Source organism: Mycolicibacterium neworleansense, from assembly GCF_001245615.1.
GTDB lineage: Bacteria > Actinomycetota > Actinomycetes > Mycobacteriales > Mycobacteriaceae > Mycobacterium > Mycobacterium neworleansense.
This window is the reverse complement of record NZ_CWKH01000003.1, coordinates 284,284-735,016: the sequence shown is the minus strand read 5'-3', so window position 1 is coordinate 735,016 and position 450,733 is coordinate 284,284. Positions and strand designations below refer to the sequence as shown.

Here is a 450,733-nt window from a genome sequence, read left to right as displayed (position 1 = left end):
CGGGTGACCCGGCTGTTCGACGTCATCGGTAAGCAGCCGGGGTTCAAGTTCTTCCTCAACGTCGAGGTCGGCAAGCACCTGTCGCACGCCGACCTGTTGGAGCATCACCACGCCGTGCTGTACGCGGTGGGTGCGCCCAACGACCGTCGCCTCGACATCGAGGGCATGGGCCTGCCCGGCACCGGGACCGCCACCGAGATGGTGGCCTGGATCAACGGACACCCGGAGTTCACCGATCTGCCGGTGGACCTGAGCCACGAGCGGGTCGTCGTCGTCGGCAACGGCAACGTCGCATTCGACGTGGCCCGCATCCTCACCACCGATCCGGACATGTTGGCCCGCACCGACATCTCCGATCACGCGTTGGCCGCACTGCGGTCCTCGAAGGTTTCCGAGGTGGTGATCGCGGCGCGCCGCGGCCCCGCCGAGTCGGCCTTCACGCTGCCCGAGCTGATCGGCCTGACCGCGAGCTGTGACGTCGTGCTCGATGAGGCCGACCATCAGCTGGTGCTGGCGGACCTGGCCCGGGAGACCGATCCGCTGACCCGCAACAAGCTGGAGATCCTGGCCAAGCTCGGTGACTCGTCCGCCCCGGTGATCCGGCCGCGGATCCGGCTGGCCTACCGACTGACCCCGCAGCGCGTGCTGGGTGCGGATCGGGTGACCGGCATCGAGTTCGGGGTGACCGGGACCGACGAGGTGCGCACGCTCGATGCCGGGCTCGTGCTGACCTCGATCGGGTACCGCGGCAAGGCGATTGCCGATCTGCCGTTCGACGACGCCGCCGGCGTGGTGCCCAACGACGGTGGACGCGTCAGGGACACGTCCGGTGCCTACGTGGCCGGCTGGATCAAGCGCGGGCCCACCGGGTTCATCGGCACCAACAAGTCGTGTGCGGCGCAGACCGTGGGTCAGCTGGTCGACGATTACAACTCGGGCGTGCTGACCGATCCGGCGCACAAGCAGGCCGCGTTGGAGAAGCTGGTGCGAACCCGCCAGCCCGCCATGGTCGATGCCGCCGGGTGGCAGGCGATCGACGCCGCCGAGATCGCCCGTGGTGGCCAGGATCGCCCGCGGGACAAGTTCACCTCGGTCGACGAGATGGTGGCGGTCGCCGTGACGGCGCCCAAACCGACCGTGCGACAGCGGGTTCTGGCGGGCTTGCGCTAACCGGGCGCCGCGAACTCGAATCCGCCGGCGGCGGGCACCGCGATCAGATCGGCGCACGCCCTCGGCTGGAACCGGGCGATGAACTCGTCCTCTTGGGCGGCCCACCGGTCCCAGTGGGGCCGGTAGGTCTCGCCGTCGCGTTCCAGTGCCCGGCGCTTGCGCTCGGTGTCGTCGGCGTCGACCCAGACGCCCAGATCGGCGCATGCCCGGCTGGCCGGGGTGAGCGCGCCGATGCCCTCGACGATGAGGCGTTGTCCGGGTCCGACGTCGTGCCAGCCGCTCGGCGCCGCGGTTGCCCAGTCCCATTGCCGCCAGCGTCCGATGCGTCCGGCGGCCCGCGGCTGGAGCAGCGATCGCTGCAAATGGTCTGCGGCCCAGAGCAGTCCGTCCCAGCCCGGGTAGATGTCGTCGAGCCGGACGACGACACTGTTGGGCCACTCGTCGCGCAGCTCCATCGCCAGCGTCGACTTGCCCGACCCGGACCGACCGTCGATCAGCACCGTCGTCGCCGCCGCGCCCAGCCGGCGCAGGATGTCATCGAGTGCCAATGAAGTTCCAAGTTCCGGCGGCCAGCGACACCGCGATCGCGGCCGCCGCGATGACGAATCCCGCGGCGATCAGGGCGAATTCGCGGGCGCCGAAGGGGGAGGGGCGGGCCCACGTCCGGGTCGGGTAGGCGCCGAACCCGCGGGCCTCCATCGCCGTGGCAAGCTTCGATCCACGGCGCACCGCGAACACCAGCAGCGCGAAGGCCTGCCCGGCGATCCGCCGCACCCTGGCGTGGTCGGCCACGCCGCGGGCCCGGCGGGCGTAACCCAGGTACTGCCAGTCCTGTCCGAGCAGTCCGACCAGACGCAGGCCGGCCAGCGCACCGAGGACGAACCGGGCCGGCAGCCTCAGCACCTGCCCCAAACCGTCTGCCAGTTCGGTGGATTCGACGTCGATGAACAGAATTACCGAGGGCAGCGCGATGGCCAGCACCCGCAGGAAGGTGGCCACGGCGAGCGCGATCGACCCGTCGCTGATCGTGACGAGCAAGAAGTGCCAGTACACGGTGCCGCTGACCTGGCCGTAGAGCAGGATGGTGACCGCGGTCAGTGCGGCCGCGACGGCGACCACGGCGGCACGGGTCAGCGCCGTGCGCAGCTTCACACCGATGACGGCGAACAGCACGATCTCGCCGGCCAGTGCGGTCAGGGCCGACACCCAGTCGACCGACAGCACCAGGGCGGCCGCGATGATGAGGGCGGTGAGCAGTCGTGCCACCGGGTTGATCACGGCGCCGTCTCCGGTGTGGGTTCCCAGTCCGGTAACGCGATGCGGTCGTCGGCGAGCACGGTGGCGAAGTCGAGGTCGTGGGTGGCCGCGACGACGGCGGTTCCGGCGTCGGCGATCTCGGCCAGTAGCCGGGTCAGTTCCTCCCACGTGCGGCGGTCTTGCCCGAAGGTCGGCTCGTCGAGGATGATCACGCGGGGTGCGGTGGCCAGCATTGTCGCCACCGACAGGCGGCGCTTCTCACCGCCGGAGAGGGTATAGGGATTCACCCCGGCCAGGTGGGTCAGGTGCAGGCGTTCGAGGAGTTCGTCGGTGCGGGCGGTGATCTCGGCGGTCTTGAGCTTGATTGCCTTGGGGCCCAGCGAGAGTTCGTCGCGCACCGTGCCGGCGAGGAACTGGTGTTCAGGATCCTGGAACACGCTGCCGATCCGGGTGAGCAGTTCTTTCGACCGCCACTTGACGGGTGTGCGGCGCGACGGGGAGGGCGCGAAGTCGGGGTGTGCCTCGAAGCGGCCGGCGGGCGCGGGCAACAGGCCGCCGATGGTGAGCGCGAGCGTCGACTTGCCTGCCCCGTTCGGGCCGGTGATCACCGTTGTCCGGCCGGCTTCGATCTCGAAATTCAAACCGATGTGCATCGGGGGGTCGCCAGGGTGCGCCAGCGCCAGATCTGCTGCACACAGCAACGTTTCGGCATCCCGGGACCGGCGGCGGGCAATCTGAGGCAACGGAGTCTCGGGCACCCAGACCCCCGACCGGACGAGGTAGTCGTGGTTGCGCCGGATGGTCTGGTCCGGCGTTCCGTCGGCGATCACCGCACCGTCGGCGCCGAGCACGATGACCCGGTCGATGACCGGCAGCCAGACCTCGGTGCGGTGTTCGATGACGACGAGCGTCGCGCCGGTCCGTGCGGCCGACGCGGCAACGGCGTCGCGTACCTCGATGACACCCGCGGGATCGAGGTTGGCCGTGGGCTCGTCGAGCAGGATGAGCCCGGGGTCCATGGCGATCACCCCGGCCAGCGCGAGGCGTTGTTTCTGCCCGCCGGACAGCTCCGAAGTAGATTGGGACAAAGCGAGATTCAGCCCGACAGCGCCGAGCGCGGCTCGGACGCGGGGCCAGATCTGGTCACGTTCGACACCGAAGTTCTCCATGCCGAAGGCGACGTCGTCACCGACCCGGGACAGGATCACCTGGGAATCGGGATCCTGCAGCACCATGCCGATGCGGTGGCGCTGCTCGGCCGGGCCGGCGCCGTCGACCTGCAGGGTCCCCGTCTGCCTGCCTTCCTCGGCGCCGCCCAGCAGTCCGGCGATGCCGTGCAGCAGAGTCGATTTCCCGGCGCCGGACGGACCGAGCAGCAACACCCGCTCGCCGGGTTCGATCCGCAGGTCGAGATCCCGCACGGCCCAGGTGGTGCGTCCGGCATGGCACCAGCCCCAGTGCTGCGCCGTGACGGTGGCACCTGTGCGGTGCGGAGAGCTCATCGAGCGTCGGGGCCGATCCGGCCCGAGGCGAACCGGCTCAGCGCTCCGGTCTTGGCCAGACCCCTGACCGCGAACCAGGACAGCAGGCCGGCGACGAGCGCGCCGGACACGATCGCCGCGACCGTGTAGATCACCGCGAACGTGGTGGCCGAGCCGGGGTACCACAGGATGAGATCGTTGACGGCCAGCGCCAATCCGGCGACGGCCCCGGCGAGCAGCGCGACGGGCAATCCCCAACGGCGGTACAGGAACACTGCGAAGACCAGTTCGGCGCCGACACCTTGCACCAGTCCGGATTCGAGGGTGAGCACACCCCACTGATTGCCGACCAGCGCCGACACCGTCGCGGCGACGAGCTCGCCGTACAACGCAGCGCCCGGCTTGCGGATCACCAGGGCGGTGAGCACCCCGGCGAACAGCCAGCCACCGGCGAGCAGTGCCTGCAGCCCGGGCAGCAGCGCACTCAGCGGTGCGCTGATCGGGTTGGACGCGATGTTCCACACGACGAACACGAGCCCCGCCGCCGTTGCGAGCACGCTGGCGACGACGATGTCCACGACCCGCCAGCGCAGCGCCCGGGCAGCCGGCGTGGTGTCGGTGGGCTGGGGGTTCATCGGTCTCCTTCGTGGCCTGTCGCGAGGAGATCAGTATGGACTGCGCGAAGCCGGTCGGTTGCCGGCACTCAGGCGGCTACCAGAGGTCGCCGACGCGCCAATCACAGATCAACGGTGCTGACACGGTGAAGCCGAGGGCTCTGCGATCGGTCGGGAACAGGAAGATCCGGTCGGTCGGGTCGTAGGTGTCGATCAGCCCCTCGGGGGTGTCGGCCCGGGTCGGGCCGTCCCAGGGTCGCCAGCCGCGGCCGGCATAGAACGCCGCGGCGCTCTCCACGGCGTTGAGCGCACCGATGTCGTGCCGGGCACGGATGACGGTTTCCGTGTGCTCCATCAGCCGCCGGCCCAAACCGCGGCCCTGCTGGTCGCCGCGGACGGCGACAGCTTCCACGTAGCCCGTGTCGAAGACGTCGTCCATGTGGCGCAGCGTGCGGGGCACCACCGCCGCATGCGCCAGCAACTCGTGGTCCTCGGTGATCCTCACGTGCACGCCCTCGACGCCGTGGAGCCAGTCATGCGGGCGGAAGCCGTCCCCGAATGCGGCGCGGACCAACGCCTCAGCCGACCTCAGGTCGTCGTGGCTGAGTTCTCCGGGTTCGGCGATCAGGACGTCGATCACCGGCCCAGGATGCCACCCTGACAGCGCACGTGTCTGTCCGTGGCACCCCGGCCGGCGCAGCGGGCTACTGCCCGGACTTCATCGCCTGTTCGATCTCGTCAATGCTGACCTCGCGGACCGGCTGCCCCAGAGACCACTGGTGCCCGAACGGGTCGCGGACGACGCCGTACCGGTCACCCCAGAACTGGTCCTCCAGCGGCGCCACCACCTCGGCACCTGCCTCGACCGCACGGGCGAATTTCTCCTCGACATCGGTCACGGTGAGGTGAATGGTCACCGGGGTGCCGCCCAGGGCCGTGGGTGTCGACGACTTGCCGTCGTTGAAGTCGGGGAAGTCATCGTTGAGCATGACCGTGGACCCGTTGATGGTGAGCGCGGCGTGCACCAGCTTGCCGCCGGGCCCGGGCACCCGGCCCAGCTCGGTGGCGCCGAACGCCTTGACGTAGAAGTCGATTGCCGCTGCGGCGTCGTCGACAACCAGATGCGGAGTGACTGCGGGAGTTACTTCGATCGCCATGTTCTTCTCCTGATTCGTGAGCGGACTCAATGCAGACCCGCGCGGCGGGCGGATCTCATCGCCGGACCACCCCCATGCAACCACCGGGGTCTGACACGTGCCGGAACGGCGACCGGATATCAGGTGACGGAGAACGTCCGCGGCAGCTCGGCACGCCCGGTCAGCGCCATCAGGACAGTCTCGCCCTCGCCGAGCTCCACCGCGATCTGGGTGGCCAGCACGCCGGCCGACTCGAGTACCTCGTTCGGCAGGTCCGCCGAAAGTCCTGTGGCCCGGGCGATGTCGAGGCTGTGCACGGCCAGCTCGAAGACGCGGGTCGGCAGGTAATGGCTCAGCCGGATGCCGAACCCGCCGATGACGGTGATCAACGGGTCGCCCGCATCGTCGATATCGTCCAGGGCCCGGCTGGCCAGCGCATCCACCGCGGCGGCCGGGTCGGAGCCCAGGTCGCGCCCGGCCTGCCTGCCGCGTTCGATGATGGACTCGGCGCCGGTGTCGGTCATGAAACTCCGCATGGCGGCGTAGTACTCCACCGGGCCGGCCAGGTCGGCCGTCGACGCCGGTTGCTGCAGGTACGTGCTGACGGTGACCAGTGAGCGCGACGTGTGGCCCACCAGGGCGCGCAGATCCCATTCGCCAAGGCCCGGCCCGTCAAACGATTCCGCCGGCAGCACCTGCACCAGGCGGGCGAAAGCGTGTGCCGCCGAGGCGAATACGTCGCGACCGCCGATCATGACGTGGCGATCTTGTCCCATCCGGCGACAGACTCCACGCTGCGTGGCTCGGGGCCGACGTAGATGGCGGCCGGACGCACCAGCTTGCCGAGACGCTTCTGTTCCAGGATGTGCGCGCACCAGCCGGCGGTGCGTCCACAGGTGAACATCGCGGGCATCATCGATGCGGGCACCTGGGCGAAGTCCAGGATCACCGCGGCCCAGAACTCGACGTTGGTCTCGATGGCCCGGTCCGGGCGGCGCTCCCGAAGCTCGGCCAGCGCGGCCTGCTCCAGGGCCGCGGCCACCTCATAGCGGGGCGCCTCGAGGCGTTTGGCGGTGGCCCGCAGCACCCGCGCCCGGGGATCCTCGGCCCGGTACACGCGGTGTCCGAAGCCCATGAGCTTGTCGCCGCGATCCAGGATCCCCTTGACCACCGCGCGGGCGTCTCCGGTCTTCTCGACCTCTTCGATCATGGGGAGCACGCGGGCCGGGGCGCCGCCGTGCAGCGGTCCGCTCATCGCGCCCACCGCACCCGACAGCGAGGCCGCCACATCGGCGCCGGTGGAGGCGATCACCCGGGCGGTGAACGTCGACGCGTTCATTCCGTGCTCGGCGGCGGTCACCCAGTAGGCGTCGATCGCCTCGACGTGCCTGGGATCTGGGTCGCCCTGCCAGCGGGTCATGAAACGTGCTGTGACCGTGTCACATTCGTCGATCGTGCGTTGTGGCACTGCGGGCTGGTAGATGCCGCGGGCGGATTGGGCGACGTAGGACAGCGCCATCACCGAGGCGCGGGCCAGCTGGTCACGCGCGGTGGTCTCGTCGATGTCCAGCAGCGGGGCGTAGCCCCAGATCGGCGCCAGCATCGCCAGCCCGGCCTGGACGTCGACCCGCACATCACCGCTGTGGATGGGCAGCGGGAACGGCTCGGCCGGTGGCAGCCCCGTGCCGAAGCTGCCGTCGACCAGCAGTCCCCACACGTCTGAAAAGGTGACCCGGCGGCTGACGAGTTCCTCGATGTCCACGCCGCGGTAGCGCAGTGCGCCGCCGTCCTTGTCCGGCTCGGCGATCTCGGTGGTGAAGGCGACGACGCCTTCGAGGCCGGCAACGAAGTCCTCCGGTACAGCTGGCATGGCCAGATTCTTGCACCAAGCCCAGGCGTAGCGTTACCGCGGTGGCCAAACCCCTCGAACATCACGAACACGATCTCGCTGCCATGCGCGTCGACTACGTGGAGAAGGACGGCTGCGGCGACCTGGACGTCGATTGGCTGGGTGAGGACCCGGCCACCGGGTGGCTGACGCTGCTGCGCACCTGGCTGTCCGACGCGCACCGCGCCGGGGTGGCCGAGCCCAACGCCATGGTGGTGGCCACGACCGACGACAAGGGAAGACCCGTCACCCGAACGGTGTTGTGCAAAAGCATGGACGAGACGGGTATCACGTTCTACACCAACTATGACTCCGCCAAGGGGGCGCAGCTGGCCGCGAATCCGTACGCCTCGGCGACGTTCCCCTGGTACCAGCTGGGACGCCAGGTGCACGTGCGCGGTCCGGTGACCAAAGTGAGCCGTGAGGACACCGCCGAGTACTGGTCCAAGCGCCCCCGCGGCTCACAGCTGGGTGCCTGGGCTTCGCGGCAGTCCGGCCCGATCGCGTCGCGTGCGGCGTTGCTGGCCCAGCTGGCCGAGGTGACCGAGCGGTTCGCCGACCTCGAAACGGTTCCGGTCCCGCCGAACTGGGGCGGATACCTGATCGCACCGGAGAGCGTGGAGTTCTGGCAGGGCCGGGAGAACCGGGTACACAACCGAATTCGGCTCAGCGGCAACCACGCCGAGCGCCTCCAGCCGTAGTGCGGAAGTTCTTCGCCGACACCACCCCGCTGCGCACCCCGGATTTCCGGCGGCTGTGGTTGGCCGGGATCCCGACCGTCATCGGCGCCAACCTGACCATCTTCGCGGTGCCGGTGCAGCTGTACGTGCTCACCGAGAACTCCTGGTACGTCGGGTTGTCCGGGCTGTTCGCGCTGGTGCCGCTGGTGGTTTTCGGGCTGTGGGGCGGAGCCTGGGCCGACGCCATGGATCGCAGGCTGCTGCTCATCATCGCCTCGATCGGACTGGCCGGATCCTCGGTGCTGCTGTGGCTGCAGGCCGCGCTGTCGGTGAACAACGTGTGGGTGGTGCTGTGTCTGCTGGGTGTGCAGCAGGCGTTCTATGCGATCAACAGCCCGACGCGCTCGGCGGCCATCCCGCGGATGCTGCCGGGCGAGCAGTTGCCCGCGGCCAACTCGCTGAACATGACGGTCATGCAGTTCGGCGCGATCGTCGGCCCGCTGATGGCCGGGTTACTGCTGACCTGGGTGGACCTGTCGACGCTGTATCTGATCGACGCCGTGACCTGTCTGGCACCGATCTGGGCGACCTTCCGGCTGGCGCCGATGCCGCCGGCGAGCACCGAGACGGGCGCCTCGCGATGGGGCCTGACGGCGGTGCTGGACGGCTTCCGCTATCTGGCGGGCAATCAAGTGGTGCTGATGTCGTTCGTCGTCGATCTGGTGGCCATGATCTTCGGGATGCCGCGGGCGTTGTTCCCCCAGATGGCGCACGAGAGTTTCGGCGGCCCGGTCGAGGGCGGTACGGCGATGGCCTTGCTGGCGGCGGCGATGTCGGCGGGTGCGGTGGCCGGCGGTGTGTTCTCGGGTTGGCTGCCGCGGATCCGCAGGCAGGGGCTGGCGGTGGTGCTGGCGATCGTGGTGTGGGGCGTGGCGATGGTCGGGTTCGGCATCGCCGGCGGGGCGGGGCACGGCCAGGCCGGGATGGTGTTGTGGATTGCGTTGGCGTTCTTGGCGATTGGTGGTGCGGCCGACATGGTGTCGGCCGCGTTCCGCTCGACGATCCTGCAGCAGGCGGCCTCCGATGAGCTGCGCGGCCGGCTGCAGGGCGTGTTCACGGTGGTGGTGGCCGGTGGCCCGCGGCTGGCCGACACCTTGCACGGGGCGGCCGCGGCAGCGGTGGGCACGACGGTCGCGGCGGCGGTGCGCTGGTGGTCGTCGGGGTGGTGGTCGCGGCCCTGGCGGTGCCGGCCTTCGTGCGTTACCGCGTGACAACCGGTGTGAGCGTGCAGCAGGAACAGTCCGAGCCTGACAAAGTATGACCACCGGCGAATGGCACTGCACGCCACCTAGTTGCCGAAAAGGACCGAAAAGCAGGCCTTTGGGGGCTAGCATCCGATCTCGTGGTTGACGTTGTGCGACAGGCTGAGACAGGTTTGCGTGAGCGGAAGAAACAACGCACCCGGACGATGCTGATCGAGGCCGCCATCGATCTGTGTGACCGTCAGGGTTTCGAACAGACCACCGTCGAGCAGATCGCCGCGGTGGCCGACGTGTCCCCGCGTACGTTCAGCCGCTACTTCGCCACCAAGGACGCCGTCGTCCTGGCGTTCGTCGATGAGGTGATCGACATCGTCGCGGTCGAGCTCACGGAGCAACCGGCCGGGATCCCTGACATCGAGGCGCTGTACCGCGCGCATGTGCAGGCGTTCCTCAAGACCAAGACCGCGCCCCCGCCTCAGCTCACCTCCGACCGGTTGTTGGCCTCGGCGCGCATCATCACCTCGTCGCCGGCGTTGATGCAGTCGGCTTCGGAGTTCCGGGTGGACGCGGTCAACTCGGCGCTCGCGCGACGGATGGGCGTAGCCGGCGACGACCGCCGGCTCAAGCTGACCGCCGTCGTATGGGGTTCGATCCTCATGACCGCCATCGCTGAGCTGGGATCTCAGGGAAAGTGGGATTCCTTGACCGTGGACGACATCGTCGCCCGGATCGACGCCACCTATGCCGATTTTCTGGAGGTCGTCGGGGGTGTGGAGCAGCGCTCCGACCGAGGGCTGAGCCACCTTTCCTGACTCATTGGTAACCCCCCGCGGGCAGCGCCGATCGATTGCGACTACCTTTTGTAGAGCAGTTGTCGGTTCCCAGGACGATGAAGGGATTCCCGTGGCCGAAAACCCGTCGAGTGGGCAGGAGCTTGCCACTCTCAAGTACCCCGGTGGCGAGATTGATCTCGATATCGTCCATGCCACCGAGGGCAGTGACGGCATCGCGCTTGGTCCGTTGCTGGCCAAGACCGGCTACACCACCTTTGACGGTGGGTTCGTCAACACCGCTTCCACCAAATCGGCGATCACCTACATCGACGGTGATGCCGGCATCCTGCGGTACCGGGGTATCCCGATCGAGCAGCTGGCCGAGAATTCGACGTTCATCGAGGTCAGCTACCTGCTGATCTACGGTGAGCTGCCCACGGCCGAGCAGTTGGAGGCGTTCACCACCCAGATCCAGCGGCACACCCTGCTGCACGAGGATCTCAAGCGCTTCTTCGACGGCTTCCCGCGCAACGCGCATCCGATGCCGGTGCTCTCCAGTGCGGTCAATGCGCTGAGCGCCTACTACCAGGACTCGCTGGACCCGCTGGACAACAAGCAGGTCGAGCTGTCGACGATCCGTTTGCTGGCCAAGCTGCCGACGATCGCGGCCTATGCCTACAAGAAGTCCGAGGGGCAGCCGTTCCTGTACCCGGACAACTCGCTGACCCTGGTGGAGAACTTCCTGCGGATGACGTTCGGTTTCCCGGCCGAGCCGTATGAGGTGGATCCCGAGATCGTCCGGGCGCTGGACATGCTGCTGATCCTGCACGCCGATCACGAGCAGAACTGTTCGACCTCGACGGTGCGCCTGGTCGGCTCGTCGCAGGCCAACCTGTTCACCTCGATCTCCGGTGGCATCAACGCGCTGTGGGGCCCGCTGCACGGTGGTGCCAACCAGGCGGTGCTGGAGATGCTGGAGAAGATCCGCACCGGCGACGACGATGTGCAGACCTTCGTCAAGAAGGTCAAGAACCGCGAAGACGGTGTGAAGCTGATGGGCTTCGGTCACCGGGTGTACAAGAACTACGACCCGCGGGCGCGCATCGTCAAGGAGCAGGCCGACAAGATCCTGGGCAAGCTCGGTGGCGACGACGAGCTGCTGGACATCGCCAAGCAGCTCGAAGAGATCGCGTTGACCGATGACTTCTTCGTCGAGCGCAAGCTGTACCCGAACGTCGACTACTACACCGGCGTGATCTATCGGGCGATGGGCTTCCCGACCCGCATGTTCACCGTGCTGTTCGCGCTGGGCCGGTTGCCGGGATGGATCGCGCACTGGCGTGAGATGCACTCGGAGCCCAACAAGATCGGCCGCCCGCGCCAGATCTACACCGGCTACACCGAGCGCGGCTACGTGGACATCAACAAGCGCTGAGATCATCTGACGAAAGCCCGGGGGCACTGTGCTCCCGGGCTTTCGCCATGCCGGATCAGCGCACCGCGAGCGCGACACCGCCGGTGAGCGCCAGCAGTTGTGCGTAGGTCAGGGGCATGACGGAATCGGCGGTGCCCGCCGCGGTCCAGATCACCGGGTAGGACTCCAGCGTCTGGTCGACGATGGTGCGCAGCGGCGCCGGATGTCCGGTGGGGGCCCCCCCGCCGATGACCTGTCCGGTCGCGCTGCGGACGAGTTTCGGGTCGGCCTTGCGGATGACGGAGGCGCCGAGATGTCCGGCGACGACGCCGGTGTCGACGCGGGCCGCACCGCTGGCCATGACGAGCAGCGGCTCACCGTCGCAGTCGAACACCAGGCTGTTGGCGATCGCCCCGACCTCGCAGCCGAGTTGCTCGGCGGCCGCGGCGGCGGTCTTGGCGTCGGCGTCGAGGATCTTGATGGCCGGTTCGATTCCGGCGGCGGCCACTGCGGCGGCGACGAGGGAGTTCCGTTCATTCACGGCGACGATTGTCTCCCGGGGTAGGTGTTCGGCTTGCTTCAAAGATAGTTGTAGTTCCACAATAGTTGTGTGAATACAACTATCGGCCCGCTCAGCGCACGGCGCAAGGCGATCATCCTCGTCTCGTGCTGCCTCAGCCTGCTGATCGTGTCGATGGACGCCACCATCGTCAACGTCGCGCTCCCGAGCATCCGCGACGATCTGGCCGCCTCGCCGTCGCAGTTGCAGTGGATCGTCGACGTCTACACGCTGGTGCTCGCCTCGCTGTTGTTGTTGGCCGGTGCCACCGGTGACCGGTTCGGCCGGAGGCGGACCTTTCAGCTGGGGTTGACGATCTTCGCGGTGGCCTCGCTGCTGTGCAGTCTGGCGCCCAACATCGAAACCCTCATAGCGGCTCGGTTTCTGCAGGCCATCGGTGGTTCGATGCTCAATCCGGTGGCGATGTCGATCATCACCCAGGTGTTCACCGGCCGGGTCGAGCGCGCCCGTGCGATCGGCGTCTGGGGCGGGGTGGTCGGCATCTCGATGGCCCTCGGCCCGATCGTGGGCGGGGCGCTGATCCAGTACGTGGACTGGCGCGCGGTGTTCTGGATCAACCTGCCGATCTGTGCGCTGGCTGTCGTGCTCACCGCGATCTTCGTGCCCGAATCCAAGTCGGCGACCATGCGGGATCTCGACCCGGTCGGCCAGGTCCTCGGCGTGGGGTTCCTGTTCGGTGTGGTCTTCGTGCTCATCGAGGGCCCGGGATTCGGCTGGACCGACCCGCGCACCCTCGCCGTCGCAGCGGTCGCTTTCGTGGCCCTGGTGGCGTTCCTGCGCTACGAATCGCGTCGCACGGACCCGTTCATCGATCTGAGGTTCTTCCGCAGCGTGCCGTTCGCCTCGGCCACCCTGATCGCGGTCTGCGCGTTCGCCGCCTACGGGGCGTTCCTGTTCATGATGTCGCTGTACCTGCAGACCGAGCGGGGTTACTCGGCGATGCACACCGGCCTGATCTACCTACCGGTCGCGGTGGGCGCGCTGGTCTTCTCGCCGCTGTCGGGCCGGCTGGTCGGCCGGTACGGCAGCCGGCCGTCCTTGCTGGTGGCCGGCGCCACGATCACCGTGGCCACCATCCTGCTGACCCGGCTGACCGCTGACACCCCGGTGTGGCAGCTGCTCGTCATGTTCGCGGTGTTCGGCATCGGCTTCTCGATGGTGAACGCGCCGATCACCACCACGGCGGTCAGTGGTATGCCGCTGGACCGAGCGGGTGCGGCCTCGGCGGTGGCCTCCACCAGCCGGCAGGTCGGTGTGAGTATCGGTGTGGCACTGTGTGGTTCGGTGGCCGGCGCGGCGCTGGCCGGGGCCGGAACGGATTTCGCCGTGGCGGCCCGTCCACTGTGGTTCGTCTGTGCCGCACTGGGTTTGGTGATCTTCACGCTGGGCGTGGTCTCCACCACGCCGTGGGCGCTGCGCTCCGCGCAGAAGTTGGCGCCCCTGATCGGCCAGCACCACGTTCCGGAGGTGACCCATGTCCGGTGAGCGGCAATCCGAATTGGCCGACGAGGTATGGCGGGCGTTGACCCGGTTGGTGTTCGACCATCGCGACAGCTGGAAGCGCGCGGTGATCGAGGAGAGTGGCCTGCCGTTCAGCCGGATCCGGATCCTGCGCCGCCTGGAGCGGGCACCCATGACGGTCAAGCAGGTGGCCCACGCGGCGACGGTCGATGCCCCGGCCGCCACGGTCGCGGTCAACGACCTCGAGGAGCGCGGGCTGGTGGTGCGCGCGATCGACCCGGCCAACCGTCGCAGCAAGCTGGTCTCGCTCACCGCTGCCGGGCGCGCCCTGCTGGCGCGCATCGACCGGGTCGAGGACCCGGCGCCGGATGTGCTCGCGGCGCTCGACGCCGGGGACCTCGAAGCGCTACAGGCGATCCTGCGCAAGGCCACCGCGCCCTAGCCGGACCGATCGGGTCAGCTCTGACCCCACCCGCCCTGCACCATGGTCTGGAACTTCCAGTCGCCGTCGCACTTGACGAGCAGATCGCCGTAGCGGACCCGCTGGCTGAACCCGTCGGCGGTGAAGGTTGCGGCGGTGATGACGAATACCAGGTTCTCGTTGATGAAGTGCGGTGTGCGGGTGGACTCCATCGCGAAATCGGTGTTCGGACCCAACTGTTCGGTCATCTGCGCGACGAAGCCGGGGCGGTCGACGGCCTCGGCGCTGCCGTCGGTGACTTCGTTGAGCGGGAACATGGCCTGATCCGCCATGCCTTCGACGTCCTTGTTCAACGCCAGCGCGTCATAGCGGGCGAACCAGGCCAGTACCGAGTCGACGTCGGCTTGGGTGGGGCTGAATTCGCAGGCCTGCGGCATGTTGACCATGATTCTCCTCGACGGTGGATTATCCTGTACGACGTACACTGTACATCGTATAGAGAGGTGAGTGGCGTGAGAGAACGCGCAGGTGCGGACCGCAGCAGTGCCGGCGATCCGGTCCGCACCCTCGAGCTGCTGTGGCGTGAGCCGGGTCAGGGCACTCGTACTCGCGGCCCGAAGCAGCGCACCACGGTGGACGCGGTGGTGGACGCGGCCATCCGGATCGCCGACGCGGACGGTCTGGACGCGCTCACGATGCGGGCGGTCGCCGTGCAACTGGGCGTGACGCCGATGGCCACCTACACCTATGTGCCGGGCAAGGCCGAACTGCTGGACCTGATGGTCGATACCGTCTACCGGCGGATGCCGCGCCGCGACTTCTCCGGAAAGCCTTGGCGGGAAAAGGTTTCCATCGTCGCCGAGGAGAACCTGGCGATGTTCGATCAGCACCCCTGGCTCACCTATCTGCCCACCACCCGTCCGCCCCTGGGCCCCGGGATGATCGCCAAGTACGACCATGAGCTGAGTGCGTTCGATTCACTCGGGCTCAGCGATCTCGACATGGATTGCGCCCTGACATACGTGCTGGGTTTCGTGAACTCGGTGGCTCGGATCGCCATCGACTCGCGCCGGGCCGCGGCCGACAGCGGCGTGGACGACGGACAGTGGTGGGAACGTGTCGGGCCGCTGTTGGAGCGGGTCCTCGACGCCGACAGGTATCCGTTGGCCTCACGGGTAGGGACGGCGGCCGGCCAGGCGTTCGACGCGGCCTACAGCGCCGGGCACGCCTATGAGTTCGGATTGGCGCGCGTGCTCGACGGGTTCGCCGAGCTGATCGACACCCACTGATCCGGTCGGCTCAGACCTCGAGTACCGCCATCGCCGCGTTGTGCCCGCCGATGCCCGAAACCGCGCCGCCGCGCACCGAGCCCGAGCCGCACAACAGGATCCGGTCGTGAGCCGTCGCCACACCCCATCGCTGGGCCGACGTTTCCAGCGCAGCGTCGTCCTCGGCGAACGGCCACCGCAAGGCGCCGTGGAAGATGTTGCCCGCGGTCATCCCCAGGGACTGCTCCAGATCGGCCGTCGTTTTGGACTCGATGCACAGCCGACCGGCGCCGTCCTCCATGAGCACGTCCTGGATCGGCTCGGCCAGAACCGAATTGAGTGAGTTCAGCACCGCCGATGTCAGCCGGTCGCGCATCCGGTCGGGATCGCCCACGGCCAGCGAGTGCGGGGTGTGCAGACCGAACACGGTCAGAGTCTGGGCGCCGGAGGCACGCAGATCTTCGGACAGGATGCTGGGGTCGGTCAAGGAGTGACAGTAGATTTCGCACGGGAGCGGATCGGGAACCCGCCCGGCGGCGGCGGTGTCGTAGGCGCCGGCCAGTTGGCTGAAGGTCTCGTTGATGTGGAACGTGCCGCCGAATGCCTGCTCGGGGGTGACATGTTCGTCGCGCAGGCGGGGGAGTCGACGCAGCATCAGGTTGACCTTCACCTGCGCGCCAGGGGCGGTTTCGGGGGCCGGTTCGCCGAGCAGCTCGGCCAGCGCCGCCGGGGTGACGTTGGCCAGCACGCACTCGGCGTCCACGCGTCGCGCCGACCCACGATGCCGAAACAACACTTCACCATCCGGGGTGATCGCGTAAACATCTGCACCGGTGGTGATTTCGGCGCCATAGCCGCTGGCGGCGGCGGCCAGGGCGCCGCTCACCGCGCCCATACCGCCGACCGGGACATCCCAGTCGCCGGTTCCGCCGCCGATCAGGTGGTAGAGAAAGCACACGTTCTGAATCAGTGACGGATCGTCGACGCCGGCGAAAGTGCCGATCAGGGCGTCGGTGGCCATCACGCCGCGGACCAGGTCATGCGATACCGCGGTGGTGATCGCCTCGCCGATGGGCCGCTCGATCAACGCTTCCCAGGCCGCCGCGGTCTCGGTGTCAGCTCCGCTGAGGACGTCACGTCGCATCTGGGCCCTGGTGCGCAGCGGCTGCAGCAGGGTCGGCCAGATCCGGGTGGTGATCAGTCGGCACCGACGGTAGAAGTCGTCGAACCCGGCCGCGTCGTCGCCGGCGCCGATCGCGTCGAATGTCGGGTTCGGGCCGACCAGCAGCCCGGTGGCGCCACCGGTGACCGGATCGGGCGTGTAGGACGAGATTCGGCGGCGTGACAGCCGGATTCGGGCGCCCAGGTCGTTGACGATGCGTTCGGGCAGCAGGCTGACCAGGTAGGAGTACCGCGACAACCGGGCGTCCACCCCTTCGAAGGCGTGTGCCGAAACCGCTGCGCCGCCGACGTGGTCGAGCCGTTCGAGCACCTGGACCCGGCGTCCCGCCCGCGCCAGGTAGGCAGCGGCTACCAGGCCGTTGTGCCCGCCGCCGATGATGACGGCGTCCAACGCCTTATCTGTCACCTTGCCCGTCCGGTCAGCCTCGATAGCCTTCGACTTCGTCGGCAGGTCGCGTCTGGGCCAGGCCCGGGTCCTGTCCGGTGTCACGCAGCGCACGGCGCTGCCGCAACAGGTCCCAACACTGGTCGAGGGCGACTTCCAGCGATCTCAGTCGTTGTTGCTCTTCGGTCTCATCGATTTCCCGGCGCTGCAGTTTGGTCCGCAGCTCCTGCTCTTCGGCAACGAGCCGGTGAACTTCGGCGAGGATGTCCTGATCTTTGGCCACACAACCAGTCTGCCGGACTACCGTTGATCCGGTGAGTACAAAACCTGACATCGAGTTTCCGGACGTACCCGCCCCGACCGAATTGGTCATTACCGACCTGGTGGTCGGAGACGGTCCCGAGGCAGTGCCCGGTGGCACTGTCGAGGTGCACTACGTCGGCGTCGAATATGACTCCGGCGAGGAGTTCGACAGCTCGTGGAATCGAGGAGAATCTATTGAATTTCCGTTGCGGGGCCTGATTCAGGGCTGGCAGGACGGAATTCCGGGGATGCGGGTCGGCGGTCGTCGGCAGCTCGTCATTCCGCCGGCACAGGCGTACGGACCGGCGGGTTCGGGGCATCGGCTTTCGGGTAAGACGCTGATCTTCGTGATCGATCTGCTCGCCACTCGTTGACGTCGCCGTGGGTTCGGTAAGTATTGGCCGAACCTAACCGTCAATTTCCATTTGCTGCTAACGTCAACCTGTTTGGTTGCAATCGATAACTGTTCGTCGACTTCAGGAGTGCCCAAATGTCGGGTTCGGACGAATCTCGGACAATCACAGGCTGGCAAACAGCCTCCAAATTATATCGACGACCACCAGGTTTGGGTTGGTTGTTGGCGCTGGCGGTAGTTCCGTTGTTGCTGGGGCTGATCGGATGGGGCGGGCTCGACCGCTCGGACAAGAACGGTGATCTCACGCTTCCCGATGTCAATCCCACTGCGACATTGACCGCTCCGGATGTGAATGCACCGGATGTGAATGCCCCCAACGTCAATTTGCCGAACCTGTCGTTCGCGCCGTTGTCGATTGCGCGTAACGGCAACGATTTCACCCTCACCGGTGATCTTCCCGACGCGGCTGCCAAGGCCTCGCTGCTGGATTGGCTGCGCGGAAAGTTCGGTGCGGACGTGAATCTGGTCGACAACCTGAATCTGCGTCCGGGTGTGAGCACCCCCGATGTGTCGGCCCTGGGCAAGGTGTTCGACGCCGCGGCCGATGGGATCCCGGATTTCAATTTCAGCATCGACGGTGACACATTGACGCTGACCGGTACCGCACCGTCGGCAGAGGTGCGCGACTCGGTCGAGGCGGCTGCCAAACAAGCGTGGCCGAACGTCAAGCTGGTCAACAACATTCAGGTCGCAGCCGCCCCGGCTGCTCCGGCACCGCCGGCGCCTGCGGCTCCCGGTGCGCCGGGTGCACCCGGTGGTACGCCCGGGCCGTGCGCCGCGCTGCAGGGTGATGTGAGTGCACTGTTGCGCACTCCGATCAACTTCAGCACCGACGGGTTCGTTCTGGCCCCGGCGTCGCAGCAGTTGTTGTCGCAGGTGGCCGACAAGCTGAAGTCCTGTGCGGGTGCGCAGGTGGCCGTCACCGGTTACACCGACAGCTCGGGCAATGACGCGATCAACGTCCCGCTGAGCGGCAACCGCGCCAAAGCCGTTGCCGATTACCTGGTTTCGCAGGGACTTCCGGCTGATCACGTGAGGTCGTCCGGTGCGGGTTCGGCGAATCCGATCGCCAGCAATGACACCCCCGAAGGCAAGGCGCAGAACCGCCGTGTCGAGATCACGGTCAATTAGGGAGATTCGACATGGACTTCGTAATCCAATGGTTGTGGTATCTGCTCGCGTTCGTGGTGGGGTCGCTGGTGGCCTGGCTGATCTCAGTGGTGACCGTCAAGCCCACCAGTGAGGAAGAGGCGTTCGCCGAACTGCCCGGCTCGCGTGAGATTGGAGCACGACGATGAGCGATGTGAACTGGTGGTTGATGGCCCTGGCGTTCGTGCTCGGGCTGGTGTTGACGCTGGCGCTGACCCTGCGCCGGGTGAAGCGGGAGGTGCCGGTCTACGGCGCCCTGGGCCGTCGTCCCGACGCTGCCGCCGGGTCCGGCGGTACGGCCGCCGCCGTCGGCGGAACTGCGGCCGGCACAACGGCTGTCGCGGACGACGCCACGACGAAGCTGCCCAAGGTGAGTGCCGGTGACGAGCCCACCACCCAGTTGCCCAAGGTGACCAGCGCGGGTGCCGCGGCGGCGGGCGCGGCTGCCGCCGGAGCGGCCGGGGCGGCCAAGTTCGCCTCCGGCGGGGGCGCACATGAGGCCGCCGATGACGACGTCAAAGTCGTCGAGGAGACGCCGTACGGTGCAGGCTCGGTGCGGGTCTCGGGTGCGGGCACCCCGGCGGGTTATCTGATCAAGGGCAACGAGGATTCGATGCTCTATCACTCGCCGGAGAGCCCGTCGTACTCGGTGACCGTCGCCGAGATCTGGTTCGCCGACGTCGAATCCGCCGAGAAGGCCGGGTTCAACCGGTGGGACAGCGGTAAGTCCCAGCGCGAGAAGAAGTAGCGGCAAACGCAGTCGCCCGCCTCCGCACTGGGGGCGGGCGATTTTGTGTCCGGGGCATGTCAGTGCGGGCCGGGCAGGCGCAGCAGCAGGCGCGCTCCGCCCAGCGGGCTGGCTTCCAGAGTGGCTGTGCCGCCGTGCAATTCGGCCTGCTGCGCCACCAGTGCCAGGCCCAGCCCGGAACCCGACCTCGACGCCGTCGACCCCCGGGAGAAGCGGTCGAACACCATCACGCGTTCTTCCTCGGGCACGCCCACCCCGTCGTCGTCGACCGCGATCTCCACGCCCTCGCGGGAGCTGACCGCCGACAGCTGTACCCGGGTGGCGCCGCCGTGCTTCACGGCGTTGGCGATCGCGTTGTCCACGGCCAGCCGCAGTCCGGTCGGTAGCCCGATGATGATCACGGTCGGTGAAGGAGCCAGGGAGACTTCGAGATCGGGGTAGACGCGCATGGCGTCATGGGCGGCGCGGTCGAGCAGTTCGGTGATGTCGACGGTGACGTGGTCGTCGGTGGTGGTGAGCTCGCCCTGGGCGAGGCGCTCCAGCGCCCCGAGGGTGGCCTCGATCCGGGACTGGGTGCGGATGACGTCGCTGACCACTTCCTTGCGTTGGTCATCGGGCAGATCGAGGGTGGACAACACCTCCAGGTTGGTCCGCATCGCAGTGAGCGGCGTGCGCAGTTCATGGGCGGACACCGAGGCGAAGTCGCGGGCCGAGGCCAGCGCGGCTTTGGTGCGGTCCTGCTCTTTCCAGATGCGCTTCAGCATGCCGTTGACCGCGTCGGCGATCTCGACGGCTTCGCTGGCTCCGCGCACCTGGACGTCGGGAGCCTCGTCGCCCGCCTCGATCTGCCGGGTCTGCTGGGCCAGCCGTTTGAGCGGGCGCACCGCGAACGCGGCCAGGACCCAACCCAGCACGGTGGCCGCGCCGACGGCGAACACGCAGATGATGATCACCCGGCGGTGCAGGTTGTTGGTGTCGGCGATGGTGGCGTCATAGGTCGCCCCGACGGCCACCCACATCGGTCCGGGGGCCGGGATCTGCACGGTGCGCACCCGCCAGCGTTCACCGTCGATGTAGGTGTCGGCGTAGCCGTCGGGCAGCTCGGGCAGGATCACGTTCGAGTTGGACGAGATGTCGCCGGCCTGGCGGACGGTGATCACCGCGTCTTGATCGCTGGGGGAGCGGGGGATCTCGCCGAGGCCGCGCGGCAGGAACGGGATGGCGAATCCGGCGGCCTCGTCGAGGCGGCGGTCCAGTCGTTCCTTGCGGTCGTTGGTGATGCCGACCCAGACGATGGTTCCGACGATGACGACGACGATCGCGGCGCCGATAGCGGTGGCGAACGCGACCCGGGTCCGCAGCGAGGGGGTGCGGCGGAAGATCCGGGTCAGCGGTCTCATGTCGCTATTGGGTCCTCAGGACGAATCCGACCCCGCGGACGGTGTGCAGCAGGCGCGGTGCGCCGCCGGCTTCGAGTTTGCGGCGCAGATACCCGATGAACACGTCCACCACGTTGGTGTCGGCGGCGAAGTCGTAGCCCCAGACCAGTTCCAGCAACTGTGCCCGGGACAGCACCGCGGTCTTGTGCTCGGCCAGGACGGCCAGCAGGTCGAACTCGCGCTTGGTCAGGTCCACGTCGACACCGTTGACCCGGGCGCGGCGGCCCGGGATGTCGACCTCGAGCGGGCCGACCTGGATCGTCTCGGAGGAGAAGGTGGCCGATGCGCCGCGGCGCCGCAGCAGGGCCTTGACCCGGGCCACCAGCTCCTGCAGCACGAAGGGTTTGACCAGGTAGTCGTCGGCGCCGGCTTCCAGGCCGGCCACGCGGTCGTCGACGCTGCTGCGGGCCGAGAGCACACAGACCGGCACGTCGTTGTCCATCGCGCGCAGCGCGGTCACCACGCTCACGCCGTCGAGCACGGGCATGTTGATGTCGAGCACGATCGCGTCCGGGCGGGTCTCGGTGGCGCTGCGCAGCGCTTCAGCCCCGTCCACGGCCGTCGAGACGGTGAACCCGGACAGCCGCAGCCCCCGTTCCAGCGAGGCGAGCACGTCGGGGTCGTCGTCTACGACGAGGACCCGGGGCGAGGCCATGCCACCGGTAGCGGTATCCATAACCGCCATCTTGCCCGATGAACAACAGCGAATCGCGTAGGCACCCGGGAAGTCTTTGACCTCAATAATTGTTCAGGTTTTACGGTGATGCTCATGAGTATGGAAACAGTGGCCCGGCAGTCGCTGTACCGGCAGACGCACGCGCGCGACGGAGACCTGCGCGCGCTGGCCGACCGGCGGCTGTTGTCGCGGATCTGGCGGTTCTCCGCGCGCCACCATCGCAGGCTCGGCTGGTTCGTCGCGATCAGCGTGGTCACCGCGCTGCTGACGGTGACGACGCCGGTGCTCGCCGGCCGGGTGGTCGACGCGATCACCCAGGGCGGGCCGGCGTCGACGGTGGTGCTGCTGGCCGCGGTCATCGCCGCGGTGGCGTTGGCGGAGGCGGCCGTGGCCCTGTTGACCAGGTGGTTGTCGTCCAACATCGGCGAGGGCCTGATCCTGGATCTGCGCACGGCGGTGTTCGATCATGTGCAGCGCATGCCGGTGGCTTTCTTCACCCGGACCCGGACCGGCGCCTTGGTGAGCCGCCTGGGTAACGACGTGATCGGGGCGCAGCGGGCGTTCTCGGACACGCTGTCGGGCATCGTCGCCAACCTGGTGACCCTGTCGTTGACGCTGGTGGTGATGCTCAGCATCTCGTGGCAGATCACCCTGTTGTCGCTGGCGCTGCTGCCGTTGTTCGTGTTGCCGGCCCGTCGTATCGGTACCCGGATGGCCGGGCTGTCGCGGGAGGCGGCGGCCCACAACGCCACGATGAACACCCAGATGACCGAACGCTTCTCGGCGCCCGGCGCCACCCTGGTCAAGTTGTTCGGCAGCCCGGAGCGGGAGTCCGGCGAGTTCGCGGTCCGTGCCGACCGGGTGCGTGACATCGGGGTGCGCACGGCGATGCTGCAGTCGACGTTCATGAACTCGCTGACGCTGATGTCTGCACTGGCCCTGGCCCTGGTCTACGGGCTGGGCGGCGTGCTGGCGATCGGCGGGCAGTTGCAGGCGGGTGCCGTGGTGTCGTTGGCGTTGCTGCTGACCCGGCTGTATGCGCCGCTGACCGCGCTGGCCAATGCGCGGGTCGAGATCGCCAGCGCGCTGGTGTCGTTCGAGCGGGTTTTCGAGGTGCTGGACCTGGTGCCGCTGATCGCCGAGAAGCCGGAAGCCGTCGACGTGCCTCCGGGCGCAGTCCGGATCGAGTTCGACGACGTGCGGTTCTCCTACCCCTCGGCGGACAAGGTGTCGCTCGCGTCGCTGGAGGAGGTGGCGACATTGGACGATCGTGGTGGCGACGAGGTGCTGCACGGCATCTCGTTCACCGCCCGGCCCGGGCAGATGGTCGCGCTGGTCGGATCCTCGGGTGCGGGCAAGTCGACCATCGCGTCATTGCTGGCCCGGCTCTACGACGTCGACTCCGGTTCCATCAGGCTCAACGGCGCCGACGTGCGGGACGTCACGTTCGCGTCGCTCAAGGACACGGTCGGCATGGTGACCCAGGACGGGCACCTGTTCCACGAGTCGATCCGCTCGAACTTGCTGCTGGCCGCACCGGAAGCCGGCGAGGAGCAGCTGTGGGACGCACTGCGCCGGGCCCGGCTCGACGACGTGGTCGCGGCGATGCCCGACGGCTTGGACACGGTTGTCGGTGAGCGCGGATACCGTCTTTCGGGAGGACAGCGGCAGCGGTTGACCATCGCGCGCCTGCTGTTGGGACGATCGCGGGTGGTGGTGCTCGATGAGGCGACGGCGTCGCTGGACTCGGCCTCGGAGGCCGCCGTGCAGCAGGCGCTCGCCGAGGCTCTGGACGGGCGGACGTCGATCGTCATCGCCCACCGGTTGTCCACGGTCCGTGCCGCCGATCTCATCCTCGTCGTGGAGGACGGGCGCATCGTCGAACGCGGTACCCACCGCGACCTGCTGGCCCGCGGCGGCCGGTATGCCGAGCTGTACGACACGCAGTTCTCCGAGGAGGTTCCGGCGGCGTGAGGTTAATCGTTTGCCCCTGATGGGAAGATTGGACCAGTGAGTCAACCCGCGATCGCCCCATCTCCGAAGCGGATCCGGACGAGTTCAGATCTGCGGCGGCTGTTGCCTTATCTGTTGCCGTACCGGGCCCGCTGGATCGTGATGGTCGTGGTCGCGGTGGTCAGCCTGGCCGCCACGGTGGCGATTCCGCTGATGACCAAGGCCGTCATCGACGGTCCGGTGCGCCACCAGGATCAGCACGGGCTGTGGGTCCTGGGTTCGGCCGCGGTGGCCGTCGGTATCACCGAGGCGGTGCTGTGGTTCATCAGGCGCTGGCTGGTGGCGCGGGCCACCATGGGCGTAGAGGCCGACATCCGCAAGGACCTCTACGCGCGGCTGCAGATCCTGCCGATGAGCTTTCACGGTCGCTGGCAGTCCGGTCAGTTGCTGTCGCGGGTGATGAACGATCTGTCCACGATCCGCCGGTTCCTGTCCTTCGGGTTGGTGTTCCTGATCCTCAACACCCTGCAGATCGTGGTGGTGGCCTCGATCCTGCTGGCCATGTACTGGCCGCTGGGCGTGGTGGTGCTGGTGTCGATCGTGCCGATCACGCTGACCGTGCTGCATTTCGAGCGGGAGTACACGCGGTTGTCGCGGCTGGCACAGGACCAGACCGGCCATGTGGCAACGCATGTCGAGGAGGCCGCGCTTGGCCTGCGGGTGGTCAAGGCGTTCGGCCGTGAGGACTATGTGTTCGACCGGTTCGACGAGCAGGCCACGCAGCTCTACGACACCCAGTTCGCCAGGGTCAGCGTGTCGGCGAAGTTCTGGACGCTGCTGGAGGTCATCCCGAACCTCACGCTGATCGTGGTGCTGGGGTTCGGTGCGTATGCGGCCGGCCACGGCCACGTCACGATGGGCACCCTCGTCGCCTTCATCACCATGATGCTGTCGCTGGTGTGGCCGATCGCCTCGTTGGGCTTTCTGCTGTCGATGACCCAGGAGTCGTTCACCGCCGCCAACCGCATCGCCGAGATCTTCGATGCACCTGTCGAAATCGAGGACGGCCCGGTGTCCGAGCCGCCGCGCGGCGGCCGGCTGGAGCTGCGCGATGTGGGCTTCAAGTTCCCCGACGGCGACGGCGAGTGGGCCCTGCGCCACGTCGACGTGGTGGTGGAGCCGGGGCAGACGCTGGCGCTCGTCGGCGCCACGGGATCGGGTAAATCGGTTCTGGCGGCGTTGTTCTCGCGGCTCTACGACGTCACCGAAGGTCAGATCCTGATCGACGGCGGCGATATCCGGGAGCTGAGCCTGCCGGCGTTGCGGCAGACGGTGGCCACCGCATTCGAGGATCCGACGCTGTTCTCGATGTCGGTGGCCGAGAACCTGCGGCTGGGCCGGGCGGATGCCACAGACGAGGAGATGGGCCAGGCCATCGCGATCGCGGCCGCACAGTTCGTCTACGATCTGCCGTTCGGGCTGGACACCCGCATCGGCGAGCAGGGCATGAGCCTGTCCGGCGGGCAGCGCCAACGCCTTTCGCTGGCCCGCGCCATCCTGGCCGCCCCCAAGATCCTGGTGCTCGACGACACGCTCTCGGCGCTGGACGTGCACACCGAGGCCATCGTGACCGAGGCCCTTGGCCGTGTCCTGCGCGGCGTGACGGGCATCATCGTGGCGCACCGCGCGTCGACGGTGCTGTTGGCCGACAAGGTGGCGCTGCTGCAGGAGGGCACCATCACCCACATCGGTACCCACGCCCAATTGCTCGCGCAGGTACCGCAATATCGCTACCTGCTGGCCGCCGACGACCAGCTCGACGACGCCTGTGAGCGCAGCTGCGACTGGGAGGACGACGAGGAGTTGGGCCGGTTGCAGCGCGGCCATGACGAACGCACGGCCATCGATGACGTGGGTGAGCCGCCGCGTTTCGGTGCGGAGGTGCAGCGCCGATGACCCTGACAGATTGGCGCGGGCAGGTCACGGACGACGAGACGGACAGCGGCAAAGCCGCCGACTCCGCACTCCCGATCGACGAGAGCCTGCCCCGGCGCCGTGAGGCCCGGGCGTTGCTCGGTTCGTTGCTGCGGCCGTACCGCTGGACCGTCGCGGTGCTGGCCCTGGTGGTCATCGTGGAAAACGTTGCCCGGCTCTCGGTTCCGATCCTGGTGCAGCGCGGCATCGACCGCGGCATCCCACCGATCCTCGAGGGTGGCCCGGCCCGGGAGCTGATGCTCATCGTCGGCACGCTGTGCGTGGTGGTGATCGTGCAGGCGGTCAGCCGGATGTTCTTCCTGCGCCGCTCCGGGCGGGTCGGTCAGCGGGTGCTGCTGGAGTTGCGCCGCCGGGTGTTCCGGCATTTCGGCCGGCTCGATGTGGCCTTCCACGACCGTTACACCTCGGGCCGGGTGGTCAGCCGGTCCACCAATGACGTCGAGGCCATCCAGGACATGCTGGAGACCGGCTTCGACAGCCTGATCACCGCGGTGCTGACGTTGTTCGGCACCGCGATCCTGCTGGTGGCGCTGGACTGGCGGCTGGGCCTGATGTGCCTCGCGGCGTTCCCGGTCCTGGTGGGCCTGGTGTGGTGGTTCCGCAACGAGTCGGGCAAGACCTACCGGTTGGTGCGTGAGAGCGCGGCGCTGGTGATCGTGCAGTTCGTCGAGACCATGACCGGCATCAAGGCCGTGCAGGCCTATCGGCGGGAGCCGCGCAATCAGGAGATCTTCGACGACGTCGCCGACGGCTACCGGGCGATCAACGAGAAGACGTTCAAGCTGCTGGCCATCTTCATGCCCGGGGTCAAGCTGGTCGGCAACCTCACCACGGGCGTGGTGCTGCTGTACGGCGGTTACCGGGTGCTGCACGGCGAGATGACGATCGGCACCCTGGCCGCGTTCCTGCTCTACCTGCGGATGTTCTTCGAACCGATGCAGGAGATCTCGCAGTTCTTCAACACCTTCCAGTCGGCGTCCTCGGCACTGGAGAAGCTGGCCGGCGTGCTGGCCCAGCGGCCGGCCATCGCCGACCCGGAGGTTCCCGTCCCGTTGCCGGACCCCAAGGGCGACATCGCGTTCCACGATGTGCGGTTCGAGTACACGCCGGGCCGCCCGGTGTTGCCCGGGCTTGAGCTCTCGGTGCCGGCCGGTCAGACCGTGGCGCTGGTGGGCACCACCGGCGCGGGCAAGACCACGATCGCCAAGCTGATCGCCCGGTTCTACGACCCCACGGCCGGAACGGTGACGCTGGACGGTGCGGATCTACGTCAGCTGGCCCAGTCCGAGCTGAGGCGTCATGTCGTGATGGTGACCCAGGAGAACTTCATGTTCTCCGGGACGGTCGCCGACAACATCCGGTTCGGACGGCCCGACGCCACCGACGCGCAGGTGCGGGCGGCGGCTGCGGCGGTCGGTGCGGACCGTTTCATCGAGGCGTTGCCCGACGGATATGACACCGATGTCGCCAAGCGCGGCGGGCGGCTGTCGGCCGGGCAGCGTCAGTTGGTGGCGTTCGCCCGGGCGTTCCTCGCGGACCCGGCGGTGCTGATCCTGGACGAGGCGACGTCGTCACTGGACATCCCGAGTGAACGAATGGTGCAGCGCGCGTTGGAAACCGTGCTGGCCGACCGCACCGCGCTGGTGATCGCGCACCGGCTCTCCACAGTGCAGATCGCTGACCGCGTGCTGGTGCTCGAGCACGGCCGCATCATCGAGGACGGGGCGCCGGCGGATTTGATCGGCCGGACCGACGGCGCCTATGCGGCGTTGCACCGAGCCTGGGTGGACTCCCTGGCCTGAGCGGGGCGGATCTTTCCTCCGCGCACGTGCTAGCGCCGGGCGGTGACGGTGAGGACGGCGGCATAGCTCTCTGTCCCCGCTCCGATGCGGACGGTGATCTCCCACTTGCCAGGCGTGGACAGGTTGACGTCGGCGCGGTAGTCGTCCAGGTCTGTGGCCTTGGCCTCGACGGGCGGCGCGGCAAGGCCGATCTGTGGCATGGCGGCTTCGAAGCGCACCGAATCCGGTGTCGGGGTCTCGCCTGCGCTTCCCAAGATCTCGACGGCCAGTGGGCTGACCCCGACCTTGGGCGGATCGCCTTTCAGCCGCACCAGGTACGGCCCTGCGGTGGCTTCGGCAGCGATCGGTGGCTGCTGTTTGGGCCACAGCAGCCACAGCATGCCGCCGCCCACCGCGACGACGATCATGATGATGCCCAGCCAGCTCAGGCGTTTCATGGCGCCGGCTAGATCTTCTCGATGTCGGGAAGCGCCCAGGTCTTGTCGAACAGTGCCGGCTTTGGTCCGTAGAACCGGAACAGGACCTCGAACCGGCCACCGGATTTGGTGGGGATCCAGTTGGACTCCTTGCCTTCCGGTGCGGACGGTCCGAAGTAGACGTCGACGGATCCGTCCGGGTTCGTCACCAGGTCGGGTCGGTGCGATGACCGGCTGCCCCATGGCAGGTCCCGGATGAGCGCATGGGTGGCCCGGTCGTACACCGTCGCTGACCAGTAGAGCGAGACCGGCGGGTCGGCCGGCACTCGCAGCCGATAGGTGGCAGCTCCGTCGAACGGCTCGCCCTGCTGGTCGGCGATCGTCATGACGTAGAACTGGCCCTGCCCAAGGTGTTTGGCGCTGAAGTAGATGAATGAGTACAGCAGGCCGCGATCGTCGACGGGATAACTGGCCACATCGGCGAATCCGCTCTGCATGCCCTGCACGACCTCGGGAGAGGCGGGGACGGCCCAGTGGGTCCCGTCGAAATACGGCGGAGTGAAGAACCGTGGATAGTTGGCCTCGAGCCAGTCGTGCGCCTCGGCTGCGGCCGCGTCGAGCACCGCCTTCAACTCGTTGTCCGGTTCGAACAGTTTGCCCTGTTCGATGCCGATGGCGGCGAGCACCGAGATCATCACCCGGTCCCGCTGGAGCCACGGCTCACGTTGCACAAACTGATCGAGCAGTTCGAAGAATCGGATGTCGTAGGGAATTGTGCTGTCGTACAACGTGTCAGCGGCGTCGACGAAACCGGTGTTTTCCGGTCCGGACAGTGGGTAGCACTTGATACGGCTTCCGTAGTCGGCCGCCGCGGCGACGTCCGCGTCGGCACTGGATGCGATGTTCGCGCGCAGTGCCCCGAACCCCGTGTACGTCACCGAGCGCAGCGGGAGGTAACCGTCCGGAACCTCGCCGTCGAAATCCGGCGGCAGGATCAGGTATCTGCCACCTGCGCCCTTGTCGAGGCCGGCGGGTCCGACGTCCTCCAGCGCCTCCTGCCAGGCGTTGTCGATCGATCCGGTGATGGATCCGCCCTCGGCAGGCGGGATTTCGAGCACCACCGGTCCGGCCTGGGTGTTGTAGAACGGAAAGAAGTACAGCGTGTCGGGGTTGGGGGTCAGTGTCTGGTTCTTCCAGTCCGGCAGCTTCGACCAGTACACCACCTGGTTGTCGCCCGCCCCGGCTCTGGCCGCTGCCTGCCGCAACAGCTCGAAGTTGACGGCGGGCATCCCCCAGATCACGGCCTGCACAGCACGGGAACGCACCAACGGGTCCATGCTCACGACGCTAATACCTCAGCGCACCGTGTCGAAGAATGTCTTGACATCCTCGACGAACAGTTCCGGCTGTTCGAAGGCCGCGAAGTGGCCGCCGCGCGGCATCGTGGTGTAGTGGGTGACGTTGTAACCGGTCTCGCACCAGCTGCGCGGGGCCCGCAGGATCTCCATCGGGAACGACGCGATACCGGTGGGCAGGCTGACGTATTCGCCGCCGCCCCAGGTGCTGTGACTCTCCCAGTACAGCCGGGCCGATGAGGCCGCCGATGCGGTGAGCCAGTACAGCATGACGTTGTCGAGCATCTCGTCTTTGGACACCACGTTCTCGGGGTTTCCGTCGCAGTCCATCCACGACCAGAACTTCTCCACGATCCAGGCCAGCTGCCCGACCGGGGAGTCCACCAGCCCGTACCCGACGGTCTGCGGCCGGGTGGACTGCTGCTTCATGTAGCCCGAATCCCACTTGCGGTAGTAGTCGATCCGGGCCAGGGCCTTCTGCAGGTCTTCGGTCATCTCACCGATGCCCTCGGCCGGCGGTTGCGCGATCGGCATGTTGACGTGAATGGCCACGCACGAGCCCACGTTGCGGCCGATCTGTGTCGTCACCGCCGAACCCCAGTCGCCGCCCTGGGCGCCGTAGCGGTCGTAGCCCAGGCGCGTCATCAACTCCTCCCAGGCCGCGGCGATCTTCCCGATACCCCAGCCCGAGGTGGTCGGCTTGCCGGAGAACCCGTAGCCGGGCAGCGACGGGCAGACGACGTCGAACCCGGCCTCGGTCAGCGGCTCGATCACCTTGTGGAATTCGACGATCGACCCCGGCCAGCCGTGGGTGATCAGTAGCGGGAACGCGTCTTCACGTCCAGAGCGCTGGTGGATGAAGTGGATGTCGAGGCCGTCGATCTCGGTGGTGAAGTGGTCGAACCGGTTCAGCGCGGCCTCACGGGTACGCCAGTCGTACTCGTTGGCCCAGTAGTCGGCCAGTTCCTTGGTGTAGTCGAGTGGGATGCCCTGGGTCCAGTCGTCGACGCATTCGGCCTCGGGCCAACGGGTCCGGTTCAGCCGGGCCTTGAGGTCGTCGAGATCGGCGTCGGGAACTGCGATGCGGAATGGGCGGATCTGAGCCATGGCTCCCAATCTGCCAGAGGGAGCTCGGAAGGTCAGGGAATCTGGCGCAGGCGCCGGGCCTTGGACACCGCCTCGTGCCGGTTGCGCGCCCCGAGTTTGGCCGCCGCGCTGCGCAGGTAACTTTTCACGGTTTCGGGTTTCAGTGAAAGCCGCTGGGCGGCTTCGGCGTTGGTGCAACCGAGCGCGACCTGCGCGAGCACGTCGACCTCACGGGTGGTCAGTGGGGCGCTGGCCGGCGGGTCACCGCGCAGTGCCACGGCCAGCCGGTCGGCCAGCTCGCGGAGCGGCCCGGGTCCGGGGTGTCGGCCGCGAGCCGGCGCAGGTCGGCGTGCACCTCGCGGATCTGCTCGGTATCGGCCGGCTGATCGGTGAAGTGGGTCAGCGCGGCCTCACGCATCCGCATCCGCCGGTCCACCTCGTCGCGGACCCGCAGCTCTTCGCTCAACCGCTGCGCCGAGGCCACCATCGCCGCGACGGTGCGGCCGCCGATCGGGGCACTGGTGCGGTGCGCCCCGTACAGCACGGCCCGGGCCGTGCCGTCGACGACCACCGGCACGGCCAGGATCGAGCGGATGCCCTCGGTCAGCACCGGCTCGTCGTAGTCGTGCGTGATGGTCGAGGCGCGCCGGTAGTCGGGTACCGAGATGGGGCGGCGCGACACCACGCTGGCCCCGCCCAGCCCGGCGCGGGGCAGTACCGCGAGCCCACGCATGGCGGCGGTGCGGGTGCCGAAGAACTCACTCAGCAGGAGCGTGTCCTCGTGCACCTGGCCGCCGAACGCCAGCGGAAGCCCGGTTTCGGTGGCCATGCGGCGCAGCTCGGCGCGCACCGCGTCGGCGTCACGCGGTCGCAGTAACGAGGGGCGCATCGCAGGTACACACTTTCGGGGGTAGCGGGCGGGCAAGTGTGACGTAGAGCATAACTGTCATGGATTCCGCCGCGAGCAACACAGACCGCTACCGCAGGGCCCGTGACCAGCTGGTCGCCACCATTGCCGACTACGCGCTGGCCGTCGAGGAGTTCGCCTGGCCGCAGATCAGCGGCACCTTCAACTGGTCAGTCGACTGGTTCGACGTCATCGCCAGGGACAACCGCCGCACCGCGCTGTGGATCGTCGAGGAGGACGGTTCCGAACAGCAGGTCACCTTTGCCGAGATGGCGCAGCGCTCCGACCGCGTCGCCACCTGGTTGGAGGGGCTCGGGGTCGGCAAGGGGGACCGGGTCCTGCTGATGCTGGGCAACCAGGTCGAGTTGTGGGAGGCCATGCTGGCCATCGCCAAGCTGGGCGCGGTCATCATGCCGACCACCGGGGCGCTGGGGCCGGCGGACCTGTCGGATCGCATCGCCCGTGGCGGGGCTCGGTTCGTCGTCGCCAACACCGCCGATGCGGCCAAGTTCGCCGAGGTGCCGGGGGACTACACCCGCATCGCGGTCGGCGCCGCGCCCTCCGGCTGGCACCGCTACGCCGACGCGCACGAGGTGGCGCCGCGGCGCTTCGAGGCGTGCACCACGGTCGACGACCCGATGCTGATCTACTTCACCTCAGGCACCACGAGCAAGCCGAAGCTGGTCGAGCATTCCCAGGTCTCCTACCCGGTCGGGCATCTGACCACGATGGCCTGGATCGGGGTACGGCCCGGCGACGTGCACCTGGCGATCAGTTCGCCGGGGTGGGCCAAACATGCCTGGAGCTGTTTCTTCGCCCCGTGGATCGCCGAGGCGACGATCTTCGTCTACAACTACGCGCGCTTCGACGCGGCGGCGCTGATGGATCAGTTGCGACGCGCTCGGGTCAACACGTTCTGCGCTCCGCCCACGGTGTGGCGCATGTTGATCCAGGCCGATCTGGGTGAGCGGCCCGAGGGGCTGCGCGAGATCCTGGGTGCCGGTGAACCGCTGAATCCCGATGTGATCGCACAGGTCGAGAAGGCCTGGGGGCTGACGATCCGTGACGGGTTCGGCCAGACCGAGACCTCGCTGCTGGTCGGCAACACCCCGGGACAGCCGGTGAAGGCCGGATCGATGGGCCGTCCGATGCCGGGTGTGCCGGTGGTACTGGTGGATCCGATCACCTCGACGCCCGCCGACGAGGGGGAGATCTGCCTGGATCTGGCGGCGCACCCGCGCAACCTGATGACCGGTTATCTCGGTGACCCCCAACGCAATGAGGCCGTGATGGCCGGCGGGTATTACCACACCGGCGATGTCGCCTGCCGTGACGAGGACGGCTACATCACCTACATCGGCCGCACCGACGACGTGTTCAAATCCAGTGACTACAAGGTGTCGCCGTTCGAGTTGGAAAGCGTACTGATCGAGCATCCGGCCGTGGTCGAGGCCGCGGTGGTACCGCAACCCGACGACACCCGGCTGTCGGTGCCCAAGGCCTATGTCGCGCTGGCCGACGGCTGGGAAGCCAACGCCGACACCGCCAAAGACGTCATGGCCTATGCCCGTGACCATCTCGCGCCCTACCTCAAGGTGCGGCGCGTCGAGTTCTTCGACCTGCCCAAGACCATCTCGGGCAAGATCCGCCGCGTCGAGTTGCGTAAGCGTGAGGACGCGGCTCATGAAGCGGGCGAACCGATTTCCACCGAATACCGATATGAGGATTTACTGGGATGAAGTCCTACGACGCGGGTCCGACCGATGTACCTGTCCTCGAGGAGACCATCGGGGCGAACTTCGAGCGCATGGTGGCGGCCGGGCCGGATGTCGACGCGCTGGTGGAGGTGGAGACCGGGCGACGCTGGAGTTATGCCCAGCTCAATGATGAAGTCGACGCGGTGGCCCGGGGTCTCATGGCCTCCGGTGTCCAGCAGGGTGATCGCGTCGGCATCTGGGCGCCCAACTGTGCCGAATGGGTGATGCTGCAGCTGGCCACGGCCAAGATCGGCGCGATCCTGGTCAACATCAACCCGGCCTACCGCACCCACGAACTCGCTTATGTGCTCCGGCAATCCGGCATCCGGACCCTGGTGTCGGCCACGGCGTTCAAGTCGTCGGACTATGTGACGATGGTGGCCGAGGTGCAGGTGGACTGCCCGGAGCTCAAGGATGTGATCTTTCTCGGGACGCTGGACTGGGACCGCTTGCACACCCACCAGGTCGGTGAGGAGCAGTTGCGTGCCCGGATGGCCCAGCTGTCCAACACCGAGCCGATCAACATCCAGTACACCTCGGGGACAACGGGATTCCCCAAGGGGGCCACGCTCAGCCATCGCAACATCCTCAACAACGGCTTCTTCGTCGGCGGTTTGATCAATTTCGGCCGCGGCGACCGGGTGTGTGTCCCGGTGCCGTTCTACCACTGCTTCGGCATGGTGATGGGCAATCTCGGTGCGCTGACCCACGGTGCGGCGATCGTGATCCCGGCACCGGGGTTCGATCCCGGCATCACCTTGGCCGCAGTCGAATCCGAGCGCTGCACCGCGCTGTACGGGGTACCCACGATGTTCATCGCCATGTTGGGACATCCCGATTTCGCCCAGTTCGACCTGTCCTCGCTGCGCACCGGGATCATGGCGGGCTCGGTGTGCCCGGTCGAGGTGATGAAACGGGTGGTGGCCGACATGCACATGGCGGAGGTGGCGATCTGTTACGGCATGACCGAGACATCACCGGTGTCGTGCCAGACGCTGGTCGACGACGACCTGGAGCGCCGCACCGCCACCATCGGACGGGCCCATCCGCACATCGAGGTCAAGATCGTGGACCCGGACACCGGTGAGACGGTCGAGCGCGGGCAGCCCGGCGAATTCTGCACCCGCGGTTACTCGGTGATGCTGGGCTATTGGGATGAGCCGACGAAAACCGCCGAGGCGATCGACGGCGACGGCTGGATGCACACCGGGGATCTCGCGGTGATGCGAGAGGACGGGTACTGCACAGTTGTCGGCCGGATCAAGGACATGGTGATCCGCGGCGGCGAGAACGTCTATCCCCGGGAGATCGAGGAATTTCTATACACGCACCCCGACATCGACGACGCCCAGGTGATCGGTGTGCCGGACGCGAAGTACGGCGAGGAGATCTGCGCGTGGGTGCGGATGAAGCCGGGCCGCGCGCCGCTGGATGCCGCGGCGTTGCGCGACTTTGCCACCGGAAAGCTGGCGCACTACAAGATCCCGCGGTATGTGCTTGTCGTGGAGGAGTTTCCGATGACGGTCACCGGAAAGATCCGCAAGGTCGACATGCGCCACGAAAGCGTCAAGCTGCTCGGGCTCAGTGACGATTAGCCCCAGCGTTTCATCGTGTCGACCACCGGCTTGCCGGTGGCCAGCGCGGCCATCATCAGCACTCGCGCCTGGCTGGGCCGCAGGTGCGGAACCATCACCGCGCCGGCCTTGACCATGTCGTCGCCGGGACCGTATTCGGCGACGACCTCCCCGGTCGGGACGCGGCTGGAGATTCCGAAGGCCACCCCGGCCGGAGCGTGTCGGCGCACCGCATCCACCACGCCGTCACCGGCGTTGCCGGATCCCAGTGCTTCCAGGATGATTCCGCGCGCTCCCGCGGCCACCGCGGCATCGACCGGGCCGGCGCCGTCGCCAGGGTAGGCCGCGACGACGTTGACCCGCGGCGCGCTGACCGCCGGTACCTCCCCGAGGAAGGGCCGCTGTGCGGGGTGGTCCAGCGTGAAGGTGTTGTCGGCGACGGATCCGATCGGTGGTGTGCCGCCGAATGCGTGGATGTCCTGGGTGTTCACCTTGTGGGTCCCCAGGGCTTGAAAGACGTCACCGGCGAACATGATCATCACGCCCTGGTCGCGGGCGGCAGGGCTGGACGCCACGGTCAGCGCGTCGCGCAGGTTCGTCGGTCCGTCGGCATCGGGGGCGTCGGAGCTGCGCTGGGCCCCGGTCAGCACGATCGGTGCCGGCCCGTTGTACGTGACGTCCAACCACATGGCGGTGTCTTCCATGGTGTCGGTGCCGTGGGTGATGACCACGCCGGAAGCGCCGTCGGCCACCGCCTTCTTGGCGGCCGCTCCGATCACGTCCCAGTCGGCCGGGGTCAGCTGTGAACTGTCCTTCTTCATCACGTCCATGACCTGGACGTCGAGTCCGGCCGCCAGGTCGGCGCCGCTGACCGTCGGGCGGCGCACGCCGTTGGCGTCGGTGCTCGTCGCGATGGTGCCCCCGGTGGTGATCACCACAACCCGGCCCGGTGCCGAGTCACCCTTGGCTCCAGGTGTGTTCGTCGTGGTGTCGGTCGAGGTCGTGTTGGTCGAACAGGCGGCCGTGAGCGCGGCGGCGAGAAGGACTGTCCCCATCGCCAGACGCGACCGGGACCGGCGGGCTGCGAAGTTCGTCATAGGGCAGACGCTACGGCGATATGTGAACACGCACCGGGCTTTCGCCAGCGCATGAGTTGCGGTGCCGAATGTTGCCTTGTGGTCGAGATTCGGCCGATTTCTGGCACACAAGCCGACGTTCGGCCGGTGTGCACGCCACGTTCCCGCCGCACCGGACTCGCATTGCTGCGAGGATTAGGCCATGTCCGCTGTTCACACGTCCGCCGTCCTCGGACGGCGGGCGTGTGCGCTGCTCGCCGCGAGTTCGGCACTGCTGCACGTGCTGATGCTCGGTCACGCCGGCAACGCTGTCGTCGGGGGACTACTGGTCACGATGATCATCGGCTGCCTGTACTGCGCGCGTGATCTGTGGCAGCGGGGCACACCGAGCGTGTGGTGCACGGTCGCGCTGATGAACCTGGCGATGATCGCCGTGCACACGCCCATGCCGAGCCACCATCACGGGGCCGGTGCCGCAACGATGCCCGCACAGTCGACGCTCATGAGCTTGACGATGTGCCTGGCGCTGGCGGAGGTGGTGATCGGTGCTGCGGTGCTGTTCTACCGCACGCGCAACCGCATGGTGACCGGCCTTCCGGCGGGCTGAACTGGCTCAGCACCAGCCGGGCGCCCTGCGGGTCCTGGATCAGGGCGGATTTCGTCCATTCGGCGTCGTCGCTGGAAATTACTGCGGCGCCGAGCTTTTCGGCCAGCGCTGCGGAATCGTCGCGGTTCGCCACGGCGAACGCCACCTGCCAGTGCTCGGGCTGTTGCTCGTCGGCGAGCTGCCCGATCCAGCCCACCGCGTCGGAGAACCCGGGCGGCGTGCCGGTGGCGGCGTGGCGGTCCAAGATGTCGGGGTCGACGGTCGCGGCGAGGTGGTCGGCGTAACCCGGGCGGCGGATCATCGTCGCGAACCCGGCGTTGTCGAACTCCCAGCCGAACAGCGGCCCGTAGAAGGTGGCGGCCGCCTGCGGATCGCTGGTCTGCAGGTTGCTGAAATTCCAGGTGCCGGGCACATTGACCAGCTGGGCGCCGAGGCGTCGCCGCGGCTGCCACAGTTTGAAGTGCGCGCCGCGGGGATCGACGCAACCGGCCTGCCGCCCGCCCGGCCCGGCGTCGACCGGCCCGCTCGTCACGGTTCCGGCGGCAGCCGTCACCGCGGTGGCCGTCGTCTCGGCGTCGTCCACCGCCACATAGGTGTTCCAGGCGATCTCGTCCCCGGACTGCGCAGACGCGATCGCGGCCACGTCATGACCGTCCAGCGTGGCGATCAGGTAGGAATCCTCGGCGTCGTCGGGCAGCACGTTCTCGAGCGTCCAGCCGAACAGCCGCCCGTAAAAGTGTTGGGCGGCAGCCACATCCTGCTGGTCGGTGTCGACCCAGCAGGGCACACCGGACGGGTAGGTCCTTGACACGGTCATGTGGACACAATGCCACCGAGTGCCGCTCAGAACCATTGACCGAACCTGCGGATGTAGATGGTCTTGACGGTCTGAGCGACGACGCAGTAGGACACCAGCGTCGCGACGAGCCATCCGAAGTACCCCCACGGCAGGGGCTGCAATCCGACGGCGGCCCCCAGCGGCGAGAACGGGATGAGGATCCCGAGCACGCATACCGCCCCGGTCGTCAGCAGTACCGGCAGCGCCGCGGTGCTCTGGATGAACGGAATCTTCTGGGTGCGCAGCATGTGCACGACCAGTGTCTGCGACAGCAGGCTTTCGATGAACCAGCCGGACTGGAACAGCGATTGCATCTCAGGAGAGTTGGCCGCGAACACGTACCACATCACCGCGAAGGTGGTGATGTCGAAGATGGAGGACGTCGGTCCCATCCAGATCATGAACCGGCCGATGTTCCTGGCGTCCCACTTGCGCGGCTTGAGTAGGAACTCCTTGTCCATGCGGTCCCACGGCAGCGCCAGCTGCGAGATGTCGTACAGCAGGTTCTGGATCAGCAGGTGGATCGCCAGCATGGGCAGGAACGGGATGAAGGCGCTGGCCACCAATACCGAGAACACGTTGCCGAAGTTCGAGCTGGCGGTCATGTTCAGGTATTTGATGATGTTGCCGAACGTCTCGCGGCCCTTGATCACGCCCTCCTCGAGCACCATCAGGCTCTTTTCGAGCAGGATGATGTCGGCCGATTCCTTGGCGATGTCGGTGCCGGTGTCGACCGAGATGCCCACATCCGCGTCACGCAGTGCCGGTGCGTCGTTGATGCCGTCGCCCAGGAATCCGACGGTGTGTCCGTTGGCCTGCAGTGCCCGCAGCACGCGCGACTTCTGCAGGGGCGTGAGCTTCGCGAACACGGTGGTCTCGTCGACGACGCCTCGCAGTTCGTCGTCGTCGAGTGCATCGATCTCGGGGCCGAGAACGGGTTGTCCGGGATCGAGACCCACGTCGTGGCAGATCTTGGCGCTGACCACCTCGTTGTCACCGGTGAGGACCTTCACGGTGACTCCGTGTTCGGCCAGTGCAGTGATGGCCGGTGCGGCCGTCTCCTTCGGTGGATCGAGGAAGGTCAGGAAGCCGTGGATGACGAGGTCGCGCTCGTCCTCGACTCGGTATCGGTGGGTGCACTCGATGCGCGGGATCTCCCGGGTGGCCACCAGCAGCACCCGGAACCCCTCGCGGTTGTAGTCGCGGGCTGTTGCGGAAAGCGCCTCGCGGTCGGCATCGGTGAGGGCCCGGGCCGCTGCGCCGTCCCACACCTGGGTCGACACGGCGAGCATCTCCTCGACCGCTCCCTTGCAGATCAGTAGGTGATCACGGTCGGCGTCGGATACGACGACGGACAGCCGGCGGCGCTCGAAGTCGAACGGAAGTTCATCAACCTTGCGGTAGGCCGACGACGCGGCGAGCAGCGCTTCGGGCATACCTTCGGCGAAGTGCAGGACAGCGCGATCCATCAGATTCTTGACGCCGCTCTGATGAAAGCTGTTGAGCCAGGCCAGGGCCAGCACGTTGTCGTCCCGATCGCCCCGGACGTTTGTGTGATGCTCGAGGATGATCCGGTCCTGGGTGAGCGTGCCGGTCTTGTCGGTGCACAGCACGTCCATCGCGCCGAAGTTCTGGATCGCGTTGAGTCGCTTGACCACGACCTTGCGACGCGACAATGCGACGGCACCTTTGGCCAGGTTGGACGACACGATCATCGGCAGCATCTCGGGGGTGAGGCCGACCGCGACGGCGAGTGCGAACAGGAACGCCTCGGGCCAGTCGCCTTTGGTGAAACCGTTGATGAACAACACGATCGGCACCATCACCGACATGAACCTGATCAGCAGCCAGCTGACGCTGTTGACGCCGCGGTCGAAGGCCGTTTCGGCACGAGAGCCCACGACCGCCTTGGCCAGCGAGCCGAAATAGGTGTGTACGCCGGTTGATACGACGACCGCGGTGGCCGTGCCGCTGACGACGTTGGTGCCCATGAAGCAGATGCTGGGCAGGTCGAGCGGGTCGGCTTCGTCGTCGGCGCCGCAGGTGTCGTACTTCTCCACCGGCAGGGCCTCGCCCGTCAGCGCTGCCTGGCTGACGAACAGGTCGCGAGAATCGATCAGGCGGAGGTCGGCCGGAATCATGTCGCCGGCCGACAGTTGGACGATGTCACCGGTGACGATCTGCGCCATCGGGATCTCGATGAGTTCGGGTGTGGCATGTGGGCTGGCCCGGCGCCGCACTGTCGCGGTTGTCCGCACCATCGCCTTGAGTGTCTCGGCCGCCTTGCCCGAGCGGTACTCCTGCCAGAACCGCAGCAGGGCGCTGAGCCCGACCATGATCACGATGATCAAGACGCCGGTGTAGTCCGCGTCCTGCCCGGCGCGGAGGGGAAGGTAGATGTCGGTGACGGAGCTGATGGCGGCCAGCGCCACGAGTACCGCGATGAACGGGTTCTTGAAGGCCTCCAGGAACTGGAGCAGCGCGGGCGGCGCCTTGTCGTGGGCGACTTCATTCGGGCCGTCGCAGGCGAGGCGTTGGGCGGCGTCTTCGATGGTCAGGCCGTCGAGGTGGGCCCTCACGTTGGCCAGCGTGACGTCCACATCGTTGTGAGCTTCCTCGGCCGCACGCAGCGGCAGACGGCGGTCGTCGTGCTTGGTGGGCGTCAGGGCGGTTTGCTCGACAGCGGCGTTCATCTGTGGGCTCCAGTCGGTGGTGAGCGCGCACCACAAGTCACACCGAACCGCCTGGGGGAGGACCGATTCGGTGGACTTGAGGTGGTGCGCGGAATGAAAGGGGTTCGGATCGAATTGATTTGGGCTACTCGCTCAACGAGGGGTATGTGAGCCACCGCCCAGCGATGCGGTCAGGACCGCCACCGGGGTGTTGCTCATCCTCAGGTTGTGCCGCTCCTGCGGGGTCAGCGACGCGCGGGTGTGGATCCACGCGATCGGGCCGGTGATCAAGCCGTGAGCATGACGAAGAAAAGTGTTGCGCTGCATCGGATCATCTCCAGTTGAATCGGAGCTCTCCGCGTCGAATGGCGTGCGGCAACCGCCCACCGCGGGGTGTGCGGGGTGGGTCTAGGCAGTCATCGACAGCGGAAAGGTGCTTATGGACAGACGTTTTCGAATCGGACTGGGATACGGACTGTCACTTGACGTCATGTCGTCGTCACCTCCTCGCTGTCGGGCGCACAGGGCGCTGGTCCTGACGCAATCGTCAGATGCGAACGCGCTGAAGAGGAAGTTCGGCCATATGGCCAGACGCGCCGGGAGGCGCGAGCACTTCCTCATCAGAGCTTTGGCACTACACGACGTGTCCCACCGCAGGTGGGAAGCCACTTCGGGTCATCCCTTAGGCCGGGAAGACCTGTCCTAACCCTGGGCGTCTCTCGACGTCGTCGGATCAGTGGCCTGTGTTCGTGTAGGAGCCTCACCTAACGAAGCGCGGTTTTCATTAGAAACCCTACACCGCGAAATTGTCAACACGGTTGCCTGTCAGGTCTGCGACGCCAAATCGGTTGTGCCTGTTCGGGTATGGCACATCACGCCTTGATCGTGATCGCCGTCACCGCAAGCCGCCCAGCGTTTGCGCTGCCTTCACCCGAGAATCGGCGGGTGTCCGGGGTTTGTGGTTGCCTGTGCGCACCCGCCCGATGTGTTGTGATGTGCCTATGCCTGAGCAAAGTCTCGAGCCTGACACCGGCGAGGACGAGCAAAAGCCACCGGTCCTCACTGCGCGCGGCATCACGATGCGTGGCCCGTGGGGCCCGGTGTACGGGCCCATCGACCTCGACATCGCCGACGGTGGCGTCACCGTGCTGGTCGCCCCGGCGGGCACCGGTCGCACCGCGCTGCTGATGACACTGGCCGGACGGATGAAGCCGGCGGGCGGTCAGCTGACCGTGTTCGGGCGCACCCGGGCGTCCGACATCTTCCGCACCGCGGCGCTGGCCGGGATCGATGAGCTCGACACGGTGTCGGAGTCGGTGACGGTCCGCGACCTGGTGACCGAGCAGCGGCGCTGGGATGCACCCTGGTACACCCTGGTGGGCCGGGCCGACCAGGATGACCTGGCGGCCATGTGTGCGCCGGTGTTCGGCGAGCTGCCGTTGCCGTCGCTGACGTCGTATTTCGACGGGCTCACCGAGCTCGATCAGATCCTGCTGCGCATCGCGCTGGCCAACACCTCGACCCCGCGGCTGCTGGTGGTCGGCAACCTCGACCACCTCACCGACGACCGCAACCGGGACATTCTGCTGGGCCGGCTGATCGCGCTGGGGGAGAAGCAGACGGTGATCACCGCGACCGTCAACGGTGTGCCCGGCCATCTGGCCTCGGCCATGCGGGCGCAGGTGACCGTACCGAACACGACCGTGGCCGAACTGGCCGGTTCGCAGAAAGGTGGCGAGTAGCCGTGCTAGCCGGAATGTCGTTGGGCACCGACCTCAAACGCTTCTCACGCGGCACGATGCCGCGGATCGCGCTCGTGACGGTGATCCTGCTGCCGCTGCTGTACGGCGCGATGTATCTGTGGGCGTTCTGGAACCCGTTCGGCGAGGTGGACAAGGTTCCGGTGGCGCTGGTCAACGAGGACCGTGGCACAGTCGCGGAGGGGCAGCAGATCAAGGCCGGTGACGAGGTCTCCGATGCGCTGGTGGATTCGGGTCAACTTCAGCTGCACCGGGTTTCGGCACATGAGGCGGCCGACGGGGTGGCCAGCGGCAAGTACTACTTCTCGATCACGCTGCCCGAGGATTTCAGCACCAGCATCACCTCCCCGTCCGGTGGCTCGCCGCATCAGGCCAATGTCCGCTTCACGTTCAACGACGCCAACAACTACCTGGGTTCGATCATCGGCCAGAACGCCGCTCGTGAGGTGATCAACCAGATCAACGCCAACATCGGCGAACGCACCGTCGGCACCGTGCTGACCGGATTGACCGACGCCGGGGCCGGTCTGGTCAAGGCGGCCGACGGTGCGCAGCAGTTGGCCACCGGCAGCGCGGCGGCCAATGACGGTGCGCACCGGTTGTCCGCCGGCGCCGACGCCCTGACCGCAGGTCTGGTCACCGCGCGGGACGGGTCTTCGCAGTTGGCCGCGGGCACCAGGCAGTTGTCGACGGCGGTCGACAAGGCAACCGATCCGTTGCTGACTGTGCTCGACCGGGTCAGCGGACTTGGCTTGGACCCCAATGAGGTTGGCATGGCCGCGCAGCGGTTGTCCGGTGCGGTGCGCTCGACCACCGACCGGATTGCGGCGCTGAACATCGATCAGGCCCAGGCCGCAGCGATCGTCGATCAAGCGGTCGGCATCCTGCGCAACAGCCCCGATCCCACGGTGCGCGACACCGGGGAGTTCCTGGCCGGTGCGCAGCGGCTGTTGCAGGCTCGCGGGCTGGACCCCACCACGGACGAGGGTCTGATCCGGTTGCGCGACAACGCCACCCAACTGGAGAGCGAGCTGGGCGATCCGAACAGCAAGCTGCGGGTGTTCATCACCAAGGCGGTCACCGGCGGGTTGCGCTCCGACGTCGTCAAATTGCGCGACGGTGCGCACCAACTCAACGACGGCGCCCAGCGGCTCAACAGCGGCCTGGTGCAACTGGCCAACGGTGGGCGCCAACTGTCCAGCGGGGCGGGCGAACTCGCCGCGGGAACGGAAAAGCTGCAGGCCGGCAATCAGCAACTGGCCACCGCGCTCAAAGAAGGCTCCACCCAGGTCCCGTCCTGGACTCCGCAACAGCGCACCGAGGTGGCGCGCACCCTGGCCGCACCGGTGGCGCTGGACATCGAGACGCACAACCCGGCTGCCACCTTCGGCACCGGTTTTGCGCCGTTTTTCCTGCCGCTGGCGCTGTTCATCGGCGCGCTCATCATCTGGATGTTGTTGAAGCCGTTGCAGTCCCGCCCGGTGGTCAACGGGCTGGGCGCGCTGCGGGTGGTGCTGGCCTCCTATTGGCCCGCCCTGCTGATCGTGGTCTGCCAGGTCGTGGTGATGTACGTGGTGGTGCATTTCGGGGTGGGGCTGCAGGCCAAGTACCCGATGGCCACCGTGGCGTTCCTGCTGCTGGTCGCGGGCACCTTCCTGGCCCTGATCCAGGCGTTCAACGCGCTGTTCGGGGTGTCGGTGGGCCGGGTGGTCACGCTGGCTTTTCTGATGCTGCAACTGGTCTCGGCCGGCGGCATCTACCCGGTGGAGACCACGGCCAAACCGTTCCAGATCCTGCACCCGGTGGACCCGATGACCTACGCGGTCAACGGCCTTCGCCAGTTGATCGTCGGCGGGATCGATTCGCGGTTGTGGATCGCGATCGCGGTGCTGGCCGGTGTGCTGGTGGTTTCGCTGGCGGCCAGTTCGTGGGCCGCGCGAAGAGACCGGCAATACACCATGGACAGGCTGCACCCGCCGATCGAGGTATGACGGGCGCGTGGCGTTACGTACGCGATGCCCAGGCTTTTCGGAGCTTGCCGAGAACTGAGGCCTCGCCGTCACGTGAGGTAACTCTGATCACGATCCAGCCTGCATCGATCATCGCGTCGACCCGGGCGATGTCCTTCCGGAACTGGTCAGGGTCGGTGTGGTGGCGCCCCTCGTATTCCAGCGCGATCTTCAGCTCCGGCCACGCCATATCGGCCTCACCGATCAGTGCGCCGTATTCGTTGTAGATGGGGCACTGAGTCTGTGGGGGAGGGTAGTCGGCGCGAACGACCAACAGCCGCAACCAGGTTTCGCGCGGGGATTCCGAGCCCGGATCAACTAGTGCAATGCTGGTCAGCGCCTGCCTGATACCCCTACGTCCGACGTGGCGCTCGGCGGCCAGGGCGATATCAGCGGCCTTCAGTCGCGCTGCTCTGGCCAAGGCGTCGATTGCGGCTACCGCGGTGTCCTCCGGAAACTTGCATGCCAGATCGACGGCGGTACGCACTGGCGTGGTCACCCGCATTCCGCCGATGAGGCAGATCTCGTCGTCGTCGATCGCGTCTGCCCACGCGACGATTCCGCGTGCGGGCCGACGATTGCTGTCGATGATGTATGCGGGCCGGTTGGCATCGATCCATCGTGCACCGTGAAGAGCGGACGCCGAGAAACCTGCCAGCACGCCACGACGCCTGGACCGCAACCAGCAGGCCTTGGCCCGCAGAACCGCGGTCGGCAAGGTGCCTTTCGCGACGTACACGTCGTGATGCACCGCGACGAACCGGCTCCGCAACTCGTAGCGGGTCAGTCGGCCCGCTGCCAGCACTTCGCTGCCGATGAATGGTTCCCCCACGGCCGAAGTGTGCCGAGCGCCACCGACAGGTTCGCGTGCGTAACGCCACGGCGAAATATCCGCCTGATTTTCGCCGTGGCGTTACGCACGAGGATCTCAGCCCAGCCCGATGCGCCGGTAACGCTCCAACCGCGTCTGTAGTCGCTGCTCGCCGGGCACCGCACGCAACGCCGCGAGCTCGCCGGCGATGGCGGCCGACAATCGCTCGGTGAAGGCGCGTGGTTCGTCGGCGGCGTCGGGACGCTCGGGCACGATCGCGTCGACGATGCCGGTCCGCAGCAGGTCTGTCGAGCGAACCCCTTGCGCCGCAGCCAGTTCCGCGGCGTGTGCGGTGTCGCGATACACGATCGCGCTGGCTCCCTCGGGTGGCAGTGGGGCCAGCCAGCCGTTCGCGGCGGCCAGCACCCGGTCGGCGGGCACCATCGCCAGCGCGGGCCCGCCGCTGCCCTGGCCCATCAGCACCGACACCGTGGGCGTGTCCAGCGTGACCAGTTCAGCCAGGCAGCGGGCGATCTCACCGGCCAGCCCGCCCTGCTCGGCCTCGATCGACAGGGCCGGTCCCGGGGTGTCGATCACCAGGACCAGCGGCAGTTGCAGTCCGGCCGCCAACGCCATGCCGCGCCGGGCCTCACGCAGCGCGCCGGGGCCGACCAGTCCGCCCTCGCTGCGGCGCTGGCCGAGCACCACCGCGGGCTGCCCACCGAACCGGGCCAGGGCCAGCAGCATGGTGGCGGCCTCGCCCCGTTCGGTCCCGGAGAGCAGCACCCGGTCGGTGGCGCCGTGCCGCAGCAGATAGCCCACGCCGGGGCGGTCGGGCCGTCGCGACGCCAGCACCGATTCCCAGGCCGGTACGTCGGGCAGCGGTTCGGGCGCCGCGGCTGCGGTCGGCGGAACCGGAGTGTCCACGACCACCCGCAGCGTGCGGTCCAGGGTGTCGCGCAGCAGCGCCAGCGGCACCACTCCGTCGATGACGCCGTGGGCGTGCAGGTTCTCGGCGGTCTGCACACCGGAGGGGAACGGTTCGCCGTACAGGTGCTCGTACACCCGCGGGCCGAGGAAGCCGACCAGCGCGCCGGGTTCGGCGGCGGTGACATGGCCGAGCGAACCCCAGGAGGCGAACACACCGCCGGTGGTCGGATGGCGCAGGTACACCAGATAAGGCAGATGGGCCTTCTTGTGCAGTTCGACGGCGGCGGCGATCTTGACCATCTGCAGGAACGCCACGGTGCCTTCCTGCATTCGCGTGCCGCCGGAGCTCGGTGAGGCCAGCAGCGGCAGCCCCTCGGCTGTGGCTCTGGTCACTGCGGCGGTGATCCGCTCGGCGGCGGCCACCCCGATCGACCCGGCCAGGAAGTCGAACTCGCAGGCCACCACGGCCACGCGGCGGCCGAAGATGGTCCCTTCGCCGGTCAGCACGGATTCGTCGAGCCCCGTCAACGCCTTCGCCTCGGCCAGTTCGCGCTGGTAATCCTCGGAACGGGCGACCTCCAGGGGCGGGGCGTCCCAGCTGTGGAACGAGCCTTCGTCGAGCACTGCATCACGAAGCGCGCGGGCGCCGATCCGACTCACGCCCCGAGCCTATATAGGCTGGCCACATGATTGGTGTGACCAGAGACGGCAGTGTCCTGACCCTGGAACTGCAACGCGAGGAGCGGCGCAACGCGCTGAACTGCGAGCTTGTCGACTCCCTGCGGGAGGCGGTCGAGCATGCCGCCGAGCAGGACATCCGGGCCATCGTGCTGACCGGAGCCGGTCCGGTGTTCAGTTCGGGTGCTGACCTCAGTGACGCCGCGGGGATGGCCGAGAAGCTTCCTGACAAGGCGCTGGCGCTGAACCTGGCGATCGACAAGGCCCCGGTTCCGGTGATCGGCGCGATCAACGGTCCGGCGATCGGGGCGGGCGTGATCCTGTCGATGATCTGTGATCTGCGGGTCGTCGCCCCCGATGCCTACTTCCAGTTCCCGGTGGCGAAGTACGGCCTGGCCTTGGACAACTGGAGCATTCGGCGGCTGACCTCGCTGGTCGGCTACGGCCGGGCGCGCGGCATGCTGCTCGGTGCCGAGAAGCTCACGGCCGAGACCGCCTTGCAGACCGGGATGGCCAACCGCATCGGCACGCTGGCCGACGCGCAGAAGTGGGCGGCCGAGCTGGCCGGGTTCGCGCCGCTGGCGCTTCAGCACGCCAAGCGTGTCCTCAACGACGACGGTGCGTACGAGGAGTCGTGGCCGGCGCACAAGGAGCTGTTCGACAAGGCGTGGGCGTCCAAGGACGTCATCGAGGCGCAGGTGGCGCGGATCGAGAAGCGGCCGCCGAACTTCATCGGGGCCTGACGTGCTGCGCGCTGCGCTGCGGTTGGGGGCCAGGTCGGCGTCACTGCTGGCCGGCGGGTGGTTGTTCCGCGCGCTGAACGGCACCTACGCCTCGGTGGGTGCCCTGCCCCGCGATATCCGCCCGGCAGCGCAGCGGTCCCTGCAGTACGCCGACGGGGTGTTCGTCAACATCGAACCGGCCTCGCCCGGGATCAGCATGAGCCGCGAGGAGTGGCGGATGCTGATCGCCGAGATGTTCGGTCCACGCTCGGCCAGCAGGCCGCCTGGGCCGATCCCGCTGGCCGAGCCTGCCGACGGGGAAGCCGCGGCCTGCGCGGTGTCCTGGTACGGGCATTCGGCCGCGCTGGTCGAGATCGACGGATACCGGGTGCTGACCGACCCGATCTGGAGCCGACGTTGTTCGCCCTCGCGGGTGGTCGGCCCGCAGCGGTTGCATGAGCCGCCGCTGCCGCTGGAGGCGCTGCCGGCCGTTGACGCCGTGGTGATCAGCCACGATCACTACGACCACCTCGATATCGAGACCGTGCTGGGGTTGGCCCGCACTCAGCGAGCGCCGTTCGTGGTGCCGTTGGGGATCGGGGCGCATCTGCGTAAGTGGCGGATACCCGAAGAGCGGATCGTCGAGCTGGACTGGAACGAGAGCCACCGGATCGGCGAGCTGACCCTGGTGTGCACGCCGGCCCGGCACTTCTCGGGCCGGTTGTTCGAGCGCAACACCACGCTGTGGGCTTCGTGGGCTTTCATCGGGCCGCGGCACCGCGCGTTCTTCGGCGGTGATACCGGTTACACGAAGAGTTTCGCCGAAATCGGTTCGGAGTACGGTCCTTTCGACCTCACCCTGCTTCCGGTCGGGGCGTATCACCCGAGTTGGCCGGACATTCACATGAATCCGGAGGAAGCGGTGCGCGCCCACCTGGACGTCACCGATTCCGGCTTGCTGGTGCCGGTGCACTGGGCGACGTTCCGGTTGGCCCCGCACCCGTGGGCCGAGCCGGTGCGGCGGTTGCTGACGGCGGCCGACCCGGCCGGTGTGCAAATCGCGGTGCCGCGGCCCGGGCAACGGGTGGACGCCGAATCTGCGGCGCTCGATCCGTGGTGGGAGTTTTGAGCGCCCCCGGATGGCAAACTGTCGTCTGAGCACCACGACGGGAGACGGGACGAGGACTCTGCGCGTATGACGACGATCAATGTCACCGGTCTCACCGAAGCCGAGGTGGCCCAGCGAGTTGCCGAGGGTAAGAGCAACGATGTCCCGACGCGTGCCGCGCGCAGCATCTCGGAGATCGTCCGCGGCAACGTGTTCACCCGGATCAACGCGATCCTCGGTGTGCTGTTTTTGATCGTGTTGTCCACCGGTTCGTTGATCAACGGCGCGTTCGGGCTGCTGATCATCGCCAACAGTGCGATCGGCATCATCCAGGAGATCCGCGCCAAGCAGACGCTGGACAAGCTCGCCATCGTCGGGCAGGCCAAACCCACGGTGCGCCGGGCATCGGGTGTTCGCGCGGTGCTGCCCAGTGAGGTGGTGCTCGACGACGTCATCGAACTCGGTCCCGGCGATCAGATCGTGGTGGACGGCGAGATCATCGAGGAATCCAACCTTGAGGTCGACGAGTCGCTGCTGACCGGTGAGGCCGATCCGATCGCCAAAGACGCCGGCGACGCGGTGATGTCGGGCAGTTTCGTGGTCGCGGGCTCCGGCGCGTACCGGGCGACCAAGGTGGGGCGCGAGGCCTATGCCGCCAAGCTAGCCGAGGAGGCCTCCAAGTTCACCCTGGTGAAATCCGAACTGCGCAACGGCATCAACAAGATCCTGCAGTTCATCACGTATCTGCTGGTGCCTGCCGGGCTGCTCACGATCTACACCCAGTTGTTCACCACCCGCGCCGACTGGCAGGACGCCGTGTTGCGCATGGTGGGTGCGCTGGTGCCGATGGTGCCCGAAGGTCTGGTGTTGATGACGTCGATCGCATTCGCGGTCGGGGTGGTGCGGCTGGGCCGGCGTCAGTGTCTGGTCAACGAGCTGCCCGCGATCGAGGGTTTGGCCCGCGTCGACGTAGTGTGTGCCGACAAGACCGGCACGCTGACCGAAAACGGCATGCGGGTAAGCGATCTCACGTCGTTCACCAAGGATGATGTCGGCGAGGTATTGGCGCAGCTGGCCGCCGACGACGCCCGGCCCAACGCCAGCATGTTGGCCATCGCCGAGGCCTATAAGATGCCGCCGGGATGGACTGCGACCGCGTCGGCCCCGTTCAAGTCGGCCACCAAGTGGAGTGGCGCGTCATACGGCGAGCACGGCAACTGGGTGATCGGCGCGCCGGACGTGCTGTTGGATTCCGGCTCGCCGGTGGCCGAGCAGGCCGAGCAGATCGGGGCCCAAGGGCTGCGGGTGCTGCTGGTCGGGTCCTCGGATCTGGCCGTCGACCACCCGCGGGCCCCGGGCACCGTAACCCCGGTCGCGCTGGTGGTGTTGGAGCAGCGGATCCGCCCCGACGCCGGTGACACCCTCGATTACTTTGCTTCCCAACATGTTTCGGTGAAGGTGATCTCCGGCGACAATGCTGTGTCGGTGGGTGCGGTGGCGGGCAAGCTGGGCCTGCACGGTGAGACGATGGATGCCCGGCAGCTGCCCCACGAGCCCGAGCAGCTGGCGGACACGCTGGAGCAGTACACCACCTTCGGCCGGGTGCGCCCGGATCAGAAGCGGGCCATGGTGCATGCGCTGCAGTCGCGTGGCCACACGGTGGCGATGACCGGGGACGGCGTCAACGACGTGCTGGCGCTCAAGGACGCCGACATCGGCGTGGCGATGGGGTCGGGCAGTTCGGCGTCGCGTGCGGTGGCGCAGATCGTGTTGCTGGACAACAAGTTCGCCACCCTGCCCTATGTGGTGGGTGAGGGCAGGCGGGTGATCGGCAACATCGAGCGGGTCTCGAACCTGTTCCTCACCAAGACCGTGTACTCGGTGCTGCTGGCCGTTCTCGTGGGGTTGGCCGGGTTGTCGGCGGAGTGGTTCGACACCGATCCGCTGCTGTTCCCGTTCCAGCCGATCCACGTCACGATCGCGGCCTGGTTCACGATCGGCATCCCGGCGTTCATCCTGTCGCTGGCCCCGAACAACGAGCGGGCGCACACCGGATTCGTGCGGCGGGTGATGACGGCAGCGCTGCCCTCGGGTCTGGTGGTGGGCACCGCCACGTTCGTGTCCTACTTGGTGGCGTATCAGGGCCGGGCCGCGACGCCGTTGGAGCAGACGCAGGCCTCGACGGCGGCGCTGATCACATTGCTGGTGTCCTCGCTGTGGGTGTTGTCGGTGGTGGCCCGGCCGTATGAGTGGTGGCGCGTGGCGCTGGTCGCGGGGTCGGGGCTGGCGTATGTGCTGATCTTCTGTTTGCCACTGGCTCAGCGCCTGTTCATGCTGGATCCGTCGAATCTCAAGGTCACCGGCATTGCGCTGGGTATCGGCCTGGTCGGGGCCGCGTTGATCGAGGTGTTGTGGTGGGCGCAGGGCATGGTGCTGGGGGAGAAGCGCCGGTTGTGGAGATAGCTGGCAGCGGGAAGAATATCGGGCGTTCGGTTGAGAATCGAGAAAGATAGGGTGGGCTGATGGGATTCCTGGACAAGGCCAAGGACCTTCTGTCGCAGAACGCGGACAAGGTCGAACAGGCCATCGACAAGGCCGGCGACATCGTCGACGAGAAGACTCAGGGCAAGTACTCCGGCGCGGTCGACAAGGCGCAGGAAGCCGCGAAGAACGCCATCAACAAGGAAGAACCGCAGCAGTAGCTCATGGCCAAGTTGTCTGTCTCCGTCGATGTCCCGTTGCCGCCGGAGAAGGCGTGGGAGTACGCCTCTGATCTGTCCCGGTATGACGAGTGGCTCAGCATCCACCGCGCCTGGCGGTCGAAGTTGCCCGAGACCCTGGAAAAGGGCACGGTCATCGACTCGATCGTCGAGGTCAAGGGCATGCTGAACCGCGTCAAGTGGACGCTGGTGAACTACAAGCCACCGCAGTCTTTGACCCTCAACGGCGATGGCCGTGGCGGGGTCAAGGTCAAGCTGATCGGAAAGATCGCGCCGGCCCAGGTGGATGGGGGAGAGGGCGCGAAAGTGTCCTTCGACGTGCACCTCGGTGGGCCTGCACTGTTCGGGCCGATCGGCATGGTGGTCGCCGCCGCGCTCAAGGGCGATATCCAGCAGTCACTGAACAAGTTCAAGGCGCTCTACGCGCCGTCGTAGTAACTCCCGCGAGCAGACACAGAATCGCACGAAACCACTGGTGAAAGTGCGATTCTTTGTCTGCTCACCGGGGGGCCCACTCATGCCCAGCAGCGGTCGCCATGGCGAGGGTCCGGTGCGACGTGGGTTGAGCATGCGGTGGGAGAGAATCTTGAGCGCTTCGGACAGCTCACGTCTGGCCAGGCTCGCGCCCAGACAATAGTGGGCTCCGCCACCGAACGTCAGGATGGGTGGTGGATCGTCGCGGGTGATGTCGAACCGAGTCGGGTCGTCGTAGATCGCCGGATCCCGATTGGCTGCATAGGTGTTCACGATGATGAAAGTGCCGGCCGGGAAGGTGTATTCGCCGACCGTGGCATCCTCGGTGACACTGCGAAGCGTGCTGCACATCGAGGGTGAATGGCGCATGGTCTCGTGCACGGCGTTCATTGCGAGTTCGGGGCGGTCGCGCAGCAATGCCCACTGCTCCGGATGGTCACACAGCACCTGCATCGACGCGCCCAGCTGGGTACGGGTGGTGTCGGTGCCCGCCAGCAGGATGCTGAACGCCAGCATGCGGACTTCGCCGGCATCGAGTCGGTCACCATCGTCCTGTAGTCGAGTGCCGGCAGATCTTGGATGAGCATTCGGGTTCCTTCATGGCGCTGGTGTCAGGATCTGGAGCGGCAGCCGTGGCAGCGTGCAGGTCGCGGACGGCCAGATGACTTGCGGTCGATACCCGGGTGCGAGTTCGAACTCGGGTATTCGCGAGAGCCACTCGGTGACGACGAGGTTCAGTTCCATACGCGCGAGGTGCGCGCCGAGGCACCGATGCGCGCCGCCGCCGAAGCCCCAGTGCCTGTGCAGCTTGCCGTCCATCACCAGGTGGTCGCCGGACGTGGCGTCGCTACCGTCACGATTGATGGCCCCGAGGCACAGTCGCACTTCGGATCCGGCCGGCAGGGTGACACCGGCAACGGTCACCGGTTGGGTGGTTACCCGACCCACGATCGGTGCCGAGGGTTCCAGCCTGACCATCTCTTCGACGAATGCTCCGATCAGCCCAGGGTTCTCACGAAGCTCGCGGCGCAGGTTCGGCTGTCGTGCCAGCTCGAGCATCGTGGCGCCGATCGCCGAGGTTACGGTGTCCAGCCCGGCGAGTATGAAAACGAACGAGAGGCCGACGGCCTCCGCGTCGGTGAGTGGCTCACCGCCGGTCAGGATCTGGGACAGTATGCCTTTGGTGGGATTCTGTCGCTGGTCTGCTATGGCTTCGGTGAGATACGTGAAGAGTTCTACGGCTGGGGATAGGTCGACGCTCTCGGGATCGGTTGCCAAGCTGACCGCTATGATGGCGTCCTTCCACGCGATCAGCCGCTCCCGATCTTCCAGCGGCAGGCCGAACAACGTGAGAAACACCTGAGATGGGTACGGTGTGGCCAGATCGGCCATGACTTCGCAGTCTTCGCGGACAGCGATGGAATCGATGATGTCGATCGCCTGCGCTTGGAGGAACGGCAACACGGCGGCCAGCGACTGTGGACTGAAGAACGGCTGCAGGAATCGCCGATAACGGGTGTGTTCGGGAGGGTCGAACGCAAGCGGGATGAGAGGTACAGGGCTGACCATCTAATCGAAAGCCCTTCTGGACGAGAAGATCTCGGGATTTCGCAGTGCTGCGAGAACGTCCTCCCGACGGGTCAGGTAATACCAACCCTCGCCGTAGAGCACCGGCCCGAGTTGTCGTAGTTTCGTCCATCCCACCCCCCGATCGTCCGAGACCGGTAGCTGTTCGTAGGTCACTGTGGGAAGCCCCAGGGGATCAGACGCCACGTGCTGTCCTCTCATCCGATCAGCGAATGTTGGTAGACAGCAGCGTCAACGGCAGTCCGAACACCGACAGGTCGATCTCTTCCAGGTAGGTGCCGTCGCCCTCGAATCCTTGCCGGAAACGGGTCGTCGCGCCGTATCGCTCGGCCACGGCCTCGGCTGCCGACGCTCCTGGTACCCGCAGCACCACGGTGTACACGCCGTCTCCCCGGTCGCTGAGAAACTTGTCGACGAAAGTGGCCACCTCGGCTGTCGCGGCAGGCTGTGGGCTGATCAGCTCGACACCGCGATTCCAGTCGAGGTGAACGTGCAGGCCCAGTTCGGTGAGGTCAAGCTCCTCGAGCTCGAATCCCAACTCGCGGAACATCTGTGCCACCGCGGCGTGCCGTTCTGGTGCGACGGCGAACACCACGTGATGCAGGGCCGGCAACGCTGCTTCGGTCATGCGCGCACCAGTCTCCTCGGCTTCACCAGGCCGAGGTCGAAGTGGGTGACCCAACCCGGTGCAGCGTCGCACACGTCGGGAATCGCATTGATCGCTCCCATGGCCGTCCAGTTGTAGCCGGGGTGTGCCATGGTGCCGTCGGCATGCGTCACGCCTTTGAGGGTCAGCTCGGTAGGCGGGTCGCCGTCGATCACGATCCGGTACCGCGTCTCGCCCCAATCCCACGCCGGTTGAAGCTTGTCGGGGCCCGCGGTCACGTAGATCGCGTGGAAGACGATCAGTGGCTGCCCACCCACCCATGCGGTCCATTCGTGCCGCTGCGCCGCGACGGTACCCTTCGGGATCGCGCCCTCGTCGTGGGGGATGTCCTCGGCGGCGGTCGCGACGCTGACTTCGGCGGCGGTCACTTCATCGATGCTCACGCCGAGGCCGTCGGCGATCATGTGCATGGACTGCGCGAAGAACGGCAGGCCGAGGCCCAGAATGGTTGGCTCGGTGAGGAATTTGTCCTTGTCCTTGCCGAATCCCATCCAGTCGATGTGGTCCATCGGCGCGTCTTTCAGAACGTCGACGACCTCGTACACCTGGATCTGGTCGATTCTGCTCATCACGCGCGCCAGCGTGAGTGGCAGAATGTCGCCCGCATAGCCCGGGTGGATACCTCCGCCGTGAAACGACGTACCGCCGCCTTGGCAGGCGGCCCGGATCTTCTCGCCATCGGCTGCGAAATCCGGTGATGGATGGAAGAACCCACTGGTGGTGACGACGTTCTTGCCGGAACGCAAGAGCCGGCAGACGGTTTCGACATCCATGATCACCGGCGTGTAGAACACACAATCCGCGTCCGTCGCGATCATGGATTCGACATCGTCTGTGGCGATCACGCCGGTCGGCGCGATACCGACGATGTCTCCGGCGTCTTTGCCAACCTTTTCCGGTGAGTGCACCAGGACTCCGACGAGGTCGAATACCGGGCTCTCGGCGAAGTGCCGAAGGCCGACTTGGCCCACGTCGCCGGTCATCCACTGGATGATCCGGTAGGTCTTGTCAGACATTGAGCACACCTCGGGGCAGTAGTAGGGGCAGGTCGTTGTAGGTGGCGATGCCCGGGGGCGCAGCCACCACGGTGGGGATCGCGGTGATTGCGGGCATGGCGGTGATCGTCAGCCCGAGCATGATGAAGTCCTCGATGGTTTCGGCTACGAAGTCCGGGGGAGGTTCGAAGCTCAAGGTGCTCTTGATCGTCGGCCTGCCCTCCACGGTGACCGTGTAACCGAACGTCGTCGACCAGGCCGGTTCCAGCGACTGGCCTTTGGTCCATACGCCGCGGATCTCGATCACATCCCGCCCGCCGGCCGTGCCGATCCACCGGACGTCGATGCCGGCGACGCAGCCGGCGGCGATGGTCCAGTCGCCGGGCAGATCCAGGTCTTCGGTGGTCTGGGAATAGCTGGGGTCGCACCGGATACCGTCGAGTTCGACGCCGAGATCGCCGGCAACCAGCTGGACCGCTTCCCGGAAGATGCCCGACCCCTTCTCGGTGATGGCCGGCAGGTCTGGGTGGTCGATGGGATAACCGAAGCCCATCGGGATCTCGGTGGCCGGCGAGTTGTAGATCGTGGTGTCGAACGACTCCAGGATGGAGATCCGGTCGATGCGATCAGAGATGCCTGCGGTGACGACGGCGAACAACTGGATGAAGCCCGGGTTGATGCCGCTGCCGAAAATGGTTGAGCCGCCTCGTTCACAGGCGTCGATGACACGATCGCGACCCTTGCCCAGGCCGTGCCCGTTGATGAACTCGGACGTGGTGACGACGTTGATGCCGGCGCCGAGAATGCGGACCAGTACGTCGACGTCGGCGAACATCGGGTTGTAGACGACGCAGTCCGGCTGCAGGGCCAGCAGCGCGTCGGCGTCGTCGGTGGCTGCCACGCCCAGCGGTTCGATGCCGCAGAGGTCGCCGACGTCCTTGCCCACCTTGTCGGGTGCCCAGGCGTAGCAGCCGACGAGCTCGAGGTCCGCATTCGCGACGATGGCGTGGACCGACTTGCGGCCGACGTTGCCCGTGGTCCACTGCACGACCCGATAGGTCATGTGCCGGACCGTTCGCCGGGCGCGAAAGTGACCGGGACCGACCGGAATCCGCGGGTTACGGAGTTGCCATGAAATTTTGCGACTTCGTCTCCTGTGAGCGCGAAGTCCGGCATTCGGGACAACACGCGTTCCAGACCTACCTGGAATTCCAATCGCGCCAGGTTGGACCCGAGGCACCGGTGTACGCCGGCGCCGAATCCGAGGTGCCGATTTTCCCGGCGGTCGAGGATGCAGCGGTCCGCGTCCGGGAACTCCTGCTCGTCGCGGTTGGCGGCGGCGTAGTTCACGATGACCGACTCGCCGGGCGAGAAGGTGCATCCGCTCAGTTCGACCTCTTTGGCGACGGTGCGGGGGATGCCGTGAATCGATCCGGCGAACCGGATGAACTCCTCGACCGCCCGGGTGAGGAGTTCGGGAGCGTTGATCAGACGATCGCGCTCGGCTGGGTTGGTGGCGAGGTAGTGGTACGCGAACGACATTGCGCTGGCAGTCGTCTCGAGACCGGCCTGAACCAGAAGCATGGCGTTGGACACGATGTCGCCGAATGACAGTTTCTCCCCGTCGATTTCGGCAGAGAGCAGGACATCGATCATGTCGTCACCCAGCGGTTGGTCCATGCGTGCCTTCACGGCGTCGTGCAGGTGCTGATACAGCCCGCCCCAGGCGCCCATCCGGTCCTGCTCGGTGACGCCGTTGAGCGCCGTGTCGGTCAGCTCGATGCACAGCGGGACGTCTTCGACCGGCATGCCGAGCACGTACTTGAAGAACACGATTCCTGGTTGACGCCAGGCGATCTGGGCGAGGTCACCGCGACCGGACTCGATGAATTCGTCGATGAGCCGATCGGTCTCGATGCCGATTTCGGGGCGCAGCGCCTTCATCCGTGCCGGCGAGAAGTACGGGTTCAGGACCTTGCGGAATTTCTGCTGACGTGGCGGGTCGAGGGTGATCACCAGATCACCGGCGAGCTGCTCGGCGCCTTCGGGTGTCGGGCTGCTGGAGAAGTGTTCCCAGTCCTGCAGGATCTTGACGCACTCTGCGTAGCGCACCGCCACCCATGCGCCCGCCGGCGTCGCGCTGAGGAATGGTTTGTCGGTGCGGGCGAACGGCGACCGCTGTCGCATCACCGAGTAGACGTCGTATAGAAAGTCGTTGTCGTTGAAATCCTGGTGGCGCAGATCCCAGTTCTCGGCATGACATTCGAGTGATTTCGGCACAGTGGGGTCTCCTACGGACTGGCCGGCTGCCCAGCGGTCTGCCGCGCCTCCCGCTCTTGGTGGATACGCACCAGCTCGCGGAATCCGAGCCGGTGATACTTCGGCACGGGCTGGATACCCCATTCGTCCTGGGCGGTGTCCTTGCCTTCGGCGCCTTCGGGCGGGCCGAGCGGCGGGTAGGGGACCTTGCACTCCAGCGCATCGTCCGAGTAGCGGACTTTGAGGAGTTCACTGCAGATCTCGGTGAGGCTCAGCGTCGGATAGCCGTAGTACACCGCCATGAACGGGAGGGTGAACGCACCTTCGATGACGAGGGCGACCAGGCAGACCAGCACTGCTCGTTTGATCCATTTGTGCATGCGGGCGTAGTACGGCGTTGTGCCGGGCGGGAGGTCCTCGGCCTTGGTTTCGTCTGTGGTGGTCACAGTTAACTCCTTCAGTCCGAGAAGATTTCGCGGTTGACGGTGTGGAGGTAGGGGATGGCCAGGAAGGGGGTGATGTAGAAGATGTCGTAGAGCCACCAGCCGATGACGGGGAAGATGACTCCGGCGTAGCGGACGTCGGCGTACATGGTCATGTTGAAGATGTAGAGGCACCAGATCAGGACGCCCATCCAGCAGGTGATGATCATCCATTGGTGGCCCCAGCGCTTCATCTGCAGGAACCCGATCGCGGCGGCACAGCGCATCGCGAACACCGTGAGAATCATGCCGAAGACCATCGACTTCTCACCCGGGCCCGCGGCGCCCCCGATCCATAGTTCGTTGTAGTGCCAGAAGTAGCCGGCATCGAACATGTGGCCCCAGCCGATCATGAGTACCCGGTTGATCAGCGTGTGGTTGGCCACCAGATCCAGCGCCCAGCCCAAACTGTTGAGCATTCCGTCGATCAACACCAGATACCCGATGAGCGTGACGATCATCGGACGCACCGACAGCCCGGCCCGCTGAGCCTGGCGCTGCAGCCACACGCCGCGCATGAAGATGGGGAAGCCGATCAGGCCGGGGGCCCACATGCCCATCAACGCGGCACCGACGATCATCCATTTGTCGGCCCGACGCTGGGCCAGCCGTGATTCCTCGTGGTGGTCTTCGAGACTGACCGTGGTCACCGAGGTTTCCGGGTTTTCGGTGGCCGTCATAACTCCCACCACCCTCGGGTGAAGGACATGTAGAGCTGGATTCCGAACATCGCGAGCAGGTAACCGTAAATGACGACCTGTAGCACGATGAGGGCTCTCTTGCGCTTTCGTTCTTGTTCGTCCATCGGGGCGGACTCCTTTCTAGAGTGAGCTATCGGAGGAGGCCAAACTCGCCACCGCAACTTCGCGTAGCCCATCGCTGATCGCCCCGTCGGTGGACAGCGGCGCCAGGACGCAGGCCTCGGCGGCCTCGAGTTCTGTTGCACCGGAGGCGATCAACTGTGCTGCGGTGACGAGAACACGGGTCGACGGCGGTTCGAAGTGGAACGCTTCGTCGGCAGTCCGGATCGCCATCGCGCACTGGACGAGCCGCTTGGCCGTCGGCAGTCCAATTCCCGCTTCGGCGACGATCACCTCGGCCTCGCGATCGGGCGGCAGGTAGGTCATGGGCAAGGTGACGAAGCGCTGCCGGAAGGACGGTTTGAGCTCCTTGAGCGAGCTGCGGTAGGCCGGGTTGTACGAGCACACCAGCATGAAGGCCTCCGGTGCCGCGACCACTTCGCCGGCGCGGTCGAGGTAGAGCGCACGACGGTGATCGGTCAACGAGTGCAGGATGGCCAATGAGTCGTGGCGGGCTTCGACGACCTCATCCAGATAGCAGATCGCGCCTGCCTTTACCGCACGGGTGAGTGGTCCATCGGTCCACACCACGTCACCCCCGGTGACCATGAACCGACCGACCAGATCGGAGCTGGTGAGGTCGTCATGGCAGCTGATGGTGACGACGGGGCGACGTAACAACGCACCCATGTGCTCAACCAGGCGGGTCTTGCCGCATCCGGTCGGGCCGGTGAGCATCACCGGCAGACGTTGGTGGTAAGCCTGCTCGAAAAGCTTGATCTCGTTGGCATTCGAGTAGTACGTGTCTGTAGTCATGCGCGATCCGCCTCCGGCTCCTCACTCGTCGTCATGCTGATACCAGCTCCCTGTGGACATGCGCGAGGACCCGGGGCAGGTCTTCGACGCGGCGGATACGTTGGGATCGGCGGTCGCCGAAGACCTCCGGCAGCGGGTCGACCCGAACCGGGCCGACGCCGACGTAGTAGACGGAAACGCCCGCCTCGTTGGCTTCTTCGACGGCGTGCGCGGCATCGGCCCAGGCGTAGCGGCCCTCGTAACCTTCGTCGGAGATCAGGCCGTCGCCGATCACGATGAGCAGCCGTCGTTCCGATTGCTGTGACAGCAGCCGGATGGTCAGGTGGCGCAGCGGTGCACCGAGCCTGGTATATCCGCCGGTGGACAGGCCGAGGAGACTCGGCGGCACGAAGCGGCGGTCGCTGAAGTCCTTGAGGCAGCTCACCTCGACGCGGTGCCGGGTGTTTCCGGTGAAGGTGAATATGCCGTGCCGCTCCCTGGCCAGGGTCATCGCCCGAGACAGTGCGTCAGCACAGGCCAACTCCAGCTTGAAGATTCGCCCACCGTGTACGCCGAGCGACGAACTGCCGTCGAGCAACAGTGCGGTGGTCACATCGCGGCTGCTGGGCAGTAGTTCACGGAAGATGCGCGGCTCCACTGCCTCGCCGGCCGTCACGTCGATGTAGTGGCTGACGTACTGCTCGACGTCGAGGTCGGAGCCGTCCTCCAAGCGGTTCTTCATGGCACGGTGGGTGTGCTCGGAGAACCACTTCCTCAGCTCGGCCGAAGCGGAGCTCGGCTGGTGTGTTCCGCTGACATGTTGCCGTTCCAGAACCGCCACGTGATCGCGCAGGAAGCTCTGCGTCCACGCGTTCCATTCGGGGTACGGGATGCCCTGCCGATGCTCCGGGGTGACGTCGAGGTCGTTGTCATGGGGCCGGCTCGGTGGTGGCAGATTGGGGTTGCGGACGCCGCCGTCTCCGCCCACCGGAATGGAATACGGTCGTGGAAGACGCTTTTGCGTTGTCGTCCAGGGCATTCTGCCGAAGCTGCGGCGCAGTTTGTCGGTCAGGCCCTGTGGCGTTGTGAAGGCCCGCGGCAGTCGACCTATGAGTGGGTGAACGTCGGGCACATCGCCCGCGCGTGCCGCCTCGACCGCTCGACGCAGCATCTCGTCGGCGCCAGCGGTGGCCGGAAGTACTTCCAGGTCCGGGACGACATTTCCGAACTCGTCGAGCAGCCCAGGCCAGTTCGCCGCGATCCATCCCAGCGAGACCCCGGCCTCGACGATGGTCAGAGCGCGTAGTTCGCGGGCCGAGAGCTCGTTGAGCCGATAGTCGGCCAGCCGGTCCTTGGAAGGCGAACATTGAAGCGCCACACCGCAAGTGAGGGTTCGGCGTGTCCAGTCGCGTTCGAGGTGTGGATAGGGGACATGGACGTAGTCGAGCGTGGTACTTACGCCGAAGGCGCGGTGCCCTCCGGTGACCAGACGGACGCCCGCGCGGCGCTGCCCGCTCAGTGCAACGGCCGTCACGGCGCAACTGCGTTCGAGTGCCAATGCATGCGCATCGGAGAGTTCGGTCATGAGGTTCAGAACGTCCCGATGTTGGAGAACATCCAGTACCAGAACCAGATCACCAAGCCGGTTCCGCCCCATGCTGCGACATAGCGGAGGATCTCCCAGATCCAGTCCATTTCAGACCTCCTTATTGGTCAGGCCACGTAGGGCGGTTGTCACCAATTTGGCCAACATCGTGTCTCGGCCTTCGCCGTGTTCGGTTGTGGTCAACACGCCGTAGAGGCCGAGTAGGAAGAACGTCGCGCTGTAGAAGGCGTCGACCTCGGGGTGGACTTGACCGTCGCCGCAGGCCCGCTCGATCTCAGCGACGAGGAGCACGATCACCGGATGGTCGGTCCATTCGTCCCTGGTCGGCCTGGTCGGTGAGAAGTGCAGCGCGAGTAGCTCTTTGAAGAGTAGTGGCCCGAAACGCCGTTCGAGCCCGCTGACCAACTCGACCAGTCGGGTCAGCGTGGTGGGCAGATCGCAGGCACCGTCGAGAACGCGGGCGAAGTCAGTCGCCATTCTGGCCTCTTCGCGCCGCTCCAGCTCCAGCAACACGTGCTCCTTGCTGGGGAAGTGGAAGAAGAAGGTGCCATGCGCCACCCCTGCCGCGGCGACGATTGCGCCGACATCGGCACCGGCCATGCCAAACGCCGAGAATTCGGCGATCGCGGCACCGAGTATGCGTTCTCGCGTCTGCAGCCGACGTTGTTGGCGTGCTGACGGTTTCACCTCAGGCGACATGGTTCCGCCCTCTCAGTCCGAGAAGATTTCGCGGTTCACGGTGTGCAGGTACGGGATCGCCAGGAACGGGGTGATGTAGAAGATGTCGTAGAGCCACCAGCCGACGACGGGGAAGATGACTCCGGCGTAGCGGACGTCGGCGTACATGGTCATGTTGAAGACGTAGATGCACCAGATCACCACGCCCATCCAGCAGGTGATGATCATCCATTGGTGGCCCCAGCGTTTCATCTGCAGGAATCCGATACCCGCCGCGATCCGCATCGTGAAGACGGTGAGGATCATGCCGGCTTCCATCGCCTTCTCACCGGGGCCCGCGGCGCCGCCGATCCATAGTTCGTTGTAGTGCCAGAAGTAGCCGGCATCGAACATCGCCCCCCACCCGTTCAGCAGGATCCGGGCCAGGATGGTGTGGCTGGCCATCAGGTCGAGCGCCCACCCGACGGTGTTGATCGCAGCGTCGATGATGACCAGATAGCCGAGCAGGGTGACCAGCATCGGGCGCACGGTCAGGCCGTCCCGCTGGGCCTTGCGCAGGAGCCAGACCCCGCGAAGGAACAGCGGTAGGCCGAATATTCCGAGTGCGGCGGTCCCGATCAGCAGGCCGCCCGAGATCAGCCACTTGTCGGCCTGGCGTTGGGCGCGACGCGAGATCTCCATGTGCTCGTCGAGACCGCTCGTCGAGGTGCCCGGCGCGGTGGGCGCCGTGCGCCTGCTACTCGAACCGGTCAATCGCAGATCCATGAATGCTGACTATAGTCAGTAACGTAACCGAGTCAACTGCAGCCTCCGACTTCGGCGAAACGGCATTCCGGCAGGTTCTTCGTCGAATATCTGCTGCTGGAATGCCGTTTCGGCGCAGGATGGTGACGTCTGCGGTGGTCCTGGAGGCGACATATTGGGCTTTTTCATTGACGTGAGTCAGGTTGAGTCGTTAGATGAAGACTGTTTTCGGCGAGAGGGGGTTCTCAATGGCAATGGAACAGTTCGATCTCACCGGGCAGGTCGCGATCGTGACCGGCGCGGGCAAGGGAGTCGGCCAGGGCATCGCGCGGGTGCTGGCGGAAGCCGGCGCATCGGTCGTCGGGACGGCTCGCACGGAATCCGATATCGTCGCGACGATCGCGGGCATCGAGACGGCCGGTGGCAAGGGCGTCCCGGTTGTCGCTGACGCCATGAGTCGGCCGGATGGCGAACGCGTCGTCGAAACCGCGATGGAGCAATTCGGCCGGATCGACATCCTCGTCAACAACGTCGGCGGATCCACCTACGCGCGGTTCCTCGACATCACCGACGAGGACTTCAGGCACACCTTCGATTGGTGCGTCACCTCGGCGTTCATCATGAGCCAACTTGTGGCGCCCCACATGATCGAGGCCGGGCGCGGCTCGATCGTCAACATTTCTTCAGGCTCGGCCCGGTTCGGCATCCGCGCGTTGACCGCCTACTGCACGGCCAAGGGCGGTCTCGAGGCGCTGACCCGTGCGATGGCGCAGGAGTTGGCGCCGAAAATCCGGGTGAACGCGATCGCACTGGGGTCGTTCGCGACCGATGGCCTGCAGGGCAGCCTGGATATGTTGCCGGGCTCGCTGGAGAAGATGAACGAGGCAACGCCTCTGCACCGACTCGGCGATGTCGAGGATCTCGGCCGGCTGTGTGTTTATCTGTCGACCCGCGACTGCTACGCCACCAACGCTATCTTCCATGTGGACGGCGGTATCGAGTCGAACAACTCGCCGCTGCCGATCCCCGACTACTGAACACGAACGGAGCGCAACGATGCGCAGAGTGGTTCAATTCTCGACCGGCAACGTCGGCAGGCATTCCCTGGCGGCGGTCATCGGCAGACCGGATCTGAAGTTGGTGGGGGTCCATGCTTCGGGCCCGGAAAAGATCGGGCGTGACGCTGCCGAACTGTGCGGACACCGTGAGCCAACGGGTGTCATCGCGACCGACGACATCGACGCGCTGATCGCGCTCGGGCCGGATTGCGTGGTCTACACGGCGCTGGGTGAGACGCGGCCGATGGAAGCCATCGAGCAGATGTCGCGCTTCCTGGCGGCCGGGATCAACGTCGTCGGCACCTCGATGGTGTGGCTGGTCACCCCCCACCAGGCCGACGACTGGCTGCGGGTGCCGCTCGAACAGGCTTGCGCAGAGGGGAATTCGTCGCTGTACGTCAACGGCATCGACCCCGGCTACTCGGGGGACACGGCGGTGTATGCCGCGCTCAGTCTGGTCACTCGTGCCGAGTCGGTCACGGTCAAGGAGATCTTCGACTACGGAAATTACGACGACTACGAATACACCGGCACGGCCATGGGTTTCGGTACCACTCCGGACGACGACCTGCCGATGGCGTTCCAGCCTGGTGTGATCACGTCGATGTTCGGCGGCCTGGTGCGAAATCTCGCCGATCGTCTCGGGGTGGAATTAGACGAGGTCACCGAGCGTTTCGAGCCGTGGTACACCCCTGAGCGCATCGAATGCACGATGATGACCGTCGAGCCAGGGCAGTTGGCTGGGACGCGATTCGCCGCCGAAGGCGTTCGAGGCGGCGTGCCGGTCATCACCATCGAACACACCACGCGCCTCACACCCGCGGCGGCACCCGATTGGGAATATCCGCCCGACGGGCAGTCGGGCGTGCACCAGGTGATCGTGGAGGGGGAGCCGCGCATCGAAATGAGCACCAGCCTGTCCCATCCGGTGCTGGATGTGACCGATGCCGGGTGCGTGTCCACAGCCGCTCGTGTGGTCAACGCGATCGACTGGGTGTGTCGCGCGCCCGCGGGATTGGTCGCAGTCGAGGATATTCCACCGACCTCGATGATCCGCGGATTGATGTGGTGAGTGGTCAACGTTCTCTCGCGCTACACCGTGAGTAGAACCCAGACCGCGGCGATCGAGCACAAAGCGGCTGTCCCGTAAGCGCATACCGCGATCGCCCAGTCGAAGCGGCCGAGTTTCAGGCCGTGTTCGACCATGAACCGGGCCCGGTGGGCCCAGTGGAACAACCCCAGCACGAAGATGCCCGCCAGTACAATCCTGGTCAGCGGATTGCGCATCACGGCCAGCAGCTGCCCCGGGTCGGGGGCGTCGAGCAGCCCGAGCGGGAACACCACGCCGAACAGCAACATCAGCACCGGCAGCGTCAGTGCGCTCACCATGCCACCGGCCGAGAACAACAGCCAGAAGTATGGTTCCGGTGTCCGGCGGGTCGTCGCGCTCATGCCAGCACCACCCAGGCGATCACCGCTGAGACGGCCAGCCACGCGAGGTAGTGGCCGGCCAGCACCGCACCCGCCGGCACGCGTCGGCCCCGCAGGTGCACGACCATCGCCCGGGGCGCCAGGCTGAACCAGGTGATGGTGTGCAGCAACAGGAATGCCAGCGTCACGAGGTTCAGCACGATCACCAGCGGGTGGCTGCTGAAAGCCGCGAACCAGTCCTGGTGGCCGGTGCTGTATGCCCACACGAGGATCACCAGGTACACCACCGACCAGGCCACGAACTCGCAACTGAGCTCGCGCAGCATGTACCGCAGATAGGACGCCCGTTTGGTCCACCACAGCAGCGGAACCGGCTGCCGATAGGTCGTCATCGTGCGGCCCTCGGCAGGAGCAGGCTCTTCACCGAATGTGTTGCCGCCGTGAGCTTGTAGCGCTGTATCGCGCCGGCCGGGTCGACACCCTTCGGGCAGGCCACCGAGCATTCACCGACGTAGGTGCACGCCCAGGCACCGTCGGCGGCGGCCAGCACATCGCGACGGTCCTCCTCGCCTTCGTCGCGGGAATCCAGGTTGTAGCGCTGGGCCAGCGCGATCGCCGCGGGCCCCAGGAAGTCCGGGTCCAGCGCGTACACCGGACACGCCGAGTAGCACAGCATGCAGTTGATGCACATGCTGAACTGCTTGAACTCATCCAGTTCGGCTGGGGTCTGGCGGTATTCGTCATCCTCGGCCGGCTCGTCGTTCTCGCGGATGATCCATGGCTTGACCCGGGGCAGTTTGGTCATGAAGTCGCTGATGTCGACGACGAGATCGCGGATCACCGGGAAGTTGCGCATCGGCTCCACCCGCACCGGGCCGGGGAGATAGTCGACGAGGAACGTCGCGCATGCCAGTTTCGGCTCGCCGTTCACTGTCATGCCGCAGCTGCCGCAGATCCCCATCCGGCATGACCACCGGAAACTCAGTGTGCCGTCGAGCCGGTCCTTGATGTAGTTCAGCCCGTCCAGTACCGCCCATTCCCGGGTGAGGGGGACATCGTAGGGCTGCAGCACCGGCTCGCTATCGGTTTCGGGCCGATACCGGGCCACCTCCATGACAATTCGGTCTGCCATCTCATCTCCCGTAGATCCGTTCGCCCGGTGGCCAGCGGGTGACGGTGACCGGCAGGTAGTCGATCCGCGCTGAGCCGTCGGACTCTCGATGGGCCATGGTGTGGGCCAGGAACTGTTCATCGTCGCGGCTGGGGAAATCTGTCCGCTGGTGTGCGCCGCGGGATTCGGTGCGGTGCAGGGCCGATTCGATGATCGTCTGGGCGATGTCGAGCATCCCGGACAACTCGAGGAAGGCCAGCAGTTCCGTGTTGAACGTGTGGCTGTGGTCGTCGATCCCGGCGTTGGCGAAGCGCTCCTGCAGCTCCCGCACCTGTTCGACGGCCTTGGTCAAGGTGGGGCCGTCGCGGTAGATGCCGGCGGCGGTCTCCAGCACGGTCTGCATGTCGGTGCGGATATCGGCGATGCGTTCACCACCGCTCTCGGTGCGCCGGCTCAGGTCGTGTTCCAGGCGAAGTTCTTCGGTGCGGGCCTGCGTCTGCACCGCGGTGGGGACCGCGCCGACGCCGGACACATACTCGGCCGCGGCGCGCCCGGCGCGGGCGCCGAACACCAACAGCTCCGGCAGAGAGTTCGAGCCCAGCCGGTTGGCCCCGTTGATGCTGACGCATGCCGTCTCGCCGGCGGCGTACAGCCCGGGAAGGGTTGTGGCGCCGTTGATATCGGTGTGGACTCCGCCCATCATGTAGTGCACGACGGGCCGCACCGGCACCAGCTCGGAGACGGGATCGATGTGCTGATAGTCGCGGCACAACTCGCGCACGAACGGCAGCTTGGTGTCGATGAGCTTGGCGCCCAGGTGCCGTAGGTCCAGGTACACCACGGGACCGTACGGGGTTTCGTCGGTGCGGCCCTTGTCCAGCTCATGGACGAACGCCTGCGACAACCGGTCTCGCGGGCCGAGTTCCATGCTGCGCAGCTTGGGTTCTGGTGTGGGCGTGCCCAGGTCGTAGTCCTGCAGGTACCGGTAGCCGTCCTTGTTGAGCAGCCAGCCTCCCTCGGCTCGGGCGGCCTCGGTGATCAGGATGCCGGTGAACGGCAGCCCGGTCGGGTGGTACTGCACGAATTCCATGTCCTTGAGCGGTGCTCCGGCCCGGAACGCCAACGCCATCCCGTCGCCGGTCTTGATGTTGGCGTTGGTGGTGAAGGGGAACACGCGGCCGCATCCGCCGGTGCACATGATGACCGCGTCGGCCAGGATCGTCTCGATGCGTCCGGTGGCCAGCTCGATCGCCACGAGACCGCGGACCACACCGTCATCGACAAGCAGTGTGGTGGCGAACCATTCGTCGTAGCGGGCGATGCCGGGGTAGGAGAGCACCCGCTGGAACAGGGTGTGCAACAGGTGGAATCCGGTCTTGTCGGCGGCAAACCAGGTGCGCAGCTTCTTCATTCCGCCGAATGCGCGAACCGCGATGTGTCCGTCCGGTGTTCGGCTCCATGGGCAACCCCAGTGTTCGAGCTGCATGAGCTCGAGCGGTGCCTCGGCGACGAAGGCTTCGACGGCGTCCTGATCGCAGAGCCAGTCGCCGCCGGAGATGGTGTCGTAGGCGTGTTCGTCTATGGTGTCGTCGGCGCCCGCGACGGCCGCGGCGCCGCCCTCCGCCGAGACGGTGTGGCTGCGCATCGGGTACACCTTCGACACGATCGCCACGTTCAGGCGCGGGTCGGTCTCAGCGATGGCGATCGCGGCGCGCAGACCGGCGCCACCCCCACCGATCACCACTATGTCGTGTGAGGCGGTCATCGGCCGTTCTCACACTTCGAAGGCCTCATGCTCTCGGCAGCGCTCGTCTCGCAGCACCTTGCCGTCATGCCTCACGGTGCGGATGGCCACGCATCCGTCGTGGTAGACATGCCGGGTCTCACGGCAGCCGCAGGCGAACTTGAAGTCGTCGAAGCTGAGGCCGTCGTCATCGTTCTCGATGTGGTGGTCGCCCTGGGTGGTGCGCCCGCAGGGTGCCTTCTGGCTGGGGAAATGCGTCGTTGTGGCGGTCATGGCCCGCCTCCTCGGGTCCGGCATAAGTGATCCAGATCACATCAGCGTATGCCAGCGGCAACCCACCCGTCCATGGCTACTTCAACTGGTCCCGTAGCTCCCGCTTGAGCACCTTGCCGTAGCTGTTCTTCGGCAGTGCGTCGATGAACTCGTAGCGCTTGGGCCGTTTGAACCGGGCGATGCGTTCCAGCAGATGCGCATCGAGTGCTGCCGCATCGACGTCGCCGACCACGAAGGCGACCACCACCTCGCCCCAGTCGGCATCGGGTGCGCCGACGACGCCGGCCTCGATCACGTCGGGATGCTCCAGCAGCGCTTCCTCCACCTCGCGGGGATAGATGTTGCTGCCCCCGCTGATCACCACGTCCTTGGAGCGATCGCGCAGGGTGAGGTAGCCGTGCGCGTCGAAGGAACCCATGTCGCCGGTGTGCAGCCAGCCGTTCTTGAGCGTCGTGGCGGTGGCGGTTGGGTTGTTCCAGTAGCCCGACATGACGACGTCGCCGCGGCAGACGATCTCGCCGATCTCGTCGACGGCGGCTTGCGTGCCGTCCTCGTGCAGCACGGCCACCTCGACGCCGGAGCGCGGATAGCCGACCGAGCCCAGTGTCGCGTCGTCGGCATCGACGTGGTCCCGGCGGCGCAGCCCGGTGATCGTCATGGGTGCCTCGCCCTGCCCGTAGAGCTGCACGAAGATCGGCCCGTAGGCGGCCAGCGCCTTCTTGAGGCTGTCGACGTACATCGGACCGCCGCCGTAGACAACGGTTTTGAGGTTCTGCGGGCGGGGCCGGCCGGTTTGAACGAGCCGCTGCACCATGGTCGGGGCCAGAAAAGCACTGCTGCCGGGGTGGTGGCCGCACAGATCGAGGAACTCGTCGGGTTCGAATGCCGCGGACTCCGGTATCACCTGGCGGGCGCCGCGCAGCACGTACGGCGGGATGTACAGGCCGGACCCGTGGGACATCGGGGCGCCGTGGATCAGGCTGCAGTTCTCGTCCGGGTCGTCGAAGTCGGCCAGGTGCGCCACCGTCATCGCCAGCAGGTTGCGGTGGGACAGCATGGCGCCCTTGGATTTTCCGGTGGTGCCGCTGGTGTAGAACAGCCAGGCCAGTGAACCCGGGTCGCTCAAAGGGGGGTCGGCAGCTTCGGCACCGAATCGATCCGAGTAAGCCTGGCCGCCGATGGTCTCGACGGGCACGTCGGTGGCCGCCAGGCCGTCGGCGATCTTGGCCGATGCGAATACCTGCGCCGCACCGGAATCGGCCAAGATGTCGGCCATCTCGCGGGGATGCAGCTTGTAGTTGACCGGCACGAACGCACACTCGGCAGCCCAGATCGCGAACATCAGCTCGACGATCTCGGGCCGGTTCTCGCTGGCGACGGCGACGCGGGTGCCGCGGTCGCCGAGTGCCTTCAGCGAGGTGGCCAGTCGCAACACCCGCTCACGCAATTGGGCCCAGGTCAGCAGTTGGCGTTCGCCCAGAAACACCGCGCCCCGGTCGCCGAACCTCGTCGCGGCCTGGTCGAGCACCGCGAAAGTGTTCATTCCGCAACCCACTTGGCGCTGAGTGCGAAATCGGACAGGTACTTCGTCGAGCTCCAGCCGCCGTCGACGACGATGGTCTGTCCGTTGATGAAGCTGCCTCCGTCGGAACACAGGAACGCGACGGTGGACGCAATATCCTCGACCCGGCCCAGCCGGGTGTGCGGCGTCATCTCCGTCTGCATCTTGCGGAAACCCTCGTTCTGCAGCCGTTGCTCAACCATCGGCGTCACCGTGACACCGGGCGCCACCGCGTTGCACCGGATGCCCTGGGCCCCGTACTGGCAGGCGATGTGCGTGGTGAGCGCCGTCAATCCACCCTTGGCGGCGGAGTACGCGCCGCCGCGCAGTCCGCCGACGACGGCGAACGTGGAGGTGACGTTGATGATGGCCGAGCCGGGTCCCATGTGCGGGATCACGTCGCGAGCCAGCCGGAACGGCGCCCGCAGCATCAAACCCAGGAAGTAGTCCAGCGTTTCGTCATCGGTCTCGTGCAAGGGCTTGGGGCTGCCGACACCGGCGTTGTTGATCAAGAAGTCGATGCGACCCCAGCGGGTCGACGCGGCCTCGACGATGCGTTGCGGCGCGTCGTCGTCGGTCAGGTCGACTGCCAGGGTCGCGATCTGGTCCGGGGCGGCCCGTTCGAGTTCGGCGAGCCGGTCGGTGTCGCGGCCGGTTCCGAGCACGGCCATCCCGGCCTCGGCGAGTTTGGTGGCACACCCGAATCCGATGCCGCTGCTGGCTCCGGTGACGATCGCAACCTGCATTAGTCGTGCCCCTTCAGAGTCGCTCGGATGTGATGTTTCAGCACTTTGCCCGCGTCGTTCTTCGGCAGGGCATCCCAGACTTCCACCCGCTCGGGTGTTTTGAACCGGGCCAACCCGTGCTCGGCCAACACCCGGCCCACCTCCGAGACGTCAGGGCACCGGCCGTCCGCGGTCACCAGCACCGCGCAGGCGCGTTCCCCGGTGCGGTCGTCGGGTACGCCGACCACGGCTGCCTCGACGATGCCGAGGTGACCGACCAGGATGTCCTCGACTTCCTTGGGCGAAATGTTCTCGCCGTTGCGGATGATGAGGTCCTTGGCCCGCCCGGTCACCTGCAGGTAGTCGCCGTCGACCCATCGGCCGAGGTCGCCGGTGCGGAAAAAGCCGTCTTCGTCGAAGGATTCGATCTCGTCCTCCGGGTGCAGGTAGCCGAGCAGCATCTGCGGGCCCCGGGCCCGGATCTCTCCGGAGACCAGCCGGATCTCGGCGATGCCGGGCCGGCCGTCGGTCTCGGCAGCGTGCTCGACGCTTCCGGGTTCCAGTGCGCCGACGGTGGTGACCGGAACCTCGGTAGAGCCGTACACCCGGCTGACCACGGCGCGTTCGAAATAGCCGGAGGCCCGCCGGATGAGCGACGGCGGCACCGATGCGCCACCGCAGATGAACACCTTGAGATCGGGTAGCCGGGTGCCGGCTCGCTCGGCGGCCCCGAGCAGCTGTTCCAGAAATGGTGTGGCCCCGGCCATGTGGGTGCATTTGCGTTCGCTCATCAGGGCGACGCCGTGCTCGGCGTTCCAGCGCTGCATCAGTACCGCGGTGCTCCCCAGCAAGAGCGGGCATTCGAAGGCGTAGATGGAGCCGCCGATGTGGGCGATGGGGGAGGGTACCAGGAAGGTGTCGCCAGGGTCGATCATCCAGTGGTCGCGCAGCTGCAGGATCAGTGCGTTGATCGAGTTATGGCTGTGCAGTACTCCTTTGGGGCGTCCGGTGGTGCCCGAGGTGTACATGATCATCCGGATGTCGTCCGGGTCGAGCGCGGGCAGATCGCGGTCCGGTGCGGCCGGGCGGGTGTCGAAGGTGTGGTGCGGCCCCGGATCCCCGCGCAGCACCACCACTTCCGGTGGCGTGTCCAACTGGCCGCACACCCGGGTGAGCATCGCGGCGTAGTCGTGGGTACCGAACTGGGCGGGGATGAAGATCGCGCGACTGTGAGCATCATCGAGGATGAAGCGCAGTTCCCGGTCGCGAAGGGAGGGCAGGATCGGGTTGACCACCATGCCGGCCAGGGTGGCGCCCAGATAGATGATGGCCGCCTCGTGCCAGTTGGGCAGCATGAAGGACACCACGCTGCCGGTGGGCATCCACTCGGTCAGCCGCATCGCCAGAGCCCGGGCGCGGTCGTGCAATTCGCGCGCCGTCAGCGTGATGTCGCCGTCGACCATCAGCACGCGCCCGGGGGCGTCGCGCGCCGCATCGGCCAGGGCGCCGGCCAAGGTCGCGGACCCCCACAGACCCCGGGCGTACGCGTCGGCCGCACGGGTCTGGTCCTGTCCCGCCAGGTTTCGCACCCCGACTCAGCCTTTGACCCGGCGCATCGTCATGGCATGCCGGAACCGGTCCGACGGGTGGGTGTTGACGGTGACCTGGGCGATCTCCCCGTCGGAGGTGGTGTAGGTGCGTTGCATCTGCAGGGCCGCGCTGCCCGCGGCGATCTTGAGTCCCGCGGCCAGTTCGGGTGAGGTGACGATCGCCGAGATCTCTTGGTGCACTTCGACGATGCTGACGCCGAACAGATCCTCGATCAGCGGGAAGATCGGTCCGGAATGGCGTTGCAGCAGCCGGCCGACGGCGGCGAAGCTGCGGTTGATGTAGTACTCGGTGCGGCACACCGGTGCCACATCGCCGTCGGCCTGCCGGTAGCCACGCACCGCCAGCCACTGCTCACCGAGCGGGAGCCCGGTGCGCTCGGCCAACTCACCGTCGATCGTGACCATGGCGTTGGACTCGATGGTGAACTGGGCGCCGGTGGCGAACGCCAGCAGGTCGTTGATCGAGACCACGTCCTGGGCATAGGTATTCGTGGCGGCCCGCGGTGCCACCGTGGTGCCCGCCCGCGGGCGGGAGATGACCAGGTTGTCGTCGCGCAGCCGCCGTAGCGCCTCACGGACGGTGTACCGGCTGACCTCGAACCGCTCACATAGTTCGTGTTCGGTGGGCAGCTGTGCGCCCACCGGGTACACCCCGTCGACGATCTCCTTGCGCAGGGTGCGTGCGACCTGCAGGTAGCGGTGGTCGGCCGGTGTGACAGTCATGGTGTCAGCCTCTGCGCAGCGCCAGGACGCTGCCGTCGCCGTCGCCCGAGATATAAAGCGTGCCATCGGGTCCCGCGGTGATCCCGGCGAACGGGCCCTGTGGACCGGAGAACGGCGGCATGCCCTTGAGCGGCTTGGGGGTCACCCCGGGCGGCGGTCCGACCGGCAGTCCCGTGGCGATCGTGGTGCGGGCCGCGGTATCGTATTCGTACTCGACAATTTCTTTGCTGCCCGAATCGACGATGTAGAGTACGCCGTCGCGCACGAGGACTCCGTGCGGCGTGTGTAATCCGTCGACCAGCGGTGTGACACTGCCGCCGTGCACCCGGATGACGGCGCCGGCCACCGATACCAGCGGTGCGCCATCGGGCGCGATCGCCACACCGACCGGGGTGTCCAGGCCGGAGGCCAGCACGCTGACCGAACCCTCGCGGACCGAGAGGAGCCGTCCGGCACCCTGTTCCACGACCACCACGGAACCGTCGGGGGCCTGTGTCACGCCGTAGGGCTGGTCGATGCCGCTGGCGAGCACCTGGCTCACCTCGTCCTCGGCGCCGCCGGGGCGATAGCGGGTCACGGTGTCGGCCGCAGTGGTGACGATGAATTCCCCTGGCCCCGAAGCCGTTACGCCACGCAGGAAGCCCGGGTAGCCGGGCGAGAACAGCATCGCGACAGTCTCCAGGGCGCCGTTGGCGCCGACCCGGTAGAAGTAGGTGCCGTCGGCGACATAGAGATTGCCGTCGGGGCCGACGGTGAGATCCAGCGGCCAGTTCAACCCACCGGGCAGCAGGGCCTGAGTGCTGCCGCCGGACAGGATCTCGGTGATCTCACCGGTGAAGTTCGAGACGAACAGCCGGCCGTCGACCAAGGTGCAGTTGTCCAGGCCGGGGTTCAACTGGGCCAGCAGGGTCTGCTCACCGGTGCGTGGATCGATGCGCAGCACCTGGCCGCTGGCCACCTGGGTGGACACGATGTAGCCGTCGGCGTCGAACTTGACCGAGTCCGGGACGCCCAACCCGCCGGCCACCACCTCGGGCCGGCCGCCATCGGGATCGATGCGCCAGATCTCGTTGGCGCCCATCACGGGGAAGTAGAGCAGGCCGTCGGGCCCGACCTCCATGGCATTGGGTGAGGGCACGTCCTCCAGCAGGATCCGCGGGGCGCCGCCGGCCAGGTCGAACTCCATGAGCCGACCGCCCTCCCGGCACTCGCCGATGAACAACCGGCCCTGATGGAAGGTGATGCCGTTGGCCGAGGGGACGTCGTCGCGCAGCACGCGGGTGGCACCGTCGGCTCCGCGCACGCTGACGCGGCCATCCATCACCTCGGTGGCGTAGAGATTGCCTGCCGGGTCGAAGGCCACGTCGTCGGGGGCGATGATGTCGCCGCCCTTGGCGCTGACGGTTTCCAGCCGCCCGGTTTCCAGGTCGAGCGCGCTGATCTGGCTGCCGGTCACCTGTGCGACGTAGATGCGGCCGTCCGGGCCGGTGCGCAGCCCGTTCGCGCCGAACAGCCGGCTCGGGCCGGTGACCTGCTCCAGCGTCCAGTCCGCGGCCACGGACGGGTTTGCGGTGTATCTCGCATCGGATACCAGAGGGGGGCTCATGACCTCGGACGTTAGCAACTCGCTGTAGTCCAGACAATAGCCGCCAGGAACCTCAGATCCACCCTTGACGGTTGAATAACTGCTGCGGAATAGTGTTCTCCAATATGAAGATCGTCATTTATTGTCCGGACAAATGAGGCACACGAATCGGCAGGGGATGCGAATGGACAGTTCCCTGAGCTTGGACGGTCGGGTGGTGGTGGTGTCGGGCGCCGGCGGTGGCGGGATCGGCACCACCGTCACGCGGATGGCGGCCGAGGCCGGGGCGACCGTCGTTGCGGTCAGCCGCTCACAGGACAACCTCGACACCCACGTCGCACCGCTGGCCGACAAGGGGCTGAAGGTCATGACCGTGGCCGCCGACGCCTCCACCGATGACGGGATCGCCACGGTGCTGGAAGCGGCCCGTCAGGCAGACGGCGCGCTGTACGGCCTGGTAAATGTCGCCGGCGGAGCCGCCCCGTCCACCTGGATGCCGGCCACCCGCGTGTCGCGGGCCGACTGGCGCGAGCTGTTCACCGCCAACCTGGAAACGATGTTCTTCATGAGTCAGGCGGTGGCTGCCGAGATTCGGTCGCAAGGCAATCCGGGCTCGATCGTGTCGGTGTCCTCGATCAGCGGTATGAACACCGCGCCCTATCACGTGGCCTACGGCACCGCGAAGGCCGCGATCGTCGCGGCCACCCGCACGATGGCCGCCGAGCTCGCCGCGGACGGCATCCGCGTCAACGCCGTCGCCCCCGGGGTGACCGAAACCGCCGCCTCGGCAACCTATGTCGACGCCGACCCCGACCGGGACCAGCGGGCGATCGCGATGGGCCGGCGCGGCACTCCCGAGGAGCAGGCCGGGGCCATCCTGTTCCTGCTCTCGGATCTGTCCAGCTACATCACCGGCCAGACCATCCTGGTCGACGGCGGGCTGAACCTGCGCTGGACGCATCTCGGTGCCGACAACACCTCGCTGTTCCTCAAGGACGAATCCTTCCGCGAAGCCATCAGGAGGATCTAGTGGCCCATACCGAATCCGATCTCGACGCCGCGATGGAAGTCGACGCCGAACCGGACGACTCGACCGGCGTCATCGCCGAGGACCTTTCTGCGCCGACGACCATCCCGGTCGAGGCCTATATCTCCGCGGATTACGCCCGCGCCGAACGGGATCGGCTGTGGCGCAAGGTGTGGCAGCAGGTCGGCCGGGTCGAGGAGATCCCGGAGATCGGCAGTTACCTGACCTACGACATCCTCGACGACTCGATCATCGTGGTGCGGACGGGTCCAAACGAATTCACTGCCCACCACAACGTCTGTATGCACCGTGGCCGCAAGCTCATCGACAATCCCGAGGGCGCCAAGAACGCGACCGGCCGAGCCCGGAAGTCTTTTGTCTGCGGGTTCCACGGCTGGACGTACGGTCTCGACGGGGCCTGCACACACATCCGGGAACAGGACGACTGGCAGGGCAAACTCACTGCGAGCAACACGCACCTGGCGCCCGTGCAGGTGGATACCTGGGGCGGGTGGCTGTTCATCAACATGGACCCGCACTGTGAGCCGCTGATCGACTACCTGTACCCGGCGGCCAAGATCCTCGACCCGTTCGGGTTGGAGAACATGCGCTACAAGTGGCGCAAGTGGTTGTACTTCGACTGCAATTGGAAGGTCGCGATGGAGGCCTTCAACGAGACGTACCACGTGTTCACCACGCACCCGGAGTTCAACCAGTTCGGCGAGTTCAAGGGCTGGGCGAAGGCGCAGGGCAAGCACAGCAACATCGGGTACGACGCGCCGAAAGGTATGGACGAGACCAAGTCCAAGATCCGCCTGGGCACCGGTGATCCGCGCATCTCCACCGCCGAGATGCAGGTGTACACCATGGAAGAGACCAATGCGACGACGACGAACACACTGGTGAATGCCGCCAAGCGACTGGTCGACGAACTGCCCGAGGGCACCCCCGCCGACGAGGTGTTGCAGCACTGGCTGGCCTCGGCCCGCCGCGACGACGAGGCGCGCGGCGTGATCTGGCCGACCATCCCGCCCGACATCCTGGGGCAGAGCGGCACGGCCTGGCAGATCTTCCCGAACTTCCAAGTGGGGCAGGGTCTGACCAGCGCGCTGTGCTACAGCGCGCGCCCCGATCCGAGCTACAACCCGGACAAGTGCATCTTCGAGGTCGCCGTCTTCGAGCTGTATCCCAAAGGTGAAGAGCCGCAGACCGAGTGGGCCTACACCCCGAAGGACTCACCGAACTGGCTGTCGGTGCTGCCGCAGGATTTCTCGAATATGGCGGCGGTGCAACAGGGGATGAAATCGGCGGGTTTCCCGGGAACTCTGCCTAATCCCTATCGCGAACGCAGCACGGTCAACCTGCACTACCAACTTTCCAAGTACATGGGCACCGGAGAGCCCACCGACATCCAGTGATTTGTGCACGCCCACCAACGCCCACGGCGCGTGAACGTGCACAAATCGCCCGATAAGGAGCCGTAAATGAAAGTCAATCTGGGTACGGGAGCGCAGAACTCCCAGGACTGGGAGCGGGTGCTCGCCGGGGACTTCAGCACCCCGCCCGCCACGCCGGACTACAAGTGCGTGCAGGCCGCGCTGGCCCTCGGTGATCTCGCCGAACCGCTGGGCTTCGACGGGATCTGGTTCCCCGAACACCACGGCACGCCATATGGCATGACGCCCAACCCGATTCAGGCCCTCACCTACTTCGCCGGACGCACCGAGCGGGTCAGCCTGGGTACCTTCGTGGCAGTGGTGCCGTGGTGGAACCCGATCCGGCTGGCCACCCAGATCGCCTATCTCGACATCGTCTCCAACGGTCGCTACACCACGATCGGCCTGGGCCGCGGTGTGTCGAAGGGGGAGTTCGCCGCCGTCGGTGTGCCGCGTGAGGAGAGCCGCGACCGCTTCAACGAGACGCTGGACATCCTCAAGCTGGCCTTCTCCGGTGAGCGGTTCTCCTACGACGGCAAGATCTTCAGCTTCCCGGAGATGTCGCTGCGCCCCGAGCCGATCAGCACCGACCTGTTCGATCGCATCTACAGCTCATCCTCGACCGCCGAGTCGCTGGAGATCCTGTCGCGGCGCGGCATGGTCCCGCTGTTCGTCGGCAACAAGCCGATCACCGATGCCGGCGAAGAGGTGCGCAAGGTCAACACCTTCCGCGCCGAAGAAGGCCTGGGGCCTTGTCAGCCCAAGAACGTGATGTTCATGTACTGCGTGGGCTCCGAGGACGAGGTCGGCCAAACCGAGGAGTGGATCTGGACCGCCAACCGCGACGTCAACGTGCACTACGGTTTTGCCGACGCGTCGAACTTCAAGGGCGTCAAGGGCTATGAGGCCTACGCCGCCCGCGAGGCAAGTGCGACGGCGGTGCTCGCGTCTGAGGTGGGCAACCAGAAGAAGGGCGGTCCGCCCGGATACCACGCGTCCAACCTGCTGATCGGGACCCCCGAGACAGTGTTCGAAAAGCTCAAGGCCGCGCAGGAGGCCTGCTCGTTCTGTGAGGTCACCATCGTCCCGCAGTTCGGCACCATGCCGTACGAGAAGGCCATGGAGTCCACCAAGCTGTTCGCGGCCGAGGTCTTGCCCGCGGTGCACGACATGCCTGCTCCGCTGCACGCGGCCGCCCTGCCGGAGAAGGCCAACGCATGATCCAACCGTGTGGTCCCACCGACGTCCCCACCGACATCGACATCGACGCGATCCGGGAGAAGTACGCCGCCGAGCGGGCCAAACGGCTGCGGCCCGAGGGTGCCGACCAGTACCTGGAACTGGAAGGCGAGTTCGCCGAGTTCTATGAGGTCGACCCGTATACGACGGTGACCGAACGGGATCCGATCGTCGAGGATGCCGATGTCGTCATCCTCGGCGGCGGATTCGCCGGCCTGCTGGCCGGGGCCTACCTGAAGAAGGCGGGGGTCGAGGGGATCCGGGTCATCGAGATGGCCGGCGACTTCGGCGGGGTCTGGTACTGGAATCGCTTCCCGGGAATCCAGTGCGACAACGACGCCTACTGCTACATTCCCCTGCTCGAAGAACTCGACTTCATGCCGAGCAAGAAGTTCGCCGACGGCGCCGAGATCTTCCAGCACTGCCGCAACATCGGCAAGCATTTCGGCCTGTACGACGGTGCCCTGTTCTCCACCCAGGTGCGCGAACTGCGTTGGGACGACGCGACACAGCGCTGGCAGATCAGCACCAACCGGGGCGATGAGATCCGGGCCCGGTTCGTCGTCATGGCGCAAGGCTCCTACAACCGGCCGAAGCTGCCGGGCATCCCCGGTATCAGGGACTACACGGGGCACGTGTTCCACTCCGCACGCTGGGATTACGACTACACGGGCGGTGACGCCGACGGCGGCCTGCACAAACTGGCCGACAAACGCGTCGCCCTCGTCGGCACCGGTGCGACCGGCATCCAGTTGGTACCGCACCTCGGCCGTGACGCCGAGCAGCTGTTCGTCTTCCAGCGGACCCCGTCCTCGGTCGACGCGCGTACCAACCCACCCACCGATCCGGCCTGGGCCGCGGCGCTGCAGCCGGGCTGGCAGGAAGAGCGCAAGCGCAACTTCCACAACTGGTCGCCGTTCGTCGGGGTGGTGTTCGGCGAACCAGATCTCGTGTGCGACTTCTGGACCGAGCTCGGTCGTAACCTGACCGCCCGGATCGCGGCCAGCGAGAACCCCGCAGAAGTGACCATCGAGCAGATAATGGCGTTCCGCGAGGAAGAGGATTTCAAGATCATGGAGCGGCTGCGCCGCCACGTGGCCGAGATCGTCGAAGATCCCGCGACTGCCGAGGCGCTCAAGCCGTACTACCGATTCATGTGCAAGCGGCCGACATCCAGCGAGCACTACCTGGCCACGTTCAACCGGCCCAACGTGACGCTTGTCGACGTGTCGGCATCCAAGGGCGTGGAACGGCTGACCGAGAAGGGCATCGTCGCCGACGGTGTCGAATACGAGGTCGACTGCGTCATCTTCGCGAGCGGCTTCGAGATCTCCACCGAGATCAGCCGCCGGTTCGCGATCGAGAACATCGTGGGCCGCGACGGTCTGTCGCTGTTCGACTACTGGCAGAACGACTACAAGACCCTGCACGGGATGACCAGCCGCGGATTTCCCAACCAGTTCTTCATGGGGTTCATTCAGGGCGGCGTGTCAGCCAACACCACGGCCATGTTCGAACAGCAGGCCAAGCACATTGCCTACATCATCGCCGAGGCGCAGAACCGGGGTGCCGGCACGGTCGAGCCGAGCCAGGAGGGCCAGGATGCCTGGGTGGCGACGGTCCGCGAACTGTCGATCGACAACTCGGCCTTCGAACTGTCCTGTACGCCGGGCTATTACAACAACGAGGGACGCGGCGGCGCCGAGCGCAACGGCGCATTTCTCGGCGATTTCTACTCGCCCGGGTTCTACGCCTTCGATGAGCTGATCGCCGAATGGCGGGCCAAGGGCGACCTCGACGGATTAGAGCTCACATGACGACGACCACTGCGCTGCAGACCCGGGACATCAAGCCGCGCATCGGGACCGAGATCCGCTCCGACAAGGCGACGCTGCTCTCCGGCGAGCATGCCGGGCGCATCCGGGAACTGCTGGAGCAGCGCGGCGTGCTGGTGTTCCCGCAGATCGGGTTCACCGATGACGAGCAGATCGCCTTCACCGAAACCCTCGGCACCTTCGCCCCCGAGCACCAGGGCGAGAAGCTCTACAAGGTGTCGCTGGACACCGAGGTGAACAAGCAGGCCGACTATCTCAAGGGCTCGCTGTACTGGCACATCGACGGAACCATGAACGAGGTTCCGATCCTGGCTTCGCTGCTGCAGAGTGTGGCGCTGGGCAACCCGGAAGAAGGCGACACCGAGTTCTGCAACACCTATGCGGCCTACGACGATCTGTCCGACGAGGACAAGGCCGACATCGACGGGCTGCGGGTCATGCACTCGGCGTGGAACACGCTGTTCTACTACGACCCCGAGCCCAGCGCGAAGACGCTGCGCCGCATGATGGCGATCGGTGACCGGGAACTGCCGCTGGTGTGGACGCATCAATCCGGCCGCAAGTCGCTGGTGCTCGGCGCCACTGCGCGACATATCGTGGATGTCGATTTCCGCAAGAGCGCCGAGCTGCTGGTGCGGCTGCGGGATTGGGCCACCCAGTCCGATTTCACGTACCGGCACAAATGGACCGTCGGTGACCTGGTGATCTGGGACAACACCGGAACCATGCACCGGGCCACGCCGTATGACCCGACGTCGGGGCGGCTGCTGCAGCGCACCAAACTCGAGGGCGAGGAGCCCTTCGCTTGAGCACACTCAGATTCGACGATCGCGTCGCCGTCATCACCGGCGCCGGCCGGGGACTGGGCCGCGAATACGCCCTGCTGCTCGCGTCGAAGGGCGCGAAGATCGTGGTCAACGATCCCGGTGGCGGTCTCACCGGTGACGGCACCGACTCGACGCCCGCGCAGGATGTCGTCGACGAAATCGTCTCGGCCGGTGGACAAGCCGTCGCCGTCACCGATTCGGTGGCGACGCCCGACGGCGGGCAGGCCATCGTCGACGCCGCCGTCGAACGCTTCGGCCGTATCGACATCCTGATCCACAACGCGGGCACCGTCCGGCGGGCGCCGCTCAAGGAGATGAGCTACAACGATTTTGAGGCCGTGCTCGACGTGCATCTGCGGGGCGCGTTCCACGTTGTGCGCCCGGCGTTTCCGCTGATGTGCGCGGCCGGGTACGGCCGTGTGGTGCTGACCTCGTCGATCGGCGGCCTGTACGGCAACCACGAGGTGGCCAACTACGCCGCGGCCAAGGCCGGGATCCTCGGGTTGTGCAACGTGGTTGCGCTGGAGGGCGCCGTCGAAGGCGTGTTGTGCAACGCGATCGTGCCGGGCGCGGTGACCCGGATGGCCGAGGGCCTGGACACCTCGGCGTACCCGCCGATGGGCGCGGACCTGGTGGCCCCGGCTGTCGGCTGGCTGGCCCATGAATCCTGTTCGGTGAGCGGCGAATTCTTCGTGGCGATCGCCGGACGGATCGCCCGCGCGGTCGTGGCCGAGAGCCCAGGCGTGTACCAACCGTCGTGGACAGTCGAACAAGTGGGGGAGCAGGTGGAGGCGATCCGCGATCTGTCCGAGCCGGTGATCTTCCCCGTGGTGCCCGACGGGCATGCCGACCACATCCGCTACAGCTTCGGACGAGCGGCAGAGGGGGTCAGCTCATGAGATCCGGTCCGTTGCAGGGCGTTCGGGTGGTGGACCTCACCGCCATGGTGATGGGACCCTACTGCACGCAGATCATGGCGGACATGGGCGCCGACGTCATCAAGGTCGAAACCCCGGCGGGCGACAACACCCGCTACATCTCGGTGGGGCCCGCGCCAGGCATGAGCGGCGTGTTCGTCAACGTCAACCGTGGCAAGCGAAGCGTGGTGCTGGATCTGCGGTCGCCCGAGGGCAAGGCCGACCTGTGCGCACTGATCGCCGATGCCGATGTGTTCATCCACTCGATGCGGGCCAAGGCCATCGCCAAGCTCGGGTTCGGCTACGACGACGTGGCCGCGATCAACCCGGGCATCGTCTACACCAACTGCTACGGGTACGGCCGTCGTGGCCCGGACGCCGACCGTCCCGCCTATGACGACACCATCCAGGCCGAGTGCGGATTGCCTGCCGTGCAACAGCAATTGACCGGAGACGCCTCCTACGTGGGCACCATCATGGCCGACAAGGTGGCCGGGCTGACCGCGCTCTACGCCACCACGATGGCGCTGTTCCACCGGGAACGCACCGGCGAGGGCCAGGAGGTCGAGGTCAGCATGTTTGAGACCATGGCCTCCTTCATGCTGGTCGAGCATGCCAACGGCGCCATGTTCGACCCCCCGCTGGGGCCCGCGGTGTACCCGCGGGCGGTCACGCCCAACCGCAGGCCGTATGAGACCAAGGACGGTCACATCGCCGCGCTGATCTACAACGACAAGCACTGGAATGCGTTCATCGACCGGGTGCAGCCGTCCTGGAACAGTCCCGAATACGCGACGTTGGAGCAGCGGGCCCGGCAGATCGACACCGTGTACGGGCTGGTCGCCCGGACCCTCAAGGAGCGCACCACCGCCGAGTGGCTGGACCTGTTCGCGGAGTTGGAGATTCCCGCGGCGCCCATGCTCACGCCGGATGAGTTGTTCGAGAACGAGCACCTCAACGCGGTCGGATTGTTCGAGACCGTCGACACCCCGCACGGCCGGGTACGGATGCCCGGTGTGCCGACCTGGTTCTCCCGAACCCCGGGCCGCGTCGCCGGATATGCACCGGAACTCGGAGCCGACACCGCCGAGGTGCTCGCTGAGCTCGGCCCGCGATAGAAAGGCCAGGAGTGGATTTCGATTTTGGTGAGGTGGCCGACTCGCTGCGCGGTGAGTTGCGTGCGCTGATCGCCGACCAGGTTCCCGCCGACTTTCTCGGCGCGTTCACCGATGACCCCGCCGATCTGGCGGTGGCTCAGCAGTTCTGCCGGACACTGGCACAGCAGCATCTGCTGTGCATGTCGTGGCCAAAGGAGTTCGGCGGCGGCGACGCCTCGGTGTGGGAGCAGACCGTGGTGCGCGAGGAGATGTGGGCGCATCACGAGCCGCGCGGAGCCCAGTACATGGGCGTCAACTGGGTCGGGCCGATCATCATGCGGCACGGCACGCCAGCGCAGCAGCGCAAGCACCTGCCGCCGATCGCCAACGGTGAAGTGATCTGGTGCCAGGGCTTTTCCGAGCCCGAGGCGGGTTCGGACCTGGCCTCGCTGCGGACCTTCGCCCGCCGGGAGGACGACGGCTGGCGCGTCAACGGCCAGAAGATCTGGACCTCCTACGCCACGATGGCGCAGTGGTGCTTCCTGCTGGCGCGCACCTCCAAAGGTGAGAAGAAACAACAGGGCATGACCATCTTCCTGGTACCCATGGATTCCCCGGGCATCCAGGTGCGTCCGATCCGCACCATGATGGGCCCGCACCATCTCAACGAGGTGTTCTTCGATGACCTCAAGGTGACCGAGGCCGATGTGCTGGGCACCGTGGACCAAGGTTGGTCGATCGTGCAGGACGTGGTGTCCTTCGAGCGCGTCGGCATCGCCCGGTACGCGCGCTGCGAGCGGCTGCTGCAGACCGCCCCCGAGGTACTCGGCGAGCAGTGGGAGCAGTTGCCCGCCGAACTGCGCGGCCGGTGGACCCGGATGCTCACCCACTGTCGCCGGGCCAGGCTGATGGCCTACCGGGTGGTGTCGATGCAGGCCACCGGACGGGTGAATCCCGGTGACTCCGCGGCATATCGGATCGCGGTGACGCGTTTGGACCAGGAGAGTGCCGAGGTGCTCATGGAGATGGCGGCCGCGCTGCCGCGCGGCGAGGACAGCCGCATCGAGTACTTCCGCGCCGAGGTGGAGGACCACTGGCGGTATTCGCAGGCATCCACGGTGTCCTCGGGCAGCATCGAGATGCAGCGCATCCTGTTGTCGCGGACCATGCTGGCCGGAAAGGCGTGACGGCGATGATCCTCGATCTCAGCGATGACGCGAAAGAATATGGCCGCCAAGCCCTCAAGGCGTTCGAGTCCGCCGGTGGCGATCAGCTGCTGGCCCAGGCCGACGCCAAACCAGAGACTCGCGCCGAGATGGTGACGCCGGTACTCGACGGTCTGGGCGTCTTGGAGTTGGAACCGCGCGCCGACGCCGACGCACTGGAGGCCGCTGCTGCGGTGTGCCGCAGCGCGGGCTATTGGGCGCTGCCGTACCCGGTGGCCGAGCGCTTGTCGCGCCCGCAAGACATGGAGGTCGACGGCCTGATCGTCGTCGACGCAACCGCGCCCGAGGCACCGTTACAGGGGCTGGACAACCGTTGGGCCGCTGTCACATTGGACGGTGCGCGCAGTACCGTGACCAAACTCGGCGCGCCGGGCCCGTCCTTCGCCACCGCCCTCGAGCTGGCCGCCGTGGACAGTGCGGGGTTGAACGACGTCGCCCTGGCCCTCACGCTGCCGTCCTGGACCCTGCTGGGCATGCTGGACCGCGCCATCGACCTGACCACCGCACACGTCAGCCTGCGCAAGCAGTTCGGCCAGCCGCTGTCGTCGTTCCAAGGTGTGCAGTTCCAGCTCACCGACGCCGAGGTGGAGCGCAGCGGCGTCGACATGCTGGCCAGGTACGCGCTGTGGAGTGTGGTCACCAACGCCGCCGATGAGGCGATCAACGACGCCCTGGCATTGCGGCTGGCCGCCATCGAGGCCGCCGAGGTGGTGTTCCGCGTGTGCCACCAACTGCACGGCGCGGTCGGCTTCTGCGATGAGACCACGCTGTCCTGGCTGTCGCGCTACAGCCAGCCCGTGCGCCGCCTGCCCTTCGGGGTGTCCAAGACCCGGGACACGTTGACCGCGCGCCTGGGACGGCACGGACTCACCGGATTGTTCTCGTCATGACCGGCCTCGACGAGTTCCGGGCCACGGTAAGGGACTGGTGCGCCACCCACGTTCCGAAAGACTGGCGTGCCAAGCAGACCGGCGTCAGTGCCGACGAGTTCGTGGCGTTCCAGAAATCCTGGTTCGCCGAACTTCACACCGCCGGCTACGCGGTGCCGCACTGGCCTGCCGAATGGGGCGGCGGCATGGGAGTTGCCGAGCAGATCGTGCTGTACCAGGAGCTGGCCGCCCATGATGCGCCGCGGCTGGTGCTGGCCTTCGTCGGTATCCATCACGCCGCCTCGACCCTGCTCGCCGCAGGTACCGACGAGCAGAAGCAAAGGCACCTGCCCGCCATCCTCGACGGTGAGATCTGGGTGCAGGGTTTCTCTGAGCCGGAGGCCGGATCAGATCTGGCTGCCCTGCGTACCACGGCGAAGGTCGACAGCGTCGCAGCTGACCGGTTCATCGTCAACGGCCAGAAGCTCTGGGCCAGTGGTGCGATGCACGCCGACTGGTGCCTGTTGCTGGCCCGCACCGATCCGGAAGCGCCCAAACGGCACGGTATCTCGTATTTCCTGATGGACATGACCACTCCCGGGATCGACGTGCGGCCGATCCGCAACGCGGCGGGGGATTCGCACTTCTGCGAGATCTTCCTCAACGACGTCGCGGTCCCGGCGACCAATCTCATCGGCCCGGTGAACAAGGGTTGGCAGGTCGCGCAGGCCACGCTCGGCGCCGAGCGCGGCATGACCATGCTGGAGCTGTCCGAACGGCTGGGCAATGCGGGCTTCAACTGGCTGCTGGAAGCCGCTCCGGTCGAGGATCCGGCGGTGGCAGATCGGCTGGCGCAGTTCGAGATCGAGCTGACCGGCCTGCGCGGGCTCTGCCGCGACCTGGTGGAACGTACCGAGGCGGGGCGGGCCGGTCCGGCGGACGCCTCGATCGTCAAGCTGTACTACAGCGAGCTGTTGCAACGGATGACCGGATTCGGTGCGGAGATCGGTGGCCTGAACGCCCACACCGTGTTGGCCAAACCGGCCTCCAGCGGCTGGGAATCGGGCGCCTGGATGCTCGATTTCATCGGATCGTGGGAGTGGACCATCCCCGGCGGAGCCAGCGAGATCCAGCGCACCATCATCGGTGAGCGTGGCCTGGGCCTGCCCCGAGAACCGAGTGCGGTGTGATGAGCGACTTCTCCGACATCCATGACGAGCTACGTTCGGTAGCAAGCGATCTGCTGGCCAAGGACAGCCTCGACTGGCCGCTGCTGGTATCGGCGGGCTGGGTCGGACTGGATGCCCCCGAGGAATCCGGCGGCGCTGGTGCGACGTTCGCCGAGGTCGCGGTGATCTGCGAGGAGATCGGCCGGGCCGCGGCGCCCACCAGTTATCTCGGAAGTGCAGTGCTGGCCATCGGCGCCCTCGATGCGGTGCGACCCAACGAGTTCCGCGATGCGTTGGTGGAGGCGGTGGTGGCCGGGCAAACCCGCGTCGCGCTTGCCCTACCCGGGGGCGGGGAGCCGGCGCCCTTCGATCTGGCCACCACGAGACTGGGCTGGCGCGTCCACGGCCGGGCCGGCTTCGTGTCCGACGCGGCAGGAGCTCAGCGGCTGCTGTTGCCGGCTCGTGACGCCGACGGCGTCGCGGTGTTGGTGGATGTGGCGGCCGGCGCACCCGGGTTGACGGTCACCGAGCAGCCGGTGCTGGACGAGACCCGCCGGCTGGCCACCGTGACGGCCGAGGGCGTGGAGGTCGACGAGGATGCGGTGTGGCGATTCGACGGCGACGCCGCGGCACAGTTGCAGAAACTGCCCGAACGCGCCGCACTCGCGGTGGCCTGTGACAGTCTCGGTGTCGCCCAGGCCATGCTCGACGCCACGGTGTCCTACACCGGGGCCCGCCGGCAGTTCGGCCGTCCGATCGGCTCGTTCCAGGCCGTCAAGCACGCCTGCGCCGACATGCTCGTGCGGATCTCGGTGGCCCGGCAGCTGGTGACCGCCGCCATCACGGCGCCCGAACCACGCGCGGTGTCGATGGCGAAGGCCTACAGCACCGAGGCTGCCGTCGAGGTGGCCGGTAAGGCCATGCAGCTGCACGGCGGCATCGGTTACACCTGGGAGAGCGGCGTCCATGTGTATCTCAAGCGGGCCGCGCTCGACCGGTCGCTGTTCGGTGCGCCTGCCGAGCACCGCGCCAGGATCGCTCAGCGCTACGGATAGCCCTGTTCGGCGGTCGGCGATGAGTTTTCCCGGTGCCGGTGGTCGGTATGCATGACCGACCACTCACCATGGAGGAGACATATCGTGGTTACCCGTCAGAGCGCCCCGCTGGGCGCCCCCACCTGGACCGACCTGGCCACCTCTGACCTCGAGCGCGCCAAGCAGTTCTACGGTGCAGTGTTCGGCTGGACGTTCGAAACCGGTGGCCCCGAATACGGCGGCTACGTCACCGCATCTGTCGACGGCCAGGTGGTGGCCGGGCTGATGCGCAATGACCCGCAGTGGAACGCGCCGGATGCCTGGACGGTCTATTTGCACACCGCCGACGCCGATGCTGCCGTCGCCGCGGTGACCGCGGCAGGCGGGGGCAACTGTGGTGGGGTGATGGACATTCCGGCCAAGGGCCGGATGGCGATGATGACCGACCCGACGGGGTCCGTCTTCGGCGTCTGGCAGCCGGGTGGGCACGAGGGTTTCGCGGTGTTCAACGAAGCCGGTGCACCGGTGTATCACCAGGTGACCACCCGCGACTATGCCAAGGCCCTGGACTTCTACCGCACGGCGTTCGGCTGGACCACCGAGACTGTGTCGGACTCCGATGAATTCCGCTACAGCACAGCCAACTTCGATGGTGAGGCGCTCGTCGGGGTGATGGACGGCGCCGCGATCATGCCCGAAGGCGCCCCGTCGCACTGGTGCTCGTTCCTGGGCTCCGACGATGTCGACAAGACCATCGAGCTGATCGTCGCCAACGGTGGTTCGGTGGTGCGCCCGGCCGAGGACACGCCTTACGGGCGGCTGGCCGCAGTGGCCGATCCGACCGGCGCCGAGTTCAATCTGTCGTCGCTGCAGGGCTGAGGGCGAAGTCGGCGAAGTCGAAGCCCGGCACCACCACACAGCTGACCAGGGCGGGCTCGTCATCGCGCGGCATCGCACGTTGCCAGTGGCCGGGCGGCACCAGCAGTTGCGGGTGCTGCCCGGCCAACACATCCGGGCCCAGCAGAAGGCTTGTCGCCGCGTCTCTTTGCGCGCCGACCTCCAGGACCAGTGGGCTGCCCCGGTGGTGGAACCACAGCTCGGCGCTGCGCACCGTGTGCCAGGCCGACTGCTGGCCGGGCATCAGCAGGAACAGGATCGCGGTGCCGGCGCTGCGTGGCCCGGAGTAGCCCGACGGCAGCGAGGACTGGGGGATGGCCAGTTCGCTGCGCCAGGTCTCGCGGTACCAGCCGCCCTCGGGGTGCGGGGCGAGATCGAGCCGTCTGGCCCAGTCGGGTAGTTCGCTCACAACCGATAGTCTCGTCGTCATGGTTCGTCTACGTCCAGGGTGGCTGGTAGCCCTGTGTGCCGCCGTCCTGGTGGTGGTCGCCTGGTTGCCTTGGCTGACCACCTCGGTCGACGGCGGCGGCCGGGCCAATGCGATCGGCGGCGCGGTGGGAAGCATCGTGCTGCCACGCGGTTTCGGCGCCGGGCAGCTGATCGTCCTGCTGGGTTCCGGCCTGATCGTGGCCGGTGCGATGGCCGGGCGCGGCCTGTCGCAACGGTGGGCTTCGGCTGCCGGGCTGTTGATTTCGGTGACCCTGGTGGCCTTGACGGTGTGGTACTACATGCTCAACGTCAAAGGGCCGGTGGCCGCGGGTTACGGGCTCTATCTGGGGGCGGCGATGGCGGTGCTGGCCGGGTTGTGTTCGGTGTGGTCCTTGTTGTCGACGTTGGGCCGATGAGCGCTTGCACGAAGAGCAAGGGATGGATCTGGTGAGCGAATTCGTCAAGCCGGTCGAGCTGACCGGGCAACGCTGGGTGAAGTTGGAGCCGTTGACCACCGGGCACATTGCTGAGATCGACGCTGTCGCCGCGGATGGTGAGTTGGGTTCGCTCTGGTTCACGATGACGCCCAAACCGGGCGGAGCCACCGAGTGGGTGCAGCGGATGCTCGAGCTGCGTGCGGCCGACCACGGCGTCAGCTTCGTGGTGCGCGACCTCGACGGCAGGTTGGTCGGGTCGTCGAGCTATCTGCATGTCGACGGCCCGAACCGCAGGCTGGAGATCGGGCATACCTGGTACACCGCCGCGGCTCGGCGTAGCGGCATCAACGCCGAGACCAAACTGCTGATGCTGGGACATGCCTTCGACGAGTTGAATTGTGTGGCAGTGGAATTCCGCACCCACTTCTTCAACTCCGCCAGCCGGGCGGCCATCGAGCGGCTCGGCGCCAAACTCGACGGCGTGCTGCGCAGCCACCAGCTGGGACCCGACGGATCCCGTCGTGACACCGTCGTTTATTCGATCCTGGACATCGAATGGCCCGCAGTGCGGTCCAACCTGAAGTTCAGGCTGGACCGCCGCGGGCAGACCGACTAATCCGCGTCGACTGTGGTGGTTTCGATCGACTTGCGGTCGGTACCGTGCGCGACCTCGATCTTGCGGGGCCGGGCACGTTCTGCCACAGGGATGGTCACGGTGAGGACACCGTTCTCATATGTGGCGGAGATCGCCGACGTATCGATTCCGTCGCCGAGCGACAACTGGCGTCGGTAACTGCCGAAGAACCGCTCGTTGGCCAGCCATTGAACCGACTCTTCTGAGCGCGCGGTCCGATGGGCCGAGATGGTCAGCGTGCCGTTGTCCACATTGACGTCCACCGAGCCCGGATCGATGCCCGGGAGGTCGGCCGTCAGAACGTAATGGTCACCGATCTTGCAGAGGTCCATCGGCATGAACCTCGGCGTACGAGTTGACCCGGAATCATTCGTCAGCAAACTCCTGGTCAAAACATCAAGGTCGCTGAACGGATCAAAACGAAGCACAGTAATTCACCTCCCGTACCGTCTCAGAGCCCGCCACCCTGGCAGGCAGCCAATCACTGTGCAACGCCGATATTAGCACTCGGCCATGAGGAGTGCCAGAATTTTCTTGTCGGTTTTCTTGATGGTTTCACCATGTCACAGCCACGTACCCCGGCATGGCGGCTGTCGCGAGGCCGCGTAGTGCCGGGAGAGTGCGCCACACCGTCGCGGAGTCGAACGGGATTGCTGGCGCCGCGTGTGCAGCTGCGGCGATGACGGTGCGCCCCGTCCGCCGCCAGTGTGACCGGTGAGTCCGCAGCGGCCAGCAGCAACCTCTTGATGGCCACTCGGCCGGCCGGGAGTCAGACGAATTCGGTTGCGTTCCGGCCGCGGGCGTTTAGTAGGGTGGCGGCATGTCGAGCCCGGAAGCGCATGAGATGGGGGCTTTCGGTCACGCCGTCAGCCCCCGCAATCACTGACTCCTCAGGTCCTTCCGCGCCTGTTGGGTGCTGACCGTGGTGACGAGACGTCTCCTGTTCGTTCTCTTACCTCGGAGCCCTCGATGCCTTTTGCTCTCTACCTGCTTGCCCTGGCCGTTTTCGCCATGGGCACTTCGGAATTCATGCTCGCCGGACTGGTTCCGGACATCGCCGCCGGCCTCGGTGTCACCGTCGGCGCCGCCGGTTTACTGACCTCTGCGTTCGCGGTCGGCATGGTAATCGGCGCACCGGTCATGGCGGCACTCGCGCGCCGGTGGCCGCCACGGACCAGCCTGCTCGGGTGCGTGGTTGTCTTTGCGCTCTGCCATGTCGTCGGTGCGATGACGCCGAACTTTCAGGTACTCTTCGCGACCCGCGTGATCGCCGCGCTGGCCAATGCTGGGTTCTTGGCGGTGGCGCTGAGCACCGCTGCCACGCTGGTGGCGGCCGACCGAAAGGGACGCGCGCTGTCGATCCTGCTCGGCGGCACGACAGTGGCCACGATCGCGGGCGTCCCGGGTGGCGCGATGCTCGGTGCGGTGTTGGGATGGCGGGCGACGTTCTGGGCGATTGCCTTGCTCTGCCTCCCCGCAGCTCTCGGCATTCTGCACGGGATTTCTAGTCGTGCCGAAGGGTATTCGGGACGGGTCCCGGATGCGCCATCGCTGCGCGACGAGCTGGCTCAGCTCAGATCGCCTGGGCTGGGATCGGCGATGCTGCGCGCTGCCCTGGTCAATGCCGGCACGTTCGCCACGTTCACCTTCTTGGCGCCGATCGTCACCGGCACCGCGGGACTGGGAGAGCTGTGGGTGCCGGTGGTCCTGGTGCTGTTCGGCTTCGGATCATTCCTCGGGGTCACCGTGGCGGGCCGCTTCTCCGATGACCGTCCCGGCGTGATCGTCGCGGCGGGCGGCCCGCTGCTGCTTGTCGGCTGGATTGCGTTGGTGGCGTTAGCCTCCCATCCCGTCGCGGTGCTGATCCTGGTCTTCATCCAGGGCATGTCGGCCTTCGCCGTCGGCAGCACCCTCATCGCCCAGGTGCTTTACGCGGCATCCCGCGCCGTCACGATGGGCGGCTCGTACGCGACGGCCGCGCTCAACCTCGGGGCCACCTGCGGGCCGATGCTGGCCGCCGCCTCGCTTACCGGTCCGGCCGGCAACCTCGGCCCCGTGTGGGTAACCGTCGCGCTGACCGGGCTCGCGGTGCCGCTCATGGCAGTTCGACAGCGGACACGGTTGGCCCGGTGAGCCGCTGACCGCACTGATCACACCTCAGCGCCGGGGAAAAGGTGTGGCCCCGGTGCGCGTGGGTGAGGATCACGGCGGGGCCTTCGGCGGCTGGGAAGGACCGTTGCGCCCAGGCCAGCGCCGTCACCAACACCGGCAGGAATGCCGCGCCTTTCGGTGTCAGCCGGTACTGCTTGTCCTCATCGGTGGTGGTGAGGATGTCGTTGGCCCGGAACGTCTGCAGGCGGTCGGCAATCGACGCCGGCGGGGCGGCCAGTACCCGTTGGAACTCGGAGAATCGGCTGGTACCGGTGAAGGCCGCGACCAGGATCGCGAAGGCCCAGCGATTTCCCAGCACACTCATGGTCTGCGGGAACAGGCCCGACGGTGAGTCGCGCCGATCGTCGGCGGATCGGCGTCGGGTCGTCGTCGTGGGCAGTGACCGCGACCAGCCTCCGCTCGGTCCCCAGGCGGCGGTCACGTCGCCTGCCGCCGCCGGGTCTCCGCACCCGCTGCAACTGAGCACTGGTGTGAACTCCGCGCCGCAGCCCAGGTGCCGCATCGCCGGCAGTGGCTCACGGTGTTCGGGCACCCAGTGGCGTTCCCACTCCCAGATGGACACCAGCACGGGCCACAGCGCCCGGCCCCGCGCGGTGATCAGGTACTCATCACGTGGCGGGCGCTTCTGGTAGCGGTGCCGTTGTAGCAGGCCATCTTCGGTGAGGGACGCGAGACGGCGGGTCAGGACTGAATTGGAGATCGGCAGCCGGGCCGTGAACTGCCCGTAGCGGGTGGCGCCGAGCAGGGCCTGTTGCATCACCAGTAGCGTCCACTCGTCGCCGACCAGGCCCAGCATCTGCCCGACGGCATTGGGCCCGCCGGCCGGTGCGTCAGTCACGCACCAGCCATCGGCGCAGCTGGTCACCGGGCGCCCAGGTGGAGTGCGTTCCGCTGGAAACCCGTTCCGGCAGAGCCAGTTTGCACACCGGTCCGTCGGTGACCCTGGCTGCGTCGAAGACCAGGCAGTAGGAAGCGTCGTCGTTCATGTCTGTGGTGATGGTGACCAGATAACCGTCGTCCTCTGCGGTGCTGCCCGTACGCGGCGCCATCGCGGTCTCACTGCCGAACACCCCGTCGTCGAAGGTGTAGCGCTGCTCAGATCCGGTGTGCAGGTCGTGGCGGACGAGTCCGTCGAACAGGAACCAGCCGGGCTTGCCCGTGGCGGCATAGGCGTAGCGGTAGTCGCGGCCGGCGTGCCCGGGGTTGATCATGCCGAATTCGGTGATGCTGTCCGACAATTGCTCCTCGCGGGTCTGCCCGGTGACGAGGTTGAACCGCCAGCGGTGCAGCCGGGTCTGCATTTTGTCGAGCGCCAGGGCCGGTGCCGCATTGCCCTGGAAGAATCCGTCGAGCACGATCTCGTCGCCGTCCTCGTAGGCATTGGTGAAATGCAGGACGTAGGTGGTGTCGGCCTCGAACCACCGGACGTCGCCGGTGGCGCCGCGGCGGGGGAGGACTGCGAACCGGGATGGCATGTCGCGGTGCAATTTCGGCAGATGCACGTTCTTCTTGAGGAACTCGGCGTCCCAGAACAACGGAAAGTCGTTGAGGATCACGTAGTTCTCGGTGAACGCCATATCGTGGGGCAGCCTGGGCCCGGGCAGTTCCACGTCGACGTAGTGCACCAGCTCGTTGTCGGCATCCACCACGCCGTAGTGCATGTACGGCGCCTGCTTGCCGTAGTTGAAGAACAGCAGTTCGCCGGTGGCGTCGTCGGCCTTGGGGTGCGCCGACACGCCCCATTCGGCGGGGAAGGTCCCGCCCCAGTCCTCCTTGCCCAGGCTGGCACCGGTGTACGGGTCGACGCGGTACAGGTCGCCGCACTGGTAGAAGCTGGTCAGTGCCACCCCGCGGTGCACCGTCACGTCCGTGCTGGAGGCGTCCTTCATCAGGGTGCGGGCACCCCAGCCGTGGTCGCGCTTGGCCAGTTCGACGGGCTCGGCGATCCCGGGCCACAGCGGCCCGCCTGCCTCGTTTTCGGCCAGGAAGCCGTCGGTGCGGATGAACCTGTTGCGGTAGAACGCTTTTCCGTCACGGAAGCCGACGATGTGCAACATTCCGTCCCCGTCGAACGGGTGGTAGGTCTGAAATGCCGGGTGCAGCGGGTTTTCGGTGTTGCGCAGATAGACCCCGTCGAGGTCCGGCGGGATCTCACCGTCGACGACCAGCAGGTCCTCGGCGTCGAATTCGGTGGTCTGCGGGCGCCATGCCCCGGTGCGGTAGGGATGTGTGTCGTCCTCGGGCAGGGTGGACAGGAATTTGGTCACCACTTCGATGTTCACGCGCTGATTCCTCTCACGACGAAGCTGACGGTGGTCGCGGTGCTGCCGCCGAAGTTCAAGGTGCCGAAGGTCTTTGCGTTCTCCACCTGGTAGGGCCCGGCGGTGGCGCTGACCTGTTTGGCGGCGTCGAGCAGCATCCGCACGCCGGATGCGCCGACTGGATGTCCGCCGCCGATCAGCCCGCCACTCGGGTTGATCGGCAGTAGCCCGCCGATCTCGATCTCGCCGTTCTCGATGGCCTTCCAGGATTCGCCGGGACCGGTCAGCCCGATGTGGTCGATGGCCAGGTACTCGCTCGGGGTGAAGCAGTCGTGGACCTCGAACCCGTCGAGGTCCTCGAGGCTCACCCCGGCGCGGCCGAATGCGTCCAGCACGGCGTGCCGGACGTGTGGCAGCAGGTATGGATCCGCGGCGCTGTGGTCGAGTTTCTGACGCAGGCCGAGGCCGACAGTGCGGTGGCCCCAGCCGTCGATGCGGGCTATCGGGCGGGTGCGCGGGTGTGCGCGCAGATAGGAATCGCTGACGAGCACCAGGCCCGCCCCGCCGTCGGTCATCTGGCTGCAGTCCCACCGGCGGAGCCGGCCTTCGACCACCGGATTGTTCGCGCCGTCGTCCCCGATGGGATCGGGCACCGTCCAGGCGCGGGTCTGCGCGTTGGGGTTGGCTCGCGCGTTGCGGAAGTTCAGCGCCGCGATGGCCCGGAGGTGCTCGGGGTCCAGGCCGTAGCGCCGGTCGTACGCCTCGGCCACTTCGGAGAACATCGATGGCCAGACGAACTTGGCGTCGTCGGCTTCGTGGCCGGTCCAGGCGGCTGCGCCGAGGTGCGCGGCGGCGACGTCTCCGGGCACGGTCTTCTCCAACTCCACCCCGAGTACCAGGGCGCTGTCGTAGGCGCCGGAGCGCAGCTCGGCGATGGCCGCGAGGACCGCGATGCTGCCCGACGCGCACGCGGCCTCGTGGCGGGAAGCCGGGGTGCCCCACAGGTCGGGGTGCACGGTGGCGGGCATGGCACCCAGGTGGGCCTGACCGGCGAACAGCTCGCCGAAGGCGTTGGCGACGTGGACGACGCCGATGCCGGTGGCGTCGATGCCGGCGCGGTCCAAGGTGTGGTCGACGACTTCGCGGGTGAGCCCGGCGAAGTCGATCTGCTCGCGGGTCAGATTGCGCGCGAAATCGCTCTGGTATCCGCCGAGAATCCAGACGTCCTCCATGGCTGCGACGCTACTACAACTAAGAGAGTGACTCGAGAGGAAAAAAATAACGCCGTGGCGGAATCCGTTCTCGAATTCACGCCACGGCGTTACCCGTGGTCATGCCGACTCAGTCGTCCCAGCCGCCGTGTCCGTGTCCATGGCCGCGGCCGTGCCAGCCGTTGTCCCAGCCGTTCCAGCGGCCCCAGCCGGGACCTTCCACGCACGCCTGCACGTACCCGTACGGTCCGGTCGCGCAGATCTCAGGACCGGCCGATGCCGGAGCGGCTGCTGCGACTGCCACACCGACCGGTACCGCCAGCGTGCCCAGCCCGATTGCCGCGACCTTCTTCAGTTTCGAACGCATCTTTCTCGCCTCCGGGTTTGTTAGCTGTGTACGAGCTCAAGACCCCCGTCTGTAGATAACATTAGTGCATCTCATCATGTTCCTGGGAATCGCCTGGGGCCACGCAGTACAGCCAATTTGCTCTCCGGGAGCTCCTCCCGGTCAGGCCATTGAATTCATTTGCCAAGGCAAATAGGGACGTGTTGTGGCTTCTCGGAGTGTTGCCAGCCAGGCCGCGTTGCCCGTGGGGCGGATGGGGCAGCCGACGGCGTCGACGAATTTTGCCGTCGGCGCCGGTCAGCATTCCAAGGACCGAACTAGTGGAGGAAAGTGCATGGGAGCGCTCGACGGCAAGACGGCACTGGTGACCGGAGGAGCGCGCGGGCAGGGCCGCGCGCACGCCACGACACTGGCGGGCGAAGGCGCCGACATCGTCGTGTGTGACCTCGCGGCGCCGGTCGAATCGGTCGACTACCCGATGCCTACGCCGGCCGATCTGGAGCAGACCGTGGCGGAGGTGTCCGCGCTCGGTCGGCGCTGTTCGGCGGTGACCGCCGACGTCCGCGACCTGGCTGCCATGCAGGCGGTGGTGGATACCGCCGTCGCCCAGTTCGGGGGCATCGACGTGGTGATCGCCAATGCCGGGATCGCCAGCAGCGAGCCGATCGCGACGATGTCGGTGCAGCGGTGGCAGACCATGATCGACATCAACCTCACCGGGGTGTTCAACACATTCCGGGCGGTCTTGCCCCATCTGATCGAGCGGCGGTCCGGGCGGATCGTCGCAACCTCGTCGATCGTCGCGGGCACCGGCGCGACCAACTCGGGGCACTATGCGGCGGCCAAAGCGGGGGTGGTGGCCCTGGTGAAATCGGTGGCCTTCGAAGTCGCCGAGTACGGCATCACGGTCAACGCGGTGCTGCCGTCCGGAGTGAACACGCCGATGATCCACAACCCGGCCACCTACAAGGTGATCCGGCCGGACCTGGAGAACCCGGGCCTCGACGACGTCCAGGAGATGTTCGCCCAGGGGCGACCGCGGCCGGGGCTGCTTGAGCCGCAGGATGTCGCCGAGGCCGTGCTGTACCTGGTTTCGGACCGCGGCCGGCTGCAGACCGGCGAGTCGATGATCCTGTCGAACGGCCTGAACTGAGCGTTGCGATCCGGGGCCGGGCGGAGGCTGCGGTGCCTCCGCCCGGCTTTCGCGGACCGGCTCAGCAGCCGCAGGTGCAGGACGACGACTGGGCTTGCTCGCTGGACTCACCGGGACCGGCGTTCTCGGTCCCGGGGCGCCAGTCGAACGGGAAGTGCTTACTCGATCCGCCGCGGTGCTCGTGTGACCAGTCGAACCCCACGGAGTGGTCCTCCTTGACCACTCCCCACGTCGCGACCTGTCCCGGTCCGACCTCTGCGCCCGGGGCATTGGTCGTGGTAACCCGGCGATTCGGGTCGGATGTCGGACCGGTCAGTGCCTCCACCTTCAAATCGACCTTGCCCGGAATCTCGGCGCGCCAGTAGGCAAGGTCATCGGCGGCCTCGAAACTGATGGGGGCGTATTCGATGCCGCGCAGTTCCTCGATCAGGCTGCCGAATTCGGCGGGCCAGCCGCCCTCCTTGCCAGTGAAGATGCGCTCGAGTGCATCCCGCTGGGCTGCGTCGCCCTTTTCGTCGATGTAGAACATCAACTTCATCGTCGCGTTCGGGTCGCCGATCCACATGTTGCCGGCGAACTCGCCGAGCGCGATCACGCTGAGGCCCGTCAAATCGGTGTCGCCGTAGTGTCCTTCGCGGACGTGCCACACCAGGGTGAACAAGCAATCTCCGTGTGTCGGCTCCTGGGCGAAGCTGCACGGGCAGGGCAGCTTACAGCTGCACACGTCGAACCACTCTCCGCGCAAATGCCAATCGACCTGCGTCGACGAAGTTGTCATCGATCCCGCTCCTTCTGTTGGATACCCCTGGGGGGTATGGACACGGCGACCGTAGCACCGCCGAAGCCTGGTGTGCAAGTACCCCCTAGGGGTATGGCTGTCGGCATGCTGAAGCGAATGTGCGTGGCGGCATCGGCGGTCGTTGCCTCGGTGTCGCTGGCGTCATGCGGCGTGTCGGCAGGCCCGTCTCCGGCCGGCTCCGCCGGGTCCTCCACGGTCGGAACTGCGCCCCACCGGCTGCTCGGCCCTGACGATTTCGCCACTGCCATAGGGCAATCCGACACATTGACCGTCAACGTCCACGTGCCGTTCGAAGGCGACATCCCCGGCACCGACCTGTCGATTCCCTTCGACCGGGTCGCCGAACATTCCAACCGGCTGCCCACCGATCGGGGCGCCCCGATCGCGATCTACTGCCGGAGCGGGCCCATGAGCGCGACTGCCGCCGAGACGCTGAAGTCGTTGGGCTACACCGATGTGGTCGAACTCAAGGGTGGGATGAAAGCCTGGCAGGCCAGCGGTCGACCCCTCGTCGGGAACTGACCGTTATCAATCCGTGGACAGGGTGAGCAGACGCCGCAGGATCCACACGACCCGCGCGAGTGACGCCACGGCCGCGATCGCCGCCACGGCGATCGTCGCCTGTATCCACCAGTAGCCGGCATCGACATTGGCATCGGTCGTCAGCCCGACGAGCGCGGCGGTGAACAAGGCGAACAGGGTGGGCAACGCCGAGACGAATGCCGTGCCCACCCGGCGTTTGTCATCGGCGGGTAAGAGCTTGTCCACCGTGGTCATCGGTGTGCGCAGCAGATTGACCAAGATGGAGATGCTGGTCAGCGTGAACCCGCCCATCGTGGCGGCCACCGTCGCCACCACCTGGAATGCGGTGCGGCGGACATCGTGCGGAACCTCCGTCAGGGCCCACGGTAACCAACCGGCCCGGCCCAATGCCAGCCACCCGCCGACGACGATCAGCGCGAGCAACCAGTCCGCCCACTGGTGACGAACCCAGTTGTGCTGCAGCTTCTCCCAGAAGCTGAACTGCACCACCGGCCGCTTATTCGTGTTCATCTTCTGGTACTTCGATCAATGTGTCGGGATATCTCACCGCTTCGCCGGCAACCTCCGGGACGGCCGACAACAGATACTCGCGATTACGAGACAGCGACTGCCGCAACAGCTCTCGCGCATATGCAGTCGATCGCACCGGATCGTTCAACCGGTCGGCGTCGACCACGGTGCGCTCGACGAACCTGTCCTCCAGCAGGTCGACGGACTGCTGGGTGCCGCTGACCGATCCGACGACGCGCGCACTCTCGAACTCCGACAGTGCGCCGGAACCGCGCAGGTGGTCGACCAGCTCGCGCAGCCGACGGCGGATCGCGTCCTTCTGCGCTCCGGTGCCACGGCGGCCGACCGAGATCCCGATCCGGACGACGCCGTCGAGGGCCAGCGCACGCGCCCCGTCGAGTGCCTGGACCCAATCACCGCCGACGAGGTCCCGGTTGATGCGATTGGCCGGGATCGCCACGTCGACCCTGGACACGCTCATCTCATCGAGCGCCTGATCGAGGTTCTGGGTGAGGACCGGCTCGATACCGACCTCGATTCCGAGCTTGTACTCCAGATAGTCGACCAGGCGCCGGGCCCGCGGTCCGTCACCGCTTGTCAGCATGGCAACGATGTTGCGCTCACCGAACAGGCAATACGTCGGTTCCAGCAGACCTTCGTCCGGAGTCAGGCCGATCGCGCGCCGGGCGCCCGCCGCGCTGCCGATGCTGGGCAGATTCTCCCGTCGCACCTTGTCGAGGATCAGCATCCGGTCGTCGTGTGTGCCGTGCGCGATGAGCAACATGCCGTCCGGGCAGCGGCGGTAGCGGTTGAGACGGTCGGCCTCGGCCTGGCTGAGCCGGCCCACCACCTGCTCGGCCGGGAACTCACCTGGTAGCGGCGTGCCGTCCGGCTGCAAAAGCCGCCAGTACTGCACCGTGCGGTTCACCCATATCCCCCTGATGTCGATCTGCCGATGACGCTACTGGGGTCTGCCGACAAGATCGGGGAGTCACGAAACCTCATCCGAGGTCATACACGAGCTGAGTGCCCCCGGCAGGATTCGAACCTGACAGATGCGGGCCGCACCAACTAGCCGAGTGACCTGCAATTACGTTGCTGCACCGTCGATTACGGCACTCTGGTTTCGTACCAACACGCGCAACTGAGCACCCTTGCTGATAGCGATGGAAAGCACGTTAAGAGCACGCGGGTAGTTAATCCGCAGGTTCGCGCGCAGTATGTCAGGAACCAATTTCACATCTTGAATCAGAGGAACCGAAACGTGTTGGAACTAAGCAGCGTCCAAGATTTAGACGCACATGAGCAATCGGACGTTGCAACCAAGCCGCGCAACCCCAAGTACAAAGGGACCAAAAAGGGCCACCGTGGTTGGACGGTGCGCAAGCTGCCACGCGGGAAGTATCAAGCGTCCTATGTCGGCAGGGACAACATGCGCCATAAGGCTGACGGCACGTTCGATAGCAAGATGAATGCCGAAGGTTGGCTAGCCAATGAATCGTCCTGGTGTCCATCTGCACGACCTGCGTCATTTTGGTGCAACGATGCTGTCTCACGTGGGTGCAAGTGCGGCAGAGGTCCAAGCGTTCCTAGGCCATTCGACTCCACACATGGCAATGCAGTACACAGCGGCCACGGATGAACGTCGGACGCTTTTAGCGCAGCGCATGTCAGAGTTGGCCGAATCTGCGTAGCGGCGTGTCTGTCCAGCGCGAACGAGCAGAATGGGAAAATCCCCAACATGACGGGAGACCCAATCTGGCTCAAGATCGCGTTAGGTACGGTCCCGGTACTTGCTGCCGTCATTGCGGGGTACTTTGCGGTAAGCAATACGCTAAACAAGCGAGTGGAGCGTCTAAAAAATCTCGTAGAGATACAGAATTCTCAGACCATTGACGATCCACTACACACTGTGCAGCGCTTGATATTTCGGGAACTCTCAGACCTTGAACTAGAACTGAGCCCGTCAAGCAAATCGGCCAGACGCTATACGATCCTTTTCTACTGTTCGTCGATGGGGTTTTATATCAGCTGGACGCTGTTCTTCTTCGAATACAAGTTGCACATCCCCCCCCCCGCCGTAATCGTCTCCACGTTGGCAGGTTTCGTGTTCCACGCAAGCGCGAGCAGAGCATATGACCGTGCCAAGGTGGAGCGAAACAGACGGATCGAGAAGCTTGACGCGCAACAACAACAAGCGTTGCGGGACAAATGGTTGTAACGATCCCCTGTCAGTAAAACTGCAGATGGTTCCCCATGTGGCAGGCCTGCAACCTGACGGGGTAGAACCAAACACGCAGGTGAAACGTTCAACGGTCAAACGCAGGCGACACCGGGGGGTTGCAATGCTCATCTGCACTCAAACGTGTGTCCGCCGTGCGTTGTTGGTTCGTGGCTGGCTTTGGGTGGCGGGCTTGCTGTCGCGTTGGTTTTTGGTTCGGCAACGGCGTTGCCTCACTGTGTTGTGCGCGTCTGCGTGGGGGCTGTCGGTTGCGTCAGTTAAGTTTGAGCCGTGTTAATGGCTGAGAGCTTCATTGAGCGCAACCCTTGGTTTCCTGGTGTTGCTGTGGCGGTGGGATTGTTCATCCTCGCTACCTGCATCACCTTATTCCTTCGCCACAGGGACAAAGATTCAAAGCACTTGGATTACCGTGTGATGTCGGATACGCCAATATTCTCTGGCAGTGACCGGCCGCATCACTTGAAAGTCACATATTTCGATGAGTCGGTTTCTGATCCACGTGTTACATTCGTACGATTGAAGAATACCGGCAAGCAAGTCATTCGACCGGCCGACGTGCTGACTAAATTCACGATTTCACGAGGACAGGCCAAGTTGCTAGATACCAAGCTCATGAATGGATCAGCTATGGACCTTGTGCATTTCGACAGAGATGCAACAACGGGCCAACTCGAACTGGAACTAAAAACGCTCAATGCTCATGATTGGTTCGAGCTTCGGTTGATTTATGACGGTGGCGTATCTGATCGCTTATTGGTTTCCGGTCGGCTTGATGGTCAGACGAGACCGTCTGCTGTTTATCGAGAGCGCGATAGAAAGCAAATCATTTTTGATGTGCTATCTGGGCTTGCCGCAATGGGGTTGGGTGCCGGTATCGTAATCGGTGTCTCTTCCGCAGTTCAAGGGTTCGGAAGCAACAGCACATCACTCGCAGTTGTGGTTACACTGATTACGTGCATTGCCCTTGCGATGTTAGCGTTGGAATTCATTACCATTGAGCGGGATTAGCACTCACCGGTCAATAAACTTGTCCAGGTCGGCTTTGCGGAACTTGATCAGCTTTGGCCCAACCCGCAGAGATTTCAATCTGCCCCGCGCTATGTAGTTGCGTACTGCGCGGCTTCTTTGAGTGATGGCAGTTTTTCAGTCATTGTGTACCCTTTTGCGTTGGTTTGTGGTGGTAGCCAACGCTCTAGGTGGAACACGGTTTTGTGCGTTCTGCGGTTTTTAGTGATTCGTGGAAGTGGTTGAATACCCACTGATTCAAAACACTGCGCGACCGTTGCGTATCCATGGCGGGCTAGGCCATGTGAAATATCCTAACCCGAATTGGTAGGAAACGTGCATATCCTGTTATTAACTGAATCCCCCTGGGGAGCCGCCGGCGCTGTGGTGGGGTAGCTGTGGCTAACGGTCTGCCCGCGTGGTGTCGGTAGCTTGAAAGCACGCGCAGAGCACGCGGCTTGCGCTCGCTACCTTCTAAATAGCCCGCTAGCTGCGGGTATTTGATTTTCAGTTAAGTGCCCCCGGCAGGATTCGAACCTGCGACACCGGCTTTAGGAGAGCCGTGCTCTATCCCCTGAGCTACGGGGGCGAGGGACCTGCCGAAGGAAAACAGGCGTCGAAAACCCACAGGGACGATTCATGCTAGTTGGCGGACGGTGAATCGGTGGAATCGGGGCCATCGCACCTGGTCCTCATCGGACACCCATGCTCAACACATCGGAAATGTCGAACACTTGGGTGCCTTTGTCCTTGGCTGTTCGGGCGCCTGACGTGGACCCGGATCGGACCGCGGAGCCTCGCGTGCGGGCGGTGCCTGCCGCTCGGGCCGCTGCCGAACGGGAGCCTCATGTGAAGGCGGTGCCTCTCGGACCGGCGCCTGCTGGACCGGCGCCTGGTACGAGGGTGGTTCTTGCCGGGCAGGCGGTTCCTGCCGAGGCGCCTGCTGGACCGGGGCCTGTTGGACCGGCGCCTGCTGGATCGGGGACTCAGGAGCAGGAGTCTCCGGTGCGCTGCGCTGCCGGGACGGCTCCTCGGGGGCCGGCGCCTCCTGCGCGGGTGGTTGCGGCGCGGGGGCCTCACGAACGGGCTTGTCCGGCTGAGGTGCCGAGTCCTCACGGGGAGATGTGGCCTCAGGGCTGGGTGGGGTAACCGGTTTCGGTGCGGACGGCGGCGCCTCTGCAGGGGCGTCGGCTGTCGACGGCTTCGGTGCGGACGACGGGTCCCCGCCATGGTCCCGGTCGTCCGCCTTCGGCGGGACTGCCGTCTCGCCAGAGGACGGATTGGAGTCCGTTCCCGGCGAGATGCCGTCCGGTCGCGGCTGCCGCTTGCCCCGCGGGTTGTCGGCGGTCGGCGGTGAGTAGGCGGGCACCGGATCAAGTTCGGGTGCGTTGAAACCGGGTGCCACTTTCGACGGCGGTGTCGACGGCACAGGAGCCGTCAATGCCGGTGGTGCCACTGATGTCTCGCGGTTCGTGGTTTCTGTGTCGGGTCGCTTGAGCAGCGCCGACTCCAGCGGGGGCCCGGTGAGGGTGGCACGCCGCGGGGAGAGCTCCCTGGTGAAGTCGCGGGTGGATTTGTCGGCGAGGCTCTTCATCAACGGCCCAGAGGTGGCCGTCGCCTTGTCGTCGGAGATGAACTGTGACAGTGAGGCATTGAGGTTCACCACGGGGGAGGAGACGCGGATGTCCACCTTGACCACTGGGTTCGGGAGGCGCGCCCAGTCGCGGTGGCGCGGATTGTGCCAATCCCGGTTCCGGTTCCAGTCGCGGTACCGATCTGGGTTGAAACCGTGGGCCTTGTTCCACTGCGTGCGGCGGTACACCGGATCGTGGATATGGAACTTCCACTGGTAGTACTGCTTGTACGGGTGATGGCGGTCGTACCAGTCCTGCCTGCGTGGGTCACCCGGGTGATCGCGGCGCTGGCCCCATTCGTTGCAGCCGTTGCGGTCCCAGCCATGGCGGTCATAACCCGCCCAGTTGTAGCCGGCCCAGTTGTAGCCCCACCGGTCGTAGCCCCAGCGGTCGTAACCCCAGCGGTCATAACCCCAGCGGTCAAAGCCCAGGAAATCGAAGCCGTACCGGTTGTAGCCACCGAGGCCGTAGTTGTACCAGTCGTAGGAGTTGTATCCGTAGAGCTGCCCCCAGGACGGGTCGTAGTAACCCAGGTACCCGAGGTTCGGAGTCAACGGCGGATCAACCGGCTGGGGCCAGTCCGCCGCCGGGGCGAGGGGAACATCGGGCGGCGGTGGGATGAAGTCGTTCCCAGCCGCGCCCGGGTACCCCCAGGTCGGCGCGGACCCGGTCGTCAGCACCGCGTCAGGCACCTGCGGTGCCGCAGGCGGTGCCTCGGGTGGCGCGGGCAACGGCGCGAGTTGTAGCACTGACTCGGGTGTGTACTGCAGGAGTTGTTGTGTCAGTTGAAGATAGAGGTTCTGCAGACTGGTTCGCTCAGGTGACGGCGCCAGGTAGTCCAGGTCCTGCTTGGCTTGATTGAGTGCCGTGCGCGCGTCGGTCAGCTGATCCGGTGTCGGCTGCTGGCCGCTCCCGAGGATGTCCTGTGCCTTCTTCAAGTCATTGACGACGGCTGCCAGGGCAACCTCTTGCGCGTGGTCGGGGAAGATCGCCTTCTGAACGCCCCACAAGGTGCCTCCCGGCGAGGTGGTGTACGTCGCGCCCAGCAGCCCGGCGACGAGAAGCACCACCAATCCACCCGCGATGGCCGACTTGCCTCGGCGTGACCGGGGGATGAGCCTGCGTCGCCGCGGCAGCGGCTCAGCGGGCTGCAGGGACCTCAGGTCGAGGGGTGGGGGCACGAGCGCAGTCATGTCGACCTCCTTGATGACGACCAGTGACCTGGTCACATCACTCCCGACCGCGTGATTTCCAGATGCTCGGGCGCCGATGATCGACCCCCGGTATGTATGCCTAAGCAATATTAAGCATAACTAAATTCCGGATGGCATCGCCACCCTCCGGCGGCGACTAGGGGAACTATTGCCCCGAGGCCTCCACGACGGCCTTGATCCGTTCCAGCGTCTTGCGCATGTCGCGAACATTGCGACGGGTGCGCAGTTGCCCACCGAGCAGTGAGAACACGGTGGTGAACGCTCCCGGTGTCATCCGGAACGATTCGGTGACGTCGGTGTCGGACCCGGCCGGCTCCAACCGGTAGTGCCAGTTGTTGACCGACCGGTCCCCGACGAGGACCGTGAAGCCGAATTCGCGGCCGGGGTCGCAGGCTGTCACTTCACAGGTCGTCCAGTAAACGGGCCCGATCTCGTTGCGCTTGACGTGCCCGCGGAACCGCGCGCCGAGCGCGGGACCGGTCGCCCCACCCAGCCACTCGGCCTCCATCACCTCCGGGGAGAACTTGCCGGTGTTGCGCACGTCGGCGATGAGATCCCAGATGCGGTCCGCCGGCGCGGCCATCCGCACGGTTACCGAGCCTTCCATGGCCATTGCGTTCGCCTCCTGGGGGATCGGCGTCAACGTAGCACCGGTGCGGGCCGGGACTACGTGCTTTCCGGGGTTCGCAGCGATGGGGGCCGGTGTGATCGTCGACGTGTGAGGGTCTCAGTCATCACCCTATCCGTCGGCGAGGTCGGGGGAGTCGGCGATCTCGCGCATCTGATCGACCAGCCGGGCCGCGACCTGTGCGGCCAGCCACAGCGTGGTCTGGTCGTCCTCTGGCAATCCGGCCAACAACTCGGCGATGCGTTGCTTGCGGACAACGGCACGTTCCTCCCACAGGCGCCGGCCGCCCTCGCTGACCTTTACCAGGCACGCGCGGCCATCGTCGGGATCGTTGCAACGCTCCAGCAGCCCTTGGCTTTCCAGGCGTTGCACCAGCTGGGTCATGCCGGATTGGCTGGCGCCCTCCGCCTCGGCGAGTGCGGTGACCCGCATCGGACCCTCCCGGTTGAGGCGCACCAGAACCAGCGTCGCGCTTGCGCTCAGCCCCTTGCGGTCGGCGAGATGCCGCCACATCAGGTCGGCGCTCGCCACGAGCATCGCCGAGATCGCTTCCACGCTGCTGTCGGTGGGAGTGCTGGTCACGGCGCATTTATATCATCGACAGGAAGTAAATGTGGATATGGGCGGGCCGCGAGGTCGGTTCGGGGCGCGCTGGTTCGCCGTGTCCGGGAGCTTGGCGCGTCGGGAAATACCCCTTTAGCAATGGAAATATCGGCATTGAGCGCGGTTGCTGCCTTCCGCAACGAACCTGCCAGCCTGCTGTGAATGTCTGAAAAGGGCTGCGGACGTCTTGATAGTTAGTTCATATATGCGATATAGATTTCCCTCATGATCGGCGAACAACCCGCGAGCGGGCGTGGCGATCGAGAACTCCACAGAGTCGGACGTCGATCGCCCAGCCTGACCATCCTGGAAAACGGTTGGCTGCCGCTGGTCACCGTCATCGCCCTCGGAGTGGGAGGGTTCGGCGTCTGGAAGGTGCATCAGATGTCCGAGCCGGGGCCGGTGCCTTCGGTCCTCGCCGCGCAGGCGCCCGAGCAGTTCACACCCAAACAGCTCACCTATGAGTTGTTCGGGACCATCGGCAACGGCGGGATCGTGAGTTACGTCGACATCGACGGGCATCCGCACAAGGTGGATCTCACCGAACTGCCGTGGTCGCACACTGAGACGAGCACGCTGACCGTCGTGTCCGGCAGCATGTCGGCACAGGTCAACGGTGGTCAGGTCGGCTGCCGGATGTTGGTCAATGGTGTTGTGCGCGACGAACAATCGTCCACTCACTCAGAAGCCGACGTCACCTGCCGGGTGAAGTCAGCATGAGCATGCACCGGGCGAACCGGCCGTTCATGGCGCGATCCGTGCGCGTCATGGCCGTGCCGATCATCGTGTTCTGGGCGCTTCTGGCCGTCACCACGAACACCTTCATCCCTCAGGTCGAACGGGTCGCCGAGGAGCTCGCCGGGTCCATGATCCCGAGCTATGCACCGTCACAGGTCGCGATGCTGCGCATCGGAGAGAAGTTCCAGGAGTCCACCTCGACCAGCCTGACCATGCTGGTGTTCGAGGCGGACCGACCTCTCGACGATGGCGATCACCGGTACTACGACGATTTGATGAACCGGCTCAAGCAGGACTCCGAGCACGTGCAGTACGTGATGGATCTGTGGGGCAAGCCCATCACCGCGGCCGGTGCCCAAAGTGTGGATGGCAAAGCGACTTTCGTACTGTTGCGGCTCGCCGGAAACATCGGGCAGTTGCAGGCGAACGAGTCAGTCGACGCGGTGCGAGACATCATCGCCGACGACAATCCGCCGCCCGGGCTCAAGGTCTACGTCAGCGGTGCCGCGCCGCTGGCCTCGGACACCCTGACGATCGCCAACTCCAGCCTCAACAACATCACCATCCTGACGATCATCCTCATCGTGATCATGCTGCTGGTGGTCTACCGCTCGGTGCCCAACCTACTGGTACCGCTGGTCAGCGTGTTGATCGAAATGCTTGTAGCCAAAGGCGTCATCGCGACGCTGGGGCACTTCGGCATCATCCCGCTGTCGTCGTTCGCGGTGAACATCGTGGTGGCACTGACATTGGGAGCCGGAACCGACTACGGCATTTTTCTGCTGGGGCGCTATCAGGAGGCCAGGCAGGACGGTGAGAGCCGCGAGGACGCCTTCTACACCGCCTATCGCAGTGTTGCTCCGATCATCATCGGCTCCGGACTGACCATCGCCGGCGCGTGTTACTGCCTGAGCCTGGCCCGGCTGGACTACTTCCACACCATGGGGCCGGCAGTCGCCATCAGCATGCTGTTCACCATCGCCGCGGCCCTCACGCTCGCGCCGGCGATTCTCACACTCGGCAGTCTGTTCGGTCTGTTCGACCCCAAGCGCATGACCAAGGGACATCTGTACCGGCGGATCGCGACCAGCGTCGTGCGCTGGCCCAAACCCGTGTTCGTCGCAAGCACCGCCGTAGTGATGATCGGTGCGGTATTCGTGCCCACCTTCAAGGTCAGCTACGACGATCGCGCCTACCAACCGTCAGACGGCCCAGCCAATCTCGGTTTCGAGGCCTCGGATCGGCACTTCTCGCAAAGCAAGTTGTTCAGCGAGATGTTGATGGTCGAGAGCGACCACGACATGCGCAACTCGGCGGACTTCATCTCGCTGGACCGGGTGGCCAAGAGCCTGATCCGGCTTCCCGGTGTCGCCATGGTGCAGAGCATCACCAGGCCGCTGGGCCGCCCGCTGGAGCACGCCACGATTCCCTATCTGTTCACCACCCAGGGCAGTGGCAGCGGCCAGCAGTTGCCGTTCAACGAGCAGCAGAACGAGAACACCGACAAGCAGGCCGAGATCCAGGCGCGTTCGGTCGAGGTGCTGCAGAAGGTGATCGGGCTGACCCAGCAGATGGCCGACGAACTGCATTCGACGGTGCTCACTTTGGAAAACCTCAAACAGGTCACCGACGACATGAACGCCGGGATCTCCAATCTCGACGACTTCCTGCGGCCGTTGAAGAACTACTTCTATTGGGAGCCACACTGTTTCGACATCCCGGCCTGTTGGGCGATGCGATCGCTGTTCGACTCGCTCGACGGGATCGACAGCCTGGATGCCCAGATCGCCGATGCCGTCACGTCTTTCGAGGCCATCGACCGGCTGATGCCGCAGTTGATCTCGCAGTTGGAGCGGATGATGGCCGACAGTCGGTCGCTGCTGGGCGTCATCACCAACAACTACGGTCCGGCGCATCTGCAGTCCACCCAGACCGACCAGACCTACTACGACCTGATCAACGTGGGCAACGACTTCGACAAGTCCCGCAGCGACGACTTCTTCTACATCCCCCGAGAGGCGTTCGACAACGAGGACGTCAAGACCGGCATGCAACTGATGATGTCGCCCGATGGCAAGGCCGCCCGGTTCATCGTCACCCATGAGGGCAACGCCATGGGTCCGGAAGGAATCGACCATGTCGAACAGTTCCCGGACGCGATCAAGGCGGCGCTCAAGGAGACCTCACTGGCGGGCTCCAAGATCTACATCGGCGGAGCGGGCTCGAACAACAAGGACATCAGGGCCTACGCCGCGTCCGATCTGCTCATCGTGGCCATCGCCGCGTTCGTCCTGATCTTCCTGATCATGCTGTACCTGACCCGAAGCCTGGTCGCGGCCATGGTGATCCCCGGCACCGTGGCGTTCTCGTATGCCGGTGCCTTCGGACTGTCAATCCTGGTGTGGCAGCACCTGATCGGCCTGCACCTGCACTGGCTGGTGTTGCCGCTGACCTTCATCATCCTGGTGGCGGTCGGCTCGGACTACAACCTGCTGCTGATCTCCCGGGTCAAGGAGGAATCGGGAGCAGGCCTGAACACCGGACTGATCCGCGCTCTGGGGAGCACCGGCGGCGTGGTGACCTCTGCGGGGCTGGTGTTCGCGTTCACCATGCTGGCCATGTTGATCAGCGATCTACGAACCATCGGCCAGGTGGGCTCCACCGTGTGCATCGGGCTGCTGCTCGACACGTTGATCGTGCGATCGTTCGTCGTGCCGTGTCTGTTGCGTCTTCTCGGTCCGTGGTTCTGGTGGCCGACATTCATCCGGCAGCGGCCGCTACGGCAGCCGGTGCTGTCCCGGCAGCAGCGAGTGGAGGCCTGACGTGACGACGTCGACTCTCTACGGCATCCTGTCGATCATCTCCTTCGCGTTGATCTGGGTCTTCGCCGTCGTGGCTTTCATGTTCACGCGGCGGATGAGGGGCCACGCCCATGTCACATCGAGCCTGGCCGTCGGGACGCTGTCGGCCACCTTGCGCAAGGTCCGGAAACGCGAGGCTCTCACCGACGACGAGCTGACCCTCGCACGACAGGTCCTGGCCGACCGTGGCAGCATTCTGGCGCTCGCGGTTCCCGCCACGCTGTTCTGCATCGGTTGTTTCTACGTTTTCGGCAGCCTCGAACAACTGCACGGGCGTACCCCGTCGGAGCGAACCTTCCTCGGCGTCTTTCCGATGCTTACCTCCACCAATATGGCGATACAGATACTCCGCAGCGCCCGTCTGAAACGGCGCATTCGGTGATCCCGCTTCACCCCCGCAGTGATGGCAGCATCGTGAGTATGACGTCGACGGAGCGGCCCGTGCCGCCGATGAATGCCGATGAACGTACGACGCTGGAGAGCTGGCTGGAGTTCTATCGCGCCACGCTGGCGCTGAAATGTGAGGGCCTGAACGAGGAACAGCTGCGGTCAGCCTCGGTGCCGCCGTCGGAGCTGACCTTGCTGGGTCTGGTCCAGCACGCCGCCGAAGTGGAACGGAACTGGTTTCGCCGGGTACTGACGGGCGAGGACGCGGCACCGATCTTCGGACCGCGCGACCCCGACGGCCATGACGGGGGCTTCGAGGTGTCGGCACACTCGTCGTTCCGCGACGCGGTACAGATCTGGCAGGACGAGATCAAACAGGCCCGTCTCAACTGTGCGGCGCGAGAACTCGACGGCACCGCGGCATTCATGGGGGGCGAGGTCAGCTTGCGTTGGATCTACACTCACATGATCGCCGAGTATGCCCGCCATTGCGGACACGCAGATCTGGTCCGCGAGCGCATCGACGGGCACGTCGGCGTCTGAGACAGACGCTGGTCAAGGCTGATGTTCGCGCCCCAGCGCGTCGAGCAGGCAATTGACGGCCAACCTCCCCAACGCATCGGAGGCCAGTGGGCTGTCACCGGTGAGCAGGCGGCGGTCCTGGTGCACCGTGCCGGCCATCTCGTCGTTGACGATGGTGAGGCCCTGCTTGGCCAGCAGGTCGGCGACCAGCCACTGCAGGCGCCCCGGCAGGTATCCGATGTCGATGTTCGGGCCCTCGTCGAGCGAGTCGGGGAACACGCACACCGAGTATCCGGCCAGCGGCGACCGAGACTTGCCGAGGCCGGCGGCCAGCAGCGCCGCCGGACCGTGGCACAGGGTGATGATGAACCGGCCGTGGTCGAGTGCCCAGTTCAGCGTCCGGCCGACCTGGTCGCTGCCCGGCAGCCCGACGACGGCGCCGTGACCGCCGGGAATGAAGACGGCGAGATAGTCAGAGGCCGGCTTGAGGCCGGCGACCACGTTGGACAGCTTGAGGGGTTGTTTGAGTTTGATCTTGAGGGCCTCGTAGGTTGACAGCACGGCCTGGTCTTCGCCGGGCATGGCCCACAGTTCCAGCTTGGCCGGATACCCGGATATGGTCGCGACGTCAACGTCGAATCCGGCTTCCATCAGGTGGTGCAGCGGCAGCAGCATCTCCACCGGATGGTTGCCGGTGGAGAACATCTTTCCGTTCTGGCACAACACATATCGCTCTTCGGTGGCGATCATCAACACCTTCCACCGGCCCTCGGTGTAGGCGCCCTTGTGTTCCACGCCGGTGAAATCGGTCCTGGGGGAGGTGTACTGACTCAACGAGTAGGGCGAGGGAAAGAAGGCGTTGTCCTCGGCCGGATCGGGCGCGGGGTCCTTGCTGAGGTTTTCTGCGTCTTGTGACATTGCGTTCACCACTTCCTTTTCCCAGCTCGTGCGGTGAGGTCAGTGATACCCGGCTTTCGGCCACCCGATGCGTGTCACTGCAATGGCAGCTCGGCGAAGATCGGCGTGGTGGGTGTGGTCGAGCCCTCGCCCGGTTCGACGGTGAAGGCCAATGCCGATGCGTCGGCGAGGTCGGGTAGCACCGCCGTGGTCGACGGCGCGACGGCGGCGGAGTCCATGGTGCCCGCCGACGTGGCGTCGCCCTCGCGCAGCAGCCACATCTGATAGACCGTGCCGGTCTGCGGGGGCGTGACGCCGTTCATCACCAGCACGCCGGCGTTGCGCTCGCGGGAGAACACCACGGTCGCGGTTCCGCCGGTGGGGATCGCCCCGGAGACGGTCCGTACGTCTGGGGCGGCGAAGATCTGTTCGGCCGTCGTGGGCTGCGGGCTGGGGCGCATCGCGATGCCGATGCCGACACCGGTGAGGGCGATGACGACGGCCGCTGCCGCCGCCAATGCCGTGTTCCGCCAGCGCGGGGCGGGCCGCAATTCGCGCACCGAGACCGCCGCCAGTAGCTGCTCGCGCAGATGGGTCGGTGGTTCAAGGGCAGTGGACCCGGCCAGCCGGGCCATGGTTTCCCTCACGTCGCGCACTTCGTTCGCGAATTCGGCCGCCACCTCGGGAGGGGCGGCTGCCAAGCGCTGTTCGATGTCGGCCCGCTCGCTGTCGGACACCGCGTGCAGCGCGTACGGGGTCGCCAGCTCGAGAAGGTCGGGGTCAACCGGTCCGGTCATGCGGCCCCCAGACAGTTGCGCAGGCCGCGGAGGGCGTCACGCATCCGCGATTTGATGGTCGCGAGGTTGGCCGCCAGCCGTTGAGAGACCTGGCTGTAGGTCAGCCCGTCGTAATAGGCGAGATGGATGCACTCGCGCTGGGCATCGGTCAGCGACGACAGGCATTCGGCGACGCGCCGCTGCTCGTCGTGGGTGATGACGGAGTCGGCCACGTGATCGGCGGGCGGATCCACGCTGGTGGCACCGTAGCGGGATTCACGGCGGGTGGCGGCCTGCTCGGCACGCACCCGGTCCACCGCCCGCCGGTGTGCGAGCGTCAGCAGCCAGGCCATCGGGGATCCGGCCGACGGGTCATAGCTGTCTGCCGAGCGCCACACCTGCAGATAGATGTCCTGGGTGGTTTCCTCGCTGTATCCCGGGTCGCGCAGAACCTGGGTGACCAGGCCGAACACCCGCGACCGCGTTTGGTCGTACAGCTCGGCGAAGGCGTCGACGTCGCGTCGGGCCACCCGTCGCAGCAACGCGTCGAGTTCGGCGGTCACCCACAGCAGCCTAGTCACCGGGGCCTGCTCCGTCATGCTTATCCAGATCTCGGTGGCATCGGAATGAAAAAAGAAGTGCGAGAACAATATTCCGCGAATCCCGCCCGGCCCGCCATGTGCTTCTCGGCCAGTCGGGCTCCGGTCGCGTACACCAGGAAATACGTCATCAACAGCGGGGATAGCACCGTAGCCAGCGACAACCAGCCGCAGATGCTCGACAACCACAACCCCCACCAGACGCAGCAGTCGCCGAAATAGTTGGGATGGCGGGTCCAGGCCCACAGCCCGCGGTCCATGATCGCGCCCCGGTGGGCCGGGTCGGATTTGAACCTGCGCAACTGATGGTCGCCGATCGCCTCGAACGCCAGCCCGGCGACCCAGATCGCCACGCCCACAATCAGAACCGGCCGCAGGGCGGCCGGAGTCGGCCCCAGTGTCGACGACAACTGCACGGGAAGCGACACGAACCAGGTTGCCGCACCCTGGATCACGAACACCTTGCGCAGCACGTGACCGGCCGAATAGTCGCCACCCAGCAGCTCCTGGTAGCGCGGATCCTCACCCTTGCCCGCGGACTTGAGCACCATGTGCCAGGACAGTCGCCCCGCCCAGAGGGTGATCAGCACCAATAACAGGATGCGCCGGAAGACATCGCCGGTGCCCAGGACGGCGCTGACAGTGGCCACCACGATGAACCCGATGCCCCAGGCCACGTCGACGACGTTGTACCGGCCGAGGTTTCGGCCGATCAAGAAGGTCGCGCCGTGCACGACGGCGAGGGCGGCCAGCGATACCGCGGTGACGATGAGCAGGTTCACCGGTGTCCTCCTGTCGGGGCGAATGTCCACTGGTAGACGTCGAGATAGCCCGAGGCGAATCCGGCTTCGGAGTACGCCAGGTACAGCTCCCACATGCGGGCGAAGACCTCGTCGAAGCCAAGCGCCGCCACCGCGTCGCGGCGCGAGTCGAAACGTTCGCGCCACAGTCTCAGGGTCTCGGCGTAGTGCGGCCGCAGTGACATCATGTCGACAGTGCGCAGCCGCGTGTGCCTTTCGGTCAGGCCGATGATCGCCTCGGTCGACGGCAGCAGCCCGCCGGGGAAGATGTACTTCTGGATCCAGGTGTGCGTATCGCGCGAGGCCAGCATGCGATCGTGCGGCATGGTGATCGCCTGGATCGCGACCCGGCCTCCCGGTGTGACGAGCCGGTCCAGCGCTCGAAAGTAGGTGGGCCAGAACTGGTATCCCACGGCCTCCACCATCTCGACCGACACCACCGCGTCGTAGCAGCCGTCGACGTCGCGGTAGTCGAGTAGATCGACATCGACCCGGTCCGACAGACCGGCCTCCGCCACTCGTTGCCGGGCCAGCCGTTGTTGTTCGGTCGACAGGGTGATCGAGCGGACCCGGGCGCCGCGTTCGGCGGCACGCAGGCAGAGTTCGCCCCAACCGGTGCCGATCTCCAGGACCCGGCTGCCCGGCCCGACCCGCGCTGTGTCGAGGAGTCGGTCGATCTTCCGGCGCTGGGCGTCGGCCAGGCCGGCCGCCGTGCCCGGCAGTTGCGGGAACAGCGCACTGGAGTACGTCATCGTCTCGTCGAGGAACTCGGCGAACAGCTCATTGGACAGGTCGTAGTGGGCCGCGATGTTGCGGCGGGACTGAGCCGCGTCGTTGCGGGCAGAGCGCGGCGAGCGGGGCAGCGTCACCGTCCGGAACCGTTGCAGCGCAGCGGGAATCAGCTCGCCCATCGACCGGCCGAACTCGGTGAGCAGCCCGGCGAGATCAGTGGAATGCCACTCGCCGGCCATGTACGACTCGCCGAAGCCGATCAGTCCGTGGCAGCCGATCCGGCGGGCCAGGGCCTCCGGCTGTTCGATGACCATGGTGGGCAAGGTGGGATCGGCCGCCCCGATCACGGTTCCGTCGGGAAACGCCAGCCGTACCGGCAGTGTCGCGGCGGCCCTTCGCAGCAGTTGGTCGGCCACCGCGCCGGATATCGCGGCCACCGGCCCACGCGGTGGATGTACCACGTCCGGCCAGCGGGTCGGGTCGATGGCGGGGGACGTTCCGGTCCGGGTGCTCACAGCGGCCTTCCTTGGTTCTCGGTAATGCACTCGACGGCTTCTTCGGTGGGGCGGGGGATCACCGGAACCCGGCGCAGCCACAACTTGATCCCCTCGATCCGGATGGCGAGGGCTCCGGCCAGCGGTGCCACCGGCGCGGTCAGTTGCAGGCGCAGGATCTCCCACGTGGTCGCCGGCCTGCGGGCACCGCGAAGGGTGGCGACAAAGGCCGGATGTCCGTGGCGGTGCAGGGAAATCGTCACGTCGAGGTGTTCGCCCGGTTCCGGAGCCTGGACCCGGTAGTAGCCATCGACGGCATTGAACGGTGAGACGTACATGCGCTTGGGCACGTTCGCGGGTTGTCCGGCGGCAAGCAGATAAGCATGCCGCCGGCCGTAGGTGTTGTGGACCTCGGCGACCACGCAACGCAGTGCCCCGGCGGCGTCGTGGCACCAGTACAGGCTGAGCGGGTTGAACACATATCCGAGCACGCGCGCCTGCAGCAGCGCGGTCACCCTGCCGCCGCCGAGATCCACGTCGTGCGACAACAGGAATGCGTCGACGCGTTGGCGCAGAGAGTCTTTCGGTGCGCCCGTGAAATGGTCGTCGGCCTCGAATCGGGCGAATGGTCGCAGCCAACGCGGCAATCGCGGCATCCGGTCGAGGTCGACGTACCAGCTGTATCCGCGGTAGCTGAAGCGATGGTGCACGGGCGCGCGGCGGACGTGGGTGATCCTGGTGCGGTACAGCGCAGGGGTGGTCAGCATGCCAGCGGCTCCGCGACCGGGCCGCCGGCCCATCGGGCGCCCAGCCGCTCCGCGGCCGCCAATCCCGATGCGGCGCCGTCCTCATGGAATCCCCAGCCGTGGTACGCCCCGGCGAACACGATGCGGTCGTCGTTGAGCTGAGGCAGGAGTTGTTGCGCGGCCACGGATTCGGTGGTGTATGCCGGATGTTCGTACACCATCTCGGCGACGACCTTCGACGGGTCCACCCGGTGGGCGCCGCCCAGGGTCACCAGGTAGCGCCGGGTGCCACCCAGCCTCATCAGTCTGGTGATGTCGTAGGTGACGGTGACGGCGTGATCTTCGGGATCGATGAGGTAGTTCCAGGAGGCGCGCGCTCTCGGCAGGCGGGGCAGTACCGACTCGTCGGTGTGCAGCTGAGCCTGGTTGAGGCTGTAGGGGATGGCCCCGAGGATGTGCCGTTCGGCCTCGCTCGGGTGGTCCAGCATCAGCAGCGCCTGGTTGGGATGGGTGGCGATGACAGCGGCATCGAACCGCCGGGGCGGCTGTCCGTCGACGGTGACCAGCACGCCGTCGGCACATCGGCGCACGGATCGCACGCGGGCACCGGTGACGGCCTCGGGCAGTCGGGCCACGATCGCGTCGACGTAATTGGCCGACCCGCCGACCACCGTGCGCCACGTCGGTGAGCCGAACACCGACAGCATGCCGTGGTGCTGCAGGAAGACGAACAGGTACCGCGCCGGGTAGCGCAGTGCCTCGCCGGGCGGGCATGACCACACCGCGGCAACCAAGGGGGTCATGAATCGTTCGGTGAAATACCGGGAGAACCCGTGGCGGTGCAGGAACTCGTCGAGGGTTTCCTCGTTCCCGGTGCTCGCTCGCCGCAACAATTGGGTCGCCAGCCGGTGAAACCGGGCAATTTCGCCCAGCATCAGCAGATAACGGGGCCGGCCCAGATTGGCCCAGCCGGGGAACAACCCACCCAGGCCGCGGGCCCCGGCGTACTCCAGACCGGTGCCGTCGTCGCGTACGGACATCGACATGTCGGTGTCCTGCGTACGGATCCCGAGTTCGTCGAACAAGCGGCACAGTGTCGGATACGTGCGGTCGTTGTGTACCAGGAAGGCGGTGTCGAGCGCGAGGGTGCGGCCGTCTTCGACGACGTGCTGGGTATGTGCGTGCCCGCCGAAGCGGGCGTCGGCCTCCAGCAGCGTGACGCGGTCACGAGCGGACAGGACATGCGCGGCGGTCAGGCCGGCGACACCGCTACCGATCACCGCAACGGCGCGCCCACCAGGATGAATGTGTTCCACACCCGGTATTCGGAGCCGGCCCGGGCGCGGATGGAAAGAACTTCTAGCGAAGTTCGGCGATCACCTTCCCGAACGCCTCGGCGTGAGCGATCTGCACGATGATGTAGGTGATGCCGTACTTCTCGCGCAGCCCGCGGATGTGGTCGGCGATGGCGCTGACCGAGCCCGACAGCACACCCGGGTGCCGCAGCAGCTCTTCGTCGCTGAGCCCCGGCAGGAAATGGCGGGGGACGTTGAGGATGGGCATCTCGCTGCCTGGAGCGGGCACCGCCGTGACCGCGAGATTGAGCTCCAGTTGGTCGAACCGGTCACCGGCAGCGTTGCGCAGGAAGGAAACTCGCTCGGCCAAGGGGTCGCTGTCGCCGTCGCCGACACTGTCACCACCGGTGAGGCCGACGACGTCGGCGGTCTGGGCGGCCACGGTCAGCAGACGATCACCATTGCCCGCGATGAGGATCGGGATGTCGGGCGCGTGCTCGCGCAGGTGTTCGGTGGTGTGGCGCAGATAGTCGATGCGGTCGCGGGCGCTGGGGAACGGCAGTTCGGCGGCCTCGAACTCTTCACGCACATAGCCGGCGCCGAGACCGAGGTCGAACCGGCCGCCGGACAGATCCCGCAGGGCGGTGGCGTCGCGAGCCAGCAGCGCGGGCTTGTAGAAGGCGGCGTTGAGCACGAACGTGCCGACCCGCAGCGTGCTGGTGGCCGCGGCGATCGCGGTCAGGGTGGGGAACGGGGCCGGGGCGCCGAGGTGGTCGGGCACGTTGAGGACGTCGAAGCCGAGGTCTTCGGCGCGCCGCGCGGTGTCGGCGATCTGCGATTGGGATCCGGTGGCGCGCAGGCTCACACCAAAGCGGAAATCGTTGGGCATCACCCGATCTTAGGCACGGCGGCGGAAGGTTTGGAGGTGTCGGCGGCGGGCAATTCTGAGCCGTGACGAGTCATCCGACGGTGGGCGTAGAGGAAGAATTCCTGCTCATCGATCCGCAGTGCGGTGAGCCGATCGCCCGCAACAAGGCGGTCGCCGCCTCTGCCGCCGAGCAGGGTGTGGATCTGCAGCTGGAGCTGACCAGCTGCCAGATCGAGACCAATACCGACGTGATGGACACCAGCACCGCGTTGCGCTCCGAGTTGACCAGATTGCGCCGGATCACCGCCGAGGCCGCCGCGGCCAACGGGGCACGGTTGTTGGCCGCCGCGCTGCCGCCGACCGTGCCGCACAAGTTCCCCGTCACCCCGACCGCGCGTTACCGCAGGATCGCCCACCGGTTCGGCATGATCGCTCACGAACAGGGCATCTGTGGCTGCCACGTGCACGTCGCGGTGCCGGACCGGGACGCGGCGATTCATGTCAGCAACTGGCTGCGTCCGTGGCTGCATGTGCTGCTGGCACTGACCGCCAACTCGGCGATCTACCGCAACACCGACAGCGGCTATGCCAGCTTCCGCAGCGTGCTCTGGACGCGGTGGCCCAGCTCGGGGCCGCCGCCGTATTTCGATTCGGCCGCCGAATACGACGCGGCCGTATGTCTGCTGCAGCGGGCCGGCGTCGCGCTGGACGACGGCATGATCTATTGGGATGTGCGACCCTCGGCGAACTTTCCGACCGTGGAGGTGCGGGTATCCGATGTGCCGGCCACCGTCGCCGAGACGGTGTTGGTCGCCACGCTGATCCGCGCCGGGGTGATGACGGCGCTGCGTTCGTACGACGAAGGCGAATCGGTTCCGCGCCTGGCGGATTGCCAGATCCGCGCGGCCCACTGGAAGGCTGCCCACGACGGCCTCGACGGCGACGGTATCGACCTGCTGGGTGATCAGTCGGTGGTCCCGGTCCGGGATCTGCTGAACCGATTCGTCGAGACGGTGCGGCCGGCGTTGGTGGCACTGGACGACTACGGCATGGTGCGTGCCGAGCTCGCCCGGGTCGTCGCCGAGGGGAACGGCGCGATCCGGCAGCGTCGCGCCTGGCGGCGCCGAGGTGAGATCGCAGATGTGATCAACGAATTGGCGGCTGCTGTGACCGGCAACTAGCCGGCCCAACGCCCCAGGAATTCGACCCAGCGGTGCGGGAGCTCGTGGTGCGCCGCGCCGGCAAGGATTCGTTCCAGATAGCCCGGCCGCGGTGGCCCGGGTTGGACGCGATGGTCGATGTAGACCCAGGCCGGCTCGGGGCCGCCGTCGGTGTGCACGGTCAGCTGGTCCCTGCGATAGCGCACCGGCACCCCTTCGGCGACGTCGAGGGCCGCCAGATCGTGGTCGGTGACCTGCCACAAGACGCCGTGTACCTGTGCGGTGCCGAGCGGTTCGATGGTCGCCACCCCGCGCTGGTTGATCAGCCAGCTGTGGCCGTCCAGGCGGGCTGGTCGGGGATCCAGGGCACCCGGACAGCGCCGGGCCATCTGTGCCACGCACAGATTCGAGCCGTAGGCGAAGTACGGGTGCAGCATTCAGCCCGTGACGGTCAGATAGATCAGCACCACGTTGAGCACACTAATCAACCCGGCAACGCCCCAGCCCAGCGCGGTGGTGACGCGGTGGTTGACGTCGTCGCCCATCAGGTTCGCTTTGCTGGTCAACCGCACCAGCGGGATCAGCGCCAGCGGTATGCCGAAGGAGAGCACGACCTGGGACAGCACCAGGGCGCGGCTGGGGTCGACGCCGATGGCCAGGATGACCAGCGCCGGGATCAGGGTGACCAGCCGGCGCAGCAACAGCGGATAGGAGCGACGCAGCAGGCCCTGCATGATCATCGCGCCCGCGTATGCGCCGACCGAGGTCGAGGCCAGGCCGGAGGCCAGCAACCCGATGGCGAACAGCAGCGCGACCGTCGGACCCAGGGTGTCGCGGACCGCGGCGTGGGCGCCTTCGATGGAGTCGGTGTTGTCGCGCCCCTGCAGGTTGGTCGCCGCGACCAGCAGCATGGCCAGGTTCACCGCGCCGGCCAGCAACATCGCGATGCCGACGTCGTAGCGGGTGATCCGCAGCAGGCGTCGCCGGATCGCGCCGGGCTGGAGGTGACCGTGACGGTCGCGCGCGAGGCCGGAGTGCAGGTAGACCGCGTGTGGCATCACGGTGGCGCCGAGCATGGCGGTGGCCAACAGCAGGCTTTCGGCTCCCTGGAACCGGGGGATGAGCCCGCCGGCGACCTCTGCTGCCGGAGGGGTCTCGACGAACAGGCTGGTGAGAAAGCCGATCGCGATGATCATCAGCAGCCCGGTGATCACCCGCTCGAACATCCGCTGACCGCGGCGGTTCTGCACGCTCAGCAGCAGGAGAGAGACTGCTCCGGTGATGACCCCGCCGAGCAGCAGCGGCAGGTCGAACAGCAGGTGCAAGGCGATCGCGCCACCCACCACTTCTGCGAGATCGGTTGCGACGGCTACCAATTCGGCCTGTATCCAATAGGCGATGCGGGTCGGGGTGCTGGTGTGATCGGCGACCACTTCGGGTAGCGAGCGGCCGGTGACCAGGCCCAGCTTGGCCGAGAGGTACTGCACCAGGCCCGCCATGGCGTTGGCCATCACGATGACCCAGACCAGCAGGTAGCCGAACTGTGCTCCCGCGCTGACGTTGGCGGCGACGTTGCCGGGGTCGACATAGGCGATCGCGGCGACGAATGCCGGCCCGAGCAGCATCCAGCCCGGCATCGGCGTCGTACGCGTCTTGGTGTCCTCTAACAACGGCCCCACAGCTTCCATCCGGGTATGCGAATAGAAAAGTTAGGGTACCCGAAACCTTGTCATGCCACTCAGCCGCGGGGGTCGAACACGACCGTCACCAGCCGATGCCAAAGCCGCCGAACCCGAAGACCGGGCCGTACCAGGGGCCGTAGTTGTTCAAGGCCGGCGGGGAGGTCACGATCTGCGTGCTGCCATTGGTCTGGCATTGCGTGGTGGTCGGTGTCGTGTTGGTGCACTTCGGTGCCGCGGACCCGACCGGGGCCGTGAGGATCGCCAGACACGGCACCGCCAGCAGCGCGGCCAGGCACCGAACGATGTTGCTCATGACCTACTCCGATCGCTGGAGTAAGTCTACGTCTGAAATGCGCTGTCAGCGCTGGTCAGAGGACAAAGAACTCATCGTCCCAGGGGAACATCCCGTAGCCGGGCTGCGGCGGCGTCGAGTCGATCTGCACGTTGCCTTCGGTGGCGCATTCAGTGGTCTGGCCGCCCTCGACCGAACTGCCGCCGGTCACCTCGCACTGCGGCAGCAAGCGGGGTTCGCTGGGGGCACTGGGTTCGGCCGAGGCCAGCGGGGCCAGGGCGATCGCCGCGGAAGCGCCGCCGACCATGAGACATCCGGTGAGCGTGGTGAGGCGAATCTTCATTGCGCCGATCCTTCCAACGGGGGCCTATCGGCAGCGTACAGACCCCGGCCGGTGATCAACGGCAGATCGAGCGTCGTCCGGATACCAGGCTTGGCGTCCACCACCGCCGGGATCGCGTTGACCACGCGCGCGGCCGTGGCGACCAGGCCCGCATGGTTGTGATCTCCGTTGGGGCTGCTCAGACACAGGTCCAGCGTGTACGACGGTTCGCCCGTCACCACCACCCGGTACGAGCCGCCTTCCTGGGCGGGCTGGGGCCACTCGGGGCACAGGTCGTCGCGCAGCCGCGTCACATGCTCCAGCACCACCGCGGCCTTGCCGTCGCGCATGCCGCGTACCTCGAACCGCAGTGCGGCGGTGGTCCCGGCGGGAATGTGCCCGGCCGCGATGTCGAAGTCCTCCGGCGCGGGCACCCGGGTGTGCTCCTCGGTCACCTCGTCCAGTTCGACGCCCAGGCCGGCGGCCAGCTGCCGGACCACCGAACCCCAGGCCAGGCTCAGCACTCCCGGTTGCAGCAGCATCGGGGTTTCGTCGATGGGCTTGCCGAAGCCCATCACGTCGAACATCACCGCCGCGCTGTTGTAGGTGGCGTAGTCGACGATCTCCATGCAGCGGATCTGCTCGATCTCCTGACAGGTACCGGCAAGGGCAAGCGGCAGAAGGTCGTTGGCGAAGCCGGGGTCGATTCCGTTGACGAAGATGCTGGCCCCGCCCGCCTCCGCCGCCGTCTCGATCGGCTCGATCAGCTCGGCCGGCAGCACCTCCCACGGGTACTGCAGGAACACCGCGGAGCTGGCCACCACGTTGATCCCGGTGGCCAGGATTCGCCGGTAGTCCTCGAGCGCCTCTGGCAACCGGTTGTCGGCAAGTGCGGTGTAGACCACGCAGTCCGGCTTGTCGGCCAGGATGGCGTCGAGGTCATCGGTGGCCAGGATGCCGGTCGAAACATCCAGGCCGGCAAGCTCTCCGGCATCCCTACCGGCCTTGGTCGACGAGGACACCCACACGCCGGTGAGTTCGTAGTCCGGATTGGTGACGAGCTGCTTGAGCGCATGTCGGCCGACGTTGCCGGTACCGACCGCGGCTACACGAATGGTCACAGTTCTCCTCAGAGGTCGGGGATGGGCAGATCGAGATTGGGCATGTTCAGGCCGCCGTCGACCTCGAGCACCTTGCCGGTCAGGTAGCTGCCCGCCGGGGACGAGAGATACACCGCGGCGGCAGCGATGTCGGCAGGGTCGCCGAGGCGGCGCAGCGGGGTGGCCTTTTCCATCGGGTCGCGCAGTGCCTCGTTGGAGGCGACGATGTCCAGGGCCGAGGTGAGAATCGAACCGGGCGCGATGGCGTTGACGCGGATGCGCGGACTCAGGTCCAGTGCCGACAGTCGGGTGTAGTGCGCGAGGGCGGCCTTGGCGGTGCCGTAGGCCGCGAAGCCCCGTCCGGCCAGGCGCCCCACCGTGGAGGTGATGTTGATGATGCTGCCGCCGCCGGAGTGCTCCAGCATCAGCGGCACCGCCGCACAGGTCAGCGCGTGCGCGGTGGACACGTTGAACGTGAACGCGTTGCGCAGATCCTGGGTGGAGGTGTTCAGCAGCGGTGCGGGCATGGTGCCGCCGACGTTGTTGACGACGATGTCTAGTTTCCCGAACGCATCCACCGCGGCGGCCGCGAGTTCCGCGGTGGCCTCCGGGTGCGCCAGGTCGGCGACCACGACGTGCGCCCGACGCCCGGTCTCGGCGACCTGGGCTGCCACCTCATCGAGTTGGGCCTGTGTGCGGGCCGCGATGAGCACGTCGGCACCGGCTTCGGCGAAGGCGAGCGCGGTCGCCGCGCCCAGTCCACGTCCGGCCCCGGTGACGATCGCCACCTTGTCGTCGAGTCGGAATCTGTCCAGAATCACGTGCGCTCCGTTCCCTAGCTCGGCGCCACGCTAGCAGGGTGAGACGGCGCCCGTGGGGCATTTCTGAAACACGTTCTAGTAGTCGTGCTTCCCATCTGGCTGTCGGTGGTGCGTCGTGAAAGCCGCTCCGCGGCGGCGCCGACGGGCGCACAATTGAGGGGTCCGCTCAAGGTGGGGAGCCCCAATGACCCAGCAGCGATACGACTTCTTCGGCGATCTGTTCGCGCGGTATTTCAGCCCCGCGCTCGATCAGTACCCGTCGACGGCGGGCACCCTCATCCACCGCCTGCTTGCCTGCACCGATGACCTGCAGGACCGCTTGGCGCAGGCCCGTCTGGCGGCGGAGGCATGGGGCGAGGAGGAGCTGGGTCGAACCGGCCGGCAGGTGCACCCGGTATCGGAGCTGTTCGTCATCACCCAGTGCGGCCTGATGTACGGCGCCCGTTTCACCGACGCCCGGCACGGCCTCTACTACCTGGCGACCCCGCACACGATGTTCGACGCGTTCGTCGATCAGATCGAGCACACCCCGCTGACCACGGGCACGGTGGTCGCGGTCGATCGGCGCTGCAGCCATGACCTCGAATCGGCCCATCCGATGGATGCGGCGTTGCGCCGGATTCTGGACGAACACGAGGCCCTCCGCGTCGACGTGCCGGTCTAGGCCGCTTGCGGGCGTCCATGTTAACGCCGTATTTCGGCGGGATTCGCTGTGTGTTAACCGGTGTGGATTCGGTATGAGATTGTCCGACAAGGGAATTCGGCGAATTAGGTTTAGCCCACTTCATCGAATTGAAAGGACGGGCGAAACCCAGTGAACCGGAACTTGAAGAGCGTGTGTGTGGTCGGTGCCGGACTGTGCGGGCTGGGAACGGCGTTGGCCGCGCCGGTGGCTGCCGCTCCCACCGAGTCGACCGCGAGTCAGACCATCAGCGAACTCGAAAGCCAGGGGTACCGGGTGATCTTGAGCAAGGTTGGCACCAAAGCCATCGACGACTGCACCGTAAGTGCTGTCCGCCAAGGGCGTTCGGTCACCGGGCCGCAGATACCGGTTGGGGCGGCGGGCATCACGTCATTCAATCCGGGCCAGAACCTGCAGTACACGACGGTGTACGTGGATCTGGATTGCCGCCGCTGAGCTACTTCTTGGCCGACGCCTTCTTGGCGGGAGCTTTCTTGGCGGCCGCCTTCTTCGCCGGAGCCTTCTTGGCTGGTGCTTTGTCCTTCGCCGCGCCACCGCGCGCCTTGACGCTGGCCTCAAGTTTGGCCAGCAGATCGGACACGTCCTCGGTCTCGTCGAGCTCGGTTGGCTGTTCTTCGACCGAGAAGGCTTCTCCGCCTTCGAGTTTGGCCTGGACCAGCTCGTGCAGCTGTTCCTGGTAGTCATCGCGGAACTGGTCCGGCTTGAAGTCGTCGGTCATCGACTCGACGACCTGGCCGGCCATCTTCAACTCGGCCGGCTTGATCTCGACTTCCTTGTCCAGCACCGGGAAATCGGGGTCGCGGATCTCGTCGGGCCACAGCAGGGTGTGGATCACCATGACATTGCGCTTGCTGAAGTCCTTGACCCGTAACGCGGCCAGCCGTGTCTTGTTGCGCAGGGAGAAGTGCACGATGGCCACACGTTCGGTCTCGGCGAGAGTCTTGGCCAGCAGCACATAGGACTTCGACGACTTGGAGTCGGGCTCCAGGAAGTAACTCTTGTCATACATCAACGGGTCGAGCTGCTCGGCCGGGATGAACTCGACGACTTCGATCTCGCGGCTGCGCTCTTCGGGCAGGGTGGCGATGTCCTCGTCGGTGATCACCACCATCTGTCCGTCGTCGGATTCGAACGCCTTGTTGATGTCGCGGAACTCGACGACCTCGCCGCACACTTCGCAGACCCGCTTGTAGCGGATGCGCCCGTTGTCCTTGGCATGGACCTGGTGGAACTTGATGTCGTGGTCCTCGGTCGCGCTGTAGACCTTGACCGGCACGTTCACCAGGCCGAAGGCGATCGAACCCTTCCAGATGGATCGCATGATCCCAGTATGGCGTAAGCGGCCACCCGCAGCGGGCATTGCTGTCGCGGGCCCGCCGCGAGTGGTCACACCGCTAGGTCCCTTTGATGAGGCGGTGCACGGACTCGGGCACGTCGGTGTCCGCACTGACCCACGGAGCGGGGACCGGGTCGCCGGCCACCGTACGAAGCGGTACGACGCCGGCCCAGCCGCCGGATGCCACTCCCTCCTCCGGCTCCGATGGCGGTGCGTCGCGCACCTTGACCGTCCAGCCATCCGGTGTGATGGGCAGCGCGACCGCAAGCGTCGCGGCCAGTTCCTTCTTCGTGCTCGAGCGCACCTCCGAACTGCGACCCGGGATCAGCGAGTCGCTCATCAGCTCCAGTGCGTACGCCGCGTCATACGTGTCGATGACGGTGAGGTGCCCGCGTACGACCGCCGACCGATAGTTGGCCGTGGAGTCGAAAAGCGTATCCGCCACCACGATTCCGTCGAGCAGTGTGACGCAGAGTGCGGCGGGCGCCCCGGCCGCGACGTGCCGCAGCGCGCCCGCGCCCGTCGACCCGTGGAGCACGATCCGGTCACCGTCGCGGGCGTAGAGCATGGGCACGACCCACGGTTGTCCGTCCACCACGGTGGCGAGCGTGCCCACCGCGGCGGCGTCGAGCACCGAGTCCAGGTCGGCGCGATCGGTGCGGGCGAGTTGATGTTCTCTCCTGATCTGCTTCACGGAACGTGATTCTGTCGAGATACCGGATTGGTCAAAAGGTCCAGAACTGGCCAAGTCGCCGAGACCACTATTGTGGCGTCATGGCGCGTCACGCACCCGAGCTGCACTTGGCGCTGCAGCTGCCCGCCGACGAGTCGCCGCTGCGCCAGCGCATCGCGGCGGCGATCATCGAGCAGATCCGGGTCGGCCGGCTCGGCCCCGGCGATGCGCTGCCGTCGACACGCAGCCTGGCCGCCGAACTGTGCGTGGCCCGGTCCTCGGTGGTCGACGCGTACGACGAGCTCGCCGCGGCCGGCTACACCACCGCTCAGCTGGGATCGGGCACACGCATCGCCGCCGGTGCCGATGCCGCGGCCCACGCGGGCGCCGCGTCACACGTCACTTCGAGCGGCGCGGCGACCACGGTGACGGTGGCTTCTCGTCAGCCGCCGCCGGCGTGGGATCTCATGCCCGGCCACCCTGATCCAGGCCTCATCTCGACGACGGACTGGCGGCGGGCTTGGCGAGCGGCCGCGGCCGCACCCATTCCCGCCGCCGCGGCCGGACCCCGCGACCACGCCGAACTCCGCCTGGCCCTGGCCGGTCACCTGCGCCGCACCCGCGGCATCGTCGCCGACCCGGCAGATCTGATCATCGTGCCCGGCGTGGCCTCGGGCTTGCGCACCCTTTCCGCGGCGGCCGGGCTGACCGGGCGCGATATCGCGTTCGAGGAACCGGGCTACGACGAAGCGCGGCGGACCTTGGAGATGTCCGGGGCCCGAACACGTGCGGTGCCGATCGACGCCGACGGTCTCGATCCGGCGGCGCTGCGGGAAACCGACGCGGCCGTGTACTGCACTCCGGCGCATCAGTATCCGCTCGGGGCACGGCTACCGGTGGTGCGCCGTGCGGGTCTGGTGCAGTGGGCGGCACGGACCGGCAGCCTGCTCATCGAAGACGACTACGACGGTGAGTTCCGCTATGACGTGTCGGCGCTGCCCGCAATGCGCGGCATCGACGGCGGACGCGACTGCGTCGCCTACATCGGGACGGCTTCCAAGATCCTCACGCCGACGCTGCGCGTGGCCTGGCTGCTACCGCCGCCGCGACTGCGGGACGCCGTCGCCGACGTACTGGAGTTCAGCGGCGAATCAGTTTGCGGAGTAACCACTCTCGCGTTGGCCAGATTCATCGAGTCGGGTGCGTTGACTCGCCACCTCGCCAGGGCGGCGCGCACCTACTCGGCGCGACGGGCGGCGCTGGTCGGTGCACTCGCCCGACGCTGCACGGGCATTCGCCTGGAGGGCGTCGAGGCGGGGCTGCACATGGTGGTGCGCCTTCACGACGGGGCCGACGACATCGCGATCGCTGCCGATCTCAGGGAGCGGGGTGTCACCGTGTCGCCGCTGTCCACCTTCTTCGTGGGGCCGGCCGACGCGCGCGGGCTGGTGTGCGGATATGCGCGCCTTCCCGAGACGCAGGCCGACCAGGTGGCCGAGCTGATCGCGGGCGTGATCGCTCAGGGCTGAGCCGCGGCGTCTCGCGCCGCGCGATCCGGCAGGTCGGCGCCGGGCCGGGCCACCGTCAACGCTGCCGACAGCGCCGCGGACTCCAGGACACCTTCGAGGGCACCGATGCCTATCCGGGCCAGGTCACGACGGCGGTCCGCGCCGAGGATGCCCAGCGACCACAACGCGTCGAGGAGCCCGGCCATGAAGGCGTCGCCGGCCCCGACGGTGTCGACCACCTGCACCGCGCGCGCCGGGATCGACACGGTTCCGGCGCGGCACACCGCGAAAGCTCCGCGCTCACCCGAGGTCACCGTGACGATTGACGGGCCGACTTCCAGCCAGGCCCGCGCGATCTGTTCGGGGGAGTGCCGGGAATCCATCCAGCGCAGATCGTCCTCGGAGGCTTTCACGACGTCGGCGCGTTCGACGAGCCGGTCGATGCGGCCGCGGGCGATGTCGTCGTCTTGGATCACGTCGGGTCGGACATTCGGATCGAAGCTGATGGTCGCCGACATGCGGTAGGCGTCGAGCAGCGCGGCGGTGGCGCGACAGCCCGGTTCCAGCACTGTGGCGATCGAGCCGGTGTGGACCAGCAACGGGGTGGCGACCTCGGGAGTGCCGCTCAACTGCCAGTCGATGTCGAACCGGTAGTGGGCAGATCCTGCCGCGTCGAGGGTGGCCATCGCGGTCGGGGTCCGGCCGGCCGTCGCGCTACCTGAAACCAGTTGTACCCCAGAATTTTCCACGTACTCGACGATGCGCCGTCCGCGGTCGTCGTCGGCGATGTGGGTGAGGAAGTCGACGCCGCGGCCCAGCCGGCCGAGCCCGACGGCCACATTCAGCGGGCTGCCGCCGACGTATTCGCCGACGATCGCGGCGTCGCTCTCGACGACGTCGATCAGTGCCTCGCCGATGACCAGGGCCCGGCTCATGACTCCATGGTAGGTGGATCGGGCTAGAGCCGTCCGGCGATGAACCCCGCGGCCTGGTCAGGATATGGCGGAAGCTCGTATGCGCTGTGTGCCGCCCGGGTGCGCCCGCCCTGAACGCAGATCGGATCTCCGGGGCTGCACAGGTCGATGGCCCGCCCGGCGAATTGGCCGGTGCCCGACAACGGTGTGCCGAACCTGTTGCCGGGATTGCCGAATACCGCGACGGCGGCCACCCGGTCAGCGCTGTAGGGCGCAAGCGCGGGAGCCGAACCGATCAGACCGATGCGGTCACCGATCGGCGGTACCCCCGCCAGCATCGAAACCGCAGCTGCGCCTTGGGAAAAACCGCCGAGCACCACCCGTGTACCGGGGCACTGGTCGGCCAGCCAGGCGATGTGGCCGGCCGCGTCGTTCGCGCCCTCCGCGGTGGTCAGGAAGTTGATCCCGGCGGGATAGTTGACCGCATACACGCCGAGGGTGCGGGGTGCGATCCGCGGGGCGAGCTGGTCGACCAACGCCTGGCCCACCCGCCCGATCCCGGGCGGCTCGCCCGTACCGCGGGCGAACACCATCTCGACGTCCGAACAGGGCTCGGCCGACGCCGCGGGCACTGGACCGCCGAAAACGGCCGCCGCGGGCGTCAGCACGACCGTGGCCAATCGCAGGAGCAAACTACGCACGGTGATCAGCGCCATCCGCACATGCTCACATGTCGACGCGGCCCGTGTCTGAAAATGTGGGTATACGTTTGCGTCATGGAGGGGCGTCATGGAGCGCTATGAGCGGGTTCGGCTGACGAACCCGGACAAGGTGCTCTACCCCGCCACCGGCACCAGCAAGGCCGAGGTCTTCGACTACTACCTGAGCATCGCCGAGGTGATGCTTCCGCACATCGCCGGGCGCCCGGTGACCCGCAAGCGGTGGCCCAACGGGGTCGCTGAAGCCTCGTTCTTCGAAAAGCAGTTGGCGTCTTCGGCTCCCGACTGGCTTGAGCGGGGCACCATCGCGCACAAGTCTGGCACCACCACATACCCCATCATCAACACCCGCGAGGGGCTGGCCTGGATTGCGCAACAGGCGTCACTGGAAGTGCATGTGCCGCAATGGCGGTTCGACTCCGAGGGCAGTCAGGGGCCGGCCACCCGCATCGTGTTCGACCTCGATCCCGGCGAGGGCGTCACCATGCCGCAGCTGTGCGAGGTGGCGCAGGCGGTGCGCGAGCTGATGGGTGACATCGGGTTGACGACGTATCCGCTCACCAGCGGTAGCAAGGGCCTGCATCTGTACGTGCCCCTGGCCGAGCCGATCAGCTCACGCGGGGCATCGGTGCTGGCCAAACGGGTGGCTCAGCAGCTCGAACAGTCGATGCCCAAGATGGTCACCGCCACGATGACCCGCAGTATCCGGGCCCAGAAGATCTTTCTCGACTGGAGCCAGAACAACGGCGCCAAGACCACGATCGCCCCCTACTCGCTTCGCGGCCGGGAGCACCCGACCGTCGCCGCGCCCCGCACGTGGGACGAGATCGCCGATCCGGACCTGCGCCACCTGAGATTCGATGAAGTGCTGCAACGGGTTTCCGACGACGGCGACCTCCTGTCCGGACTCGACGAAGACGCGCCGCGTCCCGACAAGCTCACCACCTACCGCAGCATGCGCGACGCGGCCAAGACGCCCGAGCCGGTGCCGCAGGACGTCCCGGCGACCGGCAACAACGACCGGTTCGTGATCCAGGAGCATCACGCGCGGCGGCTCCACTACGACCTCCGACTGGAACGCGATGGCGTGCTCGTCAGCTGGGCTGTGCCGAAGAACCTGCCGGATAGCACGGCGGTGAATCACCTTGCGGTGCATACCGAAGACCATCCGATCGAGTACCTGACCTTCCACGGTGACATTCCCAAGGGAGAGTACGGCGCTGGGAAGATGGTCATCTGGGACACCGGCATGTATGAGGCGGAGAAGTTCCGGGTCAATGACGACCCCGAGGCCCGCAACGGCGAAGTCATCTTCACCCTGAGCGGCAGCCGCATCGACGGCCGTTACGCATTGATCCAGACCGAGGGCAAGAACTGGCTCGCGCACCGGATGAAAGACCAGAAGTCGGCCACACCCGATCCCAAGGATTTCTCCCCGATGCTGGCCACCGAGGGCTCGGTGGCCAAACTCAAGGCCGGGCAATGGGCGTTCGAAGGAAAGTGGGACGGTTACCGGCTGCTGGTCGAGGCCGACCATGGCCGCCTGCAACTGCGTTCGCGTCGTGGCCGTGACGTCACCGCGGAGTACCCGCAGTTGAAGGCGCTGGCCGCCGATCTCGCCGACCATCATGTGGTGCTCGACGGCGAGGTGGTGGCCCTCGATGACTCCGGAGTGCCCAGCTTTTCCGAGATGCAGAACCGGGCCCGCTCCACCCGTGTCGAGTTCTGGGCCTTCGACATCCTGTGGCTCGACGGCCGGTCTCTGCTGCGCGCCAAGTATTCCGATCGGCGAAAAGTGTTGGACGCGTTGGCCACCGGTGGTGGTCTGATCGTGCCCGAGCCCCTGTCCGGTGACGGACCGGAGGCCATGGACCACGCCCGGGAGCACCGGTTCGAAGGGGTGATCGCCAAGAAACGCGACTCGACGTATCAACCGGGTCGGCGGTCGGCATCCTGGATCAAGGACAAGTTCTGGAACACGCAGGAAGTGGTGATCGGCGGCTGGCGTCAGGGTGAGGGCGGGCGCAGCAGCGGCATCGGGGCGTTGGTGCTCGGCGTTCCGGGCCCCGACGGCCTGCGGTTCGCCGGGCGGGTCGGCACCGGGTTCACCGAGAAGGAACTCGCCAAGCTCAAGGGCATGCTGGCCCCGCTACACACCGATGAGTCACCGTTCGACAAGCCGCTGCCGAAGCTCGACGCCAAAGGCGTGACATTCGTGCGGCCCGAGCTGGTGGGGGAGGTGCGCTACAGCGAGCGCACCAGTGACCACCGGTTACGTCAGCCGAGCTGGCGAGGATTGCGCCCGGACAAGACGCCGGATGAAGTGGTGTGGGAGTCAGGACACTAGATCGCGGGAACCGTCGAGTGCTTCTCGTAGTCCCCGGGTCGCCAGCTCGTCGGCCAGCTCGTTGTCGGCGACACCCGAATGGCCTTTCACCCAGAACCACTCGACCTCGTGCCGCGCGCAGGCGGCCTGCAGCCGCTGCCACAGGTCGACGTTTTTCACCGGCTGCTTCGCGGCGGTCACCCAGCCATTACGTTCCCAGCCGAGTACCCACTTGGTGATGCCGTTGCGCACGTAGGTGCTGTCGGTGTGGAGGTGCACCACCACGGGCCGGGTGAGTGCCTCGAGCGCCATGATGGGCGCCATCAACTCCATGCGGTTGTTGCTGGTGGTGCCGGGATCCCCGCCGTACATCTCGCGCACGTGCTCACGCATCCGCAGCACCGCGCCCCAGCCGCCGGGGCCGGGGTTCGGCCGGCACCCACCGTCGGTATGGATGACGACGACGTCGCTGTGCAGAATTCCGGCGTCGGTCACCCGCTGAGGATAGGCAACAGCATCGTGCGGGCGGCGCCCCGACACACGTCAACTGCGGACAGTCGCAGAGATCACCGCGGTGCGCACCGACATTCCGAAGTCCTTGTGCCGGACCGTGGTGATCCGGCGACCGGGCTGCACGGCGTCCTTGACCGGTGCGGTGTGGTCGCCGAAGAACGCGGCGGTGGCATCGATGTCGTGGACGGTGTACGTGATGCCCCAGAGCGTCGAGGGACCGTCACCTGCGGTATCGGGCGATCCGACGACCTCGAGGATCACCTCCCCGAACCGGAAGAAGACCTGGCGGATCGGGCGGCCGCCGAGTTCGCCGTTGCGTTCCCGGCGCGGAGCCACCTCGATAGCGGCCAGCGCATCGACCGTGCGGCCCAGGTCAGGAGACAGCAACACGACGTGGTCGATGGCGACGACGCCGTTCGGGTGCGTGGCCGGTTCCGCCGTGGTGGCGTCGGACCGCACGGTCGGGATGCCGTCGAGGTCATCACCGGGCTGCTGTGGCAAGCCGTGCAACGACCACCCGATGATGCCGGTGCCGCGGTCGTCCCCGACCAGCCGGATGCGAACGGCGCCGACGCGGCAGATCGAGCCGGCGTCTCCGCCGGGATCAACACTGAAGCCGGCTCGCGTCCAGGCCTCCGGTGAATCAGCGACTTCGAGCTCGTCGACGGTGACGGTCATGGACGTCGAATCTATCCGGCCTTCTCACTTGCGGGGTGGCCGCAGGAGCTTCATCGCCAGCCGCATGACCGGATCGGGCAGGCGATCCTTGGCTGACAGCGCGGTATCGGCCGCGCGGGTGCGCAGTGGCGTGCCACGTCCGAACCACCGGTTCAGCGGTCCACCGGACGGCTCCAGATCGACGTGCAGCGGAGGCTTTCCGTCGGCGGCACCGAGAGCGTGCGCGATCACGATGCGCTGGATCTCGCTGGTGCCTTCGAAGATGGTGTAGAGCTTGGCATCCCGGTACCACTTCTCGACGGGGTGATCGCTCACGTAGCCCCAGCCGCCCATCGTCTGGATGGCCCGTTCGGTGGTCCTGACGGCCACTTCGCTGGCCGCGAGCTTGGACATCGACCCTTCGCCGCGTTCGAACGGCACACCGGTGGCGGCCATCCACGACGCTCTCCAGGTGAGCAGCCGGGCGGCATCGATCTGGGTGGCCAGGTCGGCCAGCGGAAACGCGACGCCCTGATTGTCGATGATCGGGCCGCCGAAGGCGACGCGCCGGTTCGCGTACTCGGTCGCATATTCCATTGCGGCCCTGGCGATTCCGAGTGCTTGAGCGGCGACCATCGGGCGGGTCTGTTCGAAGGTGCCCAAAGTGGCTGAGCCGGAATGTGCCGCGCCCTCGACGGCCTCGCGGGCCCGCGCCAGCTTGTGCTCGAGCTTCTCGTGGCCGCCGAGCAGATTGCCGGCAGGTACCCGGACGCTGTTGAACTTCAGCTCGGCGGTGTGCGAGGCGCGGCAGCCGAGCTTGTCGAGTTTGCGCACCATTTCCAGCCCCGGCGTGCCGCCCTCAACCACGAACAAGGCCTGTCCTTTGTGGCCCAGGTCTTTGTCGACGACTGCGTTGACGACGTGCACATTGGCGATGCCACCGTTGCCGATCCACATCTTGTGGCCGTCGATGATCCAGTCCGCGTCGGGGCCAGGGCCGCTGCGGACGGCGTACGTGCGCAGGTTGCGCACGTCGCTGCCGCCCTCGGGTTCGGAGATCGCCAGCGCGGCGAGCTTGAGATCGCCCGGAGTGCCGAAGCATTCGGGTGCCCACTGCAGCATCTGTTCCGGCGAGGCGGCCTGACCGATGGCCGACAGCGCCAGGGCCGGCATCACGATGGCCAGGCCGATTCCGGCGCAACCCCAGAACAGTTCCTCCATGAACATCGGCAGGGAAAGGCCCGTGGGGTCGCCGATCAGATCGCGATAGAACAGCGGGCTGTAGAACCCCTGACCGGCTGCTTCTTCGAGCACCGGCCACGGAAACTCCTGCCGCTGGTCGTATTCGGCGGCGACCGGCCGGACGACCCGTTCGGCGAACTCGTGAGTCCGTTTTGCCAGGTCATGCTGCGCCGCTGTCGGGGTGAGGTCGAATGCCACAGCGGGTGGGGTACCCACTGCGGCACTTACCGAACTTTCGGGTGGGCCTCAGTCGGACGTTTGGCCTGCGGCCGCTATCCGTTGCCGAGCTTCGGCCGGCGAGATCCGAAGCCGTCGGGCCAGCACAGCAGCCGGATCGAACCGCGGTGGCGACGCGGTGTCGGTGGCCACCATTCGCCCGAGCAGTCGTTGTTGCGCGGTCGCCAACCGCTTTTCCCCGGCGTCGAGCCGGCTCAGAACCTCGTGCAGTTCCGTTCGCGTCAGGGCGTGCACGGACAGCGCGTCGATCTCCTTGCAGGCGGCGTTGAGGTGATCGAGGGCTTCACTGACGATCGTCCGCTCGAGATCCCTTTCGGATGCCAATATCGAACTCATGTTCGGTACCGTACGCCGACCCTCCGACAAGCTCGGTCGGAGCAGAGTGCGGCCTGGCTCAAAAACAGAATCGGCCGCACCAATAAGGTGCGACCGATTGTGGGCGTAATATTTCCGCCCGACCGGCTAATTCCGGTTTGGCAGCTCCAACAAATAGATGCCCTGTTTTATTCCCGAACTCAGCAGGCGACGTCGACGTATGCCGTCTTCGAAATGACGGTGGTATTGATCGAGCCGCCGCCCCTTGAATCGTTGGTGGCGATGGTCTGGCCCTGGCGCACGCCGAGCACAGTGCAGTTAGCCAGTGGCGCGGCCCCAGTGCGGTTGACAATGACGTGATAGCCGCTGGTCTGCAGGCTTTTTACGGTTTGTTCGGCCGATTGCCCAGTCGGTGCGGCAGCGGCGACGCCACCGAAGAGTGTTCCGGCGGCCAGTGCGCCCGCGGCTAATGTGGCAATGGTGTATGACTTCATTTCCCAACCCTCCGTTGCAGGCCGCACCGAAAGTCCCACTACCTCCGGTTGCTGCCTATAACGTTTAATCGGCAACTCGGTTCGAAAATTCCACAATTCTCAGCTGAAAATGCGGAATTTCTCAGGATCTGCGGTTCGGGCCTCCTCGACGGAGACCCGGAATCGCGGCTTGCCCCTGGGTGGTGGCCGATGGCCGCGGAGGTCAACGGGCTGACGGGCGAGGGCGTGCCCACGGTGCCTTCTGTGGGCTGAGTTCCAACTGCAAACAGGGGCTCAGATCGGCGGGACCTGTAGCTATCGTTGAAAGATGAGTAGTGACGGGTACAGCGTCGACGACGAAGACCAGTTGACTCAGGAGGACACCCTGATCGATCGGGGTGTCGACGACTTGCTCGACGAGGGTTACTCGCCGCCGGACCGCTGGCGCGAACCGCGTGACCACGAGACCCTCGATGAGCTGCTGGCCGAGGAAGAGCCTGATCCGGCGATGCAGCTCGACGACTCCGATTACCTCGACGAGCAGGGCGGCGACGACGAGGTCGGGGACCTGCGTTCGGGTCGGTTGGTGGCTCCCGATGCGGGGTTCGGCACGGATGACGAGGCAGAACTGCTCGGCACTGACGTCGGCATCGATGGTGGTGTTGCCTCGGCTGAGGAGGCCGCCGTCCACATCATCCCGCCGTCATCGCCGGACGGAGCTTCGTCGTTCTAACGCCACCGACCCGGTGAACACCAGCAGCCCGCCGACGGCCAGCAGTGCCCCGGCCGCCGCCGGCGCGGTGTAGCCGAGGCCGGCGGCGATCACCAGGCCGCCGACCCACGCGCCCGTGGCATTGCCGATGTTGAGCGCGGAATGGTTGAGTGCGGCCGCGAGCGTCTGGGCATCGTGGGCGACGTCCATCAACCGGGTCTGCAGTGCCGGGCCGACGGCCGAGCCGGCCACCCCGACACCGAACAACAACGGCAGCGCGGTCCACGGGCTGTGCGACCCCAACGAGAACGCGGCCAGCAGCACCGCCAGAGCGCCCAGAGACAGGTACAACGCGCGGACCACCGAGGTGTCGGCCAGCCGGCCGCCGACGAGGTTGCCGACGACCATGCCGAGGCCGAACACCATGAGCGCCACCGGGACCAAGGACCGGGGTAGGCCGGTCACGTCGGTCATCGTGGTGCTGATGTAGGTGTAGACCGCGAACATGCCGCCGAAGCCGATCATGCCCACCAGTACCGCCAGCCACACCTGTGGTCGGCGCAGCGCACCGAGTTCGGTGACCGGGCTCGTGACGTGCATGGACCGCAGATGCTCGGGCAGCCAACGCCATTGGGTGGCCAACGTGAGCAGGCCGACGACGACCACCAGGCCGAACGCGCTGCGCCAACCGAGGGCCTGGCCGAGCCAGGATGCCAGGGGAACGCCCAGAACGGTCGCGACGGTCAGGCCGCAGAGCACATAGGCCACGGCCTTGGCGCGATTCTGCGGACCCATCAGATGGGCGGCGGCCAGCGCGGCGATGCCGAAGAACGCGCCGTGTGGCAGGCCGGCGACGAATCGGGCGATCACCAGCGTCGGATATGTCGGCGCCAGCATGCTGGCCACATTGCCGAGGGTGAACACCGCCATCAGGGTGAGCAGCAGCGCCTTGCGGGGCCAGCGCGCGGTGAGGGCGGCGATGACGGGCGCGCCGATCACCACACCCAGCGCATACGCGGAGATGACGTGACCCGCCGTTGGCTCGCTGATCCCGAAGCCCGTCGCGATGTCGGGCAGCAGGCCCATTGCGACGAACTCGGTGGTGCCGATGCCGAAGCCACCGAGGGCCAGGGCGAACACGGCGAGCATCCGGACCGTGGGGTCGGGTGCGACAACGGCGCGCGGACGTTCGAGAGAGGTCGTCATTCGCAGGCTTTCCGAGGGTTCACGGACTGGAGCTCTCGGACAGCGTTGGCGAGAACGGCGGGTGCAACGCTAACGGCGCGCCCGCTGTTCCCTCAAATCCCTCTCTCGGCCCGGGTCACCCGCCCCCTGCAGTGGTGAGCGGGGTCCGCGCGCGGATCAGACCTTGGCGATGACGTTCTCGGCGAACTTCTCCAGGTGCCGGATCTTGTTGTCCAGCGGCTCAGGGTCGTCGCCCTTGATGTAGGGCAGACGGAAGCCCACGATCACATCGGTGACGCCCTTGTCCTCGAGCCGTTTGATGCCGTCGGGTGTGTACGCGTCAGCCGAGATCACGTGGACCTCAAAGGGCCCGGTCTGGCCTTCTTCCGCTCGGATCTCGTTGAGTCGTTTGAGGAGGACATCGAGATCGTCGGTGCCGCCGCCGTGCATCCAGCCGTCGTTGCGGGCCGCGCGCCGCAGGGCCGCCTCGGCATGCCCGCCGACGAGGATGGAGACCGGCTTCGACGGTGCCGGGGTCATCTTGGTCTTGGGGATGTCGTAGAACTCGCCGTGGTACTCGAAGTAGGCGCCGCTGGTCAGTCCGCGGATGATGTCGATGCACTCGTCCATCCGCTTGCCGCGCCGGGCGAACGGCACCCCCATCAACTCGTAGTCCTCGGGCCACGGGCTGGTGCCGACACCGAGTCCCAGCCGATTGTCGAACAGCGCGTTGAGTGAGCCGACCTGCTTGGCCACCAGGGCGGGCGGGCGGATCGGCAGCTTGAGGACGAAGAAGTTGAACTTGAGCGTGGTGGTGACCGCGCACAGAGCCGAGGCCATCACGAATGCCTCGATGAACGGCTTGCCGTCCAGGAAGTCCCGGTTGCCGTCAGGCGTGTAGGGGTATTTCGAATCGGATTCGAAGGGATAGGCGACGCTGTCGGCGATCGTCATGGCGTGATAGCCGGCCGCCTCGGCCGCCTGGGCCAGCGGGATGTAGTAGGTGGGATCGGTCATGGCTTCGGCATAGGTGAACCGCATGACGTACACACTAGAACGTGTTCTAGTTCTGTCGGAGTCGAATGGCGTGATGGGCCGCCGCAAATAGTGTGCAAAACCAGGCCGCGTAGCTTGTCGGGACGGTTGCGGGTAGGGCGGGTTCGGCGCAGGATGAGTTGAGCTCGATGGACTCGATCCGAGCGGAGTGCGCGTGATGTCATTGGGCCGTGAACAGATGATCGCATCGCAGGTCAACGAATTGATCCGGGTGATCCAGGATCATTCGCCCGCCGATGTCGACACTGTGCTCGCCTACCTTGTCGAGAGCGCCGTGGAATACGTGCCGGGGGCCGAATATGCGGGGGTCACGATTGCTGGACGTCGCGGCGACGTCCGTACGGCTGCGGCTACACACGCATACCCGAAGATCCTGGACGAGATTCAGCAACGCTGGGCGCAAGGTCCGTGCCTGAGCACGACGTGGGAACACCACGTGATCAAGATCGATGACATTCAGGACGAGGTCCGCTGGCCTGATTACTGTCGCGAGGTCGCCACCACGACACCGATCCGCTCGGTCTTGTCCTACCAGCTCTTCGCCGACCATCAGACGATGGGAGCGCTGAACTTCTGTGCCCAAACCGCTGAAGTCTTCGACAGCGCCGCTGTCGAGGCCGGGATGGTAGTGGCCACGCACATCGCGCTGGCGTGGAATCTGGCCCGACACGACCGCCAGTTCCGCAGCGCCTTGGCCACCCGCGACGTCATCGGCCAGGCGAAGGGAATGTTCATGGAGCGGTACAAGATCGACGCAGTGCAAGCTTTCGAGTTGCTCAACGATTGTCGCAGAACTCGAATACACCGCTCATCGACATCGCGCGCGATATCGTCCAGCCGGATCACCGCGTCCGCGCCGGCGACAACTGACGGGTCCGCAGGCATGATGACCGGGTGCCCGCCTGGCTGACTCGCAATGTCCGCGTGTTGTCGGCGGTGTCCTTTTTGCAGGACGCCGCGAGCGAACTCCTCTATCCGCTGCTGCCGATCTATCTGACGGCCGTGCTCGGTGCCCCCCCGGCGGTGGTCGGGGCGGTCGAGGGGGCCGCCGAAGGCGCGGCGGCGATGACCAAGCTGGCCGCTGGCCCGCTCGGCGACCGCTTCGCCAAACGACCTCTGATCGCCACCGGTTACGGCATGGCCGCGCTCGGCAAGGTCATGGTGGCCGCGGCAGGCGCCTGGTCCGGCGTGCTCGCGGGGCGAGTCGTCGACCGGCTGGGCAAGGGCATCCGCGGCGCCCCACGCGACGCCCTGCTGGTCGTTGACATCGATGACGCCGCGCGCGGCCGGGTATTCGGATTTCACCGGGCCATGGACACTTTGGGGGCGGTCGTAGGACCGCTGCTGGGCCTGGCCGCCTACGAGCTGCTCGACCATCAGATCGCGCCGCTGCTGTGGGTCGCCGTGGTGCCCGCGGTCCTCAGCGTCGTGCTCGTGTTCCTGGTCTCCGAAAAACGTCGCACCCAGCCGGTGAGGGAGCGCCAGCCGGTGTTCTCCCGGGTGCGTGACCTGCCGGGGCAGTACTGGCGCGTGACGGCCGTGCTGGTGGCGTTCGGTCTGGTGAACTTTCCCGATGCATTGTTGTTGTTGCGGCTCAACGAGATCGGCTTCTCGGTTGTCGAGGTGATCCTGGCCTACGTCACCTACAACGCGGTCTATGCCCTGTCCAGTTTCCCGGCCGGGCTGCTGGCCGACCGGATCGGGCGGCTACCGGTGTTCGGTATCGGCCTGGTGTTCTTCGCCGTCGGCTACGCGGGGTTGGGGCTGACCACCGATCCGCTGCTGGCCTGGCTGCTGATCGGGTCCTACGGCCTGTTCACCGGCTGCACCGACGGCGTCAGCAAGGCCTGGGTGTCCTCATTGGTCGGCTCCGACCTGCAGGGCAGCGCCCAGGGAGTCTTCCAGGGGCTCAGCGGATTTGCCGTGCTGGGCGCCGGAATATGGGCCGGGCTGCTCTGGACTGTGATTCCAGGTCAGCCCGGCCAACTGCCGTTGTTGATCTCCGGGATCGCCGGGGCGGTGTTCGCGGTCGGGTTGCTCGGCCGCTCGGTGCTTACCCGGCGGCGCTGACTTCGGGTCCGTCGGCGGACTCCAGTTCGAACGGCGGTTCGCCGATGCCGGAGATCGAGTGCGTGCCCTGTGAGGTGCGTTCGGTGATCCGGGCGTCGACGGTGCGGGTGCCGATGCTCAGTCGCACCGGCCCGGCCGCCACCGTGGCCGGGGCGTCGAGAATCGTTCCGCGCCAGTGGTATTTGCCGTCGATCGGATCCAGGTGCCCGGTCAGCCGCACATGGACGCGGCGATCGCCGTCACCGTTGTCGAGCACGGCGAACCCGTCGTACACCTCCTCGGCGACGCCCTCGCCGGATGTCGCGGCGGAATCGGCAGACGAGGTGAGGCCCAGCGGGGTCTTGGCCGGAAGGAAGCCGGAGCGGCGCCACATGCGGCGGCCGATGCGGCCCATCAGTCCGACCTCTTCGAGGAAGGCGGCCAGTGGGGCGAACCCGGAGATCTGCACCTCGCGGCGGTGGGTACTGGCCCGGGCCAGGCGCCGTGCCGCACGGGCATTCAGGCCGACGCGCGCGTACTGCACCTTGTTGGTGAACAGGTACCGGAAGAAATACCCGCCGACGCCGTTGAGGTTGGCCACCCAGGCCCGCTTGTACCACCGCATCGACGGCGTGCGCTGGCGCAGGCCGTCACGGGCGAACTGGATGTGGCGGGCCTCTTCGGTGACGTGAATCCGCATGAGGCGCTGCACCATCGGCTGCAACTCGGGGTCGTCCATCATCTGCCGCTGCAGCGAGTCGAAGATCTCCTCGCCGACCAGCGCGGCCACCCACAGCACCGAGCCGCGGAAGAAGAACGGCAGCGTGTTGATGATCATGCGCTGGTACAGCCGCGGCCGCACCGGCTTGGCGCCGATCTTGTCGATCGCCTTGCCGAACATCACCATGTGCCGGGTCTCGTCGCCGAGTTCGGTGAGTTCGTAGTGCGTGGAGTTGGCGGTGGGGTCCTGGTGCATCATCTTGCGCAGCAGCGCCTGGTTGAGGATGTTCTCGAACCAGATGCCCGCCGAGAGCGTGTTGGCCAGTTCCTGCCGCGACAGCTCGATCTGCTCCTCGCGGGACATGCTGTCCCACAACGGGGTTCCGTACAGTGACACGATCCTCGGCGGCAGGAAGAACTTGTCCGGATCCAGCGGCGCGTGCCAGTCGATATCGACAACTGGTGCGTACGACTTGCGAACCGAACCCTTCAGCAGGCGTTCGGAGAACGCGTCCCGCCGCTCAGCGCGTGCCGAGCCTCCGCCGGGTCTGACCGAAGTTGTCACCGTTGACGTTCCCTTCGTTTGTGGTCCCCCTCACCCCGACGGTAGGTACCGACAATGCACGATGTCAATACCCCGGGTACCGGATACTTCGGGTACCCGGTTCCGGTTCGGTTAACCTTCGAGGCGTGCGCCGCATCCACGTCATCGGAATCGGGGCCGGTGATCCGGACTTCGTCACGGCCCAGGCCGTTTCCGCACTCAACGACACGCAGGTGTTCTTCGCGATGGACAAAGGTCCTCGTCGAGGCGCAGCGGACGATCTCGTCGCGGTGCGCAAGCTGATCTGCGATCGTTTTATCACCGAACCGGGCTATCGCTTCGTCGAATTGGTGGATCCGCCGCGCGCCGCGGCCGGCGACGCACCGGGGTATCGCCAGGTGGTGGCGGACTGGCATGCAGAACGGGCCCGGATCTGGGCGGCGGCCATCGAGACCGAACTCGGTCCCGACGGTGTCGGGGCCTTTTTGGCCTGGGGTGATCCGTCACTGTACGACAGCACCCTGCGAATCCTGGAGATGGTCGGTGAGCACGTCGACTTCTCCTATGACGTCATCCCCGGCATCACCGCGATCCAGGTGCTGACCGCGCGACACCGCATCCCGCTCAACGACGTCGGCGAACCGGTGCTGATCACGACCGGGCGGCAGTTGCGCGAGCACGGGCTGACCGGCAGTGCCGTGGTGATGCTCGACGCGGACTGCTCTTTTCAGCAGTGCCCGCCGCAGACCCGGATCTGGTGGGGTGCCTATCTGGGCACGCCCGACGAGTTGCTCTATTCGGGAACTGTCGGCGAGATCGGCGACGAGATCGTTGCTGCGCGGGCCGAAGCGAGGACGCGCCACGGCTGGATCATGGACACGTACCTGCTGCGCTCGGCAGACTAGACCGCCATGAGCTCATTTCTCCTGCGCGCCGCGATAACCGGATTCGCGCTCTGGGTCGTCACTCTCGTCGTGCCGGGGATCAACTTCATCGGAGGGGACACGACCCTCGCCAAGGTCGGCATCATCTTCGTCGTCGCGGTGATCTTCGGTCTGGTCAACGCAATCATCAAGCCGATCGTGCAGATCCTGTCCATCCCGCTCTACATCCTCACGCTCGGCCTGATCCACATCGTGATCAACGCGCTGATGCTGTGGATCACGTCGTGGATCACCGACAACACCACGGGCTGGGGTCTGCACATCGACCAGTTCTGGTGGACCGCCATCTGGGCGGCCATCGTGCTGTCGTTGGTCAGCTGGCTACTGTCGTTCGTCAAGGCCCTCGCGTAGGTCACGCGCCTGCTCGCTGAGCGCCGCTGCGGTGTCTGCGGCGGCCTCGGCTCCGGTCTCGGTATCGCCGTCGCGCTCGGCGCCCCAGCATGCCGCCAGCGTGCGGTAGGCGAGTTGCTCGGTGGCCACGACCGTCGGCCACAGGCGTTCGGCCCCAAGGCGTTGCGCGGCTGATCCGCCCACGCTCGCGTCGTACGCCGGCAGCAGTTCCATCGCCCGCAGCTGCAGATCGCGGCGATCGGCGCGGGCCGCCGGGGAGGTGGCGTCGTCGGCCGCGAGGTGGGGCACGGTGGCGGTAACCGCATCGAGCGTGGCGGTGATCGCACTGCGCAGGCCGGTCGGGTGCCGCAGACGTTGGGTCGCCCAGTAGACGGCCAGGGCCACCGCACAGCCGATCAGGGTGTCGCTGCCGCGGGTGAGCAGCAGTTCGCCGAGATCCTCGACGGGCTGACCGCCGGAGGCGATCGTCAGGGCGGCGGGCGTGATGAACACGACTGCCAGGGTGTAGTTGCGGATCACGTACATCTCGATGACGAATTGCAGTGCGCCGATGACGAGTACGAGCCACAAGCCCTGCGGGTGCAGGGCCAGGATCACCCCGGCCACGCCGAGCCCGAGCAGGGTGCCCAGGGTGCGTTCGACGCTGCGGGCCAGCGTGCGCTGCCAGTCGAACCCCTGGTGCAGCATCAGCACCGCGGCGGCCATCGCCCAGTACGCGTGCGTCATGGTCAGGGCTTGCGAGATCAGGACGGCGACGACACCGGATATCGCGACCGCGATGGCGACCCGTACCGCCAATTGCAGTGACACCGAGCCCGGGGCCAGCGCCCGGCGCAGCAGTTGCAGCGCGCTGGGCCGGCCGAGCGGAATCCCTTCGGCACCATGCTCATCGGTGATGGCATCGGCCGGCACGGTGCCCAGGTGCCGTGCCAGGGCCGCGCCGTCGTAGCCCAGCGCCTCCCCGGCGTCGGCGGTCCGCATGGCTTCGGCGAACAGCACGTGCAGCCGGCGGTTGACGACCCGCAGCCGATACAGCGCCTGGTCGGGTTTGGGTTGTACCGGTTGATAGTTGACCAGGGTGACCCACGCGGTGTGCAGCAGGAGTGCGGCCCGGTGCCGGGCGGCGGCCTGGGTGCCGGGGTCGCCGCCGATGCTGTCGATGTAGGCCGCGACGGCGGCGGCAGCCCCGGCCACCGCCGCCTTCTCGGGTCCGCGGGGGCGGAACAGCGCGCCGGACATGTGCATCAGCCAGGCGAACGTGCCGCCGGCCAGGACGAGCGCGGCGTGATGGGCCGGGCTGAGGTGCAGCGTCGCCGGTGTGCCGGTTCCGGCCGCGCAGGCCAGCACCACCATGTACGCCCCGGGCGGTCCGATGCTCAGTGCGTGGCACACCAGGGTGGCCACCGCGGCGATCATCGTCACCGTCACCACGCCCAGCCACGGTGCCGACGACGCCCACTCGCCCAGGGCGACGACGGCGGCGAAGCACACCACGACCGCGGCCAGGTATCCGCCGCGGTTCAGGTAAGGCCGGCCGCTGCCGTAGAGCGAGGTGAACCCGCCGATCGTGGCGATGAGCCCGGCCGTGGTGTCGCCGGCGAGCCAGCCCACCAGGACCGGAACAGCCATGCAGATTCCGGCACGCAGCGCGAACGGCCACCGCCGGGGCGCGCTGTTGATCACGAAGATGTGCCGCAGCGGGTTGGTCGCTCCGGGTGCCGGCCGGTCGGACATGTCTACAGCATGCTCGGCGTTTCGCTGACACACTGGAGCCATGCCCGAACTGCCCGAAGTCGAGGCGTTGGCCGATCACCTGCGCCGGCATGCGACCGGACGGGAGGTCGCCCGAATCGACGTGTCCGCATTGTCGGTACTCAAGACGTTCGATCCGCCGACGACGGCGTTGCACGGCCAGACCGTCACCGGTGCGAACCGCTGGGGTAAGTACCTCGGCCTGGAAGTTGGCCCCTGGCACCTGATCACGCACTTGTCCCGGGCGGGGTGGCTGCGGTGGTCGGACAAGTTGGCGCCGACGCCGCTCAAACCGGGCAAGGGCCCCATTGCGCTGCGCGTACACCTGGGGGACTCGGTCGGGTTCGATCTGACCGAGGCCGGCACCCAGAAGCGGCTTGCGGTGTGGGTGGCCGCCGACCCGCTCGACGTTCCGCAGATCGCCTCACTAGGCCCGGACGCGCTGTCGCTGGATTCGGCGGGGCTGGCGGGTGTGCTGTCGGGCAACTCGGGACGCATCAAGACCGTGATCACCGACCAGAAGGTGATCGCGGGGATCGGCAACGCCTACAGCGACGAGATCCTGCACGTGGCCAAGCTGTCTCCGTTCGCCACCGCCGGCAAGTTGACCGACGCCCAGCTCGCCGCGTTGCACGACGCGATGATCTCGGTGCTCACCGACGCGGTCACGCGGTCGGTGGGGCAGCAGGCTGCAACGCTGAAGGGGGAGAAGCGCTCTGGACTGCGCGTGCATGCTCGCACCGGCCTGCCGTGCCCGGTGTGTGGGGACACCGTGCGGGAGGTGTCTTTCGCCGACAAGTCGTTCCAGTACTGCCCGACGTGTCAGACCGGGGGCAAGGTGCTGGCCGACCGGCGGATGTCGCGTCTGCTCAAGTAGCGGCCGCATTCTTGACAGTTGTCTAACTCGGTTATCCTGCAGCGATGACCCGTCAGAAGATCCTCATCACCGGTGCCAGCTCCGGACTGGGCGCGGGCATGGCCCGGCAGTTCGCCGCCAAGGGGCGCGACCTGGCCCTGTGTGCCCGCCGCACCGAGCGGCTCGACGAGCTCAAGGCCGAGCTGGCCGACCGGCACCCCTACATCAAGGTGGCGGTCGCCGCGCTGGACGTCAACGACCACGAGGCCGTGCCACGGGTCTTCGGTGAGCTGTCCGAGGAACTCGGCGGTATCGACCGCGTCATCGTGAACGCCGGGATCGGCAAGGGCTGGCCGCTGGGCGAGGGCAAGCCGTGGGCGAACAAGGCCACCATCGAAACCAACCTGATCGCCGGCCTGGTGCAGATCGAGACCGCGCTGGAGATGTTCAAGAAGTCCGGCAGCGGTCACCTGGTGTTGATCTCGTCGGTGCTCGGCAACACGGGTGTGCCCGGCGGCAAGGCTGCCTACTGCGCGTCGAAGGCCGGGATGACGTCACTGGGCGAATCGTTGCGCGCCGAGTACGACAAGGGCCCGATCCGGGTGACCGTCATCGAGCCGGGCTACATCGAATCGGAGATGACCGCCAAGTCGGCGACCACGATGCTCATGGTCGACAACGAGACCGGCGTGCGTGCGATGGTCGAGGCCATCGAGAAGGAGAAGGGCCGGGCCGTGGTGCCGCGCTGGCCGTGGGCGCCGCTGACCCAGGTGATGCGGTTGCTGCCGCCCAAGTACACCAAGCGGTTTGCCTGACACCTGAACGGCGGCGCGTCGTCACAGGCGTCACACCACCCCAAACCTGCCGGGCATTGCCAATTCTGGTGCGCACGAGGCTGAAGGCAACTGGTGTGACGTGTGTACCGACGTCCGCTGGGCTCAGAGTGACCTGCGGTGTTTCTGATGCGATTGTCGTTCGAAAGTCGCGCATAGCCGGGCGGGTTTGGGCCCCGGGCCAACATGGGTAGTCACCCTTCATGACCTCAAAACTGATTGCCTCGATGTTCTTTGCAGGCGCTGCGGCTGGGGCCATTGCGCTGAGCCCGGTGGCGATGGCCGATCCCCCTCCGCCGCCTCCGTGCACCAACGCCGACGGCACCCCGTGCGCCGACATCGGCACCGCCGGTCCCGGCGGCGCGACTGGCCAGATTCCCGGTGGCCCCGGTGGTACTGCCGGCCCGGGCGGGGCCAGCGGCTCGATCCCGTACGGCCCTGAGGGTTCGGCGGGCCCGGGCGGTGCGACGGGTGAAATCCCTTACGGCCCTGGCGGAACCGCGGGACCTGGTGGAGCAACCGGTGGTATCCCGTACGGGCCTAGCGGCACAGCGGGTCCCGGCGGAGCCAGTGGCTGCATCCCGAACGTCGGGTGCGCCACAATCCCCAGTCCCTGAGTAGTTCCTAGGCCGAGCGTCCGCGTTCGACCCGGTACCGGCGCACCAGCGCATCGGTCGAGGAGTCGGACTGCTCGCCCGGTGACTCCGTCTCGGCGATCACCGGCAGCAACGCCTTGGCCTGGGTCTTGCCCAGCTCGACGCCCCATTGATCGAAGGAGTCGATACCCCACACCACTCCTTCGGTGAACACCTGGTGTTCGTAGAGGGCGATGAGCTGGCCCACCACCGACGGCGTCAACCTGGTTGCCAGGATTGACGTCGTCGGTCGGTTTCCGGGCATCACCTTGTGTGGCACCACGGCGGCCGGCGTACCTTCAGCCGCAATGGCTTCGGCGTCCTTGCCGAAAGCCAGAACCTGGGTCTGGGCGAAGAAGTTGCTCATCAACAGGTCATGCATGCTGCCGGTGCCGTCGGCTGTGGGGAGGTCGTCGGTCGGCTGGGAGAAACCGATGAAGTCGGCGGGCACCAGTCGGGTGCCCTGGTGCAGCAGTTGGTAGAAGGCGTGCTGGCCGTTGGTTCCCGGCTCGCCCCAGAAGATCTCACCGGTCTGGGTGGTCACCGGGCTGCCGTCGGCCTGCACCGACTTTCCGTTGGACTCCATGGTCAACTGCTGGAGGTAGGCGGCAAACCGGGACAGATCGTTGGAGTACGGCAGCACGGCACGTGTCTGTGCGCCAAAGAAATTCGAATACCACAGGCCGATCAGGCCCAGGAGCGCCGGAGCGTTCTCCGAAAGCGGTGCGGTGCGGAAGTGCTCGTCGACCGCGTGGAAGCCGGACAGGAATTCACCGAACCGCTCGCGGCCGATCGCGGCCATCACCGACAACCCGATCGCCGAGTCCACCGAGTAGCGGCCACCCACCCAGTCCCAGAACCCGAACATGTTGTCGGTGTCGATGCCGAACTCGGCCACAAGCTTCGCGTTGGTCGACACCGCCACGAAATGTTTGGCCACCGCGTCGTCCCCGAGTGCGTCGACCAGCCAGCGGCGCGCCGCCGTGGCGTTGGTGAGCGTCTCCAATGTGGAGAAGGTCTTGGACGCGACGATGAAAAGCGTTGTGGCCGGTTCCAGGTCGGCCAGCGTCGCCACCAGGTCGGCGGGATCGACGTTCGACACGAAGCGCGCGCTGATGCCCGCATCGGCATAGTGGCGCAACGCGTCGTACACCATCACCGGCCCCAGGTCCGAGCCGCCGATACCGATGTTGACCACGGTCTTGATGCGCTCGCCGGTGGCACCGGTCCAGCCGCCGTCACGCAGCCGGTCGGTGAACGCGCCCATCCGGTCCAGCACCTCGTGCACGTCGGCCACCACGTCCTGGCCGTCGACGGTCAACGTCGCGTCGGCGGGCAACCGCAGCGCGGTATGCAGCACCGCGCGGTCCTCGGAGGTGTTGATGTGCTCACCGGCGAGCATCGCGTCGCGGCGGGCCTCCAGCCCGGCGGCGCGGGCCAGATCGGCCAGCAGTTCCAGGGTCTTACGGGTGATGCGGTGCTTGCTGTAGTCGATGTAGAGGTCGCCGACGGTCAACGCGAGCTCGGTGCCGCGGGCAGGGTCCTCGGCGAAAAGCTGCGTCAGATGGATGTCGCCGATCTCGTCGTAGTGCTTCGACAATGCCTGCCATGCGGGGGTTGCGGTGATGTCAGCACTCATTCCGCCGACCTTAGTGTGGCGCTCGGCTCAACGGTGTACATGATGGATGTATGGCCATTGAAGACTTGATTTCATCCGTGCCCACGGGTCTGTGGATCGGTGGTGAGGAACGCCAGGCCGCATCGACGTTCAACGTGCTGGATCCCAGCGACGATCAGGTGTTGGCCACGGTGGCCGACGCGACCGCCGCCGACGCCGTCGCCGCACTGGACGCCGCGTGTGCGGTCCAGGCCGAATGGGCCGCGACAGCGCCGCGTAAACGGGGCGAGATCCTGCGTGCGGTGTTCGAGAAGATCACCGAACGCGCCGACGACATCGCCGCACTGATGACCCTGGAGATGGGCAAGGTGCTCGCCGAGAGCAAGGGCGAGGTCGCTTACGGCGCCGAGTTCTTCCGCTGGTTCTCCGAGGAGGCGGTGCGCATCGCCGGGCGCTTCACCCCGGCACCGGCGGGTACCGGCCGCATCCTGGTCACCAAGCAGGCCGTCGGTCCGTGCTACGCCATCACGCCGTGGAACTTCCCGCTGGCCATGGGCACTCGCAAGATGGGCCCGGCCTTCGCCGCGGGCTGCACCATGATCGTCAAGCCCGCGCAGGAAACCCCGCTGACCATGCTGCTGCTGGCCAAGCTGATGGATGAGGCCGGCCTGCCCAAGGGCGTCCTCTCGGTGCTGCCGACCAGCAACCCGGGTCCGGTCAGCGCCGCGCTGATCGACGACGGCCGGTTGCGCAAGCTGACCTTCACCGGCTCGACCGGGGTGGGCAAGGCGCTGGTGAAGCAGTCCGCCGACAAACTGCTGCGCACGTCGATGGAGTTGGGCGGCAATGCCCCGTTCATCGTGTTCGACGACGCCGACATCGACGCGGCGGTCGAGGGCGCGATCCTGGCCAAGATGCGCAACGGCGGCGAGGCCTGCACGGCCGCGAACCGGTTCCACGTGGCCAACTCGGTGCGCGAGGAGTTCACCGACAAGCTCGTCAAACGGATGAGCGAGTTCACCCTCGGCAAGGGCATCGACCCCGCGTCGACGTTGGGCCCGCTGATCAATTCCAAGCAGGTCGCCACCGTCACCGAACTCGTCTCGGACGCGGTGTCGAAAGGTGCGACCGTCGCGGTCGGCGGCGTCGCGCCCGGGGGGCCCGGCAACTTCTACCCGGCCACGGTGCTGTCCGATGTGCCCGCCGACGCCCGGATCCTCAGGGAAGAGGTGTTCGGCCCGGTTGCCCCGATCACCGGCTTCGATACCGAGGATGAGGGGGTGGCCGCCGCCAACGACACCGAATACGGCTTGGCTGCTTACGTTTACACCCAGTCACTGGACCGGGCATTGCGGGTGGCCGAGGGTATCGAGTCCGGCATGGTCGGCATCAACCGGGGCGTCATCTCCGATGCGGCGGCACCGTTCGGCGGTATCAAGGAATCGGGCTTCGGCCGTGAAGGTGGTTCGGAGGGCATCGAGGAGTACCTCGACACCAAGTACATCGCCCTGACCAACTAGCCCCGAAGCGCGAACAGTCGCGAAAGTCCCCCGACACGCCGGTGCCGGGGGACTTTCACGTCTGCTCGCCGGGGATAGTCTTGGCGTTCAACGCAAGACGGGAGGGCATGACGTGACTGCGGCGCCAGTCCGTGCTGCCAGCCGGCGTCGGCGTACCTCCATCCGGCGCGACATCCCCGCACTCGACGGCATCCGCGCCATCGCCGTGGCCCTGGTGCTGGCCGGCCACGGCGGCGTGCCGGGCATGGGCGGGGGCTTCATCGGCGTCGACGTGTTCTTCGTGCTCAGCGGATTCCTGATCACCTCGCTGCTGCTCGACGAATACCAGCGCACCGAGCGGATCGACCTGAAGGGATTCTGGATCCGCCGGGCCAAACGGCTGCTGCCCGCCATGGTGCTGATGACCTTGGCCGTGGTGATCGCCCGCCCGTTGTTCCCGTCCGAGGCGGTCGAATCGCTCCGGGAAGACGCGGTCGGGGCGTTCTTCTGGATGGCCAACTGGGTGTTCGTCGCGGCCGACACCGATTACTTCAGCCAGGGCGCCACCCTGTCACCGTTGCAGCACACCTGGTCGCTGGCGGTGGAGGAGCAGTACTACCTGCTGTGGCCGCTACTGGTCCTGGGTGCGGCGCTGCTGGTGCGTCGCCGCTCACCCGAAGCGGTGCGGGCCGTGGTGTTCGGGCTCGCGGTGCTCGGTGTGGTCGCCTCGGCGGTGGCGTCGATCTGGGTGTCCGGCGATCCCGCTGAGCTCAACCGCGTGTACTTCGGCACCGACACTCGCGCTCAGGCGCTGCTGGTCGGCGCGGCGGCCGCGGCGCTGCTGGTGCGTGACTGGTCGGCGCTGACGTTGTCGGGCACGTTGATCCGGGCCCGGTGGCGGCGCTGGGTCGCCTGGACGCTGCCGGTGATCGGGGTGGCGGTGCTGGCGGTGGCCGCGCACCTGGCGACCGGCAGCGCCGACGAGTTCCACCACGGCCTGTTGATCGTGGTAGCGCTGGGCGCGGTGCTCGTCGTCGCCCCGGTCGCGCTGGATCAGGACGGCTATGTGGCCCGGGCCCTGGCCTGGTTCCCGCTGGTGACGCTCGGCGTCATCTCCTACGGCGTGTACCTGTGGCACTGGCCGATCTTCCTGATCCTCAACGGCGAGCGCACCGGCCTGTCGGGCTGGTCACTGCTGGCGCTGCGATGCGCGGTGACGATCGCGGTGTCGTGGGTGTCGTGGTGGGCGATCGAGCAACCGATCCGGCACTGGCGCCCGCAGCATGTCCCGATGTTGCGGTTGGCCGGTGCCACGGTGGCCACTGCCGCGGTGGTGACGTTGACGGTCGTCCCGGTCAGTGCGCCGACCCGTCCGCCGGGCCCGGACGTGATGTCGGCCGCCGCGTCCGAGCAGGATGTCGGCGCGGAGCGAGCCGTCCCGGTGGGACCGCAGCCGGCGCTGGCTCCCGGTACCCGGACCGTTGCGGTGTTCGGCGATTCGGTGGCCTGGACGCTGATGCGGTATCTGCCCGCCACGCCCGGATTTCATTTCAGCGACTACACGACGATCGGGTGCGGCGTCGCGCGCGGCGGCCCGTACCGGTCGGCGGGGGAGACGCTCAATCAGAAGCCGGAGTGCGATTCCTGGCCGGAGCGCTGGGCACAGCGGATCGCACATGACCGCCCCGAGACCGTGCTGTTGATGATCGGGCGCTGGGAGGTCGTCGACCGCATGTGGCGCGGCCGGTGGACCCACATCGGCAACGACGCCTACGACGCCTATCTCAAGAGCGAGCTACAGCGTGCGCTGGACATTCTCAGCTCGACCGGGGCGCGCGTGGTGGTGACCACGGCTCCGTACAACCGGCGCGGTGAGCGGTCGGACGGGACGCTGTATCCGGAGGATCAGCCGGGCCGGGTGCAGGCGTGGAACACCATGCTCCGGACTGTCGTCGCGCAACGCCCCAACGTGTCGGTGCTGGATTTCAACGCCAAGCTCAACCCGGACGGCAAATACACCGCGAAGATCAACGGGGTCAGGATGCGCAGCGACGGCGTGCACCCGACGTCCGAGGCCGTGCAGTGGCTGACGCCGTGGCTGTTGGATTCGTTGAACACGCCCGCGAAGCCGGCGGGCCGGTAAGCGTCAGTGGCCCAGCCGGCCTCGGCCGAGCTGCAGCAGCAGGATGGCCAGATCTTTACCCTCGGGACCCAGGACGCTGTAGCGCTCGATGACCTGCATTTCACGGCTGTGCACCAGGCGGGTGCCGCCGGAGGCCATCCGCGCTTTGCCGATCAGCTTGGAGACCTCGGCGCGGCGCTGGACTGCGGCGAGGATGGTGGCGTCGAGTTCGTCGATCTCCCGACGCAGGTCATCGATCTCAGGCACAAGCTGATAGTCCCAGTCGGCCCGTGCCAGCGCAAAACTGTCCCCGCCCAGCGGTAAGTTTGAACACAAGATGACCACTTCCCCCGTCGCCTCGCCAGTTGCTGCAGATGTTGATGAACTTCTTGACGGCTTGAACCCGCAGCAGCGCCAAGCGGTGCTGCATCAAGGGTCGCCGCTGTTGATCGTCGCGGGCGCGGGGTCAGGCAAGACGGCGGTGCTGACCAGGCGTATCGCGTATCTGCTGGCCGCCCGTGACGTCGGGGTGGGCCAGATCCTGGCGATCACGTTCACCAACAAGGCCGCTGCCGAGATGCGTGAGCGGGTGGTCGGCCTGGTCGGCCCGCGGGCACGCAACATGTGGGTGTCGACGTTCCACTCCACCTGTGTGCGGATCCTGCGCAACCAGGCCTCGCTGCTGCCGGGGCTGAACTCCAACTTCTCGATCTACGATTCCGACGATTCCCGGCGCCTGCTGATGATGATCGGCAAGGACATGGGGTTGGACACCAAGCGGTATTCGCCGCGGCTGCTGGCCAACGGCATCTCCAACCTGAAGAACGAGTTGATCGGGCCCGAGCAGGCGGCCGCGGAAGCCTCTGAGGCCGCCGAGGAGATGGCCGGCATCATCGCCCAGGTCTACGGCGAATATCAGCGCAGGCTCCGCGCGGCCAATGCGCTGGACTTCGATGATCTGATCGGGGAGACGGTCGGCATCCTGCAGGCCTTCCCGCAGATCGCCCAGTACTACCGGCGCCGGTTCCGCCACATCCTGGTCGACGAGTACCAGGACACCAACCATGCGCAGTACGTGTTGGTGCGGGAGTTGGTGGGGCACCACCTCGACGAGAACGACGGCGTGGGCCCGTCGGAGCTGTGCGTGGTGGGTGACGCCGATCAGTCCATCTACGCGTTCCGCGGGGCGACGATCCGCAACATCGAGGATTTCGAGCGCGACTATCCGGACGCGACGACGATCCTGCTGGAGCAGAACTACCGCTCCACCCAGACCATCCTGAACGCGGCCAACTCGGTGATCGCCCGCAACACGGGCCGCCGGGAGAAGCGGCTGTGGACCGAGGAGGGTGAGGGCGAGCTGATCGTCGGCTACGTCGCCGACAACGAGCATGACGAGGCCCGCTTCGTCGCCGAGGAGATCGACGCTCTCGCCGACAGCGAGGGCTTGAAATACGGTGACGTCGCGGTGTTCTACCGCACCAACAACTCCTCGCGCGCGCTGGAGGAAGTGTTCATCCGCGCCGGGATCCCGTACAAGGTGGTCGGTGGCGTCCGGTTCTACGAGCGCCGCGAGATCCGCGACATCGTGGCCTACCTGCGCGTGCTGGACAATCCGGGTGATTCGGTGAGCATGCGCCGCATTCTCAATACCCCGCGCCGCGGCATCGGTGACCGGGCCGAGGCCTGCGTGGCGGTCTACGCCGAGAACACCGGGGCCAGCTTCAACGATGCGCTGCAGGCTGCCGCCGAGGGGCGGGTGCCGATGCTGAATTCCCGCTCGGAGAAGGCCATCGCGAGTTTCGTGGAGATGCTGGACCAGTTGCGGGCCAAGCTCGATGACGAGCTGGGTGATCTGGTGGAGGCCGTGCTGGAACGCACGGGCTACCGGCGTGAGTTGGAGGCCTCCAGCGATCCGCAGGACCTGGCCCGGTTGGACAACCTCAACGAATTGGTCAGTGTCGCCCACGAATTCAGCACCGACCTGGCCAACGCCCGGGCTTTGGCCGAGCAGGGCGAGGGCGAGCCACTCGACGAGGACATCCCCGACACCGGGGTGCTGGCCCAGTTCCTGGAGCGGGTGTCTCTGGTGGCCGACGCCGACGAGATCCCCGAAGACGGCGCGGGCGTGGTGACGATGATGACGCTGCACACCGCCAAGGGTCTGGAGTTCCCGGCGGTGTTCGTCACCGGCTGGGAGGACGGCATGTTCCCGCACATGCGGGCATTGGGCGATCCCAACGAGCTCTCGGAGGAACGCCGGCTGGCCTACGTCGGCATCACCCGGGCCCGTAAGCGGCTGTATCTGTCGCGGGCCAAGGTGCGCTCGTCGTGGGGGCAGCCCATGCTCAACCCGGAATCGCGGTTCCTGCGCGAGATTCCGGAGGACCTGATCAACTGGCGGCGCATCGAGCAGCCGTCGTCGATGAGCGCGCCGGTCGGCAATGCCGGCCGTTACGGGACCCCGCGCCCGTCGCCGTCACGGCCCGCGCCCGCCCGCAACCGCGCGGTGATCACGCTGGAGCCCGGCGACCGCGTCACGCACGACAAGTACGGTTTGGGCCGCGTCGAGGAGGTCTCGGGTACCGGCGAATCGGCGATGTCACTGATCGACTTCGGCAGTGCCGGTCGCGTCAAGCTGATGCACAATCACGCGCCGGTGCAGAAGCTCTAAGCCAGGCACCAACGTCGGGTGCCGGGCAGTAACGCACAAATCGCCGTGAGGGCCGGCAGGCCCAGGGAGCTCACCAGCGATGCCGTGGCCATCGTGCCACTGAACATGTAGCTGCTGATGGCCGACAGTGCCACGGTGAGGACGGTGCCCGCCACGATCAGCGCTGGGCCGGATATTCGACGGCGCAGCAATCTGACTGCGCCCTGGATGAACAGCGCCGCCGCGATGAGCATGCCCACCGCGGTCACCGGCAGGACCACCAATGGATAACGCAGGAGGGCGGTGCCCATGGGGGAGGCCACCCACACGGCGAATGCCGAAGATCCCATCGCCCACAGACTCGCGACGCCGCAGAGCAGGCTGAGGGCGACGGTGATGATGGCAAGGCTGTTGCGCGGGGCGGCCTGCGCTGGTCTTGCGAACATCCGGGGCGATCCTCCTCACCGTCTGCGCAAACGTAACAGGCTGAGAGGTCGGAGACGCACAAAATTGTCCGTCGGCCGCAGGCGGATGGTCAGGCTTGCCTCTGATGATTCCAGGGGCCCTCCGCGAGATCCGCGGGCGTGCTCAGCCGTGGCTCGGCCAGCGGTGGAATCGAGGTGAGCACCGGATTCTGGTCCAGCCGTGATCCGGGCGTGCGTCCCCCGCCCCAACCCACCATCTCCCGGTAGCCGCCGAGCAACCCCGCGCCGCTGACCGCCGATTCGGACGCGTGCGGGCTGTCGGCGCCGACGGGAGTGGCGACCGGGGAAACGTAGAGCGCGTCGGTGGGGCAGTAGGCCTCGCACATGAAGCAGGTTTGGCAGTCGGACTGACGGGCGATGACGGGGACTCCGTCGGCGCCGCGGTCGAAGACGTCGGTGGGGCACACCTTGATGCAGACGTCGCACTTGATGCACGCCGAGCTGCTGACGATCTCGATCACGCCACGGCCTCTGAGGAGATGAGTTGCGGGGCAACGGGGTCGGGTGCGGTCCAGACCTGGTCCAGGCCGCCGACCAGGATGCGGTGCTCGTAGCGGTGATCGGAATCGGGCAGGTCCTCGCGGCGGTGCAGGCCGCGGCTTTCGGGCCGGGCCAGGGACGCCGCGGTGATCCAGCGGGCCGCGGCGACCATGGCCTGTGCCTGACGCTGCTTGTAGACGTCACGCGGGGCCACCGGTGCCAGGCCGTCGGCGATATCGCGCCACACGGCTTCCAGGGCATCGGCGGACTCTTGCAGCCGCTCTTCGGATTTCAGGTAACTGCGCTGTGGCGGCAGGACATGCGACTGCGCGGCCGCCACAACATCCTCGACCGTTGGCGCGCCCGCGCGCGAGCGGGGCGCGACTATGGCGGGCTGACCCACCTGTGCCCGCCGGGTACGGCTGAACTCGGCGGCACCGCGCCCGGCGAAGGTGCCCGACGCGATCGCCCACGAGCCGTTGCGGCTGCCACCGCCGGACAGCGCCCCGGTGATGAGCTCGCGGGTGGCGGCGTCACCCGCGGCATACAGGCCGGGAACCGTTGTCGCACAATCGGCCCCGGCCAGCCGTAGGCCGCCGGTGCCGCGCACCGACCCCTCGTAGACCATCCGCACCGGGTAGGCCGTGATGAACGGGTCGATGCCGGCCTTGTCCAGCGGCAGGAAGTAGTTGGGCTGGGCGTCGCGCATGGTCTGGCGGATGTGCTCGGGGGCGCGGTCCAGCCGGGCGAACACCCGCTCGCCGCGGGTCAGCGCGCGCTGCGCGTCCTGCCGCCCGCTGAGCCCACGCTGAGTGGTGAACGGCCGGCCGTGCTCGTCATAGAAGCTGCCCCACTGCAGCATTCGGCCCTTGGTGTGCACGCCCCACTCGGGGGCCAGCGCGTATGCGGTGCAGAACTCCATGCCGGACAGGTGCGCGCCGTGTTCGGCGGCCATCAACAGACCTTCTCCGGTGTCGACGTTGGTGCCGAACGTTCCGGACAGGAAGGCGGTTCCGCCGGTGGCCAGTACGACGGCGCCCGCGGCGATCTGCCATGGCCGGCCGCCGTCCTGGCGCGCGATACCGGTGGCGCCGGTGATGACCCCGTCACGGTCGGCAGTCAGGTCGAGCGCCGGGTGGTGATCGAGGATGCGCACGCCGCTGCGGTGAGCCTTGCGACGCATGCGGCGCATGTATTCGGGCCCCTGCAGGCTACTGCGCATCTCGCGGCCGTCGGCGCCCACCGGAAAGGGGTAGCCCCACTCGGACAGGTGCTCGAGCCGGTCCCATGAGGTGGCCAGCACCCGGAACATCCAGTCGGAGTCGGTGATCCGCCCGGCTGCCAGCTCGCGTTCCCGCACGGAATCCTCGCGCCGCGGGCCCGGGCCGATCGCCCACAGATTGTTGCCGCCGGCGGCGGTCGCACCGCTGGTGCCGCAGTAACCCTTGTCCACCAGGATGACCCGGGCCCCGGATTCGATCGCGGAGATGGCCGCCCAGGTGGCTGCGGGGCCACCGCCGATCACCAGGACATCGGTGCGGTACACCTCGGGGTCAGCGGGAGCGGTCATGGCCTACTTCCTCTCGGACGCCGAGCTCGGCGAGCAGCACGCGGCGCAGCTCGTCGAATCCGTCGTCGCTTCGGGTGCGGGGGAACGGCAAATCGACGCGACGGTCCAGTGAGACCTGCCCACCCGAGAGCACCACGACCCGGTCGGCCAGCAGGATCGCCTCGTCGACGTCATGGGTGACATGCAGGACCGCCATGTGCCTGCGGGACCACAATTCGTGCAGCAGCCCGTACATCTTCAGGCGGGTCAACGCGTCGAGCGCGCCGAACGGCTCGTCGAGCAGCAGCAGGTCGGGTTCGCGGACCAGGGCGCGGGCCAGTGAAACCCGTTGCGCCTCACCGCCGGACAAGGAGAGCGGCCACGCTCTGGTCTTCTCCGCCAGGCCCACCTCTTCGAGTGCGGACCGCCCACGCGCGGTCCGGGTGGGCGCGTCGGGGCCGGCGTCGGGCAGTGCGAAGGTCACATTGGCCAGCGCGCGCCGCCACGGGAGCAGCCGCGGGTTCTGGAACACCACCGCCCGGGAGCGGGGCACGCGCACCGATCCGGTGACCTGGCCGTCGAGACCGGCCAGCACGCGCAGCAGCGTGCTCTTGCCCGAACCCGACCGGCCCAGCATCGCGACGAATTCACCGTCGGCGATCTGCAGCTCGAGGTTCTCCAACACCTGCTGCTCGCCGAAGGCCCGATGCAGGCCCTGCACCTCGACCACGGTGCTCATGCCGGCGCTCCCAGCCCCTCGAACCCGTTGCGCCAGGACAGCAACAGCCGCTCCAGAATCCGCACCAGGGTGTAGGACAGCAGGCCGGCGACCGCGTAGATCACGATGACCAGCAGTGAGACGTCGAACTGCAGGTTGGTCTGGGCGCGCGACATCAGGTATCCGATGCCCTGGGTGGTGTTGATCATCTCGGCGAAGATCAGGCTCAGCCACGCGCTCGACAGCCCGAGGCGCAGGCCGACAAGGAAATTCGGCATCGCCCCGGGCAGGATCACCTGGGTGATGAGAGTGCGCCGGCCGGCCTCCAAGGTCTGCGCCATCTCGACGAGCTGCCGGTCCACGCCGCGGATGCCCGAGTAGGTGTTGATGTAGATCGCGATCGCCACACCGGTGGTGATGAGTACGACCTTGGGGCCCTCGCCGATGCCCATCCAGATGATCAGCAGCGGAGTCAACGCGAAGTTCGGTACCGCCTTGAGGATCTGCATGGTCCAGTCGAGCAGGTCCTCGCCGGTGCGGGTCAGCCCCGCCGCGACCGCGAGCAGGACACCGATCAGGATGCCCAGCACCGTGCCGGTCAGAACCCGGATGGCAGAGGCGCCGACATGGGTGGCGAGCTGACCGTCACCCAACAGTCGCCACGCGGTGGCCGCCACCTGGGTCGGAGGCGGGAACAGGTCGGCGTTGAGCAGCCCGGTGGCCGAGCCGATGGTCCACGCCGCCAGGATCAGCGCCGGGCTCATCAACCGGCGCACCGGCCGGGGAATGCGCGCCCACAACCCTTTTCGCCGGCTGTGGCCGCCGACGACCTCGACGAGCTCCGGGCCGGTGGGCGGGGTGCGGACCGCTTCGGCGCTGGTGACCGCTGCGGTCACGACTTGGCTCCGGCCCATTCGCGGACCGAGTATTCGTTGTCGAACGAGCCGTCGGCATTGAGGAACTTGTAGGCCGCCTCGAGTTGGTCCACACCCACCTGCGGGAACGGCTCGGTGTTGAATTCCTCGGCCCGGGTGGACTTCTGGACGAACGCCAGGTCGGTGTCATCGGTCTGGGCAACCCAGGCCAGATACTCGTCGAAGTTCTCGGTGATGTCGCGGTTCACCGCGGTAACGGCTTGCTGCCAGGCGCCGGTGAACTCGGGGTGGGCGTCGGTGAAGGAGGTGAGGGCGATATTGGTGCCGGTGCTGCCGAACCCGTGACGCGACAGGCTGTCGATGATGGGGAAGCCCTTGGACTCCAGCTCGGCCGCGCTGGCGCCGGTGACCACGGCCGCGTCGATCTTGCCGGAACTCAACCCCGCGATGGACTCGGGTGTCGGCACGTCGCGCACCTGGATCTGGCCGGTCAGGCCCGCGGCGTCGATGAGCTGGCGGGCGGCGCGGTCGCGGATGGTGCCCTGCGGGGCGGTGACATCCTTGCCGACCAAACCCTTGATGTCGGTCGGCCCGCCCTTGGCGCCCACCAGCCAGGCGTCGCCGTTGACCGAATCAAGAGACAGCAGAACCACTTTCGGGTCGCGGCTGCGGGCCCGGAGGGCCGGGTTGTCGCCGATGGCGGCGACGTCGATCGCGCCGGCGAACAGCGCCGAGGCGACATCGCTGCCCGATTGGAAGAACGAGTACTCGATCTTGCCGACCCCGGCGGATTTCAGCTGTTCGGTGAGGATGCCTTGCCGGTCGCCCCAGCCCAGCGAGCCCGCCGGAGTGCCGGTCACCGAGGTCGCGCCGACGCGCAGGGTGTAGCCGTCGGCCTTGGTGTCGTTGCTGCTGCAGGAGATTGCCGTGGTGATGAGGGTGAGCGCAAATGCGGTGCGCAACAAGCGGTTGAACATGGGAGCGGGCCTCCGAGGGGTCATGCGTGAGCACACGCGAATCCGACTCAGTAGACGCCCGCCCGCGATTTCGGGTCGACGGTTTGGCTCAGGCTGACTGGAAGAATGCTGTGAACCGGTGATTGACCGCCCGACCAGCCACACAGTAGGTTGGAACAACTATTTGGTACGGGAGGGAAGCGGACCGGTGACGACGCAGCAGGCGGTGGAGCTCTACTACGACCCGTTCGACAACGACATCGACGACGATCCGTACCCGGTCTGGAAGCGGATGCGCGACGAGGCCCCGCTGTACTACAACGAGAAGTACAACTTCTACGCGCTGAGCCGTTGGGATGACGTGGCCCGGGAGCTGCCCAATTGGCAGGCCTACCGGTCAGGGCGGGGGACCACCGCCGACATCCTGTTCAGCGGCATCGAGGTACCGCCGGGCATCCTGCTGTTCGAGGATCCGCCCCTGCATGATCTGCACCGTCGGCTGCTGTCGCGGGTCTTCACGCCGCGCCGCATGCTCGCCGTCGAAGACCTGGTGCGCGACTTCTGCGCAAAGGCGCTGGACCCCCTGCGCGGGCAGGACGGTCTGGACTTCGTCGCCGATCTCGGGGCGTTCATGCCCATGCGGACCATCGGCTATCTGCTGGGTATCCCTGAGGAGGAGCAGCAGAGCATCCGGGATCGCAACGACAAGGCCATCACGGTGGCGTCGGTGGATGCCAGTGCCGACGGAGTGAGCCCGACGATCTTCTCCGATGCCATCACGATGTTCGCCGAATACATCGAATGGCGGGCGTCGCACCCGTCCGACGACCTGATGACCGATCTGCTCACCGCACACATCGAGGAGGCCGACGGGACATCGCGGCCGTTGACGCGCACCGAGGTGCTTGCCTACACCGCGATGATCGCCGGCGCGGGCAATGAAACCACCGCTCGGCTCATCGGTTTCATGGGTCAGCTGCTCGGGGAGCATCCCGACCAACGGCGCGAGCTCGCGGCCGATCCGGGCCTGATCCCTGGTGCGGTGGAGGAGACCTTGCGCTTCGAGCCGCCCTCGCCGGTCCAGGCCCGGTACGTCGCCCAGGATGTCGAGCACTACGGTCGGGCCATCCCCGAAGGGTCATACATGTTGCTGCTCAACGGGTCGGCCAATCGCGACGAGTCGAAGTTCACCGACCCCGACCGGTTCGACATTCACCGCACCGGCGGGCATCTGAGCTTCGGTCAGGGCCTGCACTTCTGCCTGGGTTCGGCGCTGGCCCGGCTGGAGGCCCGGGTGGCATTCGAAGAAGTGCTGAAACGATGGACGGACTGGGAGGTGGACTACCCCAACGCTTTCCGCGCCCACACGTCCAGTGTCCGCGGCTGGGCGAGGCTACCGGTCAAGTTCTGAGGCATGCGCGGGCGCCGCAGCCGCCAGCACCGCGGTGACGACGGGCGCGGTGAGCGTGAGCACGACCACCGACGCCGACCTGGGCGCGAAGATCGCTGTCAGGTCGGTGGCCCCGATCTCGTAGAACAGCCGGTCCAGGTCGGTCCAGCCGAAGATGCCCTGCGCCACCGTGATGATGCATCCGGCGATCACGAAGGAGCGGCCGGCGGCGGCACGGAAGGAGATCAGTATCGCGCCGACAAGCAGCACCGCCGCCGCTACGACCGAGACGACGAGCGGCTCGAACATGGCCAGGGCCCACGTCGCGCCTGGCGATGTCGGCATCAGCCCCTGCCCGGTGATGTGCGGCCATCCGAGGTCGAACTGCTTCTTGGCCAGCCACAGGTGATAGACGGCCATTGCCACCGCAAGCGCCGCGACGAGAAGCCTCGGGCCACGTTGGGCGCGGGACGTCGACGCGTCGGGAACGCGTGCGGCGCTGAGTGATTCAGTGCGTGCGAGCAGGCCGACGATAAGCGTGATGATCGACAGGGCGAACCATCCCCAGCGGTGCGCCCCGAGCCTGCCGAGATCCGGCCATACGGCCAGCTCGATGACTGTCAGCACGATCGCAGCCGCGCTGCCCGCGATCACCCACAAACGGCCGCGGGTGTTACGCCGGCCCAGAAGCGCTGCGCCGGTGAAGAAAGCTACCGTGACCGCAGTCAGCGCCACGAGATTGAAGATCGAATGGCAGTACCGCAGGGGACCGGTACTGAGGCCGGAGCCGATTGCGTACCAGGCCCCCAGAAGCGCCCGCATCGTCGCGGCGATCCCGAGCAGGCCGCATATGTAGGCAAGAACAATTACGGGAAGCGCAGTTGGACGCACCGGGCAAACCTAACAGCGGTTCGCGGCCCTACCAGGCGCCTATCTTCGTGCACTCCAGCGCCCGGTCGAGGGCAACACGGTGAACAGGATGGCCGCCAGCGGTAGTGCCGGCATCGCGTAGACGACCGGGTGCAACCGAGCCCCGGCGATGAACAGGCTGCCGAAGATCAGCAGCCCGATCACCGCTCCGACGACGACCAGCAGCCGGCCCATGCGCCGGCGCAGCAACAATGCGATGAGCCCTCCGATGGTTGCTGCAGCCGAGATCGCCGCCAGGAATCCGATGGCCACGCAGAACAGTCGGTCGGTGCGCCACCAGCCGGCGATCAGGTCGGTGGCGATGACGCCGGTGGCCCAGCCGCTGAGGATGGCCATCGTGGCCGCGACGATGGCTGTGCGGGGGTCGGTGCCCACCGCGGTGCGAGGGATGGCCACCGGGCGAGCACGCGGCACGTAGCTCGTGCTGGCGTCGTCGGTGGCGGGGCTGACAAGGCCCGTCTGCGCCTCGCTGCCGGTGATCCCGGCGATCAGGCTGGTCTGGGGTTCCGCGCTGCCTGCGGACGGGATGGCGCCCGTGGGATGACGGCGGATGATGCTCGTGTGAGGCTCGTCGGCGACGGGCACAGGCCGGGAAATCGGTTCCTGCGGCTGACGCCGGATGATGCGGGTGTGGTCGTCGTCCTCGTCGGGATTGCCTGCTGCTGACTGGCGGTCGTCGCTCACTCAGCCAACATAGCTGCCGAGGCTGAGGCCCCGTTTGGCCAGCCACGGGACCGGATCGATCCGGCTGGTGCCGTTCTGAAGAACCTCGAAATGCAGGTGGGGGCCGGTGGAGTAGCCCCGGTTTCCGACGGTCGCGATCTGGTCGCCGGCCATCACCCGGTCGCCCTCGCTGACGAGCCAGGTGTTGATGTGGCCGTAGAGCGTGACGGTGCCGTCGGCGTGGCGCAGCTTGACCCAGGCGCCGTAGCCCGCGGTGGGGCCCGAGGCGATCACGACGCCGTCGGACACGGCGACGATCGGCGTGCCGATCGGGCTCGCCAGGTCTATGCCGGCGTGCAGCACACCCCAGCGGTAACCGAAGTTCGAGGTCCAGACGTAGCCCTTGGTAGGCATCACGAACAGCGGGCGCGACAGGCGGGCCTCGCGTTCGGCGCGCTCCTGGGCGAAGGCGGCGGCCTTGGTGATCTCCTCGGCGTGCACCGAGGTGTCGGCGGCCGAAGAGACCGAGACGATCTGCATGCCGTCGACCGAGCCGGTGACCGAGGCGCCTTCGACGTGGGTGCCGTCGGAGGCCAGGATCGTGTCGTCGGCCTGTGTCTCGGTCGGGTTGCCCAGGGAGTAGGCGCCGGCGGCGGTGGCGCCCGCGGCCATCGCGGCGATCATCAGGCGGCTCTTGACGGCGCCCGCGTGCTCCTTGCGGTGGGCGCCACGGCGGCCGGCCATGTTGATCACGTCAGTGGCGGCGACGCCGTCGCTCACATCGGTGTGGCTGTCGCGGTATGCGTATCGCGAGCCACGCTCACGGCCGGCTTCGGGGCGGAAGCGGGAGGGGACGGCGAGACGGACGGGCACCAGATCGTCGGTGTCGTTTAGATCGTCGAGTTCTGGGGCATAGATAACGCTGGAATCGTCATCGCCGGAAGTTTCGTCGAACGCCTCGAAAGCGCTGAAGGGGATGACGTCCGTGACCTCGGCGGCGTCCAGCTCATCAGGGGAAAGGCGGCGTCTGCGCTGGCGCGCGTCCGTCGGCACCCCTCGCGGGGCTGCGGACGAACGGTGCTGCGGCAAGACTCGAGAATCCTTCTTCGTCGTGACCTGAACGTTATCTGGACCAGAGGCACGTTAACCAAATCCCAATGATGGTGGCAACTTATGGGTCTATTCCGCGCTGGAATGTGATCCGTATCACCTCCCATGGGCGGTGAGATCTACCACATGAGCCGGAGGCGATGCTAATCCATCACTCGGTCGTGGATAAAGTGCCAGCGGGCCCGTCAAGGAGGTATCGACCGGGCAGCTTCGAAGCGCGTTCGAAGCCGAAGCAGACAGTCAACGCCTATCTAGGAAGCACATGGATCTCTTCGAATATCAGGCGAAAGAGCTGTTCGCCAAGCACAACGTCCCCACGACTCCGGGCCGGGTGACCGACTCGGCGGAGGACGCCAAGGCGATCGCCACCGAAATCGGCAAGCCCGTGATGATCAAGGCTCAGGTGAAGGTCGGCGGCCGCGGTAAGGCCGGCGGCGTGAAGTACGCGGCCACCCCCGAAGATGCGCTCACCCACGCGCAGAACATCCTCGGTCTCGACATCAAAGGCCACGTCGTCAAAAAGTTGCTGGTGGCCGAGGCGAGCGACATCGCCGAGGAGTACTACATCTCTTTCCTGCTCGATCGTGCCAACCGCACCTACCTCGCCATGTGCTCGGTCGAGGGCGGCATGGAGATCGAGGAAGTGGCCGCCACCAAGCCCGAGCGGCTGGCCAAGGTGCCCGTCGACGCCGTCAAGGGTGTCGATCTGGCCTTCGCGCGTGAGATCGCCGAGAAGGGCCACCTGCCCGCCGAGGTGCTCGACGCCGCTGCCGTGACCATCCAGAAGCTGTGGGAGGTGTTCGTCAAGGAGGACGCCACCCTGGTTGAGGTCAACCCGCTGGTGCGCACGCCCGACGACCAGATCCTGGCGCTGGACGGCAAGGTCACCCTCGATGCGAACGCCGACTTCCGTCAGCCCGGCCACGCCGAGTTCGAGGACAAGGACGCGACCGATCCCCTGGAGCTGAAGGCCAAGGAGAACGACCTCAACTACGTCAAGCTCGACGGAGCGGTCGGCATCATCGGTAACGGTGCCGGTCTGGTCATGTCGACGCTGGACGTGGTCGCCTACGCCGGTGAGAAGCACGGCGGCGTGAAGCCGGCCAACTTCCTCGACATCGGCGGTGGCGCTTCGGCAGCCGTGATGGCTGCCGGCCTGGACGTCATCCTCAATGACAGCCAGGTCAAGAGCGTGTTCGTCAACGTGTTCGGCGGCATCACCGCGTGTGACGCGGTGGCCAACGGCATCGTGCAGGCGCTGGAGATCCTCGGTGACGAGGCCAACAAGCCGCTGGTCGTCCGCCTCGACGGCAACAACGTCGAAGAGGGCCGCCGCATCCTGGCCGAGGCCAACCACCCGCTGGTGATCCAGGCCGACACCATGGACGCCGGTGCCGACAAGGCCGCCGAGCTGGCGAATAAGTAAGGGAGCCAACCAGAATGTCTATCTTCCTGAACAAGGATTCCAAGGTCATCGTCCAGGGCATCACCGGCGGTGAGGGCACCAAGCACACCGCGCTGATGCTCAAGGCCGGCACCCAGGTCGTCGGTGGCGTGAACGCGCGCAAGGCCGGCACCAAGGTCAGCCACAAGGACAAGGATGGGAACGACATCGAGCTGCCGGTGTTCGCATCGGTCGCCGAGGCCATGAAGGAGACCGGCGCCGACGTGTCGATCGCCTTCGTGCCGCCGGCCTTCTCGAAGGACGCCATCATCGAGGCCATCGACGCCGAGATCCCGCTGCTGGTGGTCATCACCGAGGGAATCCCGGTGCAGGACAGCGCATATGCTTGGGCCTACAACGTCGAGAAGGGGCAGAAGACCCGCATCATCGGCCCCAACTGCCCGGGCATCATCACCCCCGGTGAGTCGCTGGTCGGCATCACGCCGAACAACATCACCGGTAAGGGCCCGATCGGTCTGGTGTCGAAGTCGGGCACGCTGACCTACCAGATGATGTACGAGCTGCGCGACCTCGGTTTCTCGACCGCCATCGGCATCGGCGGCGACCCGGTCATCGGCACCACCCACATCGACGCCATCGAGGCGTTCGAGAAGGATCCCGAGACCAAGATCATCGTGATGATCGGTGAGATCGGTGGCGACGCCGAAGAGCGTGCCGCCGACTACATCAAGGCCAACGTCACCAAGCCGGTCGTCGGCTACGTCGCGGGCTTCACCGCGCCGGAGGGCAAGACCATGGGCCACGCCGGCGCCATCGTGTCGGGCTCGTCGGGCACCGCCGCGGCCAAGAAGGAGGCCCTGGAGGCCGCCGGTGTGAAGGTCGGCAAGACGCCGTCCGAGACGGCCAAGCTGGCTCGCGAGCTCTTCGAAAGCCTGTAAGTCGTTACAACGGAAAGGCCCCCGCCACGGCGGGGGCCTTTCTTGCGGGCGTACTAGACGCGACCGCCCAGATGCTCGGCCAGGAACCGCTCGACCGCGTGGTACATGTCAATTTGGTTGTCCGGGTTGAGGAATCCGTGGCCCTCGTCGCCCTTGACCATGTACTCGACCTCGACGCCGCGCCCGCGCAGTGCCTCGACGAGGTTGTCGGATTCAGCCTGGACCACGCGAGAGTCGTTGGCGCCCTGCACCACCAGCAGGGGTGTGCGGATCTGGTCGACCTTCGTGATGGGGGAGCGGGCCAGCATGTCGGCCTCCTGCGCCGGGTCATTGTGATTGCCGACGTAGAGGTGCCAGTTGTTGGCCAGGAACGGCCGGGCCACCGTCGGCAGCGTGCGCATGAAGTTGGCCAGGTTGGAGATGCCGACGTAGTCGACGGCGGCGGCGAAGACGTCCGGGGTGAACGTCACTCCGACCAGCGCGGCGTAACCGCCGTACGAGCCGCCGAAGATCGCCACCTTGTCGCGGTCGGCGTAACCCTGCTTGACGGCCCAGTCCACCGCATCGATCAGGTCGTCGTGCATCTTGCCGGCGAACTCGCCGATCGCGGCCTTCGTGAACGCCTTGCCGTAGCCGGTCGAGCCGCGAAAGTTGACCTGTAGCACCGCATATCCGCGGTTGGCCAGCATCTGCACGTCGGGCTGAAAGCCCCAGCAGTCCCGGGACCACGGGCCGCCGTGCACCAGCAGCACCATCGGCAGGTCGGTCGGCTCGACCCCGACGGGCAGGGTCAGATACGCGTGCAACTCCAACCCGTCGCGTGCGGTGATGGTTACGGGTGTCATCGGCGCTAATAAATCTGAATTCAGATTCGGATATGGACGGAACAGCAGCCGGCTCTCGCCCGTCGAGTGGTCATAGAAGTAAGTGGCCCAGGGATCGCGGTCATGGGTGAAGTTGACCACCCAGCGCTGCCCGCTGTCGTCGGAAGAGATGCCGCCGAGATCGCCGTCCGACAGCTTGGTCAGATTCTGCAGTACCGCGGCGAAATCCGGGTCGAGGGCGTGAATCACCTGGCGTTCCCCGTAGTAACGGGCACCGATCAGCTCGCCGGTCCGCTCGCTGAGGATCAGCGGTGACGGCAGCACCATCTGGGCTGCCAGGTCGAACGTCGGGTGACTGTCCACCTCCGTCTCCGCGCCCGTCGCCACATCGATGCGGACCAGGCGGGTGCGGTCGGTGCCGGTGTTGGCGCCCAGCCAGATGCCGGTGCCATCGGGAGTGACGGTGATCGGATGGATACCAAGCGGGTAGTCGGCCCCGTCGAACGTGGTGATCGTCCGCAAGGAGCTGGTCGCCGGATCCCATTGCGACAGTTGCACATCGCCGTCAGCGGTGAGCGTCGAGCTGAACAGTTCACCGGTCCGGCTGGACAGCCAGCTGAACACGGTGCCCGGATTCTGTGCGAGCAGTGTGAGTTCGCCGGTGGCGACGTCGAGTTCGTACACATCGAGGAGTTCCGGTGTGCGGTTGTTGATCTGGACGATCGCTTTTCCCGGGCGACCCTTGGGGAGCTCGAGTTCTGCCCGGGCGCCGGGGAATGGTGTGAGGTCGACGACCGCGGCTTCGGGATTGTCGAGGTCGACGCGGTAGACGTGCCAGTTCTCGTCGCCGCCGGTGTCCTGCATGTAGAGCAGCCACCGCGGATCGTCGGTCCAGAAGTACAGGTACACACTCCGGGTCGCGTCCGCGGTGACGCACTGCGGCGGTGCCTCACCGTCGAGGTCCTGCACCCAGACGTTGAGTCGGTTCTTCCATGGCGCCAGGTAGGCGATCCTGGTTCCGTCGGGCGAGATTCGCGCGGCTGTGCGCTCGGGTGGGCTGAAGAAGTCCTCTACCGAGATCAGATCGGGTAACGCCATTACGCTCCTTTTGCGGTTGCGGACAAGCTCTTTCGGTCGATCAAGCAGTGACGGGACCGCCCAGCCGGCCGTTGGTGGCGTCGCGGATCGCACGGTCGATCAGCGCGAGCGCCTGCTCTTCGGTGACTTTCTTGCCGTCGACGATGACGGCTGTGCTGACGTCTTCGTCGACGACGCGGAACGCGCCGGTGACCGCGGCTGCGCACAGTCGGACGGTCAGGTCTTCTGGTGGCAGATGCAGCCGGTCGGCGATCACGGGGATGAAGCCCTGTTCCATCCGGTCATGCACCATCAGGTAGGAGGTGCGCAGGGCCGGTTCGGTCGGGGTCATGGTGGCGATCCGCATCGCGCTGATTTCGTCCTCGACGTCCTGAGGCGTCAGCGGATGTGAAATCCCGTCGGCGGCAAGGTGTTCAGCCAATGACAGCTCGTGTGGCCAGCGGTTCAGGATATCGATGAACCGGTCCGCGGATTTGGCCAGCACCGGTTCGACGCAGCTTTCCTTGGCCCGGAAATAGCGCCAGATCGTGCGGGTGGAAAGCCCTGCCGCCGCGGCGATGTCGTCACCGCTGGTGCCGGCGACGCCGCTTTCCCAGAACAACTTGCAGGCATGTCGTGACACCGCGAGACGTGCCTGGTCCTGCTTCTCGCCGATCGCCCTCACCTCCAGAACTTGTCACTTAGTGACAGCTCCAATGTGTCACTAAGTGACAGGGCCGTCAAGGTGTGCTGGTGGGCGACGCTGTTGCCCGAGCTACTGGCGCCCGGCTGCCAGCAGGCCCGCCGAGGCGAACTTCAAACCGCTGCGCAGTTCGTCGAGCTGGATCGGGTCGTCACTCTCGATGTAGCGCGTCGTAGTGGCCACGGCCATGTTGAAGAACAGCCACGCCAATGCCCGTGGGCTCAGCTCGTGGCGATACTGGTCCCGGTAGTGCGCCATGTGCAGGGTGGTCATCGCCAGCAGTGTCGCGTTCAGGCCTGAGGCATTCTCCAGCGTGCGGGCATAGTCGGGCCGATCGGCGACGTAGCGGATCAACTTCCGGTTGGCGATCGTGAAGTCGATCAGGATGTCGATCGACGCCTGCATCGCATCCTGTGGCTGCTCCAGGGTGACCGACCGGAGCATGTCTTCGATCAGCGGCGCCTGCTCGGCGGCGAGCTGCTCGATCGCGGCGTGGATGAGCTCTTCCTTGTTGGCGAAGTACTGGTAGATCGATCCCTTGCTGACGCCGGCCCGCTCGGCGACGGCGTTGGTGGTGATCTGGTCGGGGTCGGTCTTCTTCAGCATCCTCACCGCAGTCGCGATGATTTTTGCGACCATCTCACGAGAGCGCTCCTGCTGGGGCAGCTTGCGCTGCTTTGAAGTGCGGGTTTCCATTTCTGCCCTCGAGCTCAAATGCGACTTGAATGCGACCTTTCGGTCAGATTACCGTCGGCTCACGCTCAAGGAGGTGCGTTGAATGACCGCCACATCGGATGTCTCAATCCCGGCCGTCGAAGAGTCCGCCGACATCGAACTCGTTCCGCTGGACTCATTGACCGGCGAGCACACCGGGCGGTGGACGTTTCTGATCGTCGACGGGGCGGCCTTCATGATGCAGGCGATGCACCCCGTCATCGCGGAGATCACCGGCCGCTATTCGGCTGCGTTCCACGGAGATCCGGGCGGCCGGGCAATTCGCAGCGTCGACTCGGTGCTGCGTTGGACCTACGGCGGCACCGAGGCGGTCGCCGAAGGGAACCGGGTGCGCGCACTGCACCAGCCGATCACGATGAAGAGCGCCGAGACCGGAAAGCAGATCAGTGCGCTCAATCCCGAGGCGTATCAATGGGTCATCGCCACGGGCTACATCGTCAACGCCGAAGGTGGCGGCAAGCTGCTGATCGGACGCGACTTCACCGACACCGAGAAGGACGAGTTGTTGCGGGACAACCGCCGGCTCGCGCGCCTGCTGCACGTGCCGATGAACGGCTACCCGACGACCCGCGCCGAGATGGCCGAGTACTACGAAGCCATGATCGACAAGCTGGAAGGCACGCCGCAGGCGTTGCAGTTGATCGAGGAGATGCAGACCGGCAACGTCGAGCTGCCGCCGTCTGTGCCGAAGCTGTTGCACCCGTTGGTCCGCCGCGCACTACGCCCGGCGCTGCGGTTCAACTACCTGTCGGTGGTCGGGCTGCTCGAGCCACGGCTGCGGGCCAAGCTCGGGGTCACTTGGAGCGACGCCGAAGAGCGTCAACTTCAGCGCATCTACACCTTGATCCGCGCCGCCTACCGCATCCTGCCTGACCGGCTCACCTACTTCCCGCTGGCCTATCACGCGCGCAAACATCATGAGTGCCTTGAGAAGATGAAGCAGCGGCAGCAGAAGTCGTTCGCCTACAACCTCTCAGAAGGTCCAGCTGCCAGAGGGTTGTAGCGCGAACCCGTGTTTGTGGTCGGCGTCGATGCAGGCCACCAGGTTGTTCTTTCCGACGACGAGCTTCTTGCCCGCGGATATTGGCATTGACCGGGCGGATGCACACGGGTATCCCACCCAGTCAGCACGGACGGTGTCGTCCGTTGCGCCGTCGGGCTTGCGAGCCACAGGGGATGTTGGCGGCTCGCTCCCACCCGAGCGCGGCAGATACCAGGTGGCCCGTCGTCCCCCCAAGGCCGCTGAGCGCTGCAGATATGCACCGATTTCACTCACCAAACCCCAATCGGTTAGCCTCGCGAATTAACACCCGTCAAGGAGATTGTCATGGTCGATCCGCGCACCCCCGTCATCGTCGGCGTCGGTCAGTTCACCGAACGCATCGATCTCGATGGCTATCGCGGCATGTCCTCGGTCGAGTTGGCCACCGAGGCGGCCAAGGCGGCCCTACACGATTGCGGAGCCGACGCGACCGCGGTGGCGCAGGCCATCGACACCGTGGCGGGCACGCGGCAGTTCGAGATCTCCGGGCCGCAGACACCCACGCTGGGGGTGTCCAACAACTACCCGCGTTCGGTGGCGCGCAACGTCGGCGCCGAGCCGGCCCGCGCCATCCTCGAAGTGATCGGTGGCCAGAGCCCCCAGCACCTCGTCACCGAATTCTCGGCGGCCATCGCCGCCGGCGAGGCTGAGGTGGTGCTGCTGTTCGGCTCGGAGAACACCTCGACGCTGCGCCACTTCTCCAAGCGCGACGACAAGCCGGACCACTCCGAGACGATCGACGGTCAGCTGGAGGACCGCGGCTACGGCTATGACGGCATCTTCGACGAGTACACGATCAAGCACGGGCTGATCGGTGCCCCGGTGCAGTACGGCCTGCTGGAGAACGCGCGCCGGGCCCGGCAGGGTCTGTCGGTCGCGGACTACCGCCAGGCGATGGCCGAGCTGTTCGCGCCGTTCTCCAAAGTGGCGGCCAAGAACCCGTATTCGTCCGCCCCGGTGGAGCGTTCGGCCGAGGAGCTGGCCACCGTCACCGAGAGCAACCGGATGATCTGCGACCCGTACCCACGCATGATGGTGGCGCGCGATCAGGTCAACCAGGGTGCGGCGGTACTGCTGATGTCGGTCGAGTCGGCCCGGAAACTCGGTGTGCCCGAAGAGAAGTGGGTGTACCTGCGCGGGCATGCCGATATGAAGGAAATCAAGCTGCTCGAACGCGCCGAGCTCGGCTACAGCGAGGCCGCGGTGATCGCGATGAACGAGGCGCTGCGGGTCGCCGGGATCACCCTCGACGATGTCGCCGCGTTCGACCTCTACAGCTGCTTCCCGTTCCCGGTGTTCAACATCTGCGATGGCACCGGCCTGGCGCCCGACGACGAACGCGGTCTGACCCTCACCGGTGGCCTGCCCTTCTTCGGCGGGCCGGGCAACAACTACTCGATGCACGGCATCGCCGAGGCCGTCAATGAAATGCGCGACAAGCCGGGTCAGTTCGCGCTTGTCGGCGGTAACGGGGGAATCGCGAGCAAGTACTCGGTCGGCATCTACTCGACCGAGCCGGCCGATTGGGCGGCCGACGGCAGCGCCGCTCTGCAGGAGACGTTCAACGCGCAGGACCGCGTGGTGATCACCGAAACGGCCGATGGCCCAGCCTCAATCGAGACTTACACGGTCCGTTACGACTGGACGCCGCGCACGGGGATCATCATCGGGCGCCTGGATTCCGACGGCAGCCGATTCCTGGCCACGACCACGGACGAGGCGCTGCTGGAGTTGCTCACCGACGGCGAGCCCTTGGGCGCGTCGATCGTCGTGCGCTCCGGCGAGAAGCGGAACACCGCGACGCCGGCGTAGCCATCCACGAGATCAACGCCATGGTCGTTCCACGCGAAGCTGTACGACCATGGCGTTGATCTCGGCGTATCAAGCGCCGCGAACTAGACCAGCGACGCCAGCTTGCCGGCGAGCCGCTCGACGTATGTCGACACCTCGGCCTCGGACTTGTCGGGCAGGCCGAACAACACCTCGGTCACGCCCAGTTCACGCCAGTGCGCGAGCTTGTCGGGGTCCGGCTTGAAGTCCAGCGCCACGATCTGAGGAGCGCCGGAGCGCCCGGCCGCGGCCCAGGTGTCCTGCAGCAGCTTGACCGGCTCGTCGATGTTGAAGTCCCGCGGTGTGGTGATCCAGCCGTCTGCCGACTTCGCGATCCACTTGAAGTTCTTCTCGGTACCGGCCGCGCCGACCAGCACCGGGATGTGTGACTGCACCGGCTTGGGCCAAGCCCAGGACGGACCGAAGTTCACGAATTCGCCTTCGTACGAGGCTTCTTCTTCGGTCCACAACGCGCGCATCGCTTCCAGGTACTCGCGCAGCATCGTGCGGCGCCGGCCCGGGGGAACGTTGTGGTCTGCGAGTTCGTCGGTGTTCCAACCGAATCCGACACCCAGCGATACGCGACCGCCGGACAGGTGGTCCAGGGTGGCGATGGACTTGGCCAGGGTGATCGGGTCATGCTCGACCGGCAGCGCGACAGCCGTCGACAGCCGCACCCGCGACGTCACGGCGCATGCGGTGCCCAGCGACACCCACGGATCCAGGGTGCGCATGTAGCGGTCGTCGGGCAGGGACTCGTCTCCGGTGGTCGGATGAGCAGCTTCCCGCTTGATCGGGATATGGGTGTGCTCGGGCACGTAGAAGGTGGTGAAGCCGTGATCGTCGGCCAATTTGGCGGCCTTGGCCGGGGCGATGCCGCGGTCACTGGTGAAGAGAACAAGCCCATAGTCCATGACCAGAATTAGAACGTGTTTCAGTCCGAGTAGCAAGACGGACCGTCTCGTTGGGTGGCCCAAAACGGAGAAAGGCGGGAGAAAACTTCACCGCGAGTGATACCCGCGACGTGCGGCCACGTCTTTGCTGGGATCTCCGGCATGACGACTGAACGCATCGCCGACCACGTCAAGTTCGCCTACTGGGTGCCCAACGTCAGCGGCGGCCTGGTCACCAGCGATATCGAGCAGCGCACGGACTGGAACTATGAGTACAACAAGAAGCTGGCGCAGACCGCGGAGAACAACGGGTTCGAATATGCCCTGAGCCAGGTTCGCTATGAGGCCAGTTACGGCGCCGAGTACCAGCACGAGTCCACCAGTTTCAGCCTGGCGCTGTTGCTGGCCACCGAAAGGCTCAAGGTCATCGCCGCGGTTCATCCGGGCCTGTGGCAGCCGGCCGTGCTGGCCAAGCTCGGCGCCACCGCAGACCATCTCAGCAACGGCCGCTTCGCCGTCAACGTGGTCTCCGGCTGGTTCAAAGACGAGTTCACCCACCTGGGCGAGCCGTGGCTCGAACACGATGAGCGCTACCGGCGCAGCGCGGAATTCCTGCAGGTTCTCCGGAAGATCTGGACCGAAGACGACGTCGATTTCCGCGGCGATTTCTACCGCATCCACGATTTCACCCTCAAGCCCAAGCCGCTGAACACCGCCGAGCGCCCGAACCCCGAGCTGTTCCAGGGCGGCAACTCCACCGCCGCGCGGCGCAACGGCGGCCACTACGCGGACTGGTACTTCTCCAACGGCAAAGACTTCGCGGGCATCACCGAACAGGTCGTCGAGGTGCGTGACCACGCCCGTGACGCCAATAGAGAGGTGAAGTTCGGCCTCAACGGTTTCATCATCGCCCGCGACACCGAGAAGGAAGCGAAAGAGACGCTCAAAGAGATCGTCGCCAAGGCCAACAAGCCCGCCGTCGAAGGCTTCCGCAGCGCGGTGCAGCAGGCCGGCAACTCCACCGGTGACAAGAAGGGAATGTGGGCGGATTCCAGCTTCGAGGACCTGGTGCAGTACAACGACGGCTTCCGCACACAACTGATCGGCACACCCGAGCAGATCGCCGAACGTATTGCCGCATACCGCAAACGTGGCGTGGACCTCATCCTGGGCGGATTCCTGCATTTCCAAGAGGAAATCGAGTACTTCGGCGCGAAGGTGCTGCCACTCGTCCGCGAAATCGAGTCAGCCGAAACGGATTCCGCCGACGCGCCCGTCCTGGTATCGGCTTGAGACCGCGCTGACATCAAGCACGCGCGCCCAGCACCCAGCTGGGTGCGCTAGCGTGGAAGCTCGAATCGCTCACGTGGTCGGTATTCATGCCTGCGTGAACACACGTCGCGAAGCTCGATAGCACAGGAGAGGTCATGACCTACCCGCCCAGTAACCCCGGATACCCGCCGCAGTCGGGCTCCCAGTTCGATGCAACTCAGCAGTTCGCCAAGGCTGTCCCCGCTCCTGTGCCCGCCGCTCCGGCCGCACCGGCCAATGCGGCCCCCGGTGAGAACAAGTTGCCCGAGATCCTGCTGGCTGTCGTGGCAGGTGTGGGCCTGCTCATCTACTTCGTGAGCTTCGCCTTCGAGGTTCAGGCGGTGGTGGGTTCACTGGTGGTGGCCGTTCCGGTGTTGGCCGGCCTCGTGGCCGGCGTCAGCGTGCTGCCGAAGCAGAAGAACCGTGTGGCCCTGGCGGCCGTGCTGTCCACCCTCGGCTTGCTGCTGTCCATCAGCCTCTCGGTCGCTGCGGGCGGAGACGCTGACTGGACCGTCTGGGTTCTGCTCGTCCTGACTCTCGTCCAGGCCGGTGCCGCGATCACGGCGCTGCTGTTCGATGCGGGCGTCATCCCCCCGCCGGCACCCAAGCCCCAGTTCGACCAGCAGCCGCAGTACGGCCAGTACGGTGGCCCGTCGCAGTACTACGGCCAGCAGCACCAGCCGCAGCACGGTGGCCAGCCCTACCAGCAGGCCCAGCCGCAGCGCCCCGGCTACCCGTCGCAGTACGGCGGTTACTCCGGCGGTCCGAGCACCGGTGGTTTCCCCGTGCAGACCCCGCAGGGCCCGCAGGGTCAGCAGCCGAGTGGCCCGCCGACCCCGCCGACCGGTTACCCCACTTACGGCCAGCCGCAGCAGTCGGGCTCCTCGGCGCCCACCACTGCCGTTCCGGCACAGCCGCAGGCACAGCAGTCGCCTTCACAGCAATCTGGCCCTGCATCGTCGTAAGCTGATCGGCGCGTGCGCTTCCCGCGCACGCGCCGATCATTGCGAGGAGCAGCCCACCAAGTGAGTAACCGGCCAGTCGGCACCCGCCAGGCACGTGAGTTGCTCCGGGTCGCGTTCGGGCCGTCCGTGGTCGCGCTGGTGGTCATCGCCGCGATTGTGCTGTTGCAGCTGCTGATCGCCAACAGCGACATGACGGGCGCGCTGGGTGCGATCTCCAGCATGTGGCTGGGCGTGCACCAGGTACCGGTGTCGATCGGTGGCCGCGAACTCGGGGTGATGCCCCTGCTGCCCGTACTGGCGATGATCTGGGGCACCGCGCGCACGACGGCCACGGCAACCGCCCCCAATTCCTCTTGGCTCGTCACCCGCTGGGTCGTCGCCTCAGCTCTGGGCGGGCCCATTCTGATCGCGGCCATCCTGTTGGCCGTCATTCATGACGCCGCCTCGGTGATCAGCGAACTACAAACTCCCAGCGCTCTGCGCGCGTTCTGCAGTGTGCTGATCGTGCATCTGATCGGGGCGCTGATCGGCGTCGGGTCAAAAATCGGTCACCGCGCCTCGACCACGTCACGGGCCGCCTCGCTGCTGCCGGACTGGCTGCCAGAGGCGTTCCGCGCCGCGACCGCCGGCGTGCTGGCCCTGTTCGGGCTTTCCGGTGCCGTCACGGCCGCGTCGCTGGTGGTGCATTGGGGCACGATGCACGACCTGTTCGCGATCACCGACAGTTTGTTCGGCCAGCTCAGCCTCACCTTGCTGTCGATCCTCTACATCCCCAACGTGATCGTGGGCGCCTCGGCCATCGCGGTCGGATCCAGCGCCCACGTCGGCTTGGCCGCCTTCAGTTCGTTCACCGTGTTTGGCGGCGACATTCCCGCCGTGCCGGTGCTGGCCGCGGTGCCGACGCCGCCGCTGGGACCGATCTGGGTGGCCCTGCTGATCGTCGGGGCGGCCTCGGCGGTGGCGCTGGGCCAGCAGTGCGCACGGCGTCCGCTGCCGATCGGCCCGGCCGCAGCCAAGTTGCTGGTGGCCTCGGTGCTGGCGGCGGTGACGATGGCGCTGCTCGGCTACGCCGGTGGTGGCCGGCTGGGCAACTTCGGCGACGTCGGGGTGGACCAGTCGACGTTCGCGCCGGCGGTGTTCCTCTGGTTCGCCGGTATCGGCGGGCTGACGGTGGTGATGTCTGGTGGCTTGACCCGCAAACCCAAGCCTGTGACCCCGCCCACGCCGGCACCGCCTGAGCCGGCCGAGCCACAGGCTGAGCCCGAGCCCGTGCCCGAGCCCGAATTCGACGAAGCCGACGAGTGCGTCGACGAGGTCGAATCCGAGTACATCGAAGCGGAACCCGAGCCCGAACCCGACCAGCCGTTGGTGTCATGGTCGGCCGAGGAGCCCCCGGCGGACGAGCCGGAGGACTACGACGACGTGCAGGAAACCGTCTACGAACCACGTCCGCGGCGCTACGAAGACCTCGATGACGATCCCGAGGAGCACTTCATCGTCGACGACATTCCCGACGACGATGTGACCGGCGATCAGCCGCGTCGTGCGGGCGACTAGGCTGCTGCGCGTGCAGCAACCGTTACATGTGCCTCCGAGTGCACCGGCACGGCTGGTAGTGCTGGCTTCGGGGACAGGGTCGTTGCTCGCCTCGCTACTGGCTGCCGCCGTCGACGACTATCCGGCGCGCGTCGTCGCCGTCGGAACCGACCGCAAATGCGCCGCCCTGGACATCGCATCGTCGGCCGGGGTGGCGTCCTACTCCGTCCGGTTGGGCGACTATTCGGAGCGCGACGCCTGGGATGCCGCACTCACCGCGGCCACCGCCGAACACGAGCCGGATCTGGTGGTCTCGGCCGGGTTCATGAAAATTCTGGGCAGCCAATTCCTTTCCCGCTTCCCGGGCCGGGTGGTCAACACTCATCCGGCGTTGCTGCCCGCGTTTCCCGGGGCGCACGCGGTGCCCGAGGCATTGGCCTACGGCGTGCGGGTGACGGGCTGCACCGTGCATCTCGTGGACTCCGGTATGGATACCGGGCCGATTCTGGCCCAACAGGCCATCGAGGTGCTCGATGATGACACCGAAGAGACTTTGCATGAGCGCATCAAGGTGGTCGAACGTCGACTGCTGGTGGATGTGCTGGCCGCGCTGGCAACCCGCGGCGTGACCTGGACTGGACGAAAGGCGACCATAGGGTGAGCGAGAAGAAACCGATCCGGCGAGCGCTGATCAGTGTCTATGACAAGACCGGCCTGGCCGATCTGGCCCGCGGCCTGCACGAGGCGGGCGTGGCCATCGTCTCCACCGGGTCGACCGCCAAAACCATTGCCGCCGCTGGCGTTCCGGTGACCCCGGTGGAAGACGTGACGGGTTTCCCGGAGGTGCTCGACGGCCGGGTCAAGACCCTGCACCCGCGGGTGCACGCCGGTCTGCTGGCCGATACCCGCAAGCCCGAACACGTTGCCGCGCTGGCCGAACTCGAGGTCGAGGCGTTCGAGCTCGTGGTGGTGAACCTGTACCCGTTCTCCGAGACCGTCGAGTCCGGGGCATCGGTGGACGAGTGTGTCGAGCAGATCGACATCGGCGGCCCGTCGATGGTGCGTGCAGCTGCCAAGAACCACCCGAGCGTGGCCGTCGTGGTCGACCCCCTGGGTTATGACGGCGTGCTGGCAGCGGTGCGGGCCGGTGGCTTCACCTTGGCCGAGCGGAAGATCCTGGCGTCCTTGGCCTTCCGGCACACCGCCGAGTACGACGTGGCGGTGGCGAGCTGGATGGGGTCGACGCTGGCGCCGGAAGAGCCCGCCCAGAAGCTGCCGCAGTGGTTCGGTGGCACCTGGCATCGCAGTGCGGTGCTGCGCTACGGCGAGAACCCGCATCAGCAGGCCGCGGTGTACCGCGACGACTCCGCGTGGCCCGGACTGGCTCAGGCCGAGCAGTTGCACGGCAAGGAGATGTCCTACAACAACTACACCGACGCTGACGCGGCGTGGCGGGCGGCGTTCGACCACGAAGAGATCTGCGTGGCGATCATCAAGCACGCCAACCCGTGTGGCATCGCGATCTCGTCGGAGTCGGTGGCCGACGCGCACCGTAAGGCCCACGAGTGTGATCCGCTGAGCGCGTTCGGTGGCGTCATCGCCTCCAACACCGAGGTCAGCGTCGAGATGGCCGAGACGGTCGCCGACATCTTCACCGAGGTCATCATCGCCCCGGCCTATGAGCCCGGCGCGGTCGAAATCCTGGCCCGCAAGAAGAACATCCGTATCCTGGTGGCCTCCGAGCCGCTGGTCGGTGGCATCGAGCTGCGCCAGATCAGTGGTGGGGTGCTGCTGCAGCAGCGCGACGCTCTCGATGCCCCGGGTGACGATCCGGCGAACTGGATCCTGGCCACCGGTGAGCCGGCCGACCCGCAGACACTGAGTGATCTGGTGTTCGCCTGGCGGGCCTGCCGCGCGGTGAAGTCCAACGCGATCGTGGTCGCCAAGGACGGCGCGACCGTGGGTGTCGGTATGGGACAGGTGAATCGCGTTGACGCGGCCGGGCTGGCCGTGCAGCGTGCGGGTGACCGCGTCGCCGGGTCGGTGGGCGCCTCCGATGCGTTCTTCCCGTTCCCCGACGGCTTGGAGACGCTGACGAATGCCGGCGTCAAGGCGATCGTGCACCCGGGTGGATCGGTGCGTGACGCCGAGGTGACTGCGGCCGCCGAGGCTGCCGGCATCACGCTGTACCTCACCGGCGCAAGGCATTTCGCTCACTAGTTATCTGTTGGTGCGTGCGCCGTTTCCTACACCTGGGTTGTTGATCGCGTGGTTTGGCGACCCGGGCGTAGGAAACGGTGATCAGCTGCCGCGCGTGCCTGCACGGCTTTCTACACCTGGACTGTGGCGGGCTCACGATCACGACCCAGGAGTAGGAAACGGCGAAGCACCGCGTCGAGCAAAGGCCTCTCGAACCCGGTGAAGGATGAACGCCTTGCTGTGTTCAGCGACGACTCGGATGTCGATCCAGCCTTCACGTTCGATGAGTTCGCTGCGGCCGATGTCATGCACATACCGCGGTCGATCCGTGGCGTGGTGCTTACCTTCGTAATCCAGGCCCACCTTGACGTCGTCATAACCCATGTCGATGAATGCCTCGTTGAAGCCGTCGCTCACTCGGATCTGCGTGCGCGGGCGTCGGAAACCTGCATCGATGAGGAGTAGCCGCAGCCAGGTCTCTTTCGGAGATTGCCCGCCGGGATCCATCAGGTCGAGTGCTGTCCGGGCACCTCGGATTCCACGCAGGCCGCGAAAGCGAGCAGCCAATTCGAGCACTCGGCCGGCTTCGACACCCGTCGCCATGGCCAGCGCGTCGAGGTGGGCGACCGCCTCGTCACGGGGAAGAAACCGAGCCAGATCAAGGGCGGTTCGCAGTGGCGTGGTGACGTTGAAATCGCCTATGCGGCAGACCTCGTCGGGACTGATGCGCTCCTCGCGCACGATGATGCCGGGCCGACGACGTCCGTGCTCGGCGATCAGCTCTACAGGCGCATTGTCGTCAACCCATTGCGCGCCGTGCAGCGCCGCCGCTGCCCGACCGGCGATGATCCCGCGGCGGCCGGTCCACAGCCATGCGGCCATGGTGTTGGCGCGCAGTGATCGAACGGCGTCCTTCGGTAGGTAGACGCGCGGATGTGCGGCGGCATAACGCCATCGCAGTTGCCCTGGCGTAAGAACGCCGGCTGCGATCGCTTCGGTTCCGATGAATGGTGCGTCCATGGCACCGATGGTCGAGGGCATGACCGACGGAATGACGGTGCCCACGCACGCTTCAGCTGAGGTTGGGGATGAACCGCGCGCTGTGGATCAATTTGGTGCGCCGCGCTGCTCATCGCTTTCTACCAGGGGGTCGCTACAGCAGGCGATCTACGACCCAGGGGTAGAAAGCGGCGCAGGACTAATGCACCACGAAGAGCCTCTACGCGCTCACCTCGTCCTCGACCTCAGCGGTCGCGTATGCGATGAATGACGTGATCTCCTCGACCGCCTGACGCGCGTCGGGGTTGACGTCGAAGCTCAGCTGGAACATGTGCATCGCCCTGTCCCACACCTGAACCCACGCCGGAACGCCGGCGGCCTGAAGCTTGTCGGCCAGGGCGAAGGTGTCGTTCAGCAGCATCTCGTGCGTACCGACCTGGAGCAGGAACGGCCCGAGCCCGTGCAGGTCCGCCTCGGGCGGCATCACCGGTGTGGGCCGGGTGCCGTTGACCGTGGCGAACACGTCGTAGATGAACTTCACCGTCATGAACGGGAACATCACGTCGCGATGCTCTTGCAGGGCACGGTATTTCAGGTCCATGTCGGATGACGTCAGTGGCGAGAGCAGGACCTGCCCGGCGGGCACCGGCAGCCCGGCGTCGCGGGCGGCCAGGGCGGTGTCGGCGGCGAACAGTCCGCCGGCCGAATCGCCGGCCAGGACAATCTTTTCGGGGGCGAACCCAAGGGACAGGGCCAGGCGGTAGCCGTCGAGTCCGTCGGCGACGGCGTCGTCGATGTCGGCCTGCGGGGCCAGCCGGTAGCCCACGTTGAGCACACGTGCCCCGGTGGCGGCAGACAGCTTCGACACGAAACGGCGGTGTGAGTTCAGGCCAAGGGTCACCAGCGCCGAGCCGTGCAGGTAGACGATCACCCGATCGGAATCGCGGGCCTCGGGTGCGATCACCCATTCGGCCGGGCAGTGGGGCAGCGCCACCGGTGTCACCTCGGTACCGGGCAGCGGCTTGATGAACCGCAGGGGCCGGTCGATGACGTCGAGGTGCGCGCGCTGCAACACATCGGGGGCGACGCGGTTGATGCCCATTCCGATCAGGGTCAGTAGACCCAGCAATGGGCGGACGAAGATCGCGGTGGTCCAGCCGAGTGCCCTGGACTGCAGAGATGCGGGGCCGAAGTGCACGGTGGCCGGGCGGCTACGCCAATCGAGCGAATTCACGGTACCAAGGGTACTGGGTACCTGAAGTAACTCGTGGCTCAGGGCACGGTGATGGTGGCCTGGCCCTCGATCGCCTTGTTGATGTCGGTCAGGGCGGTCTTGTCACGTTCGGTGGCGTCGGCGTTGATCTGCAGCACGTAGACGTTGCCGGGCGCCTGGATCACGACGGTGGTCTGGGTGATGGCCCGACGCTGGCCGCCCTTGGCGTAGGTGCCGGCCAGGTGCACGGTGGGGAATCCGCTGATGTTCCCGCGGGTCACGTCGCCGCTCGGCTTGTAGTCGGCCAGGTTCTGCAGCTCGTTGGGTGCGAACTCGAGCAGCTTGTTGGGGTCGACGTCGCCGGCCAGCCTGGAGATCAGCGAGACGACCGACGGCGGTTCGGTCGGGTTCACCGGATCGTTCACGATCGCCGAGTAGGCCCAGGCCGGGGTGCGCGGGCCGGCGTCGATCCATCCGGGCGGGGTCGGCATGGTGAACACCGGTGCGCCCGGATCACCGCGGTGGACCGGTGTTTCGACGATGCCGCTCTGCTTGATGTAGTCGGCGATGGTGAAGGCGTGGCCCGGCGGTGCGGGCGAGGTGGTGGTTTCCGCCGACGTATCGGTGGCGACCGCGGAGGTGGTCTCACCGCCGCCGCCGCCGTTTTCGTCGCCGGACGTCATTGCCATCGTGATGCCGCCGACGAGCAGGATCACCGCGCCGATGGCGGCGGCGGCGATGACGAGGCCGCGCCGGTTACCCGACTTCTTCGGGATCGGGGTGTGCGGCAGCGGGGGCGGCCCGAAGTTGGTCTGCGGCGGCCCAACCGGCCCGGCCGGTCCGACGACGCCCGGCATGGCGACCGGTGCGCCCGCAACGGGTTTGCGGGAAGACGTTTCGTTGCCCGCCCAAGATGAGGTGAACACCGGCGGTTCCGACGGGGGAACGGGCCTCGGGTTCGACGGCGACAGCGGGGCGGGCGGCGGGTTCACCGGCTTCGGGATGATCAGCGGGGTGGTCGGCGGCGCCGGCTCGTGAGTGGGTGCCGGGGTGCGCACCTCGGGGGTGGTTCCGGTGGCTGCCTCGGCCAGTGCGACGGCGAAGTCGTGGCAGGTGTCGTAGCGGTCCTTGGCGTCCTTCGACAGCGCCTTGGCCATCACCGAATCGAATACGGCCAGTTCGGGTTTCGTGTCGGCGAGCTTGGGCGGTGGGGAGTTCAGGTGGTGGCTGATCACCACGGCCGGGTTGCTGTGCGCGAACGGCGGGGTGCCGGTGAACAGGCGATAGGCGGTGGCGGCCAGCGAGTACTGGTCAGCCCGGCCGTCAAGGGGCTGGCCCATCAGCTGCTCGGGCGCGGTGTAGGACATCGAACCCACGGTGATGTTGGTCGACGTGAGTCCATTGACCTCGTCCGCGCGCCGCGCGATGCCGAAGTCGGTCAGCATGATGCGGCGCTTGGCGCCCTGTTTGCTGGTGAGCAGGATGTTGGCCGGCTTCACATCCCGGTGCAGTAGCTTGCGCTGATGCGCGTAGTCCAAGGCGTCGCCGACGGCGGTGACGACCTCGATGACGTCTTCGGCCGGCATCCCCTTGGGGTACTGGTCGTGCAGCAGCTTGGCGGCGTCGTGCCCGTCGACGTAGTCCATCGAGATCCACAGGCGGCCCTCGAATTCGCCGCGGTCGTGGACGCCGACGATGTGCGGATGCCACAGGGTGGCGGCCATGTCGGCCTCACGGATGAATCGTTGCCGGAATTCGTTGTCCGAGCTGACGCTGATGGGCAGCACTTTGAGGGCGTCCTCGCGGGGTAACCGCGGGTGGGACGCCAGATAGACCTCGCCCATGCCACCGGTGCCCACCAACTTGACGATGGTGAACCCGGCGAATTCCTGACCGCTAGCCAACGGCATGGAGCGCAGACTACCGGTCGCGGCGCTCGGACAACGAGTATGTCGGGCTGTGTGGCCCACATGCGGCGGTTCGCGCCCGCGGGCGGCGCTGTGACCTCAGTTCTGCCGGGTGGCGATGTGCGCGGTCGTCTTCAGTCGTAGCGTGGAGTGGTGAGCCAACCCAAGGATCTGCCTCGCACCGTCGGTGAGCTGCGTGCCTCCGGCCATCGTGAGCGGGGTGTGAAAGCCGAAATTCGGGAGAACCTGCTGTCCGCCCTCGCGGACCGCCGCGATGTGTGGCCGGGAATCCTGGGATTTGACGACACGGTGATCCCGCAGCTGGAGCGGGCTTTGATCGCCGGCCACGATGTGGTGCTGCTCGGTGAGCGCGGTCAGGGCAAGACGCGGCTACTGCGCGCGCTGACCGGGCTGCTCGACGAGTGGACGCCGGTGATCTCGGGATCGGAGTTGGGTGAGCACCCGTACAGCCCGATCACGCCGGAGTCGATCCGCCGTGCCGCCGATTCCGGTGACGATCTGCCGATCGAGTGGCGACACCGCAGTGAGCGGTACACCGAGAAGCTGGCCACGCCGGACACGAGCGTGGCCGATCTCGTCGGCGACATCGACCCGATCAAAGTGGCCGAGGGGCGCAGCCTGGGTGACCCGGAAACGATCGCCTACGGGCTGATCCCGCGGGCGCACCGCGGCATCGTGGCCGTCAACGAGCTGCCCGATCTGGCCGAGCGGATTCAGGTGTCGATGCTCAACGTGATGGAGGAGCGCGACATTCAGGTGCGCGGCTACACGTTGCGGCTGCCGCTCGACGTGCTCGTCGTGGCCAGCGCCAACCCGGAGGACTACACCAACCGCGGCCGGATCATCACCCCGCTCAAGGATCGGTTCGGCGCCGAGATCCGCACGCACTACCCGCTGGAGATCGACGACGAGGTCGGGGTGATCCGCCAGGAGGCCCAGCTGGCCGCCGAGGTTCCCGATTACCTGCTCGGGGTGCTGGCGCGGTTCGCCCGCAATCTGCGTGAATCGAACTCTATCGATCAGCGTTCCGGTGTGTCGGCGCGGTTCGCGATCGCCGCAGCCGAGACGGTGGCGGCCTCGGCCCGGCACCGCTCGGCGATTCTCGGTGAGGACGATCCGGTGGCCCGGGTGGTCGACCTGGCCACCGTGATCGACGTGCTGCGTGGCAAATTGGAGTTCGAGACGGGCGAGGAGGGACGCGAGCAGGCGGTGCTGGAGCACCTGCTGCGACGCGCCACCGCCGACACCGCACAGCGGCTGCTGGGCGGCATCGACGTCGCCCCGCTGGTGGCCGCGGTCGAGGAGGGCTCCCCGGTGACCACCGGTGAACGGGTGTCGGCAAAGGACGTCCTGGCCGCGCTGCCGGATCTGCCGGTCCTCGACACGCTCGCTTCCCGGTTGGGTGCGGTGTCGGTGGGGCAGCGGGCCGCTGCGGTCGAATTGGCCTTGGAGGCGCTGTATCTGGCCAAGCGTGTGGACAAGGTGACGGGGGAGGGCGAGACGGTCTATGGCTGATCCCGGCCGGGGACACGGGCACACCTCGCGGTATTCGCGATACACCGGTGGCCCCGACCCCTTGGCACCGCCGATCGATCTGCGCGACGCCCTCGAGCAGATCGGTCAGAGCGTCATGGAGGGCAGCTCGCCGCGCCGAGCGCTCTCCGAGCTGATGCGACGCGGCACCGAGGGCATGCGCGGTACCGACCGGCTGGCCGCCGAGGCCAACCGGAAGCGCCGGGAGTTGTTGCAGCGGCACAACCTTGACGGCACGCTGCAGGAGATCAAGAAGCTGCTCGACGAGGCCGTGCTGGCCGAGCGCAAGGAGCTGGCCCGCGCACTCGACGACAATGCGCGGTTTGGCGAACTGCAGATGGAGGCACTCTCGCCGTCACCGGCCAAGGCCGTTCAGGAACTCGCCGACTATGACTGGCGCAGCCCCGAGGCCCGGGAGAAGTACGAGCAGATCAAGGATCTGCTGGGCCGGGAGATGCTGGACCAGCGTTTCGCCGGCATGAAGGAGGCGTTGGAGAACGCCACCGACGAGGATCGGCAGCGGGTCAACGACATGCTCGATGACCTGAACGATCTGCTGGACAAGCACGCCCGCGGGGAGGACACCCCGCAGGACTTCCAACAGTTCATGGAAAAGCACGGCGAGTTCTTCCCGGAGAACCCGCAGAACATCGATGAGCTGTTGGACTCGCTGGCGCAGCGGGCGGCAGCCGCACAGCGGTTCCGCAACAGTCTGTCGGCCGAGCAGCGCGCCGAACTGGATGCCTTGGCGCAGCAGGCCTTTGGTTCGCCGTCGCTGATGAACGCGCTGAACCGGCTCGACTCACACCTACAGGCGGCGCGGCCGGGTGAGGATTGGACCGGTTCGGAGCGTTTCTCCGGTGGGGACCCGCTGGGCATGGGGGAGGGCGCCCAGGCGATGTCCGACATCGCCGAGCTTGAGCAGTTGGCCGATGCGCTGTCGCAGAGCTATGCCGGCGCGTCGATGGATGACGTCGACCTCGAGTCGCTGGCCCGTCAACTCGGTGAGGATGCCGCGATCGACGCCCGAACGCTGGCCGAACTGGAGAAAGCCTTGGTGAACCAGGGCTTCATCGACCGTGGATCGGACGGGCAGTGGCGGCTGTCGCCGAAGGCGATGCGTCAGCTCGGCCAGACCGCACTGCGTGATGTGGCGCAACAACTTTCGGGGCGTCACGGTGAGCGGGACACGCGCCGGGCCGGTGCGGCCGGCGAGCTGACCGGAGCCACGCGGCCGTGGCAGTTCGGTGACACCGAACCGTGGAACGTCACCCGCACGGTGACCAACGCGGTGCTGCGCCAGGCAGGCACCGGACTCGTGGAGCGGCCTATCCGGTTCGCGGTCGAGGATGTGGAGATCTCCGAGACGGAGACCCGCACCCAGGCCTGCGTGGCGCTGCTGGTGGACACCTCGTTCTCGATGGTGATGGAGAACCGCTGGCTGCCGATGAAGCGCACCGCGCTGGCCCTCAACCACCTGGTGAGCACCCGGTTCCGGTCAGATGAATTGCAGATCATCGCCTTTGGCCGGTACGCCCGCACGGTGACCGCGGGCGAGCTGACGGGGCTGGAGGGCGTGTACGAGCAGGGCACCAATCTGCACCATGCGCTCGCGCTGGCGACGCGGCATCTGCGTCGTCATCCCAACGCCCAGCCCGTCGTGCTCGTGGTGACCGATGGTGAGCCCACCGCGCACCTTGAAGACTTCGGTGACGGTCACGGGTCGGAAGTCTTCTTCGACTACCCGCCGCACCCGCGAACCATCGGCCACACGGTGCGGGGTTTTGACGAGGTGGCCCGCCTCGGCGCACAGGTGACGATCTTCAGGCTGGGCTCTGATCCGGGGCTGGCCCGGTTCATCGACCAGGTGGCCCGCCGTGTGCAGGGGCGTGTGGTGGTGCCCGATCTCGACGGCCTGGGTGCCGCGGTGGTTGGTGACTACCTGCACTCGCGGCGGCGCTAGGCCGTGGCGGCGGGTCGATGGGATGGGTTGCACATCTGTCCGAGTGGGGCGCCACACAACCTCTCGGTGATGCCGCCGGCGTGGAAGGCTGCGACCGTATCGGCAGGGCCCTGCCTGAAGTGCCGCCAGCCGTCCTGATGGGCGACGACGACATGAGGCGCGTCGAGCACCTCTGCGGCAGCGGCGGCGCGCTCGGCGGTCAGGCTGAGCGGTCGCCCGTCGAACTTCGCCGGTACTGATGCCGAACCCGCGAACAACACCGCGCAATCGATGTCGCCGACGCGTTCGCGGATCTCCCGGACGATCGCGATGGCGGTGTTGTCCCCGCTGATGTAGACCCTGGGACCGTCGGTGGCGCTGACGACGAATCCGATGACCTCGCAGTTGACGAAGCCTTCTTCGTTGAGCTCGCCGTCGGCTGGGCCGTGTCGGGCCGGGACTGCGGTCACTTCCAGTCCACCGCCGGGTGACACCCACGTCGTCCAGGGCGCCAACGGCTTTGACGGTCCGCCCAGACGCGGGGCGGCGGTGGGTGTCGTGAGCAGGACGGGTGCGGCCAGCGCGAACGCGCGGCCGGAGATGTCGAGATTGTCGTAATGCAGGTCATGGCTGACCAGCGCGACGTCGACATCACCGACAACGGTCTCGTCGACGGCGGGCCCAGTGAGCTTCTGCAGGTAGCCGTAGTCCCCAGGAGGATCGAAGGTGGGGTCACAGATGAGCCGGTACCCGCCGATGTCGACCACCGTGGTCGGACCGCCGAGGACCGCGACGCCGAACGGTGCCCGTTGCGTCGTCAGGGGAACGTGCACGCAGCTGGACATGACTGCCGCCCTTTCTCATGGCTGCCCTCAAATCGACGAAGATGTCGTGGCGAGGGCGGTCCAGCGACATCTTCGTCGATGTAGGGGCTGCTGGCGGATTGACCGCTGGAAGCGCGGGCAGGAGAACCTCAGGGAGTCGGCGACGACCCCCCATTTGCCCTGACGATGCCCGGGGTGTGAGTGTGGGGGCCGATACCGCGATGGGGGATGGTGTGAATCGACTGGCGGGCGTGGTCGTCTTGGTGGCCACGATGATGCTGAGCGGCTGCACGCATCTGACGGACGGCACCGCGACGGCCGGATTCGAGCCACCCGGACAATCGCCGGGTTCGCCGGGCTCGCCCGCATATAAGGCGCAGCAGTGCGAGCAGTTGCATTCGGATCGCTGGATCGAGCTGTCGGGGACCGCGCCCGACGAACCCCGGGTGCGGATCGCGCAGCCGCCGGGCTGGGAACCGGTGCCCGAGTTGGCGACGGGGGCAGTCAGATTGGTCCTGCGTAATGTGTCCCTCAGTGACGGCGTGACGAATCCGGCTGTCTCGGTGGCCACCGGGGACGCGACGGACGGGAACCGATCGCCCGAAGATCTGCTCAGTGACAGCATCCAGGGCTTCGAGGCCGGGGGCGGGCAGAACATCACCCACGTCCCCGCGGAGATATGCGGGTTCCCGGCGTTGATGGCCAACTACACGGTGCCGCCCAGTGACGGCGGCAAGACGATCTACGTGACCGGCGTGACGGTGATGGTGCCGCTCGGGTCGAAGGTGTGGAACCTGGTGGCGTTGGCGCAGAGCACCGCACCCAACAACGAGACCTACATGGCCGACGCCCAGGTGATGTTGGCCGGGTTGCGCATCGCCATGCCTCGCTAGCTCGCATCAGCTGACGGTGCCGTCGGCCGTCGGGTAGCTTCTGCTCATTCGCATTGGGCTGGGAGGCGGCGGCATGGCACAACGCTTGGGCGAACGTGTGTTGCCGGCCTCCTTTCTGGGCGGGATGGCGTTGGCGACAGTGGCCGCGCTGGCGGCGACGCAGCCGGTGACCGCGGTGCAGTTGTCCGCGCTCATCATCGGCTCGAGTTCGACGAACCCGAGCGGCGCGGGCGTCGCGGATTTCTACGGTGGGCTGTACCGGCAGGGGCAGGACGAGCCGGTGGTCGCGAACTTCTTCACCGGTCCGTTCGGGATCTATCGGGCCATCCAGGACAACAGCGGTGACGACGACGATGTGGTGCTGTCCTCGGGCTGGGGTGCGGCCAATGCGAGCCTGCTGCTGACGTACGGCAAGCTGACCCACGATCCGGTGGTCACCCAACCCTCGCTGTATGTACTCGACAACAACGTGGCGAGCCCCAACGGCGGATTCGGCACCCGGCTGCCGTTCTTCGCCGTGATCGGGGTGAATCCGATACCGACGCCGACGGACCCGGGTGTGCCCGTCGTCAACGTGGTCTACGAGTACGACATCAACTCCAACATCCCGGCCTACCTGTGGAATGCACCTGCCATGGCCAACTCGTTGATGGCGTACCTCGACCGCCGGCTCGATCAGGACAGCCTGGATTTCCCGGTCGACGCCGAGGGCAACGTGCGCGACTGCGACGCCGCGTGCCGGGAAACACTGGAGTCCGGCGGCACCGTCGTGCGGGAGACGGCCGACGGCACGGTGCGGATCAGCAAGGTCGGCGACACCACCTACGTGGGTTACGAGTCGACGAACCTGCCGCTGGTCTCACCGCTGCGCACGTTAGGGGAGCCGGGCAACCTGCTGGCCGACGCGGCCACGCCGGCGTTGCGGGCCGTGGTCGATTACGGGTACCCGCACAACGACCCGTTGGCCAACCCGCAGAAGTACACGCCGGCCCGGCTGATCCCGACCCGAGCCGAAACCGAGCGGTTCGTCGATGATTTCACCGCCGGGCTCGAGGAAGGTGCAAACATCCTGCGCGACGGTGGCTCTGCGGCCGGGCCGGCGCGGGCTCCGGAGCCGACGGCCCGCCCACTACTGCGCAAGAGCCCGGACTTCTCCCCGAAAGCGCTGGGCCGCGATCGTGCTGTGGGTCCACGCCGGGCGGGTGGGCCGGTGCTGGACGGAGTGCGAGCCTGGGCCAACAAGCTACGCGGCGATGGCGCGACGGCCTCGTCGGCGCCAGAACCGGCCGAGGACGACGGAGCTTCAACGCGCGGTTGATAAGCAATCGTTCAAACGCTCAATATGGCGCCCGTCAATTGCATCGGCAATAAGTGGAGCCGTCCAAGACATGCTGCCTTTCCGCCGCGCAACTATTGCGTAACGCAACAATAATCGCGGTGTTGCGGCGTCGCAACTTTCGATTCATTGCATTCGCAATCAAATAAGCTCGGGCCATTGGTCCGCCAAGGCTCACTGCGAACGGGATGGGCGGCGACCTGCGGGGCAGTAGCTCACACTGAGCGGAAGCCCCCGCTCCGATCGTCGCGAATTGCCGATCGTGACAATACGGTTTGTGTCACTACATCCGGCGCGAAAGTCGGATGAATATTGACGCGTATCGGTTGCAGGAGAAGGTGTCGCCACTTAGCATTCTCAGGAGTTTCTAAGTTGCCGCCGGCGTTGATGCGGATTCTCGGAAACGGCCGTTTTTCGTCCTCTATGTAAGGGGCTCACCATATGGCTGTACGTCCGCTCGTCACCACGGGTGCGGCACTTCTGAGCGCCGGCGCACTCATCGCCACGACGCCGGCGCTGTTCGTGCCCCGGAGCGAAATCACCGTCGCGGCCGAGGCTCCGGCCCCGCAAAAGCTGACGCAGGAACAGATCCGCCTGCTCGCGCTGTCACTGCAGGGCGCCTGGCAGTCGTTCACCCAAGGTTACGGCGGCATCTATATCCCGGGCCAGGTGATCGTTGGCTACGACCCGGTGACCGAAGAGCCGATTTACGAGGACGCCCCGGGCGACTGCACCGCAGAAGGGGCGGAGTGCCTGGATGGCTTCCCGGGGTTGGCGTACTACCTGAGTGACAACATCCTCCCGCTGGGGCCGGTGGACAACATCTTCTTCGAGGGCGGCTTCACCGAACTGGCGCGTCAGGCCATACTGGTCGTCGCCGAGGCAATTGACGACGTCGACCCGACCGGCCGGCTCGATCTGGCCAAACGTGTCAACGACTTCTTCGACGGTGGCGCAACGCAACTCGTCGGCAATCTGCTGCTGGACAACCTGCCCCAGGACGGCTACGCCTACGGGCTGACCAACTCGTTCTTCTTCGGATACGGCGCCAACACCGGCATCACCGCCACGATCACCTACATCGTGGACGCGATTGCGCAGGGCACCCCCACACCGACGCCGAACCTGATCAATCCGCTCGACTCCGGCCCTGGCTTGTTCTCGACCGAGGAGGAGGGCGCCAGCGACACCACGCTGCTGGCCAAGCAGGAGTCGGGTGTGACGACCACCGAGCTGCCCGAGGCGGGGTCGTTGCTGAAGCTGTCGACGCCGAAGTTCGAGTCGCCGTTCAAGAACCTGGTGAAGCTGCCCATCAAGGCGCCCGCGGCAGAAGACACCACACTCGTCCAAGAGCCCGATGCCACCGAGGACGTGGTCAAGGGTCCCGAGGCCCCGCTCGAAGGCGGTACCGAAGCCAACCCGCTCGGCGTCGAGCTTCCGAAGCTGGATCTCCCGAAGTTCGAGGCCCCCAAGGCTCCTGAGTTCAAGGCACCGGAGCTGAAGCTGCCGGAGCTCAAGCTCGACCCCGAGCCCACGACCACGGTCAAGGTCAAAGAGAAGGTAGCGACGGAGAAGGAAGAGCCGAGCACGGGCGTCAACACCAAGACCGGCAACAAGGTCTCGCCGCCCATCCTGTTCGGTAACGGCGGGCCGAAGGGCGAATCCAACGGCAGCAAGTTCCTGAAGAAGCTGGGAGAGGCCGTCCAGAATGCCACTGGTGGTGGCGACGACGACTCGGGCGACGGCGGCGACAAGTAGTAAAACGCGGCGCGCAATCTCAGGTTTCTCTCATGCGCTCCGATGTTCGCTGCGGGCCTGTGACCTGGCCTTATTGACCTAGGCGTAAGGCCGGGGTGCCCGGTGAATCATGGCATTCCGTTTTTCCGTCGAGCCGATTTGAATCAATGGCGACCGTCGCCGCTTTCTCGCAACGCAAGTCGGGCCAATTCCGATGGGAACATTCGCCCGGCGTACGGGCCTGAGTCTCCGGCGGCTCGGTCCGGGACACGAAGCCCAGGCGCGGGTCGTGCTGGATCGGTGATCGTCGGTGCAGTGTCATGCGCTTGACCTAGGGCTTTGGGCCGCCTCGCGGCAGGGTTTGCGCCGAGCCGGCCCGGCCAGCCACGCAAGTGTGCCGGATCAATGCGGTAGGGGGTGGCGGTGCGGATTCCACGGGCGGTAACCCGCATCTTTGCGTTTTATCCGTCCCGCGGCGACGGTATTCGTCATTAGCTGATCGTGCACCGTCCCGGAATGGTTGCGTCTGCATCGAAAAATCCGTCGGCAGCACCCCGCGAAAGTCGCGTCGGAGGGACGCCTCGGGGGCCCGTGTCCTGCGTAGATAGAGGTTGCGGGAGGTGGTGACGGGAATTACCCTTCTCAAGGACTTCTAAGGTTCTACGTAGGTATCTGCACGGGTTCTCAGGAACCCGGCTCCCGCTCGAGATAAAGGGGCCCCACCCATATGGCAGTTCGTCCGCTCGTCACCACTGGCGTCGCACTCCTCAGCGCCGGCGCGCTTGTTGCCGGGACCCCTGCACTGTTCGTTCCGCGTGACGAGATTACGGTCGCTTCCTCGAGCACGGAAGCCCCGACTCAGCGGACGCTGACTGCGGAGCAGATCGACCTGGTGGCGCTCTCGCTGCAGGGTGCGTGGCAGGCCTTCACCCAGGGTTACGGCGGGTACTACTACCAGGGCGTGACCACCGCCCCCACCTCCGGCTACATCGTCGTCGACGGCAAGCTCGCCAACCCGACGGACACCACCCCGGACACCACACCGCTCGTCGACTCGGAGCAGAAGCCGCTCTATAAAAAGGTCAACGGGACGCTTGTCCCCGCCACCGTTGGTGACATGGCAGACGGTGCCCAGTTCTACGACGCGGCCGGCAACGAATCCAACGAATACGTCTACGCGCCGGGTGACTGCTCGGCGACCGGCGCCGTGTGCAAGGACGGATTCACCGGCCTTGCTTACTACTTCAGCAACAACCTGCTGCCGATAGGGCCGCTCGATGACATCTTCTTCGAGGCCGGCTTCAACGAATTCGCTTACCTCGGTTCGGTGATCGTCGCCGCAGCCGTCGACGCGTTCGACCCGACCCAGCGCCTGCAGCTCTCGAAGCGCGTCGACGAATTCTTCGGTGGCGGAGCCGCGACAGTCGTCGGCAGCATCCTGAACGACAACCTGCCCGACGGCGGATTCGCCCAGAATCTGAGCAACTCGTTCTTCTTCGGCTACGGGGCGAACACCGGCATCACCGCCGCTGTCACCTACATCGTGGACGCCATCGCTCAGGGCACCCCCACCCCGAATCCGACTCCCGCAGAATCGCTTCTGTCGAAGATCGGTTTCGGAGAGGAGACCGCCGCGGATTCGGCGGTCACCGAGGAATCCGATGTCACCTCCACGACACTGCCGAACGTCAGCAAGCTCCTGAGTCTGCCGACGCCCAAGCTGGACATCGAGTCGCCGTTCAAGAAGCTCGCGGAGCAGCTTGAGGCTCCGGTCGATTCCAAGCTCGTCAAGACAGCTGACGTCAAGGTTGAGGGCACGGTCGAGGAGACCACCGAGACCGGCACCGAAACGGGCACACCGGCCGTCGAGGTTTCCACGCCCGAGGCTCCGAAGTTCGAGCTGCCCAAGCTGCCGAAGCTGGACCTCGGCCTCACCCCGAAGGTTGAGGAGAAAGAGGTCAAGGAAGTCAAAGAGCCTGCCGCCGAAGAAAAGTCGGAAGCGGCTGACACGACCGACACCGGTGCCGCCGCGGGCGCTTCGAACAAGTTCGAGCCCAAGTCTCGCGCCACCGAGCGCAAGAAGTCGGCCGGTGAGAAGTTTGTCGAGAACGCCACGAAGAACCTCGAGAAGGCCTTCAAGCCGACCACCAAGGCCGGTGCCGACAAGCACGAAGCCGCCAAGTCCGACACCGACGCCGGCGCCAAGGCCGGCAACAGCGCCGGTGACACCAAGGACCACAAGGACACCAAAGACAACAAGGACAAGTAGCACCTGAGTCGACACGACGGCCCCCTCCAAATCGGAGGGGGCCGTTGCGTTTTCACGCTTCTTGGCCGGGTCCTGTGTACGAGCTGTGAATTCTCGTGATCATGTGCCGAACAGCAAATGAACAACATCGCCACTACCTATCGCCGGTGCCCGTGGTGCCTTAGGTTCGCTGGCGGGCCAGCGGCAATGTCAGCCGGATAGGCCCAATTTAGCTGCGGCGCAACGCCAATCACGAGAGGTTACAGGCATGGCAAAACATCGGAAGATCTCCGAGCGGTCGGTACGGGGTCGGACGCTCGTAGGTGGGATCCTCGCGGGCGGTGCGCTGGCGATGACTGGGCCGGCCGGGATGGCGCTCGCCGTACCCACCAACACCGGCAACCCGTCCGCTGACGCCGTGGGCCGCCCGGATCTGGGCAACCCGGCTCCGGGCGTGCGCGTCACGCAGGCCGTCGGCGATCAGGTTTTCAACCAGAAGACCCCGGTCAACAAGGCCCTCGACGACAGCGAGCTCGGCAGGGTTTACCACCTCAACTACGGGACGACGAGCACGGGCATCGTCGACCCCAAGACCGGCAAGGTTGATCCCGGCACCAACGGTGTCGTCAAGGGCGAGCTGAACGTCAACGCCGGCAAGTACTACTACGACGACCTCCAGGCACGCGGCCTCGCGCTGCCCGACGAGAAGGATCTGCCGGGCGTCCTGCCCAGGCTGGCCAGTGGCAACACCGCGGTCTCGACTGCGAAGTCGGGCTCGACCGCCAAGGTGTCGTCCAACTGCACCACGTCGACCGCCAAGACCTCGGTGAGCGCACAGGCTGCCAGCTGCTGACAGCCAACAGATACAACGGCGGGCGGGCCTTCGGGCCCGCCCGTTTCGTCTTCAGTCGCTCTGGTTGCGACGCTTCTTGCGTTTGACGCTGACGCTGCCCCACAGCGAGAAGCCGCGGATGTGGACACGCGGCGCTCCGGCCGTCCCGTCGCCGTTGACGCTGTGATCGAAGTTCCCCATCACGCCCACGCCTTGTAGGTCCACATTCACCTCCGGCGGCACCAGGATGGTCTGCCCGCCGAAGATGGAATAGGTGCGGACCTCGACATCTGGGGCGGTGAAATCGGCATAGCGCAGATCGACCACCCCGCCACCGAAGAGTGCGAACGTCGTCAGCTTCTTCGGCACGTTCCACCGGCCGCGGCGCTCGAACCCGCTCATGATCGCCAACAGCAGCGTGGATGGGGCAGGGCGACAGTGGCCGGCCGAACAGTTCACGGCGCCGGGAAGGTCGCGACTCAGCCGCGCCAAATCGTCATACGTCTCAGCCGCGTAGGCCTTTGCTAGCCGGTCCTCGTACTCGGTCATCGGCAGCCGGCCCGCGGCGGCAGCATCAGTGAGCAGCTGCGCCACCTGAATGCGGTCGGTGTCGGCAGCCCGCATCGACCTGCCCTGCGGCGCTGAAGTGCTCATCGCTGTCGAGCCTACGACGATCGCTGCCACATGCAAGACCGATGGCCAAACTGTGTCTGCATGGTTGCGACAATCGACGCCGCGCGACGAAGGTGAGCTACGCGTCCGTGCCCAGATAGTCCTGGAACGATGCGCCGTCGACGGCGTTTTCCGGGGTCAGATTGGCTCCCGACCTGTAACCGGCGACGATGCGACCGGGCAGGGTGAATCTGGCCACCCGACGCACGCTGTTGTGTGCTGAGAGATACATCTGTCCCAATTCTGGGTGGCTGTGGATACTCGGGCCACCGATGTCCGCCACGCGCCCGGCCGGTTCTGAATCGATCAAAGAGACCAATCGGGTGGCCACATCGCGGGTGTCGATGGGCTGAAATCGGACGCCCCGCAGTGCCCACAAGAAGGGCGAGAATCGCTGTACCGAGAACGTCTTTTCGATTAGCTCGTGGAACTGTGTGGCGCGCAGGATCGTGTGCCCGACACCGGACGATTCCAGCGCCTGCTCGACCCGCAATTTCGTCTTGTAGTAAGGAAGCGGGATGTCCTCGATCCCGACGATCGAGATGTAGATGAGGTGCCCGACGCCGTTGCGTCGCGCGGCCTCGATCAGGTTCCGGGCAGCCCTGATGTCCTTACTGCCGGTCGCTTGAGTGGCGCAGTGGACGACGACGTCCACGCCATCGAGGGCGGCAGCCAGACTGTCAGGCTTGAGCAGGTCGGCCTGGTGCCAATGAACGCCCGTGTAGCCGACGCGGTCCCGCCGGCTCAGCGCGCGCACCTGATGACCGGCCTCGGTCGCCTCTGGTACGACATGGTGGCCGAGAGTGCCGGTCGCCCCGGTGACGAGCACAGTGCGTGGCATGCTGGCCACGCTACCGACGCGCCCCCGGGGCTGTCAGCGATTAGGCCGCCGCGTCCGACTTCTCTTTCTTTTCGGCCTTCTTCTGGGCCTTCGTCTTCTGCGACTTCTTCAAGTCCTTGGTGGCGTCCTTGATGTCCTTCGCGGCTTCATCTGTGGCGCCTTTGACTTCCTTGGCGGCGTCATCGACTGCGCCTCGCACCTTGGCCACCGTCTCCTTGACGGACTTCTTGATGGGGTCGCTGGCATTGGCGGCGTGGCGGGCCTTGGCACGGGACTTCGCCTTGGTCTGCAGCGAATCCTTGTCCACACCAAGGGCTTTGAGCACGTCCTTGCCGGCGGCCGACTTGGCGTCGGAATCCTCGGCCGCGGCCGCCTCGGTGTCAGGGGCGTCGACGGCAAGTGTCTTGAGCAGGCCGTCGCTCGACGGAACCGCGGTGACGGACTGCTTGTTGGTGGTGGATCCGTTGACCTTCATCATGTTGTCGATGGCGGCTTCCACCTGGGCGTTGATCCCGTCGAGAGCATGGGTGACCGGAGCCAAGCCCTTCTCGACCGCGTCGAACACCGGATCCGCACCGTCCTGGACGGCTTCGAGTGCATCGCTCATGGCCTTGGCAACCGCCACTGTCACGGCGTTCTTTACGATCGGCGAGGAGTCCGCGCCCGGAACTTTCGCGACCCAGGCGTCCGGGTTCAGCGCGTTCTTCTGAATGCCGTCGATCAGCGCGTCGAACACGATCTCATTGGCGGCCAGCTGCTGCGTGGGGGTGAGCGGAGAGTGCCACAGGTAGGCCTGCTCACCGGCCTCGTTGAACGTGCGCTCCAGTGTGTCAGGGTTGACGTCCTGGTAGCCCATGTTGACCAGCTTTCGCAGCGCGTCTTCGACGCTGTCAGTCAACGGCGTCGGGATGTGAACGCCGGGAACAAGGTTGGCCAGATGAGGAACCACCCGGAACGGCTCGAGCAACGGGAGATTGCCCGAGTCGTAGGTGATGTACGTGGCGTTGCCCGGGAAGTCGAGGAAGTTCACGTTGAAGAGTTTCAGCAAGTCGCCGATGACCGGGATCATCTGCACGCCTTGGCCACCGGTGGGGTCGATCATCACCTTCACGCCATCGGCGATGCCGCTGATCAACTTCGGCAGCACATGGTTGCCGATGTTGTTGTCCTCGTCGGGCAGGAGATAAGTCAGGAACACCCCGGCGGCGGCCGCGTTGGCCCAGGCCAGTGGGTTCAGCGTGGTGGGCGCGTCGGACAGCGGGTTGTACGCCCAGGTGATGTCGAGGATCGAGGTGTTGAGAACCTTGGTGATCTTGCCGCCGTTGGCGTCCTCATTGGTATAGCTGCCCGCGTCCGGAGTGGTGAGATTCAAGCCGAACAGGTTGGTCAAAGGTGTTGCCAGGGCGAACAATCCACCGCCGGGGCGGCTGGGGTTGTTGACGAAGATCAACCACTGACCGGTGACGCCGTTGCCCCAGTCCGGGTCATTGGACTGCACCGCATTGATCATGTCGCGATACGCCAGCGACGTGGTCAGCCCGCCAAGGCTCTCGGACAAGATGACCGAACGGCGCTGATTCAGGATGGGCCACTGCTTGACCAGTGCTGCGAGGGTCTGATCGATGAAGGGCACCTGGTCGAGGCCGAACATCTTGGCGAGTCCGGTGAGCGTGTAGTCCAGCCCATTGACTGCGTTGTACACATCGCTGGGCATCGGTCCCTTGACGCCGGCCTCGATCGGTGAGATCGCGTCGAGCAGGTTCAGCAGCCCAATGACGGTGTCGGCCAAGGCTGTATTGCCGGTCAATCCTCCGGCGGCCTGGATCACGTTCTCGGGCGTGATACCGAGCGCCTGCGCGGTCCAGAAGATCGGGCCCACTCCGTAGAGACCGACGATGTCCGGGATCTTGCCGATATCGGATGACGCGGTCAGCTCGACATCCGCTTGCACACTGCGGTTGTGGGCCGCCAGCGCTTCCGGCGCGGAGGACGCGACGCCTGCGGTCAACGCTGCCGTCGTCGCGACGATCGCTGCCGCGGTGGCTGCTGCCTTGGCTTTGTGCAGACGGGGAGGAGTGGGCTGTGACATCAAGCGCGCCGCCTTCGATATGTGACCTGGCCGACAAAGTGCTTGCACACTGTAGCAACGAGTATTTGCCCAGTCGCAAATTTGCCTTGTTTGCTTATCTGTGCACTCGCTGTGCGGCTTGCCCTGGGGAGTCGGGAGTTATCCACAGCGTGGATTTCGTCCACAGATAGCGGATTGGCGCCGCCGATCCAACGGATCCCGAACTAGTGTTCGAGTTGTGGGAACTGCGACGTTGGACCGCCAGCACCTGCTCGCGGCCTACGAGGCTTACGAGGCGGCGGCCGCGACGATCGCCGCGGTTTCCCATGACGTACTCACACTCACTGATCTGCAGTGGATCGCCACTCGCAGGGAAAGAGTGGCGCGCGCCCAAGTGACGGTCGACCACGCGATCATCGTGAGGATCGCCGACCAGATCACCCCGCAGACGACGGGTGGCAATTCGATGCGGGACATATTGGTGCACTCATTGCGGATCAGTAAGGCTGAGGCCCAGGCTCGGCTCGACGATGCCGTGGCTCTTGGTCCCCGTCGCGCCATGAACGGCGAACCACTCGCCCCGAAGCTTCCCACCACCGCTGCTACCCAGGCGCGCGGTGAGATCGGAGTCGCTCACGTGAGGGTGATCCGGAAGTTCTTCAAGCAACTTCCTGCCGGGGTCAGCGCCGAAAGTCGGGACAGCGCTGAGGAATTGCTCGGACGCACGGCCGCCCGGCTGACTCCGGACGAGCTACGGCAGGTCGCGGATCGGCTGCGCGTGACCATCGACCAGGACGGGCCCGAACCGCACGAGAACGTTGCGGCACGGAACCGCGGCCTCGTGTTCGGGAAACAGGACAGCAGCGGGTTGACCGAGGTGCGGGGACACATCGATGCGGAGTGCCGCGCCATCTGGGACGCGGTCAACGCCAAGATGGCGGCGCCGGGCATGTGCAATCCCGACGACGAAACTCTTTGTGTCGATGCCGAACCCGATGATGAGACGGTGAAACGCGATCTGCGTACCAAGGCGCAGCGTAATCACGACGCGTTCAAGGCGGCGGGCCGCGAGATCCTGGGCTCGGGAAAGTTGGGCCAACACCGGGGACTGCCCGTGACCGTGGTGGTCACGACGACGCTCGACCAGATCACCTCGGGTGAGGGCTGGGCAGTCACCGGAGGTGGGAGTCTCCTGCCGATGGCGGATGTGCTCCGGCTGGCCAGCCACGCGTATCACTATCTGTGCATCTACGATTCGCACACGCAGGTGCCGTTGTATCTGGGTCGTACCAAGCGAATTGCCTCAACGGGGCAACGCCTCGCGCTCTTCGCAATGGAAGGCGGGTGCAGCCGGCCGGGATGCACTGCCCCCGCGTACTGGAGTCAGGTGCATCATCGCGATAGGGATTGGGCGGACGGCGGGCGGACCGACATCGACGAACTCACGTTGGCGTGTCCGCCCTGTCATCGGCTGCTGACCAGCAAGGGGTGGCGGACCCGAACCGGTAAAGATGGTCGTACCGAATGGATTCCGCCGCCGATCCTCCTCACCGGGAGTGCGGCCGGCTGATGCTGCGCATGGACATGATGCGGAATGCACGGGTCCAGGGCCGCGGCCGGCCCTGGACCCCTCCGGCACGTATCTCAGGCGGGCGTCGTCTGTTGTGCTCCCGCCGGGATCAGGCCGAGTTGCTGCAGCATGCCCAGGGTGTCCCAGGTGACCCAGCTTTCAGCGACCTTGCCGTCTTCGATCCGGTCGATATCGATCAAGTTAATACGGCTGTGTTTGCCAGTGGCCGGCTGGCCCATGATCTCACCGGTGTTGTCGCCCTGCGCCTCGATCATCGTGCATACGAAGTCGCCTTCGGCGAGCTGCGCCTTGATGTCGAAACGCATGTTTGTGAATGACTTCCGGTACATGCCCATCAGGCTTCTCATGTGTTCGGGACCTCGCTGGTCCCCGAACGGATCTTGAGTGTCGTGGAAAGCGGCACCGGGAGCGACGAGATTGTCGAGTTCACCCAGGTCGCCGGAGGCGAAGATCTCCCATATCCGTCGGGAAATCGCCTTGTTCTGATCATCGGCCATGGTTCCTGGCCTTTCCGGGGGTAACCGCACGGCAGAGGACGTCCGCACAAGAAACGTATGCCCGCGGCGCGCCTTGCGACAGGTACAGCCAGGTGGCTGCTGCCGCTGGCAACAACCGTCAGCGGTGTGACCAGGCGTGATGTCCTCAGTCTGAATATGATTTGCCGATGGCTGCGATGGCTATCGCAAAAACCCGCCGGCTCGACCGACTCAGCCCACCCAGTTGGGCGGTCGCTTCTGCAGGAACGCCATCATGCCTTCGCGGGCCTCGTCGGAGACGAACAGCTGTGCCGACTGCCGGGTGAGATCCTCTGCCAGTGCGTCGAACCCACGCAGGATCGACGCGGTCGTCAGCGCCTTCGACGTTGCCAGGCCTTGCGGTGACCCCTTCGCGATCTCACTGGCCAGCGTGTCCACCGCGCCGGCGACATCGTCGGCGGCCATCGTGATCAGCCCGATGTCGGCCGCCTCCGCGGCACCGAACTTCTCACCGGTGACGAAGTAGCGTCCCGCGGCGCGCGGCGCCATCTTCGGCAACAGCGTCAGTGAGATGATGGACGGCGCAACGCCGATGCGGGCCTCGGTCAGCGCGAACGTGCTCTGCGGACCGGCCACGACGAGATCGCACGCGCCGACCAGTCCCATCCCTCCGGCCCGCACATGCCCGTCGATCGCGCCGATCACCGGGACCGGCAATTCGAGGATGGCCCGAAGCGTCCGGGTCATCTCGCGGGCCCGGTCCACCGCGATGTCACCGGGATCCTGCCCGGCGGCCTCGCTCAGATCGGCTCCCGCGCAGAAGGTTCCACCGGTGTGATCGAGGACCACGACCCGCACGCCGGGTTCGTCGGCGGCATCGGCCAGGCCCTGGTGCAACTGCTCCACCAGGGCCGTCGACAGCGCATTGCGGTTGTGCGGGGAATCCAGCGTCAGGCGCGCAACGGCGCCGTGGACCCGGTAGTGGACGAGCGTGCTCATCAGTAGGACCGGGGCAGGCCGAGCGAGGTCTGTGCGACGAAGTTCAGGATCATCTCCCGGCTCACCGGCGCGATCCGAGCCAGCTTTGACGCCGTGACCGCGGCGGCGATGCCGTACTCCTTGGTCAGGCCATTGCCGCCGAGGGACTGGACGGCCTGATCGACCGCCCGTACTGACGCCTCACCCGCGGCGTACTTGGCCATGTTGGCCGCCTCGGCCGCGCCGAAGTCGTCGCCGGCGTCGTATAGCGTCGCGGCCTTCTGCATCATCAGCTTCGCCAGCTCCACCTCGATGTGGTTCTGCGCCAGCGGATGTGACAGACCCTGGTGCGAGCCGATCGGGACCTTCCAGACCTGGCGGGTCTTCACATAGTCGACGGCCTTGTTGATGGCGAACCGGCCCACACCCACCGCACTGGCCGCACCCATGATGCGTTCGGGGTTCAGCCCGGCGAACAGCTGGGCGATCGCGGCATCTTCCGAACCGACCAGCGCATCGGCGGGCAGCCGCACGTCGTCGAGGAACACCTGGAACTGGCTCTCCGGACTGATGATCTCCATCTCGATCTTGGTCCAGTTCAGGCCCGGGGTGTCGGTCGGGACGACGAACAACGCGGGCTTGAGGTTCCCGGTCTTGTGGTCCTCGGTGCGGCCGACGACCAGCACGGCCTGGGCCTGATCGATACCGGAGATGAACGTCTTCTGGCCCTTGAGGATCCAGTCGCTGCCGTCACGGCGCGCCGTGGTGGTGATGCGGTGGCTGTTGGACCCCGCGTCCGGCTCGGTGATCGCGAAGGCCATGGTGATCGACCCGTCGGCGATGCCGGGGATCCAGCGCTTCTTCTGTTCGTCGGTGCCGAACTTGGAGATGATGGTGCCGTTGATCGCGGGGGAGACCACCATCATCAACAGTGCCGAGCCGGCTGCCGACATCTCTTCCATCACCATAGAGAGCTCATACATGCCGGCGCCGCCGCCACCGTACTCCTCGGGCAGGTTCACCCCGATGAAACCGAGTTTGCCTGCCTCGTTCCACAATTCGGTGGTGTGCTGGCCGGAGCGGGCCTTCTCCAGGTAGTAGTCCTGGCCGTAGTTGGCGGCCATCGCGGCTACCGCCTGGCGCAGGGCTTTCTGTTCGTCGGTTTCGATGAAGCTCATGGTTGTTCTCCTTCAGGGGTCTCTACACGGGCGAGTACGGCGCCGACCTCGACCTGCTGGCCGGCAGCGACATTGAGTTCAGCCAGCACCCCGTCCTCGGGTGCGGCGATGGTGTGCTCCATCTTCATGGCTTCCAGCCAGATCAGCGGCTGTCCGGCGGTGACGGTATCGCCGGCGGCAGCACCGACGCGCACCACCGATCCGGGCATGGGCGCCAGGAGCGAGCCATGTGCCACCGCGTCGTCCGGATCGGAGAAGCGGGGCAACGCAGTGAGCGCTACCGGGCCGAGCGGGGAGTCGACGAACACCTCGTCGCCGTAGCGCGCCACCTCGAACGCACGATCCACGCCGTTGATCGTGAGCACGACGCGATCCGGTACGGCCGACACCAGCGAAACGCCCTCGTCATCGGGTAATTCGACCCCGGTGCGAGTGAAGCGGTAACGCACCGGCACGTCGTCGCCCGCGGCGTTGCGGTACATCCGTGTCTGGTAACCCGAGGTCAGATTGCGCCAGCCGCTGGGAGCGGCACCGAAAACCCGTGCGGTGCTGCGGTTATGCGCGGCATCGGCCAGTGCGGCCGCGATCGCCGAGAGCGTCACCGCGTCCGTGCCGGCCAGCGGTGCGGCCAGGGTATCGAGCCCGTGAGTGTCGAAGAACGCCGTGTCGGTCGCGCCGTCCAGGAACGCCGGATGCCGCAGCACATTCACCAGCAGATCGCGGTTGGTGCGCAACCCGTGAATCCGGGTGCGCGCCAGCGCATCGGCCAGCACTGTTGCGGCCTGGCGGCGCGTGGGCGCGTAGGAGATCACCTTGGCCAGCATCGGGTCGTAGAAGATCGACACCACCGAGCCGTCCTCGATGCCGGTGTCGACGCGGACCCGTCCCGGAACGTCGAAACGGTGCACCGCGCCGGCCTGCGGCTGCCAGCCCTTGGCCGGATCCTCGGCGTAGAGCCGGGCTTCGATGGCCGAACCGCGTGCGGCCGGCGGCCGCGCATCGAGCCGGACGCCGTCGGCGACCAGGATCTGCAGCTCGACCAGGTCGAGCCCGGTGGTTTCCTCGGTGACCGGATGTTCAACCTGCAGGCGGGGATTCATCTCCAAGAAGAAGAAGTCACCCTGTTCGTCAGCCATGAACTCGACGGTGCCCGCACCGGCATAACCGATTGCCTCGGCGGCCAGCCGGGCCGCGTCGAACAACTTCTCCCGCATCCCCGGGGTGCGCTCCACGAGAGGAGACGGCGCTTCCTCGATGACCTTCTGGTGACGACGCTGGATCGAGCACTCACGCTCACCGACCGCCCACACCGTGCCGTGCTGATCGGCCAGCACCTGCACCTCGACGTGATGGCCGGCGGCCAGATAGCGCTCGCAGAACACCGTGGGGTCACCGAATGCCGACTGCGCCTCACGCTGGGCGGCGGCCACTTCGCCTGGCAGAGCGGACAGTTCGCGCACCACGCGCATACCGCGGCCGCCGCCACCGGCCGATGCCTTCACCAGCACCGGCAGCTGATCGGCCGTAACGGTCGACGGGTCGAGCTCGGTCAGCACCGGCACGCCGGCCGCAGCCATCATCTTCTTGGCTTCGATCTTGGAGCCCATGGCCTGCACGGCGTTCACCGGCGGGCCGATCCACGTCAGCCCGGCGTCGATCACCGCAGCGGCGAAATCGGGGTTCTCCGAGAGGAACCCGTAGCCGGGGTGAACGGCGTCGGCTCCGGCAGCCTGGGCCGCGGCGATGATCTGCGCGGAGTCGAGGTAACCGTTGTTGCCCTCCAGGCGCACCCGGGCGTCGGCCTCGGCGACGTGGGGAGACGCGGCGTCGGGGTCGGTGTACACGGCGACCGTGCCGATGCCGAGGTTGCGGCAGGTTGCGAATACCCGGCGGGCGATCTCGCCGCGGTTGGCGACCAGAATCTTGGTGATTGTCATGGGTGTGAACTCACATCCTGAAGACGCCGAAGTTCGACGTCCCCTCGATCGGTCCATTGGCAATGGCGGACAGGCACATTCCCAGCACGGTGCGGGTGTCGCGGGGGTCGATCACCCCGTCGTCGTACAACCGGCCGGACAAGAACATCGGCAGTGACTCGGCCTCGATCTGCGCTTCGACCGCAGCCCGCAGCGCAGCGTCGGCGGCCTCGTCGACCTGCTGGCCGCGCGCCTCGGCGGCGGCGCGGCTGACGATGGAGAGCACGCCGGCCAGCTGGGTACCGCCCATCACCGCCGACTTCGACGATGGCCAGGCGAACAGGAACCGCGGGTCATATGCCCGGCCGCACATGCCGTAATGGCCTGCGCCGTAGGAGGCGCCGATCAGCAGCGAGATGTGCGGCACCGTGGAGTTCGACACCGCGTTGATCATCATCGAGCCGTGCTTGATCATGCCGCCCTCTTCGTACTGCTTACCCACCATGTAGCCGGTGGTGTTGTGCAGGAACAGAAGTGGGGTATCGGACCGGTTGGCCAGCTGGATGAACTGGGTGGCCTTCTGTGACTCCTCGCTGAACAGCACCCCGCGGGCATTGGCCAGGATCCCGACCGGATAGCCGTACAGCGTGGCCCATCCCGTCACCAGTGAGGATCCGTACAGCGGCTTGAACTCGTCGAAGTCCGAGCCGTCGACGATGCGGGCGATCACGTCACGCGGGTCGAACGGGATCCGCAGATCGGCGGGCACGATGCCGATGAGCTCCTCGGGATCGAACTTCGGCTCGACCACCGGCGCGGGGACGGGGCCCTGCTTGCGCCAGTTCAGCCGGGCCACGATGCGCCGGCCGATCCGGATGGCGTCGAGCTCGTCGTTGGCCAGGTAGTCGCCGAGACCCGAAGTGCGGGCGTGCATCTCGGCCCCGCCCAGCGACTCATCGTCGGACTCCTCACCGGTGGCCATCTTGACCAGCGGCGGCCCGGCCAGGAACACCTTGGAGCGTTCCTTGATCATCACGACGTGATCGGACATGCCCGGCACGTAGGCGCCACCGGCGGTCGAGTTGCCGAACACCAGCGCGATGGTCGGGATGCCCGCCGCCGAGAGCCGGGTCAGGTCGCGGAACATCTGTCCGCCGGGGATGAAGATCTCTTTCTGCGTCGGCAGGTCGGCGCCACCGGACTCCACGAGGGAGATCACCGGTAGCCGGTTCTCCATGGCGATCTGGTTGGCACGCAGGATCTTCTTCAGCGTCCACGGATTGCTGGTGCCGCCCTTGACCGTCGGGTCATTCGCGACGATCAGGCACTCGACACCCTCGACGGCACCGATGCCGCAGACGACGCTGGCGCCGACGGTGAAATCACTGCCCCAGGCGGCCAGCGGGCTCAGCTCCAGGAATGGCGCGTCTGGATCCAGCAGGAGCTCGACCCGCTCGCGCGCGGTCAGCTTGCCGCGGCCGTGGTGGCGGTCCACATACTTGGGGCCACCACCGGCAAGCGCCTTGGCGTGCTCGGTGTCGAGTTCGGCGAGCTTGGTGGTCATCACCTCGGCGGCCTCGGTGAACCCGGCGGAGCGGGGATCGATGGTGGACTTCAGTGTGGTCATGACTGGAACCCCAATGTCTTTGCGGCCAACGAGGTCAGGATCTCGGTGGTGCCGCCGCCGATACCCAGGATGCGCATGTCGCGGTACTGGCGCTCGACCTCGGATTCGGCCATGTAGCCCATCCCGCCGAACAACTGGACAGCCTGATTGGCCACCCACTCACCGGTCTCGACCGCGGTGTTCTTGGCGAAGCACACCTCGGTGATCAGGTTAGGAGCACCGGCCTCACCCTCAGAGATCTGCCGCTCGACGACATGGCGCGTGTACACCCGGGCCACGTCGATCCGGCGGGCCATCTCGGCGAGCGTGTTCTGCACCGACTGCCGGGAGATCAGTGGCTTGCCGAAGGTTTCGCGGTTGCGGCACCACTCGACGGTCAGGTCCAGGCAGCGCTGCGCACTCGCGTACGCCTGCACGGCCAGCCCCACCCGCTCGGACACGAAGGCCGCCGCGATCTGGAAGAAGCCGGAGTTCTCCGCGCCGATGAGGTTGGCCACCGGCACCCGCACGTCGGTGTAGGACAGCTCGGCGGTATCGCTTGAGCGCCAACCCATTTTGTCGAGCTTGCGGCTGACCTCGAAACCCGGCGTGCCCTTGTCCACCACGATCAGGGAGACACCTGCGGCTCCGGGTCCGCCGGTGCGGGACGCGGTGACGACGTAATCGGCCCGCACACCCGAGGTGATGTAGGTCTTGGCGCCGTTGAGGATGTAGTCATCGCCGTCACGCGTGGCTTTCGTGGTGAGGTGTCCGACGTCGGAGCCGCCACCGGGTTCGGTGATGGCCAGGGAACCGATCTTCTCGCCGCGCAGCGTGGGCTTCACGTAGGTCTCGATGAGCCGCTCGTCGCCCGAGGCGATCATGTGGGGTACCGCGATGCCGCAGGTGAACAGCGAGGCGAACACACCGCCCGGTGCGCCCGCGTAATGCATTTCCTCGCAGATGATCACGGCGTCGGCCCCGTCGCCGCCACCACCGCCGGCCGATTCGGGGAAGTTGGCCCCCAGCAGCCCGGCCTCGCCGGCCTTGCGGTGCAGTTCGCGCGGCAGCTCGCCGGTGCGTTCCCACTCGGCGGCGTGGGGCAGCACCTCACGCTCGGCGAAACTGCGCACGGTCTTGCGCAATGCCTCGCGCTCGGGCGAAGTCCAGATGCTCACTTGACGAGTTCCTCCGGGATATCGAGATGACGGCTGCGCAACCATTCGCCCAGCCCCTTGGCCTGCGGATCGAACCGGGCTTGGTAGGCCACGCCCTGGCCCAGAATGCCTTCGATCACAAAGTTGACGGCCCGCAGATTCGGCAGCAGATGCCGGGTGACCGGCAGATCGGCAGTCTCGGGCAGCAGTTCACGCAGCTTGTCGACGGTGAGGGTGTGGGCCAGCCAGCGCCACTGCTCGTCGGTGCGTACCCACACCCCGACATTGGCCGACCCGCCCTTGTCGCCACTGCGGGCACCGGCGATGGTGCCCAGGGCCACCCGCCGGGTCGGACCGGGCGGCAGTGCCTCGGGCAGCTGGGGATCGGAAACCGGTGCCAGTGGGAGGGTTTCGGGTGCTGGTGCGATGCCGATTCGGGAGCCGTCGGCATGCACGGCGATGTGCGGCACCTCCGTGGCGTCGACGTAGCCCGGCACGAATACGCCGTAAATCTGACCGTCGCCCGGCGGTGCGGTGGTGGTGAAGCCCGGATAGCTGGCCAGTGCGAGTTCTACACCTGCCGAAGAGAATTGGCGTCCGACGATGTTGGGGTCGGCGTCGCGCACCACGCAGTGCAGCAGCGCGCTGGCGGCTTCCTCGGTGTCGGCATCGGGATGATCGGTGCGGGCCAGCGTCCACTCCAGTTCGGCCGGACGGACTTTGATGCCGGCTTCCAGCTGGCTGCGGATCAGTGCTGCCTTGGCCTCGATGTCCAGCCCGGTCAACACGAAGGTCGCGGCATTGCGGAACCCGCCGATGCTGTTGCACGACACCTTCAGCGTCGGGGGCGGCGCCTCGCCCGTCACCCCGGAGATCCGCACCCGGTCGGGGCCGTCCTGGCTCAGCTGCAGCGAGTCGACCCGCAGCGTCACATCGGGATTGGCGTAGCGGGCGCCGGTGATCTCGTAGAGCAGCTGCGCGGTGACCGTGCCGACGCTGACCTGGCCGCCGGTGCCGGCGTGTTTGGTGATCACCGAGGAGCCGTCGGCGGAGATCTCGGCGATGGGGAAGCCGGGGCGGCCCAGGTCTGGGATCTCGGAAAAGAACGAGTAGTTGCCGCCGGTGGCCTGGGTGCCGCACTCGATCACGTGGCCGGCGGCCACCGCCCCGGCCAGGGCGTCGTAGTCAGTGGCCTTCCAGCCGAAGTGCGCGGCCGCGGGGCCGACGATCACCGAGGCGTCGGTCACCCGGCCGGTGACCACGACGTCGGCGCCGGAATCCAGGCAGTCGACGATGCCCCATGCGCCCAGGTAGGCATTGGCGGCGAGGGGAGTGCCCAACCCGAGCTCGGCGGCGCGTCCCACCAGATCGTCGCCCTCGACATGGGCGACGTTGACGTCGAGGCCCAGGCGCTCGGCGAGGGCACGGACCGCGGCGGCCAGGCCCGCCGGATTCAGCCCGCCGGCGTTGGCCACGATCTTCACGCCCTTGTCCAGCGCCAGCCCGAGCGACTGCTCCAGCTGGGTCAAGAAGGTCTTGGCGTAGCCGCGGTCCGGGTTCTTGGCCCGGTCCCGAGCCAGGATCAGCATCGTGAGTTCGGCCAGGTAGTCGCCGGTCAGATAGTCCAGCTCACCGCCGGTGAGCATGTCGTGCATCGCGGAGAGCCGGTCACCGTAGAACCCCGAACAGTTGCCGATCCGTACTACTGATGGCACACGCACTCCCGTCGACGCTGAAAGGGACCCAACCAACCGGTAGGTTAGCGGGTACCGCCGGTCACACGTCAAGGGTCGCCCATCTGGAGCCGGCCGTTTTGGAACCGACGCAGGTCAACCGTTACTCTGTACCTAATCGTCGCCGCCGGTGAGCTCATTTCGATTCGCGCGGCAACAACCCAAAGCAAGGAGATGCACGTCATGGCTGTGCCCAAGCGCAGAATGTCGCGCGCGAACACCCGTAGCCGGCGCGCGCAGTGGAAGGCCGAGGCCACCGGTCTCGTCGGCGTCAATGTCGCCGGTCAGCAGCACAAGGTGCCGCGCCGTCTGCTCAAGGCCGCCCGCCTCGGCCTGGTCGACCTCGACAAGCGCTAGAACCGCAGAGACTTCTTCAAAGAGCGCTATCACATGCGTGGTAGCGCTTTTTGTCGTGCTCAGGGCTGTGGGGACCCCGCAAAAACGCTGGGCGAATTTGCGGCGCGCCTCTCAGCCCCTTCTCAGATAGCGGGTTGAAACTGTGCCTGTGCGCATACTTGTCGTTGACGACGATCGCGCTGTGCGCGAATCCCTGCGCCGGTCGCTTTCTTTCAATGGTTATTCGGTCGAGCTGGCCCAGGATGGGGTCGAAGCGCTCGAGGCGATTGCCAGTGACCGGCCCGATGCTGTGGTCCTGGACGTGATGATGCCGCGGCTGGACGGCCTGGAAGTGTGCCGGCAGCTCCGCAGCACCGGTGACGATCTCCCGATCCTGGTGCTGACGGCCCGCGACTCGGTGTCCGAGCGGGTCGCCGGACTGGACGCCGGCGCCGACGATTACCTGCCCAAGCCGTTTGCGCTCGAGGAGCTGCTGGCCCGGATGCGGGCGTTGCTGCGCCGGACGGTCAGCGACGACGGCACTGATTCGCAGAAGATGACGTTCTCCGATCTGACCCTGGACCCGGTGACGCGTGAGGTGACTCGCGGCCAGCGTCAGATCAGCCTGACCCGCACCGAGTTCTCGCTGCTGGAAATGCTGATCGCCAACCCGCGGCGGGTGCTCACCCGTAGCCGCATCCTCGAAGAGGTGTGGGGATTCGACTTCCCGACTTCGGGCAATGCCCTCGAGGTGTACATCGGCTACCTCCGCCGTAAGACCGAGGCCGAAGGCGAGCCCCGGCTGATCCACACCGTGCGCGGCGTCGGTTACGTGCTGCGCGAAACGCCCCCCTGATTTGATGGCGCTCAACGCAAACACCTGGCGAACCGCCACAAACCTGCGCAACACCAGCTCACTGTCATTGCGCTGGCGCGTGATGATGCTCGCGATGTCGATGGTGGCCATGGTGGTGGTCCTGATGGCCGTCGCCGTCTACGCCGTCGTCTCCCGCGCCCTGTACGACGACCTGGACAACCAGCTGCACAGCCGGGCCCGGCTGCTCATCGAGAGCGGATCGCTGGCCGCCGATCCCGGCAAGGCGATCGAGGGCACTGCGTACTCCGACGTCAACGCGATGCTGGTGATCCCGGGCAGGTCCATCTACACGGCCAACCAGCAGGGCCAGATGCTGCCGCTCGGCAAGCCCGAGAAGGACGTCATCTCCGGCGAACTGCTGATGTCCCTGCGCACGGCCAACCACCAGCGAGTTCTCGCGGTGCATCTGGCCAACGGCAGTTCCCTGCTGATCTCCAAGAGCCTGGCGCCCACCGTCCAAGTGCTCAGACGGCTGGGCACCGTGCTGCTCATCGTCGGCGGCGTCGGGGTGGCGGTGGCCGCCATGGCCGGTGGCGCGGTGGCCAGAGCCGGGCTCAGACCGGTGGGCAGACTCACCGAAGCCGCGGAGCGGGTGGCCCGCACCGACGACCTGCGGCCCATCCCGGTGGTCGGCAGCGATGAGCTGGCCCGGCTCACCGAGGCGTTCAACATGATGCTGCGAGCGCTGGCCGAATCCAGAGAGCGCCAATCCCGGCTGGTGTCCGACGCCGGGCACGAGCTGAGAACGCCGCTGACCTCCCTGCGCACCAATGTCGAGCTGCTGATGGCCTCGCAGGCGCCAGGGGCGCCACCGCTGCCCCGCGACGAGATGGACGGGCTGCAGCAGGATGTGATCGCCCAGATCGAGGAGCTCTCGACTCTCGTTGGTGACCTCGTCGACCTCACCCGTGACGACGCCGGAGGCATCACCCCCGAGCCGGTCGACATGTCCGAGGTTGTCGACCGCAGCCTGGAGCGCGTGCGGCGGCGCCGCAACGACATCGAATTCGATGTCGACGTCATCGGCTGGCAGGTCTTCGGTGACGCACCAGGATTGGGCCGCGCCGTGCTCAACCTGCTCGACAACGCAGCCAAGTGGAGTCCGGCCGGCGGCCGGGTCGGCGTGCGGTTGCATCAAATCGATCCGACACACGCCGAACTGGTGGTCTCCGACCACGGACCCGGCATCCCGCCGCAGGAACGGGCGCTGGTGTTCGAGCGGTTCTACCGCTCGGATGCGGCCAGGGCGATGCCTGGATCCGGCCTCGGGTTGGCTATCGTCCAGCAGGTGGTGCTCAAACACGGTGGGGCACTGCGGATTGACGAGACCGTGCCGGGTGGGACTCCGCCGGGGGCTTCTTTTCACATGGTGCTGCCCGGGCAGCCGATCCCCCACGGCGGCGCGACACACCTGCCGCAGGCCGACGATGAGCACAGCGTCGGCGCAGAGAAAAGGTGAGACAGTTAAGTCGGTCGGGGGACCAGTCACGGATGGATCGGAAATCTCTAAGTGGATTCTCAGCCCATCTGGGCAACCTGAGTGACAACGAGTTCGTTTGACGAATTGACAGCACGAGGGTTGGACACGCGGGTCGGGCCGGGCCGGAGGTACTGGCCGGACCTTTTACAAGAGAAGAGCACGCAGCACAATGACGAACCACCCGAGGTACCCCCAGCAGCAGCCGGAGCAGCATCCCGGCGGAGTTGCCCCCGGATACGCCGGTGCGCGTCCCGATCCTTACCAGCAGCAGTCCTACGACTGGCGCTACGCACGTCAACAGCCGCAGCAGACACAGCAGCACCCGACGCAGCAGACACAGCAGCACCCGACGCAGCAGACACAGCAGCATCAGACCCACCAGCAGGCCTACCGCGCGCCCTATGACCCGTACCGGGTCCCGGCCGGCCCGCAGCCCATCCCGGCCAAGAAGCGCTCCCGCGCCGGCCTGGTCGCCGGCGCGCTCACGGTGGCCGTGGTGTCGGCGGGCATCGGCGGCGGCGTGGCCACCCTCGTGCACGACGACCACCCGCGCCTGGGCACCCAGGGTCTGGGTGCCGCACCGACGGTTCCGGCCGCGGCGCTGCCGCCCGGCTCGGTGGAGCAGGTGGCGGCCAAGGTGGTGCCCAGTGTGGTCAAGCTCGAGACCGATTTGGGCCGCGCGTCCGAGGAGGGCTCGGGCATCATCCTCACCGGCGACGGCCTCATCCTGACGAACAACCACGTCGTGCAGGCGGCCAAGCCGGGCGGGCCCGCAGGCGCCCCGGCAGCCGGCGGGACGCCACCCGGCGCTCAGACCAAGGTGACGTTCTCCGACGGAACCACCAAGCCGTTCACCGTCGTGGGCACCGATCCCAGCAGTGACATCGCGGTGGTGCGGGCGCAGGACGTCTCGGGCCTGACTCCGATCACCCTCGGCTCCTCGGCCAACCTGAGGGTCGGTCAGGACGTCGTCGCCATCGGATCGCCGCTTGGCCTGGAAGGCACCGTCACCACCGGCATCATCAGCGCGCTGAACCGTCCGGTCGCCGCCGGCGGTGACACCCGCAACCAGAACACCGTGCTCGACGCCATCCAGACCGACGCCGCGATCAACCCGGGCAACTCCGGTGGCGCACTGGTCAACATGAACGGCGAGCTGGTCGGGATCAACTCGGCGATCGCCACCATGGGCGGGGATTCGCCTCAGGCCCAGAGCGGTTCGATCGGGCTGGGCTTCGCGATCCCGGTGGACCAGGCCAAGCGCATCGCCGATGAGCTCATCCAGAACGGCACGGCTTCGCACGCCTCGCTCGGTGTTCAGGTGGCCAACGACAAGACCAGCGACGGCGCCAAGATCGTCGAGGTCACCAACGGTGGGGCGGCCGCGGCGGCCGGTCTGCCCAGCGGCGTGACGGTCACCAAGGTCGATGACCGCGTGATCAACAGCGCCGACGCGCTCGTGGCCGCGGTGCGGTCCAAGGCCCCCGGTGACAAGGTCACGCTGACCTTCCTGGACCAGGGCGGCAAGCCGCAGACCATCGAGGTCACCCTCGGCAGGGCAGAGCAGTGAGCACCACGATCGGGTCCGGTGGGTTCGCCACACTCCGTCTGGCTACACCGTTGTCCGCCGCCGGATATACGGTTGCAGGCATGGAACAGCCAGGGGAGTTGGTGGGTAGGGCGCTTGTCGTCGTCGTGGACGATCGCACGGCACATGGCGAGGAAGACCACAGCGGTCCGTTGGTCACAGAATTGTTGGGCGAGGCCGGTTTCGTCGTCGACGGAGTCGTCGTCGTGGCCGCCGATGAGGTCGAGATCCGTAATGCGTTGAACACCGCGGTGATCGGCGGCGTCGATCTGGTGGTGTCGGTCGGCGGGACGGGGGTGACACCGCGCGACGTGACGCCGGAGGCCACCCTGGACATCCTCGACCGCGAGCTGCTGGGCATCGCCGAGGCGCTGCGGGCATCGGGACTTTCGGCCGGCATCGTCGACGCGGGGCTGTCCCGCGGTCTGTGCGGTGTCTCGGGCAGCACGCTGGTGGTGAATATCGCCGGGTCCCGGGCTGCGGTGCGCGACGGCATGGCCACGCTCGGCCCACTGGCCGCGCAAGTCATCGGCCAGCTATCAAGTTTGGAGATCTGAACAGAATCGAAACGGCGGCCACCGGCCGCCGTTTCGCTTTCCAGGCGATTGTCGGGCCGAGCGACGGTGCTGGTTAAGAGCAGGTTAACGGTTGTCGGCGGGGCGCCTAGGATGGGATGTGATCTTCATCACAAAGGGAATGGACGATGCCTGAAGCGAACAAAATGAGCCGCCACGCAGTTAACAAGATTTTCGGTGAAGCGCTCCCGGACATCGCTCCCGACGAACGTGACACCGCTTCGCCGGACGACGATGACGACCGTGAGCGGTGGCTGAGGAACAACGTTCCACCGCACCATCACTGAGAAGGTGAGCAGCTTGTGAGGGGCGGGAAATCGCTGCTGGGCGACGTGTTCTGTCCCTCAGTTCGTTATCGAGGCGAACGGCGTCACAGCATTGCCCACTGGCCCAATTCGCAGCGTCGAGGTGCCGCGCCGAAGTTCTCAGCCGGTTTTCAGCAAATTTTGATCAAGTGACCGTATGCAGCCTTGGAGATATGTGCTTGCGTTGCCGCCCCGGTGGGGTGCCGTTATGTTCCTCGTGTCAACGATGAGCATTACGTAAGAGCAATGTGTGGGGTTTCTAATCCGCACCACATGTAGATCTTGCGCGGCGTTACGGTCTGCGGGGGCCGGGGCGCCGACCACAATCGGTGGGCCTCCGGGGCCACCGGCGATATAGCTAGGGAGAACATGAAGGCATTCAGTCGGGTGCTGGTCGCGATGGTGGCAGCCATCGCGGCGCTTTTTACGAGCACAGGCACTTCTCATGCGGGTCTGGACAATGAACTGAGCCTGGTTGATGGTCAGGATCGGACCCTGACCGTTCAGCAGTGGGACACCTTCCTCAACGGTGTGTTCCCTCTGGACCGCAACCGGTTGACCCGTGAGTGGTTCCATTCCGGCCGGGCCAAGTACGTGGTGGCCGGCCCGGGTGCCGATGAGTTCGAGGGCACCTTGGAGCTGGGCTATCAGATCGGCTTCCCGTGGTCGCTGGGTGTGGGGATCAACTTCTCCTACACCACCCCGAACATCCTGATCGACGATGGTGACATCACCGGCCCGCCCTTCGGCCTGGAGTCGGTCATCACCCCGAACCTGTTCCCGGGTGTGTCGATCAGTGCCGACCTGGGCAACGGCCCCGGTATCCAGGAAGTGGCCACCTTCTCGGTGGACGTCAAGGGTGCCGCCGGCGGTGTGGCGGTGTCCAACGCGCATGGCACCGTGACCGGTGCGGCCGGTGGCGTGCTGCTGCGTCCGTTCGCCCGGCTGATCGCCTCGACCGGTGACAGCGTCACCACCTACGGCGAGCCCTGGAACATGAACTGAGCGTCACGTTCTGAAGCCCCAATAAAGCAGCCCCTGGAGAAATCCAGGGGCTGCTTTGTGTTCGGGTGTCTATTTGTCGCGGTCGGCGCTGGTGTACTCGGCGGTGTCGGGGCTGGGGCCGGTGCCCGGGCCGGTGACGTGCTTGCCGCTGGAGCCGTTCTCGGACAACAGGTCGCGGATCTCGGTCAGGAGGCTCAACTCGGTGTCCTGGGCCTGCTCGACCTCGCCGCGTTCACGCAGTTTCTTGTAGGGCAGGACGATGACGAAGTAGATCACCGCGGCCACCAGGATGAAGTTGATGGCGGCGGACAGGACGGCGTTGAAGTCGATGAACGTCTCAGGATCGCCGCCCAGCGAGATCTTGAGGATGCCGTACTCCTTGCCGGGGCCGGCTCCGATCCGGTCGATCAGTGGCTGCACCACCTTCTCGGTGAAGGCGGTGACCAAGCCGGTGAAGGCCGCGCCGATGACCACAGCAACCGCAAGATCGATGACGTTGCCACGAGACAGAAACTCTTTGAAGCCCTTCAACATGCGGGACCCTTCCTGCAGTTTGTTGTGTTTTATGGGGCAAGCAAACAGTAACCGAGTTTGCCGAACGGCTGGGTGATTGTTGGTCAACATCTTCCAGGCGCATGAATCATGTTGTCCAGCAAGAATTTCCGGGCTCAGTGGATCGTCATCGTGACGGTCTGCACCAGGCTGATGGCCGCCACCTCGTTCGCGGACCGCGCGGGCAACGCCACCAGGGCCACGCGGTCGGTACCCACCCCGGCCCCGCGGGCCTTCTCCGAGACCAGCACCACCACGGCGCCCGAGGCCACCATGACCGGCCGCGCCGGCTGCTTGTCGTCCTGATCGGCCGTCACCGTCAGCACGTCGACCACGTCGCCGGGGCGGAGCAGATCGAGCAACGCGGTGTCGCTGAGTTTTATCGGCACGATCCGGGCATCGGGGCCCGCCGACGATTCGGCCAGTCGCGAGCCCAGCAAACGGACATCGGTCAGGACCTCGCCTCGTCGAGCCGGGGCGGTCAGCATCGCACCGATCACCGGGGCGATGTCCCGCTGGGCGCCGTCGGGCAGGGTGGCCGTGGCGCGGCGTTCCAATCGAACGTCGGCGGCGGTCAATGCGACGCCGGGGGAGAGGTCATGGGCAGCCACTGCGATCTCGGTGTATTCGCCGTGCGGATCGGAACGCAGGGCTGCGATGGCCGCCAAAATGACCAGCCCGGCTGCGGCGGCGCGGCGTGCGGCCACCGTGCGGGTCCAGTCAGGCCGCGCGGCCGTCAGCCGACGCCACGATGGCGCGTTGAGTGAATCGGCCATGGCGCCACGTTAGGCGGGCGACGGCCGGGTGAGAACGGCGTCTTCGCCGTCCTGTGGATAACTTTCGAGCTAGCTTGACGCGGCCGCGGCCGGGGCGGCGCTGGAGCTGCTCGACGAGCTGCTCGACGAAGAGGAGGAAGACGACGACGAGTCAGAGGACGAGCTCGAGGAGCTGCTCTCCGAGCTCTTGGCCGACGAGCCGTTGGATGAGCTCTTGCCCGACTCGCGGTTGTCGGTGCGGTAGAAGCCGCTGCCCTTGAACACCACGCCCACGGAGCCGAACAGCTTGCGCAGCTTGCCGGAGCACTTGGGGCAGGTGGTCAGTGCATCGTCGCTGAAGGCCTGCACCGCGTCGAACCGATTGCCGCACTCAGTGCACGCGTAGGAATAGGTAGGCACGAAAACCCTCCGAGTTGGTCAAACTTGTTAGCACTCTACCGGCTCAAGTGCTAGAACCGCTACGTGGGTCATCTCATTCCCGCGGGCCGCGGCCGTCGCCGGCGCACCGGAAGGTTAGCGGTGTTGCTCGTGGTGGCGGTAATCCTGGCGGTGCTGGCCGTGCTCGTCGCGGCTCGGATGCGGGACGCCGGTTCGCAGGCTCAGCCATCGGCCCAGCCTTCCGCCTCGGCGCCGAGTCCGGTCCCGCAGCAGACCCCAGGCCTCGATCACGCCCGCGCGCTGCTGGCCGGGCTGCCGGTCAAAGGCTGGGACCGCCACACCGACTATGCGCGGTACCACTTCGGTGAGGCGTGGAGCGATGACGTCAATGTCGAGTTCGGCCACAACGGTTGCAACACCCGCGACGACATCCTGCGCCGCGACCTGGCCCAGCTGACAGTTCGGCCCGGCACCTGCTACGCCGCCACCGGCATGCTGCACGACCCGTACACCGGCGTCGAGATCCCGTTCACCCGTGGGCCCGACAGCTCCGGCGCCGTGCAGATCGATCACGTGGTGTCGCTGTCGGATGCCTGGTACAAGGGGGCGCGCGCGTGGGACCCGCAGCGGCGCATGGACTTCGCCAACGATCCGCGCAATCTGATCGCGGTGGCCGCGCAACCCAATTTCGACAAGGCATTTCGCGACGCGGCAAGCTGGCTGCCGCCCAATGCGGTGTTCCGCTGCGAGTTCGTGGCGCGCCAGGTCGACGTGAAAACCGCCTATCGGCTGTGGGTCTCGGCGAAAGAGAAACACGCGATGGAAGCGGTGCTGGACAACTGCTAGGTGCGGGTTGTGCCGAGCACTACACCGAGGATTGCTGCTCAATAGTGACCGCAATCCTCGGCGCAAATGCCGCGTGGCGTTCGGCGAGGGGGTTGAGACAGCCTGAGCAGGCCGGCGCCGCTGGTGCGCTGTCACATTCACTGCCTGCGGATACGGCCAAAAGCGTTTCAAGATTCAAATGATGGAGTTAGCCCGCCTGGTAGCTCGGCGCGATCATCACCGGCACCGGTGACCGGCGCAGGATCTTGCCCGCCGCCGAGCCGAGGAACACCTGCGCGCTCGGGGCAGCCGCACCTGAGCCGAGCACCAGCATGTCTCCGGTGTCCCACCCGATGCTCTCCACCGCGGTGTTCCAGTCGTGGCCCGCGCCGACCACCACGTCGACGTCCGGAACTGCCATCTGGTCCCGAATGGCGTTGAGCTTCTTCGTGATCTCGGCGATCGTTCGTCGGGACCACTGCTGGATCACCAGCTCCTCGGCCGACGATTCGATGGTCCCGGCGAAGGCCACGGTGTTGCGCACGGTGAACGAGACGATGCGCAGTTTGGCCTTCCATGCCGCGGCCAGTTCGGCGGTGGACGGGATGAGTCCGTTGACGTCGGCCTCCCCGCCATAGGCCGCGGTGAGGCGGCGGATCGCGGTATCGGTCTGGGCGTACCCACGCGGCGCGAAGACCACCGGCACCCGGGCGGTGTGCACCAGCCGTTCGGTCACACTGCCCAGGGCGACCCGGCCGATCATCCCCGATGAGGACGACCCGACCGACACCACAGTCGCCCGGTGGGCGTCGGCGAGTTCGATCAAACCGGTTGGTATCGAACTTGATTCGTGAACGACGGGGATGACGTCGAGTTCGACCGGCAGCACCGCCACCGCGCGCTGCAACGCCTGCGTGGCTTGTGCGCGGACGTATGCGAGGTATTCGCCCTCGACCAGATCGTCACGTCTCGGCCAGGACCGTTCCACCACCGCCGCGGCGATCACCTGCTCACCGGTGGTGCGGGCGAGTTGGATGGCCAGATTCAGCGGTGCGCTGCTGTGCCGGCTGGCGCTGAAAGCGGCCAGGATGGTCACGACGCATGCTCCTGGGTGCGTACCCGCGACACCACATGTGTCACCGGGATCTGATATTCCGAGCGGGCCCGGTCGACGACGTCGAAGCGGTGCCACACCGAATCTTCCGGTGGCAGAGTCGAAATCACGATCTGATCAGGCCGGAAGGTCTCGACGGCCTGGGCCAGGGCCCGCAGCGGACGGTAGTCACCCAGTTCGCCGTCGGCCTGCAACTGCTCGGAACGCAGCGTGGTCAGAGTCTGGTCGAGGCGGCGCTGAGCCGCCTGGATGGTGGCTTCCGAGATGTCAAGAGGACCGTGGGTGGCGGCCACCCCGGTATCGATCGGGCTGGCGGGCACCACGACCTGATAGACCGCGTCTCGGTCCGCGCCGATACGCCGGAGTTCGTCGAGCAGTTCGTTGGATTCCACGGTCTCGTTGGCCAGCACCAGAACCCGGTGCGGATGGTCGGCGCCCGGCGCCGGGGACACGCCGGCCACCTCGGGCCGGTGCCCGATGAACCAGCGGTTGGCCAGGAACAAAACGATGACCACAGCCCACGACAGCAGGCTCATGGTCAGGGCTTTGCGGTTGTCACCGCCCTGCACGAACATCTGCACCAGAATCGCGAAGATGCAGCCCGCGGTGAGGATCGACAGCACCGGGAACAGCCACATCTTCACCTTGAGCTTGTCGGCCGAGGTGCGGTAGCGCAGCACGATCTGTGAGACCGCGATCAGCAGGTAGACGAACAGGATCACCGCCCCGCTGGAATCCAGCAGGAACTTGAAAATGAAGTCCGGCGAGAACGCCGACGCGATCACGCCCAGGAAGCCGATCACCGACGAGGCCAGGATCGCCGTCGCCGGTACCCCGCGCCGCGTCACCGACACCAGCTGCGGCGGCGCCTCGCGACGGGCCGCGAGGACGAACAGCATCCGCGACGCGGTGTACATACCTGAGTTCAGGCAGCTCAGCACGGCCGTCAGCACCACAGCGTTCATGATGTGGTCGGCGTAGGGGATGCCGATCTCGGTGAACGCCGACACAAACGGCGATGCGGCCACCTGCTCGCTGTTCCACGGCAGGATCGTCACCAACAGGAACGCCGAGCCGACGAAGAACACCGCGATACGCAGGATCACCGAGTTGGCGGCCTTGGCCACCGCGCGCTCCGGATCTGCCGACTCCGCCGCGGCGATGGTGGCGATCTCGGCGCCGACCATCGAGAAGATGACTGTCACCACGCCGACGGTGACGGCCATGGCGCCCAGCGGGAAGAAACCGCCGTTGACCCACAGGTTCGAAAAGTCCATGTCCTTGTCGGGCCACGCCCCGATGACATACAGCGAGCCCAGCCCGATGAACGCCAGGATCGCGGCCACCTTGATACCGGCGAACCAATATTCGAACTCACCGAACGACGACACCGAGAACAGGTTGGTGGCCGTCATCGCGATCAACAGGATCAGGGCCGTCAGCCAGATGGGGACGTCTATCCAGTACTGGATGATCTTCGCGCCCGCGATGGCCTCGAAGCCGACCACGATCACCCAGAAGTACCAATACAGCCAGCCCACCGAGAAGCCCGCCCAGTTGCCCATCGCGTTGCGGGCGTAGTCGGCGAACGACCCGGTCGACGGATTGGCCACGGCCATCTCGGCCAGCATTCGCATCACCATGATGATCAGCACGCCGGCCAGGGCATAGGTGATGAAGACGCCGGGGCCGGTCTTGCCGATCACCACCCCGGAGCCGACGAACAGGCCGGCGCCGATGACACCGCCGATCGCGATCATCCGCAGCTGTCGCTGCGTGAGCGCCTTCTTCAATGCGGGTGCTTCACCCATGTGCGTACCGACTCCTCCGTGATATGTGACTCAGGTCACAAGCGGCCAGAAAAGACGCTATGCCTGGCGAAGGCTCGACGGAGCAGAAATCGGGCCGAAACTGTAGGAAACTCGCGCGGCTCGTTCAGACAGTTGTCGAACCGGGGCGATACAGCCTGGCCAGACGAGCCAGCCGCAGTCCCAGCATGAGATCGAAACGGGTCTGACCGTCGCTCAGATCGCTGCCGACGACCTCGGTGATCTTGTCCAGCCGGTAGTACAGCGTGGACCGATGCAGATACATGTCCTCGGAGGTGCGCCGCACGTCGCCGCCGTTGGCCAGGTACGTATCCAGAGTGCGGAGGAGGTCTTCGCGGCCTTGCTCGATCAGGTGGACGATGCCGGGGTGAACCAGCTCGCCGAGCCGGTCCGGGCCGTAGGCCTGACCCAGCAAGGCCAGGGTGCGCCACGAGCCGAGTTCTGACCAGTCGGCCACCTGGCCGCCGCCCGCGCCGATTCCGGCCAGCGTCAGTGCCAGGCTCGCTTGGCGAAACCCAAGGGCCGCTTGCGTTATCGGAAGTGGAACGCCTGAGGCGCCGATGGCCGGCTGAGTGCCATAGCTGGCCCGGACCGCCTGCGCCACGGTGTCGGCGGTCGCGGCGGACCCGGCGTCGGACCGCGCCACCGCCAGGATCGTCGTCGGCGAGCCGGCCAGGGTGTACCACCGGCGCGTGCGGTCGGTGGCCGCCAACCGCAAGCGCAGCGCCATGCTCCGATCTACCGGATCACCCGCGCCGTCGAACTCGGGCTCGAACGTGAAGACCTGGACCATGTCGTGCTGCTCGGCCATCGCCCGGGCCTGCAGCTCGGCGACCACCGTCTGGGCTCGGGCCGGCTCCTCGGTGGTGATCAACCGCATCAAAAGCCCGTGCTGCGCGGACTCTTCGGCGCGCAGCGCCGCGTTGCGGCGGTCGAGGATGGCCAGCAAGTCGGCGGCCGCTCGCTTCGCCAGTTGCTGACCGTGCTCGGACAGCGAGCCCTCGGGGACGATGATCCACAGGTAGCCGAACCGCTCGGACGCCGATCGCACGGGCACGCAGAACCGCGGCATCAGATTGTGTTGCGGGAACGCCGGTATCCACACCGCCGAGTCCGCCGTCCCGATCCCGAACGCGAACAGCGCCGCCTTGACCTCCGCGCGGGTCTCGCGCTGCAGCACGCTGTGGACCCGCACATCGTCGAGTTCGCCGAGCTGACGGCTGTGCGTGATCGGGGTCAGTTCCTCGTCATCCAGCAGCACCGCCCGATCCAGGGTCTGGGCCAGGACGTCGACGATCAGCTGCATGCGGACGCTGAAGTCGGCGCTCACCGGATCGGACACCTGACGATTCTGGACCAGCTCAACGCTGCAACGTCACGATTCCGCCCGACGGCGTCAGCGCATGCGTCATCCGCACGTCGTGCGGATCGGCGGGTAGCTCGTCGACCAGTTCGCCGTCACGCACCACCGCGACCAGCCGTGCATGTGGTGCGGCGTAGATCAGGGTGCGGTCATAGAACCCGGCTCCCCGGCCCAGCCGGTTGCCGCTGCGGTCGACGGCCAGGGCGGGCACCAGGATCACTTCGGCATCGGCGATGTGCCCGGCGGGCAGCCACGGTGGCGCCGGCTCGCGCAGGCCGAACTCGCCCGCCACCAATGTGCGGGGCTCGTAGGGGCCCCACTGCATCGGCATTGCCCGCCCGTCCTCGTCGTTGCGGGCGACCGGAAGCAGCACGCGCGCACCGAGTTCCACGAGGGCGTCCAGCAAGGCCTGCGACCCTGGTTCGGAGCCCACCGGAACGTAGGCGCATACAGTTTGCCCGCTGCGCACCAGGGCCGGCAGCCAGCGGCACAGCGCCTGCGCCTCACTGTCGCGGTGGTCGGCGGGCACGGCCCGTCTTGCACGCAGAACGCCGGTGCGCAACTCGGTCTTTGTCGGCGGGGTCACGCCCTCCACCATTTCAGAACGGACGTTAGGGTGTGAACGATGAGCACGTCTCAAAAGGCACCTGAGGTGCCGATTCCCTACACGGCCGTGGTTCCGGCGGCCGGTCTGGGTACGCGATTCCTGCCGGCGACCAAGACGGTTCCCAAGGAATTGCTGCCGGTGGTCGACACCCCGGGCATCGAGCTGGTCGCCGCCGAGGCGGCCGAGGCCGGCGCCGAGCGGCTGATCATCATCACCTCCGAAGGCAAAGACGGTGTCGTCGCGCACTTCGTCGAGGACCTGGTGCTCGAGGGCACGCTGGAGGCCCGCGGCAAGAAGACGATGCTGGAGAAGGTGCGCCGCGCGCCCGCCCTGATCAAGGTCGAGTCCGTGGTGCAGGCCGAGCCGCTGGGCCTGGGGCATGCCGTCGGCTGCGTCGAGGCGGCGCTGGCTCCCGACGAAGACGCCGTCGCGGTGCTGCTGCCCGACGATCTGGTGTTGCCCACCGGTGTGCTGGAGACGATGGCGAAGGTGCGCGCCAAGCGCGGCGGAACCGTTCTGTGCGCGATCGAGGTGCCCCAGGACGAGATCAGCGCCTATGGCGTGTTCGACGTCGAGACCGTGCCCGACGCGGCCAACCCGAACGTGCTGCGGGTCAAGGGCATGGTGGAAAAGCCCAAGGCCGAGGACGCGCCGTCCCCGTACGCCGCCGCCGGCCGCTACCTGCTCGACCGGGCGATCTTCGATGCGCTGCGGCGGGTTTCGCGCGGTGTGGGCGGGGAGATCCAGCTGACCGATGCCATCGCCCTCCTGATCGAGGAGGGCCATCCGGTCCACGTGGTCGTACACCGGGGTGCCCGACACGACCTGGGAAATCCCGGCGGCTACCTGAAGGCTGCGGTTGACTTTGCGTTGGAACGTGACGACTACGGCCCCGAGTTGCGGCGGTGGTTGGTCGAACGATTGGGCCTGACCGGACAGGAGGGCTAGCAACGCGCTGGCCCGGTACGCCGCACGTTCGGCCCGTAGATAGGAAGGCGTGTTGTGCGTTCGGTGGAGGAACAGCAGGCGCGGGTAGCGGCTGCCGCAGTAGCCCCCCGACCGGTGCGAGTGGCCATCGCTGAGTCCCAGGGCCTGATGTGTGCCGAGGAGGTCGTCACCGAACGACCCATGCCGGGATTCGATCAGGCCGCCATCGACGGCTATGCGGTACGCAGCGTCGACGTGTTGTCCGTGGGTGACGGTGCCGGTGAGATCAGCCTGCCGGTGATGGGCTCGATCGAAGCGGGGGCCCGCACCCCGAGCCGGTTGCAGCCGCGGCAGGCCGCGCGCGTGCAGACCGGCGCGCCGATGCCCACGCTGGCCGATGCGGTGCTGCCGTTGCGGTGGACCGACGGCGGCGAGAGCCGGGTCCGGATCCTGCGCAGCGTGCGGTCGGGTGCCTATGTGCGGCGCACCGGTGACGACGTGCAACCGGGCGATGTCGCGGTGCGGGCCGGCACGATCATCGGCCCGGCCCAGGTCGGCTTGTTGGCCGCGGTCGGGCGCGACCGCGTGCTGGTGCATCCGCGGCCGAGGTTGTCGGTGATGTGTGTGGGCGGCGAGCTCGTCGACGTCTCTCGCACGCCCGGCACCGGGCAGGTGTACGACGTGAACTCCTACGCGCTGGCTGCGGCGGGCCGCGACGCGGGTGCGGAGGTCAACCGCGTCGGCATCATCAGCACCGACCCGCGGGAACTGCGGGAAACCGTTGAGGGCCAAGTCAATCGCAATGAGATCGTGGTCATCGCCGGCGCGGTGGGCGGAGCCGCTGCCGAATCGGTGCGCACCGTGCTCGCCGAGCTGGGGGAGATGGAGGTGGCCCGGATCGCGATGCACCCCGGCTCAGTCCAGGGCTTCGGCCAGCTGGGCCGCGACCGCGTGCCGGTGTTCCTGCTGCCGGCCAACCCGGTGAGCGCGCTGGTGGTGTTCGAGGTGATGGTGCGCCCGCTGATCCGGCTCTCGCTGGGCAAGCGCCAGCCGATGCGCCGCGTCGTGCAGGCCCGCACGCTGGCACCGATCAGCTCGGTCGCCGGCCGAACGGGATACCTGCGCGGGCAGTTGATGCGCGATCAGGACACCGGCGAATACCTGGTGCAGGCCTTGGGCGGGGCGCCGGGGGCGTCTACCCATCTGCTGGCCACGCTCGCCGAGGCGAACTGTCTCGTGGTGATTCCGAGCGAGGTCGACGAGGTTCGCACCGGCGAAACCGTTGATGTGGCATTCCTGGCTCAGCGCGGCTGATAAGACTTCATTCGATGAATGACGGTGTGACGAATCGACCACGCGGATGAGCCTGTTCCGCTCCAACGCTTTTCATCCGGGTTGGCCCGGTCCGGTCGGGCCGTTGCGGGTGCCGGCCGGTGTGGTCCGGCTACGTCCGGTGCGGCTGCGCGACGCCGCGGTATGGAGCCGCATCCGGCTGGCCGACCAGGCCCACCTGGAGCCGTGGGAACCGGTCAGTGGTGTGGATTGGCATGTCCGCCATGCTGTTTCGTCGTGGCCCGCGATCTGCTCGGGTCTGCGCAGCGAGGCTCGGCGCGGGCGGATGCTGCCGTATGTGATCGAGCTGGACGGGCAGTTCGCCGGCCAGCTCACCATCGGCAACGTCACTCACGGTGCGCTGCGGTCGGCGTGGATCGGCTATTGGGTGGCCAGCGACAAGACCGGCGGCGGAGTGGCGACGGGCGCGCTCGCCCTGGGCCTCGACCACTGCTTCAACGGGGTCCAGCTGCACCGGGTGGAGGCCACCGTGCGTCCCGAGAACACCGCGAGCCGGGCCGTGCTGGCGCGGGTGGGCTTCCGCGAGGAGGGCCTGCTGCGGCGCTATCTGGAGGTGGACGGCGCCTGGCGCGACCATCTTCTGGTGGCGATCACGTTGGAGGAACTCAAGCATTCGGCGGCCCAGGCGCTCGTTTCGGCCGGCCGGGCCAGTTGGTGCTGATCCGGCCGGGAGGGGCGCGGCGCGCCGCGTCGAAACTGCGCCCACGGTCGTGATTTCGTCGGATCCACAGCCCTGGAAGCAATCTCAGCGAAGCCGGCCTCTTCAGCTGTTACCAATGTGACACATGTGACTGTTGGTGCTTGTATCGATCGAATTACAGGTGTGTAATTGTGTCGGCGCGCCATCCATGGATGCGCTGGTCACAGACCTAGCCTGAAGGGGAAAGGAGCAGGCGTCATGCCAAGCATCCCCCAGTCACTGCTGTGGATTTCCCTCGTCGTTCTCTGGCTTTTCGTTTTGGTCCCGATGTTGATCAGCAAGCGCGACTCGGTGCGCCGTACCAGTGACGTCGCCCTGGCGACACGAGTACTCAACGGCGGCCGCAACGCACAACGGTTACGGCGCGGCCCGGCCGCCGGGCATCACAGCGATCCGCACTGGAAACCCGGCACCGACCACCTCGACGAAGAGCTTGACGACGACCTCGAGGACGACGAGGCGCCCGTCGAGGTGCGGGTGCAGCGCACCGTCGTGGTGGCCGCAGTGAGCGTGGAGACCGCCGAACCCGACTACCTCGACGTCGACATCGTCGACGAGGATTCCGGCGCCCTGCCCGTCGGTGTGATGGCCGAGGCGGCCGAGGCGCAGCCCGAGGAAGCCGGCGAGCCCGAACTCGAATTGGAATTCGAGACCGAGCCCGAGGCTGAACCCGAGCCGGAGCCCGTCGCGGTCGAGGAACCGGTCGAAGAGACGGTCGAGGAATTCGACGCTGTAGACGCGGAAGCCCAAACCGAGCGGATCGCAGTCGATCTCGACGACGCAGAGGAATCCGAGAACGTCCAGGAGGCCGAGGATCCGGACGATCTCGCCGACGACGAGTACGAGTACGTCGCCGACTCCTCGGGCTTGGAGCCTGAGGCCGAGGACGAGCCGGTTGAGGAAGATCAGGCAGAGGCGCCCGTAGCGTCGTTGAACGCGACCCGGCAGCGCCGGTTCGAGTCCAAGAAGGCCGCGGAGATCAGTGCCCGCAAGTTCCGGTTCCGCAAGCGCGTGCTCGCGGTGCTGGCCGTCACGATGCTGTTCTCGGCGGGCGCTGCCTTCCTGGTGACGCCGTCGGCCTGGTGGGTATGTGGCGGGGCCGCAACGGTGACCGTGCTGTACCTGGCCTACCTGCGCCGCCAGACCCGCATCGAGGAACAACTGCGGCGTCGTCGCGCGCAACGCATGGCGCGGTCGCGGCTGGGCGTGGAGAACACCGACGACCACAAGCTCGACGTCGTGCCGGCCCGGCTGCGCAGGCCCGGAGCCGTGGTTCTCGACATCGACGACGAGGATCCGATCTTCGAGCACCTGGCCTACACGTCGTATGCGTCGATGTCCCGCGAATACGATCTACCGCGTGCTGCCGGGCAGTAGGGCAGCCGGTTTCCGGTTCCGGGCCGGCGGCTGGTAGCCTTTCGTTCCGGTATCAGGGGCTATAGCGCAGTTGGTAGCGCGTCTCGTTCGCATCGAGAAGGTCAGGGGTTCGATTCCCCTTAGCTCCACTTTCAAATGGCAGGTCAGGCAACTGATCTGCCATTTCTGTTCTCTGGCCACCCGCATCCCGCCTGCCGGGCCCCTTAGGCGGCTCCCGGCCCCGTATTGGCCGGCTATTGGACGTTCTTCGAAAGATCGTATGACCGTTGTGTTCAATACCACGTGTGAACTCGATAAATATTTGACGCCATTGACGCTGCCGAAGCCGTGGTCATACGCTTCGTGAAAATGTGTCGCAACGACGTCCGATCGAGTGCCTAGCGGAAGGGCCGGAAAGCCCATGAACCTGAACAGCGCCGCTCCCAACGTCTTCGAGGCCGGGCTCCCGACGCTCACGTACAGCCTCACGGCCACCCCACATGACGTCGTCGATGACGTCCGATCGGCGCAGTCGCGGGCACCGATTGCCATCGGACCGCTCGGCCCGGAAATCCTGTCCTACGAGCTGGCTCGCGACATACTGCGCGACAACAGGTTCCGTCTCCCGCCCGGCATCACTTTGGCGGCGCAGGGCATCACGTCCGGCCCGTTGTTCGACAAGATGATGAGCAGCCTGCTGGGCCTCGACGGTGCACCACATGTCCGGTTGCGCAAACTGGTCTCCAAGGCATTCACCCCCCGAGCCACATCGCGTCTTCAAGCCACCATCCACGAGGTGGTCAACGAATTGGTCGACCGGGTGATGGACGCGGGGCGATGTGATGTCGTGACCGACATCGCCCGTCCCTATCCCACTCCGATCATGTGTGCCCTGCTCGGCGCCCCTCGCGAGGATTGGCAGCTGTTCGCCGACTGGACGGAGGAGGTCTTCAAAGCGCTCAACTTCCAGCCCGATGTCAACTTCGACGAGTCGGCGATCATGCGTGCGTGGAACGAGCTTGACGCGTACGTCGACGGCATGGTCGCCACGCGCCGCGACAATCTGACCGACGATCTGCTGTCCGAGCTCATCCGCGCCGAAAGCGACGGTGATCGGCTGAACCTCGACGAACTCCGCATGCTGGTGGCCGGCTTCTTGATGGCGGGAACGGATACGACGCGCAACCAACTGGCGGCGTCGGTTCAGGTGCTGTGCGAGCATCCCGGCCAATGGGCCAAGCTGCGCGACCATCCTGAACTTGCGATGCAGGCGGTCGAGGAGAGCATGCGGCACTCACCCGCGGCCTGCATCGTGCCGCGAGCCGCCGTCGAGGATGTCGAGTTCGGTGGCTATCTGTTCCCGGCGGGAACCTTCGTCCTTGCGAACACCTTTGCGGCCAATCGAGACCCAGCCGTCTATACCGATGCGGACCGCTTCGACATCGCGCGTAGGGATGTTCCGGCGATTCTGACTTTCGGTGGCGGCGCGCATTACTGCCTCGGAGCGAACCTTGCCCGCCGGGAACTGGCGGAAGCACTCACGGTCCTGACTCGTCGCCTCAACGCCACGCATCGCGCCGGTCCAGCCCCGTGGAAATCCCTACTGGGAATGACCGGTCCGACAACTCTTCCGATTGAGTTCACCAGCGAACGGCTGGTGCCGGCGAATGCGTAGTCGTGGCTGGGCAGGTTCGACGCCCGCATCGGACGAGGAAGCCATTTCACGCATCCTGACCGCGGTGGATGAGGAGATCGCCGACCATGGAGCGGCCATTCGCCTTGCCGACGTCGCTCGCAGGCTCGGGGTCACCCGCCAGACGGTGTACCGCTATTTTCCCAATGCCGACGCGCTGCTCATCGCCAGCGCAATGCGTGCCGTCAACGGATTCATCGATCAAGTCGCAGACCACGTCAGCGGTGTCCACGATCCGGTCACCGCAGTGGTCGAAAGTGTGTCCTTCGGCGTCGAGAACCTCTCCGGTGATCCGCAGCTGGAGAACTTGCTGGCCCGGCGGGACGACGGCGAGCCCGTCACCTCGCTGACCTCCGATACCGCAATCGCATTCTGCTTGTCCGTTTTTCACCGACTCGATGTCGATTGGAGACTTCACGGCTTCGACGACACCGCACTCGGGGAGCTTGCCGAGATGACGTTGCGCACGGTGCAGTCCATGCTGACCGATCCTGGACCGGTGCCGCGCACGGGACTGGCATTGCGCCGCTTCATTGCTCGCTGGTTGGGCCCGGCAATCCTCTATCCGCGATGGACGTCGTTGTCGGTCCATGGACAAGAGCGCTAACCGCCGACGCGCGCCCGGAGCGTGACTGGAAGGTCGTCGGCCGGCATCGGCCCGGTGCCCCAGGTCAGCTGAGGGCGGTAACCGTCGGGAATGCTCCACTCGAACCGTCGCAGTATCTGGTGCATCGTGGTCTTGACGGTCATGTCGGCGAACTGCTGGCCGATGCATTTGTGCGCGCCGCCGCCGAAGGGCGCGAACACATAGCGGCTCACCGCCGCGCGGGTTGCGGCGTTGTTCACGAACCGTTCGGGATTGAACGTGTCCGGATCGGGCCACCAGTCGGAAAGCCGCATGGAGGCATAGACATTGATGGCCACCTGAGTCTTGCGGGGGACGAAGTGCCCGAGGATCTCGGTGTCGCGAATGGTTTGGCGGAACAGTGCGCCCGCCGGTGCGTACATCCGCAGGATCTCCTTGAAAGCGGCGTCCAGCAACGGGTAGTGGTCCAGGTCAAGGACCGTGGGGGTGTCGTTGGGAAGGCCCAGCGCTTCATCGCGAAGCGCGTCCTGCCACTGCCGATTCCGGCCCAGCTCGTAGGTGAGCATGGACAGGGCGATGGCGGTGGTGTCGTGGGCAGCCATCAGCAGGAAGATCATGTGGTTGACGATGTCGGTGGGGGTGAATCGGGCGCCGTCTTCATCCTCGCTGCGGCACAGCATCGAGAACAGGTCGGTGCCGTCGCCGCGTTGCCGATCGGGAACCTGGTCGGAGAAGTACCGCTCGAGGCGCTCCCGCGCGCGCAGGCCCTTGGCCCATACTCCGCCGGGCACGTCCGCCCGCACCAGGGCCTGCCCGCCCCGGACGGTGTCGTGGAAATCCGCGGACAGTTGATCGGACTCTGGGCCGAGATGCGTACCGACGAACACCTCTGCGGCCTGCTCGAGGAGCAGGTGCTTGATCGACGGATAGAACGGAAAACTCTGCGCTGACGGCCAATTGCGCAATGTGCGATCGATGCTGGGCCGCATCAGGTCCAGGTAGCCGTCCAATGCGCTGCGGGTGAAGGCCTGCTGCATGATGCGGCGGTGGTCGCGGTGTTCGTCGAAGTCCAGCAACATCATTCCGCGGTGGAAGAACGGTCCGATGACCGGTGCCCAGCCGCGCGTGCTGGAGAACACCTTGTCTCGGTTGACCCAGGCGGTTTCCAGGGCGTCGGGGCCCATCAGGCCGACGACGCGGAACCCGACGCCGCCGGCCCATGACACCGGCCCGTAGCGCTCGTAGCGGTCTCGGGCGAAGGACAGTGGGTCGGCCAGCGAGCTCAGCACGTGGCCGAGGAACGGAAAGCCGTAGTCACCCATCACCGGTTTGAGATTCGATCCCGGCGGTGGCGTGGCGAGAGGGCGCTCACCGCTGGGAAACCGCGAGGTGACGGCAGCCCCGAAGGCTTGCAGGCGGTGCTTGTTCGACGGAGACGCGAGACAGGTCGCCAGAGTCGTCATCGGTTGATCCGATTCAGGTAGTCGCGGCGACGGTCTGGGTCGAAATGGCCCGGTGGCTCGTTTCGGGTGGCCAGTCGTTTGAGCAGTTGCATCACGGGCTCCGGCGTGGCCTCCTCCAGCAACCCGAACGGCGACAACCATTTCGGGACGGTGACTTCGCGTCCGGGGCTTCGTGCGCTGTCGGCGATGACGGTTCCGATCTGGTCGGGCTGGCGGGTGGGGAGAAGGTCGAGTGTGACTCCTGCTGTCAGGTCGGTGTGGACTGCCGTGGGCATGACGGTAGTGACGGTGACATCGGTGTGGGCGATTTCGGCGCGAACGGCCCGCGACAAGGCCGCCACCGCGTACTTCGTCGCGCAGTACACCGACATCCCTGGCGTGGTCACCTTGGCCGCCATCGAAGCGACATTCACGATGTGGCCGTGATTGCGCTCGAGCATGCCGGGAAGGAATTCGTGCATGCCGTTTACGACGCCAGTCAGATTGACCGCGATCTCTTGGTGGTATGCCGTGAGCTTCTGGTCGACGAACGGGCCCATGTGCTGGATGCCTGCGTTGTTCACCAACATCGCCACGGGTCCGTCGGCAGATGCCGCCCGGTGGAACGCCGCCACGCTTGAATCATCAGTGACATCGAGTTGTGTTGCGTTGGCGCCGATCTCGCCGGCAGTGCGGGCTGCCGCGTCGGCGTCGACGTCACCGATCCACACCGTTGCGCCCCGCTCGACCAGCGCCACCGCGGTAGCGCGGCCGATGCCGCGGGCGCCCCCGGTGACGCAGGCAACGGCTCCGGCAAGGTCGATCATCGGCCGGCGCTCTCGTCGGTGAATTCGCGCAACGCGAAATACGCGATCAGCCGAACCTCGCCGCTGTGCATTCTCAGCAAGGCCCGCCCGAGATAGAGCCCTGGCAGCAGCTCCACGACTTCGTCGCGGGTCCGCTTGATCGGGAACGTGCGCACGCTCGGGTTGCGGTACTCATCCGGGCTGTAGTCCAGGGCCCGCACTTTGATGTAGGGCGGGATGGCCGCCGTGTCGATGCAATGAGTGAACCGGAATCCCACCATCTCGGATCCGGCCCGCTGCAGGCCGCGGTAGAGGGGTGCGATGACACGCATCGCGTACTTGGCCAACAAGGAGAGGCGGTTGAAGCCAGTGTGGGTGTCGAATGTCTTTCCGCGCCAGGTCGGATCGATCTTCAACAGCGGATTGGCCAGATGTGCCTCAGGGATGCCGAACAGGTTGCCGACGATTAGCCCCTCCAGGGCGCCGTGTGGTCCATCGGGCGCCTGACCGCGTTCGAACAGGGCGGCCAGTTGGTCGCGCCGGCCGGACTTGCCGAGGCCCTGCAGGTAGTCCCAGCCCTGGTGGCGCGCCAGTACGGGCGAGGTGAGTGATAACTCGCGCAAGTCGTCCAGCGCCGACACCTTGGCCGGTTCTGGTGTGCGGCTGGCGCCGTGCGCCTGGGTGTCTGCGGTAGTCATGGGCACCTCTCTCGAATATCTGGTACGGAATCGTGCCTAATGTCTGGTACGGAACCGTGCCAGAATGTCGGGGTGGTGTCAACGGCCAATCGCGCTTACGGGGGCCAATCCGCCGATGCTCGGCGCCGGCAACGGCGTGAGCGTCTTGTGGATGCCGCCATGGACGTGATGACGCGCAACGAATGGCGAAGTGCGACTGTCGAGAAGCTCTGTACGGCAGCCAATCTCAACAAGCGCTACTTCTACGAGAGCTTCACCGATCTCGATGGCCTGGCCGCCGCCGTCGTCGATGACATCGCCGACGAGGTGCGTAACGCCACCGTTGCGGCAGCGGACGCTGCCGCGCAGGAGCCCCTGGAAGTCCAGGCCATGGCGAGTGTGGCGGCCGCCGTGCGGGCACTCGTCGACGACCCCCGTCGCGCACGCGTCTTGCTCGGGGGTGTTGCCGCGTTACCTGAGCTCGATGCCCATCGCACCACCGTCATGCACCGGCTCACCGACGTACTCATCGGCCACGGCCGCACCGTGCACGGGGTCGAATTGGAGGCCGATCCGCTGGCGAAGGTGACGCCGGCATTCATCGTCGGTGGGACGGCCGATGCCATCCTGGAATTCGTCAACGGAGGCGTCGACCTGTCCCTCGATGATTTCATCGCGCAACTCGCCACGCTCTGGCTGATCACGGGCAACGGGGCCGCGCAGGTGGCACGGACCCGGATCTCGTCGGTTTAGTGCCAGATGTCATGTCTGCGGCGCTGTGACGAAAGCGCAGCCTTTCATGGCGGATTCCCGTGGCGGACTACTCATGGGCGCCCCTGGTCCAATCCGAAAGTCACACCCGTGAGCTCCTGGGACATCGTCCACAGCCGGGTGGCGTTCGCGTTGTCGCGCAGCGGTTTCCAGAGTTTCTGTTCCCCGGGCGGACCGCCGGTGTTCCCTGGCCATTGCGGTCCGTAGAACAGTCCGTCCTTGGCCTGGGCAGACGCCGCTGCCATGAGCGCGGGAAGTTTTGCGCTGTCCACGGTCCCGACGATGAGGCCTCGCGCTGAGAACCAGCGGATCAGGCGAACGTCGAGGGTGTCGGTGTCCCGTCCGACTTCCGGCCGCGCCGCCAGCAGGTTGGTGGGGGCGACGCCGGGGTGAGAGACGTTGCTGGTGATTCCCCAGCCGCCAGCCGTGCTGCGACGGCTGAGTTCCAGGCCGAACAGCCCGACCGCGATCTTGGACTGCCGGTAGGCGGCCATCCCGTCGTAGCTGTGCTCCCAGTTCACGTCGTCCCAATTGATGGCGCCGCGGCGGGCGGCCACACTGGTCTGAGATGTCACCCGTGCGCGACCGGCCCTGAGCAGGGGCAGCAGATGTGCGGTGAGCGCGAAATGGCCCAGGTGGTTCGTGCCGAACTGCAGCTCGAATCCGTCTGCTGTGGTCTGCCGGTCAGGCGGGGTCATGACCCCGGCGTTGTTGACCAGCAGGTGGATCGGAGCGCCCTCGGCACACAGCTTCTGACCGAGCGCGGCGACCGACGCCAGCGAGGACAGGTCGAGTTGCTCAAGGGTCAACTTCGCGCGAGGGTGCTGCGCTCGGATCCTGGCGACGGCCGCCTCGCCCTTGTGTGGGTTCCGGACCGGCATGACGACGTCGGCTCCGGCACCCGCCAGCCTTGTCGCGATACCGAGGCCGATGCCGTCGCTCGCTCCGGTCACCAGCGCCCGCTTCCCGGACAGGTCGTCGATAGTGAAGTCGTCGTCGTGTGGCATGCGCTCGACATTGCCCGCCGGACGCGGCCGTAACCACGGTCTGTCGATCCCTGGCTGAGAAATCCGCCTCGGGAGAAAATGGCGTGCATGATCGATCGAGCCGGGCTGGCGGAATTCCTCGTCCGCCGTCGCGGGGCCTTGCAGCCCGAGGACGTCGGGCTCCCGCGCGGACAACGCCGCCGAACGAGTGGGCTGCGGCGCGAAGAAGTCGCCGCACTATGCCACATGTCGACGGACTACTACTCGCGTCTGGAACAGGAACGCGGCCCGCAGCCCTCTGAGCAGATGATCGCCTCGATCGCGCAAGGACTGCACTTGACGCTGGATGAGCGCGACCACCTCTTCCGCCTGGCCGGGCACCAACCGCCCGCGCGCGGGTCGAGCAGTGACCACGTCAGCCCCGGCATGCTGCGTATCTTCGACCGGCTCACCGACACTCCGGCCGAGATCGTGACCGAGTTGGGGGAGACCCTGCGGCAGACGCCGCTCGGTGTCGCCCTCGTGGGCGACCTGTGCCGGTACACCGGTGCGTCACGCAGCATCGGGTACCGCTGGTTCACCGACCCGGCGGTCCGCGACCGCTACCCGCACGGAGACCACGAGTTCTATTCGCGCATGTACGTTTCGGGGCTTCGAGGAGTGCTCGCACTGCGTGGACCGGAGTCCAAGGCCGCTCGATACGCCGAGCTGCTCACCGCAGAAAGCGACGAGTTCAAACTCCTGTGGGATCAGCATGAGGTCGGCATCAGACCGCGAGAGATCAAGCGCTATCAGCATCCCGAGGTGGGGAGCCTGGAGCTCAACTGCCAGATCCTGCTGGACCCCGACCAGTCGCACACGCTCCTGGTCTACACCGCGGTTCCGGGCAGTGAAAGCTACGAGAAGCTGCAGTTGCTTTCGGTGATCGGCGCGCCGTCGTCGGTGTGAAATTGCCGCAGTGACCGCCGTGACGGCGGCAATACGATCATTCGCGTGGGCGACTATGCACAGACCCTGACCGATGTCGAGGCGAGCGACGCGGAAGCACCGGTGCTGAAGCAGCGACTCGAATCGTGGTTGATCGAGCGCGGTGTCGTGGCCGAGGAGGTCACCGACTGCGTTCTGGGAGCGCCGGTCGGCCACCCTCCCGGCGAACGTTATGGCTACGCGATCGGCAACGAATCTGTTGCGGCTCCGCACTATTGGACGAACGGCCTTATTGTCGAATCGGGCCGGCAGGTGTACTGGGGTGCAGACCTGGAGGCGGTGACCTGCGCGAAGTGCGCTCATGTCGAGTCGATGACACCTCGGGAGCAAGGCCGCTGGGACACCGCGATTGACAGTGCGATCAGCGAGTGGCTCGCCGGCGGGCAGGGGCTTGTACCGTGTCTGGGCTGTCGTGCCGAGAACGGACTCAATGACTGGGATTGGGGATACCCGTGGGCGTTTGGTGCTCTCGGCCTGACGGTCTGGAATTGGGACGAACTGTCCGAGGGATTCATCGCCGAGATTCGTGAACTGCTCGACGGGCACCGCCTGGTCTACTGCCACTACAAGCTCTGACATTATTCGTCCATGCGGTCGAATAGCCGACCGCGCCTGGTTAGGATGGGTCCGTGGTGGATCAGCCAGCGGGTTCCAGTCGCGTGGCGCGCCGCCGTGACCGGCGTAAGGCCGAGATCGTCAAGACGGCTACCCGCATCCTCACCGAGTCCGGCTACCAGGGGATGAGCCTGGAAGATGTCGCTGAGCAGACCGACATCGCCAAAGCAACTCTCTACCATTACTTTTCGTCAAAGGACGCCTTGGTTTCGGCGGCGCTGGAGACCCTCACCCAGGAAGTGCTGCAGCGGCTCTCCGTACGCGAGGACGCCCTGGGCGAGGCCGGTGCCCGTGAGCACCTGGCCGCGCTGATCGACGAGCAGATCCGCATCCTGACCGAGACCGCGCCCGAAGTTGCCGCGGTGTTCTCCTGGCCGCGCGGCTGGCCCGAGGTCTTCGAGGAACCGATGAAGGACATGCGCCGCCGTCACGACTCGGTGTTCCGCCGGGTGGTGGAGCGGGGTGTGGCCGACGGCGAATTCACCTGTCCTGAGGTCAATGTCGCTCTGCAGTGCCTGCACGGTATCCTCAACCAGTCCTCGGTGTGGATCGGCCCGGGGATGCACGACGACGACCGTGCCCAGCTGCGCGCCGCCATCGTCGACCGTGCCCTGTGCCTGTTCTACTGAGCCGACGGGAAGCGGGGTGCACGCTTTTCCCGTAGGGCGGTGTAGCCCTCGACCACGTCCGGACCGAGGAAGGTCAGCATCTCGTAGGCCGCGGACTGGTCGAAGATCGGGCCCGCGTTGCGCAGCCAGTTGTTGAGTGCGCGTTTGGTCAGCCGGATCGCCTGTTGGGCGCCGGTGGCCAGATTGTCGGCGATCCGCAGCGCCTCCTCCAGAACCTCCTCGCGTGGAAGGGCTTTGGCCACCATCCCGATCCGCTCGGCCTCGAGGCCGCCGATCATCTCGCCGGTCATCAGGTAGTATTTCGCCTTGGCCGTGCCGGCCAGCAGGGGCCAGATGATGGCGGCATGGTCGCCGGCGGCCACCCCGAGCTTGACGTGTCCGTCGCCGATCCGGGCGTCCTCGGCAATGATGGCGACGTCGGCGAGCAGGGCGGCCACCGCGCCGGCCCCGACCGCGACGCCGTTGATGGCGGACACGATCGGCTTGTCGCAGTTGATCATGTTGTAGACCAGCTCGCTCATCTCGGTCAGCATGTGTGACACCCGGTCGTAGTCACCGGCCATCCGCTCGACCATCGCCAGATCGCCGCCGGCGCTGAAAGCCTTGCCGGCGCCGGTGATCACGGCGACCCGGGTCTGTGGATCGGCCGCGACGTCCTTCCAGATGTTGGCCAACTCGGTGTGCATGCCTTCGTCGGCGGCGTTGTGTTTCTCCGGCCGGTTCAGTGTGATCAGCAGGACGCCGTTGTCCCGGCGGGTCAGCGTCAGCTGCTGGTAGTCAGCGAAATTCACGTCGGTACTCCTTCTGCCCGGGCATGCTGTTCAACCGAAGCTACGGTTTTTCGACCAGGTAAGTCAATCCTCGACCGACTGGTTGATTTTCTTGTCCGGCCGGCAGATAGTGGCTGTAGGGATCCACATCACCGCAGATCGGGAGGTCGGATAGTGCGATTCGAGAACAAAGTCGCCGTCGTCACGGGTGCTGCGTCGGGAATCGGTCGGGCTATCGCGATCGCGCTGGAGAACGCCGGCGCCACGGTCGCGGCCGTCGACCGCAATGAAGCGGGTCTCACCCAGACGGTGCGGAACCGTGCGAACGCCACCGCGCATGTGGTCGACCTTGCCGACCCGACGGCCGTGGGCACACTGCGCGACGACGTCGTCGCCGCCTACGGACCGCCGGCCGTCATCGTCAACGCCGCGGGCTTCGACCGAGTCGAGCCGTTCATGTCGAATGACGACACGCTCTGGCAGGCATTGGTCGCGGTGAACTTTCTCGGACCCGTCCGGCTCACCCATGCCTTCCTCGAAACCATCCTCGCCGCGGGAACCACGGCAAAGATCGTCAACATTGCCAGCGATGCAGGACGGGTGGGCAGTCTGGGGGAGACGGTGTACGCCGGTACCAAGGGTGGGGTCATCGCCTTCACCAAGTCGCTGGCGCGCGAGATGGCTCGCCATGAGATCAACGTCAACTGTGTTTGCCCTGGACCGACCGACACCCCGCTGTTCGATTCGCTTCCGGACAAGGTTCGCGACGGACTGATCCGGGCCATCCCGTTCCGTCGGGTCGCCAAACCCGAGGAGGTCGCCAAGGCTGTCCTCTTCTTCGCCTCCGACGATGCCAGCTTCATCACTGGCCAAGTCCTCAGTGTCAGTGGAGGCTTGACGATGGCCGGTTGATGGCCGGTCGGTGACCGGAAGGACACGAACCCGGTCTTGGTCGACGCCAGTTTGCAATGGCATACTTGCTCAGCCCCTGGGCTCAACCCAGCCGATTCGGTTAGCCTCGGGGAGCAGATTGGCCAGTTGGGGGATTGCTATGGCAAACGATCTGAGAGTGGACCCGGGGGCGCTTCGTGCGGGGGCCACCAGCAGCGAGTTGATTGCTGCCGAATTGGGGGTACCGCCTGCCCGCCCCGACGCCGGGGGCTACCCCAGCAGTAGCGGCGTCTCGGCGATGGATGACGCGGTGATCTCCGCGCGGGCCTGCCAATCGGGTCGAGTGAGCGCGCAGGCGGGGCATCTGTCTGCCGCCGCGCATCGCTACGCCGCGAGCGATGAACAACACGCCGGAGGTCTGGCGGAGTTGATGTGAATGATGTATCCGCCGCCGGTCTGTCAGGTGGGGCACTGACTCGCTCTCGGTTGGAGAGTTGGGATACAACGTATCTCGCGGATGCTGCTGCCCGCTGGCGGCAATTGGCGGCCGAATCCGAGGAACTGTTCGAGTGGCATCGGCAGAACGTGCACGCGCCCGGCGGGGCGGAGTGGTCCGGCCCGGCCAGTGAGGTCGCGGGTGAACAGGTCAGCGCCGACGCCGTCGTGGTTCGCAAGCAGGGCGACATCCAGCGTGAGGCCTCCGAAATAGCCGAGAACGGCTGCCGGGACATCCGGCTGGCCGTGGGCCAGGTGCTCGAGGCCATCGCGGCTGCCGAAGACGACGGCTTCAAGGTGGCCGAGGACCTCAGGGTGCGTGACACCCGCCGCATCGACGTGACGACTATGGCGGTGCGCTACACGGCATCTCGGGAACACGCCGAGGACATTCGGTGGCACTGCGAGCGGCTCATGCAGGCCGAGATCTATCTGGGCCAGCGGCTGGAGGGCAAGGCCCTCGAGCTGGCCGCCGTCCAGTTCGGCGGGTAAGCGGGGGAGCTCCGGCGCGCTCAAGGGGGGCAGTGTGGCGCGAGCGGGTTCCGCACCTGCGGATCAAACAAGGCCATTCCCCGGTATTTGCGGTTGTTGGGCCGATGGAGTGCCGATACGCTGTCGCGGTGCCAGACATCCGGGTCCGCGAGGCGGCCGAACTGCTCGGCGTCAGTGACGACACGGTGCGTCGCTGGATCGACGACGGGTCGCTGCCGGCCCATCTCGACGGCTCCGGCCGCAAGGTGATCGACGGAGCCGCGCTGGCGGCGTTCGCCCGCGCCAATGCCGCTGCGGCGCCCAAGGATCCGCTCGGCATCGGCAGCTCGGCGCGAAACCGGTTCGTCGGCCTGGTCACCGACGTCATCGCTGACGGGGTGATGGCCCAGGTGGAAATGCAGTGCGGCCCCTTCACCGTGGTGTCGCTGATGAGCAGTCAATCAGTGCGCGATCTCGGCCTCGCCCCCGGCAGTGTGGCCGTCGCGGTGGTCAAGGCCACGACAGTGATCGTGGAAACCCCGAAAGGACCATCGTGAACCGAGCCCGGATGTTCGCAGTGGCGCTCAGCGCCGTGGGGGCGACCGCCCTGATCAGTGGCTGCAGCGCGACCGAGAATGCGTCGGGACCGTCGAGTGCCGCCGGGGGAGGCTCGATCACAGTGTTCGCCGCGGCCTCGCTGAAGTCGGCGTTCACCGAGATCGGCGAGCAGTTCGAGACCGACAACCCCGGCAGCTCCGTGGAGTTCTCGTTCGCCGGATCCTCCGACCTTGTCACCCAGCTCACCCAGGGCGCCGACGCCGACGTGTTCGCCTCGGCCGATACCCGGAACATGGACAAGGCGGTGGCCGCCGACCTGGTCGAGGGCGGCCCGGTGAACTTCGCCACCAATACCTTGACCATCGCCGTCGCACCCGGGAATCCCAAGGGCATCAAAACTTTTGCCGACCTGGCCAAGCCCGGTACCAGCGTGGTGGTGTGCGCCCCGCCGGTTCCCTGCGGCGGTGCCACCGCGAAGGTCGAGAAGGCCACCGGGGTGACGCTGTCCCCGGTGAGTGAAGAGACCTCGGTCACCGACGTGCTGGGCAAGGTGACCAGCGGACAAGCCGACGCCGGCCTGGTCTATGTCACCGATGCCGCCGGAGCCGGGGACAAGGTCACCAGCGTCGCCTTCCCCGAGGCGGCCCAGGCCGTCAACACCTACCCCGCCGCCGTGCTCAAGGAGTCCCGGCACGCCGAACTGGCGCACCGCTTCGTCGACCTGGTGATCGGTGAGGCCGGCCAAAAGGCGCTGGCCAAGGCCGGATTCGCCAAGCCCTGACTCAGTCCGCGACGGCCCCGTAGCCTGGGACCGTGGCCGATCTGACCGAGATCAGCGCCGCCGACCTGGCGGCGCTGGAGTTCTTCGCCGGATGCCGGCCTTCGGTGCTGGAGCCGTTGACCACCGTGCTGCGGCCGCTGTCGGCCCCGGCCGGGCAGGTGCTGATCCGGCAGGGTGATCCGGCCCTGACGTTCATGTTGATCGCCTCGGGACGCACCCAGGTGGTCCATGACGGGCCCGACGGCCAGGCCGTGGTCGCCGAGCTGGAACCTGGCCTGATCATCGGGGAGATCGCGCTGTTGCGCGACGCGTCGCGCACCGCCACGGTGACCGCCCTCGATCCGGTGACGGGCTGGGTGGGCGACCGCGAGGCGTTCGAGGTCATCCTGCACCTGCCCGGGATGTTCGACCGCCTGGTGCGCATCGCGCGTCAGCGGCTGGCCGGATTCATCACGCCCATCCCCGTGCAGGTGCGCAACGGTGACTGGTTTTATCTGCGACCGGTTCTGCCGGGTGACGTCGAGCGCACGCTGAACGGCCCCGTCGAGTTCTCCAGCGAAACCCTCTACCGCCGTTTCCAATCCGTGCGCAAGCCCACCAAGGCCCTGCTGGAGTATCTGTTCGAGGTCGACTACGCCGATCATTTCGTCTGGGTGATGACCGAGGGCGCCCTGGGGCCCGTTGTCGCCGATGCTCGTGTGGTCCGCGAAGGGCACGACGCGACGACGGCCGAGGTGGCGTTCACCGTCGGCGACGACTACCAAGGTCGCGGGATCGGCACCTTCCTGATGGACGCCCTGGTGGTGTCAGCGGACTACCTTGGCATTCAACGCTTTACCGCGCGGGTACTGAGCGACAACTACGCCATGCGTCGCATCCTGGACCGGCTCGGGGCGGTGTGGGAACGAGAGGATCTGGGTGTGGTGCTCACCGACGTCCCGGTGCCCGCCGTCGAAACGCTGCGCCTGGACCCGGAGTTGGCGGCGAAGATCAACGACGTGACGCGTCAGGTGATCCGGGCAGTGAGCCAGTGACGCCGCCGCTGACCGCCAGTGGCCGAAGGCCACCATTGAACAAGGACACCCGGGTGTGCATCTCGCTGGCGGCCCGGCCCAGCAACATCGGCACCCGGTTCCACAACTATCTCTACGACGAGCTCGGCCTGGACTATCTCTACAAGGCTTTCACCACAACCGATATCGCCGCGGCCATCGGCGGTGTGCGGGCGCTGGGGATCCGTGGTTGCTCGGTGTCGATGCCGTTCAAGAAGGACGTCATGGCCCTCGTCGACGAGATCGAACCGTCGGCGCTGGCGATCGATGCGGTCAACACGATCGTCAACGACCTGTCGGTGCCCGGCGGTCATCTCGTCGCCTCCAACACCGACTACCTCGCCGTGCAAGCACTCATCGAGCGGTTGGATCCGGGCGACGCGGTGCTGCTGCAGGGCAGCGGTGGTATGGCCAAGGCGGTAGGGGCGGCCCTGCGCGACAAAGGCTTTCGCAAGGGAACCGTCGTCGCACGCAACCCCGAAACCGGGGGTGCGCTGGCCGAGGCCCTCGGCTACGACTACGCACCCGAGGTCGGCACGCTGACGGCGCCGCTCCTGGTCAACGTCACCCCGATCGGGATGGCCGGTGGGCCCGACGAACACCGCAGTGCATTCGAACCGGCCACCATCGAGGCGGCCGCAGCGGTCGTCGATGTCGTGGCGATGCCGGCCGAAACCCCGCTGATCACCGCGGCCAGGGCGGCGGGCCTGCCGGTCATCACCGGCGCCGAGGTGATCGCGCTGCAGGCCGCCGAGCAGTTCGAGCGCTACACCGGAGTGCGGCCGACGCCCGAGCAGGTGGCAGCGGCGTCGGCCTTCTCCCGGCAGTCGGCTACGGCGTGATGACGGTCTGCTCGTCGATGGCTGTGGTCGCGTCCATCAGCGGACCCATCTGATCCTCGGTGCCGTCGGCGTTGAACTGCAACACAAACAGTCCGTCGGCGGCCGGGATCACCACGGTCTTCTGAGCGATCAGGCGGGTGGCGCCGTCCTTCACGTACGTGCCGCCGATCTGATACGCGTCGAATCCGCTCAGTTCGCCCGCCGACCCGTCGCCCTGGTTCTCGTAGCCCGGCAGGTTCCTGATCTCGTTCGGGGCATACTCCAAGATCTTGGCCGGATCCACGTCACCGGTCAGCTTCGACATCAGCGCGATGATCGACGGCGGATCCGCGGCGAACGCCGGATCAGTGGATACGATTGCGCCCCAAGCCCATTCGGGGGCAGACGAGGTGGCGTCCTCCCAGCCTTCGGGGATCGGCAGGTCCAGTTGGGGTGTGCCCGGATCGCCGCGATGGACCGGCGTTTCGGTGATTTTGTTGTCGCGGATGTAATCGACGATCGTGTACTGGTGTCCCGCGGCGGGGGTACCCGTTTCGTCGGCCTTGGTCTTGGTCGGTTCTCTGCTGGCTTCGCTGGTCCCGGTGGCGCTGGTCGCCTCGGTCGCGGTGCCGGTTACGGTCTTGCCGCCGCACCCGGCCAACGAGACCCCGAGTGCGACGGCTGCGATGACGATTCCGCCCGCCCTCATTGAGGTGGTCATCGGTCTCCTAATCGGTTGGACGCCCCCGGTGAGGCGCAACTGATTTGCACGATAAACGCTTTCCTGGGTGTTAGCTGGCAGAAGCCGCAGTCCGGCCACGAAGACTTTTGCACAGTGAAATGTTCAGGCCCGGACCGCTCGGGCGCCCCTCAGCAATTCGCCGACAGGTAGACCGTCTGCTCGAGAATCTGCGCCGGGCGCACCGACGAGACGGTGCACCGATCCAGCGGAGCCGTTCCGGCCTTGTAGATCACGACGTCGAAGCCCTGGCGCTGCAGTTCGTCGGCGGTGTCCTGCGCTGAGTCGACACCCGAGGGCGCGGCCGCGGTCGCGGCGGGGAACCCCAGCGCGAGCGCCGACAGCGCGCCGCCGGTCAATACCGCCCCCGCCAATCCGTACACCTGACCTGCTCCTCGTCGTCTCGGACTTCCTGTTCATGCCAACCCGTCCGGCGACGATTAAATTCCGCTGTATCGCAACACTTGTCGTGGCGTCGGCCACTCGGCGGGCACCAAAAACGAGTTGACAAGCCGCGCTGCGGCCGTCCTCGACAGCAAACCTGGGCTGTGGTATCAAAACGCCGTGCGCGTTTACGCCGTTGCGGCGGCCCTGCCCGTGTGCGCCCTGGCCTGCATGGTGGCCTGCGGTCCGCGGCCGGCACCGGAACCGGCGCCCGGCCCGTCCGGCCCGGTGCCCACCGGCAATGCCGGAGCGCTCAACCCGGCCCGTATCGACCGGGTGAGCCACGATCTGCCGGCCGGTTACGAGGTGGTGGACATCGACCCCCGCGCGACCCCGGTATCACTGTGGGGGTTCGGACCGGACTGGACGGCCGAGCCCGCGCAGTGTGCGGTGTCGGCCGCCCCCGAAACCGAACCCGCCCGGGGCTGGTCGGCATCGGGACCCGGCGGCATCGTGTACGCCGCTTTCGCGAAGCTCGCGGACGCGCCCGCCGAACCCGGCCCAGACACGGCGTGTGACCAATGGAGGGTGTCGGGCGGGCACTCCGTCGGGACCGTGACCCCGGTACCGGCCCCGACGATCGAAGGCGCGGTGACCGCGGGTATGTCCACCGCGGTGACCACCACCGTCGAAGGCGGGACCGAAACCCGGTCCCACGCCGACACGTTCACCGCCGATCTGAACTCGGACGCCGGCCGGTACCACCTGTTCATCACCGTCGTCACCGATCCCGGATCGCCCGATCCCGCGCTCGACCCGGCGTTCACCGGTGAACTGCTGGTGAAAACGGTTTCGGCGTTACGCGGCTGAGCCGGCCCGCCCGGACATGTTGACGAGCCCAGGTATGTTAACCAGCGATGGAGAACCGCAACGTCTTACTCGCCACCGCCGGCGTTCTTGCCTGCGTCACCGGATTGGTCGCCTGCGGTCAATCCGACCAGTCGGATTCCGCGCACGCGGACATCGCCAACGTCGCCAAGGTGCGCTCCAGCTTCGGCCCGGAGTTCAAGGTCACCGACGTCGCCCCGACCGGGATCGACCCGAAAATGCTGACGCCACAGAAGATGCCGCCCGGGGTGAAGGTCGACCCCGCCGATTGCGCGAAGTTCGCCGAGGGCCAGTCGCTGCCGGAGGGGCTCAAGGGCAACATGGCCGCCACCTCGGCCGAGGGCGCGGGCAACCGGTTCATCGTGCTGGCCGTGGAGACGTCTGAGCCGGTGCAATTGAACGACCCGGGCGACGCGTGCAAGCAGGTGAAGTTCCTCGGCCCCGGCATCCGCGGTCAGGTGGACGTCGTCGAGGCCCCGCAGATCGACGGGGCGCACACGAACGGAACGCACCGCATCATCCAGACCACGATGGGCGGCCAGGCGCGCACCGGAGAGCTGTACAACTACGTCGCCAGTTTCGACACGTTCATGGTGATCGTCACCGCCAACCCGTTGGTGGTGCCGGGCAAACCGGTGGCGAAGGTGGACGACAAGCGGGCCCGCGAATTGCTCAGCACCGCGGTCGCCAGCGTCCGGGGCTAGAGCCTCAGCGCACGTCGTGCGGGCGGAACTGGATGCTGATGCGCGGCCCGACCAGGCTGGTGGTCTTCGGTATCGAATGTTCCCAGGTGCGCTGACACGATCCGCCCATCACCAACAGGTCTCCGTGGCGGTGCTGTAGCCGCAGGGCGTGACCGCCGCCGCGTGGGCGCAACGCGAAAACCCGTGTCGCGCCGAGTCCGACGATCGCCACCATCGTGTCGTCGGTGCGGCTGCGGCCGATGGTGTCGCCGTGCCAGGCCACGCTGTCGTTGCCGTCGCGGTACAGGCACAGTCCCGCGGTGGTGAACGGTTCCCCGAGCTCACCGCCGAAGGTGTCGTTGAGCCTGCGACGGATCTGCTTGAGCCGGGGGTGCGGTACCGGTTCGTTGATCAGGTCGTGGAAGCTGACCAGCCGCGGCACGGCCACCACGCGGTCATACATCTCGCGTTCCTCGGACCGCCAGGGGACCCCGTCCATCAACTCCTCGAACAGCGAGTCGGCATCGGGCAACCAGCCCGAGCGCAGTTCAACCCAGGCGCCGTTGCCGAGGCGACGACGTTCCGCGTGCTCGAACAGTGAGCCTTGCAACGCCAGCTCCATGCGCGCGAGTGTATCGCACAAGCGTTCGATTGTTTAGAGGCGGGACGCACCCGGGCCGCGTTCGGCCAGGACGTCGCCGGGGTTGGTCAACTGGCACGTCTTGAGGCTCAGGCAGCCACAGCCGATGCAGCCGGTCAGGTTGTCGCGCAACCGTTGTAGGTGCACGATCCGGTCGTCGAGGTCCTGGCGCCAACCCGCCGAGAGCCGGGCCCAGTCCTTACTGGTCGGAACCCGGTCGTCGGGCAGGCTCGACAGCGCTTCGCGGATGCGGGCCAGCGGTATGCCCAGGCGTTGCGACATCCGGATGAACGCCACCCGGCGCAGGGTCTCGCGCGCGTAGCGGCGCTGGTTGCCCGAGGTGCGGCGGCTGGCGATCAAGCCCTCGCGCTCATAGAAGTGCAGTGCGGACACCGCCACGCCGCTGCGCAGCGACATCTCGCCAGGAGTTAACTCGTGCGTCTCCATACACCTCAACCATAGTTGAGTTAACGTCATTGCGTGGAGACTGCGGCGTTCGGTTCCAACTCTGAGGTCGGCACCCTGCGCGCCGTCATCCTGCACCGGCCGGGCCCGGAACTGCAACGGCTGACGCCACGCAACAACGACGCCCTGCTGTTCGACGGCCTGCCGTGGGTGGCCAAGGCGCAACGCGAGCACGACGCCTTCGCGGCGGTGCTGCGCTCACGCGGCGTCGAGGTGTTGCTGCTCGCCGATCTGCTGACCGAGGCACTGGCCCACAGCGGCGCCGCGCGCATGCACGGGATCTCCGCTGCCGTCGACGCGCGGCGCCTGGGTGTGCCACTGGCCCAGGAACTTTCGGCTCACCTGCGTGGCCTGGCGCCGGCCGACCTGGCGCACATCCTGATGGCCGGCATGACCTTCAACGAGGTGCCGTTCCACGGTGCCGAACTGTCACTGGTGCGGCTCATGCATCACGGCGGCGATTTCGTGATCGAGCCGCTGCCCAATCTGCTGTTCACCCGGGATTCGTCGTTCTGGATCGGCCCACGCGTTGCGATCACCTCCCTAGCCCTGCCGGCCCGGGTGCGCGAGACGTCGCTGACCGACCTGATCTACGCGCACCATCCGCGGTTCCTCGGCGTCCGGCGGGCCTACGAGTCGCGTTCGGCACCGGTCGAGGGCGGTGACGTGTTGCTGCTCGGGCCCGGTGTGGTGGCGGTCGGCGTGGGGGAGCGGACCACACCGGCCGGTGCCGAAGCGCTGGCGCGCAGCCTGTTCGACGACGACCTGGCCCACACGGTGCTGGCGGTGCCGATCCGCCAGGAGCGGGCCCAGATGCACCTGGACACGGTATGCACCATGGTCGACGTCGATGCGGTGGTGATGTACCCGAACATCGTGGACTCGTTGTCGGCGTTCACCATTCACCGGACCGAGGCCGGCATCCGGATCGATGACGAAGTGCCTTTCGTGCAGGCCGCCGCCGATGCGATGGCGATCGAGCAACTACGGGTGATCGACACCGGGCTCGATCCGGTGACCGCCGAACGCGAGCAATGGGACGACGGCAACAACACCCTGGCCCTGGCGCCCGGCGTGGTGGTGGCCTATGAGCGCAACTCCGAAACCAATGCCCGACTGGCCGATTCAGGTATCGAAGTGTTGCCGATCGAGGCGTCGGAACTCGGCACGGGCCGTGGCGGCCCACGCTGTATGTCGTGCCCGGCGGCGCGGGACCTGCTCTAGATCCTTGGCGTTTGCCCGTTGAGATTGCGTACAGGGCTGTGGTCCGGGCGATTTCACGACCTTGTGCGCAATTTCAACGCCTCGCGCACGCGATGCAGGATGAATGCCTTGCGGTGTTCGGCCACCACGTGAATATCGATCCATCCTTGTCGCGCGATCAACTCGTTGCGGCCGATGTCATGCACATACCGCGGGCGGTCGGTGGCATGGTGTTTTCCGTCGTAGTCGGCGCCGACCATCGGCTCGTCGTAGCCCATGTCGATGAAGGCTTCGTTGAATCCGTCGGTAACCCGGATCTGGGTGCGTGGCCGCGGCAATCCACCGTCGATGAGAACCAGGCGCAGCCACGTTTCTCTCGGAGATTGGGCACCGCCGTCCATCAGGTCGAGTGCGACTCCTGCCCGACGCAGCCCCCGGGCTCTCGGATAGCGTTCGGCGAGGAGCAGGGCGTCGGCTGCCTTGACGTCAGTGGCTCGTGCCAGCGCGTCGAGGTTCTCAACAGCCAGGTCCCGGGGCAGATGGCGCGCCAGGTCCAGGGCTGTCCGCTGGGGTGTCGTCACTGGCAGGCCGGCTATGACAGTGATCTCGTCGGGGTCGATCCGCTCGTTCCGGACGACGATGCCATCCGGTGGGCGGCCATTGCGCCAGAGCATTTCTATCGGTGCGCCGTCGGCCACCCACAGCGCGCCATGCAATGCCGCAGCCGCCCGGCCGGCGATCACGCCGTTGCGGCCTGACCACAGCCAGGCGCCGATAGTCCTGCCTGACAGGGAAAGCGGTCCTGACTTCGACACATAGATATCTGGAAATATCGACCGGTAATTCCACCTCAACTGGCTGCGCGTCAGGGCGCCGCGCCTGAGCATCTCGCTGCCGATGAAGACGTCTGCCATGCCGTGATGCTGGGACGCGAGACCGACAAAACGTGCCGTCATTCCTGAGATTGCGTACAGGGCTGTGGATAACTCAAAATCACAGCCCTCAACGCAATCTCAACGCCGGGCCGGCACGCCGGCGGCGACCCCTAGCGCCAACTCGGCAGCCAGATCTCCAGATTCCACGTCGACTGTGAAATCGGGATACCCGTCAAGATCGGGTACAGCCACGCGAAATTCGCGATCACCAGCGCCACGTAGAAGCACACCACCAGCAGACCCAGCGTGCGCCGTTCGGGGTTCTGCCGGGGTTGGTAGAGGATGTCGCCGAGGATCAGCGCGATCGCCAGCACCAGGAACGGCGCCATCACGGTGGCGTAGAAGAAGTACATCTGCCGGTCGATGTCGAAGAACCAGGGCAGGAAGCCGGCCGAGTAGCCCACCAGCACCACGCCGTAGCGCCAGTCGCGTCGCACGACGGCCCGCCACAGCGCCCAGCCGAGCACCGGCACGGCGATGAACCACATCGCCGGAGTGCCCACCAGCATCACGGCTTTCACACACGACTGGGCGCCGCAGCCGGCCACGTCGTGGTTGTCGATCGCATAGAGCACCGGCCGCAACGACATCGGCCAGGTCCACGGTTTCGATTCCCACGGGTGGTGGTTGCCGTCGGCGTTGGTCAGCCCGGCGTGGAATCGGTAAGCGGCATAGGTGTAGTGCCAAAGTGAGCGCAGGGCGTCGGGCATCGGGATGATGCTGTTCTCGCCGATCGACTGGCCGACCTCATGACGGTCGACACCCGTTTCGGAGGCGAACCACGGCCCGTACGACGCCAGATAGATCGCGAACGGGATGAACCCGAACACGTACGCGGCCGGACCCACATCGCGACGCAGCATGCCGCGCCACGGAGCGGGCACGTGGTACTGCTTGCGCGCGATCGCGTCGAGCACGAGGGTCATGACGCCGAAGAACGCCACGAAGTACAGCCCCGACCACTTGGTGGCGCAGGCCAGACCGAGCAGCACCCCGGCACCGAACCGCCACCACCGCACCCCGAGCCGGGGCCCCCACGGCGTCTCGGCGATCCGGCCTTCCATGAACGCGATGTGCATGCGCTGACGGACGTCGTCGCGGTCGACCATCAGGCAGGCGAACGCCGCGACCACGAACACCACCAGGAACACGTCCAGCAGCGCCGTGCGCGCCGAGACGAAGCTGACCCCGTCGGCGATCAGCAGCAGCCCTGCGATCCCGCCGACGAGGGTGGAGCGGCTGAGCCGGCGCGCGATCCGGACCACCAGCATCACGATCAGTACGCCGCACACGGCCCCGGAGAACCGCCAGCCCAGCCCGTTGTAGCCGAACAGCGCCTCGCCGATCGAGATCAGTTGCTTGCCCACCGGCGGATGCACCACGAGCCCGTAGCCCGGGTTGTCCTCGACGCCGTGGTTGTACAGCATCTGCCAGGCCTGCGGCGCGTAGTGCTTCTCGTCGAAGACCGGCGTGCCTGCATCGGTCGGCGAGCCCAGGTTCAGGAACCGGCTTATCGCGGCCAGCGCGGTGATGATCGCCGTCATCATCCACCCCTGCAGCCGGTCCGTCGGCCCGAAATCGGGGGCCGGGATCAGCGGCGCCGGGCTGATCAACGGGACCGAGCGACCAGCCGTCGGCGTTTCGGTGGCGGTGGCGGTCACGCAAGCGATCGTAGGCTGTCCGTCGTGACACCCGGCAAACTACTGATCGGCGCCACGCCGCTGGGCCGGCCCGACGATGCGTCGGCGCGACTGGTCGAGGCGCTGCGGACGGCCGACATCGTGGCGGCTGAAGACACCCGGCGGGTGCGTGCCCTGGCCCAGTCGCTGGGGGTGCAGCCGGCCGGGCGGATTCTGAGCTTCTTCGACCAGAACGAGGCGAGCCGGGTGCCCGGCCTGGTCGAGGAGATCACGGCGGGCGCGACGGTACTCGTGGTCAGCGACGCCGGCATGCCCTTGATCAACGACCCCGGCTACCGCCTGGTGGCGGCCTGCGCCGAGGCCGACCTGCCGGTGTCCTGCCTGCCCGGCCCGAGCGCGGTGACGACGGCGCTGGCGGTGTCCGGGCTGGCCTCGGACCGGTTCTGTTTCGAGGGCTTCGCCCCGCGCAAACACGCCGCCCGGCTGGCCTGGCTGCAGACCCTGGCCGCCGAACCGCGCACCAGTGTGTTCTTCGAATCCCCGCGCCGCCTGGCCGAGACCCTGCGCGACGCCGTCGAGGTGCTGGGCCCGGCCCGGCGCGCCGTGGTATGCCGCGAGCTGACGAAGACACATGAGGAGATCCGGCGCGGCAGCCTGGCCGAGCTCGCGGAGTGGGCCGCCGACGGCGTGCTGGGGGAGATCACCGTGGTGCTGGCCGGCGGCACCCCGACCGTCGAACTGCCGGATCTGGTGGCCGAGGTGGAGGACCTGGTGGCCGACGGGGCCCGGGTGAAGGACGCCTGCGCCGAGGTGATCGCCGCTCATCCGGGGGCACCGTCACGGCGCGAGCTCTACGACGCGGTGCTGCGCGCCCGGGGCTGAACGATCGAGGCGGCCTTGTGCAGGCATTCCTCCCATTCCGCGTCGACGTCCGAATCGGCGGTGATGCCGCCGCCCACGCCCAGAACCGCCGAGCCGTCGGCGGCGAACTCCACGGTGCGGATCGCCACATTCAGCTCGCAGCCTGCCACTGGTGAGGCCAGACCCACTGTGCCGCAATACACTCCGCGTCGTGCGGGCTCCCACTGCCGCAACAGTTGACGGGCCCGCCGCTTGGGGGTGCCGGTCACCGAGGCCGGCGGGAACGTGGCGTCCAGCAGCGCGCTCATCGGCAGCTGCGCGGGCACCTCGGCGGTGACTGTGGAGACCAGGTGCCAGACTCCGGGCGCCGGATGGACTGCGAGCAGTTCGGGCACCGTGACGCTGCCGGTGGTCGCCACCCGTCCCAGATCGTTGCGCACCAGGTCGACGATCATGATGTTCTCGGCGACATCTTTGACCGAGGCCAGCAGTGCCAGCGGATCGGCCGTGCGGGGCAGTGTGCCCTTGATCGGGCTGGAGGTAACCGCGGTGCCGGCCCGGCGCAGGAACAGCTCCGGTGACAGCGAGGCCACCGCCCCCCAGTCCCCGGCCAGGTAGGCGGCCCGCGACGGTGCGGTCCGGGCTGTCGCCTCGGTGAAGAAATCGATCGACCGGCCGTCGATGTGGCCGGTGAACCTGGTGCACACACAGGCCTGATACACCTCGCCCGCCGCGATGGCCTCCAGGCAGGCCAGCACGCCGCGGCGGTGGTCGTCGCGGTCGGGGGCCGCCCAGCTCAGGGTGTAGCCGTGCGGTTCGGCCGGCTCCAGTGCACGCAACCAGGCGGGAAGTGCTGCACCGCTGAGGCTTTCGAACCACCAGATGCCGTCGGTGTCCTGGCGCAGTACGCAATCGGACCAGCCGCCGGCTGCCACCGGGATGCGCGGCGGTGAGCCGTCGGCACCCGGGTCCGGGTAGCAGAGGTAGCCGAACCATCCGCCGCCCACGCTGCCGGTCGGTCCCGAGGCGTCCTGCGCCACGTCGAAGGCGGTTTCAGGCGCAACGGGGGCCACCGACACCGAGGGGGCGATCACCGCGCGGGAGGAGTACCAGTCGCCGATCAATGCGGCCGGCGGCGCCAGGCCCGCGGCCCGGGCGGCCGTGGCGACCCCGCGCAGTACCGCCGGGGCATCGCCCAGGGCGCCGAGCCGCTCGATCCGCATGCCATCAGCGTGGCAGAAAGCTATCGGCTGATCACCCGCGGGATGTCGACGCCGATCAGCTTGTCCGGATTGCGCATCGCGTAGAAGTTGGTGATCTTGCCGTCGATGACCTCGATGGTGAACACCCCTTCCATTCCGGCGTCGCTGCGGATCATCACCGCGGGTTCGCCGTTGCACGTGACGCGCTCGAACGCGAGCCCTGGCACCCGGTCGCCCGCGCGGAACAGGCCGATGAGCATCGTGGCGACCTTCTGGGCGCCCACGACAGGCCGGCGGGCCGCGCTGGCCTTGCCGCCGCTGTCGGCGGTGTACACCGCGTCCGGTGCCAACAACGCCAGCAGCCCGTCCATGTCGCCGGTGGCCGCGGCGGTCATGAACTCCTCGGTGACCCGGTTGGACTCGGCGAGGTCGACGGGCTCGAACCGTTTGCGTCGTGCTTGCACGTGCTGGCGTGCCCGATGAGCCATCTGACGTACCGCGCTCGCCGATTTGTCGATGGCCGTGGCGATCTCGTCGTGGCTGAACCCGAACACCTCGCGCAGCACGAACACGGCACGCTCATCGGGTGTCAGGGTCTCGAGCACCACCATCATGGCCATCGAAACCGATTCGGCCAGAACCACATCCGCTGAGGGATCACCCGTACCGGCGATGTCGCCGGCCAGCACCAGGGGCTCGGGCAGCCAGGGGCCCACGTATTCCTCCCGGCGCCGCGACTGGGCCCGGAGGGCATTGAGCGCCTGGCGGGTGACGAGCTGGGCCAGGAACGCCTTGGTATCGCGCACCGTGTCCAGATCGACCTCGGCCCAGCGCAGGTAACTCTCCTGCAGCACGTCGTCGGATTCCGTTGCCGCACCGAGTATCTCGTACGCGATGGTGAACAGCAACGGTCGCAGCAGCGTGAACCGTTCGGCGTGTTCGTTCGAGTTCGAGGTCGAGTTACCTGCGCCGGCGGTGCTCATCGGACCAGTGTCCCCTGCTGTGCCTCAGCGAGCTGGCGCGCCCGGTTGTCACCCTTGAACCAGAAGTACGACCCCGGCTTCACGCCCTCCTTGCGCAGGAACGTGATGGTCGCGCGGCACACCTGCTCCTTGAAGAACGCGGCGGTCCGCCCGCCGATGAAGACCCGGCGCGGGCTGTCGTCGGAGTGGCAGAGCTGCACGGTGCCGTAGGTCCGGCCGACGCTGATGCACTGCCCGGCGAAGGCTTGGTTGAGCGGCTTGGGTGCGGTGCCCGCGATCCGGGCCAGCACGGTGTTGGCGGCCTGGACGCCCATCGGCCCTGCCGCCTGGCAGCTCATCCGCAGCGGAATTCCCGACGGTGAGGCCGCGTCGCCGGCCGCCACGATGCGCGCGTCGTCGATGCTGGTCAGCGTCTCGTCGGTGAGCAGCCGGCCCAGCTCGTCGGTGCGCAGCCCGCTGGCCGCGGCCAGTCCGGGCACCCCGAAGCCGGTGGTCCACACCGTCACCGCGCTGGGCAGCCGGTTGCCGTCGGCCAGAGTTATGGCGTCGGGCTCGACCCCGGTCACCAGGATCTCGGGTCCGTCGATGATCGAGACACCGAGCTTGGTCAGCGCCTTGACGACCGAGCGACGGCCCGCGGCGCCCAGTGACGCGCCCACCACATCGGTCACCAGGGTGACGTTGCGGCCGGCCTCGGCCAGCTCGCCGGCGGCCTCGATGCCGGTCAGGCCACCGCCGACCACGACGATGGGTGCCGACATCGGCACATCCTGCAGCCGGGCCCGAAGACGCTGCGCCTGTTCGAATTCTGAAAGCGGGTAAGCGAATTCGGTGGCACCGGGCACCGAGGCGGGTACTCCGGAGGTGCTGCCGACGGCGTAGACCAGGTAGTCGTAATCGAGCACCTCGCCGGAGGTCAGCTGCACCTGGCGGATGTCGGCGTCGATGTGATCGGCGCCGTCGACCAGCAGCCGCACTCCGTCACCAAGCAGCGTGTCGTACGGCTCGGTGGCGTCGTCACCACCGACGGCCAGCTGGTGCAGCCGGATCCGCTCGACGAACTCTGGCCGCGGATTGACCAGCGTGACAGCCACTCCCGGGGTGCCCTGCAGGCGGTTGGCCGCCAGCACCCCGGCATAGCCTCCGCCGATCACGATCACTCGGGTGTTCTGCGCCGCGCTCATGGTGTCTCCTCTCAAAAGGCTTGTGCCCTCAAGACACCGCGCACCCCGCGTTTGTGACAGACCTCCGCGGTTATGTGACCTACATCACCCGAAGTGGTCAGACCAGGCCCAGGGCCAGCATCGCGTCGGCCACCCGGATGAAGCCCGCGATGTTGGCGCCGGCCGCGTAGTTGCCCGGCTGGCCGTACTCGTCGGCGGTGGTCAGGCACCGGTCGTGGATGCGTCGCATTATCTCGGCCAGCCGCGCCTCGGTGTCGTCGAAGTTCCACGAGTCCCGAGAGGCGTTCTGCTGCATCTCCAGCGCACTGGTGGCCACGCCACCGGCGTTGGCGGCCTTGCCGGGGGCGAACTTCACCCCGGCATCCTCGAAGAACTTCACCGCCTCGGGCGTACAGGGCATGTTGGCGCCCTCGGCCACGATCTGGCAGCCGGATTTGATCAGCATGGTGGCGTCGACGCCGGAGACCTCGTTCTGCGTGGCGCAGGGCAGCGCGATGTCGCACGGCACCTCCCACACGCTGCGGCCGGTCACGACCTCGGCGGCACCGCCGCGGGCCTCGGCATAGTCCTCGACGCGGCCCCGCCGCAGCTCCTTGATCTCCTTGAGCAGGTCGAGGTCGATGCCCTTGTCGTCGCGCACGTAGCCGCTCGAGTCCGAACAGGCCACGACGGTGCCGCCCAGCGCGTGCACCTTCTCGATCGCGTAGATCGCCACGTTGCCCGAACCGGACACCACCACCTGCTTGCCCTCGAAGGACTGCCCGCCGGACCGCAGGATCTCGTCGACGAAGAACACCGTGCCGTATCCGGTGGCCTCGGTGCGGACCTGCGATCCGCCCCAGGTGAGTCCTTTACCGGTGAGCACACCGGATTCGTAGCGGTTGGTGATCCGCTTGTATTGGCCGAACAGGTAACCGATCTCGCGCATGCCGACACCGATGTCGCCGGCCGGCACATCGGTGTACTCACCGATGTGCCGGTACAGCTCGGTCATGAAGGACTGGCAGAACCGCATGATCTCGGCATCGGAGCGGCCCTTGGGGTCGAAGTCCGATCCGCCCTTGCCGCCACCGATCGGCAGGCCGGTCAGCGAGTTCTTGAAGATCTGCTCGAAGCCGAGGAACTTCACGATGCCGAGGTACACCGACGGGTGGAAACGCAGCCCGCCCTTGAACGGTCCCAGCGCCGAGTTGAACTCGACGCGGAAGCCCCGGTTGATCTGCGAGGCACCCGAATCGTCCTGCCACGGCACCCGGAAGATGATCTGACGCTCGGGCTCGCACAGCCGCCGGATGATGGCGCCGTCGGCGTATTCGGGATGCTTGGCCACCACGGGGCCGAGGCTGGTCAGTACCTCGTAGACGGCTTGGTGGAACTCGCGCTCGCCGGCGTTGCGCTGCCCTACTTCTTCGTAGATCGCCTGCAGTTTTTCGTGTAGTCCAGCCATGTCAGTCCATCTGGTAGCGGGGGAAAACCCCCGTCGGAGCGGGCAATTCGGTACCGGGCTTGATCCGGGTACCGATCGAGCCGAAGTCGCGTGCGTCGGTCGGCTGGCCGAGCAGGTCGAGCAGCTTGGCCGTCGAGTCCGGCATCACCGGCTGCGTGAGCAGCGTTGCAATGCGCAACACTTCGAGCGTCGTGTAGAGCACCGTACCGAATCGCCGTTGGTCGGCTGGATCCTCCGACTTGCGCAGCACCCACGGCTCCTGGGCGGAGAAGTAGCGGTTCGCCGCGCCCAGCACCGACCAGACCGCTTCCAGTGCGAGGTGCATCGCCGGCACGTCGTAGTGCGCGCGCACCTGCTCCAGCAGGGCATCGGCCGCGCTCAGCAGGGCCGTGTCGTCGTCGGTGAAGGTGCCCGGGTCCGGCACCACGCCGTCGAGGTTCTTGGCCACCATCGACAGCGAGCGCTGCGCCAGGTTGCCCAGCTCGTTGGCCAGGTCGGCGTTGATCCGGCCGATGATGGCTTCCTCGCTGTAGCTGCCGTCCTGGCCGAAGGACACCTCGCGCAGGAAGAAGTAGCGCACCTGGTCGAGTCCGAAGGTGTCGACGAGCGCGATCGGATCGACCACGTTGCCGACCGACTTGCTCATCTTCTCGCCCTTGACGTTGATGAAGCCGTGCGCGAAAACCCGTTCCGGCAGCGCGATCCCGGCCGACATCAGGAACGCCGGCCAGTACACGCTGTGGAACCGGATGATGTCCTTGCCGATCATGTGCAGCTTGGCCGGCCAGTACTTGCCGAACGACTCCGATGACGTGTCCGGGAATCCCACGCCGGTCAGATAGTTGGTCAGCGCGTCCACCCACACGTACATCACGTGGTCGGGGTGGTCGGGCACCGGCACGCCCCAGTCGAACGTGGTCCGCGAGATCGACAGATCCTTCAGCCCGCCGGAGACGAAGCTGACGATCTCGTTGCGGCGCACATCGGGGCCGATGAATTCGGGGTGCGCCTGGTAGTGGGCCAGCAGCCGCTCGGCGTAGGCCGACAACCGGAAGAAGTAGGTCTGCTCCTCGGTCCAGGTGACCGGGGTTCCCGTCTCGATCGCGGTGCGGGTGCCGTCGGGCCCTTCGGCGGTCTCGTCCTCGGCGAAGAAGCGCTCGTCGCGCACCGAGTACCAGCCGGCGTAGGTGCCCAGGTAGATGTCCCCGGCCTCGAACATGGCTCGCCAGATCTCCTTGGACGCCTCATAGTGGTCGGCGTCGGAGGTGCGGATGAACCGGTCGAAGGAGATGTTGAGCTTCTCCTGCAGGCCCTGGAAGACGTCGGAGTTGCGGTTGGCCAGCTCCGCGGCCGAGATGCCCTCGGCCGCGGCCGTCTCGGCCATCTTCTGGCCGTGGACGTCGGTACCGGTCAGGTAGCGCACGTCGAAGCCGTCCAGTCGCTTGAACCGGGCGATCGCATCGGTGGCGATGTACTCGTAGGCGTGCCCGATGTGCGGCGCACCGTTGGGATAGGCGATGGCCGTAGTTATGTAGAAAGGCTCACTCATTTGTTCCCACCTTATGGTGTTGCGGTGGGTTCGAAACGCACAGCCAGGGAGAAGCCGCCGGCCCCGGAGCCGTTGGCTCCGCTGGTCGACGCACATACCCACCTCGACGCCTGCGGTGCGCAGACCGCTGAGGACGTCCGCGCGATCGTGGACCGCGCGGCCGCCGTCGGGGTGGGCCAGGTGGTCACCATCGCCGATGACCTGGACTCGGCGCGCTGGGTGACGACGGCCGTCGAGGCCGATGAGCGGGTGTTCGGGGCGGTGGCACTGCATCCCACTCGCGCCAATGTGCTCGACGACGCGGCCCGGGCCGAACTCGAGCGGCTGGCCGCCCATCCGCGCGTGGTGGCGGTCGGGGAGACCGGGCTGGACCTGTACTGGCCGGGCCGGCTGGACGGCTGCGCGACGCCGGCCGAGCAGCGCGAGGGTTTCGCCTGGCACATCGACCTGGCCAAGCGCACCGGCAAGCCGCTGATGATCCACAACCGCGACGCCGACGCCGAGGTTCTCGACGTGCTGCGCGCCGAAGGAGCACCCGAGACAGTGATCTTCCACTGTTTTTCCTCGGGACCGGAGATGGCCCACACCTGCGTCGAGGCCGGCTGGGTGTTGAGCCTCTCGGGCACGGTCAGCTTCAAAAACGCCGCTGAGCTGCGTGAAGCCGCACGGTTGATCCCGCCCGGCCAGCTGTTGGTCGAGACCGACGCGCCGTTTCTGACCCCGCACCCGTTCCGCGGCGCACCGAATGAGCCGTACTGCCTCCCATACACTGTGCGGGCACTCGCAGAGTTGCTGGACCGGCCCGCCGAAGAGGTCGCGTCCGAGACCGCAGCCACTGCGGCGCGGGTGTACGGACTTAACGGGAGCGGCCGGGCGTAGTTGCCGGGTGTGCGCCTTTTCGTTACCGTCTTGTGATCAAAGCTCAACCGCCGGCGGTGAACCATGCCGTCCGAACCGGGGAGAAATCGAGAACCTTGGACGCGCTCAACAAAATTCATGAATCCCGATCACCGCTGCTGCGTGGCGTGGTGGGGGCCCTGCTGGTCACGCTCACCGCGGCCGGGGGCTACGCCGTCGGATCGCACAAGACCGTCACGCTGAGCGTCGACGGCGCACCGATGACCGTGACGACGATGAAGTCCCGGGTGATCGATGTGGTCGAGGAGAACGGATTTTCCGTCGGCGATCGCGACGATCTTTACCCCGCCGCCGAAGAGTCCGTGCACCAATCTGACACCATCGTCCTGCGCCGCAGCCGGCCGCTGCAGTTGTCGCTGGATGGCAATGACAGCAAGCAGGTGTGGACCACCGCCTCGACCGTGGACGAGGCCCTGGCGCAGCTGAAGATGACCGACAAGGCACCGGCCGCGGCCTCCCGCGGCAGCAGGGTGCCGCTGGGCGGTATGGCACTGCCCGTGGTGAGCGCCAAGACGGTCCGCATCGACGACGGCGGCAACGCCCAGACGGTGCACCTGGCCGCCCCCAACGTGGCCGGCCTGCTGGCCGCCGCCGGAGCACCGCTGGAACAGAACGACACCGTCGTTCCGGCGGCATCGGCCCCGGTCACCGAGGGTATGCAGATCCAGGTGACCCGCATGCGCATCGAGAAGGTCACCGAGCGGGTGCCGCTGGCCCCGGGCAACAAGCGCATCGAAGACGTCGAGCTGAACATGAGCCGCCAGATCGTCGAGGACCCCGGCGCCCCGGGTACGCAGGACGTGACCTATGCGGTGGCCAAGGTGAACGGTGTGGAGACCGGCAGGCTGCCAGTAGCCAATGTCGTGATCGAGCCGGCCCGCGACGGCGTGCTGCGCGTCGGAGCAAAGCCGGGCACCGAAGTTCCGCCGGTCAGCAACGGGGCCCAATGGGACTCTCTCGCGCAGTGCGAAGCGGGAGGTAACTGGGCGATTAACACCGGTAACGGATTCTATGGCGGAGTCCAATTCGACCAAAACACCTGGGAGCGACAGGGCGGTCTGCGGTATGCTCCGAGGGCCGATCTGGCGACAAGAGAAGAGCAGATTGCGATTGCTACGGTGACGCAGGCCCGGCAGGGATGGGGAGCTTGGCCGGTGTGTAGTGGGAGGATTGGGGCGCGCTGACTATTCGACTGCTCGGGCGGACCGAGATACGACGCTTGGCGAAAGAAATCGACTTTCGTCCACGCAAGGCCTTTGGCCAGAACTTCGTTCACGATGCCAACACCGTTCGGCGCATTGTGTCGGCCTCCGGGATTCACCGGAACGACCATGTGCTGGAGGTCGGACCCGGCCTGGGGTCGCTGACCCTGCCTCTGTTGGATCGTGGCGCCAGGGTGACCGCGGTGGAGATCGACCCGGTGCTGGCCAAGCAATTGCCGGCCACCATCGCCGATCACTCCCACAGCGAGATCAACCGGCTCACCGTCATCAACCAGGACATCCTGACGTTGATGCCGTCTGATCTGACGGAACAGCCGACCGCGCTGGTGGCAAACCTGCCGTACAACGTGGCGGTGCCCGCGCTGCTGCACCTGCTGGCCGAGTTCCCGTCGATCCGGACGGTGATGGTCATGGTGCAGGCCGAGGTGGCCGAGCGACTGGCGGCCGAACCCGGTGGCAAGGACTACGGCGTTCCCAGTGCCAAGGTGCGGTTCTACGGAAACGTACGCCGGCACGGGATGGTGTCGCCGACGGTGTTCTGGCCGATTCCGCGGGTGTACTCCGGGCTGGTCCGCATCGACCGGTACGAGACGTCGCCGTGGCCGACGGACGCCGCGTTCCGCGATGAGGTGTTCAGCCTCATCGACATCGGATTCGCGCAGCGGCGCAAGACCTCCCGTAACGCGTTCGCCGATTGGGCGGGTTCGGGCAACGAGTCGGCGGAGCGGCTGCTGGCCGCCAGCATCGACCCGTCGCGCCGTGGTGAGACGCTCGGCATCGCCGACTTCGTCCGGCTGCTGCAGCGGGCCAAGGAAGCCGAGGGCGAGGCCGCTGAGCTCAAGGCGGCACAGCAGGCCTAGTTTCGCTCTTCGCATCGGGGCTCCATCACCGCGGTGATCAGGCCGACCAACTCCGAGCATGAGCCGTGCCGCCGGTCGGGTTCCTTGGCCATCGCCTTGGCGATGACCGGATCCAGGGCACGGGGAATGCCGCTGTGCCGCTGCGATATTCGTGGCGGTCGGCTGTAGAGCTGGTGATCGATCAGCGCCATCGCGGTGTCCGCGGTGAACGGCGGCGATCCGGTCAGCAGCTCGACGGTCGTGCAGGCCAGCGCGTACTGGTCCGTCGCCGCCGACGGTGTCCGCCCGACGAGCAGTTCGGGCGCCGAATAGGGCAGTGACGCCTGGATATTCGGGTGCGGGCGAAATGCCTGGCGGGTGATGCGCCGCGCCGGGTCGAGGCTCATCCGGCCGGAGCGATCGTGCGCCAACCGGGCCGCGACATCCTCGGCCATCGAATGCGCCACCCCGAAGTCGATCAGCACGGCCCGCGAAAACGGCTGATCCACAAGAATATTGGCGGGTTTGACGTCGCAGTGCACGATCCCGCGGCGGTGGGCCAGGTCGAGTGCCGCCGCGATCTGCGCCAGCGCGGTGAGCCGCTGGGGTATGCCGGGCAGGTTGCTCACCGTGCCGCCGTCGAGGAACTCCATCGTCAGCCAGCCCGGGCCGGCCGCATACACCGTGACGATGTTGGGGTGGCTGATCCGGCGGGCGAAGTCGAACTCGCGTTGCAGCCGGGCCAGGTGGGCCGGCTGGCGGTGCAGATCATCGAGAATTTTGAGCGCGACGGTGGCTCCGTCGGCGTCGCGGGCCAGGTATACGACGGCAGAGCCGCCGCTCCCCACGACTTTCACCGCGGTGTATCCCGCGACGATCACCTCGGGTGAGGGCACCGTCTCAGCTTAAGTTCACCGACAACCGCGGGTGAGCGGCGATAGTGTCGTGGCCGTGTCAGCATCTGACGGCAGTACCGCGTCCGAGTGGGTTCCCACCGGTTCTGTCACCGTGCGCGTCCCCGGCAAGGTGAACCTGTACCTGGCCGTCGGCGATGTGCGCGACGACGGCTACCACGACCTCACCACGGTGTTCCACGCCGTGTCGCTCCTGGACGAGGTCACGGTGCGCAACGCGGACATGTTGTCGCTGACCGTCGAAGGGGAGGGCGTGGAGTCGGTGCCCACCGACGAGCGCAACCTGGCCTGGCGCGCCGCCGAGTTGCTGGCCGAGCACGTGGGCCGGGCCCCGGACGTGGCGATCAGCATCGACAAGTCGATCCCGGTGGCCGGGGGCATGGCCGGCGGCAGCGCCGACGCGGCCGCGGTGCTGGTGGCGATGAACACGTTGTGGGAGCTCGGGGTGCCCAGGCGCGATCTGCACGCCCTGGCGGCCCGGTTGGGCAGTGACGTCCCTTTCGCACTGCACGGCGGCACGGCGCTGGGCACCGGTCGCGGTGAGGAGCTGGCCACGGTCCTGGCCCGCAGCACCTTCCACTGGGTGCTGGCGTTCGCGCACAAGGGCCTGTCCACCCCGAAGGTGTTCGGTGAGCTGGATCGGCTGCGCGCGGACACCTCGACCGGGGGCCCGCCGCGGGCCGAGGAGCCCGAGCCCGTCCTGGCCGCGCTGGCCTCCGGTGATCCGGCCGAACTGGCCGCGCTGCTGGGCAACGACCTGCAACCGGCGGCGCTGAGCCTGTACCCCGACCTGCGCCGCACGTTGCGCGCCGGGGTCGAGGCCGGGGCACTGGCCGGGATCGTGTCCGGATCCGGCCCCACGTGTGCGTTTCTGTGCCCGTCATCGACATCGGCGGTGGACGTCGGCACACAGCTGTCGGGAGCGGGTGTGTGCCGGACGGTACGGGTGGCCAGCGGCCCGGTGAGCGGGGCCCGGGTCGTTCCTGAGCCGTCGACGTCGGCGTGACGAACTCCGCCCGCGCCGGAACAAACCTCAGGAGAAATCGGCGGAGTACCCGTCGACGTCGGGGTCTGAAACTGTGACGCAGACCTCAATTAACGCGAGGGTTTGGCAGTTACTTAAGGGTCTCTTAAGATGATCGGCGGTGAATGCTAGCGATCTTGCATCGGATGCGACTTGTGCGCCCGCCGCCCGTCACGGTGGGCGGTCGCGGAGCCGTACACCCGGTTCTGGGGCATCACCTTTTCGAGACATAACTGCTCCCCAATCGTGTGCGCGCGCCTACCCAAAAGCAGTGCGTAGCGGGCGGAGCATGGATAACCGGGCAACTGCACCTGGCGCACTGTCGCCGGTGACGGGGCCGCGGAAGCCAAGGAGGTCGTCGTGAGCAGATTCACCGAGAAGATGTTCCGCAACGCTCGTGAGAGCAAGCGCGGAATGGTGACCGGCGAGCCGCATGAGCCGGTTCGCCACACCTGGGGTGAGGTTCACGAGCGGGCCCGGCGCATCGCAGGCGGTCTGGCCGCCGCTGGTATCGGCCACGGCGACGCCGTCGGCGTGCTGGCCGGCTTCCCTGTCGAGATCGCGCCGACGGCGCAGGGCGTGTGGATGCGCGGCGCGAGCCTGACCATGCTGCATCAGCCGACGCCGCGCACCGATCTGGCGGTGTGGGCCGAGGACACCATGAACGTGATCGGCATGATCGAGGCCGACGCCGTCATCGTCTCCGAGCCCTTCCTGGTCGCCATCCCGGTGCTCGAAGAAAAGGGCATCAAGGTCGTCAAGATCGCCGACCTGCTGGCCGCCGACCCGATCGACCCGGTGGAGACCGGCGAGGACGATCTGGCCCTGATGCAGCTGACCTCGGGTTCGACCGGATCTCCCAAGGCCGTGCAGATCACGCACCGCAACATCCACTCCAACGCCGAGGCGATGTTCATCGGCGCGGAGTACGACGTCGACAAGGACGTCATGGTGAGCTGGCTGCCCTGCTTCCACGACATGGGCATGGTCGGCTTCCTGACCATCCCGATGTACTTCGGCGCCGAGCTGGTCAAGGTCACGCCGATGGACTTCCTGCGCGACACGCTGCTGTGGGCCAAGCTCATCACCAAGTACAAGGGCACCATGACCGCGGCGCCCAACTTCGCCTACGCGCTGTTCGCCAAGCGCTTGCGCCGTCAGGCCAAGCCCGGCGAGTACGACCTGTCCACCCTGCGGTTCGCGCTCTCGGGCGCCGAGCCGGTGGAGCCGGCCGATGTCGAGGACCTGCTGGACGCGGGCAAGCCCTTCGGTCTTCCCGAGTCGGCGATCCTGCCGGCCTACGGCATGGCCGAGACCTGCCTGGCGGTGTCGTTCTCGCCGTGCAACGCCGGCCTGGTGGTCGATGAGGTCGACGCCGATCTGCTGGCCGCGCTGCGCCGCGCCGTGCCCGCAACCAAGGGCAACACGAAGCGGCTGGCCTCACTCGGCCCGCTGCTGAAGGACCTCGAGGCCCGTGTCGTCGACGAGCACGGCGACGTGATGCCGGCCCGCGGCGTCGGCGTCATCGAACTGCGCGGCGAATCGCTGACCCCCGGCTACATCACCATGGGTGGCTTCCTGCCGGCCCAGGATGAGCACGGCTGGTACGACACCGGCGATCTCGGCTACATCACCGAAGAGGGCAACATCATCGTGTGTGGTCGCGTCAAGGACGTGATCATCATGGCCGGGCGCAACATCTACCCGACCGACATCGAGCGTGCCGCCGGCCGTGTCGAGGGCGTGCGCCCCGGCTGCGCCGTGGCGGTGCGGCTGGATGCCGGGCACTCGCGTGAGACCTTCGCCGTCGCAGTGGAATCCAACGCCTGGCAGGACCCGGCCGAGGTGCGGCGCATCGAGCATCAGGTGGCCCATGAGGTGGTCTCCGAGGTCGACATGCGTCCGCGCAACGTCGTGGTGCTCGGCCCCGGCAGCATTCCGAAGACCCCGTCGGGCAAGCTGCGTCGCGCCAACTCGGTCTCCCTGATCACGGGCTGACTTTCTGACCGTTTCGCACCGTGAGCGTGCGTGTCTGTGGCGGACACGCCGCTCGCGGGCAGCACTTTGCGCACGGTCACGCGCTTGTTCTTCACGCCTCTCGTGAGACACCGGGTCTCGGTGTGCTTTTCGCGATACGGAAATCGCTGATATCTGCGTTCGGCATCAATTGCAATGGGCAGCACTGTCAATTTGCCCTTCGTTCACGCAATATTTGCGTATTCTGGCGCGGAAACCACTTTGAAGAGAGGACCGGAATGGTCAAATCCCGATGGGTTTCGGCGATCCTCGGCACAGGCGTCATCGCTGCCGGGATTACCGCGGGCACCGCGTGGGCGGGTGGTCCCGGTGGATATGTCGAGGACCCCGAAGACATTTTTGCGGCTGTCGGAACCGGCGAATTCATCGACACCATAGCGGGTTTCACAGCTACCGGTGATACGAGCGAAGAGGCCTCGGCAGCGGTCATCGCGGCTTGCCAGAACGCGGGGGGTGTGGAGTGCACCGCCGACGAGGTGACCAACGACAAGCTCTGCATCGTGTCCGTCGCGAGCCCCAGCAACCACGCCGTCGCCGGCGGTGCCGGGGCGACGGTCGAGGCGGCCCGCCAGGACGCGTTCAACCGGGCCGCGGCGAACAACACCCCGCTCGATGCGGATTCCCCTGTCGTCGTATCGGCCTGCCCGTGATGAGCGGGCAGATGTCGGCGCGTGCAGCGCATGAGACTTCGGGGGTGGTCATGGCGCGGAAAGGGAAGGGCATGATGACTGGTCGCGGGTTTGCGTTCTTGATGGCGAGTTTGGCTGCCGTGTCGGTCGTTTGCTCTCCGGTTGCGAACGCCCGACCGACCTGCCAGGACACGGCCACCAAGACGATCTGCACGACCAACGGCAGCACGTCGATCAAGGCCCGGCCGGGAACGACTGCGCCGCCGGCCAACATCCCGGTGTTCCCGTGGTTGGGCATGCCGGGGGGCCGCTAGCCGTACAACGCGGCGGCACCGAGCACCCCAGAGCGGGCGCGTCTTTCGTGACGCGTCCGCTCGTGATGGTTATGGGGGCTGTCGGGCAAGTCCGACATCAGTTGCGGTGCGGGGTATTCGCCGGTTTGTCGGCTTCCATCCGGTTGTAGACCCGCCACCAGATCAGCTCGTGGTCGACGGTGGTGATGTCGCCGCGATCGCGGCACTCGTCGGCATGGAGGAGCTCTGCGGCCAATACGATCAGCCGCTCGCGGGCGGCCGCCGATCCGGGATCGTTGCAACCGGCCATCGTCGTGGCGCACAACGTCCGCACACGGTGGTACGCGGCGCCCGACAGTGCCAGTACGACGGCTCCGGTGACCAGGAACACCGCAGTGGAGGCACCGAACGCCAGCCAAGGTGACATCTGCCCGCCTAGCCACAGTTGGCACAGCAACCACACGAGCATCCCCCACAGCGGCCAGCCGCGGGCCAGCCGAACGAGGCGGTGCCCGGAGGTGCCGAGGCCGGGCGGATACACCACAAGCCGGTAATACGTGATGCCGAAGCGGCCGGGCCTGACCTGCACGCAACCCCAGGCGCGGGAGCCGTCGAGCAGGGGCCTCAGTAGTCGCATGGCGTCCATATCTCGGGTGTACCCGCTGCAGGTGGGGCCCGACCGGCCCCGAACGGTTTCTTTACGCCGGAGGGCAGAATCCTTGCGAGCTGAGTATAGATAACTATACTCAGCTGAATGAAGCCGAAACTCCCGCCCCGCCTGGCCGACCATCCGACCGTCCGCGCGGTGCGGGCCCGTGCCGAAGCGCCCGTTCCCGACGTGATCGACGCCGACTGGCTGCGGGCGCTGTGCCTGGACGCCGGAGCCGACGACGTGGCCTTCGCCGGCGTCGACGACCCGGCCCTGGCCTCCGAACGCGAACATGCCGAAGTCGCGTTGCCGGGGGTCCGCAGTTACATCTCGCTGGTGGTGAAGATGAACCGCGACAACGTGCGCTCATCCACCCGCAGCGTGGCCAACCAGGAGTTCCACCGCAGCGGCGAGATCATCAACGAGGCCGCCCACCGCATCACCCGGGCGCTGGAGGATGCCGGCCATCGCGCGGTGAACCCGTCGGCGACGTTCCCGATGGAGATGGACCGGTATCCCGGGCGGATCTGGGTGGTGGCGCACAAGCCCGTCGCGGTCGCCTCGGGGCTGGGGGTGATGGGGATCCACCGCAACGTCATCCATCCCAGGTTCGGCAACTTCATCCTGCTGGCCACCATCCTGGTGGGTGCGCCGATCAGTGGTTATGGTGTGCCGCTGGACTATTCGCCGTGCCTGGAATGCAAGCTGTGCGTGGCGGCCTGCCCGGTCGGGGCCATCGGCAAGGACGGCGAGTTCGATTTCATCGCCTGCTCGGTGCACAACTACCGCGAGTTCATGGGTGGGTTCACCGACTGGGCGCAGACCATCGCCGACAGCAGTGATGCCGACGACTTCCGTTCCCGGGTCAGCGATTCGGAGAATGCGTCGATGTGGCAGAGCCTGTCGTTCAAGGCCAACTACAAGGCGGCGTACTGCCTGGCGGTGTGCCCGGCGGGGGAGGATGTGATCGAGCCCTACCTCGACGACCGCAAGGAGTTCATGGACCGGGTGCTCAAACCACTGCAGGACAAGCGGCAAACCCTGTATGTGCTGCCGAACTCGGCGGCCAAGGCTCACGCCGAGAAGCGGTATCCGCACAAGACCGTCAAGGTGGTCGACAGCGGGATCCGGGGTCGCTGACCCGCCGTTGGAATCACCCTGAGCGCAACGCCCGACCGGGCCGGGCCGCGGCGCTATCGTGTGGCCACGATGGCGACACAGGACGGCGAGTTTCGGCTCTGGGCGTTCGGTGATGCCCACGTCGGCACCGACAACCAGTTCGGCCGGGAGAGCCTCGCCGATGCCATCCGGCAGTCGGAATTCGGTGGAGCGCAAGGTGGTCCGCCGTTCGACTGGGACATCGCGGTGGACGTCGGCGACATGTCCGGGGCGCATCACAGCTTGCCCGACGATGCCGAGGGGCAGGAGGTTCGCCGGCAGCTGGCGGCGATGCGCAAGCACCGGCGTGAGGACGTCTACTCGGTGTGCGGAAACCACGACCGCAGCGGTCTTTCCGAACCGGACGCTTGGTGGTGGCAGAAGTGGATCGATCCGCTGGGCGTGCACACCGCACATTCCGGGGTCGACGCCGGGGCCCGGCCCTACCCCGTCACCGGGACCTGGGAGCGGTATTCGTTCCGGGTGGGCAATCTGCTGTTCCTGATGCTCAGCGACCGCAACGAGCCGTCGCAGACGATCGGCCGCGGAACGCTCGGCGGCAACCCCGGCGGGGTGGTGTCCGACAAGACATTCCGGTGGTGGGCGAACATGGTTGAGCAGAACCGGGATTCGATCGTCATCACCGTGCACCACTACGTCCTCAAGGACACCACGGTGGCGTCAGGGGAGTGGGAGGGGGTGCGCCGGGGCGCGGACGGGAAACTCTACGAGCACTATCATCGGCCGTTCCCGGAGGGGACGCCGCAGGGCGCGTCGTACCTGTACTGGGTCGGCGGCAAGCCCGACTCGGGGGCCTTCGAGCGGTATCTCACCGAACATCCGGGTGCGGTCGCGCTGTGGCTGGCCGGCCATACCCACACCCACCCCGACGATTCGCATGGCGGCAAGACCCACATCGAGCAGGCTTGGGGTGGAACGTATTTCATGAACGTGGCGTCGCTGAGCCGTCATCACATGCCGATCACAACGCTGCCGATCAGCCGGCTGCTCACCTTCCGGCCGGGCAGCCCCGAGGTGCGAGTGCAGTGCTATCTGCACACCGACCAGTACGCGCCACAGGGTTGGTACCGGCAGGCCGAACGCACGCTGAGCCTCGACCGGCCCTTCACCTGGTGAGCATCACCAGGCGTGCACGGTGTTCTGGGCGGGCTCCAGGCCCTGGGCGATCAGCAGCTCGGTGGCGTCGGCGGCCTGCTCGCAGATCGTCGGCACCTCGGCGCGTTCGGCGGCGGTGAAGGCCTCCAGCACGAACGCCGCCGGATCCTTGCGGCCCGGTGGGCGGCCCACTCCGATGCGGACCCGTTGAAAGTCCTTGCTGCCCAATGCCGATGCCACCGACCGCAGCCCGTTGTGGCCGCCCTCGCCGCCACCCACCTTGAGCCGGATCCGGCCGAAGTCGATGTCGAGCTCGTCGTGGATGACCACGATCCGGCCCGGCGGCACCGAATAGAACTTGGCCAACGGCCCGACCTGACGGCCGGACTCGTTCATGTAGCACCGAGGTTTGGCCAGGATCACCGGAGCTCCTGCGAGCTGGCCGGTGATCGCCTCGGCGCCGGATTTCTTGTGCACCTTGAAGGCCGAGCCGATACGGGCGGCCAGTACGTCGGCCACCATGAACCCGACATTGTGCCGGGTCTTGGCATAGGCGGGCCCGGGGTTACCCAGGCCCACCACCAGCAGCGGCTCGGCCATCGAAAGGCGGACTTACTCGGAAGCTTCGGCTGCTTCGGCAGCCGGCTCCTCGGCCGGGGCCTCGGCGGTCTCGCCGGCACCTTCGGACTCGAGCTCCTCGGCGCTCGGGGCCTCGACGATGTTGACGACGAGCAGCTCGGCATCCGACACCAGCGAAACGCCGGCGGGCAGCTCGATCTGGCCGGCCAGGATCTGGGTGCCGGCCTCGACGCCCTCGACCGACACGGTCAGGTGTTCGGGGATCGACAGGGCCTCGGCCTCGATCTCGATGGTGTTGGCGTCCTGGGTCACCAGGGCGCCCGGGGCGGCGTCGCCCTCGACGGTGACGGTGACCTCGACGTGGACCTTCTCGCCGCGGCGCACGACGAGCAGGTCGGCGTGCTGGATGTTGCGGCGGATCGGGTGGATGTCCAGCGCCTTGGTCAGGGCCAGCTGCTCCTTGCCCTCGATGTCGAGGGTCAGCACGGCGTTGGTGCCTGCGTGGCGCAGCACGGCGGCGAACTCTCGGGCGTTGATCTCCAGGTGCTGGGGATCGGTGCCGTGGCCGTAGAGCACGGTGGGTACGTTGCCGTCACGACGGGCCTGGCGCGAGGCGCCCTTGCCGGTGCGGGTACGCACGGTGGCGGTCAACTTGTTGGGGATGTTCTTGGCGGCGGCCTTGGCCATGGTGTTGCTCCTCTAAATTGCGGTACTGCGGTCAGATCGTCAGCACGGCAAGGGTCGCAACACTTGAAGAAGTTCCCGCCGATAACGGTGGTCCAAAGGTCCACCCTCGCCGTGACGCCAGGTCAGGGTAGCAAAGTCGGGGCCGGTCCCGAAAATCGGAGCCTGAGGCCTATAGCGGATACGTGGTCTTGGTGAGCTGCTCGGACAGCTCCCACAACGCCCTCTGGGTGTCCACCCGCCGCGCCAGCGGACTGCGCCCGACCGGCTGGCTGGGGCCGAACTGGCCGAACCGCGGTCCGATGAAGCTGTCTCCTGGCAGGTCCTGGGACACCGCGAACAGCGTCTGACGTGCGCCGAACGACGGATCGCTGGCGAAAACCCGGTTGGCGGCCGTCATCATCCGCTCGCCGAACTTGTTGCCGGTCTGACCCTGCAGGTTGGTGGCCGAGTAGCCGGGGTGGGCGGCCAGCGCGCGTACCTGGGAACCCGACGCGTTCAGCCGGCGCTGCAGCTCGGAGGTGAACATCAGGTTGGCCAGCTTGGACTGCCCGTAGGCCAGCCACGCCGAGTACGGCCGCGACTTCCAGTTGAGGTCGCGCAGGCTGATCTGCCCGATCAGGTGCATCAACGACGACACCGTCACCACCCGGTCGGCGATCTTGGGCAGCAGCAGGTTGGTCAGCGCGAAGTGGCCGAGGTGGTTGGTGCCGATCTGGCTCTCGAACCCGTCGACCGTGCGGCTCAGCGGGACGGCCATGATGCCGGCGTTGTTGACCAGCACGTCGACGCTCTCGACGGTGTCGGCGAACTCGTGAACCGATGCCAGGTCCTGGAGGTCGAGTTTGCGTACCTCGACGATGCCGCCCGTCATCGTCTCGGCGGCTGCAGTGCCTTTCTCCAGGTTGCGCACCGCGACGGTGACCTTGGCGCCGACGCGGGCCAGCTCACGGGCGGTGACGAGGCCCAGCCCGCTGTTGGCGCCGGTGACGATCACCCGGCGGCCGGTAAACGAGGGCAGGTCAGCACTGGTCCATCCACTCATGGTGACCACCCTACGGTCGCGCCGGCCGTTTCACTTCTTGGCGATGTTGAAGCCCGCGATGATCGACTCGATGTCGGGTCCCTGCGCCGCGGCTTCCTCGGCGTAGGTCGTCACGGTCAGCTGGACGAGATACCGCTGCGGGGGCTGCAGCCCGTCGTTCGCGATGACGACGCGGTTGTAGCTCTGCATGCGCTTGCCGTTGAGGTCGTAGCTGCCCTCGATCATCGCCGAGGGGAAGCCCTTCCAGTCCGCGTTGGATGCGTTGAGCTGCTTGAAGTTCTCCGAGAGCTGGGCGTCGGCGTAGCCGTGTTCCTTCAGCGCCTTGGGCACGTCGAATTCCCCGTGCAGCTTGAACGCCAGCATCATCGCGGTGGGATAGGTGTCACCCTTGGCGATCATCCGGGTACCCGGGGCCAGGTTGGGGTTGTTGTAGGTGTGCCAGCCGGCAGGGGTCGGCATGGTGACGGTCAGGTGCGGGATCTTCTCCGGTGCGATGGGCTCGCCGACCACACCGGAGTCCTCCAGGTACTGCCACAGCGGCACCGGCTGGTTGTCGGCCGGGGCGGCCGGTGTGGTCGCACTCGTCGTCCAGATCGACTTGTAGTCAGGCGTTTCGGCGCCGCAGCCGGTGACCAGGACCGCCAGCGCGCCGGCCGTGGCGAGCAGCCGCTTCACAGAATCTCGCGTACCGAATCGATCGGCCGGGCCAACCGGGTGCCGTTGTCGGTGACGACGAACGGGCGCTCGATCAGGATGGGGTGCTCCGCCATCGCATCGAGCAGTTCGTCGTCGGACGCGTCGGCCAAACCGAGCTCGGTGTAGAGGGATTCGCGCTTGCGCACCGCGGTCCGCACGTCGATCCCGGCGTCGGCGATCAGTTGCTTGATCTCGTCACGCGTCGGCGGCGTCTTGAGGTACTGCACCACCTCGGGTTCGATCCCGTTCTCGCGCAACAGATCCAGGGTCTTGCGAGAGGTCGAGCATTTCGGGTTGTGGTAGATGACGGCGGCGGGCCGCCCATCGGATGCAGCCATCTAGGCGGACCCGTCGAACAGCCCGGTCACCGAACCGTTCTCGAACACGGCGCGGATGGTGCTGGCCAGCAGCGGTGCGATCGACAGCACGGTCAGCTGATCGAACTGCTTGTCCTCGGTGATCGGCAGGGTGTTGGTGACGATGACCTCGCGGGCACCGCATTCGGCCAGACGCTGGGCGGCCGGCTCGGACAGCACACCGTGGGTGGCGGCGATCACCACATCCTTGGCGCCGTCCTCACGCAGCAGCTTGACCGCTCCGGCGATGGTGCCGCCGGTGTCGATCATGTCGTCGGTCAGGATGCAGGTCTTGCCCTCGACCTCGCCGACGACACGGTTGGCCTTGACCTGGTTGGGCACCAACGGGTCACGGGTCTTGTGGATGAAGGCCAGCGGCACGCCACCCAGGGCGTCGGCCCACTTCTCGGCGACGCGGACGCGGCCCGAGTCGGGGGAGACGACAACCATGTCGGTGTCGGAGTACTTGTCGCCGATGTAGCCGCACAGCAGCGACTGCGCCCGCATGTGGTCCACGGGGCCGTCGAAGAAGCCCTGGATCTGGTCGGTGTGCAGGTCGACCGAGACGATGCGGTCGGCGCCGGCGGTCTTGAGCAGATCGGCGACCAGGCGGGCCGAGATGGGTTCGCGGCCACGGTGCTTCTTGTCTTGGCGCGCATACGGATAGAACGGCAGGATCGCGGTGATCCGCTTGGCGCTGCCACGCTTGAGTGCGTCGATCATGATGAGCTGCTCCATCAACCACTGGTTGAGCGGAGCCGGGTGCGATTGCAGAACGAACGCGTCGCAACCGCGCACGGACTCATCGAACCGGACGAAGATCTCGCCGTTGGCGAAGTCGCGGGCGGTCTGCGCGGTGACCTCGATACCGAGTTCCTTGGCGACCTGCTCCGCCAGCTCGGGGTGCGCGCGCCCCGAGAACAGCATCAGGTTTTTTCGATTGTCGGTCCAGTCCGTGGCCACTTGGCTGCCTTCGCGGTTGGGGATCGATACGGAGCAATCGTACGTAGCGTTTCTGGTTGTTCGTAGCCGGGTTACCAGATTGCCAACACGAAACGTCGGCCCGCACGCCCCCAGCGGTGCCGACTGTGGCGTTCGCGGACGCGTTTGCCACGGATTTCGTGCACCAGCGCCACGGTCGTCGCCGACCCGGCCGGTCTACTCCTCGCGGGCCTTGCGGGCGGCTTCGGCAGCGGCCGAGCCCGGGCGCTTGCGCTCCACCCAGCCCTCGATGGTGCGCTGCGCGTTGTCCGAGACCGCCAGCGCGCCGGGCGGCGTGTACGCGCCGTCGCCGACGCTGACCGGCGCGATGAACATGGTGTCGGAGCCGGTGCGCACGTGGGAGCCGATGGTGGTCCGGTGCTTGTTCTCGCCGTCGTAGTTGACGAAGACGCTGGAGGCGCCGATGTTGCTGTGGTCGCCGATGTCGGCGTCGCCGACGTAGGTCAGGTGCGGCACCTTGGTGCCCGTGCCGATCGTGGAGTTCTTCGTCTCGACGAAGGCGCCGAGCTTGGCGTCGGCGCCGAGGATCGTGCCCGGCCGCAGGTAGGTGAACGGGCCGACGGTCGCGCCCGCGCCGATCACGGCGAGCTGGCCGTGCGTGCGCACCACCGATGCGCCGTCGCCGACCTCCACGTCGGTCAGCGTGGAGTCGGGGCCGATCTCGCAGCCGGCACCGATCTCGGTGGTGCCGAGCAGCTGGGTGCCGGGGCGCACGACGGTGTCGCGGCCGATGGCGACGTCGACGTCGATCCAGGTGGTGGCCGGGTCGATGATCGTTACGCCGGCCCGTTGATGGCGGGCCACGATGCGGCGGTTCAGTTCGGCGCCGAGGTCGGCGAGCTGCACGCGGTCGTTGACGCCGGCCACCAGCGCGCTGTCGTCGACGTGCATGGCCCGCACGGTCCGGCCGTCCTGGCGCACGATGGCGATGACGTCGGTGAGGTACAGCTCCTGCTGGGCGTTGTTCGAGCTCAGCCGGCTCAATGCCGAGCGCAGGTCGGCGATGTCGAAGGCGTACACCCCGGCGTTGACTTCCCGGATCGCCCGCTGCGAGTCGGTGGCGTCGGCCTGCTCGACGATGCCGATGACCTCGTTGTCCTGGGTGCGCAGGATGCGGCCGTAGCCGGTGGGGTCGGGCACGGTGGTGGTGAGCACCGTGGCGGCCGCGGTCGCGGCGGAGTGGGTTTCGATGAGGCCGGCGAGCGTGTCGGTGTCGAGCAGGGGAACGTCACCCGAGGTCACCACGACGGTTCCGGTGAAGTCGTCGGGAAGCGCGCTCAGGCCGCAGGCCACGGCGTGGCCGGTGCCCAGCTGCTGGTCCTGGATGGCGACATCGATGGTGCGGCCCAGCTTGTCGGCCAGCTCGCCGACCGCGGGGGCGATGCGCTCACGGTCATGGCCCAGCACCACCACCAGGTGTCGAGCGGTGGCATTGGCCACGGTGTGTACGGCGTGGCTCAGCATGCTGCGACCGCCAAGGGTGTGCAGCACCTTGGGGGTGTCCGAGCGCATTCGGGTCCCGGCACCTGCTGCCAGTACGACGACTGCGGCCTCGGTGGTGGACACGGGGGTTCCCCTCTCTCCGCGAGCGTGCGGGTCTGCTCGAGACACGCCGTCGCGAGCGCGCATTTTGTGCACGCTGGGCGGCGGCGATTGCCCTCACGCTGTCGGGTCGCTCGGCGAGCTTCGCTCCGTCGCCAGGACTCGAACCTGAACTATCTGAACCAAAATCAGAGGTGCTGCCGATTACACCACGACGGAATGTCCGGGAGAGACTCTAGTCGAACGGTCTAGCCTGATATGCGTGGCAGCACCCGAGAAGGAAGTGCGGGCCCCCCGGGCCCGGATGACCGGCAATGAACGGCGACAACAGCTCATCGAGATCGCCAAGTCGCTGTTTGCCGAGCGGGGCTACGAGGGAACCTCGATCGAGGAGATCGCCCAGCGCGCCAACGTCTCGAAACCCGTGGTCTACGAGCATTTCGGGGGCAAAGAGGGGCTGTACGCCGTGGTCGTCGACCGCGAGATGTCGGCCCTGCTGGACGGCATCACCTCGTCGCTGACCAACAACCGGTCGCGGGTGCGGGTCGAGCGGGTGGCGCTGGCACTGCTGACCTACGTCGAGGAACACACCGACGGCTTCCGCATCCTGATCCGCGACTCGCCGGCGGCGATCACCTCGGGGACGTACGCCACGTTGCTCAACGACGCGGTCAATCAGGTGTCCTCGATCCTGGCCGGGGACTTCTCCCGCCGCGGGCTCGATCCCGACCTCGCGCCGCTGTATGCGCAGGCACTGGTCGGATCGGTGTCGATGACCGCGCAGTGGTGGCTCGACGTCCGCGAGCCCAAGAAAGAAGTGGTCGCCGCGCACGTGGTCAACCTGGCCTGGAACGGGCTGACCCACCTGGAGTCCGACCCCGTCCTGCACGAGGAGTAGCGCAACCAACTGCAACCCAAGGGTTGCAACAACGGGACCTCATGTGCAACCCTAGGGTTGCAGCAATCCGGCCAGAGAGGAACCCGACATGACCACCGACTACGACCGCATCGAGCGCGAGATCACCATCGACGCACCAGCCCAACGCGTCTGGGACCTGGTGAGCGAACCGGGCTGGTACATCAACGACGAGCGCATCACCGAACACCGCATCGAGCGTGACGGCGACGTCGCCATCGTCACCGACCCCACGCACGGCAAGTTCGCGTTGCGCACCGTGACGCTCGATGAGCCGCGCTATGCGGCCTTCCGGTGGCACATCGACGCCGACGACCTGAACAGCTCGTCCACGCTCGTCGAATTCTGGATCACCCCAGCCCCATCCGGCGTGGTTCTGCGTGTCGTCGAAAGCGGGTTCGCCTCGCTCGACGAGCCCGAGGCCAACCGCCGCTCCCGGTTCGACGACCACTCCGGCGGCTGGCCGCTCGAGCTCGGCCTCGCCCAGAAGTATCTGGTGGGAGCCGCTGCCGATGCATGAAAATGCCTCGCCGGTGCAGGTTTTCGCGGCGCTGGCCGACGACAGCCGGTGGCAGGTTCTCGTCGCACTCGGGCGTCGGCCCGCGTCGGCATCGGCGCTGGCCGAGGAACTCCCGATCAGCCGCCAGGCCATCGCCAAACATCTGAAAGTGCTCACCGATGTCGGCCTGGTGCAAGCCGGCCGGGTCGGGCGTGAGGTCAAATACGAGGCGGTGGGGGCCCGGCTCAGCGAGGTCGCGCGCCGCCTCGACGGTATCGCGGCCGGTTGGGAACGCCGGCTGGCCAGGATCAAGGACGCCGCCGAGCGGGACGGCTGAGCGCCGCGCTCAGCCCAGATCCCGCGATAGCAGGTCGGCGGTCGTCTCCCGGCGCACCAACACCCGCGAGGCGCCGTCGCGCACCGACACCACGGGTGGGCGGCCGACCATGTTGTAGGTCGAGGCCATGCTGTGCTGGTAGGCCCCGGTGCAGGCCACGGCCAGCAGGTCGCCTGCGTGGATGTCGGCGGGCAGTTCGACGTCGTGCACGATCTCGTCACCGGCCTCACAGTGCCGGCCCACCACGGTGGCCACCATCGTCGGTCCCAGCGGATGCCGATTGGCCAGGGCCACGGTGTATTTCGCGCCGTAGAGGGCCACGCGCGGGTTGTCGGTCATGCCGCCGTCCACCGCGACGAACGTGCGTCCGCCGGGCTGGGTCTTCACCCCGCACACCCGGTACAGCGTCACCCCGGCCCGCGCGCTGATGGCCCGGCCGGGTTCGACGACCAGGCGTGGCCGAGGGAACCGCTCTGCCGCGCAGGCCGCGGTAAGTGCGTCGTCGACGACGGCGGCCAGCGCGCCGACGTCGAGGGCCGCGTCACCGCGGACATATGGAACCCCATGGCCGCCACCGATGTTGAGCTCGGTCAGGACCAGACCGTGTTCGGCGCGGACGTCGGCCATCGCGCCGATCAGCCGGTGCACGGCCTCGCCGTAGGGCGCGGGATCGGTGATCTGGGAGCCGATGTGGCAGTGCAGGCCGACCAGGTCGAGGTTGGGGGTGGCCAGAATGCGCGCGGCCGCGCGGGCAGCCCGGCGATCGGCCAGCGCGAACCCGAACTTCTGATCCGTCACTCCGGTGGTGACCGCACGATGGCCGTGGATGTCGATGTCGGGCGTCACCCGGATCAGCACCGGCTGGGGGCGACGAGCCAGCCCGGCCAGGTAGGTGATCTCCATCGGGGAGTCGATCACGATGCGGCCCACCCCGACGTCGATCGCGTCGCGCAGCTCGTCACACGACTTGGCGTTGCCGTGCATCACGATGCGCGCCGGGTCGACCCCGCCGGCCAGCGCGGTCGCCAGCTCCGCCGCCGAGCACACGTCGATGCCCAGGCCTTCCTCGGCAACCCAGCGGGCGACCGCGGTGGTCAGCAACGACTTGCCCGCATAGACCACCTCGGCCTGCCCCAGGGCCGCGCGGTATCGCCGGGCGCGGGTCCGGAAATCGGTCTCGTCGAGCACATAGGCCGGGGTGCGGTACTCGTCGGCGATGTCGGCCAGCGGCACCCGGCCGACGGTGATCCGGCCCTGCTCGTCGACCCCCGTGGTCAGCGGCCAGATGTTGGGATCGAGTCGCGGTCGGGTGGTGCCGCGAAGGGAGGGCAGGATGTCCAGCAATGTCATGACTTCACAGTCCGTCCCCGCCGGGCCCGCGTCATCGGGCTTGACGATCCCTTGACGCCCAGGCACTCAATCTTGACGGGCTCAGGTCCGGCCGAACGACGTCGTCTCGGTGGTGGTCGCGATGAACCCGTTGCCCTTCTGCGGATCGGCCATCCGGCAGGCCAGCAGGATCTCGTCGGTGTGAATACACGTGGCATTGCCCATGTCGAAGCGCTGGCCGGCGGGCAGCATCGGGGCCTCGTCCTCGGTGAGGCCGTCGACCGGGCTCAGTGGCTTGTCGGTCCGGGAGAAGCTCATCGGAATGGCGCCGTTGGTGGTGCCGTAGCTGAAAAGGTGTGCCAGGTTGGCGTCATTGGGGGCGCCCACGAAGGGCCCGCGGCAGTCCAGCGCGTACATCGCCCGGTGCTGGGTGGTCAGGCAGGCGAACCCCTCGGGCGTGCGGAATCCCTGAACCGGAAACCCCTCGCCTTCGCGTAGGACGTATTGCGCCGGGTCGACGGCCGGGTAGGCACCGAAATCGGGGATACCGCCCGGCCCCAGATGCGTCGGGACGCCGGCGTCCGGCGCCTCCCGCTCGGTCAGCCAGATCACCGCGAGCGCCGCCGTCAGCACCACGACGAGCGCCGCCGCGAAACGCTTCATCGCTTTATGATCGCCCCGCGGAGATCGCTACGGAGCCGAAATCCCGGCCCCGTAGAATGGTGCAATCATGACCGCACCGGGGCACAACCATGTCCAGACCCCGATTGCGGGTCTCGTCGAGCTGGCATTAACCGATCCGTCTCTGCAGGACGTACTTCGTCGCGCCGCCGACCGGCCCGCCGATCTCGCGCTCGTCGGGCCGCCCAGCGCCCGCGTGCTGGTGGCTGCCGGGCTGGCTCAGCAGGGCCCGTTGCTGGTGGTCGCCGCCACCGGCCGCGAGGCCGACGATCTGACCGCCGAACTGCGCGGCGTGATCGGCGACGCCGTGGCCTTGTTCCCGTCGTGGGAGACGCTGCCGCACGAGCGGTTGTCCCCGGGCGTCGAGACGGTCGGCGCCCGGCTGTTGCTGCTGCGCCGGCTGGCCCATCCCGAGGACACCACCCTGGGATCGCCGCTGCGGGTCGTCGTCACCACCACGCGATCGTTGCTGCAGCCGATGGCCCCCGATGTGGTGAGCACCGAGCCGGTCACGTTCACCGTCGGCGCCGAGGCCGAGTTCGACGCGGTCATCGCCCGGCTCGTCGACCTGGCGTACACGCGTGTCGACATGGTCGGCAAACGCGGGGAGTTCGCCGTGCGCGGCGGCATCCTCGACGTCTTCCCCCCGACCGCCGAGCACCCGGTGCGTATCGAGTTCTGGGGTGACGAGATCTCCGAGATGCGGATGTTCTCGATCGCCGACCAGCGTTCGATTCCAGAGATCCCGGTGCAGAACGTGGTCGCCGTGCCGTGCCGCGAACTGCTGATGACCGCCGATGTGCGTGAGCGTGCCGCCGTGCTCGCCGCCGAGCACCCCACCCACGAGAACAGCGTGCCCGGCAGCGTGCCCGACATGCTGGCCAAACTCGCCGAGGGCATCCCGGTCGACGGCATGGAGGCGCTGCTGCCGCTGCTGCATCCGGTGCAGCCGACGACGCTGACCCACCACCTGCCCGAGGGCGCCCCGGTGCTGTTGTGCGACCCGGAGAAGGTGCGCACCCGGGCGGCCGACCTGATCAAGACGGGGCAGGAATTCCTGGAGGCCTCGTGGTCGACGGCCGCTGTCGGCGGGGATGCGCCCATCGACATCGAGGCGCTGGGTGCGTCCGGATTCGTCCCGTTCGAGCAGGCACATGAGGATGCCGTGGCCGGCGGGCATCCGTGGTGGACGCTGAGCCAGCTGCCCGACGGCAGGGCCACCGAACTCGATCTGCGGCCGTCGCCCTCGGCGCGCAGTCAGCAGAGCCTCGAAGAGATCTTCGCGATGCTGCGCGCCCACGTCGCCACCGGCGGGTACGCCGCGGTGGTCACCCCGGGCACCGGTACCGCGCACCGAGTGGTGGAACAGCTCGGCGATTCCGATACGCCCGCAGGGATGTTGGAGCCCGGCGCGACACCCAAGGCCGGCGTGGTCGGGGTGCTCAAGGGGCCGTTGCACGACGGTCTGATCCTGCCCGGGGCCAACCTCGTCATCATCACCGAGACCGATCTGACCGGTAACCGGGTGACGGCTTCTGAGGGCAAAAGGCTTGCGGCCAAACGGCGTAACGTCGTCGATCCGCTGGCGCTGACCGCCGGGGATCTGGTGGTGCACGATCAGCACGGCATCGGCAAGTTCGTCGAGATGACCGAGCGGGTGGTCGGCGGCGCCCGTCGTGAGTACCTGGTGCTCGAGTACGCCTCGTCCAAGCGGGGCGGGGGGTCGGACCGGCTGTATGTGCCGATGGACTCGCTGGACCAGCTCTCCCGGTACGTCGGCGGTGAGGCGCCGTCGCTGTCCAAGCTCGGTGGTAGCGACTGGGCCAACACGAAAACCAAGGCCCGCAAGGCCGTTCGTGAAATCGCCAGTGAACTGGTGGCGCTGTACGCCAAACGCCAGTCGGCACCCGGGCACGCGTTCGGCCCGGACACTCCATGGCAGAACGAGATGGAGGACGCGTTCGGCTTCACCGAGACCATGGATCAGTTGACCGCGATCACCGAGGTCAAATCCGATATGGAGAAGCCGGTTCCGATGGACCGGGTGATCTGCGGCGACGTGGGTTACGGCAAGACCGAGATCGCAGTGCGGGCAGCGTTCAAGGCCGTGCAGGACGGTAAGCAGGTCGCGGTACTGGTGCCGACGACGCTGCTGGCCGATCAGCATCTGCAGACCTTCACCAACCGCATGGCGGGTTTCCCGGTGACGGTCAAGGGGTTGTCGCGGTTCACCGATCCGGCCGAGTCGCGGGCCACGATGGAAGGCATGGCCGACGGGTCGGTCGACGTGGTGATCGGCACGCACCGGCTGCTGCAGACCGGGGTGACGTGGAAAGACCTGGGCCTCATCATTGTTGACGAGGAACAGCGCTTCGGCGTCGAGCACAAAGAACACATCAAGTCGATGCGCACGCACGTGGACGTGCTCACCATGAGCGCCACCCCGATCCCGCGCACGCTGGAGATGAGCCTGGCCGGCATCAGAGAGATGTCGACGATCCTCACCCCGCCGGAGGAGCGCTACCCGGTGCTGACCTACGTCGGCCCGCATGACGACAAGCAGGTGGCCGCGGCGTTGCGCCGTGAGCTGCTGCGGGACGGGCAGGCGTTCTACATCCACAACCGGGTGCGCACCATCGATCATGCGGCTGCGCGGATCCGTCAGCTGGTGCCCGAGGCGCGCGTCGTCGTCGCGCACGGGCAGATGAACGAGGAGACGCTGGAGAAGACCGTCGAGGGCTTCTGGAACCGGGAGTACGACATCCTGGTGTGCACCACGATCGTCGAGACCGGCCTGGACATCTCCAACGCCAACACGTTGATCGTCGAGCGGGCCGACACCTTCGGCCTGTCGCAGCTGCATCAGCTGCGTGGCCGGGTGGGCCGCAGTCGTGAGCGTGGCTACGCGTACTTCCTGTACCCGCCCAATTCACCGCTGACCGAGACGGCGTATGACCGGTTGGCCACGATCGCCCAGAACAACGAGCTCGGCGCCGGTATGGCCGTGGCCATGAAGGACCTGGAGATCCGCGGCGCCGGCAACGTGCTGGGCGTCGAGCAGTCCGGGCACGTGGCAGGTGTTGGCTTCGACCTGTACGTCCGGTTGGTCGGCGAGGCCGTCGAGGCCTACCGGGCCGCAGCTGACGGGAAAACCGTTGCCACAGCGGAAGAACCGAAGGAGGTGCGGGTCGATCTGCCGGTCGACGCACACCTGCCTCCGGAGTACATCGGCAGCGACCGGCTGCGGCTGGAAGGCTACCGTCGGCTGGCCGCCGCCTCGGACGAGGACGCGATCCGCGCCGTCGTGGACGAGCTCGTCGACCGCTACGGTCCGTTGCCGGTCGAGGCGCAGCGTCTGGTGGCGGTGGCCCGGCTGCGACTGCTGTGCCGCGAGTACGGCATCACCGAGATCGGCGCCGTCTCCGCCTCGACGGTGAAGCTGTCTCCGATGGTGCTGCCGGACTCCGCCCAGCTGAGGCTCAAGCGGATGTACCCGGGCGGGCACTATCGGGCGACGACGTCGACCGTGCAGGTGCCCCTGCCGCGTGCCGGTGAGGGTGTCGGGTCACCGCGCATTCGCGATCTTGAATTGGTGCAGTGGGTGGCCGGACTGATCCTGGTGCTCAACGGCCAGACACAGGGCACATTCGACATCACCGCGGGACTGAATTCTCCGGAATAACCCCCTGGTAGTCGCGCATTTTCGGATGCGCGTGCCGGATGAATCGCCGAAGCGCTGTTAACGCCCCGGTGCGCCGGTCCGACATACACGTGGGGGGTCGAAGGTATTGCGCTGTCGCCCCACGAAGTGGCGGCAGGTCGTCGGACATATGGCGGTCACGCAATTTCCTAAACCGAAGATCACGCGATATCGCCACCGTTCGGTGGATTTGTCGCGGTGATCACGAGGCGAAGGAGTGATCATGGACTTCAAGAAGTTCGCAATAACCACCTCAATGGCCGGTGCAGTGGGTCTGGGAGCGTTTGGCCTGGGTACAGGGCTGGCGCACGCCGTTCCGGACGTGCCGCAGCCGCCGCCGATTCCCGGGCCGGCCGTGCCGGGGGTGAACGTTCCTGACGTGAATGTGCCGAGTGTGAACGTTCCTGATGTGAATGTGCCGAGTGTGAACGTTCCTGACGTGAATGTGCCGAGCGTGAACGTTCCTGATGTGAACGTTCCCAGCCTCAACGTTCCTGATGTGAACGTTCCCACAATCCGGTTTCCGGAGGTAGACAATTTCTTCCGGCTGCCGAACGGAAATATCGCACCGGGGCAGCTGGTGAATTCGCCGACCATCAACGGAGTTGAGAATCCCTTCTTCGGAATTCCGCCTGGTCAGCTCAAGACCCAGCCCACGGTGGACGGGATGGTCAATCCGTTCTACAACGAGGCCCCGGGCCACTGGGCGATCCCGGAGGGCGAGTTCCCGCCGGAGTCGTAAGCCACGGCCTGTGACATGATGGCCGCCTTGCCTTTGGGCAGGGCGGCCATCCCGTGTGGGGCCGCCCGGTGCCGGCGAATCGCAGCGTTGGCCGTGTTCGCCAGGCGCGTCGCAGTCCGGCAATGTGTTGGTATAACCGAGATCAGCAAATCTCGTCGAAAAGGTGAGGGGGTGGAGCCCGATGACCGTGGTACTGGTTGATCCTCGCCGCCCGTCACTCATTCCGGTCGACGCGATCGATCTGCTCACCGGTGACGTGCAGTACACCGAGGAAATGCCCGTCAAGGTGCCGTGGTCGCTGCCGGCTGCGCGCCCCGCCTATGACGGTGAGGACGCTCCGGTGCTGCTGTCCTCGGACCCCGAGCATCCGGCGGTCAAGGCCCGGCTGGCGGCGGGGGACCGGTTGATCGCGGCTCCGCGGGGGCAGGCCGGGGAGCGGATCGTGGACGCCGTGGCGATGATGGACAAGCTGCGCACCGACGGGCCGTGGGAGAGCGAGCAGACCCACGATTCGCTGCGTCGCTATCTGTTGGAGGAGACCTACGAGCTGTTCGACGCGGTGCGCGGCGGCAACGCCGACGAGCTGCGCGAGGAGCTCGGCGACGTGCTGCTGCAGGTGCTGTTCCACGCCCGCATCGCCGAAGACGCACCCGTTCATCCGTTCAACATCGATGACGTCGCCGATTCGCTTGTGCGCAAGCTCGGCAACCGGGTGCCCGCAGTGCTTGCCGGAGAATCGATTTCACTCGATGAGCAGCTGGCCCAATGGGAGCAGCGCAAAGCCCAGGAACAGAAGGTGAAGGCCCGCGGGTCATCCATGGACGACGTGCCCACGGGGCAGCCGGCTTTGGCGCTGGCGCAGAAGGTTCTGGCCCGGGTGGCTCAGGCCGGGCTGCCTGCCGATCTGATTCCCGCGGCGCTGACCTCAGTTGCTGTCTCGGCCGATTCCGATGCCGAGAATGACTTGCGCAGTGCGGTTCTGGAGTTCATGGACACCGTGCGGGTGGTGGAGTCCGACGTGGCCGCCGGCCGTCGGGGCGAGGACGTCCCCGAGGAACTCGACGTGTCACCGCTCGGCACGATCACCGAGGACGAGTGGCGGACGTACTGGCCGGGGACGGTTGTCGCACCTGAGCCTGAGCCTGAGCCTGAGCCCGAGTCTGAGCCCGAACCCGATGCGGATGACGAGCTTGACGTCATCGCCGGCGAGGGTGACCCCGACGATGTCGAGGACGCGGACCCAGCGGCCGACCCGGACGAATCGGACTGACCCCGAGCCGCTCGACACCCTGTTCCGCGGAAGTGCCCCTGTGCCACATGTGACCACGCGCAGGGCATCACGAACTGACAACAGCGGGGTTTCGGCTCGGGGCGGCGCGGCTGCGCGGAGGCTGGGCGCGGCTCCCGGGCACTACCGTGAGGCCGATGAAGGCCCTGCGGATCGTTGCCGCCGTCCTGGCTCTCAGCCTGGGAATGGTTGCACCGCAGGCGATCGCGGACTGTGCAGCCACCGGATGTGACCTGCGGTCGCGCATCGCGGCGGCGAACTCCTACCTCGCGGCACGGCCGGGCACCGTCGGTTACGTGTTGCGTGATCGCGCCGCGGGCACCCGCTATGCCAACGCCAATGCGAACGCGATGATCTGGACCGCCTCGACCATCAAGCTGGCGATGGTGGTCGACCTGTTGACCCGCGAACGTGCCGGAGCATTGCGGATGTCGGGCAATGACCGGCAACTCATGGTGAACATGCTGCGGAACTCCGACAACGACGCCGCCGATTCGCTGTGGACCCGATACGGCGGAGCCGACCACAAGGCGTTCAACGCCGGCTTCCCGCGCTACGGCATGACGGACCTGCGGCCGCAACCGGGCTTCGGTGACATGTTCCCGTACTGGGGTTTCCAGAAATCCACCACCAACGACCTCGACCGGTTGATGAACTACACACTGACCCAACTGAATCCGGCCGACGCGTCGGCGGTGGTCGCCGAAATGCAACGGGTCGGCGGCGACCAGCAGTGGGGTGTGTGGGGCGCTGGGCCGTCGATGAGCCCGGGCAACAAGAACGGGTGGTCCCAGGAACAGGGCGGCTGGGTGATCAACTCGGTCGGCTTCGCCGGACCCAACCAGCGCTACACGCTGGCCATCATGAACGGACTCGACGGGCAGGGTGGCTATGACGAAGGCGTCGCCACCACCACCCGGCTCAGCCAGATTCTGCTGAGCCCCAACGGCTGAGCCACGAGCTCACGCGAACAGCGTCGAACCCCAGTAGGCCGAGGTGTCGCCGTCGCGCAACCCGGGCGGGCAGGCGAAGATGGCTGTCCCGGTGTGGGTGATGTACTCGTTGAGCGCATCCTTGCGGGCCAGTTCCCGTTGCATCGGGATGAACTGCTTCTCGGGGCTCCGCACGAACGCGATGAAGAACAGGCCCGCGTCCAGGTGGCCGAATCCGTCCGAACCGTCGGTGAAGTTGTAACCGCGGCGCAGGATCTCGATGCCGCCCAGGTGCTCGGCCGAGGCCAGCCGCACATGCGCGTCCACGTCGATCTTCGGATTGCCCTTGCCGTCGGTGATCTCGAAATTGAGCTCGTCGAACTCCTGCTGCAATCCGTTGGGCGCTCCGCTGCCCTTCTGCCGGCCGATCACCCGCTCCTGCTCCAAAAGGGTGGTGCGGTCCCAGTTCTCGATCCGCATCCGGATCCGGCGAGTGATCAGATAGCTGCCGCCGGTCAGCCAGGCCGGCCCGTCACCCTCGGCCACCCAGACGTTCTTGTCGAGCAGATCGGTCTGATCGGACTTGAGGTTGTTGGTTCCGTCCTTGAACCCGAACAGGTTTCGCGGGGTGGCCTGGTCTCGCGTCGTCGACGAGGTGCGGCCGAAGCCCAGCTGCGAGTACCGCACCGCCACCGTGCCGAACCCGACGCGGGCCAGGTTGCGGATCGCGTGCACCGCGACCTGAGGATCGTTCGCGCAGGCCTGGACACAGATGTCGCCCCCGGAGCGGGCCGGATCCATGGTCTCGTTGGGGAACTTCGGCAGATCCTTGAGTTCGGCCGGCTGCTTGTCGGCGATGCCGAAGCGGTCCTTGCCGTCCTTGACGAAGAACGAGGGCCCGAACCCGATGGTCAGGGTGAGCTGGGAGGCCGGCAGGCCCAGCGCCTCGCCGGTATCCGACGGCGGCGCATACGGATTGCCGTCCACGGCCCCGCCGACTTCGGTCTCTTCGCCCCGCGTCATCCGCTCGGCCATCTGGGTCCACTGCTTGAGCAGCGCGATGACGTCCTCGCGGTTGTCGGTCGTGACGTCGAAGGAGCAGAAATGCATCCGGTCCTGCGCCTCGGTGATGATGCCCGCCTGCCGGTCGCCTCGAAACGGGACCGGCCCCTGCAGGGCGCCGTGCGGGGTACTGGCCGCCGAAGCACGGCCGGCCAGCGCACCCGCGCCGGCCGCACCGACTACTGCAGCGGTGACCCCGGCGGCGCCGAACAGCTTGCGTCGGGAGAACCCGGCGGACTGCTCGGCAGCCGGGGTGGATTCCGGAGAATCACTGCTTGGCGATGACACCTTGCACCTGGCTCACTTCTTTGCTCAGCGCGTCGATGGCGCGCGACAGTTCCTGGCGTTGCGGCTCGGTCACCTTGTCGTAGGAGATGAAGCCGTCGCCATCACGATACTTCTCCAGCAACTTCTCGACATCGGCGAAACGCTCGTCCACGCGCTTGCCCAGCGCGGCGTCGCGCTCGTCGAGGATCGGCCGAACCGAGGCCACCGCGGTCTGCGAACCTTCCACGTTGGCCCGGAAGTCCCACAGGTCGGTGTGGCTGAAGATGTCCTCTTCACCGCTGATCTTGCTCATCGCGACCTCGTCGAGCAGGCCCTGCGCGCCACCGGCGATCTGGGTGGAGTCGATGGTCCAGTCCGGCGCCTTCACTCCGGCCTGCAATTCCTTGACGTCGGCGATCAGCTGATCGCCGAGCGCGTTGGCGTCCGGCTGCAGGCCCGTGACCCACAGCTGCTTCTCCAGGGCGTGGAAGCCGGTCCACTTCTGCCCGGGCTCCAGGTCGGCCTCACGCAGGTCGACGCGCGGGTCGAGGTCGTTGGGGAAGGATTCGGCGACCGGTTCGATGCGCTCCCAGTAGACGCGCGAGGTCGGGTAGAGCGCCTTGGCCTTGGCCACGTCCTTGGCCTTGACGGCGGCGACGAGCTCCTCGACCGCCGGCACCAGCGCGTCGACCTGGCTGTTCACGTACCGTTTGTAGCTGTCGGCGGCTTCCTTGAACTTGCCCTCGGTGTCGATCTTGACGGCCTCACCGGTGACCTCGAAATTGCCGCGGATGCCCTCACCGACCATGCCGGGGCGGCACGAGGTCTGGTACGTGCCCGGCTGGGTCAGTTGCACGATCAGCTGGCGCTTGAGCCCGGGGGAGATGTTCTCCACCTCGCCCATCACCCGCTCGCCCTCGCCGTAGACGTAGAACTCGGTGACCTTGTTGCCGGTGTTGGTGACGACGAACGTGCTGGCGCCGGTCGTCGCGGTGGTCCCGGACAGCTTGCACTCGGTGTCGGAGGCGTCGACGGTGATCTGAGTGCCGTTGCTGCCGTCACCGTTCGCGCTGCCGTTGTCGGCCTCCTTGGCCTGGCAGGCGCTCATCGAAATGCCGGCCAGCACCGCGGCGGTGGCCGCGAATCCGGTCTTGACGGCAGGGGTGATCTTCACTTGGTCGACCTTTCGGATGAGGTGGAGGTCTCCGGCTCGACGGTCGGCTCGGAGGAAGTCGCGGGGGAAGTCGCAGCACTGGCCGCGGCTTGGGCGCGCAGCGGCTTCAGGAACAGCGCCAACACCACGACGATGTAGGCCAGCCACGCGCCGAACTGCAGCACGGTCGGCGTGGGGTCGATGTTGAAGACGCCCTGGATGATCTCGCCGTACCAGGCCGACCAGTCGAACGCGCCGCTCATGTCGAAGGCCTTGGCGCTGAGCCCGGGGATCCAGCCGACCGTCTGCAACGCCTTGATGCCGTAGGCGAGGATTCCGGCCGCCACCACGATCAGGAAGATGCCGGTGTATTTGAAGAACTTCGCGAGGTTGATGCGCACCGCGCCCGCGTACATGCCGTAGGCGATGGCCGCGGCGATCAGCACGCCGATGATCAGGCCGGTCAGCGGCCAGAGTGTCTCCGCCTCGGCGTAGCCGACCATGAACAGCGCGGTCTCCACGCCTTCGCGGCCCACTGCCAGGAAGGCCAGCAGCGCGACCGCGAGGCCGCCGGTCTGCAGTGCCTGCGACATCTCGCTGCGCAGCTCGCCGGACAGCGAGGCCGACGCACGTTTCATCCACAGCACCATGGTGGTGACGATGACGACGGCGATCAGTGAGGCGATACCCGCGATGGCTTCGGCGCCCAGGCCGCTGATGGTGTTCTCGCCGAACTGGATCACCAGGAAGATGGTGACGGTCATGGCGATCGCGGCACCGACGCCCAGCCACACCCATTTGAGCGCGTCGCGGCGTTCGGATTTGACCAGAAAAGCGACCAGAATCGACACGACGATGGCGGCTTCGAGGCCTTCCCGCAAACCGATCAGCCCACTGCCGAACACCTGTGAGGTGATGTTGGACGCGGCCAGCGTGCTGGTCGGAACGTCCGAGATGGCAGTGATCAAAGCGTCCTCGTTCGACCGGGGTGAAAACACCAGAAAAAACCTAGCCTTGCCTTGCCATAGCAAGGCGTGGCTCACCTTAGCAGGGGGGTCTGTGGGTACGGCCGACTTCACCTGCCGTTCTCCCGGCAGCGGCCCGTCGCCCGTCACGCTCATTGGCGCGCATGCGACGATGGCCAATCAGATCGACGGGGTTTGAGGGAGTCCGGTGTCGCCAGTGCGTTGGCTGCGGGCTGTCGCCGTAATTGCTGCGACAGCGCTGCTGTTGGCATCCAGCTGTTCGTGGCATCTCGGCACCCCAATTCCAGAGGGCGTGCCGCCGCCGCCCGGGGATGCGGTGCCCGCGATCGACACCTACGCCAAGGGCCGGCCCGCCGATCAGCTGCATGAGTGGGCCGAGCAGCGGGCACCCGCGCTGGGCATGCCCGTGAATGCCCTCGAGGCCTACGCCTATGCCGCGCGCGTCGCCCAGGTGGAGAACCCGAACTGCCGGCTGGCCTGGACCACGCTGGCCGGGATCGGCATGGTCGAGAGCCACCACGGCACCTACCGCGGCGCGATGATCGCGCGCAACGGCGACGTCACCCCGCCGATCCGAGGCGTGCAGCTGGACGGGACCGGCGGCAACCTGCGCATTCCCGATACCGACAAGGGCAAGCTCGACGGGGATCCACTGATGGACCGGGCCATGGGCCCGATGCAGTTCATCCCCGAGACCTGGGGTCATTTCGGGGTGGACGCCAACAACGACGGTGTGGTGAGCCCGGACAACTTCGATGACGCCGCGCTCTCGGCGGCGGGTCTGCTGTGCTGGTACGGCAAGGACCTGTCCACCCCGCGCGGGTGGATGAAGGCCTTGAAGGCCTACAACAACTCCGACCAGTACGCCCGGATGGTCCGGGACTGGGCGACGGCATATGCGGCCGGCCATGGCCTGTGACGCGCCCTGACACGACTCGGTGCCGACCACGATCTAGTCTCATCCCTACACGCAGGACTCAATAAGGAGAAGCCAGTGCCCATCATCGAGCAGGTTGGAGCCCGCGAGATCCTCGATTCCCGTGGCAACCCGACGGTCGAGGTCGAGGTGGCCCTGACCGACGGCACGTTCGCCCGGGCAGCTGTGCCGTCGGGTGCATCGACCGGCGAGCACGAAGCGGTGGAGCTGCGCGACGGCGGTTCCCGCTACGGCGGCAAGGGCGTGGAGAAGGCCGTGGAGGCCGTTCTCGATGAGATCGCCCCGGCGATCATCGGCTTGGCTGCGGACGATCAGCGGCTCGTCGACCAGGCGCTGCTGGATTTGGACGGCACGCCGGACAAGTCCCGGCTGGGCGCCAACGCGATCCTGGGTGTGTCGCTGGCGGTGGCCAAGGCCGCGGCCGACAGCGCCGCGCTGCCGCTGTTCCGCTACCTCGGTGGGCCGAACGCCCACATCCTGCCGGTGCCGATGATGAACATCCTCAACGGTGGCGCCCACGCCGACACCGGGGTGGACGTGCAGGAGTTCATGGTCGCCCCGATCGGCGCGCCCTCGTTCAAGGAGTCGCTGCGCTGGGGTGCCGAGGTGTACCACTCGCTCAAGTCGGTGCTCAAGAAGCAGGGCCTGTCCACCGGTCTCGGCGACGAGGGCGGCTTCGCCCCCGACGTCGCGGGCACCAAGGCCGCCCTGGACCTGATCGCCACGGCCATCGAGGCCACCGGGTTCAAGCTGGGCAGCGATGTGGCCCTGGCGCTCGACGTCGCCGCCACCGAGTTCTACACGGAGGGTTCGGGTTACGCCTTCGAGAAGGAGACCCGCTCGGCTGAGCAGATGGCCGAGTTCTACGCCGGTCTGATCGACTCCTACCCGCTGGTCTCGATCGAGGACCCGCTGTCGGAGGATGACTGGGACGGCTGGGTCGCGCTGACCTCGGCGATCGGCGACCGGATCCAGCTCGTCGGCGACGACCTGTTCGTCACCAACCCGGAGCGTCTGGAGGACGGCATCGAGCGTGGCGCCGCCAACGCGCTGCTGGTGAAGGTCAACCAGATCGGCACGCTCACCGAGACCCTGGATGCCGTTGCACTGGCGCACAACAGCGGGTACCGCACCATGATGAGCCACCGCTCCGGTGAGACCGAGGACACCACCATCGCCGACCTCGCGGTCGCGGTGGGCAGCGGTCAGATCAAGACCGGTGCCCCGGCCCGCAGCGAGCGGGTGGCCAAGTACAACCAGTTGCTGCGCATCGAGGAAGCGCTCGGCGACGCCGCGCGTTACGCGGGCGATCTCGCGTTCCCTCGGTTCGAGGCCAAGTAACACACCGACGAGTCGATGCCCGAAGCGAAGCGGCCCGATCCGAAGCGACGGTCTCCGGCCTCCCGACCCGGCAAGCCGGGCAAGGCCGGAGAGTCGAATCGGCCGCGCGCTTCGCAGCCCCGCCGCCGGACGGCTGAATCCCGTCCGGCGCAGGCCGAGCCGGTTGCCGACGAGAAGGTCACCAAAGCCATTGCGGTGCAGGCTCAGTACCAGGCCGAGCTGCAGTCCGAACAGCGGTTCGGGTCGACGGCACGCCGGGCGGCGATTCTGGCCGCGGTGGTGTGTGTGCTGACGTTGACGATCGCCGGGCCAGTTCGCACCTTCTTCGCCCAGCGCACCGAGATGAAACAACTCAAGGTCAGCGAGCAGCAGTTGCGGGCTCAGATCGCCGAGCTGGAGCAGCAGAAGGTCAAGCTGGCCGACCCGGTGTACATCGCGGCCCAGGCCAGGGAACGGCTCGGCTTCGTCATGCCCGGCGACACCCCGTACCAGGTGCAGCTGCCACCGGGGGCGATCGAGTCGGGCGAGCCGGAGTCACCGGTTCTGCCCGGGTCGACGGTGCCCGCCGGGCAGCCCTGGTACACCTCGCTGTGGCACACGATCGCCGATGAGCCGCACGGGGTTTCGCCGACGATCGGCGGACCCAAGCCGGCACCGGGCGGGCCGCCGGCCCCACCGCCCCCGCCGTCCGAGCCCAGAGGTCCCAATGGTTGATCCTGCCGACATCGAGGCCGTGACACGGCAATTGGGCCGCGAGCCACGCGGAGTGCTCGAGGTCGCCTACCGTTGCCCCAACGGTGAGCCGGGGGTGGTCAAGACCGCGCCGAAGCTGCCTGACGGCACGCCGTTCCCGACGCTGTACTACCTGACGCACCCGGCGCTCACCGCGGCCGCCAGCCGGCTGGAATCGTCGGGTCTGATGCGGGAGATGTCCGAACGCCTGCAACAGGACGAGGAGTTGGCCGCGGCCTACCGGCGGGCCCATGAGTCCTACCTGGCCGAGCGGGATGCGATCGAACCGCTGGGCACCACCTTCACCGGGGGCGGCATGCCCGACCGGGTCAAATGTCTGCATGTCGTGATGGCCCACTCGTTGGCCAAGGGCCGCGGGGTCAATCCGTTCGGCGATGAGGCGCTGGCAGTGCTGGCGGTCGAGCCGGCGATGGCCGGAATCCTGGATCGTGAGGTATGGGTTTGAGGCGCGTCGGCGCAATCGACTGTGGCACCAACTCGATTCGTCTGCTGATCGCCGATGTCGTGGACGGAAAGCTGCGTGACGTGCACCGCGAGATGCGGGTCGTGCGGCTGGGCCAGGGCGTCGACGCCACCGGCCAGTTCGCGCCGGAAGCCTTGGCGCGTACCGAATCCGCGCTGGCCGATTATGTGGCGCTGATGGCCGAGCATTCGGTCGGCGCCGTGCGGATGGTGGCCACCTCGGCGGCGCGCGATGCCGGCAACCGCGATGAGTTCTTCGCGATGACCGCGCGGCTGCTGGGCAAGGTGGTGCCCGGATCGGTGGCCGAGGTGATCACCGGTACCGAGGAGGCCGAGCTGTCGTTCCGCGGTGCGGTCGGTGAACTCGACCCTGCCGCAGGCCCTTTCGTGGTCGTCGACCTTGGTGGCGGCTCGACCGAGGTGGTGCGCGGCGACACGGCGGTGCGGGCCAGTTTCTCCGCCGACATCGGGTGTGTGCGGCTGACCGAACGGTGCCTGCATTCCGACCCACCCACCGCGGACGAGGTGGCGCAGGCGCGGGCGGTGGCCCGTGACGGCCTGGCCGAGGCGCTGCGGGTGGTGCCGGTCGAAGGCGCGCACACCTGGGTCGGTGTGGCCGGGACGATGACGACGTTGTCGGCGCTGGCGCAGCGCATGAGCGAATACGATCCCGAGGCGATTCACTTGTCCCGCATCGGTTTCGACGATCTTCTCGGGGTGTGCGAGCAGCTGATCGGGATGACCAGGTCCGAACGCCTGGCGCTCGGGCCGATGCACGCCGGCCGTGCCGATGTGATCGGTGGCGGCGCGATCATCGTCGAGGAGCTGGCGGCGGTACTCGACCGGCGGGCCGGCATCGATGAGCTGGTGGTCAGCGAGCACGACATTCTCGACGGCATCGCCCTGTCGATCGCCTGATCTTGTTCTCGCGGCAAGGCTTCTCGGCACATAAAACAACGGCCGGATGCGGTTGCCCGCATCCGGCCGTTGCCGTGACTACCTAGATCAGGACGCGGTCCCGTGGCTGCTCGCCGGAGCGACCGCGGGGGCCGGGGCGGGCGTGGTGACCACCGGCTGGGTGCCGGCCGGAACCAGCGCCGGCTCGGTGGCCGGTGCCGCGGGGACAGCCGGAGCACCCGGTGCCGGAGCGGCCGGAACTGCTTCGGTGCCGGCCGGGGTGGCGGCCGGAGCGCCCGGGGCCGGGGTGGCGGCGGGCAGGTCCGTCGCGCGGCTACCCGCACCGGTGCCGGCCGGTGCAGCCGGGGTGGCGGCCGGGGCGGCGGCCGGGGCCGGACGCTTCGGGGCGCCGGCAGCCGGGGCTGCGGCGGGCGCGGCGGGCTTGTCCCACACCAGCAGATCGCGACCGCCGGCGTTGTAGACGACCTCGGTCGGCTGGTCACCGGTCACGTCGAAGTAGATTTTGCCGCTGGTCTTCTGGCCCTGCGCCAGCGTGGCCGGGTTGACGCCCTGCTTGCTGGGGACCTGGAACAGCGCGCGGTAGTTCTGTCCGTCGGCGGCACGGATGTTGAAGTTGGAGACGATCGGCGTCACCGAGCCCTGGAGGGCCTCGTTGGTGGCGGTGACCTCCCACAGGGTGCCGCGGGTCTGGTAGTCGATGGTGTCGGTGCTGGGCTTCAGGTCGGTGACCGTCCAGCCCTGGGCGCCGTTGTCCAGCTTGGCTTGGCTACCGAGCGCGGAGGTGGTGACGCCTCCGTCTTCGGCGAGCGCCATCGGGGCGCCTGCGACGATCGCCGCGGCGGCGACGGCCGCTCCGGCAAAAGCCGTACTGATGTTGGTCATCTTCAAGGCATTCACTCCTGACTGGTCCAAAAAACACGTGGCAGGCCCCCGGCAGTGGGACACCCACTTCATGCGAAGTTAGCAGCTTAAGAGGACGGTTAGGAACACTAGTTCGCAGTTTGTGCCACTGGTGCCTGGCAGAAACAGGTGCTGACCAGCGGCTCGGGGCGACCCGCGTATCCGGCTGGGGTGGGCGCGACCTGCGCGATCGCTCAATGGATGTCGGGTGACCAGCCTGTTCGCCGCGTCATCGAATCTCGATGAGCGGTAATTCCTGCCCCACCGAGAGCGACATCCGTTGACGCCCCAGCGCGGGCCAGGCTTGCACGGCGCAGAAGGGTGCGCACTGATGCTGCGCGTTGTCTGGTTGCCCGGAGCGGGTTCCGACGTGCACACAGCATTGTGTGAGGCGCTCTTCGATCATCGTGGACATGTCCATGAACGGTTTGACGGTCAGGCGCACCACGCGCTCGCCGAGCAACCGGCGGATCTTGCCGCGGCGGCCCGGCAGTGCCGACGACGCGAGCGTCAGCAGCGTTCCCATGCCCAGATCGCAACTCTCACAGATCGCTCGCCACACATCCCCGATCTGAGGGTGCGACAGCGAGGACTGCTCGGACAGCAAGCCGAGCAGTGACTCCTGCACCGCCATGCGCAGCTCGCGGGGTATCTCGGTGTCGGCGATGCGGTTGGAGACCAGTCCCAGCTTGTCCTTGAGGCTCTCGGTGCCGATCAGCGCCACCAGCGAGCGCCACCGGTCGCTGTCGTCGCGGACCAGGTAGCCGACCGAACAGCAGTGCGGGTGCGAGCACGGCAGCGCGGTCAGATCGCGCCAGGTGACGGCGCCGCCGGTCTGCGGTCCCAGCCGCTTGAGCACCCCGGTGTGGGTGAGCCGGTTCAACGGGTCGATGACGCCGGAGCGGCCGGAGCCGAACTGCGGCTGGATGGTGAGCCCGCCGACGTACGGGGTGTCCAGGGCCAGCCGGACCATGTCCCCGATCTCGTCGTCGTTGACGCCCAGAGCGCAGGTCATCACCAGGGTCGTGAAGATCTCTCGCTCGGAGAGCCGCTGTAGGGCTTGGCTTTTGGTCCGCCTCAGGTCGCCGCCGCGGTGGTGGCGGTGCGCCTGCTCGGACAGCCCGTCGTATTGCAGGTAGACCTCGACGCGTTCACGGTGCTTGGTCAGCAGGTCGAGCAACCGGTCGTCGTTGGCGATGCGGACTCCGTTGCTGTTGATCAGGATTCGGGTGATCGGCCGGGTGACCAGCTGCTCGAGCAGGTCGGCGAGGTTGGGGTGCAGGGTGGGCTCGCCCCCGCTGAGCATCAGGACGTCGATGCGGCCGTTCTCGCGGGCCAGTCGCTGGTCCACGTTGGCCAGCACGTCGGCGGTGGGCACCACGTGGCGCAGGTCGGGTGAGCTGTCGGTGAAGCAGGTCGGGCAGCGCAGGTTGCAGGTCTCGGCGATGTCCTCCAGCAGGATGCAGGTGTGTTGCGTCTGCATCTCGGGCAGGCCGCGCAGATAGGCCGAGGGAATCGGGTCGAAGTTCCCCGCGACGTCGGGGATGTGGGCCTTGGTCGGGGCGGTCCACTCTTCCAGATAGGACAGGATCTCGGGATCCTCGTCGTACAGGGTACGGACCAATCCATGTGTGCGGCAGCCGCGTTCGAGCCAGATGTGTCCGTCGCGTTCGACCAGGATGCCGGCCAGACGGACTACATCGGCCAGCGGGCGCTCGGGTGCCTCGTCGTGGCAGCGCGGGCAGAACGCGGTGACGTATCGGTGCAGCCGGTCGCCGCGCAACCCCATGCCGGCGCTCACAAGGCGTACAACTCGGGGTTGAGGCCGGTGCAGAATCCGGCGGTGAACAGCGAAACCAGGGCCCAGCCGACCATCAGCCCGATGCCAAGGCCTTTGGCCGTCGGGTTCTTCGACAACAACATCAGGGTGCCGCCGCCGAAGGCGATGGCGGCCAGCAGCAGTGCGGCGCCACCCAGGACCACATTGGCGCTGCCGCCGGCGCTGTCGGCCGCCCCGGCGCCCATGAAGGCGATGAACCCGATCAGCAGGTTGAGCGGGGCGTAGATGAATGGCCCGAGGATCACCATCGCAACCGAGATGCGCCGTTGCGGCTGCGGCGGCGGGCCGTATGGATAACCCGGCGGGTACTGGTACACCGGTGGGCCCGGAGGCGGAGGCGGCGGTGGGGCCGGGTCACCGTGATAGGCCGGTGGGATGCCTTGCGGTTCAAAGCTTTGGGGACCGAAGGTCGGCGGGTCGAAGCCGTGCGGGGGAGTGTCGTCAGGTGGGCCGGGCGGTGTCGTCATGCGGGCACCTCCTGCGTGTGGGCTGGGTTGCGATAGTACCCGCGGCGGTAGCCGTACCACAGCCGAAATCCCAGGATCAGCAACGATGGCAGCAAGAACCATTGCGGGCGGGTCAGATCCAGCCACACGGTCTCGTTCTCGCGGACGAACTCGACGAGGAAGCGGAACACCGCGTAACCGGCGATGTAGAGCACGAACAGTTCACCGGGCCTGCCGATGCGGGGGCGCAGCCACAGCAACACCGCGAATGCGGCGAGCTGGAAGGCGATCTCGTAGAGAAATGACGGGTGCATGGCGGCACCGGTGAGGCACCCGGGGCATTCGGGGACATCGGCCGGTGCGTGGATGCCCCACGGCAGGGTGGTCGGCCGACCGGGGGCTTCGGTGAGGTGGCAGCCGATGCGGCCGATCGCCATGCCGAGCGCGACCGCGGGGGCGAACAGGTCGCCGGTCTTGCCGCGATAACCCCCGAGACGCTTGGCGATGAGCACCCCGAGGTAGGCGCCGAGCAGTCCGCCGAGAATGCTGCGCGAGCCGAACTGCCAGGCCTGCGCCAGGCTCGGATTCGCACTGAAATCCAGGTGGCGCACCCACCCGGTCAGCCTCATCCCGATCGCGCCGCCGATCAGCGCCCCGGCCGCGGCCACCACGGACTGCTCGTTGACCGCGCCGCGCCGGCGCGCCTCGGCCACGAACACCAGCAGTGCGGCGGACACCCCGAGCGCGACGAACAGGTTGTGCACCCCGACGCTGAGAGGCCCCAGGTGCCACTGCGCAGTCACCTGCCGAACCTAACCCGCGGCGGGTTCACCCGGCCAGCGACAGTCCCGCGGCGACCGCGAATCCCAGCACGGCCGCCAGTCCGGCGTTCTCGCCTGCCTTCTCGGTGGCCTCGGGGATCATCGAGCCCACCAGCATGACGAGCAAGGCTCCGGCGGCGAAACCGTTGATCCCGCCCTGCAATTGGGCGCCGGCGACGTTCTGCAGCTGATAGCCGCCGACGGTGGCCACCGCGCACAGGGCGGCGATCGCGGCCCAGCCGCCCACGATGTGTCGCTGGCCGAGCCGATGGCCTCGGGCAGGTTGGACACGAAGATGGACACCACCAGGGCCAGGCTGACGCCGGCACCGGTGGCGATGCCGATGCCGAGCGCGGCCTGTTCGGGAATGCCGTCGAGTAGCGCACCGAGCAGCAAGGGCAGTCCAGCGGTCTGGGTTCCCTTGCGGCCCATGCGATCTACCGCCTTGTCGGCGAGATAGAACACCACCGCCCCGATGGCCAGGCCCAGTGCCACGGCCCAGGCGCCGCTGGCCCGGAAGCCCTCCTCGGCGAGTTCGAAGGAGATGCTGGAGATGAGTGCCCCGGCGCCGAAGCCGAGGACCAGACCGACGAGGCGCTTGTTCCAGTCGCGCACCACGCCGGCGATGGCGCCGACGAGCAGGGAGGAAGCAGCGACCAGACCCCAGGTCAGCGCGGTGAGCACAGCCGCAGCATAAGGCAGCGCCGGCCCGGAACCGGGGAACTGGAGGCGGTGGTGAGAAGAATGACGAAGCGCGACAGCGCGAGATCGCACGACCGATCGGTGCGATCGATGAGGCTATAGCCCGATGACCGGGCGGCTGATCCGGTACGAGGTGGTGACCTGCCGCCGGTCACCCGGACGACAGGTCACCGACGGCGTCAGCGCCGCGCGTTGCAGTTCGGGGGGTTTCCGCAGTGGTGGCCACCGTCGCAGGCATTGCAGCGACAGGTGCACGATCCCTTGGTTGCCATGCGCATCGTTGTTCAACTCCTCACTTGTCGGGTGCCACCGGTAGGGCCGGCAGCAAACTCCCGAGTATGGGCGGACATCAACATATAACTACTTCACAATAGTTCGGCCCACGGTGAAAATAAAGGATTCCGGCAATGGCGCGCTGTTTTGCCACACGGCGTGTTTCAGGTCGGCGTGCTGCGGTGAACAGTGGATGAAACTCTTTGTCCGCAGCGGTTTCCGGACTTACGCGATGGTGTCGCGGGCCCCGAGTCGGAGATGCTCGATGTGGTAGATGGCTTCGTCGAGCAGTTGTGCGACGTGGCTGTCGTACAGCCGGTAAACGATGTTGCGGCCGGACCTGTCACCGGTCACGAGGCCGAGCGCCCGCAATAACCGGAGTTGATTGGACACGGCGGGCTGCTCCATGCCTACGGCGGCGGACAACTCGGTGACCGAGCAGGGTGACTCCCGCAGCCGGGTCAGAATCAGCAAGCGGTTGGGGGAGGCCAGGGCCTGTAGCGTCTCGGCGACTTTGGCCGCCGATGCGGCATCGAGGGACGCGGGCGGCGTCGGCCGTCCCTCAACTCCGTGTCCCATGGCATTCATTCAAGCATGTGGATCAAGACATTGGTGATACATTTCAATCTCTACATGTATAAAGGTGTGCGTTGTTGCATCTGACGGGAGACGTTTCATGACCGCACTGGCGCCAACGCCGGCACGCAGCCGTCCCGTGCCGCCACCGCGTCGGTCGTTGGGCTGGCTGTGGTCGGTGGCCTCGGTGCGGTGGGCCGCCGCAGCGATGGTCCTGTTCCTGGCCGGGCTGGCCGCGCAACTCTTGGGGGCACCGGAACCGGTGTGGTGGGCGCTGTATCTGGCCTGCTACGCCACCGGCGGGTGGGAACCCGCGTGGGCGGGAGTGCAGGCGCTGCGCGAGCGCACGCTGGACGTCGATCTGCTGATGATCCTGGCGGCGATCGGTGCGGCAGCCATCGGGCAGGTGTTCGACGGCGCGCTGTTGATCGTCATCTTCGCGACGTCGGGCGCGTTGGAGGACGTGGCCACCGCACGCACCGAACGTTCGGTGCGGGGTCTGCTCGACCTCGCCCCCGCGGACGCGACTCTGCTGGACAGCGACGGCGCCCAGCGCGTCGTCGCCGCAGAGGCATTGCGGCCCGGCGACCAGATCCTCATCCGGCCCGGAGAGCGGATTTCGGCTGACGGCACCGTGTTCGGTGGATCCTCGGACGTCGACCAGTCCTCGATCACCGGTGAACCGCTGCCGGTCACCAAACAGATCGGTGACGACGTCTTCGCCGGAACGCTCAACACCTCCGGAGCGCTGCAGGTCACCGTCACCCAAGACCCCTCCAGCACGGTGATGGCCCGCATCGTGGCGGCCGTCGCCGAGGCCTCGGCGACCAAGGCTTCGACCCAGCTGTTCATCGAGAAGGTCGAGCAGCGCTATTCGGTGATCGTCGTGGCGGCCACCCTGGCACTGTTCGCGATACCGTTGGCACTGGGCGCCGATCTGCGCTCAACTCTGTTGCGCGCCATGACTTTCATGATCGTGGCCTCGCCGTGCGCGGTCGTTCTCGCCACCATGCCGCCCCTGCTGTGCGCGATAGCCAATGCCAGCCGCCGCGGTGTGCTGGTGAAATCCGCGGTCGCGATGGAGCGGCTGGCCGATACGCACGTCGTCGTGCTCGACAAGACCGGAACCCTGACCACCGGCGCGCCCCAGGTAGCGCACGTGGTTCCCCTGGACGGCACCGACGTGGACCGTCTACTCGCAACTGCCGCTGCCGCAGAGCAATTCAGCGAACATCCGATCGGGCGGGCCGTCGTCGCCGAGGCGACAACCCGCGCCGTCGCGGTGCCGGAAGCGACCGGTTTCGCCGCGCAAGCGGGCCGCGGGGTCCGCGCGATCGTCGACGGACGCCCGGTCGAGGTACTCAGCCCGGCGGCCTATGCGGGTCCGCAGGTCCCGACCGTGGCCGAGATCGAGGACACCGGGGCGACCGCCGTCGTGGTGACCGTCGACGGCCGGGCGATCGGGATACTGGGACTGTACGATCAGGCCCGTCCGGGGGCGGTGGCGGCGGTGCAGGCACTGCGTGCGGTCACCGGGTGCTCGCCCGTGCTGCTCACCGGTGACAACCACGCCGCGGCTGTCCGGCTGGCCGGGCAACTGGGCATCGACGATGTGCGGGCCGGATTGCTACCCGAAGACAAGGCTGCCGCGGTCCGGGAGTTTGAATCAGCCGGGCGGCGCGTGCTCATGGTGGGCGACGGGGTCAACGACGCGCCGGCCATGGCGTCCGCGCATTCCTCGATGGCGATGGGGCGCAGCGGTGCCGACCTGACCGTCGACACCGCCGACGTCGTCACCGTCGGCGACGACCTGTCGGCCATCGCCGCGGTGGTCGCGCTCTCCCGGCGGGCCCGGCGGCTGGTGATCGCCAACCTGGTGATCGCGGCCACCGTCATCACCGTCCTGGTGGCGTGGGACCTGTTCGGGCACTTGCCGTTACCGCTGGGCGTGGCCGGCCATGAGGGCTCGACCATCCTGGTCGCCCTCAACGGGCTGCGGCTGCTGAGCAACCGCGCGTGGCCCCGCCTGCCCTAGGGCTCGACGGAAGAGCCTAGGGGCGCAGGACATCCTTGAGGGCGTCGAGCACCGCGGGATCTTCGATGGTGGAAGGCACCGGCTCGTCCAGCCCGTCGGCGATACCCCGCATGGTCTTGCGCAGGATCTTGCCCGAGCGTGTCTTCGGCAGGGCGGCGACCACGTCGACCTTCTTGAAAACCGCGACCGCGCCGATGCTTTCGCGCACCCGATCAACAAGCTCCGAGGTGATGTTGTCCCCGGAAGCCCCGGACTTGAGCACCACGAACCCGCGCGGCACCTGGCCCTTGAGTTCGTCGGCGACACCGATCACCGCACACTCGGCCACCGCGGGATGGTCGGCCAGCACGGCCTCGATCGACCCTGTCGACAACCGGTGCCCGGCAACGTTGATCACGTCGTCGGTGCGGCCCATCACGAACAGGTAGCCGTCGGAGTCCATGTAGCCGCCGTCGCCGGTGAGGTAGTACCCGGTGAACGCCGACAGATACGACGCGACGTAGCGATGGTCGTCGCCCCACAGCGTGGGCAGCGTGCCCGGCGGCAGCGGCAGCTTGATGCAGATGGCGCCTTCCTCACCGGCCTCGCAGCGGGTGCCGTCCGAACGCAGGATCTGCACGTCATAACCCGGCATCGGCACCGTGGCCGATCCGGCCTTGATCGGCAGGGCTTCGACGCCCATCGGGTCGGCGGCGATGGCCCACCCGGTTTCGGTCTGCCACCAGTGGTCGACGACGGGGATGCCGAGTTTGTCGGCGGCCCAGTGGTAGGTGTCGGGGTCGAGGCGTTCGCCGGCCTGGAACAGGTATTTGAGCCCGGACAGGTCGTAATCGGCCAGACGCGAGGCGTCGGGATCTTCTTTCTTGATCGCGCGGATCGCCGTCGGGGCGGTGAACAGCGCCTTGACGCCGTATTCGGCGGCCACCCGCCAGAACGCCCCGGCATCAGGCGTTCCGATCGGTTTGCCTTCGTAGAGAACGGTTGTCGCGCCCAGCAGCAACGGCGCGTACACGATGTAGGAGTGGCCGACCACCCAGCCGACGTCGGAGGCCGCCCAGAACACGTCGCCGGGTGCCACGTCGTAGATGTGGCGCATGCTCCACAGCAGGGCCACCGCGTGCCCGCCGTTGTCGCGGACGATGCCCTTGGGTTTACCGGTGGTGCCCGAGGTGTACAGCACATACAGCGGGTCGGTGGCGGCCACCGGCACCGGATCGGCCGGTGCGGCGTCGGCCACCAGCTGCTGCCAGTCGTGATCGCGCCCGTCGACGAGTTCGCAGGGACACTGTTCGCGCTGCAGGATGACGCATGCGGTGGGCTTGTGCTCGGCGATCTGCAGGGCCGCGTCCAGCATGGGTTTGTACTCGACGATGCGCGTCGGTTCGATGCCGCAGGACGCGCTGACCACGACCACCGGCCGGGCATCGTCGATACGGGTGGCCAGCTCATTGGCGGCGAACCCGCCGAACACCACCGAGTGGACCGCGCCGAGCCGGGCGCACGCCAGCATCGCGATGACGGCCTCGGGGACCATCGGCATGTAGATCACCACAAGATCGCCCTTGTTGACGCCGAGGCCCCGCAAGGCCCCGGCGAACCGGGCAGTGGCGTCGCGCAATTCGCGGTAGGTGTAGGTGGCCTTGGTGCCGGTGACGGGAGAGTCGTAGATCAGGGCGGTCTGATCACCGCGCTCGGTGACGTGGCGGTCCAGGGCGTTGGCGCAGGTGTTGAGCTCCCCGTCGGGGAACCACCGGTAGAACGGCGGGTTGGTGTCGTCGAGAATGCGCTGCGGCTCGGACGTCCAGGTCACCGCCTTGGCGGCGTCGGCCCAGAAGGTGGCTGGGTCGCTGAGGCTGGCTGTGAACAGATCGCGGTAACCGGACATAGCGCAAACCGTAATCTGCGTCACTTCCAAACCCGGCACTACTTCGCAAATGATCGACAAACGGTGGCCTTTTGTCTGCGGGCGGCAGCCACGTTTGACTTGGCCGCTGCCGGGTAGCCCAGCGACCATGGGTGAAACACGACCGCTGGCGATGGTGACGGGTGCCTCGAGCGGCATCGGATGGGAGCTGGCCAAACTGCTGGCCGCCGACGGCTACGACCTGGTCTTGGTCGCGGACGAGGAAGCCGTTGATGCCCGCGCCGAGGAACTCGGGTCGAGCGGGGTCAGTGCCCGCGCGATCCGGGTGGATCTTCGCAACCCCGACGACGTCGATCAGCTCTACTACGCCGTCATCCAGGGCGCCACCGACGGCACGCGCCACCTCGACGTGGCCGTGCTGAACGCCGGTGCGGGCCGCGCCGGCCCGTTCGTCGAGGGGGATCTGGACACCGACCTGGGGATCATCGACCTCAACGTGCGCTCCACCACCCAGCTGGCCAAGCTGGTGCTGCGCGACATGGCGGCACGAGGGGCGGGCAAGGTGCTGTTCACCTCGTCGATCGCCGCCACGATGCCCGGTTCGCTGCAAACCGTCTACAACGCCTCGAAATCGTTCGTCCAGTCGCTGTCCGAAGCGCTACATGACGAGTTCCGCGACACGGACATCACCGTCACGGCGCTCATGCCGGGTCCCACCGACACCAACTTCTTCCGACGCGGCGGCATGCTGGACACCGTGGTCGGCCAGATGCCCAAGGACGATCCGGCCGAGGTCGCCAAGCAGGGATATGAAGCGCTGATGAGCGGCCGTCGCAAGGTGGTCGCCGAGTCCGTGTCCTCCAAGGCGATGGGCCTGGCCAACCGGGTGTTGCCGGATTCGGTCAAAGCCGCGGCGAGCCGGCTCATCTCCAGTCCGGCGGGACGGCACTGAACCTGAAAGGCCTGTGCACCATGGAATCTTCCCCGGCAGCAGTGGACAGTTCACTCACCGTCAAACGCGATACGACAGCGACCCGCAAGCAGGTGTGGGATGTCGTCGCCGACGGGTGGACGTATTCGCAGTGGGTGGTGGGCAATACGCGGATGCGTGCGGTGGATCCGAACTGGCCCGCCCCGGGCAGTCTGATCCACCACACGATCGGCATCTGGCCGGTCGTGGTCAATGACGAGACCGAGGTCGAATCCTGTACGCCGGGTGAGGAACTCGTGCTCCTGGCCAAGACCCGCCCGTTCGGGATGGCCCGCATCGTCTTGCGTCTCGCGGATACCCCCACGGGATCACGCATCGAGATGGCGGAGGTGCCGGTCGGTGGGCCGCTGAACTGGATCCCGCGGCGGCTGGCGCTGATGGCCGTCTACCCTCGCAACCGGGAATGCACCGAACGCTTGGTGGCCCTGGCCGAACGTCGGACCGAGCCGGAATGATCCGTGACACCGCCGACGCCGTGGTGATCGGGGCCGGGCACAACGGGCTGGTGGCCGCGGCGATGCTGGCCGACGCGGGCTGGGACGTGGTGGTTTTGGAGGCGCAGCCCGTGCCCGGGGGAGCGGTGAAGAGCGCCGAACTCTTCCCGGGCTATGTCAGTGACCTCTACAGCGCGTTCTATCCGTTGTCGGTGGTGTCCCCGGCGCTGGCCGCGCTGCATCTTGAGGACCATGGGCTGCAGTGGACGCATGCTCCCGCGGTGGTCGGGCACGCACGGTCGGCCGATGATGATGATGCCCCGGTGATCTATCGCGAACTGGACCGCACCGCAAGCGAGTTGGAGCGACGCACGCCGGGTGACGGCCGGCGCTGGTACGCACTCTTCGAACAGTGGGAGCAGATCCGCGACGGACTCATCTCGGCTCTGTTCGCACCGTTTCCTCCGGTGCGCGGGGTGGTCGGGTTGTTGCGCGCGCTGGGTACGGCCGAGGCGCTGCGTCTGGCCCACGCGTTGCTGTTGCCGGCGGGCGTGCTGGCCGATCGGTTGTTCATCGGCGACGCGGCCCGATTGTTGCTGCTGGGCAACGCGATGCATGCGGATGTGCCGATCGATGCACCGGGCAGTGGGGTGATGGGTTACCTGCTGTTGATGATGGCCCAGGACCGCGGCTGGCCGGTACCGGTGGGTGGCGCCGGCCAGTTGGCGACGGCACTCGTGAACCGGGCGCGCTCGGCCGGGGCCCGCATCGAATGCGACCGACGGGTCGAGCGGATCGAGGTCAGCGGCGGTCGGGCGGTCGCCGTGCATACCGCTGACGGGGCCTCGGTGCGGGTACGCCGGGCGGTGATCGCCGATACCTCCGCGCCACGGCTCTATCGGGACCTGCTGCCCGTACAGGCCGTGCCTGCCGCCGTGACCGAGAGCATGAGCCACTTTGTCTGGGATACACCGGTTTTGAAGGTGAATTACGCGCTCGACGCGCCGGTGCCGTGGAAGTCCAAGAGTCTGAACGACGCGGGCACCGTACATCTGGGCGCTGATCGCGACGGCTTGATCCGCTGGATGGCCGACCTGAACACCGCGACCCTTCCCGAGCATCCCTTCATGTTGTTCGGCCAGATGTCGACCGCCGATCCCAGCCGGTCACCGGCAGGTGCCGAGAGTGCTTGGGCCTACACGCACCTGCCACGCGAGCTGGCAGACGATGCGTCCGCGGAACGCCTGGCCGAGACGGTAAGCCAGGTGCTCGAGGACCACGCTCCCGGCTTCGCCGACCACGTCGTCGCCACCAGTATCCAGCGTCCGTCGGATCTGCAGGCCGGCGACGCGAACCTGCACACCGGCGCGGTCAACGGCGGGACCTCGCAGCTGTTCCAGCAGTTGATCTTCCGGCCGGCGCCCGGTTTCGGCCGGGCCGAGACGCCGGTGCCCAATGTCTACCTCGGCAGCGCGGGAGCCACGCCCGGTGGCGGGGTGCACGGCATCTGCGGCCGCAATGCCGCCCGGGCCGCACTGGCCGACGACGGCATGCTCGGGTGGCCGCGCCGGCGCCTCAGCCGCGCGGTCCTTGCGCTCACCGCGGGCTCTCGGTAGCCCTTCCTCGCGGAGGGGAAGTCATTCCTGGAAGCGGTATCCCATCCCGGCCTCGGTCAGCAGGTGCACCGGATGGGACGGATCGTCTTCGAGCTTGCGGCGCAGCTGGGCCAGATAGACCCGCAGATAGTGAGTTTCCTTCGCGTAGGCCGGCCCCCACACCTCACGCAGCAGCTCTTCGCGGCCCACCAACTTGCCGCGGTTGCGCACCAGCATCTCCAACATGCCCCACTCGGTGGGCGTCAGATGCACCTCGTGGTTGTTCTTGGTCACCTTCTTGGCCGCGAGGTCGACGGTGAACGATGAGGTTTCGATGACGGGTTCGTCGGTTTCCGACGCCGCCGCACCGCGACGCACGGCGGCGCGCAGCCGGGCCAGAAATTCGTCCATACCAAAGGGTTTGGTGACGTAGTCGTCGGCACCGGCGTCGAGCGCCTCGACCTTGTCGGACGAGTCGGTGCGGGCCGAGAGCACGATCACCGGTGCCGACAGCCAACCGCGAAGCCCGGCCAGCACCTCGATGCCCGACATGTCCGGCAGACCCAGGTCGAGCACGATCACATCGGGCCGGTGATCGGCGGCGGCGCGCAGGCCCTGCCCGCCGTTGGTGGCGGTGTCGACCTCATAGCCGCGCACCGACAGGTTGATCCGCAGCGCACGGAGAATCTGCGGTTCGTCGTCGATCACGAGCACGCGGGTCTTGGCGGCGTTGGTGGGTGTCATGCCGGTTCGTCCTTTGGTGGTGCAGCAAGGTCGATTTCGACGGTCAGGCCACCGCCGGGAGTATCGGTCGCCGAGATGGTGCCGCCCATGGCCTCGACGAAGCCCCGGGCGACGGACAGGCCCAGCCCGACGCCGATGGTGGTGTTGTGATCGCCGAGGCGCTGGAACGGTGCGAAGAGTTGTTCCTCGGCTCCGCGCGGCATTCCGGGCCCCTCGTCGATCACCGCGATCAGTACCCGGTCGGCGACCTTCCCGGCGCTGACCCGGATGGGGCCGTCGGGTGCATAGCGCAGCGCGTTGTCGATCAGATTGGCCAGCACCCGCTCGAGCAGTCCGGCGTCGGCCATGGCGACGGCATCGCCGACTTCGACCTTCACCCGGTCCAGACCCTCACGGGTGAACCCGGTGGCGCCCTTGCTGATTCCCAGCAGCGCGCGCTGGGTCGTCTCCTCCAGGTATACCCGGCGCAACTCGGGGCGGACCACGCCGGCCGACAGCCGTGAGGAGTCCAGCAGGTTGCCGACGAGCGCGGTGAGCGCATCGATGGACTCTTCGATGGTGGCCAACAGTTCCGCGGTGTCCTCGGCGGAGAAGTCGATGTCCTCGCTGCGCAGGCTCGATGCCGCCGCCTTGGCCGCGGCCAGCGGCGTGCGCAGGTCGTGGCTGACTGCCGACAGCAGGGACCGGCGCAGCTCGTCGGCCTGCGCGATGGCCGCTGCCTTGCTGGCCTCCTCGGTGAGCTCGCGTTGTTTGACTAGTCCGGCAGCCTGTTTGGCGACGGCACTGAGCACGCGGCGATCCCGCGCGGCCAGTTTGCGTCCGGCCATCAGCAGCCAGAACTCGTCGTCGCCGACTTCGATCGCGGTGTCGGCGGTGTCCACCTCGGCGCACGGTTTCGTGCCGACGCACGCCACGATCTCCGTGGTGCCGTCGTGTTCGCGCAGCAGGCTCACCGCGCGTTGGGAGTACGTCTCCCGCAGCCGTTCCAGCAGGGTGGTCAGGTCGGCACCGCGCAGCACCGAACCGGCGAACAGCGTCAGCAGTTCGGCTTCCTGCGAGGCCTTCCTGGCTTCGCGGGCCCGGCTCGCCGCACCGTCGACCAGCGCGGCGACCGCCACCGCGACGAGCAGCAGCACGACGACGGTGACGGCACTGTCGGGTTCGGAGATGGTGAACGTGTGGCGCGGGTCGACCAGGAAGTAGTTCAGCAGCAGCCCGGACAGCAGGGCCGAGAGTCCGGCGGGCGCAACGCCACCGAGCAGCGCGACGATCAGCACACCGATGAAGAACAGGGCACTCTCGCCGCTGACCCCGAGATACGGGTCCAGCAAGGTCACGATCGCCAGGCAGATCGCGGTCGGAACCACCAGGCTGGCAAGCCAGGACGCGATGTGGCGCTGACGGGGCGTGGCCGTCGACCAGCCGTACCCACGGCGGGCCTGCTCATGGGTCACCATGTGGACGTCGATCTTGCCGGACTGCTGCACGACGACGGCGCCGATGCCCTCGTCGAACATCCGGGCCCACCGGGACCGCCGCGACGTGCCGAGCACCAGCTGGGTGGCGTTGCGTTCGCGCGCGAAATCCAGGAGCGCCGCGGGCACATCGTCGCCGACGACGGTGTGCAGGGTGGCGCCCAGGCTCAGCGCAAGCTCCCGCACCTTGCCCATTTGGGGTGCCGAGACCCCGGAGAGTCCGTCGCCGCGGACGACGTGCACCACCATCAGCTCGGCGCTGGATTTCGAGGCGATGCGGGATGCCCTGCGTACCAGGGTTTCCGACTCGGGCCCGCCGGTGACGGCGACCACCACGCGTTCGCGGGCCTCCCACGTGTCGGTGATCTTGTTGTCGGCACGGTATTTGGCCAGTGCGGCATCAACCTGGTCGGCCAGCCACAGCAGCGCCAGTTCGCGCAGGGCGGTGAGGTTTCCGCGCCGGAAGTAGTTGGACAATGCGGCGTCGACGCGTTCGGGTGCGTACACGTTGCCGTGGGACAGCCTGCGGCGCAGCGCTTCCGGCGTGATGTCGACCAGTTCGATCTGGTCGGCCGCCCGGACCACCTCGTCGGGAACCTTCTCCTGCTGCTCGATTCCGGTGATCTGGGTGACGACGTCGTTGAGGCTCTCCAGGTGCTGGACGTTGACCGTCGAGATCACGGTGATCCCGGCGTCGAGCAGTTCTTCGACGTCCTGCCAGCGCTTGGGGTTTTTGCTGCCCGGGGTGTTCGTGTGGGCGAGCTCGTCGACCAGCACCACCTGCGGGTGGCGGGCCAGCACCGCGGCCACGTCGAGTTCGGGGAAGCGGCCTCCCCGGTACTCGACGTAGCGCGGCGGGATGGTCTCGATGCCGTCGAGCAGATCGGCGGTTTTCTTGCGACCGTGCGTTTCGACCACCGCGGCAACCACGTCGGTGCCGCGTTCCAGCCTGCGGTGCGCCTCTCCGAGCATCGCGTAGGTCTTTCCCACGCCGGGAGCCGCGCCCAGATATATGCGCAGCTCACCGCGTTTGGTGGGGCTGGACGACGGCGTATTCACAAGACCATCATCCTCGTGCCTACAGCGCGTCGAGGGCGATGTTGAGTTCGAGCACGTTGACCCGCGGTTCGCCGAAGAAGCCCAGGGTGCGTCCGTCGGTGTGCTGGGCCACCATGGAGCGCACCTGGTCGGGGTCGAGTCCACGCGCCTTGGCCACGCGATTGACCTGCAGATCGGCGTAGGCCGGCGAGATGTGCGGGTCCAGCCCGCTGCCGCTGGCGGTGACGGCATCGGCCGGGACGGCGGGGTCGGCCGGGGCGCTGCCGCGGATCGGCACGATCAGACCGGCGCTGTAGTCCTCGCCCGCCTTGGCGCATTCCACCCGTACGCCCTCATACGTGTTGAGGAACGGGGTCTTGGTGGTGTCGCACGGCTCGTTGACGCTGACGACCTGTGTCGGGTGCACCACGTTTCCGCGCGCGTCCCGTGGCCCGATCACCGACAGCACCGCCCCGACACCGCCTCCGGTGCAGAACGGCCGGGCGCCGTCGACGCCGTCGAGTTCGCCGACGGCCGCGCTGCGCGAGCACACCAGGGTGAGCAGGCTCGGCTTGTCCGGTGTATCGACGATGCTCTCGGGGCCGAGGTTGCTGGCGCTGGTGGCCATCGGGTCATACCCGTCACCGGCCGCCGACGGCCGGCTCTGGAAGTAGCGGGGCAGGGGATTGCCGTCGGCGTCGGTGAAGGACTGTCCGATCAGGCTGCTGCCCACCGGCTTTCCGTTCGCCTCGAGCAACGACCCGTCGGCCTTGTCGCGCAGCCCTGGGAGCTGGGCCACCAGCCAGATGAAGACCGGATAGCCGATACCCAGGATCACGGTGAGCACCAGCAGGGCCCGCAGGGCGGCTGCATGTTGGCGGAGCAGGTTGGAGAATTTCATGTCACATTCCCGGGAAGAGTTGGACGACGAGGTCGATCAGCTTGATGCCGATGAACGGCGCGATGATGCCGCCGAGGCCGTAGACGTACAGGTTGCGGCTCAACAGCTTGGACGCGCTGCTCGGGGTGTATCGGACACCCTTGAGCGCCAAAGGAATCAGCGCCACGATGATGATCGCGTTGAAGATCACCGCGGACAGGATCGCCGATTGCGGGCTGTGCAGCCGCATGATGTTCAGCAGATCCAGGCCGGGGAACAGGGCCACGAACAACGCCGGGATGATCGCGAAGTACTTCGCGATGTCGTTGGCGATGGAGAACGTGGTCAGCGCCCCGCGGGTGATCAGCAGCTGCTTGCCGATCTCGACGATCTCGATGAGCTTGGTCGGGTCGGAGTCCAGATCGACCATGTTGCCGGCCTCTTTGGCCGCCGAGGTACCGCTGTTCATCGCGACGCCGACGTCGGCCTGGGCCAGGGCGGGCGCATCGTTGGTACCGTCACCGGTCATCGCGACGAGCTTGCCGCCGGCCTGCTCCTTCTTGATCAGCGCCATCTTGTCCTCGGGCGTGGCCTCGGCGAGGAAGTCGTCCACACCGGCCTCGTCGGCGATGGCCTTGGCGGTCAACGGATTGTCTCCGGTGATCATCACGGTGCGGATGCCCATGCGGCGCATCTCGTCGAAGCGTTCCCGCATGCCCTGCTTGACGACGTCCTTGAGGTGGATGACGCCGAGCACCTCGGCTTTGCCGTCCACCACGTGGCCGACCGCCAGCGGAGTGCCGCCCGCAGCGGAGATTCCGTCGACGATGTCGCCGAGCTGGGTCGGCACCCGGCCGCCTTCGGAGCGGATCCATTCGGCAACCGCGCCCGTGGCACCCTTGCGCAGGCGATGGTCGCCGGACAGGTCGACACCCGACATCCGGGTGTTGGCACTGAATTCCACCCAGTGCGCCTGGTCGAGTTCCCCGGGTGTGCGGCCGCGCAGGCCGTACTCCTGCTTGGCGAACACCACGATGGAGCGACCCTCGGGCGTCTCGTCGGCCAGGCTGGACAGCTGCGCCGCATCAGCGAGCTGCTCAGGCGTCACGCCGGACAACGGCACGAACGCCGCGGCCTGGCGGTTGCCGAGGGTGATGGTTCCGGTCTTGTCGAGCAGCAGCGTGTTGACGTCACCGGCGGCCTCGACAGCGCGGCCGGACATGGCCAGCACGTTGCGCTGTACCAGCCGGTCCATGCCGGCGATGCCGATCGCCGAGAGCAGGGCGCCGATCGTGGTCGGGATCAGACACACCAGCAGCGACACCATGACGATGCCCGAGATGCCGTTTCCGTTGAGCGCCAGGGTGTCTGCGACGCCGGGGTTGTTGGCCTTGGAGAAGATGGCCAGCGGCTGCAGGGTGGCGACGGCGAAGACGAAGATGATCGTCAACGAGGCCAGCAGGATGTTCAGCGCGATCTCGTTGGGGGTCTTCTGCCGGTTGGCGCCCTCGACGAGGTTGATCATCCGGTCGATGAAGCTCTCTCCGGGCTTCTGGGTGATCTGGATGACGATGCGGTCGGACAGCACCGTGGTGCCGCCGGTGACGGCGCTCCGGTCGCCACCCGACTCGCGGATGACCGGTGCCGATTCACCGGTGATCGCCGATTCATCCACCGAGGCAATGCCTTCCACGACATCGCCGTCGCCGGGGATGACCTGGCCGGCCTCGACCACCACGACGTCGCCCTGCTGCAGCAGCGGAGCGGCGACCTCTTCTTCGTGACCTGGTGTGCCCGGTGACCAGCCGGTGAGCCGGCGGGCCATGGTGGACGTCTTGGTCTTGCGCAGCGATTCGGCCTGGGCCTTACCGCGGCCCTCGGCGACGGCCTCGGCCAGGTTGGCGAAGATCACCGTGAGCCACAGCCAGACGACGATCAACCCGGAGAACCAGGACGGGTTGAGGACGGCCAGGATGGTGCTCCAGACGGCGCCGATCTCGACGATGAACATCACGGGGTTGCGCCACAGCGTGCGCGGGTCGAGCTTGCGCAGCGCATCCGGGGTCGATTTCCACAGCATCTTCGGGTCGAGCAGGCCGCCGCTGATTCGCTTGCTTTTTGTCACGCTGGAGTGGCTGCCGCCGTCGGCAGCCACTCTGGCGTGACGCTCGGCGACGGGGGAGGAGTGAACGCTTGGCATTTCAGTGAATTCCTTCAGCAAGGGGCCCGAGCGCGAGCATGGGCAGGAAGGTGAGGGCGACCAGGATCAGCGTGACGCCGGCGACCATGCCGACGAACTGGGGTCGATGGGTGGGCAGCGTGCCGATGGACTCGGGCGTCTTGCCCTGCTTGGCAAGCGATCCGGCGAGCGCCAGCACGAAGATGATCGGCAGGAACCGGCCGAACACCATCGCCAGGCCGAGCGCGGTGTTGTACCACTCGGTGTTGACGCTGATTCCGGCGAAGGCCGAACCGTTGTTGTTGGCCGCGGAGGTGAAGGCGTACAGCACTTCCGACAAGCCGTGCGGTCCGGTGTTGAGCATGCCCGCCCGTTGGCCCGGCATCGCCATCGCCACCGCGGTGCCGGTCAGCACGAGCAACGGTGTGATCAGGAAATACGTTGCGGCCAGCTTGATCTCCCGCGGGGTGATCTTCTTGCCAAGGTATTCCGGTGTGCGCCCGACCATCAGGCCCGCGACGAACACTGTGATGATCGCCAGCACCAGCATGCCGTACAGACCGGAGCCGACACCACCGGGCGCCACCTCGCCGAGCTGCATGTTGAACATCGTGATCAGGCCGCCGAGGCTGGTGTAGGAGTCGTGGAACGAGTCCACCGCACCAGTCGACGTCAGCGTCGTCGCATCCGCGAACACCGCCGAGTTGGCGATGCCGAACCGCTGCTCGACACCTTCCATCGCCGCGCCGGCCGCGGTGGGCACGGTGCCGTGGGCCTGCAGCTGGAACAGCATCATCAGGCTGACGCTGATCGTCGCGATCACTCCCATCGCCGCGGCGATCGCATAGCCCTGCTTGGGGCTGCCGACCATGCGGCCGAAGGTGCGCGGCAGCGAGAACGGGATCATGAGGATCAGGAAGATCTCCACCCAGTTGGTCCAGGTGGTGGGATTCTCGAACGGATGCGCGGAGTTGGCGTTGAAGAAGCCGCCGCCGTTGGTACCGAGGAGCTTGATCACTTCCTGGCTGGCCACCGGGCCGCCGGGGATGGTCTGGGTGCCGCCGACTAGCGTGTTGACCATCTCGCTGTGCAGCGCGAAGTTCTGGATGGCGCCGCCGCCGACCAGGATCAGCGCGCCGATGACCGAAATCGGCAGCAGTATACGGAGATTGCCGCGAACCAGGTCGACCCAGAAGTTGCCGAGGTCGCCGGTGTTGCGCCGGACCAGGCCGCGGACGAAAGCCATTGCCACGGCCATGCCGACGGCGGCCGAGACGAAGTTCTGCACGGCCAGGCCGGCCATCTGCACCAGATGGCCCTGGGTGGATTCACCCGAGTACGCCTGCCAGTTCGTGTTCGTCACGAAGCTGATGGCGGTGTTCCAGGCCAGCGCCGGTGTCATCGGGGTGCCCGGATCGTTCAGGTGCAGCGGTAATTTTCCCTGCACCAGCTGCAAGGTGAACAGGAACAGCACGCTGACCGCGGAGAAGGCCAGCACGCTGCGGGCATAGGCGCCCCAGGTCTGCTCGGCCTTCGGGTCGGCACCGATCAGGCGGTAGATGAAGCGTTCAGCACGGGAGTGCTTGTCCGCCGTGTAGACGCGGTACATGTAGTCGCCGAGCGGCACGTGGACCGCCGCCACGGCGGCGATGAGGACGACGAGGAACACGATCCCCGCGGTGGTTGTAGTCACTAGAACCTCTCCGGAAACAGCAGCGCCGCGAAGAGAAACAGCGCGATGAGGATCGCCAGGCCCAGGCCGACGACGTTTTCGTAGCTCACAGTCCCTCGACCAACTTCTGCACCAGGCCCAGCAGCGCGAAGATCGCCACTGTCAGCACGATGAAGACCACTACGGACATGGGTTCTCCAACACGTATTCGGGTCGCCGGATCTCGGCGACTGACCCAGCGTCCGTCTGCGAGGGGTGGCGGGCCACGATCTTTATGTCTTCTTTACGCTCGCCTGCCCGACCTTTACGGGTTCTTTCCCGGGCGCGAGGCAGGCCGTCGTCAGCGGCGTAAAGGTGGCGTCAACAGCGACGGGTTGGGGCGTAGGAAATGCGTAATCGCCGTCGAATTTCTGTGCTGCCGGTTCCTACCGTGTTTCGGGATCATCGCCGCGTGAAGGAGCTGGAGCCATCGACAATCCATCGCTGTGGGGAACGGCAGCCTGGGGTCAGCTGGCCGCGATCGCCGTCCTGGTCGCGTTTCTGCATGTCCCGCTGGGGAATTACATCGCGGCGGTCTACACCTCGCGCACCGATTGGAGCGTGGAGCGGGTGATCTACCGGCTGGTCGGGGTACAGCCCGACGGGCAGCAGCGGTGGACGGGCTATCTCGGTGCGGTGCTGGCCTTTTCAGCTGTAGGTGTGCTGTTGCTGTACGGGATTCTGCTTTTGCAGGTGTATTTGCCCGAACCATGGGGCCATAAAGGGATGACACCGGCCTTTGCGTTCAATACCGCAATTTCATTTACGACCAATACCAGCTGGCAGAATTACCCAGGTGAGGCGACGCTGGGCCACGCCGGTCTGATTGCCGGCCTTGGCGTACAGGCCTTTGCGAGCCTGGCTGTCGGCATGTGCGTCGCGGCGGCGCTGATCCGCGGGCTCGCACAGTATCAGAGCGAGGTGATCGGCAACTTCTGGGTGGATCTGGTGCGCACCGTGGTCCGGATCCTGCTGCCGCTGACGGTGCTCGTCACCCTGATCCTGCTGATTCTCGGCGTCGTCAACAACTTTCACGGGGCGCAGGAGGTCTCGACGATCGCCGGCGGCGGCCAGACGTTGCTCGGCGGTCCGGTGGCCACCTGGGAGTCGATCAAGTTGGTGTCGGGCGACGGTGGCGGTGCCTTCAACGTCAACAGCGCGCATCCCTTCGAAAACCCGAATCCGTTGAGCAACCTCGTGGAAATCGTTGCGATGCTGCTGATTCCGGTGGCATTCTTGCGGACCTTCGGCGTGATGATCGGAGACCGCAAACAAGGTTGGGCGCTGTTCGCCGTCGTCGCATCGCTCTACATCCTGGCGACGGTCGCCCTCGTCGCGGCGACGACGGTGCCGCACGGCACCGTCGTGCAGGCCGTGGGTGCGCCGGTCGAGGGCACCGAGGTGCGGTTCGGCGTGCCCGGCAGCGCCGCATTCGGCCAGGCTGCCACCGCAAGCGGTGACGGGGCGGCGAACTCGTCGTACGACAGTTTCGCCAGCCTCGGCGGCGCGGTGCTGATGCTGAACATGATGCTGGGTGAGGTGGCTCCCGGTGGCGCCGGTAGTGGCGTGTACGGCCTGGTGATGATGGTGTTGCTGGCGGTGTTCCTCGGTGGGCTGATGGTCGGGACCACGCCCGAGTATCTCCGGCAGCGCCTGCAGGCCAGGCACATGAAACTGGTCAGCTTGTACATCCTGGCCCTGCCGATCACGGTACTGGTCGGAACCGCCATCGCCATGGCCATGCCCGGCCAGCGGGCCGCGATGCTCAACTCGGGGTCGCACGGGCTGTCTGAGGTGCTCTACGCCTTCACCAGCTCGGCGGCCAACAACGGCAGTGGCTTCGCCGGATTCAGCGGCAACACCACCTGGTTCAACGTCGCGCTGGCGCTGGCGATGGTCATCGGCCGGTTCGTGCCGATCATCGCGGTCCTCGCTCTCGCAGGGGCTTTCGCCGCCCAGCGGCCCGGTGTCGTCACCGCCGGCACGTTGCGTACCCACACACCGACCTTCGTGGTGTTGACGCTGGCCTCGACCCTGCTGCTGATCGGCTTGGAGTACCTGCCCGCGCTTGTGGTGGGCCCAGTCGCCGACGCGCTGCAGTGAGCGATCAAGGTGACGTCAAAGTTGGCCCGCAAGGTATCAAGAGACCGCTAAAACCCTGGTGGCCTGGCTCAGGCAGCGGGATGGTCAGATGATGACCACCTCTTACCTCGTGCGGCCGCAGACGGTGCTGGACGAGGCGGTGGTGGTCAGGCGCTGTGCATTGTGGCGCAGCGCTTTCAAGGGCATGTCGGTGAGCTACCCCGCCGAGCTGCTCGCCTTCGACCCGGCCGCGACATGGATACGCCGGCACCGAGTCACCGTCGACGTCGTGACCGCCGCGGAGTTCAATCTTGCCTTGGCATCGGGTATCCGGCCGGAGCAACTCGTGATGCACCCGCGAAGCGCGGCCGCAATGGCGCGGGCCGGTTTGGGACAGGCGGCCAGGCTTGTCATCGACTCCGATGAGCAGGCTGCGGCCCTGGCCCGCGGTGCCCGCCGGCTTGAGCATGTGTTCGTCGGTGCAGGTGACGGCATGGCGGCGGCGGTCGCCGAGGTGCTCAGCCAGCGGCAGCTCGACCTTGTCGGCCTGCACTGCACAGCTGACCCGTCCCACGATCCCATCGGGCTCGGAGCGCTGCGGGCGACGGTCGCTGACATGGCCAGGATCCGGTGCGGCCATTCGGTGCTGCTGCGCCGGATCAGCCTGGCGGGCTTGGACGGTGGCCTGTTCGGCCTGCAGCCGTGGGCGCTTCGTCGCGTCGCCGAGGCATTCGGTGAGGTCTTGGATGAGCAGTGCGCACGCTACCGTTTACCGCGGCCCGCGCTCACCGTCGCGCCATCCGTCCACGCATTGCTGCCCCCAGACATCAACGCGGCGTGAATGTTTCGATCGTGCGCATCAAGACGCCGCAAGGATTCTGGCCCGGCCGCGGAAGTGGCGGAAGGCTGGAAACAGGCGCACGCGGCACCCGGCCGCGGCGTGGTGAAGAAGAGGTTCTGGTGACACTGACGTCAGGGTTGTGGTCCACATCGGCGGCGGCGTTGCCGCAGTCGCCCGAGCAGGCGGCGATGCGGCGCTGCGCCACGTGGTGCCGCTCGCTCGATCCGGTCGAACTCGCACTGCCGGCCTGGGCGCTACGGGACAACAATGTGGCCAAATGGGCTCGCGATCACGGGTTGACCGTCGAGGTACGCAACGGCCGAGATCTCGCAGCGGCGATCGGGACGGGTATCCATCCGATGCGGCTGGTCGTGCACGCGGACGGGTTCAGTGCCGACGAACTGGTGTTCTGCAGCGCCAATCTAGGGGTCGGCCGGGTGGTGGTGAACAGTGCCGAGCAGATCCACCTGCTGGTGTCGTGTGCTGTGCGGCACCGTCGGCAACGGGTGATCCTCAGTGCTGCGGGTGCTGACGCCGTCACCGCCGTACTGAACGGTCCTCGACTCGATCTTGTCGGTGTGTATCGCGAAATCGATTCGGGCAAAGACTGTTTCACCGCGTTTCCGGAAGTGGTCGGTGACGTGATCGCCGAGATGGCCGACATCCGCCGGACGCATGCGCTGGTGCTCACCCGGGTGTGGGTCGGCGGCGGTGGCTTCGACTTCGCCGTGGGCCCCGACGATCTGTCCGAGCTCGGTCGGTCCATCGAGATGACGCTCGACGATGCGTGTGCGACGCTGCGGTTCCCGCGGCCGGTGGTGGTGGTGTCGGCCGGGCCGGGCGGCCCACGCTAGACCGGTACCCGAAAGCCCTGTACAGGGGCCCCGCAGCGGACATAAATTGAGCCGTGGGCTCCAAACGGCCCCAGAGTCGGCACCACGTCCTGCCAGCGCCGCAAAGGCCGCTGAGAGTCCTTGTTGTCGGCGCTGGGGTCGGTGGCATCTCGATCGCCCGAGGATTGTTGCGGGACGGCCATGACGTCACGGTGTTCGAGCAGCGTCCCGAGGTGCGGGCCGGCGGCGGCGCCGTCACGATCTGGTCCAACGGGGAAACGGTGCTGCGGCAGCTGGGCGTCTACATGGACGGCGCCGGCCAGGAGCTGTCCACCGTGCGGGTGGTGACGTCGACGGGGCGCCCGATGACGACCCTGGATGTGACCGCGATCGTGAACCAGATGGGTGCGCCGGTCCGCATGGTGCCGCGCCGGATCCTGCTCGAACGACTGCTGGAAGGTTTTCCGGCGGAACGGATTCGGTGCCACATGCAGGCGGTCGGCGTCGCGAACGGCAGTCGCGGTGTTCGCGTCGATTTCGCCGATGGAAGTTGGGCGGACGGCGATCTGGTGATCGGCGCGGACGGCCTGCACTCCAAGGTCCGCGAGATCGTCGGCGCACTGCACGCGGAGCCCACGGGCTGGTGCAGCTGGCAAGGATTGGCCGCACTCCCGGAGGCGGCCGATCGGCACGTCGCTTTCGTCATCGTCGGGGAGCACGGAAACCTCGGTTTGTGGCCTGCCGGGGACACCGAGGTGCAGTGGTGGTTCGACCTGCCGTGGTCGCCCGACTTCGTGCGGCCGGAACGCCCTATCGAGGTGATCCGCGCCAATTTCACGGGATGGTCGCCCTTGGTTGATCAGGTACTCGCGACGTTGACCGACGCTGATCTGGCGCGCTCGCCCTATCCGCATTTCCGCCATCCCATTCCCGGTCCGGGCCATGGCGCGCTGACGTTGCTGGGCGATGCGGCGCACACGATGCCGCCGACCCTCGCGCAAGGCACCAACCAGGCGTTGCTCGACACGATGGTGTTGTGCAAGGCGATCGCGGACTTCCACCGCGGCGCCAACGGCGATCTCCCCGGTGCGCTGCGCTGGTACGAGAAGACTCGTCGGCGCCGGGTCGCCGCGGTGTCACGGGTGGCCTCGCTGCAGGTATCGCACGGCGAGACCGTGCTGCGGCCGGCCGCGATGGTCCCGGATCGAATGATGACCTGGGTGTTGGCGACGTTCCTGCGGGTGGTGAGCCACCGCCGGATGGCTGCGGCGATCAGCCGGGATCTCGCCGCGGCGACAGCGGGCAGTGATGAACATGCCCGCTGAGCCCGTACGGGTGCGGGGCGCGATCGACGCGCCCTCGAGCCGGCTGTGGCTCGTCAAATGGTGTGTGCTGGCGGTGCCGCACTATCCGATATTGATCGGGCTGTACCTCGTCTATCCACTGGTGACCGTCGCTGCCGGTGTCGCGATCTTGTTCACCGGCCGATATCCGCGCGCCCTATTCGATTTCAACGTCGGGGTGTTGCGCTGGTCGTGGCGCGTGATGAATTACCGGTTCCCGATGAACACCACGGACAAGTACCCGCCGTTCAGCCTCAAACCCCGCGCCGACTATCCGGGGGATCTCGAGGTCGACTATCCCGAGCAACTCTCCCGGTGGGCGGTTCTGGTCAAGTGGTGGCTGCTGGCGCTTCCGCAGATCATCATGTGCTGGGCGATGGAGGCGCTGCTGCAAGTACTTTGCGTCATCTCCGCGGTGCGCCTGTTGGCCCGAGGGACGGTCTCGGAAGACATGTTCGACCTGCTGATGGGCATGGTGCGGTGGCGGTATCGCGTCGCCGTCTACGTGTCGCTGATGACCGACGAATATCCACCGTTTCGACTGGATCTTGGATCAAAGGCTTGAAGCACCGTAACCCGTTGTTCCCGTACGTATATCGGCTCGGTATGCCGGTGTTCGACAGGCTGTTCTATCGCCGGTACCGCCGGTCGGCGATGAGCCATGCCACGGGCCGGTTGCTCATGGTCGGGCTCGGGCCGGGAACCGATCTGCTGTTCCTGCCTGCGGCGGTGACGTCGGTCGCAGCCGTGGAGCCGGATGCGACGATGCGGCGGATGGCACGCGCGCTGGCCCGGCGCCGCGGTATCGACGTCGATGTTGTCGCCGCGTCAGGTGAGTCGATTCCGTTCCCGGACAACAGTTTCGACTCGGTTCACGTCGGCCTGGTGCTGTGTTCGGTCGACGACGTGGCGGCCACGCTCAGCGAGATCCGGCGCGTGCTGACGCCCGATGGCCGATTGGTCGTGCTGGAACACGTCCGCGGTGAAGGCTTGATGGGGCGATTCCAGGATCTGATCGCCAGGCCGTGGGCGTGGCTGTCGTCGGGCTGTCGGCCGAACCGCCGCACCGTCGATGCGATTGCCGCAGCGGGATTCGAGACCAGCGGGCTGCGCAGCACCCGGTGGACGCTGGTGCCGCCGCCGTGCACGCCACATCTGCAGGGCGTCGCGACTATTCGACGCTGACGGCCTCGATGATGTTGAGCCGCGCGGCGCGTCGGGCCGGTGGCAGCGACCCGAGCAGGCTGATCGCCAGGGCGCCGAGCGTGAACACCACGGCCATCGGGCTCGGTCGGAACGTGACGTCGAAATTCATCACGTCCCCGCTGACGAGGCTGAACAACCACTGATCGACCAGGCCGACCAGCAGCCCCAGCACGCCGCCCAGCATGCCGATCGCCGCCGCCTCGGCCAGCACCATGGCCAACGTGTAGCGGCGACTGGATCCCATCGCCCGCAGCACGCCGATCTCGCGGCGCCGTTCGAGCACCGACAGCGTGAGGGTGTTCAGCAGCGCGACGGCGGCGACGAACACGACGATGATCCACACGGCATTGGCGATCAGCATGCTCTGGTGCAGCGGGGCCTCCAGGCCGGCCAGTGCGGTGCGGCCGTCGTAGGTGTGGTTCGGCGCGGGCACCACAGCTCGGACGTCAGCCAGGAGCCGGTCGGGGTCGGTGCCGTCGGCCACGGTGACCTGCAGCGTGGTCGCGCCCGGCCGGTCGAACCATGCGCGCATCTGATCCAGGCCCAGCCCGACGGTGCCGATCACCGTGGAGAAGTAGGGGACCAGGGCCAGCACGGTGGTCCGCTGCGGGCCGTGCGGCGTGTGCAATTCCAGCTCGTCGCCCTGCCGGACGTCGAGGGTCCTGCCCAGATTCTGTGAGAGCACCACGCCGCGGCCGGCGAGCACATCGCTGCGCACCTGGTCATCGAGAGCGCGGAACAGGGCGTCGTGGCTGCCGGGCGCGAAGCCGTCGAGCATGACGCGGGTGCCGCCGACGACGGCGAAGCCCAGTGCTCCTTCGGTGACATCCGCGACGCCGGGCACGGCGGCCACCTTCTCGGAAAGACCCTGTGGCAGAAGGCCGGTGGGGTACTGGTCGGGTGAGTTGGCGCTGATCCAGACGTCGACGTCGGCGACCGGTGCGAAGATGTCGCGGGCCGATCGGATCATGTCGTTGTTCGTGCCGGTGATCACCACGGTGGTGACGACGGCGATCAGCACGGTCATCACGGTGGCCCACACTCGGCGTGGGGCCCGTTCGACGGTCGCCGCCGCCAGCGCTCCGGCCGAGCCGAACAGGCGCGCCACGGCAGCGGTGGCCGTGACGATGGGCCCGGCGAGCGCGAAACCCAGGGCGATCTGCGCGGTGAACAGGGCGGCGATCGCCACGAAGGCGATGGAGCCCGGTAGGTAGAACACCACCAGGATCGACGCGGCCAGCACCGCCACGGCCGCGATGCCGGTGGCGATCCGCAGCCAGCGCGGCACATTGTCGGCGGCCGATACCCCGACTGGCGCCAGCGCCTCGATCGGTGAGACCTTGTACACCTGCCGGGCGGCCATCGCCGAGGCCGCCACACTGGTCAGTGCCGTGGCTGCGATGGCTGCCGGGATCGCGTAGTCGGGCAGCCAATACTCGATGCGGGCCTCAAGTCCCTGGGTCATCGTCGGTGGCAGCCGACCGATCGCCATGCGGCCCAATACAATTCCGAGCAGCGACCCGACGGTGCCGCCGATCAATCCGAGGATCGCGGACTCAGCCAGCATGTCGCGGACGATCGTCGCGCGCCGGCCACCGATGGCCCGCAGCATCGAGATGACCGGGCGGCGTTGGGCGATCGCCATCGTCATCGTCGTGTAGATCAGGAACGCGCCCACCACCAACGCGACCGCCGCGCCCATCAGCGCCATGTAGTTCATCAGCTTGACGCCGTCACCGGCGCGGGCCGCCCGCAGGCTGGGTGCCGCGACGATGGCCCGGCCGTTCACGGCTTTCGTGACCTGTTCGCGGACACTGCTGAGGTCGGCGTCGGGGGTGGTGGTGATCAGGATCGAGTCGAGCTGGCCTTGTCTCCCGGTGACATTCTGCGCCAGCGGAAGTGGGGCCAGTACGTAGTGGCCGCCGTTGAGGTCCGCGAGTTGCTTGCCCACCAGGACTTCGGAGACGGTGACCGACCCGGAGCCCAGTTGGAACGTCTCGCCCTTCGCATGACCGACTGCGGGCCCGACGCGGACACCCTCTTGTGCCGTCGGGGTTTGAACATCCACTCCGACCGCATCTTTCAGCGCGCCCTCCAACGCGCGACTGCGGTCGTCGGCGCCGAACAGCAGCACCGGTTCGGTCGCGGTGGGCGCGGTCATCCGGATCATCGGTGCGGCGGTCGCGACGCCGGGAACCTTGGCCACGTCGGCCAGCACGGATTCGGGGAAGCCCGCGTCGGTGACACCCGAGACCTCGAGGGCGGCGACGCCGGCGACGCCGTCCGCCAGGCGGTTCACCGATCCGGTGATCGATCCGAAGATGCCGAGGATCGCCACGAGATACATTGCCGAGACCGCCATTACGGCAATGGAGGCGAGGGTGCGCCGCCGGTGCACGGTGAGTTCGCGCAGGCTGAAGACTCGGAGCCGACTCGCTGCGGCGCCGAGTCTCACCCCGGCACCACCGACATCTCGTCGGAGCCGAGCCGGCCGTCCTGCAGGGTGATCACCCGATCGGTGGCCGCGGCGGCGTCGGCATTGTGGGTCACCATCACCACCAGCCGGCCCAGCCCCTCGTCGTGAGCCACTTCACCCAGCAAGGTCAAGATCGCCGCGCCCGTCGTGGAGTCGAGGTTGCCGGTCGGTTCGTCGGCGAGGATCAGCGGCGGGTCCATCATCATCGCCCGGGCCACCGCGACGCGTTGCATCTGGCCGCCGGACAGTTCGGACGGGCGGTGCTCGGTGCGGTTACCGAGGCCGACGCGGTCCAGCAGCTCGACGGCCTGCGGTTTGACCTTGCCCAGCCGGACGCCGTCCAGCAGTTTGGGGACGGCCACGTTCTCCCAGGCCGACAGGGTCGGCAGCAGGTTGAAGAACTGGAACACGAAGCCCACCCGCTGGTGCCGGAACGCCGACTGCTGCTCATCGCCGAGCCGGCCGATCTCCTCACCGTCGAAGGTGATCGAGCCAGAATCGGGGGAGTCCAGCGCGCCGAGCAGGTGCAGCAACGTGCTCTTGCCGGCGCCGGACGGCCCGATGATCGACACGAACTGGCCACCGTGGAGTTGGAGGCTGATCTCGTCGAGGGCGCGCACTGTCTGACCGCCGACCTTGTACTCGCGCACCACGTCGCGCAGTTCGATGGCCAGTTCGGGCATCGCAGCCTCCCGGGAGTCGGGATATCCGCAGCCTACGCCCGGTGTCCGGCGCCCAACGTGAACTTGTTTGCGAGATCTTGGCCGAAACTCGCAAACAACTTCACACTCGCGGGGCCAACGAGGCGACGAAGCGGGCCTTCTGGTCGGTGGCCGGGATGACACGGGGATCGGTCAGGCGGTAGTGCCGACCGCGGTGCACCAGTTGGGCCGACCCGGCGGCCCGGACATTGCGCACCCAGTCCGAGTGCTCGCCGTAGTTCAGCACGACGCGGACCGACTTGTGGTCGACGAACGCCATGACCGGCGTGCGGTACGGCCTGCCGGATTTGCGGCCGATGTGCTCGATGACGGCCATGTACGGCAGCCACGGCGCCCAGAGCCGCTGCAGCGGGTTGGTGACGTATTTGTTGAAGCGGGCGATCATCCGCATGGCCCGTGGTCCCAGTGTTGCCGCGATCCGTTCGGCAACTACGGCAATCGAATTCGCGATACTGCTCGGCATATGCGGCCCCCGTCGCTGTCCAGCCTTGGGGCTCATTCAACCAAACCTTCGCAACCCTCTCAGCCCGGGCCGCGGCCGAGGCGCCCGGCTTGCCATTCCGCGGGAATATGCGTGTGTTTGCCCCGGTTGCAGCGGCTCATGGCTGAAATCATGCGCCGGTGGGAGATGGACGGAATTGGCCGAGACGCGCTCCAGTTGCGTGAGGTGGCTGTCCCGGAGCCCGGTCCCGACGAAGTTCTGATCAAGGTGGCTGCGGTTTCCTTGAATCATCGCGACAAGATGGTGATCGAAAGCGGGCGCGGACTGCCACTGAACTTCCCCTTCACACCCGGGTCCGATCTCGCCGGGACCGTCGTGGCGGTCGGAGACTCGGTGACCCGGTTCGCCGTGGATGACCAGGTGCTCGCGGTATTCACCCCGGACTGGCTCGACGGCGCCCGGGCAGGTGACGCGCGGACGCCCTCTTACTGGACGCTCGGCGGGTTCTATCCCGGGGTGCTCGCTGAATATGTTGCGCTGCCCCAGGATTGGGTCGTCCGGGCTCCACGGACGCTGTCGGCGGCAGAAGCCAGCACTCTGCCTGTTGCCGGGCTCACGGCATGGTTCGCGCTGGTCGAACGCGGACACGTGCGGTCCGGCGATGTGGTGCTTGTCGAAGGCACCGGAGGCGTCGCGTTGTTCGGGGTTCAGATCGCCAAGATGCATGGCGCCGAGGTCATCGTGTCGGGCAGCGCGGACAAACTGGACCGAGTCGCACAACTGGGCGCAGACCACGTCGTGGATCGGCGCAGCGCGGACTGGGCCGAGACCATCCTCGCTCTGACGGGCGACCACGGTGTCGACCATGTGCTGGAGCTCGTCGGAGGGGCGCATCTCGGCAAGGCGGCCCAAGTCGTCGCAGTCGGTGGTCACATCCATCTCATCGGCGCACTCGACGGGTTCGAGGTATCCACACCGGTCATGCCAATCCTGATGAAAGACGTCACAATTCACGGTATCGGCACGGGCCATCGGCGCGCACTCACCGACCTCGTCGGCGCCATCGACAGCACGGGGACGAAACCTGTGGTCGGTGCGCGCTATCCATTCCACGAGCTATCGGCGGCGCTGGACCATCTCGATCGCGGCCCATTCGGCAAGATCGTCGTCGAGGTGGGGTGATCGCCGCTTCGGGTACTCGGGGCGGTCTGATGAGGGCGAACCGTCCTGAAATATGCTCTCCTGCGACGGCCCCCATAGCCCAATTGGCAGAGGCAGCGGACTTAAAATCCGCCAAGTGTCGGTTCGAGTCCGACTGGGGGCACGGAAGCTTGACATACAACGTCCCACGTAGAGCCCATTTATCAGCGATCCAGACGGCGCCTCGAACCGACCACAGACGGGTCCCTGACAGCGGCGTGACAGCGGTCCGGCTAGTCTTCCCAGCCCTGGAAGCTGGTCGCGAAGGTGAGCACACGGGGCGCAAGCGGGGTCATGCTGGAGGACATGTTCCGGCGGGTGGGACCTGGACCGTTTTGCAGCGCACGTTGTCCCTGCGCACCGTCAGGGTATCGGGCCAGGAACTCCCGTACTGTCGCGGCGTCTTCGCCTGCGTCGGGGTACAGAATCCGGTCCAGCTTCTCCTGCAACGGACCCATCAGCGGTTGGAGCTTCTGGATCATGTCCAGAACACTCGGGTCAGACGTCATGACTTCGAGTTCGTTTCGCTTCAGCCAGGGCTTTCCCCGTTCCTCTTTGGTGAAGTCGAACATGTAGCTGCGATCCATGTATACGTTGACGGCGTTCTCGCCGTGCAGACGTGCCTCGAAGTCGTACTTGAACGCGTTGATGTCGCCGTGCAGCAGGGCATCGCGCATCTTGAGCAGCCAGCGGTACTCAAACGACGTCGTTTTCAAGTCAGTGAACAGAGCCAACACGGCCTGTTCCTGCGGCGTTTTGCGGGCGAAGGTGTCGCGAACAGCGCGGACGGTTTGATCTTCGTGACTCTGTAGGGCACTGGTGAAGCTGATCAGCGCCGAGCGCACTTTGCGCCTGCGTTCGTCCCACGCATCCTCGTTGAAGATGCCGATCTTGTTGTCCCTTAGGTCTTCAAGGATGGCTACCAGCTGATCCATGAACCGGTCGCTCTCGTCGGAGATGTGCTCCAGCAGTTCACTGTCCAGCATCTTCCGAAGCCGTTCGTACGCATCGCGGTAACGCTTGTCGTCCTCTGCAGTCAACGAACACACCTTCTCAATGATCGGGGCATCAGATCGGCTGGGGTCGAGGTGAATCAGAATCGCGCCGTAGGGGTCTGCCTCCGCCTCGGCGTCCTGACGGTCGTGTTCGGCGTTGCGCTCGCCAAGCAGTTCCACGGCCTCTTGCATCCGCTTGCCAGCTTCAGCAATTCGCTGCCGAATTTCCTCCGGTGCGGGCGCACGGTCGGAAAGCCAGCGCTTGCTACCGGACAACACATCTTCCAGCGCGGCCTTTAAGTGTGTTTGTGCCGTGTCGCGTGTGTAGCGGTCCCGCACGTCGGGCGTGTCCGCCCAATCCAAGATCACATCAGTGGTCGCCTGCGTTGAGGCCGCTACGGCTTCCAGCGCCACCAACATTGCCGGTGACTTAGTCGCTACGATGTGCGGCATCACCAGGGCCTGCAGTGCCTCAAGTGCATTGATCGCGAAGTCGGTGGCGCTGTCGCCTTCGATGTCGTCCAGCGCTGAAGCGAACGCCTCCAGCCGACCAACCCAGTCTCGTACCTGCTCCACGTGTTCCTGATCCTCGCCGTCCACGTTCGTGCCTTTCTCGTACCGTCACAGCATGTGTGGCTCCCTTCTAGTGGGCAGCCGTACAGGATCGCACAACCGTGCGACAAAACGCACGACCATTTGCTGCCTCGGCCGCGCCTAGCCCCCGGCTCTGGCCTTGAACACACCGAAGCGCCAGGGGCCGGGTTGGCTTGACCCTGACAGTTCAGCGTGGCCGCGAAAGCGGGTGTTGGGACCCGCGCGCAGACCGGTCTACTGGCGGTTGATGCCAATCTGCGGAGAGCATTTGGGAGAAAGGCCCTTGTACATGCCGCCCTCGGACGGTGGGGCGTTGTCAAAACCGGGACGGACAAGCCCCGGTCCCCAACCGTACTCGCTAGCCTCCGAGTCGAGTTTGTTGGAGTCCAGCGGTGGACGGATCAGTTGGGACTGCCGCGATTGCGGTCTCGGAGCTGTCCGCTTCCACGATCTGCGGCATACCTTCGCCACCATGAACCTGAGCGCTGGTGAGCACTACATGCAGGTGTCAAAGTGGCTGGGGCACAGTACGTTCGTGCTGACGCTCACGACCTACGCGGACTACATCAACGAGGATGAGCAGGTAGCTCCGAAGGTGGGCGCGGAACGGTGGAGCCTGCCAACGTCGTCGGGCTAAAACGCAAGACTGGCTAGCCTATTCGTTGGGACCACTCATACACGAGTGTCTTCGACAGTCTGCGTGAGATGTCGGACGTCCTGCTCCAGGTTCGCCATGCGCACATTGAGCTCGGGAACCTTCTCATCCGAGAGCAGCCTGCCACTGATTGAGGTCAGCTTTCGTCGACAGCCATACACGGAGGCTATCCGCGCGCCCCGACACCCAGTATCGGTGCAACGCATAGAGTGGCTCCGGCGTCTGCATAGAGGAGGCATGAATGGCTGATTGGCGTTTCTGGCGGTCAAGCGAGAAGGAAAGCGCTCCCGTTGACTCGGACATCGCCGACCCACCAGCCGAGCCGCTTTGGACGGACGATGCAATCGAGTCGGACGAAGAAGATGGCCTAGACCGGAAACCATTTGCGGGCATGGTTGCAGAGCGCATCGATGCTTGTGTACCTGGCCAGAAGAGCACCGTGTTCGGTCTGGTCGGCCCATGGGGGAGTGGCAAGACTTCGCTAATCAATTTCGTCCGGGACCGGTTAGGCAATGATTGGAAAATCGCGATCTTCTCGCCGTGGGCTTCAGATACGGTTGCTGGACTGCAATCCGAATTTCTTGCCGCCGTCGACTCACTTCTCGAAGGAGACGACGAAAGGTCTAGAAACGCTAGAAAAGCCTTTAGGAAATATGCTGGCGTGTGTGCTCAGTTACTCAAAGCTGTTCCCCAGGCAGGGGCCGGACTGGGAGGCGCGGCCGAGAAAGCTTTGGAGATTACCAATCCGCCGTGGCACAAACAGTTTAAGGAAGTGTCGAATGTGTTGGAAACTCTTGGGTCAAGAGTCCTCATAATTGCCGACGATATTGACCGCCTCGATGCGGAAGAGCTATTGTCGCTGTTGAAGGTTGTGCGTTTGCTTGGCAGATTCCCAAATGTGCACTACCTAATTGCGTACGACCAGTCCACCGTTGAAAGTCTGTTGAAGTCAAAGGGATTGGCTACGCGTTCTACAGCGTTCATGGAAAAGATCGTTCAGTACCCGTTTGAGGTGCCACCGATAGCTGGCATTATCCAGCGGCGTCTTCTTTCTAGGACGATCGTGGAATTAATAGAGCGTCTAGATATTCGGCTCGACCCGGTGCAGGCCGAACGGTTATCCGAATATATCGCAGTGCTTGGACCTGCGCTCGTCACTCCCAGGGCTCAAATCCGATTCAAAGAACAGCTTCTTGCGTTTGGCGGCATGTTGAATTTCAGGGAAGTCGACGTCGCCGACTTTGTTGCACTTAGCTTTTTACGCGTTTTCTACCACAACATTTACGACCGGATTCCAACTTGGAAGAACGCACTCCAATCCGGTAAGGACATAACGGACTACTTCAAAGAAACTGAAATCACCGACGAACAGTGGATTGAGCGCATCCGTCCGCTGGTGAACGGCGATGACGATGCGGCACTGGTCAAGCATATTCTGGGCGGCTTGTTTAAAGGTATACGTTCGACAATGCTGTACCCTAAGGAACATAAGCTTGCCTTAGCAGATGATACATATTTTCAGCGGTACTTCCTCTTTGGCATCGCTGAAGACGACGTCGAAGACCAGCTTATCGAGTCTGCGTTGAATAACATAATGTTTGGCGACGGCGAGAGTGTGGACGTAAAGCATTACCGCGACATCCTTGATGGTCCTGATAATCAGCGTGCGGCGTTGGCGTATGAGAAGAGTGAAAGGCGACGATCAGACGACCCTCTCGGTGCCGACTTGAATTTAGTGCGATTTCTATTCGAGCGGTTGAACGCGCGTCCAGAAGAGGCGCCTTCCTTCGATTCTGCCCAGCGGGTGCTGTGGCGCTGGGTCGAGGAAGAGGCCGTCAAAGCCTTGCAAAGCAAGATGATCGACGTGATCGATCTAAGAGCCGAACTTTCTCAGGAGGACGTTCTTGCGCTTGCGTTCCGCATCCTTCGAGATGCGCGCATACCGAATGAGGCAAAAGTCGATGCTCTTGGAGATCTTAACGCCTACTATCGTGACTGCCTTACGAATGACTTAACGGCGGTGCTAGATTCAGGCCTTGACTTCAATTCCATTGTCTTCGTGATAGCGGTCTTGAGTCCGGACAATAACTTTCATGAATTCGGCGAAAACTTATTGAGTATAGGGGACATTGATCTGCTATCTCGTGTAACCACCGCGATGGTAGTGGAAAATCAATGGCGGGGCTCCGACGGTTTATCGCCTGAGCTTGCCTTCAATGGAGAGACGTTGATTCGACTCTTCGCGAACGATGCAATAGTCCAATTGGCGGGTCGCCTTCCTGTTGCGCCGCCAGTGGGCTCAATAAGCAACGCAGATACGTCGCCCGAGAACAAGGCCTATTTCGCGCATGCCAGCGTTAAGTCAATGGCTGCAACTCTGACGTAGCGAGGCAGTCCTGACAGCAGTGTAACAGCAGCGCGGTCGCAAACGGGTCACCTGCAGCAACGATCAATGCTTATCTGTAGCGGGCTGGTGAGCCGTTCTCACGCGGTGTGACTAGGGTATTGGATCCGCTGAAGTGTTTTCGGCGAGCGTTACAGCAACTCTACTGAGGCTGCGGTGTCCGACTTAAAATCCGCCAAGTGTCGGTTCGAGTCCGACTGGGGGCACCGGCGTCGATCAGCACCTACACTCCGACAAATGCGCGTCCCTCGACGAATCGCACAGTTCAACAAGCGAGTCACCAATCCGCTGGCCCGTGCGATCACACCGTGGCTGCCGAGCCTCGGAACGCTCGAGCATGTGGGCCGGAAGTCGGGAAAGCGCTATCGAACGCCCCTTCTGGTGTTCGAGACCCGCGACGGCTACGCCATCCTTATCGGCTACGGCCCGCAGACGGACTGGTTGAAGAACGTGCTGGCCGGCGGACCGACGCTGCTGCGCAAGCGGGGACGGGTTGTCGCACTCACGAAACCACGGGTGGTGAGCAAGGCCGAGGCCGCGCCACTCGTCACACCTGGCTCCCGGCTGCTCTACAACGCGTTTCCCTACAACGAGGCATCTCTGTTGCTGACGATAGCCCGCTGACCTCCGCACCCACGCACGCCAACGGCCACCCGAGCACGGGTGGCCGTTGGGCTTGCAGGCAGGCTCAGCCTTTGTCGAGCAACCGCTCGATGTTGTTGACGCCGGAGGGTGTGATGCCGGACTTCTCGTCACTGGCCAGCACGATGAACCCCGGGCCCTGGTGGTTCTTGGTGATCAGCAGGGTCTCGTTGCCCATCCCGAAGCTGGGGTCCTGCTTCTTGATTGGCGCGACGATCTGGGTGTTCAACGCGGCGAAGAAGTTCTGGTCGATGTTGTCGGTGTTCCAGGCTCGGTAGCCGTGGGGGCTCTTCTCGATCGGGCCGGCCTGGGTGTGGCCACGCACCCCGATCACCGAGGTCTTCCAGGCCTTCTCATCCTTGGTGACCTTGTGGTTCTTGACGGCCTGGTCGATGTCGGCGCGGGCAGTCGGGTCGAGCAGGGTCACGTGGATGTGCAGCTGATCCTGGCCGCGGTTGTCGGCGGAGTTGATGCCCAGCGCCCAGTCCGGGGCCTGACCCTGGTTACCCGGCGGCAGAATGCTGGCCTGCTCGAAGGCGTCCTTGAAGTAGCGGGGAGCGGTGGCATCCAGCAAGTTGTCGCATTCGATGCCGGTCTCGCGTGCCGTAGGGATCACCAGCAGGTCGGTCAGCTGAGCGGGGTGGTGCCCTTGCCGGACCGCGTAGCCGCGGGACTTGTCCCCGCCGGGAAACACCACGTCGATGGCGCCGTCCTTGTGCTTGGGCGTGGCGTATTTGACGTCCTTCCAGAGGTCGACGTTGTCGTGCACGTTTCCGCACGGGCCGAACTCGGCGACCTGCGCGCCGGCGGTCGGCGCGATGGCGAGTCCGATTGCCGGCACGGCCGCTGCTGCGGCGATGAGTGCGAAGCGGCGGGCGAAGCCGATGCGGTTGGTGGTCTTGTTGGTGGTCATGTGGTTCCCCCTCGGTGGGTGTTGGTGTGTTGAAAACACCATCTCGTCTGGGAGCCGCCGAGTCTGTCCGCTGGTCAGGCTATGAATCGGGTGAATCGCGTGTCCACCGATCGGGGGAACGGCCCGCGGCGGACCTACGATCGATCGGTATGACGAGCAAGCCCGCTTTGATCTTGGCGTTCGCCGCAGTGGCCGCGGCCGTCCCGACGATGACGCCTCCGCAGGCCGCGGCCGCACCGTGTTCCGATGTCACGGTGGTGTTCGCCCGCGGCACCAATGAGCCGCCTGGCCTGGGCAGTGTCGGCGGTCCGTTCGTCGACGACTTGCGGGCTCGGGTGGCGCCGCGGACCGTCGACGCGGTGGCGGTCGATTACCCGGCCACCAACGACTTCAACGTCAGCACACCGGCCGGCACCGACTCGGCGCGATCCCTCATCGAGTCCATCGCCGCCAGCTGTCCGAACACGAAAATGGTGCTCGGCGGCTACTCGCAGGGCGCGGCGGTCATCGAAAAGGCCACCAACGAGGCCGCCCCGCAGGTCGCTGATCATGTCGCGGCGAGCGCACTGTTCGGTACCCCGCAGACCAGTTTCTCGGGTCTGCTGGCCGCCGGGCAGGTGCTGCCGGTGCTGGCGCCGCGGTACGCCGCCAACACGATCACCCAGTGCAACGAGGGCGACCCCATCTGCTGGGAAGGCGGCTGGGACATGGGTGCCCACGTGTCGTATGTGCAGTCCGGAAAAGTCGCGCAGGCAGCCGATTTCGCGGCCGGCAAGCTCTAGATTCGCGCGCGTGCACGAAGGTCGGGCCGTGGCGTAGGGACCACAGTCGGTCCATACTGCACAGATGCGTGCCCTCGTCGGCGTCGCGGCGGCGACCGCGTTCGTGGCGGCTTGTGCGCCCGGTGGCGGGCTGTCCGACGTGAAGATCGTGTTGGACGGCGACGTGCACACGCTGGCGGCGCACGTTACCTGCACCAGGTTTCCCGACGGCAATTTGCTGATCTACGCGTCGCCGTCGGCGACGGACCACAGGCGAAGCGTGCGGGTGATGCTGGCGACGACCAACCGGCTGGTGGTCACGGCTGCCGGCTTCCGAATACCTGAGGCCAACGGTTTTACCAAGGATTCGCGGGAGATGACCGCGACCAAGGTCGACGACGTGTACACGATCAGTGGCCAAATGCCCGCCGACGAGCGGGGGACCGGGTGGCGACAGGTGAAGATCGAGGTCACCTGTCCCGGCTATCAGCGACCGAAAGGCCCACCCGATACCGTGCCGGCGATCGGGAGCCCCTGACCGGAGCAAAGCGGAGCAATATCGGGAGCCGAAGGAGATACTGCATCCATGGCGGAGCGGGGAGAGAATCCGTTGAGAACTCGGCGAGTCCGGCCTCGTCTCGTCGCGTTCGTCGCCGTGGCGTCGGTCGGCCTCGCGCTCCCCGGCACTGCGCATGCCGGCCCGGCGGGCACCAAATTCGTCACCCCGTCCGGAAACATATGGTGTCTGCTGTCGACCGGTGCCGACGGCACCGACGCCACCAACGGCGTCGTGTGCGAGATCCGCGAACACCACTACGCCCCGCCGCCCAAGCCGGCGGACTGCCACCTGAACTGGGGCGACCGCATCAGCCTGAAGCGGGGCGGGGCACCCGTCGTGCACTGCCACGGTGACACCATCTTCGAGCCGGGAGTACCGACATTGCCGTACGGCCAGGCGCGATCCGCCGGCTCAATCAAGTGCGAGTCCCAACCTTCCGGTGTCACCTGCACGGACTCCGATTCCGGGCAGTTCTTCCGGTTGTCGCGTCAAACGCTCGAACTCGGCTAGCCGCCACCGCACCCGAGATCTCGCGGATTCCGGTCCGAAGGAACACCGTTCCCCGCTAGCGTGACAAACATCGAGTTCGATGTAACGGGGGAGAACAATGGCGCGGGTAGCAGCGTGGGTGGGTGCTGGGCTTTTCACGGCGGGCATGTCGGCAGCAGTGCTGGCCGGGGCGGGAACCGCCAATGCCGACGAGGGCGGCGCCTCGAGGCAGGATGCGAAGCCGTCGGCCACCCAGAACGACGCCGCCAAACCTTCGCAGCACCGGAAAGTGCGCACGGCGACGCAACGCCCGAAAGCCGAGGTTGCCGGCACCGGCGGCACGGCAGCCGAGACCAAACCTCGCGCTCGAGCAGTCCGATCAGACCAGCTCGCGGACTCAGTTCGGACGAAGGTGCGCACGGCATTTCGTGATTCCGTCCGCGACGTCCGGACGGCGGTGCGCGACATCGACGAGGCCGGCCCTGATGTCGCCGACGACACCAGCAGCGTCGCCGACAAGGCGCCGAGCCCCGTTGAAGTCCGGGTCCGGCCGCCGATAAGCATTCGATCGGCGTTGGCCACCCCACGGGGGCGCGCCGCCCTGGACACGGTCGCCCCGGACCAGGCCGACCCACCGGCCCAGCCGAACGACCCGGTCGAGGCGATCCACGACGTCATCCGCGGCCTCGGCGCGTTGGCGCTCAACCCCGAGCCGCAGAACTACCCCAAGCCGCTGTCGGTCATCACCGGCGCGGTGTTCGACACCCTCGCCACCTTGGAGCGAGCCGTCGGCGGTGATCCGGTGGTGCCGCCGGAATTGCGCGATTCCGTCGAGGTGAGCACATCGACGCTGGTGATCTCCGAAGGCCATGAGGTCGAATCCAACTGGTATTTCTCGACATCCGAGAACGGTGAGCCGCCCACTCGGATGATCTACCTGCAGCACGGCTTCCTGGCGAACGGGCCGCTCTACAGCTACACCGCGTCCTATCTGGCGCACACCACCAACAGCGTCGTCGTCACCACGACGTTCACGTCGAACCCGTTCGAGGCCGACGGCATGTGGCTCGGCGGCGACAACCTGCACGAGGCAGTCGCTCAGTTGTTCCTCGATCCGGACCGCACGGCCCTCAACGCCAGCATGGACACCGCCGAGCTGAAGGCCGGCCGCACCGATAACCTCGATGTGCCAACACAATTCGTGCTCGTCGGGCACTCCCTGGGTGGTGGGTTCGCCCCCGGGGTGGCCGGGTACTACGCCGAGGGCTTGACGCGTCGACGCGAACAGGGTCTGGACGCACCCAATGAGCTTGCCGGCGTGGTGATTTACGACGCGGTACCGATGGGTTCGATCATCCCCGACGCGATGGAGCGGCTCGACGAGTTGGAGACGAACGGCACCGTCGACCCCGGTGACGACGATCCGAACGACTACATCCCGATCTACGAGATTGGCGCACCACTGAATTTCCTCAACGTGTTCAGTGATGTCAACGACCAGCTGACGCAGGCCAGGCCGGGGCAGTTCACCGGTGTCGTGCTCGACGGCGGCGTGCACATGGACCCGATGCAGGGTGGCAATCCGTTGATTCAGGCCACCGCGTATCTGATCGCCGGATTCCCGCAGCCGCAGAACCCGCCGGCCGTCCGTGAGCTGTCCGCCGGGTGGATCAACGACATGTTCGACGAGAAAATCGATCCAGCGACCGGGACATGCCAAACCGACTGCGCCGGGCAGTACGGCGACGGCGACGACACCTTCACGATCACCACCGAAAAGGGAGATGCCGTGGCGGTGCTGATCGGCACACAGAAAGCCACCGACCTCACGTCGCTGCACGCCATCAGCGCGACCGACTTCATTTCCGCGATCCCGGCCGGGGTGCTCAACGGCCTGCAGACCACGTGCGATCTGTTCACCGGGGGCAAATGCTCGGTGTAGCGACGTAGTGTTCAGACATGACTGAGGCGCTACCCAACACAGCTCTGGAACTGCGGTCGCTGGTGACCGAGGACGGCACGCTGGAGTTGTCGCTGCATGAGGTTGCGGTGCCCACCCCGGCGCAAGACGAAGTCGCGGTCCGGGTCGAAGCCTCGCCGATCAATCCGTCGGATCTGGGTCTGCTGATCCCCAGCGCCGCCGACATGTCGGACGCGACGGTGTCGGGCACTGCGGACCGCCCCGTCGTCACCGCACCGCTGCGCGACGGCGCGCTGGGTGGTCTGGCGGCACGCGTCGGCATCTCGCTTCCGGTGGGCAACGAAGGCGCGGGCACCGTGGTGGCGGCGGGGGAGTCGGCGCAGGCACAAGCACTGCTCGGCAAGACAGTCGGAATTGCCGGTGGCGCGATGTATGCGCAGTACCGGGTGGTCAAGGCCGAGGCGTGCCTGGTGCTGCCCGAGGGGGCCACCGCGAAGGACGGCGCATCGTCGTTCGTCAATCCGCTCACGGCCCTGGGCATGTTGGAAACCATGCGCCGCGAAGGACATTCGGCCCTGGTGCACACCGCCGCGGCATCGAACCTCGGCCAGATGCTCGTCAAGGCCTGCCAGGCCGACGGTGTGCCGTTGGTCAACATCGTCCGCAAGACCGAGCAGGAGGAGATCCTGCGCGGCCTCGGCGCGGTCCATGTCTGCAACTCGACGTCGCCGTCGTTCGAGGCCGATCTCGTCGAGGCCCTCAAGGCGACGTCGGCGACGCTGGCGTTCGACGCCACCGGCGGTGGCACGCTGGCCAGCCAGATCCTCAACGGCATGGAGCGAGCCGCCAACGCGACCGGTGCGCAGTACTCGCGCTACGGGTCGAGCGTGCACAAGCAGGTGTACATCTACGGCAGCCTCGACACCGGCCCCACCGTGCTGACCCGAAACTTCGGGATGGCCTGGGGTGTCGGGGGTTGGTTGCTCACCCCGTTCCTCGCCAGTGCCGGACCGGAGACCATCGCCCGGTTGCGCGCCCGCGTCGCCGCCGAACTCACCACGACGTTCGCGAGCGCCTACACCCAAGAGGTGTCACTGGCCGGCATGCTGCAGCCCGAGGCGTTCAACAGTTATCTGCAGAAGGCCACCGGCGAGAAATATCTTGTGACCCCTCAAGCCTGAGTGCCCAACTGCTCGTCGAGCCAATCGAACATGACCTGGTTCGCCCGGGACGCGGCACCCATGTGGCAGTGCTCGCCCGCACCGTCAGCCTCATAGAGCGTCACCAGCGTGGTCTTCGCGTTGACCATCGCCTCGGCTGCCCGCACCGGCTCGCCCTTGAAGAACTGGTCGTTCTCGGCATCGAGCACCAGCACCGGGGTGGTGATCTGATCGGCCACGTCGGCGATCGTGTAGGCCTTGAACGCGCGGGCCAGCCCGGCGGGCGAGTCGACTCCCAACGCCCACAGCCCATTTCGCACCGCCCAGCGGGTCTGGGTGTTCACCGCCATCAGCAGACCCAGCACCGCCTCCGCGGCCTCGTCATTGCCCTCGTCGACCCATTTGGAAAGGAACGGCGGCATCATGTTGGCCAGCGCCGCGTAGAAGTCGTAGACACCGTCGTTGAGGATCACCGCGGCCAGGCGCTTCTCGAAGGCGGCGGCCCGGGCCACCAGGTAACCGCCCAGGCTGTAACCGAACACGGCGATCGCGGCGGGCGCGATCTCGGGGCGGCCGAGGGCGAAATCCACCACTGGTGCCAGCACGGCCTCCCAGTCGGACCGGAACGTCAGGCCCTGCTCACGCAACGTGGCGCCTTGGCCGGGCCCATCGAACGCCAGCACGTTGTACCCGCGCAGCAGAGCGCCGGCGGCGAGGGCGACGTAGGACTCTTCGAGGGTGGAGTCGTATCCGCCGTTGAAGATGACGGTGGGGCCGGGGACTCCGGAGTCGTCGGCCAGATAGAGGTATCCGGGCAGCGCGGTGTCCTGATAGGGGATGGCGATGCGCTCGAAACCGAAGTCGAACATCGCCATTGATTCCAGGAACGTCTCGCGTGAGCGGTCGAACAGTTCCTTGGCCTCGGGGTCGTGGGCGGGGTTCTCGCGGAGGTAGAACTCGGCGGTCCGGTAGTAATTGGAGGCCCGCAGCAGCGCCTCGCGGGCGCTGACCGTGTGACCGGCGGCCAGCGATTGACGGCCGAGGGCCTCGACCCGCTGCGCGGTGGCCTTCCATTCGCGATGCCAGGCGGCCTCATCGCCCCCGGGGATGGCTCGAGCAGTCACCAGGATCTCGCCCAGATCGGCGCCACCGGCGTTGGCGTAACCGGCTGCGCGGAGCGTTTCGAACGAGAACGACTCGTCGTCGAACAGGAACTTCATGGCTTCTCCTTAACGAAACGGAACTGCATCGTCTCGATTAGGTTAGGCCGCGTTTAAACGGAACGCAACCGTTCCGTCTCGTAGAATCGGCCCGTGGCCTCCTCCCCGCGCCGGACCTCCGGCGGTCCCGTCCTCCTCGACGACGTGACCGCCGCGATCGAGTCCGCGTTCTTCGAGGAGCTGGCCGCCGTCGGCTACGGCAGGCTGTCCGTCGACGCCGTGGCCAAACGCGCCGGCGTCGGCAAGGCCGCCATCTACCGCCGCTGGAAATCGAAGCAGGACCTGGCCGTCGACCTGGTGACCAAGGTGGCCGTCGCGGCGATCGACGTCCCCGACACCGGCACGCTTCGAGGGGACATCCGGGCGTACCTACAGAACGGACGCGAGGCGCTCACCCACCGGCTGGCCCGCACCATCATCCCGGACCTGCTCGCCGAGGCCGCGCGTGATCCCGAATACGCCGCCACCATCGCCGGCCAGATCCGAGAACCCCGCCGGCTCAAGGCCGCTCAACTTTTCGAGCGGGCCCGCCGCCGTGGCCAGATCGCCGATGACGCGGATATCGACGTCGCACTGGACATGATCGGGGGAGCGCTCTACTGGCGTCAGTCGGTCATGCAGATCGACGCCGACGACAACTACCTGGACCGGCTGACCGACGCCATCCTCACGCTGGTCGCCGCCGACTCACGGTCCGCGCGGCGCTGAAAGAACAGCACGCTCACCGGTCGGTGATGTCGGCATACTCCGGATGTTTGTCGATGTACTCGGCCACCATCCAGCACGTCGGCACGATACGCAGCCCCGCAGCGCGGGTGGAACGCAAGGCTTCGGCGATGAGGATCGTCGCCAGCCCGCGGCCGCGGTACTGCGGCTCGACCTCGGTGTGCGGAAAGATCCGGCGCCCGTCACGGTCGTGGAAATCGGCGAGCCCGACCGTCCTGCCGTCGACGTCGATCGTGAAGCGGTCCGCGTGTTCGCTCACACTGGTCGCAGCACCGGTGCGGTCGAGTTGGGTCCCCGAGCTCATCTGCCCTCCGTTCGCCGTTACCTCACGATAGCCGCGGCGGGCGTTTTCCCAGGATCCCGTCATTTGCTGATGAGGCGTGGACACCGGTGTTACGTTCGAAAAATGGATCAAAAGCTGATGAAACGCGCAGGTGCGCTGGCTGCAGCTTTCGCCATCACGGGGGCGGCGGCCATTGCATGCTCAGAGGAATCAAAAGACGACACCAGAGACGCCTTGTCCAGTGCGACGAGTGCCGCGTCGTCGGCCTATGACGCCGGCACGAGCAAGGCCAAGGAGGGGGCCAGCTCCGCCTCGAGTGCGGTCTCGTCCGCCATCGAAGGTGCGCCCAGCACGGTCAACGCACCGGGTGTCGGCGAGGTGGTACTCGATCCCCCCATCGCCGAGGAGTACGCCGACGCCGGCGGTGAAGCCAAACTCGGTCTACCGACCGCGCAACCGGAGAAGGTCGGCGACGGCACCGTGCAGGCGTTCGCAAACGGCACCATCTTCTCGTCGCCATCGGCCGGCACCCACGTGGTGCAGGGCGAGATCCTTCGGGTGTACACCGCCAACGGCGGCGCGGCGGGCAAGCTGGGCTTCCCCACCGAAGACGAGGACGAGACGGCCGGCGGTCCGGATGTCGCCAACGGTGGTTGGATCACCGAATTCCAGCACGGCACCATCAGCTGGCTGAACAAGGGTGACGGCACGTTCGCCGAGACCATCACCACGAAGTAGTCGTGCGCTACCGTGTCTACCAGACGCGCACGTAGTCCACGAGCATGTCGGCCGGGTACGTCCCGCCGCTGGGGTCTTCGCCGCCCGATCCTGCGACCGCGAGATTCAGCACCACGAACATCGTGTAACCGGGCTGGTTGAACGGCCAGTCAGGCAGCTGGCTGGCCGAGACCTCGAAGTAGGGCTTGGCACCTTCGGTGTAGTCCTGCCAGAACCGGGCGCCGTTGGCATCCCACTGGGTACGCCACGTGTGCCAGGCGGTGTCGACGGCGATGTTGTGGGTTTCCCACTCGCCGCCGTTCGACTTGGCGTGCACGGTGGTGGCCGACGGCCACTTGCCGTTGCCGTACCACTCGACGATGTCGAGTTCGCCCTCGCCCAGCGTGCCCAGCCAGAAGGCCGGCCAGGCGCCCGGGGTCAGGCAGTTGAACTTGATCCGGGCCTCCCAGGTGTGGCCGGCACCGCCCTCCCACACGCTGGCCAGCTTGGCGCCGTAATACGTGTCGCCTTCCTTGGTGGCCCGGATGACGAGATTCCCCTTGCCGTCGAGGAATGCGTTCTTGCGGTCGTCGCGGTACTGCCCGATGCGGCCGGGCTGCTCCCAGTAGGTGGGTTCCTTGAAGGTCTCGCGGGCCTTGGCGATGGTCCACTTCGAGGTGTTCGGCGACGAACCCGCCGGCCCGTCGAATTCGTCCGCGAACACGTAGTTAACCGCCGCCTGCGGCGCTGCGGGTGCCGGGACGCGTGGTGCCTGGGGCTTGGTCGGGAGCGCCTGGGCCTGCGGGGCGGGCAGAGCCGCCGCCATCACGCCCAGACCTGACAACATCATCATTTTTCGACGATCCAAGTTGGCCATGTTGGACCACGATAGCCGGGTGGGGTGCGCGAGTAGGGATTGAGCGGTTTTGCCAGCGATGCGCACAGTTCAGAGCGTTCCCATAACGAACGCTTCAGCTCTCCTCAGCTAGCGACGGGACAGTGGGTCATATGACGACGCCGATCGAATCTTCGCGCCGGGCATGGTGGCGCAGTGCGCCGGCCGCCGCACTGGTACTGGCCGGGGCATTCCTCGCGATCCTGCTCGGCCTGGCCACCGACGGGCAGTGGGCGACCGTGCTGGCCTCACTCGCCGGCTTCGCCACCGCGATCACGGTGATCGCGGCCGTGGCGACCAGCTGGGAACATGTCGTCGTCAATGCCCGCAGCGCCGGCTTGGTCGAGACCGAGGTCGAATCCCGCTAACTGCCCGGCCTGCGGCCAGCTAACCCGGGCGCCGCGAGACAGCCACCTCAAGGTCAATCCTGCTGTGCCCGAGGCATGTTCGTGTGAGATGCTCTGCCCGTCAATTTATGGGACCGGGTCGGGGCGACTTCAGGGAGTGCGATCGTGAGACTTGTCATGGGCATCGTTCCGGCGATGGTTATTGCCGCAACGGCCGTCGGTTTTGCGAGTCCGGCTCTGGCCGAAGAACTCAGCGGCACCTATCGCTACGACCACGACGGTCCGTCGACGTGGAGCACCTGGACCATCACGTCCTGCGGCCAGGGCTGCGCCGACGTGGCAGCGACCGGCGGCGCGACGTGGGCGCCCTATGGCGGGCAGGCCCACCTGGAGGCCGGGCGCTGGACGATGGTGAGCCCGTGGCCCGACGCGGGGACCTGTGAGGGCACCCCGCTGACCGCCTCACGCACGCTCTCCTGGGACGACGCGACACTGGCCGGCAGCGGATACGCGAGCTGGGAGGCCAGCGACTGTGGCCCGGCCGAGCGCAGCGAACGCTTCTCGTTCACCTTGACGAAGCTGTCCTGACGCGTCGAGCGTGAAAAACCGCCCCGTTCTGCCATAGTCGTGGATTGTGGCTGGTCAGAACCTGCATTACTGGCGGCGGTCGTTCTGGGCTCTGGTGGGTGTGGCCATCCTCGGTTTCGGATCGGCCGTGTTGCGCGTCGCGCAGGTGGGCGTGGACCCCTACACCGCGGCCAACATCGGCATCAGCAACACGATCGGCCTGGATCTCGGTACCTACCAGCTGATCAGCAACGCGGTGCTGTTGATCCCGGTCTTCTTCCTCGGCCGGATGTACATCGGGATCGGCTCGGTGATCAACATGGTTATGACCGGGTACTTCGTCCAGTGGTTCTCGGCGCTGCTGAGCCCGTTGGTGCCCAGCGAGCCGACCCGGTTGGTGCAGACCGTGATGTTCCTGATCGGGATCACGTTGTTCGCCGCCGGCGCGTCGATGTACATGACCGCCGCGCTGGGCAACGCCCCTTACGACGCCATCGCGCCGATCATCGTCGACCACACCCGCCTCCCGTACCGGGTGGTGCGCGTGGCCCAGGATCTCGCGTTCGTGGCATTGGCGCTGGTATTCCACGGGCAGGTCGGCATCGGAACCGTGATGACCGCGTTCTTCGCCGGGCCGCTGATCGACTTCTTCACCGAGAAGGTGAACAAGCCGTTGATGAAGAAGGACCTGGCGGCACTCGAAGCGTTCCAGCAACGCGTCAAGACCACCCGCTGGCATTTCTGACGGCGCAGCGCCTTGAGGCACCTGACCTAGGATGCGTAGGTGGTAGCAGGACCCTGGGCGTCGCACATTCCGGTGGCGACCGTCGGGCGACCGGCAACCGCGCGCGCCGGTGTTCCCCGCCCGGGCGTGACCCGTTTGCTGCGGAATCGCACCGGCCTGGCCGTGGTGGCGGCGCCCGCCGGATACGGGAAGACCACCGTGGTGGCGCAGTGGGACGACGCCGATGAACGCCCGTTCGCATGGGTGCGGCTGGACAACCTCGACAACGACCCCGCGCACCTGTTGCTGCACCTGGCGACGGCGCTGAACCAGGTCGAACCCATCGACCCGGCGGTGCTGCGTTACCTGCAGGGCGCGGGCCGGGCGGAATCCCAGCTGGTGTCGGCCTTCGTCCGGGCCCTGGAGGACTGTGGCCCGGTTGTGCTGGTGCTCGACGACATTCATGAATTGTCGGCCCCCGCTGCCCTCGACACCCTGCGCGCGGTGGTGGACCTCGCCCCGGATTCGACGACGCTGGCGCTCGTCGGCCGGCACCTGCCGGCGCTCGACCTGGCGCGGCGCCGGCTTCAGGGGCAGGTGGCCGAGATCGGAATTCCGGAGTTGCAGTTGTCCGGACCCGAAGGCGCGGAGGCGTTCGCGGCCATCGGTGGTGGCACCGACAAGGCCACGATCGCGCGGGTGCTCGACAAATGCGAAGGCTGGGCGGCCGGTGTGGTCATGGCGGCCCTGGCGTTGCGCGATGGCGCTCCCGTTGAAGCGGTCACCGGCCGGCATCGGCTTGTGGCCGACTATCTGGTGGAGGAAGTGCTCAGCCAGCTCCAACCCGACACCGCCACGTTCCTGACGGAATCAGCCGTCCTGGACCGCTTCTGCGCCGACGAGCTCGATGCGCTCCTGGGGCGCACCGATTCGGCCGCGATGCTCGACGCGATCACCGGTTCGGGCAATATGTTTCTGGTTTCCCTTGATTCGCAAGGCATCTGGTACCGCTACCACCAGCTGTTCGGTGATCTGCTGCGGGCGCGGCTGCGCGACCGCGATCCGGACCGGTTCCGGGAGTTGGCGGCGAGGGCGGCAGACCGGCTGGCTCAGGCCGGCGACGTCGACGGCGCGCTGGCCCAGGCATTGGCCGCCGACGATCGCGCTCAGGCGGCGGCACTGGTGGGCATCGACGCGGTGCGGTTGGGTTTCGACGGCCGGGTCGGGATCCTGGCCCGGCGGCTCAGCCTGATCGATGAACAGACCTTCACCGAGTATCCCGACGCCGCGATCGCGCGGGCCTGGCTGGGCGTGATGACCGGTGACGCCGAGTTGATCCAGCGGTCGTTGCTGACCGCGAGCGCCGCCGATACCGGTGAACCGCTCGCCGACGGCACGCCCTCGGTCGAGGTGGCCGCGGCACTGATCGGTTCGCTGCTGGGTGTCGGGGGAGTCGGGGAAGTGATCCGTCATGCCGAAACGGTTTGCGGCGCAGGCGATCACCTGGTCAACCCGTGGTGGGGCGCGGCCACCACGATGAAGGGCGCCGCTTTGTCGATGCTCGGCGAACCCGCCCAGGCGCGGGCCACCCTGGAATCGGCGCTTCCGGTGATCGAGGACCTACCTGGATTCCAGGCCGCCGCGCTGGCCCACCTTGCCGCACTGGACCTGCGCGACGGCGACCTGCCTGCCGCCGCCTCACACGCCAACGCGGCGCGCTCGATCGTCGACTCGACAGACCTGTCCGACATGGTCCCGATGGTGGTGGTCTACGCGGTCGACGCGCTGGTCAGATCTCGCCGCGGTGACGTCACCGGAGCGCGCTCGGCCATCCGCGCGACCGAGCGGCTCGTGGACCGGCTGGGTGATCTGTCCGCCCGCACCGCGCTGACGGCCCATGTGCTGGTCGCCGGTGCGGCCGTGGAGATCGACGACACCGAACTGTGCGAGCGTCACCTCGGCGAGGCGGAACGCGCCCACCGGCGTGAGCCCGACGCGGTCGGGATCGCGCAATGGTTGGAACGGATCCGGGCCTTGGCGGCAGCCCGCGCGGCCCGCGGCGCTCGGCCGTCGCTGACGACGGCCGAGCTTCGGCTGCTGCCTCACCTGGCCACTCATCTGTCCCTGCAGCGCATCGCCGGTGAGCTGACGCTGGGCCGCGAAACCGTGAAGAGTCAGGCCAAATCGATCTACCGCAAGCTCGGCGTCTCGTCCAGGGCAGCCGCGGTGGCAGAGGCCGACCGGCTCGGGCTGCTCAGCGAGAGCGCGCGAGCCGCCGCGAGAACGGCAACAACATCAGGAACTCGACGATCAACACCACGGTGATCATCACGACCACCTTCGGATCGTCGAAGTTCTGTCCGGCCACCACGAACGCCGCGGCGGCGTTGCGCTGAGCGGTCCCCAGCGCCAGGACATCCCGTGCCGCGCGACCGCCCAGCAGCCAACCGATCCCGGCGCAGATCACCGTGTACACGACGGCCGCCAGGATGGCGAATGTGCCGAAAACCGATAGCACACTGTTGAAATGGGCAGCGATGGTGAACACGATCACCAGCACCATGCTGATGGTGGACACCTTCCCGACCGCGGGCCGGATACGCGCGGCCACTCCCGGACCACGGGCCCGCAGCAGCAGGCCGGCGGCCAGCGGGATGAGCATCAGCACTACGAGGGATGCCGCGATCTGGGCCGGGTTGACCGCGGTGCCCGCCACGAAGATCGGCAAGACCAGCGGCACGTACCCCACGGTGACGACCATCAACAGCACCATCAGGCCCACCGCGAAGGCCATGTCGGCCTTCGCGAACTCGGCGAGCTTGATCAGGAACGGTGCGCCGGCCGCCAGCCCGGCCAGCAGCAGCCCGATCCCCAGGGGCTCGTCGAGGCCGAGTGCCTTCCACAGCCCGAACGCGGCCAGCGGAGCCAACACGAAGTTGGCCACGAGGGACAGAGCCACCAGGCGAACGTTCTTGAGCGGGGCCAGAATCTGGCCGACGGTCAGGCTCAGACCGACGGCCAGAGTGCTGGAGACAACAAAGAAGACAACGGCGATATTCGAACCCTGCAGCAGCAGATCGTTCATGCCGGTCCCCATCAAGCCATCGTGACGAGGTTGCGCCAGAAGGACTTCAGGCTGTCACTGGCACCGAACAGGGTCGTGAAGTGGGTTGAGTCGACCAGCACGATGTCGCCGGCGCGGTCACCGGACGGCGGCATGTGGATCAGTGCGTTGAACTCGGTGTTGCCCGCCATGGTGAACGGGTGCGGCCGGGTCATGTCGATCGGTTGCCGGCCCAACACGCGCAGATCCGGCCCCTCGGGCGCAGTCAGCTCATAATGCGGCAGGTGCGGATGCAAGGCCAGCGTGCTGACGTCCCGCAGGAGCCCCGCGGAATCCAGATCGCGGAAAGTGGTCAGCGGCACAATCTGTTTGGTGCCCTCGACCGTGGCCGGCCGCAGACCCCAGGTGTTGTGCACCGGAATGTTCAGCCCGGTCAGCAGCGACCGCGCGTAGCCGCTGAACCGCTGGATCCGCGGGGTCAGGGGATCGCCGTGGTGCAAGTACTCCATCTGCTGCTGCTCTTTGTCGTCGGTGAAGCCGACGTCGTGATGCGGTGCCAGCATCAGGCAGGTGCCCTCGCGCTTCAGCCACTGCTTGATCGCGGCGATCTCGTCTTCGGTGGCGGCCTCGTCGCCGAGCAGGTGGTCCAGGCCGAAGATCATCAGGGTGTCGGTGTCGTCCAGGATGCGTTCATCGATCGGCAGCCGGTAGCCGGCCTGATCGACCCGCTGGAACACCGCCACCGGATGCCCGGTGGCCTCGCCGGCGACGTCCTGGAATGACAAGGACGAGCGGTGGAACAGTTCCAGCGTTCCGTCGATGCCCTGCAGGAACTCCTTGGGGCTGTACTCGGGCTTCTCGTAGGCCGGCCAGGTGGCCAGGCGTACCTCGGTGACCGTGGAGAACCGGTTGTACAGCTCTGCGGGGTCGCGCTGGACTTCCCACGGGTAGCTCCACGACCAGTAGATGCTGACGCGGCGGCCGCCGGTGCGCGGGCGGGCGATGTGCGCCTGGTTGTAGGTACGGGCATAGGGCAGGGGTGTGGTCATGCTTTCACCTTGTTTCTTGGGCTGGGAGGTTGGTGAGGTAGCGCAGCGCGTTCAGGCCGGGCAGGAAGAAGTACGCCCCACCGCGCAGCGTGGTGAACGCGGGTAATCCCTTGTGCACTTTCCGGATTGGGCGCTTCGGGATCTTGAAGTCCAGCGTGCCGTCCTGGGTCCCGCAGATGGGATCGTGTTCGTTTCCGAGATCCTTGAACGCCGTGTCGTTGATCCAGACGTTCTGGGCGAACTCGAACTGCCGCACCAGGCTGGCGCAGATCAGAAACATGCCGACCCCGCGTTCGATCCCGTCGTCGGCCATCCCTTCGGGCAGCGCCGGACCGTAGGTGCCGCTGCGCCGGATCAGCCTGCGCCGATTCGGATTCGGTTCCGTATCGCGCGGGTTGAGGCGGCGGGCGTGGGCACCGATCGGGCAGGCGTATCCGTGCGGATCCATCTCGCCGTAGTCGAAATCGTTGTTACGCATCGGATCCGCACCCAGTTCCGGGTCGTCGTGTTCGGGGGCCAGCACCAGCGGCGCACCGCTGCGCCAGCGCCCCATGAACTTGGCGGCCAGCAGTTCCTCGCCCTCGGCGCCCTCGGCATTCTGCTTGAGGTAGTCGCGGAAGACCCCGACATGTTCCTCCAGGCGGCGGTAGGCCATGTAGCTGCCGTTGCGCGAAAGCACCTCGGGTGTGGGCTGGTTCGCGACAAGGCCCTCCTCGTCCGGATAGCCGAGGAGGAACTCGCCCGGTGCCAGGTACCCGCCCGCGCCGGGTATCAACGCCTCGCCCGAACCCTTCATCTGCGGCTGAGACACCGGATCGCGGTACCCGAAGTGATCGTGGTCGTACTCGAACGGAGCGGTGGCGGCCAGATCCAGATGCGACAGCGACCGCACCCCGGCGCAGCGGGCCAGCAGTGCGTCGTGTTCACCGACGCACCGCACGCGTTCCTCCTCGTCCCGGGCGAACAGGATGACGATCGCGTGCAGATCGTCGCCGGCGAGCCCGCCCGACCAGTGCTCGGGGGCGGCCGCACCGGTATCCCCGAGGATGTCGGCCCGCGAGGCCATGCCTTCACGGAACTCGGCGGGGAAACTCGCCAGCGACTCCTCGTCCAGCCCCAGCGCGCGCAACCCGTTCCAGGTGAAAGCCAGGTTGACCCAACGCTTGAAGACGTTGACCGTCTCACGCACATCGGTGGCCGACTGCACCAGTGGAACCATCTCGGACAGCCAGGCCTGCCCAGCTTCGGGAGTGTCGAAGGAGAGGAACTCGTACCGACCGGTCAAGTGGGGTGTCCCGGTCAGCATGATGTGCTGGATATCGTCGAATTCGAGTTGGCTCATTGCATCTGGTCCAGCATGTCGGAGAATGCGGCCTTGAGCCGCAACGCCTTTTTGACCTCGTCGGCCGTCACGTACGGGTACTCGCCGTACTCCAGGAAGCTGGGCACCTGGTGCTCGCGGACGAACATGATGAACGCTTCCGGGTTGGTCTTCCAGTCCTCCGGGAAGCCCTCCAGGTTGACGAAGGCTGTGGTGATGCCCGTCGAGCTGAACAGTTTGACGGCATCTTCGGTGTACTTGTCGAAGTCGGTGTCGAAGATGCCCTGGTACTGGAAATGCAGTCCGGAGCCGACGTCGAACAGCTGCCAGCGCAGGTAGTGCAGCTTGAGCGGCGCCAGCACATCGGGCTGTGCGGCCACGGCCGCCTCAAGCTGCTTGCCGTAGGCCCGGATCGCGTCCTCGCGGCCCTCCTTCACCTTGGCGATGATGTTGAAGCCGTAGCACGCGGGCGTGCGGGGGAAGACCGGGCCGTAACGCCCCCGAGTCAGTTCGAAGTAGCCCTCCTTCGGGATGGCGAGAGCTGCGGGCTGGGACCAGTCGTTGTTTCCGTTGTGCGCCATGGCAACGAGATTATGAACGCGGCCGGCTTACGTCGTCCCCCAATTCGGGGGAAAACCGCTCGTCACAGCCCTGCAGCGCTGATATGTGCGTCACAGGGGCCAGGCGCCTAGGAGAGCCGCTCCACCTCGACGAAGACGATCGGGTCGTGGTCGCCGCGATTCTCGACGGTGTGTTCGGAGCCCGCTGGGCGCGAATAGCTCTGGCCGGCAACCAGTTCCGCGACGATCTCGGTGCCCTCGGCAGTGACGACATGCATCGTGCCGGTGACCAGTGGGACAACCACGTACTCGTGATCGTGCCGGTGCATCGGTATCGCGCCACCGGGGTCGATCGTCCACCGGGTCACGCGGAACCAATCGTTTTCGAGCTGGACGTCCCCGCGGGAACCGGCCATCAGAAGTCCGGCGTGCTGACGTCTTCGAGCTCCTGCTCAGGGCCCGTCGGCGCGACCGGCGCAGTCGGAGTCGCCTGGACTTCGGCCGACCCGCATTCCGTGCCGCCGACGCCGGCCGGGCACAGGCTGCCACTGCCGCCGGGTGAGTTCGGCACCAGGTAGGGCACACAACTGCCGGTGTAGGTGTCGTTGTCCTCGCCGTCGGGGCACGCCGCCAGCGCGGTGGCGGCGGTGACCCCGGCAAGCGGTGCCGCCACCGCCACCGTGAGCCCGGCGACCAGGACCAGTTGTCGTACCAGGTGAAGTCCAGTTCTCATCTCGTCACACTTTCCAGTCGATGACCGCGGCGGTCTTGCGGACGGTGATCGGCGCGGCCAACTGCTGCTCATCGCAGATCCGCTGCAGGTTCTCCAGGGTGTCGGCGAGCCCCGGTCCTCTCCGGCGGCCCGGGGTGAACGTCGCGGGCAGGTGTCGCATGCCCTGGATGACGCCGATGGTCTCGTAGTGCACGGCACCGGCCGGGTCGCACCGGTAGTCCGGCATCCGGTCGAGCACCCCGGTGAGCATCGACTTGAACACCGTGCGCGCCACGTTCGAACCGATACAGCGATGCACGCCGAGCCCGAAGCTGAAGTGCCGGTTGCCGGTTCGGTCCATGATGAGCTCGTTGGGGTCGTTGAAGACCCGTGGGTCGCGGTTGGCCATCGCCCAGGACAACCACAGCCGCTCGCCCTCCTTGAGCGGCACACCACCCACCTCGATGTCCGCGGCGACGGTGCGGCCGTCCCCGGGTGCAGGCGTGAAGAATCGCAGGAACTCCTCGGTCGCCGAGTCGAGCAGGGTGTCGCGCTCCCGGCTCAACCGCTCGCGCTGATCGGGATGCTGCGAGAGCCACTCCAGCGAATGCGCGGTCAGTGCCGTGGTGGTGTCGAAGCCGCCGCCGATCAGGAGCATCAGCATGCCCAGGATCTCCGAATCGGGCGCCGGCTCGCCGTCGATGCGCATCTGGACCATGGCGTCGATCAAGCCGGGCCGCGGATCCTCGCGAATGACGGCGACGTGGCCCATCATGTGCACCGCTGAGGCCACCGACAGGTCGAAGACGCGTTTGGCATCGGGAGAGTCGGCCCGCGTGTACACCGAGGCGTGCGCGGGCTCGCAGTAGATCTCCCATTCGCCGAGCGGAACGCCCAGCAGGCCCAGCGTCAACACCGCCGGGACGATGTTCGCCAGATCGTCGACGAAATCGATACTGCCGTCTTCGATCTTCTCGTCCAGGCATGCCCTGACCAGCTCGTCGACCACCGGTTTCCACCGTGCGACCGCGGCCGGTGAAAGGTAGCCGTTGAGCGGTGTTCGGTAGGCGCGGTGCTCGGGATCATCCATCTCCAGCATGCCGCCGCGGAACTGTGTGCTCACCTCACCGCGGGGAATGTTGATGCCTCGGTAGCCTTTTCGCTCTCCGACTATGTCGTTGTCGTTCGAGATGTGCGGACAGCGGGCGAGTTCGAAGACCTCGCTGCTGCCGGCGGCCACCCAGTGACCGCCGTAGGTGTCTGTCCAGGCCAGCGGGCAGGAGTCCAGCATCTGCGAGGTGATCGGCTCGAACTGGTCGCGGTACTGGGCGGTGTGCCGGTCGAAGTGGTAGCTGTGCTCAGCATGTCGGGCTTCCGCCACGGTCCCGTCAGACATCTGCGCCTCCAACCTCGTTGTCGGTCTGCAGGTCTGAGGATAAGAACTATGTGCCGTGATGTGTGCGGTTCCAGCGGATCACGGCGTGAGATTCACAATTGCCTTGCCGTACTCAAGGTCCGCGGGCACCGAGACGTGGTCGTGAAAGACGCGCCAGACACCATCGACACACCGCAGGCATGCCGTCCACCGCAGCCACATGTCGACGTCCCGGCCACTGGTCATGGTGCCGCGGACGTGGTTGAGGCTGTGCACGAACGCAATGTCGCCCTCGGTGGTGACGGTCAGCTCGTGCACGTCGTAACCGATCGGTCCGGTGTACGCGCTGAACACCTCCTGCCAGGCGCGGCGCTTGTTGTCGTCACCGGCATATCGCAGCGGGGCGCCGAGGTCGAACGAGACGACGTCGGGCGCATAGAGGGCGGTCAGCGTGTCCAGATCGCGCGCACGGATCGCGTTCACACCCTCGGCGATGCGCTGTCGAATGGCGGCTTCAGTCACGAATGTCACGGTAGGCCAGCGTGGTGCGGCCTCGGCGCGGTTCGGCGCGACTTTGTGGCGTGGTCGGCGCGCCGAGCGGCACGCGACCCGTTACAGTTCCGTCAAATACTCATGTGATTCTCAGGATTGAGGTCTGTGCATGGACGTTGCGGTCCGCCCGTGGTTGACCACCGGAGTTGCGCTCGTCGGCGCGACCGCGGTGGCGATGTCACCGGCCACACCATCGTGGCAGGCGCCTGCTGTGCAGGTGACGGCGCCGACGGTGACCTCACCCGTTCAGCTCACCGACGTCGAGTGGCCCTACATCCTGTCGTTGCCGATCGTGCGGCAGTCGATCCGAAACTGGGCCGAGAACTGGGCGGTCTATCTGGCCGGGCTGGCGCAGGCCGGCATCGGTCTGGGGCAGTCCGTGCTGGCCATCCCCGGCGTCACAGTGGAGATCATCCAGCAGATCTTCGATCTGAATTTCGTCGGTGCTTTCGACACCTTCACCCAGGCGGTCCGCGACGCGGTGGTGGCGGTCGGGCAGCCGCTGTTGGATTCGGCGATCTGGCGGAATCAGAAGTACCTCGTGGTGGAGGCCGCGTTGTCGGCCGCCTGGCCCCAAGCCGTCATCGACGTGGCCAACGGGCTGCTCGATGCCGGCAGCGGCGTCGCGACGTCGTTCATCGTCGGCACGCAGAACCTGGTCGCCGCCGTGCTGACCTTCGATCTGAGCAACATCGTCGACGCCGCCGTCGATGGAACGAGGAACTTCCTGATCTCGCTCGGCGATGGGGCGCGCTCGATCGTCGACGGTATCGAGGCCGCTCAGCTGGGCATCACCACCGCGCTGGCGACCGCGCCGCCCCCGCCGCCGGACTTCACCACATCGTCGCGCAGCCCCCTGTCGGTTGCGCAGCCGATCGGCCTGGCCGCACCTGCCAACGCCGTCATACTCGATGTGCCCGCCGCTCCCGACGTCGTCGACCTGGCACCCGTGGTCGAGCCGGCCCCGGCGGCGCCGGCGAAACTGGTTGCAGAACTGGAAGATCCGGGACCCATCCCGACGAAGCGGATCGCTCGTCCGGCCAAGGACACGGCGCAGCGGGTGCAGGCCGAGGTCAAGGACTTCAGTGACCGGGTGAGCACGGGCCTCAAGAAGCATCTCGGCCTCAACTCGCGGGACAAGGCAGAGACCAGGGCCGGGGACAAGCCGGGGGACCAGGACACCGCCGACGCCAAGCCGTCCCGCGACAAGTCATCCGGCGGCGCGCAGAACTAGCGCGACGATCCGCGACCGCGGGTCATCCGGCCGGATCGAGCCCGAGATCGGTGATCAGGTCGCGCACACGTCGCTCGATGTCGTCGCGGATCGGACGGACCGCCTCGACCCCGAGACCGGCCGGATCGGCCAGGTCCCAGTTCTCGTAGCGCTTGCCGGCGAAATACGGGCAGGTGTCGCCGCATCCCATGGTGACCACGACGTCGGCCGCCTCGACGATGGCGTCGGTCCATCGCTGCGGTTGCGCGCGGCCGATGTCGATGCCGACCTCGGCCATGGCGGCGATCGCGGCGGGGTTCACCTTGTCGGCCGGTTCCGAGCCGCCGGAGAACACGTCGGCCCGGTCCCCGGCGAGGTGGGCGAAGTAGCCCATCGCCATCTGGGATCGGCCCGCGTTGTGGGTGCACAGGAACAACACGCGGGGGCGGTCGCGCTCGGACATCAACTGCTCCTCACCGGTTGGTCATCTCCTGCGCCGATGAACCGTTTCCGCAGCGCCAGGGACACGTAGACGAGCGCCACCAGGACAGGCACCTCGATCAGCGGACCGACAACCCCGGCCAGAGCCTGACCCGATGTGGCGCCGTAGGTGGCGATCGCCACTGCGATGGCCAGCTCGAAGTTGTTGCCCGCGGCGGTAAATGCGAGCGTTGTGGTGCGCTCGTACCCGAGTTTCAGGATCGCGCCCAGTGCGTAGCCGCCGCACCACATGATTGCGAAGTAGGCCAGCAGCGGAAGCGCGATGCGTGCGACATCCCACGGACGGCCGGTGATCTCGTTGCCCTGCAATGCGAACAGCACCACGATCGTGAACAGAAGTCCGTACAGCGCCCACGGGCCGACCCGCGGCAGGAACGTCGACTCGTACCAATCACGGCCCTGCGCCGATTCACCGATGCGGCGCGACAGGTAGCCGGCCAGCAGCGGGATGCCGAGGAAGATGAGGACGGATTTGGCGATCTGCCATGGGGAGGTGTCGATCGTGGTCTGCTCGAGGCCGAGCCAGCCGGGAAGCACCGACAGGTAGAACCATCCGAGCACGGCGAACATGACGACCTGGAACATCGAATTGAGTGCCACCAGAACCGCGGCGGCCTCACGGTCGCCGCAGGCCAAGTCATTCCAGATGATCACCATGGCGATGCACCTGGCCAGCCCGACGATGATGAGACCCGTCCGGTACTCGGGGAGGTCGGGAAGGAACAGCCACGCCAGCGCGAACATCAGGGCCGGCCCCAGCACCCAGTTGAGGATCAGCGAGCTGACCAGCAGCCGGCGGTCGCCGGTGACCGTTCCGAGCCGGTCGTACCGCACCTTTGCCAGCACCGGGTACATCATGATGAGCAGGCCCAGGGCGATCGGCAATGAGATGCCGTCGACCTGAACCTGATTCAGGGTATCGGCGATACCCGGCACGAACCTTCCGAGCAACAATCCGGCGCCCATGGCCACACCGATCCACACCGGAAGGAATCGGTCCAGCGTGGAAAGACGCGTTGCGACAGCGTGGTTCACGACGTGGTCTCAGGTGTGCTCGCGCTGCAGCACACGCCGCCGGATTCGGCTTCTTCGAGTGCCGACGAGTGGGTGCCGAAGGTCTCCGAGTCCGCGAGAACCGTGTAGACCTCCCACTTCTCGCCGGCCGGGCCGGTCACCCAGACCTTGTCCTGGGTGGCGAAGCAGCACGTGGTGCCGATCTCTTCCTCGGTGAACAGGCCTTCGTCGGTGAGGCGGGCGATCTCGGCGTGTACCTGCTCGCTCGACTCGACCTCGACTCCGAGGTGGTTGAGGGTGCCGCCGTGGCCGGGGTTCTCGATGAGTACCAATTTCAGTGGTGGAGCGGCGATTGCGAAGTTGGCGTAGCCGGGCTTGACCTTCGCCGGGGCTGTGTTGAACAGCTTGGAGTAAAACGTGATGGCCTCGTCGAGGTCGTCGACGTTCAGGGCGAGTTGTGTTCGGGACATGACGGCCACCCCAACCTTTATGACTTATGTCGAACTAGCGGACAGCACCGATGATGCCACCTCTTCGATATAAGTCAAGATCCTCTGGCAGAATGGTTTCATGCCCAAGGCGTTGCCGGTGGTCGACACCTCTGAACCGGTCTGCTGCTCACCCGTAGCCGCCGGCCCCATCGATGACGACGGAGCGCTGGAGATCGCGCTGCGGCTCAAGGCGCTGGCCGATCCGGTGCGCGTCAAACTGGTATCGCTGCTGTTCAGCGCGGAGGCCGGGGAAGTCTGCGGCTGCGACCTGGCCGCGGCGGTCGCCTTGGCCGAATCAACGGTCAGCCACCATCTGTCGCAATTGCGACGAGCCGGAATGGTGGAGTCCGAACGGCGCGGCATGAACGTCTACCACCGCCCGCGCCGGGACTCACTCGTCGCTTTGTGCACGGTGCTCGACCCCAACTGCTGCCGTTAGAAGGCAGGGTCGGCCCGTCGACCGCGTCAGACGCAGTCGACGCAGAGCAACTGGTCGCCCTTCTGCAGGGCCATCCGGTTGCGGTGGTGCACCAGGAAACAGCTCGAGCAGGTGAATTCGTCGGCCTGCTTCGGGATGACCCGGACGCTCAGCTCCTCGCCGGAGATGTCGGCGTCGGGCAGGTCGAACGAATCGACCACCTCGTCCTCGTCGATCACCGCGGTGTTGGCGGCGGTGCGCCGCTGGGCAGCCAGCTCCTCGAGCGACTCGTCGGACGCCTCGTCGGTTTCCTTGACGCGAGGTGCGTCGTAATCAGTTGCCATAGATGATCCTCCTAATAACCAGACCAATGCTTGGCCAACGCCGCAGCGGGACTCGTTGTTCCCCGGGCGAACGGCCTGTAAACGTCGGATGCACGTTAGCGTCTGGAACCCCCGGGGTCTTCATCGGAAGACGTGATCCTGGGTACAGTCTTCGGCGTGCATGACGATGTCAGGGGTTCGGACGCCGAGATCTTCGATGACGCTGAGCTTGATGAGTTCCTCGATGACGACGACGCGGACTTGGAGGACCTGGACTCCAACGGCCAGTTGATCTCGATCCGTCGCGCCAATGGCGAGGAGATCCTCACCATCGTCGCCCAGGACGACGAGTGGAACGTCGACCTGCAGCCCGGGGGGTCCGTGCAGAGCGCGTTCCTCGGTTCGCGACGCGACACCCCGGTGTGGATCAACGCCCTCGACGGACAGATCGAGCGCGACGACGACGGCACCTACGTCATCCGGATCGACTGACCTTCGTAGGTCTTTGCGCTCGTGGTGAGCGCAACCGTGGTGTTCACCGCACCCCGTCGCAGATGGTGTCGGGGTGTCCTCTCTGCGTGTAGTGAAACTCGGTGCCCACATCGGGGCCCGCATCGATGGAATCGACGTCAACGGCGGCCTGGACCGGCCCACGGTATCGGCGATCAACGACGCCCTGCTCGAGCACAAGGTCATCTTCTTCCGCGGGCAGCACCACCTCGACGATGACGGTCAGCTGGCGTTCGCGCGCCTGCTCGGTACCCCGACGAAAGCGCACCCGACCGTCACGTCGCGCGGCGAGCGGGTCCTGCCGATCGACTCGCGGTATGACAAGGCCAACAGCTGGCACACCGATGTGACGTTCGTCGACCGCATCCCGAAAGCCTCGCTGCTGCGGGCGGTCACGTTGCCCGACTACGGCGGCACCACTACATGGGCGTCGACCGAGGCGGCCTACGATCTGTTGCCCGAGCCGCTGCGGGCACTGGTCGAGAACCTGTGGGCCGTGCACACCAACCAGTACGACTATGCGGCCGATTACGACGGACGCCACGAGGAGCTGGCCGACGGCCACCGGCAGTACCGAGAAGAGTTCGAGTCGGAGTACTACGAGACCGAGCATCCGGTGGTGCGGGTCCATCCCGAGACCGGTAAGCGCGTATTGCTGCTGGGGCACTTCATCAAGCAGTTCGTCGGCCTCGGCGCCGCCGAATCGGCCGCGCTCTTCCAGCTGCTGCAGAATCGGGTCATCAAGTTGGAGAACACGATTCGCTGGAGCTGGGAGCCCGGCGACCTGGCCGTCTGGGACAACCGGGCTACCCAGCACTACGCGGTGGCCGACTATGACGACCAGTATCGCCGGCTGAGCCGCATCACCCTGGCCGGCGATGTCCCGGTCGATGTCCACGGTCGTCGCAGCCGGATCGTGGCCGGCGACGCATCGCGATACTCCGAGGTGGTCCAACCGGTCGCGCTGGCCGGCTGACCGCTGCGCGGCGGTCAGAGCCGTTCCATCTCCCGCGCCATCAGGGCGTTCTCGAGATAGCTGCACCGCGACGGGTAGTAGCGGGCGTGCCTGCGGTCAGCGGCGGCGTGCCAGTGTTCGGCGACCGCCGACACCGCATGCGACATCATCGCGATGAGGTTGTGGTGCGAGGGAGCGCCTGCTGCTGCGGCGGTACTGAACAGCACCTGCTGTTCGGTGATGAGTACGGGCTCGTGTGAATGCCGGGCCGGTGCGGTCTGTCGTGAGGTTTCGCGTTTGATCACGGAAACCGGATGGAAAACGCTCATGTCGAAACTTCTCTCTGAACCAAGCGCCGTACTCTCCGGCGCTCTCTTGAAGAAAACGTACGGCCGCGGACGGTTCATCCTCACGCGTAGTCCACTACCTCTTTAAGCGACGTTTCGGGCCGAACGTCCTTTTACAGTCCTGGTGCTCGCGGCAGGAAGATGGACACCATGAGTGATTTGTAAAGCCGAACACGCAGTTTGCCACTGGTCGGTGGCGTCTCGGTCCTGGACTTTTCGTGTGCAACTAACTCGTTCCCGCGCAGTGCAATTCGAGGGATGTCGAGATCCGATGAGTGCGCCAGATCAGCAGAAACTCGACGCGCTCTATGCGCCGGCCAATGTTCTGGCCATAAAAACCACTATGTCGCAAGCGGACTGGGATGCGTGCGCACCGAGCAGTCCGCCGGGGGATATGCAACTTCGACTGGGACGGCGGTGCGCGTTCACTTGGAACAGTGAAAAGCGACGTATCCATCTGGATTTCGGCAAGTTCAGCGACACCAGTGAGAACGGCCGGGTTCGGCATGCGGGTAACAGCCTGGCCACCGACAGGGCCACAAGTACCTCCACACCTGCGCGCCGGCCGACTTTGCCTACAGAGGCTACTTCCGGTTGGTCGGCGCACGGACCAAGCTGCGGGCCACCTACGGCAGGACCTCACCCCGCGGGGCTCGGCCATGTAGCGATGCCGAGTCGGTGCGCTCGGCCGCACCCCCGGAAATCCCGCCCGAATCGCCTTTGCGGCGATAGCGTGAGAACTCGTCGTTTCACACCTGGATAGGAGAATGGACGATGAGAGCCGAATCCGCGTCGGGCGAGGGTATCGCCGGAGCCATCCGGTCCCCGCAACGGCTGATCGCCGCCGTCGTGGCGTTGCTGATCGGGCTGTTCGGGGCGGCGATGCTGGCCCCGCCCCACGCCGCGGCCGACGGCGAGACCTACGTCGTCGCCACCGACATCACCTTCGCCCCGTTCGAATTCCAGGATGTGGACGGCAAATTCGTCGGCATCGACATCGACCTGATCAACGAGATCGCGGCCAACCAGAAGTTCAACGTCACGATCAAGCCGCTGGGCTTCGACGCCGCGCTGCAGGCCGTTCAGGCCAATCAGGCCGACGGCGTGATCGCCGGCATGTCGATCACCGACGAGCGTAAGAAGGTCTTCGACTTCTCCGACCCGTACTTCGAATCGGGCGTGCAGATGGCGGTGCTGGATTCCAACGAGGACATCAAGTCCTACGAAGATCTGCGCGGCAAGCGCGTCGCGGTGAAGAACGGCACCCAGGGTGCCGAGTTCGCCGAGTCGATCAAGGACAAGTACGGCTTCTCCACCGTCTACTTCGCCGATTCGGCCTCGATGTTCGAGGAAGTCAAGACCGGCAACTCGCAGGCGGTATTCGAGGACTACCCGGTACTCAACTACAACATCCAGCAGGGCAGCGGATTCAAGACCGTCACTCCGAAGGAGAAGGGCGCCAGTTACGGGTTCGCGGTCAACAAGGGTCGCAACGCCGAACTGCTGAAAAAGTTCAACGCCGGCCTCAAGGAGCTCAAGGAATCCGGCCGCTACGACGAAATCGTCGAGACGTACCTCGGCGAGGGTGCCACCGACGCCGACAACTCGTTCATCGGACTGCTCAAGAGCACCTTCCCGATCCTGATGGTCGGCCTGAAGATGACTCTCATCCTGACGGTGGTGTCAATCGCCATCGCGCTGGTGCTCGGCATCATCTTCGGGCTGATGCGCGTCTCCCGGTCGATCCTGCTGCGGGCCGTCGGAACCACCTTCGTCGACATCTTCCGCGGCACGCCGCTCCTGGTGCAGGCCTTCTTCATCTACTTCGGCATCCCGGCGGCACTGGGTTTCCAGATGTCGGCATTGACGGCGGGCATCATCACGCTCTCGCTCAACGCCGGCGCCTACATGACCGAGATCGTCCGCGGCGGAATCCAATCGGTCGACAAGGGCCAGATGGAGGCGGCGCGCAGCCTCGGTATCGGTTATCTGCCGACCATGCGCAGAGTCATTCTGCCGCAGGCGATCCGGACGATGATCCCGTCCTATATCAACCAGTTCGTCATCACCCTCAAGGACACCTCGATCCTGTCGGTGATCGGCATCGCCGAGCTGACCCAGACCGGGCGGATCATCATCGCCCGTAACTTCCAGTCCTTCTACATGTGGCTGATCATCGGCATCATCTACTTCGTCGTCATCATGGCGCTCACCAAATTCTCCGACCGGCTCGAGAAGAGGCTCGTGAAATGACCCAGCTGGTACCGGAAGCCGCGGCCGCCGAGCCCGAGGGCACCGTCAAGATCCGCATCGAGGGCCTGAAGAAATCGTTCGGTGATCTGGTGGTGCTCGACGGCATCGACACCACGATCAGCAAGGGCGAGGTGGTCTGCGTCATCGGCCCCTCGGGCTCGGGCAAGTCCACCTTCCTGCGGTGCCTCAACAAGCTTGAGGACATCACCGCGGGCAAAGTCACCGTCGACGGTTTCGACCTCACCGACCGGAAAGTGGACCTGGACAAGGTCCGTCAGCACATCGGCATGGTGTTCCAGCACTTCAACCTGTTCCCGCACATGTCGGTGATCGACAATGTGACGCTGGCGCCGCTGCTGACCAAGAAGATGGACAAGGCTGCCGCCGAGAAGCGGGCCATGGAGCTGCTGACCCAGGTGGGTCTGGCGGAAAAGGCGCACGTCAAGCCGGCCACGTTGTCCGGTGGCCAGAAGCAGCGTGTCGCGATCGCCCGGGCGCTGGCGATGAACCCGTCGATCATGCTGTTCGACGAGGCCACCAGCGCGCTGGACCCGGAGATGGTGGGCGACGTGCTGCAGGTGCTGCGGGACCTGGCCGAGGGCGGCATGACCATGGTCGTGGTCACCCATGAGATGGGTTTCGCCCGCGAGGTGGCCTCCCGCGTCATCTTCATGGCCGACGGCAACATCGTCGAGGACGACAGCCCTGCCGCGGTGTTCGACAGCCCCAAACACCCTCGCTTGCAAGAGTTTCTGTCGAAGGTGCTGTAGCGCCCTACTTCACGAACAACCCGTCGACCAGGGCCCGGGCCACCACGCCGGCATCGCGGCGGGCGGTGGCCGGGTCATCGGCCGTCGCGATCAGCAGGGCGGCCTCGTCGAGGGCGCCGATGAGCATCGACGCGAGCGCGTCGACCGGAAGGTCGGGCAGCTCACCGGACTCGATCGCGGCCCGCAGGCCGTCGCGAAGTGCCCCGAGATAGTTGCGGTTGTCGATCTCGCGCATCTGAGCGAATCCCAGTGCGGCCGGGGCCTCCAGCACGCTGACCCGAGCCACGGTGTGGTCCAGACAGCCGTCGAGAAACTCCTCGATACCGGCCTCCAGCTGGCCACGGCCGGTGTCGTGGGCCAGGGCCACCGGGAGTACCCGCTGGGCCAGTTCGCCTTCGACGTCCTCGTAGACCGCCCGGAACACAGCCTCTTTGGTGGGGAAGTGGTAGTACAGCGCGTTGCGGGTGACGGCCGCGACCCGGGCGATGTCCCCGGTGGACACGGCCGCATAGCCGCGTTCGACGAACAGTGAGCGGGCCGCGGCGACCAGGGCGGAGCGGGTGGCTTCACTGCGCTGCTCGCGGCCGTCGCGCGGATCTTCGCTCATCGAAGAATTTTAACAAGCTGTATGTATTGAGGTTCGGCGCCAGGCGTGTTTACATACAGCCTGTATTAATTTTGTCCCGGTGCTCACTGCGAGAGGACGCGAAGATGAACACGCTCAACTCCCGGCGGCTGGTCACGCTGCCCGGCGGTCCGGTCGGCGTTCGCGAAACCGGCACGGGCCGGCCGGTGGTCCTACTCCACGGCCTGGTTGCCAACGGCTTGGTGTGGAGACACGTCGCAGGCGGTCTCGGTACCGGAATTCGTTGCATCGCACCTGATCTGGCCATGGGATCGCACACGCCCGCGGTGCCGGACGCCGATCTGAGCCTGCCCGGTCTGGGCCGGACCGTCATCGAGCTGCTCGACGGGCTCGACATCGAGCGGGCGGTGCTCGTCGGCAACGGCTACGGCGGCGACATCGCCCAGGTGGTCGCCGCGTGCTATCCGGAGCGCGTGGAAGCGTTGGTGCTCGTCGCGACCAACGCGTTCGACTCCGATCCGTGGCCGGTCAAGGTGCTGTCCCGGCTCGCGTCGCTCCCCGGAGCCGGGCTGTTGCAGTCGAAGCTCATCGGGGTCAAACCCGTGCAGCGGCTGCGGATCACCTACGGCGGCGCGACCAAACGCCCCATCCCCGCCGAGATCATGGCGGAGTACCTCCGGCCACTGCGCACTGATCCCTTGGTGCGCGAGGACTATCGGCGATTCCTCGAGGCGTTGTCGCCCGCATACCTGGCGGAGTACTCCCCGCGGCTGGCCGACTACGACCGCCCCGCCCTGGTGATATGGCCACGCGAGGAGCGCTACTTCCCGGCCGAGGGGGCGGCGCGGCTGGCGCGGACTCTGCCGCAGGCCACGCTGGAATTCATCGACGACTCGTATGCCTGGGCGCCAGAAGACAATCCGGCGCCGTTGGTGAGCTTGTTGCGGACATTCCTCGGGCGCGTGGAACGGGCGGGATCGGGTCAGCCCTGCTCGACGACGTTGGATTGACCGGAGTTGGCCACCTCGGGCTTGCCGGTGTGGAAGGTGACCCGGTTGTCGAATCCCGATACCCCGATCGATTCGGCGGAGTCGACGGTGATGGTGTTCTCGATGCCGGACACGGTCACCGCCGCGCAGTGGCCGGTGATCTCGAGCTTGTTCTGCATGCCGCTGACGATCACGGTGTTGTCCTGACATTCGACGGTCCGGTTCTCGCCGATGCCCGAGATGATCACTGTCTGCCCGGCCGGAATCTGCGACGGACCAACCGGTCCCGGTAACGGCACACCACTGATCGTGGTCTGCCGGATGGTCGTCGACTGGCTGTCGGTGATGGTGTCGGTGTCGGCGGTATCGGTCTCGCTGAACATCAGATAGGCCGCCACCAGGCCGCCGACCAGAAGGGACACCGCCAGTACGCCGAACACCAGGAACAGCGGAACGCTGCTCGACGAGCTGCGATGTGGCTGAGGCGGTGCCGGGTACGGCTCGTAGCCGGGCCACGGCGCCGGCGGCCCCGGGGGCGGTGGCGGGAAGGCGTACCCCTGCGTCAACGGCTGGGTCGGCGGCGGAACGGCAGAACCTCCGGTGCCGAGTTCCGACGTGCGGGCGGCGTCAGCCAGTGGGCGCTCGAGTTCCCGGATGCGGGCCTCGGGGTCGTCCTTCGGATCCATGCGCAGATGCTCGCACATTCGATGGCCGATGCGGGTGCGAAATGCGGTGGCTGCTGACGTCGGCCATTTGCTGATCGGGCGGTCCGCGAACGCCGGAGGCGGTGGTCGCGCACGTGTGTTGTCCGCGAGCAAAGTAGTTGATCCATAACCGGTCTGGCGGCTCTGCGCGATGAGGGTCGGTGTCAGTCCTTCCGCGTAGGCTGGTTCACACGGATCGTTTGCTGCGCAGAAAGGAATCCCCGTGCCTCAGACGGGACGATGGACCGGTGACCCGGTCTGGCTGGCCGATGTGCTCCGGGCGGAAGGCATCGACATCGTGGAGTATCCGGGCTGGCGTACCCGGGGGCACGGCGATTTCAAGGACATCCGCGGGGTGATGGTGCATCACACCGGGTCGGACACCGCCACGGCCGCGTCGATCGCCAACGGTCGGCCGGATCTTCCCGGTCCGTTGTCGCAGCTGCATATCGCTCGGGACGGCACGGTGACCGTCGTGGCGCTCGGGGTAGCGTGGCACGCCGGTGTCGGCATGTATCCGTGGTTGCCGACGAATATGGGCAACTGGCACATGATCGGGATCGAGTGTGCGAACAGCGGCACCAGCCCAGCCGCGTCGCATCGCAAGAACTGGCCTGACGCACAGTATTTCGCACTGGTGCGGTGTTGCGCCGCGATCAATCGCCGGTTGGCGCAGAACGCCGAACGCACCATCGGGCACAAGGAGTACGCGGGCCGTACGCAAGGCAAGTGGGATCCGGGCGCCATCGACATGGACCTCCTGCGCGCCGACATCCAGGCGCAGATCGGCGATATCGCGAATCCGGCGCCGACACCCCGGCCGCCGGTGCCGGTGGGGCAGTACACCGACGTTCTGCTGTTCCGGCCCATGGAAGGCCCGCAGGTCGCCCAGTTGCAGCGCCGGCTCAAGACGGCCTACGCGTCCTACGCGGGGCATCTCGAGGTCGACGGCGTATTCGGCCCGCAGACCGAGGCCGCCGTGAAGGAATTCCAGCGCCGTACCCGCGGCCTCAAGGTCGACGGCATCGTCGGTCCGGCGACCGCCGCCGCGCTGCGGCTCTGACGCGGCCGCATTCGAGCTAACTCACGCGCCTGGGGTTCCGGACGGTGCGAGGCATCCAACAGGGCATGATCCAGGAGGTCATCGACATGAACTCCGAGGTCATCGGCGGTCGGTACGCGGCTTCGGTGCGGCCGGACGCCACGCACGGATCGTGCGAAGTCAGCCTGGTGCTGCGGCCGGTGCCGGACTGACGCTGCCGACAGCGAACTGCCGCTTGGGCACGACTCATCTTTCACAGCCGTAACACACAACCGTCATTTCTGCCGGTCGGGTCGAGTTGACGCCAAAGAAAGTTTGCTGGCGTGTCGCGGTGTGATCTACCGCTCACTTTTGCCGGAGAAGGTAAGAATTGATATTGACGGCCTTACCGGACGTGAAATGTGCCACGTCCGCGACATGCTTGGAAGTCCCTGGTAACAGGCATTTAATCGAATGCGACCAAAAGGTAACGAGTCGATAACGAAGAATTTCCTAAGCGCATTCTGAGAGAGTATCGGTGACGGTCACCTATTCGCTGTGAAGTCGTCCAGGACCTGTCGGTTTCGTCGCTAGACTCAATGCAACCGCGCCACTCCCGGCGCAGATCGACCTGGAATCTAGAGCCGGTAAAAGCCTTGCCGGCGGAGGTGCCGATAACGATGGCAAACAACTTCCTGCGCGCGCTGACTGAAGCGCTGCGCTCTGGCCGCAATGACCGCGCCATCGCCGACACGGCTGTCCGCAGCGTCGCATTCGACGGTGCGCTCGATGACATCGACGTGGCCGGTCTGGCCGAGGTCGGACGCGGGCCGATCGGTGACATCGCCGTCGATCCCGAGCGCGAGACCGTGGTGGTCACCAACGCCGCGGCGCAGAGCCTGACCGTGATCAACCCCCACACCATGGGCGTGGTGGGTTCGGTCCGTCTCGCAGGAGATCCTTTCGCCGTCGTCGTCGCCGACGACCGTGCCTACGTCAGCGTTTCCGCCGCCGGACACGACTCGATCGTCACGGTCGACACCATCACCGGCGCCGTGCTCAACGAGTACCCGCTGGCCTTCAGCGTCACCGCCCTGGCCATCAGCCCGGACGGAAAGCGCGTGTTCGCCGGTCGCTCCGGCCATGAGCGCATCGACATCGCCGTCATCGACACCACCGCAGAGCGTGTCGGCACGATCGACATCGCCACCGGCGCGGGGGTGAACCTGGATGCCCTGCAGATCGACTCGAGCGGCAAGCGTCTCTACGTCGCCACCTCCGATTTCCGTGGCAGCCGGCTGGTCGTGGTCAACACCGAGACCGCCCAGGCACAGGCCACGGTGTGGATCGGTGCCCCGATCCGCGACATCGCGATCGGCGACGGCGTCGCCTACGTGCTGACCTCCGACCTCGAGCACCGCGGTGTGGTGCACACCGTCGACCTCGCCGCAGGGGCCGTGGTGGACGCCGTCGAGGTGGGCGGGGCACCCACCCAGCTGGTGCTGAGCCCCGACGCCACCCGCGCCTACCTGGTCGACTACGACCGCGTCATCGTGTGGTGTGCGCTGTCCAGCCAGATCCAGGGCACTGTCGACGTGCATGCACAGCCCGCCGCAGTCGTCTTGCGCGACAACGGCACCCGGCTCTACATCGCCGACTACGCCGGCCAGGTCAACGTCTTCGACGTCGCCGAGTCGCTGTACTCGCAGCTGGTCTCGGTGGACGCCGTCGAGCTGCAGGAGCTGCCCGCCCTCCAGCCGGCCGGCGCGTGATTCAGCGCCAGCGGTAGCGCGTGCGCGGCCGCCCGGCCTTGCCGTACTCCGTACTGCGGGTGACGATGCCGTCATCGGCCAGGCGCTCGAGATAGCGCCACGCCGTCACCCGCGACACTCCCACCCGTTTGGCCGCCTCGTCCGCGGTCAGGCCGTCGGGATCATCGCGCACCGCAGCGGCGATGTCCTCGGTGGTCTGCGGCGCAGCGCCTTTGGGGGCGGTGGACTTCTCGGTGGCGACCCGCAATTCGGCCAGGGCCCGGTCGACCTCAGCCTGGCTCGCGGCATCGGTTCCTGACGGCAGCGCCGAGCGGTAGCGCCGGTAGCGTTCCAGCCGGTCGCGAAACGCCGCGAAGGCGAACGGCTTGAGCAGGTAGGCCAGGGCGCCATGGGCCACCGCGGCGCGCACCATCTCCAGATCGCGTTCGGAAGTGATGGCGATGATGTCCGGGGCCGGCCGCAACCCGGACAGGCCGGACGCCAACGAGATTCCGCTGGCGTCGGGCAATCCGATGTCCAGAAGCACCAGATCGATCGGATGCTCGGCCGCGGCGGCCGCTGCCGCCACCCGCATGGCATCGCGCGCGGTGTGTGCCACCGCGGCCACCGAGAACCCTTCCAGGCGTCCGAGATAGGCCTGATGGGCCTCGGCGATCAGCGGATCGTCCTCCACGATCAGAACCTTGATCATCGGCGCGGCACCGTCGCGGTCACCACCGAACCGTACGTGACGTCGGCCCGCAGCGTTCCGCCGTGCCGTTTCACCGTCTGCGCGACCAGCGCCAGACCCAGGCCATGACCAGACGACACCGATTTCGTCGAATAGCCACGCTGCATGGCTTTCTCGAACGTGGACGGATCCATTCCCGGCCCGCTGTCGGCCACCCGGATCAACAACTCGCGGTCGTCCTGGCTGACCGTGACCTCGACCCACGGATCCTCGCGGTCGCAGGCATCCATCGCGTTGTCGATGAGATTGCCCAGCACCGTCACCATCTCCTGCCCGGTGAGCGCGGCGTCGGCGGCCAGCTGGGTGTCCTCGGTGACGGTCAGGGCGATGCCGCGCTCGTCGGCCTGTGCCGTCTTGCCGAGAAGCAGGGCCACCAGAGCGGGTTCGCCGACGGCCGCCGACAGCCGGTCCACCAGCCGCTGCGACAACTCCAGCTCGCTGGTGGCGAACCGCACCGCGTCCTCGGGGCGGCCCATCTCGACCATGGTGACCACGGTGTGCAACTTGTTGGCCGACTCGTGTGCCTGTGCCCGCAACGAGTCGGCCAGGACCTGAAGCGAGCTGAGTTCGCCCAGGGCGCCCTGGAGTTCGGTCCGATCACGGATCGTGACGACCTCGGCACCGGAGCCTGCGACGCAGGCGCGGTTGACCACCAGCACCCGGTCGCCGGTGACATGCAGTTCGTCGCGCACCCCGGGGTCGGCGCTGCGGAGAAACTCCGGCAGGTCCTGCATGCGCACGGGCCCGGAGGCCAGCCCCAGCAGCCGGCGCGCTTCATCGTTGGCCAGTGCCACACCGTCGCGGTCGATCACGATCAGCCCCTCGGACACCGAATGCAGGATCGCATCATGGTGGTCGTACATGACCCGCAATTCGTCGGGCCGCAGACCCCGAGTCTGGCGCAGCAACCTACGCCGGATCGCCCAGCCGCCGATCAGCGAAACCCCTAGTGCGGCAGCGGTTATCGCGGCAATCGCCGGAATCTGCGCGCGCCAGCGCTGCCCCAGCGTCTGCTGGGTGATCCCCGCCGACACCATGCCAACGACACGTCCGTCGCGGCCACGCACCGGTGCGACCGCACGCACCGACGGGCCCAGCGTCCCGGTGTAGACCTCGCTGAATGTCTCACCGCGCAGCGCGGGCTCCACCGTGCCCAGGTAGTGGCCGCCGATCTGGCGCGGATCGGTGTGGGTGAACCGGATTCCGTCCGGCGCCATGATCGTGATGAACGCGATGTCGGTGCCGGTGCGAACCGCCTCGGTCACCGGCTGCAAAACCTCTGTCGCAGTACCCGATTCGATGGCCGCCGCGGTCGAGGGGGCATCGGCCAGGGCGGTGGCGATGCCGATCACCTGCTGGCGAGCCGCATCTTCACCGTCGCGGCGGGCATCGAGAAGGGCCAGTGCGGTGCCGGCCAGCACCACCACCGCGACCACCAGGACCTGCAGCGCGATGGCCTGACCGGCCAGCGAGCGCGGCCAGGCCCGCAATGACAGCCGCCGCAACCAACGCGCCACAACACCTCCGGGAGTGCGAACGTACGAACTACCAACATAATCGTCCCGATACCCGCTGGTAGCGGGGTTCTTCTGGGCTATCCCGGCCATCTTCTCGGTCGTCAATTCGGGGGTGCTGCAGAAGGGCGCGCAGTCGTAGACTCGGACCGTAGGCAGGGTCGAGGGTAGATCCAAGGGAGACCTGCGATGGGCGCCATTCATCGCTTGACAACCATCATCATGGCCGCGGTTGCGTCACTGGCAGTTGTGACGGCGATTTCCCCGGCGGTCGGCAACGCTGCCGAATGCGGTGCGGGCACCGTGTTCGACCCGCCCACCAACTCCTGCGTGGCCGCCCCCTTGCCACCGCCCCCGCCGCCACCTCCGCCGGCGTGGAACGGCGACATCACGCCCTACTTCTCCGTGGGCATCTGCGCGCCGATCCCGTTCGTCTCGCTCTGCACGGGCATCTGAGCAGCCAATCGCTGCGTGAACACAATGAACTAAAACGTGACCTGGCTCACCCTATGGTCGAAGGTGCAGGTAAGCGCATTTCCTGCCGTACCGGACCGAACTGGAGGTTGAACCGATGAGCGTCACCGCTGAGCCGCACCCGGAGCCGGCGCCCCCGCGTCGTCGCGACCGCACGCACTGGCTCTACATCGCGGTCATCGCGGCCGTCGTCCTGGGCGTCGTGGTCGGACTCGTGGCACCCGAGGTCGGCAAGAGCGTCGGCGTGCTCGGCACCATGTTCGTCAACCTGATCAAGATGATGATCGGCCCCATCATCTTCTGCACGATCGTGCTGGGCATCGGCTCGGTCCGTAAGGCCGCCACCGTCGGGAAGGTCGGTGGCCTGGCCTTCGGCTACTTCCTGGCCATGTCGACGATCGCGCTGACCATCGGTCTGCTGGTAGGCAATCTGATCCACCCCGGCAGCGGCATGCACCTGTCGGAGAGTTCGGCGGGCAAGGGCGCCGAGCTGGCCGAGAAGGCACACGAGGCCGGCGGACTGATGGACTTCGTCCAGGGCATCATCCCGGAGACACTGTTCTCGGCATTGACCGAAGGCAGCGTGCTTCAGGCCCTGTTCGTGGCGCTGCTGGTCGGGTTCGCCCTGCAGGCCATGGGCAGCTCCGGTGAACCGATCCTGCGCGGCATCGAGCACCTGCAGAAGCTCGTGTTCAAGGTGCTGATCATGATCCTGTGGCTGGCGCCGATCGGTGCGTTCGGCGCGATCGCCAACGTCGTCGGGCAGACCGGCTGGACCGCGGTCACCCAGCTGCTCACCCTGATGCTGGGCTTCTACGTGACCTGCGTGCTGTTCGTGTTCGGCGTGCTCGGCATCCTCCTGCGTGCGGTGTCGGGGGTATCCATCTTCAAGCTGGTGCGCTATCTGGCCCGCGAATACCTGCTGATCTTCTCGACGTCGTCGTCGGAGTCGGCGCTGCCGCGTCTCATCGCCAAGATGGAGCACCTGGGCGTCGACCGCAGCACCGTCGGAGTCGTTGTGCCAACCGGTTATTCGTTCAACCTCGACGGCACCGCGATCTACCTGACGATGGCGGCGCTGTTCATCGCCGACGCGCTGAGCGCCCCGATGTCCGTCGGGCAGCAGATCGGCCTGCTGGTGTTCATGATCGTCGCGTCGAAGGGAGCCGCCGGTGTGACAGGCGCCGGGTTGGCCACGCTGGCCGGCGGTCTGCAGGCCCATCGTCCCGATCTGCTCGACGGAGTCGGGCTGATCGTCGGGATCGACCGGTTCATGTCCGAAGCCCGCGCGGTGACCAACTTCTCCGGCAATGCGGTGGCCACCTTGCTCGTCGGCTCCTGGACACACACCGTGGACAAGGCCAAGGTCGATGCGGTGCTGCGCGGCGACGATCCGTTCGACGAACTCACCATGGTCGACGACCACGCCGACCGCACCCGCGAACCCGCCCCCGCCTGAGCGGACATTCAAGAGGCCCGGCCGGTATACCCGGCCGGGCCTCTTGCGTTGAACCGCACCCGGCCGTGTCTCGTAACAACGGGCAGGACATCGCCGAAAAAGTGAGTGCGAGAAGAGAAGAAAGAAGACACGGTCATGCGATCACCAATCGTCATGCTGGCCGCGTCGGGGGCGGCAATAGGCACATTTCTGGCAACCGCCGGCCCGGCATATGCCGATTCGCCGGTCGTCACCATCGGCCAACTGGAAGCCGAGGGATTTCAGGTCAACATCGACCGGGTAGGCAGCGCACCACTCGATCAGTGCATCGTCACCAGCGTCCGCAACCCGCAGACCCAGACCAGACTCATCCGGGTCGAACGGTTCGGCAAGAACGGCAAGAAGGATTTCGACCTGGTGCCCGTGGTGGTACGACGCACCATCACGGTGTCACTGGACTGCTCCAGGTGAGCCTCAGCGCTGGCAGTTGAGCGACACCGACACGGTCCGGCTGGTGATCGACGGCACCAGGATCCGGTCACCGCCGAGACCCGGCCCGACATACGGCACCAACTGGCTGACCTGCTGAGGGTTGCGCACGCTGGTCACCGTGCACTGATTCAGCGGCGCGGTGCCGATCTTGTCGATGGTGACGGTGTAGCCCTCGGACTGCAGGCGGTTGATCACATCCTGGGCGGATTCCTCGGCAGAGGCCACCGCGGACGACGCGCCGATCACCCCGAATACAGCCATCGCGACTGCCGCCAGGGACCATTTCATGCGCATCGGTCTCGCCCTCTCGTCGTTACCGCTTCATCTTTCCCTACATACATCGTTCGGGGAATTCGATTCGTTCCCGCCGGCGCTGCGCGGTGAGCGCATACCATCGCGCCCGTGAACAGCACGATGCAGAACTGGCCGTTGACGATCACCGCGATACTGCGGCACGCCTGCGGAATCAACGGCGACCGGACCGTGACCACCGCCGTCGGCCAAGGTCGCTATCGCACGATCAGCTACCGGGAGTTGGGCGGCCAGGCCGCCCAACTGGCGCACGCCCTGCGCGGCCTCGGCGTCAGCGGTGACCAACGCGTCGGCACGTTCATGTGGAACAACACCGAACACCTCGCCGCCTACCTGGCCGTGCCGGCGATGGGGGCGGTGCTGCACACGCTCAACATCCGGCTGTCCCCGGAGCAGATCGCCTACATCGCCAACGAGGCCGCCGACAGCGTGGTGATCGCCGACGCCTCCCTGGTGCCTCTGCTGGCCCCGGTGCTGCCGCTGCTGGACAGCGTGCACACCGTGATCGTGGTCGGCGACGGCGACGTGGACGCGTTGAACGGCGTGACCGTCCTGCGCTGGGATGAGCTGCTGGCCGGGCAGCCTGCCGAATTCGACTGGCCCGAGATCGACGAAAACTCCGCGGCGGCAATGTGTTACACGAGCGGCACGACCGGTAACCCGAAAGGCGTGGTGTACAGCCACCGGTCGAGCTACCTGCATGCGCTGAACACCTGCACGGCCAACGCGCTCGACGTCAGCTGCGGCGACTCGGTGCTGCCGATCGTGCCGATGTTCCACGCCAATGCCTGGGGGTTGCCGTATGCGGCCCTGATGGCTGGCGCCAACCTGGTGATGCCCGACCGCTTCATGGACGGGGCCTCGCTGATCGAGCTGATCGAATCGCAGCGCCCCACCCTGGCCGGTGCCGTGCCGACCATCTGGAACGACGTCATGCATCGGCTGGAAAAGAATCCGGGACACGACGTTTCGTCGCTGCGCCTGGTGGCCTGCGGGGGATCTGCGGTGCCGCTGTCCCTGATGCGGACGTTCCAGGAGACGTACGGCGTGCACATCCAGCAGGCCTGGGGGATGACCGAGACCTCGCCGCTGGCCACCGTGGCCAAGCCGCTGCCCGGCGTCTCCGACGAACGCCAGTGGGAGATGCGGGTCAGCCAGGGCCGGCCGATGTGCGGCGTGGAGATCCGCGTCGTCGACGATGCGGGCGCACCCCTGCCCAACGACGGCGAGGCGGTCGGCGAACTGGAGGTCCGCGGGCCGTGGATCACCGGCTCCTACTACCTGGACCGTGACGCCGAGAAGTTCGACACCGGCTGGTTGCGCACCGGGGACGTCGGTGTGATCGATCAGCAGGGCTACGTGACGCTGACCGACCGGGCCAAGGACGTCATCAAGTCCGGTGGGGAGTGGATCTCCTCGGTGGAATTGGAGAACCATCTGATCGCCCACCCGGCGGTGCTGGAGGCCGCGGTGGTCGGGGTGCCCGACGAGCGCTGGCAGGAACGGCCGCTGGCTGTCGTGGTGCTGAACGAGGGTGCATCAGCGGAGCCGTCCGAACTGCGGGAGTTCCTGGCGGACAAGGTTGTTCGCTGGTGGCTGCCCGAGCGATGGGCGTTCATCGAGCAGGTGCCGCGCACCAGCGTGGGCAAATACGACAAGAAGACGATCCGGGCCCGTCACGCCGATGGTGCGTACGAGGTGATCACCCTGTAGCGCCGTGACTTGTGCACACCCGGCAACGGTGAGCGTTGCCGGGCGTGCACAAATCGCAGGTGGTTAGCGCTCGGCGCGCTGGTAAGCCGTGACGACGGCCGCGCCACCGAGGCCGATGTTGTGCTGCAGGGCCGCGGTGACGCCCTCGACCTGGCGCTTGTCGGCGGTGCCGCGCAACTGCCAGGTCAGCTCGGAGCACTGGGCCAGACCGGTGGCACCCAGGGGGTGGCCCTTGGAGATCAGCCCGCCAGAGGGGTTGACCACCCAGCGGCCGCCGTAGGTGGTGTCGTTGTCGTCGATCAGCCGCGGCGCCTCACCCTCACCGCACAATCCCAGGGCCTCGTACAGCAGGAGTTCGTTGGCGGAGAAGCAGTCGTGCAGCTCGATCACCTGGAAGTCCTCGGGCCCCAAACCGGACTGCGCGTAGACCTGCTGTGCCGCTTGCACATTCATGTCGTAGCCGATGATGTTGGCGGCGCTGCCGTCGAAGGTCGAGGCGAAGTCGGTGGTCATCGCCTGCCCGACGATCTCGACGGCCTGGGCGGCCAGCCCGTGCTTGTCGACGAACGCCTCACTGGCCACGATCGCCGCGCCCGACCCGTCGGAGGTGGGGGAGCACTGCAGCTTGGTCAGCGGATCGGAGATCATCTTGGCGGCCAGGATGTCGTCGAGGGTGTACTCGTCCTGGAACTGCGCATACGGGTTGTTCACCGAATGCTTGTGGTTCTTGTAGCCGATTTTTGCGAAGTGCTCGGCGGTGGTGCCGTACTTCTTCATGTGCTCGCGGCCGGCAGCGCCGAACATCCACGGCGCGACCGGGAAGGCGAACTCGTCGATCTCGGCCAGCGCCTTGACATGCTTTCCGAGCGGGGACTCGCGGTCCTGCGCGCCGGCCTGAAGTGAGCCGGGCTGCATCTTCTCGAAGCCAAGCGCGATCGTGCAATCGGCCAGCCCGCCGCGAATCGCCTGTGCGGCAAGGTAAAGAGCGGTCGATCCGGTCGAACAGTTGTTGTTGACGTTGACGATCGGGATGCCGGTCATGCCGAGCTCGTAGAGCGCGCGCTGGCCCGAGGTGGAGTCCCCCGAGCAGTACCCGACGTAGCCCTGCTGCACCTGGTCGTAGGAGATGCCCGCATCCTCGAGCGCCTTGGTGCCCGACTCGCGTGCCATGTCCGGGTAATCCCAACCCTCACGACGTCCCGGTTTCTCGAACTTCGTCATCCCCACACCGACGACGAACACTTTGTTAGCCATGCAACGGAACATACTTCATGGCGAAACGCGGTCAACCGTCTTCAACTGGAGTTGGCGTAGCCGCACCACCAGCGCCGCCCCGGCCAGCAGCGAGAACAGTCCGAGCTGCCACCAGTTCTCCGGATTGCCGCCGTCGCGGTCCAGGAAGTGGTTGACCGCGTGCAAGGTGTTGGCCACCAGGAAACCCGTCAACACCACGGCGATCACGTCGCGCCACCAGAGCGCGAACAGCATGGTCACGGCGATCCCGATCTGGAACACCCCCGCGTCGTGCAGGAAGTGGACGTGGTTGGGCCAGTTGGCCCACTGCGCGAACGATGCCGGGTCGATCCGCATCCACACCCCGGTCACCAGCATGCTCATGGCCGCCACCACGACGGTGACCTGAATGAATTTCATCTGCATGTTCCTCAGACGGGGTAGGCGGTGCGGATGTGACAGTCACATTCGGCCGGGCTGCCTCGTCGAAGGGGCATGACCTACCTCGCCGACCATTCCCTGCTGCTGACCGTGCCCGCGTTTCTGCCGGCGGTCCTGGTGGTCCTGGTGATCTCGTACGTCGCGCGGCGAGAACGGACTTCCGCTGACGACGACGGTGGTGTAGACCAGTAGAACGTGTTCTAGTTCCGCCGAGGAGGGGTCTTGACGCTCAAAGTCGTGCAGTGGGCGACCGGTGGAGTCGGCGTGGCCGCGATCAAAGGCGTGCTCGAGCACCCCGACCTGGAACTCGTCGGATGCCGGGTGTACTCCGACGCCAAGCACGGCAAAGACGTCGGCGAGATCATCGGCACCGAACCACTCGGCGTCACCGCCACCACCAGCACCGAGGAGATCCTGGAGCTGGACGCCGACGCGGTGATCTATTCGCCGCTCATCCCCAATCCCGACGAGGTCGCGGCCCTGCTGCGCGCGGGCAAGAACGTCATCACCCCCGTCGGCTGGCTGTACCCGAGCGAGAAGCAGGCCGCGCCGATGCGGGCAGCCGCCCTGGAAGGTGGCGCCACACTGCACGGCACCGGCATCGCCCCCGGTGGGATCAGTGAGAAGTTCCCGCTGGTGTTCTCGGCGATGGCTACCGGCGTGAAGTTCGTTCGCGCCGAGGAGTTTTCAGATCTGCGCACATATGACGCACCCGACGTGGTGCGCCATGTGATGGGATTCGGCGGCACCCCCGACACCGCGCTGAGCGGGCCGATGCAGAAGATGCTCGACGGCGGCTTCATCCAGGCCGTCAAGATGGTGGTGGACCATGTCGGGTTCAATATCGACCCGCGGATCCGCGCCACACAGGAGATCGCGGTTGCCACCGCGCCCATCGACTCGCCGATCGGCGTGATCGAACCCGGCCAGGTCGCCGGTCGAAAGTTCCACTGGGAGGCGCTCGTCGACGGCGAACCCGTCGTGCGGGTCACGGTGAACTGGCTGATGGGCGAGGAAAACCTGGATCCGGCATGGACTTTCGGCCCCGCCGGGCAGCGCTACGAGATGGAGGTCCGCGGCAATCCGGACTTCACCGTCATCATCAAGGGCTTCCAGTCCGAGGCCGGTGAGGACGGCCCGGAGTCCGGCGTCGTCGCCACCGCCGCGCACTGCGTCAACTCGGTGCCCGCGGTGTGCGCCGCCGCACCCGGTGTGGTGACCTACCCGGACCTGCCGCTCATCAGCGGCAAGGCCGCGCCCAAGCTCGCCGGCTGAAACCTCAAACCTCAGGGCCGCACCAGGATCCGGATCGGATTGCCTTCCTGGCGCTCCAGCTTGTCGATGCCCACCGCGATGTCCTCCAGCGACACGATCTCGCTGATCGATCGGGACAGGTCCAGCCGGCCCAGCGACACCAGTGTCGCCAAAGTGGAGATGTCGACGTTCTGATACCCCAGGTGGCCGAGCACCTGCTTCTGGGTCAGCCCGAACATCGACGTCGGACCGATCGTGGGTTCCTGGGCGCTCATCCCGACCGCGACCAACCGGCCGCCGACCGTCAGCTGGCCCAGCGCCTGCTCGAAGGTCGACTTGAGCCCCACCGCGTCGAACGCCACGTCCAGGCCTCGGCCCCCGGTAACCTCGGCGATCTTCTCGCCCAGCCGTTCGTCACCGGCGTCGAACGCGTAATCGGCGCCGAGGTCCAGCGCGCGCTCCAGCACCTCGGGTTTGATGTCCACGGCCACCACCGGCACCGCCCCGACCAGCCGGGCCAGCTGCACGATGTGAGTGCCGACGCCGCCCAGACCCCACACCCCGACCGACTCGCCGATGCCGACCTTGCCGGTGCGCACCACCGCGCCGTACGGCGTCGACACCGCGTCGGCGAGGATCGCGGCCTGCTCCAGCGGCACGTTGTCCGGCACGCGCGTGAGCCCGACCGCCTGAGCCAGCGTGTATTCGGCCCACGCGCCGTCATAGGCGAAGGCCATCAAGCGGATTCGCATGCAATTGGCGATATCGCCGCGCCCGCAGTTGGGGCATTCCATGCAGGGCCGGCCCGCTGCCACGATGACGCGGTCGCCCTCGGCCCAACCCGTGACGCCTGCTCCGAGTTTGGCGATGGTGCCCGAGGCCTCATGGCCCTGCGTGACCACCGGCGCCTGCGCCGGGAAGGTGCCGTTGATCAGGCTCAGGTCGGAATGGCATATCCCGCAGAACGCCACCTTGACCAGCACCTCACCCGGGCCTGGTTCGGGAATCGGAACATCCTCCACCGCAACCGTTTTGGTGTCGGCATAGAAGCGCTCCGCCCGCATGGTCAGCCCGAGGTCGGATGTCATGGCGTCTCCTTCTCTCACCCGGCTACTATCGGAAATCATGGCACTTCATCGGGTGGGCTGAGGCCATGTGCCGATTGTTCGGTCTGCACGCCGGTCGCCGGCTGGTGCCGGCGACCTTCTGGCTGCTGGACGCGCCCGACAATCTCGCCGAGCAGAGCCGGCGCAACCCCGACGGCACCGGCCTGGGCGTGTTCGGCCCCGACGGTGTCCCGGTGCTGCACAAGGAGCCCGTCGCAGCCTGGGAGGACTCCGAATTCGCCACTGAGGCACACGATGTCACCGCGACAACCTTCATCGCGCACGTCCGGTACGCCTCCACCGGCGCGCTTGACGTGGCGAACACCCATCCCTTTCTCCAGGATGGCCGCATCTTCGCGCACAACGGCGTGGTCGAGGGTCTCGATGCACTCGACGACCGGCTCCAAGAGCTGGGCGTGGCGGAGCTGGTCCAAGGTCAGACCGACTCCGAACGTGTCTTCGCGCTCATCACCGCGGCCGTCCGGGCCGCTGACGGCGACGTCGGCGCGGGCCTCGTCGACGCCATCGGCTGGCTGGCCGACAACGTGCCCCTCTACGCCGTCAACCTCCTGCTGAGTACCGCCACCGACATCTGGGCTCTGCGGTACCCGGACACCCACGACCTGTACGTCCTCGACCGCAGGCAACCGGTGCAGCGGCGCCTGCGCCTGCGCAGTTCCCGGATCCGCGCCGAATCCGAGCATCTGACGTCACAGCCGTCAGTGGTGTTCGCCAGCGAGGCGATGGACGGCGAGGACTGGCAGCTCATCGCGCCCGGCGAGCTGGTGCATGTCGACGCCGACCTGCGGATCGACCGTCGCCTCACGTTTCCCGACCCGCCGCGCCACCTCCTGCACCGCGAGGACCTGTCCGCCAAGGCGGCCGCATCGCAGCACGCTTAGCCGCGACTTTCACCGCCCTGGCACACTCGATCTCCGTGACTTCCAAACGCGCACTGGTGCTCGCCGGTGGCGGTATCGCAGGCATCGCCTGGGAGACCGGCATCCTGCAGGGCATCGCCGACGAATCTCCCGAAACTGCCGAGGCACTGCTGGGCTCCGACGTGCTGGTGGGCACGTCGGCGGGGTCGACGGTGTCCGCACAGCTCGGTAGCGGGCTGCGTTTGGAGGAACTGTTCGAGCGCCAGGTCGGTCCCGAATCGGCCGAGCTCGAGCCCGGGGTGGCCATCGACACCGTCACCGACCTGTTCGTCAAAGCCGTGCTGACACCGAACACCACGAAGGCGCAGAAGCTGCAGCAGATCGGCGCCGTGGCGCTCGACACCGTGACGATCGACCCGGCCCTACGGCGCAAGGTGATCGAAGCGCGCCTGCCCTCGCATGACTGGCCCGACCGGGTGCTCCGGATCTCGGCGGTCGACATCGACACCGGCGAGCTGGTGACACTGGACCGGGATTCCGGGGTGTCACTGGTCGACGCCGTCACGGCCAGTTGCGCGGTGCCCGCGGTGTGGCCGATTGTGACGATCGGTGGCCGCCGGTTCATGGATGGCGGCATCGGCAGCGCGGTCAACATGGCGCTGGCTGCCGACTGCGACACGGCGGTGGCGCTGGTACCCCAAGGCCGCTCGGCGCCCTCGCCGTTCGGTGGCGGCGCGGCGCAGGAGGTCGACGGCTTCGACGGACGGTCGCTGGGGATCTTCGCCGACGACGAATCCCTGGCAGCGTTCGGCGCGAACCCGCTCGACCCGGACTGCCGGATCCCGTCGGCCCAAGCCGGACGCGCCCAGGGACGGCGGGTGGCGGCCGAGGTCGCGAAGTTCCTGGCGGGCTGATTCAGCCGTCGAGCGCACGGGCGGCGAGCTGCCGCCCGACCTCGATCATCTCCGCGGCGCGGTGGAATTCCAGGCTGCGGCACACCGTGCGGGGTACCTCGATCAGCAGGTCGGGCGGGTAGGCCGCGAGCGTGTGCCGGGCCAGCGCGGCCTGGGCGATGTCTATGGTGCGGTTCATCACCTCGAAGCTGCCCAGCTTCGGTACACCGGCCGACTCCGGCACCTCGGGGCCATCGAAATCGACGGGCTCGGAAGGCTCGGAAGGCTCGGAAGGCTCGACCGGGTCGGCCGGCTCCAACTCGCCTTCGGCCGGGGTGGACGCCCCGAACCGGCTCAGCACCGCGCGGGCCGTGGGCCGGTCCAGCACCGAACGCACCGAGGCCGTGTCCAGGACCGCCGACGTGCTGCGCATCATGCGGTTGAGCCATTCGGTGGTGGGCCGCCGCTCCGGGTCCTCTGGGCTGACCACGGTGCCCGGGTCGCCGCCGGACAGACTGACCGCGATGGTGAGATCGGCGTTGACCGCGGCGATCGGCGCCATGGGCAGCGGGTCGAGGATGCCGCCGTCGCCGAGCAGCCTGCCGCCCCGCACATGTGGGGCGATCACGCCGGGGATGGCGATGGAGGCCCGGATCGCCGAATCGACCGGGCCGCGTTGCAGCCACACCGACTTGCCGGCGATCAGATCCGTCGCGACGGCCGTGTAGGGGATCGGCAGCTCCTCGATCGTGGCCTCGCCGATGATGTCGCGGACCGCGTCGAGGATCTTCTCGGCGCGCAGAATGCCCGCCGCCGTGATGGAGGGATCCAGCAGCCGCAACACCGCGCGCTGCGTCAGAGTCCGCGCCCAGTCGGCGAAATCGTCGAGCTTGCCCGCCGCGTGCAGCCCACCGACCAGCGCACCCATCGATGACCCGGACACCCCGACGACCTCGTAACCGCGGTCGCAGAGCTCGTTGATCACCCCGATGTGCGCGTAGCCGCGAGCCCCACCACTACCGAGGGCCAGAGCGACACGCATACCTCCATTCTGCCGCTCACGGCGTACTCATTCGTGGGAGGGTTGATTCGTGGGTGCGCCAACATTCATGCGGAAGCTCGGCCGTCCCAAACCTCGTGATGCCATCGCCGGACTGGTCACGGGACTGTTCTCCATCCCAGAAGGCATGGCCTACGCCAGTATTGGCGGCTTCAACCCGGTCACCGGCATCTACGCCGGCATCGTGCCCGGCATCATCGGCTCACTGTTCGCGCGGACCGTGCTCATGGTGACGACGCTGACCAGTGCCATCGCCCTGACCTCGCGCAGCGTGCTCAAGGAGGCCGGGCTCGATCCGGCGGACCCGGCAAACGTCGCGGCGCTGGCCCTCGTGGTCGGTGCGGTGATGCTGCTGTTCGGGCTGCTGCGGTTCGGCTCGATCATGAACTTTGTCTCCAACGCGGTGATGACCGGCTTCTCCACCGGCATCGCCCTGCAGATCGTGGCCGGTGTCCTCGGTGACGCCACCGGCTACAAACCGCAGAGCGGCAACACCATTGGCAAGTTCATCGACTCACTGGCACACATCGGCCTGTGGCATCCGGCCGCCGTCGCGGTCGCGCTGGGCACCGTCGCCGTGTGGGCGGTGCTCCACTTCATCAAACCCCTCGAATCGTTCGCCACCCTGCTGGCCCTCGTCGTGGTCACCGCGGTGGTGGCCGTCGCGCACATCGACGTCGAAACCGTCGGCGACATCGCTTCCATCGCGAATGCGCTTCCACCGGTGACGCTTCCGAATTTCGCCGCGATGCCCGAGCTGCTCGTCGGTGGCGTCGCGGTGGCACTCGTCGCACTGGCCCAGGCCGCCGGGATCTCGGCCGCGGTACCCAATCCGGATGGCAGCCGCACCAACATGAACGGGGATTTCCTGGCCCAGGGTGCGGCGAACGTCGCGGGCGGTCTGTTCGGTGCACTGCCGGCCGGCGGATCGCTGTCGCGCACCGGGGTGGCGACCTCGGCGGGTGCGCAGACCCGGTGGGCCGGCATCTTCGCCGGCCTCTGGCTCGCCGTGCTGGTCCTGGTCGCCGGCTCGGCCGCCGAGATCATCCCGATGCCGGTGATCGGCGGGCTGGTCCTGGTGATCGGTGCCGAGCTGGTGGTCGGCCGGCTGCCCGACATCAAGCTGGTGCTGCGGGTGGCGCCATTGTCGGCAGTGGCGATGCTGGTCACCTTCGCCGCCACCACACAGCTGCCGCTGCACACCGCGATCGTCATCGGCGTGATCACCTCGCTGGTGCTCTACTGCGCCAAGGCGGCCGAGGCCGCGCAGTTGTCGGCGCTGATCCCGGCCCCGGGCGGCGGCTGGCAGCAGGCCCCCGTGCCCGAGAAGTGCGCGAGCAACGACGTCACCGTCCTGCATTACGCCGGGGTCGGACTGTTCGCCGAGGTGGCGCGGATCGACGAGACCTGGCCGCGCGCCGAAGGCACCACCAACGCCGTCGTGGTGCTCAGCCTGCGGTCGCTGCCCGACGTGCCGTCATCGGTGACCATCAAGGCGCTGCGCCGCTGGGCCGGCCAGCTGGCAGACAACAACGGCAGGCTGATCGTCGCCGGGGTCAACCCGGGGACTGCGGAGGTGCTGCTGCGCGGCGGCCTGGACGACCTGCTGGGCGACGACGGCATAGTGCCGGCGTCCGACCGGATCTTCGGTGCGCTCGACGAGGCAGTCGAGCGGGGCCGCGCCTGGGTGGCCGCCCAGCCGGGCGCGGCGGGGGATTCGCCGCAGCGTGATTCGAACTAGCTGCAGAGCTCGTCGGCGGCCGCCTGCGCCGCGACGATGACCGCGGCCTGACGTGCCGGCTCAAGCTGAGCCCATGGCACGTTGTAGGTGCCCGGCCCGGGTGCCGCATCGGGTGCCTGCACGCTCGCCAGGTACGGCTCGACCTGTGTCTTGAGATCCCCGCCCTTGGCCTGCATCCAGGTCTTCGCCGCATGGCAGGCCTGGAAATACTCCTCTTCGGTGGACTGGGCGTCGGCGCCGACGGCGGTGGTGACGCCGGCCGGCGACGTCGCGACCTCGCCGGGCTTGACGGTCGGGGTCGGCGCCTCGGTGGTCGCGGTCGCCTGCGGCGACGATGCCGTGGATGCCCCGGACTCATCCTTGCCGGACTCCGTCGAGCATCCGACCAGAAGACTCAACCCGGCGGCTGCGACGGCTCCGGCGGTCAAGCGTGTGGTCCACGTGTAACTGCGCATGCCGCCAATCTATGCAACACTGGCCGCCGTGACGGAAGGGACCGGATTCCAGGAGTGTTGTCGGGCTTGCTAGCGCGCCCGTCTGCCCTGATCCGCCGTCATTCCTGGAGTTTCTCTGATGCTGTCCACGCTCGCGCCCGTTCCTGCCGTGTCCGCGCCCACCCGGCTGCGGTTGCCCGACCTGCTGCACACCACCGACCGCGCCGCCGACGACGTGCTGTCCGGCCGCTACGACCGGCTCTTGCGGGGACTTCCGAAAGACGATCGGTGGTACACCCGGCTGTCCGGTGACGACGAAGTCGAGGTCTGGCTGATCAGCTGGGTGCCCGAGAAATCGACCGAACTGCACGACCACGGTGGCTCCCTGGGAGCGCTGACCGTGGTGTCCGGATCACTGCGTGAAACCCGCTGGGACGGTGAGCTGTTGCGGCAACGACGGCTGTCGGCCGGCGACCAGGCGGCCTTCCCGCTGGGCTGGGTCCACGATGTGGTGCAGGCGCCCGGTCCGGTGACGGTGTCCGGTCCCACGCTGAGTGTGCACGCCTACTCGCCGCCGCTGACCGCGATGTCCTACTACGAGGTGACACCGCAGAACACGTTGCGCCGCAACCGCACCGAACTCACCGACGGACCGGAGGGATAGCGATGAGCCGCATCGACACCGTGCTGGAGCAGGCCCGCACCCGGCTGAGCCGCCTGCCCGCCGCCGACCTCCCCGCTGCGCTGGAGTCCGGTGCCGTTCTGGTCGACATCCGGCCAGCCGCCCAGCGGGCCGCCGAGGGCTCGGTGCCCGGCGCGCTGGTCATCGAGCGCAACGTGCTGGAGTGGCGCTGCGACCCGACCAGTGACGCGCGGATCCCGCAGGCCGTCGACGACGACGTCTACTGGGTGATCCTGTGCTCGGAGGGTTACACCTCAAGCCTGGCCGCCGCCTCGCTGATCGATCTCGGGCTGCACCGGTCCACCGACGTCGTCGGCGGCTATCACGCACTGGTGGCCGCCGGTCAGGTCTGATCCGCTGCGGCTCAGGCGTTTTCGTTGTTCGACAGCATGGGGCGCAGTTTCGCGGTCATCTCCGGTGTCCACCCCGGTGGCTGCAACACCGCGGCCCACGCGTCGGCCACGTTCTTGACGTAGACGTGGCCGTGCCCGTCGGGCACGTCTACGGCGACCGCCATGTCCGCCGACACCTGAAGGAACGTCACCACCGGAATCCACTCCATGCGGCGGGACACGTCATACCCGCGGGGCTCGCGCAACCAGTCCGGCTTGGCGAACAGCAGGTCCGGTGTCCACCACGAGATCGGGTCCGACGCGTGCTGCAGGTACACCACGCGCGGATGGCCCCATGGCGCGTCGGGCCGGTCGAGGTTCTCGGCCGTCGCACTGAATCGGACGTTCTCGCCGTTGTCGTAGATCGGCAGCCACTCGGGCGAACCGGCATCGCGATCACGGGTGAGCGTTGTCCAGATCGTGTTCTTGAACGTCGGCCCCGAGAACAGGGCGCCGTCGGTGCGGGCGACCAGATTGTTCAGTGACAGGAACGGTGCCTCACCGCCGAACGATCCCAGGCTTTCCCCGAACACCACGAGCTTGGGCCGCTTGTCCTCGGGAAGCGTGCGCACCAATGCGTCGACGGCTTCGAACAACGCCTGCCCGGCCTGCCGTGCGTTCTCCTGGTCGACCAGGAACGACAACCAGCTCGGCAGGAACGAGTACTGCATGCTCACGATCGCCGTGTTGCCGTTGTACATGTACTCCAGGGCCGAGGCCTCGGCCTCGTTGATCCAGCCCGTGCCCGTCGTGGTGGCCACTGCCACCACGGCGCGGTTCAGCCCGCCGGTCCGCTGTAATTCCCTGGCGGCCAACGCGGCCGTGGCCTTGATGCCGTCAGCGGAATGCAGGCCCGCGTAGGCCCGGATCGGTTCGGTCGCGGGTTTGCCGCTGAACTGCGAAAGCTGTTGCACCGTCGGGCCGGCCGAGACGAACACCCGGCCCTGATGCCCCAGAGACTCCCAGCTGGACAGCGACTGCGGGCCACCCGAACGCAGCGGTGACATCGGCGCGGGGAAGTCCGGATCGCTCTCGTCGTTGACGGCGGCGAATGTCCGGTTGATGGTGTCCATCGCCACCCGGACCACCACGCCGTTGAGCAGCGCGATGCTCAACGCCAGCAGCAACGCCACGACCACCACGGCCGAAACCCGGGGCGGCAGAAAGCGATCCAACTTCTGGTCCAGGAATCGCACCAGCTTGCGGATCAGCTGGCCGACCTCGACGAACGCGAACAGCACCACGATCGACAGGACCGCGGTCAACGGGTGGTCCCAGAACTTCAGCCGGGGCACACCCATGAAGTCGCGGACCTCGTCCTGCCAGACGTGGAAGTAGACGATCATCAGCACCTGGCCGATGACGCCGACGACCAGCAGCGTCAGCCAGGCCCACTTCGGTGCCCGCGGGCTGGTCTCGGCCGAACGCATGTAGCGCACCAGCCACACCCCGAAAACGCCCAGCCCGTAACCCGTCGCCCCGGCCGCGCCGCTGACCAGGCCCTGAAACAGCGGGCCGCGGGGCAGCAGCGACGGCGTCAGCGAGAACCAGACGAACACCAGCCCCAGCAGGGTGCCGAAGAACGTGTAGTGGCGCAGCCACCACACGGTCTTTTCTGCGTCACCTGACTGGACTTCGAGTGCGTCGGCCTCGGGTTCGGCGGTCTCGGTCACCCGTCGACTTTAGCGATGGGTGAAGTTCGCGGCGCGCTTCTCGGAGAACGCCGCCATGCCTTCCTTCTGGTCGGCCGTGGCGAAGGCCGAGTGGAACAGCCTGCGCTCGTAGAGCAATCCCTCGGCCAGGCTGGACTCGAAGGCCCGGTTGACGGCTTCCTTGGCCATCCGCGAGGCCGACAGCGACATCCCGGCGATGGTCTCGGCCACGGCCAGGGCCTCGTCGATCAGAGAATCCGCGGGCACCAGGCGGGAAACCAGGCCCGCGCGTTCGGCTTCCACGGCGTCGATGGTGCGGCCGGTGAGGATCAGATCCATCGCCTTGGCCTTGCCGATCGCCCGGGTCAGTCGCTGTGAACCGCCCATGCCCGGCAGCACGCCCAGCTTGATCTCGGGCTGACCGAACTTCGCCGAATCCGCGGCGATCAGGATGTCGCACATCATCGCCAGCTCGCAGCCGCCGCCCAGGGCGTATCCGGCGACCGCGGCGATAGTCGGGGTGCGGGTGGCCGCGAACTTCGACCACAGCTCGAAGAAGTCGGCCGAGTACACGTCGGCGAACGACAGCTCGGCCATCTCCTTGATGTCGGCGCCGGCGGCGAACGCCTTCTCGTTGCCGGTGACGATGATCGCGCCGACGCCGGGATCGTTGTCGAGTTCGGCTGCGGCAGTGGTCACTTCGGTCATGACCTGGCTGTTGAGCGCGTTGAGCGCCTTGGGCCGGTTCAGTGTGATGGTGGCGACCCGGCCGGTGCGGGTCACCAGGATGGTCTCGAACTCACTCATTTGTTGTCCTCCTGGAAGGTCAGATCGGGTTCGGCCGGAACGAAGTACGCGGCGACGTCGTCGGGCGTGACATCGGCGATCGCGGCGGGGGACCACTGCGGGTTGCGGTCCTTGTCGACGAGCTGGGCCCGGATGCCCTCGACGAAGTCATGAGATTTCACCGACGCGCACGAGGTCCGGTATTCCTGGCGCAGCACGTCCTCCAGTGTCTCCAGCTTCGCCGCCCGGCGCACCGCTTCCAGCGTGACGGACAGGGAAACGGGGGACCGGGTCGCGATGAGCTTCGCGGCGTCCTCGGCCGGGGCTGCGTCGTGGGCCTGCAACGCGGCGAGGATGTCGGCGACGGTGTCCCCGGCGTAGCACTCGTCGATCCAGCCTCGCTGTTCCAGCAGCGGGCTGGCCGGCGGTTCGACGGAATAGGTGGCCAAGGCGTTCTCGACGCCGTCGGCGATGACGGATTCGGTGAAGTCCGCCAACTTGTCATGGGGCACGTAATGATCGGCGAAACCCATGGCGATCGCGTCGGCCCCGGAGAACGGTGCTCCGGTGAGCGCGGCGTGCAATCCCAGCCGGCCCGGAGCCCGCGACAGCAGGTAGGTGCCACCGACGTCGGGGATGAAACCGATTCCGACCTCGGGCATCGCCATCTTGGTGGTGTCGGTCGCGACGCGAATGTTGCCGTGGGCGGCCACCCCCACACCACCGCCCATCACGATGCCGTCCATCAACGCCACGTATGGCTTGGGATAGCTGCCGATGTAGGCGTTGAGCAGGTACTCGTCGTACCAGAACCGCTGTGCCGCGCCGTCCTTGGCCTTCGCGCTGTGATAGAGCGCCACCACGTCGCCGCCCGCGCACAGGCCGCGTTCGCCGGAACCGGTCAGCAGCACGGTGTGTACGGAGTCGTCGTTCGCCCAGGCGTGGAGCGCCTCGGACATGCCGGCGACCATCGCATCGTTGAGCGAGTTGATGGCCTTCGGCCGGTTCAGCGTGAGGATCCCGACGCCGTTCCGGACACTTACTAGGACGTCCTCGTTTTCTGTCACGAGTTGCAATCTAGTTCGGGCCCCCGAGGGAGCTGCGCTACGGGTAGGGTTTGCCTCAAGATCAACCTGGAAGTTTCCTGAGAGTCTTCTGGCCTCGACGGGAACCCACCCGGAACATCGATCGTTGAGCTAGTAGTTCGTAACCGAACATCTCATAGGAGAGGAACCCGACGGTGCGCGAAACCAGCAACCCGGTATTCCGCAGCCTGCCGAAGCAGCAGGGCGGATACGCACAATTCGGTACCGGAGCCGCCGGCTTCGGTGCACAGCAGGTGCATGCGCAGCCCTACGCGCAGGAGTACCTGGAGCAGCCGCAGACCGGTGTGTCGCGGCCGCTGACCATCGATGACGTCGTCACCAAGACCGGCATCACCCTGGCCGTGCTCTCAGCCGTCGCCGTGGTGTCCTACTTCCTGGTGTCGGGCAACCTCGCGCTGGCGACACCGTTCGCCCTCGTCGGTGGCCTCGGCGGCCTGGTTCTGGTGCTGATCGCCACGTTCGGCCGCAAGCAGGACAATCCGGCCATCGTGCTGACCTATGCGGCGCTGGAAGGCCTGTTCCTCGGTGCGGTGTCGTTCATCATCGCCAACATCGCCTCGGTTGGTGGCGTCGGCATGATCGCGCAGGCGATCGTCGGCACCATGGGCGTCTTCGTCGGCATGCTGGTCGTCTACAAGACCGGTGCCATCCGCGTGACGCCGAAGTTCACCCGGATGATCATCGCCGGCATGTTCGGTGTCCTGGCGCTGATGCTCCTCAACTTCGTGTTGGCGATGTTCGGCGTGGGCGGCGGTGCCGGCCTGGGCCTGCGTGACGGCGGCATGCTGGCGATCGGCTTCTCGCTGCTGTGCATCGGTCTGGCCGCGTTCAGCTTCCTGATCGACTTCGACGCCGCTGACCAGATGGTCCGTGCCGGTGCTCCGGAGAAGGCCGCATGGGGCATCGCCCTGGGCCTGACCGTCACCCTGGTCTGGCTGTACATCGAGATCCTGCGGTTGCTGTCGTACTTCAACAACGACTAGCAACCCTGCCCCGAGAAAGGCGTCCGCGATTGCGGGCGCCTTTTTCTTATGGGCTTACCGCTGTTGAGTCTGCGCTCAGAGTGCCGAGCCTGCGCTCAGAGCGTGAAATCGCGCGACATCCCGCTCTTGGTGCAGACTCGAAGCGCTGTCCACAGAGTCGATTTCATCCCCAGCCATGACTCGCCCACACTTTCGCTGAACGCCGGTGTCGGAGATTTTCGGCAACGTCGACGTCGTGACCACATTCGACAGCCCGTTCGTCGGCTCAGAAGCGTTGCGGGCAGGTCTGATCCGCAAGCACCAGCTGCGGGCGAACTTTCGCGCCGTACTGCCCGATGTCTACGTGGCCCGGGACTTCAGCCCAGGGTTGGTTGATCGGGCCAGGGCGGCGTGGCTGTGGTCGCACCGCCAGGGAGTGCTGGCAGGCCTCACCGCGGCAGCCCTGCACGGGGCGAGGTGGGTCGATGAATCCGCGCCAATCGAGTTGATCTGGGGCAATGCCAGGAGCCCAACCGGTGTGTGGACATCGGCGAAGCGGTTGCTGTCGGTCGAGATCGGACAGGTCGGCGGGCTGCCGGTGACCACAGCGGAACGCACCGCCTTCGACATCGGCCGCACACCGGGGGCCGGCCGCGCGGTGGCCCGGCTCGATTCCCTTGCCCGGGCAACGGGATTGAAGGTTGGCGACGTCGAAGAAGTGGCAGCCCGGCATCGCGGAGCCCGCGGACTGCGCCAACTGGAAAGGGTGCTTCCGATGGTCGACGCTGGGTCGCAATCCCCGAAGGAAACCTGGCTGCGTCTACTTCTCATCGAGCACGGTCTACCGCGCCCGCAGACTCAGATCCCAGTGATCGGGGCGAATGGCTATCCGTTCGCCTACCTCGACATGGGTTGGACCGAATGGATGGTCGCGGTGGAGTACGACGGGGACCAACACCGCAGTGATCGAACGCAATACGTGAAGGACATCCGCCGAACAGCCGAGCTGGAGCGGATGGGTTGGATCATCGTCAGAGTAGTGGCAGAGGACCGGCCGCCCGAGATCCTGCGAAGAGTTCGCGAAGCAATCACCAGACAAACGACACTGCGCTGAGGGCAACGAGTCTGCGTACAGATCGCGAAATTGCGTGAAATCGCGATCTGTACGCAGACTCGGCGAAAAGCAAACTAGCTCAAGCGCTCCACAACCATCGCCATGCCCTGGCCGCCACCGACACACATGGTCTCGATGCCGAAGGTCTTGTCGTGGGTCTGCAGGTTGTTCAGCAGGGTGGCGGTGATGCGGGCACCGGTCATGCCGAACGGGTGGCCCAGCGCGATCGCGCCGCCGGAGACGTTCAGCTTGTCCTCGTCCATGCCCAGGGCGCGGGCCGAGCCGAGCACCTGCACCGCGAACGCCTCGTTGATCTCGTAGAGGTCGATGTCGTCGATGCCCATCTTGGCGTTGGCGAGGGCCTTCTTGACGGCCTCGATCGGGCCCAGGCCCATGATCTCGGGCGACAGGCCGGACACGCCCGTCGACACCACGCGGGCCAGCGGGGTCAGGCCCAGCTCCTTGGCCCGCACGTCGCTCATCACCACGAGCGCCGCGGCGCCGTCGTTCAGCGGGCAGGCGTTGCCGGCGGTCACGGTGCCGTTGGGACGGAAGACCGGCTTGAGCTGGCTGATCTTCTCGTAGGTGGTGCCGGCACGCGGGCCGTCATCGGTGGAGACGACGGTGCCGTCGGCCAGCGTCACCGGGGTGATCTCACGGGCGAAGAAGCCGTTGTTGATGGCCTCCTCGGCGCGGTTCTGCGAACGCACCGCCCAATGGTCCTGGTCCTCACGGCTGACACCGGTGTGCAGCGCGACGTTCTCGGCGGTCTGGCCCATGGCGAGGTAGACGTCGGGCAGCAGGCCGTCCTCGCGCGGATCGTGCCATTCCTCGGCGCCGGTGGCGGCCTGCTCGCTGCGGGCCATGGCGTCGGCGTACAGCGGGTTCTTGGTGTCGGGCCAGCCGTCGGCATTGCCGCTGGCGAACTGCGACACGGTCTCCACGCCGGCGGAGATGAACGCGTGGCCCTCGCCGGCTTTGATGGCGTGGAAGGCCATCCGGGTGCTCTGCAACGAGGACGAGCAGTAGCGGTTGACGGTGGTGCCGGGCAGGAAGTCGTAGCCCAGCTGGACTGCGACGGTGCGGCCGATGTTGAAGCCGGACTTTCCGCCCGGCTGGCCACAGCCCATGATCAGGTCGTCGATCTCACGCGGGTCCAGAGCGGGAACCTTGTCGAGAACGGCCTTGACCATCTGGGCGGCCAGATCGTCGGGCCGCATGGTGACGAGTGATCCCTTGCCGGCCCGGCCGATGGGCGAGCGGGCAGTGGCAACGATGACGGCTTCAGGCATGACGGCTCCTGGGAGATCGAATGGCTTAGAAAACTCAGGTTGAAACTAGCCCGCGTGCACCACGATGGGTGCGGGCACCCCGGTCGAGCGGCGCCACAACCGGCTGACACCGCCGAGGCGGCCCAGCAATGTGTGGGTGTCGGCGGCGCCGGATTCCAGTGCCGCATCCCCGTCCCACTCGCCCAGGGCGGTGCACAGCGCAGGCAGCAACTGCTTGGCCGCCAGGGCATAGCCGGCGGCCGACGGATGGAACATGTCGTCGGAGAACAGCAGGTCAGGGGACTTGTAGAAGTCCGGGGCCAGCAGATCGGAGAACGGCACGGGTACCCCGCCCGCGGCCCGCACCGCGGCGGCCTGGGCGCGGGCCAGACGCAGGCCGAGATTGCGCGCGACGGTGCGCAGAGGCTGGGGGATGGCGGTGATCACCCCGAAGTCGGGACAGGTGCCGACCACGACGACGGCACCGGCCGAACGCAGCCGGCGTACGGCGTCGCCGACCCGGCGTGCCGACGGCCCGATGCCGTTGGGTTTGGTGATGTCGTTGGCGCCGATCATGATCACGGCGGCATCCGGCGGTGGTCCTGCGACGAACATCGCGTCGATCTGACCGGACAGTCCCTTGGATGTGGCGCCGACAATCGCCTTGGTGCTCAAGCGAACTCGTTCGCCGAACTGCTCGGCCACGCCCCGTGCGATCAGCACGCCCGGCACCTCGTCGGCCACCCGGCAGCCGTAGCCGGTGGCCGTGGAGTCTCCGAAGATCATCAGGTGCAGGTCGAATGGGACGCCGCGTTCCCACTTCTGCACCGGCCCGCCCCCGGGGACATACACGCCGTCGGCGCGCGGCGGGATGTCCCACGACTTGGGGATGACCTGACGAGCCTGGTTGGCCTGCCCGCTCAACAAGTTGCGTGCTCCGATATAGGCCGATCCCGTAGACGCCAACGTCGCCGCAGCGGCAAGGGCGATGGTCGACCGACGCGGTGTGCCCACGAGACCAGTTTAGGTGGATCAGACGGGTTGTCAGCGTGGCGGCGCAGCGTGGCGATCACGGTGCTGTATCAAGTCCGGTATCAATTCAGTTTATTTGACTGTTGAACTGTTTACGGATGTCAAGCTAAGTTACCCGGGTTGTCTGAGTGACGAAGCTCACCTAGCACTACAAAGACGTAGGAAGTGGTGACGATGACTGCACCGAGCAAGGTATCCAGGTCTCATCATGCTGGTATAGGCCCAGCTAGGGCGTACCGCGGGCGTAGGTTTCCGGTCAGTGACGGCGCACCCGTCGAGGTGGTCGAGGACGGCCCGAGCCTGGCAGGCCGACTGGCTTCGCTGGCGGCCATGCTGACAATCAAGCCGACCTTGGCAATTGGTAGCCAGGTACCGCATCTGCCGTGGCCGTTCGGGCTTGTCAATTTCGCCGCCCGGCTGCTCCGCCCGGCCCCCGGGACCATCAAGGCCACCATCGCGCTGCCGCACTGCACCGCGCAGCTCGTTCGGGCCGACGGCGTCCTGCCCGCCGATGGGAAACGCAGCGTCATCCTGTACCTGCACGGCGGTGCGTTCCTGGCCTGCGGGGCCAACACGCACTCCGGGATCGTCACGGCCCTGTCGGGATATGCCGACAGCCCGGTCCTGGTCGTCGATTACCGGATGGTCCCCAAGCACTCGGTGGGCACCGCGCTCGACGACTGTTACGACGCCTACCAGTGGCTGCGGCTGACCGGCTACCAGCCGGACCAGATCGTGCTGGCCGGTGACTCGGCCGGCGGTTACCTGTCGCTGGCGCTGGCCGAGCGGCTACTCGACGAGGACGAGGTCCCGGCCGCGCTGGTGACGATGTCGCCGCTGTTCGAGATCGACAACGAGTCCCGGGCCAATCACCCGAACATGCACTCCGACGCGATGTTCCCGGCCAAGGCGTTCGACGCCCTCGTCGAACTCATCGAAGCCGCGGCCAAACGCAAGGGCGAGCATGTCTACGAGCCGCTCGATCATGTCGAGCCCGGCCTGCCGCGCACGCTGATCCACGCGTCGGGCTCGGAGGTTCTGCTCAGCGATGCGCGAAAAGCCGCGCACATGCTGGCGGCCGCCGGCGTTCCCGTCGAGCTCCGCATCTGGCCCGGTCAGATGCATGTCTTCCAGCTCGCATCACCTCTGGTGTCCGAAGCGAAGCGTTCGTTGCGCCAGATCGGCGAATACATTCGAGAGGCCACCTGGTGAGCTTTCGGCGGGCCTGAGACCATTGACGTATGCGCATCGCCAGGCACATCAGTGAGCTCATCGGCAACACCCCGCTGGTTCAGCTGAACTCGGTTGTCCCCGAAGGCTCGGGCAAGGTCCTGGCCAAGATCGAGTACCTGAACCCCGGCGGCAGCTCGAAGGACCGCATCGCGGCCAAGATGATCGAGGCCGCCGAGGCCAGCGGCGAGCTCAAGCCGGGCGGCACCATCGTCGAGCCGACGTCCGGCAACACCGGCGTCGGTCTGGCCCTGGTGGCCCAGACCCGCGGCTACAAGTGCATCTTCGTCTGCCCCGACAAGGTCAGTGAAGACAAGCAGAATGTGTTGCGCGCCTATGGTGCTGACGTCGTGGTGTGCCCGACGGCGGTGCCGCCGGACCACCCGGACAGCTACTACAGCGTCTCCAACCGTCTCGTCGAGGAGATCGACGGCGCCTGGAAGCCCGACCAGTACTCCAACCCGATGGGGCCGGAGAGCCACTACGAGACGACCGGCCCGGAGATCTGGGCCGACACCGAAGGCACCGTCACGCACTTCGTCGCCGGCGTCGGCACCGGCGGCACCATCACCGGTACCGGCCGCTACCTCAAAGAGGTATCGGACGGCAAGGTTCAGGTGATCGGTGCCGATCCCGAGGGCTCGGTGTACTCCGGTGGGACCGGGCGGCCGTACCTGGTGGAAGGCGTCGGCGAGGATTTTTGGCCGTCGGCCTACGACCCGTCGGTGCCCGACGGGATCATCGCCGTCTCCGACGCCGATTCGTTCGACATGACCCGGCGGCTGGCCCGCGAAGAGGCGCTGCTGGTCGGTGGATCCTGCGGTATGGCGGTGGTCGCCGCACTGGAGGTGGCCCGCAAGGCCGGACCGGACTCGGTCGTCGTGGTGCTGCTGCCCGACGGCGGACGCGGTTATCTCTCAAAGATTTTCAACGACGCCTGGATGTCGTCGTACGGGTTCCTGCGCAACCGGCTGGACGGTTCGATCGAGCAGTCCACCGTCGGTGACGTATTGCGCGGCAAGTCCGGCGCGCTGCCCGACCTGGTGCACACCCATCCGTCGGAGACGGTGCGCGACGCGATCGGCATCCTCCGGGAATACGGCGTCTCCCAGATGCCGGTGGTCGGCGCCGAGCCTCCGGTGATGGCCGGCGAAGTTGCCGGCAGCGTGTCCGAACGGGAACTGCTGTCCGCGGTGTTCGAGGGCCGGGCGAAGCTGGCCGACGCGGTCGCCGAGCACATGAGCCCGGCGTTGCCGTTGATCGGTGCGGGGGAACTGGTTTCCACCGCGGCCAAATCGCTGCGGGACTGCGACGCGGTGATGGTCGTCGAGGAGGGCAAGCCCGTCGGCGTGCTGACCCGCCACGACCTGCTCGGATTCCTGTCCGAGGGCGGCGGCAGGCACTAGACAGGCTCGCGGCGCCTCGCGCCGCGTGGAATACCTTGTCTCCAGCTACTTCTCAGCTAGGGTGAGCTGGCCGCGGGCCGGCAAACTCAGACAGCATCACCGCCCACGGCGACGAACGTCCCGATGTGCCCGGCAAATGCGCTCGTGTTGACCTGTCAAACGGGGTTGACGGTGCGTAATCTGCCTGTGGAGCAGTCTGTACATCTAGGTGCTGGCAGAAAGTAGCGTCCGTGCGCGGATCGCTATTGGCAGATGAGGAGAGCTTTCGACGTGACCGATCAACCGCCCCCGCCCGGGAATTACCCGCCGCCGCCAGAGGGTGGATATCCGCCTCCACCTCCGCCCCAGCAGGGTGGTTACCCGCCGCCTCCGCCGCCCGGTGGTGGTGGCTATCCGCCACCTCCTCCCGGTGGTTATCCGCCTCCGCCGCAACAAGGCGGATTCCCGCCCCCGCCCCCGCCGCAGGGTGGCGGCTACCCCCCGCCCGGCGGCTACCCGCCGCCTGGTGGTTACCCGCCTCCCGGCGGTTATCCGCCCCCGCCGCAACAGGGCGGTTACCCGCCGGCCGGCTACCCGGCCGCGGGCGGTCCCGGCTTCGGCGCCGCGCCGTACAGCGTCGGTGACGCCTTCTCCTGGGCCTGGAACAAGTTCCTCAAGCATCCGGTCGAGCTGATCGTGCCGGGTCTGGTGTTCGGTCTGGCATCCGGCGCAATCTGGTTCATCTTCAACCTGATTGCCGGTGCCGTTTCGCCCGATTCCACCAGCACCTACGAGTCCTACGACGACGGCTTCAGCTTCTCGGCATCGTCGGGAGACCTCAGCGTCGCCGGCGGCGCCGTGCTGTTCGTCGGGCTCATCGTGATGCTGATCGTCAGTGGCTGGATCGCCGCGGCATACACCGCAGGGCTGCTCGACATCGCCAACGGCCAGCCCGTGACGCTCGGATCGTTCTTCAAGCCGCGCAATGTCGGAAACGTGATCATCGCGACGGTGATCGTCGGTGCGATCTTTTTCGCGGTCAACTTCGTGCTGCAGCTCCCCACGCTCTTGGTCGGGGCGCTCTGGTTCGTCACGATGCCGCTGGCCTTCATCGCTGACGTGGTGATGGCCGTCTTGTTCCTGTTCACGACGGTCGCCGCCGTCGACCGCAATCTCAAGGGCGTCGACGCGGTCAAGGCAAGCTTCCAACTGGTGAAGCCCAACTTCGGCACGGTGTTTCTCACCGTGCTCGCGATGGTCGCCATCGTGATCATCGGCGCGATCCCGTGCGGGCTCGGCTTGATCATCGCCTACCCCTTGGTTCTGCTCATCCAGGTGTACGCGTGGCGCCGTCTCAGCGGTGGCCAGGTGGCGCCGCTCTCGCAGTAACAAACCGAACCCAACGCCCACGGCGCGTAAGGCGAAAATGTCTGCGCCGTGGGCGTTGTGGTCCGTGACATCATTTGAATCAAGCGCATTCGCAGAAAGTCGGGGCCGCAATGTCTATGCCAAATCAGCCGGGAGACAACTACGGGCTGCCTCCGCAGGGTCCGCCCGCTCAGGGACTGCCCCCGCAGGGTTTCCCGCCGCCGGGTATGCCCCCGCAAGGAATGCCGCCACAGGGATTCCAGCCATACGGCGGGTACCCACCCCAGGGGCCGCCGCCCGGATACCCGGGGCAGCCGCAGCCGTACGGTGCCTATCCCGCTGATCCGGCCGCGCCCTACGGTCGTGACCCCTTGACCGGCGAGCCGCTGTCGGACAAGTCGGCCATCACGGCCGGTCTCCTGCAGTTCTTCCTTGGCGGTTTCGGCATCGGACGCTTCTACATCGGCTCCACCAACATCGGCGCGATCCAGCTGGGCCTGACCATTCTCGGCATCCTCACGTCGTGGCTGATCGTCGGCCTCTTCATCTGTGTCGGCGTCGGAATCTGGGCCGTGGTGGATGCGGTCATGATGTTCACCCGGTCGGTGCCCGACAAGTACGGCCGCAAGCTGCGCAACTGAACCGTCGTGAGGTGGTGGGGCGGGCGCGTTCGTGCCCGCCCCGATAGGCTCGACGCGTTATGAGTGAACAGCGCAGGTGGCACGGTCTGGCCACAAAAGCCATCCACGCCGGTTACCGGCCCGATCCGGGCACCGGAGCCGTCAACACCCCGATCTATGCCAGTTCGACCTTCGCCCAGGACGGCGTCGGCGGGTTGCGCGGCGGATTCGAGTACGCCCGCACCGGAAACCCCACCCGTCAGGCCCTGGAGTCGGCGCTGGCGGCGGTCGAGGAAGCCGCCTACGGGCGCGCGTTCAGCTCGGGCATGGCCGCCACCGACTGTGCGCTGCGTGCAGTCCTGCGGCCCGGCGATCATGTGGTGATCCCCGACGACGCCTACGGCGGTACGTTCAGGCTCATCGACAAGGTGTTCTCCCAGTGGGGAGTCACCCATACCCCGGTCCCGTTGAGCGACCTGGATGCGGTGCGCTCGGCGCTGACCCCGCGCACCCGGCTGATCTGGGTGGAGACCCCGACCAATCCGCTGCTGAGTGTGGCCGACATCGCCGGGATCGTGCAGATCGCATCGTCGTCGGGGGTGAAGGTGTTGGTGGACAACACGTTTGCCTCGCCGGCGCTGCAGCAGCCGCTGCTGTTCGGTGCCGACATCGTGCTGCATTCGACCACCAAGTACATCGGTGGACACTCGGATGTGGTGGGCGGCGCTCTGCTGACCAACGATGAGGAACTCGACGCGGCATTCGCGTTCCTGCAGAACGGCGCCGGGGCGGTGCCGGGACCGTTCGACGCGTACCTGACGATGCGTGGGCTCAAGACGCTGGTGCTGCGGATGCGTCAGCACAGCGAAAACGCCGCGCTGATAGCCGAATTCCTCGACGGGCACCCGGCAGTCGAGACCGTGCTGTATCCCGGTCTGGTCAGCCACCCCAACCACGACGTGGCGGCGCGCCAGATGACCGGGTTCGGTGGGATGGTGAGCCTGCAGTTGCGCGGCGGACCGCGTGCTGCGCGTGAATTGTGCTCGCGGACCGAGCTTTTCATCCTCGCGGAATCGCTCGGCGGGGTGGAATCGTTGATCGAGTACCCGGGGGCCATGACGCATGCGTCGACCGCGGGCTCGCAGCTGGAGGTGCCCGACAACCTGGTGCGCCTGTCGGTGGGTATCGAGCACGCCGCCGATCTGCTGGCCGACCTCGAACAGGCCCTCGGCAAGTAACGCCGGGGAAACCCTAGGCCATCAGGGCCGGACGCAACGCCGCCGTCGTCACTGCCAGATTCATCTCGGGCAGTGCCGACGCGGACTCGTCCAGCCAAAAGCCCGTGGCGATTTCGGTGGACCGGGCATGCACCCACCGCCAGCCCCGGTCGTTGAGGCTCAGCACGGCGCCCAGGCCGTCCACGGCATGCAGCAGGCAGATGATCGCGGCGATGGCCGGTACCGGGTTGTGGCCGTCGAACAAGGCGGCCAGCAGGGCCGCCCGGGCATTGCTGACCCGGTCCCGGTTGGTCAGCGGCCAGCAGTACACCGTCTTGCCGGGAAACCCCTTGCCGGGCATGCGGACCCGACGGATCTGCCCCAGCCGTTCGAGATGCTGCTCCAGGTTCGACTGGGTGTGCCTGCCGAGCTTGGCCAGTGCGGTACCGGCCGGCAACGGACGGCGTTGCAGTAGCTCGAACGCGGGGTCACCCACCGGGTCGGCGGGCCAATCACCGGCCAACGCGATCAGCCGACCGGCTTCGATCGGTTCGCCGGTCATGGCCGGGCGGATACGGCAGGCGTAGGCGAGATCCAGCAGAACTGCGGCGCTGAGTACTTTCTCCCTGCGGTGGCGGTCAAGCCCGGGCTGAGCGGCTGCGTTGTCCAGCAACAGCAAGAACAGGTCTTCGGCGATCTGCGCCATTTCCCCGACTGTAGTGCTTTGCCCGGGCTGTTCCGTCAGGCGTGGTAGGGCTCGGCGCTGACGAGGGTGACCTTGACGGTGTTGCCGTTGGGCACGGTGTAGGTGCGCGACTCGCCGACCTTGGCGTCGATCAGTGCGCTGCCCAGCGGTGAGTTGGGGGAGTACACCTCGAGCTTGCCGTCGCTGATGCCCTCCTGGCGGGTGGCGATCAGGAACGTCTCGGTGTCCTTCTTGTCGTCGTCGTAGTACACCTTGACGACCGAACCGGGCAGCGCGACGCCGGACTGCTTGGGAGCCTCGCCGACCTTGGCGTTGTTGAGCAGCTCCTGCAGCTGACGGATGCGGGCCTCCTGCTGGCCCTGCTCCTCGCGGGCGGCGTGATAGCCGCCGTTCTCGCGCAGGTCGCCCTCTTCGCGACGGTCGTTGATCTCGGCGGCGATCACCGGCCGGTTGGCGATCAGCTGATCGAGCTCCGCCTTCAACCGGTCGAATGCTTCCTGAGTGAGCCAGGTGACCTGTGTGTCGGTCATGTTCTCGCGCTCCTGTCTAGTGCTTTGCGGCGCTCTCGCGCCTTCCTCGCGTACGAAGTCCGTCGTTTCCGGGCCGGGGTCAGGCGCGTGTATTGCCGCGAGCGTCAGCGCCTAATCGAGGGCTAATGCAGCAATACACGGCCCCAGCGAGGAACCGTGTATCGGACAATCGTACCACCGAGCGGCCAACGAATCTTCACGTAATGGCTGTTCGACGTTTGTTGCGGGCGTCGAAATCAGGGCGCCACCAGGTAAGACGGTACGTCCGTCCCGCAACCATAGACATCGCCGATCACGGGGGGTCGGCTGGATTTCACCTCCGCGGTCACCTGCACCACGGTTTGATCCGACGGGCCCACCAGGATCTCGCGCCGGCCGGTCTCGCTGCCGTCGATCGAGCGGGCCCGGACGATGCACACCACGGGCTTCGACGGGTCGGGACGGGTCACCCCGATCGTCACCGACACGGTCTGGTTGTCGATCAGCTCGTAGGCCGAGAGCTCGCCCTTCACCTCACCGGTGCCAAGCCGCTGGAAGGCCACTACCGCGAGGATCACACCCGCTGCCACCACCAGACCGACCAGGGCAAACGTGATCCATCGCCGGGTCCGGCGGGACAATTGGCGGGATCCGTAGCGGGCGGCGGGGCGTTCGATCATCAGAACTGGAACTATAGGGCGAGACAGATTGGCCACCCGAGCCCGGCACCGGGCTACCGGCTGTGGGCTTGGGTATCGGGCATAGGTAAGAGGACGCCGTAGTTAGATGAAAGCGAAATGAGTGAACTGCGGTTGATGGCGGTGCATGCCCACCCGGACGACGAGTCCAGCAAGGGGGCGGCTACCACCGCGCGCTATGCGGCTGAAGGTGTGCGCGTCATGGTCGTGACGCTCACCGGCGGAGAGCGCGGCGACATTCTCAATCCGGCGATGGACATCCCCGAGGTCCACGGCCGGATCTCCGAGGTGCGCCGCGACGAGATGGCCAAGGCGGCCGAGATCCTCGGCGTCGAGCACCACTGGCTGGGTTTCGTCGACTCGGGGCTGCCCGAGGGCGATCCGCTGCCCCCGTTGCCGGACGGGTGTTTCGCATGTGTGCCGCTCGAGGAGCCGGTCCGCCGCCTGGTCCAGGTGATCCGGGAATTCCAGCCCCACGTGCTGACCACCTACGACGAGAACGGCGGCTACCCGCATCCCGACCACATCCGCTGCCACCAGGTGTCGGTGGCGGCCTACGAGGCGGCGGCCGACTACCGGCTGTACCCCGAGGCCGGGACGCCCTGGGCCGTGTCGAAGCTGTATTACAACCACGGCTTCCTGCGCCAGCGCATGCAACTGCTGCAGGACGAATTCGCCAAGAACGGTCAGCAGGGACCCTTCGCCAAATGGCTGGAGCACTGGGACCCCGATCACGACATATTCGCCAACCGGGTCACCACCCGTGTTGAATGCTCGGAGTACTTCAGTCAGCGGGACGATGCGCTGCGCGCGCACGCGACCCAGATCGACCCGAAAGGCGACTTCTTCCATGCGCCGATCGAGTGGCAGCAGCGGCTGTGGCCGACTGAAGAGTTCGAGTTGGCGCGGTCGCGCGTGCCGGTGAATCTGCCGGAAGACGACCTGTTCACCGGGATTGAGAAATGATCGACACTTTGACCGCAGTGGTCACACTGCTCGCCGAGGAGCCCCGAAATACCGGGCCCGAGTTCGGTAAGGCCACCCCGCTGGGCCTGCTGGTCACGGTGGCGTTGCTGATCGGCACCTTCGCGCTGGTCTGGTCGATGAACCGGCATCTGCGCAAGCTGCCCGAATCCTTCGACCGGGAACACCCCGAGCCGGACCAGGCTGCCGATGAAGGCACCGTCGAGAACACCGAAGGCGATGCGGCCGACACCACTCCCGATGACCGCCAGGGTCAGTCACGTGAGCAGGGTGGCGGGTAACACGCTCGGCGGGTCAACCAGCCCGTATCTCCGCCAGCACGCCGACAATCCGGTGCACTGGCGAGAATGGACGCCCGAGGCGCTCGCCGAGGCCGCCTCGCGGGACGTCCCCATCCTGCTGTCCATCGGCTACGCGGCGTGTCACTGGTGCCATGTGATGGCGCATGAGTCGTTCGCCGACGCCGACGTGGCCGCGGTGCTCAACGACGGCTTCGTCTGCATCAAGGTCGACCGCGAGGAGCGCCCCGACCTGGACGCGGTCTACATGAACGCCACCGTGGCGCTGACCGGACAGGGCGGCTGGCCGATGACCTGCTTCCTGACCCCCGACGGCCGGCCGTTCTTCTGCGGCACCTACTACCCGAAACTTGGCTTCCTGCAGCTGTTGGACGCGGTCGCCGAGACCTGGCGCGACCGGCGCGACGAGGTCGAGCGGGCCTCCGATCAGATCGCCACCGAGCTGCGGAAGATGTCCGCCGGGCTGCCCGGCGGCGGGGCGCCGGTCGGCCCGGTGTTGTGTGACCATGCCGTGGCCGCGGTGTTGCACGACGAGGACGAGACGTACGGCGGCTTCGGCGGCGCACCCAAGTTCCCGCCCTCAGCGCTGCTGGAAGGTTTGCTGCGCCACCACGAACGCACGGGATCCGCCCCGGCCCTGGCGGCCGTGCAGCGCACCTGTTCGGCGATGGCTCGCGGCGGCATCTACGACCAGCTGGCCGGTGGATTCGCCCGCTACAGCGTCGACCCGCACTGGGTGGTGCCGCATTTCGAGAAGATGCTCTACGACAACGCGCTGCTGCTGCGGGCCTATGCGCATCTGGCGCGCCGCACCGGAGATCCGTTGGCGCGCAGGATCGCTGACGAGACCGCGGCGTTCATCGGGTCGGATCTGGGCGCCGATGGCATGTTCACCTCGTCGTTGGATGCCGATGCCGGCGGGCGTGAGGGGCTGACCTACGTGTGGACGCCGGCCGAACTGCGCTCGGTTCTGGGCGATGACGACGGCGCTTGGGCGGCTTCGCTTTTCGGGGTGACCGAGCGCGGCACATTCGAACACGGAGCCTCGGTGCTGCAGCTGCACCGCGATCCCGACGACGTAGCGCGGTTCGAGTCGGTGCGTGCGGCGTTGTCGGCCGCCCGGGCTTCGCGTCCCCAGCCGGCGCGGGACGACAAGGTGGTGACGGCCTGGAACGGGCTGGCCATCACCGCACTGGCCGAAGCCTCGGTGGCTCTCGAACGGCCCGAATACCTTTCCGCGGCACTCGAATGCGCACGCCGGCTCCTTGATCTGCACGTGGTCGACGGCCGATTGCGCCGCGCCAGCCTCGGCGGCCGAGTAGGGGAGAGCGCGGCGATCCTGGAGGACCACGCGGCGCTGGCCACCGCGCTGCTGGCGCTGTACCAGCTCACCGGTTTCGGGTTGTCCGAGGCGGTCGTGTTGCTCGATACGGCGTTGGAGCACTTCGCCGATCCCGATCAGCCGGGTCGCTGGTTCGACACCGCGGACGACGCCGAGAAACTCATGGTGCGTCCCGCCGACCCGATCGACGGTGCCACGCCGTCAGGTGCCTCGCTGATCGCCGAGGCGCTGCAGGGCGCCGGGTACCTGACCGGGTCTGGGCGCTATGTCGATGTGGCACAGGCGACTTTGTCCTCGGCCACACCGATCCTGGCGCGCGCCGCCCGGTCCGGCGGGCACTGGCTGGCGGTCGCCGAGGCGCAGGTGTGCGGACCGATCCAGATCGCGGTGGCCGGTGATCCGTCGTCGGACCTGTTGACCGCGGCGCGGCGGCTGGCCCCCGGTGGTGCACTGGTGGTCGGGGGCCCGGTCGACTCATCAGAACTGCTCAAGGATCGCGACCGGGTCGACGGCGTCGACGCCGCCTACGTATGTCGCGGCACGACGTGCGACCTGCCCGTCACCACGGTCGGGGACCTCGCCGTCTCGCTGGGTGGTGATCCGCCAGACGGCGGAACGGGCGCCGTGTAGCCTCGCGGCCATGCCCAACGCCGAGCAGATCACCCAGACCGTCAACCGCTACCTCGAATTGGTCTCCAGCGGAACCGCTGACGAGATCGCCGAGCTGTACGCCGACGATGCGACCGTCGAGGATCCGGTGGGCGGCGGTGAGGTCCACATCGGACGGGCCGCCATCCGCGGCTTCTACGCCAACGTGGAGAACGTCAAGGGCAAGGCCGAGCTGGTGACGCTGCGGGTGGCCGGCCACGAGGCCGCCTTCCACTTCCGGCTCACGCTCGACTTCGGCACCAGCAGCATGCGGATCGAGCCCATCGACGTGATGGTGTTCAACGACGAAGGCAAGATCACCGCGATGAAGGCCTACTGGTCGCAGGCCGACGCCGTCACCCTCTAGTCCTTGCCGCAGGCCCCGCATCACCTTTGGGTGGTGCGGGGCTTTCGCGTCAGAAGACGGCGAACCACATGGCGATGTAGTGACAGATCGCCGCCACCGCCGTGCAGGCGTGGAAGAACTCGTGATGGCCGAAGGTGGTCGGCCACGGGTTGGGCCATTTGAGTGCGTAGAGCACGCCGCCGATGCTGTACAGCGCGCCGCCGACGATCAGCAGGACCACCGCGGCCACACCGGCCCCGTGCATGATCGGCCCGATGAACCAGGCCGCCACCCAGCCCAACAGGATGTAGAGCGGGACGCCGAGCCAGCGCGGTGCCGACGGCCAGAACATCTTGAGCAGCACGCCCGCGATCGCCCCACCCCACACGATCCAGAACAGCACCATGCCTTTGGATTCCGGCAAGGCCAGCAGGGCGAACGGGGTGTAGCTGCCGGCGATGAAGATGAAGATCATCGAGTGATCGAGGCGCTTCATCCATTTGCGGGCGCGCTCGGATTTCCAGTTCACCCGGTGATAGGTGCCGCTGACGGTGAACATCGCCACGATCGTGAAGGTGTAGAGCAGTGTCGCCAGCCCGGCCCGGGTCGATTCCACCGACCACGACACCGACACCAGGGCCGCTCCGGCGATGAATGCGACGACCGCCGAGTACACGTGGATCCAGCCGCGGGCGCGCGGTTTGCCGAGGAACTGGGCGACGCCTTCGGCGACGGCTTCGGGCAGGTCTTCTGCGGGCCGGCTCAGTGCGGCCGCGGAACGGTAGGGCTTGGTGCTACCCGTCGGCGCGGTCATCTCACCTCCATTGGAACCATGGTCTACCCCGACGCTCACAGTAGTCTGGACTCTCGTGGACATCATTCCCCCGCGACTCAAGGAACCGGCCTATCGGCTCTACGAGATGCGGTTGCGTCACGAGCTGGCGCAGTCCCGATCTGAACTACCTCGTCACATCGCGGTGTTGTGCGACGGGAACCGCCGCTGGGCGCGTGACGCGGGTTACGACGACGTCAGCATCGGCTACCGGATGGGTGCGGCCAAGATCGCCGAGATGCTGCGCTGGTGTCAGGCCGCCGGTATCGAGATGACGACGGTCTACCTGCTCTCGACCGAGAACCTGCAACGCGACCCCGAAGAGCTGTCGGCCCTGCTCGAGATCATCACCGACGTGGTCGAGGAGATCTGCGCCCCGTCGAACACCTGGACGGTGCGCACCGTCGGTGACCTGGAGTTGTTGGGGGAGGAGCCGGCCCGCCGGCTGCGTGAGGCCGTCGAATCGACCAACGGCCGGGGCGGGCAGTTCCATGTGAACGTCGCCGTCGCCTACGGGGGACGCCAGGAGATCGTCGATGCGGTGCGCTCGTTGTTGTCGAAGGAACTGGCCAATGGCGCCACCGCCGAACAACTCGTCGAAGCGGTCACCGTCGACGGCATCTCGGAGAACCTCTACACCTCAGGGCAACCCGATCCGGACCTGGTGATCCGCACCTCGGGTGAGCAACGCCTGTCCGGATTCCTGTTGTGGCAGAGCGCATATTCGGAGATGTGGTTCACCGAGGCGTACTGGCCCGCCTTCCGCCGCGTCGATTTCCTGCGCGCGCTGCGCGATTACACGGCCCGGCACCGTCGCTTCGGAAAGTAGGCGCGTGCCAAACTGAAGCTATGGCTGCGCTGTCGGCAGTGGTCTTCACGCTCAGCTGGTGGCTGGGTCTTTACCTGCTCGCCCGCGACCCGCGTAAGCCCGTCCTCGTCCTCGCGGCGATCGGGCTGACCAGCTTCGCGCTGGTCGTCGCGCTGGACGCCGTGCGGCTGGTCACCGGCTCGGAAGTGCTCAGCCGCATCGAGATCTATCTGGTGGCGCTGCCGGGCATCGCCTGGTTCGCGGTCATGGTCGAACTCGCCCGCCCGGCCGACACCTTCCGCTCCCGCGCCGGGGAGATCGCCGCGATCTTCGCCGTCGCGGTGCTGGCGATGGCCGGGGCCGGACTGGCCGGCAGTGTCGACGGCCCGCTCCGCACCGGGCACTGGGTGATGTTCGCGGTGATCTCGCTGTCCGCGCTGGGCGCCATGATCAAGGCTGTGCTCGGCGGTGCGAAACCCCGGTCGGTGGTGGGTTTCATCATCGTCGCGACGCTGTTCTTCGCCCTGGGCAACGTGATTTTGGTCATCCCGCTCGGGTTACTGCCGAGCTGGTTGGCCCTGGCCTCCACGGGATTCGACGTCGCGCTGCTCGGAGTGGCCGTCGCGATCTGGGACGCATTCGACGAAGGCCAGGCACTGCGGGTGGACATGCGCCGCTCGATCATCGGCACGCTGGTGGTCGCGGTTCCGTTCGGGGCCCAGGCCCTGGTCGGGATGGTGGTACTGGATTCGGGCACCGGCCGCACCGTGATGACGATTCTGTTGTTCACCAGCCTGGCCGTCGCCGTGGCGGTGGAGGTCCTGGCCGACCCGCTGGCCGGACTGCTCGACCGGCTGGCCTTCTCGCGGTCCCCGGACCTTCGCGCCGACCGTGAAGCGCTGCGCCAGACCGAGGCCGCGCTGCCGCTGCGGTCCGATCACCCGTTGGGCGGCATCGACGACGACGCCTTCGCCCGGCTCACCCGTCGCGCCCTGGGCCACTACGGCGACCTTTCCAAACTGGTCGCCAGCCCGCTGACCGCCCTGCCTGCCATCGATGTCCGGCTGGCCGAGCGCGGGGCGCCGGACCAGCCGCTGGAACGGGCCAACGAACTCAAGGCACTGTTGGCCGACCGCATCGCCGCGCTCAAGCCCCGCGACGGCGGCGACTTCGGCACCACCGAGCAGTGGCGCCACTACAACTCGCTTTACTTCCCCTACGTCGTCGGGGTCCGCGCCTACGCGCAGAACGCCACCGCGGCCGGGCTCGACCCGGTCGCGCGGCAGGCCTGGCAGTGGCTGGTCACCGAGGTGCCGCAGCGCTCACTGCACAACTGGCAGAACGCGGCGGCTCGGGTGATCGCCGCGGACCTGCGCGGCGACCTGGCGCCGGTGGCCGGGTCGGCCGGCCGGTAGATTTCCCGCTTTCTCAAAACAGCGCTGACCTGGGCTTGGCAGTGGTTGGCAGTGATTGGCGTCGATCTGGCAGCGCCCGGTGAGCAGTGTCGAGGGTGTTCCACCAATCGACACCCTCATCGCCGAGGAGCCCGACATGACCGCGATCCTGAACCGACCTCGAACCGACTCCACTGCCGGAGCGGCCCCGGACGACTTCCTGCTGCGGTTCGCCCTACGAGCTGATGCCACCGTGTGTGCCGGCGTCGGTCTGCTGGTGGCGATGGCCGCCGATCAGCTGGCCCGCATCGCCGGTTTGTCGGCCACAGCCGGATGGTTCGTCGGCGCCGCCCTCGTGGGTTACGGCGCGCTGCTGTACGTCCTGGCTGCGGTCTCGCACGTCCGGCGCGTGGGCGTCGCGGTCCTCGCCGGCAACGTCGTCTTCGCGATCTCCACGGTCATCGCCATCGTGGCCCATTGGTTGCCGTTGACCGGGGCCGGTGTCGAGTTGGTACTCGGATTCGTCAGCGCCACCGTCGTGTTGGCCTGGCTGCAATACCGCGGAGTGCGCCGTCTGGCGTGACTCCTCCCCGAGCCGGTGCGGGGTGCCCGGCGGAAGAGGTTACGGCGAGTATCCCCGCACCGTGCTCCACACCTTCAGTGAATGCATGACAGGAAATCACCACCGGAAGAAGGAGAATCATGACCGCCATCACCGCCACCGGAACCGCGGGCACCAGGAAGGCAGCCGATTCGCTGCTGCGCCTGGCGATGCGGCTCGACGCAGTCCTCGTCGGCATCAGCGGTATCGCACTGCTGGCCGCGGCCGGGTGGTTCGCCGATCTCACCGGGCTGCCGAAATCCGTCGAATATGGCGTCGGCGTCTTCTCGGTCGTCTACGGCATCGCGGTGTTCGCCCTCGCCGGCATCGAGCGGGTACGCCCCGCCGGTATCGGCACGGTGATCGCCAACGCCGCCTGCACGGTGATCGCATTGGTCGCCGTATTCACCATGACGCTCACCACCGCGGGCGTGGTGTTCGTCATCGGCACCGGCATCTACACGCTGGCGATGGCTGAGCTGCAGTACGTCGGCGTCCGGCGGATCCCGGCCTGACCCCTCGCAACGCCCAGAGCCCAAGGGTTCTGGGCGTTGCCCGTGCGCGGGCTGATAATCGTCGGGTGGAAATGCACTGGGCACCAGAACACACCGAGCGGCTGCGGGCGGTACGGATCGGCTGGGACGGAACCGAAGTGGGCGCACCGTGCTTCCCGCCGGGTTGGGACACCGAGCCCGGTGACCTCGACCTGCTGCGCATCGCCACCGGGTTCGGGGTCTGTGCCACAGGCGAATACGGCTACGAACGACCGCCGGCCGACCATGAGTACTCGTTCTTCGTGGCGGAGCTGCCGGCGTCTGGCCCGTTCGGCTTCACCGATCAGCACCGCACTTTGCTGGCGCACATGAGCTGGGAACTGTCCGATCCCTACTTCGACGACGAGGTCCCCGGCTGTGATCCCAAGCGGCCGTACGGCGACTTCACCTTCTACCAGCTGGAGATGGCTCTGCACCTGGGCCTGATCCCGCCCGAGAAGCCGGAGGGCGTCGATCCGATGACCCCCGAACTGGTCACCGCGATGACCGAACTACACCAGCGGATGCAGCCCGCACTCCAGGTGTTCTTGCACCACTTCGTGATTGCCGACGGCCAGCGGTTCGTCGGCAACGAATGGGGCGGCTGGGAACGCGGCTGAGCGGTTTTCCGCTAGAGCTTGCGCAGCCGCAGCCGGTTGATCGAATGGTCGGCATCCTTGCGGAGCACCAGGGTGGCCCGCGGCCGGGTCGGCAGGATGTTCTCGATCAGGTTGGGCCGGTTGATGGAATGCCAGATGTCCCGGGCCGCGAACACGGCCTGCTCATCGGTCAGCGTCGAGTAGTGGTGGAAGTGCGAGGCCGGATCCGCGAACGCGGTCGAGCGCATTGTCAGGAACCGGGAGATGTACCACTGCTCGATGTCCTCGATGCGCGCGTCGACGTACACCGAGAAGTCGAACAGGTCCGAGACCATCAGCGCCGGCCCGGTCTGCAGGACGTTCAGCCCTTCCAGGATCAGGATGTCCGGATGCCGCACCACCTGCTTCTCGCCCGGCACGATGTCGTAGAGCAGGTGTGAGTACACCGGCGCGCAGACCTCGTCGGCGCCGGATTTCACCGCGGTGACAAAGCGCATCAGGCCGCGCCGGTCGTAGCTCTCCGGGAATCCCTTGCGGTGCATGAGGTTCCGGCGGTTGAGTTCCTTGTTCGGGTAGAGGAACCCGTCGGTGGTGACGAGGTCGACCCGCGGATGGTGGCCCCAGCGGGCCAACAGCGCCTGCAGCACACGGGCGGTGGTCGATTTCCCGACCGCCACGCTGCCCGCGACGCCGATGACGAACGGCACCGGCCGGTCCGGATTCTGCTGTGGCTCACCGAGGAACTCCGCCGTTGCGGCGAACAACCGTTGCCGCGCCGCCACCTGCAGATGGATCAACCGGGCCAGTGGCAGGTAGACCTCTTCGACCTCGAGGATGTCGAGTTTCTCGCCCATACCCCGCAGGCGCAGCAGTTCGTCCTCGGTGAGTTTCAGCGGTGTCGACATGCGCAGTGCACGCCATTGACTTCGGTCGAACTCCACATAGGGGCTCGGCTCGCTCGGCCGCGGCATTCGGTCAGTCTTACATCTACGGTTGTGGGCATGGCGAACGGGATGGACTTCGGAGCGGACAAATCGGCGGACTCGGCCGCCCTCATCCGCGAATATCTGCTCCTCGGACTGCGCTTCGACCGCGTGGAGGACGGCTACGTCGACTCCTTCACCGGCGACCCGCAGCTGCGCCGGGCGGTGGAGAACGAGCCGCCGCCCGACCCGGCCGATCTGGCCCGTCAGGCTGACCGCCTGCTCACCCAGATCCCCGACGATCTCGACCGCGACCGCGCCGAATACATCGCCGCGCACCTGCGGGCGCTCAATTGCGCGGGCCGGAAATTCGCCGGTGAAGAGGTCGGATTCGTCGACGAGGTGCAGGCCTACTTCGACGTGCGGATCAGCAAGGGCGATCCGGAGCGCTACCGCGAGGCCCACGCCAAACTCGACGAAGCACTCGGCGGCACCGGCCCACTGGCCGAGCGGATCCAGGCGCACCGCAGCGGGGACGAGATCCCGCCCGCCCGCCTCGAGGAGTGCATCCACGCGTTCTCGTCGGCCCTGCGTGACAAGGTGCGCGCCGCCTACCCGCTGCCGGAGACCGAGACCATCACCTACGAGGTGGTCACCGACAAACCCTGGTCGGGCTTCAATTACTACCTGGGCGACTACAAGTCCACCGTGGCGGTCAACGCCGACCTCAAACAGCAGATGGCCAACCTGCCCAGGCTGGTGGCCCACGAGTCGTATCCCGGCCATCACACCGAGCACTGCCGGAAAGAAGCCGGCCTGGTGGCCCGTGACGGCGAGCTGGAACAGACGATTTTCCTCGTCAACACCCCGCAATGCCTGATGGCCGAGGGTCTGGCCGACCTGGCGCTACACGCCATCGTCGGACCCGGCTGGGGCGCGTGGGCCGCCGACATCTATGCCGATCTGGGGCTGCGGTTCGACGGGGAACGCGCCGAGGCGATCTCGGAGGCGATGGCCGGGCTGGCCGACGTGCGCCAGGACGCGGCGCTGATGCTGCACGACGAGCACCGTGACGTCGACGAGGTGGCCGAATTTCTCAAGCGGTGGCTGCTGGTCGGCGACGATCGGGCCAGGCAATCGCTGCGGTTCCTGTCCTCGCCGTTGTGGCGGGCCTACACCAGCACCTACATCGAGGGTTACCGATTGCTGCGCCGGTGGTTGGACGACCGCCCCGACGGCGTGACGCTGACCGAGCGTTTCGGGCGGCTGCTCGACGAGCCGCTGATCCCATCGACGTTGGCCTGACAGCAAACTCACTATCTGATCTCAGTCCTGCTTTCACGGCGCTTCTCACATTTGCTCGATGGTGTTATGGGTTGCGTTGCGTCTGCAGTATGAACCGCGTCTCAAGTGCTTGAACCACCTAATTACCCGTCGGTAACCTTGTTGCCAGTGGTCCGGCGATCGCGCCGGGTCGGGCAAAGGACATGACCATGGCGGCAACAATGGAGAGACTGGACAAGATCAAGCGCACGGCCGGCGTGATCGTGGCCGCGGGTGCAGTGGCACTCGCTCCGATCCTCGGCTCGGTCGCGGTGGCCGATGCCGCACCTGTCACGAAGGTCGGTAGCGATCCCGTCGCGCCGGCCAAGCCCGGCGGCAACAAAGCCCCCTTCACCAAGGTCGGTAGCGATCCGGTGACCTCTGCCATCTCTGGCATCTCCGGCGTGCCCAGCCTGTCTGGTGGCGCCGAGACCCCGCCCCTTGTCAGCCCGTGGCCCGGCGGTGCGTGGGCCGGTCACGACTGGAGCAAGGGATACCCCGGCGGCGGTCTGGCCAACGGCAAGGGCGGCGGCGCCGCCATTCATGGCAAGGCCGGCGGCGCGTGGAACCACAGCGACTGATCTGACAATCCGAGGAGGCGGGCGGACCCATTGGGCCGCCCGGCCTTGGTTGGCGCCGGTCGGTCACCATTTGCACTTCGCTGAGTAGATTTGCTGTCTGCCGGGTAATTCATCGCTCGTGCCTGCTGAGGGCTTGTCAGGATTGTCGGCCTCTTCCCCAAAATTGCAGTTGAAAGCGCAATTACTGACCTTGATGCGTATTGCTGCGAAACATGGATCCGCGCCGCTTGGCTGCTTGATCGGCCTCGCGGCCGAAGCGTAGAGTATTTGCTGAGCATCGCGACGCAACCGGGTGGAAGCAAGGGGAGTCGACATGGCTACAACGAGCACGAAATCGAACCGGGTCAAGCTGATGGCCGGTGTGGCCGTGGTGGCAGGCTCGATGGCTGGACTCATCGGATCCGCCGCGGTGGCCAATGCCGATCCCGTCGTCATCTTGAACGGCGAAGAGATCGAACCGCCCAGCCTCGTGAGCCCGTGGCCCGGCGGCGCGTGGGCCGGCTGGGACTGGAGCAAGGGCTGGCCCGGCGGTGCCTGGGCCGGGCACGACTGGAGCAAGGGATGGCCCGGCGGCGGTTATGCCAACGGCAAAGCCGGTGGCGCCTGGAACCACACTGCCGAGTGATCTGACCACCGACGAAACCGGGCAGACCGAGCGGTTCGCCCGGTTTTGCCGTGGTGCCAGTCGTCGGCTCCAGATGTGGCCCGACTAGGCTAAAAGCCATGGCAGCAGACTCGTCATCCACCTTGCCCGCGGCTTCCGGCGTCGATTACGCCGAGACCTCAAGCGCCGCGTATGCGGCCGCATTGCGGGTCATCGAATCCGTCGAGCCCCGGGTCGCGGCGGCCACCCGTAAAGAGCTTGCCGATCAACGTGATTCGCTCAAGCTGATCGCCAGTGAGAATTACGCCTCCCCGGCCGTGCTGCTGACCATGGGCACCTGGTTCTCCGACAAGTACGCCGAGGGCACCGTCGGGCACCGCTTCTACGCCGGCTGCCAGAACGTCGACACGGTCGAGGCGCTGGCCGCCGAGCACGCCCGTGAACTGTTCGGCGCCCCCTACGCCTACGTCCAGCCGCACTCCGGCATCGACGCCAATCTCGTTGCCTTCTGGGCGATCCTGGCGACCAAGGTCGAGGCGCCCGAGTTGGCCAACCTGGGTGCCAAGCACGTCAACGACCTGTCCGAGGCGGACTGGGAGACCCTGCGCAACAAGCTGGGCAACCAGCGCCTGCTCGGCATGTCGCTGGATGCCGGCGGTCACCTGACCCACGGCTTCCGGCCCAACATCTCGGGCAAGATGTTCCATCAGCGCAGCTACGGCACCAACCCGGAGACGGGCTTTTTGGACTACGACGCGGTCGCCGCGGCTGCCCGCGAGTTCAAGCCGCTGATCCTGGTCGCCGGATACTCCGCCTATCCGCGCCGGGTGAACTTCGCCAAGATGCGCGAGATCGCCGACGAAGTGGGCGCCACGCTCATGGTCGACATGGCCCACTTCGCGGGCCTGGTCGCGGGCAAGGTGTTCACCGGCGACGAGGATCCGGTGCCGCACGCCCACGTCACCACCACGACCACGCACAAGTCTCTGCGCGGCCCGCGCGGCGGCATGGTGCTGGCCACCGAGGAATTCGCCCCGGCCGTGGACAAGGGCTGCCCGATGGTGCTCGGCGGGCCGCTGAGCCATGTGATGGCCGCCAAGGCCGTCGCGCTGGCCGAGGCGCGCCAGCCCGCGTTCCAGACCTACGCCCAACAGGTCGCCGACAACGCCCAGGCGCTGGCCGACGGCTTCGTCAAGCGTGATGCGGGCCTGGTCACCGGCGGCACCGACAACCACATCGTGCTGCTCGACGTGCGCTCGTTCGGGCTGACCGGCCGCCAGGCCGAGTCCGCCCTGCTCGACGCCGGCGTCGTCACCAACCGCAACGCGATCCCGGCCGACCCCAACGGCGCCTGGTACACCAGCGGCATCCGGCTGGGCACCCCGGCACTGACCAGCCGCGGATTCGGTGCCGAGGACTTCGACCGGGTGGCCGAGCTGATCGTCGACGTGCTGTCCAACACGCAGCCCGAGGGGACATCGAAAGCCAAGTACAAGCTCGCCGAGGGCACCGCCGAGCGCGTGCACGCGGCCTCGGCCGAGCTGCTGAACGCCAACCCGCTGTACCCGGGCCTGACCCTCTGAGTCCGGGGCGACATCACAGTGGCTCGAGTTTCAGAAACATGTAAACCCGGGTTACAGTTACCCCATGGCACAGAAACCTGTAGCTAATGCGCTGACCTTGGAGCTCGAGCCCGTCGTCGAGGCTGAGCTGCGTCGACACCTGGATACCGAGGATCTCTGGTACGCGCACGATTACGTGCCGTTCGACCAGGGCGAGAACTTCGCCTTCCTCGGTGGCCAGGACTGGGATCCGTCACAGGTCACCCTGCCCAAGACCATCACCGACGCCTTGGAGATCCTGCTGATCACCAAGGACAACCTGTCGGGTTACCACCGCGAGCTCGTCGAGCACTTCATCCTCGAGGACAAGTGGGGCCGCTTTCTGGGCCGCTGGACCGCCGAGGAGCACCTGCACGCCGTGGCGCTGCGCAACTACCTCGTCGTCACCCGTGAGATCGACCCGACGGCCAACGAGGACGTCCGCGTCGAGCACGTGATGAAGGGTTACCGCGCCGACAGCTACAGCCAGATCGAGACGCTGGTTTTCATGGCGTTCTTCGAGCGTGCGCACGCGGTCTTCACCCGCAACCTCAAGGACCAGATCACCGAGCCGGTGCTGGCGTCGATGATGGGCCGCATCGTTCTCGACGAGGAGCGGCATGAGCTGTTCTTCGCGAACCTGGTGGCCTACCTGCTGGGCACCCACCGCGACGAGACCGTGGCGGCCATCGCCGCCCGGGCCCGCGAGCTCGACGTGATCGGCGCCGACATCGACGCCTACCAGGACAAGGTCGCCGTGGTGGCCGAGGCCGGCATCTTCGACAAGGCTGCTCTGGCGAAGGTCATCTCCGACCGGATCACCGCCTGGGGTCTGGCCGACGAACCCCAGCTCCAGGAGTTCATCAACACGTAACGCTCCGGGCGTCATTCACGCGGCGCGCCAGCCAGCAACCCCGCCACCGCGGGGGTAGCGTCAAATCCGATGGCTAGCGACATGCTCTGCTGTCCGGACGGTACCGATCGGTTAGATCTCGAAAGGGCCGGCTCCGGTCCTGGTGCCGCAGTGTCCACCGAGCAACTCGTGTGGGGCCGCGCGGGTTCTAGGAGCGCCACGTGACTGATTCGCCTGTCCGTACCTATGTGCTCGACACATCCGTGTTGCTGTCCGATCCATGGGCATGCACCCGGTTCGCCGAGCACGAAGTGGTGGTCCCGCTGGTCGTGATCAGCGAGCTTGAGGCCAAACGGCATCACCACGAGCTGGGCTGGTTCGCCCGGCAGGCGTTGCGGATGTTCGATGACCTACGGCTTGAGCATGGACGGCTGGATCAGCCGATTCCTGTTGGGGCAGAAGGCGGCACACTGCAGGTCGAGTTGAATCACATCGACCCGTCGGTATTGCCCACCGGCTTCCGCACCGAGACCAACGACACGCGGATCCTGGCCTGCGCGGCCAACCTCGCTGCCGAGGGCAAGCGAGTTACCTTGGTGAGCAAGGACATTCCGCTGCGCGTCAAAGCCGGGGCGGTGGGTCTGGCTGCCGATGAGTACCACGCGCAGGATGTCGTGGTGTCCGGCTGGACCGGCATGACCGAATTCGACGTGGCGGCCGAAGATATCGACACCCTGTTCGCCGACGGTGAGATCGATCTGCCCGAGGCCCGGGATCTTCCCTGCCACACGGGAATCCGATTGCTCGGTGGTAGTTCGTCGGCGCTCGGGCGGGTCAACGCCGAGAAGCGCGTGCAGTTGGTGCGTGGTGATCGCGAAGTGTTCGGCCTCCGGGGAAGGTCAGCCGAACAGCGCGTCGCCCTCGACCTGCTGCTCGACGAATCCGTCGGCATCGTCTCACTCGGCGGCAAGGCCGGCACCGGCAAATCCGCACTCGCACTGTGCGCGGGCCTGGAAGCGGTGCTGGAACGCCGTACGCAGCGCAAGGTGGTGGTGTTCCGTCCGCTGTATGCCGTCGGCGGACAGGATCTCGGCTACCTGCCGGGCAGCGAGAGCGAGAAGATGGGCCCGTGGGCCCAGGCCGTCTTCGACACGCTCGAAGGGCTGGCCAGCCCGGCCGTGCTCGACGAGGTGCTGTCCCGCGGAATGCTGGAAGTGCTTCCGCTGACCCACATCCGGGGCCGGTCGCTGCACGACTCGTTCGTGATCGTCGACGAAGCGCAGTCACTGGAACGCAACGTGCTGCTGACCGTGCTGTCGCGGCTCGGCGCGGGCTCGCGGGTGGTGCTGACCCACGATGTGGCCCAGCGCGACAACCTGCGGGTGGGCCGCCACGACGGCGTCGCGGCGGTGATCGAGAAGCTCAAGGGACATCCGCTGTTCGCCCACATCACGCTGCAGCGCAGTGAACGCTCGCCGATCGCGGCGCTCGTCACCGAAATGCTGGAGGAGATCAGCCCCGGCGCCCTGCCCTGAGTGATTTGTGCACCTCCCGTGACGGCAGGCGCTACGGGAGGTGCACAAATCGCCAGCCGGTAGGCTGCCGGGGTGGCGAGGCTCCCCAACAGTCAGGCATGGCGGTGGACCGTGGTCGGTGTGACGGCCGCCGTCGTAGTCCTGGTGGTGGGTGCGCTCACCGGGCACATCCGCCGGGACGACCCCGATGACGTGGACTGCTCCAAGGAGCGGTGCGTCGCGCTGACCTTCGACGACGGCCCCGGTCCCTACACCGACCGGCTGCTGCAGATCCTCAAGGACAACGACGCCAAGGCGACGTTCTTCCAGATCGGCAACAAGGTGGCCGCCAACCCCGAGGGTGCCAAGCGGGTCGTCGAGGCCGGGATGGAACTGGGCAGCCACACCTGGGAACACCCGAACATGACGACCATTCCGCCCGAGGAGATCCCGGCGCAGTTCAGCAAGGCCAGTGACGCCATCGAGGCGGCCACGGGCCAGCGGCCGAAGCTCGTGCGCACGGCCGGCGGGCTGATCAACGACCAGGTGCTGGCCGAGGCCGGCAAACAGGGTCTGGCCGACGTCAACTGGGACGTGATCCCGTTCGACTGGGCCAACGACGCCAACATCGCCGCGACCCGCTACATGCTGATGACCCAGATCAAGCCCAACTCCGTGGTGCTGTTCCACGACACGTACTCGTCGACCGTGGACCTGGTGTACCAGTTCATCCCGGTGCTCAAGGCCAACGGCTACCACCTGGTGACCGTCAGCCACATGCTCGGCGAACTCCGGCCCGGCACCAGCTACGGCAGCCGGGAGAACGGGCCCCCGGTGCCACCTGCCGAGGCGCTCAAGGACATCCCGCCGGCCGAGATCCCGGCGCTGCCCGCGACCCCGTCGCCCGCACCGATGCCGAACTTCCCGATCACCGACATCCCCGGGGCGAATTCCGGAGGTCCCAACAACGGGGCGTGAGAAGGCGACATGAGACGCATATCGCGTCGGGTTGAGGACCAAAGACCCTAACCGACGGGCCCGGGCACGACGAGGCTTGAAGCATGCCCGACACGATGTGCGACACAGCGACCCTCACCCGCGCGGTGCAGCTGGCATCACGTGCGCCCTCCCTGCACAACACCCAGCCGTGGCGGCTGGTGGCCGAACGTGACTGTCTGGAGCTGCACCTCGACCCCGCCCGGGTGGTGACGGCGACCGACCGGTCCTCACGTGAAGCGGTCATCAGTTGCGGTGTCCTGCTGGACCACCTGCGGGTCGCCATGGCCGCCGCCGGATGGGCCACCACCGTCGACCGTTTCCCCAATCCCAATGACCCCGATCATCTGGCGACACTGCAGTTCTCGCCGATGGACTTCGTCACCGACGCGCACCGCCGCCGGGCCGATGCGATCCTGGCCCGGCGCACCGACCGGCTGCCGATGGTCGGATACGCGGACTGGGATGCCTTCGAAACCCTGCTGCGGGCGCGGTTGTCGGCAGGCCCGGTCCACCTGGACGTGCTGGACGAGGGTATGCGTGAGCGGGTGGCCGAGGCCGCTGCGCTGACCGAGTCGCTGCGGCTCTACGATTCGGCCTATCACGCCGAACTAGCCTGGTGGACAACGCCCTTCGCGACCGAGGACGGTATCCCGCAGAGCTCTCTGGTTTCGGCGGCCGAGAGCGAGCGGGTCGCGGTGGCGCGCACCTTCCCGGTCACCACACACAGCGATCGGCGTCCCACCGTCCGCGATGATTCGGCCACTCTGGTCGTGCTGTCCACCGACGGGTACAGCCGGGCAGATGCCCTCGACGCCGGTGAGGCCCTCTCCGCGGTGCTCCTGGAGTGCACGCTCTCGGGCCTGAGCACCTGCCCAGTGAGCCACGTGACCGAGCTGCACGCCAGCCGGGACATCATCGGCACGCTGATCGGCCGTGATGCCTGCCCGCAGCTGCTGGTGCGGATCGGTATCGCCCCGACGATCACCGATGCGCCACCGCCCACACCGCGGCGTGCCGTCGAGACCTTCCTGACCTTCGAATCCTGACCGTTGACGAGGAGATGACAATGACCGACACCCTGATCGATCCCGCCGCCGCCTCGGCTCTCACCGCTGGTGCGGCCGTCGTGGTCGAAGCCGACGGCCGCACCGCCAGCAACGACGCGCTGCACACCGCGATCGAGGAGGCCTTGTTGCGTGGTGCACCGCTGCGGGTCCTGACCACCTGGGGCGCACGGCACCGTGAGATGTACGACGCGACGGCCGTCGCCGAGCGGGACCGGTTGTCGGCGGCCCAGCTGGAGCGACGGTTGGCCCGTGCGCTCAAACGCGCCCCGGAGCTCGATGTGCTGAGCATCGACGGCTACGACAGTGCCGCCGAATACCTGACGGAGCACCCGGAGTCGGCTCAGGTGCTCGTGCTCGACGCCGATCACCCGGATTCGCCGGGGCTGCAGACGGCGCTGGAGCGTTCCGGATGCGCGGTGCTCACTTGCGATCGGCGCCATCGGTTGTGAGACTCGGGGAATGATCAGCGTTTTTCTGGTCGACGACCATGAGGTGGTTCGGCGCGGGCTGATCGACCTGCTCAGCGCCGACCCGGAGCTGGACGTGATCGGTGAGGCCGATTCGGTGGCCCAGGCGCTGGCGCGGGTGCCTGCCCTGGCGCCCGACGTCGCGGTGCTCGACGTGCGGCTGCCCGACGGCAACGGCATCGAACTGTGCCGGGACCTGTTGTCCCGCATGCCCGATCTGCGCTGCCTGATGCTGACCTCGTTCACCTCCGACGAAGCCATGCTGGATGCCATCCTGGCCGGCGCCAGCGGCTATGTGGTCAAGGACATCAAAGGCATGGAACTGGCCCAGGCCATCAAGGACGTCGGGGCCGGGAAATCGCTGCTGGACAACCGCGCCGCCACGGCGCTGATGGCGAAACTGCGCGGCGACGCCGAGCGCTCCGACCCGTTGGCCGGGCTGACACAGCAGGAGCGGGTGCTGCTGGACCTGCTGGGGGAGGGGCTGACCAACCGGCAGATCGCGGCCCGGATGTTCCTCGCGGAGAAGACCGTCAAGAACTACGTGTCGCGGTTGCTGGCCAAACTCGGCATGGAACGCCGCACACAGGCCGCCGTGTTCGCCTCCACGCTCGATCGTCGCGATCACTAGCGGCGCCAGGGTCTTTGGTCCCTGACCGACAGGGCTTTCGCCCGTGTCCCCGAGATCAGCGCGGCACTACCGTCGCGGTTATGGGAACCGAAATGCCAACGCGCAGTGAGCCGGTGACGATCCTCTCGGAGCGGGACAGCTGGGAGCTGTTGGGCAGCGTGTCTCTCGGCCGCCTCGTCACCGCCGTCGACGACGAGGCACACGTCTTCCCGGTGAACTTCGCGGTGCAGAACCGCACCATCCTGTTCCGCACCGCGGCGGGGACGAAACTGATCAGTGCGGCGATCAACAACCAGGTGGTGTTCGAAGCCGACGATCACACCGCGGCCGAAGGCTGGAGCGTGATCGTGCGGGGCGTCGCACGCACCCTGCGCACGGACGACGAACTGGACGAAGCCGAACGAGCGCAGCTATTACCGTGGACGGCGACGTCGAAGACGCACTATGTCCGGGTGTCACCGGTGCGCGTCACCGGCCGGCGGTTCCGGTTCGGACCTGAGCCGGCCGGCAAAGATCCGGCTGGCTTGGTGCGCCACGGCCGATGATGCCAGCATGGGAGACGTGACTGGGCAGGCCGCGCATCCCGACGACGAGCCGCGTAACTCGCCGTTGCGCGACACCCTCTCGCAGCTGCGGCTGCGCGAATTGCTCACCGAGGTCCAGGACCGGGTCGAGGAGATCATCACCGGCCGCGACCGCATCGACGGTCTGGTCGAGGCCATGCTCGCGGTGACCTCGGGCCTGGATCTGGAGGTCACGCTCAGCACGATCGTGCGGACCGCGATCGAACTGGTCGACGCGCGGTACGGCGCGCTGGGTGTGCGCGGCGACGACCACGAGCTGACGGAGTTCGTCTATCAGGGCATCGACGACGAAACCCGGGCACTGATCGGGCACCTGCCCGAGGGACGTGGCGTGCTCGGTGTGCTGATCGACGACCCGAAACCGATCCGGCTCGACGACATCCGCGAGCATCCCGCGTCGGTCGGGTTCCCGTCCAACCACCCGCCGATGCGGACCTTCCTCGGTGTGCCGGTGCGCATTCGTGACGAGGTGTTCGGCAACCTCTATCTCACCGACAAGACCAACGGGCAGCCGTTCAGCGAGGACGACGAGGTGCTCGTGGAGGCCCTGGCCGCGGCCGCGGGCGTCGCGGTGGAGAACGCCCGGCTCTATCAACTGTCCCGCGACCGGCAGGCCTGGATCGCGGCGACCCGCGACATCGGCACCGAACTGCTCGGTGGTACCGATCCGGCCACGGTGTTCCGGATGGTGGCCGACGAGGCGCTCAAACTGACCGGTGCCGACCGCATCGTGGTGGCCGTGCCGGGCAGCGACGTCCCCGCCGGTGAGGCCGACTCGCTCGTGGTGGCCGCCACTGCGGGCAGTCCGACCAAGGTCGACTCGATTCCGCTGGGATCCCCGACGGCGGACGCGGTGGGTGCGGCGTTCCGCGAGGGCACGCCGCACCGGCTGGACCGCCTCGAGTTGGACGGCTGCGGCGGCCCGGCACTGGTGCTGCCGCTGCGCACCGTCGACACCGTCGCCGGCGTCCTGGTGGCCGTGCGCGCCGAGAGCGCCCGTACCTTCACCGCCGAACAGCTAGACATGGCTGCGGCATTCGCCGATCAGGCCGCGGTGGCCTGGCAGCTGGCCAGTTCACAGCGCAGTGTGCGTGAGCTGGAGATCCTGGCCGACCGTGACCGCATCGCCCGGGATCTGCACGATCACGTGATCCAGCGGCTGTTCGCCGTAGGCCTCTCACTGCAGGGCACGATCCCACGCGCACAGTCACCGGAGGTGCAGCAACGGCTCACCGCCACGGTCGATGACCTGCAGACGGTCATCCAGGAGATCCGGACGGCGATCTTCGATCTGCACGGTGCGCAGGCCGGGACGACGAGGCTGCGGCAGCGGCTCGATGAGGTGATCGCCCAGTTCGCCGACGCACCGATACACACCAGCTCGCGGTTCATCGGGCCGTTGTCAGTGGTCGATGCGACGCTGGCCGATCATGCCGAGGCGGTGTTGCGGGAGGCGATCAGCAACGCGGTACGTCATTCGGGCGCAACCGAACTCAGCGTTCGCGTGGAGGTTGCCGACGATCTGTCCATCGAGGTGTCCGACAACGGCTGCGGCATCGCCGCCGAGGTCACCGAGAGCGGGCTGGGGAATCTGCGGGCCCGCGCACTGAGTGCCGGTGGCCGGTTCACCATTACCGACCGGCCCGGCGGCGGGACCGTGTTGCATTGGGCCGCACCGCTTCCCGACTAGCGTTCACCTGGCGAGCTGACGCAAAAGCACCCCAGAACCGTAATTCTGGGGTGCTTTCACGTCTGCTCGCGCAGAGAACTCGCACAGAAGGGTCGCCGGCTCGCCTATTGCTCTTCGCGCAAGCGCTCATCGATGACCTTCGCCATGGCCAGCACGTCGAGGCGCTTGTCCAGCTCGGCCTCGCTCAGCTTGTCGCCGATCAGGCCGCGGTCGATGACGGTCTGACGGATGGTCTTCTTCTCCTTGAGGGCCTGCTTGGCCACCTTGGCGGCTTCCTCGTAGCCGATCGCCGAGTTCAGCGGCGTCACGATCGACGGCGACGACTCGGCCAGGGTGCGCAGGTGCTCCTCGTTGGCCACCAGGCCGTCGATGCATTTCTCGGCGAACAACCGAGACACATTGCTCAGCAGGGTGAACGACTCCAGCAGGTTGCGCGCCATCATCGGGATGTACACGTTCAGCTCGAAGGCGCCCGACAGGCCGCCGACCGTGACGGCGGCGTCATTGCCGATGACCTGTGCGGCCACCTGGGTAACCGCCTCGGGCAGAACCGGATTGACCTTGCCCGGCATGATCGAGCTGCCCGGCTGCAGGTCCGGCAGCTGGATCTCGCCCAGGCCGGTCAGCGGGCCCGAACCCATCCAGCGCACATCGTTGGCGATCTTGGTCAGCGAGGCGGCGATGGTCTTGAGCGCGCCCGATGCCTCGACGAGCCCGTCGCGGGCCGCCTGGGCCTCGAACGAGTCTGCGGCGGTGCGCAGTTCGGCCAGGCCGGTCTGGTTGACCAGCACCTCGACCACCTTGGCGCCGAAGCCGTCGGGGGCGTTGAGGCCGGTGCCCACGGCGGTACCACCGATGGCGAGCTCACCCAGGCGCGGCAGCGTGGCCTTGACGCGTTCGATGCCGGCCTCGATCTGACGGGCGTAGCCCCCGAACTCCTGGCCCAGGGTCACCGGCACCGCGTCCATCAGGTGGGTGCGGCCGGACTTCACCACGGTCTTCCACTGCTTGGCCTTGGCGGCCAGAGACTCGTGCAGCACCTCGAGCGCCGGAATCAGGTGGCGCACCGCGGCTTCGGTCGCCGCGATGTGGGTGGCGGTGGGGAACGTGTCGTTGGAGCTCTGCGACATGTTCACGTCGTCGTTGGGGTGAACGGTCACGCCGTTGCGGGCGGCGATCGAGGCGATGACCTCGTTGGCGTTCATGTTGGAGCTGGTGCCCGAGCCGGTCTGGAACACGTCGATCGGGAACTGGTCGTCGTGCAGGCCGTCGGCGATCTCGCCGGCCGCGGCGATGATGGCGTCGGCCTTGTCGGCCGCCAGCAGGCCCAGGTCCTTGTTGACCTGGGCGCAGGCGGCCTTCAGCAGGCCCAGCGCGCGGATCTGGGTGCGCTCCAGCCCGCGGAAGGAGATCGGGAAGTTCTCCACGGCGCGCTGGGTCTGTGCCCGCCACAGAGCGTTGACCGGCACCCGGACCTCGCCCATGGTGTCGTGCTCGATGCGGTATTCGGTCTCGACAGCGTTGTCGGTGCTCATGAATGCCTTTCTCAGCGGATTACGGGAGCGGGTAGGCGGCGGTCTTGTCGCCGGTGAAGTCGATGGCGGAGTACTCGTTGAGCTTGGTCAGCCGGTGGTAGGCCTCGATCATGCGGACCGTGCCGGACTTGGACCGCATCACGATGGACTGGGTGGTGCAGCCGCCGGGGTAGTACTGCACGCCCTTGAGCAGGTCACCGTCGGTGACGCCGGTCGCGCAGAAGAAGACGTTCTCACCCGAGACCAGGTCGTCGGTCGAGAGCACCTGGTCCAGGTCGTAACCGGCGTCGATGGCCTTCTGCCGTTCGGCATCGTCGGTGGGGGCCAGCTGGGCCTGGATCGCGCCGCCCATACAGCGGATCGCGGCCGCGGCGATGATGCCCTCGGGCGTCCCGCCGATGCCGGCGAGGATGTCGGTGCCGGAGTTCGGCCGGCAGGCCGAGATCGCGCCGGCGACGTCGCCGTCGGTGATGAGCCGGATGCGGGCGCCCGCGGCGCGCGCATCCTGGATCAGCTGGGCGTGCCGGGGGCGATCGAGGATGCACACGGTCAGGTCGCTCACCGAGGCGCCGCGGACCTTGGCCACCCGCCGGATGTTCTCCCCGATCGGGGCGGTGATGTCGATGGCGTCGGCGCACTCGGGGCCGACGGCGATCTTGTTCATGTAGAACACCGCGGACGGGTCGAACATGGCGCCGCGCTCGGCGACCGCGAGCACCGAGATGGCATTGGGCATGCCTTTGCTCATCAGCGTGGTGCCGTCGACCGGGTCGACCGCGAAGTCGCACTCCGGGCCGTCGCCGTTGCCGACCTCTTCACCGTTGAAGAGCATCGGTGCTTCGTCTTTTTCGCCCTCGCCGATCACCACGACACCGCGCATCGACACCGAGTTGACCAGCTCACGCATGGCGTCGACAGCGGCCCCGTCGCCGCCTTCCTTGTCGCCACGGCCGACCCAGCGGCCTGCGGCCATGGCGCCGGCCTCGGTCACCCGGACGAGTTCGAGGGCAAGGTTGCGATCCGGGGCTTCCCCCCGCGTGGGACTCATGGCCCAGATTGTCCCAGAACGTGGTCAACGTTTGGGAGCTGGGATACTGACGAGCATGTCCACTGAGCCGACGTCCCAGCCAACCCCGGTCCCGAAGCCGGAGAAGTCACGGTTGCTGCAGGACGGCCGGGACATGTTCTGGTCGATGGCGCCGCTGGTTTTGGCCTGCATCGTACTGGCCGGGATGCTGGGCATGTGTTCGTTTCAGGCGGGTGGGCCCGGGGCGGGTCCGGCCCCCGAATTCGATGCGCCGGCCGCGCTGCAGGCTGACGCCGACGCGCTGAAGATCCCGATTCGGCTGCCCCAGCTGCCTGAGGGCTGGCAGGCCAACTCCGGTAGCCGCCACGGCATCGACGGTGGTCTGACGTTGCCCGACGGTCAGCGCGGCCGGGCGGTGTCGTCCCGCGTCGGTTATCTGGCGCCCACCGGCAAGTACCTGAGCTTGACCCAGAGCAACGCCGACGAGGCCGCCCTGGTGGCCTCGATCAAACCGGATTCGTATGCGTCGGGCACCCAGGATGTCGACGGGGTTACCTGGGTGGTCTACGAGAGCAGCGACCCGGAACCGGTGTGGACGACGAGGCTGAGCGGACCGGCGCAGGTGGCGATCACGGGTGCCGGTGGTACTGATGAGTACCGTACGCTTGCGAGTGCGACGCAGAAGCAGTCGCCGCTGCCACCAAAGAGGCCGTGACGCACTAACGGATGGAGCCCGTGTTGACGTCGCCAGTTGCAGATCTCACCGGGTGGACCGCCACCCCTTTCACCGCCGCCGGCCAGACCCATGATGTGTACCGCAAGGGCGAGGGCCCCGGTGTGGTCCTGATCCCCGAGATTCCCGGACTGCATCCCGGTGTTCTCGCGCTGGGCAACCATCTGGTCGACAACGGTTTCACCGTGGCCGCCCCGTCGCTGTTCGGTACCCCGGGAGCGGCCGCGGTACGCCCGGGCGCCATCGGAGTCATGGTGAAGGCTTGTGTGACACGGGAGTTTTCAGCATTCGCCACCAACGCGGACCGGCCCGTCGCGCATTACCTGCGCGCGCTGGCCCGCGACCTCAACGCCAGCACACCCGGTAAGGGCGTCGGCGTGATCGGGCAGTGCTTCACCGGCGGCTTCGCACTCGCCGCCGCAGTGGACGACAGCGTGCTGGCCCCGGTGCTGAGTCAGCCATCGGTGCCGATCGCCCTGACCGCGGCGCAGAAACGCGATCCGGGTATGTCGGAGGCGGAGCTCAAGATCATCGAACAGCGCGTCGCCAATGACGGACTGTGTGCGCTGGCCCTGCGGTTCAGTCAGGACAAGTTGGCACCGGGGGAGCGGTTCGCCACGCTCAAGGCCCGGCTCGGCGACGCGTTCGAGGTCATCGAGATCAACTCGAAGAAGGGCAACGAGCACGGCCTGGCGGCGTCTGCGCATTCGGTGCTCACCGATCAGGTGCGCGAGGTCGACGGTCATCCGGCCTACGAGGCGCGCAAGCGCGTGGTGGAGTTCCTGGCCGAGCGGCTGAGCGCGAATTAGGCGGAGGTGCTTCTGTCCGACTCGGCCTTGGTCTTGGCTTCGATTTTCGATTCGGCTCGGGACGCAGATTCCTTGCCCCCGAGCCGTTTCTGAATCCAGTCCCACAGCCGTCGCCACGGGCTCTGGCCCGGTTCCTCGGGTTCGGTCATCTCGAGCTCGACGCCCTTGTAGACGGCGAGGTACACGCTGACCGTGGTGACGATGATGATCATCAGGACCGGCCCGATCACCAGACCGAAGAAGCCGAACATCGAGATGCCGGCGAACACCGCGAGCAGCATCAGCGCGGGGTCGAGTCGGGCGGCCTTGGGCACCAGCCACGGGCGCAGCAGATTGTCGATGTTGGTCACCACCAGCAGGTGGAAGACCACCACGAAGACTCCGCCGATGATGTTGCCGAAGAACATCATTCCGATGCCGAACGGAATCGTCACGATACCGCCGCCCAGCGGGATGACCGACAGTGCGGTGAGCAGGATCGCGAAGACGAAGAACCCGTTGTGGAAGCCGGCGATGTAGATCGAGATGGCCCCGGCCACGCCCTGGCAGAACGCGATCACGAACTGGCCCTTGACCGTTCCCTTCACCATGGCACCGGTCTTGGCCAGGTACAGGTCGGTGATCTCCTCACCCAGCGGGTTGAGCCGGCGGATCAGGGTGGCGATCTCGCCGCTGTTGACCAGCATGGAGATGAACACGTACAGGAAGATGATCGACGCGGTGATCGCGCCGACCATGCCGCCGACCGCTCCCTGCAGGATGCTCAGCAGCCACTCGCCAAGATGCTGCGAAAGCTTGACCACGGTGTCGCGCAACGAATCCGCGGTGAGGTGGATATCGAGGAACGGCACGCGGCCCAGCATGGAGTTGACCAACTGCAGGGCCCGGTCGCCGAGTGTGCTGAGGTCGGTGTCGGCGATCCAGGTGCTGACCATGTTGACCAGCTGGGTCACTTGGACGATGGCCATGAACACCACGAGCGCCACCGGGATGATCACCATGAGGATGGCGACCAGCAGTGTGAGCGTGGCGGACAGGCCCGTACCGAACCGGCGCTGGAACCGTTGATAGAGCGGGGTGAACAGATAGGCGCCCACTCCGGCCATCACGATCAGCACGAAGAAGCCACGCAGGAAGTAGGCGCCGAGCAACAGGGCCAGCACCGTGACGACCGCCAGCGCCCGTTTCTGCGTGAGGGTGAACTCGTCTTTCATCGGGCCCCTTCCCGCCGTTGGGCTGACCCTATCGTCACGCCGGCGTGACGGTCGGCATTGAGCGTCACTCCAGCGTGACGTTGGTGCCCAGTGCTGAGTGGTGGGCGGCCTGGCCGGCCCGTTGTGAGGCAACGAACTTGGTCGACAGCCGCTGCATCAGGCCGGGCGCGAGCCGGGCGAACAGCCAGGAGGCGTGGGCCCGACGGGGTTTGACGAGGATGGCCTTGTTGCGGCTGATGGCGCGCAGAGTGTCGGCGGCCAGCCGGTCGGGGTCGTAGGCGGTCTTGACGCCCTGGCCCTGCAGGAAATAGTCGCGGCCCACGAAGCCACCGACCGCGCCCTTGTCGAGGATCGGTGTCTCGACAGCGGCCGGGCAGACCGCGAGTACGCCCACGCCGTGGGCGGCCGCCTCTGAGCGCAGCGCCAGAGACAGTCCGACGACGGCGTGCTTGGTCATCACGTAGCTGGTGAGCTGACCCGCCGCAGCCAGCCCGGCCATGGAGGCGGTGTTGACGATGTGGCCGTGGCCCTGCCGGATCATCTGCGGATACGCCGCGGCGACACCGTGGACGACGCCGCGCACGTTGACGTCGATGATGGCGTTCCACTGGTCCAGGGTGAGCAGTTCGGTGTTCCCGCCCCAGACGATGCCCGCGTTGTTGAACATCAGGTCGAGCCGACCGCCCCGCTCCACCACGCCGTCGACCGCGGCCTGCACGGCGGCCGCATCGGTGACGTCCAGACGTGCCGACCGGGCACCGAGCGGTGCGGCGGTGCGGGCCGCCGCCTCCTCGTCGATGTCGGTGCAGAGCACCTCGGCGCCGGCGGCTGCCAGCGCGCGATACCGGAGCCGGCGCCGGTGACCAGCGCCTGCTTGCCGGCCAGCGAGCTCACGCCTGGGCCAGCTTCATGACATGCCCGAGAACGTCCGGGTAGCGCTTGAGGTGTGCGCCGCCGTTGAGGTCGAGTACCTCACCGGTCAGCCACGAGGCCTGCGGTGAACACAGGAACACCACGGCCGCAGCGATGTCCTCGGGCGTTCCGCTGCGGCCCAGTGCGGTGTTCTCGACGTATTCCTCGACCACGCCGGGGATCATCGCGGCGGGATCGGTCAGTGGGGTCTTGACGAATCCCGGCGCGATCGCGTTGACCCGGATGCCGCGCGGTCCCATCTCCAGCGCGGCCACCTGCGTCAGCATCGACAGGCCGGCCTTGGCCGCGCAGTAGGCGCTCATGCCGGCAGCGGGCTGACGCCCGTTCAGCGATGAAATCGATAACAGCACACCGCCTTCGGGCAGGTTGCGGCCGGCGTGTTTGGCGACGATGAACCCGCCGTTGAGGCAGACGTCGACGACAGAGCGGAAGTCCTCGACCGCCAGGTCGGTGATCAGCCCGACGTTGCTGAACCCCGCGCAGTTGATGACGATGTCGACCGGCCCAGTGGCCTCGAACAGCTTCTCCACCGCGTCCTCGTCAGTGACGTCGACGTAGAAGCTGGTGTGTGGCGCACCGAGCTGAGCGGCCCGGGCGGCGGCGGCGTCGCCGTCACGGTCGGCCACCACGATGCGGCAGCCTTCGGCGGCCAGGGCCTGGGCGCTGGCCCAGCCGATTCCCGAGGCCCCGCCGATGACGATCGCGACGCGTTGTGTGGTCACGCTGCTCATGTCGTCTCCTCGCGCGAGCGCTCGTCGGGCGCCTGATCCGGTCGGTGGTCGCCCCACTTCTTGTCGATGGCGTTCCACGGGTCGGCCAGCTGCCCGGGATAGTCCTTGTAGGCGGACTTCGACCGCAGGAACGCGCGAATCAGGGGTGCGGCCAGGCCGATCGGGAACCGCTTCAATCCGGCGTTCGCCCTGGTGTCGGCCAGGAGCTGAGGCCATGAGTGGTGCTGGAATCCGAGCACTTGCTGCGAGCGGCCGGTGTCCATCCAGTCCGTGGCGAACCAGGCGGCGTCATCGTCGGGGTTGCCGGGCCGGCCGATGGGCAGGCCGCCCTTGATTCCCATCGCGGCCGCCGCTTCCGAGCCGACCGCGGACTGGATGTGCCGGTGGGTTGCGGCGTCGCCGCCGATCAGCAGCACCTCGTGGTTGACGGTTTCGGTCGGCACCGTGGTGGCCGCGACGAACGCTGCCGCCACGTCGCGCACGTCGACGGTCTGCAGGCGCCCGTCGGCGGGCAGCACGCTCTCGAACGAGATGAGGTCGACATCGATGCCGAGGCTGAACTCGGAGCTCATCACCCCGCCGAGACGCAGGATCAGCCAGTCCAGCTTCGAGGCCCGGACCAGCGCCTCGGCCTCGACCTTGTGCGCGCCGTAGATGTCGGACGGGTTGACCGGGGTGTCGGGCGTCAGCACATCGTCGATGTGGTGCGGATTGCGCGCGCCGTAGACGGCGATGCTGGAGGCCTGCACGAACCGCGGCGGCGCGGGCTGGGCCTCGGCCGCACGCAGCAGCGACGCGGTGGCCTCGACGTTCACCTTGCGAGCCAGCCCACGGCGCATGTAGCAGAACGGCGGGATGATCGCGGCGAGGTGGATGATCGCGGCCGGTGCGACCGCCGCCACCAGTGCGTCGACGGCGGCGGAATCGGTCAGATCGGCCCAGCGCACCTCGACCGATGCCGGGAGTGTGGCGGCAGCCTTGCGGTTGTTGGGTACGTCGAGATCGGTCGCGATCACGTTGCGCCCGGCGGCGGCCAGCGTTTTCACGACGGCCGAGCCCACCAAACCGAACGCGCCGGTAACCAAAACAGCGTCGGACATAGGCCTCCTCGCTAGAACGTGTTGCAACACTAGCGAACGTCAGTGTGGTGTGTGTCACCGCGATCCCGTCTGGATCGCCGGGTTCTCGGCTGACTGTTCGCCCTGGAGTGCTCAGCAACCGGTGAGCACCCGTCGTACTGGGGGTGCGCCTGGGTAGGCGAATGTTGCTGCCGTTGCCTCAAAAGCATCGGCCGATGGCGCGATCGTCGGGTAAGTGTGACCGGGGACACGCTGCCCGCCTCGATGTGACGTGTTTGCCGGAACGGTCGTCGTTGCCGGATTTGGAAATTTGCCCAGGACCTATGCAAGGTGTGGCTGTAGGTATCGAACGAAAGTGAGCCAATCGCAGGCGTTTGTGATGTACTCGGTTGCACGCGTCAGCAATTGGGGAGGTGTGGGATGTCCGAAGATGTCGTGACGGGGGTTAACGACAGCGACTCCGGCGAAATTGCCGAAGAGGTTGCTGTTGGGTCCTCGGTGATCGTGTATCCGGGAACTGACGAAGAACTGCACGGCACTGTCGTCGAAGATTTCGCCGACTTGGCCGGGACCGCGGTCGAGGTCGCTGGGGAGCGCATCGTCGAACCGGCGCGACGGTGGGCCGTCAACCTCGACGACGGTGGCCTGGTGTTCGTCGACGACGACAGCATCGCGCTCGCGGCGCAAGCCGCCTGAGTTCCGCGTAGTTCACCGCACGCTCAGCGGAAGCCGGCGTAACCGGCGCACCAGCAGGCTGGGCTGCCATTCGGCATCGCCTGCCGGGCAGATGGTGCCGCCGGCCGTCAAGAGTGACGAGATCACGATCCGTGCCTCGAGGCGGGCCAGGGCGGCGCCGAGGCAGAAGTGCCCGCCCTTGCCAAATGCCAGGTGGTTCTTGATGTTCGGCCGATTCGGCCGGAATTCGTTCGGATCCTCGAATACCGCGCCGTCGCGGTTGGCCGCGCCCCACAGAAGCAGTAGGTGGCTGTCCGCCGGGACCGCCACGCCGGCGAGCTCGGCGTCGGTCAACACGTGCCGGTAGTGCCCCCGGAACGGGGACTCGAACCGGAGCACCTCTTCGAGGAACGGCGCGATCATCGCGGGCTCGTGCCGCAGCCGCTCGGCGAGCTGGGGCCGGCGACTCAGAATCCACACCGCGCTGCCGATCAACGACGCCGTGGATTCCGCCCCCGCGCCGACCAGCTGGATCAGCATGAATACCGCCACCTCCGGGGACACCCGCTCGGCCGCGCAGTACGCGGCCAGGTCTCCCAGCAGGTTTTCTCGCGGGTTTGCCGAAGCCGCACCGAACTGTTCGGTCAGGTACCCACCGAGCTCGACGGCCGCGATCCCCGACGCGGTCAGTTGTTCGGAGTCGACCAGCCCGTCGAGCAGTTGGGTGCTGGCGTAGGCCCACGCCACCAGCAGATCCACGTCCGCGGCCGGCAGTCCCAGCAGTTGTGCCACCACCAGCATGGGCAGCCGGTCGGCCAGTGTGGACATCCACTCGAACTCGCCGCTCGCGTCGGTCAGCAGCTCAGCGGTGAGGTCAGCGATGAACGGTTCGAGCTCGGCGATCCGCTTGGCCGCCATTCGGGGCAGCACCATCTTGCGATGGACGGCATGAGCGGGATCGTCTGCGGTGGCCAACACGTGGATGGGGTTGCCCGGCTCGCCCATGCCGAATGCGGAGACGGTGCCGTCGGGCTGCGACCACATGGTCGCGGTGAGATTCGAGGAGAAGTCCTGCGAGCGTGCGGTGGCCTCGACGACCGCGTCGAATGACGTCACCACGAAGAACGGTGAGTCGCCGACCTGCGCCACCGGTGCCTCGGTGCGCAACCGGTCGTAGAGCGGATACGGATCCTGTAGGCAAGTCGGTTCGAAAAGTTCGTGTGCCTGAAGCATTTGCCCAGGTTGGCTGGCATTTCCGGAGGAGTCAACGACGCCCGGGCAGGTTGATATCTCCAGGTCGGCGGGCCGCGGCGAGGGCGTCTCAGCGCAGGGCGGTGACCTGCGTATCCGGTGAGAATTATTCGGAGTTCTGTCTCATCGCGCGATAAATTGGATGTCATGTCTCCCAAGGGTGCGGATTGGTTGGTCGGTGGCGACCGACGTGCCGCGGCGGCCGAGCGTATCTATGCCGCGGCCGCCGAGATGGCAGCCCGCGACGGGCTCGACGCACTGGACATCGATTCGCTGGCCGCTAGGGTGCACTGCTCGCGCGCGACGATCTACCGGCACGCGGGCGGCAAGGCGCAGATCCGCGACGCGGTGCTCGCCCGGTTGGCCGCCTCGATCGTGGGGGAGGTGCGTCGAGCGGTCGACGGCCTGACCGGAGCGCAACGCGTCCTCACCGCCATTACCGTTGCACTGCAACGTATTCGAGCCGATCCGATGTTCAATCTGCTGCTCGGCTCGCTGCGCGGCGAAGGTGGGATGGCGGATCTGGCGCGATCGCCGGTGCCGGCCGCGTTCGCCACCGAACTCACCGGGCTGGACGAGGACGACCCGGCGGCCGCGGCATGGATTGTGCGTCTGGTCCTGTCGCTGCTGGTCTGGCCGGGGTCAGACGAGGCTGCCGAGCAGGAGATCCTGAGGCGCTTCGTGGCACCAGCCTTCGGTTAGGGCCGTTTGATACATCGAAAACTGATGTGGCTCATGCCGGTATCCACCATCTGAGGCCGCCGCGCAGCGGGGCGGTACCGCATGCAGTAGCTGTCGGCGCACAGGAACGAGCCGCCCTTGATCACCTTACGCCCGATCTGGAACTGCGGCTGGTTCGGGTCGTAGGTCTCGGCGGCACAGCACGGCGTGGTGGCCCGGTCCTCGCCGTACCAGTCGGTGGTCCACTCCCAGGCATTGCCCGCCATGTCGAACAGGCCGTAGCCGTTGGGTTCGAAGCTGCCGACCGGTTTGGTTGTCCCGTATCCGGTGTCGGGGAGGTACGGAAACTCGCCGTGCCAGTAGTTCGCCAGCCGCTGTCCGGGCGGCTCGGGTTCGTCGCCCCAGGTGTAGGCCGCCGCGGACAGGCCGCCGCGGGCCGCGATCTCCCACTCCGCTTCGGTCGGCAGCTCCAGGCCCGCCCAGTCCGCATACGCCGCGGCGTCGTCAAAGGCGATGTGCACCACGGGATGTTGCTCACGCCCCTTCAACGAGGAGCGTGGCCCCCTGGGGTGATTCCAGCACGCGCCCGGCGTCCACGCCCACCATTGGCTGATGTGCCGCAGGTCCACCGGGCCCGCCGTGCGCTGGAACACCATCGAGCCGGGCACCAGGTTTTCCGGTGGGGCGCCGGGGAAGTCCTCCGGGTTCACCGGACGCTCGGCGACGGTGACATACCCGGTGGCCTCGACGAATTCGGCGTAGTCGGCATTGGTCACCTGATGGCGCTGAATCCAGAACCCCGCGGTGGTGACCTCGCGGGCCGGCGCTTCCTCGGGGTAGTGCTCGTCAGAGCCGAGGATTGTCGTCTGCTCGGGAATCCAGACCAGAGCTGTTGCCGTCATGCATCGACTCTGCGGTGAGGGCGAGGTTTACTCGCACTTTTGCGCCTTGGACGCAGAGTCGATGACCTCAGTGCGAACTCAGTCAAAGACCGACGTCCAATCGTCACGCATGCTTGCGACCGCCCAGCCGCTGGACTCCGCCAAGTCCAGCGCCTTCTCGGCGCCTGCGGTGTAGGAGAATTCGCGGGCGGCATCGTCGTGACGGACCAGCAGACCCAACGACGGGCCTGGCCCGCCGGCGGTGTACTGCAGCATCTGGATGTCGCCGTTGGAGTTGCCCGCCGCGAAGATCGGCCGACGCCCGACGCGTCCCCAGATACGCACTGCCTTGACCGGGCCGTCGTTCAGGAATTCCGGTGTGGCTGTTGTCCTGAGTTCGCCGTCGACGAAATCCAGGCCCACCGAGCTGCCGATCACCCGCTCCGGCGGAACGCCGTACATCGACGGGGTCACCGGGCGCATGAAATCGCGGCCGCCGCCGGAGACGATGTAGTTCGTGAAGCCGTTGGTCTCCAGATACCGCAGCAGTTCGATCATCGGCAGATACCCGCACGCGGTGTACGGACGTCCCAACGACGGGTGTCGCGCCTCGGCGAAGAAATCCTTGATCCGGTCGGCGTGGTCTTCGACGGACATCCCGGCATAGGCCGAAAGGATTCCTCCGGCAAGAACTTTGAGTGCCGAATCGTCACCGTTGTAGTGCTTGGTGACAGCATCTCCGAACCAGGCCAGATCACCGGCCGCGGCAGCCTGATACGGCTGCTCGGCGGCCAGAGCGGGGTCGGCGGCTGCCTGTTCGGCCAGCCGGCGTACCAAGAAGTCCAATTGGATGTAGGCCGGCTTCTCGCACCAAAGGGTGCCGTCGTTGTCGAAGACCGCGACGCGCTCTTCGGGCGGCACCTGCTCGGTGGCGCGGCCCACGAAGTCGACGATCGCCGACTTCGTGGGCCCGTCGTTCCAGGAGTGCAGTTCTTCCACGCTCAGCCGCCCCGCGTGGCCAGGAACTTCTCGAGCTCCTCCACGGCGTGGTTGATGGTGAACGAGGCCGGCTCCTGACGGGGCGGGAACTCTTTGAAGGTTTCCAGGAACTGGTTGACGATCGCTCCGGCGTAGAACATGAGGTACAGGCGATCGATCACCCAGTCCCAGTAGGTGTTCGACGTGACGTCGGCGTGTTCGAAAGGATCGGTGCGCAGGTTGAACAGCTTGGGGGCCCGCAGCTTGGTGAACGGTTCGAACCACACTTCCAGGGTGCCCTGGCAGCGTTGCTCCATGAAGACGACTTTCCAGTTGTCGGCACGGACACCCAGCACATCGCCGTCGTCGGAGAAGTAGATCATTCCGCGGCGTGGGGATCTGTCGACCTCACCGGTGAGATAGGGCAGCAAGTTGTACCCGTCGACGTGCACCTTGTATTCGGTCTGCCCGTCGGCCCCGGCCTTGTAGCCCTTCTTGAGCTTCTCCACGATGTCGGGGTCGCCTGCTGCCGCGACGAAGGTCGGCAGCCAGTCATGGTGTTGCACAATCTCGTTCGAGACCGAACCGGCCTTGATCTTTCCGGGCCAGCGGATCATTTCGGGAATGCGGAAGGCGCCTTCCCAGTTGGTGTTCTTCTCGCTGCGGAACGGGGTGGTGGCACCATCGGGCCAGCTGTTGGCATGCGGTCCGTTGTCGGTGGAGTAGATGACGATGGTGTCTTCGGCGATGCCGAGTTCGTCGACCAGGTCCAACAGCGTCCCGACGTGACCGTCGTGGTCGATCATCGTGTCGTGGTAGGGGGACTGCCAGCGTCCGGCCTGGCCTCTGCTCTCCGGCTTCGTGTGTGTCCGGAAATGCATGTGGGTCGCGTTCATCCACACAAAGAACGGGGTGTCGGAATCATGTTGACGTTTGATGAAATCCACACAGGCCGCGGTGGTTTCATCGTCGATGGTCTCCATGCGCTTCTTCGTCAGCGGGCCGGTGTCCTCGATCCGCTGCTTGCCGACGGGTCCGTATCGTGGATCAACGTCGCCAGCGTCCTCGTCGGTGGCCCATGAGTGGATGACGCCGCGGGGCAGTAGCGCCTTGCGGAGCAGGGGTGCTTCTTGCTCGGTCGGGTAGTCCTCGTGCTCGGGCTCCTCTTCGGCGTTGAGGTGGTACAGGTTGCCGAAGAACTCATCGAATCCGTGCGCCGTTGGTAGGTACTTGTTCAGATCGCCCAGGTGATTCTTGCCGAATTGCCCTGTGGCATAACCCAATGGCTTCAGCAGCTCGGCGATGGTCGGGTCTTCCTTCTGCAGACCCACGTCCACGCCGGGCATGCCCACCTTGCTCATCCCGGTCCGGTAGACACTCTGACCGGTGATGAACGAAGCCCGGCCCGCGGTGCAGCTCTGTTCACCGTACGAGTCGGTGAAAAGCATTCCCTCATTGGCGATCCGGTCGATGTTGGGGGTCTGGTAGCCCATCATTCCCCGGCTATAGCAACTCAGATTCCAGATCCCGATGTCGTCACCCCAGATGACGAGGATGTTGGGTTTTCCGTTGGGCATTCGCGAGTCCTTCCTGTCAGTCCTTGGCGAGGAACTTTTCGAGCTTTTCCACAGCTTGGTCGATGGTGAAGCTGGCCGGCGCGTGCCGCGGCGGGAACTCCTTGAACGTGTCGAGGAACTTCGTCGCCATCGCGATCGCGTAGAACACGAAGTAGTCGTGGTGCAGGAACCAGTCGTAATAGGTGTTGGACGTCAGATCGGCGTATTCGTACGGGTCGGTCCGCAGATTGAACAGCTTCGGCAGCCGCAGGTGGGTGAACGGCTCGGCCCAGATCCGCAGAGTACCTTGGCAGCGCTGCTCCATGAACACGACTTTCCAGTTCTCGAACCGCAGGGCCACGAGGTCGCCGTCGTCGGAGAAGTAGAAGAACCCGCGCCGCGGGCTGGCCTCGACTTCTCCGGTCAGATAGGGCAGTAGGTTGAACCCGTCGATGTGCACCTTGTATTCGATGTCACCGATCTTGTGGCCCTTCTTCAGCTTGTCACTGATGTCCGGGTCACCCGCTGCGGCCAGCAGTGTGGGCAGCCAGTCGTGGTGCTGGATGATCTCGTTGGAGACGCTGCCCGCCTTGATCTTCCCCGGCCAGCGGATCATTTCCGGCACCCGGAAGGCGCCCTCCCAGTTGGTGTCCTTCTCGCTGCGGAAGGGAGTGGTGCCGCCGTCGGGCCAGGTGTTGCGGTGCGGTCCGTTGTCGGTCGAATAGATGACGATGGTGTCCTCGGCGATCCCGAGCTCGTCGAGCACATCCAGCACGGTGCCCACGTTGCGGTCGTGGTCGATCATCGTGTCGTGGTAGGGCGACTGCCACAGGCCGGCCTGCCCACGGCTTTCGGGCTTGGTGTGGGTGTAGACGTGCATGTGGGTGAAGTTGCACCACACGAAGAACGGATTGCCCGCCTCGTGCTGGCGTTTGATGTAGTCGACGGTCCGGTCTGCGATGTCCTCGTCGATGGTCTCCATCCGCTTGGTGTCCAGCGGACCGGTGTCGATGATGGTCTGCTTGCCGATAGGCCCGAATTTCGGGTCGTCGGGCTCGGGCGACACCTCGGTGGCGGCCTTGCAGTCCAGCACGCCGCGAGGCATGGCCAGCTGATGCAGAACGGGGAACTGGTCGGCGTGCGGGTAGTCGAATTGTTCGGGCTCTTCCTCGGCGTTCAGGTGGTAGAGGTTGCCATAGAACTCATCGAAGCCGTGCAGGGTCGGCAGGTACTTGTTGAGATCACCGAAGTGGTTCTTGCCGAACTGCCCCGTCGCATAACCGAGCGGTTTGAGCAGCTCGGCGATCGTGGGATCCTCGGCGGCCCAACCGATGTCGAACCCTGGTGCACCCACTTTGCTCATCCCGGTGCGATAGACACTCTGCCCACTGATGAAGGCCGCCCGCCCGGCGGTGCAGCTTTGCTCACCGTAGGAATCGGTGAAGCGCATGCCCTCGTCCGCCAGGCGGTCGATGTTCGGGGTGCGGTAGCCCATCAGGCCGTCGCTGTAGCAACTCAGGTTGCTGATGCCGATGTCGTCGCCCCAGATCACCAAGATGTTCGGTTTGCCGTTTGGCATTGTCGGCTCCCTCGCCCGTTTCGATCGTTCCCCGATCCGATTTCGACAGTAGGCGCTCGGTGACGTGCGGGGCATCGCTTCACGCCCCTGTCGCCTGAAATTTAGGCATCAGCCGGACCATCCAGTGGTATGACCAGATCCATGAGCGAGCCGACCGGACGTGAGGCGGTGCGCACCCTGCATCCCGGCTACTTCGCCCTTGTCATGGCCACCGGAATTCTGTCCATCGCGATGAATTACCACCGGGCCTACGCACTTTCGGTGGTGCTGTTGTGGGTGGCGGCGATCGCCTATGTGGTCCTGGTGGTCCTCACAGTGGCACGCACCGTCTTCTACCGCCGTGAATTCGTTGCCGACCTGACCGATCCGAGCCGCGGTTTCGCCATGTTCACGTTCGTGGCGGCAACGTGTGTGGTCGGCACCCGACTGGCCGCCGATGGCCACTACGGGCTGGCGTTCGCGCTCCTGGCAATCGGCTGGGCCGCGTGGATGGTGCTGGGCTATGTGGTGCCCTGGACTGCGGTTCTCGGCCAGGCCGTGCGGCCGGTGCTGCAACGCGCCAACGGCACCTGGTTCATCTGGGTGGTGGCCAGCCAGTCCGTCGCCGTGCTGGCCGCGGCATTGCAACCCGAAATCGCCGAGGGACGATCGGAATTGGCGTTGTTGGCGGTGTTCTCGTGGTCGGTTGGGATATTTCTGTACGGCGCAGCGGGCATCTTCGTGGCCGTCCGGCTCCTGGTGTATCCCCTGCTGCCCACCGATCTCACGCCGCCGTATTGGGTGGCGATGGGTGCCACCGCCATCACCGTGGTGGCCGGGGCCCGCATCGTGGAGATGGCGGACGCCCCGATGGTCGCGGCCACTCGCGGTCTCATCGCCGGGGCATCCGTGTTCTTCTGGGCCTTCGGTACCTGGCTGATTCCGCCGTTGATCGCTGCGGGGATCTGGCGGCACCTGGTCCATCGCATCCCGGTGCGCTACGACGCCACGTGGTGGAGCGTGGTCTTCCCGCTCGGCATGTACGGCGTCGGTGGCCACTACCTCGGCCAGGCCGACCAGTTGCCGATCGTGCAGTACATCGGGTACGCCGAGAGCTGGGTCGCGCTGGCGGCGTGGGCCGTGGCCTTCGTGGCGATGCTGCACCACCTTTTCGTCGCGCTGCGCCCTGGTGTCCGGACCGTATCGAGAGCACCCTTGGAGGTGGAGGGTGATTGACATGTACGACAAGGATCTGACCAACAAATGGCTCGTCGAGATCGAGTTCTCCGAAGACGAGATCCACACTCACGCCTCGGCCCGGGCACAGGTGCGCGACGACACCATGTCCACCACCGGTGATGCCTATCGAAACCCCAAGGACCCGGGCGCGCCGATGATCGGCGAGGAGATCGCCGCGGCCCGTGCGCTCATCGCATTGGGCAGCGATCTACTGCATGCCGCGTCGGCACGGATCGAACAGTCCACGCACCATCCGGTGCACCTGTACCGCTGAGCGGTAATCGCTCACGCGGTGACGGACTGCTTGGTGCCGGACTCCATCTGGCGGAACAGGTCGACGTAGTAGGGCATGCACTCGGCCATGGCCTGCTGGGTCGTGAACAACGGCTCATAGCCGAGGTCGCGGCGGGCCTTGGCGATCGAGAAGTAGTTGTTGAGGTAAAGCCGTTCCACCGCAAGCGGTTCGATCAACGGCTCGGGCAGGGCGAACCGGAAGTGCAGCCACTGCCAGGCCATCATCACCTTGTGCACCAGGCGGCCTGACACATAGAACGTCGGCAGCTTGCGGCCGCAGGCGGCAATCACCGGGCGGGCGAACTCGAACATGTTGATCGGCTCGCCGTCGTTGATGAAGTAGGCCTGTCCGGGGGCGGTGCCACCGGGGACCAGGTGCTGGCCGGCCAGGATGAATCCGTGGATCAGGTTGTGCACGTAGGAGTTGTCGAGCTTGATGTTCTTGTTGCCGACGAGCACCTTGACGTGGCCGGCGAGCACGTTCTCGAACACCTTGCGGAACATGGTCTGGTCGCCGCGGCCCCAGATACCGCTGGGACGGATCGCGCACGTCAGCATGTCGTGCTTGCCGTTCTCAGCGAGGACGAACTTCTCGGCGACCACCTTGGTCTCGGTGTAGAGGTCGTTGAACCGGGCGGTGTAGGGCATGGTCTCGTCACCGTTGACGATGTCCTGTCCGCCCATCACCACGCTGTTGGAAGCGGTGTAGACGAAGCGCTTGACGCCCGCCTGCTGGGCCGCGTGGACGAGGTTCTTGGTGCCCTCCACGTTGACCGCGAAGCTGCGCTGCCGGTACTCGTCGGTGACCGAGGCGCCGCCCATCAGGTCGATGATCGCCGCGGTGTGGATGATCGTGTCGATGTCCTTGACGGCCGCGGCGACGGTCTGCTGGTCGCAGATGTCGCCCTCGATGACCTCCAGGCCGGCGTGATCGCCCACCGGCGAGGGCACTCGGTCGAATGACCGCACCGCGTATCCGCGGTCGAGCAGTTCGTTCACCAGGTTGGCGCCGACGAAGCCGGAGCCCCCGGTCACCAGAACACGGCCGAGGTCGGTGGTCAAAGATGCGTCACCCATGACGGGCAGCATAACTGAAACAGGTTCCAGTTTCGAGCTTGATCAGCAAAAATGGTTGCTGGATCAATCTTCGTCAGACTCGCGCGCGGCCAGTGCCTGTTCGACGCGCTGCCGGGCTCCAGCTAAGTGTTCTTCACAGCGTTGCGCCAGCTTCTCGCCGCGTTCCCAGAGGTTGAGCGAAGCATCGAGATCCAGCCCGCCCTGCTCCAGCTGCTGCACGACCGCGATCAGCTCGTCACGGGCCTCTTCATAGCCCAATTCACTAATAGGCTTCATGCTCACCCTTACTCGCCACCCTCACTGACAGCCGAGACCACGCCGTCGGACACCCGCACCCGCAACCGGGTGCCGCTCGGTGCGTCGGCCACCGAACGCAGAACCGTCGGCGCGCCCGACGCCGGGACCGCCTGCACCACCGCGTAGCCGCGCGCGAGCGTGGCCGCCGGACCGAGCGCGGTCAGCCGCGCCGACAGGTGGCCGACGGTGTCGCTCTCCCCGGCGATCAGTCGCGTGATGTCGCGCTGCGCGGTGGCCCGAGCCCGCGCGATCTCGTCGGCCCGCGCGGACAGCCCCGCCAGGGGCTGCGCCAGCACCGGGCGGCTGCGCAACTGATCCAGGTGGTGCTGCTCGCGGTGCACCCAGTTGCGCAGGGCGCGGGCGCTGCGGCGGTGCAGATCGGTGATCAGGGCCTGTTCGGCGGCCGCATCGGGCACGATCCGCTTGGCCGCGTCGGTCGGGGTGGCCGCGCGCATGTCGGCGACGAGGTCGGACAGGGGAGTGTCGGGTTCGTGGCCGATCGCGCTCACCACCGGGGTGCGGCAGGCGACGATGGCCCGGCACAGCGTCTCGTCGGAGAACGGGAGCAGGTCCTCGACGCTGCCACCGCCGCGAGCCAGGACGATCACGTCCACCTCGTCGTCGGCATCCAGGGCCGCCAGGGCCTCTATGATCTGCGGCACCGCGTTGGGCCCCTGCACGATCGTGTTGCGGATCGCGAAGCGCACCGCGGGCCAGCGGGTTCCGGCGACCGTGGTCACGTCACGCTCGGCAGCCGACGCCCGGCCGGTGATCAGGCCGATGGTGTTGGGCAGGAACGGGATTGGCCGTTTGAGCCGCGGATCGAACAGTCCCTCGGCCTCCAGCAACCGGCGCAGGCGCTCGATCCTGGCCAACAGCTCACCGATCCCGACCGCGCGAATCTCGTTGACCCGCAACGAGAATGTGCCGCGGCCGGTGTAGAAGTTGGGTTTGCCGCAGATGATCACCTGCGTGCCCTCGGTCAGTTTGACCGGGGCATTGCGCACCAGATCGCGCGGGCACGTCAGCGTCAGCGACATGTCGGCCGCCGGATCACGCAGCACCATGAAGACGGTCTTGGAATCCGGGCGGATCTTGAGTTCGGTCAGCTGACCCTCGACCCACACCGTGCCAAGCCGGTCGATCCACTTCGCGACGCGGGTGGCGACCGCCCGGACCGGCCAGGGGTTCTCAGGTGACTGACCCGGTTCGGTCACTTCGCGGTCGCGCGGGTGATCCTGTTGGCGAGCAGCGTGACGAACGGTGCGCGGGCCCGGCCGGCCTCTTCATAGGCCAGCAGCGCCTCAAGGTCGGTCACCCGCAGCGAGGTCAACCGGGCGCGCAGCTGCGCCAGCGTCAACGCGTCGTACCCGAGCTCGCCGGCGATGTCGGGCGCGGCGCCCGCCTTGGTGGCACCCGAGGCCTTGCCGTTGCTCGCGGTGGCCGTCTCGGGCTCACCGGTGCTGTAGAGGGCGAAGCGTCCCTCGGTGCGCCGCTCACCGTCGCCGGCTGCGGGAGCTTCGGCTTCCTCATCGGAGCCCGAATCGAGGTCCTCGTCGAACGTGGCCCACTCGGGCTGCTCGTCCTTGGGCGGAAACAGCTGCTCGAGTGTCTCGTCGCCCTTGACCACCAGCTCGGCGAGGTTCTGCTGGACGTGCATGACGAGGTTGGCCGCCTGGCTGGCCACCGTCATGGGATAGGTCAGGATGGTTTGGGGCAGCTTGCGAGTTTCCTCGATCGCGGTCGCTGCCGCACCCACCAGCAGCCGGACCCCGTACGGTGCAGTTCCCATGTGCACAGACTAGCCACAGCCACGGTTGGCTCCGTTGTGTTGTCGCCCCGTACCCTGGAGACATGCCGCCGACAATCAACATGGGTATCCCGGGTGCCACGAGCTCGGTGAGGTCAGGCGGCGGTTCGCACGCTTCTGGCAAGCGGGTCCTGCTGGCCGAGCCTCGCGGGTACTGCGCGGGTGTGGACCGTGCCGTCGAGACCGTGGAACGCGCCCTGGAGAAGCACGGCGCGCCGGTCTACGTGCGCCACGAGATCGTGCACAACAAGCACGTGGTGGAGACGCTGGCCAAGGCCGGTGCGGTGTTCGTCGACGAGACCGACGAGGTGCCAGAAGGGGCCATCGTGGTCTTCTCCGCGCACGGCGTGGCACCGACCGTCCACGAGACCGCCGCTGAGCGCAGCCTGCAGGTCATCGACGCCACCTGCCCGCTGGTCACCAAGGTCCACAACGAGGCCAAGCGGTTCGCCCGCGACGATTTCGACATTCTGCTCATCGGCCACGAGGGCCACGAAGAGGTGGTCGGCACTGCCGGCGAGGCACCCGATCATGTCCAGGTTGTCGACAACCCGGATGCGGTGGACAAGGTCACGGTCCGGGACCCGGAGAAGGTCATCTGGTTGTCGCAGACGACGCTGAGCGTCGACGAGACCATGGAGACGGTGCGCCGCCTGCGCGAGAAGTTCCCGACGCTGCAGGATCCGCCGAGCGACGACATCTGCTACGCGACGCAGAACCGTCAGGTGGCCGTCAAGGCGATGGCCCCCGAATGCGAGCTCGTCATCGTGGTGGGCTCACGCAACTCGTCGAACTCGGTGCGGCTGGTCGAGGTGGCCCTCGGCGCCGGTTCGCAGGCGTCACATCTGGTGGACTACGCCGAAGACATCGACCCGGCCTGGCTGGAGGGCGTCACCACCGTGGGCGTCACCTCCGGGGCGTCAGTGCCCGAGGTACTGGTGCGCGGCGTGCTCGAGCGGCTTGCCGAATATGGCTACGGGACTGTGCAGCCGGTGACCACGGCCAACGAGACATTGGTGTTCGCACTGCCGCGTGAGATCCGTCCGCCGCGCTCCTGATCGGCCCCTGACCGGGGCAGCCCAACGCGCCGTCAGTCGTCGTACTCCCAGGAGTGCCGACCTCTGGCGGCTGTCCCCTTGGGCGACCGGGGGCGCGTGCGGTGCTCGACCCGGTGGTCCTCGTCCTCGGTACCGCGGTAACGCACGCGCGACACCGGATGATGCGTAGAACGGCCCGAACCTGTCGGCGGGTCGAACGATTCCTCGAACGGCTGGTAGTCGTCGAATCGGCGCCGCGGACGTTGCGGCCGCTCACGCGGGGTGTCGAACGAGCCCTTCTCACGTCGCTCCGGCGGCGGCTGCTTGCGGGGTTCGCGCGGCTGGGTCCGCACCCTTCTGCGGGGCTCGCCGCTCCCCGGCTCGGCCGAGCGCGGGGGCCGCGGACGCATCCTGCTCGGCAGTCCGGTCCCGGCGTGACGAGGCAGTAGCGGGTTTGCGGAGAACCAGCCCAGAAAGTTTCGCTGTGACAGATGACACAATTCCCGCGACCGGCGTTGCGCCGGTCTGTTTGGCCGTCGCGGGGTCGGTCGATTCGGCCGCGTCGGCCCCGCGGTGAGACGTCAGACCGACGTACCACCGGCCCAGCCCGATCAGCAGCACCGCCGCGGAGACGAACAGCATCAGCGGAAAGCGTTCGATCAGCGGATATCCGCAGTTGATCGCAAGGTCTTTCACTCCTGCGAGCTCGCCCCCGTGGAACAGGAAATAAGACCCGGGAACGGCTACGAACAGAATGAGCGGAGGCTGGATCACCGCGGTGAACAAACCGGCCTGCTGAACCGCCAGAACGGCCAGGATGCAGCCGAGGGAATAGCAGGTCGCGAACACCGCGCTGAGCTCGCGACTGCCCGAACCGGCATCGAAGGCAAAGCCGATCGCGGTTGCCGTGATCGCCACCAGCGCAGCTCCCCACCACGGCACACCGGCGAATCGCGGGTGTACAGAGCGGTGGTCAGCCGGCACTGCCGACTGTGCGCGCTGTCCTGACACACGTAGACCGTACCGGCTCAGTCTGGCCGTGTGCCGCCAGCTGGCGCTGGCGTGCCTGTCACACCGTCCTAGACTGTGTTCCCTGTGAGCCTGAACCTGGGAATCGTCGGTTTGCCCAACGTCGGAAAGTCGACCCTCTTCAACGCCCTGACGCGTAACGACGTGTTGGCGGCCAACTACCCGTTTGCGACCATCGAGCCCAATGAGGGCGTGGTGCCGCTGCCCGACCCCAGGCTCGACAAGCTCGCCGAGATCTTCGGCTCGGAGAAGACCGTGCCTGCGCCGGTGACGTTCGTCGACATCGCCGGGATCGTCAAAGGCGCCTCAGAGGGCGCCGGCCTCGGCAACAAGTTCCTGGCCAACATCCGCGAGTGCGATGCCATCTGCCAGGTGGTGCGCGTGTTCGCCGATGACGACGTGGTGCACGTCGACGGCCGGGTGGACCCGCGTTCGGACATCGAGGTGATCGAGACCGAGCTGATCCTGGCTGACATGCAGACGCTGGAGAAGGCGGTGCCGCGCCTGGAGAAGGAAGCCCGCAACAACAAGGAGCGCAAGCCGGTTCTGGACGCGGCGGTAGCGGCGCAGGCCGTGTTCGACGACGGCAAGACGCTCTTCTCGACCGGCAAGGACTGGTCGATCCTGCGCGAGCTGAACCTGATGACCACCAAGCCGTTCCTGTACGTGTTCAACGCCGACGAGTCGGTGCTCACCGATGAGGCGAAGCAGGCGGAACTGCGTGCGCTGGTGGCCCCGGCCGATGCGGTGTTCCTGGACGCCAAGATCGAATCGGAGCTGATCGAACTCGACGACGAGTCCGCCCAAGAGCTGCTGGAGTCGATCGGGCAGACCGAGCGCGGCCTGGACGCGCTGGCCCGCGCCGGCTTCCACACTTTGCGGCTGCAGACCTATCTGACGGCGGGGCCGAAGGAATCGCGCGCCTGGACCATTCACCAGGGCGATACCGCGCCCAAGGCCGCCGGCGTGATCCACACCGACTTCGAGAAGGGCTTCATCAAGGCCGAGGTGGTGTCCTTCGACGATCTCGTCGAGGCCGGTTCGATGGCCGCAGCCAAGGCCGCGGGCAAGGTCCGGATGGAAGGCAAGGACTACGTGATGGCCGACGGCGACGTGGTGGAGTTCCGCTTCAACGTGTAGTCCTGGCGGGCCTCCGAGCGTGGGGGATATGCACGGAATTTCCGCCATTCGCGTGCACAAGGCCCACGCTCGTCGGGCCGTCGCGGTTTGTGTCCCGGCCGAACCCGATGTCGTCGAGGAGATCAAGTGGCGCAAGCCATCGAACCCTGATGGCGTTCCGGCGTTCTCGCTCGACGGCCTAATCTGCACGCTGGAGATGTACAAGGGCAAGGTCAAGGTGAATTTCGCCAAGGGCTCGTCCGTCAGGGACCCCGACCATTTGTTCAACGCGAGCCTCGAGGCCCCGGTCGGGCGCTCCATCGACCTACGTGAAGATGACGAGTTGGACGCCAAAGCGTTCAAAGCGCTGATTCAAGAGGCAGTCCGGGTCAACCGCAAATAGGGCGCTGAAACGATCAGTCCGCTGCGTGGCAGTCGAAGTATTGGACCAGGCAGAATTCGTGGCCTTCGGGGTCGAGCATCACGAGGACCACTCCCTCGTCGTAGTCGTTACGGATGCCCGCCCAGCGTCCGCCGAGGGCCTCGACCTGTTCACGGCCCACGGCGATGTCGTCTACTTGTACGTCCAGGTGGATGCGCACCTTGGTGACCTTCGGTTCGGGTACGCGCTGGAAGGTGAGTCGGGGAAACCGTCCCGAGCGCGAGCCCACGGTCGCCCAGTTCGGATCATCCCCATGCTCGCTCGACGCTGGAATACCGAGCAGTGCGGCCCAGAATGCAGACATCCGGCTGGGATCAGCGCAGTCGATCGTCACTCCGGACCAGCGGTTGGCCATCAGTCTCCCCGGGGTTGGCGGCACTCCAGCAGATCCTTCCACTGCACCGGCGGGAGGCCCGCGGCCTCTGCGTGAAACACGTTCATGTTGACATCGGCCCAGATCCGAGCGCTGACAAATCGCATATCGCCCCGGGCCTGTGGGGATAGCCTTCTCTCGTGGGGTTTCTCGTCCCACCGGACGCTTACACGCGCTTCATGGGCCGGTACGCCGAGCCTCTGGCGGAGGTCTTCGTGGCATTCGCCGGAATTGGCGCGGGCGACAAGGTGCTCGATGTCGGGTGTGGGCCGGGTGCGCTGACCGCGCATCTGTTGTCGGTCGGAGCCGACGTTGCGGCGATCGACCCCTCGCCGCCGTTCATCGACGCGATTCACGCGCGCTTCCCCAGTGTCGACGCGCGCCACGGTGTAGCCGAGAAATTGCCTTATGGCGCAGCCACTTTCGATGCGTCCCTGGCGCAACTGGTCGTGCACTTCATGACGGACCCGGTGGCCGGCATCAGGCAGATGGCGCGGGTGACCCGCCCGGGCGGCGTCATCGCGGCCTGCGTGTGGGACGGGCCGACTGGCGCACTGGCGCCTTTTTGGGAGGCGGTTCACCTCATCGATCCGAACGCCGAGGATGAGGCCTTACTGTCCGGGGCGCATCGGGGCCACCTGAACGAAATGCTCGAAGCCGCAGGTCTGCGCCAGGTGGACGAGCGTCCCCTCACGGTCGAGGTTGTGCATCCCACTTTCCAGGAGTGGTGGGAGCCGTACACATTCGGTGTGGGACCCGCCGGTGATTATGTCCAAGGCCTCGATGACGACGGTCGTGCGCATCTCATGGCAGTGGCTCGCGAACATCTGGGCGGCGGACCCGTCACCGTCACCGCCTGCGCGTGGGCCGCCCGCGGAACGGTGTGATTGAAGAGCGGCAGGGCGACCTCAGGGGCCGAGGTTGACCTGTCCGACCTCCAACTGATGTTTCGTCTCCCCGCTAGCCTTCTCCAGCAACTCGAGCATGCCTGCTATCGGTGGAATGCCTTGTGCTGCCAGGTATATGGGGAACCGGCCTTGGCCCCGAAACGGAAATGAGCGCTACAGCCCGCCACATCGCGACGGGGCCAGGATTGGTGACCAGGGCGGGCAATCCGGGGGGAGCGGCTGTGGTGGAGCCGGGGGTGGCGGTGGTCCCAGAACCGGCGGAGGGGGAGCCTCATGCGGAACCCCGTGCCACGGATAGATCGTGTTGGAGGCGATGTCCACGACACCCTCTGAATTCCAGTACCAGTCGTGGCAGATGCCGGCATCCCAGGTGATGACCTGGCTGCCCGGTATCGGCGGATCACCCGGACACCAGTGCGTGCAGGTGATCCCGCCCGGACAGTTCCCGCCCTGATAACTCGGCCCGAAGGCCGGATCGGCCTGGGCTACGTTCAATCCCCAGCCGGCCAGGGCCAGGGCGCCGGACGCTGCGACGACGACCAGCCGGGTAACTGAGTCCATGGTTGCTCCCCTCCTGCGAGGCGCCATGTCTTCAGCAAATTGTGCATCGCCCGGCCTTCGCCACGCGGCAAACCGGCGAATTCAGTCAGTCGATGATCACCGAGATCTCGTCGCCCAATCCGTAACCGGTGGCCAGCGGCAACTCGTCACCACTCCAGAACGAGCCCGGATCAAACCAGTTGTAGTGCTTCTCGGTGCTCAGCAGGCCCATCTCCTCATAAGTGATGGCCACCGTCTCGGCGCAGTACGCAGTCTCCAACCCGACCTGGCGGCTCTGCGCCTTCTTGCGTTCGGCGGACTCGCGAACCTTTTTGTGCACGAAGGGGATTCCGCGGGTGAAATCGCTGACGATCGGTATCCGTCCGCGCAGCCAGCGTCCGGTCAGGCGCGCCGTGGTGGGGAAGGCCGTACCGTTCATGCGGGCGATCACCTTGAGGAGCTGGTCCTCCTGCTCCCGAGACGCAAACGGGGTGAGCTGACGCAACCAGCAGCGCTGCCCGTAGCTCTGTGCCCAGCGTTCGACCACCTGGCGGGCATCGTTGAGTTGCACCCCGCGATGGTTGGTGCCGGTCCACACGTCGAGCAGCTTGTCGCCGAGCTCGGCGTGCCAGATCAGCGGTGGCAGGTCGTCGATCGCCACCGTCATGCCGACGTGGTTGACCGGGCTGTTGGTCAGGGTCTGGATCGCCCGGTCCGGTCCGGAGCCACCGCGAAACAGCCAGATGTCACCGGTCCGGGTGTCCTCCAGCGCCTTGGTCAACGACACCGTGTTCGCATTCACGTCCGCAGCTTAGGCACACTCAGAGCATGCGTAGCATCTGGAAGTGGGTGGGGCTGGCCGGTGTCGCCGGAGTCGTGGCGGGCGGTGTGATGGTGGCGCGTGATCAGCGTCGCCGAAATGCCTACACCCCGGAGGACATTCGCGAGCGCTTGCACCAGCGGCTGGCCGAGGCCGAAGGGACTGAGCAGGCGCGGTAAGCCGGTGTAGAAATCGGCGCCGTCCACCTCAATGCTCAACGGCGGCTTGGTTTACCAGGGCTGCCGAGCTCACCGTCCGACGAACTCCACGACGACCTGGGAGAACGCGTCGTTGTCATCACCGGCGGCGGTGTGTCCCGCGTCGGACAACTCGACGAACTCGGCGGCGGGCACCTTGTCCAGGAAGTCCTGCACGCCTTCCGGGCTGACGACGTCGGAGAGCTTGCCGCGGATCAGCAGGATCGGGATGGTCAGGTTCATCGCGGCCTGTTCGAGCTTCTCCACCCGCACGAACGGGTCGTCTTCGGGTTTGGTCAGGAAGGCCGGATCCCAGTGCCAGTACCAGCGCCCGTCGCGCAGCCGCAGATTCTTCTTCAGTCCCTCCGGGCTGCGGGGCTTGGTGCGGTAGGGCAGGTAGGCCGCGACGGCCTCGGCGGCTTCCTCCAGCGAGTCGAAGCCGTCGACGTTGCTGAACATGAATTCGCGGATGCGCGCGCTGCCGCTCTTCTCGAACCGCGGCACCACATCGACCAGGACCAGCTTGGTGACCAGCTCCGGGCCTGCCTCGTGCGCGGCCAGGATGCTGGTCAGACCGCCCATGCTGGCTCCGATGAGGACCACCGGGCGCCCGATCTGATAGAGCACGTGCTGCACATCGGCGGACAGCGCTTCCACCGAATAGTTCGCACTGGGTGAGCGGTCGCTGTCGCCGTGACCACGTGCATCCAGGGCGATCACGTGCAGACCACGATCGGCCAGGATCTGTCCGGTGTTCTTCCAGGAGTACCGGTTCTGTCCGCCGCCGTGCAGCAGCAGGACAGTGGGTCGGTCAGCAGCGGACCCGGCGTCGCGGTTCCATTCGTCGCCAACCAGGTTCAGGTCGTCGACTCCCCGGAACGTGACGGTGCGCGATTCGCTGTGCTCGGTGTTCCCGGTGCTCACAGACATTCCTCTCGCCGGCCCCCGAAGGTCACGTTACCCAGGTGGGTTTTGGCCGCATCTGCGGCGTGCCGTTTCTAGAATCGTCAATCGTGCAGATCGAGTCGGGTGCCGAGGCGGATGACGTGGTGGGCGACGTCAGCGAACGCGACGCCATCATCGAGGCCGCCTTCAGCTGCCTTTCCGAGCCCCACACCGGCGCGGTGCCGGTGGCAGCCATGCTGGCCAGGGCCGGATTGTCCACTCGCGCGTTCTACCGGCACTTCGAATCCAAGGACGCCTTGTTCCTGGCCATGATGCGCGGGGAGGGCGACTCGTTGGCGCGTCGGCTCGATCGAATCGCCGACCACTACGACGGTCCGCCCCCTGATCAACTGCGGGTCTGGCTCGGCCAGATCTTCGGCCTTCTGCAGGACGCGCGGTTGAACATGCACATGACCGTGCTCGATTCGGACGAGGTGCGTGCGGCCAAGGGCTATCGCTCGGCCCGGGAACAGTGGCACGACGACCGTGAGCGATCGCTGGCGGCGATCCTGCGCCGGGGCCTGGACGACGGGTCGTTTCCCTCGGCCAAACCGGAGCAGGACGCGATCGCGATCGGCGCGGTGGTCAGCCATGCGATGTCGCGCCTGTGCTCCGACGGCGAATGTGAGGTAGCGCAGGCCGAGGTGATCGACTTCGCGCTGCGTGCGGTCGGGGCGCAATTCACGTGTACGGAGTCCGGCGGCGCGTGACCGTCAGGCCTACCCGGGACTGCCGGTACCGCTGATGACGGTGTGACCGGTGCCACGTACGTTGGACCGCACGCGTGACGTGCACGCACCCCCGTAGTGCCACCGAGGAGCAGATGTATGGCAGACGACAGCGCCGACACCGAGGCGGTCGAACCGACCGAGTCCGAGGAGTCGAGCCAGTCCGCCCCCGAAGCCGAGGTTCCAGAATCCGAGGCTGAAAAGGAGACGGCTGAGCCCACCGAACCCGAGGCCGCAGCACCGGTCGACGACACGGAACCGGCGCGCCGCGGGTTCCTGCGCGCGCCGACCGGCGGGCTTGTCGGAGGGGTGCTCGTCCTCGCGCTGGTGGTGCTGACCGGTTGGCTGGGCTACGGCTTCTATCAGGTCCATCACGAACAGCAGCGGCGCGACATGTTCGTGGACACAGCGCGGCAGGGTGCGACGAACCTGACGAGCATCGATTGGGAGCACGCCGAGGGTGACGTGCAGCGAGTGCTGGACTCGTCGACCGGTCGGTTCTACGACGACTTCGAGAAGCGTTCGAAATCCTTCCTCGACGTGGTCAAGCAGATCAAGTCGAAGTCGGTGGGCACGGTCACCTCTTCCGGGCTGGAGTCCTACTCGAACGACACCGCGGATGTCCTGGTGTCGGTGACCGTGCGGTCGACGAATGCGGGTGTACCGGAGCAGGCGCCGCAGGTGTGGCGAATGGTGTTGACGGTGCAGGACATTGAAGGCAAGGCAAAGGTTTCCAACGTGGAGTTCATCCAGTGAGCGGCCGGCACAAGATGCCGCCGGCCGGGCGTCGTAAGGCCGCAGTGGAACCCGTGGAGAGCGCCGAGCAGGTAAGTCCCGAGCCCGAAGCGGCCGCGGACACGGCCGTCGAGGAACCTCAGCCGGTTCAGGAAACGGTCGCCGAGGAGCCGGTCGCCGAGGAGTCGGTCGACGCCGAGCCCGAAGAGACCGAAGAGACCGAAGAGACCGAAGCGCCCGACGAAGCCGAGTCCGAGGAAGCCGAGTCCGAGGAAGCCGAGCCGGCGCCCGCTCGCCGGCGGGTCAGCTTGCCGGTCGTGCTGGCGGCCATCGCTCTGGTGTTGGCAATCACCTCCGGGGTGTTCCGGTGGCTGACCGTGGCGCAGGATGAAAGTGACACGGCCCGAGTCGAATCGGTTCAGGCCGCCAAAGAGATCACCGTCCAGATGCTGTCGTATGAGACGGAGTCTGTCGAGGAGCAGCTCACCGCGGTCCGTGAACGGATGACGGGGGACTTCCTGGGCACCTATACCGCGATGATCAACGAGGTCATCCCGGCGGCGCAGGCCCAGCGGATCGCGGCTGTCGCTGACGTGTTGCGTGCGGGGGTGGTGAGCGCCAAACCCGACACCGCCGAGATCGTATTGTTCGTCAACCAGAGCGTCCAGGTCGGAGATCACATGCCGGAGAAGACCCCGTCGGTTGCCCGGGTCACCATGGTCAAAGAGGGCGACCGCTGGTTGATGTCCCAGTACGAGCCGGTGCCGCTGTGATGACCGAGCCTCGCTGGATCGACGTCGCCACCCCGGCCGTGCAACTGCGGGCACTCGTTTGGGGTCCAGAAAACGGCCCGGTTGCGTTGTGTCTACACGGCTTTCCCGATACGGCCTACGGCTGGCGCAAGGTGGCCCCGGCGCTGGCCGAGGCCGGCTGGAAAGTTGTGGCGCCGTTCCTGCGCGGGTACGTGCCATCCTCGATTCCGGCCGATGGGAGCTATCACGTCGGGGCGTTGATGGACGACGCGCTGCGCGTGCTGCAGGCCGCAGGACCGACCGGACGCGACGTCCTCATCGGGCACGACTGGGGCGCCATCGCGGCCGCGGGCCTGGCCGCCATGCCGGACAACGCATTCGCCAAGACGGTGATCATGTCGGTACCGCCTCCGGCGTCGTTCCAGCCACTGGGCCGGGTACCCGAGGCGGGCAAGCTCATGGCCAGGCTGCCGCGCCAGATGCTGCGCAGCTGGTACATGATGTACTTCCAATTGCCCTGGCTGCCTGACCGTTCCGCGTCCTGGGTGGTGCCCCGGCTGTGGAAGTTGTGGTCACCGGGGTACGACGCGGCCGAGGACGTACGCCACGTCGACGCCGCCATCGGGGCGCGGGATCGGTGGCGCGCCGCGCTGGGGTATTACCGGGCGACCATCCGCCTCAGCAAGCCGCCGCCGCAGTACGCCGAGTTACACCACCACTGGCTGCTGCCGCCGTCGGTGCCGACGCTGTACCTGCACGGCACCGACGATGGCTGCGCGACACCGGATTACGCCCGGTGGGTGCGGAGAGTTCTGCCGTCGGGCAGCGCGGTGAACATCGTCGATCACGCCGGGCACTTCCTGCAGCTCGAACAGCCGGATGTGGTGGCCAAGCACATCGTGGATTTCGTCGGCAGTCCCGGGAGGAGTTGACCGGTGCGCCGGCTGGCCGCAATCGACGCCCAGAACTGGTGGATGTCGGCCAAACTTCCCAACGATCAGTTCCTGCTGTACGGATTCGACGGTGTGCCCGATGATCTGGATGCCGCGCTGGCCGTGGTGCGCGACCGTGCGCAGCGCTGCCCAGACCTTGCGGTGCGGGTTCGCGACGATTGCCGGCTGACCTATCCGGCGTGGGCGCCACGGGTGGTGGGTGACGATCAGTTCGTCAGGTACGACGCCGAACTGGGCTGGATCGAGTGTCTGGACGTGGTGGCCGGGCTGGGCGGTCAGCAGCTCGACGCCACCGTCGCACCTTGGCGTCTGCATGTGTTCGCCCGGGTACGGGAGGTCCCCGGAACCGAGGCCGAGGCCGGCGCCGTCGCTGTGCTGCAGATGTCCCACGCCCTCGCCGACGGCACCCTGGCCTCGGCGCTGGCTGCCTGGTTGTTGGGTCGGCCCGGCGAGGTGGTCCCCGTGCCCACGCAGCGGCTCCCCACCGCGCGGCTGCCGTGGCGTGCGGTGCAGGCGGCTCGCACTTACCGGGAGTTGGAGCGCGACAACGCATCCGGAGCAGTGCCGTCGCAGGCACCGTCGCGACCGGTACTGCACAGCAACGCCGCGCCGACCGGACAGCGCTGGGTCCGCACCCTTGTTCGGCACCGCGCCCAGATAGGCGGACCGACCGTGACCGTCGGGGTTCTGGCGGCCATCTCCTCGGCGCTGGGGGAGCATCTGCGTGAGCTCGGTGATGACATCGCTGAGCTCGGCGCCGAGGTACCGATGGCCAAAGCCGGTGTGCGTCGGGCTCACAACCACTTCGGCAACGTCGGCATCGGGCTGTATCCCGAAGTCGCCGAACCGGACCGCATTGCCCGAATCGTCGCGGATTTCGCCGATCGTCGCCGCCGCGCGGCGCATCCGGCGATGATCGCGTCCAGCCGGGCGTTCGCCGCCACGCCCGCGCCGTTGTTGCGTTGGGGGATAGCTCAGTTCGATCCGACGGTGCGCGCGCCCATGGTCACCGGCAACACGGTGGTGTCCAGCGTCAATCGGGGCGCTGCCGATCTGAGGCTCGGGACTGCCGGGGTGGTGGTGACGGCCGGATATCCGTCGCTGTCGCTGATGATGGGCCTGACCCACGGGGTGCACGGCATCGGCGAAACGGTGGCGGTCAGCGTGCATGCAGCGCAGTCGGCGGTCGGGGACATCGACGCCTATATGGCCCGGCTGAATGCGGCGCTCGGCTAACCGCGCCGCATCATGGCGATCCCGACGTCCAGCGCGGATTCCAGGTAGCTCAGGTCGCCGGAGGCCAGCATCACGCTGACGCCGCCCTGGATCCCGGCCAGCAAGGCGGCACCCGCGCGGTCGGCATCCAGATCGGCGGCCATCTTTCCCTGCTCCTGCATGTGCCGGATACCGGTGCTGATCTCGTCATGCCATTGTCGGAGCAGGGCTTTGGTGACGGCCTGGGCGCCTGGCGTGGTGCGGCCGATCTCCGACATCAGCAGGCTGAGCGGGCAGCTCTGGCCCTGGCGGCGATAGCGCTCCACCACGGCGTCGCGCCACCGCTGCCAGGCGGCCCATGAGGTCAGCTCGCCGAGGTAGGGCTGCTGATCCTCCAGCACCATCTGGGCTTCGCGTTCGGCGACCGCGAGCAGCAGTTGATCCTTGCCGTCGGGGAAGTAGTGGAACAGCTGGCTCTTGGAGGTCTGGGTGTGGGCTCGGATGTCATCGAGGGTGGTGGTGGCGACGCCGTTGGTACGGATCACCGCCGCGGCGCCCTCGATGATGCGGCGCCGGGTGGCCTCGCCCTTGGCGGTCAGCTTCTGGACTTGCAGGTCCATTTTCATCGGCCTATACCTGGACTCATGAGTCCAAACATTACGCGCCTGCAAGGCCGCACAGCACTTGTCACAGGATCCACCGGCGGCCTGGGCGTCGCCATCGCCAAGGCGCTGGCGGCCCAGGGCGCCTTCGTCATCGTCAGCGGTCGCAACAAGGAACGTGGCGATGCCGTCGTCGCCGAGATCCGGACTGCCGGAGGGCGGGCCGAATTCGTCGCGGCCGATCTGGGCGCCGGGGGCGAGGAAGTGGACCGGCTGGCTCGCGAAGCGGCAGCAGCCGGTGGCGGCCACGTCGACATCCTGGTCAACAACGCCGGAGTGTGGGGCATGCCGGAACCCACCGGTGAGGTTTCCGAGCAGTCGCTGTTGGAGTCGTATCAGACGAACGTCATCGCTCCCTTCCTGCTGACCGGCGCGCTGGTGCCCGCGATGGCCGAGCGCGGCCACGGCGCGGTGGTCAACGTCGGGTCGATCACCGGCCTGATCGGCGGCGACCAGTCGGCGCTGTACTCCTCGACCAAGGCCGCGGTGCACTCGTTGACCAAGTCGTGGGCGGTCGAGTACGGGCCGCGCGGGGTGCGAGTCAACGCCGTGGCGCCCGGGCCGATCGCCACAGAGCGTGCCGTCGAAGCGGCCGACCACATCGCACCGGTGCTGGCGCGCATCCCGTCCCGGCGCATGAGTACCCCCGAGGAGGTCGCCGCGGCAGTGGCATTCCTGGCCGGTGACGACGCAGGCAACATCCACGGCGTGATCCTCAGTGTGGATGGGGGCTGGGCGGCGGCTTAACAGATGTCCTACATTCTGTTACATGGCTTCCTCCGCTTACGACACTGCGATCCTGCTCCTGCGCGTGGTGCTCGGCCTGACCATGGCCGCTCACGGCTACAACAAGTTCTTCGGTGGGGGACGGATCCCCGGCACCGCGGGATGGTTCGACAGCATCGGCATGAAGCCGGGCCTGTTCCACGCCCGGGTCGCGGCCAGCACCGAGATCGCCGCCGGTCTCGGTCTGGCCCTCGGCCTGCTCACCCCCGTGCCCGCGGCGGGGTTCGTGGCACTGATGCTGGTCGCGGCCTGGACCGTGCACCGGCGCAACGGGTTCTTCATCGTCAAGGAAGGCTGGGAGTACAACCTGATCCTGGCGGTGGCCGCGGTGGCGATCGCCGGTACCGGCGCCGGTCGCTACAGCCTTGACCACCTGCTGTTCTCCAACTGTGGCTTCTACGATCTGCTGCACGGCTGGTACGGCCTGGCGATCGCGGTGGTGCTGGGTCTTCTCGGCGGCATCGGCCAGCTGGCGATCTTCTTCCGCCCGCCGGTGAAGTCGTAGTACCTGCCTGCCGAGAATGACGACCACTTGCCGGTCAGAACGACTACCACCGGACTAGAACACGTTCTAATCTGACCGGCATGGGTTTTCTCAAACAGGAATCTCCCCAGATCGACTTCGAGCAGTGGAGCAAGGGCACCCGCGCGGAGAAGATCCAGCCGATGGCGCGGCACTGGGCCGAGGTCGGCTTCGGGACTCCGGTGGCGCTGCACCTGTTCTACGTCGTCAAGATCCTGGCGTACATTCTCGGTGCCTGGTTGATCGCGCTCACCACTGACGGCGTCGACGGATTCACCAACGTCGCCTCCTGGTACGCCGAGCCGATCGTCTACCAGAAGGTCGTGTTCTACACGATGCTGTTCGAGGTCATCGGCCTCGGCTGCGGATTCGGTCCGCTCAACAACCGGTTCTTCCCGCCCATGGGATCGATCCTCTACTGGTTGCGGCCCAAGACGATTCGCCTGCCACCGTGGCCTGAGCGGGTGCCGCTGACCAAGGGTGACAGCCGCACCGTCGTCGATGTCGCGCTGTACGCGGCGCTGCTGGTGATGTTGGTGGTGGCGCTGGCATCCGACGGCACCGGCCCGATCCCGGCCCTCGGCAGCGAGATCGGCGTGCTCCCGGTGTGGCAGACCGCGGCGATCGTCGGCCTGCTCGCCCTGGCCGGCCTGCGCGACAAGGTGATCTTCCTGGCCGCCCGGGGCGAGGTCTACGGCTCGCTGGCGGTCTGCTTCCTGTTCAGCGGTGCCGACATCGTCATCGCGGCCAAGCTGATCTGTCTGACCATCTGGATCGGCGCGGCGGCCTCCAAGCTCACCAAACATTTCCCGTTCGTCATCTCGACGATGATGAGCAACAACCCCGTGTTCCGGCCTCGCTGGATCAAGCGGAAGTTCTTCGAGCACTTCCCGGACGACCTGCGGCCCGGGCGTCCGTCACGCTTCGTGGCCCACTTCTCCACTGTGATCGAGGGTTTGGTGCCGCTGGTGCTCTTCTTCTCCCATGGCGGCTGGGTGACGGCCTGCGCTGCCTTTGTGATGCTGGTGTTCCACTTCGGCATCCTGAGCGCCATCCCGATGGGCGTGCCGCTGGAATGGAACGTCTTCATGATGTTCTCCGTGCTGGCCCTGTTCGTCGGGCACCCCGGGATCGGACTGGGGGATCTGGGCAGCCCATGGCCGATCGTGTTGTTCGCAGTGGTCGCGGGCACCGTGGTGCTGGGAAACCTGTTCCCGCGCAAGATCTCCTTCCTGCCCGGCATGCGGTACTACGCCGGCAACTGGGACACCTCGCTGTGGTGCGTCAAGCCCTCGGCCGCGGAGAAGATCGAGAAGAACATCGTCGCGATCGCCAGCATGCCTGCCGCCCAGATGGAGCGGTACTACGGCAGCCCCGAGATCGCCCAGATGTACCTGTACATGGGATATGCGTTCCGGGGCTTCAACTCTCACGGCCGGGCCCTGTTCACCCTGGCGCACCGGGCGATGGCCGGCCAGAACGAGGACGACTACGTGCTGACCGATGGCGAGCGGATCGTCTCCACGGCCATCGGCTGGAACTTCGGTGACGGGCACATGAGCAACGAACAACTTGTGGCCGCCCTGCAGAAGAGGTGCCATTTCGAGCCGGGGGAGGTGCGGATCGTCATGCTCGACGCTCAGCCGATCCAGCGCCAGACCCAGCAGTACCGGCTCGTCGACGCGGCCACCGGAGAGTTCGAGCGGGGCTACGTCAACGTGGCCGACATGGTCACGCGCCAGCCCTGGGACGACGAACTGCCGGTCCATGTCCAGCGAGATGACGCCACCATCTGAACCGGTCGCGGTATGGGTCGACGAGTCCGGGCGGTTGATGAGCGACCTGGGCGGCGTCGACACGCAATGTCACGTCTCCGTCCGGGCCGGGCACTGTCCGGAGCGGCCGCAATGCGTCCTGCTGCATCGGGCGCCGGGGCCGCGGCTGCTGTTCGGTGAGTTGATGTCGGAGCTCGACGACGAGGCCGGCATCTACCTGGAGACACACGCCAAACAGCTTGACGCCGACCTGATCTCGATCACGGTCGATCATGTGGGCCCGCACGGACCGGCCGGCAGCTGGCGCTACCGGCTGCTGCCGATGCG

445 protein-coding genes, 4 tRNA genes, 9 pseudogenes and 1 riboswitch (2 of these 459 running past the window's edge) are annotated in these 450,733 nt (G+C 66.7%); of the genes and pseudogenes, 229 read left to right on the top strand and 229 right to left on the bottom strand.

Annotated features, from left to right (window positions below):
* Positions 1-1,170 carry the 3' portion of a 4Fe-4S binding protein gene (locus tag BN2156_RS28085; protein ID WP_090518206.1) on the top strand. It extends 489 nt beyond the left edge of the window, so 1,170 of the gene's 1,659 nt are visible here — the last part of the coding sequence; the start codon falls outside the window, past its left edge; the stop codon is at positions 1,168-1,170.
* Here the strand turns inward: BN2156_RS28085 and BN2156_RS28080 are convergent.
* From BN2156_RS28080 to BN2156_RS28045, 8 genes are all read right to left on the bottom strand, one after another.
* Positions 1,167-1,718, bottom strand: a complete 552-nt coding sequence (locus tag BN2156_RS28080) for a nucleoside/nucleotide kinase family protein (protein ID WP_090518205.1) — start codon at positions 1,716-1,718, stop codon at positions 1,167-1,169. The two genes, BN2156_RS28085 and BN2156_RS28080, sit on opposite strands and share 4 nt — an antisense overlap.
* Complete coding sequence (locus tag BN2156_RS28075; RefSeq protein WP_235625525.1) at positions 1,705-2,448, bottom strand: energy-coupling factor transporter transmembrane component T family protein; 744 nt, start codon at positions 2,446-2,448, stop codon at positions 1,705-1,707. The genes BN2156_RS28080 and BN2156_RS28075 overlap by 14 nt, the downstream gene beginning before the upstream one ends.
* Positions 2,445-3,929: an ABC transporter ATP-binding protein gene (locus BN2156_RS28070; RefSeq protein ID WP_090518204.1), complete on the bottom strand. Its 1,485-nt coding sequence runs from the start codon at positions 3,927-3,929 to the stop codon at positions 2,445-2,447. Before BN2156_RS28070 ends, BN2156_RS28075 begins: the two co-directional genes overlap by 4 nt.
* Positions 3,926-4,543 carry an ECF transporter S component gene (locus BN2156_RS28065; RefSeq protein ID WP_090518203.1) on the bottom strand — a complete coding sequence of 206 codons (618 nt, stop codon included), beginning with the start codon at positions 4,541-4,543 and terminating at the stop codon, positions 3,926-3,928. The genes BN2156_RS28070 and BN2156_RS28065 overlap by 4 nt, the downstream gene beginning before the upstream one ends.
* Positions 4,544-4,619: 76 nt before the next feature.
* Complete coding sequence (locus BN2156_RS28060; protein WP_159402872.1) at positions 4,620-5,162, bottom strand: GNAT family N-acetyltransferase; 543 nt, start codon at positions 5,160-5,162, stop codon at positions 4,620-4,622.
* A 64-nt stretch (positions 5,163-5,226) separates the two neighbouring features.
* On the bottom strand, positions 5,227-5,679 hold the full coding sequence (locus BN2156_RS28055; protein WP_090518201.1) for a VOC family protein: 453 nt from the start codon (positions 5,677-5,679) through the stop codon (positions 5,227-5,229).
* Between the two features lie 119 nt (positions 5,680-5,798).
* Positions 5,799-6,434: a maleylpyruvate isomerase N-terminal domain-containing protein gene (locus BN2156_RS28050; RefSeq protein WP_235625524.1), complete on the bottom strand. Its 636-nt coding sequence runs from the start codon at positions 6,432-6,434 to the stop codon at positions 5,799-5,801.
* Complete coding sequence (locus BN2156_RS28045; RefSeq protein WP_090518199.1) at positions 6,410-7,528, bottom strand: citrate synthase 2; 1,119 nt, start codon at positions 7,526-7,528, stop codon at positions 6,410-6,412. Before BN2156_RS28045 ends, BN2156_RS28050 begins: the two co-directional genes overlap by 25 nt.
* An 83-nt stretch (positions 7,529-7,611) precedes the next feature.
* On the opposite strand from BN2156_RS28045, the gene pdxH reads away from it, so the two are divergent.
* From pdxH to BN2156_RS28025, 4 genes and pseudogenes are all read left to right on the top strand, one after another.
* Positions 7,612-8,247, top strand: coding sequence for a pyridoxamine 5'-phosphate oxidase (pdxH, locus tag BN2156_RS28040; protein ID WP_090518616.1), 636 nt, complete (start codon positions 7,612-7,614; stop codon positions 8,245-8,247).
* A gap of 68 nt (positions 8,248-8,315) precedes the next feature.
* Positions 8,316-9,547 (top strand): annotated as a pseudogene (locus tag BN2156_RS28035) (MFS transporter).
* An 81-nt stretch (positions 9,548-9,628) separates the two neighbouring features.
* Positions 9,629-10,300: a TetR family transcriptional regulator gene (locus BN2156_RS28030; RefSeq protein WP_090518198.1), complete on the top strand. Its 672-nt coding sequence runs from the start codon at positions 9,629-9,631 to the stop codon at positions 10,298-10,300.
* Positions 10,301-10,391: 91 nt separating this feature from the next.
* Positions 10,392-11,696, top strand: coding sequence for a citrate synthase (locus tag BN2156_RS28025; protein ID WP_090518197.1), 1,305 nt, complete (start codon positions 10,392-10,394; stop codon positions 11,694-11,696).
* Between the two features lie 55 nt (positions 11,697-11,751).
* On the opposite strand, the gene BN2156_RS28020 is transcribed toward BN2156_RS28025, so the two are convergent.
* Positions 11,752-12,216 carry a YbaK/EbsC family protein gene (locus BN2156_RS28020; RefSeq protein ID WP_210436723.1) on the bottom strand — a complete coding sequence of 155 codons (465 nt, stop codon included), beginning with the start codon at positions 12,214-12,216 and terminating at the stop codon, positions 11,752-11,754.
* A 69-nt stretch (positions 12,217-12,285) separates the two neighbouring features.
* Between BN2156_RS28020 and BN2156_RS28015 the strand changes: the two genes are divergently transcribed.
* On the top strand, positions 12,286-13,740 hold the full coding sequence (locus tag BN2156_RS28015) for an MFS transporter (RefSeq protein WP_090518195.1): 1,455 nt from the start codon (positions 12,286-12,288) through the stop codon (positions 13,738-13,740).
* The gene (locus BN2156_RS28010) at positions 13,730-14,158 is read left to right on the top strand and encodes a MarR family winged helix-turn-helix transcriptional regulator (RefSeq protein WP_090518194.1); all 429 of its coding nucleotides are present in this window, start codon (positions 13,730-13,732) and stop codon (positions 14,156-14,158) included. Before BN2156_RS28015 ends, BN2156_RS28010 begins: the two co-directional genes overlap by 11 nt.
* A 14-nt stretch (positions 14,159-14,172) precedes the next feature.
* Here the strand turns inward: BN2156_RS28010 and BN2156_RS28005 are convergent, their stop codons facing one another.
* On the bottom strand, positions 14,173-14,583 hold the full coding sequence (locus tag BN2156_RS28005; protein WP_090518193.1) for a hypothetical protein: 411 nt from the start codon (positions 14,581-14,583) through the stop codon (positions 14,173-14,175).
* Positions 14,584-14,649: 66 nt separating this feature from the next.
* On the opposite strand from BN2156_RS28005, the gene BN2156_RS28000 reads away from it, so the two are divergent.
* The gene (locus BN2156_RS28000) at positions 14,650-15,426 is read left to right on the top strand and encodes a TetR/AcrR family transcriptional regulator (RefSeq protein ID WP_090518192.1); all 777 of its coding nucleotides are present in this window, start codon (positions 14,650-14,652) and stop codon (positions 15,424-15,426) included.
* Between the two features lie 10 nt (positions 15,427-15,436).
* Here BN2156_RS28000 and BN2156_RS27995 read toward each other — a convergent pair whose 3' ends face one another.
* Both BN2156_RS27995 and BN2156_RS27990 read right to left on the bottom strand, forming a co-directional pair.
* A complete protein-coding gene (locus BN2156_RS27995) occupies positions 15,437-16,993 on the bottom strand; it encodes a phytoene desaturase family protein (protein ID WP_090518191.1) in 1,557 nt (518 codons plus the stop codon).
* 13 nt (positions 16,994-17,006) lie between these two features.
* Positions 17,007-17,255, bottom strand: a complete 249-nt coding sequence (locus tag BN2156_RS27990) for a DUF2630 family protein (protein WP_090518190.1) — start codon at positions 17,253-17,255, stop codon at positions 17,007-17,009.
* 31 nt (positions 17,256-17,286) lie between these two features.
* Between BN2156_RS27990 and BN2156_RS27985 the strand changes: the two genes are divergently transcribed.
* The 4 genes from BN2156_RS27985 to arfC all read left to right on the top strand — a co-directional run bounded on the left by BN2156_RS27985 (position 17,287) and on the right by arfC (position 19,587).
* Positions 17,287-17,649, top strand: a complete 363-nt coding sequence (locus BN2156_RS27985; RefSeq protein WP_090518189.1) for an FKBP-type peptidyl-prolyl cis-trans isomerase — start codon at positions 17,287-17,289, stop codon at positions 17,647-17,649.
* Positions 17,650-17,765: 116 nt separating this feature from the next.
* Positions 17,766-18,821 (top strand): channel-forming protein ArfA/OmpATb, encoded by a 1,056-nt coding sequence (gene arfA, locus BN2156_RS27980; protein ID WP_090518188.1) that lies wholly within the window; start codon positions 17,766-17,768, stop codon positions 18,819-18,821.
* Positions 18,822-18,832: 11 nt separating this feature from the next.
* A complete protein-coding gene (arfB, locus tag BN2156_RS30950; protein WP_029110268.1) occupies positions 18,833-18,988 on the top strand; it encodes a channel accessory protein ArfB in 156 nt (51 codons plus the stop codon).
* Positions 18,985-19,587: a channel accessory protein ArfC, sunset domain variant gene (gene arfC, locus BN2156_RS27970; RefSeq protein WP_090518187.1), complete on the top strand. Its 603-nt coding sequence runs from the start codon at positions 18,985-18,987 to the stop codon at positions 19,585-19,587. Before arfB ends, arfC begins: the two co-directional genes overlap by 4 nt.
* Before the next feature lie 59 nt (positions 19,588-19,646).
* On the opposite strand, the gene BN2156_RS27965 is transcribed toward arfC, so the two are convergent.
* The gene (locus BN2156_RS27965) at positions 19,647-20,987 is read right to left on the bottom strand and encodes a sensor histidine kinase (protein ID WP_090518186.1); all 1,341 of its coding nucleotides are present in this window, start codon (positions 20,985-20,987) and stop codon (positions 19,647-19,649) included.
* 4 nt (positions 20,988-20,991) lie between these two features.
* Positions 20,992-21,711: a response regulator transcription factor gene (locus BN2156_RS27960; protein ID WP_407661757.1), complete on the bottom strand. Its 720-nt coding sequence runs from the start codon at positions 21,709-21,711 to the stop codon at positions 20,992-20,994.
* 84 nt (positions 21,712-21,795) lie between these two features.
* Here BN2156_RS27960 and BN2156_RS27955 point away from each other — a divergent pair, with 84 nt between their 5' ends.
* Genes BN2156_RS27955 through BN2156_RS27945 form a run of 3 tightly spaced genes read left to right on the top strand, consistent with a single transcriptional unit; the run spans position 21,796 to position 27,452 of the window.
* A complete protein-coding gene (locus tag BN2156_RS27955) occupies positions 21,796-23,676 on the top strand; it encodes an ABC transporter ATP-binding protein (protein WP_090518615.1) in 1,881 nt (626 codons plus the stop codon).
* 36 nt (positions 23,677-23,712) lie between these two features.
* Positions 23,713-25,611 (top strand): ABC transporter ATP-binding protein, encoded by a 1,899-nt coding sequence (locus BN2156_RS27950; protein WP_210436722.1) that lies wholly within the window; start codon positions 23,713-23,715, stop codon positions 25,609-25,611.
* On the top strand, positions 25,608-27,452 hold the full coding sequence (locus BN2156_RS27945) for an ABC transporter ATP-binding protein (RefSeq protein ID WP_090518183.1): 1,845 nt from the start codon (positions 25,608-25,610) through the stop codon (positions 27,450-27,452). Before BN2156_RS27950 ends, BN2156_RS27945 begins: the two co-directional genes overlap by 4 nt.
* A gap of 29 nt (positions 27,453-27,481) precedes the next feature.
* On the opposite strand, the gene BN2156_RS27940 is transcribed toward BN2156_RS27945, so the two are convergent.
* The 4 genes and pseudogenes from BN2156_RS27940 to BN2156_RS27925 form a co-directional block, all read right to left on the bottom strand.
* Complete coding sequence (locus BN2156_RS27940) at positions 27,482-27,889, bottom strand: FixH family protein (RefSeq protein ID WP_090518182.1); 408 nt, start codon at positions 27,887-27,889, stop codon at positions 27,482-27,484.
* 8 nt (positions 27,890-27,897) lie between these two features.
* On the bottom strand, positions 27,898-29,205 hold the full coding sequence (locus tag BN2156_RS27935; RefSeq protein ID WP_090518181.1) for a DUF1214 domain-containing protein: 1,308 nt from the start codon (positions 29,203-29,205) through the stop codon (positions 27,898-27,900).
* Positions 29,206-29,223: 18 nt separating this feature from the next.
* Positions 29,224-30,330: an epoxide hydrolase family protein gene (locus BN2156_RS27930; protein ID WP_090518180.1), complete on the bottom strand. Its 1,107-nt coding sequence runs from the start codon at positions 30,328-30,330 to the stop codon at positions 29,224-29,226.
* A 32-nt stretch (positions 30,331-30,362) separates the two neighbouring features.
* Positions 30,363-31,198 (bottom strand): annotated as a pseudogene (locus tag BN2156_RS27925) (LuxR C-terminal-related transcriptional regulator).
* A gap of 59 nt (positions 31,199-31,257) precedes the next feature.
* Here BN2156_RS27925 and BN2156_RS27920 point away from each other — a divergent pair.
* Together BN2156_RS27920 and BN2156_RS27915 are read left to right on the top strand one after the other, a co-directional pair.
* The gene (locus BN2156_RS27920; protein WP_090518179.1) at positions 31,258-32,955 is read left to right on the top strand and encodes an AMP-binding protein; all 1,698 of its coding nucleotides are present in this window, start codon (positions 31,258-31,260) and stop codon (positions 32,953-32,955) included.
* On the top strand, positions 32,952-34,568 hold the full coding sequence (locus BN2156_RS27915; protein ID WP_090518178.1) for an AMP-binding protein: 1,617 nt from the start codon (positions 32,952-32,954) through the stop codon (positions 34,566-34,568). Before BN2156_RS27920 ends, BN2156_RS27915 begins: the two co-directional genes overlap by 4 nt.
* On the opposite strand, the gene BN2156_RS27910 is transcribed toward BN2156_RS27915, so the two are convergent.
* A complete protein-coding gene (locus tag BN2156_RS27910) occupies positions 34,565-35,644 on the bottom strand; it encodes an asparaginase (protein WP_090518177.1) in 1,080 nt (359 codons plus the stop codon). The genes BN2156_RS27915 and BN2156_RS27910 overlap by 4 nt on opposite strands.
* 181 nt (positions 35,645-35,825) lie before the next feature.
* Here BN2156_RS27910 and BN2156_RS27905 point away from each other — a divergent pair, with 181 nt between their 5' ends.
* Positions 35,826-36,230, top strand: a complete 405-nt coding sequence (locus BN2156_RS27905) for a hypothetical protein (protein WP_090518176.1) — start codon at positions 35,826-35,828, stop codon at positions 36,228-36,230.
* Here the strand turns inward: BN2156_RS27905 and BN2156_RS27900 are convergent.
* The 3 genes from BN2156_RS27900 to BN2156_RS30945 form a co-directional block, all read right to left on the bottom strand.
* On the bottom strand, positions 36,124-37,047 hold the full coding sequence (locus BN2156_RS27900) for a VOC family protein (RefSeq protein ID WP_159402871.1): 924 nt from the start codon (positions 37,045-37,047) through the stop codon (positions 36,124-36,126). The genes BN2156_RS27905 and BN2156_RS27900 overlap by 107 nt on opposite strands.
* A 26-nt stretch (positions 37,048-37,073) precedes the next feature.
* Positions 37,074-39,761, bottom strand: a complete 2,688-nt coding sequence (mgtA, locus tag BN2156_RS27895) for a magnesium-translocating P-type ATPase (protein WP_090518175.1) — start codon at positions 39,759-39,761, stop codon at positions 37,074-37,076.
* A 132-nt stretch (positions 39,762-39,893) separates the two neighbouring features.
* A complete protein-coding gene (locus tag BN2156_RS30945; RefSeq protein WP_090518174.1) occupies positions 39,894-40,067 on the bottom strand; it encodes a hypothetical protein in 174 nt (57 codons plus the stop codon).
* Between the two features lie 279 nt (positions 40,068-40,346).
* Positions 40,347-40,519, bottom strand: a riboswitch (M-box (ykoK) riboswitch).
* 222 nt (positions 40,520-40,741) lie between these two features.
* On the opposite strand from BN2156_RS30945, the gene BN2156_RS27885 reads away from it, so the two are divergent.
* A complete protein-coding gene (locus BN2156_RS27885; protein ID WP_090518173.1) occupies positions 40,742-41,482 on the top strand; it encodes an ATP-binding cassette domain-containing protein in 741 nt (246 codons plus the stop codon).
* Positions 41,483-41,496: 14 nt separating this feature from the next.
* Positions 41,497-43,491, top strand: coding sequence for a YhgE/Pip domain-containing protein (locus BN2156_RS27880; RefSeq protein ID WP_162491015.1), 1,995 nt, complete (start codon positions 41,497-41,499; stop codon positions 43,489-43,491).
* A 13-nt stretch (positions 43,492-43,504) separates the two neighbouring features.
* Here BN2156_RS27880 and BN2156_RS27875 read toward each other — a convergent pair whose 3' ends face one another.
* Both BN2156_RS27875 and BN2156_RS27870 read right to left on the bottom strand, forming a co-directional pair.
* Positions 43,505-44,341, bottom strand: coding sequence for a putative endonuclease domain-containing protein (locus tag BN2156_RS27875; RefSeq protein WP_090518171.1), 837 nt, complete (start codon positions 44,339-44,341; stop codon positions 43,505-43,507).
* A gap of 96 nt (positions 44,342-44,437) precedes the next feature.
* On the bottom strand, positions 44,438-45,910 hold the full coding sequence (locus tag BN2156_RS27870) for an acetyl-coenzyme A carboxylase carboxyl transferase subunits beta/alpha (RefSeq protein WP_090518170.1): 1,473 nt from the start codon (positions 45,908-45,910) through the stop codon (positions 44,438-44,440).
* 26 nt (positions 45,911-45,936) lie between these two features.
* On the opposite strand from BN2156_RS27870, the gene BN2156_RS27865 reads away from it, so the two are divergent.
* The 5 genes from BN2156_RS27865 (at position 45,937) to BN2156_RS27845 (ending at position 50,913) form a co-directional block, all read left to right on the top strand.
* Positions 45,937-46,671 (top strand): enoyl-CoA hydratase, encoded by a 735-nt coding sequence (locus BN2156_RS27865; RefSeq protein WP_090518169.1) that lies wholly within the window; start codon positions 45,937-45,939, stop codon positions 46,669-46,671.
* A 1-nt stretch (position 46,672) separates the two neighbouring features.
* Complete coding sequence (locus BN2156_RS27860) at positions 46,673-47,779, top strand: MBL fold metallo-hydrolase (RefSeq protein ID WP_090518168.1); 1,107 nt, start codon at positions 46,673-46,675, stop codon at positions 47,777-47,779.
* 66 nt (positions 47,780-47,845) lie between these two features.
* Positions 47,846-50,221 (top strand): cation-translocating P-type ATPase, encoded by a 2,376-nt coding sequence (locus BN2156_RS27855; RefSeq protein WP_090518167.1) that lies wholly within the window; start codon positions 47,846-47,848, stop codon positions 50,219-50,221.
* A gap of 59 nt (positions 50,222-50,280) precedes the next feature.
* A complete protein-coding gene (locus BN2156_RS27850) occupies positions 50,281-50,460 on the top strand; it encodes an antitoxin (RefSeq protein WP_036447720.1) in 180 nt (59 codons plus the stop codon).
* A 3-nt stretch (positions 50,461-50,463) separates the two neighbouring features.
* Positions 50,464-50,913, top strand: a complete 450-nt coding sequence (locus BN2156_RS27845) for a type II toxin-antitoxin system Rv0910 family toxin (RefSeq protein WP_090518166.1) — start codon at positions 50,464-50,466, stop codon at positions 50,911-50,913.
* Positions 50,914-50,985: 72 nt separating this feature from the next.
* Here the strand turns inward: BN2156_RS27845 and BN2156_RS27840 are convergent.
* The 12 genes and pseudogenes from BN2156_RS27840 to BN2156_RS27785 all read right to left on the bottom strand — a co-directional run.
* Positions 50,986-51,513 (bottom strand): annotated as a pseudogene (locus tag BN2156_RS27840) (cytochrome P450); the annotation flags it as partial.
* A gap of 36 nt (positions 51,514-51,549) precedes the next feature.
* Positions 51,550-52,740, bottom strand: a pseudogene (locus tag BN2156_RS27835) (cytochrome P450).
* A 4-nt stretch (positions 52,741-52,744) separates the two neighbouring features.
* Complete coding sequence (locus BN2156_RS27830) at positions 52,745-53,167, bottom strand: VOC family protein (RefSeq protein WP_090518165.1); 423 nt, start codon at positions 53,165-53,167, stop codon at positions 52,745-52,747.
* Positions 53,164-54,222, bottom strand: coding sequence for an NAD(P)H-dependent amine dehydrogenase family protein (locus BN2156_RS27825; RefSeq protein WP_090518164.1), 1,059 nt, complete (start codon positions 54,220-54,222; stop codon positions 53,164-53,166). Before BN2156_RS27825 ends, BN2156_RS27830 begins: the two co-directional genes overlap by 4 nt.
* Positions 54,215-55,264, bottom strand: coding sequence for an NAD(P)H-dependent amine dehydrogenase family protein (locus BN2156_RS27820; protein WP_090518163.1), 1,050 nt, complete (start codon positions 55,262-55,264; stop codon positions 54,215-54,217). Before BN2156_RS27820 ends, BN2156_RS27825 begins: the two co-directional genes overlap by 8 nt.
* Positions 55,261-56,481 carry a cytochrome P450 gene (locus tag BN2156_RS27815; RefSeq protein ID WP_090518162.1) on the bottom strand — a complete coding sequence of 407 codons (1,221 nt, stop codon included), beginning with the start codon at positions 56,479-56,481 and terminating at the stop codon, positions 55,261-55,263. The genes BN2156_RS27820 and BN2156_RS27815 overlap by 4 nt, the downstream gene beginning before the upstream one ends.
* A gap of 11 nt (positions 56,482-56,492) precedes the next feature.
* Positions 56,493-56,906: a hypothetical protein gene (locus BN2156_RS27810; RefSeq protein ID WP_090518161.1), complete on the bottom strand. Its 414-nt coding sequence runs from the start codon at positions 56,904-56,906 to the stop codon at positions 56,493-56,495.
* A gap of 11 nt (positions 56,907-56,917) precedes the next feature.
* Positions 56,918-57,622 (bottom strand): hypothetical protein, encoded by a 705-nt coding sequence (locus tag BN2156_RS27805; protein ID WP_090518160.1) that lies wholly within the window; start codon positions 57,620-57,622, stop codon positions 56,918-56,920.
* 141 nt (positions 57,623-57,763) lie between these two features.
* Positions 57,764-58,558, bottom strand: a complete 795-nt coding sequence (locus tag BN2156_RS27800) for a CbbQ/NirQ/NorQ/GpvN family protein (protein ID WP_090518159.1) — start codon at positions 58,556-58,558, stop codon at positions 57,764-57,766.
* Positions 58,559-58,589: 31 nt separating this feature from the next.
* Positions 58,590-60,122, bottom strand: coding sequence for a nitric oxide reductase activation protein NorD (locus BN2156_RS27795; protein ID WP_090518158.1), 1,533 nt, complete (start codon positions 60,120-60,122; stop codon positions 58,590-58,592).
* A gap of 111 nt (positions 60,123-60,233) precedes the next feature.
* Positions 60,234-60,842: a TetR/AcrR family transcriptional regulator gene (locus BN2156_RS27790; RefSeq protein WP_090518157.1), complete on the bottom strand. Its 609-nt coding sequence runs from the start codon at positions 60,840-60,842 to the stop codon at positions 60,234-60,236.
* A 12-nt stretch (positions 60,843-60,854) separates the two neighbouring features.
* A complete protein-coding gene (locus BN2156_RS27785) occupies positions 60,855-61,586 on the bottom strand; it encodes a hypothetical protein (RefSeq protein ID WP_090518156.1) in 732 nt (243 codons plus the stop codon).
* A gap of 227 nt (positions 61,587-61,813) precedes the next feature.
* Between BN2156_RS27785 and BN2156_RS27780 the strand changes: the two genes are divergently transcribed.
* Both BN2156_RS27780 and BN2156_RS27775 read left to right on the top strand, forming a co-directional pair.
* Entirely contained in the window at positions 61,814-62,602 is a 789-nt protein-coding gene (locus BN2156_RS27780; protein ID WP_090518155.1) for an SDR family NAD(P)-dependent oxidoreductase, read from the top strand.
* Between the two features lie 19 nt (positions 62,603-62,621).
* On the top strand, positions 62,622-63,695 hold the full coding sequence (locus BN2156_RS27775) for an NAD(P)H-dependent amine dehydrogenase family protein (RefSeq protein WP_090518154.1): 1,074 nt from the start codon (positions 62,622-62,624) through the stop codon (positions 63,693-63,695).
* A 20-nt stretch (positions 63,696-63,715) separates the two neighbouring features.
* On the opposite strand, the gene frdD is transcribed toward BN2156_RS27775, so the two are convergent.
* From frdD to BN2156_RS27725, 10 genes are all read right to left on the bottom strand, one after another.
* Positions 63,716-64,075, bottom strand: a complete 360-nt coding sequence (gene frdD / locus BN2156_RS27770) for a fumarate reductase subunit FrdD (protein ID WP_090518153.1) — start codon at positions 64,073-64,075, stop codon at positions 63,716-63,718.
* Positions 64,072-64,446 (bottom strand): fumarate reductase subunit C, encoded by a 375-nt coding sequence (locus BN2156_RS27765; protein ID WP_090518152.1) that lies wholly within the window; start codon positions 64,444-64,446, stop codon positions 64,072-64,074. Before BN2156_RS27765 ends, frdD begins: the two co-directional genes overlap by 4 nt.
* Complete coding sequence (locus tag BN2156_RS27760) at positions 64,443-65,186, bottom strand: succinate dehydrogenase/fumarate reductase iron-sulfur subunit (RefSeq protein WP_090518151.1); 744 nt, start codon at positions 65,184-65,186, stop codon at positions 64,443-64,445. Before BN2156_RS27760 ends, BN2156_RS27765 begins: the two co-directional genes overlap by 4 nt.
* 1 nt (position 65,187) lies before the next feature.
* Complete coding sequence (gene frdA / locus BN2156_RS27755) at positions 65,188-66,930, bottom strand: fumarate reductase (quinol) flavoprotein subunit (RefSeq protein WP_090518150.1); 1,743 nt, start codon at positions 66,928-66,930, stop codon at positions 65,188-65,190.
* A gap of 9 nt (positions 66,931-66,939) precedes the next feature.
* Complete coding sequence (locus BN2156_RS27750) at positions 66,940-67,182, bottom strand: hypothetical protein (protein WP_090518149.1); 243 nt, start codon at positions 67,180-67,182, stop codon at positions 66,940-66,942.
* Between the two features lie 76 nt (positions 67,183-67,258).
* Complete coding sequence (locus BN2156_RS27745; RefSeq protein WP_090518148.1) at positions 67,259-68,725, bottom strand: acyl-CoA synthetase; 1,467 nt, start codon at positions 68,723-68,725, stop codon at positions 67,259-67,261.
* Positions 68,722-69,489, bottom strand: a complete 768-nt coding sequence (locus tag BN2156_RS27740; RefSeq protein WP_090518147.1) for an SDR family NAD(P)-dependent oxidoreductase — start codon at positions 69,487-69,489, stop codon at positions 68,722-68,724. The genes BN2156_RS27745 and BN2156_RS27740 overlap by 4 nt, the downstream gene beginning before the upstream one ends.
* Positions 69,489-71,048, bottom strand: a complete 1,560-nt coding sequence (locus BN2156_RS27735) for an AMP-binding protein (protein WP_090518614.1) — start codon at positions 71,046-71,048, stop codon at positions 69,489-69,491. The genes BN2156_RS27740 and BN2156_RS27735 overlap by 1 nt, the downstream gene beginning before the upstream one ends.
* A gap of 15 nt (positions 71,049-71,063) precedes the next feature.
* Positions 71,064-71,801 carry a GntR family transcriptional regulator gene (locus BN2156_RS27730; RefSeq protein WP_090518146.1) on the bottom strand — a complete coding sequence of 246 codons (738 nt, stop codon included), beginning with the start codon at positions 71,799-71,801 and terminating at the stop codon, positions 71,064-71,066.
* A gap of 4 nt (positions 71,802-71,805) precedes the next feature.
* Positions 71,806-73,407 carry a Vgb family protein gene (locus BN2156_RS27725; protein ID WP_090518145.1) on the bottom strand — a complete coding sequence of 534 codons (1,602 nt, stop codon included), beginning with the start codon at positions 73,405-73,407 and terminating at the stop codon, positions 71,806-71,808.
* A gap of 163 nt (positions 73,408-73,570) precedes the next feature.
* Between BN2156_RS27725 and BN2156_RS27720 the strand changes: the two genes are divergently transcribed.
* The 12 genes from BN2156_RS27720 (at position 73,571) to BN2156_RS27665 (ending at position 86,941) form a co-directional block, all read left to right on the top strand.
* Positions 73,571-74,416: an SDR family NAD(P)-dependent oxidoreductase gene (locus BN2156_RS27720; RefSeq protein WP_090518144.1), complete on the top strand. Its 846-nt coding sequence runs from the start codon at positions 73,571-73,573 to the stop codon at positions 74,414-74,416.
* On the top strand, positions 74,416-75,831 hold the full coding sequence (locus BN2156_RS27715; RefSeq protein ID WP_090518143.1) for an aromatic ring-hydroxylating oxygenase subunit alpha: 1,416 nt from the start codon (positions 74,416-74,418) through the stop codon (positions 75,829-75,831). Before BN2156_RS27720 ends, BN2156_RS27715 begins: the two co-directional genes overlap by 1 nt.
* Positions 75,832-75,897: 66 nt before the next feature.
* Entirely contained in the window at positions 75,898-77,070 is a 1,173-nt protein-coding gene (locus tag BN2156_RS27710) for an LLM class flavin-dependent oxidoreductase (protein WP_090518142.1), read from the top strand.
* Positions 77,070-78,905, top strand: a complete 1,836-nt coding sequence (locus BN2156_RS27705) for a flavin-containing monooxygenase (protein WP_090518613.1) — start codon at positions 77,070-77,072, stop codon at positions 78,903-78,905. The genes BN2156_RS27710 and BN2156_RS27705 overlap by 1 nt, the downstream gene beginning before the upstream one ends.
* A complete protein-coding gene (locus BN2156_RS27700) occupies positions 78,902-79,732 on the top strand; it encodes a TauD/TfdA dioxygenase family protein (RefSeq protein WP_090518141.1) in 831 nt (276 codons plus the stop codon). Before BN2156_RS27705 ends, BN2156_RS27700 begins: the two co-directional genes overlap by 4 nt.
* A complete protein-coding gene (locus tag BN2156_RS27695) occupies positions 79,729-80,649 on the top strand; it encodes an SDR family NAD(P)-dependent oxidoreductase (RefSeq protein WP_090518140.1) in 921 nt (306 codons plus the stop codon). The genes BN2156_RS27700 and BN2156_RS27695 overlap by 4 nt, the downstream gene beginning before the upstream one ends.
* Positions 80,646-81,785, top strand: coding sequence for a CaiB/BaiF CoA transferase family protein (locus BN2156_RS27690; RefSeq protein WP_090518139.1), 1,140 nt, complete (start codon positions 80,646-80,648; stop codon positions 81,783-81,785). Before BN2156_RS27695 ends, BN2156_RS27690 begins: the two co-directional genes overlap by 4 nt.
* A gap of 11 nt (positions 81,786-81,796) precedes the next feature.
* Entirely contained in the window at positions 81,797-82,951 is a 1,155-nt protein-coding gene (locus tag BN2156_RS27685; RefSeq protein WP_090518138.1) for an acyl-CoA dehydrogenase family protein, read from the top strand.
* Between the two features lie 5 nt (positions 82,952-82,956).
* Positions 82,957-83,880 carry an acyl-CoA dehydrogenase family protein gene (locus tag BN2156_RS27680; protein WP_090518612.1) on the top strand — a complete coding sequence of 308 codons (924 nt, stop codon included), beginning with the start codon at positions 82,957-82,959 and terminating at the stop codon, positions 83,878-83,880.
* Positions 83,877-85,049, top strand: a complete 1,173-nt coding sequence (locus BN2156_RS27675) for an acyl-CoA dehydrogenase family protein (protein WP_090518137.1) — start codon at positions 83,877-83,879, stop codon at positions 85,047-85,049. Before BN2156_RS27680 ends, BN2156_RS27675 begins: the two co-directional genes overlap by 4 nt.
* The gene (locus BN2156_RS27670; protein ID WP_090518136.1) at positions 85,049-86,083 is read left to right on the top strand and encodes an acyl-CoA dehydrogenase family protein; all 1,035 of its coding nucleotides are present in this window, start codon (positions 85,049-85,051) and stop codon (positions 86,081-86,083) included. The genes BN2156_RS27675 and BN2156_RS27670 overlap by 1 nt, the downstream gene beginning before the upstream one ends.
* Before the next feature lie 84 nt (positions 86,084-86,167).
* Complete coding sequence (locus BN2156_RS27665) at positions 86,168-86,941, top strand: VOC family protein (protein ID WP_090518135.1); 774 nt, start codon at positions 86,168-86,170, stop codon at positions 86,939-86,941.
* On the opposite strand, the gene BN2156_RS27660 is transcribed toward BN2156_RS27665, so the two are convergent.
* The gene (locus tag BN2156_RS27660; RefSeq protein WP_090518134.1) at positions 86,916-87,368 is read right to left on the bottom strand and encodes a cupin domain-containing protein; all 453 of its coding nucleotides are present in this window, start codon (positions 87,366-87,368) and stop codon (positions 86,916-86,918) included. The genes BN2156_RS27665 and BN2156_RS27660 overlap by 26 nt on opposite strands.
* Before the next feature lie 19 nt (positions 87,369-87,387).
* On the opposite strand from BN2156_RS27660, the gene BN2156_RS27655 reads away from it, so the two are divergent.
* Together BN2156_RS27655 and BN2156_RS27650 are read left to right on the top strand one after the other, a co-directional pair.
* Complete coding sequence (locus BN2156_RS27655; protein WP_090518133.1) at positions 87,388-87,804, top strand: hypothetical protein; 417 nt, start codon at positions 87,388-87,390, stop codon at positions 87,802-87,804.
* Between the two features lie 31 nt (positions 87,805-87,835).
* Entirely contained in the window at positions 87,836-88,441 is a 606-nt protein-coding gene (locus BN2156_RS27650; RefSeq protein ID WP_162490987.1) for a GNAT family N-acetyltransferase, read from the top strand.
* Here BN2156_RS27650 and BN2156_RS27645 read toward each other — a convergent pair.
* Positions 88,438-88,887, bottom strand: a complete 450-nt coding sequence (locus BN2156_RS27645; RefSeq protein ID WP_090518131.1) for an Hsp20/alpha crystallin family protein — start codon at positions 88,885-88,887, stop codon at positions 88,438-88,440. The genes BN2156_RS27650 and BN2156_RS27645 overlap by 4 nt on opposite strands.
* Positions 88,888-89,428: 541 nt before the next feature.
* On the opposite strand from BN2156_RS27645, the gene BN2156_RS27640 reads away from it, so the two are divergent.
* Positions 89,429-90,592 (top strand): Cmx/CmrA family chloramphenicol efflux MFS transporter, encoded by a 1,164-nt coding sequence (locus BN2156_RS27640; protein ID WP_090518130.1) that lies wholly within the window; start codon positions 89,429-89,431, stop codon positions 90,590-90,592.
* Here BN2156_RS27640 and BN2156_RS27635 read toward each other — a convergent pair.
* The 4 genes from BN2156_RS27635 to BN2156_RS27620 form a co-directional block, all read right to left on the bottom strand.
* Complete coding sequence (locus BN2156_RS27635; RefSeq protein WP_090518611.1) at positions 90,555-91,427, bottom strand: winged helix-turn-helix transcriptional regulator; 873 nt, start codon at positions 91,425-91,427, stop codon at positions 90,555-90,557. The genes BN2156_RS27640 and BN2156_RS27635 overlap by 38 nt on opposite strands.
* 34 nt (positions 91,428-91,461) lie before the next feature.
* Positions 91,462-92,913 carry a carotenoid oxygenase family protein gene (locus BN2156_RS27630; protein WP_090518129.1) on the bottom strand — a complete coding sequence of 484 codons (1,452 nt, stop codon included), beginning with the start codon at positions 92,911-92,913 and terminating at the stop codon, positions 91,462-91,464.
* The gene (locus BN2156_RS27625) at positions 92,910-94,124 is read right to left on the bottom strand and encodes an acetyl-CoA acetyltransferase (RefSeq protein WP_090518128.1); all 1,215 of its coding nucleotides are present in this window, start codon (positions 94,122-94,124) and stop codon (positions 92,910-92,912) included. Before BN2156_RS27625 ends, BN2156_RS27630 begins: the two co-directional genes overlap by 4 nt.
* A gap of 109 nt (positions 94,125-94,233) precedes the next feature.
* A complete protein-coding gene (locus tag BN2156_RS27620; RefSeq protein ID WP_090518127.1) occupies positions 94,234-94,470 on the bottom strand; it encodes a hypothetical protein in 237 nt (78 codons plus the stop codon).
* A 313-nt stretch (positions 94,471-94,783) separates the two neighbouring features.
* On the opposite strand from BN2156_RS27620, the gene BN2156_RS27615 reads away from it, so the two are divergent.
* The gene (locus BN2156_RS27615) at positions 94,784-95,602 is read left to right on the top strand and encodes a mycofactocin-coupled SDR family oxidoreductase (protein ID WP_090518126.1); all 819 of its coding nucleotides are present in this window, start codon (positions 94,784-94,786) and stop codon (positions 95,600-95,602) included.
* Positions 95,603-95,663: 61 nt separating this feature from the next.
* Here BN2156_RS27615 and BN2156_RS27610 read toward each other — a convergent pair whose 3' ends face one another.
* The gene (locus tag BN2156_RS27610) at positions 95,664-96,380 is read right to left on the bottom strand and encodes a DUF1326 domain-containing protein (RefSeq protein ID WP_090518125.1); all 717 of its coding nucleotides are present in this window, start codon (positions 96,378-96,380) and stop codon (positions 95,664-95,666) included.
* Positions 96,381-96,485: 105 nt separating this feature from the next.
* On the opposite strand from BN2156_RS27610, the gene BN2156_RS27605 reads away from it, so the two are divergent.
* The gene (locus BN2156_RS27605) at positions 96,486-96,923 is read left to right on the top strand and encodes a rhodanese-like domain-containing protein (RefSeq protein ID WP_090518610.1); all 438 of its coding nucleotides are present in this window, start codon (positions 96,486-96,488) and stop codon (positions 96,921-96,923) included.
* Positions 96,924-96,929: 6 nt separating this feature from the next.
* Here BN2156_RS27605 and BN2156_RS27600 read toward each other — a convergent pair whose 3' ends face one another.
* Positions 96,930-97,454, bottom strand: a complete 525-nt coding sequence (locus BN2156_RS27600; RefSeq protein ID WP_090518124.1) for a hypothetical protein — start codon at positions 97,452-97,454, stop codon at positions 96,930-96,932.
* Positions 97,441-98,382: an oxidoreductase gene (locus BN2156_RS27595; RefSeq protein ID WP_090518123.1), complete on the bottom strand. Its 942-nt coding sequence runs from the start codon at positions 98,380-98,382 to the stop codon at positions 97,441-97,443. Before BN2156_RS27595 ends, BN2156_RS27600 begins: the two co-directional genes overlap by 14 nt.
* A gap of 565 nt (positions 98,383-98,947) precedes the next feature.
* On the opposite strand from BN2156_RS27595, the gene BN2156_RS31560 reads away from it, so the two are divergent.
* The 3 genes from BN2156_RS31560 (at position 98,948) to BN2156_RS30620 (ending at position 100,704) form a co-directional block, all read left to right on the top strand.
* Positions 98,948-99,148: a site-specific integrase gene (locus tag BN2156_RS31560; protein WP_090518122.1), complete on the top strand. Its 201-nt coding sequence runs from the start codon at positions 98,948-98,950 to the stop codon at positions 99,146-99,148.
* 47 nt (positions 99,149-99,195) lie between these two features.
* Positions 99,196-99,675, top strand: a complete 480-nt coding sequence (locus BN2156_RS30625) for a hypothetical protein (RefSeq protein WP_131725216.1) — start codon at positions 99,196-99,198, stop codon at positions 99,673-99,675.
* 297 nt (positions 99,676-99,972) lie between these two features.
* Positions 99,973-100,704, top strand: a complete 732-nt coding sequence (locus tag BN2156_RS30620) for a hypothetical protein (RefSeq protein ID WP_131725215.1) — start codon at positions 99,973-99,975, stop codon at positions 100,702-100,704.
* 513 nt (positions 100,705-101,217) lie between these two features.
* On the opposite strand, the gene BN2156_RS27580 is transcribed toward BN2156_RS30620, so the two are convergent.
* The 4 genes from BN2156_RS27580 to BN2156_RS27565 all read right to left on the bottom strand — a co-directional run bounded on the left by BN2156_RS27580 (position 101,218) and on the right by BN2156_RS27565 (position 104,759).
* A tRNA-Arg gene (locus BN2156_RS27580) sits at positions 101,218-101,290 on the bottom strand.
* A 120-nt stretch (positions 101,291-101,410) separates the two neighbouring features.
* Positions 101,411-103,528, bottom strand: a complete 2,118-nt coding sequence (locus BN2156_RS30770; RefSeq protein WP_159402870.1) for an FIVAR domain-containing protein — start codon at positions 103,526-103,528, stop codon at positions 101,411-101,413.
* Between the two features lie 166 nt (positions 103,529-103,694).
* Positions 103,695-104,156, bottom strand: coding sequence for an SRPBCC family protein (locus BN2156_RS27570; RefSeq protein WP_090518609.1), 462 nt, complete (start codon positions 104,154-104,156; stop codon positions 103,695-103,697).
* A 132-nt stretch (positions 104,157-104,288) separates the two neighbouring features.
* Positions 104,289-104,759, bottom strand: coding sequence for a MarR family winged helix-turn-helix transcriptional regulator (locus BN2156_RS27565; RefSeq protein ID WP_090518119.1), 471 nt, complete (start codon positions 104,757-104,759; stop codon positions 104,289-104,291).
* A 246-nt stretch (positions 104,760-105,005) separates the two neighbouring features.
* Between BN2156_RS27565 and BN2156_RS27560 the strand changes: the two genes are divergently transcribed.
* Genes BN2156_RS27560 through BN2156_RS27545 form a run of 4 tightly spaced genes read left to right on the top strand, consistent with a single transcriptional unit; the run spans position 105,006 to position 109,309 of the window.
* Entirely contained in the window at positions 105,006-105,500 is a 495-nt protein-coding gene (locus tag BN2156_RS27560) for an MmpS family transport accessory protein (RefSeq protein WP_090518118.1), read from the top strand.
* Positions 105,497-108,340 (top strand): MMPL/RND family transporter, encoded by a 2,844-nt coding sequence (locus BN2156_RS27555; protein ID WP_162490986.1) that lies wholly within the window; start codon positions 105,497-105,499, stop codon positions 108,338-108,340. The genes BN2156_RS27560 and BN2156_RS27555 overlap by 4 nt, the downstream gene beginning before the upstream one ends.
* A 1-nt stretch (position 108,341) precedes the next feature.
* Positions 108,342-108,761, top strand: coding sequence for a hypothetical protein (locus BN2156_RS27550; RefSeq protein ID WP_090518116.1), 420 nt, complete (start codon positions 108,342-108,344; stop codon positions 108,759-108,761).
* A gap of 38 nt (positions 108,762-108,799) precedes the next feature.
* Entirely contained in the window at positions 108,800-109,309 is a 510-nt protein-coding gene (locus tag BN2156_RS27545) for a DinB family protein (RefSeq protein ID WP_090518115.1), read from the top strand.
* Between the two features lie 12 nt (positions 109,310-109,321).
* Here the strand turns inward: BN2156_RS27545 and hchA are convergent, their stop codons facing one another.
* From hchA to BN2156_RS27505, 8 genes are all read right to left on the bottom strand, one after another.
* Positions 109,322-110,206, bottom strand: a complete 885-nt coding sequence (gene hchA / locus BN2156_RS27540; protein ID WP_090518608.1) for a glyoxalase III HchA — start codon at positions 110,204-110,206, stop codon at positions 109,322-109,324.
* Between the two features lie 74 nt (positions 110,207-110,280).
* Entirely contained in the window at positions 110,281-110,982 is a 702-nt protein-coding gene (locus BN2156_RS27535; RefSeq protein ID WP_090518114.1) for an anti-sigma factor, read from the bottom strand.
* Positions 110,979-111,560, bottom strand: coding sequence for a sigma-70 family RNA polymerase sigma factor (locus BN2156_RS27530; RefSeq protein WP_090518113.1), 582 nt, complete (start codon positions 111,558-111,560; stop codon positions 110,979-110,981). The genes BN2156_RS27535 and BN2156_RS27530 overlap by 4 nt, the downstream gene beginning before the upstream one ends.
* A 2-nt stretch (positions 111,561-111,562) precedes the next feature.
* A complete protein-coding gene (locus BN2156_RS27525; protein ID WP_162839262.1) occupies positions 111,563-112,330 on the bottom strand; it encodes a DUF1295 domain-containing protein in 768 nt (255 codons plus the stop codon).
* A gap of 8 nt (positions 112,331-112,338) precedes the next feature.
* Entirely contained in the window at positions 112,339-113,577 is a 1,239-nt protein-coding gene (locus BN2156_RS27520; RefSeq protein WP_235625553.1) for a class I SAM-dependent methyltransferase, read from the bottom strand.
* Between the two features lie 26 nt (positions 113,578-113,603).
* Positions 113,604-114,353, bottom strand: coding sequence for a DUF1365 domain-containing protein (locus BN2156_RS27515; protein ID WP_167346321.1), 750 nt, complete (start codon positions 114,351-114,353; stop codon positions 113,604-113,606).
* Entirely contained in the window at positions 114,347-115,639 is a 1,293-nt protein-coding gene (locus BN2156_RS27510) for an NAD(P)/FAD-dependent oxidoreductase (RefSeq protein WP_407661765.1), read from the bottom strand. The genes BN2156_RS27515 and BN2156_RS27510 overlap by 7 nt, the downstream gene beginning before the upstream one ends.
* A gap of 52 nt (positions 115,640-115,691) precedes the next feature.
* Complete coding sequence (locus BN2156_RS27505; protein WP_162490985.1) at positions 115,692-116,516, bottom strand: LLM class F420-dependent oxidoreductase; 825 nt, start codon at positions 116,514-116,516, stop codon at positions 115,692-115,694.
* A gap of 62 nt (positions 116,517-116,578) precedes the next feature.
* Between BN2156_RS27505 and BN2156_RS27500 the strand changes: the two genes are divergently transcribed.
* Positions 116,579-117,676: a glutamate--cysteine ligase 2 gene (locus tag BN2156_RS27500; RefSeq protein WP_090518107.1), complete on the top strand. Its 1,098-nt coding sequence runs from the start codon at positions 116,579-116,581 to the stop codon at positions 117,674-117,676.
* Between the two features lie 5 nt (positions 117,677-117,681).
* Here the strand turns inward: BN2156_RS27500 and BN2156_RS27495 are convergent.
* The 6 genes and pseudogenes from BN2156_RS27495 to BN2156_RS27470 all read right to left on the bottom strand — a co-directional run.
* A pseudogene (locus BN2156_RS27495) lies at positions 117,682-118,092 on the bottom strand (gamma-glutamylcyclotransferase family protein); the annotation flags it as partial.
* Complete coding sequence (locus BN2156_RS27490; protein WP_235625520.1) at positions 118,093-119,343, bottom strand: Nramp family divalent metal transporter; 1,251 nt, start codon at positions 119,341-119,343, stop codon at positions 118,093-118,095.
* A gap of 76 nt (positions 119,344-119,419) precedes the next feature.
* A complete protein-coding gene (locus BN2156_RS27485) occupies positions 119,420-119,650 on the bottom strand; it encodes a hypothetical protein (RefSeq protein ID WP_162490984.1) in 231 nt (76 codons plus the stop codon).
* Positions 119,651-119,705: 55 nt separating this feature from the next.
* Positions 119,706-119,972 (bottom strand): hypothetical protein, encoded by a 267-nt coding sequence (locus BN2156_RS27480; protein WP_090518105.1) that lies wholly within the window; start codon positions 119,970-119,972, stop codon positions 119,706-119,708.
* The gene (locus tag BN2156_RS27475; RefSeq protein ID WP_090518104.1) at positions 119,969-121,072 is read right to left on the bottom strand and encodes an NAD(P)H-dependent amine dehydrogenase family protein; all 1,104 of its coding nucleotides are present in this window, start codon (positions 121,070-121,072) and stop codon (positions 119,969-119,971) included. The genes BN2156_RS27480 and BN2156_RS27475 overlap by 4 nt, the downstream gene beginning before the upstream one ends.
* A gap of 8 nt (positions 121,073-121,080) precedes the next feature.
* Positions 121,081-121,872, bottom strand: coding sequence for an SDR family oxidoreductase (locus BN2156_RS27470; protein WP_090518103.1), 792 nt, complete (start codon positions 121,870-121,872; stop codon positions 121,081-121,083).
* Positions 121,873-122,056: 184 nt separating this feature from the next.
* Between BN2156_RS27470 and BN2156_RS27465 the strand changes: the two genes are divergently transcribed.
* Positions 122,057-122,536 carry a glucose-6-phosphate dehydrogenase gene (locus BN2156_RS27465; protein ID WP_090518102.1) on the top strand — a complete coding sequence of 160 codons (480 nt, stop codon included), beginning with the start codon at positions 122,057-122,059 and terminating at the stop codon, positions 122,534-122,536.
* 150 nt (positions 122,537-122,686) lie between these two features.
* Complete coding sequence (locus BN2156_RS27460) at positions 122,687-123,010, top strand: hypothetical protein (protein ID WP_235625519.1); 324 nt, start codon at positions 122,687-122,689, stop codon at positions 123,008-123,010.
* A gap of 1 nt (position 123,011) precedes the next feature.
* Here the strand turns inward: BN2156_RS27460 and ku are convergent, their stop codons facing one another.
* Positions 123,012-123,896 (bottom strand): non-homologous end joining protein Ku, encoded by an 885-nt coding sequence (gene ku / locus BN2156_RS27455; RefSeq protein ID WP_090518101.1) that lies wholly within the window; start codon positions 123,894-123,896, stop codon positions 123,012-123,014.
* A 73-nt stretch (positions 123,897-123,969) separates the two neighbouring features.
* The gene (locus BN2156_RS27450; RefSeq protein WP_090518100.1) at positions 123,970-124,605 is read right to left on the bottom strand and encodes a pyridoxamine 5'-phosphate oxidase family protein; all 636 of its coding nucleotides are present in this window, start codon (positions 124,603-124,605) and stop codon (positions 123,970-123,972) included.
* 80 nt (positions 124,606-124,685) lie between these two features.
* Here BN2156_RS27450 and pdxR point away from each other — a divergent pair, with 80 nt between their 5' ends.
* Positions 124,686-126,113, top strand: a complete 1,428-nt coding sequence (gene pdxR, locus BN2156_RS27445; protein WP_090518099.1) for a MocR-like pyridoxine biosynthesis transcription factor PdxR — start codon at positions 124,686-124,688, stop codon at positions 126,111-126,113.
* Here pdxR and BN2156_RS27440 read toward each other — a convergent pair.
* A complete protein-coding gene (locus tag BN2156_RS27440; RefSeq protein ID WP_090518098.1) occupies positions 126,104-127,027 on the bottom strand; it encodes a carbohydrate kinase family protein in 924 nt (307 codons plus the stop codon). The genes pdxR and BN2156_RS27440 overlap by 10 nt on opposite strands.
* Before the next feature lie 23 nt (positions 127,028-127,050).
* Positions 127,051-127,722, bottom strand: a complete 672-nt coding sequence (locus tag BN2156_RS27435) for a cutinase family protein (protein WP_090518097.1) — start codon at positions 127,720-127,722, stop codon at positions 127,051-127,053.
* Positions 127,723-127,795: 73 nt separating this feature from the next.
* On the opposite strand from BN2156_RS27435, the gene BN2156_RS27430 reads away from it, so the two are divergent.
* The gene (locus BN2156_RS27430; RefSeq protein WP_090518096.1) at positions 127,796-130,072 is read left to right on the top strand and encodes an ATP-dependent DNA ligase; all 2,277 of its coding nucleotides are present in this window, start codon (positions 127,796-127,798) and stop codon (positions 130,070-130,072) included.
* Here BN2156_RS27430 and rnhA read toward each other — a convergent pair.
* From rnhA to BN2156_RS27405, 5 genes are all read right to left on the bottom strand, one after another.
* On the bottom strand, positions 130,061-130,528 hold the full coding sequence (gene rnhA, locus BN2156_RS27425; RefSeq protein WP_090518604.1) for a ribonuclease HI: 468 nt from the start codon (positions 130,526-130,528) through the stop codon (positions 130,061-130,063). The genes BN2156_RS27430 and rnhA overlap by 12 nt on opposite strands.
* A gap of 66 nt (positions 130,529-130,594) precedes the next feature.
* On the bottom strand, positions 130,595-131,242 hold the full coding sequence (locus tag BN2156_RS27420; RefSeq protein ID WP_090518095.1) for a glyoxalase: 648 nt from the start codon (positions 131,240-131,242) through the stop codon (positions 130,595-130,597).
* A gap of 24 nt (positions 131,243-131,266) precedes the next feature.
* Complete coding sequence (locus BN2156_RS27415) at positions 131,267-132,661, bottom strand: acyl-CoA dehydrogenase family protein (RefSeq protein WP_090518094.1); 1,395 nt, start codon at positions 132,659-132,661, stop codon at positions 131,267-131,269.
* A gap of 48 nt (positions 132,662-132,709) precedes the next feature.
* Complete coding sequence (locus BN2156_RS27410; protein WP_090518093.1) at positions 132,710-133,036, bottom strand: hypothetical protein; 327 nt, start codon at positions 133,034-133,036, stop codon at positions 132,710-132,712.
* Between the two features lie 179 nt (positions 133,037-133,215).
* Positions 133,216-133,509: a hypothetical protein gene (locus BN2156_RS27405; RefSeq protein ID WP_090518092.1), complete on the bottom strand. Its 294-nt coding sequence runs from the start codon at positions 133,507-133,509 to the stop codon at positions 133,216-133,218.
* Positions 133,510-133,816: 307 nt separating this feature from the next.
* Between BN2156_RS27405 and BN2156_RS27400 the strand changes: the two genes are divergently transcribed.
* A complete protein-coding gene (locus BN2156_RS27400; RefSeq protein WP_090518091.1) occupies positions 133,817-134,221 on the top strand; it encodes a DUF5709 domain-containing protein in 405 nt (134 codons plus the stop codon).
* Here the strand turns inward: BN2156_RS27400 and BN2156_RS27395 are convergent.
* Together BN2156_RS27395 and BN2156_RS27390 are read right to left on the bottom strand one after the other, a co-directional pair.
* Complete coding sequence (locus BN2156_RS27395) at positions 134,192-135,406, bottom strand: MFS transporter (RefSeq protein WP_090518090.1); 1,215 nt, start codon at positions 135,404-135,406, stop codon at positions 134,192-134,194. The two genes, BN2156_RS27400 and BN2156_RS27395, sit on opposite strands and share 30 nt — an antisense overlap.
* Positions 135,407-135,562: 156 nt before the next feature.
* Positions 135,563-136,426: an LLM class flavin-dependent oxidoreductase gene (locus tag BN2156_RS27390; protein ID WP_090518603.1), complete on the bottom strand. Its 864-nt coding sequence runs from the start codon at positions 136,424-136,426 to the stop codon at positions 135,563-135,565.
* Between the two features lie 172 nt (positions 136,427-136,598).
* Here BN2156_RS27390 and BN2156_RS27385 point away from each other — a divergent pair, with 172 nt between their 5' ends.
* A complete protein-coding gene (locus BN2156_RS27385; protein WP_308208062.1) occupies positions 136,599-137,351 on the top strand; it encodes a GAF and ANTAR domain-containing protein in 753 nt (250 codons plus the stop codon).
* Positions 137,336-138,511, top strand: coding sequence for an MFS transporter (locus BN2156_RS27380; RefSeq protein ID WP_090518089.1), 1,176 nt, complete (start codon positions 137,336-137,338; stop codon positions 138,509-138,511). Before BN2156_RS27385 ends, BN2156_RS27380 begins: the two co-directional genes overlap by 16 nt.
* On the opposite strand, the gene BN2156_RS27375 is transcribed toward BN2156_RS27380, so the two are convergent.
* Positions 138,495-139,775, bottom strand: coding sequence for a diiron oxygenase (locus BN2156_RS27375; RefSeq protein ID WP_090518088.1), 1,281 nt, complete (start codon positions 139,773-139,775; stop codon positions 138,495-138,497). The genes BN2156_RS27380 and BN2156_RS27375 overlap by 17 nt on opposite strands.
* A 125-nt stretch (positions 139,776-139,900) precedes the next feature.
* Here BN2156_RS27375 and cobF point away from each other — a divergent pair, with 125 nt between their 5' ends.
* Both cobF and BN2156_RS27365 read left to right on the top strand, forming a co-directional pair.
* The gene (cobF, locus tag BN2156_RS27370; RefSeq protein ID WP_090518087.1) at positions 139,901-140,659 is read left to right on the top strand and encodes a precorrin-6A synthase (deacetylating); all 759 of its coding nucleotides are present in this window, start codon (positions 139,901-139,903) and stop codon (positions 140,657-140,659) included.
* Between the two features lie 6 nt (positions 140,660-140,665).
* The gene (locus BN2156_RS27365; RefSeq protein WP_090518086.1) at positions 140,666-141,049 is read left to right on the top strand and encodes a phage holin family protein; all 384 of its coding nucleotides are present in this window, start codon (positions 140,666-140,668) and stop codon (positions 141,047-141,049) included.
* Here BN2156_RS27365 and BN2156_RS27360 read toward each other — a convergent pair.
* Positions 141,020-142,783: an FUSC family protein gene (locus tag BN2156_RS27360; RefSeq protein ID WP_090518085.1), complete on the bottom strand. Its 1,764-nt coding sequence runs from the start codon at positions 142,781-142,783 to the stop codon at positions 141,020-141,022. The two genes, BN2156_RS27365 and BN2156_RS27360, sit on opposite strands and share 30 nt — an antisense overlap.
* A 40-nt stretch (positions 142,784-142,823) precedes the next feature.
* On the opposite strand from BN2156_RS27360, the gene BN2156_RS27355 reads away from it, so the two are divergent.
* From BN2156_RS27355 to BN2156_RS31320, 3 genes are all read left to right on the top strand, one after another.
* Positions 142,824-143,678: an Fpg/Nei family DNA glycosylase gene (locus BN2156_RS27355; protein WP_090518084.1), complete on the top strand. Its 855-nt coding sequence runs from the start codon at positions 142,824-142,826 to the stop codon at positions 143,676-143,678.
* A 44-nt stretch (positions 143,679-143,722) separates the two neighbouring features.
* A complete protein-coding gene (locus BN2156_RS27350) occupies positions 143,723-144,472 on the top strand; it encodes an SDR family oxidoreductase (protein ID WP_003881816.1) in 750 nt (249 codons plus the stop codon).
* Positions 144,473-144,717: 245 nt separating this feature from the next.
* The gene (locus tag BN2156_RS31320; protein ID WP_407661764.1) at positions 144,718-145,107 is read left to right on the top strand and encodes a hypothetical protein; all 390 of its coding nucleotides are present in this window, start codon (positions 144,718-144,720) and stop codon (positions 145,105-145,107) included.
* A 7-nt stretch (positions 145,108-145,114) separates the two neighbouring features.
* Here the strand turns inward: BN2156_RS31320 and pgi are convergent, their stop codons facing one another.
* Complete coding sequence (gene pgi / locus BN2156_RS27340; RefSeq protein WP_090518083.1) at positions 145,115-146,764, bottom strand: glucose-6-phosphate isomerase; 1,650 nt, start codon at positions 146,762-146,764, stop codon at positions 145,115-145,117.
* A 50-nt stretch (positions 146,765-146,814) separates the two neighbouring features.
* On the opposite strand from pgi, the gene BN2156_RS27335 reads away from it, so the two are divergent.
* On the top strand, positions 146,815-148,263 hold the full coding sequence (locus BN2156_RS27335; RefSeq protein ID WP_090518082.1) for an NAD-dependent succinate-semialdehyde dehydrogenase: 1,449 nt from the start codon (positions 146,815-146,817) through the stop codon (positions 148,261-148,263).
* Positions 148,264-148,375: 112 nt separating this feature from the next.
* The gene (locus tag BN2156_RS27330) at positions 148,376-150,385 is read left to right on the top strand and encodes an SGNH/GDSL hydrolase family protein (protein ID WP_090518081.1); all 2,010 of its coding nucleotides are present in this window, start codon (positions 148,376-148,378) and stop codon (positions 150,383-150,385) included.
* Between the two features lie 3 nt (positions 150,386-150,388).
* On the opposite strand, the gene BN2156_RS27325 is transcribed toward BN2156_RS27330, so the two are convergent.
* Positions 150,389-150,682, bottom strand: a complete 294-nt coding sequence (locus tag BN2156_RS27325) for a chorismate mutase (RefSeq protein ID WP_167346324.1) — start codon at positions 150,680-150,682, stop codon at positions 150,389-150,391.
* A gap of 19 nt (positions 150,683-150,701) precedes the next feature.
* On the opposite strand from BN2156_RS27325, the gene pcrA reads away from it, so the two are divergent.
* The gene (gene pcrA / locus BN2156_RS27320; protein WP_090518079.1) at positions 150,702-153,038 is read left to right on the top strand and encodes a DNA helicase PcrA; all 2,337 of its coding nucleotides are present in this window, start codon (positions 150,702-150,704) and stop codon (positions 153,036-153,038) included.
* Here pcrA and BN2156_RS27315 read toward each other — a convergent pair.
* The 6 genes from BN2156_RS27315 to BN2156_RS27290 all read right to left on the bottom strand — a co-directional run bounded on the left by BN2156_RS27315 (position 153,035) and on the right by BN2156_RS27290 (position 158,101).
* Positions 153,035-153,463, bottom strand: a complete 429-nt coding sequence (locus BN2156_RS27315) for a hypothetical protein (protein ID WP_090518078.1) — start codon at positions 153,461-153,463, stop codon at positions 153,035-153,037. The genes pcrA and BN2156_RS27315 overlap by 4 nt on opposite strands.
* An 89-nt stretch (positions 153,464-153,552) precedes the next feature.
* The gene (locus BN2156_RS27310) at positions 153,553-153,963 is read right to left on the bottom strand and encodes a 4Fe-4S dicluster domain-containing protein (protein WP_090518077.1); all 411 of its coding nucleotides are present in this window, start codon (positions 153,961-153,963) and stop codon (positions 153,553-153,555) included.
* A complete protein-coding gene (locus BN2156_RS27305) occupies positions 153,960-155,552 on the bottom strand; it encodes an FAD-dependent oxidoreductase (protein WP_090518076.1) in 1,593 nt (530 codons plus the stop codon). Before BN2156_RS27305 ends, BN2156_RS27310 begins: the two co-directional genes overlap by 4 nt.
* Positions 155,536-156,270, bottom strand: a complete 735-nt coding sequence (locus BN2156_RS27300) for an ABC transporter ATP-binding protein (RefSeq protein WP_090518075.1) — start codon at positions 156,268-156,270, stop codon at positions 155,536-155,538. Before BN2156_RS27300 ends, BN2156_RS27305 begins: the two co-directional genes overlap by 17 nt.
* Positions 156,267-157,163: an ABC transporter permease gene (locus BN2156_RS27295; protein WP_090518074.1), complete on the bottom strand. Its 897-nt coding sequence runs from the start codon at positions 157,161-157,163 to the stop codon at positions 156,267-156,269. The genes BN2156_RS27300 and BN2156_RS27295 overlap by 4 nt, the downstream gene beginning before the upstream one ends.
* A complete protein-coding gene (locus BN2156_RS27290; protein ID WP_090518073.1) occupies positions 157,142-158,101 on the bottom strand; it encodes an ABC transporter substrate-binding protein in 960 nt (319 codons plus the stop codon). The genes BN2156_RS27295 and BN2156_RS27290 overlap by 22 nt, the downstream gene beginning before the upstream one ends.
* 187 nt (positions 158,102-158,288) lie before the next feature.
* Here BN2156_RS27290 and BN2156_RS27285 point away from each other — a divergent pair, with 187 nt between their 5' ends.
* Positions 158,289-159,491 carry a cytochrome P450 gene (locus tag BN2156_RS27285; protein ID WP_090518072.1) on the top strand — a complete coding sequence of 401 codons (1,203 nt, stop codon included), beginning with the start codon at positions 158,289-158,291 and terminating at the stop codon, positions 159,489-159,491.
* On the opposite strand, the gene BN2156_RS27280 is transcribed toward BN2156_RS27285, so the two are convergent.
* From BN2156_RS27280 to BN2156_RS27270, 3 genes are read right to left on the bottom strand one after another with little or no spacing between them, the layout of a single operon-like run.
* Positions 159,474-160,361, bottom strand: a complete 888-nt coding sequence (locus BN2156_RS27280; RefSeq protein ID WP_131725213.1) for a hypothetical protein — start codon at positions 160,359-160,361, stop codon at positions 159,474-159,476. The genes BN2156_RS27285 and BN2156_RS27280 overlap by 18 nt on opposite strands.
* A 39-nt stretch (positions 160,362-160,400) precedes the next feature.
* Entirely contained in the window at positions 160,401-161,084 is a 684-nt protein-coding gene (locus BN2156_RS27275; RefSeq protein ID WP_090518070.1) for a hypothetical protein, read from the bottom strand.
* The gene (locus BN2156_RS27270; RefSeq protein ID WP_162490983.1) at positions 161,085-162,152 is read right to left on the bottom strand and encodes a M23 family metallopeptidase; all 1,068 of its coding nucleotides are present in this window, start codon (positions 162,150-162,152) and stop codon (positions 161,085-161,087) included.
* Positions 162,153-162,435: 283 nt separating this feature from the next.
* On the opposite strand from BN2156_RS27270, the gene sucC reads away from it, so the two are divergent.
* Together sucC and sucD are read left to right on the top strand one after the other, a co-directional pair.
* Complete coding sequence (gene sucC / locus BN2156_RS27265; RefSeq protein WP_090518069.1) at positions 162,436-163,599, top strand: ADP-forming succinate--CoA ligase subunit beta; 1,164 nt, start codon at positions 162,436-162,438, stop codon at positions 163,597-163,599.
* Positions 163,600-163,613: 14 nt separating this feature from the next.
* Positions 163,614-164,516 (top strand): succinate--CoA ligase subunit alpha, encoded by a 903-nt coding sequence (gene sucD, locus BN2156_RS27260; RefSeq protein ID WP_066899211.1) that lies wholly within the window; start codon positions 163,614-163,616, stop codon positions 164,514-164,516.
* A 53-nt stretch (positions 164,517-164,569) separates the two neighbouring features.
* On the opposite strand, the gene BN2156_RS27255 is transcribed toward sucD, so the two are convergent.
* The 3 genes from BN2156_RS27255 to BN2156_RS27245 all read right to left on the bottom strand — a co-directional run bounded on the left by BN2156_RS27255 (position 164,570) and on the right by BN2156_RS27245 (position 167,759).
* Complete coding sequence (locus BN2156_RS27255) at positions 164,570-166,438, bottom strand: alpha/beta hydrolase family protein (protein WP_090518068.1); 1,869 nt, start codon at positions 166,436-166,438, stop codon at positions 164,570-164,572.
* A 40-nt stretch (positions 166,439-166,478) separates the two neighbouring features.
* Positions 166,479-167,093, bottom strand: coding sequence for a TetR/AcrR family transcriptional regulator (locus BN2156_RS27250; RefSeq protein WP_210436737.1), 615 nt, complete (start codon positions 167,091-167,093; stop codon positions 166,479-166,481).
* A 99-nt stretch (positions 167,094-167,192) separates the two neighbouring features.
* Positions 167,193-167,759 (bottom strand): TetR/AcrR family transcriptional regulator, encoded by a 567-nt coding sequence (locus BN2156_RS27245; RefSeq protein WP_090518600.1) that lies wholly within the window; start codon positions 167,757-167,759, stop codon positions 167,193-167,195.
* A 139-nt stretch (positions 167,760-167,898) separates the two neighbouring features.
* Here BN2156_RS27245 and BN2156_RS27240 point away from each other — a divergent pair, with 139 nt between their 5' ends.
* Positions 167,899-168,858 (top strand): oxygenase MpaB family protein, encoded by a 960-nt coding sequence (locus tag BN2156_RS27240; protein WP_090518066.1) that lies wholly within the window; start codon positions 167,899-167,901, stop codon positions 168,856-168,858.
* A 324-nt stretch (positions 168,859-169,182) separates the two neighbouring features.
* On the top strand, positions 169,183-170,709 hold the full coding sequence (locus BN2156_RS27235) for an acetyl-CoA acetyltransferase (RefSeq protein ID WP_090518065.1): 1,527 nt from the start codon (positions 169,183-169,185) through the stop codon (positions 170,707-170,709).
* 83 nt (positions 170,710-170,792) lie between these two features.
* Here BN2156_RS27235 and BN2156_RS27230 read toward each other — a convergent pair whose 3' ends face one another.
* On the bottom strand, positions 170,793-171,641 hold the full coding sequence (locus tag BN2156_RS27230) for an LLM class F420-dependent oxidoreductase (RefSeq protein WP_090518064.1): 849 nt from the start codon (positions 171,639-171,641) through the stop codon (positions 170,793-170,795).
* 141 nt (positions 171,642-171,782) lie between these two features.
* Here BN2156_RS27230 and sfnG point away from each other — a divergent pair, with 141 nt between their 5' ends.
* The 5 genes from sfnG to purH all read left to right on the top strand — a co-directional run bounded on the left by sfnG (position 171,783) and on the right by purH (position 177,652).
* Positions 171,783-172,913, top strand: a complete 1,131-nt coding sequence (gene sfnG, locus BN2156_RS27225) for a dimethylsulfone monooxygenase SfnG (RefSeq protein WP_090518063.1) — start codon at positions 171,783-171,785, stop codon at positions 172,911-172,913.
* A 134-nt stretch (positions 172,914-173,047) separates the two neighbouring features.
* On the top strand, positions 173,048-173,896 hold the full coding sequence (locus BN2156_RS27220) for a DUF5336 domain-containing protein (protein WP_090518062.1): 849 nt from the start codon (positions 173,048-173,050) through the stop codon (positions 173,894-173,896).
* A 60-nt stretch (positions 173,897-173,956) separates the two neighbouring features.
* Complete coding sequence (locus tag BN2156_RS27215; protein WP_090518061.1) at positions 173,957-175,453, top strand: cell division protein PerM; 1,497 nt, start codon at positions 173,957-173,959, stop codon at positions 175,451-175,453.
* A 10-nt stretch (positions 175,454-175,463) separates the two neighbouring features.
* Positions 175,464-176,093 (top strand): phosphoribosylglycinamide formyltransferase, encoded by a 630-nt coding sequence (gene purN / locus BN2156_RS27210; protein WP_162490982.1) that lies wholly within the window; start codon positions 175,464-175,466, stop codon positions 176,091-176,093.
* Positions 176,090-177,652 (top strand): bifunctional phosphoribosylaminoimidazolecarboxamide formyltransferase/IMP cyclohydrolase, encoded by a 1,563-nt coding sequence (gene purH, locus BN2156_RS27205; RefSeq protein ID WP_090518059.1) that lies wholly within the window; start codon positions 176,090-176,092, stop codon positions 177,650-177,652. Before purN ends, purH begins: the two co-directional genes overlap by 4 nt.
* Positions 177,653-177,790: 138 nt before the next feature.
* Here the strand turns inward: purH and BN2156_RS27200 are convergent, their stop codons facing one another.
* The 3 genes from BN2156_RS27200 to BN2156_RS27190 all read right to left on the bottom strand — a co-directional run bounded on the left by BN2156_RS27200 (position 177,791) and on the right by BN2156_RS27190 (position 181,753).
* Positions 177,791-178,651: a type IV toxin-antitoxin system AbiEi family antitoxin gene (locus BN2156_RS27200; RefSeq protein WP_090518599.1), complete on the bottom strand. Its 861-nt coding sequence runs from the start codon at positions 178,649-178,651 to the stop codon at positions 177,791-177,793.
* 199 nt (positions 178,652-178,850) lie between these two features.
* Positions 178,851-179,864 carry an alpha/beta hydrolase gene (locus BN2156_RS27195; protein ID WP_090518058.1) on the bottom strand — a complete coding sequence of 338 codons (1,014 nt, stop codon included), beginning with the start codon at positions 179,862-179,864 and terminating at the stop codon, positions 178,851-178,853.
* Between the two features lie 38 nt (positions 179,865-179,902).
* Positions 179,903-181,753: an LpqN/LpqT family lipoprotein gene (locus BN2156_RS27190; protein WP_090518057.1), complete on the bottom strand. Its 1,851-nt coding sequence runs from the start codon at positions 181,751-181,753 to the stop codon at positions 179,903-179,905.
* Positions 181,754-181,903: 150 nt separating this feature from the next.
* On the opposite strand from BN2156_RS27190, the gene BN2156_RS27185 reads away from it, so the two are divergent.
* Together BN2156_RS27185 and BN2156_RS27180 are read left to right on the top strand one after the other, a co-directional pair.
* Positions 181,904-183,286 (top strand): sigma 54-interacting transcriptional regulator, encoded by a 1,383-nt coding sequence (locus BN2156_RS27185; protein ID WP_162490981.1) that lies wholly within the window; start codon positions 181,904-181,906, stop codon positions 183,284-183,286.
* Positions 183,279-185,267: a vWA domain-containing protein gene (locus BN2156_RS27180; RefSeq protein ID WP_090518055.1), complete on the top strand. Its 1,989-nt coding sequence runs from the start codon at positions 183,279-183,281 to the stop codon at positions 185,265-185,267. The genes BN2156_RS27185 and BN2156_RS27180 overlap by 8 nt, the downstream gene beginning before the upstream one ends.
* Here the strand turns inward: BN2156_RS27180 and BN2156_RS27175 are convergent.
* Entirely contained in the window at positions 185,264-186,091 is an 828-nt protein-coding gene (locus BN2156_RS27175) for an MBL fold metallo-hydrolase (protein ID WP_090518054.1), read from the bottom strand. The genes BN2156_RS27180 and BN2156_RS27175 overlap by 4 nt on opposite strands.
* Positions 186,092-186,273: 182 nt before the next feature.
* Here BN2156_RS27175 and BN2156_RS27170 point away from each other — a divergent pair, with 182 nt between their 5' ends.
* The 5 genes from BN2156_RS27170 to BN2156_RS27150 all read left to right on the top strand — a co-directional run bounded on the left by BN2156_RS27170 (position 186,274) and on the right by BN2156_RS27150 (position 193,137).
* Entirely contained in the window at positions 186,274-186,963 is a 690-nt protein-coding gene (locus BN2156_RS27170) for a hypothetical protein (protein WP_090518053.1), read from the top strand.
* Positions 186,964-187,036: 73 nt separating this feature from the next.
* Positions 187,037-188,281, top strand: coding sequence for a PE-PPE domain-containing protein (locus BN2156_RS27165; protein WP_090518052.1), 1,245 nt, complete (start codon positions 187,037-187,039; stop codon positions 188,279-188,281).
* A gap of 459 nt (positions 188,282-188,740) precedes the next feature.
* A complete protein-coding gene (locus BN2156_RS27160) occupies positions 188,741-190,057 on the top strand; it encodes a hypothetical protein (RefSeq protein WP_090518051.1) in 1,317 nt (438 codons plus the stop codon).
* Positions 190,058-190,763: 706 nt separating this feature from the next.
* Positions 190,764-192,305 carry a hypothetical protein gene (locus BN2156_RS27155; RefSeq protein WP_090518050.1) on the top strand — a complete coding sequence of 514 codons (1,542 nt, stop codon included), beginning with the start codon at positions 190,764-190,766 and terminating at the stop codon, positions 192,303-192,305.
* Positions 192,306-192,552: 247 nt separating this feature from the next.
* Complete coding sequence (locus tag BN2156_RS27150; RefSeq protein ID WP_131725212.1) at positions 192,553-193,137, top strand: hypothetical protein; 585 nt, start codon at positions 192,553-192,555, stop codon at positions 193,135-193,137.
* Positions 193,138-193,188: 51 nt separating this feature from the next.
* Here BN2156_RS27150 and BN2156_RS27145 read toward each other — a convergent pair whose 3' ends face one another.
* The 3 genes from BN2156_RS27145 to BN2156_RS27135 all read right to left on the bottom strand — a co-directional run bounded on the left by BN2156_RS27145 (position 193,189) and on the right by BN2156_RS27135 (position 196,718).
* A complete protein-coding gene (locus BN2156_RS27145) occupies positions 193,189-193,770 on the bottom strand; it encodes a DUF1707 SHOCT-like domain-containing protein (protein ID WP_090518048.1) in 582 nt (193 codons plus the stop codon).
* Between the two features lie 97 nt (positions 193,771-193,867).
* Positions 193,868-194,629 (bottom strand): SDR family oxidoreductase, encoded by a 762-nt coding sequence (locus BN2156_RS27140; RefSeq protein WP_090518598.1) that lies wholly within the window; start codon positions 194,627-194,629, stop codon positions 193,868-193,870.
* 40 nt (positions 194,630-194,669) lie between these two features.
* Entirely contained in the window at positions 194,670-196,718 is a 2,049-nt protein-coding gene (locus tag BN2156_RS27135) for a PE-PPE domain-containing protein (protein ID WP_090518047.1), read from the bottom strand.
* A 217-nt stretch (positions 196,719-196,935) separates the two neighbouring features.
* Between BN2156_RS27135 and BN2156_RS27130 the strand changes: the two genes are divergently transcribed.
* Complete coding sequence (locus tag BN2156_RS27130) at positions 196,936-198,267, top strand: HNH endonuclease signature motif containing protein (protein WP_131725211.1); 1,332 nt, start codon at positions 196,936-196,938, stop codon at positions 198,265-198,267.
* Between the two features lie 74 nt (positions 198,268-198,341).
* Here BN2156_RS27130 and BN2156_RS27125 read toward each other — a convergent pair whose 3' ends face one another.
* From BN2156_RS27125 to BN2156_RS27095, 7 genes are all read right to left on the bottom strand, one after another.
* Positions 198,342-198,785 (bottom strand): ester cyclase, encoded by a 444-nt coding sequence (locus BN2156_RS27125; protein ID WP_090518045.1) that lies wholly within the window; start codon positions 198,783-198,785, stop codon positions 198,342-198,344.
* 210 nt (positions 198,786-198,995) lie between these two features.
* Positions 198,996-199,763 carry an enoyl-CoA hydratase family protein gene (locus tag BN2156_RS27120; protein WP_090518044.1) on the bottom strand — a complete coding sequence of 256 codons (768 nt, stop codon included), beginning with the start codon at positions 199,761-199,763 and terminating at the stop codon, positions 198,996-198,998.
* Positions 199,763-200,920 (bottom strand): acyl-CoA dehydrogenase family protein, encoded by a 1,158-nt coding sequence (locus BN2156_RS27115; protein WP_090518043.1) that lies wholly within the window; start codon positions 200,918-200,920, stop codon positions 199,763-199,765. Before BN2156_RS27115 ends, BN2156_RS27120 begins: the two co-directional genes overlap by 1 nt.
* On the bottom strand, positions 200,917-202,857 hold the full coding sequence (locus BN2156_RS27110) for an ATP-binding protein (RefSeq protein ID WP_090518042.1): 1,941 nt from the start codon (positions 202,855-202,857) through the stop codon (positions 200,917-200,919). Before BN2156_RS27110 ends, BN2156_RS27115 begins: the two co-directional genes overlap by 4 nt.
* A 10-nt stretch (positions 202,858-202,867) precedes the next feature.
* The gene (locus tag BN2156_RS27105; RefSeq protein WP_090518041.1) at positions 202,868-204,463 is read right to left on the bottom strand and encodes an acyl-CoA carboxylase subunit beta; all 1,596 of its coding nucleotides are present in this window, start codon (positions 204,461-204,463) and stop codon (positions 202,868-202,870) included.
* Positions 204,460-205,620, bottom strand: a complete 1,161-nt coding sequence (locus BN2156_RS27100; protein ID WP_090518040.1) for an acyl-CoA dehydrogenase family protein — start codon at positions 205,618-205,620, stop codon at positions 204,460-204,462. The genes BN2156_RS27105 and BN2156_RS27100 overlap by 4 nt, the downstream gene beginning before the upstream one ends.
* Positions 205,617-207,314 carry an acyclic terpene utilization AtuA family protein gene (locus BN2156_RS27095; protein ID WP_090518597.1) on the bottom strand — a complete coding sequence of 566 codons (1,698 nt, stop codon included), beginning with the start codon at positions 207,312-207,314 and terminating at the stop codon, positions 205,617-205,619. Before BN2156_RS27095 ends, BN2156_RS27100 begins: the two co-directional genes overlap by 4 nt.
* Before the next feature lie 201 nt (positions 207,315-207,515).
* On the opposite strand from BN2156_RS27095, the gene rpmF reads away from it, so the two are divergent.
* The 6 genes from rpmF (at position 207,516) to BN2156_RS27060 (ending at position 213,498) form a co-directional block, all read left to right on the top strand.
* Positions 207,516-207,689, top strand: a complete 174-nt coding sequence (rpmF, locus tag BN2156_RS27090; protein WP_003885704.1) for a 50S ribosomal protein L32 — start codon at positions 207,516-207,518, stop codon at positions 207,687-207,689.
* Positions 207,690-207,837: 148 nt separating this feature from the next.
* A complete protein-coding gene (locus tag BN2156_RS27085; protein WP_090518039.1) occupies positions 207,838-208,524 on the top strand; it encodes a response regulator transcription factor in 687 nt (228 codons plus the stop codon).
* A 4-nt stretch (positions 208,525-208,528) separates the two neighbouring features.
* Positions 208,529-210,004, top strand: a complete 1,476-nt coding sequence (locus tag BN2156_RS27080) for a HAMP domain-containing sensor histidine kinase (protein WP_090518038.1) — start codon at positions 208,529-208,531, stop codon at positions 210,002-210,004.
* 190 nt (positions 210,005-210,194) lie between these two features.
* The gene (locus BN2156_RS27075) at positions 210,195-211,595 is read left to right on the top strand and encodes a S1C family serine protease (RefSeq protein WP_090518037.1); all 1,401 of its coding nucleotides are present in this window, start codon (positions 210,195-210,197) and stop codon (positions 211,593-211,595) included.
* Positions 211,596-211,675: 80 nt separating this feature from the next.
* Positions 211,676-212,170, top strand: coding sequence for a MogA/MoaB family molybdenum cofactor biosynthesis protein (locus tag BN2156_RS27070; protein WP_003885700.1), 495 nt, complete (start codon positions 211,676-211,678; stop codon positions 212,168-212,170).
* 692 nt (positions 212,171-212,862) lie between these two features.
* Positions 212,863-213,498, top strand: coding sequence for a porin MspA (locus BN2156_RS27060; protein WP_090518035.1), 636 nt, complete (start codon positions 212,863-212,865; stop codon positions 213,496-213,498).
* Between the two features lie 69 nt (positions 213,499-213,567).
* Here the strand turns inward: BN2156_RS27060 and mscL are convergent, their stop codons facing one another.
* From mscL to BN2156_RS27045, 3 genes are all read right to left on the bottom strand, one after another.
* Entirely contained in the window at positions 213,568-214,032 is a 465-nt protein-coding gene (gene mscL, locus BN2156_RS27055) for a large-conductance mechanosensitive channel protein MscL (RefSeq protein ID WP_090518034.1), read from the bottom strand.
* Positions 214,033-214,166: 134 nt separating this feature from the next.
* Positions 214,167-214,826, bottom strand: coding sequence for an SAF domain-containing protein (locus BN2156_RS27050; protein ID WP_090518033.1), 660 nt, complete (start codon positions 214,824-214,826; stop codon positions 214,167-214,169).
* A gap of 69 nt (positions 214,827-214,895) precedes the next feature.
* On the bottom strand, positions 214,896-215,225 hold the full coding sequence (locus BN2156_RS27045; protein ID WP_090518032.1) for an FmdB family zinc ribbon protein: 330 nt from the start codon (positions 215,223-215,225) through the stop codon (positions 214,896-214,898).
* A 123-nt stretch (positions 215,226-215,348) separates the two neighbouring features.
* Here BN2156_RS27045 and BN2156_RS27040 point away from each other — a divergent pair, with 123 nt between their 5' ends.
* Positions 215,349-216,050: an HNH endonuclease family protein gene (locus BN2156_RS27040; RefSeq protein ID WP_407661763.1), complete on the top strand. Its 702-nt coding sequence runs from the start codon at positions 215,349-215,351 to the stop codon at positions 216,048-216,050.
* 187 nt (positions 216,051-216,237) lie between these two features.
* Here BN2156_RS27040 and BN2156_RS27035 read toward each other — a convergent pair whose 3' ends face one another.
* The 4 genes from BN2156_RS27035 to BN2156_RS27020 all read right to left on the bottom strand — a co-directional run bounded on the left by BN2156_RS27035 (position 216,238) and on the right by BN2156_RS27020 (position 220,933).
* Complete coding sequence (locus BN2156_RS27035; protein ID WP_090518031.1) at positions 216,238-217,125, bottom strand: universal stress protein; 888 nt, start codon at positions 217,123-217,125, stop codon at positions 216,238-216,240.
* Positions 217,122-218,954 carry an amino acid permease gene (locus BN2156_RS27030; protein ID WP_090518030.1) on the bottom strand — a complete coding sequence of 611 codons (1,833 nt, stop codon included), beginning with the start codon at positions 218,952-218,954 and terminating at the stop codon, positions 217,122-217,124. The genes BN2156_RS27035 and BN2156_RS27030 overlap by 4 nt, the downstream gene beginning before the upstream one ends.
* Positions 218,955-219,078: 124 nt before the next feature.
* Positions 219,079-220,314 carry a PucR family transcriptional regulator gene (locus BN2156_RS27025; RefSeq protein ID WP_090518029.1) on the bottom strand — a complete coding sequence of 412 codons (1,236 nt, stop codon included), beginning with the start codon at positions 220,312-220,314 and terminating at the stop codon, positions 219,079-219,081.
* Positions 220,315-220,333: 19 nt separating this feature from the next.
* On the bottom strand, positions 220,334-220,933 hold the full coding sequence (locus tag BN2156_RS27020; protein WP_090518028.1) for a 5-formyltetrahydrofolate cyclo-ligase: 600 nt from the start codon (positions 220,931-220,933) through the stop codon (positions 220,334-220,336).
* Between the two features lie 27 nt (positions 220,934-220,960).
* On the opposite strand from BN2156_RS27020, the gene BN2156_RS27015 reads away from it, so the two are divergent.
* The 7 genes from BN2156_RS27015 (at position 220,961) to BN2156_RS26985 (ending at position 227,578) form a co-directional block, all read left to right on the top strand.
* Complete coding sequence (locus BN2156_RS27015; RefSeq protein ID WP_090518027.1) at positions 220,961-221,890, top strand: UTP--glucose-1-phosphate uridylyltransferase; 930 nt, start codon at positions 220,961-220,963, stop codon at positions 221,888-221,890.
* Between the two features lie 54 nt (positions 221,891-221,944).
* The gene (gene glp, locus BN2156_RS27010; RefSeq protein ID WP_090518026.1) at positions 221,945-223,183 is read left to right on the top strand and encodes a molybdotransferase-like divisome protein Glp; all 1,239 of its coding nucleotides are present in this window, start codon (positions 221,945-221,947) and stop codon (positions 223,181-223,183) included.
* A 46-nt stretch (positions 223,184-223,229) separates the two neighbouring features.
* Positions 223,230-223,883 (top strand): GNAT family N-acetyltransferase, encoded by a 654-nt coding sequence (locus BN2156_RS27005; protein WP_090518025.1) that lies wholly within the window; start codon positions 223,230-223,232, stop codon positions 223,881-223,883.
* A 237-nt stretch (positions 223,884-224,120) separates the two neighbouring features.
* Positions 224,121-225,299, top strand: a complete 1,179-nt coding sequence (gene sepX, locus BN2156_RS27000; protein WP_090518024.1) for a divisome protein SepX/GlpR — start codon at positions 224,121-224,123, stop codon at positions 225,297-225,299.
* Between the two features lie 55 nt (positions 225,300-225,354).
* Positions 225,355-225,427 (top strand) — tRNA-Ala (locus tag BN2156_RS26995).
* A 272-nt stretch (positions 225,428-225,699) separates the two neighbouring features.
* Entirely contained in the window at positions 225,700-226,953 is a 1,254-nt protein-coding gene (locus BN2156_RS26990) for a cytochrome P450 (protein WP_090518023.1), read from the top strand.
* Complete coding sequence (locus tag BN2156_RS26985; RefSeq protein ID WP_090518022.1) at positions 226,946-227,578, top strand: TetR/AcrR family transcriptional regulator; 633 nt, start codon at positions 226,946-226,948, stop codon at positions 227,576-227,578. The genes BN2156_RS26990 and BN2156_RS26985 overlap by 8 nt, the downstream gene beginning before the upstream one ends.
* Here the strand turns inward: BN2156_RS26985 and BN2156_RS26980 are convergent.
* From BN2156_RS26980 to BN2156_RS26970, 3 genes are read right to left on the bottom strand one after another with little or no spacing between them, the layout of a single operon-like run.
* Positions 227,575-229,020 (bottom strand): cytochrome P450, encoded by a 1,446-nt coding sequence (locus tag BN2156_RS26980; protein WP_090518021.1) that lies wholly within the window; start codon positions 229,018-229,020, stop codon positions 227,575-227,577. The genes BN2156_RS26985 and BN2156_RS26980 overlap by 4 nt on opposite strands.
* Complete coding sequence (locus tag BN2156_RS26975; RefSeq protein WP_090518020.1) at positions 229,017-229,826, bottom strand: SDR family NAD(P)-dependent oxidoreductase; 810 nt, start codon at positions 229,824-229,826, stop codon at positions 229,017-229,019. The genes BN2156_RS26980 and BN2156_RS26975 overlap by 4 nt, the downstream gene beginning before the upstream one ends.
* The gene (locus BN2156_RS26970; protein ID WP_090518019.1) at positions 229,823-230,503 is read right to left on the bottom strand and encodes a hypothetical protein; all 681 of its coding nucleotides are present in this window, start codon (positions 230,501-230,503) and stop codon (positions 229,823-229,825) included. Before BN2156_RS26970 ends, BN2156_RS26975 begins: the two co-directional genes overlap by 4 nt.
* Before the next feature lie 159 nt (positions 230,504-230,662).
* On the opposite strand from BN2156_RS26970, the gene BN2156_RS26965 reads away from it, so the two are divergent.
* Positions 230,663-231,235 carry a TetR/AcrR family transcriptional regulator gene (locus tag BN2156_RS26965; RefSeq protein ID WP_235625515.1) on the top strand — a complete coding sequence of 191 codons (573 nt, stop codon included), beginning with the start codon at positions 230,663-230,665 and terminating at the stop codon, positions 231,233-231,235.
* A 71-nt stretch (positions 231,236-231,306) separates the two neighbouring features.
* On the opposite strand, the gene BN2156_RS26960 is transcribed toward BN2156_RS26965, so the two are convergent.
* Complete coding sequence (locus BN2156_RS26960; protein WP_090518017.1) at positions 231,307-232,260, bottom strand: SDR family oxidoreductase; 954 nt, start codon at positions 232,258-232,260, stop codon at positions 231,307-231,309.
* A gap of 87 nt (positions 232,261-232,347) precedes the next feature.
* Here BN2156_RS26960 and BN2156_RS26955 point away from each other — a divergent pair, with 87 nt between their 5' ends.
* Genes BN2156_RS26955 through BN2156_RS26945 form a run of 3 tightly spaced genes read left to right on the top strand, consistent with a single transcriptional unit; the run spans position 232,348 to position 234,470 of the window.
* Positions 232,348-233,187 carry a helix-turn-helix transcriptional regulator gene (locus tag BN2156_RS26955; RefSeq protein ID WP_090518595.1) on the top strand — a complete coding sequence of 280 codons (840 nt, stop codon included), beginning with the start codon at positions 232,348-232,350 and terminating at the stop codon, positions 233,185-233,187.
* A 45-nt stretch (positions 233,188-233,232) separates the two neighbouring features.
* The gene (locus BN2156_RS26950) at positions 233,233-233,802 is read left to right on the top strand and encodes a hypothetical protein (RefSeq protein ID WP_090518016.1); all 570 of its coding nucleotides are present in this window, start codon (positions 233,233-233,235) and stop codon (positions 233,800-233,802) included.
* Between the two features lie 53 nt (positions 233,803-233,855).
* Positions 233,856-234,470 carry a TetR/AcrR family transcriptional regulator gene (locus tag BN2156_RS26945; protein WP_090518015.1) on the top strand — a complete coding sequence of 205 codons (615 nt, stop codon included), beginning with the start codon at positions 233,856-233,858 and terminating at the stop codon, positions 234,468-234,470.
* Here the strand turns inward: BN2156_RS26945 and BN2156_RS26940 are convergent.
* Positions 234,464-235,261, bottom strand: a complete 798-nt coding sequence (locus BN2156_RS26940) for an enoyl-CoA hydratase/isomerase family protein (protein ID WP_090518014.1) — start codon at positions 235,259-235,261, stop codon at positions 234,464-234,466. The genes BN2156_RS26945 and BN2156_RS26940 overlap by 7 nt on opposite strands.
* A gap of 153 nt (positions 235,262-235,414) precedes the next feature.
* On the opposite strand from BN2156_RS26940, the gene BN2156_RS26935 reads away from it, so the two are divergent.
* The 7 genes from BN2156_RS26935 (at position 235,415) to BN2156_RS26905 (ending at position 240,330) form a co-directional block, all read left to right on the top strand.
* Complete coding sequence (locus BN2156_RS26935; RefSeq protein WP_090518013.1) at positions 235,415-236,152, top strand: SDR family NAD(P)-dependent oxidoreductase; 738 nt, start codon at positions 235,415-235,417, stop codon at positions 236,150-236,152.
* 139 nt (positions 236,153-236,291) lie between these two features.
* Positions 236,292-236,567, top strand: a complete 276-nt coding sequence (locus BN2156_RS26930; RefSeq protein WP_090518012.1) for a hypothetical protein — start codon at positions 236,292-236,294, stop codon at positions 236,565-236,567.
* Positions 236,564-237,118, top strand: coding sequence for a hypothetical protein (locus BN2156_RS26925; protein WP_090518011.1), 555 nt, complete (start codon positions 236,564-236,566; stop codon positions 237,116-237,118). Before BN2156_RS26930 ends, BN2156_RS26925 begins: the two co-directional genes overlap by 4 nt.
* A gap of 128 nt (positions 237,119-237,246) precedes the next feature.
* Positions 237,247-237,654, top strand: a complete 408-nt coding sequence (locus BN2156_RS26920; protein WP_090518594.1) for a TOBE domain-containing protein — start codon at positions 237,247-237,249, stop codon at positions 237,652-237,654.
* 11 nt (positions 237,655-237,665) lie between these two features.
* A complete protein-coding gene (modA, locus tag BN2156_RS26915) occupies positions 237,666-238,436 on the top strand; it encodes a molybdate ABC transporter substrate-binding protein (protein WP_090518010.1) in 771 nt (256 codons plus the stop codon).
* A gap of 32 nt (positions 238,437-238,468) precedes the next feature.
* Positions 238,469-239,470, top strand: coding sequence for an acetyltransferase Pat (locus BN2156_RS26910; RefSeq protein WP_090518009.1), 1,002 nt, complete (start codon positions 238,469-238,471; stop codon positions 239,468-239,470).
* A complete protein-coding gene (locus tag BN2156_RS26905) occupies positions 239,467-240,330 on the top strand; it encodes a shikimate 5-dehydrogenase (RefSeq protein ID WP_210436720.1) in 864 nt (287 codons plus the stop codon). Before BN2156_RS26910 ends, BN2156_RS26905 begins: the two co-directional genes overlap by 4 nt.
* Here BN2156_RS26905 and BN2156_RS26900 read toward each other — a convergent pair.
* Both BN2156_RS26900 and BN2156_RS26895 read right to left on the bottom strand, forming a co-directional pair.
* On the bottom strand, positions 240,320-241,030 hold the full coding sequence (locus BN2156_RS26900) for an envelope biogenesis lipoprotein LpqN (RefSeq protein ID WP_090518008.1): 711 nt from the start codon (positions 241,028-241,030) through the stop codon (positions 240,320-240,322). The two genes, BN2156_RS26905 and BN2156_RS26900, sit on opposite strands and share 11 nt — an antisense overlap.
* Before the next feature lie 149 nt (positions 241,031-241,179).
* Positions 241,180-241,431, bottom strand: a complete 252-nt coding sequence (locus tag BN2156_RS26895; protein ID WP_090518007.1) for a hypothetical protein — start codon at positions 241,429-241,431, stop codon at positions 241,180-241,182.
* A 181-nt stretch (positions 241,432-241,612) separates the two neighbouring features.
* On the opposite strand from BN2156_RS26895, the gene BN2156_RS26890 reads away from it, so the two are divergent.
* On the top strand, positions 241,613-242,302 hold the full coding sequence (locus BN2156_RS26890; RefSeq protein ID WP_090518006.1) for a DUF5642 family protein: 690 nt from the start codon (positions 241,613-241,615) through the stop codon (positions 242,300-242,302).
* Positions 242,303-242,349: 47 nt separating this feature from the next.
* Entirely contained in the window at positions 242,350-243,024 is a 675-nt protein-coding gene (locus BN2156_RS26885; RefSeq protein WP_090518005.1) for a DUF5642 family protein, read from the top strand.
* 4 nt (positions 243,025-243,028) lie between these two features.
* Here the strand turns inward: BN2156_RS26885 and BN2156_RS26880 are convergent, their stop codons facing one another.
* Both BN2156_RS26880 and soxR read right to left on the bottom strand, forming a co-directional pair.
* Positions 243,029-243,625, bottom strand: coding sequence for an alpha-ketoglutarate-dependent dioxygenase AlkB (locus tag BN2156_RS26880; RefSeq protein ID WP_090518004.1), 597 nt, complete (start codon positions 243,623-243,625; stop codon positions 243,029-243,031).
* Positions 243,626-243,658: 33 nt separating this feature from the next.
* Entirely contained in the window at positions 243,659-244,090 is a 432-nt protein-coding gene (gene soxR, locus BN2156_RS26875; RefSeq protein WP_090518003.1) for a redox-sensitive transcriptional activator SoxR, read from the bottom strand.
* Positions 244,091-244,123: 33 nt separating this feature from the next.
* Here soxR and arcA point away from each other — a divergent pair, with 33 nt between their 5' ends.
* Positions 244,124-245,332, top strand: a complete 1,209-nt coding sequence (gene arcA, locus BN2156_RS26870) for an arginine deiminase (RefSeq protein WP_090518002.1) — start codon at positions 244,124-244,126, stop codon at positions 245,330-245,332.
* Between the two features lie 53 nt (positions 245,333-245,385).
* Here arcA and BN2156_RS26865 read toward each other — a convergent pair whose 3' ends face one another.
* Both BN2156_RS26865 and BN2156_RS26860 read right to left on the bottom strand, forming a co-directional pair.
* The gene (locus BN2156_RS26865) at positions 245,386-246,225 is read right to left on the bottom strand and encodes a type IV toxin-antitoxin system AbiEi family antitoxin (RefSeq protein WP_090518001.1); all 840 of its coding nucleotides are present in this window, start codon (positions 246,223-246,225) and stop codon (positions 245,386-245,388) included.
* 131 nt (positions 246,226-246,356) lie between these two features.
* Positions 246,357-247,907, bottom strand: a complete 1,551-nt coding sequence (locus tag BN2156_RS26860; protein ID WP_090518000.1) for a dolichyl-phosphate-mannose--protein mannosyltransferase — start codon at positions 247,905-247,907, stop codon at positions 246,357-246,359.
* Positions 247,908-247,931: 24 nt separating this feature from the next.
* On the opposite strand from BN2156_RS26860, the gene rsmI reads away from it, so the two are divergent.
* Entirely contained in the window at positions 247,932-248,768 is an 837-nt protein-coding gene (gene rsmI / locus BN2156_RS26855; protein ID WP_090517999.1) for a 16S rRNA (cytidine(1402)-2'-O)-methyltransferase, read from the top strand.
* Here the strand turns inward: rsmI and BN2156_RS26850 are convergent.
* From BN2156_RS26850 to metG, 5 genes are all read right to left on the bottom strand, one after another.
* Positions 248,738-249,970 carry an aminodeoxychorismate synthase component I gene (locus BN2156_RS26850; protein ID WP_090517998.1) on the bottom strand — a complete coding sequence of 411 codons (1,233 nt, stop codon included), beginning with the start codon at positions 249,968-249,970 and terminating at the stop codon, positions 248,738-248,740. The genes rsmI and BN2156_RS26850 overlap by 31 nt on opposite strands.
* 20 nt (positions 249,971-249,990) lie before the next feature.
* The gene (locus BN2156_RS26845) at positions 249,991-250,932 is read right to left on the bottom strand and encodes an RNA polymerase sigma-70 factor (protein ID WP_090517997.1); all 942 of its coding nucleotides are present in this window, start codon (positions 250,930-250,932) and stop codon (positions 249,991-249,993) included.
* Positions 250,929-252,116 (bottom strand): NAD(P)/FAD-dependent oxidoreductase, encoded by a 1,188-nt coding sequence (locus BN2156_RS26840; RefSeq protein ID WP_090517996.1) that lies wholly within the window; start codon positions 252,114-252,116, stop codon positions 250,929-250,931. Before BN2156_RS26840 ends, BN2156_RS26845 begins: the two co-directional genes overlap by 4 nt.
* Before the next feature lie 97 nt (positions 252,117-252,213).
* Positions 252,214-253,563 (bottom strand): NADP-specific glutamate dehydrogenase, encoded by a 1,350-nt coding sequence (gene gdhA / locus BN2156_RS26835; protein WP_090517995.1) that lies wholly within the window; start codon positions 253,561-253,563, stop codon positions 252,214-252,216.
* A gap of 1 nt (position 253,564) precedes the next feature.
* Positions 253,565-255,112, bottom strand: coding sequence for a methionine--tRNA ligase (gene metG, locus BN2156_RS26830; RefSeq protein ID WP_090517994.1), 1,548 nt, complete (start codon positions 255,110-255,112; stop codon positions 253,565-253,567).
* A gap of 24 nt (positions 255,113-255,136) precedes the next feature.
* On the opposite strand from metG, the gene BN2156_RS26825 reads away from it, so the two are divergent.
* The 3 genes from BN2156_RS26825 to rsmA all read left to right on the top strand — a co-directional run bounded on the left by BN2156_RS26825 (position 255,137) and on the right by rsmA (position 258,113).
* Positions 255,137-255,991 carry a TatD family hydrolase gene (locus BN2156_RS26825; RefSeq protein WP_090517993.1) on the top strand — a complete coding sequence of 285 codons (855 nt, stop codon included), beginning with the start codon at positions 255,137-255,139 and terminating at the stop codon, positions 255,989-255,991.
* Positions 255,992-256,086: 95 nt separating this feature from the next.
* Complete coding sequence (locus BN2156_RS26820) at positions 256,087-257,214, top strand: resuscitation-promoting factor (protein WP_090518592.1); 1,128 nt, start codon at positions 256,087-256,089, stop codon at positions 257,212-257,214.
* On the top strand, positions 257,211-258,113 hold the full coding sequence (gene rsmA, locus BN2156_RS26815; RefSeq protein WP_090517992.1) for a 16S rRNA (adenine(1518)-N(6)/adenine(1519)-N(6))-dimethyltransferase RsmA: 903 nt from the start codon (positions 257,211-257,213) through the stop codon (positions 258,111-258,113). Before BN2156_RS26820 ends, rsmA begins: the two co-directional genes overlap by 4 nt.
* Here rsmA and BN2156_RS26810 read toward each other — a convergent pair.
* The gene (locus BN2156_RS26810) at positions 258,110-258,988 is read right to left on the bottom strand and encodes a serine/threonine-protein kinase (RefSeq protein ID WP_090517991.1); all 879 of its coding nucleotides are present in this window, start codon (positions 258,986-258,988) and stop codon (positions 258,110-258,112) included. The genes rsmA and BN2156_RS26810 overlap by 4 nt on opposite strands.
* Positions 258,989-259,043: 55 nt before the next feature.
* On the opposite strand from BN2156_RS26810, the gene BN2156_RS26805 reads away from it, so the two are divergent.
* The 3 genes from BN2156_RS26805 to BN2156_RS31315 all read left to right on the top strand — a co-directional run bounded on the left by BN2156_RS26805 (position 259,044) and on the right by BN2156_RS31315 (position 262,717).
* On the top strand, positions 259,044-260,012 hold the full coding sequence (locus BN2156_RS26805) for a 4-(cytidine 5'-diphospho)-2-C-methyl-D-erythritol kinase (protein WP_210436719.1): 969 nt from the start codon (positions 259,044-259,046) through the stop codon (positions 260,010-260,012).
* Positions 260,013-260,390: 378 nt separating this feature from the next.
* Entirely contained in the window at positions 260,391-262,028 is a 1,638-nt protein-coding gene (locus tag BN2156_RS26800; protein ID WP_055120652.1) for a fatty acyl-AMP ligase, read from the top strand.
* 20 nt (positions 262,029-262,048) lie between these two features.
* The gene (locus BN2156_RS31315; protein ID WP_235625514.1) at positions 262,049-262,717 is read left to right on the top strand and encodes a DUF4189 domain-containing protein; all 669 of its coding nucleotides are present in this window, start codon (positions 262,049-262,051) and stop codon (positions 262,715-262,717) included.
* Between the two features lie 390 nt (positions 262,718-263,107).
* Here the strand turns inward: BN2156_RS31315 and BN2156_RS26785 are convergent, their stop codons facing one another.
* Positions 263,108-263,635 (bottom strand): DUF6611 family protein, encoded by a 528-nt coding sequence (locus BN2156_RS26785; RefSeq protein ID WP_090517987.1) that lies wholly within the window; start codon positions 263,633-263,635, stop codon positions 263,108-263,110.
* Positions 263,636-263,743: 108 nt separating this feature from the next.
* Here BN2156_RS26785 and BN2156_RS26780 point away from each other — a divergent pair, with 108 nt between their 5' ends.
* Together BN2156_RS26780 and BN2156_RS26775 are read left to right on the top strand one after the other, a co-directional pair.
* Positions 263,744-264,778, top strand: coding sequence for a 4Fe-4S binding protein (locus BN2156_RS26780; protein WP_090517986.1), 1,035 nt, complete (start codon positions 263,744-263,746; stop codon positions 264,776-264,778).
* A 69-nt stretch (positions 264,779-264,847) separates the two neighbouring features.
* The gene (locus BN2156_RS26775) at positions 264,848-265,933 is read left to right on the top strand and encodes a metallophosphoesterase (RefSeq protein WP_090518591.1); all 1,086 of its coding nucleotides are present in this window, start codon (positions 264,848-264,850) and stop codon (positions 265,931-265,933) included.
* Positions 265,934-265,936: 3 nt separating this feature from the next.
* On the opposite strand, the gene pth is transcribed toward BN2156_RS26775, so the two are convergent.
* From pth to BN2156_RS26735, 8 genes are all read right to left on the bottom strand, one after another.
* On the bottom strand, positions 265,937-266,512 hold the full coding sequence (pth, locus tag BN2156_RS26770) for an aminoacyl-tRNA hydrolase (protein ID WP_090517985.1): 576 nt from the start codon (positions 266,510-266,512) through the stop codon (positions 265,937-265,939).
* A gap of 12 nt (positions 266,513-266,524) precedes the next feature.
* Positions 266,525-267,178 (bottom strand): 50S ribosomal protein L25/general stress protein Ctc, encoded by a 654-nt coding sequence (locus BN2156_RS26765; RefSeq protein WP_090517984.1) that lies wholly within the window; start codon positions 267,176-267,178, stop codon positions 266,525-266,527.
* A 169-nt stretch (positions 267,179-267,347) separates the two neighbouring features.
* Positions 267,348-268,220, bottom strand: coding sequence for an oxidoreductase (locus tag BN2156_RS26760; RefSeq protein ID WP_090518590.1), 873 nt, complete (start codon positions 268,218-268,220; stop codon positions 267,348-267,350).
* 30 nt (positions 268,221-268,250) lie between these two features.
* Complete coding sequence (locus tag BN2156_RS26755) at positions 268,251-268,895, bottom strand: LpqN/LpqT family lipoprotein (protein WP_162490978.1); 645 nt, start codon at positions 268,893-268,895, stop codon at positions 268,251-268,253.
* A complete protein-coding gene (gene arsC / locus BN2156_RS26750; protein WP_090517983.1) occupies positions 268,892-269,254 on the bottom strand; it encodes an arsenate reductase (glutaredoxin) in 363 nt (120 codons plus the stop codon). The genes BN2156_RS26755 and arsC overlap by 4 nt, the downstream gene beginning before the upstream one ends.
* Positions 269,255-270,235, bottom strand: a complete 981-nt coding sequence (locus BN2156_RS26745; protein ID WP_090517982.1) for a ribose-phosphate diphosphokinase — start codon at positions 270,233-270,235, stop codon at positions 269,255-269,257. It abuts the gene before it with no gap.
* Between the two features lie 195 nt (positions 270,236-270,430).
* Positions 270,431-271,840 carry a bifunctional UDP-N-acetylglucosamine diphosphorylase/glucosamine-1-phosphate N-acetyltransferase GlmU gene (glmU, locus tag BN2156_RS26740; protein ID WP_090517981.1) on the bottom strand — a complete coding sequence of 470 codons (1,410 nt, stop codon included), beginning with the start codon at positions 271,838-271,840 and terminating at the stop codon, positions 270,431-270,433.
* Positions 271,841-271,963: 123 nt separating this feature from the next.
* Positions 271,964-272,035: transfer RNA gene (locus tag BN2156_RS26735), tRNA-Gln, on the bottom strand.
* 85 nt (positions 272,036-272,120) lie between these two features.
* On the opposite strand from BN2156_RS26735, the gene BN2156_RS26730 reads away from it, so the two are divergent.
* From BN2156_RS26730 to BN2156_RS26720, 3 genes are all read left to right on the top strand, one after another.
* Complete coding sequence (locus BN2156_RS26730; protein WP_070944701.1) at positions 272,121-272,714, top strand: TetR/AcrR family transcriptional regulator; 594 nt, start codon at positions 272,121-272,123, stop codon at positions 272,712-272,714.
* 88 nt (positions 272,715-272,802) lie between these two features.
* A complete protein-coding gene (locus BN2156_RS26725; RefSeq protein ID WP_090517980.1) occupies positions 272,803-273,252 on the top strand; it encodes an SRPBCC domain-containing protein in 450 nt (149 codons plus the stop codon).
* Positions 273,245-273,568, top strand: a complete 324-nt coding sequence (locus BN2156_RS26720) for an ArsR/SmtB family transcription factor (RefSeq protein WP_090517979.1) — start codon at positions 273,245-273,247, stop codon at positions 273,566-273,568. The genes BN2156_RS26725 and BN2156_RS26720 overlap by 8 nt, the downstream gene beginning before the upstream one ends.
* 9 nt (positions 273,569-273,577) lie before the next feature.
* Here BN2156_RS26720 and lysA read toward each other — a convergent pair whose 3' ends face one another.
* On the bottom strand, positions 273,578-274,918 hold the full coding sequence (gene lysA, locus BN2156_RS26715) for a diaminopimelate decarboxylase (protein ID WP_090517978.1): 1,341 nt from the start codon (positions 274,916-274,918) through the stop codon (positions 273,578-273,580).
* 81 nt (positions 274,919-274,999) lie between these two features.
* The gene (locus BN2156_RS26710) at positions 275,000-275,560 is read right to left on the bottom strand and encodes a hypothetical protein (RefSeq protein ID WP_090517977.1); all 561 of its coding nucleotides are present in this window, start codon (positions 275,558-275,560) and stop codon (positions 275,000-275,002) included.
* A gap of 67 nt (positions 275,561-275,627) precedes the next feature.
* Here BN2156_RS26710 and mfd point away from each other — a divergent pair, with 67 nt between their 5' ends.
* From mfd to BN2156_RS26690, 4 genes are all read left to right on the top strand, one after another.
* On the top strand, positions 275,628-279,260 hold the full coding sequence (mfd, locus tag BN2156_RS26705; RefSeq protein ID WP_090517976.1) for a transcription-repair coupling factor: 3,633 nt from the start codon (positions 275,628-275,630) through the stop codon (positions 279,258-279,260).
* 241 nt (positions 279,261-279,501) lie between these two features.
* Positions 279,502-280,020: a hypothetical protein gene (locus BN2156_RS26700; protein ID WP_090518588.1), complete on the top strand. Its 519-nt coding sequence runs from the start codon at positions 279,502-279,504 to the stop codon at positions 280,018-280,020.
* A gap of 181 nt (positions 280,021-280,201) precedes the next feature.
* Positions 280,202-281,290, top strand: coding sequence for a nucleoside triphosphate pyrophosphohydrolase (locus BN2156_RS26695; protein ID WP_090517975.1), 1,089 nt, complete (start codon positions 280,202-280,204; stop codon positions 281,288-281,290).
* Positions 281,291-281,445: 155 nt separating this feature from the next.
* Positions 281,446-282,261 carry a serine hydrolase gene (locus BN2156_RS26690; RefSeq protein ID WP_407661756.1) on the top strand — a complete coding sequence of 272 codons (816 nt, stop codon included), beginning with the start codon at positions 281,446-281,448 and terminating at the stop codon, positions 282,259-282,261.
* 9 nt (positions 282,262-282,270) lie between these two features.
* Here the strand turns inward: BN2156_RS26690 and efeB are convergent, their stop codons facing one another.
* From efeB to efeU, 3 genes are read right to left on the bottom strand one after another with little or no spacing between them, the layout of a single operon-like run.
* Complete coding sequence (efeB, locus tag BN2156_RS26685; RefSeq protein WP_090517974.1) at positions 282,271-283,590, bottom strand: iron uptake transporter deferrochelatase/peroxidase subunit; 1,320 nt, start codon at positions 283,588-283,590, stop codon at positions 282,271-282,273.
* On the bottom strand, positions 283,571-284,743 hold the full coding sequence (efeO, locus tag BN2156_RS26680; protein WP_090517973.1) for an iron uptake system protein EfeO: 1,173 nt from the start codon (positions 284,741-284,743) through the stop codon (positions 283,571-283,573). Before efeO ends, efeB begins: the two co-directional genes overlap by 20 nt.
* A complete protein-coding gene (gene efeU, locus BN2156_RS26675; protein WP_090518586.1) occupies positions 284,740-285,687 on the bottom strand; it encodes an iron uptake transporter permease EfeU in 948 nt (315 codons plus the stop codon). Before efeU ends, efeO begins: the two co-directional genes overlap by 4 nt.
* Before the next feature lie 208 nt (positions 285,688-285,895).
* Here efeU and BN2156_RS26670 point away from each other — a divergent pair, with 208 nt between their 5' ends.
* The 5 genes from BN2156_RS26670 (at position 285,896) to BN2156_RS26650 (ending at position 290,119) form a co-directional block, all read left to right on the top strand.
* Complete coding sequence (locus tag BN2156_RS26670) at positions 285,896-286,627, top strand: lytic transglycosylase domain-containing protein (RefSeq protein ID WP_162490977.1); 732 nt, start codon at positions 285,896-285,898, stop codon at positions 286,625-286,627.
* A 75-nt stretch (positions 286,628-286,702) separates the two neighbouring features.
* The gene (gene eno / locus BN2156_RS26665) at positions 286,703-287,986 is read left to right on the top strand and encodes a phosphopyruvate hydratase (RefSeq protein ID WP_090517972.1); all 1,284 of its coding nucleotides are present in this window, start codon (positions 286,703-286,705) and stop codon (positions 287,984-287,986) included.
* A 15-nt stretch (positions 287,987-288,001) separates the two neighbouring features.
* Positions 288,002-288,700 (top strand): FtsB family cell division protein, encoded by a 699-nt coding sequence (locus BN2156_RS26660; RefSeq protein WP_090517971.1) that lies wholly within the window; start codon positions 288,002-288,004, stop codon positions 288,698-288,700.
* Complete coding sequence (locus BN2156_RS26655; RefSeq protein WP_090517970.1) at positions 288,693-289,184, top strand: DUF501 domain-containing protein; 492 nt, start codon at positions 288,693-288,695, stop codon at positions 289,182-289,184. The genes BN2156_RS26660 and BN2156_RS26655 overlap by 8 nt, the downstream gene beginning before the upstream one ends.
* Entirely contained in the window at positions 289,175-290,119 is a 945-nt protein-coding gene (locus BN2156_RS26650; RefSeq protein WP_090517969.1) for a Ppx/GppA phosphatase family protein, read from the top strand. The genes BN2156_RS26655 and BN2156_RS26650 overlap by 10 nt, the downstream gene beginning before the upstream one ends.
* A gap of 87 nt (positions 290,120-290,206) precedes the next feature.
* On the opposite strand, the gene BN2156_RS26645 is transcribed toward BN2156_RS26650, so the two are convergent.
* From BN2156_RS26645 to BN2156_RS26615, 6 genes and pseudogenes are all read right to left on the bottom strand, one after another.
* Positions 290,207-291,001 carry an MPT63 family protein gene (locus tag BN2156_RS26645; protein WP_407661755.1) on the bottom strand — a complete coding sequence of 265 codons (795 nt, stop codon included), beginning with the start codon at positions 290,999-291,001 and terminating at the stop codon, positions 290,207-290,209.
* A gap of 247 nt (positions 291,002-291,248) precedes the next feature.
* Positions 291,249-292,808, bottom strand: coding sequence for a radical SAM protein (locus BN2156_RS26640; RefSeq protein ID WP_162491010.1), 1,560 nt, complete (start codon positions 292,806-292,808; stop codon positions 291,249-291,251).
* An 8-nt stretch (positions 292,809-292,816) separates the two neighbouring features.
* Positions 292,817-293,326, bottom strand: a complete 510-nt coding sequence (locus tag BN2156_RS31310; protein ID WP_235625513.1) for a hypothetical protein — start codon at positions 293,324-293,326, stop codon at positions 292,817-292,819.
* A complete protein-coding gene (locus BN2156_RS26630; protein WP_090517967.1) occupies positions 293,323-294,108 on the bottom strand; it encodes a prolipoprotein diacylglyceryl transferase in 786 nt (261 codons plus the stop codon). The genes BN2156_RS31310 and BN2156_RS26630 overlap by 4 nt, the downstream gene beginning before the upstream one ends.
* Positions 294,109-294,133: 25 nt before the next feature.
* Positions 294,134-294,810, bottom strand: a pseudogene (locus BN2156_RS26625) (ZIP family metal transporter).
* A 516-nt stretch (positions 294,811-295,326) separates the two neighbouring features.
* A complete protein-coding gene (locus tag BN2156_RS26615) occupies positions 295,327-295,680 on the bottom strand; it encodes an ArsR/SmtB family transcription factor (RefSeq protein ID WP_090518582.1) in 354 nt (117 codons plus the stop codon).
* Between the two features lie 97 nt (positions 295,681-295,777).
* Between BN2156_RS26615 and BN2156_RS26610 the strand changes: the two genes are divergently transcribed.
* A complete protein-coding gene (locus tag BN2156_RS26610; protein WP_090517966.1) occupies positions 295,778-297,712 on the top strand; it encodes a heavy metal translocating P-type ATPase in 1,935 nt (644 codons plus the stop codon).
* 16 nt (positions 297,713-297,728) lie between these two features.
* Here BN2156_RS26610 and BN2156_RS26605 read toward each other — a convergent pair whose 3' ends face one another.
* Positions 297,729-299,726: a propionyl-CoA synthetase gene (locus BN2156_RS26605; RefSeq protein WP_264035113.1), complete on the bottom strand. Its 1,998-nt coding sequence runs from the start codon at positions 299,724-299,726 to the stop codon at positions 297,729-297,731.
* Here BN2156_RS26605 and BN2156_RS26600 point away from each other — a divergent pair.
* Genes BN2156_RS26600 through BN2156_RS26590 form a run of 3 tightly spaced genes read left to right on the top strand, consistent with a single transcriptional unit; the run spans position 299,725 to position 302,617 of the window.
* Positions 299,725-300,528 (top strand): SDR family NAD(P)-dependent oxidoreductase, encoded by an 804-nt coding sequence (locus tag BN2156_RS26600; protein WP_090517964.1) that lies wholly within the window; start codon positions 299,725-299,727, stop codon positions 300,526-300,528. The two genes, BN2156_RS26605 and BN2156_RS26600, sit on opposite strands and share 2 nt — an antisense overlap.
* Before the next feature lie 20 nt (positions 300,529-300,548).
* Positions 300,549-301,022, top strand: coding sequence for an SRPBCC family protein (locus BN2156_RS26595; protein ID WP_090517963.1), 474 nt, complete (start codon positions 300,549-300,551; stop codon positions 301,020-301,022).
* Positions 301,019-302,617, top strand: coding sequence for a phytoene desaturase family protein (locus BN2156_RS26590; RefSeq protein ID WP_090517962.1), 1,599 nt, complete (start codon positions 301,019-301,021; stop codon positions 302,615-302,617). The genes BN2156_RS26595 and BN2156_RS26590 overlap by 4 nt, the downstream gene beginning before the upstream one ends.
* Before the next feature lie 21 nt (positions 302,618-302,638).
* Here the strand turns inward: BN2156_RS26590 and BN2156_RS26585 are convergent, their stop codons facing one another.
* The 6 genes from BN2156_RS26585 to BN2156_RS30475 are packed head-to-tail and all read right to left on the bottom strand — an operon-like array spanning position 302,639 to position 310,694.
* The gene (locus tag BN2156_RS26585) at positions 302,639-303,340 is read right to left on the bottom strand and encodes a response regulator (protein WP_090517961.1); all 702 of its coding nucleotides are present in this window, start codon (positions 303,338-303,340) and stop codon (positions 302,639-302,641) included.
* Positions 303,337-305,874, bottom strand: coding sequence for a DUF4118 domain-containing protein (locus tag BN2156_RS26580; protein WP_090517960.1), 2,538 nt, complete (start codon positions 305,872-305,874; stop codon positions 303,337-303,339). The genes BN2156_RS26585 and BN2156_RS26580 overlap by 4 nt, the downstream gene beginning before the upstream one ends.
* Before the next feature lie 19 nt (positions 305,875-305,893).
* On the bottom strand, positions 305,894-306,754 hold the full coding sequence (locus BN2156_RS26575; protein ID WP_090517959.1) for a potassium-transporting ATPase subunit C: 861 nt from the start codon (positions 306,752-306,754) through the stop codon (positions 305,894-305,896).
* A gap of 1 nt (position 306,755) precedes the next feature.
* Entirely contained in the window at positions 306,756-308,933 is a 2,178-nt protein-coding gene (kdpB, locus tag BN2156_RS26570) for a potassium-transporting ATPase subunit KdpB (RefSeq protein WP_162490975.1), read from the bottom strand.
* 1 nt (position 308,934) lies between these two features.
* The gene (gene kdpA / locus BN2156_RS26565; RefSeq protein ID WP_090517957.1) at positions 308,935-310,605 is read right to left on the bottom strand and encodes a potassium-transporting ATPase subunit KdpA; all 1,671 of its coding nucleotides are present in this window, start codon (positions 310,603-310,605) and stop codon (positions 308,935-308,937) included.
* A complete protein-coding gene (locus BN2156_RS30475; RefSeq protein ID WP_019347277.1) occupies positions 310,605-310,694 on the bottom strand; it encodes a potassium-transporting ATPase subunit F in 90 nt (29 codons plus the stop codon). The genes kdpA (BN2156_RS26565) and BN2156_RS30475 overlap by 1 nt, the downstream gene beginning before the upstream one ends.
* Positions 310,695-311,067: 373 nt before the next feature.
* Between BN2156_RS30475 and kdpA (BN2156_RS26555) the strand changes: the two genes are divergently transcribed.
* From kdpA (BN2156_RS26555) to BN2156_RS26530, 6 genes are all read left to right on the top strand, one after another.
* Positions 311,068-312,726, top strand: a complete 1,659-nt coding sequence (kdpA, locus tag BN2156_RS26555; protein WP_162491009.1) for a potassium-transporting ATPase subunit KdpA — start codon at positions 311,068-311,070, stop codon at positions 312,724-312,726.
* A 91-nt stretch (positions 312,727-312,817) separates the two neighbouring features.
* Entirely contained in the window at positions 312,818-313,546 is a 729-nt protein-coding gene (locus tag BN2156_RS26550; protein WP_131725210.1) for a type III PLP-dependent enzyme domain-containing protein, read from the top strand.
* Positions 313,543-314,400, top strand: a complete 858-nt coding sequence (locus BN2156_RS26545; protein ID WP_235625511.1) for a type III PLP-dependent enzyme domain-containing protein — start codon at positions 313,543-313,545, stop codon at positions 314,398-314,400. The genes BN2156_RS26550 and BN2156_RS26545 overlap by 4 nt, the downstream gene beginning before the upstream one ends.
* An 89-nt stretch (positions 314,401-314,489) precedes the next feature.
* On the top strand, positions 314,490-315,704 hold the full coding sequence (locus BN2156_RS26540; RefSeq protein ID WP_235625550.1) for an FAD-dependent oxidoreductase: 1,215 nt from the start codon (positions 314,490-314,492) through the stop codon (positions 315,702-315,704).
* Positions 315,705-315,714: 10 nt separating this feature from the next.
* Complete coding sequence (locus BN2156_RS26535; RefSeq protein ID WP_090518579.1) at positions 315,715-316,287, top strand: DUF4389 domain-containing protein; 573 nt, start codon at positions 315,715-315,717, stop codon at positions 316,285-316,287.
* A complete protein-coding gene (locus tag BN2156_RS26530) occupies positions 316,284-316,907 on the top strand; it encodes a class I SAM-dependent methyltransferase (protein WP_090517953.1) in 624 nt (207 codons plus the stop codon). Before BN2156_RS26535 ends, BN2156_RS26530 begins: the two co-directional genes overlap by 4 nt.
* On the opposite strand, the gene BN2156_RS26525 is transcribed toward BN2156_RS26530, so the two are convergent.
* From BN2156_RS26525 to BN2156_RS26515, 3 genes are all read right to left on the bottom strand, one after another.
* Positions 316,894-319,290 carry an FtsX-like permease family protein gene (locus BN2156_RS26525; protein WP_235625549.1) on the bottom strand — a complete coding sequence of 799 codons (2,397 nt, stop codon included), beginning with the start codon at positions 319,288-319,290 and terminating at the stop codon, positions 316,894-316,896. The two genes, BN2156_RS26530 and BN2156_RS26525, sit on opposite strands and share 14 nt — an antisense overlap.
* Positions 319,291-319,379: 89 nt before the next feature.
* On the bottom strand, positions 319,380-320,087 hold the full coding sequence (locus BN2156_RS26520) for an ABC transporter ATP-binding protein (RefSeq protein ID WP_407661754.1): 708 nt from the start codon (positions 320,085-320,087) through the stop codon (positions 319,380-319,382).
* 100 nt (positions 320,088-320,187) lie between these two features.
* Positions 320,188-320,517 (bottom strand): nitroreductase family deazaflavin-dependent oxidoreductase, encoded by a 330-nt coding sequence (locus tag BN2156_RS26515; RefSeq protein ID WP_407661762.1) that lies wholly within the window; start codon positions 320,515-320,517, stop codon positions 320,188-320,190.
* 210 nt (positions 320,518-320,727) lie between these two features.
* On the opposite strand from BN2156_RS26515, the gene BN2156_RS26510 reads away from it, so the two are divergent.
* On the top strand, positions 320,728-321,750 hold the full coding sequence (locus BN2156_RS26510; RefSeq protein ID WP_235625510.1) for a zinc-dependent alcohol dehydrogenase family protein: 1,023 nt from the start codon (positions 320,728-320,730) through the stop codon (positions 321,748-321,750).
* A 68-nt stretch (positions 321,751-321,818) separates the two neighbouring features.
* Positions 321,819-321,892: transfer RNA gene (locus BN2156_RS26505), tRNA-Leu, on the top strand.
* A 109-nt stretch (positions 321,893-322,001) separates the two neighbouring features.
* On the opposite strand, the gene BN2156_RS26500 is transcribed toward BN2156_RS26505, so the two are convergent.
* On the bottom strand, positions 322,002-323,363 hold the full coding sequence (locus BN2156_RS26500; RefSeq protein ID WP_090517950.1) for a hypothetical protein: 1,362 nt from the start codon (positions 323,361-323,363) through the stop codon (positions 322,002-322,004).
* 406 nt (positions 323,364-323,769) lie between these two features.
* On the opposite strand from BN2156_RS26500, the pseudogene BN2156_RS26495 reads away from it, so the two are divergent.
* The 3 genes and pseudogenes from BN2156_RS26495 to BN2156_RS26485 form a co-directional block, all read left to right on the top strand.
* Positions 323,770-324,011: pseudogene (locus tag BN2156_RS26495) on the top strand (tyrosine-type recombinase/integrase); the annotation flags it as partial.
* Between the two features lie 242 nt (positions 324,012-324,253).
* Positions 324,254-326,398, top strand: coding sequence for a P-loop NTPase fold protein (locus tag BN2156_RS26490; RefSeq protein WP_090517949.1), 2,145 nt, complete (start codon positions 324,254-324,256; stop codon positions 326,396-326,398).
* Between the two features lie 255 nt (positions 326,399-326,653).
* Positions 326,654-327,040: a nitroreductase family deazaflavin-dependent oxidoreductase gene (locus BN2156_RS26485; protein ID WP_090517948.1), complete on the top strand. Its 387-nt coding sequence runs from the start codon at positions 326,654-326,656 to the stop codon at positions 327,038-327,040.
* Between the two features lie 64 nt (positions 327,041-327,104).
* Here the strand turns inward: BN2156_RS26485 and BN2156_RS26480 are convergent, their stop codons facing one another.
* On the bottom strand, positions 327,105-327,971 hold the full coding sequence (locus BN2156_RS26480) for a CDP-diacylglycerol diphosphatase (protein ID WP_159402869.1): 867 nt from the start codon (positions 327,969-327,971) through the stop codon (positions 327,105-327,107).
* Between the two features lie 149 nt (positions 327,972-328,120).
* Here BN2156_RS26480 and BN2156_RS26475 point away from each other — a divergent pair, with 149 nt between their 5' ends.
* The 5 genes from BN2156_RS26475 to BN2156_RS26455 all read left to right on the top strand — a co-directional run bounded on the left by BN2156_RS26475 (position 328,121) and on the right by BN2156_RS26455 (position 332,882).
* Positions 328,121-328,753: a cutinase family protein gene (locus BN2156_RS26475; protein WP_090517946.1), complete on the top strand. Its 633-nt coding sequence runs from the start codon at positions 328,121-328,123 to the stop codon at positions 328,751-328,753.
* A 64-nt stretch (positions 328,754-328,817) separates the two neighbouring features.
* Positions 328,818-329,270, top strand: coding sequence for a lipoprotein LpqH (locus BN2156_RS26470; RefSeq protein WP_090517945.1), 453 nt, complete (start codon positions 328,818-328,820; stop codon positions 329,268-329,270).
* Between the two features lie 48 nt (positions 329,271-329,318).
* Positions 329,319-329,801 carry a DUF6636 domain-containing protein gene (locus tag BN2156_RS26465; protein ID WP_131725209.1) on the top strand — a complete coding sequence of 161 codons (483 nt, stop codon included), beginning with the start codon at positions 329,319-329,321 and terminating at the stop codon, positions 329,799-329,801.
* 118 nt (positions 329,802-329,919) lie between these two features.
* Positions 329,920-331,722, top strand: a complete 1,803-nt coding sequence (locus BN2156_RS26460) for a hypothetical protein (protein ID WP_131725208.1) — start codon at positions 329,920-329,922, stop codon at positions 331,720-331,722.
* A 17-nt stretch (positions 331,723-331,739) separates the two neighbouring features.
* Positions 331,740-332,882 carry a zinc-binding dehydrogenase gene (locus BN2156_RS26455; RefSeq protein WP_090517942.1) on the top strand — a complete coding sequence of 381 codons (1,143 nt, stop codon included), beginning with the start codon at positions 331,740-331,742 and terminating at the stop codon, positions 332,880-332,882.
* On the opposite strand, the gene BN2156_RS26450 is transcribed toward BN2156_RS26455, so the two are convergent.
* Positions 332,873-334,081: an alpha/beta hydrolase family protein gene (locus BN2156_RS26450; RefSeq protein WP_090517941.1), complete on the bottom strand. Its 1,209-nt coding sequence runs from the start codon at positions 334,079-334,081 to the stop codon at positions 332,873-332,875. The two genes, BN2156_RS26455 and BN2156_RS26450, sit on opposite strands and share 10 nt — an antisense overlap.
* A 93-nt stretch (positions 334,082-334,174) precedes the next feature.
* On the opposite strand from BN2156_RS26450, the gene BN2156_RS26445 reads away from it, so the two are divergent.
* Positions 334,175-334,789: a TetR/AcrR family transcriptional regulator gene (locus tag BN2156_RS26445; RefSeq protein WP_090517940.1), complete on the top strand. Its 615-nt coding sequence runs from the start codon at positions 334,175-334,177 to the stop codon at positions 334,787-334,789.
* Between the two features lie 13 nt (positions 334,790-334,802).
* Here the strand turns inward: BN2156_RS26445 and BN2156_RS26440 are convergent, their stop codons facing one another.
* Complete coding sequence (locus BN2156_RS26440; protein ID WP_090517939.1) at positions 334,803-335,111, bottom strand: GNAT family N-acetyltransferase; 309 nt, start codon at positions 335,109-335,111, stop codon at positions 334,803-334,805.
* Positions 335,112-335,213: 102 nt separating this feature from the next.
* On the opposite strand from BN2156_RS26440, the gene BN2156_RS26435 reads away from it, so the two are divergent.
* Positions 335,214-335,828: an LGFP repeat-containing protein gene (locus BN2156_RS26435; protein ID WP_162839258.1), complete on the top strand. Its 615-nt coding sequence runs from the start codon at positions 335,214-335,216 to the stop codon at positions 335,826-335,828.
* 16 nt (positions 335,829-335,844) lie between these two features.
* Here the strand turns inward: BN2156_RS26435 and BN2156_RS26430 are convergent, their stop codons facing one another.
* A complete protein-coding gene (locus tag BN2156_RS26430; RefSeq protein WP_090517938.1) occupies positions 335,845-336,684 on the bottom strand; it encodes a glycoside hydrolase family 16 protein in 840 nt (279 codons plus the stop codon).
* 131 nt (positions 336,685-336,815) lie between these two features.
* On the opposite strand from BN2156_RS26430, the gene BN2156_RS26425 reads away from it, so the two are divergent.
* The 4 genes from BN2156_RS26425 to BN2156_RS26410 all read left to right on the top strand — a co-directional run bounded on the left by BN2156_RS26425 (position 336,816) and on the right by BN2156_RS26410 (position 340,665).
* A complete protein-coding gene (locus BN2156_RS26425) occupies positions 336,816-337,070 on the top strand; it encodes a hypothetical protein (RefSeq protein WP_090517937.1) in 255 nt (84 codons plus the stop codon).
* A 144-nt stretch (positions 337,071-337,214) separates the two neighbouring features.
* Positions 337,215-337,637, top strand: coding sequence for a hypothetical protein (locus BN2156_RS26420; protein ID WP_131725207.1), 423 nt, complete (start codon positions 337,215-337,217; stop codon positions 337,635-337,637).
* A gap of 46 nt (positions 337,638-337,683) precedes the next feature.
* On the top strand, positions 337,684-338,361 hold the full coding sequence (locus tag BN2156_RS26415; RefSeq protein WP_235625508.1) for a YczE/YyaS/YitT family protein: 678 nt from the start codon (positions 337,684-337,686) through the stop codon (positions 338,359-338,361).
* Between the two features lie 39 nt (positions 338,362-338,400).
* A complete protein-coding gene (locus BN2156_RS26410) occupies positions 338,401-340,665 on the top strand; it encodes a winged helix-turn-helix domain-containing protein (RefSeq protein ID WP_090517935.1) in 2,265 nt (754 codons plus the stop codon).
* On the opposite strand, the gene BN2156_RS26405 is transcribed toward BN2156_RS26410, so the two are convergent.
* From BN2156_RS26405 to BN2156_RS26370, 8 genes are all read right to left on the bottom strand, one after another.
* Positions 340,595-341,437: a bile acid:sodium symporter family protein gene (locus BN2156_RS26405; protein WP_235625507.1), complete on the bottom strand. Its 843-nt coding sequence runs from the start codon at positions 341,435-341,437 to the stop codon at positions 340,595-340,597. The two genes, BN2156_RS26410 and BN2156_RS26405, sit on opposite strands and share 71 nt — an antisense overlap.
* Positions 341,437-342,453 carry a hypothetical protein gene (locus BN2156_RS26400; RefSeq protein ID WP_090517934.1) on the bottom strand — a complete coding sequence of 339 codons (1,017 nt, stop codon included), beginning with the start codon at positions 342,451-342,453 and terminating at the stop codon, positions 341,437-341,439. Before BN2156_RS26400 ends, BN2156_RS26405 begins: the two co-directional genes overlap by 1 nt.
* A gap of 4 nt (positions 342,454-342,457) precedes the next feature.
* A complete protein-coding gene (locus tag BN2156_RS26395; protein ID WP_090517933.1) occupies positions 342,458-343,795 on the bottom strand; it encodes a Dyp-type peroxidase in 1,338 nt (445 codons plus the stop codon).
* On the bottom strand, positions 343,792-344,355 hold the full coding sequence (locus tag BN2156_RS26390; RefSeq protein WP_064896624.1) for a hypothetical protein: 564 nt from the start codon (positions 344,353-344,355) through the stop codon (positions 343,792-343,794). The genes BN2156_RS26395 and BN2156_RS26390 overlap by 4 nt, the downstream gene beginning before the upstream one ends.
* A 107-nt stretch (positions 344,356-344,462) precedes the next feature.
* Entirely contained in the window at positions 344,463-344,750 is a 288-nt protein-coding gene (locus BN2156_RS26385; protein ID WP_090517932.1) for a cupin domain-containing protein, read from the bottom strand.
* On the bottom strand, positions 344,750-345,067 hold the full coding sequence (locus BN2156_RS26380; RefSeq protein WP_090517931.1) for a hypothetical protein: 318 nt from the start codon (positions 345,065-345,067) through the stop codon (positions 344,750-344,752). Before BN2156_RS26380 ends, BN2156_RS26385 begins: the two co-directional genes overlap by 1 nt.
* 4 nt (positions 345,068-345,071) lie before the next feature.
* The gene (locus BN2156_RS26375) at positions 345,072-346,442 is read right to left on the bottom strand and encodes a cytochrome P450 (RefSeq protein WP_090517930.1); all 1,371 of its coding nucleotides are present in this window, start codon (positions 346,440-346,442) and stop codon (positions 345,072-345,074) included.
* Between the two features lie 78 nt (positions 346,443-346,520).
* Complete coding sequence (locus BN2156_RS26370; protein ID WP_090518573.1) at positions 346,521-346,943, bottom strand: YybH family protein; 423 nt, start codon at positions 346,941-346,943, stop codon at positions 346,521-346,523.
* 139 nt (positions 346,944-347,082) lie between these two features.
* Here BN2156_RS26370 and BN2156_RS26365 point away from each other — a divergent pair, with 139 nt between their 5' ends.
* The gene (locus tag BN2156_RS26365; RefSeq protein ID WP_090517929.1) at positions 347,083-348,207 is read left to right on the top strand and encodes a hypothetical protein; all 1,125 of its coding nucleotides are present in this window, start codon (positions 347,083-347,085) and stop codon (positions 348,205-348,207) included.
* Between the two features lie 22 nt (positions 348,208-348,229).
* Here the strand turns inward: BN2156_RS26365 and BN2156_RS26360 are convergent, their stop codons facing one another.
* Genes BN2156_RS26360 through BN2156_RS26350 form a run of 3 tightly spaced genes read right to left on the bottom strand, consistent with a single transcriptional unit; the run spans position 348,230 to position 350,171 of the window.
* Positions 348,230-348,649 carry an arsenate reductase ArsC gene (locus BN2156_RS26360; protein WP_090517928.1) on the bottom strand — a complete coding sequence of 140 codons (420 nt, stop codon included), beginning with the start codon at positions 348,647-348,649 and terminating at the stop codon, positions 348,230-348,232.
* Positions 348,649-349,722: an ACR3 family arsenite efflux transporter gene (arsB, locus tag BN2156_RS26355; protein ID WP_090517927.1), complete on the bottom strand. Its 1,074-nt coding sequence runs from the start codon at positions 349,720-349,722 to the stop codon at positions 348,649-348,651. Before arsB ends, BN2156_RS26360 begins: the two co-directional genes overlap by 1 nt.
* Positions 349,719-350,171, bottom strand: a complete 453-nt coding sequence (locus BN2156_RS26350) for an ArsI/CadI family heavy metal resistance metalloenzyme (RefSeq protein ID WP_090518572.1) — start codon at positions 350,169-350,171, stop codon at positions 349,719-349,721. The genes arsB and BN2156_RS26350 overlap by 4 nt, the downstream gene beginning before the upstream one ends.
* A 100-nt stretch (positions 350,172-350,271) precedes the next feature.
* On the opposite strand from BN2156_RS26350, the gene BN2156_RS26345 reads away from it, so the two are divergent.
* Positions 350,272-350,631, top strand: a complete 360-nt coding sequence (locus BN2156_RS26345) for an Rv2640c family ArsR-like transcriptional regulator (protein ID WP_090517926.1) — start codon at positions 350,272-350,274, stop codon at positions 350,629-350,631.
* Positions 350,632-350,657: 26 nt separating this feature from the next.
* Here the strand turns inward: BN2156_RS26345 and BN2156_RS26340 are convergent, their stop codons facing one another.
* Complete coding sequence (locus tag BN2156_RS26340; protein ID WP_090517925.1) at positions 350,658-350,954, bottom strand: DUF4193 domain-containing protein; 297 nt, start codon at positions 350,952-350,954, stop codon at positions 350,658-350,660.
* 156 nt (positions 350,955-351,110) lie between these two features.
* Here BN2156_RS26340 and BN2156_RS26335 point away from each other — a divergent pair, with 156 nt between their 5' ends.
* Positions 351,111-351,425, top strand: coding sequence for a hypothetical protein (locus tag BN2156_RS26335; protein WP_235625506.1), 315 nt, complete (start codon positions 351,111-351,113; stop codon positions 351,423-351,425).
* Between the two features lie 73 nt (positions 351,426-351,498).
* Entirely contained in the window at positions 351,499-352,419 is a 921-nt protein-coding gene (locus BN2156_RS26330) for a TauD/TfdA dioxygenase family protein (protein ID WP_090517924.1), read from the top strand.
* A gap of 14 nt (positions 352,420-352,433) precedes the next feature.
* Here the strand turns inward: BN2156_RS26330 and BN2156_RS26325 are convergent, their stop codons facing one another.
* Entirely contained in the window at positions 352,434-352,727 is a 294-nt protein-coding gene (locus BN2156_RS26325; RefSeq protein ID WP_090517923.1) for a hypothetical protein, read from the bottom strand.
* Positions 352,728-353,519: 792 nt separating this feature from the next.
* Between BN2156_RS26325 and BN2156_RS26320 the strand changes: the two genes are divergently transcribed.
* Together BN2156_RS26320 and BN2156_RS26315 are read left to right on the top strand one after the other, a co-directional pair.
* A complete protein-coding gene (locus BN2156_RS26320; protein WP_407661753.1) occupies positions 353,520-354,998 on the top strand; it encodes an amino acid ABC transporter substrate-binding protein/permease in 1,479 nt (492 codons plus the stop codon).
* The gene (locus BN2156_RS26315) at positions 354,995-355,768 is read left to right on the top strand and encodes an amino acid ABC transporter ATP-binding protein (protein ID WP_090517922.1); all 774 of its coding nucleotides are present in this window, start codon (positions 354,995-354,997) and stop codon (positions 355,766-355,768) included. Before BN2156_RS26320 ends, BN2156_RS26315 begins: the two co-directional genes overlap by 4 nt.
* Before the next feature lie 4 nt (positions 355,769-355,772).
* Here the strand turns inward: BN2156_RS26315 and BN2156_RS26310 are convergent, their stop codons facing one another.
* Positions 355,773-356,375 carry a TetR/AcrR family transcriptional regulator gene (locus BN2156_RS26310; protein ID WP_090517921.1) on the bottom strand — a complete coding sequence of 201 codons (603 nt, stop codon included), beginning with the start codon at positions 356,373-356,375 and terminating at the stop codon, positions 355,773-355,775.
* 104 nt (positions 356,376-356,479) lie between these two features.
* On the opposite strand from BN2156_RS26310, the gene BN2156_RS26305 reads away from it, so the two are divergent.
* Positions 356,480-357,364 carry an alpha/beta fold hydrolase gene (locus BN2156_RS26305; protein ID WP_090517920.1) on the top strand — a complete coding sequence of 295 codons (885 nt, stop codon included), beginning with the start codon at positions 356,480-356,482 and terminating at the stop codon, positions 357,362-357,364.
* Here the strand turns inward: BN2156_RS26305 and BN2156_RS26300 are convergent.
* Positions 357,337-358,029 carry a DUF3060 domain-containing protein gene (locus tag BN2156_RS26300; RefSeq protein ID WP_090518569.1) on the bottom strand — a complete coding sequence of 231 codons (693 nt, stop codon included), beginning with the start codon at positions 358,027-358,029 and terminating at the stop codon, positions 357,337-357,339. The genes BN2156_RS26305 and BN2156_RS26300 overlap by 28 nt on opposite strands.
* A gap of 241 nt (positions 358,030-358,270) precedes the next feature.
* On the opposite strand from BN2156_RS26300, the gene BN2156_RS26295 reads away from it, so the two are divergent.
* The 3 genes and pseudogenes from BN2156_RS26295 to BN2156_RS26285 all read left to right on the top strand — a co-directional run bounded on the left by BN2156_RS26295 (position 358,271) and on the right by BN2156_RS26285 (position 360,840).
* The gene (locus tag BN2156_RS26295; RefSeq protein ID WP_090517919.1) at positions 358,271-359,110 is read left to right on the top strand and encodes a peptidoglycan recognition protein family protein; all 840 of its coding nucleotides are present in this window, start codon (positions 358,271-358,273) and stop codon (positions 359,108-359,110) included.
* Positions 359,111-359,154: 44 nt separating this feature from the next.
* Positions 359,155-359,301 (top strand): annotated as a pseudogene (locus BN2156_RS26290) (ArsR family transcriptional regulator); the annotation flags it as partial.
* Positions 359,302-359,748: 447 nt separating this feature from the next.
* Positions 359,749-360,840 carry an MmpL3/TtfA transport complex stabilizer gene (locus BN2156_RS26285; protein ID WP_090517918.1) on the top strand — a complete coding sequence of 364 codons (1,092 nt, stop codon included), beginning with the start codon at positions 359,749-359,751 and terminating at the stop codon, positions 360,838-360,840.
* A 1-nt stretch (position 360,841) separates the two neighbouring features.
* Here BN2156_RS26285 and BN2156_RS26280 read toward each other — a convergent pair whose 3' ends face one another.
* The gene (locus BN2156_RS26280) at positions 360,842-361,531 is read right to left on the bottom strand and encodes a response regulator (protein ID WP_090517917.1); all 690 of its coding nucleotides are present in this window, start codon (positions 361,529-361,531) and stop codon (positions 360,842-360,844) included.
* Positions 361,528-363,087 (bottom strand): sensor histidine kinase, encoded by a 1,560-nt coding sequence (locus BN2156_RS26275; protein ID WP_235625505.1) that lies wholly within the window; start codon positions 363,085-363,087, stop codon positions 361,528-361,530. Before BN2156_RS26275 ends, BN2156_RS26280 begins: the two co-directional genes overlap by 4 nt.
* Positions 363,088-363,273: 186 nt before the next feature.
* Between BN2156_RS26275 and BN2156_RS26270 the strand changes: the two genes are divergently transcribed.
* The 3 genes from BN2156_RS26270 to BN2156_RS26260 all read left to right on the top strand — a co-directional run bounded on the left by BN2156_RS26270 (position 363,274) and on the right by BN2156_RS26260 (position 365,467).
* Positions 363,274-363,540, top strand: coding sequence for a hypothetical protein (locus BN2156_RS26270; RefSeq protein WP_090517915.1), 267 nt, complete (start codon positions 363,274-363,276; stop codon positions 363,538-363,540).
* Between the two features lie 115 nt (positions 363,541-363,655).
* The gene (locus BN2156_RS26265; protein ID WP_090517914.1) at positions 363,656-365,017 is read left to right on the top strand and encodes a cation:dicarboxylate symporter family transporter; all 1,362 of its coding nucleotides are present in this window, start codon (positions 363,656-363,658) and stop codon (positions 365,015-365,017) included.
* A gap of 135 nt (positions 365,018-365,152) precedes the next feature.
* Positions 365,153-365,467 (top strand): hypothetical protein, encoded by a 315-nt coding sequence (locus BN2156_RS26260; RefSeq protein WP_090518568.1) that lies wholly within the window; start codon positions 365,153-365,155, stop codon positions 365,465-365,467.
* A gap of 3 nt (positions 365,468-365,470) precedes the next feature.
* Here the strand turns inward: BN2156_RS26260 and BN2156_RS26255 are convergent, their stop codons facing one another.
* On the bottom strand, positions 365,471-365,782 hold the full coding sequence (locus BN2156_RS26255) for a hypothetical protein (RefSeq protein WP_090517913.1): 312 nt from the start codon (positions 365,780-365,782) through the stop codon (positions 365,471-365,473).
* A gap of 108 nt (positions 365,783-365,890) precedes the next feature.
* On the opposite strand from BN2156_RS26255, the gene BN2156_RS26250 reads away from it, so the two are divergent.
* Positions 365,891-367,513 (top strand): fatty acid--CoA ligase, encoded by a 1,623-nt coding sequence (locus BN2156_RS26250; RefSeq protein WP_162490972.1) that lies wholly within the window; start codon positions 365,891-365,893, stop codon positions 367,511-367,513.
* A gap of 63 nt (positions 367,514-367,576) precedes the next feature.
* Here the strand turns inward: BN2156_RS26250 and BN2156_RS26245 are convergent, their stop codons facing one another.
* Both BN2156_RS26245 and BN2156_RS26240 read right to left on the bottom strand, forming a co-directional pair.
* The gene (locus BN2156_RS26245) at positions 367,577-368,767 is read right to left on the bottom strand and encodes a lipid-transfer protein (protein WP_090517912.1); all 1,191 of its coding nucleotides are present in this window, start codon (positions 368,765-368,767) and stop codon (positions 367,577-367,579) included.
* Between the two features lie 15 nt (positions 368,768-368,782).
* Entirely contained in the window at positions 368,783-369,166 is a 384-nt protein-coding gene (locus tag BN2156_RS26240) for a hypothetical protein (RefSeq protein ID WP_235625504.1), read from the bottom strand.
* Positions 369,167-369,241: 75 nt separating this feature from the next.
* Here BN2156_RS26240 and BN2156_RS30935 point away from each other — a divergent pair, with 75 nt between their 5' ends.
* Positions 369,242-369,379, top strand: a complete 138-nt coding sequence (locus BN2156_RS30935; RefSeq protein ID WP_090517910.1) for a hypothetical protein — start codon at positions 369,242-369,244, stop codon at positions 369,377-369,379.
* 30 nt (positions 369,380-369,409) lie between these two features.
* The gene (locus BN2156_RS26230; RefSeq protein WP_090517909.1) at positions 369,410-370,462 is read left to right on the top strand and encodes an NAD(P)H-dependent amine dehydrogenase family protein; all 1,053 of its coding nucleotides are present in this window, start codon (positions 369,410-369,412) and stop codon (positions 370,460-370,462) included.
* 11 nt (positions 370,463-370,473) lie between these two features.
* On the opposite strand, the gene BN2156_RS26225 is transcribed toward BN2156_RS26230, so the two are convergent.
* Positions 370,474-371,529 (bottom strand): zinc-binding dehydrogenase, encoded by a 1,056-nt coding sequence (locus tag BN2156_RS26225; RefSeq protein WP_090517908.1) that lies wholly within the window; start codon positions 371,527-371,529, stop codon positions 370,474-370,476.
* Between the two features lie 65 nt (positions 371,530-371,594).
* Here BN2156_RS26225 and BN2156_RS26220 point away from each other — a divergent pair, with 65 nt between their 5' ends.
* Both BN2156_RS26220 and BN2156_RS26215 read left to right on the top strand, forming a co-directional pair.
* Positions 371,595-372,449: a class II glutamine amidotransferase gene (locus tag BN2156_RS26220; protein ID WP_090517907.1), complete on the top strand. Its 855-nt coding sequence runs from the start codon at positions 371,595-371,597 to the stop codon at positions 372,447-372,449.
* Between the two features lie 35 nt (positions 372,450-372,484).
* Complete coding sequence (locus BN2156_RS26215; protein ID WP_090517906.1) at positions 372,485-373,342, top strand: patatin-like phospholipase family protein; 858 nt, start codon at positions 372,485-372,487, stop codon at positions 373,340-373,342.
* 1 nt (position 373,343) lies between these two features.
* On the opposite strand, the gene BN2156_RS26210 is transcribed toward BN2156_RS26215, so the two are convergent.
* Positions 373,344-374,363 (bottom strand): patatin-like phospholipase family protein, encoded by a 1,020-nt coding sequence (locus BN2156_RS26210; protein WP_090517905.1) that lies wholly within the window; start codon positions 374,361-374,363, stop codon positions 373,344-373,346.
* 49 nt (positions 374,364-374,412) lie between these two features.
* Here BN2156_RS26210 and BN2156_RS26205 point away from each other — a divergent pair, with 49 nt between their 5' ends.
* Positions 374,413-376,122 carry a SulP family inorganic anion transporter gene (locus BN2156_RS26205; protein WP_090517904.1) on the top strand — a complete coding sequence of 570 codons (1,710 nt, stop codon included), beginning with the start codon at positions 374,413-374,415 and terminating at the stop codon, positions 376,120-376,122.
* On the opposite strand, the gene lpqV is transcribed toward BN2156_RS26205, so the two are convergent.
* Positions 376,119-376,577, bottom strand: coding sequence for a lipoprotein LpqV (gene lpqV / locus BN2156_RS26200; protein ID WP_090517903.1), 459 nt, complete (start codon positions 376,575-376,577; stop codon positions 376,119-376,121). The two genes, BN2156_RS26205 and lpqV, sit on opposite strands and share 4 nt — an antisense overlap.
* 118 nt (positions 376,578-376,695) lie before the next feature.
* Between lpqV and BN2156_RS26195 the strand changes: the two genes are divergently transcribed.
* Both BN2156_RS26195 and BN2156_RS26190 read left to right on the top strand, forming a co-directional pair.
* Positions 376,696-377,220: a cysteine dioxygenase gene (locus BN2156_RS26195; RefSeq protein WP_090517902.1), complete on the top strand. Its 525-nt coding sequence runs from the start codon at positions 376,696-376,698 to the stop codon at positions 377,218-377,220.
* Between the two features lie 2 nt (positions 377,221-377,222).
* Positions 377,223-377,591, top strand: a complete 369-nt coding sequence (locus BN2156_RS26190) for a rhodanese-like domain-containing protein (protein ID WP_090517901.1) — start codon at positions 377,223-377,225, stop codon at positions 377,589-377,591.
* A gap of 11 nt (positions 377,592-377,602) precedes the next feature.
* Here the strand turns inward: BN2156_RS26190 and BN2156_RS26185 are convergent, their stop codons facing one another.
* From BN2156_RS26185 to BN2156_RS26175, 3 genes are read right to left on the bottom strand one after another with little or no spacing between them, the layout of a single operon-like run.
* Complete coding sequence (locus tag BN2156_RS26185; RefSeq protein WP_090517900.1) at positions 377,603-379,303, bottom strand: alpha/beta hydrolase; 1,701 nt, start codon at positions 379,301-379,303, stop codon at positions 377,603-377,605.
* A gap of 9 nt (positions 379,304-379,312) precedes the next feature.
* The gene (locus tag BN2156_RS26180) at positions 379,313-380,089 is read right to left on the bottom strand and encodes an enoyl-CoA hydratase (RefSeq protein ID WP_090517899.1); all 777 of its coding nucleotides are present in this window, start codon (positions 380,087-380,089) and stop codon (positions 379,313-379,315) included.
* Complete coding sequence (locus tag BN2156_RS26175; protein ID WP_090517898.1) at positions 380,086-381,135, bottom strand: enoyl-CoA hydratase/isomerase family protein; 1,050 nt, start codon at positions 381,133-381,135, stop codon at positions 380,086-380,088. The genes BN2156_RS26180 and BN2156_RS26175 overlap by 4 nt, the downstream gene beginning before the upstream one ends.
* 173 nt (positions 381,136-381,308) lie before the next feature.
* Between BN2156_RS26175 and BN2156_RS26170 the strand changes: the two genes are divergently transcribed.
* Together BN2156_RS26170 and BN2156_RS26165 are read left to right on the top strand one after the other, a co-directional pair.
* Positions 381,309-382,157: a Bax inhibitor-1/YccA family protein gene (locus BN2156_RS26170; protein WP_090517897.1), complete on the top strand. Its 849-nt coding sequence runs from the start codon at positions 381,309-381,311 to the stop codon at positions 382,155-382,157.
* Between the two features lie 235 nt (positions 382,158-382,392).
* A complete protein-coding gene (locus BN2156_RS26165) occupies positions 382,393-383,250 on the top strand; it encodes a DUF559 domain-containing protein (protein WP_090518566.1) in 858 nt (285 codons plus the stop codon).
* 74 nt (positions 383,251-383,324) lie between these two features.
* Here BN2156_RS26165 and BN2156_RS26160 read toward each other — a convergent pair whose 3' ends face one another.
* Complete coding sequence (locus BN2156_RS26160) at positions 383,325-384,542, bottom strand: acetyl-CoA C-acetyltransferase (protein WP_090517896.1); 1,218 nt, start codon at positions 384,540-384,542, stop codon at positions 383,325-383,327.
* A 45-nt stretch (positions 384,543-384,587) separates the two neighbouring features.
* A complete protein-coding gene (locus BN2156_RS26155) occupies positions 384,588-385,535 on the bottom strand; it encodes an SGNH/GDSL hydrolase family protein (RefSeq protein ID WP_090517895.1) in 948 nt (315 codons plus the stop codon).
* Between the two features lie 192 nt (positions 385,536-385,727).
* On the opposite strand from BN2156_RS26155, the gene BN2156_RS26150 reads away from it, so the two are divergent.
* From BN2156_RS26150 to BN2156_RS26130, 5 genes are all read left to right on the top strand, one after another.
* The gene (locus BN2156_RS26150) at positions 385,728-386,765 is read left to right on the top strand and encodes an alpha/beta hydrolase (RefSeq protein ID WP_090518565.1); all 1,038 of its coding nucleotides are present in this window, start codon (positions 385,728-385,730) and stop codon (positions 386,763-386,765) included.
* Between the two features lie 29 nt (positions 386,766-386,794).
* Positions 386,795-388,189, top strand: a complete 1,395-nt coding sequence (locus BN2156_RS26145; RefSeq protein WP_090517894.1) for a cystathionine beta-synthase — start codon at positions 386,795-386,797, stop codon at positions 388,187-388,189.
* A gap of 270 nt (positions 388,190-388,459) precedes the next feature.
* A complete protein-coding gene (locus tag BN2156_RS30765; RefSeq protein ID WP_090517893.1) occupies positions 388,460-389,557 on the top strand; it encodes a DUF2189 domain-containing protein in 1,098 nt (365 codons plus the stop codon).
* A 110-nt stretch (positions 389,558-389,667) separates the two neighbouring features.
* Positions 389,668-390,177, top strand: coding sequence for a TM2 domain-containing protein (locus BN2156_RS26135; protein WP_235625503.1), 510 nt, complete (start codon positions 389,668-389,670; stop codon positions 390,175-390,177).
* Positions 390,178-390,236: 59 nt separating this feature from the next.
* Positions 390,237-391,394, top strand: coding sequence for a cystathionine gamma-synthase (locus BN2156_RS26130; protein ID WP_090517891.1), 1,158 nt, complete (start codon positions 390,237-390,239; stop codon positions 391,392-391,394).
* A 13-nt stretch (positions 391,395-391,407) separates the two neighbouring features.
* Here BN2156_RS26130 and BN2156_RS26125 read toward each other — a convergent pair whose 3' ends face one another.
* From BN2156_RS26125 to BN2156_RS26115, 3 genes are all read right to left on the bottom strand, one after another.
* A complete protein-coding gene (locus tag BN2156_RS26125) occupies positions 391,408-392,079 on the bottom strand; it encodes a GOLPH3/VPS74 family protein (protein WP_090517890.1) in 672 nt (223 codons plus the stop codon).
* Between the two features lie 35 nt (positions 392,080-392,114).
* Entirely contained in the window at positions 392,115-392,609 is a 495-nt protein-coding gene (gene greA / locus BN2156_RS26120; RefSeq protein ID WP_019346394.1) for a transcription elongation factor GreA, read from the bottom strand.
* A 236-nt stretch (positions 392,610-392,845) separates the two neighbouring features.
* Positions 392,846-393,268 carry a DUF4307 domain-containing protein gene (locus tag BN2156_RS26115; protein ID WP_090517889.1) on the bottom strand — a complete coding sequence of 141 codons (423 nt, stop codon included), beginning with the start codon at positions 393,266-393,268 and terminating at the stop codon, positions 392,846-392,848.
* A 117-nt stretch (positions 393,269-393,385) separates the two neighbouring features.
* Between BN2156_RS26115 and mca the strand changes: the two genes are divergently transcribed.
* Genes mca through BN2156_RS26095 form a run of 4 tightly spaced genes read left to right on the top strand, consistent with a single transcriptional unit; the run spans position 393,386 to position 396,926 of the window.
* Positions 393,386-394,252, top strand: a complete 867-nt coding sequence (gene mca, locus BN2156_RS26110; RefSeq protein ID WP_090517888.1) for a mycothiol conjugate amidase Mca — start codon at positions 393,386-393,388, stop codon at positions 394,250-394,252.
* Positions 394,249-394,551 (top strand): hypothetical protein, encoded by a 303-nt coding sequence (locus BN2156_RS26105; protein ID WP_090517887.1) that lies wholly within the window; start codon positions 394,249-394,251, stop codon positions 394,549-394,551. Before mca ends, BN2156_RS26105 begins: the two co-directional genes overlap by 4 nt.
* Positions 394,532-396,541, top strand: coding sequence for a thioredoxin domain-containing protein (locus BN2156_RS26100; RefSeq protein ID WP_235625502.1), 2,010 nt, complete (start codon positions 394,532-394,534; stop codon positions 396,539-396,541). The genes BN2156_RS26105 and BN2156_RS26100 overlap by 20 nt, the downstream gene beginning before the upstream one ends.
* Positions 396,542-396,551: 10 nt before the next feature.
* On the top strand, positions 396,552-396,926 hold the full coding sequence (locus BN2156_RS26095) for a nuclear transport factor 2 family protein (protein ID WP_090518564.1): 375 nt from the start codon (positions 396,552-396,554) through the stop codon (positions 396,924-396,926).
* 49 nt (positions 396,927-396,975) lie between these two features.
* On the opposite strand, the gene trhA is transcribed toward BN2156_RS26095, so the two are convergent.
* Positions 396,976-397,719 (bottom strand): PAQR family membrane homeostasis protein TrhA, encoded by a 744-nt coding sequence (gene trhA / locus BN2156_RS26090; protein ID WP_090517885.1) that lies wholly within the window; start codon positions 397,717-397,719, stop codon positions 396,976-396,978.
* Positions 397,720-397,774: 55 nt separating this feature from the next.
* On the opposite strand from trhA, the gene BN2156_RS26085 reads away from it, so the two are divergent.
* The 5 genes from BN2156_RS26085 to BN2156_RS26065 all read left to right on the top strand — a co-directional run bounded on the left by BN2156_RS26085 (position 397,775) and on the right by BN2156_RS26065 (position 401,693).
* Positions 397,775-398,566: a (2Z,6E)-farnesyl diphosphate synthase gene (locus tag BN2156_RS26085; protein ID WP_090517884.1), complete on the top strand. Its 792-nt coding sequence runs from the start codon at positions 397,775-397,777 to the stop codon at positions 398,564-398,566.
* A 20-nt stretch (positions 398,567-398,586) separates the two neighbouring features.
* Complete coding sequence (locus BN2156_RS26080; protein ID WP_090517883.1) at positions 398,587-399,960, top strand: hypothetical protein; 1,374 nt, start codon at positions 398,587-398,589, stop codon at positions 399,958-399,960.
* Positions 399,961-400,096: 136 nt separating this feature from the next.
* Positions 400,097-400,522, top strand: a complete 426-nt coding sequence (locus BN2156_RS26075) for a hypothetical protein (protein WP_090518563.1) — start codon at positions 400,097-400,099, stop codon at positions 400,520-400,522.
* 119 nt (positions 400,523-400,641) lie between these two features.
* Entirely contained in the window at positions 400,642-401,055 is a 414-nt protein-coding gene (locus BN2156_RS26070) for a hypothetical protein (RefSeq protein WP_090517882.1), read from the top strand.
* A gap of 71 nt (positions 401,056-401,126) precedes the next feature.
* The gene (locus BN2156_RS26065; RefSeq protein ID WP_235625547.1) at positions 401,127-401,693 is read left to right on the top strand and encodes a hypothetical protein; all 567 of its coding nucleotides are present in this window, start codon (positions 401,127-401,129) and stop codon (positions 401,691-401,693) included.
* 11 nt (positions 401,694-401,704) lie between these two features.
* Here the strand turns inward: BN2156_RS26065 and coaA are convergent, their stop codons facing one another.
* On the bottom strand, positions 401,705-402,643 hold the full coding sequence (gene coaA / locus BN2156_RS26060; RefSeq protein WP_090517880.1) for a type I pantothenate kinase: 939 nt from the start codon (positions 402,641-402,643) through the stop codon (positions 401,705-401,707).
* A gap of 30 nt (positions 402,644-402,673) precedes the next feature.
* On the opposite strand from coaA, the gene BN2156_RS26055 reads away from it, so the two are divergent.
* The 12 genes from BN2156_RS26055 to BN2156_RS26000 all read left to right on the top strand — a co-directional run bounded on the left by BN2156_RS26055 (position 402,674) and on the right by BN2156_RS26000 (position 414,509).
* A complete protein-coding gene (locus BN2156_RS26055) occupies positions 402,674-403,900 on the top strand; it encodes a DUF885 domain-containing protein (protein WP_090517879.1) in 1,227 nt (408 codons plus the stop codon).
* A 188-nt stretch (positions 403,901-404,088) separates the two neighbouring features.
* Positions 404,089-404,499 (top strand): hypothetical protein, encoded by a 411-nt coding sequence (locus BN2156_RS26050; protein WP_131725206.1) that lies wholly within the window; start codon positions 404,089-404,091, stop codon positions 404,497-404,499.
* 313 nt (positions 404,500-404,812) lie between these two features.
* Complete coding sequence (locus BN2156_RS26045) at positions 404,813-405,124, top strand: hypothetical protein (RefSeq protein ID WP_090517877.1); 312 nt, start codon at positions 404,813-404,815, stop codon at positions 405,122-405,124.
* A gap of 98 nt (positions 405,125-405,222) precedes the next feature.
* Positions 405,223-406,686 (top strand): glycine hydroxymethyltransferase, encoded by a 1,464-nt coding sequence (locus BN2156_RS26040; protein ID WP_090517876.1) that lies wholly within the window; start codon positions 405,223-405,225, stop codon positions 406,684-406,686.
* 64 nt (positions 406,687-406,750) lie between these two features.
* Positions 406,751-407,578, top strand: a complete 828-nt coding sequence (locus tag BN2156_RS26035; protein ID WP_090517875.1) for an acyl-ACP desaturase — start codon at positions 406,751-406,753, stop codon at positions 407,576-407,578.
* Positions 407,579-407,778: 200 nt separating this feature from the next.
* Entirely contained in the window at positions 407,779-409,092 is a 1,314-nt protein-coding gene (locus BN2156_RS26030) for an RNA 5'-3' helicase PhoH2 (RefSeq protein ID WP_090517874.1), read from the top strand.
* Between the two features lie 72 nt (positions 409,093-409,164).
* A complete protein-coding gene (locus tag BN2156_RS26025) occupies positions 409,165-410,049 on the top strand; it encodes a polysaccharide deacetylase family protein (protein ID WP_090517873.1) in 885 nt (294 codons plus the stop codon).
* A gap of 83 nt (positions 410,050-410,132) precedes the next feature.
* Complete coding sequence (locus BN2156_RS26020; RefSeq protein ID WP_090517872.1) at positions 410,133-411,116, top strand: Acg family FMN-binding oxidoreductase; 984 nt, start codon at positions 410,133-410,135, stop codon at positions 411,114-411,116.
* 20 nt (positions 411,117-411,136) lie between these two features.
* Positions 411,137-411,586: a universal stress protein gene (locus BN2156_RS26015; protein ID WP_159402868.1), complete on the top strand. Its 450-nt coding sequence runs from the start codon at positions 411,137-411,139 to the stop codon at positions 411,584-411,586.
* Positions 411,587-411,596: 10 nt separating this feature from the next.
* The gene (gene dosR, locus BN2156_RS26010; protein ID WP_090517870.1) at positions 411,597-412,235 is read left to right on the top strand and encodes a hypoxia response regulator transcription factor DosR/DevR; all 639 of its coding nucleotides are present in this window, start codon (positions 411,597-411,599) and stop codon (positions 412,233-412,235) included.
* 92 nt (positions 412,236-412,327) lie between these two features.
* The gene (locus BN2156_RS26005; protein ID WP_090518562.1) at positions 412,328-412,780 is read left to right on the top strand and encodes a pyridoxamine 5'-phosphate oxidase family protein; all 453 of its coding nucleotides are present in this window, start codon (positions 412,328-412,330) and stop codon (positions 412,778-412,780) included.
* Between the two features lie 7 nt (positions 412,781-412,787).
* Entirely contained in the window at positions 412,788-414,509 is a 1,722-nt protein-coding gene (locus BN2156_RS26000) for a sensor histidine kinase (protein ID WP_090517869.1), read from the top strand.
* Positions 414,510-414,613: 104 nt separating this feature from the next.
* Here the strand turns inward: BN2156_RS26000 and BN2156_RS25995 are convergent, their stop codons facing one another.
* Together BN2156_RS25995 and glpX are read right to left on the bottom strand one after the other, a co-directional pair.
* Positions 414,614-416,044 (bottom strand): class II fumarate hydratase, encoded by a 1,431-nt coding sequence (locus tag BN2156_RS25995; protein WP_090517868.1) that lies wholly within the window; start codon positions 416,042-416,044, stop codon positions 414,614-414,616.
* 19 nt (positions 416,045-416,063) lie between these two features.
* Positions 416,064-417,092, bottom strand: coding sequence for a class II fructose-bisphosphatase (glpX, locus tag BN2156_RS25990; protein WP_090517867.1), 1,029 nt, complete (start codon positions 417,090-417,092; stop codon positions 416,064-416,066).
* 55 nt (positions 417,093-417,147) lie between these two features.
* On the opposite strand from glpX, the gene BN2156_RS25985 reads away from it, so the two are divergent.
* Positions 417,148-417,786, top strand: coding sequence for a DUF4245 domain-containing protein (locus BN2156_RS25985; protein ID WP_090517866.1), 639 nt, complete (start codon positions 417,148-417,150; stop codon positions 417,784-417,786).
* A gap of 23 nt (positions 417,787-417,809) precedes the next feature.
* Entirely contained in the window at positions 417,810-418,613 is an 804-nt protein-coding gene (locus tag BN2156_RS25980) for a dienelactone hydrolase family protein (RefSeq protein ID WP_162490970.1), read from the top strand.
* Here BN2156_RS25980 and BN2156_RS25975 read toward each other — a convergent pair.
* The 4 genes and pseudogenes from BN2156_RS25975 to BN2156_RS25960 form a co-directional block, all read right to left on the bottom strand.
* Entirely contained in the window at positions 418,610-419,827 is a 1,218-nt protein-coding gene (locus tag BN2156_RS25975) for an AI-2E family transporter (RefSeq protein WP_090517864.1), read from the bottom strand. The genes BN2156_RS25980 and BN2156_RS25975 overlap by 4 nt on opposite strands.
* A gap of 64 nt (positions 419,828-419,891) precedes the next feature.
* Positions 419,892-420,721, bottom strand: a pseudogene (locus tag BN2156_RS25970) (SDR family NAD(P)-dependent oxidoreductase).
* The gene (locus BN2156_RS25965; protein ID WP_090517863.1) at positions 420,718-421,491 is read right to left on the bottom strand and encodes an SDR family NAD(P)-dependent oxidoreductase; all 774 of its coding nucleotides are present in this window, start codon (positions 421,489-421,491) and stop codon (positions 420,718-420,720) included. Before BN2156_RS25965 ends, BN2156_RS25970 begins: the two are co-directional and overlap by 4 nt.
* Positions 421,488-422,591: a cholesterol dehydrogenase/isomerase gene (locus tag BN2156_RS25960; RefSeq protein ID WP_090517862.1), complete on the bottom strand. Its 1,104-nt coding sequence runs from the start codon at positions 422,589-422,591 to the stop codon at positions 421,488-421,490. The genes BN2156_RS25965 and BN2156_RS25960 overlap by 4 nt, the downstream gene beginning before the upstream one ends.
* Before the next feature lie 399 nt (positions 422,592-422,990).
* Here BN2156_RS25960 and BN2156_RS25955 point away from each other — a divergent pair, with 399 nt between their 5' ends.
* A complete protein-coding gene (locus BN2156_RS25955) occupies positions 422,991-423,266 on the top strand; it encodes a hypothetical protein (protein WP_210436718.1) in 276 nt (91 codons plus the stop codon).
* 12 nt (positions 423,267-423,278) lie between these two features.
* Here BN2156_RS25955 and BN2156_RS25950 read toward each other — a convergent pair whose 3' ends face one another.
* Positions 423,279-424,478: a cytochrome P450 gene (locus tag BN2156_RS25950; RefSeq protein ID WP_090517861.1), complete on the bottom strand. Its 1,200-nt coding sequence runs from the start codon at positions 424,476-424,478 to the stop codon at positions 423,279-423,281.
* A gap of 165 nt (positions 424,479-424,643) precedes the next feature.
* Between BN2156_RS25950 and BN2156_RS25945 the strand changes: the two genes are divergently transcribed.
* On the top strand, positions 424,644-425,198 hold the full coding sequence (locus tag BN2156_RS25945) for a TetR/AcrR family transcriptional regulator (RefSeq protein WP_090517860.1): 555 nt from the start codon (positions 424,644-424,646) through the stop codon (positions 425,196-425,198).
* Here the strand turns inward: BN2156_RS25945 and BN2156_RS25940 are convergent.
* The 4 genes from BN2156_RS25940 to BN2156_RS25925 form a co-directional block, all read right to left on the bottom strand.
* A complete protein-coding gene (locus tag BN2156_RS25940; RefSeq protein WP_090517859.1) occupies positions 425,195-426,079 on the bottom strand; it encodes a formylglycine-generating enzyme family protein in 885 nt (294 codons plus the stop codon). The two genes, BN2156_RS25945 and BN2156_RS25940, sit on opposite strands and share 4 nt — an antisense overlap.
* A 78-nt stretch (positions 426,080-426,157) precedes the next feature.
* Positions 426,158-427,063, bottom strand: a complete 906-nt coding sequence (locus BN2156_RS25935; protein ID WP_162839260.1) for an HAD family hydrolase — start codon at positions 427,061-427,063, stop codon at positions 426,158-426,160.
* Entirely contained in the window at positions 427,060-428,613 is a 1,554-nt protein-coding gene (locus BN2156_RS25930; RefSeq protein WP_090517857.1) for an arylsulfatase, read from the bottom strand. The genes BN2156_RS25935 and BN2156_RS25930 overlap by 4 nt, the downstream gene beginning before the upstream one ends.
* 16 nt (positions 428,614-428,629) lie before the next feature.
* Positions 428,630-430,171, bottom strand: coding sequence for an arylsulfatase (locus tag BN2156_RS25925; RefSeq protein ID WP_090517856.1), 1,542 nt, complete (start codon positions 430,169-430,171; stop codon positions 428,630-428,632).
* A gap of 141 nt (positions 430,172-430,312) precedes the next feature.
* Here BN2156_RS25925 and BN2156_RS25920 point away from each other — a divergent pair, with 141 nt between their 5' ends.
* Positions 430,313-431,386, top strand: a complete 1,074-nt coding sequence (locus BN2156_RS25920) for a tellurite resistance/C4-dicarboxylate transporter family protein (RefSeq protein WP_090517855.1) — start codon at positions 430,313-430,315, stop codon at positions 431,384-431,386.
* Between the two features lies 1 nt (position 431,387).
* Positions 431,388-431,663: a dsRBD fold-containing protein gene (locus BN2156_RS25915; protein WP_019347569.1), complete on the top strand. Its 276-nt coding sequence runs from the start codon at positions 431,388-431,390 to the stop codon at positions 431,661-431,663.
* Positions 431,664-431,674: 11 nt separating this feature from the next.
* Here BN2156_RS25915 and BN2156_RS25910 read toward each other — a convergent pair whose 3' ends face one another.
* The 4 genes from BN2156_RS25910 to BN2156_RS25895 form a co-directional block, all read right to left on the bottom strand.
* Positions 431,675-432,760: a 3-beta-hydroxysteroid dehydrogenase gene (locus tag BN2156_RS25910; protein ID WP_090518560.1), complete on the bottom strand. Its 1,086-nt coding sequence runs from the start codon at positions 432,758-432,760 to the stop codon at positions 431,675-431,677.
* Between the two features lie 63 nt (positions 432,761-432,823).
* Positions 432,824-433,036, bottom strand: coding sequence for an exodeoxyribonuclease VII small subunit (locus tag BN2156_RS25905; RefSeq protein ID WP_019347571.1), 213 nt, complete (start codon positions 433,034-433,036; stop codon positions 432,824-432,826).
* Between the two features lie 8 nt (positions 433,037-433,044).
* On the bottom strand, positions 433,045-434,274 hold the full coding sequence (xseA, locus tag BN2156_RS25900; RefSeq protein WP_090517854.1) for an exodeoxyribonuclease VII large subunit: 1,230 nt from the start codon (positions 434,272-434,274) through the stop codon (positions 433,045-433,047).
* Positions 434,271-434,849, bottom strand: coding sequence for a lipid droplet-associated protein (locus BN2156_RS25895; protein ID WP_090517853.1), 579 nt, complete (start codon positions 434,847-434,849; stop codon positions 434,271-434,273). Before BN2156_RS25895 ends, xseA begins: the two co-directional genes overlap by 4 nt.
* Positions 434,850-434,911: 62 nt before the next feature.
* Here BN2156_RS25895 and BN2156_RS25890 point away from each other — a divergent pair, with 62 nt between their 5' ends.
* Complete coding sequence (locus tag BN2156_RS25890) at positions 434,912-435,925, top strand: 4-hydroxy-3-methylbut-2-enyl diphosphate reductase (RefSeq protein ID WP_090517852.1); 1,014 nt, start codon at positions 434,912-434,914, stop codon at positions 435,923-435,925.
* Between the two features lie 32 nt (positions 435,926-435,957).
* Here the strand turns inward: BN2156_RS25890 and BN2156_RS31465 are convergent, their stop codons facing one another.
* Positions 435,958-436,257, bottom strand: a complete 300-nt coding sequence (locus BN2156_RS31465) for a hypothetical protein (RefSeq protein ID WP_328287106.1) — start codon at positions 436,255-436,257, stop codon at positions 435,958-435,960.
* Positions 436,205-436,915: a DUF6542 domain-containing protein gene (locus tag BN2156_RS25885; protein WP_328287105.1), complete on the bottom strand. Its 711-nt coding sequence runs from the start codon at positions 436,913-436,915 to the stop codon at positions 436,205-436,207. The genes BN2156_RS31465 and BN2156_RS25885 overlap by 53 nt, the downstream gene beginning before the upstream one ends.
* Positions 436,916-436,999: 84 nt before the next feature.
* Here BN2156_RS25885 and ychF point away from each other — a divergent pair, with 84 nt between their 5' ends.
* The gene (ychF, locus tag BN2156_RS25880) at positions 437,000-438,073 is read left to right on the top strand and encodes a redox-regulated ATPase YchF (RefSeq protein WP_055116659.1); all 1,074 of its coding nucleotides are present in this window, start codon (positions 437,000-437,002) and stop codon (positions 438,071-438,073) included.
* Between the two features lie 28 nt (positions 438,074-438,101).
* The gene (locus BN2156_RS25875; RefSeq protein ID WP_235625501.1) at positions 438,102-438,455 is read left to right on the top strand and encodes a DUF1801 domain-containing protein; all 354 of its coding nucleotides are present in this window, start codon (positions 438,102-438,104) and stop codon (positions 438,453-438,455) included.
* Between the two features lie 13 nt (positions 438,456-438,468).
* Here BN2156_RS25875 and BN2156_RS25870 read toward each other — a convergent pair whose 3' ends face one another.
* Positions 438,469-438,849: a VOC family protein gene (locus BN2156_RS25870; protein ID WP_090517851.1), complete on the bottom strand. Its 381-nt coding sequence runs from the start codon at positions 438,847-438,849 to the stop codon at positions 438,469-438,471.
* Between the two features lie 158 nt (positions 438,850-439,007).
* On the opposite strand from BN2156_RS25870, the gene BN2156_RS25865 reads away from it, so the two are divergent.
* The gene (locus BN2156_RS25865) at positions 439,008-439,754 is read left to right on the top strand and encodes a class I SAM-dependent methyltransferase (protein ID WP_090517850.1); all 747 of its coding nucleotides are present in this window, start codon (positions 439,008-439,010) and stop codon (positions 439,752-439,754) included.
* A gap of 174 nt (positions 439,755-439,928) precedes the next feature.
* Here the strand turns inward: BN2156_RS25865 and BN2156_RS25860 are convergent, their stop codons facing one another.
* Together BN2156_RS25860 and BN2156_RS25855 are read right to left on the bottom strand one after the other, a co-directional pair.
* The gene (locus BN2156_RS25860; RefSeq protein WP_090517849.1) at positions 439,929-440,336 is read right to left on the bottom strand and encodes a hypothetical protein; all 408 of its coding nucleotides are present in this window, start codon (positions 440,334-440,336) and stop codon (positions 439,929-439,931) included.
* A gap of 85 nt (positions 440,337-440,421) precedes the next feature.
* Positions 440,422-441,117: a guanylate cyclase gene (locus BN2156_RS25855; RefSeq protein ID WP_162490969.1), complete on the bottom strand. Its 696-nt coding sequence runs from the start codon at positions 441,115-441,117 to the stop codon at positions 440,422-440,424.
* 26 nt (positions 441,118-441,143) lie between these two features.
* Here BN2156_RS25855 and BN2156_RS30930 point away from each other — a divergent pair, with 26 nt between their 5' ends.
* A complete protein-coding gene (locus BN2156_RS30930) occupies positions 441,144-441,314 on the top strand; it encodes a hypothetical protein (protein ID WP_090517848.1) in 171 nt (56 codons plus the stop codon).
* A gap of 69 nt (positions 441,315-441,383) precedes the next feature.
* Here BN2156_RS30930 and BN2156_RS25845 read toward each other — a convergent pair whose 3' ends face one another.
* Positions 441,384-442,256 (bottom strand): alpha/beta fold hydrolase, encoded by an 873-nt coding sequence (locus tag BN2156_RS25845; RefSeq protein WP_407661752.1) that lies wholly within the window; start codon positions 442,254-442,256, stop codon positions 441,384-441,386.
* Positions 442,257-442,345: 89 nt separating this feature from the next.
* On the opposite strand from BN2156_RS25845, the gene BN2156_RS25840 reads away from it, so the two are divergent.
* The 5 genes from BN2156_RS25840 to BN2156_RS25820 all read left to right on the top strand — a co-directional run bounded on the left by BN2156_RS25840 (position 442,346) and on the right by BN2156_RS25820 (position 446,681).
* On the top strand, positions 442,346-442,987 hold the full coding sequence (locus BN2156_RS25840; RefSeq protein ID WP_308207895.1) for a TetR/AcrR family transcriptional regulator: 642 nt from the start codon (positions 442,346-442,348) through the stop codon (positions 442,985-442,987).
* A gap of 117 nt (positions 442,988-443,104) precedes the next feature.
* Complete coding sequence (locus BN2156_RS25835) at positions 443,105-443,761, top strand: Rv1363c family protein (RefSeq protein WP_090517846.1); 657 nt, start codon at positions 443,105-443,107, stop codon at positions 443,759-443,761.
* Entirely contained in the window at positions 443,758-444,513 is a 756-nt protein-coding gene (locus tag BN2156_RS25830; protein WP_090517845.1) for a hypothetical protein, read from the top strand. Before BN2156_RS25835 ends, BN2156_RS25830 begins: the two co-directional genes overlap by 4 nt.
* Positions 444,513-445,424 (top strand): alpha/beta fold hydrolase, encoded by a 912-nt coding sequence (locus BN2156_RS25825; protein WP_090517844.1) that lies wholly within the window; start codon positions 444,513-444,515, stop codon positions 445,422-445,424. The genes BN2156_RS25830 and BN2156_RS25825 overlap by 1 nt, the downstream gene beginning before the upstream one ends.
* 3 nt (positions 445,425-445,427) lie before the next feature.
* Complete coding sequence (locus tag BN2156_RS25820; RefSeq protein ID WP_090517843.1) at positions 445,428-446,681, top strand: WS/DGAT/MGAT family O-acyltransferase; 1,254 nt, start codon at positions 445,428-445,430, stop codon at positions 446,679-446,681.
* Here the strand turns inward: BN2156_RS25820 and BN2156_RS25815 are convergent.
* Entirely contained in the window at positions 446,678-447,280 is a 603-nt protein-coding gene (locus BN2156_RS25815) for a TetR/AcrR family transcriptional regulator (protein WP_090517842.1), read from the bottom strand. The two genes, BN2156_RS25820 and BN2156_RS25815, sit on opposite strands and share 4 nt — an antisense overlap.
* A 24-nt stretch (positions 447,281-447,304) precedes the next feature.
* Between BN2156_RS25815 and BN2156_RS25810 the strand changes: the two genes are divergently transcribed.
* The 4 genes from BN2156_RS25810 to BN2156_RS25795 all read left to right on the top strand — a co-directional run.
* Complete coding sequence (locus BN2156_RS25810) at positions 447,305-448,069, top strand: SDR family NAD(P)-dependent oxidoreductase (RefSeq protein ID WP_090517841.1); 765 nt, start codon at positions 447,305-447,307, stop codon at positions 448,067-448,069.
* Positions 448,070-448,091: 22 nt separating this feature from the next.
* Positions 448,092-448,613, top strand: coding sequence for a DoxX family protein (locus tag BN2156_RS25805; protein ID WP_090517840.1), 522 nt, complete (start codon positions 448,092-448,094; stop codon positions 448,611-448,613).
* An 80-nt stretch (positions 448,614-448,693) separates the two neighbouring features.
* A complete protein-coding gene (locus BN2156_RS25800; protein ID WP_090517839.1) occupies positions 448,694-450,427 on the top strand; it encodes a DUF3556 domain-containing protein in 1,734 nt (577 codons plus the stop codon).
* A protein-coding gene (locus BN2156_RS25795) for a hypothetical protein (protein ID WP_090517838.1) crosses the window boundary here: on the top strand, positions 450,411-450,733 show its 5' portion. It continues 61 nt past the right edge of the window; the window shows 323 of its 384 coding nt (coding positions 1-323); it begins with the start codon at positions 450,411-450,413; the stop codon falls past the right edge of the window. Before BN2156_RS25800 ends, BN2156_RS25795 begins: the two co-directional genes overlap by 17 nt.

Bases quoted from the DNA above. Each gene is read 5' to 3' on its own strand.
- BN2156_RS27240 (WP_090518066.1), top strand. From the start codon at position 167,899: ATGACCGCCACATCGGATGTCTCAATCCCGGCCGTCGAAGAGTCCGCC.
- soxR (WP_090518003.1), bottom strand. From the start codon at position 244,090: ATGGAGACGCACGAGTTAACTCCTGGCGAGATGTCGCTGCGCAGCGGC.
- BN2156_RS27440 (WP_090518098.1), bottom strand. From the start codon at position 127,027: ATGAGCCGGGCCCTGGTCATCGGCGAGGCACTGATCGACGTCGTCGAG.
- BN2156_RS27905 (WP_090518176.1), top strand. From the start codon at position 35,826: ATGTCCGCTGTTCACACGTCCGCCGTCCTCGGACGGCGGGCGTGTGCG.
- arsC (WP_090517983.1), bottom strand. From the start codon at position 269,254: ATGGCTGCATCCGATGGGCGGCCCGCCGCCGTCATCTACCACAACCCG.
- BN2156_RS26255 (WP_090517913.1), bottom strand. From the start codon at position 365,782: ATGCGCATGAAATGGTCCCTGGCGGCAGTCGCGATGGCTGTATTCGGG.
- BN2156_RS26015 (WP_159402868.1), top strand. From the start codon at position 411,137: ATGACCGACACCCTGATCGATCCCGCCGCCGCCTCGGCTCTCACCGCT.
- sucC (WP_090518069.1), top strand. From the start codon at position 162,436: ATGGATCTCTTCGAATATCAGGCGAAAGAGCTGTTCGCCAAGCACAAC.
- dosR (WP_090517870.1), top strand. From the start codon at position 411,597: ATGATCAGCGTTTTTCTGGTCGACGACCATGAGGTGGTTCGGCGCGGG.
- BN2156_RS26780 (WP_090517986.1), top strand. From the start codon at position 263,744: ATGAAGCCGAAACTCCCGCCCCGCCTGGCCGACCATCCGACCGTCCGC.
- BN2156_RS27430 (WP_090518096.1), top strand. From the start codon at position 127,796: ATGGAGCGCTATGAGCGGGTTCGGCTGACGAACCCGGACAAGGTGCTC.
- BN2156_RS26450 (WP_090517941.1), bottom strand. From the start codon at position 334,081: ATGAAGTTCCTGTTCGACGACGAGTCGTTCTCGTTCGAAACGCTCCGC.
- BN2156_RS27335 (WP_090518082.1), top strand. From the start codon at position 146,815: ATGGCCATTGAAGACTTGATTTCATCCGTGCCCACGGGTCTGTGGATC.
- BN2156_RS26600 (WP_090517964.1), top strand. From the start codon at position 299,725: ATGGGTGAAACACGACCGCTGGCGATGGTGACGGGTGCCTCGAGCGGC.
- BN2156_RS25995 (WP_090517868.1), bottom strand. From the start codon at position 416,044: ATGAGCACCGACAACGCTGTCGAGACCGAATACCGCATCGAGCACGAC.
- BN2156_RS30935 (WP_090517910.1), top strand. From the start codon at position 369,242: ATGACCTACCTCGCCGACCATTCCCTGCTGCTGACCGTGCCCGCGTTT.
- BN2156_RS25985 (WP_090517866.1), top strand. From the start codon at position 417,148: ATGTCCACTGAGCCGACGTCCCAGCCAACCCCGGTCCCGAAGCCGGAG.
- BN2156_RS27505 (WP_162490985.1), bottom strand. From the start codon at position 116,516: ATGCCCAACGATTTCCGCTTTGGTGTGAGCCTGCGCGCCACCGGATCC.
- BN2156_RS27785 (WP_090518156.1), bottom strand. From the start codon at position 61,586: ATGGATCTGCGATTGACCGGTTCGAGTAGCAGGCGCACGGCGCCCACC.
- BN2156_RS26510 (WP_235625510.1), top strand. From the start codon at position 320,728: ATGGCTGAAATCATGCGCCGGTGGGAGATGGACGGAATTGGCCGAGAC.
- BN2156_RS26610 (WP_090517966.1), top strand. From the start codon at position 295,778: ATGACCGCACTGGCGCCAACGCCGGCACGCAGCCGTCCCGTGCCGCCA.
- BN2156_RS26965 (WP_235625515.1), top strand. From the start codon at position 230,663: ATGGACGTGATGACGCGCAACGAATGGCGAAGTGCGACTGTCGAGAAG.
- BN2156_RS27795 (WP_090518158.1), bottom strand. From the start codon at position 60,122: ATGACCGAACTCTCCGATGCGCATGCATTGGCACTCGAACGCAGTTGC.
- BN2156_RS27730 (WP_090518146.1), bottom strand. From the start codon at position 71,801: ATGACTGTCACACCGGCCGACCACCGCTACCTGCAGGTCGCACGCACC.
- pth (WP_090517985.1), bottom strand. From the start codon at position 266,512: ATGGCCGAGCCGCTGCTGGTGGTGGGCCTGGGTAACCCCGGGCCCGCC.
- BN2156_RS25965 (WP_090517863.1), bottom strand. From the start codon at position 421,491: ATGAGCAGCGTGACCACACAACGCGTCGCGATCGTCATCGGCGGGGCC.
- BN2156_RS25810 (WP_090517841.1), top strand. From the start codon at position 447,305: ATGAGTCCAAACATTACGCGCCTGCAAGGCCGCACAGCACTTGTCACA.
- BN2156_RS31310 (WP_235625513.1), bottom strand. From the start codon at position 293,326: ATGACGACACCGCCCGGCCCACCTGACGACACTCCCCCGCACGGCTTC.
- BN2156_RS30945 (WP_090518174.1), bottom strand. From the start codon at position 40,067: ATGCAGCGCAACACTTTTCTTCGTCATGCTCACGGCTTGATCACCGGC.
- BN2156_RS27960 (WP_407661757.1), bottom strand. From the start codon at position 21,711: ATGGCGGTTATGGATACCGCTACCGGTGGCATGGCCTCGCCCCGGGTC.
- BN2156_RS26645 (WP_407661755.1), bottom strand. From the start codon at position 291,001: ATGACCAACATCAGTACGGCTTTTGCCGGAGCGGCCGTCGCCGCCGCG.
- BN2156_RS26400 (WP_090517934.1), bottom strand. From the start codon at position 342,453: ATGACCACACCCCTGCCCTATGCCCGTACCTACAACCAGGCGCACATC.
- BN2156_RS26720 (WP_090517979.1), top strand. From the start codon at position 273,245: ATGCATGAAAATGCCTCGCCGGTGCAGGTTTTCGCGGCGCTGGCCGAC.
- BN2156_RS27910 (WP_090518177.1), bottom strand. From the start codon at position 35,644: ATGACGAACTTCGCAGCCCGCCGGTCCCGGTCGCGTCTGGCGATGGGG.
- BN2156_RS27965 (WP_090518186.1), bottom strand. From the start codon at position 20,987: ATGAGACCGCTGACCCGGATCTTCCGCCGCACCCCCTCGCTGCGGACC.
- BN2156_RS27955 (WP_090518615.1), top strand. From the start codon at position 21,796: ATGAGTATGGAAACAGTGGCCCGGCAGTCGCTGTACCGGCAGACGCAC.
- BN2156_RS26985 (WP_090518022.1), top strand. From the start codon at position 226,946: ATGCGTAGTCGTGGCTGGGCAGGTTCGACGCCCGCATCGGACGAGGAA.
- BN2156_RS28065 (WP_090518203.1), bottom strand. From the start codon at position 4,543: ATGAACCCCCAGCCCACCGACACCACGCCGGCTGCCCGGGCGCTGCGC.
- trhA (WP_090517885.1), bottom strand. From the start codon at position 397,719: ATGACCGCGCCGACGGGTAGCACCAAGCCCTACCGTTCCGCGGCCGCA.
- BN2156_RS27145 (WP_090518048.1), bottom strand. From the start codon at position 193,770: ATGAGCACTTCAGCGCCGCAGGGCAGGTCGATGCGGGCTGCCGACACC.
- greA (WP_019346394.1), bottom strand. From the start codon at position 392,609: ATGACCGACACACAGGTCACCTGGCTCACTCAGGAAGCATTCGACCGG.
- BN2156_RS26840 (WP_090517996.1), bottom strand. From the start codon at position 252,116: ATGAGCGCGGCGCAGAACACCCGAGTGATCGTGATCGGCGGAGGCTAT.
- BN2156_RS25955 (WP_210436718.1), top strand. From the start codon at position 422,991: ATGTCCGAAGATGTCGTGACGGGGGTTAACGACAGCGACTCCGGCGAA.
- gdhA (WP_090517995.1), bottom strand. From the start codon at position 253,563: ATGGCTGGACTACACGAAAAACTGCAGGCGATCTACGAAGAAGTAGGG.
- BN2156_RS27305 (WP_090518076.1), bottom strand. From the start codon at position 155,552: ATGACCGCTCCCGCTGACCCCGAGGTGTACCGCACCGATGTCCTGGTG.
- BN2156_RS27245 (WP_090518600.1), bottom strand. From the start codon at position 167,759: ATGGTCGCAAAAATCATCGCGACTGCGGTGAGGATGCTGAAGAAGACC.
- BN2156_RS26270 (WP_090517915.1), top strand. From the start codon at position 363,274: ATGGGCGCCATTCATCGCTTGACAACCATCATCATGGCCGCGGTTGCG.
- BN2156_RS27160 (WP_090518051.1), top strand. From the start codon at position 188,741: ATGGCTGTACGTCCGCTCGTCACCACGGGTGCGGCACTTCTGAGCGCC.
- BN2156_RS27150 (WP_131725212.1), top strand. From the start codon at position 192,553: ATGGCAAAACATCGGAAGATCTCCGAGCGGTCGGTACGGGGTCGGACG.
- BN2156_RS27180 (WP_090518055.1), top strand. From the start codon at position 183,279: ATGGCTGATCCCGGCCGGGGACACGGGCACACCTCGCGGTATTCGCGA.
- ku (WP_090518101.1), bottom strand. From the start codon at position 123,896: ATGCGATCCATCTGGAAGGGTTCGATCGCCTTCGGCCTGGTGAACGTG.
- arfA (WP_090518188.1), top strand. From the start codon at position 17,766: ATGTCGGGTTCGGACGAATCTCGGACAATCACAGGCTGGCAAACAGCC.
- BN2156_RS26710 (WP_090517977.1), bottom strand. From the start codon at position 275,560: ATGAAGCGTTTCGCGGCGGCGCTCGTCGTGGTGCTGACGGCGGCGCTC.
- BN2156_RS26695 (WP_090517975.1), top strand. From the start codon at position 280,202: ATGACCGTGGTACTGGTTGATCCTCGCCGCCCGTCACTCATTCCGGTC.
- BN2156_RS26775 (WP_090518591.1), top strand. From the start codon at position 264,848: ATGGCGACACAGGACGGCGAGTTTCGGCTCTGGGCGTTCGGTGATGCC.
- BN2156_RS25950 (WP_090517861.1), bottom strand. From the start codon at position 424,478: ATGCTTCAGGCACACGAACTTTTCGAACCGACTTGCCTACAGGATCCG.
- BN2156_RS26020 (WP_090517872.1), top strand. From the start codon at position 410,133: ATGCCCGACACGATGTGCGACACAGCGACCCTCACCCGCGCGGTGCAG.
- BN2156_RS25925 (WP_090517856.1), bottom strand. From the start codon at position 430,171: ATGCCAAACGGCAAACCGAACATCTTGGTGATCTGGGGCGACGACATC.
- BN2156_RS27740 (WP_090518147.1), bottom strand. From the start codon at position 69,489: ATGCAGGTTGCGATCGTCACCGGAGCCAGCAGCGGCATCGGATTCGGG.
- BN2156_RS26435 (WP_162839258.1), top strand. From the start codon at position 335,214: ATGGATCAAAAGCTGATGAAACGCGCAGGTGCGCTGGCTGCAGCTTTC.
- BN2156_RS31560 (WP_090518122.1), top strand. From the start codon at position 98,948: ATGAATCGTCCTGGTGTCCATCTGCACGACCTGCGTCATTTTGGTGCA.
- pcrA (WP_090518079.1), top strand. From the start codon at position 150,702: ATGACCACTTCCCCCGTCGCCTCGCCAGTTGCTGCAGATGTTGATGAA.
- BN2156_RS26135 (WP_235625503.1), top strand. From the start codon at position 389,668: ATGTCTATGCCAAATCAGCCGGGAGACAACTACGGGCTGCCTCCGCAG.
- BN2156_RS27880 (WP_162491015.1), top strand. From the start codon at position 41,497: ATGTCGTTGGGCACCGACCTCAAACGCTTCTCACGCGGCACGATGCCG.
- BN2156_RS27800 (WP_090518159.1), bottom strand. From the start codon at position 58,558: ATGACTACAGACACGTACTACTCGAATGCCAACGAGATCAAGCTTTTC.
- BN2156_RS26305 (WP_090517920.1), top strand. From the start codon at position 356,480: ATGAACACGCTCAACTCCCGGCGGCTGGTCACGCTGCCCGGCGGTCCG.
- BN2156_RS26650 (WP_090517969.1), top strand. From the start codon at position 289,175: ATGGGTTTGAGGCGCGTCGGCGCAATCGACTGTGGCACCAACTCGATT.
- frdA (WP_090518150.1), bottom strand. From the start codon at position 66,930: ATGACCGCCTCACACGACATAGTGGTGATCGGTGGGGGTGGCGCCGGT.
- BN2156_RS26660 (WP_090517971.1), top strand. From the start codon at position 288,002: ATGCCCGAAGCGAAGCGGCCCGATCCGAAGCGACGGTCTCCGGCCTCC.
- sfnG (WP_090518063.1), top strand. From the start codon at position 171,783: ATGACGACTGAACGCATCGCCGACCACGTCAAGTTCGCCTACTGGGTG.
- BN2156_RS26190 (WP_090517901.1), top strand. From the start codon at position 377,223: ATGAGCCGCATCGACACCGTGCTGGAGCAGGCCCGCACCCGGCTGAGC.
- BN2156_RS26130 (WP_090517891.1), top strand. From the start codon at position 390,237: ATGAGTGAACAGCGCAGGTGGCACGGTCTGGCCACAAAAGCCATCCAC.
- BN2156_RS26050 (WP_131725206.1), top strand. From the start codon at position 404,089: ATGGCGGCAACAATGGAGAGACTGGACAAGATCAAGCGCACGGCCGGC.
- BN2156_RS26900 (WP_090518008.1), bottom strand. From the start codon at position 241,030: ATGACCACCTCAATGAGGGCGGGCGGAATCGTCATCGCAGCCGTCGCA.
- mfd (WP_090517976.1), top strand. From the start codon at position 275,628: ATGACCGCACCGGGGCACAACCATGTCCAGACCCCGATTGCGGGTCTC.
- BN2156_RS25815 (WP_090517842.1), bottom strand. From the start codon at position 447,280: ATGGACCTGCAAGTCCAGAAGCTGACCGCCAAGGGCGAGGCCACCCGG.
- mca (WP_090517888.1), top strand. From the start codon at position 393,386: ATGAGTGAACTGCGGTTGATGGCGGTGCATGCCCACCCGGACGACGAG.
- BN2156_RS26955 (WP_090518595.1), top strand. From the start codon at position 232,348: ATGATCGATCGAGCCGGGCTGGCGGAATTCCTCGTCCGCCGTCGCGGG.
- BN2156_RS27070 (WP_003885700.1), top strand. From the start codon at position 211,676: ATGGAACAGCCAGGGGAGTTGGTGGGTAGGGCGCTTGTCGTCGTCGTG.
- BN2156_RS27900 (WP_159402871.1), bottom strand. From the start codon at position 37,047: ATGACCGTGTCAAGGACCTACCCGTCCGGTGTGCCCTGCTGGGTCGAC.
- BN2156_RS27750 (WP_090518149.1), bottom strand. From the start codon at position 67,182: ATGACCGCCACAACGACGCATTTCCCCAGCCAGAAGGCACCCTGCGGG.
- BN2156_RS27530 (WP_090518113.1), bottom strand. From the start codon at position 111,560: ATGACGGAGCAGGCCCCGGTGACTAGGCTGCTGTGGGTGACCGCCGAA.
- BN2156_RS27720 (WP_090518144.1), top strand. From the start codon at position 73,571: ATGGACAGTTCCCTGAGCTTGGACGGTCGGGTGGTGGTGGTGTCGGGC.
- BN2156_RS27220 (WP_090518062.1), top strand. From the start codon at position 173,048: ATGACCTACCCGCCCAGTAACCCCGGATACCCGCCGCAGTCGGGCTCC.
- BN2156_RS26225 (WP_090517908.1), bottom strand. From the start codon at position 371,529: ATGACATCCGACCTCGGGCTGACCATGCGGGCGGAGCGCTTCTATGCC.
- BN2156_RS27760 (WP_090518151.1), bottom strand. From the start codon at position 65,186: ATGGCAGACCGAATTGTCATGGAGGTGGCCCGGTATCGGCCCGAAACC.
- BN2156_RS26785 (WP_090517987.1), bottom strand. From the start codon at position 263,635: ATGGACGCCATGCGACTACTGAGGCCCCTGCTCGACGGCTCCCGCGCC.
- BN2156_RS26145 (WP_090517894.1), top strand. From the start codon at position 386,795: ATGCGCATCGCCAGGCACATCAGTGAGCTCATCGGCAACACCCCGCTG.
- BN2156_RS27555 (WP_162490986.1), top strand. From the start codon at position 105,497: ATGAGCATGCACCGGGCGAACCGGCCGTTCATGGCGCGATCCGTGCGC.
- BN2156_RS27610 (WP_090518125.1), bottom strand. From the start codon at position 96,380: ATGACAACTTCGTCGACGCAGGTCGATTGGCATTTGCGCGGAGAGTGG.
- BN2156_RS25930 (WP_090517857.1), bottom strand. From the start codon at position 428,613: ATGCCCAACGGAAAACCCAACATCCTCGTCATCTGGGGTGACGACATC.
- BN2156_RS27865 (WP_090518169.1), top strand. From the start codon at position 45,937: ATGATTGGTGTGACCAGAGACGGCAGTGTCCTGACCCTGGAACTGCAA.
- BN2156_RS26125 (WP_090517890.1), bottom strand. From the start codon at position 392,079: ATGGCGCAGATCGCCGAAGACCTGTTCTTGCTGTTGCTGGACAACGCA.
- BN2156_RS27300 (WP_090518075.1), bottom strand. From the start codon at position 156,270: ATGAGCACCGTGGTCGAGGTGCAGGGCCTGCATCGGGCCTTCGGCGAG.
- BN2156_RS27390 (WP_090518603.1), bottom strand. From the start codon at position 136,426: ATGCGGTTCACCTATGCCGAAGCCATGACCGATCCCACCTACTACATC.
- BN2156_RS25875 (WP_235625501.1), top strand. From the start codon at position 438,102: ATGCACGGAATTTCCGCCATTCGCGTGCACAAGGCCCACGCTCGTCGG.
- BN2156_RS26430 (WP_090517938.1), bottom strand. From the start codon at position 336,684: ATGGCCAACTTGGATCGTCGAAAAATGATGATGTTGTCAGGTCTGGGC.
- BN2156_RS31320 (WP_407661764.1), top strand. From the start codon at position 144,718: ATGTTCTTTGCAGGCGCTGCGGCTGGGGCCATTGCGCTGAGCCCGGTG.
- BN2156_RS27485 (WP_162490984.1), bottom strand. From the start codon at position 119,650: ATGAGCAACATCGTTCGGTGCCTGGCCGCGCTGCTGGCGGTGCCGTGT.
- BN2156_RS27080 (WP_090518038.1), top strand. From the start codon at position 208,529: ATGGCGCTCAACGCAAACACCTGGCGAACCGCCACAAACCTGCGCAAC.
- BN2156_RS27780 (WP_090518155.1), top strand. From the start codon at position 61,814: ATGGCAATGGAACAGTTCGATCTCACCGGGCAGGTCGCGATCGTGACC.
- BN2156_RS27635 (WP_090518611.1), bottom strand. From the start codon at position 91,427: ATGCTGGGCCTGGTCGGCGACGAGTGGACGCTACTGGTGATGCAACAG.
- BN2156_RS30620 (WP_131725215.1), top strand. From the start codon at position 99,973: ATGGCTGAGAGCTTCATTGAGCGCAACCCTTGGTTTCCTGGTGTTGCT.
- BN2156_RS26640 (WP_162491010.1), bottom strand. From the start codon at position 292,808: ATGGGGTTGCGCGGCGACCGGCTGCACCGATACGTCACCGCGTTCTGC.
- BN2156_RS26850 (WP_090517998.1), bottom strand. From the start codon at position 249,970: ATGCGGATCGAGCGGCTCGGCGCCCTGGGCGATGCCCCGGCGGTACTG.
- BN2156_RS25960 (WP_090517862.1), bottom strand. From the start codon at position 422,591: ATGTCCGACGCTGTTTTGGTTACCGGCGCGTTCGGTTTGGTGGGCTCG.
- BN2156_RS27135 (WP_090518047.1), bottom strand. From the start codon at position 196,718: ATGTCACAGCCCACTCCTCCCCGTCTGCACAAAGCCAAGGCAGCAGCC.
- BN2156_RS27915 (WP_090518178.1), top strand. From the start codon at position 32,952: ATGAAGTCCTACGACGCGGGTCCGACCGATGTACCTGTCCTCGAGGAG.
- BN2156_RS27110 (WP_090518042.1), bottom strand. From the start codon at position 202,857: ATGACAATCACCAAGATTCTGGTCGCCAACCGCGGCGAGATCGCCCGC.
- BN2156_RS26105 (WP_090517887.1), top strand. From the start codon at position 394,249: ATGATCGACACTTTGACCGCAGTGGTCACACTGCTCGCCGAGGAGCCC.
- BN2156_RS26385 (WP_090517932.1), bottom strand. From the start codon at position 344,750: ATGGCCGGTTCCCGCGGGGACGTCCAGCTCGAAAACGATTGGTTCCGC.
- BN2156_RS25800 (WP_090517839.1), top strand. From the start codon at position 448,694: ATGGGTTTTCTCAAACAGGAATCTCCCCAGATCGACTTCGAGCAGTGG.
- BN2156_RS27820 (WP_090518163.1), bottom strand. From the start codon at position 55,264: ATGACCTATCGGGTCGTGCAGTGGACCACGGGCAACGTCGGCCGCAAG.
- BN2156_RS26320 (WP_407661753.1), top strand. From the start codon at position 353,520: ATGAGAGCCGAATCCGCGTCGGGCGAGGGTATCGCCGGAGCCATCCGG.
- BN2156_RS27775 (WP_090518154.1), top strand. From the start codon at position 62,622: ATGCGCAGAGTGGTTCAATTCTCGACCGGCAACGTCGGCAGGCATTCC.
- BN2156_RS27850 (WP_036447720.1), top strand. From the start codon at position 50,281: ATGGGATTCCTGGACAAGGCCAAGGACCTTCTGTCGCAGAACGCGGAC.
- BN2156_RS25905 (WP_019347571.1), bottom strand. From the start codon at position 433,036: ATGAAGCCTATTAGTGAATTGGGCTATGAAGAGGCCCGTGACGAGCTG.
- BN2156_RS27545 (WP_090518115.1), top strand. From the start codon at position 108,800: ATGACGTCGACGGAGCGGCCCGTGCCGCCGATGAATGCCGATGAACGT.
- BN2156_RS27640 (WP_090518130.1), top strand. From the start codon at position 89,429: ATGCCTTTTGCTCTCTACCTGCTTGCCCTGGCCGTTTTCGCCATGGGC.
- BN2156_RS27295 (WP_090518074.1), bottom strand. From the start codon at position 157,163: ATGGGCCGGAGCCAAGTCGTGACCGCAGCGGTCACCAGCGCCGAAGCG.
- glpX (WP_090517867.1), bottom strand. From the start codon at position 417,092: ATGAGTCCCACGCGGGGGGAAGCCCCGGATCGCAACCTTGCCCTCGAA.
- BN2156_RS26195 (WP_090517902.1), top strand. From the start codon at position 376,696: ATGCTGTCCACGCTCGCGCCCGTTCCTGCCGTGTCCGCGCCCACCCGG.
- BN2156_RS30625 (WP_131725216.1), top strand. From the start codon at position 99,196: ATGACGGGAGACCCAATCTGGCTCAAGATCGCGTTAGGTACGGTCCCG.
- BN2156_RS26040 (WP_090517876.1), top strand. From the start codon at position 405,223: ATGGCAGCAGACTCGTCATCCACCTTGCCCGCGGCTTCCGGCGTCGAT.
- BN2156_RS26690 (WP_407661756.1), top strand. From the start codon at position 281,446: ATGAAGGCCCTGCGGATCGTTGCCGCCGTCCTGGCTCTCAGCCTGGGA.
- BN2156_RS27855 (WP_090518167.1), top strand. From the start codon at position 47,846: ATGACGACGATCAATGTCACCGGTCTCACCGAAGCCGAGGTGGCCCAG.
- BN2156_RS26760 (WP_090518590.1), bottom strand. From the start codon at position 268,220: ATGAGTGGATGGACCAGTGCTGACCTGCCCTCGTTTACCGGCCGCCGG.
- BN2156_RS26300 (WP_090518569.1), bottom strand. From the start codon at position 358,029: ATGGATCCGAAGGACGACCCCGAGGCCCGCATCCGGGAACTCGAGCGC.
- BN2156_RS27885 (WP_090518173.1), top strand. From the start codon at position 40,742: ATGCCTGAGCAAAGTCTCGAGCCTGACACCGGCGAGGACGAGCAAAAG.
- BN2156_RS27945 (WP_090518183.1), top strand. From the start codon at position 25,608: ATGACCCTGACAGATTGGCGCGGGCAGGTCACGGACGACGAGACGGAC.
- BN2156_RS27360 (WP_090518085.1), bottom strand. From the start codon at position 142,783: ATGTCCGACCGGCCGGCACCCGGAGCGACCAACCCGCTGCGGCACATC.
- BN2156_RS27155 (WP_090518050.1), top strand. From the start codon at position 190,764: ATGGCAGTTCGTCCGCTCGTCACCACTGGCGTCGCACTCCTCAGCGCC.
- BN2156_RS28055 (WP_090518201.1), bottom strand. From the start codon at position 5,679: ATGGCGATCGAAGTAACTCCCGCAGTCACTCCGCATCTGGTTGTCGAC.
- BN2156_RS27940 (WP_090518182.1), bottom strand. From the start codon at position 27,889: ATGAAACGCCTGAGCTGGCTGGGCATCATCATGATCGTCGTCGCGGTG.
- BN2156_RS26490 (WP_090517949.1), top strand. From the start codon at position 324,254: ATGGCTGATTGGCGTTTCTGGCGGTCAAGCGAGAAGGAAAGCGCTCCC.
- BN2156_RS26525 (WP_235625549.1), bottom strand. From the start codon at position 319,290: ATGGCGGTCTCGGCAATGTATCTCGTGGCGATCCTCGGCATCTTCGGA.
- BN2156_RS26885 (WP_090518005.1), top strand. From the start codon at position 242,350: ATGGAGAACCGCAACGTCTTACTCGCCACCGCCGGCGTTCTTGCCTGC.
- BN2156_RS26000 (WP_090517869.1), top strand. From the start codon at position 412,788: ATGGGAGACGTGACTGGGCAGGCCGCGCATCCCGACGACGAGCCGCGT.
- BN2156_RS27115 (WP_090518043.1), bottom strand. From the start codon at position 200,920: ATGAGCTTCATCGAAACCGACGAACAGAAAGCCCTGCGCCAGGCGGTA.
- BN2156_RS27015 (WP_090518027.1), top strand. From the start codon at position 220,961: ATGAGCACGTCTCAAAAGGCACCTGAGGTGCCGATTCCCTACACGGCC.
- BN2156_RS30930 (WP_090517848.1), top strand. From the start codon at position 441,144: ATGCGTAGCATCTGGAAGTGGGTGGGGCTGGCCGGTGTCGCCGGAGTC.
- BN2156_RS27030 (WP_090518030.1), bottom strand. From the start codon at position 218,954: ATGGGTGAAGCACCCGCATTGAAGAAGGCGCTCACGCAGCGACAGCTG.
- BN2156_RS26390 (WP_064896624.1), bottom strand. From the start codon at position 344,355: ATGGCGCACAACGGAAACAACGACTGGTCCCAGCCCGCAGCTCTCGCC.
- mscL (WP_090518034.1), bottom strand. From the start codon at position 214,032: ATGTTGAAGGGCTTCAAAGAGTTTCTGTCTCGTGGCAACGTCATCGAT.
- BN2156_RS26380 (WP_090517931.1), bottom strand. From the start codon at position 345,067: ATGAGAACTGGACTTCACCTGGTACGACAACTGGTCCTGGTCGCCGGG.
- BN2156_RS26845 (WP_090517997.1), bottom strand. From the start codon at position 250,932: ATGAGCACCGCCGGCGCAGGTAACTCGACCTCGAACTCGAACGAACAC.
- BN2156_RS26980 (WP_090518021.1), bottom strand. From the start codon at position 229,020: ATGACGACTCTGGCGACCTGTCTCGCGTCTCCGTCGAACAAGCACCGC.
- BN2156_RS26285 (WP_090517918.1), top strand. From the start codon at position 359,749: ATGGCAAACAACTTCCTGCGCGCGCTGACTGAAGCGCTGCGCTCTGGC.
- BN2156_RS25895 (WP_090517853.1), bottom strand. From the start codon at position 434,849: ATGGGAACTGCACCGTACGGGGTCCGGCTGCTGGTGGGTGCGGCAGCG.
- BN2156_RS26585 (WP_090517961.1), bottom strand. From the start codon at position 303,340: ATGACACCCACCAACGCCGCCAAGACCCGCGTGCTCGTGATCGACGAC.
- BN2156_RS26210 (WP_090517905.1), bottom strand. From the start codon at position 374,363: ATGCGTGTCGCTCTGGCCCTCGGTAGTGGTGGGGCTCGCGGCTACGCG.
- BN2156_RS26880 (WP_090518004.1), bottom strand. From the start codon at position 243,625: ATGGAGCTGGCGTTGCAAGGCTCACTGTTCGAGCACGCGGAACGTCGT.
- BN2156_RS25860 (WP_090517849.1), bottom strand. From the start codon at position 440,336: ATGGACTCAGTTACCCGGCTGGTCGTCGTCGCAGCGTCCGGCGCCCTG.
- BN2156_RS27935 (WP_090518181.1), bottom strand. From the start codon at position 29,205: ATGGACCCGTTGGTGCGTTCCCGTGCTGTGCAGGCCGTGATCTGGGGG.
- BN2156_RS27405 (WP_090518092.1), bottom strand. From the start codon at position 133,509: ATGAAGTCATACACCATTGCCACATTAGCCGCGGGCGCACTGGCCGCC.
- pgi (WP_090518083.1), bottom strand. From the start codon at position 146,764: ATGAGTGCTGACATCACCGCAACCCCCGCATGGCAGGCATTGTCGAAG.
- BN2156_RS26035 (WP_090517875.1), top strand. From the start codon at position 406,751: ATGGCACAGAAACCTGTAGCTAATGCGCTGACCTTGGAGCTCGAGCCC.
- BN2156_RS26325 (WP_090517923.1), bottom strand. From the start codon at position 352,727: ATGAGCGTTTTCCATCCGGTTTCCGTGATCAAACGCGAAACCTCACGA.
- BN2156_RS27255 (WP_090518068.1), bottom strand. From the start codon at position 166,438: ATGGCGTTACCCGATCTGATCTCGGTAGAGGACTTCTTCAGCCCACCC.
- BN2156_RS27350 (WP_003881816.1), top strand. From the start codon at position 143,723: ATGACCCGTCAGAAGATCCTCATCACCGGTGCCAGCTCCGGACTGGGC.
- BN2156_RS26265 (WP_090517914.1), top strand. From the start codon at position 363,656: ATGAGCGTCACCGCTGAGCCGCACCCGGAGCCGGCGCCCCCGCGTCGT.
- BN2156_RS26345 (WP_090517926.1), top strand. From the start codon at position 350,272: ATGCCCAAGGCGTTGCCGGTGGTCGACACCTCTGAACCGGTCTGCTGC.
- BN2156_RS25975 (WP_090517864.1), bottom strand. From the start codon at position 419,827: ATGAAAGACGAGTTCACCCTCACGCAGAAACGGGCGCTGGCGGTCGTC.
- metG (WP_090517994.1), bottom strand. From the start codon at position 255,112: ATGAGTGAGCCTTTCTACATAACTACGGCCATCGCCTATCCCAACGGT.
- BN2156_RS27620 (WP_090518127.1), bottom strand. From the start codon at position 94,470: ATGCGTTCGAAACTGAAGAAGGTCGCGGCAATCGGGCTGGGCACGCTG.
- BN2156_RS26730 (WP_070944701.1), top strand. From the start codon at position 272,121: ATGACCGGCAATGAACGGCGACAACAGCTCATCGAGATCGCCAAGTCG.
- arfB (WP_029110268.1), top strand. From the start codon at position 18,833: ATGGACTTCGTAATCCAATGGTTGTGGTATCTGCTCGCGTTCGTGGTG.
- BN2156_RS25890 (WP_090517852.1), top strand. From the start codon at position 434,912: ATGCCGCCGACAATCAACATGGGTATCCCGGGTGCCACGAGCTCGGTG.
- BN2156_RS26990 (WP_090518023.1), top strand. From the start codon at position 225,700: ATGAACCTGAACAGCGCCGCTCCCAACGTCTTCGAGGCCGGGCTCCCG.
- BN2156_RS26365 (WP_090517929.1), top strand. From the start codon at position 347,083: ATGGACGTTGCGGTCCGCCCGTGGTTGACCACCGGAGTTGCGCTCGTC.
- BN2156_RS27200 (WP_090518599.1), bottom strand. From the start codon at position 178,651: ATGGACGCACCATTCATCGGAACCGAAGCGATCGCAGCCGGCGTTCTT.
- BN2156_RS26315 (WP_090517922.1), top strand. From the start codon at position 354,995: ATGACCCAGCTGGTACCGGAAGCCGCGGCCGCCGAGCCCGAGGGCACC.
- BN2156_RS30770 (WP_159402870.1), bottom strand. From the start codon at position 103,528: ATGACTGCGCTCGTGCCCCCACCCCTCGACCTGAGGTCCCTGCAGCCC.
- BN2156_RS27235 (WP_090518065.1), top strand. From the start codon at position 169,183: ATGGTCGATCCGCGCACCCCCGTCATCGTCGGCGTCGGTCAGTTCACC.
- BN2156_RS27700 (WP_090518141.1), top strand. From the start codon at position 78,902: ATGACGACGACCACTGCGCTGCAGACCCGGGACATCAAGCCGCGCATC.
- BN2156_RS26055 (WP_090517879.1), top strand. From the start codon at position 402,674: ATGGCGAACGGGATGGACTTCGGAGCGGACAAATCGGCGGACTCGGCC.
- BN2156_RS26115 (WP_090517889.1), bottom strand. From the start codon at position 393,268: ATGATCGAACGCCCCGCCGCCCGCTACGGATCCCGCCAATTGTCCCGC.
- pdxH (WP_090518616.1), top strand. From the start codon at position 7,612: ATGCGCGTCGACTACGTGGAGAAGGACGGCTGCGGCGACCTGGACGTC.
- BN2156_RS27600 (WP_090518124.1), bottom strand. From the start codon at position 97,454: ATGAACACGAATAAGCGGCCGGTGGTGCAGTTCAGCTTCTGGGAGAAG.
- modA (WP_090518010.1), top strand. From the start codon at position 237,666: ATGTTCGCAGTGGCGCTCAGCGCCGTGGGGGCGACCGCCCTGATCAGT.
- BN2156_RS26045 (WP_090517877.1), top strand. From the start codon at position 404,813: ATGGCTACAACGAGCACGAAATCGAACCGGGTCAAGCTGATGGCCGGT.
- BN2156_RS27675 (WP_090518137.1), top strand. From the start codon at position 83,877: ATGACCGGCCTCGACGAGTTCCGGGCCACGGTAAGGGACTGGTGCGCC.
- BN2156_RS26475 (WP_090517946.1), top strand. From the start codon at position 328,121: ATGACGAGCAAGCCCGCTTTGATCTTGGCGTTCGCCGCAGTGGCCGCG.
- BN2156_RS27765 (WP_090518152.1), bottom strand. From the start codon at position 64,446: ATGACGACCTATCGGCAGCCGGTTCCGCTGCTGTGGTGGACCAAACGG.
- BN2156_RS27605 (WP_090518610.1), top strand. From the start codon at position 96,486: ATGCTGAAGCGAATGTGCGTGGCGGCATCGGCGGTCGTTGCCTCGGTG.
- BN2156_RS27725 (WP_090518145.1), bottom strand. From the start codon at position 73,407: ATGAGCCCCCCTCTGGTATCCGATGCGAGATACACCGCAAACCCGTCC.
- BN2156_RS25910 (WP_090518560.1), bottom strand. From the start codon at position 432,760: ATGGGTGACGCATCTTTGACCACCGACCTCGGCCGTGTTCTGGTGACC.
- BN2156_RS27365 (WP_090518086.1), top strand. From the start codon at position 140,666: ATGAGCTCATTTCTCCTGCGCGCCGCGATAACCGGATTCGCGCTCTGG.
- BN2156_RS27290 (WP_090518073.1), bottom strand. From the start codon at position 158,101: ATGTTCAACCGCTTGTTGCGCACCGCATTTGCGCTCACCCTCATCACC.
- BN2156_RS28045 (WP_090518199.1), bottom strand. From the start codon at position 7,528: ATGCCAGCTGTACCGGAGGACTTCGTTGCCGGCCTCGAAGGCGTCGTC.
- pdxR (WP_090518099.1), top strand. From the start codon at position 124,686: ATGGCGCGTCACGCACCCGAGCTGCACTTGGCGCTGCAGCTGCCCGCC.
- BN2156_RS27105 (WP_090518041.1), bottom strand. From the start codon at position 204,463: ATGACCACACTGAAGTCCACCATCGATCCCCGCTCCGCCGGGTTCACC.
- BN2156_RS27490 (WP_235625520.1), bottom strand. From the start codon at position 119,343: ATGGAAGCTGTGGGGCCGTTGTTAGAGGACACCAAGACGCGTACGACG.
- BN2156_RS26240 (WP_235625504.1), bottom strand. From the start codon at position 369,166: ATGAAATTCATTCAGGTCACCGTCGTGGTGGCGGCCATGAGCATGCTG.
- rpmF (WP_003885704.1), top strand. From the start codon at position 207,516: ATGGCTGTGCCCAAGCGCAGAATGTCGCGCGCGAACACCCGTAGCCGG.
- BN2156_RS27670 (WP_090518136.1), top strand. From the start codon at position 85,049: ATGAGCGACTTCTCCGACATCCATGACGAGCTACGTTCGGTAGCAAGC.
- BN2156_RS27825 (WP_090518164.1), bottom strand. From the start codon at position 54,222: ATGTCTGACAAGACCTACCGGATCATCCAGTGGATGACCGGCGACGTG.
- BN2156_RS28050 (WP_235625524.1), bottom strand. From the start codon at position 6,434: ATGGGACAAGATCGCCACGTCATGATCGGCGGTCGCGACGTATTCGCC.
- BN2156_RS26455 (WP_090517942.1), top strand. From the start codon at position 331,740: ATGACTGAGGCGCTACCCAACACAGCTCTGGAACTGCGGTCGCTGGTG.
- BN2156_RS27465 (WP_090518102.1), top strand. From the start codon at position 122,057: ATGACCCAGCAGCGATACGACTTCTTCGGCGATCTGTTCGCGCGGTAT.
- BN2156_RS26975 (WP_090518020.1), bottom strand. From the start codon at position 229,826: ATGATCGACCTTGCCGGAGCCGTTGCCTGCGTCACCGGGGGCGCCCGC.
- BN2156_RS27120 (WP_090518044.1), bottom strand. From the start codon at position 199,763: ATGAGCACGCTCGTCCACTACCGGGTCCACGGCGCCGTTGCGCGCCTG.
- BN2156_RS26075 (WP_090518563.1), top strand. From the start codon at position 400,097: ATGACCGCGATCCTGAACCGACCTCGAACCGACTCCACTGCCGGAGCG.
- sucD (WP_066899211.1), top strand. From the start codon at position 163,614: ATGTCTATCTTCCTGAACAAGGATTCCAAGGTCATCGTCCAGGGCATC.
- BN2156_RS26595 (WP_090517963.1), top strand. From the start codon at position 300,549: ATGGAATCTTCCCCGGCAGCAGTGGACAGTTCACTCACCGTCAAACGC.
- BN2156_RS26095 (WP_090518564.1), top strand. From the start codon at position 396,552: ATGCCCAACGCCGAGCAGATCACCCAGACCGTCAACCGCTACCTCGAA.
- BN2156_RS26005 (WP_090518562.1), top strand. From the start codon at position 412,328: ATGCCAACGCGCAGTGAGCCGGTGACGATCCTCTCGGAGCGGGACAGC.
- BN2156_RS26070 (WP_090517882.1), top strand. From the start codon at position 400,642: ATGACCGCCATCACCGCCACCGGAACCGCGGGCACCAGGAAGGCAGCC.
- BN2156_RS27515 (WP_167346321.1), bottom strand. From the start codon at position 114,353: ATGCTGACCACCCCTGCGCTGTACCGCACCAGGATCACCCACGTCCGC.
- BN2156_RS27790 (WP_090518157.1), bottom strand. From the start codon at position 60,842: ATGTCGCCTGAGGTGAAACCGTCAGCACGCCAACAACGTCGGCTGCAG.
- BN2156_RS25915 (WP_019347569.1), top strand. From the start codon at position 431,388: ATGTACGACAAGGATCTGACCAACAAATGGCTCGTCGAGATCGAGTTC.
- BN2156_RS26180 (WP_090517899.1), bottom strand. From the start codon at position 380,089: ATGAGTGAGTTCGAGACCATCCTGGTGACCCGCACCGGCCGGGTCGCC.
- BN2156_RS25940 (WP_090517859.1), bottom strand. From the start codon at position 426,079: ATGACGGCAACAGCTCTGGTCTGGATTCCCGAGCAGACGACAATCCTC.
- BN2156_RS27175 (WP_090518054.1), bottom strand. From the start codon at position 186,091: ATGTCCAGCTGCGTGCACGTTCCCCTGACGACGCAACGGGCACCGTTC.
- BN2156_RS27615 (WP_090518126.1), top strand. From the start codon at position 94,784: ATGGGAGCGCTCGACGGCAAGACGGCACTGGTGACCGGAGGAGCGCGC.
- BN2156_RS26375 (WP_090517930.1), bottom strand. From the start codon at position 346,442: ATGTCTGACGGGACCGTGGCGGAAGCCCGACATGCTGAGCACAGCTAC.
- mgtA (WP_090518175.1), bottom strand. From the start codon at position 39,761: ATGAACGCCGCTGTCGAGCAAACCGCCCTGACGCCCACCAAGCACGAC.
- BN2156_RS26615 (WP_090518582.1), bottom strand. From the start codon at position 295,680: ATGGGACACGGAGTTGAGGGACGGCCGACGCCGCCCGCGTCCCTCGAT.
- BN2156_RS27655 (WP_090518133.1), top strand. From the start codon at position 87,388: ATGGTTCGTCTACGTCCAGGGTGGCTGGTAGCCCTGTGTGCCGCCGTC.
- BN2156_RS26520 (WP_407661754.1), bottom strand. From the start codon at position 320,087: ATGCCCGAACTGGCCATCGAACTGCGCGACGTGGTGCGCGAGTACAAG.
- BN2156_RS27710 (WP_090518142.1), top strand. From the start codon at position 75,898: ATGAAAGTCAATCTGGGTACGGGAGCGCAGAACTCCCAGGACTGGGAG.
- hchA (WP_090518608.1), bottom strand. From the start codon at position 110,206: ATGTCACAAGACGCAGAAAACCTCAGCAAGGACCCCGCGCCCGATCCG.
- BN2156_RS26700 (WP_090518588.1), top strand. From the start codon at position 279,502: ATGGACTTCAAGAAGTTCGCAATAACCACCTCAATGGCCGGTGCAGTG.
- BN2156_RS26515 (WP_407661762.1), bottom strand. From the start codon at position 320,517: ATGCGGATGATCGCCCGCTTCAACAAATACGTCACCAACCCGCTGCAG.
- BN2156_RS27020 (WP_090518028.1), bottom strand. From the start codon at position 220,933: ATGGTGGAGGGCGTGACCCCGCCGACAAAGACCGAGTTGCGCACCGGC.
- BN2156_RS25920 (WP_090517855.1), top strand. From the start codon at position 430,313: ATGAGCGAGCCGACCGGACGTGAGGCGGTGCGCACCCTGCATCCCGGC.
- BN2156_RS27745 (WP_090518148.1), bottom strand. From the start codon at position 68,725: ATGAACACTTTCGCGGTGCTCGACCAGGCCGCGACGAGGTTCGGCGAC.
- BN2156_RS27005 (WP_090518025.1), top strand. From the start codon at position 223,230: ATGAGCCTGTTCCGCTCCAACGCTTTTCATCCGGGTTGGCCCGGTCCG.
- BN2156_RS26865 (WP_090518001.1), bottom strand. From the start codon at position 246,225: ATGGCAGACGTCTTCATCGGCAGCGAGATGCTCAGGCGCGGCGCCCTG.
- BN2156_RS26470 (WP_090517945.1), top strand. From the start codon at position 328,818: ATGCGTGCCCTCGTCGGCGTCGCGGCGGCGACCGCGTTCGTGGCGGCT.
- BN2156_RS26480 (WP_159402869.1), bottom strand. From the start codon at position 327,971: ATGACCACCAACAAGACCACCAACCGCATCGGCTTCGCCCGCCGCTTC.
- BN2156_RS26280 (WP_090517917.1), bottom strand. From the start codon at position 361,531: ATGATCAAGGTTCTGATCGTGGAGGACGATCCGCTGATCGCCGAGGCC.
- BN2156_RS26655 (WP_090517970.1), top strand. From the start codon at position 288,693: ATGGTTGATCCTGCCGACATCGAGGCCGTGACACGGCAATTGGGCCGC.
- BN2156_RS26465 (WP_131725209.1), top strand. From the start codon at position 329,319: ATGGCGGAGCGGGGAGAGAATCCGTTGAGAACTCGGCGAGTCCGGCCT.
- BN2156_RS27125 (WP_090518045.1), bottom strand. From the start codon at position 198,785: ATGGCCGATGATCAGAACAAGGCGATTTCCCGACGGATATGGGAGATC.
- BN2156_RS26425 (WP_090517937.1), top strand. From the start codon at position 336,816: ATGACGACGCCGATCGAATCTTCGCGCCGGGCATGGTGGCGCAGTGCG.
- BN2156_RS27355 (WP_090518084.1), top strand. From the start codon at position 142,824: ATGCCCGAACTGCCCGAAGTCGAGGCGTTGGCCGATCACCTGCGCCGG.
- BN2156_RS25835 (WP_090517846.1), top strand. From the start codon at position 443,105: ATGGCAGACGACAGCGCCGACACCGAGGCGGTCGAACCGACCGAGTCC.
- BN2156_RS26575 (WP_090517959.1), bottom strand. From the start codon at position 306,754: ATGAAATTCTCCAACCTGCTCCGCCAACATGCAGCCGCCCTGCGGGCC.
- BN2156_RS26065 (WP_235625547.1), top strand. From the start codon at position 401,127: ATGCACTGGGCACCAGAACACACCGAGCGGCTGCGGGCGGTACGGATC.
- BN2156_RS27190 (WP_090518057.1), bottom strand. From the start codon at position 181,753: ATGCCGTTGGCTAGCGGTCAGGAATTCGCCGGGTTCACCATCGTCAAG.
- BN2156_RS27385 (WP_308208062.1), top strand. From the start codon at position 136,599: ATGTCATTGGGCCGTGAACAGATGATCGCATCGCAGGTCAACGAATTG.
- BN2156_RS28010 (WP_090518194.1), top strand. From the start codon at position 13,730: ATGTCCGGTGAGCGGCAATCCGAATTGGCCGACGAGGTATGGCGGGCG.
- BN2156_RS27395 (WP_090518090.1), bottom strand. From the start codon at position 135,406: ATGACGACCTCTCTCGAACGTCCGCGCGCCGTTGTCGCACCCGACCCC.
- BN2156_RS27805 (WP_090518160.1), bottom strand. From the start codon at position 57,622: ATGACGGCCACCGAAAACCCGGAAACCTCGGTGACCACGGTCAGTCTC.
- BN2156_RS27075 (WP_090518037.1), top strand. From the start codon at position 210,195: ATGACGAACCACCCGAGGTACCCCCAGCAGCAGCCGGAGCAGCATCCC.
- BN2156_RS27140 (WP_090518598.1), bottom strand. From the start codon at position 194,629: ATGCCACGCACTGTGCTCGTCACCGGGGCGACCGGCACTCTCGGCCAC.
- lysA (WP_090517978.1), bottom strand. From the start codon at position 274,918: ATGACATTGCTGGACATCCTGCCCTCCCTTCGCGGCACCACCCGACCG.
- BN2156_RS27845 (WP_090518166.1), top strand. From the start codon at position 50,464: ATGGCCAAGTTGTCTGTCTCCGTCGATGTCCCGTTGCCGCCGGAGAAG.
- BN2156_RS27930 (WP_090518180.1), bottom strand. From the start codon at position 30,330: ATGGCTCAGATCCGCCCATTCCGCATCGCAGTTCCCGACGCCGATCTC.
- BN2156_RS27410 (WP_090518093.1), bottom strand. From the start codon at position 133,036: ATGAGTTCGATATTGGCATCCGAAAGGGATCTCGAGCGGACGATCGTC.
- coaA (WP_090517880.1), bottom strand. From the start codon at position 402,643: ATGCCGCGGCCGAGCGAGCCGAGCCCCTATGTGGAGTTCGACCGAAGT.
- BN2156_RS25945 (WP_090517860.1), top strand. From the start codon at position 424,644: ATGTCTCCCAAGGGTGCGGATTGGTTGGTCGGTGGCGACCGACGTGCC.
- BN2156_RS26080 (WP_090517883.1), top strand. From the start codon at position 398,587: ATGGCTGCGCTGTCGGCAGTGGTCTTCACGCTCAGCTGGTGGCTGGGT.
- BN2156_RS26260 (WP_090518568.1), top strand. From the start codon at position 365,153: ATGCGATCACCAATCGTCATGCTGGCCGCGTCGGGGGCGGCAATAGGC.
- BN2156_RS27625 (WP_090518128.1), bottom strand. From the start codon at position 94,124: ATGGAGGACGTCTGGATTCTCGGCGGATACCAGAGCGATTTCGCGCGC.
- BN2156_RS25870 (WP_090517851.1), bottom strand. From the start codon at position 438,849: ATGGCCAACCGCTGGTCCGGAGTGACGATCGACTGCGCTGATCCCAGC.
- BN2156_RS27050 (WP_090518033.1), bottom strand. From the start codon at position 214,826: ATGGCCGATTCACTCAACGCGCCATCGTGGCGTCGGCTGACGGCCGCG.
- BN2156_RS26310 (WP_090517921.1), bottom strand. From the start codon at position 356,375: ATGAGCGAAGATCCGCGCGACGGCCGCGAGCAGCGCAGTGAAGCCACC.
- BN2156_RS27830 (WP_090518165.1), bottom strand. From the start codon at position 53,167: ATGACCGAAGCAGCGTTGCCGGCCCTGCATCACGTGGTGTTCGCCGTC.
- BN2156_RS26550 (WP_131725210.1), top strand. From the start codon at position 312,818: ATGACCACCTCTTACCTCGTGCGGCCGCAGACGGTGCTGGACGAGGCG.
- BN2156_RS26405 (WP_235625507.1), bottom strand. From the start codon at position 341,437: ATGGGGACCGGCATGAACGATCTGCTGCTGCAGGGTTCGAATATCGCC.
- BN2156_RS27480 (WP_090518105.1), bottom strand. From the start codon at position 119,972: ATGAAGATTCGCCTCACCACGCTCACCGGATGTCTCATGGTCGGCGGC.
- BN2156_RS27570 (WP_090518609.1), bottom strand. From the start codon at position 104,156: ATGGAAGGCTCGGTAACCGTGCGGATGGCCGCGCCGGCGGACCGCATC.
- BN2156_RS27680 (WP_090518612.1), top strand. From the start codon at position 82,957: ATGATCCTCGATCTCAGCGATGACGCGAAAGAATATGGCCGCCAAGCC.
- BN2156_RS26605 (WP_264035113.1), bottom strand. From the start codon at position 299,726: ATGGTCGCTGGGCTACCCGGCAGCGGCCAAGTCAAACGTGGCTGCCGC.
- BN2156_RS27420 (WP_090518095.1), bottom strand. From the start codon at position 131,242: ATGACCGTCACCGTCGACGAGCTCGAAGTCGCTGATTCACCGGAGGCC.
- BN2156_RS28070 (WP_090518204.1), bottom strand. From the start codon at position 3,929: ATGAGCTCTCCGCACCGCACAGGTGCCACCGTCACGGCGCAGCACTGG.
- BN2156_RS27435 (WP_090518097.1), bottom strand. From the start codon at position 127,722: ATGGCGCTGATCACCGTGCGTAGTTTGCTCCTGCGATTGGCCACGGTC.
- BN2156_RS26485 (WP_090517948.1), top strand. From the start codon at position 326,654: ATGCGCGTCCCTCGACGAATCGCACAGTTCAACAAGCGAGTCACCAAT.
- frdD (WP_090518153.1), bottom strand. From the start codon at position 64,075: ATGAGCGCGACGACCCGCCGGACACCGGAACCATACTTCTGGCTGTTG.
- BN2156_RS27560 (WP_090518118.1), top strand. From the start codon at position 105,006: ATGATCGGCGAACAACCCGCGAGCGGGCGTGGCGATCGAGAACTCCAC.
- BN2156_RS26150 (WP_090518565.1), top strand. From the start codon at position 385,728: ATGACTGCACCGAGCAAGGTATCCAGGTCTCATCATGCTGGTATAGGC.
- lpqV (WP_090517903.1), bottom strand. From the start codon at position 376,577: ATGCGCAGTTACACGTGGACCACACGCTTGACCGCCGGAGCCGTCGCA.
- BN2156_RS26360 (WP_090517928.1), bottom strand. From the start codon at position 348,649: ATGTCCGAGCGCGACCGCCCCCGCGTGTTGTTCCTGTGCACCCACAAC.
- BN2156_RS26930 (WP_090518012.1), top strand. From the start codon at position 236,292: ATGGCAAACGATCTGAGAGTGGACCCGGGGGCGCTTCGTGCGGGGGCC.
- kdpB (WP_162490975.1), bottom strand. From the start codon at position 308,933: ATGCCAAGCGTTCACTCCTCCCCCGTCGCCGAGCGTCACGCCAGAGTG.
- BN2156_RS27230 (WP_090518064.1), bottom strand. From the start codon at position 171,641: ATGGACTATGGGCTTGTTCTCTTCACCAGTGACCGCGGCATCGCCCCG.
- BN2156_RS26340 (WP_090517925.1), bottom strand. From the start codon at position 350,954: ATGGCAACTGATTACGACGCACCTCGCGTCAAGGAAACCGACGAGGCG.
- BN2156_RS27920 (WP_090518179.1), top strand. From the start codon at position 31,258: ATGGATTCCGCCGCGAGCAACACAGACCGCTACCGCAGGGCCCGTGAC.
- BN2156_RS26960 (WP_090518017.1), bottom strand. From the start codon at position 232,260: ATGCCACACGACGACGACTTCACTATCGACGACCTGTCCGGGAAGCGG.
- BN2156_RS27315 (WP_090518078.1), bottom strand. From the start codon at position 153,463: ATGTTCGCAAGACCAGCGCAGGCCGCCCCGCGCAACAGCCTTGCCATC.
- BN2156_RS26220 (WP_090517907.1), top strand. From the start codon at position 371,595: ATGTGCCGATTGTTCGGTCTGCACGCCGGTCGCCGGCTGGTGCCGGCG.
- BN2156_RS26765 (WP_090517984.1), bottom strand. From the start codon at position 267,178: ATGGCCAAGGCCGCCGCCAAGAACATCCCCAACAAGTTGACCGCCACC.
- BN2156_RS25805 (WP_090517840.1), top strand. From the start codon at position 448,092: ATGGCTTCCTCCGCTTACGACACTGCGATCCTGCTCCTGCGCGTGGTG.
- BN2156_RS27060 (WP_090518035.1), top strand. From the start codon at position 212,863: ATGAAGGCATTCAGTCGGGTGCTGGTCGCGATGGTGGCAGCCATCGCG.
- arfC (WP_090518187.1), top strand. From the start codon at position 18,985: ATGAGCGATGTGAACTGGTGGTTGATGGCCCTGGCGTTCGTGCTCGGG.
- BN2156_RS27400 (WP_090518091.1), top strand. From the start codon at position 133,817: ATGAGTAGTGACGGGTACAGCGTCGACGACGAAGACCAGTTGACTCAG.
- BN2156_RS26350 (WP_090518572.1), bottom strand. From the start codon at position 350,171: ATGTCCCGAACACAACTCGCCCTGAACGTCGACGACCTCGACGAGGCC.
- BN2156_RS26160 (WP_090517896.1), bottom strand. From the start codon at position 384,542: ATGCCTGAAGCCGTCATCGTTGCCACTGCCCGCTCGCCCATCGGCCGG.
- BN2156_RS26440 (WP_090517939.1), bottom strand. From the start codon at position 335,111: ATGAGCTCGGGGACCCAACTCGACCGCACCGGTGCTGCGACCAGTGTG.
- BN2156_RS26725 (WP_090517980.1), top strand. From the start codon at position 272,803: ATGACCACCGACTACGACCGCATCGAGCGCGAGATCACCATCGACGCA.
- BN2156_RS26395 (WP_090517933.1), bottom strand. From the start codon at position 343,795: ATGAGCCAACTCGAATTCGACGATATCCAGCACATCATGCTGACCGGG.
- BN2156_RS27165 (WP_090518052.1), top strand. From the start codon at position 187,037: ATGGCACAACGCTTGGGCGAACGTGTGTTGCCGGCCTCCTTTCTGGGC.
- BN2156_RS26590 (WP_090517962.1), top strand. From the start codon at position 301,019: ATGATCCGTGACACCGCCGACGCCGTGGTGATCGGGGCCGGGCACAAC.
- BN2156_RS28005 (WP_090518193.1), bottom strand. From the start codon at position 14,583: ATGGTCAACATGCCGCAGGCCTGCGAATTCAGCCCCACCCAAGCCGAC.
- BN2156_RS26245 (WP_090517912.1), bottom strand. From the start codon at position 368,767: ATGGCTAACAAAGTGTTCGTCGTCGGTGTGGGGATGACGAAGTTCGAG.
- BN2156_RS27535 (WP_090518114.1), bottom strand. From the start codon at position 110,982: ATGACCGGACCGGTTGACCCCGACCTTCTCGAGCTGGCGACCCCGTAC.
- sepX (WP_090518024.1), top strand. From the start codon at position 224,121: ATGCCAAGCATCCCCCAGTCACTGCTGTGGATTTCCCTCGTCGTTCTC.
- BN2156_RS25825 (WP_090517844.1), top strand. From the start codon at position 444,513: ATGACCGAGCCTCGCTGGATCGACGTCGCCACCCCGGCCGTGCAACTG.
- BN2156_RS26970 (WP_090518019.1), bottom strand. From the start codon at position 230,503: ATGACTACCGCAGACACCCAGGCGCACGGCGCCAGCCGCACACCAGAA.
- BN2156_RS27690 (WP_090518139.1), top strand. From the start codon at position 80,646: ATGAGATCCGGTCCGTTGCAGGGCGTTCGGGTGGTGGACCTCACCGCC.